The following is a 461,373-nucleotide window of genomic DNA, read 5'->3' as shown; positions in this document are numbered from 1 at the left end:
AAACCGAGGCTGCAGGTCCACGGCCAGCTTCAGCTTGCTCATTCGTTTAACTGTATCGGGGTGTACAATTTGGGCATGAATGAAGCGGTCGGGAAGCTTCGCAGCTCTGCTCAGCGGAAGGATTTCAAGCACATCCGTCATCATCTCTGCCGCGCCGTCACCGATCGCATGAAAAGCAACGGGATAACCCAGCCTGCGCGCCTTGCCAACAATCTCCCTTAGCTCCTCTGGCGTATGCATGGCCAGCCCGCGGGTATGCGGCGCATCATGGTAAGGCTCCTTGAGCAGCGCCGTTCTTCCTCCAACCGCCCCGTCCGCGAACAATTTAACCGCTCCGATGCGATTCCATTCGTTCCCGCTGCCTGCCTTGACGCCGAGCTCCTCCATTTCATCAAGAAAGCCATGGAACATCAGCTGATGGGTACGGAAGCGCAGTCCCTCCTCGCGCAGTTCACGATGGATCCGCTGCATCGCTTCCACGCTGCCCAGCAGGCGGAGGTCTTCCGTATGCGCTGCCGTCAGGCCGAGCCGAAGGGCATCACGGCATGCCAGAAGCATCGCAGCTTTCAGCTTGGACGGGTCAGGCTCCGGCTGGACCATGGTAAAAGGCACCGAAGCATTCTCGTAAATGCAGCCGTTCAACCGGCCATCGGCATCCCGGCCGAAAGCGCCGGACTCCGGATCGGGCGTGTCTGCAGTGATCCCCGCTCTTCGAAACGCTTCCGAATTACCGAGGAAAGCATGGAAACAGGTTCTCGTCAGATATACAGGATGCTCCGTAGTGATGTCGTCAAGCTCCATCATATTCGGGATTACCGGGTCCGGAAAATGGTTCTCGTTCCAATTCAGCCCCATGATCCACTCCCCAGGCGGCGTTACCGCAGCCCGAGCTCGCAGCATAGCCAGCATCTCGTCTTTCGAAGCCGCCTCGGTGAAGTCCAGCATGCCCAGCTTGAGTCCGTGCATGCCGAGATGCATATGGGCATCCACCAGGCCTGGCAGCACGAAAGCCCCCTCCCAATCCACCGTTCGATAATCCCGTCCCGATAACTGCAGGCGCAGCTCAGCCGCACTTCCCATGGCACGAATGATGCCGTCTTCTACATATATCGAATCCGCAGTCGTTGCAGCGTGCGGTGAATAAAGAAGACCGTTTGTAAAAAGGACAGGTTCCATGTGTCTGATTCCTCCGGATTTTTCCCAACATTATACCAAACATGCCTTCAGCTCGTCAGCCGGCGCCGCCCCAAGGCAACCCTCCCCAAAATGAAACAGGCGGTCCCAAACGGGACTGCCTGTCCAAGCTTAATTGATTTTGGTGAAAGCCCACTTCTGCGCATCCGTGCCATTGTCCGTCCATTGCTGAACGGCAGCCCCGTCCGCGGTGGAGGCACTGGCTACATCGACTGCAAGCCCGCTCGCTTTGGACACAAGTTTATAATAACCGCCTCCAACATCAATGATCCTCCATCGCTGTGCATCCGTACCATTATCATTCCATTGCTGCAGCTGAACGCCGGTGGAAGTGGACGAATTCGGCACGTCGAGAACTTTGCCGCTATGCACGGCCGTGAGTTTGTAGTATCCGTCTCCCGTGCTTTCCACCCGGAACCTTTGGTTATTGGCGACGTAGTTGGTCCACTGCTGGATTTTGGCGCCGCTGACCGTGGACACATCCACGACATCCATCACTTTGCCGCTCGCCTTGGAAGCGATCGTATAAATCCCGTCGCTGATGACATTCGATGCACCCGTGTCTTGGTACACGCGTACGTAATCCACCAGCATCTGCGATGGGAACGGCGTGGAATTGTTCGGACTACCCGGCCAATTTCCGCCAACCGCCAAATTCAGCAATAAGAAGAACGGACGCTGGAATTCCTCGGTATTGCCCGTTCCGTTCTCAATATAAAATTCATTGAACTGCTGACCGTCCACAAACCAGCGGATGTATTTAGAATCCCACTCAATGCTGTAAACATGGAACTGCGAAAAATCCAGATTGCCGGATACCCGACCGAATTCGGCGTGACCTCCTGCATCCCAGTGAACGGTACCGTTCACGTATGGATTCAGATTTACCCGTTCCATAATGTCGATCTCTCCGCTCTTCGGCCAGCCGACCGTGCTGATGTTGCTTCCGAGCATCCAAAACGCCGGCCACAAACCTTGGCCCGACGGCAGCTTGATTCGAGCCTCCACTTTCCCGTAAGTAAAGCTCTTCAAATCCTGGGTTTTGATCCGGGCAGAGGTGTAATTCATCCCGCCATAGGATTCCTTCTGCGCCGTAATGACAAGGTTACCGCCGGAGACCTGCAGGTTCTGTGCGCGATCGGTATAATACTGCAGCTCATTGTTTCCCCATCCCCCGCTGCCGGTACCGATTTCCGGCGTCCAATTGGATCTGTTGAGCGAGGTCCCGTTAAACTCGTCACTCCATATCAAATTCCAGTTCGGCGCCGCATTGGTTTTGTTCACAGGCAATAGAACGACCAGAAGACTAAACAGCAGAACTACACATATTAATTTTCTTAGCATCATGTTCCCTCCTATTTTCATCGGATTCAGGTTTCATGGATACCTCGTGTGCCAGCATCGTGCGGACCGTCTACTGAAGCTTCGTATCACCTCTCTTTCTCGTTCTCTTGTCTTGCCTTAAACCAATCTATGATGGAAGATTCACTTGTTGTTCTCCTATAAAACACCGTAAATAATGCGCTTACATTTCCATTATATTCCTGTTGTATGCCACTATCAACCTAAATTTATATTATTTTACATTCGTCTTTTTATTTCTTTCATTAAATTCCTTACGCTTCTCTCCATATCAAAAAGCCGGCTGCTAGAGCCGGCTTCTGACACTTCCCTATTTCCTCGTACAAATTCTAACTTATTCACGACATATCATGAGTTTATTCCCATCGGGATCCTTCACGACGAACCAATGGTTGTGCTCGATTTCCGTCACGAGTTCCACGCCGAGCTTCTTCATATATTCCAAAGAACCTTCCAGGTCCTCTGTCATCAGCATGAAGGCGGGAGTATCGATTGACGGTGCTCCCTCGGGCTGATCTCCTCCCCACTTCGGCATCGTATCCAGAATCACGCCCGTACCTTCCATGGGCAAAGGACATAAATGTCCGTTCATAATCTGGCAATCAGCCTCTGGTATGCCCAGCACGCGGCAGTACCAGCTACGCGACGCTTCGATATTCCGTACCGGAATGAAGATGCTGCCCACCTTGTTCTTAATGGGGCTTGCCTGTGTATGGTTGTCCGTATTCTGCATGGATTCGTTCATGGTTTTTCCTCCCTGGATCATCTTTAGCACGCGTGGTGCCTTAAACGGTCGATACCCTTCCGGCAGCTCTTTTCCGACAGGCCATCTGCTCATGAGCTCCCTCCATTCTTATATCTGCTGCTTGATTTTAACCGGAACATAACACTTCGCTGGGATCATTCCATCATCTGACGCTCCCTCCAGGTCGTAACTGGCATACCACCGGCGTTCTGGATCCGGCGTAAACTCGCTTGAAGCATCGAGCCATCGATAAATTCGATGAAGTACGCCTGTCATCGTGCCATAAGCACCTGATTCCAGGCAGGCATAGGTACCTCCTTCCAACTCAACCTGCACGTCCTTATCTTCAAGGGATGGAAGGAACTCCTCCGGAGGAACTATATAAACCTCGTAGGCGGAGCTTTCCTCCAGCAGACTGTCGTCACAGCGCATGAATACGCGAATACGCGAGTCACCCCTAAACCCGTTACGCGATAACCAAGCAATCGAAGCTTCATCCGCTCGTTCCACGCAGTCCGGCCCCTTTCTGCGAAAGGCTATCGCCTTAAGCGTAGACAACTCCACAATTTCGATCCTTCCCATCAACTTGCTTCGTTCCACGGGAAGGTAAAGCTTCATGCGAACGATTTGATTCTTGTTCAGTACATATTCTTCCATGAAATGATGCTTTCCTTGCTCAAACACACTGCGGGGCAGCCATTCGGAGAACAAACGGTTCCATGTGTTTTGAATGCAGTCTTCCGCCACCGATGGCGTTCGGACCACTGCATACAGCCCGCCATCAAGAACGATGGCTTGCAGTTCCGGATGATTCATCATCCGGGCCCGCTCCTTCACGTCAACAGCGAGCAATTGATATCCGAACGGCTTGCTTTCATCCTCCAGATCCACGTTCCAACCGAAGAGCCTCAGCTCATGGATATCGATATGGTGAGAAGACATAAGCGTCCGGAAATAATCGATCGCCGCGGTTTCTATCCCTTTCTCATGCTCTGCAGCAAACAGACAACCGATCCCTTTCCGGGGAAGCAAACGGGTAATCCTTACTTCAGGAAAGCGTTCAGAGGCATCCCGCTCTCCCATGAATGTTATCCGTTCATTCAGGTTCATCCGTTCAAAACTGTAGACCAGCCGAGCTTTCCGGTATGCTCCTGGAGTTAGACCTGTGCACCTTTTGAAGGTTTTCATAAATGCCGGGTAGGACTCAAATCCACAGCGGTACCCGATATCGATGGTCGGCAGGTCGGTATTGCGCAAACAGCTGGCGGCTTCGCTGATCCTGCGTTTTCGTATGTACTCCTTGACGGGGTGTCCCGTTATACTGTGAAACAATCGATAGAGATTCGGCAATGACATGGCTGCCACGCCGGCAATTTCCTCGAGTGCCAGCGGTTCCGTGAGATGATCTTCGACAAAATCAATGGCGCGTTGAACGATTTCACCGGTCTGCATTTCTTGTCCTTTCTCTCACTTATGATTGTAGCTTCCTATGAAGACATCATACCAAATTTCAGCGAAGGCGAACTGTACTTTTTTATCAAAAATTCGATCTCGTCATGGCAAAATCAAAAAAGCAGTCTCTTCATTGACAGCAAGAGAACTGCTTTCCATTCAAATTGTTAACTTGGTCGGCTTGCTTGGAGATGCCGCTCCCGTAGATCGCCATAAGTGCGACGGGGCCCTTCTTCCAGTGAATGTTTAGCCCCATGAGAAGAAAGTGAAGATTGCCTTTTTTAACTCGAGAAAGAGCCCATCCTTCATCCATCAACCTGTGACTCTCGGCTTCGTCGGATCGCAGTTCGGGCTCTGTACTTCGCCCAGAGCAGCCAGCTTGGACAGATAATAGCATTCTTCCCGATACATATGATCCGGCATCAGCGGATTGATCCGGTCCAGCACTTCCCCGCGCAGCTCAAGCTCCTCGAGTTCCGACAGAAAGTGCATGAACACTCTCATTTCCAGGTTTACATCGGCATGAAATTTGCGCAGGGCGGGAAAATCCTTCAGGCGGGTCCGCAGGTACCCTGTCATTTCAACAGCCTTCAGATAAAACCCTTCAAAATCTTTCTGGAACGCCATGCTTTTGGCAATCAACGGCTTTTCGGCAAAATCCAGATCCGCGGCCAGACTTGCCGCATGACCAAAGGCATCCTGCAGCCAGACCATATCGTAATGCAAAGGATGGAACAGCGGCACTCCCTTCCCCTCTTGCAAGGCCTGCAAAATTCGCAGGTATTCCTCCAATTCATTTACCATGTGGTTGACGAAGGACGGGGTCAGGAGAAAATCTATGGTGCCTGCAAGCTGCCGTTCTAATAAATTCAACTTAAATTCGCGCAATTCTTGCGAAGCATGAAGGGCTTCTTCGTTCAGTTTAGCGATGAATGCGGATGCATCCGGTCGACGAGATTCACTGAGGAGCCTATCAAATCTGGTCATTAAGGATTCTGCGGTAGCGATGTCCGCTTTTTCCTTAGGCGACAGCGCAGTAAAAATAAACCGGCAGTGGTCCCCAAGAATCTGCAGCCAAAACCGGTGCTCATACAATGGATCACTCATTGGCCTTGCCTCCTCCGGCAGCTTTATTCTCAGAAAATATATGCAGCTGCCGTGGGAGTAGAACGATTGACGACTCCAGCCGGAGCAATCGCTTGCCTTCGATTAGAATACCGACAATTTACGGGATCATCTTAACGTTCACGATTAACCATATAGTTCAATAGATGCTTGAGAAACGCCGTATTGCGCGGCATTTCCTGCAGCGCCTCCATCGCCTGGCAATAATGATCCCACATTTCCCGGCTGGCCCCTTCCTGCCCCAGAATGCTCACGAAGGTCGAGGTGTTGTTCTCCGCATCCTGTCCCCCGGGTTTGCCAAGCTGTTCCACGTTTCCCTGCACATCCAGCAAATCATCCTGAATCTGAAAAGCAATGCCTGCGTGGTAAGCAAATTTCTTCAGGATTGCGATTTCCGTTTCCTTCACCTGAGCCAGAATGGCGGGCATAACCAGCGATGCCTCGAACGCGATCCCCGTCTTGTAGTAACAAACCGTATTCAACTGCTCCAACGACAAGGCCTTCCCTTTTGAATTCAAATCCATCGCCTGGCCGGAACACATATCTCCCGCTCGCTGGGACGAATAGCGTATCAGCTTCAACACCGTTTTCGGGTCAAACCCTTCCAGGGAGGACTGCTCTTCGATCGCCTTCTGTATCAGGAACAACCCGGTAATTTCCGCCGTGGCGCTATCGTGAACCTGATGCAAGGTCGGCCGCCCTCTACGAGTAGAGGCGTTATCCTGGGAAGGCAAATCATCGAATATCAAGGAAGCGGTGTGCATGTATTCAAGCGATCTCAGCAGCGGCACGATGGCTGTTGCCTGCAGTCCATATTCCTTCACGGCCATTACCCAAGTCAGTATGGGTCTCAGGCGCTTGCCATCCCCTTCGAGCGAATAATTGGCCGCATCGATCAGCGACTCTTTCATCGGCGGTATGCCGGGAGTCTTGTCGATTTGCAAATGTTGGTTAATCTCATCTCGAACGGATTTAAACGTATCGATAAAATAATCCTTCTCTTTCCGCTCGTTTCTAAGTACGGTAACCATCTGATCACGCAGCAATTTATCAAGGAAATCCACCTGATCGGCTTTGGAAACCATGTGCTGGATAAGACGATTGAATTCCGGGTTCCCGGAAGCGAAAATATCCATAATTTCATTGTATTTCTCGGTGCCGACGCGTTCTTTGCAGCGCTTCAGTCCATTGATGGCCCGGTCGAGCATCACCTCTCGCGTCTTGGCGTCCGAATGGTACACGTTATGAATCAGGTGGGAAATCACCGCCCAGTATAATTCAAAAGGATTGATGAGGTCCTGGCGTTGTCCGCGATATTTTAGATAGTAAGTGTAAGGTGTTACCGCCCCGTCATTCAAGTCTTGAAACATATCGGCAAAATCATCGGCCAACTGGTTGTAAATCCCATAATAGAACGTTCGGTCCTCGAAGCCTCCATCCGCCGCAGCGCTTATAACAGAACGGACAATCAATCGCGAGGAAGAGGATTTCAGGATGATCGGCAGATATAATTCTTCATTGGTATAATCGGGATTCGCAAGGTCCTTGATGCGGTCAATATGCTGGGAATGAAAAAACACGTTGGACTGCTCGAAAAAAGTTTGCTGCGTTTCCGGGCGCTGCCGCCCTTGAATATACTCGAATGCATCCCGGAGCTCCTGATGCACGAAATGAACGAGCTCCATGTTTTTACCGCTCCACTGGCCAAGTTCCGGTACTTTCCCGGTAAGCAGGGCCTGCCGTATCATGTGGGAGTACTGTTCCTTCTCCTGGGCGTTCAAGACCCCTGAATCGAGCAGATCGTCTATGAAAGGATAGGTTAATCCGTAGGAATAACCCAGCCGGATCGCATCGTCAAGACGCGCTGAGCGTTCAGCTGGCGATGTTTCGCCATTCAAATCTTCCATAACATGCATGACAACCCCGACGATAATTTTGATTAATTTGCGCTGGGCTTGCTCTGCATCCATCTTGTCCGGGATATGGGAGGCTACATGCTTCAGTTTGTTGATGACCCAAATCACGGCTGTTTCAATGCCTTCCTTCTGCGCCCAACGGTACAATCCCGCCAGACTCATAAAATCCGGCGTGTCTCCCTCTTTTGCTCCGTTTGAGCGAACCAGAAGTTTTCGGGTATTCGCAACAACGCGTCGTATTCTCTCTTTCGTATCAGGGGAATCCAGCGCCATGCCCAGATCCCTCATATAAATATAGGAAATGCTTCGATCCAAATAATCATCCAATTCGCCTGTATAGTTGAGCCATCCGATGTATCTATGATAATCCCGGTTATCCGGCTTTTTCTTCGCCGGCAATATAGAGGACAGCCATGATTGACGTTGAACATGCTTTCTTTTCCATATTAGAATGTCTTCTGTCAGGATAGGCACATAACTCTTATCCTTTACCTGTACATGGAGCGATGCAAAATACTGAGCAGCCTTCTGCTCAGCCTGCCGATATCCCGTATCGGCGTAATCTGTATATGCCACATTCATATGATGGAATCCCTCAACTTCTTTAAATGTTAAACATGCATCCATGTTTATAACCTTTATACGCAGAAGTTTCAATCGGGTTACATTTCAGTTACAGTTACAGGGAATCATCCATAGACTGAAGCCAACGCCCCATGGCCTCCGACACTTCGTCCAGCTGCTCGGCCTCGGTGATGGCGGGTTCATGGTCTCCTTTTTGCATACCGTAAGCTCCGAATTGCCCGTGATTTCCGCCCTCAATCTCTACATAGGTGGTAGCGTCCGGTAGATTCTTTTGGGCAGCCTCCCATTTCGTTCGATCAAGAACGCCGTCCTGCGTACCGGTGATCTGAAGCGCGGACAGGTTTAATCCGTTCAGATTGCCCCCATCGTCAGCGTATGAGGCCATGAAATAGACCCCTTCAATGACATCCGCATGTTCCTTGGCATATCTCGCGGCAAAAACGCCGCCTAAGGAATGTCCGCCGATGACATATCGGTTGTCTGGATGCTCCGCTATGAAGGAATCCGCCTTGTTCTGTCCGAATATGGCGAGATTCAGCGGCATGGAGGCAACATACACGCGATGCCCTTTCTCTGCCATTCTCTTGGCAAAAGGCGCGTAACTTTCGGGCTCCACCAATCCGCCCGGATAAAAAATAATGTCGGGCTGAATCATCTGCCCGTTTACGGGCTCGAAGCGATAGCCGTCTTGGATGCGTTCAACCGCTACCCTCGTGTCGCTTTGAAATACCGCTTTCGCTTCATCCAGCGGCTCGTAAGTAAGTGAATCCAGTATGGCAAGACCCACGATGATAATGATGGCTAAGATGGACAATATCCAAACGAATGGCCTGATCCATCTTTTGCTCCTCGGTTTATGGGTTTGCTTCATGTCTATCACGGTCCCTTCAATCCAAATATGATGTCATTTCAAATTATACCGCAGGGTTAATTAAATTCCTACGCGCCTGTTCGGAAATCCATTACATCCTTCATAACGAAACCAAGCTGCCGAGTCGGTCGGCAGCTTGGTTTATCTCGCAAATTATGAATCTGTTCGCACAAATCGGAACCAGCCAAAATCAAATTGGCTTCCCGGCAGGAAGATGAACGTCACCTTCTGTTTGCCGGCCACGGGCTCCAGATCGAATACCTGCTCTTCATATTCGTAGGCTTGCCTAAATTCGACCAGCCGGTTGCTTTCGCCATCCGAATGCGCAAACCGAATATGAATCGTATTTTTATCTAAGGCGGATCTGCCGTACACCACCAGTTTCGATGCACCGTCGGCTAAAAAATCCATCTCGTCAAACTCGAGGGAGACGTTATTTCCTATCCCTTGAACAAACCTGTTGTCCAACACCGTAAAGGTATCCCCGTAAATCCGGTCGCAATCGGCGGCAAAGTTGGGCTCAAAGGCTCGATTCCCCGGTTGAAAATAAAACCCTTTGATGTGCACCTTCTGGCGAAGGACAAAGCAAATCGACGTAATGCCGCGCAGCTTCTTGGACAATCGGTAGGTTTCTTCCTGATACACGTTCCATTTGGACTCCTTCTGATAAATGCAATCGGCCAGCAGGGAGCTGCCCTCTTCGCCAGGCATGCCCTCCCAGATTTGCAAAGCGTACGCTTCGCTTGAAAGAGCAAATATCGGAATCGTAATCGTATCGGAGCCATGGGGGCCAAAATCGATGTCCCGGAACCCGACCTGCGTCTCGCCGTCTCTGCTCGTGGCTACGCCTCTTTCGTTTCCGTTCCCGACTTCACCTTGACTGTAATCATATAATCCAGCAGATATGAAAGAGTATGGATCCTTGTATGCTGCACCCAAACCGTCGACCTTAAATTCAAGCTGGGAGATGAGCCGGGTTTTACCTGTCCCGTTCCGGCTCGTACATCTTAATCGAAATTCCCCGTCGCCAAGGGCTGTTACGATGGCAGCATGGCCATTGGCCTCGACGCTCGCAATATTGGATTCGATGCCGGCATCGTTTACGACGGCCCATTCGACTTCCTGATAAGAAGCTGCCAGTGGATGCAATATGGCCCGCACTGTCATTTGTCGATTCGCCGGATCAAAGACCTGACCCTTTTCGCTGATCAGCTCAATCTTGCGAAGCGGAATCTCGTCCCTGTTTCCTGTCAGGCATGGTCCCTCCTCATTCCTCATGCTTGCGGATACTCCTTGCGTCACATCATCCTGTACGGGTATGGAAGTCAAACGAAGGGATTGACGCTCCATGCCTGTGGAGGACACCTCGATCCCGATTCCGCCGGGCTCCAATGTCGCACCGATGATCGCCATCAGCTTGCCGCTGAACAGTCTTCTGCTTAGGCCTTTGTACGGATCGTAATCCGTGCTGTCCCCATTATCGAGACCCAGCAGCCGTCCCGCCCCCGTGACATGGACCTCCACCCGGTTATTGGCATTCTCGACGGAGTACCCATCCTCATCTTCCATGGTGATCTCAACGAAGATGAGATCTGTTCCATCGGCCCTCAGCTCTTCTTTATCCGGACGCAGGACGATCCGCTTGGCATTGCCAAACGATCGTTTTACATCCGTGGCTACGATACGGCCTGTTTCGTCATAAGCTATCGCTTTCAATTCGCCTTTGACGTAAGGAATCTTCCACCACCCAACCAGCTCTCTTCCTCGTGCATGGTCAATGTCATGCGTACCCACGGTTTCCCCATTGAGTCGTAATTCTACTTTTGGCGCATTGGAGCAGATGCGAACATCTATCATCTGACCGTCATTGAAATCCCAATAGGGCAGCAGATGCACCATGGGCTTCGTTTTGTAATCCGTCCAAGCGGCTTGATAGATATAATAGGAGTCCTTTTTAAAGGTTGCCGTATCAATCTGTCCGAAATAGGAGTTTTTAGTATGGTACGGCGTAGGCTCACCAATATAATCGAACCCTGTCCATATGAATTGACCGAGCGAGAAGGGCGTATCCCGTTCAGCCAGGATGCATGCCTCCGCCGATTTCGCTCCCCAGCTAGTCGAGCTGTTACCGAGGGAGGAACACTGCTCGTCATCATCGGCCAGAATGGATTTTTCGAACGGGAAATGGTAGATGCCTCTGCTTTGTACGACGGACGCGGTCTCACTGCCATATATGATCCAATCCGGATGTTCCCGGTGATGGTTCTCGTAATATTTCTCGGCATAGTTATATCCTGCTACCTTCACAATATCGGCACATTGCTGCGCGTTCTCCCAAGGCATATAATTCGATCCAATGGTAACCTTTGCATTTTGCTTAGGATCGTATGTATAAACCTCATCCATCAGCATTCTTGTGATGTCCTGGCCCCTCTCGTCCGCATGAGTATCATATATCTCATTCCCGATGCTCCACATGATAAGGCTCGGATGGTTGCGGTCCCGTTTGACCCAGCTCTTCACGTCACGCTGAACCCATTCCCGAAAAAACCTGGCATAATCATAAGGCGTTTTCGGCCGCTCCCACATATCGAAGGCTTCCGATACAATCAGCAGCCCCATTTCATCCGCCAGCTCCATCAGCTCCTTAGCCGGCATATTATGGGCGGTGCGAATCGCGTTAACCCCCATTTCTTTCAGAATTTTAAACCTTCTCGCCAATGCGGTTTTGTTAAAGGCTGCTCCCAAAGCGCCGAGATCATGATGCTCGCATACGCCGTTCAATTTGAATTTGCTGCCGTTCAGCAGGAACCCTTGATGAGGATCCAGCCGAATGTGTCGGAATCCCACGTTATGAGTGACGGCTTCCAAGATTGCATACTGCGAAACTGCGGAACGCTTGGTTCCGCTCAGCTTCATTTCGGTCACCAATTGATACAAGTTAGGTTCTTCCGGACTCCAGAGCAGCGGATCCTTGACAGCTAATGTTTGCGTATTTAGGATGCTGCCTGCACTGCTGCACGTGTGATTGGCGTCGACCCGGTCAGAAGTCTCGGCGATGATCTGCCCATCCTTCAAAATCACATGCTTGATCAGCACATCATCCACGACCTTCATTTCCGTCTCGACTTCAACCAGCCATCCATCTTCCTGATGCTTAGTCGCTATATAAACGCCGTCCGTGACGATGTGGTTGGATTCCCTTGTCTTTAACCATACATTCCGATAAATGCCTGCCCCGGAGTACCATCGGCTGTTCGGGCTTTGATGCACAACCTTTACGACGATGACATTCTCACCGTCCCGGAGCGCCTCCGTTATCTCGTGTTCAAATGAAGAATAGCCATACTTCCATTCGCCCATAGGACGACCATTGACATAGACGGAAGAATCCATGTACACACCGTCAAAACAGAGGAAGACCTGACCGCCGTCATTATTCCGCAACCATTCCTTCCGGTACCAGCCAATGCTGTTCTCGTATAACTCCTCCGTGTTATGTATGAGCCAATCATGAGGAAGATCAACAGGCTGAAATTGTAGATTCTCCGAATCTTCAACGTCCAAACCGCTTTTTGCAAACGTCCATCCATCATTAAATAAAGCTCTTTTATTCATGGGTGATATCACCTTCTTCGTCTATTTATTAATCAATGAGGACCGCAAATTCAGTCAATCTTACTATATCAGGATGCTTTATCATTTGAGCCTTCTTCAAAAAAGTTCTAAGGTTTTCAAAGGATGATCTTTAATTTATGTATATTCTTGCACTGGACAAAAAAAAAGAGCCCTTCGCATGCAGCATGCATCAGAGCCCTTGCTTCATTATATTGCAGATGTGCCAAAAGAGACCAAGCGTCCCGAATCTCTTAGGATATCTTAATGTTAATGCAAATACCCCGTCTCCACCTCGTCCAAGACTTTTCTCGCTTGTTCAACCCACATATCGTCCACCGAGGCGTCAGGGTCGATCGGCGACTGGAATTGATCGAAGAGAGCTCCCAATAAACGTGGTCTCGCATGCTTATCGGTCCCCTTATTATATATATGCCTGAAGACAAATGGTCGGCCAAGCTTGATCGTTGCATGGCATCCGCCGCATTCGCCATCCAAGCTGCCCTTGGTTACGTGAAAGGGAATGCGAAGCCACACCATCCGCTCCTGATCCAATCTCCTATCCAAATAGCCATGCTTGTAATCCCAATTGCTGGCTAACGTAAAATCGTGTTTGCATAGATAAGTATCGATGTTTACGAAACGATCCTCCATATTCTCCAGTCGCGATTCCAAATTAATCATGTTAACGCCCACCTTCACATTTTAGTTCTAGGATGGACGTGAACTCCCGCCTTTATACGGTTCGCTGCTGCTTGCGGTATCCTGATGACCGATTGTGTTCGGGTGCTGAAATCGCTTATGCTTGCCCACTGTCTTAAATTACTAGTCATGATGACATAGCTCTCCCATTCTGGATCGCAGCTATTAAATATAATGCTGACCTTTCCCAAAACAGTGACACTGGACCAACCAAGCGCCAAAAACGCAACTTTCTTCCTGAGCTGTTAGCCTTATTCTTGTTCATATTCATATAATTTATGTCATTTAGTTATATTATTCCATTTTGTATCTAGTTCCTTTTATACCGATCACCCGTTCGATTGATTGGTGTCTATAATGTCCCGTAAGAACTTGGGCTCATCTTTTTTTGAACTATCAATGCTATAATAACCCCGTTTACTAAACAGAGAATACGTGGAGTTCTCGCAGAGAAACGGAGGGAAAACATGAAAGTGAAAGGTTACCAGAAGCTTGCTAGTCTCTTGGTTGTTATGCTTCTGGTGGGGCTGCATACCCCGGCTTACGGCGAAAATAATTCAAAAAAAGCGACTTGGATATGGCAGACGGACCTGATACGGGATGGCGGCGAAGAGCTGCTTGATTTTTCCCGCGAAGAAGGCATTAATCTGATCTACTTGCAGATCGATCGTCAGCTGTCGTCGGAGATATACGAGGCGTTTATAGAGCGTGCGCATGAGGACCAAATCGCGGTCCATGCCTTGGGCGGAGACCCTAGATGGGCGCTCACCGAACATCTCGATGACATGCTTGGTCTCGCTGATTGGGTAATTGACTATAACGGCAAGGTTGCGGCAGGTGCTCGATTCGACGGGATTCATCTGGATGTAGAACCGTATGTGCTTGCCAAGTGGCAAACTGAACAGGACCAAATCATTACCACCTGGGAACAAAATCTTAAGGCGTTCCTGAGCCTAGCTTCCGGAAAGGGACTCGAGCTCGGGATCGATATTCCTTTCTGGTTTGACCAATACGCCTTGGCGGATGGAACCGGACTTAATGAATGGCTGATCGGTGCGTTTGACCATGTTACCGTCATGGCTTACCGGAATGAAGTGGAATCCGAGCATGGGATCCTGGACTTGACGCGGGCTGAGCTTGAGCTTGCCGACAGGCTTGGGAAACAGATCCTGATCGGAGTTAATACCAAGGAGATGCCAGGCGAGTCTTATACCACCTTTTATGGACACGGGAAGGACAAGTTGAATCAAAAATTGGATCATCTCTCCAGTGCGCTCGGTTCTTACCCATCCTTTGCCGGTGTCGCAATCCACGATATTCGCAACTGGCAAAGCATGTCTGCTGATGAGATCGTCCCCCCTGGAAGCACGGATCCCGTTTCCCCATCACCGGCCCCGGAGCCGAATCCAGATCCAGAACCCGGTGAAGGCGATCGCGTGCCGGATGCGGATCCGGTGACGAGGGATCCTATGGTAAGAGGCACTTATATATGGGAAGCCCATGAAGTCGTTCAAAACAGTCAGGAAATTCTTGATTTTGCCAAAGAGAAGAAATTGAACTGGCTATATGTACGCCTTGATCTGGAACAGCCGTACAGCTCGTACTCGTCGTTTGTTAAACAAGCGGCTGCGGCAGGAATCGAGGTTCATGCCATGGGCGGGCATCCGATATGGGCCCTTGAGGAGAACCGGCCGAGAATGATGCGGCTCGTCAATTATGTGAAGAGCTACAATCGCGCCGTTGAAGGCGATGAGCGTTTCCACGGCATTCACCTGGACATTGAGCCCTACGTGCTGCCGGCATGGAAGGAGGATTCGCAGCAGGTTATTTCAGAATGGACCGCGAATCTGGATGCATTCGTTACGGAATTGAAAAAGGATTCTTCATTGGAAGCCAGCATGGATATGGCCGTGTGGCTGGATAAATATAAAGTCACCGGCGAAGACATGTCGCTCAGCAAGTGGATGATCAATCGTATGGACCATGTTTCCCTCATGGCCTTCCGGGATGTAGCGGAGGGATCCAACGGCATCGTCGGGGTTTCCAAGGAAGAGATTGCATTTGCCGATGAGCTGGGCAAGCCCATCAAGATATCGGTAGAGATCAAAGCCAGTCATGAAGGCGATCATATCACCTTCCACGAAGAAGGTGCCGCCTATATGGAGGAAGAGCTTGCCAAGCTGCCTGCTTTATTAAAGGATTCGCCTTCCTTTACCGGCAGCGTCGTGCATGCTTATGCGTATTGGAAAAGCGCGAAGCCGTAAAATGTAAGAGAAAGAACATAACCCCATTGCTCATAAAGGAGCGATGGGGTTATTTCATTGACGTTTCAGCCGGTGTGACTTACTCTCTTCATTGCATCGTATATTTTGCTTGTACGGATGGTAGTATCGTGGCCATCTGGATCATCAAACCAAGCATGGCATATACCAGATGTATGAAGGAAACGGAATCCAGGATATACACCTGAACCATAATCCAGATGATTAACTCAAAACCCGAATATAAAGAAAAGGTCCAGGACCAATGCTTTTCTTTGAAAATATTGAATCTTTGAGCTGCGTCCCACTCCCACTTTAGAATCAGTCCGGAAGCCGTGATCAGAGGCAGGATGCCAAACACGCAGAATAAAAGAATGCCTGGAATTAAATAATCAGGAAAGAAAGAGTCCTTCAATAATGAGCTGGGCATCCCAATGAGTTCACCACTAGGATCCGTTATAAGCATCGTTCCCCCTGCCAACGCGCCGATCGCCAAGAATGCTTGAAGGCCAATCAAGGCATGGGATCGCTTTCCTTTGATATTGACCATCTCCTAACATGCCTCAATTCTCTTTAAGATTCGAAGGTCGCCTACATCGAATCTATTCCCTCTTCTCTGATTAAGAAATAATATTTGTCACAATGCCACGGCAGCTGGTCCAAGACTCAGAGAATAAAAAAAGCCTGATTACTCAGGCTAAAGTGATATTGCTTATAGAAGCGCACGTCCGTGATTCATTACGCAATGCGCAGTTACGAGGCTCGCTGTTTTTTGTTAAGAAGATGCTCGCCCCTGATCCAGCTATGAAAGAAATACTCAAATGCCCCCGCAAGTACTGCTAGCAGCAGAATCTCCGAGAAATCAATGGTCCAGTTGGCAACGGCGCCGATGATCCACAGCATGACAAATACCAAGCCGGCATCCGCTATCGTGGCGATCATATTGCTGGTGCGAGGCAGAATAAATAAATCCCCTACCAAGTAAGCAATGATGGCGATCCCCACTGATGTTGATACAGCCCCGATGAAAGAAGCATCGGTTAGGGAAACCAACAGTGCCGTAATCATAACCCCATGCACCAATAACTTAACAAGCAGTTTCATAACATATACACTCCTTTTACGGTAGTGTATCCAGCTTCTGCTATGATTACTCCGGGTTATTCCCGCCCGTTAGGGATTTGACGAGCCGCGGGATACTTTGGCCATCGTCCGCATAACGACCAACTCGATCCCTATCTGAAAAGGATAGCCTCTGTCTCTATGCTCTCAGCTTTCATACCTTGGCCAACGTCGCAATACCGGCCAGCAGTGAAACAAGCATGCCCATCAGAAAATTTTCATATAATAACATCAGTCTGATTTGTGTCCGAACTGTTTTTTGTTGAGTCCCTCCGCGGCGGACTGTATCGCCTATCGTATTTCACTGAAACAAATGTGAAGTAATTGACGATACTACTAATCATCGAGGCGAAATATAAAAAGTAATTTGTGAATTTTTGCGGATGCGAAACTCAAGATGGATTTCTAGCCGAACCTTACACGATTTTTATACGAACCTTACATAAAGCTTAACAAAACAGCAGTAACGACTCGGACTCATCAATATGTATCCATGGAGGGGTATAAACGATGACATCTCCCGACCTCGAAGCCATCCGGCAGCGGCTGCCGGACTGGCTGAAAGCAAGTTCGCCATGCTCAGACAGAGGTAAAGTCGCCTCTTACATTCCCGAACTGTCCAAAGCTCCATATGATGCCTTGGGCATTACCCTTCTAAGCGCTCAGGGAGAATCCGTCACAGCCGGGGACTGCGGGCTTCGCTTTACGATGCAAAGCATCTCCAAGGTATTCACGCTGATCCTGGCACTGATGGACAATGGAGAGGAAACCGTTTTTGGCAAGGTTGGCATGGAGCCCACCGGAGACAACTTCAATTCCATGCTGAAGCTGGAGCTGGTTCGGCCCGGCATTCCCTTCAATCCGATGATTAATGCAGGCGCGATTACCGTTTCTTCCTTGATTAACGGAAGCAGCCCGTACGAGAAGTCAAGCAGAATTCTTCAGTTTCTTAAAGAGCTATCCGGGAACGCCGACTTGGATTATGATATGGGCGTTTACCGCTCGGAATCGGATACCGGAAATTTAAATCGTTCCATAGCGTTCTTTTTGAAAGAAAACGGGGTTCTCAGCGGAGATGTTGAAGAGGTGTTGGAGGTATACTTCAGGCACTGCTCCATTGTTGTGGATTGTGCCGATTTAGCCCGGATGGGCTTGGTCCTGGCCTGCAGCGGTTTGGATCCGCTAACCGGCAAAACGCTCATTCCTCGCAGGTATGTTCAAATCGCCAAGACGTTCATGACGACATGCGGGATGTACAACGCGTCGGGCGAATTTGCCATTCAGGTAGGATTGCCGGCCAAAAGCGGCGTTTCAGGAGGCATATTAACATTAGTACCGGGACGTTACGGCATCGGCGTGGTAGGCCCGGCACTGAATGATAAAGGGAACAGTTATGCCGGCGTGCATCTCCTGCAAACCTTGTCCCGGGAGATGGATTGGAGTATGTTCTAAGTAAAAATCCCCCTGAAGCAAGAGCATATGCTTAAGGGGGATTGATTCGCAGCATTTTTCTCAAATATAATAACGACAACATAACATAAGGAAGTGTCCGCCTCTCTTCGGTCAAACCCTCCTGCCATCTTCGTATGAATCCAACTGCTATTTTCTGAAAAACAATCTGCCGATCCGATCCGCGAATTCCTGCATGTTCACGCTGGATGGATCAAGACGGTAATATCCGTTCTTCACGGCTTCCAATACCCAGAGCGGCAGCTTCTTACCCTCAAGCAGCGGATATACATTGTCGTAAGCCCACACGAGATGCTCCCATCGTTTGTCGTTGCCATCCTGAACATACTCGGATACATCGAGCACTTTCCCTCTGCCGTCCTGCAGCAGTACATTCTTCAAATGAATGTCCCGCGGGTTCAAGCCCTTGCTACGCACAAAGGAGCGTGCTGCTTCGACATCCTCTATGACCTGCCTAGGAACGGGCACACCATAGAGCAAGCAATCGTACAAGGTTAATCCGGATTCATGGCTGATCGCCACATAACGCTCGCCTGTCCCATAAAATACAGGAAAATAAGGACTGCCCATCAGCTCTTGATAGACCTTGATCTCCGCTTCCTTCTTGGGCAGCGCCTCCACAGCATACAATTTATATGCATATGCCGGCATAGGTTCATAGACGAATACCGCAGCATCCGTACCGATTCCGACACAGCGCAGGTCATCCGATTCGCCTTCAATCGTTACCGGGTCGTTGGTGCCATTCTTGATCACTTCCATGCAAGCCAGCGCGGTTTCTGCCTGCTTCCATTGTTCGTTATTCATGGGCCACCTCATTTGGTGATTATGGACTTAATTCAGTATGATCGTACCATAATCGAGCCCTAAAAACATCTTTGCCGACTTGCCGTACCATACGCACAAAAAATTACAAAAAAACCGCGAAAGCATTCGCGGTTTCTTGCTTGCTAACCTGAATATCAATACTCAGGCTTCACGAAATATCCAATGCCAGCGGCATAATCCATCATCTTTTCAAAAAACGGCTTGTCCGGCAAAGCGCATTTCACGCCCGTGTTGCGGAGGAACTCCGAAGTTTGAGGACAAGTATACCGGTAAACGGAATTCTTCGCCCCGTCGCCTTCAAACTGTGCCATGGCCAGCTCCAGGCCTTCCTTGTTCTTCGGCTGCTGCGGATCCAATAACCATGCCTCGTATTCCTTCCAGTCCATCAAGGCAATGTCATATCCATAATCTTTAAAATGCTCCACCATGTCCTCGTAAGGAATGGCAACCGGATTGCAAATATGGAATACTCGACCGACGGTCTCTTGCTGAAGCAGCAGCGCAGTAATCGCTTCCCCCGCATAGTTAATCGGCGTAATATCCACTTGCCACTTCACGTTAGGCGCTTTCTTCAACAGCACCATCGCTTTCAGCATGCGATAAAACGCGTTGTTGTCTATGTTCTTCTGAAATATTCCGTTCTCGGAGTGACAGGACAAATTGCCGACCCGGTATACCGCTGCCGGAATGCCTCGTTCCTTACCGGCTTTGATGACCAGCTTCTCGGCTTCCAGCTTGCTGTTCGTATAGACATTCTCAATGGAAGACTCCTCGTATCCCGCTCCGGCAACGATCGCCTCCCATTGGCCGCCCAGCGCCAGGTCCTCCGGAATGCCAAGCGTAGATATAAAATGGAAACGGGTATTAGGTTTCTTTTGGGCCAAAGCTAGTAGTCTGTCCGTGCTCTCAACATTAACTCGGGCAAAATAGTCGGCATCCCCGAAATGCTTCACCTCAGCTCCGCAATGGATGATGGAATCGATGCGCGCTTCAATCAGGGCGAGGTCTTCTGCCCCAAGCCCCAGAGACTCCTGCTCCAAGTCGCCCTGAATCGCGATCACCCGCTTGTCCATTCGAGGCTGTATGTCTTCGCCGAAATATCCCGTCATGACCTGCTCCAGGCGGATATACGGCTCCATCAGCTTTGACGGCCGAACCAGGCAATATACGGTTGCGGTGGATTGATACAGCAGTTCGTGCAGCAAATGAGATCCCAAATACCCCGTTGCGCCGGTTAGCAAAATATGCTGCTGGGTATACACCGTTTGTTCCGAAGCATGATTGACAGGAAAAGAGATCGGATACTCCGCCAAATCCTGAATCGGCAGATCCCGTTCAACCAATGGATCGACGAGGATATCCTGGCTGCTTAATTCCGCAACTCTCTCCGACAGTTTCGCTATGGTTGGAAATACAAAGAAATCATTGATCTTCAACTGCGGATATCGAGGCTTAAGGAGGACCAGAATCTCCAGGATTTTCAGCGAATAGCCGCCAATATCGAAGAAATCGTCGTGGATGCCGATTTTGGTTTGTCCCAGCGCTTTTTCCCAGGCTGCGCCGATATCCCGTTGGGTATCGTTAACCGGGGCTTCGTATCGGGAGTTATCCTCTTCCGCCTCCATCGACAGGTCGTATATAGCCAGCTTCTTGCGGTCTATTTTACCCGTCGGGGACAACGGCATTTCTTCCACGAAACAGATGTATTTAGGAACCATGTAACTCGGCACTTTCCGGCTTAAGAATTGTACCAATTCCTTGGCGGGGACGGCCTGTCCATCATGGGACGTGTAGAATGCCGCCAGCATTTTGCTTCCGTCCTCATCCGTTCTCGGAATGACCGCGATATCCTTCACGCATTCATGCTTTGCCAGATTGTCCTCGATCTCCCCGATCTCAATCCGGAAGCCTCTGATTTTCACCTGTGAATCTTTTCTTCCCCGGTATTCCACCTGCCCGTTCGGCAGCAGCCGCACCAAGTCGCCCGAACGGTAGTACTGTTTGCCTGATTCGGGCATTATCGGATCCGGAATGAAGGCTTCCCTGGTCTTCTCGGGCTGATTCAAATATCCCTTGGCTACGCCTACCGAGCAGATGAGCAATTCTCCCGTTACGCAAGTCGGACATAATTCATCATGTTCGTTTACGATATACAATTCATAGTTGGCAAAAGGCGTGCCGATATACACGGTAGCCAGATCCTCCGAAATCGGATAATCCACGACATGCCCTGTTGCTACGACGGTCGTTTCGGTAGGGCCGTAAAGGTTCACGATTGGAATCGGAAGCTTCTTCCGGAACATGCGAACGGTTTCTCCCGCCAAAGCTTCCCCGCCGACCACGATCGTTTTGATGTTACGGTATTTGTGTGTGTCCTCCATTGGCAAATACGCTGCCAATTGATTGAAGAATACCGTAGGCAATATCGCGACGCGCGTTGCGTTGGTGTCTGCCACCGCTTCCGTAAAGGCGTCTATGGAGAAGCGCTGCTCATCCGATAGGAGATGCAGACGCGAGCCGCAAGCCAGTGAGCCAAATATATCGTAAACGGAAGCATCAAAGCTGAATGTGGAATATTGAAGAATAATATCCTGTTCGCTCATCTGCAAATTCTCCCGATTGGCGAGTGCCAGATTCACGACGCCTTGATGGGCGATCAATGCGCCCTTCGGTTTGCCTGTAGAACCGGACGTATAAATGATGTAAGCCAGATCATCGCCCGTCACGTCCACGCCGCAAGCTTCTGCCGGATAGGAATCGACATGGTCATCGAGACAAAAATATTCCGGTTTGGTTTGGACTTGGGCCAATAGTCCATTCAGTTTCGCCGTGAAATCCGGATGCGTCAGAATGATGTTTGATGTCGTATCCTCGATAATATAGGCATTTCGTTCATCCGGATGGGAAGGATCCAGCGGGATATAGGCTCCCCCGGCTTTGAGGACGCCGAGCATGCTGATAATCGTATCGAGGCTTCTCTTCATAAATATCGAGACGAACTGGCCTTTGCGCAGCCCCTTGGCTATGAGCATATGGGAAATTTGGTTCGACTGCCTGTCAAGCTGTTCGTACGTGATCTGCTCCTGGCCGGAAGATAATGCAATTCGCTTCGGATATTTCTCCACAACCGCAGCGAACATCGCCACAAGCGTCGGATCTTCCGGAAGCTCCATCTTCGTGTCGTTAAGGGTTGCATAGGCATTCCGGTCCTCTTCCGTCAGCATAGGCAGACGGCTAACCGGCATCTCCTGATGCTCAAGAGCGGCTGCCGCAAGCAGCTCGAAGTGCCTGCTGAATTTTTCAATCGTTTCTTCTTTGAACAATGGCTGGGCATAGGAAACATAAAGTGTCCATTGATCCCTTTCCTCCTCCTGAACCACCCAGTTCAGCCCGCTTTCACCGTAGGCATAGCCGTTGCCGTTCCGGCCGTAAATCGTCCGCAGATGGAGCGGCTGACCGATAAAACCTTCGATGTCAGAAAGGGAAAGGATGCTTGCTTCAATCTGCTCCATCTTGGCAGAAATTTGCTCATACAAACGAGCAAATGAATCATTTTCGCTTATGCTCACTCTTAGCGGAAGCAAATTGCCCTTCTCATTGTTCACGCCGATCAGCAAATCCGAATCGTGCGTCATGCGGTACAGAAACACCGCATAGCTTGTCAGCATCCATGACTTGATGTTATACGCTTCGCGGAACCGCTGGATTTTACCGGTTTCGATACGAAGGGGAATCGTCATGCGATCGAAATCTTGATGCTGAAGATGCGCTGGACCATCGGTGTACAGATAGAATCCCGGTAAAGGTAGCTGCAGTTCATTCAACCAATATTCTTTGCCTTGTTCGATCATCAACGTAGTATTCAAAGGTTTCAGCTCCATCTTTTTCTATGCTTTTTCTATGCTTTTTCTATTCCGGCGTCATTACACTCGCAGTCTGTTTACGAGAGCCTCCAGTTCGGCGGACACCTGATTGATCTGCTCGGCAGATTCGAAGATTTGGGCGAAGGAAGCCTGCTGCTCCTGGGCACTGATCCGGATCTCGCCCGACACGGTCGAGTTCTTCTCTGCGAGCTCAGCCAGTTGTTTAATCGCAGCGGTGATCTGTTCGGTCTCGGCCACCATCTGCTGGGTTGCTGCAGACACCTCTTGAATTTGGCTGGTAACCGTATCCGTGGCCACCAGCATGCCTTTGAACAGCTCACCGGTTTCTTTGACAACTTCCATCCCCTTGGCGACGTTGTGTTCGCCTTCGCTGATGGCTTCTACCGCGGATGCCGTCTCATCCTGGATGTAACGAACCAATTCAATGATTTGGTCTGCCGATTTTCTCGATTCCTCCGAGAGCTTCTTCACTTCGCTGGCAACGACGGCAAAACCTCGGCCCTCTTCGCCCGCTCTGGCCGCCTCGATTCCTGCATTGAGCGATAACAAATTCGTCTGAGAAGCGATCTCGGTAATAACCTGTACGATCTGTCCGATCTCATGGGAGCGGTTCTGCAGCTTTTCGATGATATGCACCGAATTTTTGACCGAATGATCAATCGAATTCATCTGCTCGATCACCTGCTCCACATTGTGGTTCCCTCGTTCCGACTGCGCCTTCATCTGGATGGATATTTCGGATAAATCCGATGTATTGCCGGCAATCGTCGATACGCCGGATGAGATCTCCTCAAGCGACACCACGCTTTCCGTAATGGAAGTGCTCTGGACAGCGACCCGATCGGACATTTCCTCCATGTTCTTGGTAATCGCCGAAGAATTGTTATTGTTGATTTCCACGGCCGAGAAGAGGAACTTGGACTGCTCAGCGGATTGCTCCGACACCGATTTGATCGTGGTAACAAGCTCATTGATATGATTCACCGTCGTATTGAACTTGGCATTGACCTGCCCGAGTTCATCATCGCCTGCTTTTAACTGAACCGTGAAATCGCCTTTGCTCAGTTTGTCCAGCGCTCCCATTAAAGCCTGAATCGGGGCGAATGTGCGTCTAATCGTGAAGTACTGCAGGGCCAATACGATTAGCAGGGTGATCAACAGCGCAAAAAGCGTGTTGGTGAGCAGTTCCTGCTTCCCGGAGGCGATCAAACTGGCATCCACGTCGATGCCCATGTAAGCGAAAATTTCTCCGTTCGAATTCTGGAAGGGATGCAGCACGGTGATCCACGTCCCGTAATTGTCTGTATACGCTTTGGTATAAACGATTTTTTTCGTTTTCATCATTTCACGGACCGCGTCGGCATGAATTTTCGGCTGTTCGTATAGGTCGCCCAGATTCAAATTCTCTTCGGCAAACATGTCGAGCACCGCCGTAGGCATAGCGATAATCGAAGTCTTGTTGCCGTCCTCCAGCTCAGGTCCAAAAATATATCCTTGCGCGATGTTAGGATACGTAACGGACAGCTCATCAAACGTGCCGGTTAGCTTCTTCTGGATGTCCGAATTCCGGTCGGTGGAACCTTTAACCGCTTCAGCATCTTGAACGGATACGGACTTGACCAAAGTATCCATGATTTTCCCCGAATCGGATTGCAGCTGCTTGGTCAGCACGTTGTCCTGGATATAAAAGCTTGCACCAATGACGATGGCGCCCGTGATCATGATATAGAGACTTGTCCATATCATGTTTCTTGTAACAATGCTAAGATTTTTGAAACGCATACCTTTAGAGAACGTTTTTGTCTTACTCACTCGGTGTCTCTCCTTTGATAACTCATATGTATTTTCATATATAACAGGGATCCCTTTTAACTCACTTTTCGCATCACCTACTTTCCTGGATACAATGAAAATTTCAGGGATTTTTCGTAATACATGACCGTTTTCAAAATTGTTCAGATGTAAAGAAGCGCATTTCTTCCTCCGTTATGATTCTGGTAAAGGGGTGTTTCTCGAAACCGTCTTGTTATGCGAAACGGGGGAACAACGATGCATTTGCTCTACATGGTTCCATAACCTTACATCTTTTGTACTATTAATAGATCGGCTATTCCATGTCGATTTTTAATACTTTAGTAATATCCGAGTGCAAATAAGTCCCGGTTTTCGACAATTATTCGAACTTTCATCCGAAGGGATCGCGTGGAGAAGCATCACAAAACAAACGCAAAAAAAGCGACATTCCGGTAAGTCAAAAGACTTTGGAATATCGCCTAATGCATTCATTGCATGAAAAAGAGGCCTAGTTAACGAAATTCATGATTTGATTTAATTTTCGCTCTAACTCCCCGAACTGTACGAATCGATCTTCCCTCACAAGCTCTTTGCCCTCTACGAATAGGAGGAGCGCTGGTGCGGTGAATATCAAAAATCTCGAAGCGATTTCCCCTACCGCTTCGGCCTGAATACGGCCCAGCGAGATACGCGGGAACTGCGTTAACAGTTCTCTAAGTTTGGGTAATATCGCATGGCATACGCTGCAATCTTCCCGGGATACATATACAAAACTGAAGGTGTGATCTTCAATAAATCGTTCGATCGCCTCGATCGATGTCAGTTCTTCCAGATCTTTCATGATGAACACCTTGCTTTCCGTCGACATGCAGGCTGTTGTTCAGTCCAGAACGGCTGTGATGTGCTCGGTTGTTACCGCCCAATGGGAAGCCGTCCAGTACTTCGCTTGGTCCTTGACGTAGATGATTTGCGGCGATTCATGCTTCACGTTCAAATCCTCGGCGATTTTATTGGAAACCGGACGGGATTCGATGACTTTGACCAAGGTGTAATCCACATCGCCGTTTGGCGTCTTTTTCAAATAAGATTCAAACTCTGCCAAAGCGTTGGCGCTAACCGGGCATGTCGTGCTGTGCTTCAAAATGACTTGACCGCGTTCAGAGGATTTTTTCAGAATGTGGTCCCATTCTTCCAGTGTCGTGATTTCATTCCATAACATATGATTCTCTCCCTTGGATGTGATATATCGCATTGCATTCATTATACAACCAATAGCTATTATACACATAGATTCCGCTGTTTTTCATATGAAGGTTCCATTGAGCCTGAGTCTATGCTGGTATTATTCCTCATCCGACACCCGAATCGTGTTCCGACCGGAGCGTTTGGCTTCGTATAGCGCGCGATCCGCCTGCTTCAATACCTTCTTTAATTCGGTATCCCACCAAGCTTCTTCTGCTTCCGCATCGACTGTGCCGTTATGGGAGCTTGTCTTCACCGCGGCAACGCCGAAGCTGGCTGTAATCATCAGCGATCCTTGCGGCGTAGTCATCGGCTGCGCGAGCAGCTTGGCACGGATCCGCTCCGCAGCGGCAGTTGCCTCCGAAGTCGATTGACCGGGCATGGCAACGGCGAACTCTTCGCCGCCATAACGGGCGAACAGATCCTCAGCCCGCAGTGTCTTCCGCGTTAATTCGACGATGTGCTGCAGGGCTTGGTCGCCAATATCGTGGCCGTAAACATCGTTGATCCGTTTGAAATGGTCGATATCGAACAGCAGGAAAGCGAGCGGCTCACGATTCCGAACCGCCTGATTCAGAAGGGCGTAACTGAGTTTCATAAAGTGCGAGCGGTTATAGATTCGAGTCAAACCATCGTAGTAGGCCATCTGCCGCAGCTCTTCCTGAAGACGCGCCTTATCGGTTACGTCGATCAGGACGATTAATCGTCCGGCCTCTCGTCCTCTCTGGTTGCGAACGGTAGAAGACCTGATCTGATAATGAAGCGAATGGTTACCTAATTGCCAGCGAATCTCTTCAATGTCCGCTTCCCCCGTATCCGGACCTTCCCGTTCCCCCATACCGAAAATGGGCTCTGCGGTGTGAAGCTGCCACATCTCATGTAACGGTTCTCCAATGGCCGAAGGGCTCAGCTCCGGCATCATGGTTGCCGCAGCCGGATTGAAGTCAACCAAACGGTTGTCCAGATCCAATACGAGGACGCCCTCCCGCATGCTCGAAAAGAGATTATCCCTCGCAATCGGCGCCACATGAAACAAACCCTTGGATGTCAATGCCCAGAGATAAAGGACCGAGGTCAACGTCATGATGACGGGGATCGGGTCCATACCATCGGGCGTGAGTCCGCCAAGATAGAGAAAATCGCCGATAAGGGGCAGGACAAGACCAACCAGCATCGTGCCCAGCTGAAAGCGGTAGGACGGCATCTTGCGCCAGCTGCGAAGCAGCAGTACGACCCCGCCTATCAAGCAGGCGAAAGTGTAGGCGCCTTGAATGATATACCAGGGTCCGGCTACGATATCCACTTTCAAAACGGAAACGTCCGGCCGTAATAGGATATCCCGATAATATAGATGATGTCGTTCGTTGGTCATAACAAGCAGCAGGGTTACGACCGGTATGACAAACATTGAAATCAGCAGTCCGGGTCTCAAATATCGTTCCATGCCCAAGTAAGTCAGAATGATCAATAAATTAAGGGGCGGTAAGAACGGCATCCCCAGATATTCAAACTTGATCCAGAACTGAATCTCTTGAAGCGAACGGCTGGACAATTCGAGTGCAGCACCGAATGTATAAATCGGGGCCAGCATGCTGAAGATGAAGAAGGTTTTTACCGTTGCAAGCTTCGAGCGTCCTGACAGCACGTAAAGACCCATGATAATGTTCAGTACGCCTGCCGTGACGATCAGCGTAATAACAGCGGAGTAAGGTGTTCCCATTATGTAGGCTCCAAATCTGCGTGTGGTGAATCGCCCATGATCACCGATCGAATCTTATTCCGATCGTACCATAGTACACCTATCGGAACAATGTTCCATCTGTTGGAAACGATGCGCTCTCGTAAAAGGTACCGCTGACTTCGGTCTTCTTGCCCGACGCTCCTCCATGCGGGATGAATAGCAAAAAGGAACCGCAGGTTCGCGGTTCCTTTTGCTATTTTGATTTTCGGGCTTTCACGATCAAGAAATGAGGATTCGTCATTAATCGATCATACCATTTTGCCATCCAGGCCTCCGCCTCCGGCTTGTCTTTATGCTCTAAGCTCGGCTGCGGCTCGACAATCTCTTCGATGCTGAAACAGGAGGAAGTCACGTTGATGATTTCTTGCATCGGTCTTCGATAGAAAGCGACCTCGACGGGACCGGACTCCGGTTTGTTCCAAATCTCCGTCAATAACTCTCGTGCAAAGTAGTCTTGCCGGTCAAAATGCTTAAAATCCATAAAGGGATGATGCACGGAGAAAATCAAGCTGCCTCCGGGTTTCAGCACCCGCTGAAATTCGCGAAAGGTTGGCAGCCACTCCTCAATGTAATGAAGCGTCAATGAACTTACGATGTAATCAAAAGCTTCATCTGCAAATGGCAGGGCCTCAGTCAGATCGCATGCAGCGATGGTCGCTTCACTGCCCACTCGCCTTTTGCAGGCTTCAATCATCGACGGGCTCAGATCGATCGCCGTTACCCTAGCCCCCCGTTGAATCAACTGCTCCGTATACCACCCGGCGGCACATCCGGCATCCAATACGGTCATCCGCTCCATGTTCTTCGGCAGCATCCCGAGCATGGCCGGCCTCTCGTAAAAGGCATTGTGCCCGCTCTGCGAATCCACATGCCGTTCGTAGTCCCCAGCCAGCTTGCCGTATGCCTTCAAAACCTTCTCCTTCATGGTTCCATAACCTCCATATGTACCTGCTGAATTCCTGGTCCTCTACCATTGCTGCGCCTTATAATCGCACTAACACGTTTGATTGACGATCAGCTTGAGTACAGGGAACAATACGTACGCTCGAAATGGTTGGCCAGCAGATCTTCCTTTCGAATGAAAAATTGCAGTTCCCCCGCATCCCACCAGCAAAAACCGACATCGTCGTCCGAATCGACAGCCAGCAGCAGCACCGTATCCTGAATTTCCTGCTGCGCGCGTTCCGCGCTGCCGCCGCAATACTTGGTGATCTGTTGCATGGCCGCATCCATAGAGTAATTGTACTCCGAGCCGGTTAACAGCATGAGCGCAGCCTCAAACTCGCAGTCGCCGTGCTGGGTAGAAGGGTAGCCAAAGATGGTCCCGATGTCGCCGGAATCCAGGCCCGTCAATTGAAAGCACAGCTCCTCATATGATTCATAATCATGCTCGTCATCTTCGATGAGCTCATCATCCACATAACCGTAATTAGGCGGCTCCAACGTGGCTCGGGCCTCCACACGGTAGCCGGTGAACACCTCATCTAACGCGGTTTCCTCGGGAGCGCGTCGTCGAACCGCTCCCGAACTCTGACCCTCGGGAAGATAGAGCACTCGGTGCTCAATGTTATAGGCGGGTTCATCCACGCCAACGAAGAAATACAGCATTCCGCTTGTCGGCAGCGAGCTAGTGGCGTCCTGGACTGCCACATCCTTCAACTGCAGCTGTGCCAGAAACGTCATCGGTGTTCCCTCCGAATTGAGGGGCCACTCCACCTCTTCGGGAAGATCCGGGTCACCGCCAAAGCGCGAGTTGTTTGACTCGGCATAGTCCTCCAGCTTCTTTTTGGATAATCGTACGCCTTGCCGCGTATGCTCGATTAAATACTCTTCGGCATGTTCGAATTGATGCTCCTTGATGATATCCTGCATTTTGCTCAAATTTTGTTCGGTTAGCTTCATCGTCCGGTTCCTCATCTTTTCATGAATTTTATTCTGCCATGATTACAAAATTGCCCTAGTCTGAAGTCCCCTGTTATTCTTCCTTAAAGAGATCTTCAATGATCGACTTGTCATAGCCATTGGTGATCCTGTAACTCCAAGTATATTTCTTATGTATGCCTCTATTCGGAGAGATTCGGATGATATCCGGTTCCGTATAATGTATTTGAAAGGGCTTGTATTCGACATTAATCCAGATCCAGTACTCCGTCCCCCTTGGGTAATTGTCGGTCCTCCATAACTTCGCGTCGGAGAAGCTATTCATGATGCGCTCGATGGTTGCCGGATCGGTAATTTTTATTCGATTCTCCCCGTACGAACTGCCCCTTTTCTCAATGGTTATATGATCTATCTTCTGTATGTCATGGATCTGATCGCCCATCAACTCCTTGTAGGTCGTTCTGGATTGAACTAATGAAAAGACCGCTCCCGACAATATGATCAACGCCACGATTGCAAAAAAAATACGCCATGACCTGTCACTCATTGCGATACCGCCTTGATTCCCTTTAGGTTACGGGCGATCTCATTCACTTTTTTCATATCCCCCTCCACTTATGCACGTTAATGGCACGGCACTCTCATAATATAAACCCCATCAGCCTAGGTTTAGTTGCCGGATAATTTAACATCTTTTGGTTTGATCTGTCAATCCTCTCTACAAAAGAATGCCGAATCTCTAAATGGACATGAATGTCCTCCGGAATCCATGAAAAAAGCGGCGGACCGAACAACTATCGTTCAATCTGCCGCGACTACAGCACAAAAAAGCCGCACAAGGTGCGGCTTTCCCGAAATTCATATCCTGTTAAAACCATTAAGCCAGTGCGACGAGTAATCACACGAAACGTCCAAAGTCTTATCGTACTCAATCGAACCGCCGAAGGTTTGAATCTGCGGCTGCTACACGTTCAGCGAATAGGAGGAACGGGCAATCTCCGTGGCTTGAACCATGTTACGCAGGGAGGCAACCGTTTCTTCCATCCCGCGCGTCTTGAGGCCGCAGTCCGGATTGATCCAGAACAGCTTCGGATCCAATACGCGCAGTGCCCGTTCGATCATGCTGGTCATCTCTTCCACGCGAGGCACCCGTGGACTGTGGATATCGTAAACCCCGAGCCCAATCCCAAGCTTATACGTATTCACCTCGAAGCTATGGATCAGCTCGCCATGGCTGCGGGAGGTTTCGATCGAGATGACGTCGGCATCCATCGCCTCGATCGAATCGATCATGTCATGGAACTCGCAATAACACATATGCGTGTGAATTTGCGTGGTCGGCTGGACCGTGCAGGTCGTCATGCGGAAGGCTTTGACAGCCCATGCAAGATACTCCGCTTGGTCTTCTTCCTTCAGCGGCAGCCCTTCGCGAACTGCGGGCTCGTCAACCTGAATCATCCCGATTCCGGCTTGCTCGAGCGCTTCGACTTCCTGTCTGAGGGCATAAGCCAATTGGTACGCAATCTGTTCCCTCGAGATGTCCTCGCGTACGAACGACCAGTTCATGATCGTGATCGGCCCGGTCAGCATGCCTTTCACGGGACGGCTGGTCTTCGACTGTGCATATTTCGTTTCTTCTACCGTCATCGGCTGCTCGAATGCCACGTCGCCGAAAATAACAGGAGGCTTCACGCATCGGGAGCCGTAAGACTGCACCCATCCAAACTGGGTAAAAGCAAATCCTCCAAGCTTCTCTCCGAAAAACTCCACCATATCCGTTCTTTCAAACTCGCCGTGCACAAGCACATCCAGACCGATCTCTTCCTGAAGCTTGATCCAAATATCGATCTGCTCCTGAATGAATTGCTCGTACTGCTCGTTATTCCACTCCCCCTTGCGCCAAGCCTGGCGAGCCTTGCGCACCTCGGCTGACTGCGGGAAGCTGCCGATGGTCGTCGTCGGGAATATGGGCAGCTGCCACTTGTTCTGTTGGGCGTCATGACGTTCCGCGAATGGAAGACTGCGAGCCGGATTCTGAGCGCTAACCTCGGCTACAGCTCGCTGAACGTCGAGCCGATTACGCTCTTCCGACTGGCTAAGCGCCTGAATCGCAAGATCGTTATGTTCCAGTTCCTTCGCGATCCGGGCAGCTCCCGTGGAGATGGCTTTTGTCAGCAGATCCAATTCAATCAGCTTCTCGTCTGCAAAAGCTAGAGCACCCTTTAGATCAGGCTGCAATTTCGTTTCCTTGCTTACCGTCACCGGTACATGTAGCAAACTGCACGAAGACTGCACGATCAAGCGCTCGGCGGCCACGTATTTCGTCAGCTCCTCCAATTGCGACAGCTTTTCGCGAAGCGACGCCTTCCAGATTCCGCGTCCGTCGATGATTCCAGCCCCCAAAACTTTGTTCACCGGAAATCCGGATTGTTGGATGGCTTGCAGATTGCCTTTGTATCCGTGCACCAGGTCAAGACCGATGCCGCTAACCGGCAGCTGGATGATGTCCTGGTAGTTTTCCACCGATTCGAAGTAGGTTTGCAGCATGATGTTGAGGCCGGGTGCCGAAGCCGCAAACGTTTCATAGATGGTGGCTAATCGCTTCAGATCGGCTTCGCTTAATTTCGCAACCAGGATCGGCTCGTCGATCTGTACCCATTGAACGCCTTCGTGTGCAAGCTCCTGAAGGATCTGAACGTACAGCGGCAGCAATTTATCAAGCCAGGCATCCGTTTCCGAGGCTTGGTAGCCTTTGGACAGCTTCAGGAAGGTGAGCGGACCGACAATGACCGGCTTGCCTTCAATGCCGAGCTTTTCTTTGGCCTCCCGATAGGCTGCAAGCGGCCTATTCTCGGTAAGAACCGGAACAGCTCCGTCCAATTCCGGCACGATGTAGTGATAATTGGTGTTAAACCACTTGGTCATTTCACTTGCTGTAGCATCCTTCGTGCCGCGTGCAATCCCATAGTATACAGACAATGGAACAATGCCGCCCTCATATGGGAACCGCTTGGGTACGATGCCGAACATGGTGGCCGTGTCCAGGATATGATCGTAATAACTAAAATCATTGACGGCGATCAGATCGATTCCGCTCTCCTGCTGCTTGCGCAAATGATTCAACCGAATCTCCCGCAGCTGCTTGTGAAACTCCGATTCTTCGAGCTTGCCCGCCCAGAACGCTTCTAAAGCTTTCTTCCATTCCCGATCAGCGCCAATACGCGGATATCCCAGTACACTGCTTTTTGCCATCTATGTAACACTCCTATACAAATTGTTACAAGAAAGATATCACGTATCGCCCGGTATAGTGTAACTCAAATAAGCTATATCTAGTTATAGCCTGCGGCTATAGCGAGGCAGCTGAGATGATGAATGAAGACTCTCCTTCCTTCTTGCCGATCAAGCGCTTGTCATATGAATGATCTGAAAGAACCAACGCAAAAAACCGCGTTATTACGCGGTTTCTCATCACGGTCTTCATGCGATTCTATTATTTGAAATGAGATGACAGTGATGTCTATGCCGAATCTCGGATCCAAGCATCCAGCAAACGGAACGTTTCCTTCGCCGAATCGATGATTTCATCGGAATCATTCAAGCCGCTCGACAGCAGCGCTTCCCGGAATTCGGTCCATCTTGGCTTGGTCTCTTGACCGTATGCGTGGAAATAGCGAATGCCCGACTCGGGACTCACGGGCAAGAACTTCATCAGTTGTTTCGTGATGACTTGGCCACCGAGTGTGGACCCCTCCATCACATAGAGATACCCCCATATTTGCGCAGGCGTGCCCAGCTCGGGCAGCCGACTGCACAGCGGAAGCTGATTTATTTCATCCTGAGTCATATCCAAATGCATCAGATCTTCTTCCAAATGTTCCGACTTCATCCGCATCGACATATCCAATCCCATATCGTTGACGGCATCCTCTGCCATAAACTTCGTTTCGGCCGGTTTAATGAATCCGTAAAACTTCGCTAAATACGATCGATATTGATCGATCGTCAGGGTCTGGTCGAATGCAGCTTTCGCGTAAGGATTCTGTTCGATTTGTTCATGCTGCGGTGCCGTCTCTTCTCTTAACCGTTCTAAAATCCGTGTGCTCAATGGATAACCCCCTATCATGTTTCGAGCTGTGTTGCTGGATCAAAGCACATCTTCAGCAAACCATTAACCGAGGTGTCTGACGGTCGATGAACCCTGCGATAAATATATCATAACGAGATTCATATGAATACATAGCAGGCTCCTCGGTTTCAGTAGCCGGGAACGATAAGAACGAGAGGCGATCATTATAGGTTGTCTATGCTGTTCAGCACCAAAATCAGTCCCGCAATGCACAAAACCCACGAAAGCACCGATCCGGAGCTCTGGGCGATTTTCAGCCGCAGCTTCTCCAGCGGACGCTGCATCATGCGGCCAAATGCAAGGTGTGCACCGAGCAATAGGAGAGGAGGAAGCACCATGATCACATTATATGCAGCCAGGACGGGTACCCATTCAACCGGTGTTAGTTGGGCCGATGTCATGAGACCGATCGCCGCAAAATAGGGCAATGCCGTTGCCACCTCCAGCAGGGACGTGGTGAAGCCCAGCCCTATCATCGCCCCGAGGCTTTTGGATCTTGGACGTCGCGGTTCCGTCGTCTTTTTCGTCGGGACAAAAAAACTGGCTGCAAACAAAACGCCGCCGGTAACAGCCATAACCCAGCTTACCGTTCGATTCTGAAAAATGCCTGTTACGCTCTGAAGAACAGCATCCAAACCGAGCATCAGTGCGGCACCAACCAAGAAATAAAAGCCTGCCACCGTGAACAAATAGACCCATAATCGGGTGATCAACCGATCCCGCTCCGTCAACAGCAAATAGACCGTTACGCCGAGCGTGGCGGGGCTCAAGGTATCCAAGAGCGACAACGCACCTACGGAGAGCAGCAGTTCCGTTGTCATGATGTCTCCCCCTCTTCGTCTAGTTTTTCTTCCAGTCCTGTAGCATAGATGTTAAATGCCAGCTCCATAAACTGAAGAAGCTCTTCCTCAATGGGATACAAGCCCATCTGCTCGGACTGCGCAGGAGATTTGCGGATCTCCCACAATTTATCCACGAAGGGGTCTTCGCCTTCAAAATGCTCCCGGCGTTTTTCGTCCATGCGTCTGATGATCCTCTGTACTTCAGGAGAACCGGGTCCGTTCTCCATGCGCTTTTTAAGCTGTCCCAGCAGAGCGATCCATTCAAGCGAATCCGGATCTGTGCTGTTCATATTCGGGAGGAGGTCCAGCAGCTCTTCTTCGCGCCTCTCAAACATTTGTTGTCGGAACGCATGCTTTAATGAGGGGTCTCTTCCTGAGAGATGGATCAGCTTCTGAATCACATCCCAGCTTGTCTCCCCTTCCACGGCGATGCTATGCAGGACGGCGCGGAGCGCGGATTCCATTTGGTTCAGCTTGTTTTGTTCATTCTTCACGAAGTCCAACTGATTCATCAAACTGGATGACCAGTTCCATTCCGGGTTCGAAATCATATCCGAAATTTCCTGCAAGCTGAAGCCCAGCTTTTTCAGAAACTGAATTTGCTGCAGCTTCTTTAGCTCCTCCTCGCTGTATATCCGGTGTTGACCCGGAGTCTTGGCTGCCGGAATCAGCAGGCCGATCTGATCATAATAGCGAAGCGTTCTTACCGTAATGCCCGTCTGTTTGGACAATTCTTGAATGGGAATCGATTTCATCACCTGCTTTCTTAAGTTCTCCGGTAACTCCACTATACAAGATGACGCAACGTCACTTTCAAGTCGTTTTCAAAAAAAATCATGTCCATGCAGATAAAAAACAAAAAAAGCCCCGGCTTTCGGGCTTTTTCCATACCATGCTGGTTTCATTTCAAGCTGAGGATTTTCGTTCGCGTTATCCCGACCAGATAGAGGACGATGGGAATCACGATCAAGTGGAGGAGGGCATAGCTTGACCACACGTTCTGAATGATATCGGCAACATAAACGGTGTTGATGTATGTATTCCAGGCCACGATGACAAACAGCACGGACAACGGATAGATTAACGAATTCTGGTCCTTCAGACCGAACACGGTTTTCATGCCTTGAAGAATCGAAAGATACAGGAGAGAAATCTTGATAAAAAAAGTCAGGATCCACAGCGTAATCAATATGCCTTCGACACGTTGAAAGAAGTTTCCTAAGTTAATCGTCTTCGCAAGTGCATATGCCGGAAACGTGCTGTTCTCCGTCTGTTCAATCCCCAAAATTAGCACGCTGAGCAGGACGGTAATGCTAAGGACGAGCCCGCCTGAAGCGGCTCCCCGCATCAATGCCCTCTCCCCTTCCTTCTCTCCTTTGACCAAGGGTAGGAATACCATTAACACAATCAGCTCCTGGAACATGGATGAATGGAATCCGGCCTTAGCCACGGGCATCCAGCCTTCCTCCAGCATCGGCTTGATATGGTTCCAATCGATTTGGGGCATAAGCGAGAGGACAAGGACCATAAACAGAAATACGATCCACGGAAACATCAATTCACCGACGCGGGCCAACAGAATGATGCCCATTCTGGCGCACATGACGGCCGCTATTAAGAACAAGATTTGAATAGCCTCGATCGGGGTCTCCGGCATCATTTCACTGCTCAGAAAAAAGCCCAGGTTGCCAAGCAAAGTACCTGTAAGAATCAAAAAATAAAACAAATAGATCAGCGAGAAGAGTTTGCCCAGCAGCTTCCCTAGCACCTTTTCGTGGATCTCGAAGATCGATTGGCCGGGATAGAGACGCGCAATGGCTATATACAGCACGACCATGAGGAGATTAATGAGCAAACTGAAGAGAGAGGCCATCCACGCATCTTCCCGGGCGGTATGCGCTAATCCGGAAGGCGTAACCAGGATCGAGGTACCGATGGTCAAACCGAATGCCAGTATATAAAATTGCCGCGGTGCGATATCCTTGTATTTGATCACGTATTACCAAACCCTTCCTCATTATGAGATCAATCCGCTCAGGGGCTGCACCAAGGCGCCGATCCAGTCCAGCGGCCTTAAATAAGGCACCTCCATCATATCTCCGATCAAAGCCAGCAAGGTTACTCCCCATACCGCATAGAATACGATGATGTCCCGGATGGAGCGCAGCTTCAGAAGATGACGGGTTTCCGTAACGAGAACGACGGCTAGAAAGAATATGAATAACCAATGCCAATTCACGGCTCATCCACCTTTTGGTTTAAGGGTTGTATGATGGATCCGACCCGGCGGATCGCTACATCGGTGTCCACCCGGATACTCATCGTTTTAAAGCTTTCGCCCCAATGATCCCGGTATTTTTTCCAAACGTCCGGATATTTTCGGTGCAGAACCTCGCCGAATCCAAAAACGTCGGCTCCATAACGCTGCTGGACCAGCCCGATGTGCTTCCGAATATTAGCATTATATTTATCCTCGATGTCCTTCTCCAATTCGTCGATGACGGCAGGTTGACTTATATCAATCGCGCATTGAACGGCATTCACGTCGGCCTCGATCTCCAATTCGGCGGAAAAAGCGGGGGTTCCATCCGCATTGAGCTTAACGTCCAGCGTTGTGTCCGCCCGGTTCACGGCGAATCCGACAATACCATCGTCCGGACATGCAATGAATCCCGTCGTGGTGTCGACTCTATTCAGGACATAATTGACGGCCTTGCTGGGAGGTTCCCCCAGCCATCCGACCAACCGATCCCCCTTGAATACGCCTAGCCCCGTATGCTGTAGAAGCGTGGAAGGATTGATTTGCTTCACGTTCTCCATGGACTGGCCTTCAGCTAAACTGCCGCTTAATTGGACTCCGGATAATACCGGGTCTGACCCGCTGCGCTTTAGCTCCGTCACGAACTGCTGCAAAGTGACTTTCCCCGTCGCCGCCCATTTTTTTTCCGAGATAAGAATGGAGGTATAGAGCGAATTCGCCGGAACATATTCGAATGGCGTAACGACCTCCAGAATCTCCGCAGCTTTTCCATTCTTGGCGACGAGCATAAAGAAATCCGTTCGAAGCTGATGATTCCGGGAGATATAATCGAGGACATCGCTGAGCCCTGACCTGGCCAGATCCTCACCGAATACCAACACGCGAACGTGGGACAGATACGGCATCCGGGGGGCCATGCTCAACATGCGCTGCAGGGCGTCGGGTATGGTTTTGCCGACGGACTTATAGGTCACGGCCGGAAGACTGCCCATCGATCCGCCTTTTTTGGAGCCGGCCTCGGCCGAATTAAGCACCTGAGCAGTAATGGCATACCCATTCTCATGGGTGTCGATGCCAAGCGCCATGACGACGGCCAGCTCATTCAGTTCTTTTCTGCTCCAGCATCCAGGGGTGAAGGTCAAGCATAATACGAGCAGGACTGAAAGTAGTATTTTTCTTTCCAACACGATAACCAGTCCCCTCTGCATGAAATAGAGACTTCGAATGCAAGTCCTCGTTATTTGAAGGCTTATGTCTTGGATTTGGTCAAGTATTTTTTCATGCTGTGACGGGATAATCGCAACAAGGCATCTTTCTGGCTCCGCCATCTTATGGGGGCGAAAGAGGTCATATACGGAACCCCCATGGACTGAAGGCTGCATAGGTGAAGACCTATGATGATCATGCCGATAATCATCCCGTACAATCCGAATGACGCAGCGATTCCCATGAGCCCGAATCGCAAGATCCGAACCGAGATTCCGATATTGAAAGCCGGCAGGGCAAAATTCGCAATCGCCGTCATGGACACAACGATCACCATCGCGGCCGATACGAGACCCGCTTCCACGGCGGCTTGCCCGATGACCAGCGTGCCTACGATGGAGACGGATTGGCCGATCGATTTAGGCAGCCGAATGCCCGCCTCGCGCAGAATCTCGAACGTAATCTCCATGATCAGGGCTTCGATGAATGCAGGGAAGGGAACCCCTTCCCGCTGTCCGATTAAGCTGGTCAACAGGTTGGTCGGCAGCATTTCCTGATGGAACGTGGTAATCGCAATATACAGGGAGGGAGTAAGGAGCGCTATTCCGAAGCACAAGTATCGAAGCAGTCGAACCAAGCTGGCAAAATCCCACCGCTGGTAATAATCCTCGCTTGATTGAAACAGCTGGACGAACAGGGCGGGAACCACCAGAACAAAGGGCGTTCCTTCTAAGAAAACAGCAATGCGCCCTTCCAATACAGCAGATGCAATGACGTCGGGCCGTTCTGAATTATATACCGTAGGAAAAGGACTGTAGCGATGATCCTGAATCATCTCCTCGATGTAATTGCTCTCCAGGACGCTGTCCAGCTTGATTCCATCCAGTCTTCTGCGCAGCTCGTTCAGTACATCGACATCGCATAATCCTTCCATGTACATCACGGCCAGCTGCGTATTTGTGTGCTCGCCGACCGTTCTCTCTTCCAAGCGCAGTTTAGGGCTTTGAATTCTCCGCCGGACCAAAGCCGTATTCTCTCGAAGCGACTCGGTAAAGCCTTCCCTCGGACCTCTTACCACGGATTGCGAGCTGGCTTCCTCCACTCCCCGCTGTTTCAGCGTTTCCGTTCCCACATACAGGGAGGTGGCGGTTCCATCCATGAAGATGATCGTATTGCCGGAGAGCAATTTCTTTTCAACCTCTTGAAAGGTCCGGGCTTCTCCCACTTTTCCCATCGTGATCGTCAGTTCCTGCAGCATTTTCATGCGTTCTTCCGGACGCTGGTCGGGGAGATTCATGAACAGCGGCATATCGGCATGAATCGCTTCGATTAGATAACGGGGATCTCCCATCCCCTCAATATAGACCATGACCGAGGGTATGGCGCCTAGTTGAAGCTCGCGGTAAATAATATCTCCGCTTTGACCGAAGCGGTTCTTCATATCGTCAATAAATAGCGTCAGGGATGCCGGCAAATTTTCTTGCGGGGCTTCGCCCGGCGTTAAGTTCTTCATCATCATGGAAACGACTCCTCGTGCCTACACGGCCAGCTTTGCCCTACAAGGAATTCAAGTCACCTTCAGTTATCTTTTCCTCTACTGTTCCCGGAGTTGGATATATTATGCTTTTTAAGCATTTTGACATAAAAGCGGTATACATTTCTGACATTGGCCTCCTCTTCCAGGGCACATCTAACAAAAAAAGCCGGCCAGAGATTCTCTCTGGCCGGCTTTTTTAACACGATGAACTGAAATTATCCTGTCGCTATGAGCTACTTGTCTTCTCCCTCTTGAACGAAATTAAGCACAGCTTCGTCCACTGCCGCGGTCTGTCCAAGGTCCGGTTGATCTGACAGTTCTGCTTCGCAGCATTCGGGACGGCCGTGCAGTTCAAAAAGAACCAACTCGTTTTCCCCTTTGCGCAGTAAAGGTCCGGGAATATATAGTGCCTTCTGCGGTCCCGCCTTCCAGTACCGGCCGAGATTAAAGCCATTGATCCAGGCGACGCCCTTCGTCCAACCATCAAAGCGAAGAAACGTATCTCCGATCTCCTCCACCTCGAAGCATCCACGGTAAAACCCTGGCAGACCCGCGTCGCCCCTCTCCGGCATGGACGGTTCTTCTTGCCGCGCCTGCCCTTCCTGCGTAACCGGCGTATACGTGAGCGATGACAGTTTCTCCGGCTCGAGCGGCAGGGTCCGGATCGTCCAGTCGTACAGGAACTGGTTATCGATTCTCACGCCTTCCGTGATTCCCTTGGGATCGCGAATCAGCGGCCCATAATTGATCCGGCCCATATTCTCGACGAGAATATCCAGCCTCGCTCCGTCTGCGGGTACGGTAATATCCAGCGGTTTTGAATTCCAGCGTTCGACGACCCCAAGCGGGCGACCGTCCAGGAATACCTGGGCGCGATCACGAACCTCCTGAATATGCAGCTGCTGACCGTGCCGCGGTCCCTGGATAAATGTGCTGTACATGATAAAACCATAGGACTGTCCGCATTTTTCCATCGGCTGAATGCACACGCTTTTTATCGGCTCTGACAATTGCTGGAGATTGGTTTCCGTAAACAGGCCGGCCATTTCAGACATGGCAACCTTTCCGTAGGCTGCTTTTGGAACGGGCTCAGGGAAGGCACACCCCGGCGCAAACCCATGCTTGCTGAGCACCCTCCGGACCGCCTCGTATTTCTCCGTTTTATCCCCCCATTCCGTCAAAGGGGCATCATAGTCGTAGCTTGTCGTCGTAGGCTCATAGGCCTGGATGTGATTCGCTCCACTGTAAAAGCCGAAATTGGTTCCCCCGTGGAACATGTACATATTCATCGAGGAGCCCATCTCCAGCATTTCATCCAGTACGCCGGCGACATCCGCGGCATCCCGCACGTGATGGTCCTCCATCCAGTGATCAAACCAGCCGTTCCAAAACTCCATCACCATCAGCGGCTCTTCCGCACGATATTCCCGGTATTTGCGGAAGGATTCTTCAACCCGGGAACCAAAATTCACAGTTGCGTGCACATCGCTAAGCGTCCCACCGAGCAGCATTTCGTCGGTTGGCCCGTCGGAAGTAAAGAGAAGCACGTCGACGCCGCGCCGCACCAGTCCTTCGCGTAAATACTCCAGATAAGCGTGATCGTTGCCGTAACTGCCGTATTCATTTTCAACCTGAACAGCCAGAATCGGCCCCCCGTGCGTGGATAGCAGCGGAACCAATTGGGGGATCAGCTCATCGTAATAATGATCCACTTTGCTCAAATAGAGCGGGTCGCTGCAGCGAAGCCGTATTTCTCCATAACCAAGCAGCCAGCCCGGCAACCCACCAAATTCCCATTCCGCACAGATGAACGGGCTGGGTCTGACGATGACGTGCAGGCCCAGTTTCCCGGCCAATTCGATAAACGATGCGACGTCTGCCATACCGCTAAAGTTAAATTCCCCCTCCTGGGGTTCGTGCACATTCCATGCGATATAAGTTTCAACGGTATTAAAGCCGCAGGCCTTTAATTTTAATAGCCTGTCCTCCCAATATTCAGGGACGACACGAAAATAGTGAATCGCTCCCGATATGATCCGGTACGGCTGTCCGTCCAACAAGTATTGTCCGTTCTCCCATGTCAGCATTCCCATTCAGCTTCCCTCCACCTCATGTAAAAATCCAAGGCTTATTGCCCGCAATGATAAACCGCCATGTTTTTGATTCTCGGGCTTGCCGCCGATTTCAGGACCCGTAAACGCACCTTCACGGCAGATACCGGAGCGAAGGCATCGATTTTCTTGTGTCCGATCGCGCTGCCGCGTGTAAGCTCAAGCCACTCTCCATCGACGAAGGCGTCCAGCACATATTGACTTACCCGTTCCCCGTAAGCAATGTCCTCCATAACAACAACATGATCGATCACGCATGCGCTAGGAAGAGACAATTCAACGACCTTGCCCGATCCCGAGCTTTCAGCCAGGGCATGACTAAATCGAGACTTGATCTCTCTGCCGAATTCCAGAAGACGTCGTACATCGGCTTCCGGAAGCAGGCCATGATGGTCAGGCGCGACGTTGAGCAGCAAGGTCGCCCCATGTCCGACCGATCGATAGTAGATGTCCATTAACTGATCTACGGACAACAGCAAGTGTTCTTCGTCCGGATGCCAGAACCAGCGGTCTTTTCGAATCGGAACATCGCATTCCGCGGGCACCCAGCCCGGCGTCTCGGGCAGCCATTTCAACGATTCCTCACTGAACATGCTGCCCCGCGAAGAATCGGCCGTGTTCCAGCAAGGATACGGCGCCACCCCATCCTCATTGCCGACCCAACGAATCGTAGGAGCCCCCATGTTAAAGATCATGGCACGGGGCTGATATCGTTTGACCAGTTCCATGATTCGAGGCCAGTCATATTCGCGGCCTTCCGACCCCGCGCCGTCAAACCAAATTTCCACTAACGGGCCATAGCCTGATAACAATTCTTCCAATTGCCTGCAGTAAAAGTCATCATACTGTTGCGGGTCGGCATAACTCGGCTCGTGCCTGTCCCAAGGGGATACATAAATACCGAAGCCGATGCCCTCTTCCCGGCATGCATCCGCGCATTCTTTAACGACATCGCCCCGACCTTCCCTCCACGGACTCGAGGCTACGGAGTAGTCCGTCGTCGCTGTCGGCCACAGGCAAAAGCCGTCATGGTGCTTGGCCGTCAATATGAAATAACGGAATCCGGCTTCCTTCGCGGATCGGACCCACTGTTTGGCATCCAGTCGGTCCGGATTAAACAAAGACGGAGCATCCTTGCCTTCCCCCCATTCCTGGTTGCAGAACGTATTGATACCGAAATGACAGAACATCCCGAGCTCCAGGTCCTGCCAGGCTAGCTGCTCTGGAGTCGGCAAAGCAACAAGATTATCCGCATGTTGCTTCAAATCATGATTCATCTCTTTTCACTCCCTCACGTGAGTTATGCTGCAATATGAAACTTGGTTTCAACACAGCAATGACACGGTTCATTATCTTCTTAATACAATCTGATAGGTCTCTTCCTTCTCTGCCGCAAACGTATATTGATAACCCGAGGCGGATCTTAAGCATGTTATTGGTACAGGAACATTAGTGGAATCAAGAATTACAAGCGGGTACCCGCTAAATAAAACACAATCCCGAAAATGCCCAGAATATATCTCAGCCGCTTCAAGCTTGCCTTCCTTCCACCAGATATTCACTGTATAACCGCCTCTAGCACGAAGTCCCTTCACCGAACCACTTGCCCATGAGGACGGCAGAGCGGGAAGCAAACGAATTTCGCCGCCATGGGATTGCAGCAGCATCTCCTGGATCGCGGCTGCTCCGCCGAAATTGGCATCGATTTGAAAAGGGGGGTGGTCACCGAACAAATTCGGATGTACGGCCTTGGCCAGCAGTTCGCGAAGACTGTCATGCGCTTTCTCTCCCTCGCCAAGTCGAGTCCAAAAATTCGCGATCCACGCTTGGCTCCAGCCGGTATGTCCTCCGCCATACTTCAGGCGCCGTTCCAACGTTACCCTGGAAGCCTTTCCCAGCTCGGGCATTCGATGAGGAATAATCTGTTCTCCGGGATGCAGAGCGAATAAATGTGAGATATGACGATGGCCCGGCTCAAACTCTTCATAATCAACAGCCCATTCCATGACCTGTCCGTATCGGCCGATTTGGGGCTGAGGAAGCTTCGCCCGCGTATCCATCCATTGTCTGCTCCATTCCTTATCCAGCCCCAGAATCTCCGCTGCTTCAATACAAGCGGTTAATAATGCATATATCATTTGCGAGTCCATCGAAGGACCGGAGGATAAGGAACCGATCTGTCCTTTCTCGTTAATATAACTGTTCTCCGGTGAGAGCGAAGGCGAAGTCACCAGACTGCCGTTCTCATCAAAAACAAGAAAATCAAGAAAGAACAAGGAGGCCTCCTTCAGTACTGGATAAGCCCGTTCACTCAGGAAAGACTCTGACAGATTATAGCGGTAATGCTCCCATAAATGCAGGGCCAGCCAAGCCCCGCCCATCGGCCAGAAAATAGCGGGTGTCCATGCTCCAAACAAGCCGCTTTCTGCCCACAGATTCGATGAAGCGTGCGCGGTAAAGCCCCTCGCCCCGTACAGAGATGCCGCGGTTTTCCGCCCGTTGATGACCAAACGATCGATAAAATCGAACAATGGCTCGTGGCATTCCGGCAAATTGCCTGTCTCGGCAATCCAATAGTTCATCTGCAAATTAATGTTCAGATGATAATCACTCTCCCAAGGGGGCGTGAAGCTTTCATTCCAGATTCCCTGCAAATTGGCAGGTAAACTTCCCGGTCTCGAGCTTGCCATCATCAAGTAACGTCCATATTGATAGAACAATGCCTCAAGCCCAGGATCATTCCCCCCTTGCCGATATAGCTGTAATCTCTCCGAAGTAGGTCTATCCACAGCTACAGCTTCTGCCTCGGAAGCACTCTCCTCCGATACCGGAGCTATCGATGTATCGGCCGCTTCGATTTCCAGACTTACTCGCTCCAATAAAGCGCAATGATCAGTTATATGCTCTTCCAGCAAAGAGGCATATGGAAGCAAAACAGCGGATTCCGCTTGTCGCAGCGCCTCCCGGTACGGATCGTCACAGCGAAACGATGTCTGAGCGGCGAGCAGCAAGGTAACGGCATCGGCAGACTGGATATCGAGGTAATTGCCAACCGTGTGACACTTGCCGCCGATCGTATGGGCTTGAAGCACTGTCGCGTATGTAACACCATCCGGCCCACATATGCCCTCCATCGCCAATGTACGTTCATTTTCCCGCTTTATGTTTCCATCGAAGGGCCGCCTGCTTAACCGGGCTGATAAATGAATCGCTGCAGGTTCCGATGAGGAAATACGAATGACAAGCACTTGATGAACAGCACTAGCAAAGACTTCCCGTTCATAGAGAATGCCGTTCTCTTCCCAGCTTACGGAAGCAACGCCCGTCCTCAGATTCAGCTCCCGCCTGTAATGATTCACTTCGGACGTGCCGGACTTGAACTGAAGCAGCAGATCTCCGAGCGGCTGGTAAGGTCCAAAGTATGGCGGAGCATTCGTAAAATGGGTAAGCGCCAGCTGTTCCGCCTCTCTCAGTTCCCCACAGCGAAGAAGTGATCGGATATCATCCAGCTTTTCTATCGCTTCTGGATTGTCATGCTGCTTCGGTCCGCCGTACCATACCGAATCTTCATTCAAACCGATCCGCTCGGTGGACACACCGCCAAATACCATCGCTCCGAGTCTCCCGTTGCCGACGGGAAAAGCCTCCGTCCAGACCTGCGCAGGCCGTCGTTCCACAAGCTTTCTCGTTTCGTTGATCATCACTCTGCTCCTATTTTTGAGTATCTCAACAGAATAAGGGCTGCCTCAGATGAATGATTACTGAAGACAGCCCTTCCAATCAATAGCTAAGCATCAACCTTTTTGGATTCCATCCGGACCGATTATTTAACAACGCCTTTTTCGTTAATGATTTTGGTAGCCTCATCAACCATCCATTGTTGAACCTCATCAATCGGCTCGTTGCTGAGCATGAATTTCGCAAATCCGTCATCAATGATTTTGGTCAATTCCGAGGTAGCCGTCATCATGACTTTGGCTGCATCCAGATACTGGATCTCATCGCTGAACAGCGTATATTTCAAGGAGTCCATATCGTACTTGTCCTCTTTACCGGCAACCAGCTTCGTCAGCAATTCTTCATTATTCGCCTTCTTGTAGCCAGAAAACTCAAGCCTGTTGTCCGAATCGGCTGTGGTCATGAATCTCATAAGCTTAAAGGAAGCTTCCTTGTTGGCGGAATTGGCACCCATCGCCAGCATACTGCCGCTGGTGAAATATTTACCTTCATACTCTTTAGGCTCCCAGCCAGCAGGCGGCACAGGCACCGGAGCGAAGGCTGTTTTGAAATCATGCGGATATTGCTCGGTATTGCCCGGGTCCGCGATCGTGAAGTTGCCTGTAAGAATCATAGCGGCTTCTTCATTAAAAAATTCAGTACGGTAGTTCAGCTTCGCGGCAAGCACGTCACTGTAAGGCTTGGCCGACTTATCCGTCTCCTCCATATCTTTGCGAAGCTGGAAGAAGTATTTGTAAGTCGGGTCGGATAGAATGGTCGTTCCGTCCTCATATACGAACGGATCTTTCATCATGGTTTGCGCCGGAGCGTTCATATAAAGCTCCCACGTATGGAAGTAAGACCCGTAACGCTTGTCAACGCCTTCGCCCTTGGTCAGCTTCTTGGAATATTCCCGGTAATCATCCCACGTCCAGCCGAATTTCGGAACCTCAAGTCCCGCTTCATCTAGAGCATCCTTGTTGAGCATCACATAGTTCATGCTCTTGGTGTACTGCATGCCATAATACTTGTCGTCTACCTTGGCATTTACAAAATACTCGTCTTCCGGAACCAGGCTTTCCTGCTCATAGAACTCGTTCAGGGGAGCAAGGGCTCCGCGCGTCGCCCGTTCGAGAACTCCGCCCAAGCTCGGGAACTGAATAACATCGATCGCTTCACCGGATGAGATCAGGAAATCCAACTTTTTCAACATTTCCACGGAACCGCCGGGAACCAGAACCACATGCTCGACCTTGATATTCGGATTCTGATCCATAAATTCCTGGAGCATGGCGTCCGTACCCGCCTGTTGAGCTTCGTTATCCCAGTTGTAATACTTGACGGTAACCTGCTTGTCCGTCTGACCGCTTCCACCGTTGCTGCCGGCGCCCGTTTCCGACCCGGAATTCCCGCAGCCGCTTAATACCAGGGTGCTCGCCAGAATCGTGCTAAGAATGACGGATAATCTGTGTTTGCTTTTTTTCTTCATCTTACTTCCCCCTGCACAGATAAATTAGTTGATGCGCTTTCATGTTCATTATAGGCAGTGGCTTGGCCGACCAAGTGCAAAATTTTGAGGTTCTAGGATTACATTTTTGACTTTCCGGTAACTTCTGATTGTTGACGTTAGACTTCGTATCAGCCTTTAACCCCGCCTAAAGCAATGCCGTTTATGACCTGCTTTTGCAAAGCGATGAACACAATGACCAGCGGAATGATCGCTGATACCGCCGCCATCATCATAATGGCATAGTTGTTGGTGTAGTCATCGCGGAACAGCGTCATGCCCAGCGGAATGGTGTATAAGTCCTTGTCCAGCAGGAAGATCAACGGATTCTGGTAATCGTTCCAGGTCCAAATGAATTTAATGATCGCAACCGTCGCCAGCACAGGCTTGCACAGCGGCACCATAATGGAAGCAAAGGTCCGCAGATGGCCCGCTCCGTCAATTCTGGCCGCTTCCAAATATTCATCGCTGATCCCGATCATAAATTGCCGCAGCAGGAACGTGAAGTAGATCGAGAACATACTCATGAAGATGATGGCCGCATGCGTATTGTAAAGACCAAACCAGCGGATCAGCAGGAATCGCGGAATCAGCGTTGCCTGGTCGGGAATGATCATGAACGAGAGCAAGGCCATAAAGACGAGATTCCGGCCTTTGAATCGGATCTTCGTCAGCGCATAGGCTGCCATGGATGAGATGATCAGCGTGATTAAGGTCGTAATAATCGCTATTTTAAAAGAATTGAAATAGAAATCATAGAAGGGGACTCTTCCCATCCAGACCATCTTGAAATTATAGGCCAAATTCACCTTCTCGGGTATCCACTGAATCGGAAAACGCATAACGTCCTTCTCATATTTGAAAGCCGCGGAAATCATCCAGATGAGCGGAACGAGAAACACGATGGACAAAGCCCCCATGATAACGGTGGTTACCACTTTGGACATGTTTTTTCGAAGCAGCTGCATGTACATTCCTCTCCCTCCTTATTCTTCATTTCTCATTTTCCAGGTGAGCGCGGTAATCAGGCCGATAATCGCGAACAGCAGCCAGGAAATGGCCGAAGCGTATCCCATGTTGTAGTATTTAAAGCCTTCCTCATAGATGCGGAATACAAGCACGGTAGAAGAATTGTTCGGGCCGCCTTCCGTTAGAAAGGCGATGATGTCGAACACTTTAAACGAGCCGATCAACATCGTGATCAACAGGAAGAAGGTCGTTGGACGAAGCATCGGAACCGTGATCGCAAAAAACTTTTTCATCGCACCAGCGCCGTCGATATCCGCGGCTTCGTAAATTTCATTCGAAATGTTCGTAAGCCCGGCCATATAGATAATGATCGTGTAGCCCAGGCCCGCCCAGGAACTGATAATCGAAATCGCCAAGAGCGACGTTTTCGGATCGACCAGCCATTTCGGCGGACTGCTGATCCCGAGCTCCATCAGAAACTGGTTGATTGGACCCAGCGATGGGTGGAATAATGCGCTCCATACCGCAGCAACTGCGATAATCGAAGAGATGTAAGGAATAAAGAACGCCACTTTAAAATAACTCTTGAAAAACACGCTGTTGTGAATCAAGACCGAAAGCACCAGCGCGATCGCAATCGGGATCGGCACCGTAAGCACCATATAGATCAAATTGTTCTTGATCGCTTGAATGATGGTCGGATCATGGAACATCTTGATGTAGTTATCCAGTCCGGTAAATTCGATGCCCTGGACTCCCGACAGCATATCCCAATCGGATAAACTCAAATACAAAGAAAATCCAAGGGCAAATACGTTTAATAGCAGCATCCCGACGATTTCCGGGGCCAAAAACAGCCACCCGATCAAAGCCTCTTTCCGCTTGGGAGTCCAAAACTTCCGCCGGCTCTTGGGCACTGGTTGTTGTACAGCCTCCATGCAGCATCACCTCGACAATTTGTAAGTTGTCATTATAGTAATACATCCGCCATCGGCAAGAAGGAGGGATTATGACCAGCCATGTGCAAGATTTTGACCTATAAATAGCCCCACAAAGTGGAGCCTATGCTTAGATGGTTATTCCAAATACTTTGCGGGGACCCCAGAACAAAGCCCCACAAAGTGGAGCCTATGCTTCGAGGCTTATTCCAAATACTTTACGGGGCTTGCGCTCCTCTGAAAACTCATACATTCTAAAATCAAAAAAGCCGCCTTGTTCGGGCGGCTTGCTGCTGCAGCTGTGAATTGAATCGCAACGGTCCGCTTATTTACGCGCGGTGTACTTCGCTTTGTATTCGCTCGGCGTGGTTCCCACGTATTTTTTAAACACTTTTGAAAAATACGTCCGGTCCGAATAACCTAAACCCATGGCCAACGACTCCAGATTTTGTCCGGACATTCTGAGCATTTTGGTGGCCATCTTCATTTTGTACTGATGCACGTAATCCGTAAAGGTCAGTCCCGTCATCCGTTTGAAATATCGCGAAAAATAGCTCGGATTCAAAAACAGATAGCGTGCCATGTCGATCGACGTGATGTTATCGTCAAGATGCTGATCGATATACTGCTGGATCACCTGCAGCTTCGGCTCATGAGCGTGGTTTCCCGCCCCCGCTTGCCGGGTTCCCGTCATTTGGGTCAGCTTTCTCTCCACCAGTTCCATCATATCATCCAAGGTGCGGGATAAAGCAAGATAGGCGAATAGATCCTCATCGAATTTGAGACTGGACATCATCAATTCGATGCCGCGAAGCATGGAAGACAAATCCCTGGCAAAGTCTCCTGGATCAATAGACAGTTCTTTTGCTGTACCGGCGATCTTCTGAAGCGTGCAACGTATACCTTCTAGGTCCTGCTTGATGAGTTTCCGTTCCAGCTCGGATACGTAGCCGTCAAGAAACCCTTGAGGCGCGGATTGGAACCACCTTGATCGGATTTGAGAAACCTCGGTTATCGTATAATCGGTATTTTCGTAAAATTCGCACCTGCCGTGCAGAATTTCCTGATAGATGGAGCCGATCGAGCTTAGTTCCATTTTATCTGAAACCGCGATCACGTTCGGTTGAATTTTGAGAAAGTGGACGCATTGATATCGCAGCTGCTGCAAATAATTGTGCAGATGCAAACTGGCATTCCGTGCGAGATTCACCCTGAAGTTATGCAGAATCACTATGTTCCCCTGTTCCATGAACGGCGTAATGCCTTCAAACGATTCCGACAATTCCATCGCGATATTATAGACTGCGTATAAAATCAGCGGCAGCTCCGTTTTTCTGAAACGCTGATCAAAGCTGGAGAGCCGAATGGTGACCAGTCCCAGCATAAACCACGGATACGTCCAGGAGATGCCGATCTGCCCCGCATATGCCAAAGTGGACTCGGAAGGCGAGCCATTGATTACCCTTTGCAGCAAATCCTGCCGAAAGAGCTGGCTGTTGTAACTCGCCGCCTCGCGATGAATCAGACCGGTCCGCGTCTTTAATAAATGCATGGATTTGCCAAGGCTCTGTTCCAGCTGCTCGGCCGTCAGCTGATCTTTGATCAAATAGTCGTCTGCTTGCAGTTTTACGGCTTGCTGGGCATAATGAAAATCTTCATGGCAGGTCAGGAAGATAATCCGAACCTCCGGCTTCATGCGAATAAAATGTTCTGCCAGCTCCATGCCGTTTTTTTGCGGCAGCCCGATATCCGTAATGACAATGTCCGGCCTCACTTCCTCAAACATATGCAGCGCTTTGGCGCTGGAATACGTACTGCCGGCAATCTGCAAATTGTTGGCCTCCCAGTCAATCATCTGCTGCAATACCTTGAGCATGGGAACATCATCGTCTATGAGCATGACTCTATACATCATTCTTCCTCTCCCTCCGGCAAAAAACCATGATGATGACTTAAGGGCAAGCAGAGCGTAACTGACATTCCGCCATGCGGAAGGTTGGCGAGCGTCAAACTCGCTTCCGGTCCGAAGGTCAATCGGAGTCTTTGGACCACATTCATCAGACCGACCCTCTCGTAGGCTCCGTCCTGCTCTTCGCTTGGTTTCCTCAGCCTGCGGTTCAGGCATTGGAGCTGTTCTTCATCGGCCCCTGTACCGTTGTTTGTAATCTCAATCCTTATGCCGTCCAGGCTGCTTCGGGAACGGATCTCAATGCGTGGAGTCTGATGGTCGACAAGCCCGTGGACGATGGCATTCTCAACGATAGGCTGCAAAATGAGTTTGGGCAAAATAAGCCCCTCGGTTTCCGGTTCCAGGTCGACCTCTAAATGAAGCGGGATTTCGTTGCGGATTTTCATAATGTCGACATAATGGCCCAGCAGCTTGCATTCCTCGCGTAAAGTGGCCGGCTCATTAACCTTGAGATAAGCCCTGAGCAAACTCATCAGGGAATCTATGATGCCGCTGTGAAGCGTATCTTTCGTCAAGATCAGGCTGCATTTGATCGAATTCAGCGTGTTGATCAAAAAATGGGGGCGGATTTGCATAAACAAGGCTTCGAGCTCCATCACCCGCTTCTGTTCCTGCTCCTGTTCGATATCGTGAATCAGCCGCTGCAATTGATCGAGCATCGTATTCAGCGTCTGCCCCAATTCGGCGATATCATCCTTGCCCTTGACCTCCAGTCTGACATCCAGGTTTCCCATCCCGAACTGGCGGACCACCCGCTGCAGCTTGTGAATCGGACTGTGGAGCCTCTTGGCCATCAGGATGGACATCCCGGAGAACACCAGAAACAGCAGAAGAACACCGGCAAGACCAGTATAAAAAGTCCTGGAAATCTGCCCCGACCACTCTTTCTCCGAGGCCTCGTAAGCCAGCTTCCAGTTCGATTTCAATATGGTTCTGTCCGTTCGGACGCTGCCCTTGGTTTCCGTATGATGCGGAATCAGCCCGGAATGGCCTGCGATGAATTCCCCGTTAGTGTCAAAGAGCGCCACCTTGCCAAAGTCGATCGTACCCAGCAGCTTGTTGAAGTACGTATCGGAAATGGCGCTGAGCAATACGGACACTTGCCTCTTCTCGCGGCTGTCATAGATGACCCTGGCTATATAATAGCTTTTTCCGCTCCCTGCCGAGTCGCCGCCGGCCATCCCAAGCCATTGCAGGGTTTCAGGTTTACTGAGATCGACGCGCTCCATCAGCTTGTCGAGGCTTCCGTTGATTGCGGTCAAATCCTCCGTGCCGGAAGAGATGACGAAGTGCTGACGGTTGACCAGGTACATGCGGACGTTATTATTCAGCGGCTTCGAATTTATCAGGGAGAACACGTCCTGTATTTGTCTGAAATGCACATAATCCTGATAAGTAGCCAGCCGTTTGGTGTCTGCAAATGACTTCAGGATATTGCGAACATTCGTATCGTTCACGATAAAATGGGAGGCAAACGTGACATCGTCAATCGTCTTGCTCAGCTCGTCGGTCATGACGTTCAGGACATTCTCGTTGCTGAGCTGCAGCTTCTCTTCCATCGTATTTCGGATCAGCACAAACGAAATGATAGAAACCGCGATCAGCGGAATGAAGATCAGCAAAAGAAAAGACAGCTGAATGCGTTTGTAGAAGGTGAATTTGAACATTGTTCTCTGCGCCTTTCTTATGCTCTAGTCCTCTTTATTCTATCAGTCCTTTGTGCTGGCGGCATTCATTAAATGATGACAGTTGCTTGCTTTTTTCTACCCTGAAGGGTCATCAGCACAACCTCCCCGAAGATCTGCATGCCCTCCACCACATAAGAGTCATAATGGCCGGACGGCGCACGGTGACTAACCACGAGAATAAACTCTTCTTCCATACCCGGCAGCTGAATCCCGCATGCCTCCGCTTGCCCCTCATGAACCCGTTCGCCCGTATGGCGATAAACAGGCACTTTACGGACTCGCGGCAAGGCCGTTTCGCCTGGGCGATGAGGATACAGCACCTGCATGATGCTGATGCATCCTTTCCCGGTCCTGGAGTAAGCGACATTCGCATTCGGTTCCAGCAGGTTATATTCGCGGGAAATCACGCCTTCGCCGACTTCCCCACGCAGGCCGTCTGCAGTAACGGGGATAATGAATAGATTCGCCTCCCCACGGGTGGTTGTGCGGCAAATCAAAGACTCCCCTTCCATCCGGACTTCTCCTGGCGGGTGCGGAAAATGAAAATGCTGAGTAAAGGTATGCTGCTCAAGGCACGCCAAGCTGTCGATCAGCAGCCAAAAATAAGGCTTGATAAAGATGATCCTTCTGCGCGGGTACAACGGATCACTCCCATAGAGATAGCCGTCATGCGCCCCCTCGACATAATCGAACTCCGGCTTGCTGATCCATCTGCAGCCCAGTGGCCCGGCAATCCGGTCGAAAGACCAGGTATCCTTGACCCCGGTAAACCCGATCCCGTCGACGACCGTAGTATTATGGGCTGAACTCTCCTTTAAAGCTTTTCTCAGCGGTGTATGGTCGCTGTAGTTATACCTTCCGAGATCGGTGAGCAGATCCCGGCCGAACGCATGGAGATCCATGTGCAGCATATCGGCGTGACCATGGCCACCCCCGAGCGGACCGCAGTGAAAATAAAGGTACAGCGCATCTTCGCCCCAGCCCGTTCGCATCGTATAATGGCCGGAATGGGGAAAAGCTCGGCTTAGGGATGGCGGCTCCGCGGGCACCATCGCTTCGTAATCCCGGATGCCCGACACGCCGAACAGCCAGGCATGGTCGTAATCCGGCAGAGCATATCCGCCAAAGCGCAAAACGGGATCCTCAAATAACCACGCGGCGTAGGTCAGAATGGAACGGATATCGCTGTCGTCGCTGTCTCCCAGCATCGGCTGCCTGTGGTTCGGCTTTGCCCAGTACAGGGAGGCTTCGGCCATCTCGCGTACCTTATGCCGGAATAGGCCGTCAAGCTCCAACCCGTTGAGATTGGCGAGGTGAACGCAGTCCAGATAACAAGCCAGCACCTCATGATGGTACGTTGGCGACTGCTCCCAGTGAATGCCGTCTACCATGATCTGAAGCCGGGCCGTCTCCTTCAGTCTCTCTTCCCCTAGTTCCCGCCATCGTGCCGAGCTCTTAAACTCGGGGAAGTACAGTGCGATATGGTATAAACCGCACGTTTCCAGAACACCCCAGTTGCTGATATGCTTCCAGCTGGTGAAGGAAGCAGCCAGATAGTCCCCGTGCTCATGAAGCGAAATCAGGGCTTTACCGAGCAGCAACGGAGTCAGGGATGGACTGCCGATCATGTATCGAAGTGCCTTGATCCAGTTCGCGCTGCGCAGACCGGCTTCGATTGGCCGCCATGTCAGCGTATCCGTCGTCGGCTCTTCGGGGATAGGATTCCGATCGATCCAGTCTTCGAGCTGGCGGCAAAAAGCTTCCGCATACTTCTCGTCGCCTGTCATTGCATACGCTTGTCCCAGCGCCACCCAATAGCGGTGGCGATTCAGCATGTAAGCCCACTCCGCGTCTTGATCGGGAATATGGCACCAATTCACGCTTCCTTCAAATATAACGGGAATTTGGCTCCGTTCCATATCCCACGGAAAACGGAACAGGAACGTCTGCTGTACCACTTCTTCCGCTGTCTTCATCACGGTTTCCAGTTCATCTGCGCAATATTGCTTCACGTAATCGGTGGTATACTGCTTATCCTCGCCACTCATCCACCATCCGGGTGTCCTCCGGCAGGTGAAGTATTGATGCAGTTTACACAGTAAATCGTGCCGATGACCTTGATCGTCTGCATCCTGCATCGAACCCATAGCGGGGTCCTTCAGGTTCAAAATCTTTAAAACAGCATTCGCCGAAGCTTCCATGGCATCAGCGTTCATACCAGTACCCCTTGCTGCCGGTCTCCAGCCGAATTAAAGCTTCCAGGTAAAAATAATCTCCCCAGATCATGAAATCATCCGGGGACAATCCGCCGCGCACATGATAAGAGCCATGCTGCAGCAGGCCTTCCGCTTCTTGGCCGATCGTGGAATAGTGGCGGACCAGCGAGGTCATGGAATCCTTCAATCCTTGTTCAAATTCCGCTCTATCGGGATCCCCCTCCTCCAAATGTCCTACCAGTTCCAGCAAGCCTGCTGCCACGATGGCGGAAGCCGAGCTGTCGCGGTAAGTCTCGGCGGTTACGGGAGCGTTAAAGTCCCAAAGGGCGACATGATCCTCCGGTAAATGCTTTAGGAAATATTTAGCCATTCGTTTGGAAGTATCCAGGTATGCGTGATCTCCGGTGTATCGATAAGCCAGCGCGAAGCCATATACCCCCCATGCTTGTCCCCGCGTCCAGGTCGAACCGTTCGTATAGCCTTGATGCGTGGCACCGCCGATCGGCTCCCCCGTATGGGGATCGAAGAAAAAGGTATGGTATGAGCTGTCGTCTCCCCGTACCAGATAGCGCCTTGTCTTCTCCGCCTGCATGATTGCAATTTCCCGATATTGGGACTTTCCGGTTTGTTGTCCCGCCCAGAACAGCAGCGGCAGATTCATCAAGCAATCGATAATGATGCGGCCGCCTTCCTGTTCGTCTCCTTCCGGACCCCAGGCTTGAATATATCCTCCGCTTGGACGCCAGCGTTTCAGCAGCAGATCCGCAGCCTGAAGCGTCAACTGGCGGGCACTCTCGTCCTTCTCGACGATCCATTCCGCTTTGGAGGACAAGGAATACAGGAACCCGATATCGTGATGATCAAGCACCTTCTTTTCTGCAAAGCGGCGGCGAAAATCTTCCACCGTTCGTTTTGCTCCCAATCTAAAGGCCTCGTCGCCTGTGTATTCATAACACAACCAGAGCAGGCCGCTCCAGAAGCCGTTCGTCCAGTCGTCATTGTCATTCAGCAAATAAGCTCCGTCCCTGCTGACGTGGGGAAATCTTGCCCCGAAGGCATCCATGTTCTTCCGGATTTTCTCTACGGCATCTTGAATCGCATTGCTCCACATAACACCTTGCTCCCTTCAAATCGATCCTGATTACGATTCATGATAAGGAGAGTCGCCCGGTTCTAGTAGAGCCGATTTTTGCCTTGATGTGCATTATTTTGACTTTTGCAGCCGTAAGGCGGTAAAAAAGGAACAAGCCTCTGCTTTAATCCAACCAAAAAAACGATCCGAGGTTTACCTCGGATCGTCCATTTTGCCCTTGAAGCGGTAAAGCGTTACGCTACGAACTTTTTCCACTTTCTGATCTTGGTTCTGAAGCTTTTGAAAGGGGCGACGGAATTGATGTGCAGCCATTTCCACATCGGCCAGTTGGCGCTGGTTACCGTCCATTTTCGAACGCCCGGACGAAACAGCTCTTCCTCGGTCAACCGGTTGATCCATTCGCACCATTCATCCGTCCTCTGCTTCAGCATAAAACGCAATTCTACCAAAGAATAGCCGTCATACGCTTGGTAGAAACGCTGATACAGCGCCCCCAATTGATTCCATTTATAGTCAGGGGCCGGCGTCGTAACTTCGATGCCGGCTCGTTCATCCCGCTCCCAGCTCATGACGAGAGACAGCCAACCAAGCTGATAGGCGATCATTTCTTGCGGCGTTCTGTCGACTTCGCCAATGCGATGATTCTTTTTATCCTCCGGAACAGCATCAAATTCTTGGTCAAACAGCATATACGTTCGTCGAATTTCAGCGATGAAAGCCTCTTTGCTCGGGTATGTTTGCAACGATACTCTCTCCTTCATCATTAACATGTACCGCTTAACAGGCACATTCAAATCATACCATGCCCTGGGGCCGCACACGGTGACGAAGATCATCCCGCTCCCTATGCGGAAAGCCGCAGCCATAACGAAGAATTAATATTCTTTTGACTCTATCTCGTTCCGAAGCCGTTCAATGACTTGATCTATCGCGATTTCGCCAAGCTCTCCCTCGCCCCGTTTACGAACCGATACGTGATCGGAGTCCATTTCCTTCTCGCCAAGGACAAGCGTGTAAGGCGTTTTCAACAGTCCCGCTTCACGGATTTTATAACCCAGCTTTTCATTTCGGACATCGACGTTCACCCGTATGCCGGCATTCTCCAGACGTTTCTTCACCTTCAAGGAATAATCGATATAGTGATCTGACACCGGAATGATCATCACTTGTACAGGAGCAAGCCACATCGGGAAGGCTCCGCCGTAATGTTCCGTAAGGATCCCGATAAAACGTTCGATGGATCCAAACACCGCCCGGTGAATGACAACCGGCCGATGCTTCTGATTATCTTCCCCAATATAGGACAGATCGAACTTTTCAGGGAACTGGAAATCCAGTTGGATGGTGCCGCACTGCCAGCTCCGCTTTAAGGAATCGAGGATATGAAAGTCGATTTTGGGTCCGTAAAACGCTCCATCCCCTTCATTAATCCGGTACGGCAGTCCCAATTGATCCAGTACCTGCTGCAGCGAAGTCTCCGCTTGCTCCCATAGTTCCTCGGAGCCCATGGAATCCTCCGGTCTTGTCGATAACTCGATTGTATATTCAAAGCCAAAGACTTGATACACACGGCTGATAAAATCGATAACCTGTTTGATTTCTTCCTGGATCTGATCGGGCCTTACAAAAATATGCGCATCATCTTGACAAAACGTGCGCACCCGCATCATGCCGTTAAGAGCGCCTGAGAACTCATGGCGGTGAACCTGACCGAATTCGGATATGCGAATGGGCAGCTCTCTGTAGGAGTGCAGCGAGTTTTTGTAGACCAACATATGCCCTGGACAGTTCATCGGCTTCAGCGCATACTCCGTCTCGTCTACTTGCGTAAAATACATATTGTCTTTGTAGTGATCCCAGTGACCGGACATTTCCCACAGGCGCTTGTTCATCATCAGCGGAGTCCGCACTTCATCGTAATCGCGATGGAATTGAAGCCCTCTTGCGAATTGCTCCAGCTCATTGCGAATGATCATCCCGTTCGGCAAAAAGAAGGGCATGCCGGGCGCTTCTTCCGAGAACATAAAGAGGCCAAGCTCTTTTCCCAGCTTCCGATGATCCCGTTTCTTGGCTTCTTCTAGCAGCAATAAATGTTCATCCAGCTGCGACTTCTTGGGAAACGCCGTTCCGTAGATTCGCTGCAGCATTTTATTGTCGGAGTCCCCCCGCCAATAAGCACCCGCCACACTCATTAATTTGAACGCTTTGATTCTGCCCGTGGATGGAAGATGCGGCCCTCTGCATAAGTCAACGAACTCGCCCTGCTCATATACCGAAATAACCTCGTCCTCCGGTAGTTCACGAATAAGCTCCATTTTATACGGATCATCTTGGAATATACGTTCAGCCTCCTTACGCCCCACTTCCTTGCGAAGGATCGGCAGGTCTTCCTGAACGATTTTCTGCATTTCTCGTTCGATGGTAATCAAGTCATCGGCCGTAATGGAATGCCCCAGATCCATATCGTAATAAAAACCATCCTCAATGACCGGTCCCACCCCAAGATGAACAGATTCACTGCCGTATAGCCGTTTCACGGCCTGAGCCATCAGATGGGCCGTACTGTGCCGATATACGTACAATCCGTCCTCGGAATCCAGTGTAATGATGCTTACTTCCGCATCTTCACGAAGCTCTTGATTCAAATCCACAAGTTTGCCATCCGCTTTGGCTGCAACCGCATTTTTCTTCAGTCCTGAATGGATGGATTCCGCGATTTGGAACATCGTCGTTTGTGCGGGATACTCCTTCTTGCTTCCGTCCTGCAGCGTTACTACAATTGACATGGTGATCCCTCCATCAAATTTAGATTGAACGCAAAAAAGCACTCGATCCCTAAGGGACGAGTGCGTTCAGCTCGTGGTTCCACCCTAATTTGATCCGATAATGGCAAACGCTCGTACTGCCGCGCGCTTTGTCGGATCCTCATTCAGACATCCGGTAACGGGGATGATTCGGTGTTTTCTAGTTCCATTTCGATTGTCGAACGACCGATCTGGGTTCAAAAACACAGCTACAAAGGGGTAATTCAAGAAACAAGCGCGGAAGAAGCTTTCACCAATCGCTTCTCTCTCTGGACAGGTCGTTTCACGAATCATGTCTTTGATCGTTGCTGATAGTAAAGTACTATAAGTCAGTTTTTTCTAATTGTCAAACCTAATTTCAAAGATAGTTCGATGTTAATTTGGATAACAAATCCTTCCCTCATGTATCCTATGTCAGCATCTTTTCCATGTTTACGATTCCTCGTCCTTCAGGGTCATTTTGACCAAATATCCAATACCCAAACCGACCAGAACACCCGGAAAAGCATGGTGTAGCGTTAAACCGATCCCGGCCCCGATGATGACGCAAGCGTAAATAATGATATCTCCCTTTTTCAATTCTCTCAACTCCCTTGTCGACATGTATGACATTCTCCGTGATTTTCGTTGACGAATTATATCTTACAAGATGACGCCGCGTCACTTTCAAGCGTCTATTGAGAAATTGTCAAATTCACGAATGAATCCATAACTGAAAACAAAAAAGCCGCTTGTTAACCAGCAGCTCTCATTCATAAAGATCGATTATTGAATATTGTTCATTGCGTCAATGAATACCCTAACCGGATAAATCTCCCTTGTTTCTGCGTGAAGCGAAAACGTTTAATAACTTACCATATTACACTGCTTCCGAAGGAGGGTTGTCCATGGATATGTTTATCGATTTAGGAGTCAAACTGATCATCAGCTTTTTCGGGCTATGGATCATCACTTTTGTTACTGGGCGCAAAACCATCAGTCAGCTTACACCGCTTGACTTCCTATCCTCCTTAATCCTGAGTGAAATCGTTGGGGCAAGCCTCTATGATGATAAAGTAAAATTGTCCCATTTGTTATTCGCTCTAGCGTTATGGACAATCATGTCTTTCCTCTTCGAGAAGGCAACCACCCACTTTGTCAAGTTCGGCTATTTAACGGAAGGGCGGGCGGTTCTTCTGATCGATAACGGAAAGCTCAACCAGAAGCTGCTCGATAAATACGACATGGAATATAAACAGCTGCTGTCCATGCTCAGACGGCAAAATATTTTCTCATTAACCGAAGTCAAATACGCCATTCTGGAAACGGACGGCTCGCTATCCGTCATGCGCAAACCCGAATACGAGCCGCCGACGGCCCAGGATCTTGGCATCGAAGCCAAGCCGGATCCCTTTACGGTAACGGTTGTCGACAAGGGAAGGTTGCTCGAGGAATCCATGCTGGGCAAACACATCGAACACAATGAGATTCAATCGAAAGCGCGGGAACAAGGTTTTGAATCCTTGGAAGATATCGCATACGCGGAGTATGGGGATGACGGAAAGCTCTATGTTTTCTCCAAAAAAGAGGTTCAGGATTGAATTTATACCCTTAGATGATCGCAACGCAAAAAAGCCTGATTCCCAGGCTTTTTTGTGTTTCGTATATTCTAACGACAAAGCGAATTCGACGATATTCTTCCGGAGCACCAAGCGTATCCCTTTCTCAAAAGAAATCCATGAGGTAGGTTTGGCCTGCAGGAATCATCGTTTCCAGCAGTGCTGCAGCCTTAGCATCTCCGGTCAGGCGGTGAATGGAATACAGTGCCTGCGGTCTTTTATATCCGGTAAACAAGGCCGACAGTGTCTGAATGTCGGTAGACAGATCCGCCTGCTCCCCTCGATCGGATGGGAGCTCCGACAGCTCCGCTTTCCCCTCTCCATTCATCGATAGCCTCCACAGGCCTGCATTCCAAGGCGCTGCGGAATCCTCCACCTCGATGGTCAGGACAGCTTCCTGCGTCGCTTCAAAAGCATACTGCTCCACGAAGGATTGTAAATCCACGATACGGGCCATGAAGTAAGGTACCGTTTCCCGGGTAACGCGGGGATCCGGCAGCATATAGGGCAGCTGGTCATCCGTTGGCACCATCGTCATGGTCACCTGCTCGATCCTGGAATCATGGTTTGCAAAAAAAGTCCAGAGTCCGCTTCGGGCTTCTTCATTCAGGAAAACAAATTCGTCGCACACCAGTTCTTTGTCTTTAAGCTCATATAACGCATAACCCGTCGGTTTGCCCTCGGCAGAATAATAAACAACGCTGTGATTGTCTCCCTGCAGGACGAATCTTGTCCACCATGCCTCTTCGCGCACAAGGGTACCGTTATACCGGCTGACATAGGCCTGATACATGCCATCCAGTACAGCAATGTCGTTTACATCTCTTACAACGCGGCCCGGCACCTCCACTTTACGCGGAAATTTGGACACCGGAATGACGTACTTATGATATTCCGCGAACAATTCCCAGCCAAACTTGCGATAAAACGGGATCGAGAACGGATGCAGGAAGGAAAGAGTCTGTCCCTTGCCCTTCATCTCTTGCAATGCATGCTTAAGCAGCGTCGAGACATGTCCCTGTCTGCGGTTCTCCGGCCATGTTGCCACGCCCGCAATGCCGCCCATCGCGAAAGTGTTCCCCTGCAAATAGACCTGCAGCGGAATGATGGTCAGTTTCGCCTGCAGCTCTTCCCCGTCAAAAATCCCCCAGAATCGCTCTGGTTTAAAATGCTTCTGATTGGACTCTCGCTGCTCCGGCGTCAGCGTATATTGAAAGGCATATTCGGATAATTTCGTGCTGATGTCAAATTCATCCGTTCTTAATTGTCTAAGTTCCATTCTTGCTTCACCTCTCCAATCTTCATATGTACGTTAATTGCTGAATGACGCGTGTTATCCCGGCACGAAAAAGTGGGTTCCAAGGCACATGACCAGTATAACATCACAGCTGCCTATGCGGTACAAAACACCGTTCGATTTCAGGTGAATATCCATCCGTGCATGAATACAAAAAAACTTAGAATATTTTACACAAACTTTTAGTAAGCTACTTGACAAAGATAACCCACTAAGATTATGATTAGCTCATGCAAAATAACAAGCACACCATGATCACAATATATTCAGAATAATCGGGAGGTAAGAACAGTGTCCAAATTGAATATCGGTATTATTTTAGGCAGTACCCGTCAAGGTCGTTTAAGTCCGCAAGTAGGTGAATGGGTTAAACGTATCGCTGACGAGCGCGGAGATGCAAACTACGAAATCGTAGATATCGCGGATTACAAGCTTCCGCTTTTGGGTGAAGCCGACGCGACTGAACAAGCAACGGCTTGGAATACCAAACTTGCAAGTTTGGACGGCTTTGTATTCATCGTTCAGGAGTACAACCACAGTATTTCCGGCTCATTGAAGAACGCACTCGATTATGCCCGCGAGGCATGGAACAATAAAGCTGCAGGCATCGTGAGTTACGGTTCTGTTGGCGGCGCACGCGCTGCCGAGCATCTGCGCGGAATCCTGGGCGAGCTGTCCGTAGCGGACGTTCGCGTACATCCTGCCCTCTCGTTATTCACTGATTTTGAGAACGGCTCTGTGTTCAAACCGGCTGATCTGCATCTTGTCAACCTGAATGGCATGCTTGACCAAGTGCTTGCTTGGAGCGGTGCTTTGAAGACGCTGCGCTAATCTCTAATAAATAGGACTGCCGCCGCTTCATCTTCCGATGAGGCTGCGGCAGTCCTTTTTTTCTGGCATCCACGCTTCATACCGAAAACCTGCGCCTATTCGATATCAATAAGAAACGTTTCGTTTAGCCCTTTCTTGCCCTCGGGCGTGATTTTAATGGCCCTGGTTTTTGGCATCCTTTGTACCCATCCTAATTCCAATAGTCTTTCCAACAGCGCATGGCCCAGCGCCCCGGCAAGGTGATGACGTCTTTCACTCCAGTCCAAGCATCGGTGCGTGAAGGAGCGGCGTTTTCTCTTCACGCGTTCCAGATCGATTTGAAACGCCCTGAAGAAGCCTTCTCCTTTTTCGGTAACCGTAAATTGATGATCCACTTCGGATAAAATCCCTGCATTTAGAAGCGAATCCGTCAATTGTATTCCCAAACTCCCCGCAAGATGATCGTAGCAAGTCCTTGCATGGCGTATGGCTTTGTGCTCCAAAGCTTGGTTGAATGATCTGATTTCAACGGGAGGCGTAATCGATAGAAGGGTCTCCATGATCCGGGCAACCTCCTGGTTCTCGATTCCATAATAACGGTGCCTTCCCTGTTTTTCGACGGCCACCAGATTCGCCGCAACCATTTTGGATAAATGAAAGCTGGCCGTTTGCGGTTTGATATTTGCCATGTACGCCAGCTCTCCTGCCGGGTGGTAACGCCCATCCAATAAGACGGTCATGATGGCCGCTCTCGATGCATCGCTTACGAGTGAGGCTACCTGTGCTATGTTCGGACTCGCATTCATCTCCATCCCTCCTGATGTAATCCATATTTCGATGAGCATCGAACCTTTTCTATTCTACAATGATTTGGGATAGAACCGTTAATGGGAGGAATATTTTATGAAAAAAACCGCTCAAATGATCGACACTGAACTAATTAAACCGAAAATCCTGTATTATGGAACCCCTGTTATTTTGCTCAACACCCTGAATGAAGATGACACCGTCAATATCAGTCCCATCTCCTCATCATGGGCGCTGGGAGAACATATCATTCTTGGCATCGGACTCGGGGGGAAGGCGATTGAGAACCTGGAACGGCATCCTGAATGCGTCATCAATATTCCGGACCCTTCCTTATGGGAGAATGTCGAACGATTAGCCCCGTTGACAGGGAAATATCCCGTTCCGGACCACAAGCTGATGAGCGGATTTACATTTGAAAAAGATAAGTATGCGCAAAGCGGATTAACGCCAGCGGATTCTGTCACCGTAAGGCCGTCCCGTATCACGGAGTGTCCGATTCAGATTGAAGCCAAGGTGAACCACATTCGGCTGCCTGACGATTCGCCCTTTTTTGCCATTGTCGAAACACAGGCTGTACAGGTGCATGCCCATCGCAGCATCATAACGAATGAACAACACATTGACCCTGGCAAATGGAGTCCGCTCATCTACAATTTCCGGCACTATTTTGGGCTCGGCCCGTCATTAGGCAAAAGCTTTCGTGCCGAAACTTAATATTCTGGAGCATAAAGAAGAGGCCCGCCATGTATGGCGGGCCATTCCTGTTCATGCTTGTGGTTTACGGCTTGACCGGAATGGTCATTTCCAGATCCTTCAGATAGGTTTTATCTCCTACGCTATCCTGATCTTGTCCTATAACACTCCAATCCTTTGGATTGACGGTCAGCGTAAACGGCTTTATCGTAATGGATTTCGGCGTTCCGTTCAGAGGACTGTACAATTGGTCGATATGATATTCGGTTTGGGGTTCGCTATGGAAATATTCGAATTTTCTTGGACTCAGGACATTTCCTTGATCATCCACTAGCTCGTAATATACCATGCTGGCGCTGTAATCGCCTGTTTGCTCTACAGAAGCCGGCACCTCGCCTTTACTGTCCAGAACCAGGCGGGTCGATACCGGTGAAATATCCAATTGCTTGACGGTATAACTGAATGGCCCATCCGATTTCGTGGCCTGGTCCGGCTTCACGACAATCGATGGATTAGCGACATTTACAGGGATCTTGAATTCGAAGGTTTCGTTCACTTGAGTTACGTTGGCCTGAATGGTCAGCTCGAATTGATCGGGTAATTTCAGACCCTTGGCAAGCTCAACGATATAGGCATTGTCCTGTTGCGGATAATCTCCAAAGGTCCCCTCGCCCATCGCCACTTCTTGTCCGTCTACCAGAATTCGCGGCATTTCGATATAGCCTTTTTCCTGATCTTCCTTAGCTACTTTCCTCGACTTAACATACTCACTATCCTGATTACCGATTAACGTAGCATCTTCGCTAATATACGGAGAAGCTGTACCCGGTAAATCCACTCCCTCGCGCTCCAGGATAAAGGACAACCGGGTTCCATCATATAGGAGGTCAGCTACCTTCAACGTCACGCCATCGTGAGTTAAGCTCAAGTTAGGTTCGGATAGGATTCCTTGCTCTATGGCGGCTTTCACTGCATCTTCGCTGGTTCCTTCGTATAGCACACCGAGCACTGGAATTTGCTTCAGGGTTGCTGCCATTACCGGCGATACAAACCCCGAACCGATCACGGTTCCTCCCAGCACAGCTGCTGCGGACGCAACGAGTATCGCTCTTTTAATAACATTCGGTTTAGGTTTGGTTGATAATCTTGTCATTTCACGCTCTCCAATTCGGTTCATGATTTGATCACTCATACTTCTCATCGGTAAAGACGATTCGCGAATCCTTTGTTCGAGTGCATTCATCTCAGCGTATTCCGTTTGTTCCGGCAATTGTCCCACGTGCCACCTCTCCTTTTTGGCTTATTCGGTCCATTAACTTATGACGCAAGCGTTCATACTTTTTCCTGATCGTCGCCGATTTGAGTCCCATGATGCCGCTGATTTCCTCGAAGGTATACTGTTCTACGGCCTTGAGCAGCAATATATGGCGTTCTTCTGCTGTAAGGTAGGTTAACAGCTCGTACACAACCGGCTCATGTTGAGATATTTGCATAACCGGCTGCTGTTCCTTGCAATGCTCGATCAGGTTAAGAAAACGATTCTGCTTTCTCTTAATATTGATCAGATGATGATAGGCCATTTTATACAACCAGGCAGAGAAGGATACTTGTCTCTTATACAGATGAAGATGCTCATAAGCACGGATAAAGATCTCTTGCACGGCATCTTCTGTCTCCGCATGGTTCTTCAGAATATAGTAGCAGTAGGTGTACATCTGCCGTTCAAACTGGACGATGATCGCTTGATATGCATGTTTGTCTCCTGCTTTGACTTGTTCGATAACCTCTTCAATGGCCTTTCTTTTTCCTTCCGCTTCCCCGGGGATGGTTGGCTGCAAGCGAGCTCACCTCCTTCTTTGTTTACCTATATAACAATCCGAACAAGGGATTTTGTGACACGATTTATTTGATGTGGAGAATGCGCATGAATTAGACCCTGCCGCTAATAGAGTCCGGATGCTCTGAAAAGGGCATAATTCTGTGTCGTTACGGGCGGCTACAGCTTCGGGTAACTTTTAACGTAATCCAAGAATCGTTTCGTTGCCGGAGATACTTCCCGCAAGGAGCTTACCGCAATGCCGAGCGATCTGAAGCTCTTCTCCTTCAATTCGATTTGCCGTATATTCCGCCGCTGCCCCCGCAGCACAAGTTCGGGAAGAATGCTGATGCCCAGGCCCTTCTCCACCATGGCCATAATGGCATAATCGTCTCCAAGCGTATATTTGATATCCGGCTTGGTCAGGGCTTTCTCCAGCACCCGGTTCACATCGTAATCGGAGCCTTTGCTGGGCATAATAAAAGGTTCATTCTCAATTTGGGCTAAGGCAATGGAGTCCTCGGAGCTAAGCGGATGTTCCACTGGCAGCAGTACGAGCATCGGGTCTTGATGCAGAGGAATCGCATCGAATATATCCCACGTCGGAAGTGACAGAAAGCCGCAATCAATCTTGCCCTCCGCGATCCAATCCTCAATTTCCCGATAATCTCCTTCGACCAAACGAATCTCGATATGGGGATAATCCCGCTGGAAATCCTGGATAATCCCAGGCAGCCAGTGAACGCCGACGCTGGTAAAGGTACCGATGTGAATGGTTCCCAGCTCGATTCCATGAATGGAAGCCACCTGCTGCTCCAAATGCTCGTTCCATTTCAATATTTCCCGCATCGTCTTCACGATCTCCTCGCCATTGGTCGTCAGCTTCGCGCCTGAACGGTTTCGAATCAGCAGCGAGAAGCCGAACTCATCTTCCAGGCTGTTGATCATATGGCTGACGCCGGACTGCGTAAATCCCATCACTTCGGCGGCTTTGGTCAAGCTTCCGAGCTCGACGACCTTTACTAGAACTTTGAATTTATTCATACTCATGGGGAATCCTCCGGCATTATTTTATACATGAATTTTACTCATGTTTATTATTAAGAACATTCGTTTTACTTGTCTATTGTACGTGAGTATACTGATTCTGTTCAATCACTTGAAGGAGGAAGAAGAACTTGAAACCGCTGAAGGCCGATCTTATGATTTTGTTTATCACCATGTGCTGGGGCTCGTCCTATCTTTTTATGAAAATGGGACTGGATTCGCTGGGAGCGTTCAATTTGATAGCCCTACGATTTGGATTGGCCTTTATGCTTGCAGGAGCGATTTTTTTCCCGCGCTTGCGCCGGGTTAACCTGAAGACGATCCGTTACGCCATGCTCCTGGGCTTTATTTTGTTTATCATGTTCACGGCCTTGACCTTTGGCTTGAAAACAACGACAGCATCCAATGCCGGGTTTCTGATCAGCTTAACGGTGGTGTTTGTCCCATTGATACATACGTTCCTCTTTATGAAAAAAATAGAGATGAAACTGATCGTCAGTATTTTGCTGGCCTTAACGGGCATCGCGCTGCTGACTATCCAGCTCCCTTTTGCATTTAAGATCGGGGACCTGTTCTGCATAGCGGCGGCATTATGTTATGCGCTTCATATCAATATCGTCAGCACGGCTGCGCAGAAGGTCGACGCGTTAAGCCTCGGCATCCTGCAGCTGGGATTTACCGGATTGTATGCGTTCCTCTCGTCACTTCTCTTGGAAACACCGGCATGGCCAAGCTCTACCGACTCATGGACGGCTGTCCTGGTCCTCAGCATCGTATGCAGCGGATTGGGGTTCATCTTCCAGACGATCGCCCAGAAGTATACAACCGCCACCCGAACGGGTCTCGTATTTTCGCTGGAACCTGTATTCGCTGCGCTGTTCGGATACTGGTTTGCCAACGAGGTCATGGATTCCAACCAGTATGCAGGAGCTGCGCTTGTCCTTCTTAGCGTTGTTCTATCCAGCGTTGATGTGAACTTCAGGAAACGGTCGGCCATGAAAAACAGACCCGTTGCGTTGGAGTCCTATTCTGCAGAATTCAAGTAAAAAAGCTTGACTTATCTCCAAAAAATTTATATCTTTATATCACGGCTTAACTGAGGGCGATATCAGTTATGCAGGAACGTGATTAAAGGGGAGTAGCTGTCACAGCAAAGTCGTCATTACGGGAAATGTCCCCGGCTTTGTTGGCAACGATACGTTGTTTGCGAGACCTTTACCACACACTCTGTGGTGAAGGTCTCTTTTTGATTTCAAAAGGCCTTCATCTGCCGGTGGAGGTCTTTTTTGTGCCTTCAATAATACTACAAGGAGGAAATGGCATGGAGCTTTTATTGGAGTATGGATGGGTGCTGTTAGTGCTCATCGCACTGGAAGGATTGCTGGCGGCGGATAATGCGCTGGTCCTTGCCATCATGGTCAAACATTTACCGGAGAACCAGCGCAAAAAGGCGTTATTCTACGGGCTGCTCGGAGCCTTTGTGTTCCGGATCGGATCGCTGTTCTTAATCTCGTTCCTGGTGGATGTATGGCAGGTACAAGCCATCGGCGCACTCTATCTTCTTTACATTTCGATCAATCACACGTTGAAACACTTTATTAAAGGCAAGAAACCGACGGAAGACGCAAAACCGAAAGCGGACAAGCCCAAGAAGCAATCCGGCTTCTGGATGACCGTCTTCAAAGTCGAAGTGGCGGACATCGCCTTTGCCGTAGACTCGATACTTGCAGCCGTAGCGTTGGCTGTCGCATTGCCGCCAAGCGGATTGGCGAACATCGGCGGCCTGGATGGAGGTCAATTCATCGTCATCTTCCTGGGCGGATTCATTGGTTTGATCATCATGCGCTTCGCGGCATCCTACTTCGTAAAATTGCTGCAGCAGCGTCCCGGACTGGAAGTGGCGGCATTTCTGATTGTTGGTTGGGTAGGCGTCAAGCTTGCAGTGATTACCCTTGCACACCCTGATGTAGCCCTGATCGACCATCACTTCCCTGAGAGCTCGATCTGGAAGGCTTCCTTCTACATCGTTCTCGTGCTGATTGCCGTGATCGGATGGTTTAGCTCTTCGAAAGAGAAAGTGCAGGATGAAGACAATGCCATCAAGGAAGTGGAAGAACAACAGCCGGGCAAAACGCTGCAAGGCTAAATCCCCTCCCGCGTGCAATGTATACCACGCATGAGGCAACTTCATAACATGATTCATCAAACAAGACAAGGCGATTTGCTGACGGTGCTTCAACCGTTCACAAATCGCCTTTCTTCATGCTTATATTGTCAATTGCATACGATATAAATTCGCGTAAGCGCCTTGACGGGCAAGCAATTCTTCATGCGTGCCTTGTTCTTGGATCCCGTCTTCGGACAATACGACGATTCGCTGCGCATTCCGTACCGTTGTCAACCGATGAGCGATGACAAGCGTTGTTCGATTATCGCTTAACCGTTCCAGCGAATCTTGGACCGCTCTCTCGCTTTCATTGTCCAGGGAGCTGGTCGCTTCGTCAAATATGAGAATCGGCGGGTTCTTCAGGAACACACGCGCAATGCTGAGCCGCTGCTTCTGTCCTCCGGAGAGCTTGACGCCGCGCTGGCCGATATCCGTTTCATAACCGTCCGGCAGTGCCATGATGAAATCATGGGCATTCGCTCTTTTGGCTGCTGCGATGATCTCATCCTTGCTGGCCTCCATGTTGCCATACCGGATGTTATCGAAGACGGAGCCTGCAAACAAATATACATCCTGCTGCACGATCCCGATATTTTTTCTTAAAGAGTGCTGCGTAATCTCCCGGATATCGCGCCCATCCAGCAGTATGCGTCCTTCACTTACTTCATAAAAACGCGGAATCAGCGAACACAACGTGGTCTTGCCTACGCCTGAGGGACCAACCAGAGCAACATACTCGCCAGGCTTGATGTTCAGCGATACCTGGTTCAGCACGAATCCATAGCGGTCCTTGTATCTGAAGCTGACATTCTGAAACTCGATGTTCCCCTGAACCTGCGTGATCGTCTCGGCACGATCGGCATCCTCGATATCGGGTTCTACCTCCAGGATCTCCATGAACCTGTCAAATCCCGTAATGCCTTCCTGGTACAGTCTGGCGAAGTTAACCATGCGCTGGATCGGTTCGATCAGAATGCCGATGCATAAGAAAAAGGTCAGCAAATCCGCCAGTTCCAGCGAGGTATCCACGATTGCGGCTCCGCCGAACACAATAACGGTAATCGTAATAAGTTGGGTAAAACCGACCAGCCCTTCGTGAAAGTACGTTTCGCTCTTATACCCTTCCCTTCTGCTGTCAATGAACCGCTTGTTGGCATAGGCGAATTTCCCCTTCTCTATATGCTCGTTCGTAAAAGACTTCACCACGCGGATACCCGAAAGAGAATCCTCTACCTGTGCGTTGATATCCTCGATCCGGTCCTTGCTTACCCGCAACGCCGCGTTCATCTTCTTATTATAGTAAAAAGCAAACGCGGCCATAATCGGGAGAAAGAGAAAAACGATCAGGGTAAGCTTCACGTCGATATACATTAAGATGATGAATGCACCCAGGAACTTCAGAACGGAAATGACGATATCTTCGGGACCATGGTGATACAATTCGGTCAGCGACAGAATGTCATTGGTGGTCCGTGTCATTAGCTGCCCGGTTTTGTGCTCATCGTAGAATCCAAAGGACAGCTTCTGAAAATGGTCAAACAGCTCCCGTCTCATGTCACTTTCCATATAAGCCCCCATCATATGTCCTTTGTATGAAATGAACATATCGCACAGAGTATGGATGATGACCATGGCCAGCATGACGGCACCCACCGCATAGATTTGAATCAGCGGGCTTTGAGAATTCCCTTCCAGCACGTTGATGGTGATGTATCGTATACAGAGCGGAAGCGTCAGCGTAATGGCCGAGACAACAAAAGCACATGCCAAATCTGCAAATAATAACCCCAGGTACGGTTTATAATAGGATAAAAATTTCTTGGTCCGAGAATTCAATTCGCTCTCCTCCAATATGCCGGAGGGTTAATTATTCATATCCCTCCAAACTTGATTCATGATAAACTCCATTGTTGTTCTCATCGTAAACACCCTTCCTTGTACTTGATAATTTCATCATAGCCGATAAATGACCCCAATCCGGAGTGTAAGAATGATTTAGAATTAAAAAATCCCCTAGGAACGAAAAAACAGGCTTGGATGCTAACCAAAGCCTGCCTCTCGTATACTCACGGATTAACGATTCCATCGTTCGTTAAGCAGCTCGCCGTTGATGGAGGCCGCTGCCATGGCTCCCATCGAAGCGGCCGCAATGGCCTGATACATCTCGGTGGCTGCATCACCGGCGCTGTAGATGCCCGGCACGCTCGTTTTACCGAAGGCATCAATGACCACACTTCCACCTTCATTGATATCGCAGCCTACAGCCGCAGGCAATTCAGAACCAGGGACCAGCTTCGGCGCGAAAAAGATGCCTGTGCACGGAATGACCGCTCCATCCTCCAATACGACTTGCCGCACCATCCCCTCGTTCGATTCAATGCGATGAATCGGGGAGTTGAATAGAGGCACGTCATGATCCTTTAATTCCTGCCGTTGTTCATCCGTCAGTTCATCCGGTCCGTTCGTACAGATGGTATACCGGTCGCTCCACCCTGCGATCACTTTGGCAAAATGCAGCGCCCCCGCCCCCTTGGCAATGACGACGAGCGGTTGATCCCGCAATTCCCATCCATCGCAGTATGGGCAGACGAAGGCACTCTTTCCGTATACATCAGCTAATCCGTTAATATCCAGCGGGCTGTCCTTCTTCCCAACGGCGAACAGCAGCTTTTTACTCCGGTATATCGTTCCCTCTCCCGTGGTAATCCGGAAATCACCGTCGACTCCCTCTGCGGCGGCAGCTGTATTCTCTACGAAGCGGACGGAGGGATAGGCGGTAATCTGTTCTCTTGCTATGCGGCGAAACTCCGATGGGCTTGTGCCGTCTCTCGTAAGAAAACCGTGGGTTTCCCGCGTAACCCTGTTTCGCGGCTTTCCTTCGTCAATCAACACCACGTCTTTCCTCGCTCTTCCCAATACCAGCGCAGCATTCAATCCTGCCGGACCTCCGCCGATAATAACGACATCATGCAATTGCTCCGTCATGCATACCATCACCCTTCTGGATCTTTAATGTCCATAATATAAACAAAATAAGACATGACTTCTTGTTTATTTCCTCTTTGCCTAAGGAAGAATGCCAAGGACAAATCATATTATGGACTTATGACATCCATTATAGACAAACAAGATCTGTAATGCAATGCCCTCCTGCTATAAAAATTTTAAAAGTTGGTCGAGTCGTAATGCCGTTACCTCTATTTATACTTTACATACTCTATTGTGATATAGAAATTATCCTCATAGATAAGGAGAGTGATGGAATGGCAGCAAGCTTCAACAATTCATCCAAAACGCAAGGCGTATCCATTATTACCTGTACGAATCGCCCTAATTATATTAAAAACTTGTTCCATAATTTCGCTAGACAATCCCATGCCAAGAAAGAGCTCATTATCGTTGTCAACGATAGTACAATCGCCCTCTCTCCTTACCAGCAAATAGCCAACAAGCATCGAAACATACAAATCTACCGCATGCCGGAGCATGTCACTTTGGGTGCGTGCCTAAATTACGCCGTAAGCAAAACGAAATACGGCATCGTTGCCAAATTCGATGATGACGACTATTACGCCCCCCACTATTTGTCGGACAGCCTGAAGTCGTTAAGAAGATCGAACGCCGATATTATAGGGAAACGTGCACATTATATGTATTTACAAGGCTCCAAAACTCTAATTCTACGGTTTCCCAACGATGAAACTCGAACCGTAACCATGCTGCCGGGGGCTACGCTCATATTTAAGAAGAACGTCTTTAACAAAGTACGCTTTCCGAATCAAAACGTCGGTGAAGACGATCTTTTTTGCACAAGAAGTAAAAGCAAGGGCTTCAAAGTCTATTCCGGCAACAAGTATCATTTTACGGCAGTGCGGCGGAAAAATTCATCCGGTCATACATGGATCATTAGCGATCAGGAACTCATGGCCAAGCACCCTAAAGTTCCGAATGTGCGAGATTTCAAAAAATTCGTACAGCGGACGACCGGAGGCAGTCGAGCATGACGCACCGGTCATCATCCCCATCACAGCCTGCCGTATCGATCATCACCTGCACCAAAAGACCGGAATGCCTGCACAATCTGTTGGAGAATTACGCCAGACAGAATTACAGGAACAAAGAGTTAATCGTCATCTTAAATCATGGCAGTCTCAAGCTACCGGAATATCAAATGGCAGCCAAGTCATATCGCAACGTCAGAATATATAGCAAACCGGAACGATTATCACTCGGCAGCTGCCTTAATTATGGTGTAAAGGTCTCCCAACACGGCCTCATTGCTAAATTTGACGATGATGACTATTACGCACCTGATTATTTGAACGAAAGCGTCCGTCTCATGATCAAGACTAGCGCTGATATTGTAGGAAAGAGAGCGCACTTTATGCAGCTTGCCGGGCAAAAAGCTCTTCTGCACCGTTACCCTAACATGGCCAATCAATGGGTTCCCCTTGTTCAAGGGGCGACCTTGCTGGTTAAACGGCATGTATTCGATCAAGTAGCGTTCCCGAATCAAAATCGCAGCGAGTGCGTCAAATTTTGTGCTGATTGTATAGCTCGTAACTATAGAATATACTCGGGAAGTCCGTATCATTTCTTAGCGAATCGAAGACGCAACTCCACCAATCACACCTGGATCGTCAGTGACAAGAATCTATTAACTCAACATGTTAAAAAGCTGAACGTAGACAATGCAAAGAAATTCGTGAGTAGAGGCTAAGTCCTGCATGAATCTAAATGTTCCGTATATCGCAGTGAATGAACCGGCGACTCGAGCATTTCCACAGAAACAGCGAGCTCGAATATGGCGTGTAGTTTGTTTAACTGAATCAGAAGAACGGTTAAGAGCCACTCCATTGGAGCGGCTCTCATTCATCCCTAGCGAATCGAACGTCTCATTTCAAATAAACGCCATAATCCAAGATGACATTCCCCTGCTCATCCGGCGTCATGAAACGGACTGGATGATAACGTTCAAAGAACCACGGGTTCTCGTCCAAGCTCCAGCCTTGTTCGGCGATTTTCGCCATGCATCGTTTATGAGGCTCCATACCGAATAGCTCCCCGTTATCCTTGCCATATAACCAACATATCCCCGCAGCGCCTTCTTCCAGATCCGCATGGTCAAATCCTTCCGGCACTTCGATATGCTTCGGAAAAAGCATACCGATCCAATATTCAAACTGAATCCCGTTCATTCGCATAAGACCATAAGTAGCACCCTCCGATTCCGGCAAACAACCAAGCTGCCCGATCTTTTCGAACCAGCCATTGGCGAACCATTCTTCCCACTGGTCCGCGAAGCTTCCTGCCGCATTTCGATGCTCGTCCGTATACCGTTTGCCGATCAAGCGCGCTGACGGGATCTGTTCTTTGTACACCCTGGTTACTTCTGCAGCCATTTTCTTAACCTCCTGGGTTCATCTTTTTGAATTATTACCTAATGAATTCTCGTCAACGCAAGGGAATCCTGCAAGGGAGCAGCCCGGTTTCAACTTTTGGCTTGGATTATGATAGTTGAGAACAGCGGTGTGAAATTGTTCAAATCGGAAGAGACCATTTATACGGAACGAACCATCATCCCGGCCTATGGGATCAGCCGGAGCTGTTCAAGCCGGATCGCTTCGAACATTGGAACGGAAGTCCCTTTAACTTCATCCCTCAAGGCGGCGGAGATCATCATACGGGTCACCGCTGTGCCGGGGAATGGATTACGCTTGAGATCATGAAGGAGAGTCTGGACTTTCTGGCTAACCGGATGAGTTATGAAGTGCCCGTACAGGACGTAAGCTTCAGCTTTCATGAGATGCCTTCTCTTCCTCACAGCCGGATCGCTTCGAAAAGTAAAGGCCTTACATTAGGATGCGATGAATCCAAGGCGCTTCCGAAATCGCATGCGGGATCCATAACCCACATGGCTGCCTGGGAGAGAAAATTAAAGCTTGTACATTGCGCCGTCTGCATGTCACAATACACTAGAGACTGTCAGCATGAACCTATTCATCTAGTCGTTCGCTTACACGTTCTCGGCTGCCCCTGCATTATAGCGCGGCGGCCGAACAATCAACCTATTTTGAATGGGAGGACCGCAATCATGAAAACGATGAAACTAGGAAGCAGTTCACTGGAAGTACCTGTTGTAGCCGTTGGTTGCATGCGCATAAATTCGCTGGAAAAAGCCGAAGCCGAACGTTTCGTGCAATCCGCACTGGAGGAAGGAGCCAACTTCTTCGACCATGCCGACATATATGGCGGCGGAGCTTGCGAGGAGATTTTTGCAGATGCGATACATATGAATGCGGAAGTCCGCGAGAAGATCATTCTTCAATCCAAATGCGGTATCCGTCAGGGCATGTTCGATTTCTCCAAAGAGCATATCTTGAATTCCGTCGACGGCATCCTCAAAAGACTTCGTACCGAATATCTCGACGTTCTCCTGCTCCACCGTCCGGATGCTTTGGTTGAGCCTGAAGAGGTGGCTGAAGCATTCGATCAGCTCGAAAGCTCCGGGAAAGTGCGTCATTTCGGCGTATCCAACCAGAATCCGATGCAGATCCAGCTGTTGAAAAAAGCGGTGAAACAGCCGCTCGTAGCCAACCAGCTGCAGCTTAGCATCACGAATACCACTATGATTCAAAGCGGAATCAACGTGAATATGGAGAACGACGCCGCGGTTAACCGCGATGGCAGCGTTCTGGATTTCTGCAGACTGCACGACATTACGATTCAGCCTTGGTCGCCTTTCCAATACGGGTTCTTCGAAGGCGTATTCCTTGGAAGCGACAAGTTCCCTGAGCTTAACCAGAAGATCGATGAAATCGCTGAAAAATATAACGTTACCAATACGACGATTGCCATTGCTTGGCTTCTTCGCCACCCTGCACATATGCAGCCCATCATCGGAACGATGAATATCAACCGTTTGAAGGACTGCATCAAAGCAGGCGATGTCACGCTGACTCGCGAGGAATGGTACGCCATTTACCGCGCGGCCGGCAACATCCTTCCTTAAGCCATAACTGAAAACGGCCTCCTATCGACTTCGATGGGAGGCTGTTTCATTATTATGGCTGGGGAGAGGATGACAACGATAAGGGGGATTTTGCATAATATTCCAAGGATGGACGACCTCCTGAACTTTACAGTTGTGCAATGCTCCGCCCCGTCTGCCTTCCCGTAAACAGGCAGCCGCCCAAAAACGTTCCCTCCAATGCACGGTAACCATGAACGCCCCCACCACCAAAGCCGGCCGCTTCCCCAACCGCGTAGAGCCCGGGAACCGGTTCGCCGGATCCACTCAGCACCCTCCCCGATAGATCCGTTTGAAGCCCGCCCAGTGTTTTCCGGCTAAGAATATGCAGGCGCACCGCAATCAATGGACCATGGGCCGGATCAAGAAATTTATGCGGCTTGGCTACGCGCACCAAGCGATCGCCTATATAATTCCTTGCTCCCCGGAGCGCCGTAATCTGCAGATCCTTGGTAAAAGCCTGGTCCATCTCGCGGTCTCTGGCGGCAAGCTGACGCTTCAAATCGTCCAGCTTGACCAGGTCGCTGCCTGCAAGCTTATTCATGCCGTCCACAAGCTCGGGCAGTGAATCGGCCACAACAAAATCCTCGCCGTGATCCAGAAATGCCTGCACAGGGCCAGGAATGCCCGAGCCTGCTCTTCCCAGCACTTTACGGATGCTCTTGCCGGTCAAATCCGGGTTTTGTTCCGAGCCGGACAGGGCAAATTCCTTCTCAATAACCTTTCTGGTCAGAAGAAACCAGGAATAGTCAAAGCCCGTATCCTGAATGGCTTTCAGGGTTCCCAGCGTATCGAAACCCGGGAAATTCGGAGCAGGAAGCCGTTGCCCTTTGGCATCAAGCCATACTGACGATGGACCCGGCAGTATCCGGATGCCGTGCTTGGACCATACCGGGTCCCAGTTCTTAATCCCTTCCGTGTAGTGCCACATCCGGTCTCGATTGACGACCCGCCCGCCGGCTTGCTCCGTTATTCGCAGCATCCGTCCGTCCACATGCGCGGGAACGCCGGAGAGCATCGCTCGTGGAGGCTTGCCTAACCGGGACGGCCAATGCTGCCTGATCAGCTCGTGGTTGGCGCCGATGCCTCCGCTGGAGACAACCACAGCCTCCGCATAATATTCATAGTCGCCAACGACCTCGCGGGAGCTTTCTTCGCCCCGGCGGGCCGAACTCGGTGCAAGTACCGAACCCCTTACTCCAGTGACGGCATTCTCGCGCGTAATCAGCTCATCGACTTGGTGACGCGGACGATAATCAACTACGCCGGAACGGATGGCGTCTCTGACCCTGGACTCAAATGGTTGTACGACACCTGGCCCTGTTCCCCACACAATGTGAAAACGCGGCACGGAATTGCCGTGGCCCTCGGCGAGATATCCGCCGCGTTCCGCCCAGCCAACGACTGGGAAGAACCGAATTCCTAACGAATGCAGCCATGCCCGCTTCTCACCGGCGGCAAAGTCGACATAGGCCTCAGCCCATTTTCGCCCCCACAGATCCTCGTCCTCCTCCCGATCGAAACCAGCGGCTCCCAGCCAATCCTGCCATGCCAGTTCACGGGAGTCCCGGATCCCCAGTCTTCTCTGCTCAGGCGAATCGACAAGGAATAAACCGCCAAAAGACCACCATGCCTGCCCGCCAATAGAGCTTTCCGGTTCCTGGTCAAGCAGCAGTACCCGCTTGCCGGCCTCGGCCATTTCGGCGGTAGCTACGAGACCTGATAAGCCGGCTCCTACCACGATGACGTCATATTTCATGCGTCTCCCCCGTTCTTTCCCTTTTCTAAAACAAGTAATTTCAACTTCACTCCAGCTTGATCGTTACAGATGGCGTTAACATGATATTCTTTGCATTGTAAGCGTTTTCCTATCGCGACGGCATAAAATCGGCTATTCTCGAATGCCGGGTCCGTATTATTGTATGCCTTCCCATCCCCGCTAACATGTTCCACAGCAAAATAAAGTGAACCCCAAATCAAGAAGGGTTCACTCCATGGTTAAAAGTATCTACGTATCGCACCAGCGAAATTGTAGGCTGTGCATACATTTTCTCATATCTGTACAAGGGTTAACCGGTCTTCTCCTGCGCCTCCGCCGCCAGTTTCAAGAGCTGCTCTCTGACCCGCACCACTTCTCCAATGATCAGCAGGGCCGGATTTTTCACGTTCATCCGATGAGAAATCCTGTAGATGGTTCCGAGCGTACCCGTGAAGATTCTCTCTTCCGCCCTGGTTCCCTGCTCGACGATGGCAGCGGGAGTCCACGGCTGCTTGCCATGAGCGATCATCTCTTTACAGATGCCGTCCATTCTGCTGACACCCATGTACACCACAAGCGTATCCACGCTGTGCGCCAGCAAGTCCCACCTCACGCTCTGCTCATTGCCATGGCAGCTCGTTCCGCTGACAAAAGCAACCGAGGTACTGGCTCCGCGGTGAGTCAGAGGAATTCCTGCGGACGAGGAAGCGCCCACCGCCGAGGTAACGCCTGGTACGAATTCGAAGGGAATGCCGCGTGCAGCCAATTCGCATGCTTCCTCTCCCCCTCGACCGAAGATCAGCGGGTCGCCTCCCTTGAGTCTGACGACATGATGACCATCAAGGGCAAAGGCCACCATGTTCTCGTTGATCCTTTCCTGCGGAAGAGAATGGCGTCCGGGTGCCTTGCCGCAGTATACAAGCAAAGCATCCTTCTTCGCGTAACTCAACAGCTCATCGTTCACCAACCGATCGTACATGATGACGTCCGCTTCCTGGATACGCCGGAGGGCTTTCAGTGTGATCAGCTCCGGGTCTCCCGGACCTGCGCCGACGATATACACCATGCCCGGCCTCATCGTCTGTTCTCGACGGAAACTGCCGTCGCCTCCATTATTCTGCGGCCTGAATAGCCGGTCGTCATCCGCGCAACCCCGCGTCTCTTGCCGAATCCATATCGGGCAAAGTACAGCATCTCCCCGGTAAATAACGATCCGCCGATAAAGTTACCTATAAGCACGGGGATTTGATTCCAGAGCCACGCCTTCTTCTGCAGGACGGCTAACGGTAAGAGTGCAAAGCTTCCGGTGACCAACTCTAAGCCCAGCACTACAATGATGACAAAGCCAACCGGAAATAGGAGCGCGCCCGCCATCGGGATATTCGTTTGAGTCGAAGCTGTAAATGCTAGCGTGGTGGCGCATGCCAGGATAGCGCCGGACAGTATGCCGCGAATAAGCATCTGCGAAGTCTTCAGCCGCGCCTTCGCGGCCTCAGCCTCGATCATGTCATGCATCTCCTGATCCGGTTTCACATAATCCATGTCGGTCTACTCCTTCTAATGAAATCAATCCTTAACATTTAAGACAGCCTCAAACATGACAGCGGAATATGACTGACAATGCGTTATGCTGTACGATCCAGCAAGTAAATCGCGCCGCTTGCCGGATCCACTTCAATCTGATAAGTGTTTACATGACCCGTGTCCGGCTCTTGAACCTGTCCGCTGCACAGATCGATTTTCCAATCATGCAGTGGACAGTGCACTTGCTTCCCGCACACCATACCTTCCGAAAGCTTGCCTCCTTTATGCGGGCACTTGTTTTCGACGGCCAGAATATTCCCGTCCGACAAGCGGAACAGCGCAATTTCCGTTCCCCCGATTTCAATGGTTCTTGATCCCTTAGGATCGATTTCGTTCACATATCCTACATGCAGTTTCGCCATATTGGTTCTCCCCCTATTTCGTCACAGCTTCGGCGTCAGGCAAAGGCACGAAATTTTTACGAAGCCCGCTGTCTGACGTAATCTCCTTCCACGGATCCTTTTGCTTGCTTAAAGCCAGCTTTATTCTGGAAACAAGAGCGGCGCGGTCCTCTTTCTTCTCCAATGCTTTTTTCACATGGTCCAGGCCCACTCGCTCGATCCAAACCGACGTCCGTTCATTCCATTGTGCGTTTTCGCGGTAATATTGGATAAAGGCTCCGGCCCATTCGACCACCTCGTCTTCGGTCTTTACGACGCATAACAATTCCGTGGCCCGGACATGAACGCCTCCATTGCCGCCGACGTGCAATTCCCAGCCGCCATCAATTGCCACAACGCCAAAATCCTTAATGGTGGCTTCCGCGCAGTTCCGAGGACATCCGGAAACCGCCAGTTTCACTTTGGCCGGGGTGCTCAGCCGCTCAAATTCTTTCTCCAAACGCACGCCCATACCTATGGAGTCCTGCGTGCCGAATCTGCAAAACGTGGACCCTACGCAAGTTTTAACCGTACGGAGGGCTTTACCGTAAGCATAACCGGAAGGCATATCCAGCTCCTCCCACATCCTCGGCAGATCCTCCTTCTTGACGCCGAGTAGATCGATCCGCTGTCCGCCCGTAATCTTGACCATCGGCACATCGAATTTTTCTGCAATCTCGGCGATTTTCTTTAGCTCCGAAGGCGACGTCACCCCACCGTATATCCGAGGCACCACGGAATACGTGCCATCCTTCTGAATGTTGGCATGGTACCGCTCGTTCGTGAAACGGGATTCCTTCTCGTCCACGTAGGATTCCGGAAACAGCATGCCGAGATAGTAGTTCAGCGATGGACGGCACTTGGAGCACCCCTCCGGATTGTCCCATCCCAGCACATTCATCACTTCTTTCACGGTACCCAGTCCAAGACGGGTGATCTCGGTGATAATTTCATCTCTCCCCAGCGAAGTACATCCGCATATCCCTTCTTTTACCGGCTCCCCGGCAGCATCCCCGGCGTATAATTGAACGAGTCCCTCGACAAGAGGTTTGCAGCCGCCGCAGGATCCCGAAGCTTTAGTACAAGCTTTAACGGATGCGACGGTATTGCAGTTCTTCGTAAGAATGGCATCTTTGATCGCATCTTTCGATACGCCGTTACAGCCGCAAATGATCTCATCATCCGCCAGCTGAGCCAGCCGCTGCTCCGGTGATACAACGCCTGCATTAGGCGCGAAGCCTAACAGAAGCTCTTTCTCTCTGCCCTTGATGGATTCCCCGCTCTTCATGAGCGAAAACAGCTTCGGTCCATCCCCCGTATCGCCGAACATAACAGCCCCGATGAGCCGGTCTTCGCGGACGACGATTTTTTTGTATACCCCTTCGACCTCATCTTGATATCGCATGGATCTGGTTCCTTCCGGGTCTGCAAAATGACCTGCGGAGAATACATCCACGCCGGATACCTTTAATTTCGTTGACGTGACGGAACCGCCATATCCACTCGTCTCCACACCTGCCAGATGCTTGGCGAGTACCGCTCCTTGTTCGTACAGCGGGGCTACAAGACCATAAGCAATGCCCCGATGCTCGGCGCATTCGCCCACCGCATAGACGCCGGGGACGTTCGTCGCCATATAGTCGTTAACGACGATCCCGCGATTAACCTCGATCCCGGAGGACTGTGCCAAAGAGACGTTTGGCTTGATCCCGACGGCCATCACGATCAGATCGGTCTCGACGCTGCTCCCGTCCGTAAAATGGAGCGCCCTCACCCGCTTCCGACCCGAGATCGATTCCGAATTTTTATTCAGCAAAAAGGTCATTCCTTGTGTTTCGAGTTCACGCTGCAGCATTTTGGCTGCCGTCTCGTCCAATTGCCGTTCCATTAAATAGGGATTCAGGTGAACCACGGATACATCCATGCCCAGATGCAGAAGACCTCGAGCGGCCTCCAGGCCCAAGAGGCCTCCCCCGATGACCACCGCTTTCTTATATTGCTGCGACGTCTTCACCATCGTTTCGCAATCCTGGATGTCCCTAAAGGCGATCACGCCTTCCTTGTCGGCACCCGGCAAAGGCAGCATAAACGGATTGGAGCCGGTCGCAATAATCAAAGCATCATATGGAGCGACAGCTCCTTGCTCGGAGAATACTTTGCGATGCCGCGTGTCGATCCGGTTCACCGTATGTCCTGCATGCAATTGGATCCGGTTCTCCTTGTACCAATCCCAGTCATTAATAATGATTTCCTTCAGATCGGTTCCGCCTGCGAGGACGGATGACAGCATGATCCGATTGTAGTTCGGATGAGGCTCCGCCCCGAATATCGTAATCTCATACGCTTCGGGCGCAAGCTTGATTAAATGCTCGATAGCACGTACTCCTGCCATGCCATTCCCGATCATCACTAACTTCTTTTTTGTCATGGTTCGCTCTCCCTCCGTCTAACACCTTCGATATACTCATCCATCAACAAATCTTAAAAAACCAAAATAGCCTGCATTCGATCCAGTAGAGTTGGCACACTCTTACCGGGAACGAAAACAGGCTTCTTTGCCGCTAATGGGATACAACGTTGTATCCGGGAAGTATAAAGTTCTTGAGGGAAATATACACTACGCATTTGAGTTCTGTCAATATATTTGACACGAAATTAAGAAAATTAATTAATTATCGACATCTACTTGTGATTTATGTTATATAAATTAACATAGTTTCTGTTTTGTGCTAAAGCTTAACCTCTGACAGGATTTCATTTATGAAGGGAGCGTCAATCCATGCGTTCATTGCTGGTTATCCACCATCCGGTCCCTGCTTCAGAGCGAAGTGACACAGCTGCCAAGGCGCTTCTTCCGGAATTTATCCTTCGTTCATACGGCTATAAGATCCACCTTGCTCGCAATGAGAAGCAAGCGTTGGCCGGAATCATGGAGGCTGACGGAACGGTTCTCCATCTTCCGGTTTCCTCGATCAAGCCATGGTGCAGCACCCTTGAACAACAAAAGCGCGTGCCGGTTCTGTGGTGGTGCAGCGATCATGCCGCTTCGCAATCTCTCGAAGCATGTGAAGATGATGTTACAATTGATGGACTTTTATTCCCCTCCATGAAGGAGCACGAGCTGCATTGGACGCTTCATTTTAGTTCAAAGCATTTTTACGAACGTCAACAGTGGCATGACGAAAAAACGCAGCTCCTAGCCCGCATTGAAGAACGAAAATGGATTGATATGGCCAAAGGCATTTTATGCGAAATGAAACAAATTTCGGAATCCGAAGCTTACGATGTCCTGCGCAAACAGGCGATGAATGAAAGAAAAAGAATGGTGGACGTCGCCACCTCGATCGTTAAGCTGTATCAATTGCTGCAAGAGACCGGTTCAGGAGGTGCCAAAAAATCATGATCCACTTATTGAAAGAAGTCGGCCGCGGCAAACGCGGCGCTCGGGACCTGACTTACGAGGAAGCCCTTCAGGCTGCAGCATCGATTCTAGGTGCACAGGCTACTCCTGCGCAGATCGGCGCCTTTTTCATCGCTGAACGCATCAAGATGGAAAGCGTGGAAGAATTGGAAGCATTCGTGAAGGTCAGTCGTGAATATGCGGACCGTTCGTTTTTACATGCGGGTATCGACTGCGCAGGTCCTTATGACGGCAGAAAGTCATCTTTTTTCTCGACGCTAGCCACTGCTTTTGTCCTCGCGGCTGCCGATCTCCCTGTTACGCTGCACGGGACTGCATCCCTCCCGCCAAAGTGGGGGATTACCTTGTCGGATATACTCGCGGCGAAAGGAATAACCGGACCGGCATTGGCCAAAGACTCATGCATCCGGGCGGCCAAACGGACGGGCGTATTATATGTAGATGCGGAAGAATGGTGCCCTCCGCTTAAGCAACTTCGCCCGATTCGCGAGGAACTGGGGATGCGGACCGTGCTCAACACGGCGGAAAAGTTTGTCGATTATTCTCATTCCCCATATTTAACCTTTGGTGTTTACCATAATACGGTCTTTGACCGGTTAAGCCGACTGATCATGAAACTCGATTACCGCAAAGCGATCATTATTCAAGGCAGTGAAGGCTCGGATGAACTATTCATTCACCGGCCCACGCGGACATACCGGATCGAGAACGGTAAAGCCAGTCTCCAGATCATCGATCCCGAAGCGTACGGGCTAGATGTGCCGGTTCCAGAGATCAGCTGGACTCCTTCCGAACAAGCTGACGCTACGGCGGAGGTTCTGCTAGGCAAAGGGGACCTCGCATTTATCTACCAGGTGCTGCTGAATGGTGCGGTACGTCTACAATTGGCGGACAAAGTCAGGTCGGTCGAGGAAGGGATTTATACTTGCAAAGCATTGCTGGACTCAGGGAAACCGTGGGAGTTATATAGCAAATGGTTGTCCCTGCTTATAGAATCCACCCCGAAAGGCGATGCGGTCTCGCCTATGGGGAGGCATGCATAGCAATGAACGGAAGTAACCCACACCGGGCAAACGGTGCGGGTTTTTTTCATACCCTATTAAACTCCAAATCCGAAAGCAGACAAGATGATGACCAAGAGAATAAAGAGAACCAGCACCGCTCCAACCGATCCGTATCCTCCGCCATTGTAACCGGCAACTTCACCCATGGTTCTAACCTCCTTTATTTTCGGAACACAATATCCTATGCTCGTTATATGAAAGAGCTTAGACGTTAGAGCAAAAATAAAAACATGGATTTTTGCATCGACCTGGATTTTATGGCAAAGCCTCTATGTTTGAGCAAGCATATTCTTAGCATAGCGAAGAATATCAGACTTGACGTCTTCGGCCCAAATGCTGTAACGAATCTGTTGCTCCTCATCTACCCAATCCAGGTGATCCCTTCCCTTCAAGTCGGCGGTGTAGACACATTCGACACCGTTAATGACAATGGTCTCCTTGGATTCGTTGGGTTTGTCCTGCGGTACGGGCGTTCCGCCTATTGGCTGTTCGGGAACGATATCACTCGCTACGACTTGAAGCTTTACTTTGCCTTTCTCATAGTTTAGAATCGCAGCGGACGCTTCATTCGCTTTTATGATGTCGGAATACACGAACTTCTCGCCTTTCGCGGCCTTCCCCTTCAATTCCTGGTCCAGCTTCTTGTACAGGCTCGACGTTCTTTCAGGACTCTTTAAGTATACAACCGCGTTCTTGAAAGTGTACCCTTTCGGCAAGGCTGCAGGCTTGGTCAGGGCCGGTGCTTTCATTGCCTTCGATTTCGCCAGATAGTCCGTATACTTGGTGAAAGCAAAGCCTTTGGATGTGAAGAAGATTTGATCTGCCCGGTTATATTCCTGATCGGCAGCATAGTAGGCAATCATCTGACCTGGCTTAAGTCTGTTGACCAAGTCCTTGATTTGATCGTCATATGAAACGATTCTCTTCTCCGGTTTGGCAGACATCGTCTTCGAAATCGATACGCTTTCGGTACTGGCTGCGTATGCGTTGACAGATCCGACCATCATCGTGGCTGCGAGAAATAATGCGACTTTCACCTTGTTTTTTATCATGTTACCATTCGTGCTCCTTTCGGCGGCAAAGCCTTTGAGTTGGTTTTATTAACATCTCGTATAACACCTTGCCGTCATCAAAAGGGACATTTTGTAAAGAAATCGGATACCTTTACGGAATAAGCCCTGCCGCAATCTTCGCAAACTCATCCTTGGACAACGGATCCTTTGGGTCATCCGTAATTATATACAGCACCTCTTCGCTGTCGCTTAGCCAAGTCAAGCTGCGCGAAGGGCTGGATGGACTGGCTGACAGAATCATTTCTTTCCCTTTCACCTTTATTTTTACGGCTTGGTTTGTGGGCACCCCGGCCTTGGAGCCCTTCTCTCGGGCAAAAGCTACCATCTTGATCCGGTTTTCACCTTTACGATATTCCATTCCTGTAGATGCAATCTTGTACCAAGGAACAATCTTATAGAACAGTCCCTGTTCTTCATCCGACTGCTCAGCCTGCTCTTTGAGTTCATTCAGAAGAGTTTCATACTCCGGTGTACCCCATACGGGCTCATTCCTAATTTGAATCTGTCCATAATCAAATCGATACCCTACCGGTACATAATCTGGCTCTAGAAGCACGGGAGCGTTTTTTTCCTCGATTTCTTTTGCGAGTTCCTGATAATTCGAATGCTTAGTCAACATATAAAAATATTTCAGAGGTTGTTCTTTGACGAGTGAAGTCATATGCAGGTCCTTGATATAAAACACCGCCTGTTCTCCCGGCTTTAACCTATTTCTCAGCTCTTCTTCCGTCTCTTTTACACGTTTGGCGTTATATTCCGATTCGGAATATTCCCATGGCTTTATGGTAGACAGAATGACTTCGCCTTCCTTATTCTTGATCTGTATCAAGTATTGACTTGCGTAAACACTAAGCGACGAAAGAATCAAAATCGCAGTAAGCATTGCAATAATTAAGGTTTTCTTCCGATTGCCATTTCTACCGTGTTTCTTCCGGTGAATTCGTCGCACCTTTTGCATGATGGCGGGGGTCACGTCAACTTCTTCATCCACAGAGTGCAATTCCATGCTTCTCAGAATTCGATCTTGCTCCGGCTGTCCCGAATCTCGCATAACCCCGTCACCTCCTTCTCCTGGATCAGCTTGATAACTTTCTGTTTCATCCGAGCATATTTTTTCTTCACAGCGCTTAGATTCTTATCCAGAATCTGCGCAATCTCCGTAAATGGTTTATCTTCAAAAACCCGCAACACGAGCAGATTACGCTCCTCTACCGAGAGCTTGGTCATGGCATATTCCAGCGGTTCGCTAAACCATTTGCGCTCCAGCGTCTCTTCCACGCTATCAGCATAACCTGCCGGTTTGATCAGCCGACTTACTCGCATGCGAACCCGTCGCTTACGAAGAATATTGAGACAATGATGATATGCAATCTTGTATAACCATGATGAGAACGAAACCTTGGCTTCATAGGTATAAAGCTTGGTAAACGCTTTGATGAAGATATCCTGGACGGCATCCTGCGCATCCTGCTTGCAGCCGAGCATTCGGCAGCAATATAGGTAAATCTGTTTTTTGTACGTTTCGACGATAGGCTCAAAACAATCCACCTCACCGGCCTTAACACGTCCCACGTACTCCTCGATCGAATCCAATTCGAAGACGCACCTCCGTGTAAATCTTATTTACGTCTGTATAACCCCTCATCTTCCAAAAAAGGGACACCCGAAACATAAATAAAAAACAACTCATACCTCAAGTATGAATTGTTTTTCCGCCATGTCGATCACTTCTTTTGTTTAGAAGAATATATGTGTGTCAGACTTTACTCCCGCGAGGATACAAACTGAAAGATCAGCATCTCTTTGTCGTTCCTCGTTGCAACAAATTCCTGCATGCGAGAGGGCGAAACATAGTTGTGCATCGTCTTTCTCCAGAATGCCTGCGCCCGCTTATTGCGATCGGTGGCATTCGTCTGGACTTCCCAGCTGCCGGCATGCTTGCCGAACACTTGCGATGCAGCATTCTCAGCAACATGTTTGCCCCGGAAGGGTTTCATAACAAAAAACTCATTCATATAAAATTCACTGCCAAAAGTGTATGGCGGGGTTGCTACGAGGGCGAACCCTGCCGGGATACCTTCCACTCGAATCAGATAGGGAAACAAAACCGAGGGCTTCTCCCACCATATATCAAACACTTGATTCTGGTCATATAAGGTTCTAGTATCGTCATCCTCAAAGACGCCGTATCGATTCGGCTTCCACCCCCATATCTCCGATAAATCATGCAAATATAGCGGATATAGATTGTTAATCATAAATTTGGCGGAAGCATCGGTTAACTCCACGGTAACTTTCATATATTTCCCTCCTAGACATATTCCAAACTCTTGAAATACTGCATTTTGCTATCTATAAAACCATCATCAATGTCGGCAATGCCCTCAAATTCCGAATCACGAAAACATAGACCAAAGAGCCAAAGCTGCCGAACGGCAACAAATACAGGGACCGCAGCAAGATCATTTCCGCTGAGAGACCTGACGCTGCAATACCCTCTCAGAAAGGCGTCCCATAATCTTTCCACTTCCTCCGGGTCATGTCTGCTATGTATTTCTCTGGCCAGCCTAAACTCCGCAATATCGTAAGCTCTCCAGCCGTAACCGCATAAATCAAAATCATAATGGGTCAGCTTTCCGTCCTGTGTCCATGCAGCATTCGTATTGCCGTGCAAATCTCCGTGGCACACGCCCCAATCTAAACCTTGAACTTCGAGCTCCGAGATTCGTTTCTTAAGTTCCGTTGCCATTTCACTAAGGTAGTTAACATCCGTCAACCGATGCTCCATATAGGATCTGATGATGGATAAAGGCCGCTCTATAAGAAACTCCATATCCAGCCGTTCCCTTGCAAACCGACTTTCAAATTGATCCGCCGCCTTATGCATATGGCCGATGGATTCACCGAACCGGTAACTGTCCGCGGCGGCGTGAATCGGCATCTCGTGTCCTTCCGCATATTGAAATAGAACCCCGTACCGGGTTCCCTCCATGACGTTAAATCCGCTAAGGTACGCGCCTTCTTTTCCCGGAATGGGCTCTGACACGCTGATCCCGTTCGCACTGAGAAACCGCAGCAAATCCAATTCAAACTCGATGTCAGGCCGTCTTCTTCGATCAGCCCTATAGATACGGAAGATATACTTATCAACATCTGTTTCTATTGCGTATGTATCGTTCATACCCCGCAAGACATACTGAATTTTCACAACGGAACCGATCTCATAATGGTGTTGGATATGTAACCCTACCGCTTGTTTAGACAGAAGCGAGTAAGTGACAGGAAATAAACTCAATCCAAATCCCTCCTTGTACTCAAGGGTATCATCCTCGACAAACTCTTATATATAAACCGTATGATTATAATTATTTTTTATATAAACCTAGGTAGGTCATAATCACAAAAAGACAATAAACTCTCATGACTTCAGACGCATCAGAACTACGCAAAAAAGAAGCAGCCCGATGACTGCCTCTTTTTGTTCAATAACCTGCATATCCGAACGGATGCAGACTTACTGATTCAAATCGTATAAACCGGGTGCATGCTCGTTGGCCAGCTCCGGCATCTCAGGTAACGGAAAACCCTCCGGCGGTTGAACCACTTGTAATTCCCCGCCGTTTCTGCTAGGTGTTTGACCGCTAAATATTTCGCCGATGCGTGTGTCATCCAGCCTGAAATTGAACTGAGCATTATGGAAGCCCATATCAACGTATTTCTGACATTCCGGGTATTTATGGATGTCATAATTCGGTACAGGAAATATTTTACCCCATTCCACGCCAAGCGTCTCCAAAGCTTTCGCAAAAGCATTTTGATGTGCATTATCCCGCACGATGAGGAAAGCCAACGTTTCGCGGAAGGCCTTGTTCGTGCTCATCTCATAAATCCGTGTTTTTTGAAGCACTCCCGTAGATTCGAGTACGACATTATCGAGCAAATTACCTACCAGATTGCCGTGATCGTACACGTAGTTTCCCGTCCACGGATTTCCGGCGGCGTCCACAGGCAAAGAACTTTGGGCTCCCATAATAAAATGATGCGGATTGGCATGTTGGATCGCTTCATTCAGCGGGGCCGCATCCGTGCCGGAATTACCCGCTCCTTCTGCTCCAGCACCGGTAAGCAGCTGGTTGATTGTATGTTGAACCAATTCGACATGGCTGATTTCTTCCAAAAAAACGCCGCGGATCAAGTCTCGGTACTGCGTTGCCTTTCCTCGAAAATTGCTGCTCTGAAAGAAAAACTGCATCATCGTCCGCATTTCGCCGAACCGGCCGCCTAACGTTTCTTGCAGGACTTTGGCAGCTGCGGGATCTGGTTTATCCGGAACGATAAGGTTAATCAGATCCTCTTTGTAAAAATACATGTGGATATCCTCCGCTTCTTCTATATTGTCACGCATCCAGTTTGCGTTGGCCTCTCTTGTTCCATGCGCCTGCACCCGATACAATGATTTCCTGCAAATGCCCGAGACTCCCGTTTTGTTTTTTAGAAAAGAATGAAAAAATAATCTCCTGTACATAATGACTCTGTTTGGATAAATATTAAAGGAGCGAATAAGATTGGGAATTTTAAGCGGTAATCCTAAAAATGAGCCCATGCATTATGGGGAAATATTTAGCGTATGGTCAGCTTCGATGCTGGCAAAAGGCATGGTATCCTGCTACGAGGCTTATTTGAATCACGCGGGAGATAAAGACCTTAAAAAAATTCTTCATGATCTGCTGGATCAGGCGAAACTCGAGATTAAAGAATGCGATGAGCTGCTTACCGACAACGGAATCCCGCCTGCACCGGGGCTTCCCGAAAGACCCTCTGTCAAACTTGAGGATATTCCGGCTGGCGCAAGATTCACGGATCCGGAAATCGCGGCCAAAATCGCAGCGGATACCTCACTCGGACTGGTATCATGCAGCCAAATCATGGGACAATCGATCCGGGAGGATATCGGTGCATTATTCGCTAAATATCATCTCGCCAAGACGGCGCAGGGTGTGCGAATCCTTCAGATGAATAAGGAAAAAGGCTGGCTTATTCCGCCACCACTTCAAATCAAGAGACCCGAGTAAAAATAGCGTTTAAACACAAAAGCACTCTAAGCTGATAAAGCTCAGAGTGCTTTCACTGTTTTTTTGCAAACTATTGGATCATTGCTAAGCCTGCTGCTTCTTGACAGGCTGATGATCACGCAGGAGCCAGATGTGGAAGAAATATTCAAAGATTCCCGCTAACGCCACGATGAGTAGAATCACCGGGAATTCAAGTGTCCAGTTCGCCAATTCGCCAATAAGCCAGAGCATGACAAGTACCGGCCCTGCATCCGCAACGATAGCGACCACATGTATAATCTATAACCCAATTTTATCCTTTCAAACTTTTCCTTGAAGCGGTTTGGCCGAAGAAGGGCTTTTGGCCTGCTGCCTGCCAATGAGGAACATACCGAGAACGACCAGGATGCCTCCGCCCCACTGCTCCCATCCTGCGGGTTCTTTTAGTACCATGACAGATAACAATAGAGTCGTGAAAGGCATCATGCCGGAAAAAGCGGCAGCTGTTGAAACATGGCAGCGCTTGATGCCGGCATACCACATGATGAACGCCACGGCCGTCACGATCGGACCATACCATATCAGTGCCAGCCACTCTCGTAACCCGATGGCGGCCAAAGAATTGACAGGATCCTCGAAACCTGCGGGAATCAAGCATAATAGGAAGGCGATCGCCGAGACGAGCGTCGTTTGGACAACAGGATGCATGGCATGGTTTGGGGAAGCCGTTTGCTTCACCGAACCGATACGTGATAGCAGGTTAAAGCCGGATTCGCTTAGAGCCGCGCAGAGCACCAGCAAGTTCCCGTATATGTGCTGCACCTTGAAAGAAAGGCCGGGCGTAAGCATTCCTTGTAATACGAGGATGCCTCCTACCGTGCTGAGAATGCCTGCCAGCTTGCTGCCGCTAACCGATTCCTTCAGGAGCATGAATGCCAACATCACGGTAAAAGCGGGCATAGTCCCCGTGAGTATTCCGGCTTCTGCCGTGCTCGTATGAAGAAGGCCATGCAATAGAAGCATCCGGAACAGAAACATACCCAAGAGCGCCTGAAAAAACAGATACCCCCACTCACCCCATGACAGTCTTCCAACCGTTCTCTTCAAATCCTTCATGCAAAGAGGAATCATGCATAACAAAGCCAGCAATAAGCTGGCCGCCGTTATCGTAAACGTACCTAACTTTCCGTTCAACAGCCACGCCGTGATGACAGAGGTTCCTGCCAGCGTGAAAGCCCCCATTAAATAAAGCATCCCTTTCCATCGTTCCAACACGATCACATCCCCTTGAAATCTCCAATCGATAGCCGCTAATCTATGCTACAATCATAGGAAATTAACTGGTATGATGAAAGAGCCAGTTGATCACAAATATAAGCATACCAGTTGGAGGTCGAGCCAACATGTGGGGAATCAAAGTAGATCGGAACAGCGAAGTTTCGCTCAAACGCCAAATTTATTTGGCCATAAGGGATAAGATCGTTCAAGGATACCTGCCGTCAGGAGAAGCCGTCCCCTCTTCCCGTCAACTGGCCAGGGATCTGAACGTATCTCGTGCCACGGTCAACGAAGCTCTGGACATGCTGAACGTCGAGGGCTATGTGGTCAGCAGGCAAGGAGCGCCGACGCGCGTCGCCCAAGGTATCGTGCTGGATCCTCCGATTGACGCCGCACCACGGTCGCAGAAAAAAGGTCCTCCTGACTTTGCAGCGGATTTTCGCACGGGCCAGCCTGAACTGAGGTTATTCCCGCGGTACGCATGGCAGCAGATTTCATCGAAAACCCTTGGCGGCATGAGCTCCGCCCTGCTGGGTTATACGGGTCCCCAGGGCCTGCCGGCGCTGCGCAATGAAATCGCTTTATGGCTATATCGCAGCAAAGGACTCAGCGTGGATGCCCAGGATATATACATAACGGCAGGCGCGACGCATGCGCTCAGCATCCTTGCCGATTTGCTCTATCGGGACCGTCAGGAGATATGGTTTGAAGATCCCTGCAATATCGAGATGCTGCAGACGTTTATCAATAAAGGGTATCGCATACATCCAGTTCCCGTGGACGAATGCGGCATGCAAACAGATCTCCTGGGCGGCAAATCAAGTGGTCCCGTGTATGTCACCCCCTCCCACCAATTTCCGCTTGGCGGTATCCTGCCGGCCGATCGGCGCGCTGCCCTTATTCGTTACGCCAGAAAGAACGACAGCTATATCATTGAGGACGATTATGACAGCGAGTTCAGATATTACGGGGATTCCGTCTCGCCTTTATATGCCATGGATCCCGATAGGGTCGTCTATGTCGGCACATTCAGCAAGGTTCTATTCCCTGCGCTTCGCATCGGTTACGCGGTGGTTCCCCGTCAGCTTCAACAAAGCTGGGGCCGGTTACGTACCCATACCGATGTGCAGAATCCCCCTTGTGAACAGGCTGCTTTGGCCGAATTTTTACATACCCGGAAATTTGACAGGCATATCGGGAAAATGCGTAAGATCTACGGCGAACGCAGACAGGTCCTCTTGTCTTCATTACATGAACACTTCGGAGATGATTGGCGTTCTTGGGGAGATGCAGCCGGTTTGCATCTTGCTGTAGAGTTTCCCGGGGCTGTCTTTGACGAGGCTTTCAGGCAGAGGATCAGGCAAGATCGAATACGCATCACGCCGCTGGATTATCACAGCATTCAAAAAGGTCTCCACGCCAACAAGCTGCTGTTTGGTTACGGCCATCTTGAGCCTGGCGAGATTCGTGACGGAATTATGCTCCTGCATGCTTATTTAAAGAATCACGGCTACTTATAAAAAAGGCTGCCATCAGGCAGCCTTGTTCATGATACAATCCTATTCCGCTAATCCACTTCGTATAGGCTCTTTATTCGAAGTCTCCGCAATAGCCAATGCCTTCGCAGCTGTTTCGGCTTCCTGAAAGGCCTTCTCCAGAATTTGACTTCGATCCAGAATGGCATTCCCTTGCGCCCGGATGATCTGATAATCCATGATCCCCATGAAGTTAAACATGGATTTCAGGTACTTATGAGAGTATTCCACCTCGGTATACCAGTCATTATTCGTGTAAATGGCGTCACTTGCCTGAATAACCAGCAAACTGCGGCCATCGGTTAACAAACCTTCCGAACCGTTCTCCGTGTACCGAAATGTCTCCCGCGCGATGAGGATGTTGTCGATATAATCCTTAAGCTTGGACGGAACGTTGAAATTGTGCAATGGCATGGCTATGACATACTTCCTTGCATCCTTAAACTGCTTCAGGATGACGGACATCCGATCCGTGATCTGCTGCTCCTCTTCGTTAAGCGGCTCCCCTCTTCCCTGTTTGCTCCATGCCTCAAGAACCCTGTAGTCAATCGCAGGTATAGGATCGCGGTATAAATCTACCTGTTCGATTATCCCTGCTGGATTCCATTTCGTGTACGCCTCTACAAAATGCTGAAGCACCTGTAAACTGACAGAGGCGGCTGCTTCCACCTTCGGATGAGCATTAATAATGAGCATTTTTTCCATTCAATTTCTCTCCTTTTTCGTCTATTCCAACATATAGACAAATAAGGCAATGCGATTGTGACATCAGCCGGCCGTACTTTTCATGCATAAAGCAGGGGCTGCAATGGAAATGATATCTAACATTAAGTATGGCGGGGGAGCGGATGCAGATATGAACCTCAATGAAAGCCTGGCTGAATATTTCAAAGCGAATGCCGATTATTTCAATGTTGAAATTCGATTGCTGCAATATCATGTCCAGGTGATTGGGTTGGATTCATTAGTGGATATTCCCCAGAGCATCGCATCGCTTCAAACCCAAACCTCGAATCTAACCGAAACCGACCTGGCGCCCGCTGATCTGCTTAAAATCGTGGGCGAGCTTGTTGAACCGAAATTGGAAGTGGTTGTACCCGACATCATGAAGGGCCACCTGATCATTCTGGAACCCGCGTCCGGAGCCTGCAGCGCCGTTCTTCCGATATCGAAAACTGTCACCCGCTCCGTCACATCTCCCGAAACCGAGAATACACTTTACGGCTCCAGCAGCGCCTTTCTGGAAGATATCAATACGAACATCGGCATTCTTCGAAAACATTGCACCGGATCCTCCTTACAGGTGGAAACGTACACCGTCGGGAAGAGTCATCCCAAATCCTTATTGTTAATTTATCAGAAAGACAAGATCAAACCCCGTTTATTACAATCCATTCAAGCAAAAATCAAAGCGGACTTGGATCAGGATGTTCATCATATCCAGCAGCTCGAAAAGATGCTGGGCGTAAACACGTGGTCCCTCGTAACCAACTTCAACATGACGGAACTTCCGCAGAACGCAGCCCACTCCCTTCAGCAGGGCAAGGCCGTGTTAATGCTTGACCGTTATCCGTTCGCGATCATTATCCCCAGCCTTGTCATGGATATGTTCTGCATGAAGGACGATCATAATTACCCCCTCCCCTTCATGTACCTGATCCGAATCTTGAGAGTCGTCGGCGTCTTGATCGCGACGATTATTCCCGGCCTCTATGTTGCTCTGGTATCCGTCAATCCCGAGGTTCTTCGGCTTCAACTGGCCCTCTCGATAGCTAATAGCCGGCAAGAAGTCCCTTATCCCGCCTTTGTCGAGACGCTGCTGCTCCTTATCGTTCTGGAGCTTATCCTGGAAGCTAGCGTCCGTCTGCCTAAAAGCGTGGGGCCTACCATTACGATGGTAGGCGGTATCATACTTGGCCAAGCTGCCGTATCCGCCAAACTCGTCAGCAACCTGTTGATTATTGTGCTGGCGGGTACAACCATTGCTTCTTCTACGGTGGTGGGATTCCAAAACTCCGTATCCGTGCGAGTGTTCAAGTATATGCTGATCATACTGTCCGCCATCTACGGCATGCTGGGATTACTTGCTGGAATCGTTGTCATCTGTGCGTATATGGGTCATCAGAAAAGTATGGGGATTCCCTACCTGTCTTTACCTACATTGAATCAGAAGGATGAGCGAAATGGATAAGAACGGTTATCAAGCAACCATCCTGTACGTGGTTTGTCATATGGGGCTTATTTTTTTTCTCTATCCCTCCGATATGTTCTCCGGCATGGACATGGGGCACTGGATCGGAATCTCGATCAGCTATGCGCTGCATGCGGCTGCCCTTTATATGTACATTAAAGGTCTGAAATGGGCCGCACAGAGGAACGTCGTGGATATGTTCCGCAGCACCGGCAAATATCTCGCGTGGATTTTATTGCTTCCTGCTTTCTTTTATTTCGGTATCGCTATCATCGTAACACTAAGGGCCTATTCAGAGATGTTAACCTTGGTCTTTTTATCGAGCACGCCGCTGTGGGCGGTCCAGCTGCTATTGATTGCCATTGGTTTACTCATGGCATGGCAAGGAATGCCCAGCATGGCGCGAACCAGCGTCCTGTTGGTTGTTTTGTTCATGTTCCCCATTTTGTTTGTTCTCTGCCTAGGCTTTCAAAATGTGGATTGGTACTACTTGCTGCCGCTCATTGACCGCGAGCAATCCTTTAATTTCATCGCCAAGCCCGATTTTCTGGTAAGTTTATTCGTTTACGCAGGCGGCTCCTTTTTCCTGGGATTGCTGCCGCCTTCCATACATATCAGTCTCAAGAAAATGATGCTGGGCTGCCTTCTGCTGCTGCCCATGTTCTTCTTATCGGTCTATTTGCCGCTTCTGACCTTTGGTCAATCCACCGCCGAGTTATACCAATTTCCTATGCTGATGACCATAGACACCGTGAATATCACCTGGCTGTTGTTTGATCGGATCACGATTTTCTTCTTGTTAAGTCTGATGGCATTTTCGCTGCTGTACTTGGGAGTTACCTTATGGGTTCTTGCGACGCTAGCCCAGAAGGCCGTCCCGAACGTCCCCAGCGTCTATCTGTTGATTGCTTTGACCGCTGGTCTGTTTGCCATATCCTTGGCCATCCCCAACTGGAATTCCCTCAAGAATCTACAGGTGTGGATTATTCCTTTGCGAATGTATATTTTCCTGGTGCTTCCGCTGATCACGTTCCTTATCGGATGGCGGCACAAGCACAAAGCAAACCGTGCAACGGAGGTAACCTGAAATGGACAACCCAGTCAACATCGGTCATCCTTTGAAGTGCTTTCTCATGCTGGCTGCCCTGGTCCCCTTGCTAGCAGGCTGCTGGGATAACAAAGACATTAACCATCGCTCGCTTCCGGTGATCATGGGCATTTCATTAACCGAGGAGAATCAATACAAGGTGTTTCTGGACATTCCGGTCACAAATGAGACCAGTACCGTCAATATCGTTTCGGATACGGGCAACACCATCAATGAAATCATCGATCATATGAGCATGAACATGGAGACTCAAGTGGATCTGCTTCATTTGAAAATCGTCATCGTGGATAAGAACTTTGCAAGCAAGGGCATGGAAGATATTATTTCCGCGTTTAATCGGTCCAGGGACATTTCATCCAAAACGCTTTTAGCAATTTGCGATGAAGAGCTGGATCAATTCTTTTCAAAGATGCAGGAGAAATCGGAGTACAGCGGCAGCATCGTATATGATTTTTTTGAAAAAAACGCCGGATGGAACCCCCAGTTGGCAGACACGCGCATATGGCAAATGTTTCGAAGCATTCATTCCTATACGCACGACGTGATCGTCCCGATCATCCGTTCAGGCAGATCCACCAGTATCGAATGCGTAGGCTCAGCCATCATCAAGAATGGCAGGATGACAGGTCGAATCGGGCCTGACGAAACCCTTGTTGCCAATGCCTTTTACGGAAAAAGCGCATTCGGGAAGGTCGAGGTTATGAATAGCGCCACCGTTCAAATCATTAGCAACAGGCTGACTCATCGCAGCTGGATGAAGGATGGAAGACCTTACCTTCGAAGCCATCTCAGGCTGAAAGTCACCATCCTGGATTCCAGGGGACACCCGACGGAAGAGCAGATCAACGGGAAGCTGGAAGAACTGCTCACCACCAGGCTGAATCAGATGTTTAAGCAAACGCAAAAAGAACAAGCGGATATACTGGCCCTGGGACAACATTTCAGAAACCACCTGACCCGCGAACAACTGCAGGATTGGAGAACGACGTATTATCCCGATCTGGATTTCAAGCTGAGCGTTACGACCGTCATTGAGAATCGCGGCAATCTTAAAAACCTGTAAAAATGGATCAAAAATCAAAACAAAAAGAGCCGCGCCTGCGGCCCTTTTTTTGTTTTGGATGAGCTGGTTGCTGTAAGATTTTTGATGTGATCCTTGCCTCCACGGTTATGATACATGTATCCTTCTTCATCGGTTTATGTTGAATGGACCAGGATCTCGCGTAGAGCGTCCAGCAAACCTTGATTTTCTTCCGCGGTTCCTACCGAAATCCGAATATGACGCGGAAGCCCCCACCCTTTGGCTGACCGTACGATGATCCCCCGTTCCAGCAGCTGATGGTATACGTTGTCTGCATGTTCGCCAAGCTCTGCCAGAATGAAATTGCTCATGCTCTCGGCGTAAGGAATCGTTAATCGGCTCAGTCCCTCATAGATTTGGAGCCTCCCTTGTTCATTCATCCGGCGGGATGCATCAACATGCTCTTCATCCCCGAGCGCAGCCGCTGCCGCTGCCTGTGCCAATGCATTCACGTTAAAAGGCTCCTTAACCTGCAGCAGCGTACGGATGATCCCTTCGGAAGCAGCGCCGTACCCGACCCGAATGCCCGCAAGCCCGTAAATTTTAGAGAAGGTGTTGAGGGTGATGACCGGATATCCCGACTTGATGAAGCCGATGCCGTCCGAATAATCGGAGGCCGTGGCATAATGGCGGTATGCGGTATCAATGACAACCAGCACACGATCAGGAAGGCTGTCGAGCAGCTTTCTCATTTCGGTCTCTGGCATGTAGGTGCCTGTAGGATTATTCGGCGTGCACAGATAAACGATTTTGGTACGTTCCGTAATGGCGGCCAGCATATCTTCAGCAGAGAAAGCATATGGCTCGCGCAGCGGCACCTTAATGACCGTGCCCGACATGAGAAATGCGCCAAATTCGTATTCGCTAAATGTCGGATCGGGCACCACAATCTCGTCGCCAGGCTCCAGATACGCCCGTGAAATCAGCATGATCAGCTCATCTCCGCCGTTCGTCACGATGAATTGATTCGCTGCCAATCCCAGGTGTCGGCCAAGCGCTTGCGCAAGAACGGCCGAGCGTTCATCGGGATAACGGTGCAGGTCAGGCAGCTGATTCTGAATGGCTTGCAATGCTTTTGGCGAAGGACCGAGCGAATTTTCATTGGAAGCCAGCTTAATGACGCGATCCAGTCCGTATTCTTGCTGCACTTCCCAGATGGGTTTACCCGCCGTGTAAGGCTTCAGACGTCCTAGCGCCGGCCGCGGCGTTATTTGAGGCTCCGACCCTTCCCCTGCTCTAGTCAATGTTTTCTCCCCCTAACCATGATTTATGGTGCCATTATTTATGGGCCACTTCTATATCTCGCTGTAATCGATCTCCAGAAACTGCTCGACTTCCTTCTCCCAGCGATTCTCGACAAAATCAACATGCTGAGGATGCACATTGTAGGCTTCATAATCGGCCTCGCTCGCAAACTTCATGGAGAAGCCGAAATCGTATGTATTTTTGGGACTGATTTGCTTGAATACCTTAAACTCCTGAACCGTTGGAATCGTGCTGAGGGCAGCTCGTCCGTCCTCCAGGAAACGATGCTCCTCCTCCGAGCCTTTCTCGTGCTTAAGCGAAAAAATAACGGAATGAATCAAGCGGTTTGATGACATATTAGACCAACTCCTTCTCTTTTTCTAGGCAAGAATTACATCATATTATAACGGCAAAGGCCAAAAAAATCGCTACTAAAAAGGCACCTTGTTCCAAAAAAATTGGAACAGGGTGCCTAGCACAGGCAGATTTATCGGCATAACTATTTTGCCTTTTGATTGTGATTCGCCAGCAAATCAAGCAAATAGGCTTTCAAGTCAACCATACGTAAATGCGGAGGCTTCTCGTTTGTTCCGACAATGATAAGCGGAACAAGCGATTCCGTGTGGCGAATCGATCCGTGGCCCCCGCCCCCTTCATGGGTCGGAGAGCTTCGGTCCGCCAATTCGTATCCCGGTTTAGCCGTGACCACCAAGAATTGCCCTTTATGGGAGTTCAGCGCCCCTGACAATCTCGCCAGCACATCCGGATATTGCCCGTAGTCCAAAGTGCGAGTCTGGGCGTTCAATTGAAGGTCCAGCACTTCGGCGTCCTGCTTCACGGTCCACGCTTGTTTATAACGGTCGATCAGGCTGCCCTTCTCTTTATATTGGAGCTCCTTATACGTGGATCCCTGCATGGCGTGAATCCATTCGTCTTCTTTCCATGCAACAAAATCAATGCGGTCATCCTTGCTTATGATTTCGGCCAAGCTTCGGAGCGTACGATCCGGCTTGAACTTATATACGTAAGCCATCGTTTCATTCACCGCCAGCGCAATCTCGGTTTCATCCTTGAGATCCTCACCCGGCTTTAATATGCGGATGCCTTTCAGCATAGCAGGCAAATCAATCTCCGAACGCTGCTCACGTGGAAGAAGCTGCGTCATGCCGCTATCCCCGGCGATGACGAATATAGCCTCTTCGAACGCTTTTTCCGGCGATCCGAACGACTGCAGTAAGGATTGAAGCTGCTGATCCACCTTTTTGACGCCTTCGAGCTCCGACGGCCCCTTTTTATGAAGCTTCTGGTCCAAGTCAGGCAAATATACATACAAAAAATCCGGCAGCTTATCAGCTTGGATCAGATGGTTTACGGCCCCTATCGCGAACTTATTGTTCATCCCCATCCGTTCGGTGAGATCGTCAGGCAATTTCTCGTTACCGTCGAAGGGATTGGACAGAGCTCCCAAGGTTAAAAAATCCGGGCCTTTAACTTTTATTTTTTTCTGCAGCGACGTCGGCCCCTGTATCCAATCCGGGATCGTCAGCGTATGCTCGGTCGTTCCGCGATATACCAAGCCGTTGATCGACCCCGATTTCAAGCCCCTGCGGGCTAAATCTTCGTGGATCGTACGCGAATCCGCATGTAAATGCTTCCCGTTCAGATGGATTAACGCATCGGTCAGGACCGGATTGATCCCCTGCCTTATGATTTCCATCGGTCCGGTGCCGTAATTGATCAATTTTTTATCGTCGGTCGAATACCATAACAGACCCGGAACGCCATGTACGTTCGGATAGGCTCCCGTTAACATCGTGCTGTCGATCGTAACGGACATCGTAGGAAAAGAGCTGACCAGATCCTTGTAGTATTGCCCATGTTCAATCAAGGTTTGAAAGGTGGGCAGCTGCTTTTGGGATATGCCCTTATCGATGGCCTGAGCCATTAGGGAGTCGATCATCAAAAATATGACTTTCTTATGCGTCGCTCCTTGATCGGATTTTACCCGCAGCAAATCCTGCTCGGCAGGTTGTCGGTGCTGGCATCCCATTACCGTGATCAATACAAGAGACAGCATGCCGAATAAGATTTTTTGTATCCGCATTTCCATTCACCACCTTCGTACATTTTGTCACAGAGATGGGAATGTCATGCAAGGAATATTTTGCATATTCGCAGCATGTTCAAACTTAAAAAAGAGAGGTCGCTTATCGCCCTCTCTCCCATGGTCTGTATCAATCATCCGCTGCCGTCCCCTGCGTTTTCGTCAGTTTGAAGAACGAACCCGCACCCAGCACGGAGGTAACGAACAGGATGGCACCCATCGGCACGGCGGTGGATTCGTGTTAATCCCGACCAGCGGTGACACTCCGAATAATGAAGGAAAGCGATTTGACCCTAGCAAAAAACAGCGACAAGTCCGGAATCCTCCGGCTTGCCGCTGCATTTATTTTAGAACGTCCGGTAGAACAGCCTTGCACTTTCCTTCTCCGGAATCGGCAAGCGCTGCGAGACGGGCAGCATCTGCGGAAAAGCCTTATGCGGCTCGCGCTGATACCAGTATGCGACCGACGAGTAGTCGTTCGATTGGCTATTTCCGTGCCCGTGCTCGATGCTGAAGCGGATCGACTTTCTAAAGATGATGGGATCGACGATATGAAACCGGTATTGTGTCATTTTCCCGGAATAATCGTTAAACGAGATGGTATGGCTCTCTTTCCACGCATCGCCGTTTTCCCGGATCGGGGCGTACAGTGACAAGCCGTGGTAGGGCGCATCATATTTCCCAGCCGGATATCCCCAGGCGGCGCAGAAATAATCTTCCGTCCCCGTCCCGTGCAGGCGGGGTGGCCATGGTTCGCCATCGATGAAAAACATGTCGTCCCCTTCGCCCGGCCAACTAAAACCCGGCATCGGATTCAAGTGGTCAATGCTCAGGTTGCAGCCCACATAATGGCCTTCGCCCACTGCATCGAGCAGGACGTAATTATCGTCGCCGGTCAGATTTTTTAGCTCATACACCTTCTGGTCGGCATAATTGGCCTTATCCTGCTTGTCCTGCTCCACTTTCAGCAAAGAGAGGTCCACAAGCCCCTTGGTCGGATTCTCCCTGCGCCAGGAAGCGTGGAAGTAAAAGCTGTCATCCGGTACCGCTTTTTCCACATAGTCCACGTAATAGTACAAAACGATTTCGTCTTCACACTCATTGACGATTTCGATGCGGGCCCCTTGGCGGAACGGCATTTCGAAAAAACAGTTCATGGCGGCCTTGTCTTCGATCAAGCCCTGGGTCGTAATCATGTTAAGCGGCATGGAAACATAATGGCTGGCAACGCCATGCCCGACGCCGAAAAAGTCGCCGACCGGTGAGTCCACGCTGGGTTCCCGTTCGTCATCCCAAAACATGCGGATCAACACTTTGCGGAACGCGTATTTGTTCCTGGCCGCGATGGTCATCCAGATATGCTGGATCACGCCCGACCCGGCAATTTTCGCAATATCCGCGGTTTGGCCCGCTTCGATCGCGATAAAGTCACGGTTACCTCCGGTTTGATCCCAGCTGGATTGCCGACGGGACGTTCCTTCTTTACGCAAATATAACTGGTTCATGCTAACTCAGCTCCTCCCTCGCATTCGAAATCAAGCTTTAATGCCCGTTAATGTAATGCCTTCGATAAAATAACGCTGCCCGATGAAAAATACGATAATGGCCGGAAGCAGCACCACGGTGGCCGCTGCCATCATCAAATGCCATTCGGCCGAATACATGCCTTTGAACTGCTGCAAACCAAGGGCAAGCGTATATTTGGTTTCGTCGTTCAAATAAACGAGCGGTCCGAGAAAATCGTTCCACGCGGTCAAAAAAGAAAACAAACCGACAACGATAAGCGCGGGTTTGGTCAGCGGAAGGATGATCGACCGGAAGATTCTTAAGTGTCCGGCGCCGTCCACGTAAGCCGCCTCATCCAGATCCCGGGGGATGCTGAGATAAAACTGCCGCAGCAGGAAGATGTTGAACGCGCCTCCCCCAAACCAGGCCGGCGCAATGAGCGGGATAAAGGAATTGGTTAAGCCCACTTTGCTCCAGCCGATAAACGTCGGGATCAGCGTAACCGCGTACGGCAGCATCATGCTGGACAGCAGCAAGCCGAACACCATGTTCCTGCCTCTCCATTTCATTCGGGCGAAGCTGTAGGCACTGATCGAACTGGTCACGATGACGCCCAGCACCGAAAAGACAACGATGATCGCAGTATTCATGAAATATTGGCCGAAAGGGAGAATGGTCAGCGCTTCACTGTAATTGGATAATTGGACGGGCCGAGGAATCCACACGGGCGGCAGCTCGAAAATTTGCCCCATATTCATCAAGGAACTGCGGATGAGCCAAACCAGCGGCAGCAGGCTAAAGATTCCCCCGGCCGCAAGCACCAGGTAAATCAGTCCTTTTTCAAACCAAGCCTTGGCTTTCATCGCGCGCCATCCCCCTCATAGTAAACCCATTTATTCGATGTTCTGAACACCACGTACGTCAATACCATAATGATCGCGAACAGCACCCAGGCAATCGCGCTGGCGCTCCCCATTCGCGAGAACTGAAAGGCTTCCCTGTACAAATAAAATACATAGAACAAGCTGGCGTTATTAGGGCCGCCGTTCGTCATGACATAAGCCTGCGAGAACACCTGAAAACCGTTGATGATGCCCATGATCAGGTTGAAGAAGATTGTCGGCGTCATCATCGGAATCGTAATATGCCGCAGTTTATTGAGCCGCGATCCGCCGTCCATCTCAATCGCTTCGTACAGCGAACGGGGAATATCCTGCAAGCCCGCCAGAAAAATAATCATCGTTCCGCCCGTCGTCCACAGATTCATTAAAGCCAGGGAAGGAACGACCGATTTCTCTCCGAAAATCCACTGGCTTCCAGGAAGGCCCAGGGAGCGGAGCAGCTCGTTGGCAAGGCCGAGATCGGGATTGAGCAGCCACAGCCAAATAAATGAAATGGCGATGATCGGCACGATCGATGGCAGATAAAAAACCGTTCGGAAGATCGACTTCCCTTTGACATTCTGATTCAGGAGAATCGCCAGCAAAAAGGAATAGACGATGCCGGTCGGTACGCTAAGGATGACGAAATAAAAAGTAACGGACAGCGACTTGTAAAAATATTGGTCTTCGCCGCCGAATATTCGCTTATAGTTATCGAGCCCGATAAAGCTCGGCGTATTCGACCCGGTGTAATTGGTGAAGCTCATGTACAGGCTGTACATCATCGGGCCGAGCGTAAAGATCAGCAAGCCCAGAATAGCCGGCAAAGCAAACAGCCAACCGTAAAGCTCTCTTTGTGTGCGGCGTTTTTTTCGCATACGGTTCCCGGTATGGGAAGAGATGGCCTCCATAAGCAAGTTTCCCTTCGTCGAAACGCTGCCGAAGACGGTTCCGCTTCAAGCGGTGTCGCGGCACCGCCTTCGGACAAACGCTCGTTATTTCAAATAGGTACCCTGTATTAGCGGCTTCACTTTCGTTTCTACTTCTTTCATAGCCTGTTCGGCCGTTTTCTCGCCGAGCCACACCTGGTCCAAAGCCGCGGCTACCGCAGCGTCGATTTCAACAAAGTTTTTGACGTTGTTTTCCGGTGACGGCTCTGCATGTTCATAGGTTGAGCGCATCACGGCATCCTGGAAGCCGGCCGGTCTTCCGGGCAACTCCTCATTAGCCCACTCCTCGATCAATTCCGGATCCTCGTACCATTTATTGAGCTGCGGCATCCACAAACCTTGGTGCAAATCGAGCACGTTCTGCGGATCGGTGAGGAATTTGGAGAACTCCCATGTTTCCTTCGGGTGCTTCGAACTTTTGAAAATAATCAATGACCCGCCGAGGAAAAACGTTTTGTAATCCTTGATGACCGGAAGTACGCCGACGCCCCAGTTGATGTTGGTTTTGCTCAAATCGAGGTGATTCCAGCTGCCGTCGATGATCATCGCCACTTTTTTGGACTGCAAGGCGGTAGCCGGAGCGGGAATGCTGCTAGCCTGGACCGGCGACGGCGAGACATGGTGCACATTAATCAGATCGGCTATTCTTTGCAGTGCTTCGGTCGCTTCCGGTTTGGACAGCCCGAATTCCTTGCCGTCGGCCGACAAATAATCCCCGCCGTTTGAGAGGACCATCGGCATATAGGACGACCAGCCGAGGTTGAGTTTAACGCCGTATTGCTTGATGTTCTTCGGATCGAATCCCGGATCGTCCGGATGCTTGCCGTTACGGTCCAGCGTCAGCTTCTTGGCCGCGTCCACGAATTGCTCCCAGGTCCACGCTTCCTCCGCCTTCGTAGGCGGCAGCGCCACTCCCGCTTCTTGGAACATGTCCGCATTGTACATTAAGGAGGGGACAACGGAAGCCTGATACGGACCCGCGCTTTTGTCCTGCTCCCAGTTCCACCAGGCATACTCCAGATAATCCTCTTTCTTGATGCTTGGATCGTCTTTCATCAAATCGAAGAAGTTATAGATCAGTCCTTCTTCGCCCATTTTTAATTTCCAGGCGGCCGAATAACTGATGTCCGGCGCTTCGTTGCCAGCGATCATGGCATTCAGCTTCTGCAGAAAATCCGTGCCCGGAATGTGCACCGGGTCTATGGTGATGTTCGGATTCTTCTCCTCGAAAGCTTTAATCGCCGATTCCACCGCTTTCTTTTCCTCCGGGCTGCCCCAGAACGTGAATTTCAGCGTTACTTTTTCTCCATTGTCGGTTCCAGCGTTTTCGCCGCCGTTTTGACCCGCGTTCGTTTCCGAGCCCCCGCCCCCCGTTCCGCAAGCGGTTACAAATAGCGCCATGATCGTTAGGAAAATAAATGCAACCTTCCATTTCCCCGTTCTTTTTGTCATGTAATGCTCCCCCCCGATTTTAAATGTATGCGCTGCAGCCGCTTGTTTTCATTGTAAAATCGCCGCGCGTGAAAGCCTATGGGACGATTTTTCGTTTCCTGTACGATTTTTCGCTCAATCCGCTTTCCTTACGGCTTTATGGTGGGGGATCACCAGTTTGACTCGCGTACCGAGCTCCGGAACAGATTCAATACCGATACCGTAACGGTCGCCGTAAAGCAGCTTGATCCGCTTGTCGACGTTATGGATACCGATGTGGGAGGCGTTTTCCGCCAGCGCCTCCTTTAGGCGTTCCGGCTCGAACCCACAACCGTTGTCTTCCACACAGAACTCGATATCGTCCCCCAAACTGCGCCCGTAGATCGTAATCAGTCCGCCGCTTTCCATATCCCTGAAGCCGTGGATGATCGCATTCTCCACCAGGGGTTGAAGAAAAAGCTTAGGTACGCGGGCTTTCATCAGTTCCGGCTCGATGTCAAAATCAACCCGGAAACGATGCTCAAACCGGTTGGACATGATGACGATGTAATCCTGCAGCCAACCGATGTCCTCGGAGAGCGGCATCGAATCCTTGCGGTTGTCCGTCGTATAATGCAGCATGCGAGACAAGCTGACCAACATTCGGCTGACCTGCTCCTTCTCGCCGTAAACAGCCATCCAGTTGATGATATTCAGCGTATTGTAAAGAAAATGGGGATTGAGCTGGATGCCCAGCGCCAGAATTTCCGTTTCGCGTTCCCTGAGTTTGGCCACATAATTTTCTTCGATCAGCTGCCTCACCTTCTCGTTCATGCTGTTGAACTTCATCAGCACATGCCCCAGCTCGTCCTTCCCTTCCACCTTGATTTTGGCGTTGAAGTCGCCGCCTCCGACACGTTTGATAGCAAGCAGCAGTTTTCTGACCGGCGAGGTAATCCGCATGGAAATCAGGTAGGCGAAAAATAGCGAAAGCAGCAGCAGCGAAGCGCCCAGGGTAAGGATAAAAAAGGTGATCGTTTGTCCGATATCTTTGGTCAACGCGCCAGGGGGAATCAACACGACCGACGTCCAGCCCGTGATCGCGGATGTCGTGTAACAGGCGATCGTCCGTTTTCCGTCCACCATAACGAAGGATGCTCCGCTACCGCGGTTTTGCACTTCGGCCAGCCAGGGGAAAGACGGTTTCCGGCCGACGAATTCCGCATTCGCATGGGAAATGATCGTGCCGTCTGCGCCGGCCACCAAAAATACCGAACCTTCGATCGGGATGCTGTTCCGGAAAAGATCGGCATAGAGGCCGTCCCGGAAGTTCATGACAAGAACGGGTTTTTCCGAACCTGCTCTAGCCCGCACGATCGCGTCATTGCGGACGCAGGAAGGATTCATTTGCCGAACGGCGGAAAATAAATAACGGTATTCGATATCGGCACCGGCCAAATCCGGCAATTGATGCATCAGGCTATAATCATAAGTCGGCACCCAAGCCAAACGCCCCTTCTGTTCGGAGGCCTGACGGTACAGTTCGGAGTCGTAAAAATGATCCGGCGGATACGTATTGCGCGCTTTGCTTCCGTAAACGAATGCCCGGGTCACGAGCTCCACCGAATACAGATCCCGGGATTGCGAGAAGTAACGGTTTAAAATTTCCGTAACCTGTTTATTTGTCGCCAACAGTTTGCTTTGAGCAGGGGCGGCACCGTCGAAAATTTGAAATAGGTCGCATTCAACCATCAGGGAAAGACTGTTGTCCTGAATGATTTTCAACCGTTCGTCGATGATTTGGTTGTTTTTTTGCACGATTTCCGTCACGTTATCCCGTGCCAGCTTAAGCATCATATTTTTGCTGGCATAGAAGGATCCCGTCCCTAAGGTGACAAGGGGCAGCGTGATCAAGATGATATAAGATAAAATCAGCTTGTTTTTCAGTCTCATGGCGTCACCTACAGCAGGTCTTTCTTGCGAAATTCCTCCGGCGAAAGGCCGGTCTCCCGCTTGAAAATCCGGGTAAAATAACCCGCATCCCTGAATCCCACGCTTAAGGCAATCTCCGAAATTTTCCGGTTCCCGCCCTCCAGCATTTGCATGGCTTTATCCATCCTGAGCTTCAGTAAATATTCGGTAAACGTCATCGAAGTATGCGACCTGAAAAAACTGCTGAAGTAGGCAGGGCTGAAAAAGAACCGTTTCGCGACAAGCTCCAGCGAAAGATCCTCCATGTAATGCTCCGCGAGATACGCTTTGCACATCGCAATGATCCGCTCGTTTTTGTTGTTTCTCCGGTTCTCGATGCTGTCGATGATCCGGTTCAAATAATAGCCTGCTTTCTCCTCGACTTCATCAAGCGTCGCGCAAGCGGGAATCTGAAATTCCATCTCGGAAACGAAATTGTTGGCTTCCTCGCTCCGTATAGACGCTTCGCTTGCTTTGACCAGGTTCACCAGCACATACAAAATGCTGTGCTTCAAGTGGGAAGGAGAAGGATAGTCGCCATCCAACAGCTGCCGGATCAACAAGCTCAAAGACTCTATCGCCTTCTCCCGTTCCCTGTTCGCCACGGCGGCTGCGATTCCGGTTTCGGCGGGAACTAATTCCAATGACGGCTTGTACGGGTTGTAAGCGATTCCATAATTAACGACAACTTTCCCGCTGCCGCAATAAAAGGTATAGTCCAGCGCATGCAAGGCTTGCTTGAAGGAGCGCGGCGCTTCCCGGTAGAGATCGACTACGCCGTCGCCTACGCCTATCGACAAGGTAAGTCCGAATTCCAGGCGAACCCGGTCGATAAATTCGGTTAACCGCTCAGCCTCCCTCTTCATCAGCCACTCCAAGGAATGTGCAGGCGTAATGACGGAGATAAGCATAGGCTCGTCTCCGTCCAGGTAAAAGGATAGGGTCGGACCGATCGATTCGGCGACCTGACCCATCCAGTCCTTGAGGCTTGCTTTGACTTCCGTGAATTCCTCGCCATGATATTTCTCATCGATCTCGGACTTGGAAAGCTTGGCGACGATGACAAAACCGACCTGGCCCTGCGGGACCAACCCTTCGATTTCCCGAAGCTCGTCTTCATTCGCCACCGACCGTACCCAGCGACTGAGCAAGTGCTGCTCGTAGACGGGGATAGTTGAATTCAGTTTTTCCTGAAGATTCGCTCCGTCTTGAAGGCGCATCCGCTCCTTTTCAATCGCGGTGTCTAGTTTGTTCAGCATATCCGACATATCTCTCGATTCTAATGGTTTAAGTAAATAATCGAACGCGCCAAACTTGAGCGCCTTCCTGGCATAATCAAAATGCCCATACACGCTCAGAATTACGATTTTCATCGATTCGCTACGTTCCACTAATTGCTCGATCAACGCAAAACCGTCCATATTTGGCATACGAATATCCGTAAATGTTATATCAATCCGATTGGCTATAGCAATACGCAGAGCTTCTGCCCCATCCTTGGCCATAAATAAACGATAGTCCGGTCGGAGCGTTTTGATCATTTCAGCAATACCACGGCGATGACGCGGCTCATCGTCTACTATAAGCACGTGATACATCATTATTCCCCCTTCCATGGCCAGAGTCCATTAAAGAACCACCAGCTTTATCTCATTGTGAATAAAATAGGGGTCTCCAAAAATTCTATTATTGAAAGCCCCCTGTACATATTATTGATGCAATGTCAGTCGTCAAACTTTAACCCGCCATAATGAATTCCTGCTTTACTGCTACTAGCTTCAATACCTAGTGCAAGAGCACCGCACAATCCGGCATTATCACCCAAGCCTGGTGAAACGATATAATTCTCCAGATCGTCAAGAATAGCTGGGGATGCAACATATCCGTTTAAAAATTTAGCCACTTTCTTACGAATGAGCGGATAAAGCTGTTTCTGATGCATAACCCCCCCGCCGAGAATCACTTTTTTAGGCGACAGCAACAGAATTACCCCCGAAATGGCCTGAGCCAAATAAAATCCTTCCATCTCCCAAGCCAGATGGTCTTCAGGCAGCTCGCTTCCCTTCAATCCCCAGCGTTTCTCAATCGCAGGTCCGCTGGCCATGCCTTCCAGACAATCGCCATGATAAGGACAGAAGCCTTCGAATGGATCCTCTGGATGCCGACGGGTCAATACATGTCCACCCTCCGGATGGACAAGACCATGAATCAGATTGCCTTCCGCAAACACACCTACACCAACACCCGTCCCAATCGTATAGTATACACAGCTATCCAATCCCTTGGCGGCTCCCCACATTGCCTCACCGAACACCGCAGCATTCACGTCGGTATCGAAACCGATCGGAACAGGGAAATTTCGTTTCATAAACCCCACGAAGTCAAACCCGCTCCATCCCGGCTTGGGGGTCGTGGTAACTTGCCCATAAGTGAGACTGGAACGATCCAGGTCAATCGGTCCGAAGGAACCCACTCCAATTGCCTCAATGTCTTTGTCTCTAAAGTACGCTACTACTTGCTCAAGTGTCGGTTCGGGTATATCCGTTGGAAAACTGATCCGGTCCAAAATTTCTCCTTCCTCATTGCCAATCCCGCAAATGAATTTCGTTCCTCCCGCTTCAATTGCACCAATCCTCATGTTTGTTCCTCCTGAATTGTAAATGGTTTCGATATTATTCTACACGTTTGGCAAACGTTTTACTATTCAGTTTTCAATATCTGGTAATATTTTTTATAACCCTATATCACAAAGCTATTGTAACCGTTGACAACTATAATAATTGTGTTAATATGTTTTTGTAAAACGTTTTACTAAATGGAGATGACGAGATGAAAAAAGTATTTTACAAACCGAAAGACGGATGGGTCGGAGATGTGATCCCGTTCTATGACCATGGAGAGTACAAGCTCTACTATCTCCATGATCAAAGAGTTGGTGGAGATTATGGGAATCATACGACATGGAACCTGATCACCACCAAAAACGGCTTGGATTTTGAAGATTATGGCGTAGCTTTGCCAAACGGTAGCGAAACCGAGCCGGACCGTAACGCATATACCGGTTCAGTGATTAAGGATCGAAACGGTAACTATCACCTTTTCTACACCGGTCATAATCCCAACCCTGAATTTTGCGTTGACGGAAAGCCCTTACAGGTCGTGTTGAAGGCTACCGGTACCGATGGAATCCATTGGACGAAAGATGAAGATTTTAAGCTTTATGGAGATGGAGTCATTTATGAGCAATTCGATTGGCGCGATCCATTTGTGTTTTTCAACGAAGAACGGCAAGAGTACTGGATGCTCGTCACCTCAAGGCAAATGAATTCCTCCGAAAGAAGAGGTGGGTGCGTTGCCCTTCTTACTTCCGATGATCTTAAGAGCTGGCGTTATCGGGAACCGTTTTACAGTCCGGACAAATACATCACCATGGAATGCCCGGATTATTTCAAAATGGGAGACTGGCACTACCTGGTCTACTCGACGTTTAGCGAAAAGTTCGTGACACATTACAAAAAAAGCAAAAGTATCGAAGGCGTATACTCTTCACCGATTCTTGACACCTTTGACGGCAGAGGCTTTTACGCGGCGAAGACGGCCTCGGATGGCCAGCAAAGATATGCTTTCGGCTGGGTTCCTTCCAAGCAGGGAGCAAGTGATTTTGGGGATTGGGAATGGGCTGGAACACTTGTCGTGCATGAGATTTATCAAAATAATGACGGCGATCTACTTGTTCGGATGCCTCAATCGGTTTATGAGCATTTTAATACGGAAGCAGACGTCATTCCAGAATCAGAGAAACATTGCCGCCACAACGATGAAAGCGGATTCGAACTGGAGTCTCCCGATGGATTGGCTTACCGTGTATTTAATGAAGTGCCTTCCCAGGTTCTAGTCGAAGCAGCATTTACGGATTGGAAAGATACAAAGGACTTTGGGATCGCGCTGCGAACCGACAAAGTTCTCGATTCCGGATATTTCATTAAATTCGATCCGTTTCACAACCGCATCGCTTTCGATATGTGGCCTAGAACCGAACCTGGATTCTTTCAATGGCAAATTGCCGGCGACAAACCTCAGATGATCGAGCTGGAAAGGCCGTTTTCGTTCTCTGAACATAACAAGATCACGGTTAAAGTGATTTTGGAAGATGATATCTTATGTCTGTATGTCAACGACAAGATCGCGATGACCACGCGTGTCTATAACTTCAAAACTGGCCACCTCGGTTTTTTTGCTAACGAGGGCTCCGTTAAAGTCAATAAGGTCAAGCTCAAGACAGGATCACTATAATAACCTGTTTCAAAACAATTAAAGTCTCCTTAAAGGAGACTTTGATTGGAAAAATAAAAAATGAAGGGGTATTCACATGACGACAAAAAAGAGAAAAATGTCTAAGGTTCTCTCGCTTATCGCAATCTTTTCATTAGTTGCAACCGCTCTCGCAGGTTGCGGCGGCTCGGAAAACAGTAGTGCTGGAACTAAGGGAGATAATACGATTACGTGGTTAACAGCCCGGCCGGAAAACGGAGCAATCATACAAACGGTTCGAGAACTGGCGGACCGCTATTCGGAGGATCATCCCGAATTCAAACTGGATATTCAAGTGACCGCTGATAGACCTTCCTACCTAACCAAATTAAGAACGCTAGTTGCTTCTGGTGAACTGCCTGATTTTATCGATACGGACGCCGATCCGTACGCCCAGGAACTGGCGGATGCCGGAATGCTCGTTGACATGAAGCAATTCCTGGAAGAGCAAGGTTTGTATGATCAGTTCTACGAACCTGCGCTGAAATATCAGGAGCTGCCCGATGGCAGCCTGTACCTTCTCCCTCTGGAGTATCATCTGGAAATGACCTGGTACAATAAGAAGATATTTGAGGAAAATAATCTCACGGTTCCGAAAACGATCGATGACATGCTTACCATCAGCAAGGCGCTAAAGGACAAGGGCATTACTCCGATTGCGGTGGATGGTGTTGACGTCTGGCCTGTACTGCGTTATGCAGCTATGATCCCTTTCCGTACCACAGGAAATGAATTTGCACGGAATCTGAGCCAAGGTAAAGCTAAAATGGCCGACGACGTCGGCATTCAAGCGGCAAATTTTGTATCCGAGATCGGGCAGTATTTCCAGAAAGGATTTGCATCGACAGATTATACGACGGCCAAGAATATGTTCCTTAACGGCGAAGCGGCCATGTATCGTATGGGTACTTGGGAAATCCCATCCTTCGTAGACGAAAATCTGCCGGAACAACTCAAGGGCCAAGTGGATTATTTCTATCTACCGACCATCAACGATGCCAAAACACCGGATAACGAATTTTTCGGAAACAGCGGGATCGGACTGGCCGCAACAACCAACAATTTCGACGAAACAACTAAGGACTTCCTAAGTTACGTATTAAAAAACTATAGCGATGTCTACGTCGCTAAACAGCAGATGTCACCGCTTAAATTCACGATTGAAGATGAGTCCAAGTACTCCGAACTATTCCTTCGAATCAAAAAGGATATGGATCATTACGGTTCGGAGTTTGCCAAACCATGGGATACCTTGCTGGACGCCGATACCAACTCTGTCATGAGTGATTTGATCATCAAGCTGGCAATGGGAACAATGACGCCGGAGGACTTTGCCAAACAGATTGACGACGCCATTGCCCAAAACGCCAGCAACTAATGGTTGCTCTAAATGTATGTCATCCACCCGGGCATCATTGGCTCGGGTGGATACCTCTCAATAAAAACAAATGGGGAGATTCACATGAATGTGCTCAAGGATAAGAAGGCATGGTTAATTTTCATCGCGCCTGCTTTGCTGTTTTATTTAGTAACTGTATTTGTTCCGATCATTCAATCACTGAATTACGGATTTCAGGATTGGAACGGAATCAAGGACGCCAGTTATATCGGACTAGGCAACTATATTAAAATGTTCCAAGACCCCTATTTCTGGAATGCCGTTAAAAATAACTTGGTGTACGTTGTGATCGTCGTACTCATGCAGGTGTTTATCGGGCTGTTTTTTGCTCTATTACTCTCATACGTCAAAAAAGGAGCCAGCCTATTTAGAACCTTGTATTACTTGCCGGCAGTTGTGGTCACGGTTGCCATCGCTCAGATGTTTCGTAACTTTTATTCACTGCAGCCACTAGGCCTTCTCAACATGTTTCTAGAATGGATCGGATTAGGTCATTTGCAAAGCGCGTGGTTATCGGATCCGCACACCGCATTGATCGCTGTCTCCATTCCCGAAGGATGGCGTTTTACCGGGATGTACATGGTCATTTTTTACGCGGCTCTCATCGCGATCCCGAAAGAAATAGAAGAAGCCGCAACGATCGACGGCGTAAACGGATGGCAGTTGATCCGCCATATCAAATTACCGAGCATCAAACATGTGCTCAGTTTGGCACTCATCATGTGCACCACCGGGGCACTAAGAGGATTCGATATCCCTTATATCATCGGTGTACAAGGGTCAACAACTGAATTGGTTACGACTTATATGTACAAAAAAGCGTTCACTAGTATTCAATATGGCTACGGAAGTGCGATCGCCGTATTTATCGTCATCGAAAGCCTACTGGCTGTACTCATTATCCGAGCTATATTCAATTCCAGGAAAGGAGAAGCATAACATGCTATCCAGAAAAAAAGCTTTATCCTTCCTATTGTACTTTATCGTTATCGCAATCCTAATCGTCCAAATCTACCCGGTGGTCTGGCTGATGTTGTCCAGCTTCAAATCGAGCATCGAATTAACGACAAAACCGTTTTCGCTTCCGACGTTATGGTCATTCGACAACTATGCCGCTGTATTTCGAGATAGCAGCCTGCTGCTCTATATCAAAAACACGGCCATTGTTACGTTCAGTTGCCTGCTGCTCATCGTCTTCTTAAGTGCAACGGCTGGCTTTGCTCTCGTCAAAATGCAGTCAAGGCTGAATTCAAAGCTGCTTCTCTTCTTTACGATTGGAATCATGATTCCGATTCAGGTTACCTTAATCCCGCTTTTTATTATGTACAAAGAATCTGGGCTGCTGAACTCATATCTGGCACTGATCCTTCCCCAGGTCGGATTTGCCCTGCCTCTATCGATTTTGATCTTCACCAGCTTTTACCGATATGTACCCAATGAATTGATTGAAGCTGCCGTCATCGACGGATGTAACATTTATCAGGTCTTCTTGAAAGTCATTTCTCCACTGACGATCAACACCACAATCACGGTTGCTTCCATCAATTTCATTTTCATTTGGAACGATTTTATTTTTTCTAACACGTTTACGAACGACAAACAATATAAAACCATTGCCGTCGGCCTTCAAGAGTTCATCGGTGCTTTCGGAGCAACGGATTGGGGACAGACATTTGCGGCCATCTGCATCAGTATCATCCCGATCATCGTCACCTACTTGTTACTGAATAGATATGTAATGGCTGGCGTTTCCGACGGTGCTGTTAAAGGATAACGAATAAGGAGAGATTAACCATGCAATCGATGAATCAACTTTTTGGTAGAATGAAGGGAAAAAGCAGAGCGATTACAGCGGAAAATCCGCATGGCTTAAAAGGCCAAGGAGGAAAAGCAGCCGGCCCGCTTGGCGTTGCTCGCAAAGGTAAGGCTTTTATCTCGTTAGCCCAAGGTGAAACCGCCACACTCGTCGACATTGAAGGCACCGGCATCATCCAACACATCTGGATGACCGTGACGGACCAAACCGAGACCGGTTGGTTTGTATTGCGTGACTTGGTATTGCGGATGTATTGGGACGATGAAAAAACCCCCTCTGTGGAAGTTCCGCTGGGCGATTTCTTTTGCAACGGCTTCGGCGCCAGAGCAATCGTCAATTCTTTGCCGATTGTCGTGAATCCGGTTGGTGGCATGAACAGTTACTTCGCGATGCCTTTCAAAAAAGCCGCCAGAGTAACTATAACGAATGAACATCCCCAAGAGATCGAGGCGTTTTTCTACCAGTTTGATTATGTGCTTGTCGACGAACTCCCGGAGGATACGGAATATTTCCATGCCCAATTTCGCAGAGAAAATCCAACCCAGCTCGGGCAGGATTATACAATTATTGATGGAATTAAAGGAAGAGGGAAGTATATCGGCACTTACATGGCCTGGACTTCCTTATCGCGTTACTGGTATGGTGAAGGGGAAGTGAAATTTTATCTCGACGGCGACCAAGAATGGCCTACCATCTGCGGGACGGGTGCGGAGGATTACTTCGGTGGTGCATGGGGCTTCGTGAAATACGATAACGGTAATCCGGTGCATGAACAAACCTACTCCACTCCCTTTATGGGTTTCCCGCACTTCCAAGTAACAGACAATACGAGATCGCATATTTACGATGGAGCTGCTTGCCCTATGCGCGGCTTCTATCGTTGGCATATTCTTGACCCCATTTTGTTTGAAGAGGATTTACGTGTCACCGTCCAACAGATCGGACATGACGGGAAGGCCTTATTTGAAAGAAGTGACGACGTGAGCTCCGTTTGCTATTGGTATCAGACCGAACCGCATCAAGCGTTTCCTACACTACCAGGTGTTCTGGAAAGACGTCCGCGCTAACCGACGATAAAATCGCAATCATATAAGTAGAGGTATAGAAATGGCTAATAAAAGGGTTACATTAGTTCAAGTCGCAAAAGATGCAGGTGTTTCTCCCGCAACGGTTTCCCATTTCCTGAACGGAAACTTTCAGAAAATGGGCTCGGAGACGAAAGAAAAAATCAGTCTCTCGATAACCAAGCTAGGTTACCAAGTGAACCCTGTTGCCAAAAGTCTCATCACTGGCAGAATGCACACAATTGGACTCGTTTTATCAGACAGTACGGACGACGGTTATTTTGAAGACTTATATTTCCTGCATTTTGCCCAAGTCATCAAACATCAATTAAAAGCGTTGGGATATAAGATTATCTTGCTGGACTTTGAAGAAATCTTCATGAATATCCAGATGGTCGATGGAATCATCGTCAAAGCGACCATGGATACGGAAAAATTCATGCCCCGGTTAATGAACCTTAACGTACCGGTCATTACAATAGGACGCCACAATTTATCTTACGGCGCGCATATGCTCCGCGTCGACGACTACCTAAGCGGTCAGACCGGCGTGAATCACTTATTATCCCGAGGCTATCAGAATTTGGTCATATTGACTTATCCGCACGGTCACGTTCCCGGATTCGACGATCGGCTGAACGGAGCCAGCGAGGCTTTGCGGCAGAACGGCAAACTAACGACGGTTATTACAGGGGATATGACGGAAACTTTCGGATACGATACCGTAGTTAACTTGGTCCAAAACAACCAGCTGCCGCAAGCGTTGTTTTGCTTAAATGACATATCCGCCATCGGAGCCTTAAAAGCGTGCAAAGATTTGAACATTTCCATTCCGGATAAACTCGCCGTGTTGGGCGTCGACGACATGCCAACCGTCTCCGAACTGCTTAGCTTATCGACCATACGGCATCCCATCAACGATTTAGCCGAGACCGCTGCCAAACTGATGATCAAATCGATCGAGTCTGACGGTCAGCGCATCGAACCTGTCGAAGAAGTATTTCCGACAGAACTGATGGTTCGGCGAACCAGCTGATCTCGAACATGCTATGGGAATAGACCAAGCAAAATATCGGGCAAGGGCAAATGGGCCCCTGCCCGATTATTTTCTACTTTTACCTTCTAGAATCCAACCATTCACCGTGCTGGAAAAGGGAACACATAAGTCCACTGCACGCTTTCCACTTCATCCAGACGATTCTTGAAGTTGTATGAAGTCACGCTTTCATGGTATTTTATACACGTCCGCATGCTGCGCGAATGTGCTCCTATTAATTTCACTACTTCAATGTCGGAACGTTCACATCATCCACATTGAGATGCCCGAAGTCTTCCGCTGCACTATCGACAATCTTGATATAGCTTGACGTGCCCACATAAGACGCCGCATTCCACGTAATCGGCCTGACTTACGAGGACCCTACAACTGATAAATTCCTTGCTCAATTCGTTCCATGCAGTACTCGGCAAATTTGTAGTAATCGAAATCATGATGTTTGTTGTCCTCCGTAAGGCAGCTGTAGAATAATCCCCACGCTACCTCGCGAACCATCGATACATATTTCATATCTTGAAAAATGTGGAATGTATCTTCTTCGAAATGCCCGAAATATAGCCTCAACCACTCCCGTTCTTCTGCTTCGCTGAACTGGTTGGTAAACGGAATAAGCGTCAATTCGAAGAACACGTCTCCAATTCCCGAAAGCTCCCAATCGATGATCTGCAACTGGTCGCCCGTATAGATCATGTTGCACAGGAAAGAGTCATTGTGACAGAACCTATTGTTATAAGTTTTATCATTACTCCGTTGATGCGCGATTTTTTCTATGCGGTCCAATAGTCGATTTAAGCCATACGGGCGCTTGACTTGAAACGAATCCGCCCCCCTCAAATAGCCATGAATCAAGTCGTAAGGCGTACATTTTCGACCCTGACTTTCCATGCCATGTATAACTTTGAGGCGATTCATAATCATGGTTTTGATGTTCTCGTCTGCCAGGTCATCTTTCTCTAGCATTCGACCATCGATAAACTCCGTGACCACATAATGTTCAGGATGATCATCGGCAATGACTTGAGGGGAAAATCCTTCCCGATGCGCCTTCTTCATCACTTCGATTTCTGAGCGCCGTGTCAGATTTAAATATTCATTTTGCCTGCTATTGATGCGAAGAACATAGGCTTTATGCTTGGTTTGCACCCTATAAGTTTCGTTGCACAAGCCTCCGCCAAGATTTTCAAAGCCCAGAATTTTGTGCTCTAGCTCTGGAATCCCACGGATAATGTCATCCACTTTCATCTTCACGAGAACTCACCCCGCCCCGAGTCATGTATCTTTGCTTAGTTAGAAGGCAAGCCGAACCTGCAGCTTGCCCTCTTGCTTTCTAAGCTGGAAAGTAACGATTTCCCCAAATACCTTACACGTAACCGCGCTTACAGTATTGTAAACTTTCTTGATTTCTGAGCCCTCAAGCTGGTACAAAGTGTATACGGTTTAGGCTTTTTTCTTAGCCAAGGAATGGAATGTGAGGTGATTGAGATGATCACATTATCTTTACTTAGACTTATGCTTTTTTTTGTTTTCCCTTTATCCTCTACCCTCGATTCGCACATCGCTGAATTGAGCACTGCCCTGACTGACAAACAAACCGAGCTTCCCATGCTGGATATCGTACATTCTGGCACTCATCGCTATGTTCTCATCCACGTAAATCTCACAAATCGAGCCGTCTATAAACACTTTGATTTCGTAAGGACGTTCGGGAATAAGCTCAATCGGACGCTCCAGCTCTACCTCATAAGGGAATGTCTTTCCGCCCTCTTCCGACTGCATAATATATCCCCGGAAAGTAAGGCGGTTTCGTTGCGGTTCAAATGTAATATAATAGGCCGCATCCAGGGTGTCTTCTGTTCGGAGCATGAACCCAAGTCCTTGTGTTTGTCCGGAGAATGAAACACTCGCGGATATTTTGCACTGATCTGGGAGATCCTCCCGGGTCGTGCAGCCAGCAAACCCATACGGCGACTCGCAGGAGAGCGAGCAATCCGAATCGAGCCACGCTCCCTCAACACGGTTAAAGCGCACGGGCATCAGTTCTTTAAATGCAGCATCGACCGTATCTGGCACTTTGACGCCGAGGGTGCCATCCGGACGCTGTATGATTTCATGTACAACCAAATTCCCGCCCCAGTCCCAAGTGTCGTAATCCTTGCCCTGGGACTTCGGAGGATTCCAGCCGAATAAATCGTCATTCTTCGTTGGATTCCACCCGAACAGGTAACGTTTCTGTCCGTCAGCCACGGATTTGGCCGCATAGAAGGCCCTCCCGTCAAAAGTATCCTCCTTTGGGGTAATCCAAGGGCCATTCAGGCTGCGGCTCATCCGGTAAAATGTCGCAAATCTTCCCGTGTAAGAGGAATAAATCAAATACCACCAATCCCCGATTCGGAACAAATCGGGGCATTCGTGAGCCCCCACGTGCAGATTCGGCGCGTACAAAGGTTCACGGTACTCCCAGGCTTTCAGATCCTTGGATGACAGCAGCGCGGTGCACCCTTTTCGATTGGTCGGCCCTTTCGCCATCGCCGAAAGCAGCATCCAATATTGGCCTTCCTCTTCATTCCAGAACACGAAGGGATCGCGCCAATCGGAAAGCTCATAGATGCGATCGTCAGCTGCAAAGGTATCCTCGGGAATGGGCTCCCAGGTCTTCAAGTCTCTGCTGATCGCATGACATACCAGCTGCTTGCCCGGTGGGAATATGCAATAGAACATATGGTAGATGCCGTCCACTTTCAGAATATGACCGGTGCCGCCTTCAATCTTACAGGGTCCTTCTTCCCGATAATTGACGAAGTCCTTCGTTCCGACAAGATACCAGCCGTGATCAAGGCCCTCCCGGTAGTTATCCCGCCAGCCGTGCAGATAGAACAGCTTAAACTCCCCGTCTTCATAATAGGGAATAACGTCCCCTACCCAGGCGTTCTCCGGTCGATAGAAAAATTCCTTCATCTTCATCCCTCCTGATGGTTTAAGTGGCTTAATCGTTCATCCAAGGAAACGGGCATGTACGCATCGCTTGTGCCCTGCTCCTGATACCAGTAAACGGTGGCGGCATTCAAACATTGGTTATTTAGCCCCCAATAATCCCCTTTGTATTTCTCAATAACCCCCTCAAAAGAGCAGCAAGCGATTCAAGATCATATAATCGCTTCACGAGGTCTTGACAGGAATAAAATTGCTGTTCCGTTGAATTCATATCAAATTCTCCTCTCTTCCCAGATGGGCTTCATATCCCATACTTCCATCGATTTGACTGTCAGACTGCCGTCTCCCCAAATTTCAAGCCCCAAAGCATCCGTACGGCTCGGATACACCCGGGTCGTAAGGCTTTTCAATCCGTTGGCATAGGCTTCAACCATGGAGCGGTCCAAATAAATGTGAAGCTTTAGATTCTCCCCTAAGAGCTCCACATTGCCGCCCTGGATTCCTCCGCACTTTTCTCGCGGGTCAAGTGTGGTTTTGGTTCGGTCGACAGAGAACATGGATTGGTTCATATCATAAAACAGAAGTGTCTCTTCTTCTCCATCCGATGTACGGCGGATCTTGATCCCGAATCGTTTGGCGCTGCCCGAATCGATTTCCAACTGGATTTCAAGCATATCGCCTCGAACATCCTGAAGCCGTTCATTCGACTCAGTCAATGATTTGTCCTGGAGCGATATCCGTTTGGCGCCACGCAGCGATTGAAGCTCCTGAATCGGCTCAATACCTAACCGTCCGTCCTCCCTCAAATACACGCTTAGCGGCAAACCGGCGTTATGAGCCCAACCCGATTGATATTCCAGTTCGAGAGTTCGGTCGCCTTGGGCAATCGTAAATATGATTTTTCTGCCGGTCTTCGGATCGACCATTCCGCTCGGGCCAGTAAAATGAAAATCACCAACGTCAATTAATTGCGGTTCCTCTTGATCCGGAATAAATGATAGATTTTGCTTGTCAAGCTGCCCGATCCAATAGAATACCTCGACATCCGCTCCCTGTCCCACAGGGCTGACCAGTAAAAGATGCTTGTTCACGCCCTGCTTATCACTGCCAAGGGGAAGAAGCACGGGAAGCTCCCAGATGGGGCCCAGATAAGGAAACCTCTGAATATCCGCTTTAAACAACGGCCCTTTGTATGTCCAGTTCAGCATATCCTGAGACGCAAAAGCCAGCGCTGCTCCACCTTCGCCTTCGATCCCGGACCCGACCAATGCAAACCATCCGTCATCGTCCCTCCACACGAACGGATCCCGGAAATCACCGAATACGCCCATGCCCTTCTTCTGTACAATCAACGGTACCGGATGCTTGACCCAATGAACCAGATCCGGGTCTCCATCCCGGGTATAGGTACTTCGTGCAAGCGCCACGCTCTGATTCGGCGAAGCACCGTCATTGCCCGCTGTAAAGAACAAGACAGGCAGGCCGTCTGCATCGTAGGTCGCGCTTCCAGACCAGATCCCATCCGGTGCGAGCGAATCCTTTTCAGGGGCTAATGCCACAGGAAGATCACGCCAATGCACCAGGTCCTCGCTTACCCAATGTCCCCAATGAATGTGATAAAAAAATGGCCCAAGAGGGTTATGTTGATAGAATAGGTGGTATTGACCATCAAAATAGATCGGAGCGTGGGGCTCGTTCATCCAATGCGCCGGCGGGCTGGCATGATACTGCGGTCTGTGTCGATCCAAAAGCAAAGGTGTCCGATCCAATTTGATCTCATCATACGCTAATTGCGGATGGACTCCTCCGCAGGCATCATTCAACACTTGCCGATAAGATGAGGCAATCTCCTCCGCGCTCAAAGCGCGATTATAAATTTTGAGTTCATCCATGATACCGCTAAACATGTGAAGGCTAAATTCGCCCGCCCATTGGCTGCTGTGATTATTTTTGCCAATGAGTAGTTCCGTGTCGACCGCTTCGGCCAAACGGGAATTTCTAGGCAGCTCAGCCGAAGCGATTTCGCTGCCGTTTAAGTACAATTTCATTTCCCCTTGATGCCCATCGAACACAGCATTGATATAAGACCAATTGTTTTTTGGCAGTTCAAGACCGTCCGGCGACCAAAGTTCCTTCCAGTCTCCTCCTTCCAGCCCGACTTGGAAGGACCAGCAGCCATGACGAAACATGCCCAGTAGATAACCCTGCTGGCGATCCATGTTGTAGCGGTTCACGATGGCTGACAGCTTACCTTCAAATCCCCATTCATAGGAACGGGGAGCCACCCATACTCCGATACTCAGTGCTGATCGATATTCTGTCTTTCGGTTCACATTTCCCTCTTTAAACCGATGGGAAATGTATGTCGAGTAGCCGTCGAACAGCAGCCCGTTTCCCATGACTCCCGGTTTCCACTGCGGATCGCAGGATTGCGTAAACTCGGCTTGATTAAATACGTACTGAATATCATCCCGTACTTGAGATATGCTCTCCACAGCATTGGCTCCGGTTCCTTCATCGAATGGCCAATACATCATCAGCCCCTGATTGTCGGATGTTTGGCTCACGCTTCATCCCTCCCTGATGTCTGTCCTATGTTGTTATTGGAAGCATGAATAGACTGAAGTGCATGGACATGGAGCGAGTTCAGCACAACCTGCCCTGATTCCGTACTTATGGAAAGCTCATTAATCGGGTAATCCGGGAAAATTTGATCCGTGAGAGCAACCAGCCCTTCATTCGCATACACTTCAACCGCATTGCGATCCAGCCAGATGCGCAGCCTGATTTTCCCGTTATCCGGAACCAATCTGGCGCCATGCTTACACGCAAACGACGCGTGAAAATCCGTCATGCCTGATTTGGAACGGTCGATGAATAGCCATTGGCGTACAGGATCATATCCGATTGAAGTCTCACTTTGCCCGGACGATTGCATTTTGATATAAACCTCGCCGGCTGATCGAATATCGATGTCCGCTTCAATCTCCAGCAAGTCATCCTTCATCTTCAGCACATACGGGAACTCAGGGGCTACCGTGAGCATATTCCAGTCCCACGATTCTTTTCGAAGCTGCTCGATTTCCCCGACAGGCATTTGGGTTAGTACGATGCCCTCATCCCGATGGGTCAATGACAAAACGCGTGGCAGCGTCATTGCGCCTCTCCAGGCGCCGGTAGGCGTCTCGTTGGCATATTTCCAATTGCTCATCCATCCGATGATCACGCGCCGTCCGTCTTGCTCAGGTAGATCCGACCAGGTAACACCTGCATAGTTGTCCCGACCATGATCCAGCCACATGATATGATCAGGCGAATTGTCGTTGATGAAGGTATTTCCGTCAAACTTTCCGATAAAATATTGCGTGCGTGATCCTTCCGGACTGGAAGGGTTATCCCCAATGCTGATGACAAGCACCCATTTAGAACGCCCGCTGTCATCGAACGGCAATTCAAAGAGATCCGGGCATTCCCAAACCCCGTCATGCGAGCCTTCCTCACGGCCGAATTCCCCGGTAAACGACCAATCACGCAAGTTTTCTGATCCATAAAACCGAACATGGTCTCCCGCGACGATCGTCATTATCCACCGCTCACTTTGTGCATGCCAAAACACTTTCGGGTCCCGGAAGTCTACCAGATCAGGCTCGGTTAGAACCGGGTTCCCCTCATATTTGTGCCAGGTTCTGCCTTTATCGCTGCTGTAAGCCAAGCTTTGCCGCTGGCGCGGCTGCCCGGTCTCTGGACTTGTGTCCGCATGGGTAAAAATCGCAACCAATCCATGGGCGCCCGCAAAAAATCCGCTGCTGTTATTAAAGTCAACTACACAGCAGCCGGAAAAAATGGCTCCATGCTCGTCCGGGAACAAAGCGATAGGCTCATGCTGCCAGTGAATCAGATCATGACTTACGGCATGACCCCAGTGCATCGGCCCCCATTTATTGCTAAATGGATGGTGTTGATAAAACAGATGATATTCTCCCTCGTAATAGACTAATCCGTTCGGATCGTTCATCCAATGGGATGGAGGCGAAAAATGAATTCCCGGTCTAAATTTCTCGCCCATCTGTTTATGTGACTCCATGATCTTATTGATTTCATCTATCGTCGGCATTGACTGAAGAGCCCCTTTCCGTGTTGTCACTAATGCACCGCCAGCATTGGCAAAAGTCAGCATGCTAATGATTTGCTGTTTTTCTAATTTATTTAAAGAAATGTTGCATTCCAGTATTTGATATAATAAGCATCCTAGAAAAGCGTCGCCGGCCCCGGTCGTATCGATGGTATTCACTTTGAAACCTGGGACATAACCTTCATGGGCAGCCACCCGGTAATAGCAGCCTTGTTCACCTATCGTAACGACAATAAAGGCGATGCCGAATTGTTGCTGTAACATGAGTGAGCCTTTCTCAACATCGGTTATACCCGTGATAAAGCAAAGCTCTTCTTCTGATATTTTCAAGATATCTGCATGCTTCATGCCCCACAGGATATTTTGCTTCGCTTCCTCCTTGCTCCCCCATAACGAAAATCGGATGTTCGGATCGAATGAAAGCAAAACTCCGGCCTCCTGGGCCTTAACGACTGCCGCTCTTGTTGCTGAACGTGCCGGCTCGTGGGTCATTGACAATGAACCAAAGTGGAGCACCTGGCAGTTCCCAATCCTGTCGAGCGGGACATCCTCCGAGCGCAACAAGGTATCCGCTCCCGGTTGCCGGTAGAAGCTGAACGATCGGTCTCCGCTGTCATCCAAATGGACAAATGCCAGCGTTGTTTTGGCTTCATCCGTAAACGAAAGCGCACTCACGTCGACCTCGCAGCTAAGCAACGTATTGTGCAGAAACGAACCGAAGTGATCCTTACCAACCTTGCTTATTAATGCAGCTTTGGCACCTAAACGGGACAGCGCAGCTGCTACGTTAGCCGGAGCCCCTCCGGGGTTGCATTCTAATTGCTCGTTGCCCCCAACTGAACGGCCTACCGGAGTAAAGTCTATCAATAATTCCCCAATGGCTATTACATCAAGCACAGTTTCTCCCCACCTATCGTTTGATTATCTATCTATTTTAGATTTGCGTTATAACGATCTAGCCCATTTTGATAAATCTCCATCAATTCGTTCAAGCCCATTTTCTCCAGAGTCTTCACATAGCTGTCCCACTGCTCATCGACGCCGCCATCAACAATGAATTTTCCTCGTTGGGTATTGACATATTTAATCAATTCGGGCTCAATTCGATTGATTTTGTCCAGTTCCTCCGGCTCAAAGAAGATACTCGGATAGTTTTCCTTTTCCATATAGGGATCGTAATATTTCTCCAAGTCTTTAACGCGCTGCTGGGCTCTAGGCTCCAAATCAACGACTTTTCCCAAATCTTCGATGGTAATAACACCTGGTCCTCCAGCGCCTGGAGCGACTTTTTGACGGAATTCGCCTGCAGAAGTCCCTTCGGGAAGCGGCAGGTTTACCAATTTCCCATTCTCGTCCTTCTCGAATACGATATCCAGTGGACCCCAGTGGATTTGAGCAGCCATGTAGGGCTCATACTGCTGATCGATCCAACGCATCGTAATTTCCGGATTCTTGTTCTCTTTTGTAATCACGAAAGCGCCGCGTCCTGGACCGCCACCGTTGCCGCGACCGATCAATTGATCCCCGTTCGGTCCTTTGAGCGGAGACAGCAACGCATAATCCTCGCTTCGCTCCGGTCCAACCACCTCATCGACTTCCCACCAGATATAGGAACCGAGTGTTTCGGTTGATGTTTTCCCTTTGGCCAGATACTGAGCGGCGTCCTGGGTGAACGATTCAGGATCAATCAAGCCCTGCTTATACCATTTTTCATGGAAATATTTCAATGCTTCCTTATATTCAGGCTGCGTAGCAGTAAAGATCACTTTTCCGTCGCGGACGATCCGATGTTCCATGTTATCCGGAAGTCCAAAAGCTCCGAATATGCCAGCAATATCCATACACCACTGCATGTGCATAAAGCTTAACGGAATTTCGTCGGCCTTGCCGTTGCCGTTTGGATCCTGCGTTTTAAAGGCAACTAATGCTTCTGTATATTCATCCAATGTTTGCGGCATTTTCAGGCCCAGTTTGTCGAGCCAATTTTTATTGATGACGTGAAAGAAGGGGTTTGTTCCAAGATTGTTCTCTTCCCACGAAGGCAGCCCGTATATATGCCCATCCGGTGCCGTGATCGAGGACTTAATGTCAGGACGGCGATCTAAGAGCGCTTTCAGATTAGGCGCATATTGATCAATTAAATCTTCCAGCGGGAGGATGGTACCATCCTCTCCGTAAGTAACCAGCTCGTAATCGGAGAATCCGGCTCCGTAAAAAGCATCCGGTAAGTTGCCGCTGGCCAGCAGCAAATTTTTCTTCTCTGTAAAGTCGGTATCCGGAATGTTCTCCCACTCAATCTTAACGTTGGTTTCCGCTTCCAATCGTTTGAAAATTTCCATTTGCGAATACTCTGGCGCCAATGCTGCTTTCGGGGATACCATCTTTAACGATACCGGTTCATTCACAATCGGAAGACCCGTTTTGTTAAAATTCGCAGCCTGATCAGGATTATCCGACTGATTCTTGGCGTCTCCTGAACATCCACTCAGCGCAAAAGCTCCGGCTAACATAAGAATCCCCGCTCTTTTGAATACAGATTTCATCGTACATAACCTCCCTTAGATCATTACGCAAGATTGATACATTACTTTGTCTTTATCTATAGTGGTCTGGATGCTGATATATCGATTCTGCTGCGCATCCCCCCTTTCAAGTATCTGTCTTCATCATCCTTTGATCGATCCGATCATAACGCCTTTGACAAAGTACTTCTGCAGGAAAGGATAGAGAATCAGCAGCGGCAGACTGGATACAATGATGACGCCGTATTTGATCAGCTCCGTTACGCGCATCTTCGCCGCGTAGGATTCCACGTCCACCATCATGCCGGAGTTCACCTGATTCTGGACAAGAATGTTGCGAAGCACCAGTTGCAGCGGATATTTACTTTCGTCGTTCAAATAGATCAGAGCATCAAAGAAACCGTTCCAGAAACCGACGACATGATACAGTACCATGACGGCTATTATGGACTTCGATAAAGGCAATACAATGCTCCAGAAAAATCGGGTGTTGGAACAACCGTCGATCGAAGCAGCTTCCCACATTTCATCCGGGATGGAGGACTGAAAAAAGGTCCTTACGATAATGACATTCATGATGCCGCCGGCACCGGGGATCACAAGTGCCCAGATCGTGTTAAGCATGTGAAGATCCTTGATTAGCAAATACGTAGGAATCAACCCGCCGCTAAAAAACATGGTGATCAATAAGAACCACATGATAACAGGTCTTCCAACCAGATCCTTACGGGCTAACGGGTAAGCGGCAAATACGGTAACCGCTACTCCGATCAAAGTTCCAATACCCGCGTATAGCAGGGAGTTGGCATACCCGATCCAAATGGAGGAGTCATTGAATATTCGTTCATAGCCATCGAGCGTAAAGCCCTTCGGAAATAACCAGACTTCCCCCGAATAGATGAGATTGGGATCACTGAATGAAGCAATCAGCACAAAATACAGCGGAAATAATACGATCAGCATGACTACGGTCAAGAAGAAATAGTTGATGGCGTCGAACCATGCGTCTCCTCTGCTTTTACTCTTCAATAACTGGTTCAAAGTGAATCCCCCCTACCAAAGACTGGTTTCCGTTAATTTTTTGGCGACCCGGTTGACGGTGACAATCAGGATGATATTGATGACGGAGTTAAACAGTCCGACTGCCGTAGAAAAGCTGTACTGCGCCTTCTGAATCCCCAATTCATATACATAGGTCGGTATAATATTCGAAGTCGCATAGTTCAGATCGCTTTGCATTAGAAATGCTTTCTCGAAACCGATGCTCATGACGTTCCCGAGTGCGAGAATCAGAAGAATGACAATGGTTGGCAAGATCGAGGGAATGTCCACGTACCATACTCGCTTCCATTTACTTGCTCCATCCATAATCGCGGCTTCATGCAGTTCCGGATTGACCCCGGCAAGCGCAGCCAGGTAAATAATCGTAGCGAAACCGGTCTCTTGCCATATGCCTGACAAAATGTACAATGGACGGAACCATCCTTCGTCAGCCATGAATAGAATGGGTTCCCCGCCGAACCAGGTAATGATGAGGTTCACGAGACCACTGTTTGGAGATAAAAAAACATGCAGCATACCGACGAGCACAACGGTAGATATAAAGTGCGGTGCATAAATGACGGTCTGAATAAATTTCTTGTAACGCTTGCCCAGCATCTGATTCAGCATGATCGCAATAATAATCGGAGCCGGGAAGCTGAACACAAGCGATAGGAAACTGAGCGTTAGCGTATTTTTCATGATGGTCCAGAAATTATAAGAATTAAAAAAATCAATAAAATGCTGGAAACCCACCCATTCGCTGCCCCAAATGCCCTGGCTCGGTGAAAAATCCTTAAATGCAATTTGTACTCCGTACATCGGATAGTACTTGAACAGGAGATAAACCAGAATGATCGGCAGCAGGAACAGATACAGCTCATAGTTGCGTTTGACTCGACTCCAAGTTTTACGATTTTCTTTAATGAGGGGTTGTTGTCCCCCGGAATCTCGTGAAATCACCGTCATACTCCCTTTCTTCACAGCATGGAATTTGTATTTGAAACGTTTCCAATTTAATTGAAACGTTTCCAACTTAGTATAAGAAAAACGTCAACCAGTAATTATACCAGTAAAGCTTCTTCCGTAGCAGTTGATGTTTTTCTAATGAATAACCTAGGGTAAAGCATTTGCTTCCATGTAACAATCAAGTCGTTTCACCTTGTCTAAATATGACAGGAAGACGATAAACTTCCCGGTCCAATGTTTTGCCATCGATCTTTTTGAAGAGCAGCCTGATCGTCGTACGCGCCATCTCCTCTACAGGTTGTCTGATCGTTGACAATATCGGATGGAAATACGGATGATCCTGAATCCCGTCATATCCGATGACCTTTACATCCTCCGGAACGCGAATGCCCAGTCTGCCTGCTCTTTCGATATACTTGGCAGCGAACATATCCGTAATAGCAAAAATGCCGTCCACATCCCGATACTTATCTAGAAACTCGCAAAAATAGGCTTCATCGTCTACAACGGGGTCTGGCTTTTCGTAAATAACATAGTCGACTCCCATTGCTTTGGCTTCATGAATAAAGCCTTCTCTCCGATTCATAGTTTCACTGAAAACGGATGTGACGCTTCCCATAAAAGCCGGCTTTCGGGCACCCGCTTTGACAAGCTCCCTTAACGCCAGACGCCCTCCTTCATAATTATCCGAAGTTACGCATGTGATTTTCTTGTTGAAGTGCCTGTCTATACTGACAATCGGGATGTCATTGCTTACGTCATTTTCGATATCGTTGTACGTAATGCCGACAATACCTGCCACTTTGTTTTGTTGAAGCATATCAAGATAATACAATTCCTTCTCAGGTTTGCCGCCGCTATTACACAGCATGAGCTTAAAACCTTCTTGATCCAACTCATCTTCTATGTAATAAGCTAATTCCGAGAAAAAAGGATGCCAGATACTGGGTAGCAGCAGGGCTACCATCTTGGACTTTCGCATTTTGAAATTTCGGGCAATCTCATTAGGGATATAATTTAACTCTTGTATGGCCATCTCCACTTTTCTGCGTGTAGCGGGCTTAACGGCACCCGAATTGTTAATGACACGGGACACGGTGCCCACAGCCACACCAGCTAAGTTGGCTACATCTTTGATACTTGACATTTAACCCCCCACTTAAATCTCTTTTATGGAAATCATCATAACACCAAATTGGAAACGTTTCAATAACTTTTTTGGAAACGCTTTTTTTACAAAAGAAGAGCCCGGTTCGAATCAAACCGTACTCTTCCCGCTTTTATAGAGGATCCGGTTGACCTTTTCGGAGCTCAGCATCATGATCAAGGCAAACAATAGGATGACGACGGGAAACAAACCGATGGATATCTGGGCTGCAACGATCCCAAAGAGCGGGGGCAGTATCGTTGTGCCTGTATAGGCAACAGCCATTTGATACCCCATGATTCTGGACGATTGAGCTCTGCCGAAGCGCGCCGGCGTTTCATGCAGCATGCAAGGAAATATCGGCGCAAGGCCGAGTCCGATGACAATCAATCCGATGAGGGACAGATAGGGATGCAGCGGCAGTAATAACAGGACGGCCCCGGCAATAGCCGTCACCTGCCCGGCTCGTATGAGGGTGAGATTGTTCATCTTCAGCGTGACGAATCCGGTTATGAAGCGGCCGACCGTAATGCCCCCGTAATACATGGACACCCAGACTGCCGCTGTTTCCAAAGGCAGACCTCGGGTCCCTACCAGAAAGCTTGCTCCCCATAAACCGACGGTCACTTCCACACCGCAATAGAACAAAAATGCCAGCAAGGTAACCTTTACCCCTTTGATCTGCAGCGGATTCCCGCGTTTCTGGACCATGGCTTCCCCTCTGCTCGCGGAGTCGGTTCCCGTGTATACGTCCTGCATGTCTTGAGGCTTATGTCGGCTCGCCACGATCTTCCATAGCGGTAACGTAAGCAGCAGGATGAAGACCAGCACGAATTGCAGGATCGATACGGTATAATATCCGTCTCTCCATGCATTGCCGGTCCCCATCGAATAGGACATGATGATCGGTCCTAACGTTGCGCCGACGCCCCAGAAGCAGTGCAGCCAGCTCATATGATGGGCCTTATAGTGGTTGGCCACGTAATTGTTCAACCCTGCATCCACTGCCCCTGCGCCTAAACCAAGCGGAATCGCCAGCAGAATGAGCCAGAACAGCGATGGAGCAAACGAAAACCCGAGCAGCGCGCTGGCCGTCAGCAAACAGCTGATAAATGTAACAATCCCCGTCCCGAAGCGTTCGATCACGCTTCCGCTGACCAGGCTGGACACGATCGTGCCTCCGGTTACCATCATTGACAGTAAACCCGCAGATTCAAAGGCCGCTCCGATATCCGGCTGCATGGCCGGCCAGGCGACACCAAGCAGCGAATCCGGAAGCCCTAAACTAATGAAGGCAAGATAAATAATAAGAAGAAAAAATGTTACCACCATGAAGGTCCTTTCTATGTTGTAATCAATCGGGCAATATTCATCTATTCTAAACCTTGTTCGGTCTTATGAAAAGGCCAGGCACGGCTTTTGTCCTCGAAAGCGGCGCGCTGAATGAAATGTCAGGAATGGAACGCCTTCCAGAATTCACCTTCGGTATTGATGATATCCCGGATCTGTGCGAACGGAATGGTGAATGTCGGAAAACCCGCCGCGTAAGGAGCGATCTCATAAGGCGCAAACACCAGATGAATCGCATGATCCTTCACATAGAAGGACTGGTCGGGAGCGATTCCCGTATAACTGTCCGGGAACACGTACGAATACTGAGGATCTTCCTTGATCTGCTTGCCGACGATCCGGCTGAGCTCCTGCACATAATCGCTGCCTGGCTTAAACAAATCCTTCAGCGAATACATGCTGCCGTTCCCCAGGTTAATCAAGGCAAAGGTTCGGGTCGGCATGCCATGCGCGGCACCGAAGGGATAATGATAACCGTTCAGCTCGAGTACAAGCAGCTGCTCCTTGTAGAAAATGACGTCAAAATCGCCTGTATAAGCATATTCCAACAGCTGGTCCGCCGGAATAAACTTTACTTGAGACATGTCTTTAAGCTTGTTATTAACCGCTTGCTCGGCAGCCCGATCCCGCATTCCCTCGATCTGAGGATAATAAACTAAGTAATCCGGATTGGGTTTATACTTCTCCTCTACGACCTGATAAGGAGGGTGTAACGGAATTACGGTATTCTGCTTCCATATGACGCGGCCCGACCGATCCAGATACGACAGCCTCTGATCGACCATGGCCTTTATCAAGCCGCCTGGTTCCAGCGTAAATGAACCGCTGCCGTTCACGCGGGGATATCCCGGCGCCGGTTGGCCTGATCGATCGATGAAATACGTCTGCATTGCATCATATACCGAGGCCAAACCATGCTTGAATTCAAGAACGTCACGATATACATAATCGGACAGCTTCCTTCCGTCCCAATCTGCGATGGCATAGATGGATCCAATATACGGCTGTTCCGGATCAATCGCACGACCGAGCGCAAACCGGTCTTCCTTCAAATCCCGGATGTCGTTATACTCCGGCTGGATGACCCATTTCCCTCGTACATTAATGACGCCATACTTTGATCGGTAATCTTCAGACGTATTAACGATAGCTCTGCCTCGATGGAAAGGAAATGCCGAAGTGTAAGCCGGCGGGATGACAACGTTCCCCTGTTCATCGATATATCCGTACTTCCCGGCGCTTTCCTTCTGGAAGGCCAGCATGCCCTCACCTAGCGGTCCAACGTAAGCGAACGGATAGGTGGCGAATTGGCGTCCCTGGGGATCGATGAGGGCATACAGATTTTCTTTTACTTTCACAACGGCTTTGCCGCCTGCAAAATCATTCGCTTCCTCATACTGCGCAGGGATCGCCTCCTGACCCTCGGCATCGAGGTAGCCGTATCGGCTGTTTGCGCCATCTCCGCCGCCGGAATCGGTGACATCGAAAACGGCTCTTCCTTCGCTAAGCCCCGCGATATACGGATAACTCTGCCTTGTCAGCACTTTCCCTTGTTCGTTGATCATCTGAAAGCCTTGACGATCGATCACGGTCGCTCGATGTTCCAAGAATGGACTGATGGATTGATACTTGGGCTTCACGACGAAACGGGCGAACCGGTCGATGAGCCCATAAAGGCCGTCTGCGCCAACAACTGCAAGGCCATTGTCCTGGAAATCCTGAGCATCCTCATACTTGGGTTGAATGACCATGCTGCCGCTACGGTCAATGTATCCCCACTTTGTTCCGCTCGTTGTTTTCACGGATGCCGGATATAAGCGGCCCAGGGTCTGCGATTGCCCCCTGCTTGCCAGCATTTCCTTGATCCGGCTCTCAAGCTCAAACAGAATCTCGCGTGAAGGGTAAGGCTCTGCGAACTCAAGTGCTTTACGGACCGACACAAGCGCGGCCTCCGGCATCCCTGCCCGGTATTGCGCGTCTGCCAAGTAGTACCAATAATAAGCGTAATCCGGATGTTCGTGCGTCAATCTCTCGTAATACTGAACGACGGCAGGAAAATAATAAGGGTAAGCATCCGTTGCAGACACTAACGTTCCTCGGTCCCACCTGACCACTTCGACTCGATACGCTTCCCCCGTATCGTGGATCCATAACGCGATTTCAGCAAGACCATCCGAGCCCGCCGGACCGGGCAGATCCACGATATCGATATAACTGAAATTCACGTCAGCAGGCGCGATATCCTTATATCCCTCCGGAGTCCATGCGTAGATCGACAATTTGGACCAGATAGAGCCGAGCTGCCAACCTACGATCACATGGTTCAGGCTAGGGTTTAACACGGGAGCTGCCGTCAGTAAAGTAACCCCATACCCCTGTCCCATGACATTGGCAACGACTTCGTAACCATCATTTCGATAAAACAGCACAAATAGATACAATGCTTCATCCAATCGATAGACTCCAATGATTTCAGGCACCTTATCTCCCGTGACATCGGCGGTTATGACGGCAGCATGTTTGGCAGTATGACCCATGTGTACAATTTCCGCGCCGTTTGGCAGATAAGCCTTAACCATCTGAACCAGCTGCGGATCATAAACGGACATGAAGTTTTCCTCCCTATTCGCAAGCTTTCTCGCCTAATCGTATGCAGACGATTGTCAAATATGCGCTAACGCGAGAGGGAGACGGCGCTTCACGCGACATGTTTCGTTACGGACCGTTAACTAAAAACGACCCGATCGCGGTTTAGCGATCAGATCGTCATTATCGTTCAGAATGGTTTACTCACCATGAGGTATAAAATAACGAACGGCAGCAGTGTTGCTATCGTCCCGCCTACCGCCCAATACGTTGAAACTCGCTTATAACTTGCTGAAATCCCTCCATCCTTTACGGACTGCAAACTATGCCGAATCATTCCTTTTTGCAGAGGAATCAATATGCCCGCCCACAAAATTCCCGTAACGCCGAACAAAACCAAGGAAGCCGTAAGCCAGCTCATCCCGCTCATTCCATATCCGGCTTGCACGGCCATCACCATGCCTGAAACGATGATCAGCAGCAGGCTGGGAAGCGTGAACACGGCATCGGCTAACATGACATTTTTTACCGTGTGATGGATCTCTGCAGGATCCCCTTTCAGGTCCGCCCGCACCTTCCAGAATGCCGCCGTGACGATATTGCCCAGAAACAATACGCATCCGGAGATGTGAAGAAATAGCCATAACGTCATCAGTCATCCCCCTCCTTCCGATGTCCGGGCCGCAATATATCGATGATGAAATCCGAATATTCCTTCGTGCTGAATACATCGCTTGTTACGCCGATAAGCCCCCGCATCCGCAATCCGAAAGACAACAGCTCGAACAGCTCCGCCGTCCGTTCCGCATCGATGGATTTCGTTATGACGCCGGCTTCCTGGCCCGTAACAATCCATTCCTTGGAAGTGGCCGTCGCTTCCCTGTAGAAGCCAGCCACAATGTCGGCAATTTCCGGCTGATCGCTTTTGCCGATCAGGTACATCAAGATCAGGTTGCTGACATCGTCCCTGCTTTCCAGTCTCGACATGCCGCTTGTTATGGCATTCATCGGCCCGTCAAACTGTTTCATGTCCCCTTGCTTGTTCACCTCGTTCATGAACTGCTCGTTCTGTTCGGCAAGCTTTGCTCTTAACACGAGGACAAACAGCTCATCCTTGCTTGAAACATAATGAAAAATAGCTCCCTTGGACAAGCCGGAACGCTTCATGATGTCATTGAGCGTGGTTTGGCTTGCGCCCTGCTCACGTATCAGTTCTTCCGTGGCTTCAAGCAGTATTCGCTTGGTCTGCTCTCGTCGTTCTTCCTGCTTCATCTGTTATCCTCCTTGATGATGGTTGGTTACCCCTGAGGCGGAAGCCATCCCGCCATGATGACCGCCGCCAGGAATACGATTTGCATCAGCGTTCTCGGTCCGATCGGAGTGGCCGGCTTGCCGTCGAGCGGCAATCGGTGTTTTGCAGCGTACACATTGGCCGGAAACATGGCCAGCAGCATAAGAGCCAGGCCTGAAGAGGCGAAGGCGGCCGTGGCCGGAATAAGGATCAGAATAGCTCCCGCAATCTCCAGCACCCCTGTGACGCTAACGACAAACGCGGCATTAGGGATCCCCGGCGGGACCATCGCGATCAGATCGGCTCGGCGTTTTCCCCAATGGGCAGAAGCCGTAATCAGGAACATGACCGCAACCGCAAACCTGAGCGAAATAACCCAATCATTCGTATACTCCCAACCTGCAAAGCCCAGTACCCGAAACAAAAGAAGCGACACGAACATGGCTATAAACGGTATCATGGCCTTCACCAACCTTCCGTGAATTTGTAACTCCATTATATATACCGACCGGCGGTTTGTAAATATTAAAATACAACATTTTTCCAAACCTCCACGTCGAGCCTCGAATGAAAAAGTAAAAAACCAAGCCGGTTGCGTCCCAACCCGGCTTGGCCCTTTCGTTATACGATCCATTCAAGCGTCCGCTAGCTATGCCTTTTTTCTACATACATTCGAAATAGCAGAATGTACAACACCGTGCTGATCAAGGCCGATAACAGTATGATGCCGAATACGCCCATCGGCGGTACCCAAGCTGACAGAAATACCGTCACCGGCGCCAGCAATCTTCCTACCGTAAATTGCAAACTGTCAGCTCCCATATACTGTCCTCTTGCATGCTCCGGCGCATAATGGCTGATAAAACTTTGCGTTACCGGCGAGCGGACAATTTCCCCGAAAGTAAAAATAATGGTTACGAAGAATAAAAACCAGATGTTGGTGTTCAGCCCGAGCGCAAACGTGCCTACACCGGATAGCAAGGAAGAAAGAACGAATACGTCACGCTCCTTCCAGTTCCGAAACCACTTGGTGACCGGAAGAATAAATAGAACGAACAGGAGCCCGTTAAGGCCCAGTACCCACCCAAGAATCTCCGTGCTCGATAATATTAGCGAATGACCGTTCCAGGAGAACAGCGTCTGGGATGGCACATAATCGATGACATATACCGCCAAATACAGGTCCAGCTGCATGATGGTCACAAGGGCAAATATCCCTGCCAGTATGTATATCAGAAACACTTTATCCCGAAAAATGATGCCGTATCCCTTCCACTGCGCCTTAAACACCTGAAGGATCGAATCAGATCGCTCCGGATCGTTCGCTGAAGCCGGTAAGGTTTCCTGAACAATGAAGTAAATCGCGATGAAATAGACCAGCAATACGAATGAACATGACCACAGGAGCTCTTGCCGATACTGAAAAAAGAAAATGGCGCCAAGCGCCGGGCCAAGCACGGCCCCTAGGTTGTTCGCCGTCGTAAACGTTGCGAATACCTGCCGTCGTTCTTGAACGGGAACCAAATCCGCTACCATCGCCGAACTGGCCGGCCTGTAGATGGCTCCCCCGAATCCGATGCCGATAAATGCGGCATAATCGGTCCAGTGCGAAGGCGACAGCGCGAACAGCGCAAACATGACCGTTTGCAGCGAGGCGCCAAGCAGCATGACGGGGCGTCGTCCCAGCCGATCGGCCAAGGCGCCGCCGAGCAGGCTGCCGACGATGCTGAATATCGGAGGAACCGTCATCAGGATTCCCGCAATATGATTGCCTAGAGCAGCGCCGAAATAAACCGTTATGAAAGGGAAATACATCCAAAACAGCATATTGAACAGCGCTTCACCGAACAATCGAACTTTTAAATTGGTATTCCATAATCGAATTGGCATATAACTCCCTCTTTCCGTCCAAACAACACAAGTTAAACATTTGGCGATGCAGTTTCTCTCCCGGCCGGGTATTACAAACTATAGGGCATTTTCCTGGCAAAATATAGACTTATATTTAACGCTGAGTTATACTAATAATATCAAAGCCGAATATAGTGATTTTCAATTTAGATGACCCATAAAACGAACATTTGTTCCAAATACAAAAGACGCTCCCCTCGGAGCGTCTTTCTTTGTTGCATGGCTGTATTCACTTGGGCCTGCTGTCAGGGCGAGCATGAATATCGAAAGCGCCCGTCAAATTGGCAGCCCGGATGCAAGATGATGTTCCCTGAGGGCTAATCCGCCAGCTTTTTCAGTTCATGTAAATGATCAAAAATCATCTGGCTGACCTCGGAGACCCGTCCCCGATCCTTATACGTGAGCCATGCCAGCTCTTCAATCTCCGAAGCCGGGTTTATCTTCCCTTCATATTCAGCCGTGTAACAGGACATCGTTACCCGAACGCCCTCCGATTTACCGTGGGCGGAAGCGCGGAAGCTCCCTGCATTCGCCGCGGACTCCGGTTTGATGCGAACGGACAGCTCCTCCTCAATTTCCCGAACCAGGGTTTCGATATCGGATTCTCCCGGTTCCCGCTTTCCTCCGGGCAGGTAATACGTGTCCTTGCCTTTGGAACGTGCGCACAGCATGCGTCCATCCACGATGTGGATCCAAGCGATTTTATCAATTTCCGTTATCATATGGATTCCTCCCTCATTCTTCGTTTGCTGATGGCTATGCCGTCTCTTGCTGCTCCTGTTTACCGCCTAACTTAAATACTAGTATGCCCCCGACAATCACAAGAACACCGATCAACTGATTGCTCGTAAACGGGACCTTCTCCAGACCCAACCAGCCCAAGGAGTCCCACAGCAGCGCGAAGCCGAGCTGCGAGGTCATAACGATCGAAATCGCGAATGTAGCACCAAGCAGCCTTGTCGCTTGTACCAAACAGATCACGACCCCGACTCCGATCATTCCGCTGATCCAGTACCAAGGCTCCATGTTTTGAATGTCGAATGTCCCTTTTCCCTCTACGGCAAGACTCATGACGAACGAAGCCACAAAGCCCATGCCTAGCACCAACGTCGTTGTAGACCAGGAGCCTGTTTTTTCATTCACCCTGTTGTTGAAAATGTTCTGCAAGCTAACCAACGAACCCGCGATCAGCGCTAATACCAATCCTGCTACCATGCTCTATCTCCCTTACGGTTTCTTTCACCATCGTCATTCTTCGTAGATATTGCCGCCGGCTACACTCATCAACGCTTCCCGATCTTTAATCAGAATGGAACCTTTGCGACGCACGATCAGTCCTTCATGGCTGAATTTCTGGATCACCCGGTTTAAATGCCGATAACTGGTTCCGAGCAGATTCGCGACATCCGTCAGATGGTATGCGGCCGGGTCGCTCATGACAAACGTGCCCGACGCTTCCTCCGAAACGGACAGTAAATAACTGGCCAGTCGCACCTCAACCGGGTGCAGTAAATTAAAACTCAAGAAATTGGATTTGATATAAAATTTCCGCGTGATGATCCGCAGCAAAAATTGAAGCAGCGGCGGATGCTCCTGCCCGTATTTGCGAAGCCAGCGATAATGCACGCCGATCATGTAGACGGGCGACACGGCCTGCACCGTATTGATCATCGGATTTCCCTGAACGTATTCGATGTCTCCAATCACCTCGAGCGGGTTTTTGAATGAAAGGACCAGCGCCTTGCCTTCCGCGGATGTCGTGAAGATTTTAATTTTCCCTTCAACCAGGACGTACAGCATCTCGGCAGGCTCGCCTTGCGTACAGATGATGTCGCCGTGGTCAAAATGATATAACACCAAATAAGGCCTTAGCCCATCGGGAAATATGGAATTGATTTGGTTGCTTAACAAAAAATCCTGCATGAGCTCGGCATCATGAATTTCCTTCACGTCCCTGTCTCCTTTCCCCATCACCCGTCTAAAGGCCCCTTATTATCCGCATCATAATTTGATAATCACGACTCCGGCAATCATCATCCCAATCCCGATGAATTGAGGCAAACTCATTCTCTTCTTCGCCACGCCGAACCATCCGTTGCTGTCAATCAGGAACGTCAAGAATAACTGGGCGATTAATAACGCAGATATCGTTAATGTAACACCGATGTTCTGAATCGCCGTCACCTCGCTGAATATGATGGGCGCGCCCAACGCTCCGCCGATCAGATACAGCGGCTTCACTTGCCCGAAGCCTTGCCTGCTGCCGTCCCGGACGAACAGCAGAATGACCAATGCCATCAAAAACCCGGTCAGCTGCGTGACCGCGGCGGCTTGCCACGTCCCCATATCCTGGCTGATCCGTGCATTGGCTACACCTTGCAGCGTAATGCAGGCACCGCCAATGAATGCAAATAAAATTCCTCTCACGATACATACTCCTTCATCTATAGATCTGTATACTATTAAAAGTGATCTCACCGGACGCAGGAAAGGACATATGTCCTGAAATGAACGGGATTCCACATCAAGCCTGTCCGAAGACACGAATTTCATTATATACTATCTGTTGGCTTTTCATCGATCATGCACAAAAAGCTGCCTAAATTTCCTTGGCAGACTAAACGATGGATGCGCAGATCGGGCTCTCACGCATTCTTAAGGTATAAAACAGTTAAAACCAACATTGCATCTATGACTCTATCCTTATTTTGATTTAAAATATAACTATAATGAGTCATTTATTGACGTTTCTATGACCGGAAGGAGCTCCTCTACACATGCTAGACAGACAAGAACACAACCCTGATGAACAGGGCCGAATTCAACTGCAATCGGATTGCGAACGCTGCTTTGGATTATGCTGCGTCGCTTTGCCTTTCGCTTCCTCCACCGATTTTGCCATCGACAAAGACGGCGGGACTCCTTGCCGCCATCTGCAATCCGACTTCCGATGCGGCGTGCACAACAGCCTGCGGCAGCGAGGCATGCGGGGATGCACCGTTTATGAATGCTTCGGCGCGGGACAAATGGTTTCACAGGTTACCTATAACGGACGCGACTGGCGGCAGGCCCCTGAGACGGCCAAAGAAATGTTCGACGTATTTCCGATTATGCGACAGCTTCACGAGCTGTTATGGTACCTGAACGAAGCGCTGAGTTTGCAGCCGGCGCATGGCATACATTCTGATCTTAGGTCGTCGCTGGAAGCGACGAGGAGGTTGACCCAGCTTCCAGCCGCATCCCTGTTACGGCTGGATGTGGCAGCTCATCGCGCCGAAGTGAACCAGCTGCTTCTTCGAACCAGTAAGCTTGTGCGGGACGATGCGCGACAGAAGCATAAAGGGCCGCCCGTGCGTCGGAAGATCGGGGGCCGTGGTGCCGATCTCATGGGAGCAAAGCTTAAAGGAGCTGACCTTCGATACGCCAATCTGAGAGGAGCTTACCTCATTGCGGCGGACCTCAGAGGAGCCGATCTGCGGGCCGCGGATTTGATCGGGGCCGATTTCCGGGATGCGGACCTAAGGGGAGCTAATTTAACGAACAGCCTCTTCCTTACTCAATTCCAGGTTAACGCGGCGAAGGGAGACGCAAACACCCGGCTTCCCTCATCCTTATCCCGGCCGGCACATTGGACGGCTTAACGTCCCATGAATAGCAGCATACACAGGATCATTGATCAAGACCTTCGCAAAGGATTCTCCGGCAGCCACTCGCTGCCGGCTTTTTTGTGCTGTCTGAGTGTCCGTACCCGACGATCGCAGCCCCTTGATCGTATCCATTAATTCTTGCCGGTCTTCTTCCATGAATCCTTCAACGAAACGACCCGGTTAAACACCAGCCTATGCTCTGTTGCATGCTTGGAATCCAAGCAGAAATAGCCGTGTCTGATAAATTGGTACGTTCGGTTCATGGCCGCTTCCTTCATGGAGGGCTCCAGTATGGCGTCTTTGATCCGAATCAACGAATCGGGGTTCAGGAGATCCGCCCAGATATTATCCGATTCCAACAACTCGGCCGATTCCTTCAATAATGTATCGTACAAGCGAAGCTCCGCCGGAATCCCATGCTTCGCTGAGACCCAGTGCAGCGTGGATTTCACCTTGCGCCCTTTGAATCCGCTGCCGCTCTTCGTCAGTGGATCATATGTGCAGTGAATTTCCATGATGTCCCCCGTTGCCGGGTCTTTCACGACATGCTCGCATTTGATGAAGTAGGCGCCTTTCAGGCGCACTTCCTTGCCGGGCGATAACCGATGAAATCCGGGTTCCGGCTCCTCCATGAAGTCCTCCCGTTCGATGTATAGCTCCCGTGAAAAAGGAACCTCCCGCATCCCTAGCACTTCGTCATGTTCATGATTCGGTATGCTCAGCATCTCGGTGCGATCTTCCGGAACATTCGTAATGATCACCTTCAGCGGGTTCATGACCGCCATCGCATTGCGGCACCGATCCTTCAAGTCCTGACGGATGAAATGGTCGAGCATCGCCGAATCCACCATGCTGTTGCCGCGAATCACGCCAAGTTCGTCCAGGAAATGCCGGATTCCCTCGGGAGTCACCCCCCGTCGCCGAAGTCCTTTCAACGTAGGCAGTCTGGGGTCATCCCACCCGTCCACAAAACCTCCCTCGACGAGTTCCCTCAGGTATCGCTTGCTTGTTACGTATCCGGAGATGTTCAATCTGCCAAACTCCCGCTGCTTCGGGGGCTCCGTCACTTCCAGCTCGGCCAGCACCCATTCGTACAGCGGTCGATGCTCTTTAAATTCGGCAGAGCACAGCGAATGAGTGATTCCTTCAATCCAATCCTGGATCGGATGGGCAAAATCATACATCGGGTACACGCACCACGTAGTTCCCGTACGATAATGCTCGGCATGAATAATCCGGTATAAGACAGGATCTCTCAGATTCATGTTGGGCGAAGACATATCGATTTTGGCCCGGAGCACTTTCGCGGACGTTCGGAATACCCCTGCCAGCATTTGTTCGAATAACGATAAATTCTCCTCGATGCTGCGCTCTCGAAACGGGCTGTTCATGCCGGCTTCGGTCAGCGTCCCCCGGTATTCCGTCATTTGTTCCGGCGTGAGATCACAGACATATGCCTTCCCCTTGGTGATGAGTTTCCTTGCTGCCTCAGCGATTTGATGCGCATAATCCGATCCGAAATAAACGCCCGGCTTCAGTCCGAGCCACTCGATATCCTCCCGGATCGCATCCACGTATTTCATGTCTTCCTTCAGCGGATTCGTATCGTCGAACCGAAGATTGAATGTCCCGTTAAACCGGCTGGCGATGGCATGGTTAATGTGGATTGCATAGGCGCTGCCGATGTGCAGATAACCGTTGGGCTCTGGCGGGAACCGCGTAGCCACCGGCCTGTGATATACGTTGTTCTCCACATCCTCCTTGATCATCCTGGTCAAAAAATCCGCCTTTTCCGCTTCCTTGTTGTTGTCGTTGCTCATAATCGAATCCTCCTTATGTTTTTTTACTGCCGCAATGCCGTATAAAACAAAAAATCCCGTCTCCAAGACATAAGTCTTGGGGACGAGATTCGTTTCGCGGTGCCACCCCGGTTTGCCGATATCTCTCGATACCAGCCTTATCGGGTACGGCCATCACGCGATCGCTTATACCCTAGCTCTGTAACAGGAGCTCCTGTCGCACCATCCCTTATCGATAAGTTCCGATGCGCCGCTCGGAGGCTTGGTTCAATGAAGGGCTTCCCGCTCCTTTTCAGCATACCGGAGCTCTCTGTGGGGATTCCTGTTCATTTACTCTTCTCTTCATGGCGTTTATAATTTGATCCATAATATCACCAGAAACTCAAAAAGTAAACCGCTGTACGTCACCAATAATGAAACGCTCTTGTAAGACGTTCCGCAAGATTATACCGGCAGCAGCTTCACCGCAGCCTGTTTGCCGCTGACCTGAATGCCCGTTTCCTTCTTGCCCACCCCGGCCAGATCTTGAACGAGTCGTTCAAGCAGCTTACGGGCCGCTTCGCCTTCCTTGCCCTGGATGCGTATGACCGGCTGGACGGCTTTGCCCGCTGCCAGCAGCTTATGCACCTGCGAGAGCTTGGTGTCGTAATCATGCTCTTCGATATGTACGGACAGGCGGAATTCCTTGACTTTGATCGGACCGCCCGAAACCTGCTGCTTCGCTTTAACCGCCTCCTGCTTCGCTTGGCCGCGGCTTACGAGCTTGCATGGCGGCGGGCTGCTGAACAACGAGGTGCACACCAAATCGGCTTTGTGACGCTTAGCCAGGGCAAGCGCCTCTTCCCTGGAGACGACGCCCAACTCCTCGCCGTTCAAGCCGGTAAGCTCGACTTCGCGCGCTTTTATCTTTTCGTTCATCATCAACATGGACTGATCCTCCTATTATGTCTGTTAAACCATGGCTTTAATGATAGAATAACATACTCTTCCTATCACTCCGCAGGCACGGACCGGACAAAATACGTTCGGTATTCCAGTTGTTCCGTGATTTCCAGGCAGTTCAACTGCTTACCGTATACGCATGCTCCATCGATGCCGATTTTGTCCCCATCGCCACAGAACCAAATATGCTCCGAGTCATGCAAGTTGACGGCCGGGGTATGCCCGAATACCACGGTTTTGTTGATGCCGGTGGGATAATTGAAGAATGGTTCCCGTATCCAGATGAAATCATGTGGAGGCTGCTGCTTCCAGTCTTCCACGCCCGGATTGATTCCGGCATGCACGAATATGTGGGTGTCTGTTTCATAATACAGGGGCAGTGTATCGAGAAATGATAGATGATGCTCATATTGCCCTTTTATATAGGCTTTGCCTTCATTGTATCTGGAGCGATCCATATCGCCATCAAAAAAATCGGCGCCGCAATAACTTTCAATCGTATTTCGCGCACCATTGCGAATCCAGCGTGAATTCACTTCGTCCGTATCCAGCAGAATGGCATCCAGCATCATTTGATCATGATTCCCGCGGAGGGTGATGACGCCGGAATCCCGCATCCCCATCACCTGTTCAATCACTTCTTTGCTTTTTGATCCGCGATCCACATAATCCCCAAGCAGGACCAGCTTATCCTGTGCGGGATGATACCGCACTTCGGACAATAACCGATTGAATTCATCATAGCAGCCATGAATGTCGCTTATCGCTAAGGTTCGAATCGCAGTCCCCTCCCTTCCCCTTTTATAGGTCCGCCATAAGTTATGGCAGAACGCACGGTTTTATTATGAACGTCTATATTATACAAAATTATATTTAGCCATCACATCTCCCCAGGGAGCATAACCGGCTTCCGTAAACCCGATTTGGGTATAGAGCCTTTTTGCACGCTCGTTCCCGGGTTTGTAACACAGCATAACATCGTCCGTACGATTCGGCGAATGCCGAATCTCATCAAGAACCAGGCGAATCGCAGGCTTGGCATAATGCATTCCCTGAAATTTGCCGTCGATCATAAATCGGTATATCCAATAGTTGTCATCGTGCAGGTGCAGTCCGTACATAACAAATCCGATCATTTCATCATCATGGAAAATGGCTCTCGTTTCGAAACCCTCCATAAATTGAGCTTCCGCTATGGAATATAGATTAGGGGCAATCCATTTCTCCTGTTCAGGTTTGGGTTTAAGGCGGATGCAATCCTCCCAATTATCTTTATCTATGACATGAAGTGATATCAAATGCAAGACTCCTTCAACATGGTTTATGCCTCTATCCTAATTCAACTCGGGCGATATTTCACGGTAATAAATATGTAAATCCAAACAGGACGCAGCACGTTGTCAGGTACCGTGCAAGATAATGAATGATTATAAGCATTTATTCCATATTCCGTTCACTTCCCAATGGATAAACTAGAAGTAACTTTATTCTACATGGAGGCGATATCTATGCGGCAATGTCACAACGACATCCAACCGAAAGGACTACAAATGATGAAACGAATGAGGGTTACGATATATGAAGAACATATTGAACATTGGAGTTTTGGCCCATGTTGATGCCGGTAAAACTACGCTGACGGAGCAAATTCTATTTAAGGCCGGGATTATTGAACAAGCAGGCTCGGTGGACCATGGCAATACGACCACGGATTCATTGGACATTGAGCGGAGACGGGGCATTACGATCAAATCCGCCGCGGTATCGTTCATGCTGGGCGATCTGAAAGTCAATCTCATCGATACGCCCGGCCATGCCGACTTCATCTCGGAGGTCGAGCATTCGCTTAGCGTACTGGATGGCGTCATTCTGGTCATTTCCGCCGTCGAAGGCGTACAGTCCCAAACCCGGGTGCTCATGCAGACATTGAAGGAACAAAAGATACCCACCCTATTGTTCATGAACAAAATCGATCGAATGGGCGCCGACTACCGGAAGGTTTATGCGATGATACGCCATCTGCTTGACGAACATATTTGCGAGATGAGCTCGGTCATCAAGGAAGGCGGCGCAGCCGTTCAGGCGGACGCGGCCGATCCCCACCACGCAGGCTGGGTAGAAACCCTGGCATTGTCCAATGACGATCTACTGAACGATTATGCCCTGGATATTCCGATATCACAAGAGCGGCTGCAGGAGGAATTGCGGAGGCAAACGCGCCAAGGCAAAGCTTATCCCCTATTTGCAGGTTCAGCAGCCAAAGGCCTCGGCATTGAACCGCTGCTTCAAGCGCTCGGTGATTTTTTCCCGGTTAACCCATCGTCGATGCTTCAGCATGAACCGTTATCCGGCTTGGTATTCAAAGTGATCCGACGACCGAATGGAGAGCGGAATGTATACCTCCGCCTGTACGCAGGCTGCATCCAGTATCGTGATGAAATTCCGGTGATCCATCAGAACGGACAAACCTCGACGCTCAAGGTGAAGCAGCTTCATGCCCTGCACCAGGGCAAATCCATTCCGGTCCATGGAATCGGCGCAGGCGACATCGCCATTCTCATCGACGGCGAACTCAAGGTGGGCGATGTCATCGGCAGCGTTTCCGGGAGGATGAAGACGGTTCATTTTCAAAAGCCGCCGATTCAAGTCCAGGTTTCGGCCGTTCATTCCGCGGAGAAACATCAGCTGCATGCCGCCTTAAGCGATCTCACCGAAGAAGATCCGTTTCTGCAATATAGCCAGGATACGAAAACTAGCGAGAATGTCATCCATGTATTCGGCAAAGTCCAGCAAGAAATTCTGCTGGAAACGATTCTGCAGCAGTACGGCATCGAAGCCGTATTTTCCGCTCCGCGGGTGATTTGCATCGAGAAGCCTTATGGCACCGGAGAAGCTGTTGAATATATCGGCGAGTGTCCTTTTTATGCAACGGTGGGCATCAGGGTCGAACCTGGCGAGTTCGGTACCGGAATTCAGTACAGACTGGAAGTGGAGCTGGGCTCCCTTCCCTTAGCTTTTCAGAAAGCAATTAAAGACACGGTATTCGAGGTGCTTCAGGAAGGTTTGTACGGATGGGCCGTGACCGATACGATCGTAACGCTGACCCATACCGGTTACGCAAGCCCGGTTTCGACGGCAAAGGACTTTCGAAGCTTGACTCCTCTAGTCCTCATGGCTGCGCTCGACCAAGCAGGGACGGAAGTATACGAGCCCATGAACGTGATCCAATTCATTCTGCCGGAAAACAGCTTAAGCAAAGTACTATCCAAATTAGCCGCGCTGGACGGCACTTATCAGGAACCCGCGTTCCATAACGGTACCGTCCACGTTCACGGCACCATTCCGGTGCGGACTACCGACTTGCTGAAAGCCGAGGTTCATTCCCTTACGAGCGGCGAAGGCATGCTCACCGTTAAACCAGGAGGTTATACGAAGGTGCAAGCTCCCTTCCCAGTGAATACACGGCGGCAAGTCAACCCACTGAACCGTGGTGAATACATGCTTTACTTAAACAAGATCATGTAAGAACACTGGCGGACATGCGGCTTCATAGAATTACATTGGTATGTCGCTCTGCGTGTTTCGCGTTAGGCGGGCCATGCATTCAGGATGTAAAAGATAGCGGTGTCGAGAGAGAATCTCGCCCGCTATTTTTCTTCTTCCCGCACAAAAATAGCCTGTGCATGCCCTAAAGCGATGAAAAGCCAGGGAAACGAGCCGAACGCCCTAGCATAAGGATTATGTTCGCCAGGGGGACGCTTAACGTTTTCTCTCGATTCTGCGGCCTGTCGAGCATAACAACCCAAGCACGAACCTTTCATCGTGAATAAGATGGATGCATAACCGATGTTCCATCATGAACCTTCAGGAGGCAAGAGGCCTATGCATGCCATAATCGGGATTCTTTCCATCATGCTCACGATAAGCATCCTCCGCCGCAAATCTCGGAGAAACAATCGATAGCTTACGAAAGGCGGATATTCGATTGTGGCTGCCTATCTACGGTTGATATATACAACAAATTACGGCCGGCGCATCGCCGGCATTTTTTGCGTTTTACCGGAATCTATCTTTCTTAGTCCGGCGCAACATTTTTTGCCCCTTGTCACATATTAAGCGACAGGAAAAAACGTTGCTCTAGACCCACCCATGCGTGGATTGGTATTATAGTCAGGTACTATTTTTAGGGGTGTGCGGAAGGAGTCGGCCAGACGTGGAAGAGCAACGTTACAAGGATTTAAAATTGGGTGAAAAAGGTGCGATCATCAGCATCATTGCTTATATTTGTCTATCTGCAATCAAGCTATTGATAGGGTACTCGGCGAACTCCGAAGCTCTGCGTGCCGACGGTTTAAATAATGCTACCGACATCGTGGCATCCATTGCCGTATTGATCGGACTACGATTATCGCAAAAACCTGCGGACCGGGATCATCCTTACGGACACTGGAAAGCGGAGACGGTGGCCTCCTTGATCGCCTCTTTCATCATGATGGCCGTCGGGATCCAGGTATTGTTCGGGGCCGCATCTTCCATGTTTGAAGGTCCCCACGAATCGCCTGATCTCATATCCGCCTGGACCGGGATCGGCTGTGCAATTGTCATGTACGGCGTTTACCGCTATAACAAGCGTCTTGCCAGCCAAATTAACAGCCAAGCCGTAATGGCGGCCGCGAAGGATAACCTCTCGGACGCTTGGGTCAGCATCGGCACGGTTGTCGGCATCATCGGCGCCCAGTTTCAACTTCCCTGGCTCGACCCGCTGACGGCCATAGTGGTAGGTTTTCTGATATGCAAAACCGCCTGGGATATATTCCGCGATGCCTCTCATCATTTAACCGACGGATTCGATGAGAACATCATCAAAGGCTACAAAGAAACCGTGAAACAAGTGGTTGGCGTCAAAGGGGTCAAAGACATTCGGGCAAGAAATTACGGGAGCAACACGGTGGTCGACATCGTCATTCTGGTCAAATCCAATCTGGACATTCGGGTTGCCCATGATATTTCGGACCAGGTGGAGCATGAATTAAAAGAAACGCACGGCGTTTACGACGTCCATGTTCATATTGAACCGAGTTAATCCTCCAGATTCCAAAGTGTCAAAACAACGACGAAGGTCCGGCCACATTCTTAATGGCCGGACCTTTCATCAATTCTGTGCTTCGATCGATTTTAAAAAGACTGCGCTTCAATTCCTCAGTCGCTTCATCACGGTTCAGGTCAACGCCTATGATGTGGGGCGGGCTTCTGGGATCACCTTCAAGATTTATTTACCTTGTCTTCTCCAAAATAAAACCCTTTAAGTTGTTGATCAAAGAAATCCCGTAAGTTTTTTTGATCGATTGTATAAATCATTTGCCTAGTCCATATATCTGTTCTTGTAATATATATCTTTTCAAGATCATATTGAATTCTTATTTCTCTTCCGGTCTTTAATCTAAAAACAATCCCTGCACTAATGCTGGTGTTTGATGGTATTTGATTCAACGCTATACGATCTGAATCAGGTACAGAATTAATCCAATTTACAATATTATTGATTTCATCCTGATTTAATTCAACGTCTATCCAATCGATATATGCACCAGATCCTTTTCTGGTGTATAGTGCTTTGGACATCTCCGTGCTGGAGATTTGTTTTACCTGAATTTCTTTATTCAAGTTTGACTTACTCATGAAACCATTCATATCACCTAGAACAAAATATACAGCCCCTATAACGAGTATGAGGACAATAAATGTTCTTCTATTCTTTAGATTGGTTATAATCGCACTCTCCCCCATGGCTAATAAAGTTGGTGTATTCACGAACTCCACCACCATAAGGCCCGAAAGGCCGCGCCGCGATGCGGTTAGGTGGTGCGAATTTAGCCGGCAATTACTTCTCCGACTTCCCGCCTGGACCGAGGGGCGTATGCCCCGATGAGTGAACACATTGTTATTAAGATGTCAGCGCCTTCTTCGAATAAGTATTCAACTTACTATGTCTCTTCTAATGTTTCTTATATTGGGTTCAATTTGATCAAATCGATTTAAACAGTGGTTTCGAATCATTTCTAAGTCATTAATACTTTGAGAGTCATCTTTATTCCTAAATAGAATATTCATAACCCAGTTAGATAGATTACGAAGATGTGCACGATAAGAGTAAAAGCGAATCAAGTCCAGATTAATCTGAATTTTTCGATCCAACTGTTTAATATAGGAAGATATAAAGATGTAGAAACTCGAATCAATATAGCCAAATAAATTATACTCGGGTGGTGCTAAGATCACCGATTCCCAATCTAGAAAGAACAACTGATTATTGTGATATATGATATTCCCACCCCACATATCACCGTGACACAAAACAAGTTGGCTAGCATTGATGTGAACTGAATTCCGAATTTCTCTAACTACGTTCATGGAAGAAAGAATTTGTTCTTTCTTTAATAAAACAAGCTCTCGCAGTGATTGTTTTAAGCAATTGTTCAGATTGGATTTCTCAAGGATCAAAATACATCTCAAAAGATCGGATTCGAAAGTGATATCAAATGATTCCTTTGGTAATAAAGTCCGATTCACTTGCGAAGTAATCTGTTCTAATGTAGCCACGGACTTTGCAATTCCTACAAGAATCTCATCTGAGAAAGGATATGCCTCAGCCAAGGTCTCTCCAACTATAAAATTAAATAAAACTATAGTGATGTCTTGTAATTTAGTAAATAAACTCCCAAAGCAATTCTTTATTGGATGAGTAATGTTTATAAACAACCCTTGATGATAAAGGTCCCAAGTCAAAGGCAGGTAATAATTTAGTCGTCGTATTCCCTCTCTTTGTCTATCATTATGATGATCAAATAACTTCAAGTAATATTGTTGTTCGTCAATACAATTTACTTTATAGGAATACGCCGAATCCCCGACCGGAATAAATTCAATATCCTTAATAAGAATTCCGTAGTTTTTTTGTATGAATAAAATAAGCTGTTCATCTTCGATTTTGAACTTACTTATCAAAAGTCTCACCACCTTATGATGAGGAATTGTGGTTTGCGCTGATTTCCGATATCTTCTTTATATTCACGAACCCTCACTGGCTTAAGGGGCGAATACCCGGATCCGATGGACTTAGCCAGTGCAGGGTTGTCAGGTTGACCGCTCCCCTGAAATCCCTCATACCAGACCGAGAAACGAACGGTTCAATGCGTAAATATGGTGTTTTATTTGAAGGACTTGTCCTCCCCGACTTACTTTACAATTCCTTCAAACTTTTCCTTCATTAAAATACTTGATTTCAATCTCGTTTTTTACAATATTTTTTAATCCTTCTTGATAATAAGGCATAAATTCATCTGCTCTATCAATATCTACCCATTCAACATGACTAATTTCGGATGGTCTAGTTATCTCTTGTTGTCCGCCTATTATTTCAGCTCTAAAAGTAATAAACACTACGTGTTCATCATGTTTTGTTAATATTGCTTCATTGATAGCCACTACACCGTGGACTTTAATATCAAATCCCGTTTCTTCTTTTGCTTCGCGGACTGCAGCCGCTTCTAAGGTCTCGTTTTCTTCAACGCCTCCACCTGGTAATGACCAAGTACCGTTTTTGTGATTCTTCACCATGAGGATTTTTGTTCTGTCTTTATCCGTAAGCAATGAATACGCAACATCTATTCGCTTCATATAATCTTCCTTTTTATGTTTTTTTTAAGATTCGTATGTCTTTCAGATAACGGTTAAAGTTTTAATAAGACCATCATTCGTTTCACGTCAGCACGATGCTTTAATGGTTGTAATATGGTGCATCTGACTTCTTTGAGTTACTTTCTCACTGTTTTTCTTTATCTATTTATACTCCAAAAATGTATATTTCCGTAACTGACGTTTATTAAAACGTCAGTTACTTATTTGTTACCGAGTTGTTCCGCCAAACCGACTAGAATTCCTTCGGTTCCACGAATGTAGCAGAGCCGATACGAGTCCTCATACTGAACGATTTCGCCAACGAGTTGAGCACCATGCTTAGTGAGTCTGGATACCATTTCGTCAATGTCTTCCACGGTGAACATCACGCGTAGATAACCGAGGGCGTTTACAGGAGCAGTCCGGTGATCTGATATAGTAGGTGGGGTGAGAAACCGCGAAAGCTCAATTCGGCTGTGGCCATCTGGGGTAACCATCATAGCAATCTCTACGGACTGAGAACCCAGTCCGGTTACGCGACCAGCCCATTCACCTTCGACCGTGGCTCGCCCTTCGAGCTTCAAGCCAATCTCCTCGAAGAAAGAGATAGCGTCATCAAGGGATTCTACAACAATGCCCACATTGTCCATTCTTAGTAATTTGTTGTTTGTCATTGTTTTATCTCCTTATGTGTACAATTTTATTTATTTCGGACGACCAAGGGGTGAAAGCACCGCCGCATGAATATTATGGAGATGTTCATCTCTCCCAAAGCTCACGATCATAAAAATCTAAGCATAGAGACCATCCAACCGGCTTATAGTCTTTAGTGTGTTTTCTTCTTTCATAATAATCTATATGTTCATGAGCATGATAACCTGGATAACGTAGATATAAGTTTCTTCCTTCATCCCTTACTTCTTCACTATCAATAGAAATGTTTACAAAGACCTCTTTACTTCCAATCAAAAAAAGAGTCTCATACTGTTCCTTGATATCTAAATAATCCTTATGATCCCTATACCAGTCTTCTCTGCCTACAACTTCTCGCGAATCAAGTCCGAACGACCCGGATCGTAGATACGATGTTATCTGATGCGTATGCCATCTTCGAATAACTTTCAATTTCAGTCTATATATCGTTCTCTAACTCAATTAGTTCTTTGATACATCTTTTCAATTATGGTATTTTATATTTAATAAAGACCAAGTGCGCTAACACTCGGTCCATCCAATTGGCTTGGATGGGTAATCCCTTCTTATTACGATCGGAAACCCACCTTTGGCGGTCAACCTTAGGGTGGGTTTTTACTTTCTCTTGTGGTTATTATTAATGTAAGTTAAAAGTACAAGAATGAATGATCCAAATAGGTAAGGAGTGCAGCGACTTGCCGCAATGCGGTTAGGTAGTACTACTTATAAATTGTACTTCGTTCTGATTCTTTCATATAACTTAAAATCTGTATTTCTACTTACAATCTCTCCAATTAATTCTTTCCATTTATTTTCAATCCACTTAGGACTTTGTTCTTTCAGAATATCCTCGTCAAATTGACTATCAATATACTCCAAATCATGTTTAAGAACTCTTATATCCTTAATAAGTTGATTTCTCGATTCTTCTTCAAGCGACACCTTATTCGATAAAATGTCGTCTGTGATATCTGCTCTTATATACCAATACATATCTCTAAACACACTATAGATTAAATATGTTGATGATAATTTATCTTCCTTGAAATCGGAATCAAGAAAAGTGAATGATTCTTCACCAACTTTCAAAGATACTGCCAAATTTCCTAATGTGTAAATGACTGTTTCCTTCGAAGAATTGTCCTCTAAGCTTTTTATCACATAATCTAAATTCTGAATTGATTCTTTTATACCAATTTGTATTCCATGATTTAGTTTAATAGTGTAATCAACTTTTTGATTGTCTTTGTACTCTTTGAATTGATAGTTGAAGTACATGCTTATTATCAATCCAACCATCAGTATGATTGCGATATTTTTTTTCATTTAATTACCTCGTATTCGTGCAAATTATGTCTGATAACGTTCGCGTATTCCTAATGTTCAAACGGCTTAAGGCAACTAAGTTGCCGGGTCGATAGACTTAGCCGGTTAATTGTGTCGCATGATTAAGCTTCTCCGATATCCCACTTGGCGATCAATTAGCGTCAGCGACGATGTAGGAATATAATGTTATCCGATGTCTCTGCCTCCTAATTTACTTGCATTAATAATTCCTTACCATACAGTAAGGCCTGTTCTGAAATCATTCTCGTCGGTTATGTATTCTATATTTGTATAGTCCTGATTTCTTGCGTTAGAATACAGCCCTTCTACTAACTCGTCATTCTTGCAATAGATTGTTGTATAAGAACTATCGACAACTAATAGTGCCAATTCGCAGTTGCTTTTGAGAAATTCGTCGTAAGTTTTAATTTCAATTGGTTTACTGCCTTTAGGAAAAGCTTTAAGATCTTGAAATATTAAATAATAATCATTGTTCTTTATAACGTTTCTTAGTGTTTCACCTTCCATACATTCAATTAAACCTGAAAAAAGTGCATCCAGTTTGCCATCTAGTATAATGTATGACTCTTCCCCACCAATCCACCAATCATAATCCTCTACTTTAAACGGTTTTAAGATATCTTCGAGAAATCTTCCGTATTCATTTGGAATTTCAAAACTAATTCCTCTTTTCATCTACTCTTCTCCTTATTCTTTACCTGCAAAGATTTCGGATAACGTTGAACTCCAAAAGAGGTTGTCTGCTGAAATACCTCTCCGATCATCTGCATTTAAATGCTTATATAGCAAAAGTAGTTGATTTTAATTCATTCTTATGAATGTATCTGACAGACACATTGGGCATGATGATTCCCTCGCTCTTAGGTTTTTATCAGGTTTCGGCAGTTTCTAATAACGTTTGTGTGTTCCCGCCGCCGAGGCCCTTAGATTTAAATCTTAGGGCCGCAGGTGTGTCTGCCAGCATCTTCATCTCCGAAACACCTCGGAGCAGACCAAGGGGTGTAAGCCTGCAGCGGGAATGCGATGTTATATGAATTGGATTTTTCTTAGAATTTTCCTACAAACTTCATCACTTCATTGGCCAATCAACAAACCATGCATCTGTTATATAATCATTCCAATTAATTATAGTATATTCTGCTTTAATTATTATTTCAGAGAATTCATTATTATAAGAAGTTGAAACTCCAAATATCCTGTATAAATTTCGTTTTCCTTCTTCAATTATATCTAGTTTAAGTATTTCAAAATCTTTATTATTAGTTAAATCAATATTCGTTTTTGTTTCTTCATTTCTATCAAATATTCCTGATTCATAGCTTTCAACGTTGTAGAATTCCAATGTACATTTATCAGTATTCTTTGCAACATCGTATGGGTTTAATTTATGTTCAGATAGTACATTTACCGATTCTAAATTGAGTATCAGTTTGTGTTCGATGTTAATAACTTCAATAATACAATCATGAAAATCGATTTGATCAAGTCCATTTTTTGAACTGTATACCCACATGGAACTCACCTTCATAATATATTTAAGCTCTTTCATATAACGTTCTTGCATTCATGACGTCGATAACCTTAAGGCCCGTAGGGCTGGGTGGCTATGCCACTTAGTTTCGCAGAAGTGTCCGCCTGATTCCGCTTCCCTGCTCCCACTTCGGGCGGACCATGGGGCTTTAGTCGTGATACGGGATGGGGTGTTATCTGATATCCGTGACTTCTTCGAGTTCACTTGCAAAATCGTCTTTAATTATTGAATACAATTTTACATCCTGAAATGCACCCTTCGCTAAGATATGCCTTCTCAATACCCCTTCAAATCGCATTCCAGTCTTCTCCATTACCCTGGCGGATCCGATATTACCCAGATGGCATCTTGCTTCAATTCGAACTAATCCTAATTCATTGAACCCAAACTCTAAAATCCTTCTAATTACCTCGGACATGTATCCTTGATTCCAATATTCATTTGACAATACATAACCAAGCTCTGCTCTTTTATTTCGATTATCCCAACTCACAAAACTACAACTTCCGATTAGTTTCTTGGCTTGTTTGTGCTCAATCCCCCAAGGTCCTACTTTCTGTGTGTCATAACGGTTTAACACAAATTCAATAAATGCTCTTGTATCATCAAGTGACTGATGAGTGTCCCAAACGGTATATCTCGATACCATAGGAAATCTACAATAACTATACATATCATCCAAATCCGAGTAACTTATCTTTCTTAATCTTGTTCGCTCAGTTTCAAGAACAGGGAACTCTTGAAAATGTTCTTCAATTTGCGTCATTGCAGCCACCCTCTAGATAAAATATTAGTGCCTAGCTTTCAGATAAGGTTTCTGTATTCCCGAACCCGACAACCTTAAGGCTGAAGGACCGGCTGCGGTGCGGTTAGGTTCGCAGGGTTGTCCGCCAACGCTTCCCTGCACCTCTGAATTCGCTCCGCAGTGAAATCCCTTCGCTCTTGGCGGACCAAGGGAGAACGCCCCGCTGCGGGAATATGATGTTATGTGATGTCTGCCTCATCTTCGAAAAACTTTCAAAAATTATAAGTACTTCTTAAAGGCTTTACTCGAATCACCGTCATAACCTAACTTTGTATAGAACTCGTGTGCTTGCTTCCTCGAAGCTCCGCTGGTTAAAAAGACCTTAACACAACCCCTTGAAATACACAGCTCTTCAATATGCTTCATAATGAGCGATCCATAACCTTGACCTTGTCTGTTTCCAGATACAATTACACGTTCTACAACCCCAAAAGGGCGTGACTCTATCAACGCATCTAAACATAGATGCAGATGTGCAGTTGCAACGATCTCTTGGTCTACTTCGCAAATGAACAAGAAACTATTAGGATCTTGTTTAATTTCTTCTATTCTATCTTCCAACACTTTTATTTTTGTGTTGTTTGGAAGCAACTCTTTATATAGTCGTTCAATAGCTTCGGCGTCATTTGTTTCAGCTTCACGAATTATCATTCACATTCTCCTCTGTATTTAGGCTGATTTTACATAACGTTCTGTGTGTTCACGACGCCCATCTCCCTTAGATAGCTCTTATCTTAGGCTGGGTCGTATGTTGTTTGAGTGTTCTTCCATGATTATACATCTGACAACCAAGGGGTGATAGCCCCGCAGCTTGAATACATTGTTATGCGCCGTTACTGTCTTCGAAGCATCACCTAAAAACCTTTGAACAAGATTCCAACTCTATTTTTTACTTTGGTATAAAAACTCAACTTCACCATCTCGTAAATATCGATATTCAAATAATTGCATTGTTCTTTCCCTAATCCTCTCCTTTATAACCCTGCCTAGGCTTACCGACCCTTGTGATCCAAGGTAACCATTATTAATAAATGTCTTCTCTACAAATTTTGTTTCCCTTAAGTGATACTGTAACCATTCTTTCTGCGATTCAATTAGTGCTTCTCTTGGTTCTCTATCCAATTTAGAAAGAAGCTTTTTATATATATGATCTAACTCATCATCCCAAATCTCTGTATATTTGCTTTCAAACGCCCCCCATTCTAATGTTGTAATAATCTCTTTGGAATTTTGAAATTCATTAAATTCCACCTCATAATCATGATCTATAGGATTTCGAAGCATTTCATCATAAAATTCTCCTTTCAAATCAAGGTTCCCAATGCTCATGGTTAACACTTCATTGTTAGAAGGATCTGACCGACCTTCAGTTATTTCTTTCGATTCTGTTCCATTACCTGTACTCGCTACATCAGGTGGCAGTTCAGAATTCACTATTGATGTTGTTTCGCTGTTCAAGGTAGTCGATTGACTAATATTTTGACAAGATGAAAACACTATCGTAATTAAAAATAATAAGAGTATCTTACCTTTCATAAATGATCTCCTTAAATATTATCTTTAATATTTACGGTAATTGCGCATAACGTTTCTGTATTCACGAAACGACCCCGCCCTTAGATAGCTCTTATCTTAGGCTGGGTCGTTTGTTGACTGAGCTTCTTCCATGATTATTCATCTGACAACCCAGGGGCGATAGCCCCACAGCGTGAATATGGTGTTATCTGATGGGTATGCCTTTTATGAACTACTAACATTTCTTTTACTTAATTTCTTAAATGCCGAGTAATCCTGATCGGACTTAATAAAATTTAATATCTTTTCGGCACATTCTGTTGGATTCAACTCTTCAGTATTTACTTCAAGGTCATATTCATTAAAGCAATATACTTTGTCGAACTGGGAATTTGCTAGTCCAATCATTCGATCTCCTCTGAGTTGCTCTCTTCTTGTGAGTTCTTCTTTCGAGCATATTACACCTACGAATAATGTAGGATAATCAATAAGTACATCAAGATAATCATTAAACCACTTGTCATTTTCGATTACGGTATCGACGATTACATTCAGACCATATTCTAAAAACAGTTTAATTGTGGCGTAATACATGGAGATTATAGGATCAAACATTATTTGTCCGATAACTACATCATCCAATTCTTTTACTGGTTTTAAATCTGGAAATTTGTTATTAATAAGATCATTGAAATTATGAAAAAAATCATCTATGGATAAATGATGAAAAAGAATCTCTTTCTGATTGATCAGTTCCATAGAAATACTAGTCTTTCCTGCACTTGAAGTTCCGTTCAAGAACACAATCTGTCCTTGCTTCAAACGAATCACCCTCACTTATAAGCGTATCTTTCAGATAACGTTCTCGTGTTCACGACTTAGTCGTATGCGTCCGACTGAAATCGTTTCCCTGCTAATGTCAATTGCCTCCCCGAATCCTCTTCTTACTCCGGCCGGACCGAGGGGCGAATGCCCCGAAGCGTGAATATTATGTTAGGCGAAGTCATTTTCTTCCATGATTAATCTTGCATACTTATCCCATTCTTTATTATCAGTGTTTATTTCAATTGTTGGTACCATTGATTTGGACGATTGAATTCTGAGTCTATTTTGGGTTTCGATTAATTCTTTGCACGCCACATCAATATCTTCTCTTGATTTGTTAATCCAGTTATTTGGATTTCTGCTCATTATTCTTTCTTCAACAATATCATTAGATATAGTTAACAAGATACATTTAGCTCCTATTTTATTTAAATCGTTCTCAATACTAGTTATTTCTGTATCTTCTGAATCCGAGAATGCGACTCGATGATTTAAATGGAACCTCTCTAATACAAAAAAGAGTCCTCTAGATTTTCTTTTCCAGGGTCCTAAATTAATCGCCCAATCATTTAAATTCTTTAGCATATCAACTCTATCTCTTAATAGTTCAAGATGTTGATATCTTGATAATCGAACAAACTCCCCATGAACATTATTCAGAATCTGAGAATAATGTTCACCAAGTATAACAATGCTCAACTCGGCTGATTCGTCAATCGCTTGATATTGTTTTATCGCTTTAAGAAGCGATGTTTTACCCGCGTTTGAAAACCCTTCAAGGATAATTCCCCTAATGTTCATATAATGGTTTCCTTCTTTATAATGATTTCGCCTAACGTTATTGTATCCACGAACACGAGAGGCTTAAAGGAGCGTCAGCGCGGGTCCGACGGACTTAGCCTCACAGGGTTGGGGGCTGAATAAACCTCTCTGTTACCCTCATCTTGCGAACCGAGGGCCCGATGGCCCGAAGCGTAGATACTATGTTAGGCGATGCTCTCCTAATACATGGTCGTTATAAAGTTTCGATTTAAATTCTCGTTTCATTTTCTTCTCGTTCAATCATTATTATACTAATCTATTTTATAAATTTTTCTGATCTCTAGCCATGTTTCATACCAAAATGAACCGAACTTTAATGGTTTCAATATTTCAATATTCATTTCACTCATCATTAAAAATACTCGGTCATCCTCAACATTCAATTTATGACCAAATTCATACACTATATTAAAACATTCTTTTTTATAGTCTTCTTCACGTTTATCAGACCATTCTGACTTCTGAACAGAGAACCTTTTCATGTTTTTATATTCCTAATGTTTTATTCAATATTTAGAGGTATTATCATAATTGTTGCTATTGTTTTGAGAGTTTCCGACTAACGTTCTTGTATTCACGACGTCCTGGCCCCTTAGAGTCGCTGCTTATAGTTGTGAGGCTTGCCGAACACCTAATGCAGCGACGTCCCGACGGGCTTAGAGGGCTGGATGGGGTCACTCGCTTCTAGAGAGTGGCCCCGAGCGTTAATATGGTGTTAGCCGAGGGAAGTTCTGGAAGCAGCCATTGTATTTAAGGCGTTCTCAAAATAGCTATATACTTCATCTGTAATTCCCAGAAACTCTTCAACAAGTACATCACTATCCAAGTAACAAGCATACAGATAATCAACTAAAGCGGAGTCAATCTCACAATAGTTTAATATGGCATTCTTCATCTTAATAATGTCATCTTGCCATACACCTGTATCTTCTAAAACCAAAGAGTATAATGCACGAATTAATCTCTTCGAATACCCTTTAATATATCTAGTTTTCATCGTGTGATCACTAGCAGTAGAAAGTGAACGACGTACACGATTTACTTCTTCCTTGGTCTCTGTATTTAAGTCTAGAATGAACTCTGCAGAAATAATGATCGGTGGTACTTTTTCACCAACGTCATCACCATGTATGCAAACACAAATTATCTTAACCCAAAAACCCCACTCATTCGGTTTACTTAATACATCGTCAATCGAGCAAATTATCGTATCAATCTTAGTTACTATTGGATATTCTTCTAAAAGCCTGTCTTTAATATTTGACAATCTTTCGTAATCAATATCTTTGGGATTTACACATACAATAGTAAAGTCTGCATCTGACTTAAAAGGTTTAGCAGTTCCTTTTGGAATCGAGCCACACATATAAATGCTATGAATCTTACCTTTAAATTCGGTAAGTATATGATTTATATATTTATCAACAAAATCCTTATATTCACTTTGTATTGCAATTCTATTTATAACTTTTTCTAATATCATATAGACTCCTCCTAAACTAAGAACTTCTTTCGGCTAACGTTATTGTATTCACGAACACTCACTGCCTTAAACGACCGTAGGGAGTGGCCGCGATGCGGTTAGGCGAGTGCAGGGTTGACCGGCTGATTTAGCTTCTCTGCAAATGAAATGCCTCTTTGATTCCACTTCTTCTACCTCGGCCGGACCAAGGAGCGATAGCGACGCAGCGTGAATACCATGTTGATGAATCGACCATCTTCAAATTATCTAAATTCACTTATCTCTTTTATTTGTTGAATAATTTCCAAAGTATCATTGGGGTCCTTGATGTCAAATAGATAATTAGCCTCATCTTTAGTAGGTTGAATTTCTATCGTATTTTCTTGTCTCTCCAATACTTCCAAAAAGCTCAAGGCACTTCTAAATATAGCTTTACTTCTTTGGGTTTGTGTAACACGTTCTTTCAATAAATCAATTGGTAAATTAAAGTGGACTATAATACTTTCAAATCCATTGTCATGAAAGTTCTGGAGTACATTTGTTCTTCCTGATTTATTTAAATTGGAATTGCTTAAGATAATGTGGAAATTGCTTTGCTCCATAGCATAGTTAACAATAGCATTTGTTATAGAGAATTTTAAAGTATTGGGACCTTCTATAGGGCGAAGTTTCATATAATGGCTATTAATAAATTCAGCATGATTATCCTGATCAATGACTATGGCTTGTTGTAGTACAGATTCTAATTCTTTAGCAAAAGTGGTTTTTCCACTATGAGTTTTTCCAACCGTCATGATTACCAGGCGGCTCATAAAATGCTCTCCCATCAATGTTTTCTATTATGATTTTTGCCAATCTTTCAGATAACGTCTTTGTATTCACGAACCCTCTCACTGGCTTAAGGGGCGAATCAACGGGTCCGACGGACTTAGCCAGTGCAGGGTTGTCCGGTTGATCCTACTCCCCCGAAATCCTCGATTTACTTACAATTCCTTTAAACTTTTCCTTCATTAAAATACTTGATTTCAATCTCGTTTCTTGCAATATTTTCTAATCCTTCTTGATAATAAGGCATAAATTCATCTGCTCTATCAATATCTACCCATTCAACATGACTAATTTCGGTTGGTCTAGTTATCTCTTGTTGTCCGCCTATTATTTCAGCTCTAGAGGTAATAAACACTACGTGTTCATCATGTCGTGTTAATATTGCTTCATTGATAGCCACTACACCGTGGACTTTAATATCAAATCCTGTTTCTTCTTTTGCTTCGCGGATTGCAGCCGCATCTAAGGACTCGTTTTCTTCAACGCCTCCACCTGGTAATGACCAAGTACCGTTTTTATGATTTTTCACCATGAGGATTTTTGTTTTGTCTGTATCTGTAATCAAAGAATACGCAACGTCTATTCGTTTCATATGATCTTCCTTTTCTATGTTTTTTAAGTTTCACATGTCTTTCGGGTAACGTTAATGTGTTCACGACGCCCCACCACCTTAAGCCCCGACAGGGGCGGCCGCGATGACGGTTAGGTGGTACGGGTGGGTGTGTCCGGCTGATTCCGCTTCTAACTTTGTGCCGGACCGAGGGCGAATGCCCGATGCGTGAACATGGTTTTATAAGATGACCTCGCCTTCGAAGCCTTACTCACTAGTTCTTTCGTTTTGTAAATTGTAACGGTGTTCCTTCGGTTTGCATCTTGTCGTCATCAATGTGTCTAATTTCTTGTGCAATATATTTCCCCTCGCAAAAAGCATACTCCACTTCCAAATAACCGGCATATTGTTCTGTTCTGCCATCACCAATTCTCACACCGCCAATTAACTTCCCATCGACCACTTTATAGTTTATCCAATCGTCATAATATGCCTTTAAGTCACCATACTTTGATGATTCATATATCAAGCTATCTCCTAAATAAACTTTTCTTCCTGAAAATGTTACATTCTCTTTGATAATATCTTGTATAGGTTCAACGATGGCTTCGACCGAATTGATTGATACTACATGCGCTTCCGAAAGTATAATTCCAGTTCCATGATCTAAAATGTTGATAAAGACGATTTCATTTTGATTATCTTGATTAATATCTTCAGAGTAAATTATCGGATCTCTCAACGAACTTTGGATCCATTGAAACGGGCCTACTTCACCCTTATTATATCTAATAACAAAATCTGAAATCTTATCACCGTGTTCTGATAATCTCCCATAAACATAAACATCATGGTCATCGTTAATGAATTCAATTGTTTTGCTCTCTTTAGTCGCTTGTTCAGATTCAAATGTTTCTCCATTGCCATTATTCATTATTATTTCTGATTTGGATGTTTCTCCATTACATCCAACTAGAATAAGAAAAATTAAAAGTACTAATAGAAATTTATTATTCCCCATTCAAATAATCACTCTCATCGATTTGGTTTTTATGTTTTGCGGTGATTTCTTATAAAGTTTCTGTTTCACGCGTCCGTTCCCCTTAGATAGCTCTTATCTTAGGGGAACGGATGTGTTCGGCTGATCTACTTCCTGAAAGATCATCTGCCGGACCGAGGGCCGAATGAACAGAAGCGAGAATACTTGCTTAGATGATACTAATGCCTTCTTCGAATTCACCCCCAAATAATCTAGTTTTATTATTCTTTAATAATTTGGTTTGTAAATTCTATCAGTATCAGTGTCTATTACTATATCCACTTTATTTTCAATATTTTTATCAATTTCAAGCATGTTGTAATGTTCACAAAGTAATTTAGGTAATTCATCTATCAATTCTATTTTGGTTTTTAAAACTAAATATATCTGTTCAATTTCTTCTAAAGAATAATTCACCTCTGACTGAAGTAAGGCTTGATTAAAGTAACCATCCACTTCTATTATCATTAAACAACACCTTTCATAATTACTAAGTAAATGCATTCAGATAAATTTGAAGGTTAGGTTATGGGTAAGTTTCTTAGTTGGTTTGAGATTTTCAATTCAGCATTAATTTCACATAACGTTCTCTTATTCACGACGTCCCACCGACTTAAGCGACCAATGGGAGCGGCCGCGATGCATTTAGTCGGTGCGGATGTGTCCGCTGAATTCACTTCTCTGCCGTTCACTTCTTGCGGACCGAGGAGCCGATAGGATCAGATGCGTGAATATAATATTAGATGAAGTACCACACCTCTTTGAATAATCTGCTAAAAGGTCTTATAATAGTCTACTCTATTTACTGTTTCCAATGCTTTTATATAGTCTTTTTGTTTAATATGTTCTGTAATTTCTAATGCTTCCTCTTCCCAATCAGGACCATAGAGTAATAAATAATCGACAAACATTGAATATAAAGTTATTTCTGTTGGTTTTATTTCTATAACTCTCTGGTAGGTTTTAAACATAAGTGGTATGGGAAATGACAAGCTATTCCAATCATTAGTGATGATCTTAAACATTTCTTCATTCTCATTGCTCAATACTAGATTGTCTAAATACTCTTTACATAGATTATTGAACTTTTCTTCAGTTACAGCTCGATGTTCTTGAGTCAGTTCTAAATAGTTAATTTCCCTAAATTCAAGTATTCGGTTTGCTAGAATACTGATTTTCACTGGTTTATCCCTTTCATTATTCGTGATATTTCGCCTAACGTTTATGTATTCCCGAACCCGAGAACCTTAAGGCCTGAAGGGCCGGCCGCGACGCGGTTAGGTTCGCAGGGTTGTCCGCCAACGCTTCCCTGTAGCTGAATATACTCCGGAGTGAATTCGCTTCATCCTCGGCGGACAAAGAGACGAATGTCCACGCTGCGGGAATATGGTGTTATGTGAAGTACCTGACTTCATGAATTCTCATTCAAAAATCCACTTTTCTCCATAACCATCATTATATCTGCCAGGGGTTTGATCATGAATATTATTAATTGTCTTAACAGCTCTGTACCATGCCACATGCTCATTACTGTCTTTTGTAAATGTTATCTTAAATAAAATGTTGTAATTGCTAACTTCATAGTTAAATGGTGTTGTAAAGTCCTGTTCTTTTAATTTTTCTATAGTTATTACATGACCGCCGCGAAATTCAATTACTTTGATTATTTCCTTTTTCAAATTATCCTCATGTAAATTAGAAATGATAAAAATAATCGGAATGCAGATAAGCATAGTTATCGCTATTATTCCAACTACGATACTCTTCTTCTTCCTAAGCATGACAGCTAGTATAATGCCTGAGAGTAATACAAATAAAAAAATGAATAGATAAATATTACTCTGGTATCCCATAGTTATTTCCTTCCTCAGGTATTTCCCATAACGGCTCTGTATCTGCGAACCCGAGAGGCTTAAAGGAGCGTAGTGACTGGGTCCGACGGACTTAGCCTCGCAGGGTTGTGAGCTGATTCCACTTCTCTGCTATTACTTCTTGCGAACCAAGGGCGTAGCCCCAGCGTACATACTATGTTATAGGATGTCAGTGACTTCTTTGAATCATCTACATATAGAAGTTTATTACTTAAGATACCAATTAATCATTGTATCTTCATTACATTCAATCGCTTCCCAACCTGCACTAAGAATTGTTTCCTTCGTGTTTATATCATTGGTTAACATGAGTGTAATAAATGAATCATAAACACTTAAAAATGCTGTATCATTAGTTTCGTCCGTTACAATAATTTCTGAAGGTGTCATTTCATAAAAGTTTTGAATTGTAATATCATCTACTAGTATTTCGCCACTTGTATCAAATATTGGCTCTGAGTATTGAATTTTTGTAATTCCCCTTGATTTAAACACTTCAATTATTGTTGGAATTAAGAACTGAGAGATCTTATCTTCGTTAGGCAAATATACGTCTTCTTGCAACCCTAGTTTAAGTTTCTCCATTAAATCAGACCTTGCATAGAATTTATTTAATGCTGATATGTATGTTTTCATCGCTAAAGCTAAACTTCTTAAATCTTCAAGTTCAGTTAGCTTTAATATTTGACTCCACAAAACAGGTTTACCATACTCAATTATTTCCTCATTTGTTGGGTATGTATATTCAAGGCCACTAATTTTTTTATTGTTGTACCAGCCTTGCGGCATTTGAATAAAAGGATTAGTAATGATTAAAGCATATTTATATTGACCTTTGACCTGATTTAATATTGATGTTTCGTCATCAATCCATATGTAATCAAGCATTTAATTACATCCTTTATTTTTATTGATTTGCGCTGATTTCCTATAACGTTCCCGTATTCACGACGTCCCACTGACTTATGCGACCAACGGGAGCGGCCGCGGTGCGGGTGTGTCCGCTGAAATTACTTCCCTACCAATCACTTCTTGAGGACCGAGGAGCCGTTTAGGCTCCGATGCGTGAATATAATGTTAGATGATGTTGACGGCTTCTTGAATATACTCAATATTCATTATTACAAATCAAGCATCCATGACATGATAACAATATATTATGTTTTTCGCATTTTGGGTAACCTCTTGGTATTGTTGGTGTCTCATCTTGCTCATTGTCTTCTATCCAATCTAAATACTGTCGCTCATCTACATCATTTACCTCAAACGCTATAATCATTTTTTTGAAATGATCAAGACAGCTAATAATCATTTCTTTATTAGGTTCATAACTTAACTTACTCCACCCCAGCTCACTTATTGCATTATCTAATGCTTTTAATAGAAACTGCTTCTCCGCTATAAAACTTTCAATTGTCCATGGGAGTTCATCAATATCAAAACCTACTGTACCTATGCCAACAACTTCCTGATCCCGCTGAGCCAACCATATGATAAGTTCTTTCTCACGATTGGTATTTGCTGTCATAGATCCACTTAAAACTAATACTTCTAAGAAAACAGCCGTCAAAGTATTAGACATTGAGAGTGGTTTAATATTGTCTCTATTTTTATTATTCAAATCTATTGTGTTTCCCATAACATTAGTTATCCTTTCATTTCGGCAATTTCATCTAACGTTATGGCATTCACGAACTCTCACCACCTTAAGGGGACCCGGGAGGCTTAAATGGCTCTTATCTTAGCCTCCTGGGTCCCCGGCCGCGATGCGGTTAGGTGGTGCAGGGTTGTCCGCTGAATCAGCTGCTTTAGAAAATGCTTCTCGCGGACCGAGGGGCGTTAGTCCCGATGCGTGAATGCGGAGTTATATAAAGGAACCGACTTCTTCGAATCTGCTTACCTCTTATTCATTGTTTTCTTCGTACTTACTGTATTTATATATCCACCCATCTTCGGTAAACAACTCTCTTGTCGCCTTCCCAAAAATAATCAATGTTTACTTCAAATCTTCCATCTTTATTAATTTCTCGATTAGTATATAGACTAAAATCATACTCATAAAATTGATACAAATTAGATAATGTATTCTTCTCTTTATAAGTAACTGGGTTGAATTTGATTTCCATAAGGTCTCCTAATAATCCTTTTTGTTTTGCTTCTGGCGGTTTCGTCTAACGTTACCGTATTCACGACGCGAGCCGGCCATAGATAGCTCTTATCTTAGGCCGGCTCGTGTGTCGTCCGAGTCATCTTCCATGATTATACATCGGACGACCAAGGGGTGTAAGCCCCGCTGCGTGAATATTATGTTATGGGATGTACCGGCTTTCTGAGTATACTTACAATTTGTTAATATAATTATCTATTGTGTCTCTGGCATTTCGTAAATTCTTATTACTTCATCCAACTCGTTCCTTACTTCTATGTTGCTTTCCCAATATTCTTTATCAACTTTAAGTATTGAATAAAACAAATCCCCAACATATAAGTCCCCTGATCGTAAAGGATTCTCTTCTAATCGCTCCAGTACTAAAGGGAATAGAAAATTTAAACTAGTTTGTTGTATTGTTAATAGTCTTGGATCTTCAAAATTGAACTCATTTTAAGGTTTCTTTCTTTCGAGGGTTTTAGTTATATCTGCTTTCTTCATGAATTCACTCCCTCCTTAAATATCAGTCCCGGTATTTCACATTGAATTTTGTTATGTGAAATACCTATCTTCCTGATCTTCTCTCACATGATCTTATTATCCTTGTAAAATGCATTGAAATCTTTCAACACCAGGGTATTTCTCCCCTAAACTCATGATTTCAAATCCAATATTTCTATAAAAATTGACTGCATCTTCATGTGTTTCTGCTATCATCTTGTTTATTTCATTCTTCTTTATATACTCATTAATCATGTCTCTTCCTATTCCTTGCCTCCTATAATCAGTTCGAATCGCTATATGTTTCAGCTCAACTTCCTTTGTCGAAAGATGTATTAGTCCTATTAGCCCTATAAGCTCATTATTCATGAATCTCCCATAAAGTTTCCTTGAGTCATCCGCTTTGTACTTATTGAGTTCTTGAAATATTCTTTCATTATCTGGCCACATACACTCGGCCAATAAATAGCTTACTTCAGTTTCATGATATTCTTTCAAATCGATCATTTTGACATCTCCAAACATAGAATGTTTATCTGTTATGGGTTTTATTACTCTACAGGTATTTCACATAACGTTCCTGTATTCACGACTCGACGCAGCCTTAGATAGCTCTTATCTTAGACTGGCTCGTTTGTTGACTGAGCTTCTTCAAAGATTATACATCTGCCGACCAAGGGGCGATAGGCCTGCGGTGTGAATACTTTGTTATGTGATGTTTGGGACATCTTAGATTGGGGCTAGAGCAACAGCAAAGATCCGACTATTCAGTTATTTGAAATATACTTACAGTCAAATAAATGCATTATTTGCACATTCAAAAAGTGACTATCAGCAAGGAGATCACTATTATCTTGCACCTTCTATAGTTGATTCACAAGTTAGAGACTACTTGAGTTTATTACATATCAATAAGAACGAAGAAGAACTTATCTTTGAATGGATTCATGCTATGGAAGTACTTGATAAATATTCTAAAGAGGTTCGGGAAACACCGCAACCAGGTTCAGTGACGCTTGATATTGTTAAAAAGATGACAGAGATTAAGTTAAATGCACTTGAAGAACTAATCAAAGGTTATGATCATTTAGTTAAATAAAGCTGTTCAAAAAATTCTTTTTATTTGCTCTGCCTAGGTTTCAGATAACGTTCTTGTATTCACGACGTCCCACCACCTTAAGCCCGAAGGGCGGCCGCGATGCGGTTAGGTGGTGGGATGTGTCCGGCTGATTCTGCTTCTTCGTATACTGAAATGCCTCATCGAAATACATCTGACTGCTACCGGACCGAGGGGCGAATGCCCCAATGCGTGAATATGGTGTTATCGGATGTTCCCTCTTCTCTGAATTGCTTTCAATTTCTCTTTAATATAATTCTGGATACTTTGGGTTCTTAATATTGTCACCAAATTGCTTCTCGCTCATTATGAATCCTTCGTAGTAACCATCAATCATAAAATCAAGACGTTCATAAAAATAAATAAATCTATCATCCGGAAAGTCACTAATTTTAAATACATCACTGGGATCAAAATGACATAAAAAAGATCGCATGACCCTCTTGTATGTCCAATGTATGATCTTTGTTAATTCTCTATCTAATTGTTTATCTTTAGTTTGATCAATTATTTCAATAACTGCATTGTAATAGTTCCAAAATGCTATTTCATTGAATGATGCTTCTTCTAAAAGTGAGTACAGGAAAGAACCTTCTTTGAGTTGATAGTTACTAGTCAATACTTGGTTTTCAACTAACATCTCGACCTACCTCCTTACGCATTCAGGGAATTTCCGATAACGTTCCTGTATTCACGACCCGACGTATGTCGGGTGTCCGGCGAATGCCGTACCAAGGACGAATGTCCGCAGCGTGAATATTATGTTATAAGATGTCCCCTTCCTCAATGAGTGTGCTGCATTAGTTTTTCCCATTTCTTTCAAGCCACTTATTAATTTGCTTTTTAACTTCTTTTGTATCAAATGCTTTTCTTATCGTTTCAATCTGATGTTCTTCTACCTGATCTTCTTTTAAGGCGCTTACAACAATACTTTCCATCGCAATAATTCCTTCTTCGTTATAGACATGAATGACCTCTTCTAAAACTGCTTCTCTCCACTCTTGCTGACTAAAGTAATACCAAATCATATGTTCTTTAACATGCTTACGAATATCGATCTGATCCTTATAATCTTTAATGACTTCTAATGTCTGTAGACTTAGTTTACTATGTAGCCCTAATTGATCGGATAGACTTAACGAACGGATGAGTCGTTCGAGTTCTTTAATTTCTTTATTTAAACCCGCAGTTTCCATCTGATGAATGAACAAAGAATTTTCTATGGATCTCTCCTCCATTTCTTTCAATGATTTCAGGGGATTTCTTATAACGTTCCCGTATTCACGAACCCGAGAGGCTTAAGGTGACAACGTCGCCGGCTGCGCTTGCGAAGTTAGCCTCGCAGGGTTGTCCGCCTGGCTCCACTTCCTTGCCAATATCCTCTGGTGGACCAAGGGATGACGAAAGTCGGCCCACCACGTGAATATAATGTTAGCTGAAGCACCCTGAGTTGCCCCCAAATTAGTACTTCTCATATAAATTGATCTTCCAACCATTCTTCCATTCTATGTATCTAATCTGCTTGTATCCCATATCAATATAATATCGATTTAATCTAGCATTCTCAGCCATACAATCGAGTCTTATGTTTTTACCTGAGTTTCTAATATATACTTCAGCCCAATTAATTAACTGTCTGCCAATTCCACTCCCGATATGAGCTCTACTTACCGCGAATCTATGGATATATCCGGAATTGTTATTGTCAAGTTCTTCCCATAGAATCGGATCTGACCAACAGATATATAAGGTTCCTACTACTTCTCCGTTCATTCGTGCTAAATAAAATTCAAATCCGCTATCGAAGCATTCATGAACTTGATTAATATTAAAATGATCCGGATTCCATTGATTAATCCCTTTAGATTGAATCCATCTAGCAGATCCTTTCCAAAGATCAAGTATACTTTGACTATCAGTTTTAGTTGCCCTATGAACTTTGATCTGTATGTTTATAAATTCTTCCTTCATTAAATTCACCCCATAATCAAAGAGCATCGTATTTCAGCTAACGTTAGGTATCTACGAACCCGAGAGGCTAAAGGCGCATATGCGCCGGGTCCAGTGGACCTAGTCTCGCAGGGTTGTGAGCTGATTCAGCTTCTCCTCCCACCACTTCTTGCGAACCAAGGGCAAAGCCCGCAGCGTAGATACTTTGTTAGGCGATGTACCTGCCTTCTTTGATTACACTTTCCTAATAATGATCCCTTCTTCGAAATCCTCTATATTATTAATGTTTATCCAAGTCTCTTCTGATTCTCTTAATCTATGAAAACGTAAAATTGTGTCATCGTCATGATAAGTTAAGATAAGTATAAATTCATATTCTGGAAAATCAATTTTCAGTTTAATAGACCATATTTCTAATAGCTTCTTTGCAAACATCAACCCTTCTAAAGGATGTTTTTTAAAGGTTTTTGATATATCAATCATATGTACATGACTTTCACTTGTTTCAAATCCAGTTCGATCCCCAAACTGGTGAATAATATGTTCAATATTAATTTTTATATTATCTTCAGTGTACTTTTTATTAAAATGCAACCTTCTACCTCCACAAAGTCTGGCCATACTACATCAATTAGTTCTGATTTGTCATGATATTTAAGACTGTGCTCTTTATTAAGAATTTCATTGATTTTTTTATTGGATATTTCCATCATATCAGTCCTTAAAGATTTGTTATTGCAGATATTTCGCCTAACGTTCCCTGTATTCACGACGTCCGACGAATGTCGGATGTGTCCGGCTGCCTCAGCTCCCTCTCATTATCTTCTGCCGGACCAAGGGCGAAAGCCCGATGCGTGAAAACGGTGTTATGTGACGTACCCACTTCCCTGAGATGCCTTCATTAAATTTCTATTCTTCATAGAGCCAATCAAAATCATCATGTAATATAAACTCTTGATCTTCTAATTGCATTTCATATTTTGAGCAAATTACATCAATTTCTCTGTATTCATTGCCATTATCAATTCCAAGATAGACATGTTTAAGTGACTTATTAGATCGATTTTGAAATCGATTCAATAGATCTGATGAATCCAGAATTGCTGATCTATAGAATTCACTCCACTCTCCCCACTCAAGTCCATATGAAAAATTGGTAAATAATACACTGTGAAAAATAAGGCTTCCTTGCTTCACTTTATATGTAAAGTTCCTGCCTTCATTTCTATCTAATCTACTAACTACTTTTAGCAGCCGAAACGACAAGGTTCTAGTTTTATGATTAATCTCTAGACTTTCAATAACAGAATCATATAATTGAAGATCATCATAATCTTTATATTCTTGGTTCATGATTTTCACCTCACTTCTTTGAGAGATCTGATCTGGGTATGTCATATAACGTTCCCGCATCTGTGACGCGACCCGGCCTGAGATAGTTCTTATCTTAGGCCGGGCCGTGTGTTGTCTGAATATTCGCCTATGAGCTTGCTTCTGACAACCAAGGGGCGAATGCCCCGCAGCATAGATGCATTGTTAAGTGATGTTACTGCCTTCTCTGTATTTACATTCTCATAACTATTTAGATTAAATATTGTTTTTCTATGTATTCTAGTTATTTATAATATTCTATATGGTATTTTATCATGTTCTATATGTTATAATTTTCTAGTACAATATACGGCTAAAAGGGCGGTCGGCTAATCTCCCAGAAGGGAGGTGATGCCCATGGAGGTCAAAGATGCACTTTCCTTAATGTTCATGTTTGGCATGTTCATTTTGGCATTGCTCACCTACATGAAAAAGAAATAGACCGCCCTGGCTAGGATAACGGTCTATTTCCGACCCATCTTACGTGGCCGACTGCTCTTTATGCAGTTATTGTACTTTGGAGTCGTGTTAGCGCACGGCTCCTTACTTATTCTTACCTCAGTATAACTCATTTTATAACGCTTTTATAGGTTTTGTTGATTATTTTTATTTATATATGGTCTGCAATGTTGTCTGCAGTAACTTCACTTAACGTTACTGTATCTACGAACCCGAGAGGCTTAAGGCGCAAACGCGCCGGGTCCGACGGACTTAGCCTCGCAGGGTTGTCTGCCGAAATTGCTACCCCGAATCACATCTCGCAGACCAAGGGCCGAACGGCCCGCAGCGTAGATATTATGTTAGATGATGTTGTCGCCTTCTTCGAATTACTTGGAATAGCTCTTAAAATAGTTTTTTACTTCCTTGGGCTTTCTAAAAATTATGATACTCTTACTTCCCTTGTACTTCTCTAATATATTAATTATTCTCATCCGATGATTCTTCCTAAAATTCCATACGGACTTTATAAATTTATAATCAATACTTTCTAGACAACCCTTCCCCATGTATTCTCCAGTTGTACCATGATTTAAGATTGTCCTTTTCATTACCCTATAAAGACATAGATATCGCGGAAAATCGAAAAAGTAAACAGTGTCCGTATAAGGAATTCTATAATCTAATGTCCTTCCATAGTTTCCATCCATGATATAGGTTTCCTGAACTAATAATTTTTGTAGTATTTCATCAAACTCCTGATTACTACAACTGATCCATCCTGGTTTCCAGTAAAATGAATCTAAATGAATTACAGGTAAGCCTGATTCTTTACTTAGTCTTGATGAAAAAGTTGACTTACCTGAGCCAGGACAACCAATGACTAAGACCCTTTTCATTTATTCCTCCAATGAATTACTTTCAATAAAAATATTGCGATGATTTCATCTAACGTTCCCGCATTCCTGACGTTCAAGCGGCTTAAGGCAACAAAGTTGCCGGGTCGAAAGACTTAGCTGGTTGAATGTGTCGCCTGAATAAGCTTCTCCGATATCCCTCTTGGCGACCAAGGGCGTCAGCGACGAAGTAGGAATGTAATGTTATCCGATGTCTCTTCCTTCCTGATTTAATTGCATTAATACTTTCCTACCATACAGAAAGGCTTGTTCTGAAATCATTCTCGTCAGTTATGTATTTTATATTTGTATAGGCCTGTTTTTTTGCGTTAGAATACAGCCCTTCTACTAACTTGGCATTTTTGCAATAAATTGTTGTATAAGAACTATCGACAACTAATAATGCCAATTCGCAGTTACTTCTGAGAAAATCATCGTAAGTTTTAATTTCAATTGGTTTACTGCCTTTAGGAAAAGCTCTAAGGTCTTGGAATATTAAATAATAATCGTTGTTCTTAATGACGTTTCTTAGTGTTTCACCATCCATACATTCAATTAACCCTGAAAAAAGTGCATCCAGTTTGCCATCTAGTATAATGTATGACTCTTCCCCATCAATCCACCAATTATGATCTTCTACTTTAAAAGGTTTTAATATATCTTCGAGAAATCTTCCGTATTCATTTGGAATTTCAAAACTAATTCCTCTTATCATTTACTCTTCTCCTTATTCTTTTCCTGCAGAGATTTCGGATAACGTTCGCGCATTACCGACGTCCAATCGGCTTAAGGACCGCAGGTCTGGGTGACTCTGCCACTTAGCCGGTTGGATGTGTCACCTGAATTAACTTCTTCGAAACTTCCTCCTGGCGACCAAGGGAGCGTAGCGACCGCTGTGGTAATGCAATGTTAGGTGATGTATTCGTCTTCCTCGAATTATCCATCTGAAAATCCCTGAATCTATAGGTCCTTATCTACGAATTCTCGGTACTTAATGTATCCAATCTTCTCGTAAAAATTTTAGCAATACCATTGTTAGACCAATAATCTAATGACCTACTGGTATTACTTTCTCCAAATGTTTTCTTTGATTCCATCAGCGGCATTGAATTTAAATGATATAAAAAATGAAATCCAATAGTGTATAAGACCAGCTAACGAAGTTAATGAAATTGTTGCTATTCTAATATTGATGTTCCAGATATCTTTGAAAAAAAATACAAAACCAAAAATGTTAAACAATATAATGTGATACCAACTACAAATCTATAAACAGTCTTTTTTATCAGTAGTTTATTAATCAGAAGTGTCAATAAAGAGAAGAATAATATAAAAAATGAAGGAAGAAATATTAGAACACTCACAACATCAGTAAACAACGGGAATTCATTATCAATATAATTAGGCCAAAAATTAATTACACCTATTAACGGAAATATAAGAGATATTACAAGCCATATTCTGTATAAAGCCGTTAAATTACTAATCCCTCCAAAAAATCTTTATGTTCATTGTGGCATGAATATTCTGTACTTCTTGATTGAGTTAATTTTTAAGTTCGTGCACTTTAGTTTGTTTGATTTGCATACCACAGCTCCTTGATCGGCTATGATTGTTTATATTATGAATCATACGAATATTTCACTTAACGTTCTTGTATTCATGACGCGAGCCGGCCTTAGATAGCTTTTATCTTAGGCCGGCTCGTGTGTCGTCCGAGTTGTCTCCCATGATTGTACATCGGACGACCAAGGTGCATTAGCCCCGATGCGTGAATATTTTGTTATAAGATGTTCCCGTCTTCGAAGTTTGAGCCCTATTATTACTTGTCATCATCCCTGTTATTCACGACTCCAAACGGAACATGTACCGAGGGAAATATTCTAGCGACACCCTCAATATGATCTACCTGATCATCAAAGAATATGTGTGGCATAAAAACGCTCAACACTCTTATTTTCTCTACTCCTCCGAGAAAGAATGCTTCATCAACTCTGATATCAAGTTTTCTAAGTGTGTTAATCATTCTTTCATGTGCAGGTGCATTTCTAGCCGTAGCAATTGCTATTCGAATTCTAGGTTTATAGTTAGGATCGTTCTGATTTTTTAAAATCTCTTTTTGTTGTAATTTAGATATCTCTGTAAAAAACTTTAATAAAGGTCCAGCTGGTAAAGGCAGACCCGCTAACTCCTTTTCATGTGAATGAAATTTTGCTAAAGCTCCAACTTGAAAAATAGATTCAGCAGAATCATCTGCAATGATTCCATCAAAATCAAATGCTAATCGTATTTCATTATCTCTTTCATCATCAATATAATCAGATGGATAGATACATCCTGCAGGATACCCATGTGCGACCGCTTCTTTGACGTCGTCTGGGTTTCCAGATAAAAAAAGGGTTGCATTAAATGCTGACATATATTTAAAGGGATTGCTTCCAGCGATAAAAACAGCTCGACTTATTGTTAAACCATAATGTTCAATAGATTTAAAGACTCTCAAGCCAGTATCAGGGTCATTTCGTGAGAGTAAGACAACTTCTACGATTTGATCATCAGGTGTATTTATACTTAACAATCTCTTTATAAGTGGGTACGCAACACCATGACTTAATATTTCATTCTCATGTTCTCTTTGATATTTTCGATAAGCTTCCTCTCCTTCTTCTCTGAATACGCGATCAGACTCTGTTAAATCGAATAATGCACTTGAAGCAACTGCTATAACAAATTTACTCTCAATATCAAACGGCATTTGTCTTCGTCCTTCCTATTACATCCCTATGTAGTGTGTCTTACAGATATTGCGGGAATTTCTTATAACGTTCCTGTATTCACGACGTCCGACGAAGTCGGATGTGTCTGCTGAAAATACTCCTACGAAATCCATCCAGCAGACCAAGGCTCCATTAGGAGCCGCAGCCTGAATATTTTGTTATGTGATGTCAGCATCTTCTTCGAACTACTTGACTCGGTTCTTTGATTTCTTTGCCATATTTTTAAACTCTTCATATTTCTCTCTTGATGCTTTAATTTTACTCTCTACTACATACGGGGCATCAGCTGCTAAGTGAGGTAATTTCTCATTTATGTAACTGTATAACAATCTTTTCTCATTATCGGTTGGATTTATTGGGGCAACAGGTATAGGCAGTGGTTTATCTTCTGCTTCTACTTCTTCGAGTAAACTAGGCATTCCAAAAGCAAAGAAATTATGAAAAGCTCTTTTCCTATCTGCTTCTGTTACTTCATAATTACCATTAGAATCTAATCGGAATCGATCAAATTCGACCGTAAGCAATTGGTGTGGCTTCCTATCTTTATTTTTGTAATACAAAATGACCTCAAGTACATCCTGATTTGCTAATTGAGGTACAGACTTATATTTGTGATTCTTGGGTTGGGAGATCTTTATAATTTTATCTCCATTAGAAATGAATAAATATCTGCATCCAGTCATTCATACCACTCTTTCAATCTTTTATTTATGCTGATTTCACATAACGTCTTTTTCACGAACTTCGCAAAAACATCACCTCTTGAGGTGTTTACGAAGTTCGTGAACACTCCTTCACCAACCATGTTTACGATTTCTCTCCCGGAATCTCCTATTCCACTTGATCTAACGGACTTTTAATCCTTCTTATGTCCTTCACACTCACATGGGTGTACCTTTCGGTCGTGCGTACACTTTGATGACCGAGCAACTCTTGAATGAAGCGAATGTCAATTCCACCTTCCAACAGATGGGTAGCGAATGAATGGCGTAAGGCGTGAATACTAACCTTTTTCTGGATTCCAGAGGCAGTACGTGCTTGTTCGAACACTTTTTGAACCGTTCGTTCCGTTATATGGCGCTCTGAGTGTTGACCTGGGAACATCCATTTCTCGGGCTTTTCTTGTTGTAAATACGGTTGAACAATATCCATAGCTGTATCGGATAATAGCGTAAGACGATCCTTTCGACCTTTTCCTTGAGAAACTCGAAGCGTTTTTCGCTCGAAGTCAATGTCTTGAGTTTTCAACCGGACCACTTCACCTACCCGTAATCCTGAGGAATAGGTAAGGTATAGGATCGCACGATGTTTTACATTATGGAGTGCTTTTAAGATCAACATCATTCGTTCATCGATAACACATTCGGCAACTTCTTTTCTTTCTTAGGGCGAACATAAGAGACTGTTTCCTCATGCAGTAGTACTTTTTGAGCATAGAATTTGATCGCGTTGAGCGCTTGATTAACATAGGAATGGGAACATTTCCTATGAAGTAAGTGCAAGGAATAACTCTGAATCATGTTCTCGTGACCCATCCCATAATTTTGCTGTTGTACAAAAGTGTGAAATCGATGGACTTGACTACAATAAGCTTTTATCGTTTTTTTACTATAACCTCGAAGCTGCAGTGCATGAACGAAAGACCTTTTTATCGATTCATCTCATGAATAGATTGGAGTGTGTTCCTGCATGTAAACTTCATTGTTAAACAAGCTGCACTCTTTCATCAACATGTTATCAACATGAATCATTGTTCCTTCAAAAAGTATATTCAACTGTCGAATGGATTCGAGTGTAAATGGAATTATCCAGACCTTTTTATCACTGACCCATTTCCTTCCTGGAATTTCTCGAATCTTCATCACCATTTGTTCATCATACTTAAAACGAACATACAAGGAATTTCCATCATTCCGAGACAACCATATACTCACATTCCCACCCTCCCATTATAGCAGCAACCTAATTATTGGAAAGCAAAAAGAGCTCACAATCGCCGTAATCGACGTTGTAAGCTCCCGATACTTTCGGTGCTGTATCCTTTATAATCTAACCGCATCCAATTCAGTAATATCACGTTTAGGGATTTAAAATTGTTATAGCGATTAAATTGATTAAACCATAATCAAGGTAGCCATGGCTACCTCATTTCTCACCTTACTTTAAGAACGGAGATGCCATGCAAGCAATAAATCACAGTACTGCACTTCGAGTCGAACATGACAAGTAACGCCGAGTCAGTCTTGATGGTTCACGCCGTCTTCGAAAACTCCACGGGAAATGACAGCCAACGCTTGTCCATTAACAGACCCTATCAATTCAAGAAATTTGAAGGAATATTTGTCCATTCCATCGAAATACAATGAACTAACGGAAATGGATAGAAAGTGATGTGTATGAGATGAATGGAATTCTGGGTGTATCCGGACTATCGTTTTTGCTGGTGACGCTATTTACGCCGCTGCTCATCTGGGGTTTGCGCACCTTAAAGCTAACGCAGCCGATTCGGACCGAGCTGCCTCCCGATCATCAGGCCAAACGCGGGACGCCGTTAATGGCTGGCCTTATTTTGTTGATTGGCATTGGGATGTCGCTGCAGTTTCAGCCTACGCCGCTGACCGTTTTTTTATGCTCCACCTTTCTTCTGTTCAGCTCGATCGGGTTTATGGACGATTTCAAAAAAGCAGCGTGGCAGGACCCGTCCGGAATTTCCGGCCGAACGAAGCTTGTGCTTCAGTTCCTGTTTACCGGGGCATTATTGTATGTCCTGTTCCAGTCCTTCTCGCTGACAAGTGATATCGCGCTTTTCAACGGGTTCCAACTTCACCTGCCGATCAGCGTCTATATCGTTATCATGCTGCTGTTCATTGTAGGCTCGGCGAATGCGATCAACTTTACCGATGGTTTGGACGGACTGTTGATCAATGTGGCCATACCGACCTACTTTTTCTTCTTCCTGATCTCCGACAAACCGGAGGTTCAGATGTTCTCGCTGGTCATGATCGGCTGTCTGCTGGGCTTGCTGCTCTACAACATTCATCCGGCCCGGGCTTTTATGGGCGATACGGGATCCCTCGCTATCGGCGGCTCCCTTTCATTCCTTGCGGTGATCGAGAAAGTCGAAATTCTGATTCCCCTGCTGTTCCTGATCTATTTGGCGGAGCAGCTTTCGGTTATCCTGCAGGTATGGTATTACAAACGGACCAAGCTGCGCCTGTTCCGGATGGCTCCGATCCATTTCCACTTCAGTCTCAAGTACGGCTGGAGCGAGAATAAAATCGTGATGATCTTCGGTTTTGTCTCCTGGTTTATGGCTCTGCTCTGTTGGGTGCTGGCAAAATACGTCATGTGAACCATTCCAATGGACAAGCAAAGCAAAAGCCTCCTGGTAGATGCAATGAACTCTGCCAGGAGGCTTTTTTACATATTGAAACCCAACGCTGATTAGGATTTAGAGATCGTGATCTCTTCAAGCTCTTTCTTCAGGCTGTTAAGCGTGGACGCGCGTTCTTCGTCATTCTGGACATCACATAGCAGCTGCTCCATGAACTCCCAGATATCCTCCAATTTACGTCTGCCTTGATAAAACGTCAACGCCTCGCTGTTCATCTCGTAATCGCTATGCGTTTCTTTATAAATCCTCATAAATGATTCGAAGTAGGGTTCAGCGACAAAAAACATCATATCCGCTTCGACCGGCGCCAGCTTAAGCCCCTCCCAGTCAATCAATATCAATTGCTGACCATCCGACATCAGATTCCAGGCATGCACGTCGGTGTGGCACAGCGCCAGGCGAAGATCGCGTTTCTTCAACGCTTCGGACAGCGCTTCCACTTCAAGCATCAAACGCATTAAGCAGTCGATATGGGGATTCACGACTTCACTGATGTCAACCGGCTTCTTCGTATCCAGCGCCTCCCTTAGCTGACCAAGAAAAGGCACCGAAAAGCTTTCCGTCATGGCACTTGTCACCAGCGGAAAATCTTCCCCGTAACGATGGAGCTCAGCGATGATCTGTGCCAGTTGTCTCACTTGATTCTCCGTCAGCTTGCGGTCTGCGATCGTGTCCCCGTCGATATATTCATACAACAAATAAATGCCTTCGTTATCCTCACATCGATAACGTTGGTCTGTCGTCAGCATCGGCACCGGAATGCTGCCCTTTAAACGACTATGCTCCTCAAGCCACAGCAGGATCGGAACATAATCGTCAATCAGCGCAGTCCATTTGGGTGTGGAGGCCCGGCTTTTCTCATAGACTTTCAGGAAATAGTTCTGTGCGCCGTTACTCACTTTGTAAGCGAGCGCAGCCCAACCGCCCTGCTGGGGTACAATAACGGGATGAGCCAAACCGTAATATTCCTTCAAAATGCCCTGTAGTCGGTCCATTTTTCCTCCTATCTATGCACTTACCATGCCTAATAATCTCTTTGATTTATCATAACGGTAAGAAGATATGACATAAAGTCCATCATTCATTTTAATTTAAAAAAACAAGGATGCTCTTCTAGCATCCTTGTTTTCACTCATCATATCTTATTTTATTCTAATGGCCTGCCTTCTTTATAATAGAGATTCCGATTGAGAATCACGAAGAATATATGTACGTTCCGGTACCCGTGCTCCGACAGGATCTCGTGTATGCTGGCCGCAACCGCATCATGGGTCTCCTGAGCCCGCTGGAACATCAGGATTTCGACGGATAACGGCGTATTTGTAATGATCCGATATGGAAGCTGTTCGATTTTCACGATTTCTTTCGGAATTTGAACAATACCGGCGAATGTTTCAACCACGGTTGGCGTTATTTCTTCGAGGAAAACTTCTGAAAATCCTTTAAAACGTAAATATGGCACACTTATCCCTTCATTTCATCGATTTATTGGTCTTCTGGATGTCTGCAAGTGACTTTTATCTCTCTTCTACTATACAATAATGTTATTGTGAAAGGAATCACTATGATGCAGATATCTAAATTGGCCGGTAAAGTTCAGTTACAGCTGTCCTTTCAGTTGCCCCTTACGATGCGTTTCCGATACACTGGGTAAGTGTTCCGTTTAGTGGAAGTTATTCATTTATGGAGGTGAAGACAAGTATGGGACAAAATCCATGGGATGCCGAATGGGAAGTGACGGAGCCGTTAGTCCGGCTGCTGCTTAACCGTCAATTTCCCCAGCTGTCCTCATTACCCATCCAAGAGATCGGCAGCGGCTGGGACAATACTGTCTATCGCATCGGCGAAGAGTATGTGTTTCGTTTTCCCAGAAGAGCATTTGCCATCCCTTTACTTCAAACCGAAGCCAAAATCCTGCCCAAGCTGGCGAATTACATAACGTTACCCTATGCGAAGCCCCTCTTCTTCGGAAAAGAGAACGTAGACTATCCCGCGCCTTTCCTGGGGTACACCTATCTTTCCGGGTCGTTTCCGATTGGACTGACGGATGAAACACGGATGCAGTCGGCGGCAGCGCTCGCGCGCTTTCTGAAGAACCTGCATGCCTTTCCCGTGGACATAGCGCAGCAAGAAGGTGTAGCGGTGGACCATCGTAATCTGACCGATCTCGCTGGGCGCAAAGATAAAATGCTGGACTTCCTATCCCAGCTAACCCCCCATTTCACGCAAGCAGAAATGAAGGAGATCGCCGACTATTTGCATGGCATTCCCTTGGATCGGGTCAAGCAGCAGCTCATCCTCATCCACGGAGATCTCCATTTCAAAAACATGCTGGTGGACGAAACAGGCAAGCTTTCCGGCATCATCGATTGGGGCGACGTGAGCATCGGACATCCCGCCTGCGACCTGAGCATTGCTTACAGCTTCTTGCCTCCGGCATCAAGGGAGGGATTTTTTGAAGCCTATGGCAGCGTGGACGAAGAAACGAAAGTGCTGGCTCGTTTAATCGCCGTTTATTTCCCCATGCTTATCTTCATGCAGGCTATCGACGATAAGGATGAAGCCGTTGCACAGGAAGCCAAATCGATTATGAAGCGTGCCATCTCGATTTGATGCATCCATGAGATTTTTGTATCAAACGGCATAACAAAAAGAAGCTTGAGGGTTCAAGCTTCTTTTTGTTCAATTAGACCTTTGCCCTTGGTTAGATTTTCAACACTCCCATTAATGGCATGATGGCTTTTATCACGTTCATGCCCAGTTTAATATGAGGCACGATCTGTCCCAGGAAGCCGAGAGGGCCTGCAGGCGCAGCCGCCACTCCCTCCTCGGCTCCTTCGGCTGACGGAGCGCTTGGAGGACCGCCAAAGAGGTCGCTTAAAAATCCGGATATTTGCGCTTTGTCTCCGCTTCGGGCAATCGCAGCCGGCATCTTATTGTTGGCTCGGAGCCCTGATAGCGTTACTTCCCCGCCTTGGATCTGATTCAGTTCGCCGACGTAATAGCTGCCGTCCTTCAGAACGACCACGACCGGCTGACCTACCCAATGCTGCGGTGGCATCGGCTTGGAAGCGGATCTGGACTTCCTTACGCGTTTCGAAGGCATATAAGGATCACCTCGCTTCCCATATCCATGATGATGACATCATATGCACAGAACGCCTTTCTTTCTTGTGCCTTTATAGGATGATGATATAAATGCATAAAAACCTAGATTGCGAGAATATTTCGTTCCACTGTGGCTTTTTGCATACCTCCGGTGTCTAATAAACTGTAAGGTCAAGAGGAGGTTCTTATCCATGTCTAGAGCTCATGACAAACTCCCTGGTTATCCGGATAATCAAGGAACAAAGCGAACATTTGAAGATACGTATGACGAATATCGTCCGAGGATCCGGCAATATCTCGCACTGAAATTGAATCCGACGGCGGCAGATGACTTAACCCAGCAAGTGTTTTTAAAGGCAATGGAGAACCTTGATAAGTTTAACGGAACATCCAGTCTGTTCACTTGGATCTTCAAAATTGCTCAAAACACAGTCAAAAATGAGTATCGAAGTTTAGCGCGAAAAAATGAAAAACCTTACGACTTTACACGTTTTGAATCGCAGTCCATCTCCCTTGATTTTGCAGGTTATGTTGATATTCGAATTGATATCGGAGCGGCGCTTAAGAAGTTAAGTGAACGGGATCAGCAAATCATATCTTTACGATTTTTTGTGGATTGTACGCTGCAGGAAATTTCCCAGATTGTCGGCATGCGCGAGAGTGCGGTGAAAAACCGATTGTATCGGTCCTTAGCGAAGCTGAAGAAAGAATTAAGAGAATGGGGTGACATCACGATTATGTCGATACTCGACTTGATATCCATTGAAAGTAAAAGTGAGGCAAATCATCATCAGAACAAGGTGCATCAGGACCTGTTTCAAGAACTCAAGAATAATGTAGAACAGATGGCAGCGAAATATAATCATCAGCCTTCCCGCAAAATCGTTATTGAAATTTATCCCGACCTGCCCACATTCCATCAAGCCGTAGGCGAAAGCGATGCACCTAATTGGTTCATGGGCACGTTCGATAACAACACTTTAAAAATCGTCTCTCCCTTGAACCCGGGACCCGAGCATACTTATCACTCGATCCTCCGGTCCACCCTGCACTTGTATGCCATGTGGTTGATTAGTGATATTAATCCACTGGCACCTAGATGGATCCGTCAGGGCATCGGGGGGTACGAAGCTCAGCAGATGTCGGAAGACTTCATTCGAAGCACGACGACCGAAGCTATTCTTAGTCGGGCAATTCCAAGCTTCGAGGATCTGAATGATGATTCCTGGGATTTCGGCAAAACAGGATTTCAGTTTTCATATTTGCTCGTTGCGTTCATGATTGAAAAATACGGGTTAGATTCATTGAACCAATTCATTCGCAATCCGGATGATTATTACGGCATCTTCCATCTTTCCAAGGAAGATCTTCATGAACAGTGGGCGAAAAATCTCCAGCACCAGCTTAATTAAATCAATGGAAACCCGGTCAATGACCGGGTTTCCTAGCTTTTTCAATTGATTTCATCATGCCTTACATGCATTTCCTATCTTGAATCATCGGATGGATAGCTGGGATGATGCCCAAGCTCCACTTGCCATGCAATCATGGTGACGCTGTCCTTGATCCCGCGTTCATGCGACATTTGCATGAAATCCTTCACGCCTTTTTCCAGATCAACGCCACGCAGCTGTTTCATATGTTCCAGAAATAACGGTCCCCATTCTAAAGCGCCATCGGTGCTTAATACAATCACGTTTTTCCCAGAGCGCAGCTCTCTTACGCCCGTGGAATAACAAGGGACCTGCTTATCGAAGGTGTTTACCTTCCCTATCCATTCGTAGAAATTCCGTTGATTGAGCAAGGTTTGCCCAAGCGCTGTCAATTCGGGATGAAGAAGATAAAGCAGGCAATCCCCGACGTTAAACCACCACAAGTATTCTTCGCGTCTGCAGCATATGAGACAGGAAGTTTCACCGGCAATTCTCCTGCAATCCTCGCGAAAGCGTTCGGAAGTCAACATGCCCAGCAAATAGTCATGCAGGACTTGAAAGCACTGCTCGATTGGCTCGCGGAGGATACCAGCAATCTCGGAAGCGGCCCCATCGATATAGGATAAGACGAGCTGGGCGCTCTCATCGGTTTCATGGGCATCCAGCAGCAGGACGAATTCCAAATCAGATTCCGCATCGATCCAGATATAAGCGCCATCCTCGTTTTTATCCGCCCCGGCTGCCAAGCTGCCGCCATACCGGCCCAGTACCCCATGGGAAACCGCAATCGTCTGCGGATCGTCGAGGAACATGCTGGAGCTGCCGTGCCACTTCACGATATAGGGCCTCATGGAGAAACCTCATCCTGCGCCATACAACGCCTGATTCGCGAACACACTTCTTCGATCTGAGCGGCATCACCTCGGGGGGCTTCCGGCCAACCGCTAATTCCAAACCCCCAATAGGACGCGGGCGTATTCGGATAACGCGGAATCAGATGGATATGCAGATGAGGGACGTGATCTCCCAGCACGAAGGAGTAGATATGTTCCGCGCCTATGCATGCTTTCAATGCGCGACTCACCCGGGTCAGCATCCGTCCGACGGCGGCCGACTCATCGTCCCGCAGCTCCGCTAATCCCGATACATGCCGCTTGATATCGATCATAATATATCCCAGATAAGCTTCGTTGGAATCGGAAGAAATATGGCCTACGTAGAGCAGTTCATCCTCATAAATCGCTCCCCCCGGAAGCTGGATCTCTCCCCGATGCTTTCGACAGATAAAACAATCGCGCTCTTTCGCGTTAACCATATGAACCCTTCCCTTCGATAAAATATAAAAAGCCCGCCATCCCCTAAGAGACGACAGGCTAACTACCCGCGCGGTACCACTCTACTTGATCCGATCTTCATCAAATCCGCTTGAAGCCCGATCACGAAGGCTAAACGTCAAGGCATACTCCATTTCTGCCTCACCACTCATGGGCGAGCTTCGGAATCCTCATGGACTGCATTTCACCATTGCTGCAGCTCTCTGAACCATGAACGATTTCTACTACTCCCAATCATTGTGTTTGTATATAAAATTGTTCCTATTATAATTTTCCATATTCATCCTGTCAATGAAGAACGGACTTCATTGTTGCATCACCATTACCTCAATGACCGGATCCGGACAGCAGCTGTCTTAAAACCGGGCATCTTGCAGAACGGATCCAGCTCCGGCCGGGTCGCATGATTGACATTCTGCACGCCGCCCCAATGCATCGGGACAAACAGCGTGTCTACTCTTATATGTTCTTTAATCCTGCTGCGTACGGAAAAACGTCCATGCTCCGACACGATTTCTACCCACTCCCCGTCACGGATTCGGTAACGCTGCGCGGTATTCGGGTGGATCTCCACGAAATTTTCAAGCTCGCGCGCAAGCAGGGAAGGACTTCTCCGGGTCTGCACGCCCGTCAAGTAGTGTGACAGAACACGGCCATTGGTCAGAATGAGCGGATACTCCTCGGACACCCCCACCCATGGATTCCCCGGCGTCACGGAAAACACGGCCTTTCCGTCTGGATGGGCGAACGATTGCCGAAACAGAAGCCCCGTCCCCGATTCTTCTTCAGAGGGACACGGCCAATATACTCCCTCTTCCCGGCGCAATCGATCATAGGTGATGCCGAAATAGTCTGCAATGCCGCCTTTGCTTGCAAGCCTCAGCTCATTAAATATCTCTTCAGGCTCATGAAAGTCAAAATATTCACCCTTGCCCAATCTGTCTGCGATCGAACATAGAATCATCCAGTCATGACGCGCCTCCCCCGGCGCCTGTCGCGCCGCCTTCCGGAGAAGAACCCGTCCCTCCAAATTCGTCAGCGTACCTTCATTTTCCATATAGGAGGTTACCGGCAGGACAAGATCGGCGAATCGGGCCGTTTCGGACATAAACATATCCGCAACCACCAGAAAATCGAGATGGTTCAAGCCTTCCTCCACAAGCCCCGCATTCGGATTCGAAACGACGGGGTTGGACCCCATCACGAAGAGCGACTTAATTTCACCCCTATGAATCAGCTCCATCATCTCGTAGGCAGAGACGCCCTTTCCAGGCAAGCTGGAAGGCTTAACGCCCCAAACGGAGGCAACATATGCCCGGTCCTCCTCGTTCTCGATCGATCGATAGCCTGGCAGCTGATCGGCCTTCTGCCCGTGCTCTCTTCCTCCCTGACCATTTCCCTGACCGGTGATCGCCCCGTATCCGCAGCCCTCCCTCCCGATTTTTCCTGTTGCCAAGACCAGATTCAGATAACGACGTACCGCAAGATGGCCATCCGTCTGCTGCTCCACCCCTCGGGCCGTCAGCACCATCCCTGTTTCCGCCATAGCATAGGTTACGGCTGCCTCCCGGATCAGCTCCGCATCTAATCCGCATAATTCGGCGGCCCGCGACAAATCGAAGCTGTCCAAATAGGTTTTCAGCTCCTCGTAACCCGTAGTTCTTGCTTGAATGAAGCCTTCGTCTAGGAGACCTTCATCCACGATCATCTTCAGCATCGCATCCGCCAGTATGGCGTCCGTCCCAGGTCTGATCGCCAAATGCATATCGGCTATTGCGGCCGTTGCCGTTCTGCGCGGATCGATGACGATGATCTTCGCCCCATTCTCCTTGGCCTGGTTGAAGTAAGGGAGCAGCGTAGGCTGGCATTCCGCTATATTGGTGCCGGCCAGCACGATGCAGTCGGCAAGCGGAATATCGGACAGCCTGAACGTCAGTCCCCTGTCGATTCCAAAGGTTTTGCTCCCGGCAGAAGCTGCGGCCGACATGCAGAAACGACCGTTATAATCGATATACCGGGTGCCAAGCGCCACCCTGGCAAATTTCCCGAGCAAATAGGCCGTTTCGTTGGTCAGCGACCCGCCGCCGTATACGGCATGGGCATCGGGACCATATCTCTCGGATATCGCCTGAAATCGTTCGCTAATCACGGCCATCGCTTCATCCCAAGAGCAAGGAACGAGTTCGCCGTTTGAACGGATCAACGGATGTTGCAGCCGCTGCGAATGGACTGCGTGCTGATGCGCATTCATGCCTTTGACGCACACCCTACCTTCGGAAGCGAGGTTCGGTATCCCCTCCACCTTATACTTGGCCCTGAACCGTCCCGGGATGCTCTTCTCTTCCTCTTCAACCGTCATCTTGCACTGTACGCTGCAGAAAGGACATTGTGTCTCTACCACGGCCGCAGCTCCTCCCGCAGCGGACGATTCCGAATAAACCATAACTGACCACCTCTCCCTATATTTCGCTTGTTTAACCCACTTGTGTCTTCCATTCCCGCCGAGACAGCATCTCTGCAAGCTCTCTTTGCAGATCATGGTCCAGAACATGCTCCCGGATCGAGGTCACACCCGTACGTTCCACCCATTTCCACAACGGTTCCTCATACAAGCCGTTCTGCCGATACCACTGCAAACAAGCGGATACGAGCTGCATTACATCTTCCTCTCGTTCAGCAACGCCGATCAATTGGCCTTCACGGACGGGATGGTCCGCATGACCGCCGAGATAAACCTCCCAGCCTGCGGGGGAAGCAGAAATCCCGATCCCCTGAACCAGTATGCTGACGGACGATGCTAAACGATCGGACACCCCTGCATGTACAGGATAAGGCAGCGATACCTCTTGCCAGCGAAGGCGAAGCCACTCTCCAATGCGCTGAATGCCTGCCGCCTCCATCCTCGAGCCTTCCGTGTCTCCCATCCATACCTGAACGCCTTGGTAGAGTCCATGATCCGCATCGGAGACATGATGCCAAGTCTTCCGAACTGGTTCATCACCGTTTCCTATCCCCGTCATTTCAAGGTAATAACGCAGAGCTGGCCGGCAGGCCATGCATCCGCCCGGCTTCTTCCAGCCCTGATGGAGCATGAAATCCGATATCGTATGACAGCCTTGACTCACCGCATGGGCAATCGCTTGCTTCAATGAGGAGTGCCCCAGCTTCGTGCATTCACATACGGGAATCTCGCCTTGCGTTATGGCCGCCCTCTGCGCCCCCCCCTTTTTGCCGCTTCGCGCATGTTTGACAAGAGCATCCACCATAGGCCGGCAGCCGCCGCACGAACCGGATGCCCTGGTCAGCTGCTTAACTTCATCCGTGCTTTGGAGATTGCGATCGGTAACGGCCTGCATGATCTCCGCTTTGCTCACGCCGTTGCAAGCACACACCGTTTCATGATCCGGGAGCGTCTGTGCAGCTGCTTCCGCCGAGCTTACCATGCCTTCTTGCGGGATAAGCTCTGAGACAGCCGCGCCCTTCTTCACCATGGACAGCAGCGTGGATCCCTCAGTCGTGTCTCCGAACAGAATGGCACCCGTAACCCTGCCTTTGTGCATGATCACTTTTTTGTACGTGCGGCTTACGGCATCGTATTGCTGAATGGCGGTTTCCACATCGATCCCCGATATCGCGCCGGCCGAAAATACATCCACACCCGAGACTTTAAGCTGGGAGTATGGAATCGAACCGACATAAGGCTCGGCCTGCCGGCCGCAGATAACCCGGGCAAGCACCTTTCCTTGCTCATACAGGGGAGCGATTAGACCGTAACTAATCCCCCGGTGCTCCGCGCATTCTCCCACCGCATAAATATTCGGCTCACTTGTCCTCATGAAGTCATCCACCAGGATAGCCCGCCCCGTCAGCAGACCGCTTCTCTGGGCCAGCTCCACGTTAGGCCTAATCCCTACGGCAAGCACCACTACATCCGCATCAAGCCGAGTTCCGTCGATAAACCGAAGACCCTGCACCCTTGTTCGGCCAACGATTCGCGTGGTATCCATCGCCAAGTGGAATCGCATCCCTTGGCTTTCTAGCTCTCGCTGCAGCATATGGGCTGCCGTCCGGTCTAGCTGCCGGTTCATGATATAAGGGGCATTATGAACCACATGGGTTTCCATGCCGAGATGGAGAAGGCCCCGGGCAGCCTCCAATCCCAGCAATCCCCCGCCAATGACGGCCGCTTTTGTGTAAACCCTGGACATTTCGGTCATTTTCGTGCAATCGTCCACCGTCCGAAATGAAATGACGCCTTCCTTATCCGTCCCGGGGATCGGAGGAACGAAAGGGGATGAGCCTGTTGCCAGAATTAATGCATCATACCCTTCCCGCTTACCGGAGACCGTCTCGATGCAGCGGGCTTTGACATCGATATGATGAACGGCTTCACCGGTCAATAACCGGATGCCATGCCGCTCATACCAGGACCAGTCGTTCAGGATAATATCCTGCAGGGAATGTTCGCCTTGAAGGACTTTGGACAACAGAATCCGATTATAGTTGGGGCGAGGTTCGGCGCCGAATATCGTAATATCGAAAAGCTCCGGCCCAAGCTGGAGTATTTCCTCTACGCATCGTATCCCTGCCATTCCATTTCCGACAACAATGAGCTTCTTTCTCTTCATGAATTACCTCCACTCCACCCTTGTCACTTTCATGTAAGAAAATACGAAACGCCCTTTCCCTGGGAACAGGAAAGGGCGTCATTGCCTTCAAAACCGGCACATCCTTGTGCCATATTGGTATTCGTAACATACATCTAGCTTAGTTGACGAAATTCAATATGTCAATATATGTGACATATATTCATCGAAATTTTAATGATTAATAATTATTCGATTTTTTGTGTAATGTATATTGACATTTATTTGACCTGTTATCTATAATGTGAATCAGAAAAATCATATATTTTTTACAGACGGTAGACACAATGACGTGTCTGCGTCTTGGCAACGAGGCCGCAAGTCGTTCTGCAATGGGCGAATTGCGGCCTTTTTATGCCTGCATCTGAAGACCCGCACCAGGAATAGAGAACGTACACATTTGGATAAGGAGCGATAACCATGGAGAAGAAAGGATTTTGGCAAAGCGGGCACAAGCCCTCCCTGTTCGGTGCTTTTTTGTATTTCGATATCAGCTTCATGATATGGGGCATGCTCGGACCGCTTGCGGTAGTCATTGCCGGAGATTATCCGATGGATCCGGTGCAGAAGGCAAATCTGGTGGCGCTTCCCGTTCTGGGCGGCTCGATACTTCGACTCGTATTAGGTTTCCTTGCCGATCGCATCGGCCCGAAGCTAACGGCTCAGATCGGGATGGTCGTCACGCTGGTCCCTCTTTTGCTTGGCTGGTTATGGGTAGATTCCCTTGATCAATTGTACGTCGTTGCGATTCTTCTCGGCGTCGCGGGAGCTTCGTTCGCCGCAGCGCTTCCTCTTGCGGGACAGTGGTATCCCAAAGAACATCAGGGTCTGGCGATGGGTATCGCCGGAGCCGGGAACAGCGGTACCGTCCTGGCGACCCTGTTCGCCAACCGGTTGGCGCAGCATTTCGGAAGCTGGGAGATTGTCTTCGGTCTCGCCATCATACCCATTGTGTTGGTCTTCATCTACTTCTCGGTGTTTGCACGCAACAGTCCGAATCGACCTGCTCCCAAACGGCTGTCCGAATATGGCAATGTGCTTAAACAGCGCGATGCTTGGGTATTCTGTGCCCTGTACTGCGTGACGTTTGGCGGCTTTGTCGGGCTCGCCAACTATTTAACGATCTTTTTCAACGCCCAGTATGGCCTTTCCGCGGTTCAGGCTGCGGACATTACAACGATCTGCGTCATTGCAGGGAGCTTCTTCCGTCCTGTAGGCGGCTTTCTGGCCGATCGTATCGGCGGCTCGCGAATGCTGATGTTTCTCTATGCCGGAGCTGCCATTATGCTGATCGGCGTCTCCTTCTTGCCGCCGCTATGGCTTGTCGTCACGTTGCTGTTTATCGGCATGATGTGCCTGGGCGCGGGGAATGGTTCCGTATTTCAGCTTGTCCCTCAACGGTTTGCCGGCGAGATCGGCCTGGTTACCGGGATTGTCGGGGCTGCCGGAGGCTTGGGCGGCTACGCGCTACCGCTAATTTTGGGTCGATTGTACCAAGCGACAGGCTCATACACCGCCGGGTTCATCATTCTGAGCTTCATTGCCGCGGCATCGCTGGCCCTTACGATTGTGATGCAGCTGAAATGGCGGCGCAGCTGGCTCCGCGGCGTGCCATCCGGCGCGCAGACCGGATCGGCTGAGGCGTGAGAGAAAGCGAGATCCATATTAACGCTGCGACCGTTTCACGGCATATTGCCAAAGAAACGGTCGATTAGCGGGCACCCACGCAAAAAAAGCATCTTATCGATGCTTTTTTTGTTTGGGATAACAGCCATGCCATCAGTCGGCTATATTCACGACGTCATGCTGAACCGAAATTCTGACAAAATAACGATTCGGCCATATTTTGGTTGTCACCACGACATCCTGGTCATCCTTTTCAAAAAAATATCCGGAGCCCTCCTGCATAACATAATGCCAATCCTCGCGCTGCATCCTCTCCTTAATCATTTCAGCCGGTTGCCTCATCTTCGTAAGATACAGTCCATGGCCGTTCGAAGGATCATCGATCTTAACGACGGATTTGTCGGTGGTATGAAGCGAATACATCAGTTTGATATGATTCCAACCGATCGAATGGATATATAATGCGATATTTATGACGAACATGACAAAGACCAATCCGATGGAACCGAACAAGATCCTTTTCCAGCGTTTATTCACGATTATAACCACCGCCTTTATAGATATATCTTCAACGTTAAATCGACACTCATCATCAGGTTCAAGATGAGGCCTCTTGCTTCTTCGCCTCCGATAACGGCTTGCCCTTCCCGCCCCTACCCTCATCAATATGGGATTGTTTTTCCGATAAGGTTAGTTTTAAGACGAGGACCATGGAACAGCCTATCACCCCGCCAGCCGTATTCAGGATTAAATCGTCCACATCAAAGCTTCCCATCGAAAAGAGAATCTGCGAGCACTCCAGCCCAAGGCTTAGCCCGAAGGAAGTCACGAAAGCGCCAAGCCATCCCATCCACTTGTTTTTCAGCAATACACTGACGAATATGCCGTTGGGTATGAAAATCGCGATATTTCCGAACAGATTGATCACGTCATGCGGGCTCGAGAGCCGTTTCATATTTTGATGGATGGACTTAAACGGCGTCAAATTGGCAAATTGCAATCGATTCTGCATATGTTCGGGATTATCGATCGAACGCTGCAGCTGCTGCCACAGAAACGAAATGTTCACGTCGCCGAATTTAAACAGAATGATTTTGACCAGCACATATACATACAACGCATACAGCAATAATACCATCCATTTAGGCGTTAGCTTCATTCATTCTCATCCTTGCCGAGCTGCACCGTCACAATCATGCCATCGATGTTGTTGCCGGATATCTCGTACTCGCTGCCGGCCGGAACCTCAATTTCCGTTTCTTTCGCCTGGACGGGTACGTACGCGATTTCGTAGGCCTTCCCGTTTACGGTTGCCTTATAGGTTTTTTTCTCCTTGAGAAAATCCAGATACTCTTCGAGCGTAAAATCCAGCTCATGCATGATCATGCTGTGCGGAAGCCCAACATAACGAAAATGCCACGGCTCATACTGGATCCCTGTGATGTCCGTCTTGTCCTGGGGGTATCTCAAAATAAATCCATGCGCCCAAGCATGCTTCTTCAGCCACTTGCCCTCCGGAGATTGATCGATCGCCTTCTGCGTAGATCCGATATCCATGGATAACCCGAGGTTATGTTCGCTGTAGCCTGGAGGCAATGCATAATCGGCGCCTTTTTCGCGATATAACACCTCTTGTTCGCTTTCATCCCGGTACCCGCTGCTGATCATGAAGTGATTGACCCCGTCCTCTCCTGCTGCTTGGATCATATCGCCAAAACGCTCCGCCACAGTGCGCGATAAACGGATCGTGTTGTCAAGAACGACGTAACCGTTCATTAAGTCTTGATCCTGAAATAAATTCACGATATCCGTCGGTACGGCTGCCGGATCCAGCGGGTGATCCTTGTTGACCAAAACCAGATTCCCCTGGGTTAATTGTTCATCTGTCACTGAGACCGTTTGAGCCGCTTTATTTCCATCGTTATCATATTCTGATTGAGGATTCGCCTGCGCGTCGGAGCCAGCGTTCATATCCTGTTCCTTATGTGTTCCTTCGTTATCGTTCGCGTTTGGCGTCTCCGTTAGTGCGGGCTCGCATCCGACCAACAGGAAGATCACGAGCAATATCAAACCCTTCTTCAATTTCAACAACTCCCTCTATCTTTGTCCCACCATCTTAAAGAATATAGTTTAAGGAAAAGTAGAGAAAAGTTAAAGTTTTTCTTAAGAGATGCGAAGCCCTCCCGGGGCTTTTGCTCTTTACCCTTTGACAAGGCTGAAGCCCATGGCTTACCTTGGTATTTAGACTAATAAGAATAAAGAAGGTGCCATTATTCTTGCTTAAACTATTTCGTTATTTACGTCCTCACTGGACAGCGGCCCTGCTTGCACCGCTGTTGATGCTGCTGGAGGTCGCCATGGATCTGCTTCAGCCCATGCTTATGGCCAGCATTATCGACCGCGGCGTCATGCAGAACGATACGACACACATCCTCAGTACAGGGCTGCTCATGCTGGGAGCTGCAGCCATCGGGCTGCTTGGAGGTCTCGGGTGCACGATTTATTCTTCCATTGCTTCACAGCGTTTTGGCGCCGACCTTCGCCGGGATTTGTTCCGCAAAGTTCAGTCCCTGTCTTTCCGCAATCTGGACGACATCTCAACCGGGTCGCTCATCACCCGGCTTACGAGCGATATCGTTCAGCTTCAGACGATGGTGCAGATGCTGCTGCGCATCTTCGTACGCTCACCGTTTCTTGCCATAGGAAGCATGATCATGGCGGTGATCATCAGCCCCAAGCTGGCCATCATTCTGGCTATTGCCGTTCCGTTGCTGTTCATCGTGATGTTTTTCCTGATCCGGGCTACCCTGCCCTTGTTCGCCACCGTTCAGAAGAAACTCGATAAGTTGAATACGGTACTGAAGGAAAATTTCGCCGGAATCCGGGTCTCCAAGGCATTCGTGCGTGCCGGTTACGAGAAGGACCGATTTCATGATGCGAACCAGGACTTCACGCAAGTTTCGGTAAAAACCCAGCGGATCGTTGCGCTCAACATGCCCATCCTGACCATGATTCTGAATGTCAGCATCGTGGCCGTCCTGTGGTTCGGCGGAAAGGATGCTATCGGCGGATCCTTTGAGGTCGGTAGCCTGGTAGCCTTTATAAACTATGTCACGCAGGTATTGTTCTCGGTTTCGTCCGTGGCCATGATGCTGGTACGGATTTCTACGGCCAAGGTCTCCGCTGACCGTATTCAGGAGGTCATGCGTACAGAATCCGAAATTGTGAACGAGGTTCAACCGGCAACCGATGCGTACAAGCAAGGAGAGATCATGTTTGACCGCGTTACCTTTTCCTATAACTCGGAGATGCAGAAGCCCGTACTGCGCGACATCAGTTTCAAGGTTCGACCAGGACAGCATGTAGCCATTATGGGTGCAACAGGTTCGGGTAAAACCTCTCTGGTATCCCTGCTCCCCCGTCTGTACGATGTGACCTCCGGGCAGATACGAATCGACGGAACCGATGTGCGGAGAATGGAGCTGTCCGCTTTGCGCGAACGAATCGGCATCGTCCTGCAAGAATCCATCCTTTTTACAGGCACTATAAGGGACAACATCCGCTACGGGAAACCGGACGCTTCCGATGAAGAAGTAATGGCCTCGGCTAAAGCTGCCCAAGCGCATGATTTCATTACTTCCATGCCGGATGGCTACGATACCGTGCTTGGACAACGCGGCGTGAACCTGTCCGGCGGACAGAAACAGCGGATATCCATTGCGCGGGCATTATTGCTTCAACCCGCCATTCTGATTCTTGATGACAGCACTAGCGCCATCGATACGGGAACGGAGTCGCGGCTTCGGAAAGAGCTGGCCCGTCTGATGAAAGACCGGACCTGCCTTATGATAGCCCAGCGGATCTCATCCGTGATCGACGCCGACCTGATATTGGTGCTGGATGACGGGGAATTGATCGCGAAGGGCACGCACCACGAGCTGCTTGCTTCCTGTGAAGTATATCAGGACATTTATCGATCGCAATTCGGCAAGGAGGTGTCTTCTCATGGCTAAACCGAATCAGGATTCCAAGCATGCCCATCATACGGACGGTCCGGACCTTAGCATGCGAGGCGGCAATGCCATCCGCGGAATGACGATAGCCAAAGCCAAGCCGAAACATACGATGGATACGATACGCCGGATATGGAGCTATATCCGTCCGTTCAAAGGCGGCATGATGGCTGTTTTCGTATTCACGCTCGTAACGACGCTGCTCTCACTGATTGCCCCTTATCTGCTGGGGAACGCCGTGGATCATTACATCATCCCGGGAGACATCAGAGGACTTATGGGGTTATGTGCGATACTTCTTGCCGTTTATGCTGGCACCGCGCTCACGGCATGGCTTCAGCAGCATGTCATGGTGAAAGTCTCCCAGCTGTCCATTCTGGCCATGCGGCGGGATATCTTTGCAAGGCTTCAAGTCCTGCCGCTCCGCTTCTTCGACAGCAAGACGCACGGCGAATTGATGAGCCGCACGACCAATGATATCGAGAATGTCTCCGGTACGTTGAATCAAAGCGTAACCCAGCTCATCTCCAGCGTTCTGTCCCTGATCGGATCCCTTGCCATCATGCTGTACCTCAACATGTGGCTTACGCTGCTCAGCATGGTGACCATTCCGCTTGTCATGCTGTTCACGAAGACGGTGGCAAGCCGGACAAGAAAGCATTTTTCCAAGCAGCAAAGCTTGCTGGGTGAGCTTAACGGATTCATTGATGAGACCGTTTCGGGCCAAAAGGTCGTGCAGGTATATCGCCGGGAACGGCATGCCGCTGCCCAGTTTGATGACATGAACAAAAAGCTGACGGAAGCCAGCATTCAAGCCCAGATCTATTCGGGCACGGTCGGGCCGGTTATGAACGTACTGAACAATGTCAGTTTTGCCTTGATAGCAGCGGTTGGCGGCTACATGGCTTTCAAGGATTTCACAACCGTCGGGGTCGTCGTTGCGTTTCTGAATTATTCGAAGCAGTTTCAACGGCCTTTGAACGATCTGGCGAACCAGTTCAACCTGGTGCAATCTGCGGTTGCCGGGGCAGAACGAGTCTTTGAGATTATCGATACGGAGTCCGAATACCGCGGCAATGAACAGACGAAAAAAGCGGACGATATGTATGGCGAGGTACGATTTGACCATGTGTCCTTCAGCTATAAGGAAGGCGTCCCGATTCTGAGGGACGTTTCGCTTACCGCCCGGCCGGGTGAGACCGTTGCGCTCGTCGGCCCGACAGGCGCCGGCAAAACCACCATTATCAATCTCCTCACCCGCTTCTATGAGATTGATGATGGCGTAATCACCATAGATGGCAGCGTTATCCGCCAACTGGATAAAGACAGTCTGCGCAGTCAGCTGGGGATCGTGCTTCAGGATGCTTATGTATTCTCGGCATCGATCCGGGAGAACATTCGATATGGCCGGCTGGATGCCACGGACCAAGAGATCGAAGCCGCCGCCAAGCTTGCCAATGCGCATGACTTCATCATGAAGCTGCCCGATGGCTATGATACGCAGCTCCTGTCGGGCGGCGGCAACCTGAGCCAGGGCCAGCGGCAGCTCTTGACGATCGCTCGCGCCGTGCTTGCCGATCCCGTTATTCTGATTCTCGACGAGGCAACCAGCAGCATCGATACCCGAACCGAGATGCATATTCAGACCGCCATGCGCGCCCTGATGCGAGGCCGGACCAGCTTTGTCATCGCCCATCGTCTAAGCACGATCCGCGAGGCCGACCAGATTCTTGTCATGAATCATGGCGGAATCGCGGAGCGCGGCACACATGAAGAGCTGCTGGCCAAGCGCGGCTTCTACTACGAGTTGTACAACAGCCAATTTAAGCTGACCAGCTAACGGGTGTTGAAAGTTTTCTTAAGCTGCTACTGGCAAAATCATTCAAGGACCGATTCTCTAGAATCGGTCCTCTTTTTATCCTTAAGAGAAAACATCATGTCATTCTTGTACGACTCGACCGGCATTGCTCACGATCCGCTTCACGGCCCCAATGATCCATTCCATCTCCACGTATTGGTTGCCCGGCGCGTTGTATTCGACGCCCCAATATCCCCGATAGCCCCCCGCGAGCAGGCTGCGCACCTTCTCCTCCGCATCGGGATGAACCGCGGTCTTCGCATCGAAATGCGTATGCACCGTCCACGGGGCAACCATCTCGTCGCCTTCGGCCTCATCCGCCCTCCATCTTCCTAGGTGAAGCAGGAAACCAAAAGCCGGATGCCGGACTTCCTCCGCAATCCGCTTCATTTCCCGCGGGAGCAGGGAGGCGCCCATATGGTTTTCCGGGCCTACCGTATAACCGTAATCCCCTGCACGCTCCGCCAATTCCCGATAGCGCTTTACGAGGTATTCGAATTGTTCGTCCGGCATCGGCTCCGCTTCTTTATAACCGCCGCCGGTGTCGATCCGCACCGTTTCGGCTCCCAAAATTTCAGCGGCATCCAGATGGGCAAGCGCATTTTCATACAACTTCTCCCGCATATCCGGGTCGGGATCCCATAGATGAGCCCCGTCAACAGCAAAGTTAACCACGCTCATCTCCTTCTCATCCAGCGCTTCCCTGATTTTCCGTATGTAGCTTTCGTCGGCAAGCTTGTATATGGGGCCGCTTCGATCGATGAAAAAACCGTTCCACAAATCAACCGCATCCATTCGGTATCGATACTTCACCGTCTCCAAATAACCGAACACGTCCATTTTGCCGTCGAGAAACGTGTTATAAAAAGAATAGCCGCCAATCGAAATGTTCATCGCATTGCCTCCTCCTATTCCAGGGTTACATACAAACTTACCACATTTTCTATCCCTTAATTAGCATAAATTCCTAGTCCCTTCTAAATTTCTCCTCACTAGGTTTGAATCAATCGAAGCATGAGATAAGCGGCCGTCCCCCACATAATCACCGCCGATATTCGGTTCAGCGCGGACAGCAGCCTGCCTGTCGGATCCATTCTTCCCGCCGCCCTGCCGGCAATTCCGAGTCCCAGAAACCACAGCCAGGAGACGGCGATGCATACAACGGTAAAAATCATTTTGTCCGCCCCTTCATATTGAAGCGAGCTCGTGCCGATGACGCCCATCGTGTCCAGAACCGCATGCGGATTTAGCAGCGACACGGACATGGCAAATACGATTTGCTTCTTGGGAGAGAACGAACGGGCGCTTTCCGGGTCCTGACCTGAAGGCTTACTCCTCCACGTCGCTGCTCCCATATAGACCAGGAAGCAGATGCCCAATGTAAATAACGTCAATCGGATCCATTCATATTCCAAAACGATCACGGATACGCCCAATACCGCCAATGAAATCAGCAGCGTATCGCATAACGATGCGGTAATCATGACGGGCAGCGCCCTAATAAACCGGGGTTGGACGACACCTTGATTAAATACGAACACATTCTGCACGCCCAAGGGAAGAATTAGGCCAAGAGCCAGAATGAATCCATGAAGTATAACGCCTAGCATTTGAAAGCAAACCTCCAGTACATATTTTCACCATTGTAATGGAGGAGCATGGCTGCGTCTCCAACCAATTGGTTGGCAATCGACCCAACCAATGATGTATACTGGGCATGATTCTATAGAAACGTTGTCAGAAAGCAGGTTGTCCATGACAGAAGAATGGAAATTGAATAAAGCTTCCGAAGTGCCCCTGCATCGGCAAATTTATGATCACATGAAGAGCCGAATCATGAACGGGGAATGGCCGGTCGGAACCCGACTTCTCCCTCAGAGGGAGCTTGCCGCCAAATTTCAAGTCAACCGCAGCACCGTCGTTTATGCCTTGGGTGAGCTTGCGGCTGACGGTTTCATAGAATCCCGGGTGGGACAAGGCACGGTTATTGTGAACAATACTTGGAGCGTATTGGCCGCCACGCCCCCGCCTGATTGGAATCAATACGTGAAATCCGGCTCCTATCAGCCGAACATCCATATGATCCAGCAGATCAACCGTGCGGAAACCGATCCCGAAGTGATCCGACTCGGTACTGGCGAGCTTTCGCCTGAGCTCCTCCCGACCGCCCAAATGCGGGAGACGTTTAACGGCAGCATGTCCAGCCGTTTCACTTTGGGATATTCGGAACCGAAAGGCAGCCTATACTTAAGGGAAATCATCAGCGATTATTTGAACAAGAAGGGGATATCCGCCTCTCCTTCTTCCATTCTTATCGTCTCCGGCGGGCTGCAGGGCTTGCAGCTTATTTCCCTGGGGCTGCTGCATCACGGTTCCGCCATCCTGGTGGAGAATCCCACTTACCTGAACTCGATTCATGTATTCCAGTCGGCTGGCATGCATTTGCACGGCATCCCGATGGATGCCAAAGGGATCAGAACGGAATCTATCGGAAGGCTCAAGCGTCAGCACAGAGCCGCCCTGCTCTACACGATCCCTTCCTTTCATAACCCTACAGGCACAATGATGTCTTCCGACAGAAGGACGGAGCTGCTGCAAATCTGTGCCGTAGAAAGATTGCCCGTCATCGAGGATGATGTGTATGGCGATTTATGGTTGGATACTCCCTCTCCGCCCCCTTTGAAAGCTTCGGACAAACAAGGACTCGTGCTCTATATGGGCAGCATGTCCAAAACCCTCGGGCCTGGTCTGCGCATCGGATGGGTCGTCGGACCGGAGCCTGTCATCGATCGGCTGTCCGACATTAAAATGCAGACCGATTACGGGTCCAGCTCGCTGTCCCAGCATGCTGTCGCGGAGTGGCTCTCGAGCGGATCCTATGAGAAGCATCTCGTTCAGATCCGGGCAGAGCTGATGAGGCGCAGAGACTTTACGCTGTCGTTGCTGGAACGATATTTTCAAGATATTGCCCACTGGAATAAAACCCAAGGCGGATTTTATGTTTGGCTCCGCATCGCAAAGCCGATCTCCATTCGTACGTTATTCGAGCAGGCGTTGAAGGAAGGCCTGCTGCTCAATCCCGGAAATATTTATGACCGTAACGACCAGCAGCATCTGCGGTTATCTTTTGCCTACGCCTCCTACGATCAACTGGAGAAGGGACTTATTCGGCTTGCGGAGCTTATTCGCCTCCATGTGTTGTAAACAGCAAAAGCAAAGGGCTATTCCGAGGAATGCCGTACATTCTCTGGATTAGCCCTTTCTTTATTTAGCGCGCCATCATGTTATCGTTTATGCTTGCTTGCAGCCTACACATGACGCCGTTCCATCAGATTGATCCCAATACCCATGCACAATACCCCGATGAGCAGCAATTAACCATGCTGAGAAGTCCGTCGAGCAAACTTTGAAGAACACTCACTTTCATCGAGTTCTCTCAGCTTTCATCGCAAATATCGTACGGGTTCGTTGCATCCGTACTCGCGGGCCACAAGGAGATTACCGAAAATACCGACGTTGCGAGCAGTGTGACAAATAGCATTGCAGGCCTGGCACGGTATAATGGCGCCAAAAAAAGCCCGCGAAAAAAATGGCGCTGCTCCCTAATCGCCAAGGCAATGGATCCGGATCAACATGCTGCAGTACAGGGACGAAGGCGCACAGCCAGCTCAAAACAAGAAATAAAAACCATATCCAGAACGACCTCACTGGCTCCCCTCTCTTTCCTATCAAGCGTTTCACAATTCCCAGCAAAATATCTCGTTCCAATTTTTTGGTTATAACATATCACAAGCCTCTTCGAGCCTTTTGGTTAAATAAGTAAACTGGAAATAAAAATCGGCTTCGGATTTATTGTGAAAAATTATACATGCACGTCTAACCCCTTATCAATACTGGGATTTATTCGGTAGGTTTAGGGGCCGATTGCGGTGAAAAACAGGCCCGGAATTGTGACGAAACTGGTAACTCTCGTGAATATTTGAACAAAGTATGAACTGCCTCAAAACCGCGCCACTACAATGATTTCGCTCACAACCGTACTCTTTTGTAACAAATTGAACACATAAAATTACATACATTGACACGAATGTGGATTTATTTGTTAATTATACAAGTTTATGTGTTTTGCAAAGCCGACCGGAACTTCCTACTATAGATGTGTCAGTAACATTGAATCGAACGAACGTTTCAAGGAAAGGGGTACATCATGAACAAAAGAGGGCCGTTATTTGCAATGTTTTTATGCTTTACCTTGCTCTTATCGGGATGCAGCTCGCTCACGGTATTAGATCCGAAAGGACCGGCTGCCAGAACCCTATCCGATACAATCATATTCTCTATTCTCATGATGGTCGGAATTCTAGCGGTAGTTTACGCGCTCTATATCTACATGCTCACCAAATATCGAGCCAAGAAATCCAACGAAGGTTACGAGCCGCCTCATGAAGAGGGCAACAAATGGCTGGAAATTCTGTGGACTGCCATTCCGATTCTGATCGTTGCCGTGCTCTCGGTCGTAACCGTCAAAACGACGGTGGCCGTCGAGAATGTGCCTGAAGGTTATGAGAACCAAAAGCCTCTGGTTATTTACGCTTCCTCTTCCAACTGGAAATGGCACTTCAGCTATCCGGAAGAAGGAATCGAAACCGTTAATTACGTCAACATTCCGACCAATCGTCCGATCGAGTTCAGACTGTATTCGTTCGGTCCGATCACAAGCTTCTGGATTCCTCAGCTTCACGGACAGAAGTACGCGATGAGCGACATGATCACCAAGCTGAACATGGTTGCCGACGTACCGGGTTCGATGATGGGCCGTAACGCGAACTTCAACGGCGAAGGTTTTGCCCATATGGAGTTCGAAGCTCTTGCCATGACCTCTGCCGAGTACGATGAGTGGGTTAAGGATGTAAAGGACACCGCGCCTGAACTGAAGGAAGATGAGTTCAAGAAGCTTCTGGATACCGCGCATGTCGGTCGGATGACTTTCTCCAACACGCATCTGGAATTCAGCCAGCCGCCATCCGAAGACCATCACCATGGCGGTGACGTCAACGGCAATGAGGAGCATCAGGACCATAAAGACGTCCACCCGGATCCTGCAACAACGGAAGAAACGGAATTTGACAGCGAAACGAACGTGGATCCAAACGAACCGCTGCCGAACTTCCCGGCTGAAGAAAGCCCAAATCATCAACATGATGGACATTAAATCGGTGAGTGAAACGTTGTTCACCCGATCTACTTCATACATCCAGAAAGGAGCTAGGCCTTTATGAAATGGGACGAATTTTTCGTTACCGGTGATCCGTTAATTTACGGCGCCATGGTGAGTATCGTGCTCGTCTCGCTCGCAATCCTCTTCGGTTTGACCTATTACAAGAAGTGGGGATATATGTGGCGGGAATGGCTGACGACCGTGGATCACAAAAGAATTGGCGTCATGTACATCATCTGTGCATTGATCATGCTGTTCCGCGGGGGCGTCGACGCAATCATGATGCGTGCGCAAACCGCCGCACCGGAGATGAAGTTTCTGACCGGGCAGCATTATAATGAAGTATTCACGACTCACGGGGTCATCATGATCCTCTTTATGGCCATGCCGTTTATTTTCGGTCTGATGAACGTCATCGTTCCGCTCCAGATCGGTGCCCGTGACGTTGCATTCCCTAAACTGAACGCAATCAGCTTCTGGCTGTTCTTCGCCGGAGCGATGCTGTTCAACATTTCCTTCGTTATCGGAGGATCGCCTGATGCCGGCTGGTCCGCTTACTTCCCGCTGGCCAGTATCGAATTCAGTCCGACGGTCGGCAACAACTACTACTCTCTGTCGCTTCAGATTTCAGGGATTGGTACTTTGCTGACAGGCCTTAACTTTATCGTAACCATCCTGAAAATGCGCGCGCCGGGTATGACCCTGATGCGCATGCCAATGTTTACGTGGTCGGTATTGATCACTTGCGTCATCATTATCTTTGCTTTCCCTGTGCTTACGATTGCGCTTCTGCTTATGATGTTCGACCGCATCTTCGGCTCGCAATTCTTCACGATGGCCAACGGGGGCATGGATATGCTCTGGGCCAACCTGTTCTGGGTATGGGGTCACCCTGAGGTATATATCGTTATTCTGCCGGCATTCGGTATTTTCAGCGAGATCATCTCAGCGTTCTCCAAAAAGAACCTGTATGGTTACAGCTCCATGGTATTGAGTATGGCGATTATTTCCGGATTGTCCTTCCTGGTATGGGCCCACCATTTCTACACGATGGGTCAAGGGGCCATGGTCAACGGTTTCTTCTCCATCACGACGATGGCGATTGCCGTACCGACCGGGATCAAAATATTCAACTGGCTCTTCACGCTTCGCAAGGGTCGAATCAGCTTTACGACGCCGATGCTCTACTCGCTTGCCTTTATTCCGATCTTCACGATCGGCGGCGTAACCGGCGTCATGCTGGCGATGGCCAGTGCCGACTATCAGTATCACAATACGATGTTCCTGGTTGCCCACTTCCACTATGTGCTCATTCCAGGCGCCGTATTCGCCGTCATTGCCGGTTTCCATTACTGGTTCCCTAAAGTGTTCGGCTTCCGTCTGAACGAAAAGCTTGGCAAAATCGCATTCTGGTTCATTGCCATCTCATTTAACGTAACGTTCTTCCCGATGTTCTTCCTGGGACTTATGGGGATGACCCGCCGTACGTACACGTATTCGGCCGAAACTGGCTTTGGTCCGCTGAATATGCTGTCGATGGTCGGCGCGGTCGGCCTGGCGATCGGATTCATCCTTCTGGTGTACAACATTTACTGGAGTACACGTTACGAGCCGCGCGACAAAACGGGAGATCCATGGGATGCACGATCACTGGAATGGTCGACGCCAAGTCCGGTTCCTGTTTACAATTTTGCGGTAACGCCGAAAGTCAAAGGCCGTGATGCCTTCTGGTTCTCCAAGAAAAACAACGAGCCGCTTTCGGACGAGAAAATCACGAAGATTCACATGCCAAGCAACACCGGAAAACCATTTATACTGGGCATCGCCTTCTTCTTCCTGGGCTTCTTCCTGGTATTCAGCTGGTGGATTCCATCCATCGTTGCCGGTATCGCGGTATTGATTATTATGGCTACCATGTCCTTCGACCGTGATCACGGGTATTACATTCCGGTTGAAGAGATTGTTCAAACCGAACAGAAACTGCGGGGTGATACGGTATGAAAATAGATGCCACTCAGCCGCTGGAATATGGAACAGAGGAAAACCGCAATCGTATATTCGGCTTCTGGCTGTTCCTCGGAGCTGAAATTGCGCTCTTTGCTACCTTGTTTACCGTCTACTTCGTTCTCGTGAACCGCTTTGCCAGCGGTCCGAGCGGAGCGGAAATCTTTGAAATTACGCCGGTCCTGCTCGAGACGTTCCTGCTCTTAACGAGCAGCTTCACCATCGGTTTGGCTGTTCATGCGATGCGTCTGGGCCTGAAAAAGCAGATGATGATCTTCATGGTCATCACCCTGCTGCTGGGTGCGGGATTCCTCGGGATCGAGATCTTTGAATTCTTCACCTATGTTCATGAAGGAGTAACGCTCTCAACCAGCGCCTTCTCCTCCAGCTTGTTCACATTGCTTGGCACGCACGGAGCTCACGTAACCTTCGGTCTCCTGTGGGGAACCGCCATTCTGATTCAACTTAAAAAGCATGGACTGGATCATTCCACAGCCAACAAGTCCTTTATCTTCTCGCTCTACTGGCACTTCCTGGACGTTGTGTGGATCTTCATTTTCAGCTTCGTGTATCTGAAAGGACTGATGTGACATGTTAAAACAGCTGTTTCCAATTAAGCATGTAGCGGGTTATATATCGTCCCTCGTCCTTTCAGCTGTCGCGCTCGTCGTTCTGCTGGATATGCCGGCAGCTTCGAAAGTGGCCGTTCTGCTGGTCACCGCGATTCTGCAGGCGGCCGTTCAGCTTATGCTGTTCATGCACGTCGGGGAAAGCGAAGACAAAAAGTCCGTCTATATCAACATCGCGTTCGCCCTGTTCGTAGGGCTGGTTACCATCTTCGGAACGCTGTTCATCTTCATATGGGGCTGGTACGCTTAAGTCTCGCGAAAATCTGGGGTGAACGTGTACCGTCGATCATCGTTCGCTATCACGAACATATCACCAATATCAAAGAGGGCGTCCCAAAAGATCCTGGATCTCGAGGGATGCCCTCTTTTTTCTATTGATGGTGCTGCATGCGGATCATTCCCCCATCGTACTTCAAACATGCAAAAAGAACCGTTTCTCGGAACTAGGGACGTGCGGCCCGCCAATTACGAGGAACGGTTTCTTTTTGCATTCCATATGCAGCTTCATCTGCCAATGCCATTTGCGGCTCCATTAGTCATGTCCTGCAGGCGCATCCAGAATTTCATCAATCTCACTCTGGAGCTTGGTGGTCAGGGTCTGTTCATCTCCGATGATCCAGGCATGATTATAGGGAGTTTCCACTTTGGAGGCGTCACTCTGTTGCCTGATCGAGTCAACATACTTCGCAATCGAGCGTGGCACTCCGTCGCGCTCCGTAAACAATAGAGGGGCGTGTTTACCCATATGGGACAATGGAGCGGCCGCAATGGACAATGCCGGCGAGTCCGGCCTCGAGAAGGAGAAACTGTATCCCGGCGATTGTACTCCCCAGCCAAAACCCGTCCCGGGATCATGATACTGGGCAAAATGAATGGCATTCTCATACGGATCGTCTCCGGATATGCGCGTTACCTTCCCATATTGCCGCAGCTCGTCTTCAACGGCCTGGGACACCACCTTTTCAGGTCCGATGACGTAGATATTCGCCTTCCCGTTACGCTGCCTTAGGGCCTGCGCCGTCTCTTCGGGCACGTCCTTCTCGCTGACATACAGCATCGTTTCCGGCATATGGGCAATCCAGCTTACCGCGGGCAGCGTATAGTCGGGCCGTTCCATCGATCCGACAATAACCGAGGTCGGTACTGAACCATTTACCCTGGAAGCATAGGCATCAATTGCTGCTGCCGCTTCCGCGGCTTCCCCGGCAGGAATGTGATCGGCCTTGTATTCAAGTCCGTTCAGCTCTTTCATCACCTGATCCGAGATCGGACCGACGGTAATGATCTCAATCCCCTTGTTGTGCTCCGCCCCCCTCGGCTTCAGCCGTCTCAGCTCTTCCAAGGTTTCCTTCGGGATCCCCCCTTCTTCAACGAAGAGTAAAGGCCCCTCGCTAAGCTGGGTCAGATCGACGCTGACAGCCGCGATCGACCAGTGAGCGGAATCCACGAGGATCACGGTCTGCGGGCGGCTGTGCACGTTCGTGGACTGCCACAGCGTCTTGGAAGTCAGTACGGCCGCACTTACTGGATCGGATGTATTCAACCGAATCGTGTTTTTTGTGGCGGACCATGGTACGGGAACATCCTTCAGCAGTTCTTTGCTGTGAACCGCCGAGGGAATGGAGGGCTCGGAATGGCTCTGCGTTTGACTCCAAGCGAGGATACCTGCCGTCAGCAGGGCTAGGGCCCAGCCGGCGATCATTTTTTTCACCGAATATTCCTCCTGTCTTCACAATACAGCGCATCGTGCGAGATCATTCTTCCTGCTGATCCGTCTACAGATCTTCCATTAATTTCTCCTCATCCATATCCGGCGGCAAGCCTGGACGCTCATGGGTACGGTTTCGGATCCATTGTTCCTTCAGCATCTTCACAAATACGTCATCCCGGGACAACCAGACCCCGTACTGGCGCTTCATATGCCGCTCTGCTTCCTCGAACGACCTGAACCGGAATGGGAGAGGTTCTCCGTTCCACTCGATCACCCATTCCCCGGCATAAGCGTAAACAAACAGCAAATCCTCGCCCCAGCTTTCGTACAGCACGCCGGACTCGCTTCCTTTGATATTGAAATGATTGCGCGAAGCATCGAACCGGATCGGTTCCAGCTCAAACGAGTCCGCCGCAAACAATTGATACACATCCTCTGTAATGGTGCACCCCGCAGCCTTGGCATGGCCGCCACCGCCATACCGCATCGCCACTTCGGACACGTCCACAAAATCATGAATGGTTCGAAGGCTCATTTTTCTTCCGCCCATATTCAGTATCGCGATGTAGTCAAGATGGGGATAGCTCGTTCCCAGCTCGCTGGCAAGCTCGGAATGATAGGATTCGGCGTAAACGATGCCGACGCAATGCTCCTCGACGAAGGTTTGAATGAGTTCCCGCTGCTTGCGGCGAATGTAACGCTCGATTTTATTCTCTTCCATGTCCAGGATTTTCTGTTCAAATTCATCAAAGAAGAAGCCCTCGTGCGATTCCCGGAGGCGCTCAGACATCTTGCTCTCGAATTCGTCCAGGGACAACATGTAGAACAAGTCATTCAAGCGCTTAGCCTCGATCTTGCCGCCCTCTTCCCATTCCCATGTATCATAGAGACGCACCAGCTCAACGAATTCGTCCAGCGCTTCGGTTCTGCCGAGATGTCCATGCTCGATTAAATATTCATAGAACAGCGAGGTTGCCGATGCCAAGCGGCCGTCCCGATGCGTTACATCCACTTGTCCCCAGCTGTGTTCATTGAGGTGGAGGGCTGTTTTATGGTGATCGATAAGCTGCACCTGTCCCCCTTCTTCGACAAACACGTTCAATTCCTTCTCGATGTCAGGAGATACCGACAAATCCGTAATGAACAGCATATCGTATGGGTTCTCCTGTACGGAGGTCCGGTTCAAATACCTTTCGACTTGTTGATTCAATCCGTGAATGGAGTTGTAACGGACATCGATTCCTTCACCGAAGGCGCATTTGGCGATGATGCCGCAGCCGACGCCATCCAAATCGTTATGGCTGTACAGATGATACATGGTTGACTTCCTCCCAGCAGAAGGTGGAATGATTAGTTGTTCTTGCCTTTCATCCCTTTACGGTTCCCTAAATTCCGTCGTTTTAACCCCTGTCAGCCCCTTAGAATCGACAAGGTAACTAAAAAAGAAGAAGCGGCTGCAGCAGCCGCTTCTTCTGGAATATAGAGAATGATTATGCCTGTTGAACCGGTCTCGGCCCTTTGGATGCCATGACCTCGTACATGCCGTGGCTGGAGCTGATGACATGCTCAGGCTGCGGCTTTCCGCGGTTGTCGCGGTGTCCTTGGATGTGCGCGGGACTGGTTTCCCAGCGTTTCCACGCTTCTTTCGACTCCCAGCGGATCATCACGATAACTTCTTCCGTTTCGTCGGTACGTTTCGCATTCTTCACAAGAACGTTCAGATCGATAAACCCTTCAATTTCTTCAATGGGTCCTGGCTTGCTGAAACGTTCCACGACCAGGTTGGAGGTGCCTGCTTTAACAATAATCGTTTTAGTCTCGATCAACATATCCATAAACACTCCCTTAGCGAAAATATGCCTAATTAAACGAACTATATACCATTCTAAATGATAACGATTATCATTGTCAAACCGTTAAGGCGTTCAACTTTTGCAAAAAAAAAGACCAGCATGAACCTGCTGATCAGATTGGGATCAATTCATCGATGCGCGCTGCACGGAATTGCACGCCGTGCAATCTTCCTGCAAATAAAAAAGCGAAGTAAAGCCGGCCTTCTTCAGCTTGCGCGCAGCCAGGATTCCATCCGAGCGCTTGGGCGTTACGATAACTACGGAATCATCTGGCTTGAGCTCCTTCTCCCACACATACGGCAACCTTCCAAGCGAGATGTTGATGGTCTCTTTCCTCGGACATTCCATAAATTCGGACACATCGCGTACATCAAGCACTTTCAGATTCGGGCATTCCTTCTGTGCCAGACGAAGATCACTGCACTTCATGAAGCGCAAACCTGTTATAGGTACATACCTCCGGTAGTAGAGACCGGATATAAAGATTATCAGTGCGGCAGATGCAATCAGCACGAAGCATTCCCCCATCAATATCATGTGTTTCAGCATGATCCATGGCGGTAAGATCACGGGCTTAAAAAATCGCCAATCCTACCCCTACGGGTATATAGTATGTGCTCCGCACCTAATTGTCAATACATCACGACAGCGCGTTTTCTTCAATTTCAAACCCAAGGTCTTCAATCAATCCCCAGTCGGCCGTATGAGCCTGGCCTTCTGTCGTTAAATAATCGCCGATGAATATGGAGTTCGCCGCGTACAGGCCAAGGGGTTGAAGGGATCGCAGGTTCACTTCCCGTCCCCCTGCAATCCGTATCTCCTTCGTCGGGTTAACAAACCGCATCATGGCAAGAATCTTCAAACACATCATCGGTGTCAATTCCCTGCGTCCTTCCAGAGGGGTTCCCTCGATCGCATTCAGAAAATTGCATGGAATCGAATCCGCTCCAAGCGATTTCAGAGCAAACGCAATCTCCACCCGTTCTTCTAAACTCTCCCCCATTCCGAAAATCGCTCCGGAGCAAGGGGACATTCCGGAAGAGCTTGCCTGCTTCACCGTGTCCAGCCGGTCATCGTATGTATGCGTAGTCGTAATATTCCCGTAATTATCTTTGGAAGTATTCAGATTATGGTTGTATCGATGGACCCCGGCATCGGCGAGCTTGCGCGCATGTTCCTCATTCAAGAAGCCCAGGCAGCAGCACACCTTCAGATCGGTCGTCCGGGTAATCTCCTTCACCGCTTCGGCTACATGATCAATCTCCCGATTAGAAGGTCGGCGTCCGGATGCCACGATGCAATAAGTTCCCGCTTTACGGCGAATCGACTCGCGCGCGCCTTCCAGAATTTTGTCCTTGGTCAGCCATGCGTATTTTTCGATGGGCGCTTCCGACACGATGGACTGGGAGCAATATCCGCAATCCTCAGGACAGAGGCCGGATTTCGTGTTCACGATCATGTTCAGCTTGACCTTGTTTCCATAATACTCGCGACGAATGTGATAGGCGGCCTGCATAATGTTCAGAAGCTCCCCGTCCTCGCTGTTCAGAACCGCCAAGGCTTCGGCCCGGGTCACTTCATGTCCTTTCACGACCCGATCCGCCAGCGTCAACCAATCGTAATGGGTTTGTGTTGTCATAATCAAAATCTCCCTCTCCATTCTGATTGTCAACCATTTTTAATAATAAATAGGTTAACAATAAGGATAATAATAGCACAGGCCACGAAAGTGAGGCAATCCTCCACTGAAGCCTCCGCAAAAAATAGGGACTGTTTCATCAAAGCCAGTTTCCGGCTTAATGAAACAATCCCTTTCCTATTTTATCGAATTGTTGGCTTTACGGTGCCCGCTTGGGCAGCATTTTCACGTACTCATCGGACATTTTCATCAGCTGCAATATATAGTCGTAATCGCTGCGGTATTTTTCGAAATCCGTTACGGGCTCAAGCGTCTTCAAGGATACTGCGGTACCGTCCTCAAACCCGTCTCCCGGCACGAACAGAATGTCGTTGTTAAAGAATGATCCCGTCGGCAAATAATACCTCATTCCTATAACGTTGCGGTCCACGTTCAGCAGGTCATGCCCAAACGCGTTAAACCCCTCCTCATCGAGCGAGACGCCCAGAAGGTTTGCGACGGTAGGCAGAATATCCACCTGTCCCCCTACCTGCTCAACGACCTTCCCTTCCTTCATGCCGGGAACATGAATGATGAGCGGAATGTTAAATCGACTGACGCGCTCATGGTAAGGAATGCCCAGCGTTGACGAGATCATCTCCGCGTCCGCTTCTGCCGGATTGATGCCGAAGTGATCTCCATATACGACCAGGACGGTTTCATCCCACAGCCCGTTCTCCTTCAGACGGTCTACCAGCGTTCCCAGCGCATAATCGGAATAGTTCACCGACTTCAGATAGTTTCCCAAATGGGTCCCTTCAAGCTCGGCAGGCAAGGTGATCTTCGCGAATTCATCCTTTACATGGTATGGAGAATGATTGGAGACCGTGATGTAATGGGCATAGGTAGGTTTATTCTGCTGTTGGTTCTCCAGCAGCTTGTCTACGCCGACTCGGAACAGCTCTTCATCGGAAGGACCGAATTCATTGAAGTTATCATTCGTAAAATACGGCTTGTCGTAATAATGCTGAAAATCAAGCGCCGGGTACATCTTGCTGCGATCCCAGAACTTCACGTCATTCACGTGGAATGTGCCGGTTGCATAGCCATGCTTGTTCAAGAGCCGCGGAAGGCCCGGCAGCTCTTTATTTCCGAAACCGGTGGACATGGCAACCGTTCCTGTCGGATAGATCGAGGTATTCACCGCAAATTCGGCATCCGATGTATTGCCTTGGCCGATCTGTTGGAAGACGTGGGGGAAATACAGGCCGCCATCCGCAAGCTCGTTCATCACCGGTGTCAGTTCCTGGCCGTTCAGGGATTGACCCACCGGAAAGTTCTGCAAGGACTCCATCTGGACGATGATCAGATTTTTGCCTTTTGCAGCGCCGAAATAGTCCGGCTTATCCTTTGCTTCCTTGACGTAAGGATACGTCGCCAGCAGCTGCTGGGACCGCAGGATGGTGTCCTGCAGACTTCCCTCGGCCAGCGCACGTTTCTCCTGCGAGTTACGTACGACAGCAGACACCTGGTAGTTCATGAACCCCATTTGCTCCGCCCGCACGATTTCATTCTCGATTCCCCATTCTTTACGAATGATCAGTCCGGACAGAACAACCGCTACGATAAGAACAACGGTCATGGAAGTACGCCACATCAGACCAGGCCTGCGTGAGTAGGTTACGGAATATCCGGAACGAGCTCCACCGAAATGCAAGCCCCTTTGGGAGCGTGAACGTATTTTCCGGACCACCCATATGACCAGCAGGAGCAGCAGGTCCAGGAAGAATAGAAAATGCTCCGGCTCTAGCAAAGCCGTAATGCTGGCCCGTACCTGATTTACTTGACCGATACCCGCAAGCGCGGTATACGTCGGTATGGACCCAAAATGAACGTTATAAACAGCCGATGCAAACATGATGAAAGATAAGACGACATTTAGGATCACATAGACCGTCTTTTTCCCTCTGACCGGCAGCAGCAGTTCCAGAAAGCTAATCAGGGCGAGGAGCGACAGTGCATCGGTAAGCACCTTCCCCCATGCAATCCCATTAAACAGAAACACTCTTAGAAGGATCAGCTTGACTAAGAGCGTCAAAAAAACGAGTACACATAATTTCAACCTTTGTTCAAGGTAGCGTTCCATTTCCCATTCCCTCTTTTGTAAAAGTAATGTTAATTTGCAGCTTCCATTATAACAGGAATGTAAACACCGATCTAATCCGCCCATTCCTTCGCTCCCCCGTCAAGTGTCCAATGCATGATCCATCCGTACCACGTAGGATAATGCATCCCAATCAAAGGCTGGAGGGTTTATGCATGAAGATGGTTGTAACCGGCGGAGCGGGCTTCATCGGCTCCCACCTGGTGAACGGACTCGTTAATCAAGGCTATGAAGTCCATGTAATTGATAACCTGACAACCGGAGAACCAGGTCGCCTTCACAGTGAGGCGATTTTACATGTAGCTGACGTAAACAGTCAGCAGACAACGGCATACATCTCGGTGCTGAAGCCCGATGTCGTATTTCATTTAGCAGCACAGGCCGATGTGCAACGATCGATCCAGGAACCTCGGCTTGATGCGGATGCCAATGTCATGGGTACCCTAAACATACTGGACGCTTGCCGTAAGGCTGGCGTTCGTAAGATCGTGTTTGCTTCGACAGCCGGTGTGTATGGAGACCTCGAGAGATCTCAGCTAACGGAAGACGATCCGGTTAACCCGGTCTCCTTCTATGCGCTATCGAAAGTAGCAGGCGAACAATATATCCGTCTTTATCATCGCTTCTTCGGCCTGCAATACACCATTCTTCGTTATGGAAACGTCTACGGGCCGGGTCAGACCGCAAAGGGAGAAGGCGGCGTCGTGGCGGTCTTCGGCGAACGACTGTATCAAGGCGCGCCGCTCCCAATATACGGCGATGGTCTGCAAACCCGGGATTTCATTTATGTCAAAGATGTGGTTGACGCCAACCTTGCCTCCATCCTTCATGGTGATCAGAGTGTGCTTCATGTTAGCACCGGCACCGACCATTCCGTCAATACGATCGTCGATCTCATCAGCCGGCTGCACCCAGACCGCATCGATGTCGATTATCTACCTGCGAAGATCGGCGATATTCGGCACAGCTGCCTGAATAATGAAAGGACCCGGGAGCGGCTGCGGTGGAGTCCGTTGTTCAGCCTGGAAGAAGGCATGGAAGAAACCTACCGTCACTGGCTTGGCACATCCTAGTTTCCCTTTCCCATAGGGACCAGTAGCAAATGAACATAAAACGGCCGTACTCCTCGTCATTCCAAGGAATACGGCCGTTTTTTAAGCGTTCCGGTTAGGCTATGAACAACATCTCATGCATAACGCTTCGTTTGGTCAGATCAGCAAGCGGAGCCCCACCAACGTCAGGATCCCCACAATGACGGTGGCAAACAGGCTTTTCGTAAGAAATGCGGTCAGAAAAGCAGGGACAGCCGCTATCAGTTCCAGTGTATGGCCCCCCGGATCCACGCGTCCATCACTGACGAGCAGCTCCTGCGCTAATAGCGCCGCCATGACCGCGATCGGTACATGATCCAGCCAACGGATCATCAATTCCGGAATGCGGAGCTTGCTCAGAATCATGAGCGGCAGAACCCTTGGAATCAGGGTGACGACAGCACATCCGATAATCAGTATGGCGATATGCCATCTTATTTCCATCGTTCGATCACCATCCCTGCCGTAGCCGCGACCATAATCGCAACGATGACCGCTGCGCTTCCCGGCATGATCGTACTGACCGCGATCACCGAAACGGCGGCAACCATAATCACCATGAAGTCCAGTTTATACTTCTTTCGGCTGATCCATTGCAGGGCCAGCAATCCAATAAACATGCCAGGCAATGCAAAATCAAGGCCAAACTTCTCCGGCTCCGGTATCCATGCTCCGACAAGACCTCCCGCAACGTTCGCTGCACACCAGAACAGATACGCTGTGATATTCAGTCCGACCATCCACCGATAACCCAGTCTCTTCTGCTCGGCCGCCTTGGCTGCAGCCACACCAAACGTTTCGTCGGTTAGCAGGGAACCGATGAAGAAGCTTTTTCCCGAGGACAGCCCTTTAAAATACGGTGCAATCGCTGCGCTTAACAGCAGATGCCTGGCATTTACGAAAAATATCGTGACAATAATGGATAAGACCGGGCTTGCGGCGGCTACCATCCCCGCGGCTATGAATTGTCCGGAGCCCGCATAGAGCAGCAGCGAAAGGAGCGCGATCTCGAGCAGGCTGAAACCTGCGGTACGCTCGACGACGCCTGCCGCAAAACCGATGCTCAGGTAGCCCAACAGAGTTGGAATGCAATCCTTAAATCCTTGAAGATAGGAATTGGCCTGGTTTCCCTCGATATCGGCGGGAAGCCGTTCTGACTTGGTGCTCATCTGTGTTCGATTCCTCTCTCTCCCTCTACAATTCTATTTTTCATTACTATGAATACTTCTTGCTGGCTTGTCAACGCCAGGGATCGTTTTTTTCCATACAAATAAAAAAGCGTTCCGGTCGTGCTGCTCATCTACCGAAACGCTCCTCGTTTTAGTTGGATCGCCGTGACCTAAGGCTTCAGGATGACTTTGATACAGCCATCCTTCCTCTCATTGAAAATATCATAGCCAAGGGCAGCCTTCTCCATCGGAAACCGGTGGGTAATGATATCCGAAGGATCCACCGTCCCCTCTTTCAACATTTGATACAGGCGGGGCATGTAATGAATAACCGGGGCAAGACCCATTTTTAACGTAATATTGCGTTCAAACAGTTCGCCTAGCGGAAATGCATTGTAGATAAGCCCATATACGCCCGTGAGCTGGATGGTCCCGTATTTGCGCACCATTCTCACAGCCATGCGAAAAGCTCCCAAGGAGCCCCCCTGAAGCTTCAGCATGCTACCCAGCATCTCGATGCCGGTCCGTTTGGCATCCAGGCCGACGCAATCGATGACCACGTCGGCGCCGCCCTTGGTTATCTCAAGGATATAGTTCTCGATCTCGGGTATCTTCTCGAAGTTGTAGGTTTCCACATGATTGGTGCGGCTGGCATGCGCCAGCCTGTAGTCCACATGGTCGATGGCGATGACCCGCTTCGCTCCTTTCAGCCATGCAAACTTCTGCGTTAACAATCCTATCGGGCCGCATCCGAGGACAATGACGACATCGCCGGGCTTAACTCCTCCGTTCTCCACGCTCCACATGGCGGTTGGCAGCGCATCGGACAGCATGAGCAGCTTCTCATCCTCCATTTCGGCATCCTCCGGGATGACAAAGGGCATGAAATTACCGTAAGGTACCCGCAGCAGTTCCGCCTGCGCGCCTTGAAAGCCGCCGTACGCGTCGCTGTATCCAAAAAAACCGCCGGTATTCTTTGCTTCGTTCGCATAATCGCATTGGCTTTCCATTTGATTCTGGCAGAAGATGCATTTGCCGCAAGACACGATAAAAGGAATGATCACCCGATCCCCCACTTTGACCTTGCTTACTTCCGGCCCTGCATCCACGACGACCCCCACCGGCTCATGGCCGATAATGTAATCATCGTTAAGATGCTTCAGCTCGCCGTTATATAAATGCAAGTCAGATCCGCAGATGGCCGTGGTGGTGACTCGAATCAAGATATCGTCGCTGTGCCGAAGAACGGCGTCTTTCATTTCCTTCACTTTGATCCGATGTCTGCCTTGATAAGTGACTGCTTTCACGCGCGCCCCCCGTTCTAAGCCTTTATTCCATAATTGTAATATTTTGGCTTTTTAATGTTCAGTGTGCGCTAATTTTGCGGGAACTAGTCTATCCAGGCAAAATAATGCGGGATCAGCCCAGCGCTTCAGGCTGGACGTCCACCTGCTGCTTTTTGGTTCTGCCGACCTTCAAGAACAATACCAGCCCTAACAGCACCAGCGCTCCGCCTGCGGCTTGCAGCGAATTCATCGACTCATTCAGCAGGAGAAAAGCCAGCAGACTCGCTCCAACCGGCTCTCCGAGAACGCTCATCGACACGGTGGAGGCAGTCGCATACTTCATCAGCCAATTGAATAACAGATGACCGAATACCGTGGGCACGACGGCCAACAAGGCGAATATCCCCCACTCGCGAGCAGAATACCCGGTCAGCGGAATCTGCATGCCCACGTTATATACCGCCAATACGGCAGCAGCTACCGCAAAAACCAGCCAGCTGTACAGGAATGACGGCAGCCTTCTGAGCAGCAGTTGTCCGAGCAGCATATGGACGGCCACCGCGGCCGTCCCCAGCAAAGACATGATATCGCCGGTCAGATGTCCCTTGCTACCGCTGAAACCGCTGCTGCCAATGAGTAGGAACACGCCGAGAAAGGCGATGGCCATACCTCCTATGGCCGCCAGCGACGTTTTCTCCTTAAACCAGATGTAGGCGCCGATCATGACGAATACCGGCTGCAGGGCCAGGATGATCGTAGAACTGGCTACGCTCGTCCACTTCAGGGAGCCCATCCATAACAAAAAGTGCAGGGCCAGCATCGCACCGGACAGAATCAGCAGAAGCACTTCGGAGCGCTTCAGCGATCGGATAACGGGCATGTACTTTCCCGCGAACGGCAGCATGATCAGAAACGTGATCACCAATCGGTACATGGCCTGAATGGAAACGGGACTGCCGGACCATTTTACGAAAATCGATGAAAAGGATATGGCTATAATCCCTATAAATAACGGGATAAAAACGGGAATCGGTGCTCGGTTCGAATTCATGATGGTTAAATGATTCACCTTTCGTGTTATATTAGAGATTGATTTCAAAATTAAACTTTCGGTAAAGGATAATCGGCATGAAAAAGAAAGACCTACGCAATCAAATGACACCTCCTAAATTTCTGGCAATCGGTTTCGCATCGATCACACTGATCGGAACTTTTCTGCTTAAGCTCCCTATCGCTACCGCCGACGGGACTTCGACTCCGCTGGTAGATGCTCTCTTTACGGCCGTGTCTGCCATTAGCGTGACGGGATTAACCGTCGTGGATACGGGCACCCACTGGTCGATATTTGGACAAATTGTCATGCTTATGCTGGTTCAGCTTGGCGGCTTGGGGTTTATGACCTCGGCTACCTGGATTGCATTGATGTTCAACCGTAGAATCTCGCTCCGGGAGCGCATGATCCTTCAGGAAGCGATGGGACAATACCAAATACAAGGCATCGTGGATCTCATCCGAAGAGTGCTGGTCTACACGCTGATCATAGAAGGCGCGGGCGCCTTGCTGCTGACGCTCAGGTTCTCTGCCACCATGCCTCTTTCCGATGCGGCATACTTCGGCATATTCCAGAGCATCTCCATCTTCAACAATGCAGGCTTTGATCTCTTTGGCCAAATTCACGGCCCCTTCTCAGGGTTTGCCACCTATGTATCGGATCCTTTTGTCAATATCATTGTGATGTTCCTGATTTTCCTTGGAGGCATCGGCTTCATCGTTATCTTTGATCTCATCGAGTATCCGAAATGCAAAAAGCTTTCGCTTCATTCCAAGGTTGTCTTGACGGTGACGTCCCTGTTAATCGTGATCGGGGCCGTCATGATCTTTATCCTGGAGCACAGCAATCCCAAAACCTTGGGGCCTCTTTCGTATCCGGTAAAGATCATGGCTTCCATATTCCAATCGATCACTCCCCGTTCAGGAGGCGTCAGCACCCTGGACATTGCGAGTCTGGAGCAATCGTCCCAGTTCTTCATGATTCTCCTGATGTTCATCGGGGCAGCCCCCGGATCGACCGGAGGCGGCATCAAGGTGACTACCTTTGCCGTGCTGATCGGTGCCGTCGTCACGATGATTCAGGGAAAACGCGATGTGGTGCTCTATCGCAACCGCATCTCCCAAGCCCTGGTTTACCGCTCCATCACGCTGACGATTCTATCGCTGCTGCTATTGGTAGGCGCCTCGATGTTCCTGTCCGTTACGGAATCAGGCGAATTCTTAAGGATTTTGTTCGAAGCCGTATCCGCCTTCGGCACGGCCGGGTTATCCATGGGTCTTACCACCGAGCTCTCCGGGGTTGGCAAGATTACCATTGCCATGCTCATGTTCCTCGGACGGCTGGGACCGCTAACGCTTGCGTACGCGCTTAGCCGCAAGAATAACAAGGAGCTGTACCGGCATCCCGAGGGACGAATCACAATAGGATAAGCTATCCGGCCCGCTCATTGCCGCATGTAAACAAACCGTACGCCTCGATCTAAGAGAGGTGTACGGTTTGTTTCTTAAATACGTTTCTTTAGTCCGCCTCTGATTCCCCGAATTCGCTGGCATCAATGGCTGCATCCAGCAAATCGTCAAACAGCTCGTCATCGTTTTCGATCCGTTCGTCTATCTGGAGAAACTGCTCCTCGATTCCCGGCTCCCCGGCAAAGTTCAGACTGTAATCCCAATCCCGGCCGTTCTTGCTCAGGAAGGTGATCTCGTAGGATGAGGCATGTCCATCTATAGAAAATACGGTATATCCCACGAATTGATCGGCATCATCCCGCTTCATATCCGCACGCTCGATTCGGACTTGTGACACGTTTTCACGCTCCTTCGTTACGTTGTAAAGCACTCACAAGACTCAGTATATCACTTTTCTTGATCGCTGATTATGGTTTTTCTTATACAGCTCGATCTAGTATAATATGGGGTGTTACATTATTAATTGCATTGGAGGGTTCCAAATGTCCGATTTCAATACATACCTGGACAAATATGCCGAGTTGGCCGTAAAGGTTGGAGTCAACATACAGGAAGGGCAAACGCTGGTGGTCCATGCTCCTGTCGATTCCGCCGAGTTTACCCGCTTGATCGCTAAGAAGGCATACGAAGCGGGGGCCCGCCTCGTTAAGATCCTGTGGACCGACGAAACGATAACAAAGCTTCAATTCGAAAAAGCAGCGGATGACGTGTTTACCGAAGCGCCAAAATGGTATGCCGGAGAAATGACGGAGCTGGTCGAGAACGGGGCAGCCGTTCTGCACGTGCTGGCCGAGAACCCCGATCTGCTCAGCGGCATCGATTCTGAGCGCATCGGAAACTTCTACAAGGCGCGCGGCGAAGCATTGAAGCAATACCGTGCCTATCAGCAGTCCGATAAGTTTAGCTGGTGCCTGGTCGCAGTTCCTTCGGCTGCGTGGGCCGCGAAGGTATTCCCGGATGTTCCGGAATCCGAGCAGGTCGGCAAATTGTGGGATGCGATTTTCCACACCGTACGTGTGGACCAGGAGAACCCGGTAGAGGCCTGGAACCAACATCTCGAAGTGCTTGAAGCCAAATCCTCCGTGCTGAACGCCAAGAAATACAAGAAGCTCCACTATGTTGCGCCGGGAACCGATCTTACCATCGAGCTGCCGGAAGGGCACATTTGGGCACAAGGCGACAGCATCAACGAACGAGGACACTCCTTCGTGGCTAACATGCCGACTGAGGAAGTCTTTACCGCTCCGCTCAAAACAGGCGTCAATGGCACCGTACATAGTACGAAGCCATTAAGTTATGCCGGTAACATCATAAACAACTTCTCCCTTACTTTTGCAGAAGGCAAGGTGGTCAGCTTCACGGCGGAGCAAGGGTATGAGACTTTGGAGCGTCTCCTGAACATGGATGAAGGTGCACGTTACCTTGGTGAAGTGGCGCTTGTGCCGCATCAATCCCCGATCTCGGAGTCGAACATCCTGTATTACAACACGTTGTTTGACGAGAATGCCTCCAACCACCTGGCGCTCGGCAGCGCTTATGCTTTCTGTCTCGAGGGCGGCAAGGACATGAATCAGGAGCAGCTGATTCAGAACGGCCTCAATACGAGCGTAACCCATGTCGACTTCATGATCGGCTCCGGCGACATGGATATTTACGGCGTTACGGCAGATGGCAAGGAAGAACCCGTATTCCTGAAAGGAAACTGGGCATTTTAAGAATAAGATGCAGCATAAAGCAGCTATTTCTCGCGAAGTAGCTGCTTTCTTTTAACTTTTTCGGACTTTAATTGACCCGAGGTTGATTTACAAACTTAAAAATTGTGCGATAATCTAAACAACGCTTGAAGTTGCTATGAGGCAGCATATAAGAAATGGAGGGTCTGTCATGTCCAGCTTTGAACAAAAATTGGAACGCTATGCGGAGCTAGCAGTTAAGGTCGGCGCCAACGTGCAGCCGGGACAAACGCTGGTGGTTAACGCCATGATTGATGCGGCGCCGCTGGTGCGTCTGATCGTGAAGAAAGCCTACGAAACGGGTGCCAAGCAAGTGAAAGTGAATTACAGTGACGAGATCGTGAATCGGATTCGGTACGATCTGGCGCCCGACGAAGTTTTTTTGGAACCGCCGACTTATTACGCAGAGGAAGTAACCGAACTTGCCGAACAAGGAGCCGCTTTCTTGACGATCCTCTCCTCGAACCCCGACCTGTTAAAAGGAGTCGATCCCGAGCGTATATCCAATTATCAACGTACATATGGCGCAGCCATGTCGAAATACCGGCAATACCAGCAGGCCGACAAAATGAGCTGGACCGGCATAGCGTACGCTTCCCCCGATTGGGCTTCCAAGGTGTTTCCTGACGTTCCTGCAGGCCAGCAGGTGGACAAAATGTGGGACGCGATTTTCCACGCGGTTCGCGCGGACCTGGAAGATCCTATTGGGGCGTGGGAAGAGCATATCCATACCCTTCAACGCAAATCGGATGAACTCAATGCCAAGAAATATCACAAGCTCCGGTTCACTTCACCTGGAACGGATCTGACAATCGAGCTGCCGGAGGGTCATATATGGGCCCAGGCGGGCAGCCACAACGAAAAAGGCGAGCGCTTCGTTGCCAACATCCCGACGGAGGAAGTATTCACCGCTCCTCTCAAAACCGGCGTCAACGGCACCGTACGCAGCACGAAGCCTTTGAGTTACGGTGGCAACATCATCGACAATTTCTCGATTACGTTCGAGAACGGGCGCATCGTCGATTTTTCCGCCGAACAAGGCCAGGATACTTTAACCCGACTGATCTCCATGGACGAAGGGTCGCATTATCTGGGCGAGGTGGCTCTTGTCCCCCACCGCTCCCCGATCTCGGAAAGCGGCATCCTGTATTACAACACGCTATTTGATGAAAATGCATCCTGTCACCTGGCCATCGGGAGCGCATATGCCTTCAACCTTGAAGGCGGCAAGACCATGACGTCCGAACAGCTCCAGGCAAGCGGCCTGAACACCAGCATTACCCACGTCGACTTCATGATGGGCTCCAAGGACCTTCAGATTACGGGAATCACGCATGATGGCAAGGAAGAGCCGGTCTTCATCGATGGTAACTGGGCATAATCGCCATATTTGCCGTTACAGCATGACTAGCAACTCAGCATGCGTTTAAGAACGTTCAACAGGGCAGCCTGATAGAGGCTGTCCTGTTTTTATCTGGTCCATCCCCGCCCTTTCTCTTGCCGGGTCAATCCCAGATTCGATTAATACCCATTGATGGCCGAGCATATGATGAAGAGATGGGCGCAGCTCATTGACTTGCCGATAATAGAGGCGAAAAAGCGGGCCCCATACCATGAATTCCATAGGATAAGCCGGGATGCCTACGGTCTCCAGAGTCGGCTGTTACTAGAATTTGTAGGGCTTTTTTACCCGATATGTTGTAAAATGATGAGAGAAATAGGATGGTTACACCAGAGAGGGGATTATCGCGTGTCCAACCGATTACAGCTCCTCCTTGCAGCAGATTTCGCTGATCTGAGCGAACCTATTCAGGAAGAAATCTATTATGAATTTTATGACCTCGTTTATGGGCAAATACTGTATGTCGTACGGGATCATGCTGCTGTTGAGGATATCATTCAGGAGTCCTTTATCAAAGTGATCACAAGCAAGCCGAAGTTCGAAACGGAAAGCAAGATGCGGGGCTGGCTCCGTGTCGTCGCGAAAAACTCAACCATGAATTATTTAAGAAAAAATAAAAAATACCGTAACCAAGTGGATGTCGATAGTGTTTTTATTAATGAAGAGGACGTGGTAGTTTCTTCCACGAACGTCGAACACCAGGTGGAATCGAATTTGCTGGAGGAATCGATCGGGCAGTACCTCGACCAATTGAAGCCTGAATACAAGCTATTGATTGAGTATCGTTGGAAGCACAGCCTGACCTACAGGGAAATCGCGGAGCTGCTGAATACTCGCGAAGAGATCGTGAAGCAGCGTTTGTTCCGGGCCAGGGAATCCGTTAAGAAAATGCTGTATAGAGAGTGGGGTGAATTGGATGAGCAACGAAAAATACGATGATTGGTTTGATGAGGCCTTTGATGAAGCCTTTGATCGTGCAGCTTCACTTTCCTCACTCCCTACGGACAACGAATCCAAGCGACAATCCTGGCAGCAAGTCAAGCTGCAGGTCGAGAAACTTAACAATCGGAAACAGCGAAGCCGCAGATTTCAGTTGGCCGGTATTATTGCAGCTTCCATGGCATTCGGGGCATTCGTGTTCTCCCAGCCTACCGTCACGCAGGCCGTATCGCCGATCTATCAGCAAATCGTGGATTGGGGCAATGGCATAACGGGCCAGATATTCGGCAAGAAAGAGCCCGTCGATCCCAGCAAGGCCCTCACTGCGCCTCCGCCGGATATAAGCCCTGTCCCAGATAACGCCGACCAAGTACCGCCCGCTGAATTGGTGGAAACCGAAGACGTTCCCTTTACGGATTCTAACGAATCCTTAATCGAATCGCAAAAGCGCGTATTATTCAAGATCCCTGAAATCGGCTATATTCCGCCTGGCTTTGAGTTCTATGAGGCGACGGGAATCGCGGAAAGCGAGAGCGCGCCGATCCTGGATCTTCATCTTCACTACAAGAATGCGGATGAAAAGGTATTCTACATCGATTTAATCGACATGACGGCAGAACGGTCCATCGGCCTTGGAGGAAAGGTTACCGAGACGCTGAAGCTGAAATCCGGAGCCGTAGCCTACCTGACTGAAACCAACCTCCGCTTTTTGCATGACAATGACAAAATATTGGTGAATATTAGCGGATTGTTTTCTCGAGAAGAATTCATTAAAATCGCCAACAGCATACACTAAAACCATGCCTGCACACACAAAGAAGGACACTTGCATAAAGTGTCCTTCTTTGTTATAACCTATTGAAATTACTGTTCTACTAATATCGAGTTCGTATAATAAGTGCCTTCCTCATATGTACCGTTCTCATTAATCCAATGAATGGTTTTGCCACGGTAATAGTAGCCTGTCTGAACGTTGAAATTTTTGGTGCCGCTAAGCGAAAGCTTGTTGGCTCCGTTTTCATATGCACTGCCAGCATCCACCCAAGCCGACCCTGTCCAGCGCTGTAGAACATAATTAATGCCGATGCTGTCTACGGCTTGTCCAGCGCCGGTAAATCCGTTGATGCTCACTTGGGTACCGCTTGCCTTGCTAATCGTAGAATAGTAATTGATCAAATATTTATTCGCTAAGAGGCTGATGGAAGAATTCAAATTCATTTCAACCGGAGGCGGAGTCGTCAAAGCACCGGGTGCAATGTCTGCAGCGGAGTCCGCGTAAGCCCCTCCTGCCAAGGATAAACTTAATAAAACACTGACTGCAAGTGCTGAAGCTATACGTTTTGGACTTCGTACTTTCGACATAATATCACCTTTCTTTCAATATGATAGGAACATCCATATTTTAACACGTCGTGTAAGCGCAAAAGTTTCTAATTTTTCACGGTTTGATATAATTTTTGAAACTTTTCTGCAAATAAAAAGAAGCAGCGACATAAAATGTCGCCGCTTCTTCTAATATCCAGTTTACGCGCCCGCTTCTTCCTGTATCAGCTGCTGCTCTTGCCTGATCAGGCGTATCCGGGAGATGCGTTTATTCTCCGTCTCCTCGATCACAAAGCGACAGTCTTCGTATATAACAGACTGGCCTTTGTGCGGAAGCAGCACCTCAAGGCGCGCAGACAGCCATCCACCGATGGTATCGTAATCTTCTGTATCCACATTCAGACCAAATTGGTCATTGATTTCATCGATCAGCATCAATCCATCAATGGAGTATTCATCCTCCCCCACCTTTTCAATGCCTGGACGCTCTTCGTCAAACTCGTCTTGAATTTCACCGACGATTTCTTCCATAATATCCTCCAGGGTCACTAGTCCCGAGGTCCCGCCGTATTCATCGATAAGAATGGCGATTTGCGTCTTGCTCCGCTGCATTCTTCGCAGCAGTTCGCTGATCTTGATTGACTCAGGAACAGCAATGATCGGGCGAATCAGGGAAAGCTGGTCGCCAACGAAGCCACGCATCAGATCTTTAATGTGAATAAAGCCAATGATATGATCCTTGTCTTCGTCGCAGATCGGATAACGGGTTCGCATGCCCTCGCTTGCAATCTTCAGATTTTCTTCCAATGAAAGATTGTTGTATAAGCAGATCATTTCTGTACGGGGGATCATGATCTCCCTTGCCGTCGTATCGGCAAATTCAAAAATGTTGTCTACCAGTGTCATTTCCGTGCTATCCATCAAACCGCTCTCGCTGCTCTCTTTCATCATATCCCGCAGTTCTTCCTCGGTATGAACATTGCGTTCAACCACCGGCTTCATCCGGAATATGCGAAGAACGTTATTGGAAAGCCCATTGGCAAACCAGATAAACGGGAACATGATGGTGTAAAATACCCGCAGCGGGCCTGCGGACAGCAGCGTGATTTGTTCCGCCTTGCGTACGGCCACCGTCTTAGGCGCTAATGCACCGAATACGATATGCATGAGTGCGATCAAGATGAAGGCTAATACCAAGGACACCGCATGAACGGCTGTGTTGCTCCATCCTATTCCGTTGAACCAAGGCGTAATCATGGCGGAAATCGTTCTCTCGCCGATCCAGCCAAGGCCGATGGACACGATGGTAATGCCAAACTGGCAAGCGGATATATATCCGTCCAGGTTCTTCAGTATGTTCTGCGCAAATTGTGCACGTCTATGTCCTTCTTCAACCAAAGCGTCAATACGGCTCCTCTTCACTTTAACAAAAGCCAATTCAGCCGATACAAAAAATCCGTTTAATAGGACGAGAATCAATACCAAGGTTAAACTTATCAAACTCGGTAAGGGGTCACTCAATCGATCTCCTACCCGCCATACAGCATGCTATGACGAATAGGAACACCTCCTTCGGTTATTAAAAATGTGTGGTGCCATCAAGCATAACAGCGTGTTCGGACTACGCATCAACTTCCCAATGGTCTCATCTCCTTGTCTTATTCCGACTTATTCAAGCTATATAAGTAATTATATAGTACTACGATACACAGTCAAACGTTGTCTTATGACATTAATCATCGTTGTTATGAGCTTTAATTTGATTCTCAGCCGTTAACACTCGTTTTCCGATGAATTGAACGATTCTATGAATAAACATTCATAATGTTAAAATAAAACGATGCGGCCGTACTCAGTGGCGTTAAAAAAACGCATGCCGTTGAATATGCTGCCAAAGTCCAAAAGAAATAACCTCCGTTTCACATCGGTGTAAACGAAGGTTATTGGGGCATTCGCAAAAATAGATTTATCTTGCCGTTGGTGGCGGATTGCCGATCACGCCCGGATATTGGTAATTGAGCGGCTCGTCAAACACGACATAGTCCAGGTTCACCATCAGCAGGATGATCCGGCGCCCTGTCGTCCGTTCGCTGATGACGATATGATCGCGACCGGCGGCTTCGATAATGCCCGTGAACACCTTGGCATTCCATTGCGAATTGTTTTCATACGTCATGTAAAACGTTGCCTGCTTCCCAAGGTTCAATCGAAGGATATTCTCCACGTAAGATTGTTCGAATTGCGGCGGTGCCGGAACAACGGTGCCTCCCGGCGTCATTGGGCTTCCGCTGGGCACCTGCGGTGGAACGTTTGCCGTATAACCAGCGGTCCCGCGGTTTGGCACTCCCGGATAACGGACTCCATTCATGAAGTTCACAGGCGGCACACCTTGATTGTACATAAGTAATTTCCTCCTTTAATTTATAACTCCCGCCTAAGCGGTTTTATAACATGAATCAAAAAACGGACGGGCAATCGGCATATGTCGGGGTGAAGAAGCAGTGTGCCTTGAATCGGCCTGTGTTCTGCTGATTGTACCAGGTTGCCGGGCAATCCCCTGCCGGGCGGAAAAACCATAGCGCGTTGCTAGCCGGCCATATGCGTTCCCCATTAATGACCCTTTGGGCTAGCTGACGATCCCGATCCCTGGCCCGTTGATAAAAATAGCCTTTCTGTGTTGCTTCAAAACCACCCGGGCTCTGAAATACCATATCGTTCATGTTGCGGATGTTTCGAAAATCCAGGCAGTTACCCAGTATCCGGTTCACCCCGACATTCCCTACCATGAGCATGCCCTGCTCACCTTCGCCTTCTGCCTCTGCGCGGATCAATCTTGCCAGAAGATCCACATCATTCGAATTCGCTTTGATGACTGCCACAGAGTTCCCCTCGCTTCCTTAAGATCACTTTGTATCGTATGTGCATTCGCCCAGAAATGTGCCTGGATACGAAAAAAAAGTTCCTTACCGCGTCCATCGCGGTAAAGAACTTTGGTCTCCTGCTATCATGCCTTACTTCGCTTTAGGATTGTTGTATACATAACGGAACGTATACTCCCCCGAGCCCGCTTGAATCACAACACCCGCTTCGCCATCAACTGCCGTATGGATCCCCTTCGCTTCGTTTAGAGGGATCGTGCTGCCCTCCTTAACGTTTGAAACGTCAAAAACACCCGGCAGGCAAATTTCAGCAGTCGTATTAGGCGGAATGCACACTTCCAGCTGAAACTCGCCATCATCCTCCATCCGCCAGCATGACCGGACGGTTCCATACATCGTATCGATTTTGCCTTCCGCCCATGTCAGGCCTTCACCCGGTACAGGCGCAAACCGGATATGTTTATAACCCGGCGCATCCTCCACGGTCTGTATGCCGGCAACCGAACGATACAGCCATTCGCCGATGGCTCCGTATGCATAATGATTGAATGAATTCATGTCACGGCTCCAGAAGCTGCCGTCTTCCTTGATGCCGTCCCAATGCTCCCAAATCGTCGTGGCGCCTTTCGTCACCGGATACAGCCATGAAGGATAGTCCTGCTGCAGCAGCAGCTTATACGCCGCATCGTGCATGCCGTGCCGGCTTAACACATGATTAATATAAGGTGTGCCCACAAAACCGGTCGTTAAATGAAACCGGCTCTCCTCCAGCAATGCATAAAGACGATCCGCCGCGCGTTTTTCCGCCGCCTCATCCAGCAGCCCGAACATAAGCGCAAGCACGTGCGCGGTCTGCGTCGACGCCGCAAGCCTTCCGGACGGGGTCACGAATTCGTTACGGAATGCAGCGACAACCTTTTCTTTAAGCTCGTTATACAGGGCAGCATCTTGTTCTCGTCCCAATACGACCGCGGTTTTCCTAAGCAGTTCCACCGAATAACCATAAAACGCCGAAGCGATAAAGTCCCGTTCCGTAGCACCCACATAGTCCCCGGATTTCGCATCCAGTCCCAGCCAATCGCCGAAATGGAAGCCGGTATTCCACAGATATTCATGCTCCCCTTGAGCTTGAATGTAGGAGACCCAGCGCTTCATGCTCTCATATTGACGCTCCAATATCCGTCGATCGCCAAAATTGACGTACACCGTCCACGGGCAAATGACCGCTGCATCTCCCCATGCGGCCGAAGCATAGGCTTCATCGCCGAGCACATGCGGAACAACGAACGGAACCGCTCCGTCATCGCGCTGTTCCGCGGCCAGGTCCGACAGCCATTTCGTGAAGAAAGGCGCCACGTTGGCAAGATAGGCCGCCGTCCCGATGAACATCTGCGCATCGCCGGTCCAGCCAAGCCGCTCGTCACGCTGCGGGCAATCCGTGGGCACATCGAGGAAATTCCCCTTCAGTCCCCATCGAATGTTGCTCTGCAATTGATTCACCATGGGATCCGAACATTGAAAAGTTCCGGTTTCTTCGAAATCCGAATGGAGCACGACCGCTTCAAAATGCCGGAGGTCCAGCTGCTCTTCCGTGAAACCGTCTAAACGCACATATCGGAAGCCTTGGAACGTAAAATGAGGTTCATGGATTTCGTTTCCGCCGCCTTTTAACGTGTATTGAATCGTTTGTTTAGCGGTTCGGAGATTCTCCGTATAAAAGTTACCTTCGGCATCCAGGATTTCCGCATGCTGCAGCGTCACCGTTGTGCCCTCCGCACCGGACACGCTAAAACGGACCCAGCCTACCAAATTCTGCCCGAAGTCGATGACGGTTTCACCTTTGGGCGTGGTCAGACATTCCACGGGCCGCACCGTTTGAACGGCTCTCACGGGCTCGTTGATCTGGGGCTTCAGCTTGTCGTAACCTTGGTCGATCGTTTCCACGCCATGCCAATCAACGGAGTTATAACCTGCCGAACTGAAGCCGTCCAGTTCGAGGCGCGCATCATAGGTTTCGCCATGGTATAGCTCCGACATGGTGATCGGGCCTTTGGCCGACTGCCAGCTTGAATCGGTTGCCATCACTTCTTCGCTGCCGTCAGCATACGTGATATGCAGCTCCAGCAGAAGCGCTAATCGATCTCCATAAATCGCGTGCCGATCCTCCCAGCCCAGCTGTCCCTTGTACCAACCGTTACCGAGCCAAGCGCCGATCGCGTTTTGGCCAGATTTCAACATCTCGGTTACGTCATAGGTCTGCGTCTGAATCGTATGATCGTAACTCGTCCAGCCTGGCGTGAAATAACAGTCTCCCACTCTCTGTCCGTTAAGCTCAAGTTCATAAAGGCCCAGCGCCGTAACATATATTCTTGCTTTCGTAATGGGCGACTTTAAGCTGAAGCTCTTGCGGAGGAGCGGGAGGTGACCGGCTTCAACAGGCAGCAAGGATCGTGGTGCAGATATCCATTGTCCGACCCATGGCTCCCCTTCCAGTTTTCCTGTCTCCCAGTAGGCCGTGTCGGACCATTCCGTCAATTCCCCGGCTTGGTTCCAGGCACGCACGCGATAGAAATAGCGCTTACATGATGTTACGCTCAGCCCCGTTAATTCCACGTGAACCGACTGCGACGAGGCTGTTTTCCCTGATGTCCAGCAGGGCTTGGCAAATTCCTTCTCGTTGGAAACCTCAATCTCATAAGCGGTTTGGCTGACGGCTCTTTCGTCCGAGGCCAACCTCCAACTGATGCGCGGCTTTCGCTCTCCGATACCTATCGGTTGATGAAGATATTCGCATCGTACATCCGTTACGCTGAACATGCTCATTCCTCCGTTCACTTCAAGAAGGCTGCTTCAACAATCCGTTTGAATTAGCCGCTTGGCTTGATATACGCTTTCATTTCTGTCCCTGTTTCAACTATTATTATAAGTGAACCTACAAGCAAGATGATGGGGATAACGGACAATTTAATGTGGTAAAACGGACATCCATCCTCGATCAATGAAAAGGAGCAAACAGGATGAAACGACCGATGGAAACCTATTACGGAGATTATTTTTTCCGGGACGACACCCTGATGTATGTAAATCGTAACGCGGAGAATTTTACGGGGTCTTACCATAACCATGATTTTCTGGAAATTGCGTATATCGCTGAGGGAGAAGGCTTCCATCACATGGAGAACTCGGTGCAGCGGGTTCGCAAAGGACATATGTTTTATATACCGCTCGGAATGCCTCACGTATTTCGGCCTACCTCTTCCAACGGGAAGCCGCTCATCGTGAACAATTGCATATTCTCCGTTAAACTTCTGCCGAAACTGATTGCCTTTGCCTCCGATTCGAGGACAGCCTCCTTATTGAAACAGATGGAAGACGGCACGCTTGGGTACCGCGCCATTACGGATCGGCATGACCGTTTCGAGAAGCTGTTCGTCTCCCTCTATGAACAATATGCCATGCAAATCAGCGGCTCAGCCGTCTATTTGCATACGCTGCTGCTACAGCTGATCATTGAGTTCAGCCGGGCCATCGAGCATTCGCAGCCTATCACCTCGGAGCCTTCGCATCCCTCTTTTCATGATGTCCTTCAATACGTGGAGGGACAATACATGCATGAGCTCACGCTGACGCGTCTTGCGCAGATCAGCGGCTTCAGCGAACGCCATCTTCAGCGATTGTTCCGCAGATATACCGGCCAGAGCTGGCATCATTATCTGCAGACCGTACGCATTCGAATGAGCCGCGAGCTGCTGCGAACCACGACAGACAAAATCAGTATGATCGCCGAAAAGGTCGGTTACAAGGACATGCATTCCTTCAACTCGGTATTCAAGCGAAGCACGGGACTCACGCCGGGGCAATATCGCTCCGAAACGCAGCATCATGGATAAATGACCGGATTCTCCAGCTAATAATAAAAGCATGATGATCCTTATATAACTCGGATATCATGCTTTTGTACATGCACGATTATTCGCTGACCCTTATCTGATATCCTGGATGCTATCACGTTCCTATTCCCCCAGCTCTTTCTCAAGAAGCACTTCATCCTCCCGCTTATAACCTGATTTCTCATATGCCCCGATGGCTTGGTGATTATCATGACCCGTAAGCACCTTAACCGTCCTCACCCCGCGCGCGAACAATTGTTCCTCCAGAAGAACGAGCAGCATTCCTGCCAGACCCGCCTTCTTGCCCGCTCCTGAATGTACATTTCCGTTATCTCGCCGACAAGCTCCCGGTAACAAAAGGACTTAAATGATTGGGCGCAGGCAAATCCAACAGGATCATCACCTAAATAAGCGAAGGCCACGATCTCATCCGCTTGTTCCAAACTATATTTAATTTCCTCCAGCGGCATCCTAACCCCATTAAACTCCTCGTTTAATCGGTCCAGTACGGATGCATCCGTAGGAGATGCTAAGCGAATAAATTTCACTTATTCCATATCATATTTCCCCCCAGTTCAAGATTTGGTCCATGTTCGATCTTCACCCCAAGTATACCACTTTTATCCAGCCATCTATCATTGCTCCCATACCAAAAAAAGGCCCTGCTGATTAAACAGCAAGGACCTTTCACTTCAAACAAATTAAACGGCGGTAACCGAGAACATCAAGCCGCAATAAATCAGCATGGCGGCGCCTAACCCGCTTAACAGCCCGACGGCTGCTGCCCGGTTCCTGCGAAATACGTTCACGACATTCCAGAGGAGACCAAGCCCAAGGCACAGGCAGAGTATCCCGATCCAGCTCCACGTAAAGGCCAAATCACCGATCGTAAACCCGGGATGGAACCAGACAAACGTTGCTGCAGGGCCGTATGACGCCAATGTATCCACGACCTCGTGCGGCGCCGGCTGCTGGTTCATGTAGCCGGTGACGATATAAATCAGCCAGATCAGGATTCCCTCGCTTCGTGCCCATGCCGCAGGTCGATAGCTTCTATCCCTGCGCAGCTTGCGCTTGACGAGATAACCGTTAACGAACGCGAACACCAGCAGCGGCAGAATGAGAATATGCTTGACCAGCAGGGCCTGACCGTAGGACAGCGTCCAGCTGTTTACGGGTTCCGGCGTCACGGCTGTCATCAGGAACAGACCCGATCCGATGACAAGGATGACGCAGGCGATGGCTAATGGATGGAACCATCGGAGAAACGCACTCCAGCGATCATGTTCCGTGCTGAACCATCCTGTAAGCAGCAGCGTTCCCGTCCATATGGCCATCGCCGTGAAATGGCCGAAGAAAGCAAGCTGTCCAACGCCGTCGAACAGGGATGCAGCGTGGTTGAACGAAGACATGGCGACGGCAATGCCCAACAGAACAGCGGGCATAAGCCAGCGTAAGGGAGAGCCGGGTTTCCGGCGGACGATCAGGGTCAGTACCGCCAATAGGATCGAAAGAACCAGTATCCAGGCATAACGCTCGCCCTCTCTGAATTTGAACATGATGCTGTTAAAGGACTGCCAGAATCCGATATCATCCTTGAAAAACATGATGATTTGCAGCAGCGGCACAAAGCCGAATAGGATGATGGCTGCCCCCGCCGCTGGGCCGAGCCAGGCCGGTACCGAAATGTCCGGCTTATAAGCCTTCGGTACCAGGGACAACACCGTGATCCCGGCCAGAATGGCGTATGCTAAATATAAAAACGGCTCGCTTAACCAATAATAAGACATTACTTTCTCTTCCGGGAAGCTTTAATTCCAAAGTATCCTGCGACAACGGCCACGATGACGATAATCACGATCCACACGGTCGACCCGTTTCCTTCGGATGTGTCATTAGCCGGCGTATTCTCCGCCTGCTGATTCGTATCCGTCGACGGATCTGCGTTGTCTGCGGCTGTATCATCCGCCGTTGCTGTTTCATCCGGTGTATTTCCTGTATCCGCAGGCGGTTCTTCGGTGTCGGCAGAAGTCTCCGGAGCTGCTTCCCCTTCCGGTGCATCGACTTCGAAAGCATACGTTCCGTCAACGGGATGTCCATCTCCGCCAACGATCTTCCATTCCACCGTGTAAGAACCGGATGGAAGCGGTCCTGCCAGCGTTCCAGCCATAGTGTTCTGGTTAACCTTGACTTCCGATACTTCAACCGCTTCGCCTTGCGCATTCTTCACCTTGAGGGTGCTTAAATTTTCATCGATATTTTCATTGAATGACAGATTGACTTCCATCACGCTTTCCGTGATCTTGGCGTCCGCGGCGGGCGTACTGGATTCCAGCTTGGAATGCGCCCACGTTGCTGTCGGGAACACCAGTACAAGCAGCAGACCCAAGGTCAGCAGAACCGAAGTTTTCACATGTTTCAACATGCCTATCTCCTCCAAACCATTTATCTTAAATTTGAATCTTCCCCATCATAACAAAGACGTTCTCTCAATGCTAATGAGTATATTGTGAACAATGATCCTATCCTATTTTACACAAAAAAGGGAACGCCGCACATATTGCGGCGTTCCCTTTATAGTTCACGGATCCGGTTCTACTATCCTCTCTCGTACCAATAGCCAGGTATCCCTTTGGTCAGTCGCAGCAAGGCCTCGAGATAATAATAATCCCCCCAGATCATGTAATCGTCCGGTCCCATCCCGCCTCTGACATAATAGGAACCATGCTTGATCAAGCCTTCCTCGGCAGCTTCACCGATAGTGGAATAACGGTTTACAAGGGAGATCATGGACTTCTCGACGGCGTCTGTCAATAGCCCTTTATTGCCATCTTCCTCTTCCAGGTGCTCCAAGATCTCCAGCATCCCGCATGCGGCGATGGCGGAAGCGGAACTGTCGCGAGGCGTACCCGCTTCGATCGGAACGTCAAAATCCCAATAGGCGACATGGTCTTCCGGCAAATGCTCGATAAAATAGCGGGCAGCTCGCACGGCGGTATCCAAATACTTCGGATCACGGGTATAACGGTAGGAAAGCGCAAATCCGTAGACGGCCCATGCTTGCCCGCGCGTCCAGGTGGAGCCGTCGTGATATCCTTGGTGCGTCCCACCGCCGATGGGCTTCCCGTCCGACGGCTGGAAGTAGAAGGTATGGTACGAAGAATCATCCCCTCGCATTAAATAACGGCGGCTCTTCTCCGCGTGCGCGACGGCCACGCGTTTGTAGCGTTCGTCGCCTGTTTGGTCATACGCCCAATACAGCAGCGGTATGTTCATCATGCAGTCGATGATAATGCGGCCGCCGTTCTTCTCGTCGCCCTTCCGGCCCCAGGCCTGAATATACTGGCCTTCTTCCCGCCAGCGCAGCATCAGATGGTCGGCTGCTTTTAGGGCCAGCTGTTTGCCCTCTTCATGTTCATCCACGATCCACGCGGCCAATGCGGAGGGCTGGTACAGAAATCCGATATCATGATGATCCAGATGCCGCTTCTCCTCCAGCCGCGCCTTGTAATCCTCCAATTGGGCGATTGCCGTATCCTTAAACAGCGGGTCCTTCGTATATTCATAACACAGCCAGATCATTCCGGTGTAGAATCCTTCAATCCAGTCATTGCTTTCTCCCCACTCGTATCGCTTCTCCGCCGTGATGTGAGGGAATTTCATCGGAAATAAACCGACGTTCCTCTTGGTCTTTTCAACCGCATCCATAATGGCCTGTTCCCACATGGTTCACATACCTCCTATTCTTTGATGGCGCCGATCATGACGCCCTTCACGAAATATTTCTGCAAGAACGGATACAGAAACAAGATCGGCAGCGTCGCCACCATAATCGTCGCATACTTAATCGTTTCGCCAACCGGCATCCGATCTCCCCCTCCTACCGAGGTCATCATGCTGCTGGTATCGTTCTGGATCAGAATCTCGCGCAGGATCAACTGCAGCGGAAACAAGTCCCGGTCCCTTAAATAGATGAGGGCATCAAACCATTTATTCCAATGCCACACCCCGTAAAAGAGCACCATGACCGCAATGACCGGCAGCGATAACGGGATGATGATCCGGAACAGAATGGTCCAGTCGGTGGCTCCGTCGATCCGCGCGGATTCCTCGAGCGCATCGGGTACCCCTTGAAATGCCGTTCGCATAATAATCAAGTTCCATGTCGTCATGGCGCTTGGAATAATCAATGCCCAGTACGTATCAAGCAGACCCATATTTTTCACGAGCAGGTATTTCGGGATGAGCCCGCCGTCAAAAAACATCGTCATCACGATCAGCATCATGATGGCGCCTTTCCACATCACGTTTTTCCTGGATAAACCATAGGCTCCGAGAGCCGTCATGAGAATGTTCAGCGTCGTGCCGACGACCACGTAAAATATCGTATTCAGGTAACTTCGGATGATATTCGGGTTCTCGAATACCATTCGATAGGAGTCCAGCGAGAAGCCCTTTGGCCACAGCAGGATGCCCCGGTGCTGAACGAATTCGGCGGGCGTGCTGATCGAAGCAAACAATACGTAGAGAAATGGATATAACGTTATGATCGATAACAAACACAATAGAAAGACATTCGCAGAATCAAACAGGACTTCACTGACCGATCTAGTAGTTCGCATGAGATCCCCCTCTCTACCACAGCTTCGTGTCGGTAAACCGCTTGCTGAGATAATTGGCTCCAATGAGCAGCGCAAAGTTAATCAAAGAATTGAACATGCCGACAGCGGCGCTGAAGCTGTAGCTTGCTTCCAGTATCCCCTTGCGGTAGACATAAGTCCCGATCACGTCTGCCGTCTCGTAGATGACCGGGTTGTACATGATCAGGATCTTCTCATCCTGCAGCGCCATAAAAGAACCGATCCGCAAGATAAGCAGAATGATCACGGTCGGCAGGATGCCAGGGAGCGTAATTTGGAGCATCTGCTTCCAGCGGCCGGCACCGTCCACTTTCGCCGCCTCATACAGGGACGGATCAATATTGGAAATCGCCGCCAGATAAATGATGGAGCCCCAGCCAATCCCCTGCCAGATGGCGGACGAGGTATAGATGGTGCGGAACCATTCCGGCAGCCGCATGAACGAAATCGGCTTGCCGCCGAAGTAGGTGATGATATGGTTGATCAGGCCGTCCACCGCCAAAAAATCCACCAGCATCCCGACTACAACGACAACGGAAATGAAATGGGGAATATACGTAATGGATTGTACGGTCCGCTTAAAGATCCGATGTCGCACCTCGTTCAGCATCAAGGCCAGCACGATGGAGGCGGGAAATACGAAGATAAGATCGTACGCGCCGAGGATAATGGTATTGGAAACGACCCGCTCAAAGAAAAATCCGTTAAAAAAATCGCTGAAATGTTGAAAGCCGACCCATGGGCTATTCCAGATGCCGAGCCCTGCGGAGAAGTTCTTGAACGCAATCTGCAGGCCGTATAACGGTCCGTAATGAAACACGGCATAAAACGCCACAACCGGCAGCAGCATCAGGTAGATCGTGGAATTCCGGCGAAAGTCCTTCGCTGTTCTTGCGCTGAAGCTCTCGGATTTGCTCTGTATCGTCATGCGTTTTGTTTCTTCCTTTAGCTGCACCGTATGCCCTCCTCTGTGAAAAATAACCCGCATGAAGAAGGATACGGCTCGCCCGTTTTCTCCCTCTTCATGCGCTTCTACACTTACCGGCTGTTAAAACGGTCCAGCGCAGACTGCTGAATCTGAAGGGCTTCTTCAATGCCCATTCCCTGCACCGTTTGGACAAATTGATCAAAGCCGCTGATCGGCTCCACGCCCATAATGAATTTGTTGACCATCTCTTCGTAATACGTATTAATATCGTTCATGATCGAGGCATAACGCGTGCTCTCTTCTGCCGTCGGCGAAATAATCGGCATTAAACGGTCGTTCTCCGCCTTCATCCATGTCTCAATGGCCGCTTTTTGCTGAGGAAGCGCGGAATACTGCTCGACGTAACGGCGATCCTGAACGAAAGGTCCCGAATAACTGGCCAGGTTGTATTTCGACAACGCCTGGGTGATCGACAGCCCATCTGGATTCTTCATCACTTCGTCGGTATAGGTCGGGTACCCGTCCTTCATCTCGTAGCTGACTCCCTCAACCCCGAAATTAAACAGCATGTGCCCTTCTTCCCCATATTTGTAATCGAGCCATTTCACCGTTTCCGCCGGGAATTTGTTCGCTTTCGTCACAGCCGCCCCAAATCCGTTGAACGGCGAATCCTTCTGTCCAAGAAGCGGCGTGTCCCCCTTCTTTAGCACAACGTTGGGAGCGCCCACCAGACTGACGTCCGGATTGCTTTTTAACATGAGTTCGGAATAGCGGCCGAGGCTGCTGCCCATGTATCCGGAGAAGGCACCCACTTGATTGTTGGTCACTTTGGCATCTTTGAGCGTCCCGTCCGTTGCCGCATAATCCTGATCGATCAGGCCTTCGGCATACCATTTGCTCATCGTCTCCAAATAAGATTTGAATTCCGGTTGGATGGGGCCGTACTGTACCTTCCCGTCCACCTGATAAAATCCTGTCGTAATTCCCCACGCGCCGACAAATGCATGGTTAATGCCCGTCATATCCATATCAAGCAGGAGCGGGATTTCATCCGCCTGGCCGTTCCCGTTGGGATCCTGGGTCTTGATCGCTTTTAATACTTCATACCACTCGTCAATCGTTTCCGGCACTTGCAGGTTGAGCTGATCCAGCCAGTCCTGGCGAATGATAAGGCCGTTAAAGGTCAGCAGATACTCGTCTCCGCGGATGAACGGGAATACGTAAATGTTTCCGCCATCCGTCGTTATCAGCTTTTTGTATTCCGGGTGTTCGTTCAGCAGTTTCGATAGGTTCGGAGCATGCTCTTCAATCAGCTCATTCAGGCGAATGATCGAACCGTCCGATATCGCTTTATCCGGCCCTCCGGATACGTTGGCCCAGCCATACTCCACGACATCCGGCAAGTTGCCCGACGAGACCATAATGTTGAAGGCGTCTGCCTCTTGCCCTGCCGGCGGATGCTGGAACTTAACCTTGGTCCCTGTCAATTTCTCCATTTCCTGATAGGCGGCAATGCCGTTCATATCCTGCATCGTTGCCGATGCGTTGGCATTCAGCGATACCCAATAGGTCAGCTGGCCGGGATACCCCGTTTCTCCGCCTGAGGCAACGCCCGTTCCTTCCTTGCCTTTGTCGCCGGCAGGCTCCTCGGCTCCCGAGCCTTTTCCGCTGCACCCGGCAATCATAGCCACAATCAGCATGAAGATGGCCAGTCTCGTCATACGTTTCCGGTTTGTTTTCAAATCACGACGCCTCCCTTTTTTCCTAATGAATGATCATCCGAAATGTTCAGGCCGAGTTGATGCCGGCCCTGCCTCAAATATTAATGCTGAAGCGCTTTCAACGTATATCGTACAGTTTCTGGATCCATATACAGCGATTAAGAATTGAGATGATCATTTCTTAAGGTTGATGATAGGGAATGCAGGGTTTCCTTGTATTTTCCCGGGGTGATCCCTTCGTATTTCTTGAATACCCGGATAAAACCGACATCGCTGGTATAACCGACGGAACGGGCGATGTGCGAAATCGTATTTTTGGCATCCCGCATCATTTCCTTGGAGCGCTCGATCCGAATTTTGGCCAGGTAATCGGTCAGATTGGTCCCGCTGTTCTTCTTGAAGAAGGCTGACAGATAGGGCGGCGTGATATCGAATTGCTCGGCAATGGAAGCCAGGCTGATCATGGCATCGTCGTGATGCTCCGTGATGTAGCTTTTTATCTTATCCAGGAGCTGCGAGGAGGAATCGCCTCTCTGGTCTCTTACGTACAGGCAGACCTGGCCGAACATCCATTTCACTTCCCGGTACAGCTCCTCTACCGTGCTGCCCTCGGTAATGTCTTCGATCGATTTGCCTGCCTGACCGAATACGTCCTCGTATTTCAAATTTAAGGCATTGAGCAGCTTGAACATCGTGCTGAGCAGGTTCGCGAACATGAGTCGGCCGAGCTCGGGCGAGATGGATTGACCGCTGAAGTTGTTGTGGTACAGACTTTGAATGATATCCTGAGCCTTATCCGTATCCCCGCTTTTCATGGCGTTAATGAGCTGGATTTCCGTCTCAATGGGAAAATCATAATACACCCCCGTTTTCTGCTTCATTTCATCGTAGAATAAAATCGGTTTATAGGCCGTAAAAATGGAATATTCCAGCGCCTTCAAGCTTTGGGTATATCCGCTTGCCAAACATCCAAGATCCGAACGGATATCGCTGATCGCGATCGTGATCTCGGACTTGAAGCGCTGTTCGATCACCAGCTTCACTTGTTCCGCCCAATCGTACAGCTCGCCCGCCTTGTCCTGCAGAGGTTCCGGCATATTCAGAATCATGGCAACCTGGTTCTTCTCCAGATCCACGGAATACGCGGTAAAGGGATGAATTTCTTCGGCCACCTTCCCGGTGACAAAGCGGATCAGGGCCCATTCGCTTTCCCGTTCGTTATGAATGAACCCGCTGGCATCCCTCAACTCGATCAGGGCAACGGCAAAGCCGGGAAACGGAAACGATATCCCCATGAATTCCAGGGCATGCTCCGACATATCGGCCGCATCCACGTTTCCCTTCAATAAACGCTGCAAAAAGTTGGACCGGATCACCGGCGTTTGCCTCGACAATTGCTCCTTCATCTCCGTCTGCTTGCCAAAGGAATCGGCCATCGTGGATTTGATGAAATCATATTCGTTGCGTACCTTCCCCTCCTTGACCGGATGGGATTGGCGAATAAAGCGGATAATGTCGCGCAGGGGATAATACGCCCGGTACGTCATGTACGCGCAAGCGGCAACTCCGGCGGCCAGGCAGATGCCGAGAACGCCTGCGGCCATTCGTTTGACCATATTCACCTTTTCCATAAACACTTTTTCCGGCACGACCGACACGTACTCCCACCCGCTGCGTGCGGATCTGGACGATACCGTCATGACGGCCTGCTTATCCTCAGCTTTACCCACATTGGATACTCCGGTTTCACCGGCACGAAGAATCACTTGACCGCTGGCATCCTTAATGGATATCGTTCCGTTGTTGGTTTTCACGATCTCCTCGAGCAAGCCTGTAATCTGCCTTTCGTCGATCAGCATGACAAGGGCGCCTTTGGGGTTGTTTTTCTCGCCAAATGGAAGCGTTTGCATATAAGTGAGCATTCGTTTCTGGTTCAGGCCTTTGCCGACCTCCGTTACGGGCAGATACCGGTTGAAATGAACGCCGCGCAGTATATCCGCTTGGTATTGTTGAAAGGTTAAGCTTTCATATCCGTAGATATCGGAGAACAAGACGCTGGACGTCGTTTTTAAGGTTGGGCTGAGAACCGTATCGCTCTCATCAAGATACACATAAAAATCGGTGATAAAACTGCTGCTGTTTCGGTACCGCTGCATTTCCTGCATGAAGGTGTAGTAATTGTAATGCTCCGCTCCGGTTTGAGGGGATCCTGCCTTTAACAGCGCATCCAGTCTCGGATGTGAAGTAATGTTCCGGGAAATCAAATGCATTTCATCCAATCGGCTGTCCACGACCTGCTTGGCCTGTTCGATGAGTGCCATGTTGGAGTTGTTGGCATTCTCGATCATAATTCGCTCGATTTGGGTATACAGACCCCAGAACACGATGACCGGGATCAGCAGTACCACAAGATAGGACATGAGCAACGTAACGAACACGGATACGCGATTGGATCGCTCATTTCTTGCAGTGGTTGTCGTCAATTTCCCCATATCCTCATTCCTTCCATTCTTAAGATGTGTTCTTTCCGCACTTACATTAATTACATCATACTGTTTTTATTTAACATGAACAGGTTTTCTTCAAAAATGTTAATGCATCACGAAATTGTATCATACTCGAACGCTGCGGCTTCCTCTACGATGGAAGTGTTCCGGTTTCATGGCCGGAAATCGATATCAGTCGGGAGGGAATGGATGTGAAACGAATGGCTCTGATTGTACTCATGCTGATTACGGGGCTTCATGGCTTTTTGCCGCCCCCATTAGCATGGGCAGAGAGCGAACGAGATCAGGTACAGGAGGGTTTGCTTGTGAACAGCGGTTTTGAGGCAACTGAGGCGGGGGCCAGTTGGTCAGGCGGAATCAAGCCGGCAAATTGGGGACAGTGGCTTCCAACAGGCTCGCCCATATTGAGAGTAGATTCGGGAATATTCAAATCCGGGAAACAATCGGTCAGCATCGAAGGTCCCGCAGGAACGTCCAGCCGGGCAGCCATAACCCAGTCCATCCCGGTAGAGGTCGGGAAAACGTATCGGATCAGCGGCTGGGTCAAAACGGAATCCGTCAGCAATGCCGCGCTCATCCGATATCAAATGAAACGAACCGGCACCAGCAATGTGCTGGTTCATGTCGGAACGCTCAAGGGCACCCAAGACTGGACGTATATGGAGAAGCTGTTCACCGTTCCGCATAATGCAGCCTCACCGCCCCTATTGACCGTTGAGCTGTTTCTGGAAACCGGAACGGGCAAAGCTTGGTTCGACGATGTGTTGGTTGAGGAGCCGCTTCAATCCATCGCGATCGAACCGGATGTGGCCTATCTGAATACGGGAGAGACCATAACACCTTCCGTCCGTTATGAGCCAGGTTCGTCACCTCCCCCTCAGCTGCAGTGGTCTGCGTCCAAGCCGGAAGTCGTGGAAGTGACGGATCAAGGCGACGTAACCGGCCTTTCCACAGGACTTGCAACCGTAACGGCAGCGACTTATGACGGTGCTCATACCGCCTCAATGGCGGTCAGCGTCAATGCGCCGGACACCTTGCTGGTGGACGATTACGAAGGCGAAACGGCTCAAGGCCAAGCTTTGCTCGGGCAATTGTCCGCGCGCGACAGCAGCGGTGCCGATCTTACGTATCTCCTCATCTCCCAGCCTGCGCACGGCATGATTACCGTAAAGGAGAACGGCAGCTTTACCTACTATCCCGACAGCGGCTTTAGCGGTACGGACCGCTTCCAGTTTGCTGCCCTGCAGGCTGATACGGGCGGCGCCAAATTCGGCCAGGGCACGATCCACGTTACTCCTGTGAATGCTGCTCCCCTGTTGGATTTGGAATGGGGTTATACGACGATGAATACTTCCCTTTCCGGCCAGTTCACGAAAGCGGAGGATCCGGATGGAGATCCGATCGCATGGAAACTTGAAGCACCGCCGGCACAGGGCACGGTTCAAGTGGATGCCGAGGGTACTTATCGATATGCTCCCAATGAAAACTATCTGGGGTACGACCGTTTTCGCGTATCGGCTGAAGATGGACGTGGCGGACGTACGGAAAGCGATATGCTGGTCTTTGTCGGGCCGACGGCAGATCGAATTTCGGAATCGCTACACGGTCATGCCTCATCCGCCCGTTCCCATCCGCGCCTTCTCGCATCCACGGACGATTTGAACCGCTCCAAGCAATTGCTGGCAAGCGGAGATCGTTATATGACGGAGTGGATGCAACTCTTGAGAAATCAAGCGGACCCCGTCCTTGGAACTTCGCCGCTAACCTACCAACCTAATGGCGGCAATGCCTACATGCTACGCGACCGCTTGATTCCGACCGCGCTCATGTATCGCTTGACCGGCGAATCCCGTTATGCCGAACGTGCGTGGCAGGAACTGGAGGCGATGACGCACTACCCCGATTGGGGCGGCAGAACCAATAACATCCTTGCCTTGTCCGAATTGTCTTTTGCCGTTGCGCTGGCCTACGATTGGATATACGACGATTTGAATGAAGCTCAGCGAGCCCAATTGAATGCGGCGATTCGAGATCATGCGCTTGCTGTCGCGCTCGATTGGTACCGGGGGGAATTCCGCCATAACGGGGAGCACAATAACATTAACCTGGTCGACAACGGAGGCCTTGGCCTGCTTGCGTTAACCGTTGCGGATGAGCCTGAGACCGAGGATCAGGCGCTGGAAGTCATCCAGAGCACGTTTCAGAAGCTGCAATATGCGCTTCGTCACTATACCGAGGACGGTTCTTGGCCGGAAGGTCCTGCTTATTGGCATTATGGAGGCCAATACTTGGCCATGTATATTCAAGGCTTGAATAAAAGCCTGGGTACCGATTTTGGGCTTTCCTTGCTGCCGGGATACGAGGCATCGGGTGCATATCCGTATCATTTGCTCGGCGAAGGCGGCGTGTTCAATTTTTATGATGGCGGTGTAAGCTACAACATGTATGAATCCTTATGGTTCGCCTCGTTCTTCAACAAACCTGAATACGCCTGGTTTATTGGCGATCTGTATGAGCGCAAGGGCTACTTCCACCCTCTCTATCTGGTGTTTTACGAGCCTGGCATGTTTGAAACGGTTCCGACGGAGCTGGATCGTTTCTTCACCGGCATTGAATCGGCCTCCATGCGGAGCGCATGGGATGATCCCTATGCCTTGTTTGCTTCCATGAAAGGCGTTAACGAAACGATGCGAAGCCATAACGATCTGGATGGCGGTACCTTCGTTTTTGACGCGCTGGGCGTAAGGTGGGCATCCGATCTGGGGAACGAATCCTACAGCTTGCCCGGCTTCTGGGATTACAATTATAATCGCTGGACGTATTACCGCAAAAAAACCGAGGGACATAATACCATCGTCATCAATCCCGTCCAGAATCCGATTGTTCAGCAAGAGCCTTACGGCACAGCCGTTACGATAAAAAAGGAATCGAAGCCAAGAGGAGCCTATACGATTCTGAATATGACCGACCTGTACCGGAAAGACGCAGGCGAGATGTTAAGAGGAATGAAACTCTCTGCCGATAGACGCGAGCTGGTCGTCCAGGATGAGATGAAACTGAAGCTTCCTTCAGAGCTGTATTGGTTCATGCACACCGGAGCGGACGTGGAGATTGTTGCGAATGGACGCGCCGCCATTCTTTCACAACAGGATAAGCGGCTGTATGTTGAGCTGGTCGAAGGACCGGCCGGTGCCCGGTTCTCCGTCATGGATGCAGCGCCGCTGGCCACCTCCCCGAATCCGGATGGCCAATCCAGCAACGAAGGCATGCGCAAGCTGACCATACACCTGGAGCACGTCCAGAATGTCCGGTTGTCCGTTCGCATGGTTCCTTTATACGCAAACGATCCGATACCTCCAGCGGAGACGGGGTTTACTCCCCTGCTGGAATGGACCATACCTGACGGCGATCTGCCCGAACCGGCAGCCCGACCTATGGCTAACCGTTTATTAATGGACGGAATGCCGCTCCATGGGTTTCGTCCAGAAGTCACGTATTATGAAGTCGGACTTCCGTTTGATGCTCCCTCTCCGCCTGTGATGACGGCCGAAGCGGATCATGCCGTGGCCATTGATCAGGCAGATACGATTCCGGGTACGGCAACCATCGTCATTCAGAACGACGCTCAACCGAATCTGAGCAATAGATATACCATCAAATTCACCCGGAATCCGGCCATAGGCGAACCGCCGAACCATCTAAAATATCAGGTACGGCATGTTACCGCGAGCGCCGTTCCCGAATCGGCGAACATTCCGGAACATACCGTCGACGGCAACCTGAGCACTCGCTGGTCCGCGCCGGGTACGGAATACGTACAGCTTGACCTGGGTGAGCCGAAGCCAGTGGGCGCTGTTTCGCTGGCCATATATTTAGGGGATACCCGTAAAAACCGGTTTGATGTTCTTGCCTCCGTCGATGGCGAAGAATGGTCGACCATCTACGAGAATGGGCTGACTTCCGGCACGACTGTGCAGCCTGAAACTTTTCTTGTGGAGCAAACGACAGCCCGATACATTCGGATACTGGGCAAAGGAAATAATGCCAACCCGTGGAATAGCTTCACCGAAGTCGGCGTGTACCCGCTAGCACCGATCGTGATGCGCGTGGAAGCTTCAGATGAGCTCAAACTGGGCGAATCGGGACAAATCGAAGCATGGTACGGCTTTCCGGGCGGGATGCGTGAACAGGCGGAAGAGCTGACGTACACATCCGATGCTCCGGATATCATTCAAGTGAGTTCAACCGGACGGATGAAGGCGATATCTCCGGGAAGCGCTGCGATCTCGGTTAAGGACCAACGTTACGGATTCGTTGAAACGCTCCCTGTCACGGCCGCATTCGATGGAAATCAGCCTTTTCTCCGGCTGCTGGGCAAGGATCTAATGACTTCCAAGACAACGCAGCAGCTTCGGGCTGAACTTCTTCACCCCGATGGCCGCAAGGAATCCCTCGACAAACTCAGCTATCGCAGCAGCAACCCCCATATCATCTCCGTTAACGCACAGGGAGTTGCCCGCGCGAATCAAAGCGGAATTGCCGTTGTCAGCGTAACCGACCGGACGAGCGGCAAGATGGATTCCATGGCTATAACCGTCCGTTAAGTCCAAGCGGCTATATTGAGATATTCGCCACTGTTTTGCGAATACGGGTTATAAACAGGAAAGGATCGTCCCCGAGGAGACGATCCTTTTTTATTTTATCCGCAACAAGTTAAGGTTCATATATCATTTTGCGGGTCATGCCGCCGTCCACCACCAGATGGGACCCTGTTACAAAGTCATTCTCCGGATCGGTAAAATAAAAGCAGGCTTTGGCGATATCGGCCGGAATCCCGACCCGACCCGCAGGGTGCTGCTTATGGTCCTTGGATCGAAGCTCTTCATAATCCCCGGTTTCAATCCAGCCCGGACTTATGCAATTCACCCGAATTCCATCGGGCCCCAGACTAACGGCCATGGCATGGCTCAACGCAACGATGGCTCCCTTGGAAGCCGCATAGGCTTCCGAATTCGGCTCGGACATGATGGAACGCGTGGAGGATATATTGACGACAGCCCCGCCATTCCCACTCTTTTTCATATATGCGGCAGCCTCGCGGGTAGCCAAAAAACAGCTTCTGGCGTTCGTGTTGATTACGTCGTCCCATTCTCCCACCGTAAGCTCATATGGTGATTTCCATCGGGAGACCCCTGCGTTGTTTATTAAGATATCGATGGTGCCCCCATATTGGGCCGCTTGGTTCATCAGGCGTCTAATCTCTTCTTCCTTCCTCACATCGCAGGGGATGAAGACGGCATGAAATCCTTGATCCTTCAAGGTGTTTGCCGCCAGATTGCCCTGATCTTCATGAACATCGCTTACTATCACTCGAGCTCCGCTAGCCGCATAAGCCTCAGCCAATCCGCGGCCTATCCCGTTCGCAGCGCCCGTTATCACCACCGTTTTATCCTGAAATTTCATAGGCAGCTCCTCCTTCTCCTACATTATATACCACAGGAGAAGGCGTCATAAAATGAACCAGCCTCTTATTTAGGTTGTTCATAACCCCGGACCACATGAAGATGCGCTCTGGGGTGCCTGACGAATCCGTAGTACCGGGTTCCCTGAAAACGAAGCAGTCCCTCGTCCCCTTCCGCGCACATGCCGAATTCCTCGCCGTTTACGGCAAATTCCATGCGATCTCCGCTCTCCACTTCGAATGTCAGATAATAGGTGGTACGAGTACGGCTCGACATCGTATCATCCGTCTGCTGTGTATGTTTCACTTCCGTTCGCTTGCTCACAATTTTGGAATCGACCGATAGCAAAGGCTGTCGGTTATTCTGACTCCATTGCAAGATTCCCTTACCGGCCGACAGCAAAATGATCCCGATGACGACGATGAAAAACACGGGCATAACGCTGCCGAAAAAATCGAACATCCAATCTGACCCCGATCCCATACGGCTCCCCCCCTCCACCTTGTCTTGAAATATGTATATGCTTTATGTCGGACAATTTAACTCATGCATCATGGAAAGTTTGATTGAAATTTTAAAGAACTTGTCCCTTTCTGGGAGCATCAAAAAAAGCTGATGCCGGCACTTTGCCAGTCATCAGCTTCTTCACGGAACCTTATAACGCCCTGATCCATTCATTGTCTTCATCTTGTTCATACCCGCTTAATCGTAAGCCAATCTCATCCACTTCATCGTTTCTTCTTGTCCCGTCATTTCATGGTCCTGCGATGCCATGTCCTGCTCGTTCCAGCAAGCCAGACATTGCTCCTCCGTCTGACATAAACATGCATCATCGCAATGGTAGCACAAGCGAAGGAAATTTATCGTCATTTGATCGGTATGCATAAGGATCGTCCCCTTCCAAACATTTTGACGTACCTGATTACATCTTTATAGTAGCATACAGGTTGAATTTTATTTGTGATTAATTTCACAATATAATATGTTTATAAAGGCTTTATCGGAACCGTTGGTTTTAGCCGATAAAGCCTTCGTCATCGAGATAGTTTTCGATTGGCGAATCAGATCCTGCTTGTAGGTTATTAGTCGGTATTACAACCCCTGCCAGGTTACGCCGCCGTCACTGCTTTTCATCAGGCGCGATCGGTTTTTGTCCGTCGTTTCAATCAGCATCCAGCCGACATCCGACGATGTGAATTGCAATTTGACCACATTCGGATATTTTGCAAGATTATCGGACAACAGCTTGCTTCTAGGGAATGGTGTCCAGGTCTTGCCCATATCGCTCGTATGATAGACGATGCCGTTCACCATTCTCCATCCGTCATGCAGACGACGGAAGACAGGCTGGATGGTCCCCTTCCCGCTATTTCCCGTCATGGGGAACGACACCAAATTCCATGACTTCCCCGTATCGGCCGTAAAGTAACCCAAATAGTTCGCCTGATCTTCCTTTACGCAGGTAACCGGTATATAAATCTCGCTTCCGCTTCCACCTTTGCCCAGATACTTGGGAGTCCCGGCAAAAACGGAACCGCACGCATCCAGCAGCTTGCTTTTGAATACTTGGCCGGAAGACTTCCACTTCTGTCCTCCGTCACGTGTTATATACAACTTGGAAGATTGCATTTCACGGATGGTCGCAAACCCGACAAGCGAATCCGTGAACGTTAATCCGATGACGGATCCGGTTCGCGGAATGACGCTTCCCGGAATTCGGGATGTCGGATACTCCGTATTCTGCATAATCTCATCCCATACTCCGCCATTATTGCTAGTGTGAAACAGCGACTTCTCTTCCGATCCCCGGGAGAGATCGCCTTTTGCCATAATCCATCCCTGCTGGGATGAAACGAAGGACATTGCCGTAACGACTCCCGTCTCCGGAAGCGAAGAGAGCTTCCAGCTGCCGCCCCCGTCGGTCGTATTGAGCAGGATCGTTTCGGCCGATCTCTGTTTGTTTCGTATAATCCAACCATGATTTTTATCCGTGAACACGATGTCTTTCCCATACTCCAGCTTATCAACGAATTGGACATTGGATGATGGAGAGATATCGACCCAGGTCTCACCGTAATCTTCGGTCTGATAGAGACGCAGTTCTGTGTTCGTGATCCCCCAAGCAATCCCCGTTGACTCATTGAGCAGATGGAAATCCGTCAACCGTGTATGTATCTGATATTTGCTTTTTTCCTCAGGTGCTTTCATGGCCGTATCCGGCGTTACTAGTGTGATGGTCTGACCTTCTTCTTCATCTTCAATTGATTCAGGAGGGTCTTCTACAGTAGAAGTTTGCTGTTGTTGTTTTATCGGTTCTGAGGTACAGGCTGCTAACATGAATACAATCATCATCAGCATACCGAGCCAGAATATAAAACGTCTAGATATCAAGAATTCTTCCTCCTCTTATTCGATGTCATGCCGGCAAGTCTGCTTTTTCGACATTATAACATATTACATCCTACGGAAATGTAAAGAACCGGCTTGCAAAATTTACAATACTGTAGCTTTTTTGATAGCGTCATTCTCAGATGCATAAGGATGTTTCGATTATGGAAGACTTTTGAGGTGTGCGAATGAGCAAGATCATTACATACAAGGAGGTGAACTTTCATGGCTAAACCTGATAATCGCGAAGACAATGTCGAACATCTGCAGCAGGCCGTCCAAAACACGATCGAGAACTTCCGCGAGGCAGAAGATTATCTTCAGGAGTTCGGGGATGAGATCCCCGCAAGCGAGAAAGAACAGATTCAAGACCGCAATGCTCGTCGCGAAAAGAGTATTTCCGGCTTCCGGGAAGAGATTAAAGACGAGGCTGCCCACCAGCAAGGAGAATAATCTTCAGACCGCAAAAAAACAGGAGGAGCTTATGAAGCTCCTCCTGTTTTTTGCCGCACTAGCGTGGGCTCTTTCTGACAATGACGCCTTTATAATCCTTTAATTCTTGGGACGCATCCGTAATAAAGTGCCTGATCGCCTTCACCCTTGATTCCAATTCCATCGTATCGTTCGAACCTACCTGCACAACCGATGCAGACGCTGTCGATATCACGTCCAGGCATCCCACATGAATCGTTTTATGGTCATGTATAACGTCTAAGTCTACTTCTGACGGAAGCTGCCATGCAGGTATGGATCTCGAAAAAATCGGATAGTCCTCATAATTGCCTTCGTCCTCAAAAAAAACCGGAACTTGACGTTGAATCGCCAATGCCCGGGTATAGGCATCGATATGTCCCGATTCGCCGCAGATGCACGCCGAACTATTAGAGATATTGATGATATATACGTTATCAACGAGTACATGGCGCTTCATGGTGCGGTAGCCGGTGATAACGGAACGAGCGGGGTGATCTGCAGGGATTCGGAAGGAGTGTCGTAGATGGAACTGCTATTAATGACCCGGGTATCTCCGATCAACAGCACGGATGAGCTGGAGATCGCCGTAATACGGATCGAACCAACCCGGAGCTCTTTATTGATGACCGTCATTTTCATTCGTATTCCTCTTTCCATGTTGCAAATTATGAAGATGATGCTCGACTGCCGTATCGATTTCTTTTTTCATTTGATTAGCGATCATTTGCTCAACATCACCTGGATTTATCTCGGTACTGTTCGAGTGGTATTGCTGTAAGTAAACGTTGATACGATCTCCGAGTTGTTTTCGGATATCTTCTATCATCACCGCAGCATATTGATCTCCAAGTTCGTGATTGGACTGGGGATTCATTTGCTCGAGTCGCGCCGGCACGGCATGTTCCAAGTGGCTTGATACCTGCTGATGTATGTTTGAGTAAAGATCCCTTCCGGCAGCTACCGCCTGTAATTGTTCTGCCGGCTGGCCATTGACGGTGATATCCCCCAGAGACTTCCCATCTGAGGGCGTCAGTCCAATGTTTAAGGTTCCTTCCAATTTTTCGATTTTCAATAAATCAAAATTATATTCGACGTGATCCGTCGACTTTTGATTGCCCTGCTGTAATTGATTTATTTCATTACGTATTTCCTTTAGCATTTGTTCCATTCTGTTAAGCTGCTCCGTCTGGGATTGAAGGCAATGGAACAATTGCTGGATATGGTATTGATACATAGCATCTCCCCCCGCTCCCTAATGATTGTATGCGTATGATATGAGCCTCATTCTGGCCGATATAGATCTTCAATCGGCGCAGGTAACGGAACCAGGGGGGCCATATTATTCGGAGGCTCGAACTCCGGAGCAGGGCCCGTAAAACCGCCCGTGTTATATATATTGGATAATGCGCGGATCTCACCTGCGGTTCCAATCTGAAGCACCGAGGAATTGGTCACCGCGTCAACCCGAAGCTGCTGTATATTAATGCATTGATGTATCGTTAGATTCACTGGGGCTCACAACCTTAATTAAGCATTAGGCGAATCAATAAGGTCTGGATCGAATGTATTCGTGCTGTTGGCTTGGTTATTAGTTATATTCGTACCAATACTGTCTCCGGTGGTGAACGAGTTGGCGCCGGAATAAGCTTTTGTCGTGCTGTTTAAATCGATTACTCCTGTATTTCCAACTAGTACCGTAGAACTGGGGCCCACGTTTACGATTTTCATATTGCCGATAATTGAAACCACAATTCCACCTCTTTGTTCAAAATCGTCCGCTTGGATTTATTCTATGTGGTCGGATGCCCAGATGTCACTATAACATTCCTTCGCCCATACACTGGAACAAAGAACGTAGGAGGGATTATCGTGAGCTCAAGATCCAAAAAGCCGGACTGGTTGACACAGGACTCTTTCTTTAACAACAATTCCTTTCCATTTAAGGATCTGAATCATCTCAATGAAGATTATCAGCTGGATCCGACGATCATTGAGGATTATGTAAAGGATACGATACGAAAAGCGACTGCCGGAAATGAAATTCTTCCCGACCCGCATTCGCTTCGCTATGAAACGTTAGATACTCATAACTTTCTGATCGTGAAATGTTATGTGCCTAAACGCATCCATCCCGAAAATTTATGGATTCAGCTGAACCGGACGCAGATCAAAATCAACGGCTTGCCAAAAGAACAACACCAAACCATATCTTTACCCGTCCCCATACTGCCTGCGCAATCCGTTGCGACCTTTAGACAGCCTACGCTTCAAATTAAGATGCCGAAAATGTCTCCCGGCCGCCTGCGCGATATCAATATTCGTTTCTTGTGAATCAGACGGATAACAACAAGGACAGCCAACAGAAGCACCGTTCAAAACAACTTGCATGCAATATCCGTTGTTTGCAGGTTGTTTTGACTCATCTTATCTAATACTTATTGATGACTGAATTGCGATATCGTAATGGGAGTTTTTCCTTGTTTAAACCTTTATCATGGCTGCTTTGTAAGTGGTCGGGCTGTATTTAAGAGGATGTAGCTAGATATCGCATGAGGTGTTTTCTATTGTGAATTTTTCATATATTGAAATAACATAATCAAAAAGAAATAAGCTGATTTCAGTTAAGAAACCAGCTTATTCAAAGATCTATATGAAGGCCGCATGTCCGGGCCTGTTAAGCCTCGGAAACGACCGTATAGCGCTCGTTGAGATGTTTGGGCTGCTCAAGCTCATCGAGCACCGCGATGACGTAATCGGCATAGCTGACGTAGCTTTTACCGCTGGCGTTGCCAATGACTTGATCTTTGCCCTCCTGATAACTCCCTGTTCGCCGACCTTCCGGATTAAAGAACGCTGCCGGACTAAGATACGTCCATTTTACATCCGAAGTTTGTTCCAGGTCCTTCAAATTCTCGCCGGCATGGAATGCCGTCGGATAATATTCCTTCGGAAAATCGGGCGTTTCTAAAAGTCGAAGCGTTTTGGCTTCGTCCACAAACAAGCTGCCGGCTCCTCCGACAACAAACAGTCTGGTATCCGTGCCTTTTAGTGCTTGTATCAGCACCCGGCCTACTTCCACATATTGAGTCTCCTGCCCAGGCGCCGCGCCAAATGCATTCACGACAACGTCGAACCGCTGAAGATCGGCGCTGGTCAGATCCAGCACGTTCTTCTCCAAAATGTTTATGCTGGAATCGGAGATTTTGGATGCATTACGCACGATCGCCGTTACTTCATGACCGCGTGCTTGTGCCTCCTTGAGAATCAGATTTCCCGCTTTCCCTGTCGCACCGATAATACCAATCTGCATTTCGAATCTCTCCTTATCAATTGTATGTACAAATGAGTGGTGAAAAAGACAGAGGCTACATTCCCCTTTTCAGCAATTCGCTGGATTCATGGAGAAGTTTCGCTAACTGTTCGCTATGCTCCTTCCCCAAGAGGGAAACATACTCTCCGTATAACTTTTCAAAATATTGGTTCAGCTCCCGGTATAACGCCATCCCCTCGTCCGTCAAGAAAATATGCGTTTCCTTCCATTCGGATTTGCGCTTTACCAGAAGTTTCTCCTCCAGCTTATCAATGAATCGGGTGCTTGTGGATGGAGCAATCGACAATTTATCGCTAAGCTCTTTGTGCGTAATTCCGGGATATTGATGGATCACCACCAGCACATAGGAGTACGTTGGGGATAAGCCGGCTTTTGCAAATGCATCCTCCGCCATCTTGGTCATGGATCGTGCAAACCGATTTGACGTAAAAAACAGGCACGAGCTTAAAATGGAATCATCGATGTTCATATCCAGCCACCTCTCATTTGTATATACAAATTAACATTTAACTATGTTATTGTCAACAACTTTATTTTAGTTAGTTTCAATGCTTTTTCCTCTTTCGTTTGTCAATAAGTTCGGGTTCAGCCGTAAGCATGCTCCACTGATGGTAGAACGTGTTACTAGTACTTTTATGAATTTTTCATATGTTGAAATATTATTCCCTCCTCAAGGGTAGTAAAAAATCGTTGACCTTGTCATTAGTGTCAAGGTCTACACTGTATTCGAAACTAATCCTTAAGGAGGTATACAATGAAACCATCGAAACAACATCAAGAACAAATGCTCGAAACTGAAACTCGGCAAACGCCGGCAAACGGCAGCCAAACCGCCGTAACGGTGCTGGGGCTTGGACCCATGGGGCAAGCCCTGGCCGGTGCATTGATCAGGAGCGGCCATTCCACAACGGTGTGGAACCGGACATCGGCAAAGGCTGACTCGCTGGTAAAGCAAGGTGCCGTGCTAGCTCCGTCCGTTAAGGATGCGGTGTTTGCCAGTCAGCTTATTATCATCTGCGTGCTCAACTATGATGCGGTGAACGCCGTTCTGTCTTCTGAGACAAGTGCATTGAAAGGAAAAACGCTTATAAACCTGACAGCCGACGTACCTGAACGTGCGCGGGAAATGGCGGAATGGGCTTACCACAACGGAATTGACTACATCGATGGCGCCATAATGACGCCGATACCTACGATTGGGGAGCCTTCGGCCGTCATTTTGTACAGCGGGCCCGAAGACGTTTATCGCAGCCATCATCGTATACTCGCCAGCCTGGGCGGAACCGCTTCGTTCCTGGGCGAGGATCCGGGTCGTGCAGCGGCATATGACGTGGCGCTGCTAGATGTGTTCTGGACAGCCATGAGCGGTTATGTGCACGCGCTGGCCATTGCACGGGCGGAGAACATCGCTGCGAAAGACATCGCCCCTTATGCGCACAATATCATTCGCATTATGCCGGATATCATGACCTATATGGCGCATGATGCGGATCGGGGCGTTTACCCTGGGGACAGTTCCAACCTAATCTCGAATGTAACGAGTATGGAGCATATCATCCACGCTGCCGAACATCATGGAATTGATAGCAGCGTCTTAATCGCAGCAAAAGCAATTGCCGAAAAAGCAATCCATGCCGGCCATGGAGAAAACGGCTTCTCCCGCTTGATCGAGTATAATCTCACCTCGCCATAATTGACCGATCACGCTCGCTGCAGTTTAATACTCGTATGAAACCTAACAACGAATAGGCAAGTCAAACAGGCGACTTCATGTCCCCTCTTGACTTGCCTATTCGTTGAGTTCGCCGTTTCCTTAACCTTTGACGGCTCCCTCGGTCAGACCTTTCTGGATATATTTCGAGATAAACAGATATACAATCAGAACCGGAATAACCGTCAATGATACGGCCGTCGCCATCAGACCAAAGTCCGTTCCGTATTGCGAGCTGATCTCATTGAGCAAGGCAACGATTGGACGAACATTCTCTTTGTTCACAAAGATCAATGCCGAGAACAAATCATTATACGACCACATAAACACGAAGATGCTTGCCGACGCGAATACGGGCTGAGAGATCGGAACGAAGATTTTCACAAACATCTGCCATCGGTTGCAGCCGTCCATGAATGCCGCTTCTTCAAGTTCTTTCGGAATGGTTGCCATGTAACCGGCAATAACCAAGGTCGCAAACGTCAGATTGCCTGCCGTTTGCGGAAAAATCAAACCCCAGTATGTATTGACCAGACTGGTTTTGATAAGCAGCTCATAGACCGGAACCACGGTTGCAAACGCAGGAATCAGCAGCGTCGCATACAAAATGGAATAAATGGTTCGCTTTCCTCGAAAGTTGAACCTGGACAATACGTAAGCAGCTAATCCTCCAAGCAATAATACCAAGAATACGGTGCTGAAGGACATCACCAAACTATTGATATAACTTCTTCCGATATTAATGCGGTCAAATGCGTTCTGATAGTTAACAAATACCGGTTCCCAGGCGATGCCAAAGGAATTATTCATCACATCGCGGGATACTTTGAACGAGTTGTTCACGATCCAGAATAACGGATAGATGGTCGTTAAGGACCACGCTGTCAAAATCACGTACATCAACGTGGTGCCTAGACTAAACCGACGCTTCCTAACGCGCTGAGTTTTGTGTTCAACGACGATGGTTGGCTCCATAACAGTACACCCCTATAATGCTTAGTATGTAATCTCGTCTCTTTTCAACAAACGGTTGGCTATCAACGCAAGCAGCACGCCAAAGACCACCATGTATATCGCAACCGCCGATCCGTAACCAAAGTTCTGGTCCACCATGGCCTTTTTGTACATGTACGTCCCCAGCACCTCGGTTCCGTTCTGGCCGCTCGTGATGACCCAGATGAACTCGAACACCTTCAACGTACCCGTAATGGCAAGGGTAATGACGACCTTGATGTCACTCATGATAAGCGGAATTGTAAGCATCGTTGTTTTTTTGAGGCCCGTGATTCCTTCCAATTTTGCGGCTTCATAATAATCCGAAGGTATTTTGGACATGGCGGTCAAGAACAGAACGAAATAAAAGCCCACATAATGCCATACCGTTGGGATCGATACCGCTTTAAGCGCATTTTTCGCATCCAGCCACAATACCTTCTCGATGTTGAAATTCGCCAGCAAGTTGTTCAGCAAACCGAAGTTGTAGTTGTAGAAGAGCACAAACAACAAAGAAATAGCCGTACCGGATATAACCACCGGGAAGAAGAATACGGTTCGATAGAACCCTTTCAGCTTGGATATGTTATCTACCAGGACGGCCAGCACTAGCGCAATTCCCACCTGGAACACGATAACATAGAGCATAATTTCCAGCGTGTGCAGCGTTGCAGCGCCAAGCAGCTTATCCGTAACGAGTCTCTCATAGTTTGCCCAGCCCACAAACTTTTTGTCGAAAAAGCCGCTTGTGCGATAAAAGCTGAGATACAAACTCTTGAAGAACGGATAATATAGAAAGATTGTCATGATGGCCGCTGCGGGTAATAAAAACAGCACAATGTACTTGCGATCACCCTTCATATTAATCACCCTTGATGTTTATTTTTCTTCATCGTCCATGCCGAAATGACTACGCCGCCCGAATGAAAGCAGAGGGGCGGCGTACGTCACTTTTATTTCTACCGTTTCTGATAACAACTATTTTTTGTTGGCATCCTCGGTTTTCTTCGCTTCTTCGATCGCTTGAGTAGGAGTTTTCTTGCCTTCCACTACAGGCTGAACGCTGGCGCGAAGGTTACCGAACGTTTCTTGCGAAACTTTACTGTCAACCGGTGCGCTGATGGAGGCTGCTTTTGCTGCCATAGCGAAACCGTCGAGTGCTACTTGCGGCAATCCGGTCACTTCAACGTCAGCAGCCGGTGTGCCGCCGTTAGCCGAAGCTATTTTTTGAATGGACGCCGGGGAAGTCAGGTGTTTCAGCAATGCGATGGCTGCTTCTTTTTTGGCTGCATCGTCATAAGTGGCTTTAGAGAGGTAGAAGCCGGAACCGAAGCCGCCTACGATATCATTGCCGCTGCCAACGCCGCCAGGAACCGTCGGGAATGGCACAACCGTGGAATTGTCGCGAGTATCGTCGCTCCAGCCGCCGATGGCCCAGGATCCTTCGATGGTCATGGCTGCCAGGCCTTCGCTGTAATAGTTGCCGGACATACTCAGGTCGATCGTTGCGGCATCTTTAGGGAATGCGCCAAGATCATACAATTCTTTCATAGCGGCATAAGCTTTTTCCCAGTTTGGATCGATGCCATCGAGCAGGCCTTTATTTTGTCCTTCAGGACCAGCCGCAGACAAAATGGTATGCTCGATCAGGTAGTGCGATTGGTCAAACGGTACGGACAAAGGAATAATGCCTTTTGCGGACAATGCCTTAACGGCTGTGGTCAGCTTCGCCCAATCGGTTGGGAGCTCCAGACCGTTTTCTTCGAAGATTTTTTTGTTAACGAACAAGCCTTCGTAGAAACCGGTCAATGGTGCAGCGTAAATGTTGCCGTCTTTCTGCTTCGCAAGCTCAAGCGCATCCGGAATGAATCCGTTCTTCCAGTCAGCGTCAGCGTCGAGAATTTCGTTCAGCGGCACGACTTTGCCGGCATTGACGAACCCTTCTGCGTCAGCCCCGATGAAGTAGAACAACAGGTCTGGCTCGTTGCCGCTGTTCATATCGGTGTTGACTTTCGTTCTGAAACCGTCATCATTTGCTGACATGGTGTCGTTATCAATCTTTACGTTTGGATGCTCTTTCGTGAATTCATCCAACGCGGCCTGGAAGGCTTCGCGAGCTGCGTCAGTTCCTCCAAAGGTCGAGAACACGCGAAGCGAAACCGGAGCGGCTTCATCCTTTTTCTCTTCCGCCGGCGGAGTTGTTTCCGTCTTCGGCGCATCTCCTTCAGCGGCAGGAGTGTTGGTGCCACCGCTGTTTCCGCAGGCTGCGAGGAACATGGAGAGCAGCAGCATGACACTCATGAGTAACATGGAAGTCCTTTTCATTTCTAATCCCCCTAAGTATGTTTTCAGAACCTGATGCAAACACTTGCTGTCTACCAGAATTTTATTCCAAGCCCTATTGCTTTCAAAGGGGGACATTCATCTTTAGCAGGGGGAAATATTTCCATATTGACTTTTTTCCGCTTCATACCTCCCTTTTTAGAGTAGGAATGTGCTAGGTAACGAAGAGGTTATGCTAAAACTAAGAGATGTTAAGTAAGGATGGGTGATGAATTTTTCTATTATGAATTTTTCATGTAATGAAATATTATGAACTTATGACTTCCTTATTGACTTCTTTCATAGCACAGCAAAAAAAGACCAACCCCTTCTTAACGGTTGGCCCTACACGTGAATCCCCTCATTCAACTATTCTTGGGTGAGTGAATCTGATCTCTAACTCTGCTTAATCTCACTCGGCAGAACCCCCCAATACTTCTGAAATACCTTTGAAAAAAAACCGCTATTGATGTACCCTACTTGTCTCGCAGCATGTCCAACCTGTCCCCCCTCCTGGATGAATTGCTTGGCCAGCGTCATCTTGCGTTTAAGCACATATTGGGAGAACGACTCACCAACTTCATGCTTGAATAGTCGGCTTAAATAGGACTTGTTTACATATAACCGATCCGCGAACAAATTCAGGCTTAAGTCCTGACCGATTTCCTCATCGACAAGGACGAGCAGACGCTGAATCAATTTATGTCCGCTTTGCTGAGGGCGCTTTTGCGAATGGGTCGTAATCTTACGTACGATCCGGTGCAGGGTTTGCTGAATTTGTTCCCTTGAATGAAGGTTCAGCACACTGTAAAAATAAACGGCATCCTCCCCCACCATCTGGCGCAGGTTCCACTGTTGTTCGCGAATGACGCGAAGCAAACCATGCATGAGATAAAGCAGCTTCTCCTGTACCTCCTCTACCGCGGAAGCATGCCCGAACACCTTCTCCAACAATCGATCAAGCGCCGCTTCCGCTTTTTGAATATCTCCAAGCTCGATTCCTGTTTCAAGTGCTCTTTCATCAGAAGCAATCGTTAAATTCGCCGAATCATCTTCCCCCAGTTCATCCGCATAAGGTATTGCAAGGTCATGTCCATATACGACTCTTTTCCGAAGTGCATGCTGAGCCTGAGCATATAACATGGGAAGATGCCGCAGTCCGGTCGCGGTACTGCTGATTCCCGCACTTGCTGTCACTTTCAGACACTCTTTTAACATGGACAACACTTTGGTTGTGGTAAAGCTGACACGAAGCTGGAATTCACCTGGGACCTCCTCCGGCCTGCTATGAAAAATAATGACCGTAGAGCCCTTCGCATCCTGAAATAATTCGGAATCCATGCCTGATATCACGTCAAACGCAATGCTTCGCAGTGAAAATTGAAGCAAGGGCGTGTCCTCTGCCCGAAATCTCCCCCCGTCAATCAATGGATCCGGCTCCAAGACAACAACGGATAATCGTCGTTCCGCTTCAAACGGAATCAACAATTCCTTGCTTCGGCTTTCATATTCCCAATCGGCAAAGGCACCGGAAATGCAATTATTATAAAAAGTTTCCTGCAGTCTCGGCAGATGATTCTTCCATTTCGAGACCAACATCTCATAGTTATGCCGCTTCTCCAACTCGCTTTTCAGGATAGCTGACGCTTCCAGAACGGCCTGCAGGATCTCCTCATTGCTTGCAGGCTTAATCAGATATTTGAGTACGCCGGACTCCATGGCAGAACGCGCATATTCAAAATGTTCATAACCGCTGAGGATGATCATTTTCACCATTTCGTTGGACTCATGAATCCGCTTCGCCAATGTGAGTCCATCCATTTCCGGCATCCGAATGTCCAGCACAATGATATCCGGGCGGGTACGTTCCATCATTTGAAGCGCTTCACTCCCATTCTCCGCAAGAGCAACCACGTCGATGCCGTTCTCTTCCCAGGGGATGGTTCCCGCCATTCTTGCCCGGATACCGATCTCATCTTCCACGATCATTAAATTCATGCCCCGTCCCCCTCCATGTACCGGATACTTCCGCATTCAACCCGTGGTATATACAATCGAATACGCGTTCCTTCCAGTTCATCGCTATCAATCACTAGATCTGCCTTCTCCCCGTAGTGCAGTTTCAGCCTTGATTTCACGTTTCTCAAACCGTATAATTCCGCGTCCATCCGGTCCCTTCCCGCTGAGAGATCCAAATTCATCATGGAGATTCCATCCAGCTGCTGTTGAATATACTGCAGACGATCCGGAGCCATTCCAACACCATTATCCTTTACTTCCACAACGAACCATTCCCCGTCGTTCACTGCAGAAATTTCGAGTGCCCGGCCGCCGTGTTTGCGCTCAAGCCCATGCAAAATCGCATTCTCCACTAACGGCTGCAGCAGCAATTTAAGCAGCAGGATATCTTCCGTACCTTCTCCCATCCGATAAGTGACTTCAAAATCAAATCGTCTCTGCTGCACTTTAATATAATAGGTCAGATGGTTAAACGTCTCCGAGACCGTGTAGTGTTCCTTTCCCTTACCCAGGCTGTATCTCAAAAACTTGGACAAATTGATGACCATCTCTCCCACATCGTCGGCGTCGCTTAATACCGCTGCCGAATAGATCGAATCCAGCGTATTGTACAGAAAATGAGGATTGATCTGCGACTGCAGCAATTTAAACTCTGTCTTCGTCAGTAAAATCTGCTTCTCATACACATCTTCGATCAGGTGCCGCTGCGCACTGGCCAGATGATTGAACGTATCCATGACATACCCGAACTCATCCTCCCTTCGATGGATGATCTGGGTATCGAGCTGCCCCCTCCTCATTTCCTTCATCGCGGCTACCATCTTCTTCATCGGTTTGGATATGCCGCTGTAAACGATCCACGATATCCATAACGATATCAACACGCTTACGGCGATGATCAAGTACGTCCACCCTTGCAACGTATGCGATTCCTGCAAAATATCCTTCTCGGGCTGTACCATGACGAGTTTCCAGCCCGAGTCCTGTGAGGTTACCCGAACCATAAGCATTCGCTCAGGGTAGCCCGGGAGATGGCCTGCGATCAGATCCTTGCCTTCGTCCGGCCAGGAGGGAGGAGTCGCGGTGCTGCTTGCCGTCGTAGCTATTAATTTCCCGTCCTGGGTAAACAGAAAAGCCTCTGCCCGGCTGCTTGGAAGCAAACGCCTCAATTGGCTCACAAAATAATCCTTGCTTAGCGGCAGGATAACGATGTTTTTGTTCCGCTCAGGATTGAGCAAACTCATCCGCCTCATAACCACCATGACGTTCTCGTTATAGATCGGGTCTATCATATGGTTCGCATTGTACCGGTTCTCTTCCGGGAAGAATAACGTGATTTTCCCATCGGCTTCGATGGCCTGCTTGACCCATTCCAGCTGCTCCGGATTCTGTTCTTTTTGATATCCGGTGGTTGACAATAATATGCCGGAATCATAATGAAATAGGGACGCCTTCGGAGCCATCCGGTTAACAGAGGAGATAGCGGAGATTTGCTGATCAATCCACTGGAAATCCAAAATCGACTGCGGCGTGAGCACTTTACCGGCGTATTCGAATCTGCGGTTAATATCATAATTGTTCGCAAGGACCGTGGTCAGCTCATACACCCCCTGCATCGTAAGGTCCACATAATGGACGACGGATTGCATGGCGCTTTGCGTACGAACGCCAATCTGATTTTTTAGAATCGTGCGCGAGCGATGATTCGAAAAGGTGGATATCACAACGAGGGGGATAAGGATCAGAATAAAATAACCGGTAAGCCGTAGCTGAATCGATTGTCTGAAACGGTTTTTCCATGTTCTGATCATTCAGCATCATCCTTGTCTACATAAATCAAAGTGAAGGCGCCTCTAGAGGAAGCCCCTTCACTTTGTTATTCAGCTTATTTGTTCATCTTTGCATAATTCTCGTTCACCTCAGCGGTGATGGATTCACCACCCTGGCTCTGCCACTGCAGCACGTATTGATCGAATGCTTCGACCGGCACAGTGCCCATGATGATCTTCGTAAACGTCTCCTGCATCAGCTTGGTCAATTGCACCCCGTTCTTGCCCATGCTTGGCGTCGGGGGTCCGTTGTATTCGTTCTGGATCAGGTTGCTGCTGATCCGCGTCACGTTATCCTTAAGCTTGAATTCAGGACCGAGCGCATCAAGCCGCTGATAGTCAAGCTCCTGATCCCATGGGGCGGCATAGTCCAAAATGTTGTTGCGGTAAACGTGCTTGTTGTGTTCCTCAAAGTCCATGACCAGCTTGCCGTTTTCCCTCTTCGATATGTTGTGCTCAGGCAAGCCGAGTTTGATCGGCTCATGGCCTTCACCATTGGCAAAATTGAACATTTTGATGACTTCATTCGCCTTCTTGCTCTTTGCAGGCACGATGCTGTAGCCCATCACCATACTGGAGGCAAGGACGCCGGACTTCCCGTCCTGGCCCACCGGATAGTCAAGGGGAATCCATTCCGCCTTTGGATCGTTTGTCTTATTCGTCAAGATCGGCCCCCGCGTATCAAACCAGGTTGCCGAGAACAGGCCGGCTTTGCCGCTGGCTACTTTCTCTTCGATGTTGTTGTTCTTGTTCAGCGCCCATTCCGGATCAATCAGCTGTTCTTTATAGAGGTCCGCCAGGAACTGGAGAGCTTCCTTCGTTTCTGGCAGAGTGGTAGCATTCACCAGCTTGCCGTCTCTCATCACCCATTGATTGACCGCAGACGCACCATTGAACGGTACGCCAAAAGAGCCAAAGAAAGGCGCCGATCGGATGAGATTTTCCCCCATCAACAAGCCGACCGTGTCATCCTTGCCGTTACCGTCGGGATCATTTTGAGCAAATTGACGCATCACATTCACATATTCATCCAGCGTCTTCGGCGGCTGCAGCCCCAGATTGTCAAGCCAATCTTTACGCACATACATCAAATCGTTACCGAGAATATAATTGACCGCTGGCACCGCGTAGATATTACCGTCCACCGTAACGGAGTCCCATGCTTCCTGTGGAACCGACTTCTTCAGATCGGGACCTGATGCCTCGATAGCATCATTCAGCGGCTGCAGCGCCTTTTGGTTTACCATGTTAATGAACCAGGAAGCATCCTGCGTAAATACCATGTCTATATCGTCGCCGGATGACATCATCACATTCAGCTTGTCCTGATAGCCGTCGGAGGGCGGGTATACCACATGCACGTCGATATTGACGCTATCATTGACGTATTTTTGATAGGGGTTGTTGTTCTCGTTCATACCGTCCAAAAATTTTCGACCAAAGTTAGGCTGCACAATATTGATGGTCTGCCTTTTGCCGACCTCTCCTGAATCGGGACTGCCGGAAGCCTCCTTCCCGCCTCCGCATCCACTGAGCAAACCGGCCGCTATAGCGGAGATCACCAATCCTGACAACATGTTTCGCAATTTCATACTTTCAGCCCCTTTATATAAAAATATTACGAAATGTAAACGGATACAAGAACAATATGTCCTATTACCCCTTGACCGAGCCGATCATAATTCCCTTCACAAAATATTTCTGAAGGAACGGATATACGAGCAATATTGGCAATGTGCTCGCTATCAATGCTGCGGCTTTCAGCGACTCCACCGCCAGGAGCTGCCGTTCCAGGCTATCCGTCGTATTAATGTTCGATTGCCCCGACATCACAAGCTCCCGCAAATAGATTTGCAGCGGCTTTAAGGAAGAGTCGGTAACGTACATGACCGCATCGAAGAAGGAATTCCATTGTCCGACCGCATTAAACAAGGCGATCGTGGCAATCACCGGCATGGAGAGCGGTACTACGATGCGAAATAAAATCCCGAGATTGGACGAACCGTCGATTCTTGCGGATTCCTCCAGTTCATTCGGGATGGACTGAAAGAAATTTTTCATGATGACCACATGAAATGCGTTAACGGCACCCGGAATGACGTAGGCCCAGAAGGTGTTCATCAGATGCAGCTCCTTGATTACCAGGTATGTCGGGATCATCCCGCCGCTGAACAGCATGGTAAAGACAATAAGGAACATGATAGGACCGCGGCCTTTAATGTAATATCTTGATAGAGGGTACGCAAGCAGCATGGTCATGACTACGCTGATGAGGGTTCCCACAACCGTCCGCTGCACGCTGACGAGAAAAGATTGAACGAACCCCGGATCATTGAACACCTTCACGTAAGCTTCCGTCGTCCATTCTACCGGCAGGAAGGAGACTTCGCCGGATACAATCGCCCGGTAGCTGCTGAACGACTGGGCCAGAATGTGAATGAAGGGCGCCAAAGCCAGAAGCCCAAAACAGGCAAGCGCAAAGTGATTGATGCCGCTGAACCATTTTTCTCCCTTTGACATTTTCATAATCAGTAGATCCCTTCTTGACCCGTTCTTTTAACGGCTTTGTTGACGATAACGACCAGCACCAGACTGATGGCGGATTTAAGCAATCCAACCGCAGTCGAATAACTGAACTCGGACTGACCGATACCAATCCGGTACACATAGGTCTCAATGACATCGGCAACATCATATACAAGCGAGTTATACAGAACGAATATTTGTTCAAACCCCACATCAAGGATGCTGCCAAGCCTAAGCAGGAACAGCACGATGATCGTCCCTTTAATGGATGGAAGGGTTACATGCCATAGCTGCTTCCACTTCCCTGCACCGTCCATGACGGCTGCCTCATACTGCTGCTGGTCAATGCCCGCGAGAGCCGCAAGATAGATGATGGCCCCCCAACCGACCTCCTTCCAAATATCGCTGATGACCAGCACCGATCGAAACCAAGCCGGATCCGCTAAGAAAAACACGGGTTCAAATCCAAGCCATTTCATGATTTCATTGACTGCGCCCGTGGCGGGAGACAGGACGTTTACCAATATACCGCCTAAAATGATCCAAGACAGAAAGTGCGGCAAGTAAGCAAGCGTTTGGATCGTCCGCTTATAAAACATGCTACGGATCTCATTGAGCAGAAGTGCTAAGATGATGGGACCCGGGAAACCCCAGATCAGCTTATATAAACTGATAATGACCGTGTTCCAGAACACCTGATAGAATTGGGTATCATGAAACAGCCGTACAAAGTGGTCGAGTCCTACCCATTCGCTGGCATTAAATCCTGCAAATATGCTGTAATCCTTAAAGGCGATCACAATCCCCCACATCGGAAGGTACTTAAAAACGAGAAAATACACGATACCAGGAACCATGATCAAGTACAAATCCCAATATTGCCTGAGGTTTGCGAAACGTTTTTTGTTTAAGACCGTATCGGTGCTGGTGCCGGACGGTCTGGGCACGGTGACAGCCTTATGTTGTGCCACGGCATTCACCTCTCTTCTGTTGTCTTGTCGCTATGATAAAAAATGGACTCGCTTCCGCCTAAACTTCAGCAAGCTCGCCCAGCCAGGCCCCTTGCTCGATGAGAAGACGCTGCAATTGTTTGATATCGACCTCCCGGGATGTACTGCCCGTCATTGCACAGATGGCCGCGGCTGTTCCCGCTGCCTGCCCCATTGCAAAGCAGTTGGGCATCACCCGAAGCGAGCCCTGTACGACTCGGTCAGCGGAGGCGGCCCGTCCCGCAACCCACACATTTGCCAAACCTTGCGGAAGAAGGGAGCGGTATGGAACCCCATGCGACCGACCGGGGGGAAGATGGTGTATTTCCATGTTTTCTTTGCTGGTAGCCATATGGATATCAATAAAATAAGCATTTCTTGCAATGTCGTCTTCAAAGCTTCGCATGGATATAAAGTCATCCTGAACCAGCATGTAGTCACCGACGATGCGGCGGGTTTCACGTATACCGATTTGTTCGCCTGTGCTGACCAAATGGGCGTCTTCAAATCCGGGTACATACTTCCGCAGAAATTCGACCTGAATGTTGACCAGCTTTCTGCCTTCTACCGCAGCCTTCGTGAGATCTTCCGCCTTCGTTCCGTCTACGCCGAACACATGCCCGAAGTTGACCCCAACCAAGTAATCCGACACCCAGGCAAAGCCGGAGACTTCCTTCCGGCCGGGAGGAAGATCGCCGTTGCTCTGCGCCAGCTGAACCGCTTGCGGGATTTGTCCGGTGTCACCGCTATCCCTCATATATTGCCTGAAGCGCTCCCGGTTCACGTTGGTTAACAGGTAGCACATCGTCCCCGGCTGCAGCTCGCCGGCATCCCCGCCTTTCTGAAACGGAGCGCCGGCCAGCGCCGCAATATCGGCGTCACCTGTGGCATCAATGACGTACTTGGCCTCGACGATCGATCTTCCGGACTTATTCAGAAGCACCAGACCGTTCACGCCATGCCCCCCCGGATTCATGACCAGCTGTCCAACAAATGTATGGAACAGAACCTTGGCTCCGCTCTCAAGCAGCGCTTCATCGTACACCCGCTTCAATACCTCAACGTCAATCGGAACCCAATCCAGCTGTTCTTTATATTCCGTGATATAAGAAGGTTTGCAATTCGCTTTCATTCGCTCCATCAGCTCGAGCCCGATACCGCGAATGACAGGCTTCTCATGGTCGGTAAAAGGACAAAAGGCAGGTACCAGTGCCGTCGTGCCCATACCTCCTAGAAATCCCCTTTGCTCAATCAGCAAAGTATTTGCTCCATTATTGGCGGCAGCGATGGCAGCGGCAATGCCGGTCGGCCCTCCTCCGACGACGACGACATCAACCTGGTTCATGATAGGCAGTTCTTCCGGCGGCAGCGTCCATGTTCTTTTCGTTGTCATGTTTAGACCCTCCAGTGGTAAACTCGAAATGGCCCGATCCATTCGGGTATACCTACATTTTAGATCCCAATGGCGGTCATGATTAGCACACGCTGATGACATTCACTGTTCGGATCATGACCTTTTCATTGGCTTTAAATAAAAAAAGAGCTAATTCACAGGCAGGAACCTGCGAAAACAGCTCTTTAACGAACACTCTCATCCAAATTCGATGATACTTAGTTTCCTTTTATGTGAGAATGCGCCCGGGTTTATCTTTACACGGTTTATCCTTGTCAGGTTTATCCTTGGGTTTGCTCCCGAGGTTTGTTTGACCGTAATTCGGCTTGCCTCGATCAGGCTTCTCGCCGCCTGGGCAGCTGTTACCCGGACGATCGACTCCCGGCGTACCGGAAACCGTGACGCCAAGAGACTTATTCCCCGCCTCATCAACCGTTCGGATTCGATACGCGTATTCCGTCCCATTCACGAGCCCGTTTATTGTAACGGTTTGTACGGCTTTGCCTACATGAACCGCTTCAGCTTCGGCTGCACCTTCTTCCAAAACGACGACTTGGGCGAAATCGTCATCCTCCGGATCCGTCCAGTATAAGGTCAGCTGGCCGTCCCCTTCCACTACCGCCGCGCCATTCACTTCCTTCGGTGCCGTGTCGTCGTTGTAGCCTGTCTCCATGTCCATAACCCTGGCGATTTTATCATTCGGATTCACCGGTATCCCTTGCCATGAAGGCTTCGTAATATTTAAGCGCAAGGCTGTCGTTTGAACTGTTTCGAAGTGCATATCATTATACTCGCCATAAAAGCCGTCCTTGTCATTATCGACAACGGATGCCACCGGCACCCATACGGTTCCGTCCCAGTAATCTACGCTAAAATCACGGATATGCCATTGTTCACCGCTCGCGGCTCCACTCCAAATTTTTAAGTAGTTGAGTTTTTGCGGAACCGTCCATTCCATTTCAATAAAATGGCTCTCTTCCTGCCCTTGAGACAACCAGCGGGTGGATAGATTTCCATCAACGGCATATTCCTTAACGTTAGATCCGTTGGTTGAATCCACAGTCAAAGCTGCGAGCTGGGCTATGTTGCGGACGGTTATCGGTCCGAATATTTCAGACGGCTCCGAGGCACCGCCCGTGTTTTTGGCCGTAATTCGGTAATAGTACGGTATGCCGCTGCTTGCGGACGCATCCTTGAACGGTTGATCCGCTTCCGCGAGATCCGCCCCAACCACCGACCAAGGTCCGTTTGGCGCTTCAGCCCGTTCGATATCATACGATTCAGCCCACTTTACCGGGTACCAGGTCATAGAAGCAACTGAGGTAAAAGGTATCCACATCGGCTGATCCGGTACCGGTGGAACGGAAGAGGCGGTAATGGGGCCAACGACATTCGAAGGCTCCGAGATTCCGGCTCCGTTCATCCCTTTTACCCGATAATAATAATTCATTCCTTCCGCAGCCGTCGTATCTTGGAAAGGACGAAACGGAATATCACTATCCAGTACCTGAGTGCCTATGATGGTCCATGGCCCATCCAGGTGTTCTGCTCTTCCGAATTGATAGGATTCCGCTCCCGCAGATCCTCTCCAGGCGATGCCAAGCACCGATTCGATCGGCAGTAGCTGAGGTGCGTCAGGTACTGGCATCGGCGGGACCGGCAGTCCGCGGATTTCATGGGCTTTTTCGCGAATCATGGACATAATTGCCTTTTCGTCATAGGTTTCACCCGATGGAAAGCCCGGCCAACGGAAATCTCCTTCTTTGTTGTAAAAGCCGCCGTCCTTGTTGTGAGACTTCAACGTCCATAACAAGGCTCCGGATGTACCGTTAGCGATCGCCTCATCAGCCGTTCGGGTGAGATTTGTCCTGTTCGAGTGTCCAAACTCCCCGATAACAAACGCTTTTTTACCCAAACTCAAGTTTCGGTCCGCAGCAGCACGCAGCGCATAATCCGCTCCTCCGCTCTCATAATAATGATTGGATACGATATCCACATTGGGATCCTCAAGGGAAGCCTGACTGATACCGTACCGTCCATCCATTACAATGTGATTAGAGTCCATGCTTTTTATATAAGCACTCATCTCCTGTGTCCAAGCGTCCGTCGGGTATAACTCATTTCCGGTTTCCCAAGCAAGGATGGCTTTGTCGTCTTTATATTTGATGCCGGTATAAGTATTCGTCCTGTTCAGCACATAGCTAACCAGGTGTTTATAATCTTCCTTCAATTCGGGATCGGTGTAGAACTCCCCGGCGGTCTTCCCTCGAAAACCTGCAAACTGTTTAATCCCACCGACATGCTCCCATGTATCGATAAAAGGAATAATGACGCGGATATGATACTCATTTGCCAGTCTCAGCACATGGTCCAGGTCCCGGAAATAATCCTCATTATACTGCCTTAAGCCAGTTACATGACTTGGCTGATCCCCATTGGCGGTTCCCCCTTTGATCGTGAACGTATAAAGCCTGACTACAGTGCCACCCATTTGCTGCAAGGATCTAAATACATCCTCCTGTTCCCATGGATCAGGGCGATGCCATACGGGAGCTGGCATATACGTGAGATTTGAGCCGTTCATGGATATGAATCGGAACTCCTTCTCGCCATCCATCAATCGATCCCCGCTGCGCGTGATAAAGTTCCATTCTCTTGACGGTACGCCATCCGCTGCGGCGGTTATACCTACACGATCCATTCCTCCCAACATAAACAAACATACAAGCATGACAGAAATCCAATGTCTTCGCATTCTTCTCCATTCCTCCTGCCCCTACTTAGATTTGAACAAAAAATGCCCCTCAATGTAAGCGGTATCATTTTTGTTGTTGATCTAAATTATAGGGACACTTGCGCAAAGTTGTTAGGTTACGTTCATGACTTGTACTGTTCCGCTGATGACTTTTTCGGAATCCCTTCCGTTAGAGCTGTATCTTACCTGTCCCATACATATCGACACCCGCTCCTGTCTGCAGAAAAAAGAGCCTGTCGAGAGAACTCGACAGGCTCTTTATTAAAACACTTATACCTTGCCCACCCAATCCGCACCGGCAACCTCTCGCCAGCGGTTGCGGATCGACTCGTAAACCTCCTCCGGCAATTTCCCTTTCTCGAGCAGTGCGGCATTTTGCCCCCAACGGTCGGGATTTGCCGTACCCACGATGGCCGTCGCTATGCCCGGCGTGCTCAGGGTGAACCGTAATGCCGTCTCAACGCCTTGCTGAACGTCAGAGAGGAAATCGTAATTCAGCTCGCCGAGCCGAACCCAGTAAGGATAGGCATAGTCCCGTTCGCTTAATGTTTCATGCTTCCAGGCTACGTTGGCTACGGGACGTTTGGCAATAACCCCTATTCCCTGCTTCATGGCAAGCGGAATCGTGAGGTCGATTGCCTCCTGGTCCGCAATGTTCAGCGAAGTTTCAAAGCTGTCGAATGCGCCGGTTTGAAGGGCGTACAGTGCATCCGTCGAATCGCCGCTGTAGCCGATATACCGCGTTTTCCCCTGCTCTTTTGCTTTTTTCAGCACCTCGATCACGGCGCCCTGCCGCAGAATTTCCTCAGAGCAGCTGTGAAGGTGTATGACATCAACGTGGTCCACCTGCAGCCGTTTCAAGCTCCGGTCAATGCTTTGCTCAAGCATCACCGGATCCCAATCCGGGTAGTCCAGTCCGGAAGCGTGCCCGCATTTCGTAAACAGGTAATAATCATCTCTGCGGCCCGACAACGCTTTGCCGATCAATTCCTCGCTATGGCCGTAACATTCCGCGGTATCAATCATGTTAAGGCCTGCGTCAATCGCGCTGTGCAGCAGCCGGTCCACCGTCTTCTGATCCGACTTTCCGATCTCGGCACCGCCGAATCCCAATACACTGACCTGCATATCCGTCCGCCCAAATGCTCTACGTTCCATCGTCCTTCACTCTCCTCCCTATGATTACCATTCTACATTACCCGTTATGGATAATCTTGAAAGCTTTGTTCCGATACAATTGCCAAAGGATTCAAGCACCTGCATCCATGAAAAGAATCCCCTATCAAAATCCATAAATGCTAAGCCCTCCGTCAACCAGCAGCGTCTGCCCGGTCATGTAATTGGCGGCTTCGGAAGCCAGGAAAACGACGGGCCCCACCACTTCTTCCAGGTTTCCTACGCGTTTTAGAGGCGTCCGGTCCAGGATAGCCTGCATGTAAGTGTCGTCATTCAGCAGCTTCTCGGTCAGCGGCGTCCGGAAATACCAAGGCCCGACGGCGTTGACCTGGATTCCATACTGCGCCCACTCCATCGCCAGCACCTTGGTCATATGGATTAGAGCAGCCTTGGTCGATCCATAGACAACGCCCGTGCGTAGGGCGGTATGGCCGCCTACGGAAGAAATGTTGATGATTCTTCCATTCCCCTGCTCCTTCATATAACGGGCAGCGGTTTGAGATGCGACAAACGCCGATTTCAAATTGGTCTGCACGATTAAGTCCCATTCGTCATCGGTCACTTCCAGCGCCGGTGTACGAATGTTCATGCCGGCATTGTTCACCAATATATCGATTTGCCCCGCCTGGTCCACAAATTCGCGGATCGCCGCCTCCATCTCTTCCCGAATCGTCAGATCGCCCGGCAGCACATAGGCTTGACCTTTCTTCAAGCCGGCAATCAGACCCGCGGTCTCCTCCAGATCGCTTCGGGTTCGGGACATCAAGCCGACATCGCAGCCTGCCTCTGCCAATCCTATGGCGATGGCGCGTCCGATCCCGCGTCCCGCCCCTGTAACAAAAGCTTTTTTTCCTTCCAGCTGAAAGCTCGGTAAATACATCCGAATCACTCCTAAGCATCGTTCTGTAACCAAATTTTGTAATCAAACAATGGACCGTTCCTTCAAATCCCTGGAACAATTCTAGGAATTGAAATATTGCGAAGGATTAAAACGAACCGGGTCCACGTATTCCTCATAACGCCCGCCCGTATAGGACTCGATGACTTTTCGCCAGAAAGCCTGGGCCGGTATATTGCTGCTGACCTGCGTCACCTTCCAGCGTCCCTGGAATTGATTGAACAGCCAGGTCGCCGCCCAAGTCCCCAATCCCGTACGTCTGTATTTTTGCATAACGAAAAATTCCGTCATGTAATAGTCGGCTTCCGCAGCGTTGTCCATACGCTCGATCAAGGCAAAACCGGCCGGCCGTTGATCAAACGTAATCAGAAACGGATATTTCCGTTCCCGCTTTTTCCAGAACTCATCGAGATCGGGATAGGGTAAAAACAATCCTTGATCGTTCACCGAGATATCCAGATATTTAGTAAAATCGTACAAGTACAGTTGCATCAAGTTTACGATAACGGCTTGCTTCCGTTTGGGAACCAGCTCAATTCCCATGCGTTCCGCTCGTTCTGAAATCATGCTGCCGCCTCCCTAGGCATTTCACTATCATATTAAATGCTTCCCATCTTCATCATAGTATCCGTCTATGTTGAAACACAAGCGCCATCGGATCGAGGAGACGATCGTGTGAGGCATTAAGCACGACGGACTTTCCATATGTTACACTAGTATATAATGACAGCGATTAACGCTATAAAGACAATCATTCGAGGTGGAACATGAATATACAAAAAGATATCGACCGCGCACGACTCGATGAGAAAGCGCCGGCCATGCCATGGTTTGTGCAGCAATTTATCGACTACAAACTTCCGGATCTCTCCCCCTCCACGCTGCTCGAATATGTAAGGGACTATGAAACGTTTTTTAATTGGCTCCGGTCGGAAGGGCTGTCACAAGCCGCCTCTAACCGAGACGTGACGCTGCTTGAGCTGGAGACCCTTCGCATGGATAGCATCACAGGTTACCGATTATATTTGACCACGCGCCGGGAAGGCACCAACTCCCGAATTACGGTTTCCCGCAAGCTGTCATCGCTTCGCTCTCTGTTCCATTATTTAAGCCAGATTGCGGAGGATGAAGATTTTTACCCGCTCCTTAAACGCAACATCATGGCCAAAGTGGAGATCAAACGAATTCACAAGCCCAAAGATACGGCTGCCAAGTTGAAAGGAAAAATACTGGAAGAAGAAGAGCTTCAGGATTTCATCACTTACATTCACGAAGGATACGGGCACGATGTGGAGAATAACAAACAGGCTCTATACGCGCATGAACAGAACAAAGTCCGAGATGCCTGCATTGCCAGCCTTATTCTAAACTCCGGTCTACGCGTATCCGAAGTGGTCAACTTGAATCTTGCAGACATCGACCTGAACAATAAAATGCTGCATGTGTATCGTAAGGGCAATAACGATGAAACCTTTAAAACCCCGGTCTACTTCCGGGCGCAGGCCAAAGACGATCTCGAGCATTATCTGCAGCTGCGGCAGACCCGCTACAAGGTGCCGAAAAAAGAAAAAGCTCTCTTCGTCGCGCTGCGAAACGGCCAGAATGAAGGACAGCGCATGACGAAACGGGCGATTCAGGCAATGATCATCAAATACGCCAAGCGTTTTGGCAAGCCGTCCCTGACCGTGCACAAGCTGCGACACTCGTTTGCAACGGATTACTATCTTCAAAATGACATATATAAAACGAAAGAACAATTGGGGCACGCTTCCACCGAAACGACCGAAGTGTATGCCCATTTGACGGACAAGACGATGTCCGAGGCGATTGAGCGGCGTTCCGACGAGTAATTATGGTTTTTTACAGTGATAGTATAAGCGACGCGATCCGCTCCGTCTCATTCCAAGTAAACAAGGGAACCGCCAGCCGATGCTGAATCTCCTGCAGGCCGGGCGGTTCCTTTAGCATGTCGGGATTCACGACGATTCCCCGGATCTCCTCGACCTGATCCAGCAGCCCCCTGTCCTCCATTCCTCGCAGCAGTACCAGTTTTGGGAAAGGCAACATCTTATACCCTTCGACCAGCACCATGTCATAATCAGTGTACATATGTATCAACGTATCGAGGTCCAGCTCCGTTTCCCTCAGCATGGCCGTCCGGCCCGGCGAGGAAATGGCAATCCCCTCGGCTCCGGCCTCGCGGAATTTGTACGTATCCGTCCCTTCGCGGTCCATATCAAAGCCATGCCCATCATGCTTGATGACGGCTATCCTCATGCCCTGTCGTTTCAATTGCGGAATCAGAGCCGCAATGAGCGTGGTTTTGCCGCTGTTCTTATACCCGCAGAACTGGAAGACCTTCATGACCAAACCCCTGGAAGAACGAGCACCTGCACGGCTTGGCCTTTAACCGCTCCTCTCAGCTCTGGCGGTATAACAATCAAACAGTCGCTGTCCTTGATCGTGATCATGACACTTGATTCATCCAGGGCGGCGGGCGTGGCTACAAGTTTGCCGTTTACCGCTTGGAGGCTGCCCCTGACAAAACGGGTAAAATTATTCACCTTTGCATAATCCGAACCCAGCTCGGCTGTCCATTCGGTTAAATAAAGCTGCTCCATGCCCATCATTTTTCGAATCGAAGGTCTGACAAACAACAGAAATCCGACAAAGCATGCCCCCGGATTACCGGAGAGCGCGAATAGCAGCTTCCCCTCCTTCACCGCCGCGGTTGTCACGCTGCCCGGACGCATCGTGACTTTATTAAACAGCATGTCCAATCCGCCGGATGTCACCAGCTCTCCCATAATATCGTAATCGCCTACGGAGACGCCGCCTGTCGTAACCACGATGTCATAATCCCGGAGCGCTTCCTCCACCTTCTGACGGGCAAGCTCGATATGATCGGGAATGGCCTCCATGATCACCGGAACGCCGCCCGCTTCCCGAATTTGCGATGCAAGCATATAGGTGTTGCTGTTACGGATTTTACCGGGCTCAAGCGGCTCGGTTATGTCGAGCAGCTCGGTGCCCGTCGCGAAGATCCCCACGACCGGTTGACGATACACTCCAACCTTATGTATGCCAAACGTAGCCAGAACCGAAATCTCTCCCGGCCCGATGCGAGTCCCTCGGCGGAGAATCATATCGCCTTCCTGGAGTTCGAACCCGAGAGGGGTAATATTCTTTCCCTTCTCGATGGAACGCTTAAAGCCTACATAGGTTACGCCATCCTCCACGCGAAGCTCCGTCGCTTCAAGCATCACGACAGCGTCCGCGCCTTCGGGCACCTGGGCGCCCGTCATGATACGGGAAGCCTTGCCTTGTACGATCGGCACGGAGGAGACATATCCGCACGGGATATGGTCGACGACCTCAAGCCAAACCTTTTCCCCCTGATCGCATGGCGCCAAATCCGCTGACGACACCGCATAACCGTCCATGCCCGAACGGGCAAAAGCCGGGAACGGGTGGGGAGCGACGACATCGGATGCAAGCACCCGGCCATCGCTGTCCTGCAGCGAAATGAGCTCCTCCTGGCCGCAATCCGCATAAGAAGTTGCTAACGCTTGCGCGTCTGATACCTGTAGTGCACGCCGATCGAATTTATGGTTTGGTTTCTTGGGCGATATCGGTTCATGATCTTTCACAACGCATTCCTCGCTTTCTGACTATATCCCAGACTGATAATCTTACTGTACTACATTCTGAGCAATCTTCAAACCGAGCGGCTGATCTCCAAGAAATCGCTTGTACGTATCTGACGGCTGTATATTTTCGTTTCGAAACATTAAAATACGCATGGCCTTAGACCATGCGCATGAAACGTATTGTTTTACCTTCGGCCCCTTCGGGAAATCTTACCGGATCCGATCCGGGTCTTGGGCTTCTTGTACGATTTCTTCGGCGAATCGAACAAACTTCCGCCGCTTTCGCCGCGTTTGATCGAGCCGCGGTCACCGCTCGAATCCGGATTCCGTCTGAACAGGCTTCCGCCCGTGCCGACCGTATCCTGACCGCGCCGTGTAATTTTCCCGCTCCGGTCAACCGTCAACGGCGGAGCGATCTTCTTATCTTGGCTTGTCGGCTTTTTATAGTTCCCTTGAGCCGGTTTATACACATCTTTGCTGGTATAGCCGCGATAGCCCCCGCCGCCCATCGAATCAAACAAATTCCCGATAAGGACGGCGGTCAAGTATCCCTGCAGGAAACTGGAATCGTAATTGCGCTGAACATATTCCTTGGAATCGATTTCGATCAGCGTATCGGCCGGCTTCTGGGGATCCTGCTGCAAATGGTAATACTCATCGCCATAGACCAAGAACATCCGCTCCGTATCCTCAGGAGAAGATTGATCCGGCGTATTCGCCGCCATGAGCTCGCTCGCCACTTCGGGAACGCTTTTATCAGCTGCCCGATACACGTAGGATGTTGCATTTCCGTCCCGATTGACGGACTCCAGCGGATACGTGTCCTTGATATTCGGCGCTCCGCATCCGCTTAATAAAGATACGAACAGACTCAGTACCAGTATGATTTTTACAGATAAAAAAGAGCGTTCCTTCATGCCACCACTCCTAAGTCGCCCGGATAACCCTTACGTCCCCCGGTATCACTTTCTCGCCTTCATAGAGCATAAACCGTCCATTCTGCCATTCGATTCGCAGCAGCTTGTAATCATCCGATTGGTACTGCCATACGTGCTGCTCCCCGCTTTGCATAAACGCGGTACGGCCGGATATCGAAACATGTCCACCGTATTCCTCTTCCAAATGAAACACATGATCGTCCAGATCGATGATGGACGGCACCTCATCCGGCGAATCCAGGCGTCCATCGATGGGCGCATAGAGTGCATATTGAACCGTCTCGCGTTCTTCGATGTGAAGATAAGCAATGGTGCTGCCATCCTGAAGCGTCAGGACGACCGCGTTGCGGCCTCGATTGTGCACGCGGCCCGTGACTTCGTAAGTAACCAGAGACACTTCGCAAATATCGCCCGGAGCCAGCTGCAGCATGCTCTTCTCTACCTTTGGCGGCTCGGGCTTGCTAAATAAATTGCTGATTCTTTTCCACATACTCATCTTTCCTAATCCCCTATCTCCATTATGCGTTCTATAAGCAAGCGGTAATAATTAACGCTCCGACCACATGCAGCGATCCTGCAAACAAACCGTAACCGGTTTTGCCCTCGCGGGTTCCCTTATCCAGGTTCAGCTTGCCAAAATTGCGCAGCATGAGCTCTGTCAACGCTTCGAGAACAAACAATATGATAAACGAAACGACCGATACCACAATCGCCTCCAGCAGGTGATAGGACGTTCCGATCGACACGGATAAAATATACCCTTGGGCGACCAGCTTGAGGATCAGCCTTGTGGTTACCGCCATGTTACCCGCTTTCACTTCTTCAAGATCGTTATATTTCGTGAACAGGGAATCCACGAACATCAATACAAACAACAGCAGCCCGCCGACAGCCGTCCAAAGCAATACACGCAAGATCATATCAAAATCCATCTCTAAGCCTCCACACATTCAACATACATATCAACTTGCCCTGATCAGACTACTTCAATCGAAGATAGACAAACTTAAAGGGGTAGTCCCGTATATATCCGGTATCAAACAAAAGCGAAGGAGAAGCACAGTAGTATTCAGCCCTGCTGCGTCTCCCTCGCCATCGATACTATTTACCTGTCAGACCACCAGACCCGGATTACTTGTTCTCGTATTGCTTCATCAAGGCTGCAAGCTCATCCTCAACGGCTTTGTCCTTGCCGAGGTTCTCGAACTCTTCATCGAGGGATTTCTCGCGCGTCGACATTTCGTTGCTTGCTTCGGCACGCGCTTCCATGGCCAGCATCTTTTCTTCCATCCGCTTCAACCCGGCAGAAGCCGTGTCAGACCCGAAACCGTTCATCGCTTTGTTGATCTCGGTTTGCGCTTTAGCCGCATTATAACGGGCAACCAGCGTCTCGCGCTTGTTCTTCATCGCTGTAAGCTGCTTGCGCATTTCCTCCAGCTTGCCGCGCAGGTTGTCGGCTGCGAGCTTGTTCTGATCGTAGCTTGCTTTGTACTCGTCGCGCTTGGCTTCAGCTGCCTTCTTCTCTTCCAGCGCACGACGGGCAAGTTCAACGTTTTGCGCCTGCGCTGCCGTATGAGCCTGCTGCGTGCGTTTTTCCACGAGAGCAGCTTGCTCTTCATAAAGGGCTTTGAAGCGTTTCTCGATGGCGATTTGGGCAGCTACCGCCTTCTCGGCATCCTCAAGGTCTTCGGTCATATCGCGGATGTACTGGTCCGTCATCTTGATCGGGTCTTCAGCCTTGTCGATAATGGCGTTAATATTGGACATGGTCAAGTCACGCAATCTTTTAAATATGGACATCGTTCTCTTCCTCTCGCTTTCGCTTTAAAATACTGGTATATGTTAAATGTTTACGTTGCATGATCCCAAACGGTTTCAAAATTTTTTTAGTGGTTGTTAAAAGTCATCTTGGGATCACCTTATCGGTGCTGAAATCTGAATTTTGAACACGCACTGATTTTTAATATCCACGTTCATACTGCTTCGGAACTTTCTGTTCTTCATCAAGCGCTTTGGCAGCATGAACCGCCCAGTACGGATCCCGCAGCATGCCCCTTCCGATTGCTACCATATCGGCCTTGCCCGACAAAACCACCTCTTGGGCGACATTGTAATCATCAAGCAGCCCTACCGCAATCACGGGGACCTTCAGCAGTTGTTTGAACTCCGCAGCCAGATCGACCTGATAACCCGGCTTCGCTTCCGGACCGCCATTGGAACCGACGACCCCTTCTCCTCCGGAGGAGATATGAAAAATATCGACCCCGGCATCCCGGTATCGTTTGCAGATTTCCGCACAGTACTCCACATCATAACCGCCGTCCACATATTCTTTTGCAGACACCCTCATGATGATCGGCATGCCTTCGGGCAGCACTTCCTTAACGGCCTGGACAACCCGTTCACCGAACAGGGGGAGGTCTTGGCCATATTCGTCACTGCGTTGATTCGTCAGCGGCGAATGAAACTGATGGATCAGGTAACCATGCGCGCCATGAATCTCAACCGTGTCGAATCCGGCTTCAACAGCCCGGCGAGCTCCTTCCCTGAAGGCCTGTATGAGATCTTCCACTTCGGCAGTGGAGAGTGCCTTCGGCATTTTGTAATGGGAACTGAACGGGATTGCCGACGGGGCTACCGACGGCTCGGCATCCTGCGCCTTTCGGCCGGCATGGCCGAGCTGGATACCAATCTTGGTTCCATAAGAATGCACGGCATCGACAATGCGGCGATAGGCAGGAATTTGATTGTCGTCCCAGATCCCGGTATCCTGATTCGTTATGCGTCCGTCCGGGTGAACGCCTGTCATTTCCACAATAATTAAGCCAGTGCCTCCCACGGCACGGCTGACGTAATGCACAAAATGCCAATCATTCGGAATCCCGTCCCCGGCCTTTACGGAATATTGACACATCGGTGGCATAACAATGCGGTTCTTGAGGGTCAAATTCTTGAAATTGTAGGGTGTAAACAAGTCAGCCAAGCGATTATCTCCTTCCACATCCAAATGATTAAGATGTAATAAAATCTGTTAGGGGTTATTATACACCTTTCCGAGGGAAAACTAAAAACCGTCGAATTCCCATATTGAGGATAATTGTTTGTCCAACTGGGCATACCATACTAAAAAGCTAAAGGGGCCGATCGTGATGTTCAAAAGATGCCGCGCAGGAATCTGCCTGCTGTGGATCCTTTCATTCTTTTTCGTTGTGCCGGGCATCCCGGCAAACGCGTCCGGTTTACATAATCTGTCACAACCACCTCAGGATGCTTCCGTCATGTCGGAGTCCGGCCAAGTCATGGATCATTCGAAGCGAAATCAGAGCAAACCATCAGACGACGCGCCGTCTTTAAGCCAATTGCTGAGGAAATACCCGGACACGTTTCGCGCAAGCGGACCACGGGTCAAACAGGTGGCGCTTACCTTTGATGATGTACCGGATCCCCGATTTACCGGTAAAGTACTCGATGTGCTGAAGGAACAGCAGGTGAAGGCCACCTTTTTTGCAGTAGGAGACCGTGCCAAGAAACACCCTGAGCTCATGAAACGTATCCATGAAGAAGGACATGCCATTGGCAATCACTCTTACAATCACGCCCAACTGAACAAGCTGAGCCTGGAGAAATTCAAAAGCCAAATTGAGCGTACCAACACGATTTTGAAGTCGCTGACCGGAGTCGACCCGCGGCTGATCCGACCGCCTTATGGCGATATTAATGAAGAGCAGCTCCAATGGGCGCGCAAAAACGGGTACAAGGTCGTGAATTGGAATGTCGATTCCCTCGATTGGAAAGGACTGCAGAAGGAAGAGGTCAAGAGTAATATTATGACTGCGGTCGGCCCGGGATCGATCGTTCTCCAGCATGCCGGCGGCGGCGTGGGATCCGATCTTACCGGTACCATCGATGCGCTCCCGGACATCATAACGGAACTGCGAAACAAAGGGTACAGCTTCGTGACGCTTCCGGATATGTTAAACGTGCCGGAATCGCGATAGAGCCTGCATGAACGCCAAAAAGACGGCTGACTGGAAGTTGACCAGTGAAGCCGTCTTTACGATTCATCATGATATATGAATTAATCGATTATGAACAATTTGATATCCTGGATGCCGAATTGATTTACGGATGATTGGGAGCCTGGGATGAAGATATCAATCTTATTCCCTTTTATGGCTCCGCCGATATCACGTGCTTCTGCTACAAATGCCTTTTTAGGCAATCCTGGATGCTCATGTCCTGTTACAAGCACCTTGGTACCGAGCGGAATTACCTTGGGATCAACGGCGATGGTGCCAAGCTTAAGGGAATTCCCGAAATAGTCAACCGCGCCCCAACCGCCATTCTCGCTTGCAGCAGAGGAATACGCTGTAGCTTTAACGGACAAAGTTTTGCTGTAATTAAACGTCTTGCCCCATGCTTCGACTACGTTATTCTGCGGGATAACATTCAAGCTTGGCGTGAAACCGGAGTTTCCTGGAGCGATCGGCGCCGCGGATGCCGCCGAGTTCATCGATACCGTCCCTGGTATGTTGATTTTGAGCCCCTGGTAAATATTCGTTGCCTTTATTGTTGGGTTAGCTTTCATCAGCTTGTCCATATTAACGCCGTACTGTTTGGACAAGAAATAGAACGTATCGCCGTTCTTGGCAACATGCACGGAGCTTGCATGTGCTTGCAGCCCGCCTCCGGCAAAAGTCAGTCCGAGTGCCACGGCTGTAACGGTAAACCATTTTGCTGTTCTTCCAGCGATCTTATTATTTTTGTTAAGTCCACGATTTCTTGTCCAGGATTTCATTTGTCGTAACATCTAGAGATGCCTCCCTTATATGTAGCTTGGTAAATCGGATGTAGTATGTCAACGAACATGAATATATCACAATTTTGTAACCTATACCGCAAGCAATTGTTACCAACACACAAAGAAAAACAGCGCCGCTGCCTGAAACACCAGGCTAGGCGCTGTTTTTAATTTGTTACATTCCGGATGAAAAAGTTACAATACCTTGCTCAAAAACTCTTGCGTACGGGGATGGGTCGGATTGCCGAACAGTTGGTCCGGCGTGCCTTCCTCCACGATTTTGCCGCCGTCCATGAACAGGATCCGATCTCCCACTTCGCGGGCGAAGCCCATCTCATGGGTCACGATGACCATCGTCATTCCGCCTTCGGCAAGCTTCTTCATCACTTCCAAAACCTCGCCCACCATCTCGGGATCGAGTGCGGAGGTCGGCTCGTCAAACAGCATGACATGGGGCTGCATCGCGAGTGCTCGCGCAATGGCAATTCTCTGCTTCTGTCCGCCGGACAGCTGGGAAGGATAAGACTCCTTCTTGTCCTGCAGTCCAACCGATTTCAGCAGCTCGTCTGCTGTAGCCTCGGCTTCCTTCGCCGAGACCCCTTTAACTTGGATAGGGGCGAGCGTAATGTTATCGATGACCTTTTTGTGCGGAAACAGGTTAAACTGCTGAAACACCATGCCCATTTTTTCGCGGGTAGCATTGATATTGTGGTTCTTGGCAGTGATCAGCTCACCCTCGAACGAAATTTCGCCGCTGGTCGGCACTTCAAGCAAATTGAGACAGCGTAAAAAGGTACTTTTACCGGAACCGCTCGGTCCGATGACAACCACCACTTCTCCTTTTGCAATCTCGATATTGATGCCTTTCAATATGTCCAGCTTGCCAAACGATTTATGAAGATCCTTAACGGTTATCACTTGCACTCAACTTCCTTTCCCAGACACCCAGAAGCTTCGAAAGAACGAATGTCAGTATAAAGTAGATCATGGCCGCCACAAGCAGCGGATTCAGCGGGGCAAAGGTTGAACCGCGCAAAATCTGAGCTTGGTACATAATATCGAATACCCCGATGAACGATACGATGGACGATTCCTTAATGATGACAACAAACTCATTGCCGATGGCAGGCAGAACGCCCTTTAACGCTTGCGGCAAAATAATGTGGCGCATGGCTTTGCCCTTGGTCATCCCGAGCGAGCGTGCGGCCTCCAGTTGTCCCCGATCCACGCCTTGAATGCCTGCGCGGAATATTTCGGCCAAATATGCAGCGCTGTTGATGGAGAGCGTCAAAATACCCGACTGGATCGGTGAGAATTTAATATCAAACGCCGCCAAGCTGTAATGGATAATGAACAGCTGGACCAGCATCGGCGTGCCGCGGATGATTTCAATATATGCGGTAGCCAAGAACTTAAGGATTTTTACGCCGGACATCCGCATTAACGCGACAATCAATCCGAGAATGAATCCGAAAAATACGCCGAGGGCCGAAATAAGCAACGTAAATTGAATGCCTTTGGCATAATAGTCGCGATATTTCCAGAAAAATTCAAAGGTATTCAAATTCTCTGCTGTTCGTCCTGCAGCCAGATCGCTGGCATCGTCGACAAATTTCTGGATCTGGTTATTTTCTTTTAAGCGCTCGAGCGTAGCATTAATGCTGCCAAGCAGCTCTTCGTTTCCTTTGCGGACCCCGATGGCATATGCGTCGTTCTCCGCCGTCGGCTTGGCATCCGTAATGGCCATGGTCGCTTCATTCATGTTGGTCTTTGCGATCGGATACTCCGCAAGGACGACGTCCACGCGCTCGGATTCCAGCTGCAGAAGCAAATCCGGGATTTTATCGAGCGATACTACATTGGCATTCGGTATCGTTTTTGCGATGGACTCCTGAATGGAGCTTTTCTGAACTCCGATCCGGGCTCCTTCCAGGCTTTCAAGCGTGTTGAATTTCAAGGCGTCTTCCTTGCGGACTACGACCGATTGTTCCGCAGCGTAATAAGGCTCCGAAAAATCAATGCTTTTTCGGCGGTCTTCCGTTGGATTCATGCCCGATATGACGAAATCCACGCGGCCGCTCGTCAGCTCTGGCAAGAGCGCATCAAAGGACGTATCCTTGATAATGAGCTCTGCGCCAAGATCCTTGGCGATTTCCTTCGCGATATCGATATCAAATCCGACGATGGTATCCACGCCATCTATCGTTTTATGGAACTCATATGGCGCATAGTCGGCACTGGTCCCGAGAATGACCGTTTTCTTCTCGCCCTCCGCATGGACGAGGCTGCCGAAAGACAGCACGACCACCATGAACAGGGTCATCCACGCTGTAAATTTACGTTTCATATGTCTCGTTTCTCCCCTAACTGTTACAAATAGATTAATTCTTTAGAAAAAAAAGCAACTGAGTCATTATAAAACAGGATGCATGAATATGCAATGAAAATTGATGGGTTTTCAATTTGTAACTTACAGGCAAGATCAGCTTGTAGTATGTCATTCCACTATTTTAATACAACGGTCAAATCATCATACCCTTAAAGTGATCATGTCACACATGATTCAGTTTGTGGATTATAACTAATTATTAAAATAATCAAGCGGGTTTGAATCCATTCAATCCCTATAATAATGGAAATTAATGTTTATATTTCATCCTATCCGCAAGCTTCTCATCTCCCTACATTAAAATGTAAACGCAGGACTTTAGAATTATCCAAAATAGGAATTAAAGATATGGAATATAGGAAGGGAACACTTTAAGGACGGATGCATAATCTATCGGCTGCCTTCCCATCTTATAGAAGCGCATGATTTCGGTCCATCTACATTCCAAGCCGCCTGTCTCATTCACCGCATGATTCAGGCAAGCCAGCAGCTGGTTATTAATTAGCTATAGCTTTACTCATATAGGAGGTGTAACCATGCTGTTAGAAGCGCTGTATCATGTTCCTAGAGATAAATGGGCTTATGCTTACGATACACATACCATTCATCTTCGGATTCGAACCAAGAAGAACGACATTGATTCAGTTGTTGCCATGACGGGCGACAAATATGATTGGGACCGTACGTACTTCGAGATCACCATGGAAAAGGCCGCCTCTGACGACATGTTTGATTACTGGGAATGCGGAGTCAGGCCCAAATACAAAAGGTTGTCATACGGATTCCGGATTCATGCTGGAGATGAAACGGTGTATATGGTCGACAGCGGAATCGGATGGGATTACCCCTATCCGCCGGCAGGCTACTTTGAATTTCCGTACATACATGAAGTCGATGTATTCAAAGTACCGGAATGGGCCAAAGAAGCCGTATTCTACCAAATCATGACGGAACGCTTTGCCAACGGGAACCCGGCCATCAGTCCTGATGGAACCGAAGCCTGGGGCGGCAAGCCGGAGGTGGACAATTTCTTCGGCGGTGACCTGCAGGGCGTGCTGGATCATCTGGATGATCTGGTTGACCTGGGCATTAACGCCATATATTTTACCCCCCTCTTCCTCTCCCCCTCCAATCATAAATACGACACGGTAGATTATAAGCAGGTGGATCCGCACTTTGGCGATAACGATCTGTTGAAAAAGGTAGTGGATACCTGCCACGCAAAAGGCATTCGAGTGATTCTGGATGCGGTATTCAATCACTGCAGCGAGGAGTTCCCGCCCTTTCAGGACGTCCTGAAGCATGGCGAAAAGTCCAAATATGCCGGGTGGTTTCATGTGAACCGGTTTCCTTGCGAGATCAAGGACGGCATACCGACATACGACACCTTCGGCTTCTTCGGAAACATGCCGAAATTCAATACTGCCAATCCCGAAGTCAAGGCGTACTTGCTGGGCGTCGCCGAGTATTGGATTAAGGAGATCAAGCTTGACGGCTGGCGTCTGGATGTCGCGAATGAAATTGACCATCATTTCTGGCGGGATTTCAGGCAGGTTGTCAAGAAGGCCAACCCCGAGGCATACATCGTGGGCGAGGTTTGGTCCGACTCGTTGATCTGGCTGCAAGGCGACCAATTTGATTCCGTGATGAATTACCCTTTTGCCGATAAGGTGCTGGAGTTTTTCAACGGCAACATGGACGGACTCACCTTCGCCAACCGCATCGGCTCGATCCTGATGCGTTATCCGCAGCAGACCAACGAAGTGGTCTTCAACCTGCTTTGCAGCCACGATACGCCCAGGCTGCTTACCCGCGTGGGAGAAGATATCCGGCGCATGAAACTCACCGTCGTATTCCTGTTCACCTTCATGGGCACGCCGTGCATCTTTTACGGGGATGAAATCGGCTTGACCGGGGATGGAGACCCGGATTGCCGCAAATGCATGGAATGGGATCCCAAGAAGCGAAACCAGGAGCTGTATGCATTTTATCAAGGCATGATCGCGCTGCGGAAAGAGCATAAGGCCCTCAGGCAAGGTCGCTTCCGCTTCCTGCAGGCGAATCTTCATGATCCTTGCATCGTGTACGAACGTGCCGACGAAACCATGCATTTTATCGTCTGGATCAACAACAGCGACTGGAAGCGTACCCTATCGCATCCCATCGTCACGACCGATTGGATCGATGCCGAAACCCAAGAGCCTGTAAAGCCGGTAAACGGTACGATGCATATCGATTTGGAACCGTACGCCTATCGCATTTTATGCCGGGAATTGAAACATTAGCTTCGATCATATTCAGACAGCACAGGGGTGCCGGATAGCTTGTTATTCCTTCGCTATCCGGGCACCCCTGTGTCATGAAAGCCATAGTTATTATCGGCTGGTGATCTGTTGATAGATTTCCTGATATTCCTTCGCCGAAACGTTCCAACTGTAATCCCCGCCCAGAGCGTTCTTGCTCACTTTACGCCAGTGCTCGGGCATGCGATATATGGAGGTCGCGCGACGGATGGTGTTCATCATGTCATGCGCATTGTAATCCTTGAAGGAGAAGCCGTTCCCTTCGCCCGTATACTCGTTGTATGCCTGAACCGTATCGTTCAGTCCGCCCGTTTCTCGGACAATGGGTACGCTGCCGTACCGCATGGCGATCAGCTGGCTGATGCCGCACGGTTCGAATTTGGAAGGCATCAGGAACAGGTCGCTGCCGGCATAAAAACGCCGCGATAACGGCTCATTGAACCGGATCTGGGCCGACATTTTGGTGGGATAGCGATTTGCCGCTTCCCTGAACCAATGCTCATAGGAAGGATCTCCCGTTCCTAGGACAACGAACTGAATCTCGTCATAGTAGAGCAGCTCATCCAGAATGCGGATAACCAAATCGAGTCCTTTCGAATCGACCAATCGCGTTACCATCGACATCAACGGAATATGCGGCGCCACGGGAAGATTCAGCTCTTCTTGTAAGGCGATTTTGTTCTGCGTTTTTTTGTTCAGTCCGCTCCGGAACTTCATGGCGAGATGCGGATCTGTCGCCGGATTGTAGCTTTTGGTATCAATGCCGTTCACAATCCCGCTCAATCTCGAGCCCTGGGCCGACAGAAGTCCGTCAAGTCCGTATCCGTAATAACCTGTCTGGATTTCCGTGGCATAGGTTGGGCTGACCGTCGTTACGTGATCTGCGTAAACGATGCCCGCTTTCATGAAATTCACGTTTCCATAATACTCCACGCCTTCGGCCGTGAAATGCCGGCTGTGAATGCCGAGCAGATCAACCAACACCTCGTACGGGTATACGCCCTGATACAACAGATTATGGATCGTGAACACGGTTCGAATCCCCGCATAGAAGGGATCATGACGATAGACGTCTTCAAGAAGCAGCGGAATCATGGCGGTATGCCAGTCGTGACAGTGAAGCACATCCGGCTGGAATCCGATTACCGGCAGAACCTCAAGCACGGCACGGTTGAAGAAAGAGAAGCGTTCGCCATCGTCCATGTAACCATAAATGCCGTCTCGGCCAAAATAGTACTCGTTATCCACGAAATAGATCGTTACGCCGTCTTCCACCAGGGACTCGATGCCGCAATATTGCTCGCGCCAGCCTACCCGCACCCGGGTTTCTCCCACATGCTCCATTCGCTCTCTGTATTCTTCCGGAATGCCGCGATATTTCGGCAGCACGACTCGAATATCCTCGCCCATGCCGCGAAGGGATTTAGGCAAAGCAGCGATCACATCCGCCAGTCCGCCTGTCTTGATGTATGGTCCGCATTCCGAAGCTGCAAATAACAATTTCAATCCTGCTTCCCCCTTTTGCTCCGTTTCGTTTTTTGTTCTGTTTTCTCTCTTGCCGCTGCCGCCTTCAGCGACGCGTCCGATCGATCTTGCGATTTCCTCGATCGAGGCGGCTTTTTCTTTAAAACAACCATGCCTAATGGAGGCAGCTTGATCTCCAGGCTGTGGGTTTGGCCATGCCAGGTCTTCTTCTCCGCTTTCATCTCACCGTCGTTCAGCAGTCCGGAGCCGCCGTAATCGGCATGATCGGAATTCAGAATTTCCACATATTGCCCCGCTCTCGGCAAACCGACCCGATATTGGTCATATGCCTTTGGCTGAAAATTAATGACGATGATCAGCGTATCGCCGGGCTTGGTGCCCATTCTCATATACGATACGACACTCTGCTCATGATCATCGGCGCTGAGCCATTCGAAGCCTTCCCATCGGTGATCCTGCTCCCATAGCGCCTTTTCATCCACGTACATGCGGTTTAGAGCTGCCGTATATGCCAACTGCTTGCGGTGGCTTTCATAGTCCAGCAGCAGCCAGTCGAGCTGCTCCTGATCCTTCCATTCGATAAACTGGCCGAACTCTCCCCCCATGAACAGCAGATTCTTCCCGGGCTGGGTGATCTGGTATCCAAGCAAAATCCGCAGTCCCGCAAACTTTTGTTCGTAGCTTCCCGGCATTTTATTAAGCAGCGATTTCTTTCCATGGACGACTTCATCGTGTGAAAGCGGCAATGTAAAATTCTCCGAATAGGCATAACAAATGGGAAATGTCAGTAAATTATGATGGGTAGGCCGCTGATCGAACTCTTGTTCAATATAAGACAGCGTGTCGTTCATCCAGCCCATATTCCATTTGTAATTGAAGCCAAGACCCCCTTCATGCACAGGTGCCGTAACCCCCGCCCATGCGCTCGACTCCTCGGCCATCATCAAGGCATTCGGGTAATATCGAAACACGGCTTTATTCAATTCCTGCAGAAAGGATATCGCCTCAAGGTTTTCCAAGCCTCCGTGCTCGTTAAGGCTGTACTGACCCTCACGCTTCTCAAAATCAAGACGGATCATGCTCGTCACGGCATCAACGCGAAGACCATCAATATGATACATATCCATCCAAAATAAGGCATTGGAGATGAGGAATGAAATTACCTCCGGCTTGGCATAATCGAAAGACAATGTTCCCCAGCCAGGTTTCTCGGCTTTTTGGGGGTCTGCATACTCATAAAGAGGCGCCCCGTCAAACTGCCGAAGCCCGTGGGCATCCTTGGCAAAATGTGCGGGCACCCAGTCGAGCAGCACGCCGATGCCGGCTTGGTGCAGCTGGTCGACGAGAAACATGAAATCATGGGGAGTTCCGTATCTGCTCGTCAGCGCATAAAATCCTGTGCCCTGATAGCCCCACGAAAGATCGTAGGGATGCTCCGCCAAGGGCATAAATTCTACGTGGGTATAACTCATTTCCTGCAAATAAGGAATCAGCTGATCGGCCAATTCCCGATATGTAAAGAACGAACCGTCCTCTTTTTGCCGCCAGGTTCCGAAGTGCATTTCATAAATGTTCACCGGCTTGGCATATGGGGATTTGTTCTTCCTTCTCCATGCGGCATCATTCCAGCGATATCCTGAGAGGTCGGTCACCACCGATGCCGTCGCAGGTCGTACTTCGGCATGAAATGCATAAGGATCGGCCTTTAGGAATGTTTCTCCGAAGGGCCCCGTGATCTGATATTTGTAAAAAGTTCCAGTCTCCATCCCAGGGAAAAACCGACTCCAAATTCCCGAATCGGGCATCCTATATAACGGGTCTTGGGAACCATCCCAGCCGTTCCAGTCTCCGGCAAGTCCTACCTGCCTGGCATTCGGAGCCCACACCGTAAAACGCACGCCCTCTTCTCCTTCTTCTGTGGCAAGGTGTGCACCCATACATTGGTAACTGTGAAACCAGGTTCCTTCATGAAATAAATACACTTGTTCCGGAGTCATGTTTCCTTCCCTAACTGCTTGGTTCAATCGTCGTCACCTGCTTTTTCTTAAAAATCCAATAATATTAATGCTATTACCCCATTCTAACCAGGTTGAAAATAAAAAATGTCCCTGAAAAATAATTTTGTAATTTTCAAATTACTTTTTCAATATAATCGTTTCAAACCCCGGGAATGTCGTTTATGTAATGTACAACGTGAAAATACATTGGGAGGGAAACGTGATGAAGAAAAAAGACTGTATTGCTATGCTTCTGGCGGGTGGAGAAGGTAAACGATTGGCTCCCCTTACGTCCAGGCTGGCAAAACCCGCCGTTCCGTTTGGCGGACATTATCGTATAATCGATTTTCCTCTCAGCAATTGTGTAAACTCCGGAATCGATACGGTTGGAGTGCTTACGCAATATGAGGCAGAATCATTACACGAACATATCGGCGAAGGCGAACCCTGGGGATTAACACATACAGGACGTGAAGGCATTGCCCTTCTTCCATCCAACAGCACACACCAAGACGGGTACTTGGGAACGGCAGATGCCATTTATAAAAACATTCAATACATCGATGATCAAAATCCAGAGCATGTGCTCATCTTGTCCGGGGACCACATTTACCAGATGGATTACCGGGAAATGCTTGAAGCCCATATGAAGCAAGGAGCTCCTGCCACGATTTCCGTGATGGAAGTACCATGGGAAGACGCCAGCCGATTTGGCGTCATGAGCGTTGACGATAATCTCAATATCATTGAATTTGCCGAAAAACCGGCAGAACCGCAAAGCAATCTTGCCTCCATGGGCATTTATTTGTTCCGTTGGGACTATCTGAAGCAGCACCTGATCGAAGATGCGTCTGACCCGAACTCCAGCCATGATTTCGGAAAGGATGTCATCCCTAAGATGCTGTCCGGAGAAGAGTCGCTGCTAGCATTCCGCTTCCAGGGCTACTGGCGCGATGTCGGCACCGTAGAAAGCCTCTGGGAAGCCCATATGGATGTGCTTAGCCAAAATGAGCTCGTCCTTGAGAGAGCCGACTGGCCTATGTATACGCGCGCTTGGAAAACCAAGCTGTCGGCAGCACGGACCCGAAATGTGGAGCATACGGACTGCCTGATTCATGACCAATGCAGCTTCGAAGGAAAAGCCAAAAGCTCCGTCATCTTCTGCGGATCAGAAATCGGCAAATACTCCATCGTGAAAGATAGCGTGGTCATGCCGAATGCCAAAATCGGCAAAGGCGTCCATATCGAGCACGCCATCATCGGGGAAGGTGCAGTGATCAAGGACGGAGCCGTTGTGAAAGGGGCTCCTGGCAATGTCGTGGTCGTAGGACCGTACGAGACGGTGCTTCCGAAACCAACGGTTCGTACCCAGCCGGCCCGGCTCCTTCAGGATGTATACGAAAAAGGACGCTTGCGTGCAAATGTCTCTTCATCCTGAACGAATGTCATGAACAGAATAGAGCTCTGAGAATTTCTTCAGGCGTATTACACAAAAAGCGATCCGTAACGGATCGCTTTTTCTCATGTATCGTGCCCTGCTGACTTTGTCTAAGCGCATGCGACGGAGGTTTTGAAACTTTAAGATCAAGAAACAAAAGTCTTTTCATATAAATTCACGATGCGACCGCCCATATCCTGCTCGGCCACGAATTGAAATCCTTGACGCTGGTAAAATCGATTCAGCGTTGGCAAATGGGATACGCAATCCAATCGGAAGCCCCGTTTCCCTTTGGAAACCAAATACGATTCCGCAAAGGAAATCATTTTGTTCCCAAGCTCCAGCCCCCGATAAGCGAAGCGTACGGTCAGACGATGCAAGTAACCGTAGGACGGATCGTCCCGCTTTCCCCAGTAGTCAGGGTCCCCGTACTGCAGCGTAAACATGCCGGCCGCCTTGTCTTCATGCCACAGGATGAATACTTCACGCTCTTCCAGGTACTGTTCCATTAGCTCCAGGGAAAAAAGCGAGGGGCTCCACTGCTTGCGCCCTTGCTGTTCCATCACCTCGGCCGCCTCCGTTAGAAGCGCCAGCATCTCTCCTGCGTGCACGGCTTCTGCCCGTCGTAGTTCAAACCGCCCCTGCTCCGTTGAAAACATTGCTGCGGATTCCACCCCTGTACTCCCCCTTTATAACATAGCCACACAAAGTGGAGCCTGTACTCCGAGGCATATACCATATACTTTGTGGGGACAAAACTTATCTATGCGAATACAGTATTGCTTACGATTTCCCGTATACTTATAAATTCTGTATTATTGAGAAAAGCTTTGCCGGATTACCGGCAAAGCTTAGGCCATCGGCCCGGCTGCGTCATCCTCACCGTTCTCCAACCCGCCGGCCATCGGTATTTTCCCCTCAGGCAGCGGCAGCTTGACGATCACGGCTGTTCCGTGCCCGAGCTCGCTTTCCATTTCCATCGTGCCCCCGTGAAGCTCAACGAGCTGCTGCGTGATCGCTAATCCCAGTCCCGTTCCCCCGTTAAGTGGATTCACCTGGAAGAACCGATCCTTTACCCGCCGAAGATGCTCGTCCGAGATGCCGATCCCGTGATCTTGTACGGTAACGATAACAAACTTCTCTTCCATCGCGAAGGACAGGTTGATTACCCCGTTCTCATGCGAGAATTTAACCGCGTTGTCCACGATATTCAGGAATACCTGCTTCAAGCGGTTGACATCCCCATAGATAATCGGCTTCTCGTCGGACTCCAGTTTGATCTGAACGCCCTTCTTCTCGGCTTTCGTCCACAGATTGAGCATGATCTCTTGCAGCAGCTCCCGTAAATTCACGATGCCCTTCACCAGCTTCATCTCATTCTGCTGGAGCTTGGAGAAATCCAGAAGCTCTTCGACAAGGCCGATCAACCGGTCGGTTTCCTTGGAGATGATCTGCATTCCGATTTTCGTTTCTTCCGGATCGTAGCCGCCGGAGTCAAGCGTTTCGCTCCAGCCCTTGATGCTTGTGAGCGGCGTTCGCAGCTCATGCGAGATCGAGGAGATAAAGTCATCCTTCACCTGATTGCTTCGCACAATCTCCTGCGCCATGTAGTTCAAGGTCGACGAAAGCTCGCCAAGCTCGTATTTGTAGTCGCCCTTGATCCGCACGTTGAACTTGCCTTTGGCCATCTGAGCGGACACCGTGGTAATGTTGTTGAGCGGCTTTACGATGGAATTGGCCAGCCCAATGCTGAAAGCAAGCACGATCGCCAGAACGGCCGCCCCGATGCTGACGGCAAACAGCGTCATTTTCATCAGCTTGTCGTTTACGTATTCCAGCGAAGTCACGTAACGGAGAATATACGTATTTTCAAAACCGTTCGAAACGGACTGGGACACCGCCATCACGATCTGGCCCGTGCCTTGCTGTTTGCCGATCCAACGGCTCGTATTGCCTGCAAGCGCTTGGGTGACATCGCTGGTCTTGATGGTCTGCTCTATTTCGAAGCCGGTCGAAGTTGAGAGTACTTGACCAGCCGGGTTCAAAATTTGAAGCTCCGTATTATACAGTTCAAAATGGCGAACCATTTCGCTCAGCTGATTGACGTTGTCCGACGAGGTCAGTCGAAAGGGCTGATAGAAATCGTTGGCGGTACGGATATGGTTCACCATATGGTTGTACACCGTATCGTAATAATACGATCGTAAAGCGATAAGAAAAATAACCTCAATCAGCAGCAAGGCGATGAACACTACCAGGAAGTAGTGCAGCACGATTTGCCGCCGAATGCCTTTTTTGATGATCATTGTCCCTGACCCTTCCATTTATAGCCGTGTCCCCATACCGTCTGGAGGTATTCCGGCTCGGAAGGATTGCCTTCGATTTTTTGGCGCAGTCTCCGAATGTTCACGTCCACGATTTTGGGATCTCCCATATATTCTTTGCCCCATACGTGATCAAGCAGCACATCACGGCTAAGCGGCGTGTTTTCTTTTTCCAGGAAGAACTGGACCAGCGAGAACTCCGTAGGCGTCAGCTCCACCGGCTGCCCGTTCTTCTTGAATTGCTTGGAAATCAGATCCAGCGTGAACGGACCCGATTGGAAGGATACCTTGGCGGCACCCGCACGCTGAACGTTCACCCTGCGCAGAAGGGATTGCAGCCGGGCGATCAGTTCCGTCGGGCTGAACGGTTTGCTTACGTGGTCATCCGCTCCGACGGATAGGGCATACACTTTGTCCTGCTCCTGAACTTTTGCCGTCAGGAAAATAATGCCGATCCGCTCGTTCGTTTCCCGGATTCTGCGGCATACTTCAAAGCCGTCGATTCCCGGAACCATGACGTCGAGCAAGGCGATATCGATGTCTGGCGTCGTTTGCAGCAAGCGAAGGGCCTCATTGCCGTTCTCGGTCTCCAGCACCTCAAAGCCGTTCCGTTTCAGATTAATAACGATAAAACTGCGAATGGATTCTTCATCTTCTAATATGAGCACTTTACTCAAGGTCTAGTTCCCCTTTCTTTCGATAGGAGCCACATTGTTGCTGCTTGGCTTTTTATCTTTTTTACTCAATTTCAGATCGCCATGGCTTCGATAAGCGATGACGCGGTTTTTCTCCTTCACCAAGATCTCCCAATCGGATTCGGCTTTCCCCCACTGGGCCGTGGAGAAAAACTTGATTTCCGCGACGGACTCCCCCGTGTCGGTCATGACAAAATTCAGATAAGCATTTTTGTTGGATTCCGGCGTAATGGTAATTTTATTGTACATATCCGGCGGAAAATCCAGATAGAAGCGATTATTCATATCGTAGTATCTTTGGAGCACGAATTGAAGCCCTTCTACTTCGTTGCTCTCCCGCACCTCTCCGTCCCACTGGAAGTACGTGGTGAAGAACGGGATTTCGTCCAGGATCAGCCGATCTTCCCAGCCGCTTGGCCTTGTAAGCACACCAAACTCTAAAATACCGTCATCGTTCACGTCCTCGCTCTCAACCGGCAGTTCCTTGTAAGTAAGCAGTTCATCCTGGAGCACGTCAATAAACTTGTTGTCCTCCATGATAATGAGCTTGGAATAGGAAGAGTTGGACACGACCGAAGCATCCAAGATGATACCTTCTTTGTTTTTGGCCACTTTACCTGCGACAACATTGTAATAACTTTCGATATTTGGTCCCAAATCCAGCTTGTTCAGCTCAACGAAAGCATCCTCGAATTTGTCGTATTGATAGGTGCTGATATACGAGAGCTCTTTCTGCTGGAGGTATACCACCGTAATATCCTTGACCTTGTCGCCGTTCATGTCTCCGATATTGAAGTGCGTATACGGCAAGGCCGGGATTTTTTCGAGCGAATCCCCGGAGAATGAATACACGGCCAGCAGGTTCTGAAGATTCTCTTCTCCGCGGGAGAAACCGGCTACGATGTCAACCTTGCCGTCGTTCGTAAAATCAACGAAATCAAATGACTCCAAAACCGTCCCTTCTCCGTCGAAATCGAGGCTCTTCACCCAGGTATCACCCTGCTGCTGCATGATCATGCCGTGGATTTTCACCTCTTCATCCGGCGTCTGATAGAACACGACGGCTTCCATAACGCCGTCGTTGTCCAGGTCATGAATTCGGATCGAACTGCTGTCGACGTCGCTTCGCGGCCGAATGATAGCGCCGTTGTCCAGTTTGATCTTCTGGAGCGCGGACTGGATGGCGCCGTTCAGCGTCGCTTTGTCCGTCGGCAGATCCGGTCGCTTCATTAAAGACACCGGATCCTGGATAAAGGTACAGCCGCTTATGATAAATAGTAACAAGCCGGCCAAGAGGGCTTGCATCACTCTATATTTCAATAAGTATCAACTCATTTCTATGCTTTCGCCTTGCGTCAAGTGATCGATAATTACAGTCTTGACTTCTCGCCATGGGTTAAACGTCTTCCGGTCACATCCACTACCAGCTGGCCGCCCGACAGCCCCATGATTCGGGTGCAGTATTTCTCCGCAAGCTCCAGCGGGATGACGGTAAATACCGTCAGACGCTCTTCCTCGCACAAGGTTTTTAGCGTCTTCAAAACATGCTCGGCAGAGGCCGGATCGAGTCCCGTGACAGGCTCGTCCGCCAAAATCACCTTAGCGCCGTGAACGAGCGCCCGGGCAATGGCAATCCGCTGCTTCTCGCCGCCGCTCAGCTCGCCGGCCTTGCGTTTTGCCTTGTCCAGCAAACCCAGGTGCTCGATCGTATCCATGGCTCCCATATAATCATCAGACCGGACCATCCCGGTAACCATCCGCCACAGCGGCGTTTGGCTGGATTGCCCGATCAATACATTCTTAAGCGCCGTTCGATTTACGTTTAGGGAAGGATTCTGCTCGAGATAAGCCCATTCCCGTCGAATTCTTCGTTTTCCGGCGGGATTCATCATATCTTCGCCGTCAATCGTCAGCTTGCCGCCGTCCCATTTTTGCTGCATCGACAGACAGCTCATCAGCAAACTTTTTCCGCTTCCGCTCGCACCGATCAGACCGATCATTTCCCCGTGTTCCATCTGAAATGTGATATCCTTTAACACCGGTGTACGTTCAGGACCCATCGTTTTCTTCAGCCGATCCACTTTAATCATGTTATCGTCTCTCCCGTCAAGTGCATATTCCTACTCTCTAGTTTAGAAGAAAGCGAAAGCAATTGCCATGAGAACGCATGTTTCTATTTGTCGGGTGAAACGCTGTTGCCTTTGAACCATAAACCCGTGCACGCAAACACAATATACAAGCCGCCGAGCAAAACGAAGATTCCCCCGTTCCACCCGGTTTCCATGATAGCGCCGCCCGCATTCGGCCCTGCGATACTGCCGGCATTGAAATGGAAGGAAGCCACGACGTTGGCCGCCGGCAGCAGTACCCTGGGAAGGATGTCCGCGGCATAAGCCAGACCGAGGGAGAAGAAAGAACCGACCAAGCCGCCGGCCATCGTCAGTAATAGTAAGGTTGCCCAGAAATTCGTTCCGGCTACCGGAATCAGCAGGAAACTGCAGCCTCCCACGATCCCCGCGATCGTCAGCACCCGCTTGCGTCCGAATTTATCGCTCCAGATGCCGAGGGGAAGCTGCAGCAGGAGTCCGCCGATGCCGACAAAGGGCAGCAATGTCGAAATTTCGCCTAAAGTGAACCCGCTTCTTAACCCATAGACCGGGAAATTGCTGTTAATCCCCGCTTCCATGTATCCGTACAAAAATGCGGGAATCAAAGCAAACCAGGCCAGCCGGTAGCTTTTGAGATAGCGGCCGGCCGGCTGCTGCTCTCCTTGCTCGCTTTTTTCCGGCTTCAAATTCGGAAGTTTGAACAGAACGACCAGCAGAATGAACAAGAACAGCACAGCCAGAATCAGAAACGGTACCGCCTCGCCGTATTTCAGAAGAGGAATGCCGAGCGGCCCTATACTAAATCCCAGACCGTAGGACATGCCGTAAAAGGAAATGCTCCGCCCCCGGTTCTTCACGGTTGACATCATCAGCACCCACAGCTGGGCGGCATAATGCAGCGCGCTGTCGCCGATGCCCACAAGCACCCGCAGCACAAACCAGACGGCTACGCTCGGAATCAACGGGAAAGCGACCAGCGACAGCATCACCAGCACGAGACCCGATACGATCAGTCTTTTGAAACCGACCCAGCCGAGAAGCCGTTCCGCAACAAGCGTCATGGCAAATGAACCTACATATAAAGCAGCCGCGTTCAATCCGTTCATGGAGGATGAGATGCCCATCCGTTCCAAAAAAATAGCCAGCACCGGCAATAGCAGTCCCTGGCTTAAACCAGCCGCAACCACGACGGCAATTAAAATAAAATAATGAGTTCTCCCTTGACGGGGGGTAACAGCTTCTGTCACTGAAATATAGTCCTCCTCTAATATGAAAAAACGATGAATTTAAACAGCCAAATGAACATTATAGTGGACAAGCCCAATCGATACAAGCCATAATAATAACAATGCCATCAATTGGGAGGGTATCCGTTCATGAAATATAAAGTTAGTATCGATGTATCCATGGTTTATGAGCTGCTGGGCAGCTTCATGATATATGCAACAAGGAAATGGACCGATAACCTGGATATTGGAAAACAGCTGATAACGGAGATGGATGAGCGTTTGCCGCAGCATGTACGTGTCCAGTTCAGTGGAGCCCGCTCATGGCCGCTCGCGGATTACGATGTCTTATACGCCCTGATCATGCTTCGAGGAGAGCACCTTGAAATCCCTGATTTTCTGGGCTGGATCGAATCTTCCCCGGTGGAAGAGCTTCATGGCCTGCTTCAGCCTCACTTGCCGTCCCTCACGCGGGATGAAACGTCCAGAATTCGAGAAAACTACACACCGTTGATGAAGCTCTGGTATGAGCACTACTTTTCCGAAGTGGAGCCTGAGCTGTACCATCTTCTGGAGGAAGATGCCGAAGAGAAACGAATGCTGCTTCCGAAAATGGACGACGAAAATCTGATCGAATATGCTTCCAGCGGAGTCATTCTGGATAACGTTCCGCAAGAAAACGTGGTCTTGTTCCCGGGTACGCATTTTCGTCCGATCAATACCTATTGCTTCTATGATAATGTACTCCTGCTGCAGTACCCTATTGATATACCGGAAGAAGACGAGGATGAGCCGCCTGTCGTTCTCCTGCGCATGACCGAGGCTCTCGCGGATCCGGAACGTCTGCGTCTGCTGAGATATATTGCGGATGAGCCGAAGGCCGTGTCCGAAATGGCGTCCGAATTGGGACAGCCCTATGAGCAATTGATGCACCACCTGATGATCTTGAGGGCGGCAGGCCTGCTGCGCTCCCATCTGAAATCCGAAAATAACGAAAGATTCAGCCTGCGGCCGGATGGTGCGGCCGAGCTGCAAATGTTCCTGGAGACTTACATTCGACTTTCCTAGTATGAAGGAGCGTACCATGAGTAAAACATCTCAGCATATTATCTTCGACATGGATGATACATTAATACATTGCAACAAGTATTTCGACCTGATTCTCGGCGATTATTTCGAATGGATGACCGAATGGTTTCAGCCTTATGGAGTAACCACCCAAGAAGTCCGAGCCAAGCAAATGGAAATCGACGTAGCCGGCATCGACAAGCTGGGATTCGCGAGCGCGAACTTCCCCCAGTCCCTAATCGATACATACCATTTTTTCGGCCGAATTCACGGGAGAGATACCTCGCCTAAGGAAGAGGAGCTTCTCTACCAGTTGGGGCTCAGCGTATACGAGCAGGAGATTGAAGCCTACCCCGGCATGGTCGAAACGCTGGAGAAGCTTCGAGAGGATGGCCACTGCCTTCACCTCTATACCGGGGGCGAAACGAGAATACAGAAGCGAAAAATCGAACAGATGAAGCTGGCGGACTATTTTAAAGACCGGATTTATATCCGCCAGCATAAAAACATCACGGCGCTTGAGGAGATTCTCGGCATGGGGTCGTTCGTCCGCTCTAATACGTGGATGATCGGCAACTCGCTCCGCACGGATGTCGTTCCGGCATTGACGGCAGGCATTAACAGCATCTACATCAAGCAGCAGCGCGAGTGGCAGTATAATCTGGTCGAGCTGAAGCAAGAGCCGCATAATGTGCTCTATACCGTTTCGGCGTTGACTGAAGTGCCGGAAGTCATTGAAGAGCATTTAACTTAATCGAACGGACAACGAGCCGATCCTGGAGTAATATCCCGGATCGGCTCGTTATTTTGGCGTAACCCTCGACGTGTTACGATTTTACGGACGCACTGGAGTCCACGGCCTGAACGGCCAACTGCCCGTTACCGCCGGCAGCAAGGACAAGCCTGCCCTTATACGTGCTGCCGTCCTCGTTCTTAAAGGATAACACTTGGGTCTTTCCCTGAAGCAGCAAGGATTTCAGCATCGCATGAGAAATTTGTTTTCCGGCAAATTCCTTCCAGATGACATAACTGCAGCCGGTTTTGAAATTCGCGCAGCCGTAACCTTTGCGTCCTTCAATAATATGCCCGTCACATCCGGGTCTTGGGCAGCGCCCCAAGGGAGATCGTACGGACGGCGCTTCATTTGAAGCGGCAGGCGCTGATTTCGGAGTGGGCTTGCTCGTGCGCTCATCCTTCGCTTTCGAGGCTGGGGCCGCTTTAGACGTGCTTCGCTTCCCTCTTCCTTTGGACTTGTCCTCATCTCCGCCGAAAAGCGACGAAGGCGCCGGACGCTGCGAGGATACCTTGTTGATGATCGAAACGGTGAACTTCTGCACGTTTTGCATGAATACGTCAGCAGAAGCTTCGCCTTTGGAGATCTGGTGGAGGCGCCGCTCCCATTGGCCTGTCATCTCGGGCGAAGCCAGCAATTCGACGCCGGCATGCCGGATCAGCTCCACCGCCGTTCTTCCTTTTTGCGTTACGGTGATTTTTTTGCCCTGCATCGTAATATATCCGACCTTTTTCAAACGCTCGATGGTGGCTGCCCGGGTTGCCGGCGTTCCAAGACCGCTATCCTTCATCGCATCCCGAAGCGCTTCATCCTCAATGGACTTACCGGCGCTTTCCATGGCCTTCAGCAGCGTGCCTTCCGTATAACTTTTTGGCGGCTGGGTAGCCTTTTCCTTCACTTCGGATTTTTTGCATTGCACCGGCTTGTCGGGAGTAAGGTCAAAGGAACGGTCGTTCCATTCCTGGTTCTCCTCTTCCTCGTCCTCTTTCCCCTTCTTGGAAGATTTGGATTTCTTCTTCTCCGTATCCTGAATCAACACCTTCCATCCAAGCGACAAAAGCTCCTTGATTCCCGTCTTGAATGTTTCCCCCTCGACCTCGGTGAGCACTGTATGCTGCTTGTACATGGCCGGAGGATAAAAATGCGACAGAAACCGGGTGATGACCAGATCGTAAATATGCTGCTCTTCCTTGCTGAGCGTGCCCGGCCGCTTTAATGTCGGCAGTATGGCATGGTGATCCTCAACCCGCTGCGGATTGCATACCGCTTTGTTGTTGACGTGCACCCGGCTTGGATCCGCTCCTGCGGCCATTGATGCATACGAGGTCGATTTGAGCATATGAAGGGCCTTGTGCATGCCTTCGATATTCTGTTCATTCACATAGTTAGAGTTGGTACGCGGATAGGAAATCACCTTGTGGCGTTCATATAACGCTTGCGCAAGGTCCAGCGTTTTTTTGGCAGAGTAACCGTACTTGGCATTGGCTTCACGCTGAAGCAGGGTCAAATCATACAATTTGAACGGATATTCCTTCGTTTCCTTCACTTCATATTTGGTGATGGTGCCATTCTTTCCATTGACCTTGGCTGCAATCGTCTCTGCTTTCTCCTGCGAGGTCAGCCGCTCTCCCTGCCAGGTTCCCGTGTACTCCAGCTGATCCTGCTTGAACAAAGCTTTCACGTCGTAGAACGTTTGCGATTCGAAGGCTTCGATCTCCTTCTGCCGGTCATAGATCAGTGCCAGCACCGGCGTCTGCACCCGGCCAACCGACAGCAACGTCTGATGGCGGGTCGTAAAGGCGCGCGATGCATTCATGCCGATCAACCAATCGGCTTCGCTGCGTGCGCGCGCAGCTTGCGTTAAATTCTCGAATTCAACGCCGTCCTTGAGCTCCGCAAAGCCGCGGCCAATGCTTTCCGGCGTTAAATCCGAGATCCATAGTCTTTTTACAGGCTGTTTCAGTTTTAATTGTTGTTGGATTAGTGCGAAAATATATTGTCCTTCTCGTCCCGCATCACAGGCATTCACGATATGGCTGCAGCGCTTGGCTACTTCTCCAATGACCTTCAGCTGATCCTTGGTTTTCGGATTCGGGATGATTTTGAATTGCTCCGGAATGATAGGCAGGTCCCGCAAATTCCAGCGTTTGTACTTCGGATCATATGCATCCGGCTCCGCCAGCCCAACCAGATGTCCGATAGCCCAAGTTATGATGTATTGCTCACCTTCAAGATATGTACGGTTGTTTTTGGCCCGCGGCTCGATGACCGCAGCGATATTCCGTCCCATATCCGGCTTTTCGGCAATGACCAACGTTTTCAAATGACATTCTCCTCCCCGATGAGCAGCCTGGCGCGGAGGCTAACTCCAAAAAGGACTTCGCTCTCGCGAAGTCCCTTTAACTACTATATTCATGATAGCATATTTAGGAGAAGGATTAAACCAGTACGGTCGCGCCCATCAGATATTTGTCTACCTCGCGTGCCACCTCGCGGCCTTCATTGATCGCCCACACGACAAGGCTTTGTCCGCGGCGCATGTCGCCGGCTGCAAATACTTTATCCACATTCGTCGTATATTTGCCATACGGCGCTTTAACATTGGAACGACGGTCCGTTTCAAGTCCAAGCTGTTCTACCAGCGTCTGCTCCGGTCCGTCAAAACCGATCGCGATGAACGCCATTTGTGCCGGAAACGCTTTTTCCGTGCCCGGAATCGGCTGATACACTTTACGCCCGGTTTCATCTACAATGCGCTCGATTTGAACGGTATGAAGCTCTTTCAGGTTCCCTTCATCATCCCCGACGAATTTCGTGGTCATGATGGAGAATTCCCGCGGATCGTTGCCAAACAGCGCTTTGGCTTCCTCGTGGGCGTAATCCAGTGTATACACGTTCGGAAATTGCGGCCAAGGGTTCGCAATCGGATCGCGCTGCAGCGGAGCCTGTTTATGCGTACCGAACTGGGTAACGCTGCTGCAGCCGTGACGCAGCGCTGTGGCCACGCAGTCGGAGCCGGTGTCGCCGCCGCCGATGACGATAACGTCCTTGTCTTTTGCCGACAAATAGTTGCCGTCTTCAAGACCGGAATCCAGCAGGCTCTTGATCGTTCCGTTCAGGTAATCCATCGCGTAATGGATGCCCTTGAGATCACTGCCCTCAATGTTGAATTCGCGCGGCTTTGTTGCACCGCCGCAGAGTACGACGGCATCATAGTCTTCCATCAGCTGCTTGGCGGGAATATCCTTGCCGATCTCGGTGTTCACAACAAATTCGACGCCTTCCGCCGCGAGCAGATCGACACGGCGCTGCACGATGCCCTTGTCCAGCTTCATGGACGGTATCCCGTAGGTCAACAAGCCGCCAATGCGGTCTGCACGCTCGTAGACAGTCACGGAATGGCCCGCTTTGTTCAGCTGTGCTGCTGCCGCCAGTCCTGCCGGACCGGAACCGACAACGGCTACGCGTCTTCCCGTGCGCTTCTCGGGCGGCTCCGGAACGACCCAGCCTTCTTCAAAGCCTTTGTCGATAATCGCCTGCTCGATGGATTTGATCGTAACCGGCTCCCCGATCAAGCCGACGGTACAAGAACCCTCGCAAGGCGCTGGACATACGCGTCCGGTAAACTCAGGGAAATTGTTCGTTTTGTGGAGACGCTCCAGAGCTTCTCTCCACAAGCCCCGATATACAAGATTGTTCCATTCCGGGATCAGGTTGTGGATCGGGCAGCCCGATGTGCCGCCGACCATATCGATTCCTGTATGGCAGTATGGCGTACCGCAGTCCATGCAGCGTGCTCCCTGGGTCTGGAGCTCATCTTCTTCTAAATGTTTATGAAACTCTTCCCAGTCTTTAACTCGTTCAGCCGGGCTCCGGTCTGCCGGAAGCTGGCGCTGATATTCCATAAATCCTGTTGGTGTAGACATACTGCTTTACCCCCATCCGTTCTATCCATGCTGATTACCATGTACAATTTATCATATCATAAATCATCCGACATCTATCGTCAGATGAGCCAAGAAACAGGTTTCAGCCTGATTTATTTTTTCTATTTATGCTAAAAAAATTTTTATCAAAGCATGAATCCCCACTACTCGCGGCTATTTAAGCAGCCATTTGCATAAACATTAGAAATATAGTAGCATTTCGCTTTTCGCCTGTTAAATGGACTATATGCATGATCATTTGTATTATCCTACTATGAAAGCATTGTCAACATGGACGGAAGGCAGTAAGTCTATCCCTCCGAATCGTGCCATCAAGCTGTTTATTTCCGTTCAAACGTAACGAAACGGTAGGCATACGGATTTTTTTCATCCGTGATGCCGGGAACTTCTTCGACGATCTTCCATTCATCCCAGTTCACTTCGGGAAAGTACGTATCCCCTTCAAAACTCTCGTCAATGAACGTGCAGTACAGACGATCCGCTTTCGGCAGCATCAATTCATAAATCTGCGATCCGCCAATCACCATCAGTTCCTCATTCTTCGAATAGGGTAACGCGTTCTCGATGTCATGGATCACGATGCCCTGATCCTCCGTCAACGTAAAGCTCTCATCTCTCGTCAGCACGATGTTCTTTCGGTGAGGCAGCGGCTTGCCGCCAAAGGAATCCCAAGTCTTGCGCCCCATCAGGATCGTTTTATGGAGGGTTTTCTCCTTGAAGAAGGCCATATCCCGCGGCAAGCGCCACGGCATCGTGCCGTTCAGCCCGATCACCTGATCCTTGCCCATTGCCCATATCATCGATATCATTACACCGTCTCTCCTTCCATTCATCTTATGGATGTCACCGCATGGAGCCTCCATAACCCAATTTAAACTTATACGGCAACCGTCGCCTTAATGGTCGGATGGTATTGATAACCCTCAAATTCAAAATCCTCGAACGTATAATCAAAAATGCTGTCCGGCTTGCGCTTGATCACCAGCTTCGGCAGCGCATATGGCTCGCGTTCAAGCTGCGTTCTAACCTGCTCCATATGGTTGGAATAAATATGGACATCGCCGCCCGACCAGATGAATTCACCCGGCTCCAGGTCGCACTGCTGGGCAACCATATGGGTTAGCAGCGCATAACTGGCAATGTTGAACGGCAGCCCGAGGAAGCTGTCCACCGAGCGCATGGTAAGCATACAGGAAAGCTTCCCGCCCGCCACGTAGAATTGGAATACAAAATGGCACGGAGGCAGCTTCATGTTATCAATCTCCGCCACGTTCCAGGCACTGACGATATGGCGTCTGGAATCGGGATTATTCTTAATCGAATCGATGACACCCGCAATCTGATCGATATGGCGTCCATCCGGCGTTTCCCATGCCCGCCACTGCGAGCCGTAGACAGGACCCAAATCCCCGTTTTCATCCGCCCATTCGTCCCATATCCGCACGCCGTTCTCTTTTAGATACCGGATATTCGTTTCGCCGCTCAAGAACCACAGAAGCTCATGTACGACCGATTTCAGGTGAATCCGCTTGGTTGTCATTAGCGGAAACCCTTGGGATAGGTCAAAACGCAGCTGTCTTCCGAATACGGACAACGTTCCCGTACCCGTCCGGTCTCCCTTCTCTACGCCATGATCCAGTATGTCCTGCAGCAGCTCCAAATATTGTTTCATCTCATAGTCACCTCACTAAAATCTCATATCCTCAGTCTACCATGTTCACGGAATGATTGGGATGCTTAAAATAACCCTGCCCGGGGAGTGCGGATATCCACTGGCATATCTACATAAAAAAACAGGAGGCAGAAACCGCCTGCGCGTTCTCTGCCTCCTGGCTGAATATATAATGACTCGAAAATACGTCTACGGATTAACGGGCAATGATGTGGATCGGATGACCCATTACCAATTCCGCCGCTTCCATAACGATCTCTCCCAGCGTCGGATGCGCATGGATGGTCAAAGCTACATCTTCAAGCGTAGCGCCCATTTCAATAGCAAGGCCGAGCTCGGCAATCAGGTTGGAAGCTTCCAGACCCACGATTTGCGCTCCGAGAATAAGCCCTGTTCCCTCTTCGGCCACGATTTTCACGAAGCCTTCCGGATGGTTCAAGGATACGGAACGTCCGTTGCCTGCGTAAGGGAATTTGCCAGCTTTTACTTTATGGCCTTTTTCCTTCGCTTGAGCTTCGGTGTAACCTACGCTGGAGCATTCAGGATCCGTAAACACAACGGCCGGGATACATTTGTAATCCACGACGGACGGCATTCCGGAGATCGCTTCAGCAGCCACTTTACCTTCGTAGGAAGCTTTATGTGCAAGCGCCAGGCCGGACACGATATCCCCGATCGCGAAGATATGAGGAATGCTGGTGCGTCCTTGATGGTCGACTTTCACGAATCCGCGCTCATCCATATCGAGGCCGATCAGGTCCAGACCAAGCTCTCCGTCCGTGTTCGGACGACGGCCAACCGTAACCAGCAGGTAATCAGCTGTTACTTCTTTGGTTTCGCCATTCACGGAGTATTTCACGGTAACTTCTTTATCGTTCTGCTCAGCACTTTCAGCTTTAGCACCTGTGATAATTTCGATACCGGTTTTCTTCATGTTCTTGGTAACGAGGCTTGTCATGTCTTTGTCAAAGCCAGCCAGAACGCTGTCCAGACCTTCGATGATCGTTACTTTGGAACCGAATTTGGAGTACATTTGACCCAGCTCGGCACCGATGTAGCCGCCGCCGATGACAATCATGCTCTTCGGTACTTCAGGCAGGTTCAATGCTTCGGTGGAAGACAAGATGCGTCCGCCAAACGGGAATGGCTTCAGTTCGATTGGACGGGAACCTGTAGCAATGATGCAGTTCTTGAAGCGGTAACGCGGAGATTCATGATCATTGAATACGCGCGCTTCGTTTTCGTTGATGAACATGCACTCGCCGTTGAAAACTTCCACTTTGTTGCCTTTCAGCAAACCGGCTACGCCGCCGGTCATTTTTTTGACAACGCCGTTTTTGAATTCCTGCGTTTTCGCGAAATCAACGGTTACGTTCTCCACGGAAATACCGAATGCATCGGCATGCTTCGCGGATTCGAACTGATGAGCTGCAGCGATCAAAGCCTTGGAAGGAATACAACCACGGTTCAAGCAAACGCCGCCGAGTTCCGATTTATCAACGATCAGAACCTTTTGACCCAGTTGGGCGGCACGAATCGCCGCCACGTAACCACCAGGACCAGCACCAATGACTAGAGTATCAATATCTAAAGAAGCATCTCCAACTACCATTAGTTACACCTCCATAACAAGCAGCTCAGGGTTAGCGAGCAGTTGTTTAATATAGTTCATAAAGTTTTGAGCCGTTGCGCCGTCGATGATACGGTGGTCAAAGCTCAAGGACAATGCCATAACAGGTGCTGCTACAATCTCGCCGTTCTTCACAACCGCTTTTTCGCTGATGCGGCCGGTACCGAGGATAGCAACCTCTGGGAAGTTGATGATTGGTGTAAAGAACATGCCGCCTGCGGAACCGATGTTCGTGATGGAAATCGTGCTGCCCTTCATTTCGTTAGGAGCCAGTTTGCCCTCACGGCCGCGTGCAGCCAGATCACGGATGCTGTCAGCGATCATCCAGATGCTCTTACGATCCGCATCTTTGATAACCGGTACGATCAGACCGTTATCTGTATCCGTGGCGATACCGATGTTGTAGTACTTCTTGTACACGATTTCGTTCGCTTCTTCGTCGATCATCGCGTTCAAAGCAGGGAATTGACGGCTTGCCGCAACGAGTGCTTTAACGATGAATGGCAGATACGTAACTTTCGTGCCCTTCTTCTCAGCGATCGGTTTCATGCGGGTACGGAACGCTACCAGCTCGGTTACGTCCACTTCGTCCATGATCGTAACGTGAGGAGCCGTGTAAGCCGATTTAACCATAGCATTTGAGATCGCTTTGCGGATACCTTTGAATGGCACGCGCTCTTCTTCTGCGCGAGTGTCCACCGCTGCGGATGCTGCTGCAGGAGCCGCTTTCGTCTCGGAAACAGCTTCTTGAGCCGGAGCTGCTGCTGCTTGGCCGCCACCGTTCTTGAAGGCTTCTACATCTTCGCGGGTCACTTTTCCGTTGTTGCCGGAGCCTTGAACTTGTGCGATGTCAACGCCCTGCTCGCGAGCGAATTTGCGCACGCTTGGCGTAGCCAGAACTTCACGGTTAGGTGCTGCAGGCGTCGCTGCTTCGCCGTTTCCGCCTTGTTTAGCGTCAGCCGGAGCATCTTGAGCCGGGGAAGAAGTCGTATCTGCGCTGCCTTTCGCTGCGTCGGCTTCTTGAGCGGACTGCTCTTCGGCAGGAGCCTCTTGCTCAGGAATGTCGCCTTCAGCATCGATGATTGCAACCACTTCACCGACACGGCATACTTGACCGTCCTTGGCAAAAACTTCTTGAACCGTACCGTTCACGGGACAAGGAACTTCTACGACCGCCTTGTCGTTCTGTACTTCCATGATGATGTCGTCGTCTGTTACTTTGTCGCCCGGCTTGATATGCATTTTGATGATTTCACCTTCATGCAAACCTTCGCCCAGCTCTGGAAAACGATATTCGAATTTTGCCAACTGAAAAACCTCCCTAGAAATTGCTGCTATTAGAAATTCAATACTTTATTTACGGCATCAACGATACGCGCCGGAGTAGGCAACCAAGTGTCCTCGATTTGAGCGAATGGATACACGGTGTCTGGCGGCGTAACGCGAAGCACCGGTGCTTCCAGGTGGAGAATCGCTTTCTCGTTGATTTGAGCGATCACTTCTGCGGCTACGCCGGCAGATTTCTGCGCTTCTTGAACCACGATGGCGCGGTTGGTTTTCTTAACCGAAGCCAGCACGGTATCGATGTCGATTGGAGAAATGGTGCGCAGGTCGATGATCTCGGCTTTGATTCCGTTCTTTTCAAGCTCGTCTGCCGCTTTCGTAGCAGTATGAACCATCAGGCCGTAAGCGATGATCGTAACGTCCGCTCCTTCGCGAACCACGTTAGCCTTGCCAAGCTCAACGGTGTAATCACCTTCTGGAACTTCAGCGCGGAACGCATGGTACAGGTTCAAGTGCTCCATGAAGAATACAGGGTCATTGTCGCGAATCGCTGCGATCATGAGTCCTTTTGCATCATAAGGATTGGAAGGTACTACAACTTTAATACCCGGGGTTTGTGTGATCAAACCTTCGAGTGCGTCGGTATGCAGCTCAGCCGCTTTAACCCCGCCGCCGAATGGTGTACGGAACACGATCGGGGAGTTGTAGCGTCCGCCGGAACGGTAACGCATGCGCGCTGCTTGAACGACGATTTGGTCGAGCGCCTCAAAGATAAATCCAACGAATTGAATTTCAGCGATCGGACGGAAGCCTTGGATGCCGAGACCTACCGCCAAACCGCCGATAGCGGACTCTGCCAGCGGCGTATCAAATACGCGCTCTTCCCCGAATTCTTTTTGAAGGCCTTCCGTTACCCGGAAAACACCGCCAACATTACCTACGTCTTCACCGAAGATGACAACGTTAGGGTCACGGCTCAATTCAACGCGCATGGCGTCGCGAATCGCTTCTTTCATGTTCATTTGTGCCATTGCTTCATTTCCTCCTTAAGAAATACAGTTCACTGTTCTTCCAGTGTGATGCCTTATAAGGCTATATATCGATGTTAAACGTTATTTAAAAACAAGACCTGATGCGCCCATGACAAACCGGATGATCATCCAGGATCAACCTTTGACAATCATCGGCCCGTCACTCTTATTGGAAATCGGCTTTCTGTTCTTCCAAATGCTTCGGCGTTTGCTCGAACATGCTGTCGATCAAACCAGGTACCGTCATTTTTTCCGTTTGTTCTGCTTTTTTGATTTGCTCGTTGACTTTCGCTTTCGCTTCTTCTTTCACGCGAGCTGTATCTTCTTCTGTCCAGAGGCCTTTGGCTTCCAGGTACTTCGCAAGACGCGCGATCGGATCCTTCTCGTTCCACTCGCCCTCTTCTTCCTTCGTACGATATTTCGTAGCGTCGTCAGACAAGGAATGCGGACGGAAACGGTATGTCACAGCTTCGATCAGCGTTGCGCCTTCACCGTTGCGGCCGCGCTCTGCAGCATCCTGAACCGCTTTGATCACCGCGAGAACGTCCATGCCGTCAACTTTAACGCCTTTGATGCCGGCTGCAACAGCTTTGTGCGCGATAGACAATGCTGCTGTCTGCTTGGAGAACGGAGTCGTGATTGCATAGCCGTTGTTTTGCACGAAGAAGATGACCGGCAGTTTGTACACGCCTGCATAGTTCAGGCCTTCGTAGAAGTCGCCCTCGGAAGAGCCGCCGTCACCGGTATAGGTAATAACCACTTGTTTTTGCTTCTTCAATTTGTAGCCCATAGCGATACCCATGGCATGCAGGATTTGCGCGCCGATGATGATCTGAGGCATCAATACGTTAACGCCTTCGGGAATTTGTCCGCCATGCTGATGTCCGCGGGAATAAAGGAATGCTTGGTAAAGCGGAAGTCCATGCCATACGATTTGCGGCATATCGCGGTAGCCCGGGCAGATAAAGTCGTCTTTCTCAAGCGCGAACTCACTGCCTACCATCGTAGCTTCTTGACCAGATACAGGAGCGTAGAAACCGAGACGTCCTTGACGGCCGAGGTTTACGGCGCGGTCGTCCCAAGTACGGGTAAATACCATACGGTACATAATTTCTTTCAGTTGATCGTCCGACAATTCAGGCAGAAGATCTTTGTTTACGATTTTGCCATCCGGGGAAAGTACAGATAGAGTACCTACTTCCTCGGTATATACTTCATAAGGAACCTTGGTCATTTTTTTCACCTCAATAAATATTTGAATATCAAGTTCCGCTGTTATAGAATTATTATACACCTGTTTCACTCCATTCGTCAAAGAAATACGGGATAAAATTTCATATTCTTTCACGTTTGTATGTATAACAGTTGACGAATAATACTATAACAGTATGACAAACATCATAGAACAGCAGACAACTTCAACATGTCAGGGTAATTTTAACTTATTGTTTACCGCATTTCAAAAACTAACCCGAAAAAGGTGACGAATGATGACGAATGAACGTTTATTGAAGCGAACCATCGTAAAAGAAGTGATTGACAGCAAGTTTTTGCAGGAGACTCGAACGCTGCGCATCTATCTTCCTCCCGGATACAATGAAATCCTCAGCTATCCCGTCGTTTACTGTCAGGACGGAGAGGAATTTTTCAACTTCGGCCGCATCGCGACCTGGGCCAACCAGCTCATTCTCGAAGAAGGCGTGGAGCCGTTCATCATTGTGGGCGTGGAAGTGAACACCAAGGTACGAACCGAGGAGTATGCCCCGTTCGGCAACCGCTTCGATGCTTACTTGTCCTGCTTCGCCGAAGAGATTATTCCCTTCGTGGAGCAAAAATATCCCGTGCGCAAAGAGCCTGCGGAAAGAGTGCTTGCCGGCGACTCCCTCGGGGGAAGCGTCTCCGTGCATTTGGCTTTGCGTTATCCGCATCTTTTCACAAGAATCATCAGCTTGTCCGGGGCCTACTATGAGAAGACCCAGAACATGATTCAGGAAGAGCGTGATTTGTCCTGGCTCAACATTTACATGATTGTAGGCTTGCAAGAAGACAACTACGCAACCGATACAGGTGTCTATAACTTCGTCGAATTAAATCGCTCAACAAAGGCTTTGCTGGAAGAACGGGGTGCTACCGTATCATATCTTGAAAAAGAAGGTCGTCACCTCTGGGGATTTTGGCAAAAAGAGCTCCCTGCTGCCCTTATGTACTTCCTTGGTTAAATGTTTGAATCGGCAAAATCCATGGGCTATATAAATGACCTGTTACTGCAAAATGGTTTAACTGTCCCACTCGGGACTCCACGCGTTACGATTGAAATCCGTTGGCAAAAAGAATACCTGTGAGGCAAAGCTCGGTCGTAATCGCCCTCAGCTTCTGCCCCACTCCAAAAAAAGATGAACAACCGCGCATTTTTTATGGAATGTGCATTGTTCATCTTTTATGTTCAGCAGCCCGTTCTTCTTGGTATCGCTTTCAATGATGTTCGTCAAAAAAGCGGCTGATTCACCGCTTGTTCGAATCGATTATAGCTTTTCTTCCATGATTTTGTCCAGTAAGATGTCACACCCCGCATCAATCAGCCGGTACACTTCGTCAAAGTTTCCGGTGAAATACGGATCGGGCACCTCGCGCAATTTTTCGTTCGGCAGCAAATCCATGAACTTCAGAATCTCAGCCTGATCGCCTCCCGCTAACTTGCGGATATTCGCTACATTCGAATCATCCATGCCGATAACGTAATCGAAACGTTCAAGGTCCTCGCTGACTACCTTGCGCGCGACCATTCCTTCATAACTGATTCGCCAGCTGTCGAGCAGCTTTCTCGTGCCTTCATGGGGAATGCTGCCGATATGCCAATCCCCGGTGCCGGCCGAATCCACGCTTATTTGATCCTGCAGCCCGCGCTGTACAATTTTATGCCGCAGCACCGCTTCCGCCATGGGCGAGCGGCAGATATTGCCCAAACATACAAACAAAACGGATACCATGGTCCTTCCACCTCCACGCTATGATGAATCGCAATCGAGAAATTTTTTATTTAATCTGTTCCATACCTTATTTTAACCGGATCTGACTTCTTTTCCGCTGGCTGCCGAAGACTGGGCTGCGTGCAGCGACCTTCTGGGCAATCTCCATTTATATAGAACGGACAGCATCCTGAAAACGATGACTATAACAAATAAGGTCAACAACTGCCAGGTCTTGGTGGCGACCCCTAAGCCGATAGCGACACCTGCTGCCATGGCCCAGACCGCGTAAATCTCGTCGCGCAGCACGAGCGGCTTCCGCCCGGCCAGCAAATCACGGACCATTCCTCCGCCGCTGCCAGTCAGCACAGCCGCCACGATGACCGCGCTCAATGGATGATTCATTTGCGTAGCATATAATGCTCCTTGAATCGCGAAGGCGGATAACCCGATCGCATCAAACAAGGCCTCCGTTTTCTTCCAATGCTGAATCAAGCCGAGCGGCAGCACAAACGCCACGAAAACCGAAATCATCGCCAGCATGATTAAATCTCCCTGACCCCACAGGGTGGTAACCGGCACGCCGATCAGGACGTTTCTTATAATACCCCCGCCGAAGGCCGTGACCAATCCAAGCACCACAACCCCCAAAATATCGTATTCCTCTTCCATTGCCACAAAAGCTCCGGACATGGCAAACGCAATGGTGCCAATGATGCTGAATACGTCAAACACATGCATGTCCAAAATTCAGTTCCCCCGCTCCCCCGTCAATTTACATACTACATTGTAGCCGCGCCTATTAAAATTGTGCAAGCATGAAAACTGCACTATACTAGAATTCAATGACAATTCTCTCGAAAAAGGAGGAATATATAATGAAACACACTCGCGTCCTGATCTTCACAGGTGGGGAGTTGTCAACGGGATTCCTGAATGAGGTCCAAGAAGGGGATTTCATTATAGGAGCCGATCGCGGCGCTCTCTTCTTGATTGAACATGGAATCAAACCCGATCTGTCCGTCGGAGATTTCGATTCCATTCCGCCCGAGCAGATGGATCGTGTCCACTCCATGAGCGGAAAGGTCATCGATTGTGACCCGATCGATAAAAATTTGACCGATACCGAGCTTGCCTTCGAGCTGGCTATGGAACGCTCGCCTGAATCCATCATGATTCTGGGGGCTACGGGCACGCGCCTGGATCATACGCTGGCCAATATCCACATGCTCATACGCGGCCTTCAGCATCATATCCCGTGTTCTATATTAGATGAAAACAATTTTATTACCCTGACGGGCTCCAGCTGTCTTGTCGAGAACAAAGGGTTTACATATGTCTCCCTTCTGCCGCTCACCACGGAAGTTACCGGCATTTATCTCGAAGGTTTTCAGTATCCGCTCCAAGATGCCACATTGCGATTGGGGCAGTCGCTCGGGGTCAGCAACAGGCTGGCCGAGGAGAAAGGAACGGTTCGGATCGAAGGCGGTCTGCTGCTCATTATTCAAAGCAAGGATCGCTAATCATTACTATTTTGTCATCTTTGATCGCAAAATATTAAACCTCGTAATTCTTTTGAAAAACCCTTGTGTATCAAGGGTTTTTTCTTGTTTAGAACTCGTGAATCAGCCGCAATTCTTAATTTTTTGTTACTTTTAATGATATTTTAATAATTCGCTTTCATTTCATACGGCCCAAGGGCTTCCGACGATTATCCAGATTATGGCCGGTTTCAAATCTGATATACTCGGTTCATCGCAAAAAACAATAACTGCTTGGAGGTCATACAACATGAATCGACAGAATTGGATTAAGAAGGCCGTAGTCATCAGCTTGAGCGCAACTTTGGGCGTAGGCGCAGTACTAACTGTTGCACCGCCGGCACCTGTAGAAGCAGCATCCGTAAGCACAGGAACTCGAGTCGTTAACTTCGGTAAACAATATATGGGAACACCTTATAAATTCGGAGCATCCACATCCACGACAAGAGTGTTTGATTGCTCTTCCTTCATGAAACATATCTTTAAAAAATACGGCGTGAACCTGCCGCGTACGTCCGCTGCCCAATCCAAGGTCGGCAAGGCCGTTTCGAAATCGAACTTGAGAGCCGGCGATCTGGTATTCTTCTCGAGCGGAAGCCGTGCGAATGGCAGAAACGTAACACACGTTGCCGTTTATATGGGCAACAACAAAATCTTGCACACTTACGGCAAGCCTGGCGTAACGATCTCCAGCCTGTCCGGCAACTGGAGCAAGACTTACCTGAAAGCTCGTCGCGTACTGTAGTCTTATTTTCCACTTATCATATCGAAGACCGTCTTTCCGCTCAGGGAAGGCGGTCTTTTTTGCTTGCATCGATTTCTTCCTGGGACAAAAGCTTATAACCGGCCCCCCGTATCGTACGAAGCAGTTTTTGCTTGCGCCCTCTATCGATCTTCTCTCTCAAATGGAGAATGTAGACATCGACCACGTTGGTACCCGTATGAAAATCATAATCCCATACCTGTTTTAAAATATCCTCACGCGTGCATACCTGCCCCTGCCTTCGAGCCAAAAACAACAGCAAATCGTATTCGCGATGAGTCAGTTCCACGGGCTCCTCTTCCCGAATTACATTGCGGCTCAAAGGATCGATCACCAGATCTCCGATTCGGATGATCTCCTCCTGTTCCGCGCGTCCTGTCTGAAAAAGCCTCAGCAAATTGGCAATTCGCGCCAGCAACTCCCTCTCATCCCTGTCATTTGGGATGTAGTCATGCGCTCCAGCCTCCAAAGCATGAATCGCTTCGTTAGAACCGTCGCTTCCGATGACAATGATCGGGAGCTGTTCCCCTCTGCCCGTCAGTCGCTCCACGAGATTGAATTGGTTCATACCCGGCAGTCTGCTGTCGATGAGCAGCAGGTCTGCGCCTGCGCGCTGCAGAGCGGCAACCACTTCCGAATAATTCGCAGCGTCTGTAACCTTATAACCCGCTTGTTCTAGTATCTCCGTTATCGTCTGGATCCGAGCTTGATTGTCTGCCGCGATCAAAATGACTTTGTCCACGGGTTCTCCCCCGCTTTCATCGCTTAATAATGTAAGTATGTCTGTTTCATCCTGCTTTCACTCCTGCAATGGATGAAGAACAACCAGAACGCATTTTCTTACAAAAATTCAAGCCTGATCCAAAAGATGCTGGGATCGCATACGATTTCCGTAGAATTGCATCTTATTTCGGTCGAGACGTTATTTTTATAATGGATATAAGATCAGGAAAGGGGGATATCTTTACCCGGTATAACTCATCAACCATGATGAAGGAGGAAAAATAATATGCGCAACAAACTCGTGGGATGGCCTCTAGTCGTAGTCATGCTGGTATCCATTGTATTCACGGCTGCCGGGCCTCCCGCTAAGGCTTCTGCAGCAGGCGGAATAAACCTATCCATCGGTAAAAACGTGACGGCTAGCGGCCAATCCCAAACCTACGGGCCGTCCAACGTAAACGATGGCAATCCAAATTCGTACTGGGAAAGCACCAACCATGCGTTCCCGCAATGGATACAAGTTGATCTCGGTACCGCCACCAGCATCAACGAATTCGTCCTAAAACTTCCTGCCAGCTGGGAGCCGCGGACTCAAACGCTGAGCGTACAAGGCAGCTTGAACGGCACGACATTCACAAATATCACGGGTCCGGCCGACTATGCATTCGACCCTGCCGAAGGAAACTCGGTGACCGTGAGTTTTGACGAAACGAGCACGAGATATGTTCGTTTAAGTGTAATCAACAATACGACATGGCCGGCTGCGCAGCTGTCTGAATTTGAAATTTATGGACCATCGGTCTCCCCGCCGACGCCTCCAACGGGAAACAATGTCGCGAGCGGCAAACCGATCACCGCCTCCTCAAGCACTTTCACGTATGTAGCGACCCATGCTAACGACAACAACGTCCAAACTTACTGGGAAGGCGGCAGCAACCCCAGTACGCTGACCCTGGATCTGGAATCAAACCATGATATTGCCTCCATCGTACTGAAACTGAATCCGTCAACGGAATGGAGCGCCCGCACGCAAACCATACAAGTCCTTGGGCATGACCAAACTACAACGACCTTTAGTAATCTGGTGTCGGCTCAGTCCTATACGTTCGCCCCCGCTTCCGGCAATTTCGTAACGATTCCGGTAAATGCAACGGTTAAACGTCTGCAATTGAACATAACATCGAATTCCGGCGCTCCTGCGGGACAGATTGCGGAAATTGAAGTGTATGGCACCGCCGGCGAGAACCCGGACCTTACCATTACGGATATGTCCTGGACGCCGTCTTCTCCGAGCGAAAACGATGATATCACACTGCATGCCACGGTTAAAAACATTGGAAGCGCGGAAGCCGGCGCTACGACGGTCAATTTTTACCTGAATGACGCAAAAGCAGGCTCCTCGCCGGTAGGGCCGCTTGCAGCAGGAGCTTCCGCCACGGTATCCCTGCAAACCGGAGCCCCAGCGGCTGCATCGTATGCCCTCAGCGCCAAGGTCGACGAGGATGACAACATCATCGAGCTGAACGATGGGAACAACAGCTATTCCCATTCGTCCCCTTTGGTTATTGGCAGCGTGGAAAGCTCCGATTTGGTAGGAACGATACAGTGGACGCCAACCACGCCTATGGCCGGCAATGCCGTAGCCTTCACCGTCAAGCTTAAGAACCAAGGCAACAAAGCCACGGCTAGCGGCTCGCATGCGATTACCGTTGCACTGAAGAATCCGGCCGGCTCAACGATCCAGACCTTTAACGGTAGCTACCATGGTGCCCTTGCCGCAGGCGCATCCGCCACCGTCCAAATTCCCGGCACATGGACCGCTGCAAACGGCAGCTATACATTAACAACCTCCGTGGCACCCGATGCTAACGAAGTACCGGTTAAACGGGAGAACAATGTCAGTCATGCCAACCTAACCGTGTACTCATCACGCGGTGCCAGCATGCCGTATACCCGCTATGATACCGATGACGCCATACGCGGCGGCGGCGCATTGCTAAAGTCAGCGCCCACGTTCGATCAAGCGCTCACGGCATCGGAAGCATCCGGACAACGTTATGTTGCTCTCCCTTCAAGCGGATCCAACCTCGAATGGACGGTTCGAGAAGGCGAAGGGGGCGCCGGCATTACCATGCGATATACGATGCCGGACTCATCGGACGGCATGGGATTAGACGGCTCGCTCGACGTCTACGTAAACGGCTCGAAGAAGAAGACGGTTCCATTAACGTCCTACTACAGCTGGCAGTATTTTTCCAGCGATCATCCGGCAGATGCGCCTGGAGGAGGACGTCCTCTATTCCGTTTCGATGAAGTACACTGGAAACTGGATACGCCGCTTCAGCCTGGAGACAAAATCCGTATTCAGAAGTCTAATGCGGATAACCTGGAATACGGCGTCGATTTCATCGAAATCGAGCCGGTACCTGCCGCTATCGCCCGTCCTGCCAACTCGGTCTCCGTCACGGATTTCGGTGCGATCCCCAACGACGGCCAAGATGACCTAACGGCATTTGAGGCTGCCGTGCAGGCAGCGGCCTCATCAGGCAAAACCCTATATATTCCTGAGGGGACGTTCCATTTGGGCAATATGTGGAAGATCGGCTCGGTCGGCAATCTGATCGATGACATGAAGATTATGGGGGCAGGCATCTGGCACACCAACATCCAATTTACCAACCCGAATGCGGCTTCCGGCGGGATCTCGCTTCGAATCGCGGGCCAGCTGGATTTCAGCCATATCTATCTCAACTCGAATCTGCGGTCCCGATATAATCAGAATGCCATTTACAAAGGATTCATGGACAATTTCGGCACCAACTCCAAGATTCACAATGTGTGGGTGGAGCATTTCGAATGCGGATTCTGGGTTGGCGATTATGCCCATACGCCGGCCAAGATCGCGGAAGGGCTGATCATAGAAAACAGCCGGATCCGTAACAACTTAGCGGATGGGGTTAATTTTGCGCAGGGGACCAGCCATTCGACGGTGCGCAACAGCAGCATTCGAAATAACGGCGACGATGGACTCGCTGTCTGGACGAGTAACGTGAACGGTGCACCAGCGGGTGTTAACAACACCTTCTCCTATAACACCATCGAAAATAACTGGCGCGCGGCGGCCATCGCTTTCTTTGGGGGAAGCGGTCACAAGGCCACTCACAATTTGATTGTAGACACCGTTGGCGGTTCCGGCATCCGAATGAACACGGTATTCCCGGGATATCATTTCCAGAACAATACCGGCATTCTGTTCTCCGATACCACCATCATTGGCAGTGGTACCAGTAAAGACTTGTATAACGGGGAGCGCGGGGCCATCGATCTTGAAGCATCGAACGATCCGATCCGCAATGTTACGTTTACCAACATCGATATTCTGAACACCCAGCGCAGTGCGGTACAGTTCGGTTATGGCGGCGGGTTTGAGAACATCGTGTTTAACCATATCCGTATAGACGGTACGGGACTTGACGGAGTAACGTCCTCGAGATTCTCGAGTCCGCATCCGGGTGCGGCGATCTACACGTACACGGGCAACGGGTCCGCAACATTCAACAATCTGACCATGCAAAATATCGCTCACCCTGATCTCTATTTCATCCAGAACGGTTTCCATTTAATTTTTGAATGAAGCGATTGGGGATTAAACGATAAAAGGAGTGGGCCTGTGAGGCTCACTCCTTTGTCGTTTACGATGTTGGATGAAGCACGTTAGCTTTGCTCCTTCTTATTTAACCGCCAACGTATTGATTATATAGCGATCTAGCCTTGGCGATATCCGATGTGCCATGCACCAGGGTTCTGCCGTCTTGAAATATAACCAAACGGTGCGGACTTGCCTGAAAAATGATCATATATGGGGTAACGGTGGCTTTTCCTTGACGCAGGCTGTTCAATCGATCCGCCATCTCCTCCAGTTGAAGCTGCATGGGTCTGCCCGGCCTGATCTGCACGGTGTCCCTGCCGCACAGCACTTCGCTTTTATCGGCATGCTCAGCCGACAGATAAGGGTATGTCGGTTCCTCGCCGCATGTGGAGCAGTCCGATTTTTTCGCACGTTCTACTCCAAATTCCAACTGTTCGTTACGCCATAAATCAAAAGACAGCATCTTTTTCCTCAAGGCTTGGCGGTTTCCGGATAATAGCTTCAGCGCTTCCATTGTTTGATGGGCAGCGACCATCTGTACCGCTTGGGGGAGAATGCCGTTAATGTCGCAAGTGTCGCCGCCTAAAGGAATCATTCCAAGCAAACAGTTCAAACATGGGGTTTCTCCCGGTAAAAACGTAAAACTCATCCCGGAGCTCCCGACACATCCCCCGTAAATCCACGGAATTCCATGCTTGAAACCGATATCGTTCAAGATCAGCCGGGTTCCAAAATTATCGGTAGCGTCCATCATCAAGTCAACGCCTTGGCACAGCACCGACAATTCGTGGGCTCGTACATCCATAACGACACCCTCCACGGTGACGTCCGAGTTGATCTCGGATAACCGCTTGGCTGCAGCTACGGCCTTTGGCAGCCGGTTGATGGCATCCTGCTCGGTAAACAGCTGCTGACGCTGCAAATTGCTCCATTCCACGTAATCCCGGTCCACGATGGTCACTTGTCCGATGCCTGCGCGAACCAAGGTCTCCGACACGGCGCTTCCCAGCGCCCCTGCGCCGAGAACGAGCACGCGGCTGTTCCGGAGGCGAATCTGTCCTTCCTTTCCCAATGGCGTGAACCGCTCTTGCCTGGAATACCGATCCTCTCTTTCCGCTTTAGCAGCCTCCTTGCCCTCCGAGGACTCCAAAGCAGTGTTCATTTGGTACCCCTCGAGGATTGCCTTCCCCCTGTTATCGTGTAATCCAGACATGTAAGTTTCCTCCCGATCCATTTCTCCGAACATGCTAATGAGTTTGACTTTCATAAAATCAGACTAAAAGCTATTCATGATCAAAAATACCCATCCCGTAAAGAGGATGGGCGGTTTAACGAATTTCGCCTTAATACAATCGGGTATTCAGCGCCTTTTCAAGGATACCACGATGACGCAGTATCCAGGCAGCGCTCCGAGCTCTCCAGGCGATCCCCCACAACAGACCTTCCGTTTCCGGCGATACCTGCTGCTCAATGGCTTCTTCAGCCGTTTCCCGCACGACCACCTCTACGATCATATCCAACAAGTCCGTTCGAAGAGAAGGTTCGACGCCATAAGCGTCAACCAATAAACGGAGCTGCCTTGCACGGGCATTAGCATCCGGCAAGCCGACTCTTTCGGCAACATCATCATCGTGCAGCTGCGGAAAGAGCCAGCAAACCCGGGCTAACTCAACAAGCGGATGTACAGGTCCCGCGAATTCCCAGTCAATTAAAGCGTAAGGCATCCCATCGCGGGTAACCATATTCCAAGGCGCAATATCACCATGGCTATATACAACCCCGGCATCGCCTAGTTCACGTAGAAACCACGGTTTCCATACTCCCTGGGGACCCGGCGAGAATGCAGCGGAAGCGTCATGAAGCTGACGTAATAATCGTCCTACAGCGACGATGGCTTCATCGCTCCAAGGTCCGGGATGAACAAATTCGCCCTCTACATAACTTAACGTCTCTTGACCTTCCTCATTCCGACCCGAGTCAATAATATCGGGCAGGGACGTAAACCCTGCTTGCTTCAAATGCCTTAATAAGGAGTGTACGGACGGGGTCCATTCCCCGCATGGTCGATACACAACCTGACCTCGTCGTACAACCGACTTCTCGGCGGAGAGAATAAGGCTCTCTCCCTGTCCTGTTGGATTTTCCGAATTCATGAACTCGTCTCCCCTTCGGAAGGGAATAACACGGTTAATGGGGCTATGGAAGTGTATTCCCTTCATATATTGATGCCCCGATGGTCAAATCCATGTCTTCCATCAACATCTCCTCCGTTCATGTCAAGTTGCTTATAGCATATCATAAAAAAGGATTCATCCATAGCAGGACTGAGAGCCGCAGAGGATCGAGTAACGCCAAAAAGGATGACCAGCAGCGTGCTGCCGGTCATCCTTAAGGAGAAACGATTAAACTCGTTTAGATTCAGGTTCATCATCCAACTTGTGCGCTGGATTGTGATCCGTCAATTGGGTCAAGCGTTCTGGTTGGACCAATCTTCGACGTTCCAGATCTTCGTTACCCAATCTTCATAAAATTCAGGTTCGTGGGAAACCAACAAGATGGTGCCTTTGTATTCCTTCAAGGCACGTTTTAGTTCCTCCTTGGCCACAACGTCAAGATGGTTTGTCGGTTCGTCAAACAGAATCCAGTTGCTCTCGCGCATCAGAAGTTTACACAGACGAACTTTTGCCTGTTCGCCACCGCTAAGCGCCTTCATCGGACGGGTAATATGCTCGTTTTTGAGTCCGCAGTGAGCAAGGGCCGCACGAACCTCGTGCTGGTTCAAATGTGAGAATTCGTTCCACACGTCATCAATCGGCGTGATATTCCCCGGACGTACTTCCTGCTCGAAATAAGCGGGCACGAGAAAGTCCCCTTGATATGTCTTGCCCGAGAAGGCCGGGATTTTCCCTAAGATGGTCTTGAGCAGCGTTGATTTACCCACGCCATTACATCCGACAATGGCAATCTTCTCTCCGCGTTCGATCATGATGCTCATTTTGGGAAGCAATGGCCGATCGTAGCCGATCTCAAAATCAATGCCCTCAAATACCGTTTTACCGCTGGCGCGGGCTTCCTTGAAGTTAAACACGGGTTTAGCCGCTTCCTCAGGACGGTCAATCCGTTCCATGCGATCCAGCTGCTTCTCCCGGCTCTTTGCTCGGCCGGACGTGGAGTAGCGGGCCTTGTTCCGCTGAATGAAGTCTTCCTGTTTCTTAATGAACTCTTGCTGCTTCTCGTAGGCATCGATATGCTGATTCTTGTTGATATCGGCCATTTCCAGAAACTTCTCGTAGTTCGCTGTATAACGCGTTAATTTCGCAAATTCCAAATGATAGATGACGTCGACCACCTGGTTCATAAATTCCGTATCATGGGAAATCAAAATGAACGCATAAGGGTACTGCTTCAAATATTGAGTCAGCCATTCAATGTGCTCAACATCCAGATAGTTGGTAGGCTCGTCCAATAGAAGAACGTTAGGCTTCTCAAGCAGAAGTTTCGCCAGCAGCACCTTGGTGCGCTGCCCACCGCTTAATGTCGCCACATCGCGATCCAGGCCAATCACGGACAACCCTAGACCGTTCGCCATTTCTTCAACCTTTACGTCCAGCATGTAGAAATCCCCGATGTCCAGCTGCTCCTGAATCTCGCCCATCTGTTCGAGCAGAAGTTCCAGCTCTTCAGGAGTCGCATCACTCATCTTATTGGTGATTTCCATCATTTCTTTTTCCAGCTCCAGCAGGGGCAGAAAGGCATCCTTCAGTACATCGCGCACCGTTTTGCCCGGTGTCAGCTTGGTATGCTGATCCAAGTATCCGTAACGGATTTTCGGCGTCCACTCTACCTTGCCGCTGTCTTTAAGCAGCTGACCCGTCAAAATATTCATTAGCGTTGATTTGCCTACGCCGTTTGCTCCGACAAGACCGACATGTTCTCCGGCCAGCAAACGAAAAGATACATTCTTGAATAGAGTACGATCCCCGAAATTATGCGATACGTTCTCTACGGTCAATAAACTCATGGCTATAGTAACTCCTGTCTGTATAAAATGAACTTATTTCATGTTAATTTAGCGAATTGTACACAGTCAAGAGTTTATTGTAACACATCATCGAGTCTGGCCGAAACTACGATTTTCGGGGATCACGGGACACCGGGATTATAACAGCTTTTCTCATGATAACCGGCTGCCGCTGCTTCCTTGGCACTCGGAAACACCTCCTCCACCCGATCGTTGAATGAGCAGGTATCCCGATAATAATAGGGGAGCCCCCTGTCATCCACCGCGCCGAAATAGGTCGGAGCTTTAACGAGTCGGCCGCCTCCAAGCGCGTAGTTATTGTAATATTGTTCGCCCATGGGAATGCCTTGAATGAAAGCCATCATACCGATATCGTCAATCGTATTTACCCACTCTTCCTGGGAAATCAAAGGCAGCGTAAACGTATAAGAGATTCCGTTCCGCAGCGCAACTTGATTGTGGCGCTGTATGTAATAGGCAAGACGCTCTTGAACCGTATTCACGATGGTGATCCGCCGGACTTGTTCAAACACATCCTCATGATCCAACAAAGCCACGCCTGTTCTGCCAATGAGATCCTCCCGAAATCCAGAATGCCAGATAGAGGAATTGGATTCATATACCTGAACGTAAGAATCCAGCGTAAACTGAATGCTGTTGCCGCTGCCGTCATTCCAGGCATAAGGAATTTTGGGAGTCCATCGATGCTCCATAAGCTCCTCGCCGTCATCGTCAACATAGGGCTGTGATACAAACAAATAATACCCGTCATAGTCCAGCACAACGATGGCAGGAATATACCACCATAAGGCAGCTTGTGCAGCCTTGTCATCTCCGATCCCCATGTTGATATACAATGTCCGGGAAAATGACTCCAGCGCTTGTTCTTTATCCGCACGCATATACTTCACGGAATCATAAGCCGACTCCTTGGACTGCGTCTCGTTATCGTTCAGTTTCATCCCGCCGTCTTGAACGGCCGTGCGCAGAGCACCCGTATATTTCATCTCGGCAAACCGGACATCCTCCAGGCTCTCGGCGCGCATGCCTAGGATGAGAAACATGGGGAAGAACACGGCAGTAAACACGATGGCAAGATCAGTAATCTTCATTCAGAACCAATCCTCCGTATGGGAATGCGATAGCTGCTGTTCCTTCTGAATTGGATCCTGTCAACGCATCGAATATCACCAATCCGGGTGTGCGATTCAAGCTGGTGACGCTAACCTGAAAGTGATCGCCGGCAGTTAGACGGTAGCGGCGGCTATCATCGCTTTTATCCAGATTCGAGTCCGGGAACAGATACCCCATCAGATCATCCTGATAATAAGCATCATATACGACGGAATAACGGTTCAAGAATGATCCGGGATCCGAATGATCGGCATATTCCGGGTGGTATTTCTTGTGATGATGCTCCATCTCGACATTGTAAATGTTCCCTGTCGCCGCCAACTCTTGAAGGAAGTCATTGTACATGGTCGGGGTAATATATCCCTTAGTGCGAACACTGTCTACGAATTTGGTAACGGATTGATAAACGATGAGTCGTGACAGATCATCCTGTCTTCTTGCCATCTCGCCAGCGGGAACCAAATATAACAGAAGGAGCGCCAGAAATGCCGCAAACCATTTCGAAACCGAATTTGACATGGTTGTTACCTCGCTTTTACAAACTGGATCCGTTCTATTTCCCCATCCGCTCCCCGAATGTACTCCGCATGATACCGTGCGTTCAAGTCGATGATCGAAACATCCAGCTCCTCCGGATGACTGCCTGAATGGAACACCGTTCCATCCACATCAACGGTAAAGTCGCCTGCCTCTAATTCTCGCAGCGTAAACAAGACTTCGCTTCCTACATAGGTCAGCTTCCCGTTCTCGTTAGTCATCTTTACGGTTGTCACTCCGGCATGCTGCTCTTGAGTCATTCGGTCCGCGGCTGTTATCCCGCTACCAACCATTGCCTGAATATGGAAAGCATACAAGGATGCGCCGAGAAACAACGCCACCCCCGCAGCCAATTCTAGCATGCTTATTGTTGCATCTCGCAAGATTAGTCACCTTTCTATTCATAACTATTGATCGAATTTAATTCCCCGGATCACGTTGGAATTGTCTTTCACGATGGTCGCCCTAAACTTCCCGCTTGGGTTGACGTACTCCGGGCTTTTCTCATCCATGACGAGGTTGATATTCCCTTGCCTGGAATCCGGATTCAGAATCGATCCGTCCGACTCCAGTACGTTGCCGTACCATTGCCCTGCTTTATTTTTACCTGTTGCAATGAAAACGCCGAACTGATCCTTGTCCTTATATTTGCGCAGTGCATTCGTAACTTGAGAACCGCTGATCGTCGTTCCGTCATACACGGTAAAGGCTGCCTGGGACAGCTCCGTCTGTATATCCGAAAAATTGTTCTGGGCGGTTTTGGTTGCCTCCTGGGCCGAAATAAACAAAATGACAACGATCGTAATCAGGGCAATGGTCAAAAATATGCCTGCTGCAACCTTTAATGCGGATGATGCGTTATTCATTGAAATCTCCCTCATTTCCCTTATTGATTTTTATATGAACCTAGTGATTATCGTTTCAGTAGTGCTCAGGCCTTGTATTACTTCAAAGTCGTTGAATTTGCTCATAATACGTTTCCATTTGGGAGAAACTCATGCCGATCAGCGGAATGACAAGATACATAAAGATCAGCGCATACATCGGAGTAAAACCGATCATCCGCGCCCATGCGGCTTTCGTGTCGATCATCGCTTCATATTCCTGCTTGCGCTGCTCGAAGCTGAATATCATCTCCCCGTCGAGATCGTCGAATACGTCCTTGATCGGAACTTTATCCACCGCAAGGATCAGCTTGTCCACCAACCGTTGAAATTCGGGTAACCAGACGTCTTCCTTCAGCTCCAGTAAAGCCAACTGCGCGCCATGTTCATAGTGAAGCAGGCTTTTTTGAATGGGAACCTTGAAAATAACGGCGAACCGGTTAAGCCATTCCAATATAACTTCAACCGTGATTCGCTCCATACCGCGCAGGATCGATATGACCGTCTGAAATTGATATACTTCATGCCGCATTTCCATGTTTCGCACTTTCCGGTGAAAATACAGCAGCCACAGTGGCGCCCCATAACCTGCAATACCTGCCATGAAGGAGAGCAGCAGCTCCCACCACTTCAAATACTCGCTATCATACCGATTCAGCTTGGTCATGATTCGATCGGCTGCAATCTCAATTTGTTCCTTGGCCAAACCAACAGAATCTGTATCTCTTACGGCCTGTTGGATCTGGTCATGCGTTGCTTTCGTTGACATTTGCAGCTGCTCCATGATCACCCGATCCCGCCGTGCAGTCTCCTCTGCCTGCAAGCGCTCAACATCATTCATCTGTCCGAACAGAGAATGATTTAATGGAACGGGGACATATAACAAATGATGCCTAGACTGTACATGCAGTCCAACGGCCAGCGACAGCGCTAAAAAGAAACCGAGGAAAAAAAACGTTACCCTTCTGATATACAGCCACTCGAATTTGATTTTCGCATTGCTCTCCTTCAGCAGCCGAACCCGGCTGTCATATTTCATCGTGCCTGGGATCGGGGTCATGATCCCTACAAGCCAGCGAATAATAGGAATTCGGTACATTCTTTCTTCCCACGTCACTTTCCGTGCTACTGCCCGGTAATCGGTTTCCCGATTTTGCTGGAGCTTCTGGAGCAGGATGTAAGAAATCAGGATAATGACGTAAATGGATATCTTGGTCACAAATCCGAGCTTGCTCATGTAAAACTCATCCATTGACGGAAAACTGCTTCTCGCCCACCGTTCGATCGGTTTCGTAAAAAAAACCGGGGCCAGCGCAATTGCATTCAAACCCTTCATCAAGTAATCAAGCTTGTCTCTTCGCAATATTTCCAATTGGATTTCCTTGGTCAATCCGCTGAGCCCAAGAAGATAAATAGAGCCTTGTTTTCTCGCATGATCGCCAAACTCCATCACCAGATGGGAAATGCCCGCAAACGCCTTTAAATACCGGTTAGGCGCTACCTCATAATATCGCTCCAGCTCATCATTAGGATCTTGGGATACGAGGGCATTATAGATCCGATGGGCATGTATGGAGATTTCATGTCCCGAAGTCTCTGCCCCTTCATACAAAGCCTCCTCGACCATTCCATGCTGCTGATAGTGATGACGGACGAGGGAGAACAATTCAACCGATTGAACAAGCAGCTTGCGCTCCAGCCGGTTAATGAACATCTCAACAAGCATATTGTTAATAACCACGGCGGCAAGGATGACTATCACGATAAATCCCAGGTCCGGATGACTCCATATCAGCAGCAGGGCAGTTAACCCGATAATCCCTGTAATCGCGCAAGCAAGCTTCACCGTCTCATACCGAAGCGAAATTTCATCGTAAGGATGGATGATCGCGATTCTCTGCCTGATCCGTTTGATATACGATTGGACGAGCGGGAGTTTCACTCCATACATATAAGCCAATTGGAACCATTGGCGGTATATACCGCGAAACGGCTTTCCTTCACCCGCATCGAACCTTCCGGCAAAATTCCCACGGTTTCCTCGTCTTCTGGACATCCACGACACCAAACCGAACGTAATCGAGAACAGCGTCAGGGATGTAATGAATATTAGGATTAACACGTCTTTAGAGGCCACGTTGTTCCCCCCAGCCCGAGTCCAGAAATATTCTGAATTCCTCCGCATCCTCCGGATGCATCTGCTCGGTCATTTCGCGAATGCTGATTTCGGATAGTTTGGCGCAAGCAATATATGCACCGTCCCGGTATTCAATCACATTGCGGGACACATAGCAGCGGTCCTCGTTCAGTCTCCGCATATGCTCTGCACTTAAATGAAAATACTCCTCCATGCTGCTCTTCCAATTGTTTTCCGTAGAAGCTTCGAATTGCGGCAGCGCCCCCTTATCCACCGGAATGCACTCTGTAATTCGCTCTATGTAACGGTTTCCGAAAGCGTCTCTTCTCAAATGAATGTCAAAGTTGATCACGCTGACCACCTGCTGCTCGGCAATGTGCTCTTGCCTGAACGCGCCGCTCTTGAGCAGGGAGTTGCGCAGGGATTGAACCAAATCCCTGAATGTCTTGGCATGATGGGTAAATACGGTAAACAGACTTGCTACTTGAGACATCTGTATCATCCATGACGCAACCTCGTCGCTGGCAACCTCACCAAGGATATTGACCGTACCGTCCGTTTTCTTCTGCAGATCCAGCCCTGCCTGTCCGCTGATATGCTCCGTTTCCCTGAAGCTGAGAATGTTCCTGCGGCTGTAGATTTTCCTTAAGTGGAGCTCGAAGGCCATCTCCTGAACCCGGAGGGTATAGGAGGCATAGATATGGCCAACCATTGCCATCAGCAGCGTGGTTTTTCCTGATCCTTGAGCACCGGTAATCGCCGTAATCCGGCTGCCTCTCATCAAATATTTCAATAAACCGATCACCAGCTCGGAGCCGCTCCCCGTAATCAATTGATCAAGCGTAGCCTTGGGCAAATCGAACTTGCGTACAAAAAATGCCCAGGATTCGGCAAACGGTGGCCTTACCACAACAACCCTGGAGCCATCCTTCATCTCATTCACTTTGTAACCGCTGGCTTCCGACAGCTGTCCCGGATGATTATATTTGTATATGTTTTGACATACCCGCTTAAGCTCCAGCATCGAACCAAACGATAAAAAAGCAAGATGAAGCGAAACACCCCGGTAAAAAATCCAAACGCTCTCACAGCCTGATGCAGGCAATTCGGCATTCGAAAGACCTAGCCCCAAAAAATCATCCGGTCCGTAAAAGGTATCCTGTCCGCTGTCGCGGTCGACGGGAACGCCGCTGACTCCCCCACTGATCCCGTCAATCCGCTGATCCCTGATTTCATCCACGACGGAAAATCCTTTGTACTGCTGATAAATGCGCTGAACGACGATATCCAGCTTCTCCTGAAACAGAAGCGGACGCTGCTCTGACTCATAAATATAAGCAATGTCTTCCGCGGTAACCGCATAAACGCTGCCCTCCCCGTAACCGGGAATGACGCGAGGCCGCGCAAGATCGTATGTCTCCAGAAGTACGGATAAAGCATCCTCCCCGTGCCGCTGCTGGTACAGGTACAAGAGAATCTCGAATTGATCCTGGGCCGTTAATTCGGTTAGGCTTTCAAACGGAATGGCTGCATCAATGTTGGACTCGTTCAATCCCAAATCCTTGACAAGCAGCTGCTTTAAAAAATCCTTAACGTACGCCTTGTCCATCGCATCACCGGATACGCAGCCCTTGAGCGCGCTTCGCAACTCGCTCCGCTTGTTCAGCCTGCGGCGATACGCTTCTTCGTGCAGCCCTAAATCAGACAATTGGCTGTGCGTCAGCTGATGCAGGCTTTCCTTAACAAATGCCGTCATGGCTTCGATCGAATAGGGATCCGAGCCCCGCGTTAAAGCAGCCGCCGGTTTACGGGTATCCATATAACGCAGATAGACAAACAGCAAGACTAACAAAACCAGGATGATGATCCACATCGTGTTCAAGGCATTACCCAAAAGCATGCAGGCCCCCCGCTTTCGAACGGCCGGACGGAAGTCCGAGCTGTTCAGCCGACGCATCAGCCAGGTGACGGACGGCATTATACAGTGAATTCAAACCTTTCAGGTCCGCGCCCCCACGGTTGCGCTGCATGTAGGGAATAATCGAACTCATATTCCATGCATCCGTCATGCGGGAGCAATACGGAACGCCAACCGCCATCGTTTTGATTCCAAAGCGGCGCTTCATATTTTGCAGTGTGCAGCTGCTCTCCCGATCATATTTGCCGATCATGTACAAGCAGTCTTTTTCCTTCAGCTCCGGAGGAAGTCTTTCCTTCTCAAGCTCTCTCTTCAGGACATGCAAATTCTGATTCAATCCAACGATGATCAAGTCTGCCGCTTGAAGTATTGCACGATCCGCAGCTCGGGGAACACCATTGCCGGCATCCGCTACGGTAACGTCATAACTTCGTTTGGAGGACGCCAAGACCTTGAACATTAGTTCCGTCCGATTCACGCCTTCCGCAAGTCTAGCAGAACTGAAATCATTGGCCGACGTCGGCTTCGGTCCGCACAAAAGATCTAGCCGATCAGACAGCAGCGGCAGGGCATAATTGCGGACATTATCCGGATTCAGCCTCCCGCTTGCATTGAGCCGTTCGAGGGCATCCAATCCGGTATCCTGAAACGCCGCCATATAATCGAACGCTTCCTCCTTCAGCGCAAAGGCCTGTTCCACTCGTTCTCCTGCTTGTCCACCATGGGCAAGCAGCACTTTGACCTGGTATTCAAACGCCAATACGATCGGTAAACATGCGGCCAACAGCGTGCTGCCGCTCCCGCTTTTTAATGGGCTCCATACAGCAATCAGACTCATGCATGCCTCCTTCCCGCTTGCCTAAACGCCCGGCGGATATGCCGCTGCTCCATCTCCGTCAGGATCCGAATCAGTTCGGTAAGCGACCGCTTATACTGTCGTGACAATGGCTTGATGCCCAGTCTACCTGCATGTTCATTTTTTATTTTCAGCGCAAAAAACAACTCATCCCAAGGCATCTTCACAGGGGGGCCCAGCCATTGAATCCGGCTATCCTCCATAAAGCCTTCAATATAGGACCCGTCCGCCAGGTCTTCGATAACCTGTACGTATACGCGATGGAAAGGCGGCAGCGGGTCATCTGTTCTTGCGGCTCTTAGTTCATCCAGCAAGGCCGCGCTCTTTCGCAATCCCGTTACTTCGAATCCGCTGACCCAAACATGGGCATCCGCCGTATCCCACTGATCCTTGTCCATAAATTGCGGCTTCTCCACGTCCATCACAATATAGTCATATTTCTTCTCATTCATTTCTTCCAGATAATCCATCAGTGACGTATAACTCCCAAATCCTGTTGCCACGTCGAAACCGGCAAACTCCATGACCGGCAGCTGTGGATGCATTACGCTAATGCAATGTCTGTACTTCGCATCTATCGCGCCATCGACGAGCAGCACCCTGCTGTCTCCATTGGCTAGTATTTTGCACATGTATAGGAGCATATCGCTCTTGTCACAGATGCCCGAAAATATCCACCTCTTCACTTTGGTTACACTCCTTCACTTACCAACTGTTCTCCGGGGCTCACGTTGTCATTTCTACGGACTCGAAAATATGAAATCAGCCTCTGGCGGTGTCTTATCACTGCCGTTCTGGGAATCTATCCTCCCGGTTGACCCCAAAATCTGCTCGGCCTCCGAAGCCTTCTCTTCCCGAAGCGTAACCTCCGTATTCACGTCATCGTCCGGGAGAATGCCATCGGAACTCGTTCCGGTAGCGGATTTTGCAGGGGGATTTATATGGGATGCCGGGCTCCAAGAATCCGGACTCCTGGCTCCGCCAGCATAGGCGGAATTAGGAGGCATGTCGGACACTTGCGCCTGCTGACTCGGCTGGAGTTTGCTTAAATCATCTTCCAGCGTGTTTCGGAGCGTAAGCTCCAATTGCTTCTCGGCTTTCTTCACGATATTCGGGTTGCTTGCAATCAGCTTCGTCACCTCCGCGTTCGGCGGATAGTTCGGAATCGCTCTCTCTTGCAGCTCGGGTTCTACATAGGTAAGCGCATAGAGCGTAGCATCATGCAGATAAGCGTCAACCAATGCGCTGGAGAGCAATAAGATTTCCTGCTCGCTTAACGTTGTCCAAAATGCCGGATTTTGGAGCCTGTCAATCTTCTTTTTGGATAAAACGATGTAATCCTGTCCGGTTGGAAACTGGACTCTAACATCAATGACATCCCCCTTGCGCAAGTCGCTTGGCAGATATACGGATTTCATCTCCCGGTGACGGAGATCGGGCCGAGTCGGCTCCTCTTCAAAGAGCATCGCGCCGGTAATCGGCATTCCCTGAAGCAGCTCGATCTTGGCGCCCTTCCCCGCGATCTCTTCCCTGCCCGAAAAGAGATTGCCGGACGTGCCGTCATACGGCAAACGCACTTCCTTGATGTCCTTGGCCTCAATGAAATGACCAGGCGGAATATCTCTTACCGGGACCCATGCCGCCTGCATCGAATTGAGCTGCTGCAGCTGGGTCTCTTCAAGCTCCGCGATTCGCTGCTCGTATTGGGTGCGCTCCACGTGCCGCTGTTCTTTAGAGCCGTGCACATAATACAACATGGCGCCGGCACATACAGCCCCAGTTACGGCTGCGCCGGCAAGTCCGGCAAATATCAGTTTGCGGCTTCGCCTCCTGATAATCGGCATGGCTTCATCTCCTTCAGTTCAAATGCGGTCAATTCTTTAAAAACCTGAATCTTCGCTTCCGTTCAGCCTGCGGCAAGTAGTCCTGAAAGAGCCGGGCGAACGCCTGCCGACTGCTGTCAGGTATTTCGAAAGGGTCCAATTGCAGGGGTAAGGCATAAACCTTATTCGTGCCTAGCGTTTTCCTCATCTCCTGAATCGTTTCTTCTCCGGCAAGGGGCAGGGCATAGATCCGGCCCGGCTGCGGGTGCCTGGACAGCATTCGGGCCAGCGTTGCCACATCATGCCGCCTCCACTCCGCTCCCGACCCGATAACAATCGGCAGATCGGCCCGCAGGAATTCCTCCAGCCTTTCGCTGTCCCTGTACGCCCCCAAATCCAATACAACCGCATCGTAACTGCCCCCGAGCAGCGAAATCACTTCCGTCCTCGCTGTTTGGCGCCAAAAGTGGATCCCGTTAATCTCGAATTTGCGGATAGAGCCGAGCCTTCCGCCCTCCGCTATTTCCTGTATGCGGCTGAACGAGGTGGATTTGGCGCTCATTTCAACGACGGCTACCTTTCCGTACCTTGAAGCAAGGAAATGTCCGAAGGCGATGCAGCTATGCGTGGTTCCTACGCCGGACGATGCACCTAGTACGGCCGCAACAAGCGTCCCGGGCACCGTGCTGGTTTGGACCGCAGATAGATTCGCGGAAATCGAATGCTGCCGCTTCAGCGCGGACCGAACTTCAGCTGTCGATTGATATCGATGCTCCGGAGCATATTGAAGCAGCTTTCGGATAACCGGCACTAACTCTCTTGGCAAATCGCCGCGAATATGGCGCTCCACTCCCGTGATCCATTCGCTGAATTTGCCGCCGGTCGAGAGATAAAGCAGAAGCGCCCCCAATCCGTACAAATCCGATCTGGCATCGCTTTGCCTGCCTCCGTATTGCTCCGGTGCCGCAAATCCGACCGTGCCGAGCTTGACCGTATCCTCGCCGCTATCATACTTGTAGCTTCTCGCGATTCCGAAATCGATGAGTCGGACTTCCAGCTGATCGGTCAGCATGATGTTCGAAGGCTTTAAATCCCTGAATATGACTTGGGGCTCGTGAAGGTGAAGATACTCCAGGACGTCCAGCAGCTGCTCTGTCAGCTCCATGATGAAGTCCGGATTCACGTTTCCACGGTAACCCCGGAAATATTTTTCCAATGTCATGCCTTGAATGTAATCCATAACCAAATAGGTATAGCCGTTGTCCTCATCACGAAAAAAATCGACGATGCGCGGCAGACGCGGATGGCTCAGTTTAATCAGAAGCTGTGCCTCATCCTGAACGGTGCGCTGCATACCCGGTTCAGACAAAGTCTCCTTCACCGCCCATTGCTTCCCAGGCAGCTTCAGATCTTCGGCCAGATATACACAGCTCATGCCCCCTTCGCCGATGACGCGGTCAATGACGTAACGCTCACCCAATACATCCCCATGCACCAATTTGCAAGGCTGATTCATCTCAATGCCCTCTCCTCTGACTTACAAGCACAACAAAAAAAGGAAAGCACTCCGCTCTATCACTGAAACGTGATCATAGCGGGATGCTTTCCCTTTAGTTGCCGTTGGTTAATTTTGGAATCATTATAGAACAAAACACTTGAACTTGTAAAGGCTTTTTTAATACTTAATCATATAAAGCGTAATCTCGTCCCGATTATGGAACAACTGCTTCGCTCCCTGAATCTGCATTCTGGACGCTTCAAATACCGACATGATCTCCTTCACCAATGCCATTGGCTTCTTGGTCAGCAGCTTAACCGTAACGACGGCCGTGCCGCCCGTTTCAAGGCTGTGCAGCAGCCCGGTCACCATTCGGGCCATCAGTTTGGGGCTCCAGCTCATATCGCATACCAGCAGATCGAATTCATGCTCTCTAAACGTTACGTCCGCAGCATTTTTATGGATGACACGCAGGTTTTTATGCCCATCCAGGGAGGGGTGCATTTTCGCCGGATCTACCGCCGTAACCTGCAAGCCGCGTTCCAATAAAAAGGATGTCCAGCCTCCAGGCGCTGCTCCGATATCGACAGCCTTGCGGAACGTATCGAAGGGTATCCCGAACTGCTTCTCGGCTTCAAGCAGCTTAAATTTGGCTCTTGAGATTTGACCCTCTTCCCGCTGAAAACGGACCGCGCCTCCGTTCCAATCCGACAGATTGTCCTCCGGACGCGACACACCGGCATACCAGACATTGTCAGCAGCGAATAGTGAAATGATCCATTCGGGTGCCTGGACCGTGTATTCCAGCTCAAGCGGTGCCAAGCGAAGCTGCAAATCGTCCCGAAGGGCTGCGGGGCTCTCAGTCCATGAGCTGTTCTCCGTCTTGCGGATTTGGATGGATGCGCGGCTTTGGCTAATCTCCTCCCGCTTCAGCACATGATCTGCTGTCAATTGCAGCGCTGCGTCTACGGATTCGGCCGCGATTTCCCATTGTACCGGAAAGAGATGCCGCAGGAAAATAGGCGGCTTTGACGTAATCAGCCGCTTAGCCTCAGCTTCGGAGCTGCCGAGTGTCATCAAAAACACCTCGCCTGGCATCATCATGGTGCTTTTTAGGCTGCCAAACATCCGGCGCAGCTCTTCCTGGGCATACGGAGCGAAACCATGATTTGCTGTGCATACCCATTTACTGTGAAAATCCCGATGGTTCTGATTCTGTTCCTCATGTTCCTGCATTACGTTTAATTCGTCCAAACGGATTAACCTCCAGAAATAACTTTGATCCAGGGACGTCCGCCATCCCATTCCAGCTGAGCGTCGATATCATAAGTTTGTTTGATAAGTTCATGGTTTAATACTTCATCTTTGCGTCCCGCGGCCGTCAACCGCCCGTCTTTAATAAGCGCCACATGAGTAAATAAAGGGACAATCTCCTCGACATGATGCGTGACGTACACGACCGTAATATTACGCTGCCTCAGCCGGTCAATCTCATGCAGCATCTTCTCCCGTTCATACAAATCCAAACCGGCACACGGTTCATCCATAATCAGAATCTTCGGATTGGCCATAAGGGAGCGTGCCAGCATCACTTTTTTCCGTTCCCCTTGGGACAAGGTCCCGAGAGGCAGCACCGCCAAACGGCCGAAATCCATTTCGTTCAGCAGGCTGTAGGCTAAACTTCTGGCCTCTTCCGGAATGTCCTGATAAAAGCGTAAAAAGGCATACGCCCCTGTTGCCACAACCTCCCACACCGGGTCGCTCAGCGTCAATTTCTCCAGCAGCGATTGGCTGATATAACCGATGGATTTACGAACCTCCCGAACGTCACATTGGCCGTATACATGGCCCAGCACTTCTACGTGTCCACTGGAAGGGAACTTATATCCCGTCATCATTTCCAGCAGCGTCGTTTTGCCGGATCCGTTCCTGCCCAGGATCACCCAATTTTCACCCGGCTTCATTTCAATGCTGACATCATCCAAAATGTGGCGGTTCCCCCGAATGAGCGACAGGTGCTGCAAAGAAATCATGGCTTCACGCTCCTTACAAAACTGACGATATCCTGCACGGAGCCCATCCGGTAAAGCACTTCAGCGTTTGCGCCAGGGCTTGATGGGATCGCGAGCAGCGCCGGAACGCTTCGAATTTGATACCGTTCCACGATGCCCGGAAGGAAATTCACGTCCGCTGCCAGCATCTGTACATCGGGCACCACAAACTCCACGACATCCAGCATCTTACGCGCTGCCGCGCAAGTACCGCATAATGGCGTATGCAAAAAAACGATGACAGGATCCGCCTTCGCGTCACGCTTCATCAGACGCTCCTGCCATTCCAGCCTCTCCAACAGTTCGCGCTGCGTAACCTCAATCATCTTGAACCTTGGGCGACTTCCCGCAGCACGGATTCGGGCATCGGTCCATTGTGGACCTTGACGCTTTTTGGCATGTGCTCATACAGCAGCTCATACATTTTTCTTCTGCCCGACGGGCTTGAGGTGTGCAAATATATTTCATTAGCCTGTAGATTCTCGGCAATCATGGCCGCAACGACGTCGCCGCCGTTCATTTGGCCATGCCCGAGTTCGAAATCAAGCGACAGAACGTCCACTTCGCATTCACGGAGCATCAGCAAACATTCTTCCCCGTTTCGAGCCAGCGCGAATCCTTTCGGATTGGGGCGCCAGTCGTCTAAATAAAGATGAATCATCCTACCCTCTCCCTATCAGGACCAGGACAGCACCTTGGCGATGTCTTCCCGATGCGTGCCGTCAGCTCCTTTTTCACTTTCCAGGACAAATGCCTTACCCGCAAGTTCCGGTGCCAGAACCAAGCGCTTCAATGCTTCTGTTCCTATCATGCCTTGCCCGATGCGGGCATGGCGATCTTTTCTTGAGCCGGCTCCATATTTCGAATCGTTTAAATGAACGGCTACCGCCGATTCCCAATAGGCTAGCTCCTTGCCTCTGGCAAGGAGCTCATCCGTATTCGATAAGTCCCAGCCTCCGGCGGCAAACAAGTGGCAGGTATCCAGACAAAAGCCTATTTTTTCCGGATAATCGGCAAGCTGTCTAACCTTCACGCTCTCTTCTAGCGTCATCCCCATGGACCCATGGTCTCCCGCCTGATTCTCGATCAGCAACTTGGCCCTGCCCGTCCAGGAAGACAACACATCATTCATGCAGCGAATAATATTCTGATACCCTTCAAGGACATTCTCGCTCTTGAGATGCCCAAAATGAACCACGATACCCAGCGATCCGCAAGCCTCGGCAATCATGAGATCGTTCTTGAGGGAATCTACGGTCAACTGGTAAAACGCTTCGCCCCGGGTTAAGCCAACCGCCATATTCGTCGGATACGGTGTGTGCGCGATCGAAACAAGCCCTTGTTCCTGACAAAACTTGGCGCATGCGGCGGCATTGCGGACATCCGGCGTCTTCAAGTGAAGACTGCGCGGATTTTTCGGGAAATACTGATACGCCAGTGAACCGATCCCGGCTGCATGCTGTGCTGCCGCAAGAAATCCGCCCCGTGTGCTGACATGGCTTCCAATCCGGACTTTAGACTTCATGCTGGCAATTCGGGCAAAAGAAAACTTTGCGCGAGGCGTGCTCCGCCTTCACGATCGGCGTACCGCAGCGAACGCAGGGCTCTCCTTCACGATCGTACACTTTGCATTCGTCGTTATAAGCACCTGTCAGCACATCCCCTTCCTGAAAGGGCATTTCCATGTATCCTCCGCCGTCCGTCGCCTCGTGCATCACTTTGACGGTGCTGTCGTACAGCTGCTCTAGTGACTCCTCCGGCAAATCCTGAATTTTGGATAGCGGGTGGATTCGGGCATCAAAAGCGATCTCGTCCGCATAACAGTTGCCGATGCCGGCGACGACTTGTTGATTGACCAACGTCGTTTTTAAGGCGCCCCGCCGTTTTCCAATCAGTTCGACGAAACGCGCTTTGGTCATTCGCCGATCCAGAAGCTCAGGACCAAGGTCTTTTAGGGCGTTCTCGGTTTCCCTCGCTGTTAGAAAATGCAGATAACCCAGGCGAAGGCCGATAAAATACAGCACCTGGTCACCGAACGTGATCTCGACCTGGGTCGAACGGGAAGGGCGCTCCTCATCATCCCTGCGTCCCAGATACAAAATGCCCCCCAGCATCAGATGCAGCAGGAGTCTGCCTCCGTTATGCAAATGGAATATGAGATGTTTGCCTCTCCGCTCCACAAAAATGACCTTGCTTCCCTTCAGGGCCGAAGTAAACTCGTCAATCGTCACATTCAAGGATTTTTCACGGTTCACGACCACATCGGTGATCGGCACATTCAGAATGCTCTGAGATAACAATCTTCGGTAATTCTCCATTTCCGGCAGTTCCGGCATGATTCATCTTCCCTTTCGTCAACACACAAGTTTATGTATAATACTTTTGCTTATCATGAACACAGCAGGCTGATCACTTCGCTCAAATCCCGGCAAATATAGTCTGGCGTGACGCCGGCGGCTTCCATATGCGCTTCCATATTGCGATCGGTCGTGATTCCGGTCATGACGAGGACCGTCTTGCAGCCGGCATGCACGCCAGCGGCAATATCCGTACGAATATTATCTCCGATTACATAAGTTTCTTCCGGAGCCAAACCCAAGCGATCCGAGGCATACTTCATCAAGATCGAGGACGGCTTACCGATAACCGTCGGCTTAACTCCCGAAGCGGCCTCGATCGAAGCCCCAAGCGAACCAGCACCAGGCATCAGGCCGGTATCGGATGGCAGCTGCAGATCCGGATTGGTCAAGATCGACACAGCTCCCTCCTGAATCCAGCGAACGGCACGGGTCAACTTATCGTAATCAAACGAGCGGTCGATTCCTTGAATGACGTATTCAGGGGACTGCTCCACGATGGTAAGGCCAGCGGACAACAGCGCTTCGCGAAGTCCCTCTTCGCCGAGCATCGCCACCTTGGCACCGGGCGACTCCTCAGCGATATATTTAGCTGCAGCGAGGGAGGATGTGCATACTTCCTCCGGCAAGGCAGGAATCCCCATCTCCATCAGGTGAGCCGCCACCTGCTCCGGCGTGCGCGAAGAATTGTTCGTTACATACAGGAACGGAATCTGCATTTCTTTCAACCGCTCGATCAGCAGGTCAGCCCCCTCGATTCGATTCCGGCCATGGTACAGCGTTCCGTCCAGGTCAATCAGCAATCCTTTTGGTTTTTCCATGAATAAATGCACCTTCTTTATTTCTTTCCTTCACGGCATAAATGATTCATCTGATGAAAAGGTGACCATTCAAGGCCGTGTTGTAAGGGTTAATCATCCTTAATATATGTATGGCTGCAGGCATTCAGCTGTCCTTTACTATAATGAACTTAGAAATACCGATAGTATTATTGTAAAGAAGCCCATTACCGGTTGCAAGGTTCATGCCGATCGCTTCATTCTGACGGTCGACGCGTCGAAAGAAATCGAAGACTGTCCAAGTCTTAGCGTTTATGAACCGCTTTGTCGCATCCTGCGCTTTCCCGGAAAATAATGCCCCCGACCACCCGATATTTCCACGTAATTCACCGCTGCCTAGGAACGACGCTGGATAGGATACAACCCGAAATCCTCCGCCAATCGCGTATTCGCAAATATCTCCCGCGCTTCGTTTAGCAGCGGCTGTAAATGATCGATATCTTTATACCGGGAGCTGAAGTGGGTCAAGAACAGCGCTTTTACCCCAGCCCGTTTAGCCGCTTCCGCCGCCTGTTTGGCGGTACTGTGATAGTATTCGTGCGCGAGCTCCGACAAATCCTCCATGAACGTGGCCTCATGGACCAGGAGATCCGCGTCCTTGGCCAAAGCCTCCACGCCTGCGCATGGCCGCGTATCCCCGAGAATCGTGACCACCCTCCCTTTTTTCGGTGTCAGGAGCACATCCGAGGCATGAATCCATCGGCCGTCGCCGAGTTCCACGCTTTCCCCTCTTTTCAGCTTGCCATAGAGCGGCCCTGGCTTGAGTCCATAGTCCGCCAACCGTTTCAGGTCCAGACTGCCGGGGAGATCCTTCTCCACGACACGGTAGCCGTAACTCTCGGCCCTGTGATCCAGCTTGGCCGATTCCACGAGGAAATTATCGTCCTCAAACAACACGCCACCGGTGTGCTCGATGACCTCCATCGTATAAGGGACGCGCGATTGGCTGATGCTCAGCGTAGTTTCAATGAAGACTTTGATGCCTGGGGGACCATATATCGTCAGGGGTGATGTTACCCCTTGGGCACCTCGGCTGGATAGCAAACCTGGCAAACCGAATACATGATCACCATGCATATGGGTAATGAATACCTTTTCAAGCTTGGACAGCTTGAGCGGGGACTTTAATATTTGATGCTGCGTGCCTTCTCCACAATCAAACAGCCACAGACTTCTTCGTTCTTCCAGCATTCGCAGTGCAATCGAGGTCACGTTACGCTGCAGCGTCGGAACCCCCGCATTTGTTCCTAGAAAATAGAGTTCCATCCCTCTTCTCCCCTTTCGGTTGTAAACCGGAGAAATCCCCCGAAACATTCGGAGGATTTCAAACCGGCTGTACCGGTATTCAAATGTTAAGCTTTATCCACGTTAAAATAATGAGCCTCCGGATGGCTGAACACCATCGCGGATACCGACGCCTCCGGTTCCATCATGAAACCCTCGGTAAGATGAACGCCGATATCTTCTGGCTGCATCAATTTGAATAAAGGCTCCTGATCCTCCAGATCCGGGCATGCCGGATATCCGAAGGATACGCGAATGCCTTGGTATCTCGCTCCCAGGCGCTGTTTCATCGTCATGTCTGCCGGATCGGGGTATCCCCACGTATCCCGCATCATATGGTGAATTCGCTCTGCCAGCCCTTCAGCCGTTTCCAGGGCAACCGACTGAAGTGCATGGGAACGGAGATAGTCGCCTTTATCCTTCCATTCCCCGGACAATTTCCCGACGCCGTGCCCTGCCGTAACGACCAGGAACCCGACGTAATCCATCACCCCGCTCTCTACGGATTTCAGGAAGTCCGCCAAGCACAGATACGGCTCCACCTGCTGTCTTGGAAACGTAAAGGTATGCAATATTTTCGATGCATCCTTTGGATCGTATATGATAATATCATTTCCTCGCGACTGCGCCGGGAAGAAACGGTACATGGCATGTGCCTGTATGATTCCCGATTGAACTGCCTCTTCCAGAATACCGTCAACGGTTTCCTTAAGCGATACCGCCTTCGGATCATTCGCTTTGAGCAGCTGTTCCACGGATCCTTTAAGGCCTAGATGATGTCCCAACAGCATCTGCATGTTGATATAAGGCAGGATGTGCGAAATCGGATAATTCCGGAGCACATGCCGCTCCATATCCGGCGGTATATACACCGGGGCTTCGGTCGATATTTTGGATCGGAGTCCTTCAGACAGCTTCGGCATTACTTTTACAACCTGTGGTGCCGCTGCATCCGCTTCCTGCTCCGCCTTAATCTCTTCAGCCATTTGGGTCCGCAGCACCGGATCGCTCAGCTGGTTGGCCAATGCAAGCCCGTCCATCGCGTCTTTCGCGTAGAGCACCATTCCGTCATATTCGGGGCGGATGCGCGTCTTCGTGAACTTCCGCGTCAACGCAGCCCCGCCAACCATGATCGGAACGCTAATGCCCGCGTTTTTCAAGTCCTGGGCGGTGGATACCATCTGCTGTGCCGATTTGACCAACAAACCGGATAACCCGATGGCGTCAGGCTGCTCCCGCCGGTAAGCCTCGATAATTTGCTCCGGTGGTACTTTTATACCCAAATTAATGATTTGGTAACCATTGTTGGACAAGATGATCTCCACCAGGTTTTTACCGATATCATGGACGTCGCCCTTCACGGTGGCCAGCATGATTTTCCCTTTGACCGACGACTCGTTTTTCTCCATAAAGGATTCCAAATACGCCACGGAGGCTTTCATCACTTCGGCGCTTTGCAGCACCTCCGCCACAATGAGCTCGTTGTTGTTAAACAAGCGACCAACCTCGGTCATCCCTGCCATTAGCGGGCCATTGATGATCTCCAGCGCGCCGTATTTGGTCAAGGCTTCATCCAAATCGGGAATCAGTCCTTCCTTGGAGCCTTCCACCACATAAGAGGCAAGTCTTTCTTCCAGCGTCAGATTGGATACCTTTACCTTCTTCTCTACCTTTTTATGCCGGAACGCGGCGACGAATGCCGCCAGCGTCTCATCATTGGTTCGATAAATCAGATCCTCCGCCAGACGCCGCTCTTCCTCCGGAATGGAGGCATAACGCTCGAGCTTTTCCGTGTTCACGATTGCGTAGTCCAATCCGGCCTTCGTGCATTCGTACAGATACACGGAGTTCAGCACTTCACGGCCCGCTTCCGGCAATCCGAAGGAAACGTTGCTGATGCCGAGGATCGTATGCACTTTGGGCATGGCTTCTTTTATCATGCGAATGCCCTCAATCGTTTCCTTGGCTGATCCGATGTACTGCTCGTCACCCGTACCTACAGGGAACACAAGCGTGTCGAAAATAATATCTTCAGGCGAAATGCCGTATTTGTTCACCAAGAGATCATAAGACCGCTGCGCCACCTTAAGCTTGTCGTCGCGATGAATCGCTTGACCGCTCTCATCGATGGTCCCTACGACGACCGCAGCGCCGTATTTGTGCACCAACGGAGTCACATGCTCAAATTTCTCCTCGCCGTCTTCAAGGTTAATGGAGTTAATGATCGCTTTCCCTTGCGAATATTGCAAGGCCAAGTCAATGACCGCCGGATCGGTTGTATCGATCATCAGCGGCACCTTCACCTTTTTGACCACCAGCTCCAGGAATTGGATCATATCCTCGGCTTCTTCGCGGTCCGGATCCTGTACGCATACATCAATGACATGGGCGCCATTCTTGACTTGAGCACGAGCGATCTCGGAGGCTTCCTCATATTTTCCTTCCACGATCAAACGCTTAAATTTGCGCGAACCCAGAACATTTGTTCTCTCGCCCACCATATACGGGCGGTTTTCCTGCTCGATATATACCGGCTCGATGCCGGACAATGCCGGCAAGTGCCCACCCTCAAGCGGACGTGGGGTGAAGCCATCCATCGTTTGTTTTAAAGCCCGGATGTGGTCAGGTGTCGTACCGCAGCATCCTCCAGCGATGTTAAGCCAACCTTTTTCAGCAAAAGCCCCCATCTTTTGGGCAAGCGATTCAGGAGATTCATGGTATTGACCATTCTCGTCAGGCAGACCCGCATTCGGATAACAGCTGATCGCGCTTCTCGACATTTCGGACAAGGAACGGATATGGTCGCGCATGAACTCCGGACCCGTTGCACAGTTCAGGCCGATGGATACCGGATTCAAGTGTTCCAAAGAAATGTAAAACGCCTCGATGTTCTGTCCCGCAAGCGTTGTTCCCATCGGTTCGATTGTGCCGGATATCATGATGGGAAGGGTGACGCCTGTCTTATCAAACGCTTGTCGAATCCCAATGCTCCCCGCTTTCACGTTTAGCGTATCCTGCGACGTCTCGAGCAACAGGGCATCCACGCCGCCTTCAATCAAGGCCACGGCTTGCTCCTCGTAACTCTCAATCAATTCGGCGAAGGTCACGCCGCCGGTAACCGACAGCGTCTTGGTTGTCGGACCCATCGCTCCCACGACATATCGCGGGCTGTCCGGCGTGGAATATTTCTCAACTGCAGCGCGGGCCAGATGAGCCGCTTTCAGGTTGATTTCCCGGGCAAGTTCAGGTATATCGTATTCAGCAAGCACAACGGAGGTTGCGCCAAATGTATTGGTTTCAATCAGGTCGGCACCTGCTTCAAGATATTGTTCATGTATTTTTTGAATGACGTCGGGCCGATGAATGACCAGCATTTCATTGCAGCCATCCAGCTCCGGGCCGCCAAAATCTTCAGCCGAGAGGTCCTCTTGCTGGATCATCGTGCCCATGGCACCGTCAAGAATTAATATTCGTTCTTTAAGCACTTCTTGTAAGCTAGGCTTGTTCAACTCATAAACCTCCCCCGAAAACGTTAAATCTTAGTGTATCAGAATACTTTTCAATAGAAAAGTCGAAATATTGCGCAGCTATCGGTACAAATCAACATTTGCAGATGACAAATGCTGTGAGGGGGGCTATAATACATATTAATCCAACGGGAGAAAGAGGGTTAAAGCTATGGCAGAAATCGTGATTCGCAACACGAACGAACGCATTACTGGGGAAGAAAATGTTCGGGAATTCCTGAATAACCAAGAGGTTGTTTATGAGCATTGGAATATGGATAAACTCCCGGCAGATCTTCAAGAAAATTTCAAGCTGAGTGATGAAGATAAGCAGCGCATTTTGGACATTTTTGACGAAGAAATTCGCGACCTGGCTGCAAGACGCGGCTACAAAATCTGGGATGTCATCACGCTTTCCGAGTCCACGCCCAATATAGAGGACCTGCTTAAAAAATTCGAAGAAGTTCACACCCACTCGGAAGACGAAATCCGTGCGATCGTTGGCGGCAAAGGGATCTTCATTATTAAAGGCTCCGACGATGTCGGTTACTTTAACGTAGAGCTTGAGCCGGGCGACGTTATCTCCGTACCGGAAAACACGCCTCATTTCTTCACGCTGATGGAGAACAAGCAGATCATCGCGGTTCGTCTCTTTATTGAAGAGAACGGCTGGGTAGCTACTCCGGTAGAAGATCCCCAATTTCAATAAGCCTTAAGCGGTTGACTGAATAGGAAAATGGAATAAGGCAGCGCATGATCCGCCCAACGGATGGATGCGCTGCCTTATTTATTGGCTGTGTATTGTGTATTACTCGGTTACCGTCAATTCCTTCAGCGGCATGGAGTGCTGCCCTCTAGCCGTGACATGGGAAACGATGCGATAGGTTCCTGCTTCCTCGAAGGTTTTCTCCATTTTGTAGACCCCGCCTTGATCATGCTTAACCGGAACCTTTGCCTGAACGCCTCCGCCTTCCAGCGTCACTTCGAATTCCACGTCGTTTGCATCTTCGACCGGGCTGCCTGCTTGTGTTACCTTCGCTTCGATCAACACTTTCTCGCCTGCCTTAATGCTCTCTGGCGTCAGAGAGAGCTCTACGATAATCGGCTCCGCCATCACATCATCACTGGGCGCCGCCTTGCTGTCATTGCATGCGGCAAGCGCAACCGCCATCAACACCATGGCTGCAATAAAGGCCATCTTTTTCCTGGTCATCCAACCACCTCTTTTACGAATTCATGCTATGTATGATTTATTCACGTAATGGTCCATTCCAAACAGCGTCATTTTCCTAATTCATTATATCGCATTATTCTTTAACTTCTATCTCATGCAGCTTACAATTGTGTGACGTTTGTCACTGCCAACAGCCTCTTTCCTTTCAAACATGGCAACCAACAAAAAAACAGCCCCGAATCGCATCAGATGCTGGCAGGACTGTTCCTATGTACGCTAATATATCTCGCTAATAGATCTTGTAGAATAGTCGTGAACTCTTGATCACGTCATTTATAAGGACGCCACAATAGCATGCAGCTCGGATAAATGTTTGATCTCAAACTTCGGCTGAATGGCCGGATCATGAGGCCGGTCTACCCGATTGATCCAAACCGTATGCAGTCCTGCGGCATTCCCGCCTTTAATATCTGTGGTCAGCTTATCTCCCACCATCACGGCCTGATCCGCTTCGACGCCTAACAGATCAAGTGCATGCTTGAATATGGAAACATCCGGCTTGCCTTTGCCGAAATCACCCGAGATAATAATGTGGTCAAAATAAGGGACCAGTTCCGGAACGCCATCAAGCTTCTCCTGCTGCAAATCCGGACTTCCGTTCGTTAGAAGTAGCAGCTTCACGTTACCCTGTAATTCCTTCAGCACTTCAAAGGTTTCTTCATATACGTAAGGTCTTGTTCTGCGTTCCGCAGCAAATTGCGCTGCCAACGTCTCCGCCAACGCTTCATTATCAACGCCAAGGCGATGAAGTCCGCGACGCCAGGATTCCTTGCGGTATACGGGAGCCAATTCTTGCAGCTTTCGGAATTCGGGCTGGGATCCAGCCGTAAAATTAGCCCACAAGCCTTCAAACGGATTGATCCCGATCATTTTGGTAAAAGCAAAAGTATCATAGGATTCATACAATGCTCTTGCTTCTTCACGCACCGCGGCCAAAAGCGCGCCGGCATCAACGCCGGTCTCCGCCGCTCCGGCTTGGCATGTCACTTCAAACGCTTCTTCTACACTGCGTTCATCCCACAACAACGTATCGTCCAAATCAAACAAAACCGCAGCAATCGGCATTTCTCTCCCACTCCTCATATACATTGTGATCTACTCTATCGGGTTAGTTGTGCTCCACTGGAATTTGATGAGTCTTTGCAAACTCTTCCAATCTTTCGCCCATGGCTTTGGTATCGTAAAGATTCATCATTCGTGAGAACACCCAGTTGCCTGCTTTTCCCTTGCCTTGGATCACGACGGAACCCGAAGCCAATTTGATCTTCTCGATATCCGATACGGCCAGACGGCGTTCCCGGTTGAACTTCATGGTCGACACGGAGGCCCGTTCAATCTTCAAATAAGGCTTGCGGAGAAATATCATGAGCGCCAACAGGATATACAAGCTGACGCCAACCCAATTCAATACATCATTGCTTCCGCCGGCTGCCTGTGAAGTTGCCGTTCCGAGAAGCGCATACAAACCGGCCAATGCAACAAGCACTAACGGAAGTACATACTTACGTCCCTTAAACACGTCATGCTTATCATTAATCGCAGACCCTTGATACGAGGTCAATCCCTGCTTTTTGCGCTGTTTGTTAAGTTGCGACATATTTTTGCTGACTTTTCTTTCCCATGAACGTGACATTTGGTTCCCCCTGAACTCATAATCAAAATGTTTATAAACCATATAAACTTGGGGTAACCGTAATCGATTATCCGAATGGCCGGTACCCCAAGTAGTATTATGCTATCCTTCGATCTGTTCACGGATCCTCTAAATATATATCCTTGAACGGTTATCGACTAGTGCTTTAATCGCGGGCCGCCTTTTTGTTCGTTTTCATCAACCCATTCAATCGATTCCAGCTGTTGTCTAAAGTTACTGCGAATATTGTTAAGGTATATTTCCCGAAGCTCGGCCCGTTCTTTGAGCTCCTCCTCGGTCAGCCCTTCATTCTTCTTCTTTCTTGCTAATACATTGATGCGTTCTACCAAAGTATCGATGTCCATGACTTCTCCTCCAATTTCGATATCATGTATAACTTAAACATGTGAAAAAGAGCTTGTCAAGGCAACTGAGCCCTTGCAAACTCTTCTCAGAACAAATAGGAATATATGATGCGCATAAACGAATACCGTCTATGGGGAGGAAATCTATAGTTATCTATTGTAAACGCGCTATTACGCGTAAATGATTCAATCTGACAAGCAGAATATGATGTGTCATTAAACAGGAAGTAACCAGCCGTATGTGGTGATTATATGGAGTATGAATGCCTATTGGTTGAAGCAACGTCAAATCACCAAACCGGCAATGACAGCACTTCCCCAGCCTGTATGTCCGGACCCTTCAATCCGTTCATTCTTCGTATGCTATCCAGATATACGCGTGTATCCATATCCGCAGGTTTGTGAAGGGAAGCAATTCGCCACAAGCTATCGCCATATTGAACGATCACCTGCTTCTCTCCAGTCGGCTTCTCTGTCCCACCGGCAAAAACGGAATATGCACCTGTCCAAAAGATGGCCACAATTAGCAGGGTGAACAACAGTTTATTCAAAGGGATCGAAGCTATCTTCGATTTCAAGTAAATGCCCCAATTCTTCGATGATTGTTCTGTTACCACCGGAACGTTCTCATAAATGCTGCGGTATGTACTGTATTTCAACATGGAATCATCATCTCCCAAACAAGTGTTCTCTATTGGATTCATCTTAACACGAACACTTGTTTGATTCAATACCCAAAAGAACATTTGTTCTATTTTATTTTAGAACTTATGTTTGTACGAACGGTAGTTCTATGTTATAATTTTCCCAAACGTTACTAAATGGGGTTGATACGGCATGTCGAAAATATCCAGCCGCCAGCTGGCGATCTTAGAGTTTATCCGCAACGAAGTTCGTAGCAAGGGTTACCCGCCTTCTGTCCGGGAAATCGGCGAGGCTGTCGGACTAGCTTCCAGTTCTACGGTCCATGGTCATCTGGACCGTTTGGAGAAGAAAGGCCTGATCCGCCGTGACCCTACGAAACCAAGAGCGATCGAGCTGCTTGGCCAAGAAGAATCCGAGAGCGCGAATCTGTTTACGCACACCATAGCCAGAGTGCCTGTCGTCGGGAAAGTCACAGCAGGCGTGCCGATTACGGCCATGGAGAACATTGAAGACTATTTCCCGCTCCCTCAGCATTACGTGGGCGACGATAAAGTGTTCATGTTGTCCGTAGTCGGCGACAGTATGATTGAAGCCGGTATTCACAGCGGTGACTACGTCATCGTTCGCCAGCAGCAAACCGCGGACAATGGTGACATTGTCGTTGCAATGACAGAAGAAGATGAAGCAACCGTGAAGACCTTCTATAAGGAGAAGGATCATGTACGATTGCAGCCGGAGAATCCTACCTATGAGCCGCTGCGCTTGAACCATGTTACGATTCTCGGGAAAGTGATCGGTCTCTTCAGGGACGTACACTAATTCCATAGAATTATGAATAAGAGGTTACCTTCCTTATTTGGATGGTAACCTCTTCGCTTTTTGTATATAGATAATGGAAGATAATCCTGACTAGTTTGCCAACACCATAACGCCTTGCTTAAGATCCAGTCGATACATCCGCTTAGGTTTATAATCCGGCGAACCTTCGCCTCCCGGTCCCTCCGTAGACTGCAGAACAAGTTTATTCTCCTTCACCTCGGGAGCCGTACCTGGTCTATAATATGAAAAGTAGGATGCCAAGGACTCATCCTGAAATCGGAGCTGAACGGCATTACCCGTTTCATGCTCTACGGCGAACGCATAGATTTGTATGCCATGACAGTCCCTATATTGCGGTGCGAGTATAAATACATCGGCATCTTGAAACGGCAGGCGAATCATATCAACCGGAGCAGATGTCGGTTGAATAAATGTAAGCCCCTCCAGCGTAGTGACTTCATTTGTAACTTGGTTAGTACTATACTGCACGCTGTAGTTTCCGGTAAACGACCGATCCGTTTCGATACCGAAGCAGCTCGGTGCACCCAATGTCGTTATTTTTTCCTGTCCAACTGCAATAACGTTTAACCGTCCTTCATCCGTTACGCCTTGTGCCCGGATTGTCTCCTCCTTAGTAGGGGGCATAGTCCCTGCTCTCTGTTGTTCGTCCCTGCCATAAGGCAATTGAAAGGCAAATAAAATAATCAGAAGCATGAACCCGCCAGCTAATCCAACTTGTAAGTACTTTCGACGTTTAGGTTTGCTGTCGGTGAAAATCACGGACCTATGCACGTTTTTTTTCATTTCGGACGTGAACTTTTCATTTGAAAAAGGAGCTTTTTTAGCACGGTTGTACCAGTCTGGTTTATCCTCACTCATCGTTCTTCTCCTTCATTAGTTTTTGTACTTTTTTCCTGGCCCGATGCAATCTGGATTTTACAGTGCCTGTCGCAATATGAAGCAGCTTCGCAATCTCATGCATCGGCATTTCATAGTATAGGTCCAGGACCAATACTTCCCTAAGCTTGCTCGGCAAAGTCATAATCATTGCCCATATTTCATCCGTATACTGCTCGTCCAAATATTCCGCTTCCGCTGACCGGCTTGACGAACTGGCGGTAAGCTTGTCTTTAAGGATGACTTTCCGAAAGAAAAAAGCCTGTTTGTACCGGAACGCCGTATGTCGCGTGATCGTAAGCAGCCACGTTTTCAGCGTCGCCTGACCGCGAAAGGTATGTATGCCGTAATAGGCCTTAATAAAGGCTTCTTGTGCAATATCGTCTGCCAAGGCATGCTGTTTGGTCAAAAAATACGCATAATTCCACACATCGTTTCCATATTCATTCATGATTTTATCCAGCGTCTGGCTGTCCATGACCGTCATCTGCTTTAAGTATTCGAGCTCCAACCGATTCACCTCATCTAATTAGAGTCATGGAAGCGAGCAAAGGTTCCTTTTTTCGTAAAATAAAAAAGAATCTCCCGTAGGTAAGGGAAGAGTCTATTCTATAAAGTATAAACAACCCGATCTTTCATTTGCGCTAAAATGTAGATATAAAGACACTATTTAACATATTTAACTTACAATCTCTAATATTTAATGGTATTATTTAGGAAGTTGGCCAACCTAAACTGTTTTTTGGGAGGTAGTTAAATGAAGAAATTATCCATAGCAACATTTATCGCAACGGTATTAATTCTTGCTACTGCTCATTCTGCCTTTGCAAATTCCCCAAGCCCGAACCCTGATTCAGATACAGCCACTATTCAGGCACTGACGAATTATGAAAGTGAACCCAACGATAATTATGAATCTGCTGACACTGCAGTGTTGTATGAATGGGACAACGGTACGAACTATGGATATATTAGCAGCATGGGCGATCTTGATTTCTGGCACTTGCCGACTAATAACGCAAGTTCCTATAATATCAGTCTATATTCGCCTGACTCTTACTTTAATTATAACTTTGCAGTCTACGAAAAAGTGCCTGGCCAAAATGGATATACTGAAGTTGCTCGCTCCTATGCAATAAACGGTGTCGCCGGCGTTAGTGTACCGGGATTAAAAAGCGACGGTACCATCCCTAATTACTATGTTATGGTATACGGGAACATGGGCTTCAATATATTAAATCCATACCGACTCACAATTCATGCTGTTTACTAATGATTTTTAAATGCTGAAATCATGTTTGCATTAAAAAATCCCCGCTGCCACTTGGCAGCGGGGATTCCTCTATTAATACATTGTAATGTACTGATCGCGTTCCCATTGGTGAACTTGCGTTCTGTACATATCCCATTCGATCTCTTTCAGCTCGTAGAAGTGAGCCAGCGCATGGTCACCGAGTGCATCGGAAATGACTTCGCTGCGGATCAATTCGTTGAGCGCTTCTTTCAGGTTTGCCGGCAAGCTTGGGATGCCTTCCTCGATGCGCTCTTCTTCCGTCATCACGTAGATGTTGCGGTCGATCGGTGCCGGAAGCGACAGCTCACGCTTAACGCCGTCCAAGCCAGCTTTCAGCATGACAGCCAGAGCCAGATACGGATTCGCAGCCGGATCCGGGTTACGCACTTCGATGCGCGTGCTCAGACCGCGGGATGCTGGAATACGAATCATCGGGCTGCGGTTACTTGCAGACCATGCCACGTAGCAAGGTGCTTCGTAACCAGGCACGAGACGCTTGTACGAGTTCACCGTCGGGTTCGTGATCGCAGCAAACGCGCGTGCATGCTTAAGAATACCCGCCATATAGTTCCGAGCCGTTACGCTCAGGCCAAGCTCGTCGCTCTCATCAACGAACGCGTTCTCGCCGCCTTTGAAGAGCGATTGGTTGCAGTGCATGCCAGAGCCGTTTACGCCGAATAGCGGTTTTGGCATAAACGTTGCAATCAGTCCATGCTGACGAGCGATCGTCTTAACAACCAATTTAAAGGTTTGAATCTGGTCAGCCGCTTTGATCGCATCTGCGTACTTGAAGTCGATTTCGTGCTGGCCAGGCGCAACCTCATGGTGAGAAGCTTCGATTTCGAAGCCCATCTCTTCCAGCGTCAGCACGATGTCACGGCGGCAGTTCTCGCCGAGATCCGTAGGCGCCAGGTCAAAGTATCCGCCCTGGTCATTCAGCTCCATGGTCGGATTGCCTTTTTCGTCGGTTTTGAACAGGAAGAATTCCGGCTCCGGACCGACATTCATGGAAGTGAAGCCCATCTCTTCGGCTTCCTTCAGTGCTCTCTTCAGAATACCGCGCGGATCTCCCGCAAATGGGGTGCCGTCCGGCATGTAAACATCACAGATCAGACGCGCGACGCGATCCTCGGATACCCAAGGGAAGATCATGAAGGTATCCAGATCCGGGTACAGGTACATATCGGATTCCTCGATACGCACATACCCTTCGATGGAAGAACCGTCAAACATCATTTTATTATCAAGCGCTTTAGGCAGCTGGCTTACCGGAATTTCAACGTTTTTGATCGTTCCCAGCAAATCTGTAAATTGCAAGCGGATAAATCGAACATTTTCTTCTTTGGCGATGCGTAGAATGTCCTCTCTCGTATAACTCACTTTATCCTCTCCTTTTTAAATAAAAAAACTAGACTCCATGAAGAATGACAGCATGGCAATCCTTATTTATTAAAAAACCGGGATAATTCCCCTTGAATCAATGAAACCTGACCCGGTCTTTTAGCGGTAATCAATTCCTGCTTCAGCAAACGGCGCAGCTGCGACTCCGACATCTCACGGCGTCTGTTCTCCGTATCCGGCGTAATGACGGTAGCCTCTTCAGACTCTTTCGTGACCGGGTTCATGACTTGCTTAATGCCGGCAATGTTCACGCCTTTTTCAATCAAAGCCTTAATCTCTAGCAGTCGCTCCACATCATTGAAGGAAAACAGGCGTTGGTTGCCCGACGTACGGGCTGGGACAATTAAATTATGCTGCTCATAATAGCGAATTTGTCTGGCAGATAGATCCGTAAGCTTCATAACAATGCCTATCGGAAATAACGCCATATTCCTCCGAATCTCATCACCCATATCTCATCAACCTTCCAAGTGGTTATTCTGATCCTATTGTACATTTCCTGATCAGCCACGTCAACCGCATGTAAGGATAACTTACAATAGTTTACGATCTTTCATGCTTTGGAGTGCCATAAGTACCCCATATTTAACATGAGAATAAGTCAAACCACCCTGCATGTAGCCGATATAGGGTGAACGGATAGGTGCATCCGCGGACAATTCCAGGCTTCCTCCCTGAATGAACGTGCCTGCCGCCATGATCACCGGATGCTCATATCCCGGCATATCCCAAGGTTCGGGAACCACATGGCTGTCCACGGCAGCGGCCCGTTGAATCCCTTGAACAAAAGCGATCAGATGTTCCGCTCCGCTAAAAGATACCGCCTGGATCAAATCGGTACGCTCATCCTGCCAGCCCGGCTTGGTCGTAAATCCCACGGCTTCAAACATCGCAGCAGCATAGACGCTTCCCTTGATGGCTTGCCCGACGGTGGAAGGTGCCAGGAATAAGCCCTGATAGATTCCCCGGGTTGTTCCCAGCATAGCCCCGACTTCACGTCCGATTCCGGGTGCAGTCAGCCGATACGCCGCCTGCTCGACATAGGCTGCTTTGCCGCATATGTAGCCGCCGGTTTCGGCAATGCCGCCGCCAGGATTTTTGATTAGGGAACCCGCCATCAGATCAACGCCGACCTCCGTCGGTTCCAGACGCTCCGTAAACTCACCGTAGCAGTTATCCACAAACACGATTACATCCTCGCGAATGGACCGTATACGGCTTACCATCTCGCCAATTTGGGCAACGGTAAACGAAGACCGCCAATCATATCCCCGGGAACGCTGGATACCGATAACTTTCGTTGAAGGCGCGATAGCACTCTCGACCTGCCCCCAATCAATGTCCCCTTGTTCTGTCAGGGCCACCTCACGATAGCCGATACCGAAATCGCGCAGCGATCCGGTGCCGTCCCCGGGCTCGCCAATGACTTTATGCAGCGTGTCGTAGGGACGCCCTGTAATATAAAGCAGCTCATCTCCCGGTCGTAATACACCAAACAAAGCCGTCGAGATCGTATGGGTACCCGAAGCAAAATGGGGCCGGACCAGGGCCGATTCGGCTCTGAAGACGTCAGCGTAAACTTCATCCAGCACCTCACGGCCACGATCATTATAGGCATAGCCGGTGGAACCCGCAAAATGGAAATCACTCACCTGAAACTTCTGGAAAGCATCAATGACCTTCCACTGATTAAAATCAACAATGGTGTCAATCTCCCGTATACGCCGACTGATTTTGGACTCAATCTCACTGCTCAATTCAAGTATATCTTGCGAAAATCTTGCCATGACGAACTGCTCTCTCCTCTTATACACATGATGTCTCATCTTAACACATATTTTTGTTACATAGAACTCATCAACGTTTCAAAACCGCCCGGAACACGCAATATAAGCCCCTGAACAGGGGCTTATGCGCATTTACTACCTATGCTTAAGATCCATTCTGAACGTAATCATGAAGCAAATAACCCATCTTTTCATAATCCGCTTTATTGATCCGGACCTCATAGAGGATATCATTCTCGTCAAAAGACTGCTCCAACACGTCTCCGACCCGGTATACTACCGAGTTCAAATCGCCGCGGTCGGCCGGAATCCGGAACGTGACGTTGCCTCCGGAGAGCCGGTCCTGAATCGCTTCGCGCACCGATTCCAAATCCTGATCAACGTACGCGCTGATCTTTAATTGCCCCTCACCCGTCGGCAGCATTTCCAGCTGGCCCGGCTCACATGCATCCTTTTTGTTAAACAGGACGATTTGAGGTTTATCTGAGGCTCCCAAATCCTGAAGAATGGACTGTACCACCGCCATCTGTTCATCCCGCATAGGTGAAGAAGCATCCACGACATGAAGGATCAGATCGGCTTCGTTGGCTTCTTCCAGCGTCGCACGGAACGCAGCCACCAGATCATGGGGAAGATTCTGTATGAATCCTACGGTATCCGTAAGCACGACTTCTTTGCCGCTTGGCAGCTCCAGCACGCGCGAAGTGGGATCCAGCGTCGCAAACAATTGATTTTCGATATAAACGTCTGCGGCCGTTAATCGATTCAACAAAGTCGATTTGCCGGCATTGGTGTAACCGACAAGCGCAACCTGCACGGCCCCGCTCTTCTTCCGGCGTTCCCGATGGAGCGTCCGATGCCGGGTGACTTCATCCAGCTGCCGCTTCAGATCGCTGATTCTGTCGCGAATATGCCTGCGGTCGGTTTCGAGCTTGCTCTCCCCCGGTCCGCGCGTTCCGATTCCCGCTCCGAGCCTGGACAGATTTTTGCCATGTCCCGACAACCTCGGGAGCAGGTACGTAAGCTGGGCCAGCTCCACCTGGATAATTCCCTCACGCGTTTTCGCCCGCTGCGCGAAAATGTCCAGAATCAATTGAGTCCGGTCGATAATCTTGACATCAAGCGATTCTTCCAGATTTCGAACCTGCGCCCCCGATAATTCCTGGTCGAATATGGCCGTGGTTGCGCCTAATCCATCAATCGCCATGCGCAGCTCTTCGACTTTCCCTTTGCCGATGAACCACTTGGAATCCGGCACTTCCCGATTTTGCGTAATGACATCCAGCACCTCTACTCCAGCGGTTTCGGCCAGCTGAACCAGCTCCTGCAGCGAGTGTTCCGGATTAATCCCGGTGCGTTTAACCGCGTCCGTTACCAAACTGACCAGAACGGCCTTATCTTCGATCTCTGTCCGGGTATCATGCGTTATATTTGTCATATAGCCAACTCCTTCTAACGATACGTCTACTAATTTAACTAACCGCTGCTGCCTGCAATAAACATTATGATCCAAAGAAAGCAGCGTTACCCCTTCATTATGTTCGAAGACAAGCTTAAAATCATTGTAATTTTCCGTTTAACTTAAAGTCCTCCGGCCGCAGGGTCATAAGCTCCAGCTTGCCCGGGTTGCCCGTTACGTATTGATTCAACAGCCGAACCGATTGATTCCTTATCGATTTTTCGATGACATTCCGTACATAACGCGCGTTGCTGAAGGCGTGCAGCCCATGTTCCTTCTCAAGCTGCAGGTGGTCCTTCAGCTTGTTCAGCGATTGCGGCATCAAGATGTAGTCTCTCTCCTTCGCCATCAGCTCCGAAATCTGGATCAATTGATCCAGATTGTAATCCGGGAAGTCCATCTGGATCGGAAAACGGGAATGCAAACCGGGATTCGTATCCATAAAAAAATCAATCTCATCGCTGTAACCCGCCAGAATAAGAATGAACTGGTTTTTATGATCCTCCATGGCTTTGACAAGCGTATCGATCGCTTCCTTGCCAAAATCCTTCTCGCCTCCGCGCGCGAGGCTGTAGGCCTCGTCGATGAACAAAATGCCACCCAACGCCTTCTTGACCAGTTCCCTGGTCTTTTGTGCCGTGTGGCCGATATATTCACCTACGAGGTCCGCCCGCTCCACTTCGACCAGATGACCCTTATTCAGCACGCCCATCTTCTGAAACAGCTTCGCCACGATGCGGGCGACCGTCGTTTTGCCCGTACCGGGATTTCCTTTGAAAATCATATGGTATACATGACCGCCGCTTAATAAGCCTGCTTCCGAACGCATCTGGGCTACTTGAAGCAGAGCATAGATTTCAAACACCAGGTCTTTGATCTGTTCGAGACCTACCAGCTGATCCAGCTCTTTTTGTATTTCCTGGAATAGACTGTGCTGGGAAACAGGGTTCGGCGAAGGGGCCGGTTCGCGTTCCGGAACCGCACTGCTGATGAGTGGGGGTTCCGCGCTGCGGAGCACGACATTTATCTGCCGGGATGGCCGTCCTTCAGATCGGCCGTTTGCGGCCGTTACACGCCCGTTCATTGCTCCTCACCTCTTTATCCAAAGGGCTGACTATCTATTCCAATGTATTCTATTTACAGCCTGCTTATTAGAAGTTTCGTCCTCATAGGACACCCATGGCGATCAACAGCCGATCGGCCGTCCATTTCGTATAAGCCAGCACTTCCCGGGACTTGTGCTTGGCCATGGGCAGAACGGTAGATTCCGTCAGCGACATCGAGGGTTGATCGTAGTCAAGGGCTGTTGCGACCTCCATGGCCCTCGTCCCATGGTAATCATGGGTTACAATGATAGCGGTGTTCCACCCGTGCTCCTCCATGATCGCTTGGCTGTATAACAAATTCTCGTAAGTGCTCGTAGCTTCGTTCTCAAGGAAGATTCGTTCTTCGGGCACCCCTGCCTCGACCAGGAAGTTTCTCATCCCCTCGGCTTCGGTATAATTGTACTCGGGTTTATCCAGACCGCCTGTAACAATGAAGGTATCAAATCGACCGGCATTATACTCAACCAGCGCATGCTCAAGGCGTTCGCGAAGGCCGGGACTAGGTTGATCCCCCCACATGGATGCGCCCAAAATGATGCCGACGTCCGCTTTCTCCGCCGGTCTGCTGACGGCGCTTTCGATTTTCCAATACGCATAACCTGACCATAAAACTCCGAGAACGACGAGCGAGAGCAGGGTATAGATCCCTCGCCGATACCACGCTCTCTTTCTTGTGCCTGCGGTCGGCAGGCCTTTATGTATTTCCTGACGCATTATTTCTTCCTCCTGAACTCTCCGTTATGAAATAACTGGTCGCGATGCTTCAGTGACATCATAAAGTAAGGAAATTCATGTGCGTCGATGGCCCGAAGCAGGTTTCGTGCAGTCACCTTGGCAAGCCTGTAATCATCCCGGGTAATATCATTCCGGCGCAGGGCATCCTCAAGCTCATCTTCATCCAGCAAGAACACTTCGCCATTCTTGACGACCACAACGTCCAGGTATAGATCGTCAAACCATGGAACGCCCTGATCGGTTACACCCTGTTTCTTGCAAATATCGATATACCATTGAACAATATTCCGCTTGTCGTCAAACATGGCCGTAACGATGTAATGGCTGTCCTTGGGATAATACTGCAGCCATGAATAGCCTTTGTCCGCGATTCGGTAAGTATGACGGCCATACGTCTTCCACAACGGTTCTTTCAGGCCATAGATGGTATATAACGTGAGATACCCTGTAAATTGCTCACATTCCACATACCGGGAAGTGAAGTGCCGGCGCGTGATACGGCGCCAATTCGCCCGATCTCCGAATTTACGTTTCATGGAACTTTTCCTCCCCATTCGTATTCCCAGCTTACCACATTTGGGTAACACACTCAAAACAAAGAAGCCTCCGCAAACATGCGGAGGCTTCTGAATTTATTATGGGCTGTCCTGGGACTGGTCAGGCGCGTTCGCCGGATCCGACGGATCCACGATCGTTCCCGGAACCGTAGGGATATTGCCGCTATCCGTGTCGGTTCCTCCCGTGCCACCGTCACCGGTGCTCGTTCCATCTCCTGAGCCATCCGTTCCGTCGCCGGGATTTTGGCCATCCTGACCATTCCCAGCTCCGTTTCCATTGTCAGGCGGAGTCGTTCCGTTTCCGTTTCCGTTTCCATTCCCATGGCCTTCGCCATTGCCATTGCCCGGTTCGCCCGAACCGTTGCCGTTGCCGTTACCATTCCCGTTGCCGTTCCCATTCTCATTACCCGGCATCTCGTTTCCTTCCCCGTTCTCACCATTATCCACCGGTGGCGGTTCTTGAGTGTCTCCCGGATCGGGTTCCAGATCCTCAGGCGGCAATTCCTCGGAAACAGCCACGATCTGCAAAATGTTCGAAGGTTCCGATTCATCGCCGGTTGATGGATCGAAGGCCGTTACGTAATAATCGTATGTCAATCCTTCCATCGCACTCATATCCTCAATGGAGGTTCCACCCAAAGAATCGAGGATCCGCGTGTACTCGGACTCGGACGTTTCCTTACGGTATATGCGGTACTGAACATTGCCTTGAACCGGATTCCAGCTCAGTGATACGGTCTGGGTCTCCCCGTTATAAGAGCCCGTCAAACCGCTGACTGCGCTTAATGCCGGTTCTTCTACAGGCGGCTGTACCGGCTCGACATTCGGGAAATTCTTCGCTTCATAGCCTTGAACCGCCTTCTCCATCACTTTGCCCCATAAGGAAGCAGAGATCGAGCTGCTTCGCTTCAGCAGATGCTGGCGGTCAGGATTATCGTAACCCATCCATACAGCTGCCGTTAATTCCGGCGTATAGCCGACAAACCATACGTCGCGGTTCGAGCTGACGCCCTTGTAGCCGCTCTGCGTGGTTCCCGTCTTACCGGCTACCGGACGGCTGATCCGGGCATTCTTACCCGTTCCGTCCTCTACGACGCGTCGCATCATGTCCGTCATTTGCGAAGCCGTCGTCTCGCCCATCACGCGCTTCCCTTTGCTGCCTTTGTTCTCATGCACAACCTTGCCTTTGTTGTCTTTAATTTGTTTGATCGCAAAAGCCTCTTTGAATTCTCCGCCATTGGCAAAAGCGCTGAAAGCTTGAGCCATCTCAAAGGTGTTCGTACCGGTATCCATGCCGCCGAGGGCCAAGGATAGGTTCGCATCCCCTTCGGACATCTTGATGCCGAGGCTTTGGGCGAAATCAAATCCGGTTTTCACGCCGATTTCGTTCAACAGCCATACGGCCGGGATGTTCTCGGAACGCTGAATCGCTTCCGGCATGCCGATCGTCTCCGAGTAACCGTGCAGGTTATTCGGACAGTAATTGCTGCCGAAACACTGCTTCTTGTTGCTGAGTCTCGAATCCTTCGTAAATTTGCCGGATTCGAGCGCCGGTGCGTAGGATACAATCGGCTTCAAAGCGGAGCCCGGCTGACGACGGCTGTCGGTAGCCCGGCTGAACCCGCCGCGCGTATACTCCCGACCGCCGACCATGGCGACGATCCCGCCGGTCTCTTGGTTAATGATGACCATGGAGCCTTCAACTTGCACGTCATCCGGACTTTCTTCGAAGTTGGCCGGATTATTGAATTCCTCTTCCATGGCCGTTTGGGCATTCACGTCCATCGTGGTATAAATCTGATAACCGCCAATGTTAACGTCATCCTCGGTAAGGCCCCACTTCTCTTCGGCCTCTTCCATGACATAATCGATAAACGCCGTATACTTCTGTTGTCTTTCAGGCGGCGTATAGGCATAGTCCACCTTCTTGGCTTCCGCTGCCTCTTCGGCCGTGATATATCCCTGTTGTTCCATCAGGGTCAGGACGACCGCGCGCCGCTCTTTGGAAAGGTCGGGATTCTTGAGCGGATTATAGCGGGACGGCCCTTTCGGCATTGCCGCAAGCGTCGCCATTTCCCATAAATCCAGCTCTTTCAGATCCGACTTGCCGAAATAACGCTCGGATGCGGCTTTGATGCCGTAATAAGGTCCACCGAAGTTAATCCGGTTCAAATACATCTCGATAATTTCTTGTTTGCTGTGCTGACGCTCAAGCGCCAGCGCGATCGACATTTCAGTCGCCTTACGGAAGAAAGTTTTGTCCCGGGTCAGGAATATATTCTTCGCCAGCTGCTGCGTGATCGTGCTTCCGCCTTCCACCATGGACCGGGCCATGATATCCTTGACGGCTGCACGGCCGATCGACCACATGTCCACGCCGTTATGCTCCATGAACCGTTTATCTTCAGTTGCAATGAATGCTTGTATCAATTTCTCCGGAATATCCTCGTACTTCACGGGATCGCTCTTCTGCAGGGACAACTCGCCCATCAGCGTTCCGTTGCGGTCATAAACTTTGGAAGTACCGTAAGCGGTCAATTTATCCTGATTCTGTTCCAGCAGCTTTTCTCCGCTGATCAGGATGAACAAATAACCTGCAAGCGCGCAGAAGATCGCAATGACGGCCGTGAAAAACAGCGCCCATGCAATTCGCTTTCCCTTGCCCTTTTTCTTCTTCGCATTCGGTTTCGTGGTTTTGGATGTCTTCGAGTTGTCTTTGTTTTTATTCAACCGAGACATCTGATTATCTTTTCCAGCCATTTGTCCCCCTCCTTGCTCCCTTGCGGGATCAAACCTTCTGACTCTCGAGTCGTGCCTCGGAAAGAAAAGAACAACCTTCTCAGGTTGCTCTCTGCACTCCTTATAAGCTAAACGAATTATAAACCAAAAAGTTTCAAATTAATCAAAGGCGGTATGATTTTGCTCTCTATGAATCCATTCTAAAATCTATTGTTCGCTGTTGTTATCCTGCATCAGGGACACATTACGCTGCGGCATGAACGTGGAGATAGCATGCTTGTACACCATTTGCTGACGGCCGTCGCTGTCAATCACGATGGTAAAATTGTCAAAAGCTTTGATCGTTCCACGGATCTGAAAGCCGTTTGTAAGGTATACCGTGGCCGGAATGTTCTCTTTGCGCAGTTGGTTCAAGAACGTGTCTTGGATGTTAATGGACTTGTTCATTAGCCGTACCCCCAATGGTTCAATTAGATTGTTTTGAAAATATATTCAAGATTTCAGTGAAACTTTCCTGCTATTATAGCACGGATTTTTTGATAGTTAGCAGAAAAATTTCCCGAGTCGGTGACGTCTACCCACTCGATGTCCTTCATGTGGCGAAACCAAGATAGCTGCCGCTTAGCGAAACGGCGCGTATCGCGCTTAAGCAGCACGACGGCCTCCTCGTAGCTGAACTCCCCTTTAAGGTACGACACGATTTCCTTGTAACCCAGCCCTTGCATGGATACAAGCCCCGGAGCGAATCCTTTGTCCATGAGCGCCGCCACCTCATCGACAAGTCCTTGGCTCAGCATAAGGTCAATTCGCTCTTCAATACGGTTATATAGCATTTGCCTGTCCATTGTCAAACCGACCAAGCATAAGTCATAGGGAGACTGCTTGGTTTGAGGCGCCAGCTGGGCCGAAAGTGGGACGCCGGTCACATGAAATACTTCCAAAGCACGAACGACCCGGCGTAGGTCGTTAGGGTGAAGCCGCTCGGCAGTTTCAGGATCTACTTCTGCCAATTTCTGATGGAGAGCCTCTGCTCCATATTCATTGGCGTAGCGGAACTGCTCCTCCCGAAAAACTTCATCCGCTCCGGTCTCGCTGAACTGATAACCGTAGCATACCGACTCTACGTAAAGCCCGGTTCCGCCAACGATGAACGGAAGCTTCCCCCGTTCCGTGATCTCGGCGATCAGCCGCTGGCATTGCTCTTGAAATTCGGCTACCGAGTACGGGTGATCAGGTTCGTGAATGTCAATGAGATGGTGGGGGACGCCTTCCATTTCCTCCTCGGAAATTTTGGCCGTGCCAATATCCATGCCCCTGTAAACCTGCATCGAATCGCCGGATATAATCTCACATCCGAATTCCTTCGCAATTTCAATGCTCATTTTGGTTTTGCCTACCGCTGTCGGTCCGATGAGAACCAGCAGCTTCGGTTTGGTTTCATCTGTCAATGGAAATCACTCCGTACGTTATTTTGGATTTTCCCCGTTCAGGCAGTGCAAAGCCGAGCCGCTCGAATTCTCCGCTGGACCGCGCTTCCTTCATGACGACGGTTTTGCGCGCGACCCTGATCGCTTCCCTCACGCTTTCCGCATCCAAAGGCTCGCCGTTAGCATAATGCCTTAACGGGTTGATGGAAGCCGAGTCGGTGATCGGTTCGCGGAACATCGGGTCAAAATAGACAATGTCGACGCTTTGGTCCGGCAGCGATTTCAAATAATCCAGATGATGGCTATGCCTGACCTCGATTCGCCGCATCGCCTGATCGCTGGCTTCCAGATGGCTTTCATAGGTCCGTAGCCCCTCTTTCAGCAGCGCAAACAAAGGCAGCGAGCTTTCCAGGGCGGTGATCCGGCTGTTCGCCCCTCCCTTACCCGAGAATACCAGGGAGTCGGCTCCAAGGCCCGCCGTGCAATCCAGCACGGAGTCCCCTTCCTCCATCCCCGATGCCTCCAGCATGGGATCGGGTTTTCCGTTCAGCACCCGCTTCAATCGGACAAAGCCCATGCTCGGGTGAAATTCCATGACAGAGCCGCCAGGTCCGCTCAAACGCACATGTCCGTTCAGTACCACCAGTACGTCGTCGTCCCCGAACCTGCGGGCTAATTTTCGCAATGAATGGCCGCCGCGCTGGACGTAACGGCAGCCGGTTTCCTGGGCTAAACGTTTGGCGCGCTCGACGATGTCCGGCGCTTCCGCTTCTCCAGTTGTAATGATCATGAAGGTCCTCCTTGCTGTTACATGACGCGTTTAAACATTTTCTCCAAATCGTATGCCGAGAACGAAACAACGATCGGTCGTCCGTGCGGACAGGTGTAAGGCTGCCGGCAGGCGCCCAAACGCTGGATCAACGTCATCGCCTCCTGCTCCGTAAGCTTCTGGTTGGCTTTGATGGAAGCCTTGCACGAACACATGATCGATGAGGTTTCTCTCAGCTTGGCTATATCGATATTACGCTCATTCAGCACCCATTCGGCCATCTCTTCGATGATGGCCTTCTCTTCGCCCTTAGGGAACCAGAAGGGGTGCGAACGGACCAGGAAGGTATGGCCGCCAAAAAACTCCATGTAAACGCCGACCTTCTCGAACCAATGCAGCCGATCCTTTACCTTCTCCGATTCCGAGGGCGTGAATTCCAGCGTAATCGGCAGGAGCAGCTCCTGAGATGCGTCCGCCGGGTTGCCGAACTGCTCGTAGTAATACTCGTAGTTAATCCGCTCATGCGCGGCATGCTGATCGATCAGATACAGACCGGTATCATTCTGTGCAATGAGATAGGTGCCGTGATGCTGGCCGATAAGCGTTAGCTCCGGAAAAGGCGGAATTTCGGGAGCCGGCCCTGAAACGGCCTGCAGCCACTCCTTCGTCACGGCAGGGATTCCCGCACCTCCCCTGGCCTCATTGCGGTAATCGCTCCGATACGAAGACGAAGCGGCCGTCTCACGCATCTGCGAAGCTGCGGCTGTTTCTGCTGTTCCGTCCCCGTAAGAACGCTTGATACAGTTTGGGGACGTTGCAAGGGTCTGCTTATCAGGCCACGCTGCAGGCGGCGTTGGAAGCGGCGTGTTTCCTCCCGCGGATCGCTCGTCGCTGCCTGGGATCTCAAGATCCCGATCCTGCCCGCCGCGGGCCGCTCCGACATCCCCTTGTGCCTGTGGAAATGACAGCTGTTCCTGGATATACGCATTGTTGCTTTTGCCGATATTCTGTTTGGCCGGACGCGGAATGAGGATTTCCTGCTGCAGCACCTTGCGAACCTCTTCCTCCACGAAAGCGAACAGCTCCTGCTCTTTGCTGAACCGCACCTCCAACTTGGAAGGATGCACATTCACATCGATCAACGAAGGATGCATGGACAGCTGAATGACGACGAGCGGAAACCGGTTGATCGGCAGCAGCGTATGATAACCTCTCAATATCGCCTGCATTAACCCGTAGTTCCGGATATACCGCCCGTTTATGATGAGCGACATGCCGTTCCGGTTGGCCCGGGTATAGTCCGGACGGCTGATATACCCGCTTAACGTATAGTCCATATTCTCGGCTGCGAACGGCAGCATGGCTTTGGCCGATTGGGTGCCGTATACGGCCGCTATGACCTGAAGGGCATCGCCGTTGCCCAGCGTCTGCAGCAGCGAGTTCCCGTTATGCCGGAGCGTAAAAGCGATATCCGGCCGGGAAAGCGCCAAACGGTACATATAATCGGATATATGCCCTAATTCGGTCTGGATCGTTTTCATATATTTCAGCCTTGCCGGCGTATTGTAAAACAATTCCTTCACGAGGAAATCCGTTCCTCTGGGTGCGGCCGTCTCTTCGTTCACGCGCAGATGGCCGCCTTCGATTTCGATCTTCCGTCCGCGGCCATCCTGGGCATTGGACGTAACCAGGCGCACCTTCGATACGGCTGCTATGGACGGCAGGGCTTCCCCCCGGAAACCAAGGCTGGTGATCTGAAACAGATCGCGGCCTTCGGCAATTTTGCTTGTCGCATGGCGATAAAAAGCCGTCTCGCAATCCTCCGGATCAATGCCCGCGCCGTTATCCGTCACGCGAATGCTGTCCAGTCCGCCCTCTTCGACCGAGACGTCGATCTTGGTGCTCCCGGCATCAATGGCGTTCTCGACCAGCTCCTTGACAACGGAGGCAGGCCGTTCCACCACCTCGCCGGCAGCAATCTGGTTTGCAATATGCTCGTCCAAAATCCGAATAATCCCCATTGTTCCTACCTCCGTTCCTTTTCATTCCCATGCAGACATCACATATCCTTCGCTTGAAGCTTCAGGTCATTCAGGAACTGCATCGCCTGAAGCGGCGTCATGTTCATGACGTCGGCACCTTTGACGGCATCTATGATGCTCTTAACAGCAGGATCGTGAAGAGCTTCTTGCGGAGAAGAGTGCTGATCCTTGCCCATCTTGGCGTTCCGGGATTCAGGCACTTCCTCCTCGCCGAAAATGGAGAGCTGCACCACGCCGCCTTTCGGGTCTGCTCCGTTCAGGCTGCCGGCATAGGGCATCGTCTCTTCACGGAATTCGTGCAAAGCTTCCGGTCCGCTGCGTCTCACATCCGAAGAGGATTCGGACGCTGGCTCCTTCCGATGGACCGCGATCCCTTGCTCCGATGCCACTGCGGCCAGGGAAGCCATCTCCAGGCCCTGCAGCAGCCCATAAGCGCGATCAATGATACTGCCGGGCAAACCTGCCAGTCTGGCACAATAAATGCCGTAGCTGCTGTCCGCCGCGCCAGGGATCAGCTTGCGGAGAAAATGCACCTTGTCGCCGCTTTCCTGAACCGCCATGGAATAATTCTTAAGCCCGCCAAGGCTCTCCTGAAGGTGAGCCAGCTCATGGAAATGGGTCGATACCAATGCCTTGCAGCCGATATGATCATGCACGTATTCAATCACGGCTTGCGCAATGGCCATGCCTTCACTCGTGGACGTACCGCGCCCAAGCTCATCAATGATGATCAGGCTGCGTGGCGTCGCTTTTTCCGTCATCACCTGGATATCCGCCATTTCCACCATGAAGGTGCTCTGACCGCCGATCAGGTCGTCGGCGGCGCCGATGCGAGTAAAGATCCGGTCGACCAGCGGGATAACCGCCCGCTCCGCCGGGACAAAGCAGCCCATCTGCGCCAAAATGGATATCAGAGCCACCTGGCGCATGTACGTGCTTTTGCCGGCCATATTCGGACCCGTTATGAGCAGGATCGAAGATCCGTCCTTGCGTAAATCCGTTCCGTTCGCGATAAACGACGAATCCTTCATGACGGCTTCCACCACCGGATGACGGCCGCCTTCAACGATATAATCATAGCCCTCGCTCAGCTCCGGCTTGACGAACCGGTACTCCGCGCTGACGGCAGCCAGCGACTGATAGACGTCAATCTCGGCGATGCGTTCGGCGAGTTTCTGCAGCCGGCTCACCTGGGTATTCAGCTTATCCCTCAGCTCGGTAAAGAGCGCATACTCCAGATCCACCATTTTCTCCTGGGCTTCCAGGATCAGTCCTTCCTTCTCCTTCAGTTCGGGCGTGACGTAACGCTCCGCGTTGGCCAGCGTCTGCTTGCGCTCATAGCGGCCTTCCGGCAGGGATGACAGATTGGATTTGGTGACTTCGATATAATAGCCGAACACCTTGTTATAACCGATCTTCAAAGACTTGATCCCGGTAGCGGCACGTTCCTTGGCCTCCAGCTCGGCGATCCAGCGTTTGCCGCTGGTGCTCGCTTCCCGAAACTCATCCAGCCGTTCGTGGTACCCCGGCTTGATGATTCCTCCGTCGCGCACTGACACCGGCGGCTCATCCACAATCGCATTCTCGATCAGTTCGCACAGATCGTCGCAAACATCGGTATCCGCTGCCACGCGCCGCAGCGTCTCGGAAGGCGACTGGGCACACAGCTCCTTCAGGGAAGGAATTTGCCTCAATGACAGCTTGAGCGCATTCAAATCGCGTCCGTTCGCGCTGCCGAACGCGATCCGGCCGACCAGCCGCTCCAAATCGTAAATCTCTTTCAGCGCCATCCGCAAATCTTCGCGCAGTATGTACTGGTTATACAAATGCTCGACGGCCTCCAGCCGCTCCTCGATCCGGCTTCGGGACAGCAGCGGTTTATCGATTCTCCGCCGCAGGAGCCTGGCTCCCATGGAGGTTTCCGTACGATCCAGAAGCCATAGGAGCGAGCCTTTCTTCGAGCGTTCACGAACCGTCTCGACCAGCTCCAGATTCCGCCTGGTGAACGGATCCAGAACCATGTATTGTCCCGGCTCGTAGGAAGCGATTTGAGTCAGCTGCCCCAGCGACCGTTTCTGCGTCTCGCTTAAATACGAGATGAGCAGGGATACGCAGGCTCTTCTCTCCTCTTCGAGGCGGGCCCATGCCGCTTCTCCGAATTGGGTCCGAACCAATGCGTCTTCTCTTCGATCCCAGGCCGTATATACGATATTTCGGCTGCCCGGCAGCGCCTGCGATGAGATAATCGACAGCAGCGATGCATCCCCGATAATTTCGGAAGGCTCATAAATGCCAATCTCGTCCCTCAGCCATTCCTCCGATGAAGGCACCGACGTCACGTAGAGCTCGCCGGTGGACAAATCGCATGCGGATAAGGACATCAAGCCGCCCGCTTCCGTTACGCACACCATGTAATTGTTCGATTTGTCGTGAACGACCTTGCCGTCCATGATGGTCCCCGGCGTGACGACCCTGACGATTTCCCGCCGCACCATGCCTTTGGTGACAGAAGCATCTTCCATCTGCTCGCAGATGGCGACTTTGTACCCTTTCTCAATCAACCGCTGGATGTAACCCTCCGCGGAATGATAAGGAACCCCGCACATCGGTATTTTCTCTGCACCGCCGCCTTCGCGGCCGGTCAGCGTAATCTCCAATTCCTTCGACGCGAGGATCGCGTCATCGAAAAACATTTCGTAAAAATCGCCTAAGCGGAAAAAAAGAAACGCATCGCGCGCTTGTTCTTTGACCTTCAAATATTGTTCAATCATCGGCGTATATTTAGCCATGACGTACCTCCATTACCTTTCTAGCTTGACCTCCATTATAACAGAAATTGACCGTAAGGCATCACGGCTTGGTTGGAATATTCCACAGCGGCCGGATATCCCTGCTCTCATCCCAGGTTCGCCCCGTCTCCATGTGCGCTACAGCCCGTTCGATTTCACGGGCATAATCCGGGTACTCCGGCAGTGCCGACAGATCCCTGTGCCAGCCTGCAATACACTCTTTGAGCACGGATTTATCGCCTTCGTAATAGGCACGGTGATACCGTTCGGTGTTTAATGGCCTCCCCGGCAGGCGATCGCTGTAGCGGGCAGCCAGGTAAGCCACGCCCAGCGACACCTTCGCCACGAGCGGCGAGACGAGAAAGCTGGGCAGCGTACGGTATTCAAACCCGCCGTAAGGCTGCCTGCGGAAATCCCCAAGAAAACCGTAACGGGGCCTCCGCAGACGCCCGTTGGGGTCTTCGAGAAGCGTCAGCGGCAGAGCCACATAATTATCCAGGGTCTGAAGAAGAGACAGGGACAGCGGCACGCCGCTGAAGTGAATATGGCCTCCCAGCGGAAAATCGCCATAAGGCAGGGCGCCTGCCTTCCATGCCAGTGAACGGTCCTGAATCAGGAGGTGAGCTTCGCGCAGAGCTTTTTGCATTTCAAGCAGCAATTCCTTCGGATTCGCCTTGGGCGACGGCCTGAGCTCGGCAATAGGATAAATCACCTCGCCCCGTAAACGAACGGCGTCGCTTCCGACCGACCCGCCGCGTTCCATAAATTCGGATGCAAACACGATGTCTCCGTTATCCTTCATCAGCACAAACTCCGGATCCATGCCCATGAGTAACGATGAAACAAGAGAAGAATCGCCTTCTTCGTTGTTAGCAGGGTACCCTTCCGTCCGCCGTGACCCCTGACCCTTGGCACTCATTACGGCTTTGCTGCGGTCAGCTGGCATGCGGACATCCTCCACTACGTATCTTCGACCGGGGCGGGCCGTAATGATGACCTCCCCTTCATCGACGCCCAGCGTGTACAGCGACCGCAGGGCCGCTTTCTCCAATCTTCGATGCAGGCCATCTTCATATCTTCCGCTCTCGGGATCGGGCATGAACACCGCTTCGCTGCCGCCCATTTGATGTTGGCGGATCTTGGCTGCAGCCAGCCGGTCGACATGCACCGCGTACCTGGCGGCATAACGTTTCTCCTCGACTGAACCCGAATTCAAGCGACACGGAATCCCGGATCGGATCAACCGTGCTTGCGCCAAGAGCAAAGCAGATCCATGAAGCGACACATATTTTTTTTCGACCGCCGGTTGTACGATCATTCTAACCATCCCCATTCCCCCTGCAAATAAAAATAAAAAAGAGGGCATCCGCCCTCCGCAAAGCTGCCCTCGCTGCATATGCTAAGATTATAATCATTCCTGCAGGAGGGTTAACTTACAGTTCATCCTCCAGACCTTCGTAATCTTCGTAATCATCGACGTCGTCTCCCAGGACGTAGTCGAATTCTTTGTCTTCGTAGTCGCCGTGAGGGTAGCTGCATACTTTGACAACGACCTTCGTTTCGGCTACCAGTTCCACCGCATACTCTCTCTCTACCCGCAGAATGACGCTCGTGCCATTCGAGGATACGCTGGCCTCGACGCAGCTCGGCTCCTGCGTCGCTTCAGCCGAAACCTCCACCGTGGATGCACGATGCTTCGGATCCAGATAGGAAAGAGGCACGCGTTCTACATACGATACCGTTTCTTTCGCCACATCGGTCTGCGAATTTTTGTCATAGGAATACCAGATGTTTACATCGTAAGTACCAATAACTTCAATTCCGTCTCCGGCGGCAACCGCCTCGTACTGATGGTTTATAATCCAAGCCCCCAAAATACTGGTCGGATTATTAGGCGGAGTCACGGTATGTGTTACGGTAGAGAACTTACGACCCTTGCCGCAGATCGCCTTCGTGATGATTTCTCTACATTGGTGTTTATGACTCAATGACATCTTCGAACCTCCTCCATACAATCATTCCATACATGTGTATGCAAGACATGGGCGAATGTTGAATGAAGTGGTCCAAATAAATTCATATGATGCTAAAAATATCAGATTTATTTTTGAAAATCGCTAAGCTATACGGCCGAATCCGCGCGCTTCTGCGGTTTTTTCGCCGTGGGCGCTTTATACTTTTTCGAGATATTCAAATAGTATTCCAGCTCGTGGCAGAGCTGCAATATCGCAGAGCGGACCTCGAATTCCTCGCGGGTCGTCGGGAGCTCCATCTCCTTGAACCTGTCCTCCAGCTCAATCAGCAGACCTTCGGACTTCCCCGTATAGCCTTCGGCAACCACATCCTGGCTTAACTGATCGAAAATTTCAGCCGTCAGCACGCCGTGCGGAAGCCGCTCGTACACCTGGGAGATCTGATGCATCATGCTCTGGATATTCTCCATCTGTTCCTTACGCATATAAAAATAGATGTTCCAGGAGCCGTCCGGATGAATCATCTGGTTCTCCGAAGCCCGCTTTGCTTCCTCTATCCCTTTTTCGATCTGCCGATTGGCCTCGATCAGCTCTTTTCCGTCCCATATATGTTCGGGGTTTCGAAGCGTCAGCGAGAAATGATGGAAAATGACGGAGAAAAGCCCGTCCACCTTGCGGCGGATCTCCATCATCGCCCCCTCGCTGTTCGGCATATAAACCAGGTTCACGAGCATAGCCGACCCGAGGCCGATAATCAAGAGTTCGATTTGCGTGAGCAATATGCCGAGTCCGATCTCTTCCCCCTGAAACACCCGAAACACCACAACCGAGCTGGTCACGATGCCTTCCTTGAAATTAGCCCTCGATATCGCGGGAAATGCAAGCAATATGTACAAGGCCAGCACCCAGTAATGAAAACCGAGAAAATAAAATAAAATGCACGCCAGTATAAGTCCCAGCAATGACGCAAAAAATCGGGACGATATGGAGCGCACGCTCCGTTTGCGCGTAACGTCAACGCCGAGTATAGCAAGAAGACCGGCGGACGTAGCCCCCGGTATGTTCAAAGCATCTGTAATTAAAATGGCAAGCAGGCTGGCCGCTGCTGTTTTGATGACACGAAATCCCATGTGATGAAGAGCCTCCAGGCGAGTTGTTGATGGCTATATCTGCTTCTTTATCATGTTAGCCGCATATACGCATATATAAGGTATCTTCATCCTAGCTTATTTTTATGCCGTTAACAACCATGCCTGACGCCGCAGGTGATGCCTGCTTAGCGATGGGTCAACAATTTCCTTTCTATATATACCACGATTTGATACATGGCCGTTGCAACAACGGCAATGATGAGCAGACTCGATAACACGAGCGTGAAGTTGAATACCTGAAAACCGTACATAATCAAGTAACCGAGACCCGATTTGGCAACCAAAAATTCGCCGACGATGACGCCGACCCATGCCATGCCCACGTTAACCTTGAGGGTCGATACGATCGCGGGATAGGAAGCCGGCAAGATGACCCGTTGAAATACCTGGCGCTTGGTTCCGCCGAACGTGCGGACGACCTTGATCAGATTGGAATCCACCTCGTTAAAGCTATTGTATACGACGAGCGTGGTCACAATGACCGTAATGGATAGCGTAGTGACGACAATCGCGGTAAAGCCGGCGCCGAACATCACGATGAATATGGGACCCAGCGCCACTTTCGGCATGCTGTTGAACACGACCATATAAGGATCCAGCACTTTATTGAGAAACGGGGACCACCAGATCAATACGGCCATCAGCGTGCCAACGAGCGTGCCGAGCAGGAATCCGACAACCGTCTCCCCTACCGTGACCCCCAGGTGTCCCCATAACTCGCCGCTGATCATGTTATCCCATATGTTCGCGAAGATTTTGGTGGGGTAGCTGAACAGCAGCACGTCGATCCATTTGAATCTGCCCGCCGCTTCCCACCAGATAAAGAACAGCAGCAGCAGGCTGAGCTGGACGGTCAGTACCCGGTTTTGCATGCTTTTCTTTCGCTTCATGTGGTTTGCATAGATATTCTGGAGCCAGCCCTTCGAAGAAGAAGCTGACGGCTCATCCCTTGATGTCATAGGCTTCACTCCTTCCCGATCGTTTGCATTTCGCCCCAGATTTCATGAAACAATTCATTGAACCCCGGCTCCTTGCGAGCAAAAAACGGCTGCGCCCGGCGGATGTTGTCGGGAATATCAAACAAACGATGAACCCGCCCGGGATTACGGTTCAAGAGAATGACCCGGTCGCTCATCGCAATCGCTTCGGATAAATCATGAGTGACCAGGATGGCCGTCTTTCCCCGCTCCTTCAAGGTTTCCACGATCAAATCCTCAAGCTGCAGCTTCGTCTGGTAGTCCAGCGCGGAGAAAGGTTCATCCAGCAGCAGCAGTCCCGGATCCGTAGCTAAGGTCCTGACGAGCGCTACCCGCTGCCTCATCCCGCCCGACAGCTGCGCCGGATACAGATTACCGCTCTCCCCGAGCCCCATCTCCCTGAGCAGATTCCCTACGACGCTTCGGCTTTGCGGATTCAGCCTCTCCGTCAATTCCAATCCGATCAAGGCGTTATCCATGATGGTGCGCCAAGGAAATAAATAGTCCTGCTGCAGCATGTACCCGACTTCCGGCGACGGTCCGTTTACCGGTTTGCCGTTTACGTAAGCAGCCCCTTTGGAGGGGGCAAGCAGGCCGGCAATGACGGACAAGATGGTCGTTTTCCCGCATCCGCTAGGCCCTACCAGACTGATGAACTCCCCCGGCTCCACCTTCAAATGAATTCCTTCCACAGCCAGAGAGGCTTCCCGATCGGTGACATATACATGAGCGATATCATTCAATTCAACTACCGGTACCATGGTGCTCTCTCCTTTCGTTCTATGGATCAGGAGTACGTGATTATTTAGCTTGCTTGGCTTTTTCGGCAAAGCTGTTGTTGACGATGGCATCCGGCGCTACCCGTTCCTTCAGTTCCCCGGCCTGCTCCATCACGTCCAGCAGATTGTTCCACTCCGCCTCATCCACGATCGGATCGCTGGCATAACTGCCCTGCTCTTTGTAGCGCTTGACCGATGACACCACGATGTCGCGGTCGCTGTCTTTAAAATAAGGCAGGATCGCATCCGCGATATCTTCGGGGCTGCTCGCATCCACCCATTGCTGTGCCTTGTACAGGGCGTTCGTAAACTTCTGCACCGTGGCATCGTTTTTGTCGATATAGCTTTGCTTTGTCATAAACACGGTGTACGGCAGATGCCCGCTTTCTACGCCAAAGGAAGCCACCACCTTGCCACGGCCTTCTTTTTCAAATATGGAGGCCTGCGGCTCAAAGAGCTGGACAAACTCACCCGTACCGGAAGCATATGCCGATGCGATGTTCGCAAAATCGATGTTCTGAATCAGCTCCAGGTCCGCATGCGGATCGATTCCTTTGTTACGGAGCGTAAACTCGCCTGCCATCTGCGGCATTCCGCCCTTACGCTGACCGAGGAATACTTTGCCCTTCAGGCTGTTCCAGTCAAAATCACCCGATCCATCCCTGGCCATCAGAAACGTGCCGTCCGTCTGCGTCACCTGCCCGAAATTGATGACCGGGTCTTCAGACCCCTGTTGGTACACGTAAATCGAAGTTTCCGAGCCGACAAGCGCCACGTCGATGGCTCCGGACAGCAGAGCCGTCATCGTTTTGTCTCCGCCCGGGGTCGTCTGCAGCTCGACATCCAGCCCCTCTTCCTTGAAAAATCCCTTCTCCAATGCGACATACTGCGGCGCATAGAAGATCGAACGCGTCACTTCGCCGATCTTGACCTTCGTGGCCGATCCGCCGCCCCCGCACCCGGCAAGCGCAACTCCGCAGACCAGAAATAAGGATAAAGCCAGCCCCCACCATTTTTGACGCTTCATTCGATAACCCTCCATTCCCATAGACCCAATGTTTCTTTTCAGCATATGCAAGCGTCAGCCCAAAGGTTAAACGCCTGGTTAGAGCAGGCCGGCAAATTTGGATTGGCTCCACTTACGCAGGGAACGAATAAAAAGGACCCGGTTTCAAAACTCTTCCGAATAAAAAAAGCGCAGCCTCTCGGGCTGCGCTTCTCGTGATTATGACAGTTTGTAGATCTCTTTATATTTCTCTTCGAGATAATCGGCCAGATAATCCGGATTCAGTTCTTCACCGGTGACGCGTTCGATGATCTCGGACGGCTTCTCGCTCTTTCCGTATTTGTATACCTTGTCCGTCAGCCACTCCTTGATCGGAGCCAGGTTCCCGGCTTCGATGAGCTGGTCCAGATTCGGCAGCTCTTTGCGCATGGTGTGCAGCATCTGGGCCGCATACATGTTGCCAAGGGAGTACGAGGCGAAATACCCGAAATCCCCGCCGGACCAGTGAACGTCCTGAAGCACGCCCATCCCATCGTTTGGCGGCATAATGCCGAGGTATTCTTTATACTTCGCGTTCCAGGTCTCCGGAAGATCCTTCACCGCCAAACCTTCGTTAAAGAGTTTCTTCTCGATCTCATAACGAATGATGATATGCAGGTTATACGTAAGCTCATCCGCTTCGATGCGAATCAGGGAGTTCTCCACCTTGTTCGCGGCCAGGTAGAAGTCCTCTACGTCCACGTCCTTCAACTGTTCCGGGAAGTGCTGCTGCAAATCCGCGAAATAACGGCGCCAAAACGGACGGCTGCGGCCGATCATATTTTCCCACAGACGGGATTGGGATTCATGGATGCCCATGGAGGTACCGCCGGAGAGCGGTGTCCCCGCGAGCTCCTTGTCGATATTCTGCTCGTAAAGGGCATGGCCTCCCTCGTGCAGGGAGCTGAATACCGCGCTCAGCACATCGTCCGGCAGATACATGGTCGTAATGCGCACGTCTCCCGGGTTCAAGCCCGTGGCAAATGGATGCACGCTCTCGTCCAAGCGTCCCGCTTCAAAGTCGTAGCCCATCTGCTCCAGCAGGAACAAGCTGAATTTCTCCTGCTGTGCTTTCGGAAACAGCTGCTTCAAGAAGTCTGCTTTCGGCTTGAAAGGCGATTCCTGGATCGCATGCACCAGCGGTACCAAACGCGCTTTCAAGCGGTCAAAGATGGCATCCACCTTTTCCACCGTTAAATCCGGCTCATACATATCAAGGAGCGTATCGTATCTGGTGTTTTTCACGCCCCAATAATCAATAAACTCTTGCTTGAACGCAACGATCTTCGTTAAGTAAGGTTCGAAGCCTTCAAAATCGCTGTTCTTTTTCGCTTCCTCCCACTTCGTCTCCGATTGGGCGGCGAGAATGGAATATTCCTGGAAGCGCTCAGGCGGGATGGACTTGCTCTGGTCGTATACCTTGCGCACCTCTTCAATCATGCGGCGTTTGCGATCATCCAACTGCTCAGCCTGTTCCGGTTTGGCAAAGAAAGACAACAGCTCTCCCATCTCTTCCGATATTTGCAGTTTAAATGCCTCTGTGGAGAGAACCCCGATCGTTTCCGAGCGGATCTCGGTTCCTTTGCGCGGAGCGCCTGTCCGTAAATCCCAATGAAGTAGGCCAATAGCTTCGTAGTAACTCATGATTTTGCGAACCAATCGTTCAAATTGTTCCCATTGCTGGAAATGTTGTACTGCCATACCGGCACACCTTCTTTTTTATGATAGGATTCTTGTTTACTCTATTGATGATACTTTTTACAAGGTATATAATCAACTTCCAGAAAGAATAAATAACAATCTACATATAAAGGAGTGTCAGGATGCCGTGAATATTCAACTCACCCCGCAGGCCGAGCTGAAGCTGAAGGACAAACTCGGGGACAAGCCGGGCGCAATCAGGCTGATCTATGACACGGAGGGATGCGGATGTGCCGTCAACGGCGTCCCAGGCCTGCGTATTGTAGATGAGCCGACGCCGGATGATCTTGCTGTCGAAACGGACAGCCCGGTAACGTTTATCGTGAACCGCAAGCAAGCTGTTTTTTTTGAAGAGAAGATGAAACTCGATGCCGATCCGGCCGCCTACGCCTTCCGTCTGGACAGCAGCGGACAGCATTATGGCACCAATATCCAGGTAGTGGATACCAGAGCGTAAGCAGCAGCATTCTAAACGAATAATAGATACACAAAAGGAGAGAAAAAATCGATGGAAAAACACCTTAACAGCATACTGGAACACAATCGCAGCTTTGTAGAGAATAAAGAATACGAATCCTATCTGACAGGGCGTTTTCCTGAGAAGAAACTCGTGATTATCACCTGTATGGATACGCGCTTGGTCGAACTTCTGCCAAAAGCGATGAATTTCAAGAATGGCGATGTCAAAATCATCAAAAACGCCGGCGCAATCATTTCCCAGCCTTTCGGGAGCGTGATGCGGAGCGTCATGGTTGCGCTGTACGAGCTTCACGCGGAAGAAGTCATCGTTGTGGGCCACTATGAATGCGGCATGGCATCCCTGAACGCAGAGGATATGATCCAGCACATGAGAGACCGCGGCATTTCCGATGAAGTGCTGTCCACGCTGGAGAACTCCGGCATCCGGTTATCCAAATGGCTTCGCGGTTTCGATAACATTACGGACGGCGTGAAAAATACGGTCAGCCTGATTAAAAACCACCCGCTCCTTCCTCCAAACGTGCCCGTCCATGGCATGGTCATCGACCCCAACACCGGTGCGCTTGATCTCGTCGTGGAAGGATATGAGAACGAATAAAGCAACCAAAGTCAAATGGAAGCACAAACGCGTACGCGTTTGTGCTTTTTTAGTCACAATTTTGCCAAAAGCAGAGAGAAAGCCCCCTCCCCCGGTTGTCAAACCATACAGTTTCAGTGTACACTTTTTATCAACCGGACCGATAGGCGGATTATCATTCCTGCCTTGGCGTCCACGATATGCGTTTCAAAGGGAGTTATGTCCATGAATACGTTGTCATACGGCTTGTTAGGATTACTAGCAAGAAGAGAATCATCAGGATACGATTTGATGCTTCGCATACAGCCTTTTTGGCAAGCCAAACACAGTCAAATCTATCCGCTGCTGTCCAGCATGGAGGAGAAACAGCTGTTGTCCTCGCACTGGGTTCAGCAAAGCGATAAACCGGACAAAAAAATTTATGCGATTACAGAAAAAGGCATGCAGAAGCTGCGTGAATGGATGTACCAACCGATTGCGCCTGCAGTCACCAAGGATGAGCTTTCTCTTCGAACCTTTTGCCTGTGGTTGACGGAGATCGGCATCGCCGTCGATATTTTCGAGGACCGCAGAATCGGGTATCTGGAGAAAAAGCGTTACTATGAGCAGATTTTAGCGGGGATTCCGGAGGACACCCGCGAGATCGGAAGCAAGGCATTCAGCAATTATGTGCTCGCTACCAAAGGACTGATGATGGCTGAAACCGAGCTGAAATGGTGCGATTGGGTACTGGAATTACTGAGACAGCAGCAGCGCGCTACAGCCTCAAACCATGGCCGCACAAATTTTGAAACCTTATCGTGACTCGTCCGTATTACTCTTTATACTCTAAATTAACTGGGAGGTTCGACAGAACACGATGAAAAAAGTATTGACGATTCTAGTAGCGATTACACTGTTCTTTGTAGCGCTGACGCCTGATTCCGCAGATGCCAGAAGAGGTGGCGGAGGTTTCAAATCCGGAACCAAGTCATACAACAGCACTCCGAAAAAGAATGATACCAATAATGTGCAACAAACAAACAACCGTTCCAATACAGGGGCAGCGGCTAACACGAAAAAACCAGGATTTTTTAGCGGCGGCAGCTTGATGAAAGGACTTATGATCGGCGGTCTGGCTGGCTTGCTCTTCGGCAGCATGTTCGCCGGCATGGGCTTCATGGGCGAAATCATGGGATTGCTCATTAACCTGATCGCAATTTGGGCTTTGATTATGATCGTTATGGCTGTTGTACGTGCCGTGAAGAATCGTCGTAAACAAAACGAGCCTCGCGACAACAACAATCACAATAACCGGTACTAATCCATGGTTTTAAGCATGGACGAAATCGTCAATGCGGTCTGCCTTCACCAAGCGGAACGCAGAGGCGTCAAACCAACGGACGTATCGCTTGAGCTTAGCTGGGACGAAGATACGGGATATACGGCCGAAGTATGGGTCAACGGAAGAACGCAGTATTTGATCGAGGCCAACCTCATCGAGGCCATTCTCCGCTACCTTCATTCCGAGTACAATATCCGCGCATACAGCGAGCAGGTAAGACTTGAGCTGGAAGATGAAATTATCGCCATTGTTCAGCAATAAGACTATGAATTAAAAAAAGCAGCCCTTCGCCATTGTGCGAGGGGCTCCTTTTTGAATTACCAACATGAAGATCAGTTCGTACACCTCAGAAAATATCCGTCCAAGAAAAGCACTTCAACCATTTCGGGCCCCTCTCCTATTCATCATGCGAGTTATACGCACGCCATAATGATTAGCTTCGCTCAGTGCATTTACCTGCGTTTCTGCCCGGATTAGACGACTCAAGCTCTTTCCGCTTGCCTGCCTTATGCCATTCCTCATACTGTCCTCCGATCTGAAGAAAGGATTCATTGATCATGTCCTTCATTTCTTGGATCTCATCCTTGGTATACTTCAAATGGGTGGTTACGTTATCCACCTTGTATTTTTGCAGAAGCTTGAGATGGGCTATGGTATGAATGGTATCCTCCAGGATCCAGAAGACCACTTCATCGGGATCCTTGGTCCGCTTGCTGAGCATTTTCACGCCTCTTTCATACATAGCGAGCTCGCAATCCTGCTCTCCGACCCGCACAACCGGACTCAAATCACCGATATACCACTCTTCAAAAGGTAGCGTGGCCACGCTCTCGTATTCAGGATCATATATGGAGGTCTTATGAAGCAGATGAAGGATTTGATCGATTATTTCTAGTTTTGTAAGCATAGTGGACATCTATCCCCCTCAGGAGCCAGGTAAACAACGCGGGATGGTTAATGGTTTTATCAACGCAAGGGATCTCGGTTCTTCCAGAATATCCAGCGTTCTGTTTCGCAAATTTGGGCTGTGCCTATACTGTATTCATCCCGGATGCCGCTTGCCAGGTTAATCAGGTGCAGCATTCCGCCATATGTGCCGACAAGCAGATGATTCTCAATCGCGTCGCGATCACCCCGTAAATTGTGCTTCCTACAATTTAACGCCATATTTCTTTACCTTCATGATGGATATAACGGAGGTATATCAAATACTTTGGTGGTGGTCTGTCTTTATCTCCAGTTTCTATATCGCTCACAGTACTATTGGCTTATAATTCAATGCCTTTTCAACGATTTCCTCAGGTGTAAGATCTTCTTCCGGCCAAAAAATCAGATTGCTGATGTCAGGGTGAGGCACATTCCTTTGCAGCAGATTTATCCATTCCCCTGCCTCTTCCTCGCTGCCTTCCCCATTATACAGTCTTGTCACCAGATCAACGATTTGCGCTTTCGTTAATAATTCGTTCATGTACAGTCCTTTCTAGTAATCGATCCAGCGCCGAATAAATTCCTTCTCAGAGTTATTCAACCGCTTAAGCGAATTTTCATTCCCCTACCATTACACCATTCAAGACATCCCCCGTTTAGAGCACTCCCGTAACAGCTGATTATGGTTAAAACCGTATCAACTGCCTTCTTGTTTTTGCCCGGCTAAACCGTAAAAGAAAAGCTCCATCAAGGTCTCCATGCTCCCGTTGACATATTCCCGGTTCCCCGAATCCCAGCGCCGCCCTAGCTCATTCATGAACATCGAGAAGTACTGCATCGTAACCTCTTCGGTTTGGTCCTTATGAATATAACCTTCTTGTTTCCCCAGCGCGACAAACTTCATGAAAAAATCTTTCACCTTCTCCTCACTGTACCGTTGGATGGTCTGACTAATGCCACGTTCCTCGGAGGTTTGGAAATTCCGGAACTCTTCCGATAAAAAGGTCAGATTCTTAGCCTCCAACAGCATGATTTCTCGGGTCTTCTCGGCAAAAGAGCGCGCGGAATCCAGAATGCGCTCATACACCTCCAACTGCTTGTCCGTCCAATACATGATCATTTCCAGATAGAGCTGATCTTTGGTTCCAAAATAGTTATATATCGTCGCAGGTGACACGCCTGCCTGTTGTGCGATTTCGTTAACGCTAACCTTTTGGTAACCGTGCCTTGAAAACAGCTGGAAAGCAGCATCGAAGACCTGTTCCATTTTTTTATGCTTTCTGCGCTCATACCCGTTCATGCGTTCTCCACCTCAAGTGAAGTATATATCAAGTTTTAGAGTAGTTCAATGTTTTCACTATAAATCAATTGACAACCACCTATTCGAAGTTATAATCTTTTTGTAGTAAAACGATTTATTCACTACATAATTTTAAACTAAATTACGACGAAATGAGGGCGGTATGTGATGAATGTAATAAGGATTCCTTCGATTCTGCATGAGGTATTCGGTGAGCAGCAATCCGTTGGCACGATTCTCGTCATCTTGGCGTTCGGCGGATGTCTGACCACAGCGGCAAGCCTTGTTTTTCCGGATATCCTGCATTCTTTGCCTTTATGGCGCGGTATCCTTGCTTTATTGTTTATTTTCGATATTTTCTGCGGCTGTATCGCCAACTTCACTCGCTCGACCAGTAATTTCTATGCAGCCCGTAAAAAACAGCGGATCGTGTTCATTGCCATTCACGTCCATATTCTCCTGGTAGCCGTATTGCTGGATACCGACATGGCGTATGCGGTGGGAATATGGGCATATACCATCACTGGAGCCGTGATCGTGAATGCGCTGATCGGGAAATCATCACAGCATTTTATAGGAGGCTTGCTCCTGTCGATCGGCATAGGGGGTACGTTTTTGCTGTCCAGCATCCAGCCCTACATGTTAATGGCCGGCACCCTGTTTATGCTGAAAGTATTGTACAGCTTTGCTATCGATCATTATGGGGGAGCTGTAGAGAAAGCATGAATACTTCATGCAGAGTATCCAAGCTGGCCAAATCGGATAAACTCTTATTTTCATCCATTATGAGCCGGGCATTTGCCCGGGATCCTTTGTTTCTGCATGCATTTGGCGATCCGGGGCTTGATCGTAAATCAAGAAGCAGGGCGGCCGCATTTATCTCCTTCATGTTTGACAAAAGCTTTCTGCTGAATGAAGAAGTATGGGGCTTTTTTGAAAACGAAATCTTGCTTGGTACCTACATTGTAGAGAAATCCGGCTTAAGCAAGCTTAAGCGTTTTAAGGGCGCTTTGGGGCTGATTGGGAGACTCTTACCGTTGTTATTCCAACTCCCAGTCAAAACATTAGGGTTCCTGAACTCCTATATGAGAATTACGAGATCGGCTGCACCTTCTGCTCCGCACCATTATCTCGTTCGGAGTGAATCCGGAGGTCCAAGGCAGGGGAATTGGAACAGCAATGCTGCTGCACCTGCTCCAAGTGGTTCATGCGGATAACAAATCACATGGAATCGCGCTCGATACTGAGAATAAGGAGAATGTAAATCTGTATCTAAGGCGGGGATTTGCTTTAAGGCATGAAGAATATATCAACGCCCTAGCCGTGTATTGCATGTTCTATCAGAAAAAGCTCTCTGATATGGTTCTTTGAAGATACGATTCGTCCCATCTATATTAGGTGTCATTGACCTGTGCTCCGAGATTGTCGATAATAGTAGAATAAGTTCACTATCTTCGATTGGAGCTATGTAATGAAATATCATAATCTGGAAGAATGCATCGTTGATTTGGAGAGACATGGGCATTTGGTTCGTATACAGGAAGAGGTCGATCCTCATTTGGAAATGGCGGCCATACATATGAAGGTTTATGAGGCAGGCGGCCCGGCGCTCCTGTTTGAGAATGTAAAAGGTTCAAGGTTCCGCGCGGTATCCAACCTGTTCGGCACGATCGAGCGAAGCAAATTCATTTTTCGTGAAACCTTCGAATCTACGCAAGACGTAATCGCGCTGCGCAACGATCCGATGAAGGCGCTCAAAAATCCTTTTAAATATATCGGGACGGGACTGGCAGCCAAATCTGCACTGCCGATCAAAAAAACAGGTGCCCTGCCACCCGGATTTCAGGAAATCCAAATTTCCGATCTGCCGCTCATTAAGCACTGGAAGGACGACGGCGGCGCTTTCGTCACGCTGCCCCAAGTGTATTCCGAAGACCCGGAGAAGCCGGGCGTCATGAATTCCAATCTAGGCATGTACCGGGTTCAGCTCACAGGCAATGATTATGAACTGAACAAGGAAGTCGGCATCCATTACCAAATCCACCGGGGCATCGGCATCCATCAAGCGAAGGCGAATAAGCTGGGTCAGCCGCTGAAAGTGAGCTGTTTTATCGGGGGGCCCCCTGCCCATACGATTTCAGCGGTTATGCCGCTGCCGGAAGGCATGAGCGAGCTTACCTTTGCCGGACTGCTGTCGGGACGACATTTCCGGTACAGCTATGAGGATGGTTACTGCATCAGCCACGATGCGGATTTTGTTATTACGGGGGAGATCCATCCCGGCGAAACCAAGCCCGAGGGACCTTTTGGCGATCATCTGGGTTATTACAGCCTGGTCCATCCGTTTCCCGTCATGCGAGTGCATAAAGTCTATGCCAAGCAGCAGGCCATCTATCCGTTTACGGTCGTCGGGAGACCGCCGCAGGAAGATACGTCCTTCGGGGAGCTGATTCATGAGCTGACCGGCGGGGCGATCCGGCAAGAAATTCCGGGGGTCAAGGAAGTCCATGCGGTTGATGCTGCCGGGGTACACCCCTTGCTCTTTGCCATCGGCAGCGAGCGGTATACCCCATATCAACAAGTAAAGCAGCCGGCTGAGCTTCTCACCATCTCCAACCGGATACTGGGCACGGGCCAATTAAGCTTGGCCAAGTATTTATTCATTGCAGCTGAAGAGAAGCAGCCTTTAAGCACGCATCGCATCGAGGACTTCTTGACCTATATATTGGAACGCATCGATCTGCAACGGGACATCCATTTTCAGACCAATACCACGATCGATACGCTCGATTATTCCGGAACCGGACTCAACACCGGCAGCAAGGTCGTATTTGCGGCGGTCGGGGATAAAAAAAGGGATTTGTGCCAAGCGGTGCCTGAGGCGTTAACGGATCTTCCCGGGTATGCGCCCGCAAAATGGATCATGCCCGGCATCGTCGCCATCCAGGGAGCCCCTTTTACGAGTTATTCCGATGTGGCGCAGGAAATGTCGAGCCTTAGCGATGCCATCCGGGAACGAGGTTCGCTTCCTTCCTGCCCGATGATCATTCTGTGCGATGACAGTGAATTCATGAGCGCAACGCTCAACAATTTTCTCTGGGCAACCTTTACGCGCAGCAATCCTTCCCACGACATACACGGCGTCAACAGCCGCTATGAGCACAAGCATTGGGGCTGCGACACGGTCATTATCGATGCCCGTACGAAACCGCACCAAGCCCCTCCGTTGATACCGGACGCGGAGGTTGAACGCAGCATCCAGCGTTTGTTTGCGAACGGCGGCAGCTTAAGCCGCATTTCGCTGCGTTAAAAGCTTAGAACCGCGGGTGAGCCTGTAACAGGAAGTGAAGGGATAAAATTGTAAAGGGCTGGTCCAACGTCCATTTGACTTTGCGACCAGCCCTTTATTTTTTTATGGAAACAACGCGAATTCCGTGCAATCCTCTTCTCTTTATCAATACATCTTATATAATGAAATCTAATCCATATTAGCCAATACTGTTTATCCAGGGAGGGAGATCATGTTTCCAGAATTAGAGACTCAACGATTAAGGCTGCGTGAAATCCGTCTTCAGGATGCCGAGGCGATCTACAGCTGCTTCTCGCATGAGCAGGTGACCCGCTATTACGGTCAAGACACGTTGACCAGCCCCGAGCAAGCTCGCCGATTCATTGAGCTGTTCGCGAACAACTACGCAGAACAGCGCGGGATTCGATGGGGCATCGAAAGGAAAGAAGCCCACGGCCTGATCGGGACGATCGGATATAACGCATGGTCCCCACGGCATAGAAGAGCAGAAATCGGATATGAGCTTCATCCCGACTTCTGGAGGCAAGGGTATGCCAGCGAAGCGGCCTCCGCCATCCTGGCATATGGATTTCAGGAGCTTGGCCTAACCCGCATCGGTGCCGTCGTTTTTATTGAGAACCAGGCTTCCCACGCACTGCTGGCCAAGCTCGGTTTCGAAGCGGAAGGAACCCTGCGCCAGTATATCTATCAGAACGGCACGGCGCACGATACGCGGGTGTATTCATTGTTACAAGGCTAGCGGAGCTAAGCTTGCGCACTTCCAAACCTTATTCACCAGAGGATTCCTTCGCATCCAGAAAAGGCTTGTTCACAAAATAATACATAAAGCCCATCAACAGAACGCCACCGATCAAATTGCCGAACGTTACCGGAATCAGATTATGCAATACGCCATCAAACGAAATGGTGCCCGGATGATTCAGCACGAGCGCAATGGCAAAGGTGCACATGTTCGCAACGCTGTGCTCGTATCCGGAGATGAAAAAGCAGAAAACAAACAGCATCATGGCAAACATTTTGGCTCCGTCGCCCTTCAGGGACATGGGGATGAAAAAGGCAAGGCATACGAGCCAGTTGCACAGTATCGCTCTAAAAAACAGCTGCACCGTCGGGGTGGTCATTTTGTGTTCCACCACATTGAGCAGAAATCCGTTCACGGAGGAATCGGTGAATAATCCCGTTAAGAAAATCAACAGCGCAAACGTGCAGGCCCCCAGGATGTTTCCTGCATAACTGAAGATCCACAGCTTGACTACTTCCAACCACTTTAATTTCTTGCGGAGAGCGGCATACGTGTAATAAAACGTATTCCCTGTAAACAAATCCCCTCCCCCGTACGCGATCAGGATAATCGCCGCGCCAAACGTAAGGGCAGCCATCGGATAAGTCAGCGGGGAATGCTCCAGATAAAAAAAGTTGCCCGTCTTAAAAGCGACAATGACGCCAAAGCCGATAAACATGCTGGCGAGCATGGAGCGGGCGATGTAGCGCAGCTGGCTTTGTTTAAAAATTTTGTGTTTTTTGAGAGCAAGCTGCTCCACCTTGAGTAAGGATTCGGTTTCCATAATTCCTCCTGAAAAAGTCGGTTCTATATAGATTACACGATTTTTCCAAAAATTCATATCACCTCTGTACTATTACCCCATTTTCCGAATAACGCTCAGGTCATGGACGGATTCATCAATGTTCGGCCGACTGGCGTACCCGATTCATCGTTCAAACCATTAGTCAAGCAAGGCTTCTTATTTCAGGTATCAAATCTGCAATGTCATCTTCATAGAATCGTAACCCATTGCCCTTAAGCATCAACTATCATGGGAAGATAAGTCAGGATCACTTGTTTGATACGCAGCGCATGTGGTAAGTAGTTGTTACAAAGGAGAGGATGCAACATGAACTTGAAGCAACCAGCTAAAAAAGCAATCGTCACTTTGACTATGGCGGGCGTCGTCGGCCTTAGTGCATTCGGAGCAAATCATGCTGTTTTGCCACTGCAGCAGGCTGAAGCCGCCACGGCGGCAAACGCCGAGGATTATGCTGCCGAGCACGCGCTCAAGACGCTCAACAGCTTTTATAAACCTGCATTGAAGGGACAATTCCCCGGTGCGGTTAGCGGCTTAACGATCGGTAAAAGCACGAAGCAGGACGTGTACAAGGCCATTGGCGAGCCTTCCGTGCCAGGCAAGGATGCCGATGCCTTCGACGTATACGGGGCCAACATGGGGAATCCGGGCTACGCCTTCTCCTACAAGCTGAATAAGATTCGCGAAATGCGTTATTTTGGCACCAATGTGGAACGACAGACGAACATCGGCGGCATCACCATGAAAATGCTGAAGAAGAATTGGTTTGCTCCGGATGCCACGACCACATTCAAGAACGGAAAAACGAAGCAAACCAAGCTGACTTACCATCGTGGAGCATATAAGTTGGAGTTTATCTTCAACAGCAGCACGGACCTGGATCATATTAATCTGCTGAAAAAGTAACGGTTGAATCAATTCATTTTAATTTTCTTGAATAACGGTTCGTCACATTAAGAAAAACCCCGGTCTCTTGAAGAGATCGGGGTTTTTGGTTTACATCAAATACTGTGTTAACACGTCTTCCATCCATGCCTGACTTTGCTCCAGCCGCTTCAATCCGGCTGCCAGCATATCGATCTGCTCCTGCAGCACATGGGACTCATCGGTCCCTTCCCGGTAGCGGCTCAAAAAATGCAAGAAAACGTCAACCAAACGCAAGCGCAGCAGTACCGGTATGGCAGCAATCTCCTCTTCGGTCAGCCGTACGCGGCTGGCAAAGCCTTCGCAGAACTGCCGGATAGCGTCCTTCTCTTCCGCCATTCCCAAAAATCCCGAAATAACGACCGCAGGTTCCATCGCCCTGACATCCTTTGTGCAAAACTCGAAGTCGAGCAAAGCGATGACCTTGCCCGATTGTTCCGAATCTACGAGCAGGTTCGAAAAGTTCAGGTCCCCGTGGACCAGCTGCTGCGGCAGATTTTTCAGGGATTCCAGCCTGCCGGATATCTCGGTGTACGCTTCTTGAAGGATTTGCAGCGCGTTTCCTTGTTCCTGGAACTCGACGGGCGGTCGCTTGCAGAAATCCTGAATGAACGTCCTGCTGCATGAAGGATACGATTGAAGCAGCTCGTAATAGGGCGGATACACCGGCTCCATTCCAATCGAACAAGCCGCAAGTGCACCTACCAGTTCTCCCGTTTTTTCCCCGAAGGAATAAGTCGCTTGAATGCTCTCTTCATCCGGTCGCGCTCCTTCAATGTATTCGAATAGGCAAGCGTATCGAGCACTTCCGTCCTGAACCCGAACCATCTTATCGCCAGACGTTGATGGAACAGGCGTTGGGACCTTAAAGCTAAGGGGTGCCCGCTGGAGCGAGTCCAAAACCGCAAACTCGAATTCGATCCTTGCCTTGTCACGATGGGTATTGTAAATGCGCATGACCGAACGCCGATGCGGGTTATGAATAAAAAGGGTCGTATTGTTCCAGCCCGTAGGGCCTTTCACCGTATCTCCGTACCACTCGGGCCAATACGATTGCAGAAGCTGCTGAATCATGATCCACCATCCCTCACCACCCGGAAACCGCAGTTGCCCGTCGAGCTGTCGGGTGTATTCCCGCTCCGCGCCGCGACTCGATACCGGTTGCAGTAGGATCTGTGGCACAGGTACGAACCCCCGCGCATCGACCTTCTGCCGGTAGGCTCCCCATAGAACGGATTGATGGCCGTGGTCTGTTGATGATACGACGGGCTGAACCAATCGCCGCACCATTCCCATACGTTGCCGGACATGTTGTACAGTCCGTATCCGTTCGGTTTGTAAGCAATCACCGGCGCGGTTCCGATGTACCCGTCGCTGGCGTTATTTTTGACCGGAAATTTGCCCTGCCATATGTTGCATTGATGCTCTCCGTCCTGTTTCAGCAGATCTCCCCATGGATAGGTCTTGCCCTCCAATCCGCCGCGCGCCGCATATTCCCATTCCGCTTCCGTCGGAAGCCGCACGCCCGCCCATTGACAGTAAGCCTCGGCATCGTTCCAGGATATATGTACCACCGGATGGTCCATCCGGTCTTCGATGCTGGAATCCGCCCCCTCGGGTGCTGCCCAGTAAGCCCCTTCGACCACCAGCCACCAAGGCACCTCTTGCGGCACCTGGGCTACTGCTGCCTTCGTTTCCTCCGAAGCCAGCAGTTCAAATACAAACGACCAGCCGAACCGTTCCGCTTCCGTCACATAACCGGTGGCTTCCACAAAACGTTGATATTCCCCATTCGTTACGGCATGGGGCGAGATCTCAAATCCGGAGACGGTTACGCTGCGAGCCGGCCCTTCGCCGTCACGAGGGAAACCTTCATTCGAATTCGTGCCCATCGTAAACGTCCCTCCAGGCAGCTTGATCATATCGGTATGAAGATCAGGATGAGACTGTTCATCATACTTTTCGTCTCCCATAGTGCCAATAAGAGCCTTCTGGCCGGATCCCGTCGACTGCACGTGCGCTCTGGATCCTGCGCAGCAGGAATGTGGTTCTCCCATGTTATCTGTTCCTCCTATCCTTGATACGGAGAACAGGATAACCGCTTTCAAAGCGGTTATCCTGCTTCACCTTGCTATTGCGATTACACGAACTCCCGAGGATGGCGGCGCATCAGCTCCGGCACCGCTTCTCCCCGGCCCGTGTTCTTCAAACGCTCGATATACCGGGGCAAATGACCTTTGGCGTGGTAAGGTCCCCCCTCTTTCATGACCGTCCACAATGGATCCACGTCAAACGGCATTGTCGACATCATTTGATCATGCCACTCATTCAGCAGGTAGACGGCCTCCCGGCAAAGATCCGGTCTTTGAGACGCCTGGTTGTGCTGTTCATAAACGTCCTCGGTGATATGGAACAGCATTTCTTTGTCGAACAGATGAAAACCGTCATGATAGGTGCGAATGTACAGCCAATCTCCAAACCGCACGCTTCGCTGGCAGACGTGTGCACATTGGGATACCACCAGATACTCCCTGCCGCTCTCGCGTCCGCTTCGCAGGGTCTCGGCATAACTGATTCCATCCCAGCTTCTTGCCGGTGCCACGTTCATATATTCCGCCATCGTAGGCAGTAGATCCAGATGATAGTGCAGATTGCGATCCGATATCCCTTGCATGATGCCGGGTCCTCGGATAATCATCGGAATGCGGCAGGTTCCCTGATCCGCTGTGGCATGTTCGCCATAAATCCCAAGCTCCCCCATGTTCTCGCCATGATCCGCCGTTATGATTACGATCAAGTCATCCATAACACCCTTGGATTCCAACAGCTCGAAGATGGCCCCGATATGCTCGTCCATATGCCGGATGCCGCAATCATAGCCGTCCACCATCGTCCGCAAATCCTCCATCGTCCGAATCTCTCCGGGATGACGCGGGTAATCGGGGGATACATCACTATTATACATGTTAATTTCGTTTACACCATGCGGGCCGACCTTCTTCTGATGCTCCTGAAGCACGTCTTCGGATAACCACTCCGGAAGAGGATCATGCTCGAACGGATTGCCCAGCGACTGAGGTGCACGATACGGCGTATGCGGATCCCAGAAGTTCACATAGAGCATCCAGTTATCTTCATCGGCGTTGCGATCCAGCCAGTCCAGCACGACCGGAGACACTTCCTCAGCCGACTCCAAGCCGCCTTTGCCTGTATTATACATTTCATTGAAGCCCGCATAGAAGGTCCAGGCGGAATGCCGCTCTCCGAACGGACTGATCAACGCGGTTTTCATGCCGGCACGGCGAAAAATGGCGGGAAAACTCTCCGAAGCCAGCTTGTCGCGGAAATCCCGCGTAATGCCTTCATGCCGGACGTCCGCTGCCGAGCCTCCATGGCCCACGACCCCGTTATGAATGCCGAACTTGCCGGTCATCAGCGCGGTTCTTGATGGAAAACATGGAGCGTCGGAGGTATAGTAATTGTCGAAGCGTACGCCTTCCGCCGCTATCCGGTCAATGTTGGGCGACGTATTCCGATGGTATCCGTAGCACCCTAAATGATCCGGTCTGGTCGAGTCCAAATCCAGCAATAATACTCTCATACACGCATCGCTTCCTTCCTCATCCCTTTTCTCATATCCTTCCTGTCAGCGTTTACAGAATGACTGCTTTTGACAGAAATTATAGGCCAATGCTTCGTGTTGAGTCGATGTACATTTCGTTAATTTGTTGTACGATTCTACTCCAAGTTTAGTCAGGAGACTTGAAAACACCAATGAACACCTACTCAAGTAAAGCAAAAATATGCTAGGCTATAGGTATAAAATCACTGCGAGGTGCTTGTCTGTGATCCAATTAATGAGCGTGAATTTTGATGATCATATCCCGAACTGGCGGACTCAGCTTGAGACGATCCGTTACAACGTGCTTGTTGTGGTAAGAGAAGGCAAAGTGAGGTATGAAATCAATGGGGAGGAGATCATTGCGGAAGAAGAAGACGTGCTCTTCATCCCGCAATCGACGAAACGGAGCGGCGGCAACTGGAATGATATCCCCCATCGGAAATACACCATTCTCTTTACGATGGATCCTCAGATACCCACAGGCATCCCGTTTCTGGATGGGGGGCAATTCCTCAAATTCAACCTTGTGCATATTCAGTATGCCTACTGCCGCTGCGAGCGATTATTCGAGGAGATGCGCGGCGGCAAAAGCTACCGCTCCATGATCTGTCAAGGCATCATGCAGGAGCTGCTCGGCATGTTGGCCCGGGAACTAGAGAAGACCGAGCTGCCGCCAAGCAAAAGAAACTATGCGGACACCATCAAATCGTATCTGTTGGACCATTATCGCGAACCGATCGAAATCGATAAACTCGCAAAGTTAATCCATCGTTCCCCCAATTATGCCACCGCCCTCTTCAAGGAGGTGTACGGTCATTCCCCGATTCGGTACATGCACCAGCTGCGCGTGCTGGAAGCGTGCGGCTTGCTGCTTCATTCCGATATGACAATCGCTCATATCGCCCACTATCTGGGTTATTATGATACGTCCTATTTTTATCGCATGTTTAAAAAATACACCGGTCTTTCACCCTCCGACTATGTGCAACAGGGCGACCGGTCCGATGTATCCAAGCTGTTCACCTAATGCTTAATCGCAAATATTTATTTGATTGACGGCTTTTGCCCCGCAAACTGAATGACATGGGACAAGCCCTGATGCCCCTGTCCTTCCTGCCTAACGACCTCACCCATGAAAAAATGGACAATTCGCCAATCCGCAAAAGCTTCGAGGAAATCCCCGGGCGCGTATAAAAACTGAGGATCTTGCGGTCCCCCGCTTCGATAAGGAATCTGGTACGGGGAATACACTTCGGTGAGAAAATATCCTCCCGGCTTCACCGCGGTTTTCACGCCTTCCAACGTCCTTGTTCTCAATTCTTTGGGAAAATGTCCGAACACGCAAATGATCTCATCCCATTGCTCCTTCGTCCACTGCGCTTCCCCAAGGTCCACAAGCTCGGTGTGAATCTCAACGCCACTGGCTTCGGCCAGCTTATTGGCTTTGTTCAGGCCGGACTCCGCATAATCCCACACGGTAACGTTCATGCCTTCGCGAGCCAGAAACACCGCATTTCGTCCTTCGCCCTCCGCGATCGCAAGCGCATTACCCGTTAATGCCAACCTCTTATGCATGTCGGCTATAAATACATTGGGCTCGGTTCCAAAGACATAGTCTTCGCCCTGAAACCGTTCATTCCATGGATTCATCATTGGATCCCTCCTATTGATCATCAGTTACTTGGATAACATTGGGCATATCACCATATTACCATGCCTGTTTCATCCTCTGCAGCATATCCTCTTACTTAAACGATAGAACCATCATAGAATGTCCAGCCAAATTTTGATGGCTGTAGCCAGGATCAAAACGGCCAGAATGATCTGCAGGAACTTCGTGTTCATTTTCTTGCCTGCGGCAGCTCCAAGTGGAGAAGCGATCAAGCTGGCAACAACCATAATAAGGGCCGGGATATAATCCACTTGCCCCGTCGTCAGTTTGCCAACCGTCGAACCGATGGATGAGATGAAGGTGATCGCAAGCGAGGTGGCAATGGTCATCCGCGTCGGTATTTTCAATACAACCAGCATGATCGGAACGAGCAGGAACGCACCGGCCGCCCCGACGATACCGGCTCCGATTCCGACCACAAGAGCCAGTGCAGCGGCCAGCCATTTGTTGAACTTGACCTGATCCAGGGGGATATCGTCCACCCCTTTGTTCGGGATGAACATCATCACGGCCGCAATCAGCGCCAATATGCCGTAGATGAGATTGATGCCGCCTTCGCTCATCATCTTGGAGCCGAAACCGCCGATGAAGCTGCCCAGCAATATGGCCGAACCCATATAGATAATGAGCGTTTTGTTCAGATATCCGCCCTTGCGGTATGCCCACACGCCCCCGATCGTGGCAAAAAATACCTGTACGGCGCTTATGCCCGATACTTCATGCGCGGTGAAAGCCGCAAGGCCGAATAACGGCGGGATATACAGCAGCATCGGGTATTTGATAATCGATCCGCCGATGCCAACCATCCCTGATATATAAGAGCCAATGAATCCGATTAAAAATATCGTAATGATGAAGGATATACTTAGTTCCATCGTGCTGCCCCCTTATTTCTCTTTAGAAAAGGGAACCTTCAGGTTCCCTCGGATCTCTTTATATCTTGTTTCATACGTTTATATCCATGGCCGATCTTGTTATCGACCCTTGCTATGACTCATAATTATGAATAATCCTGCCTCTTAACATCCGATTGTCATGGTCCAAATTAACGAACGGCGCAGCGGTTCGGCCCAATCTCCATCTCACGCTGCCGCTCGGTGTCAGGGTTCATTTTCCCCATGTTGGTTTGACGGATTTCCTGATAGCTGTTAGGCTGCGGCGGCAGATTCTGCGTTACCAATGTTCGGAATTCCGTCTCGTCGGCGATGTTGAGGCCATGGTTTTCCCGATACAGCTCTCCCAATTTCTTCGCGACCGTCCCGTCCTCGTTCAATTCGTCCATGATCATGAAATGGGCCGGCAGCACGGTCAGATCATCCGATAGATGGGGGTAGCGGGCATAGAGCGTCTCCCGCAAATCGCCGACCCAATCGTCTGCCAGTCCCGCCAGATCCGGACGGCCGATGGAATCGATAAACAGAATATCGCCTGTCAGCAGGTAACGGTCATCTATGACAAACGAAGTGGACCCGATGGTATGACCTGGAGAATGGAGCGCATCGATGCGGATGGTGCTCCCGCCAATCACCACTTGATCGCCGTTCTTCAACGGCTCGTATTTAAACACGACCTCGCTGGCATCCTCTGGCGGAAGCCAGTATACGGCTCCTGTCTGCTCTGCAATCATTCGACCGCCGGAAATATGGTCTGCATGGAGATGGGTATCGAACACATGCTTGATTTGGGCATCCACGCTTTCGGCAAATTCAAGATATACCTCCGTCATGCGGGTAGCGTCAAACAATGCCGCTTCGCCGTTCGATACCGCCATATAAGACAAACAGCCTTTGCCGATACGAACAAACTGATATAGCGTGCCGCCATCCGCCAAGCTGCCGATCTTCAGCGGGACAAGATGTTCGCTCCAGGCTTTCATCCCCCCTTTTAAGTACGCGACATTCCGTCCGTGCTCGGCCAGCATCTCGGCCACCATCACCGACGACCCTTCCTTGGCGCATACAACCAGCACTTCTTGATCCATCGGGATTTGATCCAATATTTCTTCCACGCCGTCAATCAAATCAAAATAAGGGATATTCAAAGGCCGAACTCCTTCGCCCTCAATCTTCCAATCTTCAAAATCCGAAGGGTTCCGCACGTCCAATAGAAACAGGCTCTCTTTGCGAATCACCTTCATGGCCACTTCTTGCGTATTCATTTCTCTTACTGTCATGGTGCTCTTCCTCCTCTTAAATTCAGTCATTGGATCTGATAAATTGCACATTCCTTCCGGCTGCCCATTGTAAATACGAAGTGCTAAGCATGCTTATTGGACAGCCATCTTAAGCATCTGCGCCCTCATTCAAGCCCAACGTTTCTCCTCTCCAGCCGCTCATGCCCGGCACCACGTTTATAATGCTTGCATAGCCTTTAGCTGAGAGCTTTTGCGCAGCGAGGTCGCTCCTTGTCCCGGTCCGGCAGATGACATAGATCTCATCCTCTTTGTTCAGCTCGACCATGCGTTCATCCAGTTCGCCAAGCGGAATCGATACGGCATTGCGAATATGCCTGAAAGCAAACTCCGCCGCTTCCCTCACATCCAGGACGATGATTGGCGCTCCGGACGCAAGTTTCTCCTCCAGCTGATCATTAGACGCTACATGTGGATAGCTTCGTTCTGCGGTTTCTTCCCCTGACGATTTGCGAAGGTAGTGCTTCAGCACATCCCCCTCTTCAATCGTACCGAGATATTGATGGCCCGTGCTTTCCGCCCATGCCTGCATGTCGGCCTTGGAACCTTTGTCGGTTGCCTCTACCTCCAGCACATAACCGGCTTCAAGATCCTTCATCGCTTTTTTCGTGCGGACGATGGGCATCGGGCATGCCAGCCCCTTAGCGTCCAGCTTCATATTCGATTCAATTGCTGCCATATCACATACAACCTCCATTACTTTTTTTGTTAAATCCCTTATACCCTTAGGGGTATATTTCTTTTCAAAAAAAAGGGTGACTAACACACCCATTCTTTTCACATCGACACGATTACTCTGTTTCGCCTTCCCATGCGAGCATGCCGCCCGTCATATTGACGACGTGATAGCCTTGGCCTTCCAAATATTCAGCTGCACGGCCGCTGCGGCCGCCGGAACGGCATACCATGACATATTCTTTCGACCGATCAAGATCCTGCTTGCGGAATTCAATCAGACCGAGGGGAATCTTGACGGCACCCGGAATTTTCCCTTCCGCGACTTCTTCCGCTTCTCGCACATCAATGATATTCACGGCTGTCCCGTCACTCAACATCCGCTCTAGTTCTTTTGGAGAAATTCTCTCATGTTGATCAGTACTCCCTTTACTTTTAAGTTTACGACCAGGCATTCATGCCGCCTTTCACATTCGTTACCTTCACAAAGCCTGATTTCTTTAATGTTTTGCTCGCTTTGTTGCTTCGCATACCGCTTTGGCAGATCAATACCACTTCCCTTTCTTTGGAGAGCGACTCGCTGCTCAACAAGAGCTGATCCAGCGGAATATTGCGGAAACCCCGAATGTGATTTCCCTTAAATTCTCCCGGCGTCCGGACATCGATGAACTGCTTGTTCGTATTGGCATCCTTCAGCTCATGGTTTAGCTGAGCCGCGGTAATTTGCCTGACTCCTTTGGCCGGGAGAATTCTCCAAACGACAAACAGAATGATAAGTGCAATGAACAATACATTGAGAATATCCATTTTTATTCCCTCTCTTTATAACAGCAGCCTTCGCTGCTGTTTTCCTTAAATGAACAAGTTAACGTTGCCATCCTGAGCGTCGCCCAAATACGCAGCAACGCCCGCATACTCGATGCCGTCCAGCAGTTCTTCTTGCTGCAGCCCAAGCAGATCCATCGTCATCGTGCATGCAACCAGCTTCACGTCCTGCTCCTGTGCCATCTCGATCAATTGCGGAAGCGGAACGGCGTTGTGTTTCTTGATTACGTCCTTGATCATTTTGGGACCCATCCCGGCAAAATTCATTTTGGAAAGTCCCATGTGGTTGGATCCGCGCGGCATCATTTTTCCGAACATCTTCTCGATGAAGCTTTTTTTCTTGGGCAGCAGGACATCCTCATCCTTCCGCAATGCGTTCAGCCCCCAGAAGGTGTGGAATATCGTCACCTCATGGTCGTATGCGGCCGCACCGTTGGCGATAATATAGGCTGCCATCGCTTTGTCATAATCGCCGCTGAATAATACGATCGTTGTCTTTTTTGTTTCCGTCACGTCATGATCTCCCCCTGTAATAAGTTTATTAATAGATCCAAAAGCAAAGCCTCTTATACCCCTATGGGTATTAAAACACTCAAAAAAAATTATCCCTTCCTAATCCAAAACTTCAGCACGCCGCCATCCTCTTGATGTTCCAGCATCTCGTTGCCCGTCGATTTGGCCCAAGCCGTCAAATCGCTCTTCGCGCCTTGATCCGTTGCATGAATCTCAAGCACTTGACCTTGTTCCATTTCTTTCATCTGTTTCTTTGTTTTCACGATCGGCATGGGACAGGTCAAGCCTTTAACGTCCAATAGTTTATCCGCGTTCATCATGATTCCTCCTTAAAATGAAAGAGTATATGGTTCAATTAAATACCCATGGGGGTATATTAAACAATGTCGAAGGTCCTGTCAATCATTTTGGTGGATCCTGATATTGAAATGAAGGACACTTCCCCATTATCTGCTCTTAACAAGCAGATTTACCGCTTCAACCACAAGCTTCTCCGTATCCTGCCCGGTCTCTGCGGCCTGCTGTACGCATTCCACAAGATTTGAGCTGACGATAACGCCGATTGTCCGATCGATCGCCGTCCGTGTCGCAGACAGCTGGGTGATCACTTCCTTGCAATCCTGGTTCTCATCCATCATTTTGAGGATGCCGCGCAGCTGACCTTCAATGCGTTTCACCCGATTCTTCATCTGATCATTGTAATCCATCTGGATCCCCCTCCTGTCTGTGTACTATTATTAGGATGCATGATTTAAAGCATATAGGTTGCATGCCCTTAATATATACCCCCGCGGGTATTTTGTCAAGTTTCGGCTGCCGCAGCTTCATCGAGATGAGTCTAACTTGCCGCTTAACAGACATGTCTGATATTTGTCACACCTTTTTATGCTGCTCTATGCTATGATACCCCATAGGGTATATATTAATCCATACGTAATTTACACCAAATCAGGGAGGAATATTCGATGGGCAAAAAAATCGTCATTGTCGGCGGTGTAGCAGGCGGTGCCTCGGCAGCTGCCAGATTGCGGAGATTGGATGAGAGCTCTGCCATTGTTTTAGTGGAACGCGGGGAATATATTTCGTTTGCCAACTGCGGTCTGCCCTACTATATAGGAGAAACTATAACCGACCGCAATAAGCTTATGGTGCAGACCGTACCCGGCCTTAGCCGCCGCTACGAGCTGGATATTCGCAATCTTAGCGAAGTTACGTCCATTCTGCGTGATAAAAAAATGGTTGCGATTAAAAACCTTGCTACGGGCGAAACCTACACCGAGAGCTATGATTATCTGATCCTGTCACCCGGCGCGAAGCCCGTGGTGCCGGATATTCCCGGCTTGTCCGAAGCTCGTAACGTATTCACTTTACGGAATATCCCGGACACGGACCGAATCAAGCAGTACGTGGATGAAGTCCAGCCGAAGGAAGCCGTTATTGTCGGGGGCGGGTTTATCGGGCTGGAAATGGCCGAAAATTTGGCGGATCGCGGCGTTCAGGTGACAGTCATCGAAATGGCCAACCAGGTGATGGCTCCGCTGGATTACGAAATGGCCGCGATCATTCAGTCGCACCTTAAAGACAAAGGAGTCCGTCTGATTCTTGAGGATGGCGTAGAAGCATTTCATGACGGCGGCCAACAAATCGAGCTTTCCAGCGGCAAACGAATATCAACGGAGATGACATTGCTTTCGATAGGCGTTCGGCCAGAGAGCATGCTGGCGTCGGCTGCCGGACTTCCCGTCAATGATCGCGGCGGAATTCAAGTTAACGAATATATGCAGACCGCCGACCCGAGCATTTATGCCATCGGCGATGCGATTGAGGTAAAGGATTATGTCCTTCAGACCCAGGCCTTTATCCCGCTCGCCGGTCCTGCCAATCGGCAGGGACGCTTGGTTGCGGATCATATTTATGGTAAAAACAATCGTTACAAAGGCACGCTCGGTTCGTCGATTGCCAAGGTTTTTGATCTAACGGTTGCTGCGACAGGTGTTAACGAAAAGCGCCTGAAGCAGATGAACCTACCTTATCACGCCATTCATATTCACCCCTCGTCGCATGCCGGGTACTACCCCGGGGCGTATCCCATTTCCTTGAAGCTGTTATTCCATCCGGAAACAGGTCAAATCTATGGGGCGCAAGCGATTGGAGCAGATGGCGTGGACAAGCGAATCGATGTCATTGCTACAGCAATCAAGGGAAATCTCAATGTATGGGACTTGACGGAGCTGGAGCTTTCCTACGCGCCCCCTTATTCCTCCGCCAAAGACCCGGTTAACTATGCCGGATATGTTGCCGCCAACATCTTGGATGGCTTGGTTGAAACGGTCCAATGGCATGAAATCGACGAACTGGTTGAAAAAGGTGCAACCCTGATCGACGTCCGCGAGCCTAAGGAGAGGTTAACAGGATATATCCAAGGTTCCATCAACATTCCGCTTAACGATCTGCGCAGCCGACTGAAGGAACTGCCGGAGAATGAAACGCTGTACGTGACTTGCCAGGTTGGGCTGCGCGGATACTTGGCAGCGCGTATTTTGGCCGAGCACGGCTTCCGGGTTAAGAATCTCGACGGCGGCTGGAAAACGTACTCGTCCGTGAATAAGCCGTCCTAATCGATCCCAACTGAAAATGCCTTGAATCGATGGACACAACGATTGCCATTCAGAACAGCATGCAAAAAAGCCCCGCCAAAACGGGGCTTTTCTTCTTAAAATTAAATAATGGCTAAATCAGTTTATGCGCATACCATTTCTTTCCTCGGAAGCGCCATAGGAAGACGGCTCCCCTTACGCCCCATTCGCAGTTCATGGCCAGCCATACGCCGAGAATGCCCCAGCCCAGAACGATTCCCATAATATAACCGAGAATCACCCGGAACAGCCACATGGTCAGCATCGAAGTGATCGACGTAAAACGCGAGTCGCCTGCCGCACGCAGCGCCGAAGGCAGAATAAAGCTTATCGACCATAGCGGAACCTGTACAAGCGTATTAATCAACAGCACCACAAACAGATCGTTCACGATTTCCGGAGGCGGGTTGAACAACCCGACCAGCGGGCGGTAGAGCGGCATCAAAATCAAACCCATCAAGGCCAGCGAGATAGCGCCAAGCCACAAAAAAGATTTGATGAACTTCCGGGCATCCGCTATATTACCGCGGCCGATGCATTGACCAACGACGGTCACAATCGTTAAGGACAACGCGCTGGCTGGAATTTGGAAGACGGCCGCAAGCGATGACCCGATCGCGTTTGTTGCAATGGCGTACGTGCCCAGGCTGACGATAAACACTTGGGTTAACAGCTTTCCTCCGTTAAAGAACATCTGCTCGGCTGCGAACGGAAGCCCGATAAACATAATTTTGCGCAGCATCGATATCGGAAAATGAAACAGGTCCCGCAGGCGGATATGCAGCGTTGCGTCTACTTTAAACAGATAATAAAGCGCGCAGGCCGCCCCGGCAAAACGGGCGATGTTGATGGCCAGCGTCATGCCCATAACGCCCATATTCAGCAGCGTGATGAACACGATGTTCAGCAGAACGTAGAGCAGATTCATGATCAGCGACAACGCCAGTGATGCGCGGGTCTTGCCGATACCCCTCAGCGCGCCGCAGACCGCCTGCACAATCGCAATCCCGAGAAAGGAAGTGCTGCTTCCGATCAGATAAATCCGCGCACTCTCCAGCACTTCGGGCGACGCTGAGCCGAACAACAGATTCAGCACCGGCTGGTGAAGCCCGATGATCAGCAGCGCGATCACTAAAGCAATCATCGCTACCGAAGTTACCGTGGCGGCGGATGCCCGGGATACCATCATCGCGTTGCCGCTTCCTTTGTACTGCGCCACAACGACGGTGCCCCCGGTTGCCACTGCCACAAACACATTAATCAAGAAGATGTTCAGGGAGTCCACCATGTTCACGGCGCTGACCGCCGAAACGCCCGACGAGCTGATCATGGCCGTGTTGACCAGGTTCAACCCGATGATGAATGCCTGGTCGATCAATATCGGAAAAAATAAAGCAAAAATCTGCCGGTAGTCCATCGACTCGCCGGATAAATGATGTTGAAGTAAACCGTTCATTCGGGTTCGTAATCGAACCAACATCTGTCATCACATTCTTTTCGTTGTAATATAAAAAGAAAAAACTCTTCATGCGAAGAGCTTCAGGCTTACGTACGGTATTTAGAAATGGCTGCCGTAACCGTCGCTTGGGAGAGCTCACTCCCTCGCCAAGGGGACAATACGGATGGATTCATTGATCCCGGATAAACCCCGTCTTTGATTGGAGGATATCACCAGACCCGGGTTCTGTCAACGAATGCAAGGCACAGGAAATGACCGTAAACCGCTGATATATGGAGCTTCATGCGAGCCCGCAGGTGATAAACCTTTATATGATGGTTTGAAACCGGGGACTCTTTGTTGCAAATGACATCTTTCGCGAAAAATATGAATATATGAAAAAAACGAGGCGCATCCATCTTTCGCTTCGTTTATTGGTGCGGTGTTCCGCTCCCTCAGCTAACATCAATGCTGATTTGGCGGTCCCCAAGCCTTCCCTTGGTCACTACTCCATACCAACTCTATCAAGCTGCATATGATATCAAATCCATAGATTGGAGGAGGTCTGGTAGCATGACAACCCAAATGGAGTTCGACGCCGTTTTCAGCCTGGGGCACAACTGTCAGGTTGCCGCTCAGCTCAGAAGAAACAACCTGCGTCGCACGGCAGGTCCATGGGACTGGTTCAACTTCGCTTCAACCCGCGAATTTTGCAAAGTCATCCATCATCGATTCAGCGAATTCATGCTCCGGGAAAACCTGGACATCTACGGCAAATCCGTCAACTGTTATTATGTACGGGACAAACAATCCTCTTGTTTATCCTTCCACGACTTCCGGAACGACCCGAAAGAGCAGCCGCTATATGACTACCCTGCTTTCCGCGAACGGCTGGATCGAAGAATCGAGCGTTTTAACCGCTGCTTGAATTCGGATCGGAAGACGCTTCTCGTGCGCATCATCCCGCATATAAAGGATGCCGAAACGATAGACCGGGTTATTTGCGAAACATATGCCAACCCGAACGTAACTCTGTTATTTGTCCTGCTTGGCAACCGTGAACAAGTCGTAAATCTTCCCTCGTTCTCGGATCGGGTGCTTATCAAGCAAATCCCGAAGGGGGCGACCTGGGAGGGAAATTCGGATGCGTGGAAGACCCTTCTTGGTGGGTTTTCGCTCACTACAGGGGAATAAACGTTTGACAAAACCAGTATTTTCCCGTATATTTACAAAAAAAGCAATCAATAACCCTTACGAAGGAAGCACCCGTAAGTCTGGCGTTTATTACGCCTTTCTAACGGGTGCTTTTTGTCGTTGGCGGAGGTTCCCCAGCTTGATCTTCTGGGCTGGAATGAAATAAGAGAAGGAGCGATTATGATGTTGAAAAGATTATGGTTTTCTATCCTTGCAATGGTACTGCTGCTCACCCTTACCCCCATTCCTTTCGCGAATGCTGCAGCCATTGAGTTCACCGATTCGGTTCAAGCTCAATTGAATGCCACGGCAGACCGGGCCGGCGGAACCGTTCGTTCGAAACTGAAGAAGCAGTACGATGATTTTAAATCGGAACGGAAACAGGTCATGGATTGGGACGATCGGATTTCTTCGCTTCGTTATGCCAATGAAGCCAAAGCTTCGGAAACTCGCAAACGAATCAGCGAAATCGACAAGGACAAAATCCGCAGGCTGGAGGATCAGCTCCAAGCAGCTAAATCCAAATACCAGCCGCTGTTTGATACCTATTCCGCGCTCAATAAACAAATCGCCGCAGCCAAAAAACTGAAGGACAAATCGCTATCCAAAATGTTGCAGTCGCAGGCCGGCGGCATGAAGATCCTGGTTGCCTTGGGACGTGAGGATATACGTAACAAGCAGGCGGCGCTTACGGCGGCCAAGAAAGAGAGAACTTCCAAAGCGGCTAAAGTCCGTTCCATCCTGTCCGAAATCGATCCGTACAAAAGCAAGATCAAAGGCGATAAAAGCGCTATGACTACGCCAAATAAACTAATGACAACCGAGTGGAAAAATTTCAAAGCCGCCGTAAAGGCCAATGAATCCGCCAGAACCAGCGATGCCCTGTCCAGGCTGCTGACGCTCTCAGGGCAGATCCTGGCCAAAAAGAAAAGCATCCATACTTACGAACAAAAAATCGAGTCCGTCATCTCGCGCGCTAATGCACAATTAAGGTAACGTTTTACCGAGTCCATCCTAGCATATAGAGACATTTCGGCAATGCGATGATATAAGAACCCCCTTCCACCATAGGTAGAAGGGGGCGATGTTTAACATAATGATTCGCATTTTATAACTCATCGAGCAACCGTTTGGAGAGGGTATTGGCATCCGGCCAATCTGGATTGATCGAGCAGCGGATAATCATATAACATCCCTTCATAGATAACCTCAAACGCCGGATGCTGAAAGAAATCATTCGGCGTTACTGCCGAGGAAGGCCGATCCCATAAATGGATTCTGCTTTGCTTCATCGCTTCGGCAACGAATTGCGAACAGAAATAGGATCGTTCCCTCGTAATATCGAGTCTCATCAGCACGCCGAACATGCCGATGAGATTATAGCCATAGGCTTCCTCTTCATCCTGGTAATGCCGGATCACGCGTCTTGCCGCCTCATATTGCTGAGGGGTGACTTCGAGACGAAGCAGAGCGCAACGCGTTCCGGGGAAGTGGCGAAAAGTTCCTTCATACACATCCTCCTCCACGAATCCTCCGACCCAAGGATTGTTGGCGCACTTTCGTCCGAAGCTGAACACTTCATTCAAGTTCTCGTCGAGCGCCAGCGAGGCATGATTATAAGGCGCAGCAGTGATTCGTTTGATCAATTTCGTAAACATCGTTCCCGTATCAGTCAGTAGAACATATATATTTTTGTTATCGGACATTTGGCTTTCCCCCACATACATTGATGAACTATTCATAGAATCCGGATTTCGTCAAATCCTTCGTTAACTTCATTGTAGTTGAGGCAAGCCGTTTCCATAACCGACTATAGGTGTGATTAGGACCTGGACCTAAGTCGAGTTCTTACCTGACCTGACGACGTAATCCATATAACTATACCCCATACAAGCGACGATAGGAAGACGGCGTCATGCCTTCGTGCTCCATAAATCGCTTGTTAAAGTAACTGACGCTCGGGTAACCCGCTTCCACTGCAATTTGTCCGATCGTTTTATCTTTATGATCGAGCAGCCATTGCTTAGCCATCTGAAGACGGCAGCGCGTCACAAAATCCATCGGCGTCATCTCCATGACGTTGCGGAATAATTTACAAAAATAGTACGTGGATACGCCTAACCTAGCCGCCCACTCTTCCAAAATAAACGGCTGCGCAGCTTCCTGCTGCATGATGGGCAGCAGCTCGTGAATTCGGTTCGCCGAATTGTTGGATTTATTATCCGATAAGGAGGACGCCTGTTCGACGAATACGGCTAACAAGGAATACGTCAAGGTGGACAATTGCGCAGGCTTCAGCATGCGATGGGTTTCCGCCTCATTCAAGAGCGCTTCATGCGCTTCTTCAAAGACCGCCGGCTGCCGAATGCTCCAAAGCTGGCTTTTATGAAATCCGCGCTCGATGAAATAATTCTGCAGGCCGCTGCCATAAAAATGGAACCAGCGGACATCCCAAGGATCGTCCTCGCTGCTGTAATAATGCTGAGCTTGCATGGGAAAATACAGCACGGCTTCCCCTGGGCCGAGCGTATGAACGACATTGTCGATTTCAACATGCCCTTTTCCGGTAGCAACATAGTGAATATTGAAATTGTTTAAAGAACCGGCTGCCCGTGTCACCGTGTGATCCGGCTCATCCCGGTAGATCCCTACCGATTCCGGCAGACAGAAGAACGGCATTTGCGGAAGGGTCAGCAGATGGCTTTGTCGTTTCATCTCCATCCTCCTATAATGACAATATTGTTTTATTACACTACAAAATAATATTATATCAATTTTATTTCTTGTCTTTTATAATCGCAATATAATCTTAATAAGTTGTATAGGAGCTGATGAACATGACTCAAAAACTTCGTTGGGGGATACTTGGATGCGCCAGCATTGCCAAACGTTCGGTCATACCCGGTCTGCAGCAATCCCGTCTCAATGAAGTCGTTGCCATTGCCAGCCGCGACCAGGCAAAAGCAGAGCAAACCGCCGAGGAACTGAAGATTCCGACTGCATACGGCAGTTATGAGTCCTTGCTTGAGGATTCTTCCATAGATGCTGTCTATATCCCGCTACCTAACCATCTACATAAAGAATGGAGCATCCGTGCAGCGGAAGCCGGCAAACATATACTGTGCGAAAAACCGCTGGCGCTGACGGAAGCAGAGGCGGCCGAAATGGCTGACGCGGCCGCGACAGCGGGCGTGATTCTCGCCGAAGCCTTTATGTACCGCTATCATCCGCGATACGACTTGCTGAAGGAAATGATCGACTCCGGTGCCATTGGGGAAATTCGGGGCATTCGCAGCGCGTTTACTTTTAACAGCTCGGCCAATCATGGAAATGTCCGGTTTCGCAAAGATTGGGGCGGCGGTTCGATTTATGATGTCGGCTGTTATCCGATCAATGCCGCGCGCATCCTGCTGGATAAAGAACCGGAAGCGGTTACCGTTCAAGCCTTCTTCTCGCCTGAGCATGATCATGTCGACATGATGGCCTCCGGCTTGATCGAATTTGAAGGCAACGTTGCCCTGACCTTTGATTGCGGCATGTGGGCAGCTTATCGGAATCCCCTTGAAATTGTTGGCACGGATGGCCTGATTGAAGTCCCATACGCCTACAGCCTGCCTGAGAACGGAGCAAACTTCTTCTTAACGACCGGCGATGGACGCAAAGAAATCGAGGTTCCTCATGCAAACGCATACAGCGAACAAGGTGACCGGATAGCGGAAGCCGTTTTGTACGACAAGCCTCTCCGCTACTCGACGGAGGATGCGGTTCGCAACATGAAAGTCATCGATGCCTGCCTGCAATCTGCCCACGAACGTACGAGAATCGAGCTGTAAATTCACTCAAGGAGGAGATGAACATGAAATATATATCAATCAAGGGATTAAACAAACCCGTCTCTGCGCTCATGAAAGGAACGGACTATTTCTATCATGATTCGTACGAGAAAGCTGCCGCCAATATGGATGCTTACCTTGCGATCGGCGGCAATTCCGTTGATACCGCACATATATACTGCGGCGGTCAGAGCGAAGAAGTCATCGGCAGATACATGCAGGAAAGGGGGAACCGGGATCAGCTCGTCATTCTGACAAAGGGTGCCCACCATGACCAAAACGGCCCTCGCGTCAGCAAAAAAGACATCAAAAACGACATCACGACGAGCTTCGAAAGACTCCAGACGGATTTCATCGATCTGTACGCATTGCACCGTGACGATCCTGAGGTTCCGGCGGGGGAAGTCATCGAGGCTCTGAACGAATATATTGCTGACGGCAGTGTAGGCGCCATCGGGGTATCCAATTGGACCTGGGAACGCATTCGGGATGCCAATGCCTATGCCGACGCAAACGGCTTGGTCGGCTTTTCCTTCAGCAGCCCGAACCTCAGCCTGGCTAAGCCGAACGAACCCTTCTGGAAAGGCTGCGTCTCAGCCGATGCGGAAACGATGGCCTGGCATGAAGCTGAGCAGTTTCCGCTGCTCTCCTGGTCTTCCCAAGCGCGAGGATTCTTCACCGGGCGATTCACTCCGGAGATTCGGGACAACGCGGATCTTGTGCGAGTATTTTACAGCGATGCGAACTGGGAGCGGTTAGAGCGTGCCAAACAGCTGGCCGCTTCGAAAAATGTGACAGCCATACAGATCGCGCTCGCTTACGTACTGAACCAGCCCTTCCCTACCTGCGCGCTGATCGGCGCGCAATCGGCCGAGGAATTGAAATCCTGCGACGAGGGTTCGAACATCCGGCTGACGAAGGAAGAATTAGACTGGTTAGACCTGACGATTGATCAACGATCTTGATTCCTAACGAGAAATACGCCTTGAGCCAGGCTCAAGGCGTATTCTATTTTCAAATTGACGTGAGTCATCAAGTAACTCAACTCAGGCATGGAGGCCCAATCTGAAATCAGGTAGATGAATCCGTGGTTCCCGGGCCCCCCTACTCCTGCAAACTCCGCAGATATTGTTCATATTCTGCCGTAAATTCGAGCGCCTCGCTAAAGTCATCCGACTTCAGTGAAAGGACCGCAACGACGTCTTCCTTGCCTGTCTCATGCAAGGCTAGAATACGCGGCTGCCTTGGGACCCGAAACTGGGTATGGTCGTGATATACGATCGTGACGATGGTACCTAGCGGCTCTTCCTCCGGCGACAAAACGGTGCTCCACATCCAGCGCTGCTGGTCGGTTCCTTCCTCGCTTCCCCATTCCCTTGAAATGTCGAAGTCGCCCGGGAATTTCGGTGCGGGACGTATTCCCATTTCCTTGAGCTGCCTGTGTACCGGCAAGAATAACAGGTTTAAATACGTCCCGTACGCCATATCCCCACCCTCGTTGTATGCCCTTCGCAGTTTTTCCCGGTTATCGGTAAGCACCTTTTCCCAGTTCTGTTCAATATGTTCGGAAATATAGCTTCCGATGGCTTCGATCGGGTTGTCCTGCTGTGCTTCCAAAAATGCTTTTAGCGGTTTCAATGGATTCATATTAACCCCTTTCCATTTCATGGATTTTTGGATGTACCTCTCCAGCTTACAACATTCATGCAAATTGTAAGATTTGCTGGATATCCGGCCCATATTAGGGGTGAACCTTATCATATGCTTTAAACCCTTTAAACCCTGAATCCCTGCAGCATGCCGGCAATCACATGCATGGTTTCCTCGATGCCCTTATCCGTTTCCGGCATTTGTGCAACCCACAGCGAGCATTCGTTTAAGGCTCCGGACAGGGCATGCGTCAAGGCATCAACCGGAGCGGCCTTCATCATTCCCTGATGCTGCATCAATGCCAACTGTTCCCTCAGGTGGCTCATCGAATTCTGCTCGTCCATCTCGCGCCATGACTCCCAGCCTGCGACACTCGGGCCGTCAACAAGCATAATGCGCTTATTCTGCGGTTCGACCACGGTCGCAATAAAGGCCCGACATCCAAACAGCAGCTGATCCCAAGGATCCACGTAACGGTCGGCTTCCGCCTCCACGCGCTGCCCAATTTCCGTCTGCACTAATTCGAGCACGGCAAGAAACAGCCCTTGTTTATTCTTAAAATGATGATACAGCGCGCCGCGGGTAACATGAGCTTCGTCGGCAATCTCTTCTAAAGCCGCATGGGCATAGCCTTTTACCGCAAACTGTGCCCTGGCCACCTTTAGCAGCAGCTGTATGGTTTCGTTCGCTTCGCTTTTGGTTCTTCTCATGATTGCGTTATTCTCTCCTATGCATCATTCGGATGCTGTTCTCAAGAACGACGGAAGCCCCAGCACTTCCTGGTCTTACACCCTTCGCCATGGAGCTTAGCGAATGCTGACGGATCCATGGACCGTATAATCAGATGATTCCGGATGTAAAAGTCAGCGGCTTGCGGCTTTTAATAAATGCCCCCGAGGAAGCTCCGGTACATGCTTACCTCGATCTGACAGAAAATCCGCAAGCTCTCTTCCCGAAGTAATCCTTCTGCGCGAAAGGATGTACTCATTCGCCGGTGCCGTCATCCTTCGTGGACCACACCTCTTCATTATACTGCTCCATAAAGGCTTGGGAAGGTGGAATGATCTTAATCATATCGATCAGCACCCCATTCGGGTCACTGATAATAAAATGCCGCTGGCCGAATTCCTCATCACGAATGTCCAGATGAAGCGGCAGCTTTTCATGGATGACCAGCCTTTCGTACTCGGCATCCACATCCTCCACCTCAAAATTGAGTATCAGCCCCTGTACACGCTGCTGATAAGCAGAGGGAACCGTCGGGTGATCTTTGGACAGGATCGCAAGCTCGTAAGCGATGGGTCCCTCGATTTCCTTCTTCAAGCTTACATACCAATCCGTTTCAAAAACAACCTCAAAACCAAACAACCGTGTGTAAAAGTCTGCGCTTTCGGCAATCTGTTCTGTCATGATGACGGGATAAAATCCTTGAAGTTTCATATGGAAAACATCTCCTTGTAAATGGAATGATCCCAATTTAACATACATACAGCATGTATGTAAATATTATTTTTTAAAATTTTTCATAAAAAAAAGAACCTGCGGACCGCAGGTTCTTCGTTGGCTACCACAACAAGCTGACTGCCAATAGATTGAACAATGCTAAAGGCAATACGACATTAGGATTGGGGCCGTATGGCACAAATGGAGGGTATCCCGGGTAGAAACCTCTGTTGCCTTGTTCTACAAGAATGTACACATTCTTTGCATCGACATTTATGACGATACCTTCAACGGCTTCATCATCCATCGTATGCACCCTTACCTTGCGATTCACCACGTTTTTCATGGCCGAATGGGCGCTTTCTCTATGTTTCTTCATGGAATGTACCAACTGGTGATCGCATTGAAACAGCATTTGCGGTTGAGTTGAATATTGGTTCATGTTGCTCCTCCTTCACTCTCTTCTACCCGCATTGTATGCAATTGCCCTCTCAAGGGTGTTCGCCTATCCGCAATCCGTTTAATGCACCGCCGATACGGGTATAGTACAACCAGATGAAGGAGGTTAGACATCATGGACAAACGAAATATACAAACGGGGCCAAGCAGCTTTTATATTGAGGACAACGGCAAAAAAGTAGCCGAAATTTCCTACTCCCCACAAGGAAACGGAGTGATCAGCATCGATCATACCTATATTTCTCCAGGGCTTCGAGGTCAAGGCATTGCCGATGAGCTCGTACGAAAAGTGATCGGATACGCCAGGGAAGAAAACTTGAAAATCATCCCCGCTTGCTCCTATGCCGGGCATTATTTTGATAAAAACCTCGACGATCGCGCACTTCTGCACAAGTAAATATGCTGTTAAACAACCTTGGCAAACATGCAATCAAAAATGAAGCATTTGTTAGCTTGAACTTGGCCAGCCATAAGAATGCTCCCCTTATCGGTTGGCTTTCGCGCGCCCGGATTTCCAGTCAATATTTAACTTTGGTATTTTCTATTGCGATAGAGCGATCCTATCCTCTATGATCAAATGGTATAGCTTAGCTTAGGGAGGCAATTATTAACATGATGCAAACAGCGGAGAATTGGGTCTGGGAACAGATGTTTGACAAATTGCCTTTTGGGGCGATCCTGATTTCTGCGGTTGACGAGCCTGTTGCGATGGTGAACGACAGATTCTGCGAAATAACGGAATCCAAGCGTTCTGACCTGCTTCAGCTCAAACCTTCCGAAATCCAAGTTCTATCCAACCTATCTTTTCAACAAATATTGCAATCATTGATATATGACCCAACGTCCACTCTCTCAAGAGAATCATATTTTATTCGCCAGGACGGGCGCCAAGTGCATGTCGCCGTGAGTATCTCCCTGCTGGAGCCCCCCTCACGAGACAGGACACCGTGGATCATGTGCTGCCTGGAACCCGGGACCGTGCAGGAGGGGACGACTTTGCCGCCGATCATCAAGAATGACGAGCTGCTGGCACTGATTTCAAAAAGCGGACAAGACCTCATATCCATCAGCAGCGCCGACGGCATTATCGAATACATCTCACCTTCTGCCACTGACATACTGGGGTACACCCAAGAGGAAATGATGGGCCAACACCGCGGTAAATACTACCATCAAGTCGACTCCGAGCAAATGAAGGAACCAGGCAAACTATTTTCGGAGAATGATAGTTTCGTTCGACGCATTCGCCATAAGGAAGGACATTATTTATGGTTTGAAACGTCGTTTCAGCTCATTCGGGGTGCTCAAGGTGAAATTGACAAGGTACTGGCCATAGGACGAAACATAACCAAACGTAAAACGGATGAGGATACGCTGGCCCATGCGCAGCGGATTGCCAAGATCGGTTCCTGGCGCTGGGACTTGATCACGCATACGCTTACCTACAGCGATGAAATGAGGCGAATTTACGGGTATCAGATCAATGCCATCGAGCCGAATCATGACACGCTGATGTCCCTGGTCATTCCGGAGGATCGCGAACGGCTGGAACAGGTTGTGCGCACGGCCGTACAGGGTAGAGCAGACGAAATCATATACCGGATCCAGCTTAAAGACGGACAAATCCGAACCATCAGAGCCCAGTGGGAGGTCACCGTTACGAACGAAGGAAGACCTATGGAGATGGTCGGCATGGCACAGGATATTACCGAACAGGTGATGATCGAACAGCAGTCGCTGGAGAATGAGAATAAGTACAAGCTCATCACCGAAAATTCGCTCGATTTCATATCGCGAAGCACCATTGACTGCTTTACGTTTCTTTACTGCTCCCCTTCCTGCTACGCCCTGCTCGGGTATCGCCCCGAAGAGATGGTCGGCACCAGTACTTTTGACTACGTATACGCTGAGGATATTGCGCCGCTACAGGACTATTTAGAGAATTGCCTGGAAGGCAAAATGCTCACACCGATCACCTTCCGCTATATACATAAGGATGGCAGGCACATCTGGTTTGAGGTCAATTGCAAATATATCAGCACGCAGGGTGGTCAGAAGAATGAAATTATTTCGATTGCCCGCGACATTTCCGAACGAAAATTAATGGAATTTAAGCTGAAGGAAAGCGAGCAGCGCTACCGTTCCCTGTTCGAGTACAATCCATCGGCCGTATACTCCATGAATTTGGACGGTGATTATATAACGGCCAACCAGAATCTCCAGGAATTGACGGGATATACGCTAGACGAGCTTATCGGGATGTATTTCGGGCCGATTGTAGCAGAAAAAGACATGGCTCGCACGCTGTTTCATTTTAATCAAGCGAAGGAAGGCATACCCCAAAGCTATGATCTGACCATCATTCATAAGGATGGACGTCCCATCGAAATCAATACCATCAACATTCCGATTTTCGTGGATGACGAAGTCGTCGGCGTTTATGGCATTACCCGGGACATCACCGAACGCATTCGGACGATGGAAGAGATCAAGAAGCTCAGCCGGGAGCTCACCCTGTTGCTGAATACGGTATCGGAGGGCATCATCGGTCTGGACATTCACGGTCAAGTCGCTTTCATCAATCCGGCCGGGGCAGCCATGCTTGATTACGAACCTGCAACGACCATTGGAAGACCGTGCGACCAGATCATCAAGGAAATTCGCCATGACGGTACTTTCTATCGCGGGGAAGATTCTCCTCTCGTTCAGGCAGTCAAACAAGGCATACCGCTGTCCAGAGCCGAAATCGTACTCTGGCGAGGAGACGGTACCAGCTTTTTAGCCGATTATCAGGTTAATCCGATTTGGGATCAAGGAGAGCGCAAAGGCGCCGTCATGGTATTCCGCGATATTACGGACGAGAAAGAGATCATCCGCGCCAAGGAGAACGCCGAACGGGCGGATCAAGCAAAGACGGAGTTTCTCACCATGATGAGCCACGAGCTCCGGACGCCGATGAACGGCATTATCGGGATGATCGAGCTGTTAAGCACGACAGAGCTAGACGAAGACCAACAGAATTACATCCATATTCTCATGGAGAGCAGCGGCTCGCTGCTGCACATCCTGAACGAGATCCTCGATTTCAGTAAAATCGAGACCGGCAATATGACCCTTAATCATGAACCGATTGATTTGCGCTCCTTGCTCGAAGTCGTCGTTGATTTATTCTCGGCGAAAGCCAAGGAAAAAGGGTTGTCCTTATCGTTCAACATCAACAGCGCCAATGTCCCCGACGTGATTATCGGCGATGCCCTGCGGCTGCGGCAGGTGCTTGTGAATCTCATCAGCAATGCCATCAAGTTCACGCATGAAGGCAGCATAACGTTGAACGTGGAAGGACTTCGCAGGACGGGCACCCAAGAGTTCACGCTTGCTTTTCAAGTAAAGGATACGGGAATCGGCATAGCGCCTGAGCTCCAGCATCAGCTGTTCACTTCCTTCTCGCAGCTGCATCCATCCTTGAACCGAAAATACGGCGGTACCGGATTAGGGCTTGCGATCAGTAAAAAGCTGGTTGAGCTGATGGGCGGCGTGATTGGCGTCGAGAGCCGTGAAAATGTCGGTTCTTCCTTTTATTTTACGATTCCGACCCATACGCTGCAGGATGTTCACACAAACCCGTAACATTCGGTCACTTTTCGTTCTCAATCTATCTGCGTCAAAAAAAAGGTGATCCACGGCTTCTTATGCTGTGGACCACCTTTTTTCTCGTTTTCGCACCGAGTGATCGGTTTCGTTCTATTGGTACAGGGATTCCAGTTCGTCTACCAGTTTGCCTACATAAGCCACCGCTTTGGAGATCGGCTCCGACGTGGACATATCGACGCCCGCCATGGCCATCAATTCCAGCGGGCTCTTACTGCCGCCGGCCTTGAGCACTTGAAGCCATCGCTCCACGGCCGGTTGGCCCTCCTCGCGGATCAGCTGCGCCGCAGCTGTTGAAGCGGTCAAGCCTGCCGCATAGGTGTAAGGGTATAGTCCCATATAGTAATGGGGTTGCCGCATCCAAGTAAGCTTCGCGCCTTCGTCCAGTTCCACGGCGTCTCCCCAGAAATCGGAAAGCACTGCGCCCTTAAGCTCGGACAGCTTGTCTGCCGTAATCGGTTCATCGGCCATCGCATGGCGGTATACCCTTCTCTGCATTTCGGCTTCCAGAAGGTGCGTCACGTAATTGTGGTAATAGGTGCTCAGCAGTTGGAGAATGATCCAGCGCCGCATCCGCTTATCCTCGGATTGACTCAGCAAGTGATCCGCCAAGAGAAGCTCGTTCATCGTTGACGGCGCTTCGATAAAATACATGGACGGACGGGCATTGGTGATGCGTTGATAGCGAGCAGCGAGCATCAAATGGCCCGCATGCCCTACCTCGTGTGCTAACGTGAAGGCATTGCGCATATTGTCCGCCCATGCCATCAGGATATAGGAATGCACTCCGTAAACCGATGAACAGAACGCTCCGGTAGATTTCCCGATATTATCGGCATAGTCCACCCAGCGCTTGGAGAACGCGGATTCAACGATCTCGCCGTATTCGGGACCAAGAATCGACAAGGCGCTGGAAATGGTGGCACAAGCTTCTTCATAGGTTACGATTGGATTGAAATCCGGATCCATCGGCGCTTTCAAATCGCAGAACAGCATCTGATCCAAACCAAGCTCGCGTTTCTTCAGCTTCATCAGCCTGCGCATATGCGGAGCAAGCTCCTTCAGAATCGTATCGTGGATATGAGTGTACATATCCATTGTCACTTGCTGAGGCTTGAGCAGCATGTCCGTAACGGAGTCAAACCCGCGAAGCCGGGACAGCACCACCTGCTTCTTCACTTCCGTGGCATACGCCTCGGCAAAAGTGTGACGCGCCCCCTGCAGCGACTTCGTAAAAGACGCATAGGCTTCGCGCCGAAGCTCCGTATCCTCGGACATTTCGTAGGAATTCTCATACAGACGGAACGAGACCGGCTTGGTTTCATCATTCACTTGAATGTCATCAAAGGTCATATCCGACAGCTTGCTGCGCAAATAGATGCGGTAAGGGGAACCGAGCACCTCGCCCAGCGATGCAAGCACGCTCTCCGTCTCAGGACTCAAGCGGTGAGGCTTGGACTCCAGCAGCAGCGTCAAGCTTGGGGCATAAGGCGCCAGCCCTTCTTCCTTCGTTATGTAATGCTCGATGGTTCCGTCCTGGAGATCCAGCAGCTCCGATTCAATAAATGTTAAGGAGGACTGGATGCGGGACAACACATCGCCCGTTTTGGCCGAATTCGCCAGGTTGGACGGGTTGGTTCCGTCTTCCGACTGACGCAGTCTGGCATATGCCCCGACTCGGCCGATGCTCTCCATCAACGCTTCCTGTTCATTCAAGCATTCGAGAAGTACAGATGCACCATCGCCTAGCCTGCCCTTAAACCGCGTCAATTGAGCAGCTTGCGATTCAAGCGCTTTGAGACCCGCTTCAAATTCTTCTTGCGAGACAAACAAATCATCCAGATTCCAGGTAGCCTCGATTGGAACCTCACTTCGTGTCAGCAATTTCCCCATGGATACAGCTCCTCTCCTGTCTTAAGCGATCACTGGCTGCTGCACGGCTTAAGGATTAGCAGCAGCTTCACCCTTCCATCTTATCACAGTTTTATACGGGAAACGCCTCCTCATTTAAGCCTTGACTTCCGACCTTGTTTATGGATATAGTTAATCCATACTCTTATCTAAAGGAGAGATTTTGATGTCGGTGGTCGTTCTTAACTAACCCAATTTCATATGGATCGAAATGTAAAATTCCGGGCATCTCCTGATTAGGGATATGTTTATTTTTTGATGGATTCTCATTTCGTCCGTTGAATTAGTTAAGAACTGCGGATATCAATTGAAGCCCCTTTAGGGTTTATTTCGATATGATATGGTCATCCGTGCTGAGTTCAGCACGGATTTTTTGGGTCTCCCCTCTCTACTCAGCGGGGTTATTTGGAGCTGTCCCACGCCATATCCATCGGAATAACGGTCTTTGGGCGGAAAGCGAACCTGAGTAGTTCGCTTTCCGCCTTTTTTGCGTTGTATTACCTTCAACCATTTTAGTCTAAAGGAGAATGTAACCCATGAAGCCATTGGCATTAAACAAATTGGAGTATGAGAAAATACGCACCGAACTCGAACGCTTTGCCGTATCCTATCTGGGCATTTCGCACATTCAGAAGATGACCCCCCTCACCCAGATGAAGGCCATCCGTAATAAGCTCAATGAAACGGAGGAAGCCAAAACCCTGCTGCAAAGCGGGGCTAGCGTGCCTATTCCCTCACTGGAGGGCGTTGAGTTGATCCTGGATTTGCTCGGCACCGGATATGTCCTGTCCGAGCGCGATTTCGGCCATTTGGTCCAGTATCTCAGAAGCTGCCGTCAGCTCATTCAATATATGGCCGCCAAGAGCAGCATTGCTCCGACGATCAGTTCCTACGCCTCTTCCATGCATGAGCTGCGCCCGCTCCTGTCCGAAATCGAACGCAGCATTCATGCCGGCCGCGTTGTGGATGGCGCCAGCAAAGACCTGGCGAAAATCCGCAAAAAAATCATCGTAACCGAGGAACGGATCAAGCGTAAGCTCGACAGCCTGATGAGCCGTTACAAAGGGATCATGCAAGAGCACGTCGTCAGCAAACGCGGAGGACGTTACGTGCTGCCCATTAAGAAGGAGCACCGAAAAGCCGTGAGCGGCTCGATTATGGATGAATCGGCCAGCGGGCAGACGGTATTTATCGAACCTGCCGATATGCAGGGGCTTCAGATGGAACTGAACCACCTGCAAGCCGATGAGGTCCGGGAAGAAACCAAAGTGCTGAGCGATTTGACGGCACTCGTCGAGCAGTATCAATACGAACTGAGAACCAACGCCGATACCGTCGGAATCTACGACTACATCATAGCCAGGGGCAAATACGCGATTTCCATTGGAGGGCGCAATGTGGATCTGAACCAGGAGGGATTCATCCATCTCAAATCCGCGGTTCACCCTTTAATCGGCTCCTCCATGGTACCGCTGGACTTCACCATCGGGAAACGATATAAAACCTTAATCATAACGGGTCCAAATACCGGCGGCAAAACTTCAGCGCTGAAGACGGTTGGGCTGATCACCATTATGGTTCAGTCCGGTTTGCTGGTTCCCGTAGCGGAAGGCAGCCATTGTGCCGTCTTTGACGAGGTGTCCGTCGATATCGGGGACGGGCAGAGTTTGGAGCATGCCCTGAGCACATTCTCGGCCCATATCCGCAACATCCGCGACATTTTGCAGACGGCCGGCAGGTCCACGCTGGTGTTGCTCGATGAAATGGCTTCCGGAACGGACCCGGGTGAAGGCGTCGGGTTGTCCATCGCCATTTTGGAAGAGCTGTTTCAACGTCAAGCAACGGTCGTGGTCACTACCCATTTCACCGAAATCAAAAATTTTGCCGATCGCACGGCAGGCTTTGAGAATGCCCGCATGGAATTTGATGCCGACACCCTCGAGCCGCTCTACCGCCTGCGGATTGGTGAAGCCGGTCACAGTTATGCTTTTGTCATCGCTGCTAAGCTGGGGATTCCGGAAGCGATCATTGCCAGATCACGGGAAATCACGGAGGCGGGGACGACAAGAGGTATTGCTGCCTACAGTCACAAGGATAGCTCGGACACCGAAGAACGGGCCGGAGAACCAACCCCGGGTGAATACGATTCCTTCCCTATCGAGGGTCCGGATCAACCCTTAGACGACAAGAATAAAGAAGACGAAGCCCCCGCCTCTTCCCTTTATCAGCTTGGAGATCGGGTCTATGTGCCATATTTGAAACGAAGCGGCACCGTTTATGAAACCATGGACGCTAGAGGTCATATCGGTGTCATGATTCAACAGGAGCGATTGAAAATCAACCATAAACGGTTGAAGCCCTATATTGCGGCTAAGGATCTCTACCCGGAGGATTATGATCTGGATATCGTCTTTGAAAGCAAAGAGAACCGGAAGAAGCGCAATTTGATGAAGCGCAAGCATGTTGAAGGATTGCAAATTGAAACGAAGCCGGAGTAACGATTCCTGAATAGATAATTTGGAACGATTGTACGGATAACGAAATGAAGAAACATGAACCATATGTTGAAGGAGAGATAACGATGAACATACGTACCGAAACCGAGAATGATTACGAACAGGTCAACGAGCTGCTCATCCAGGCTTTTTCCGGTCAGGAAGAAGCGATCCTGGTACAACGATTGCGGGAAGACGGAGCTTTTGAAAGGGAATTGTCCATGGTTGCCGAAGAGGACGGGATCATCAAGGGTCATATTATGTTTAGCCGGGGCAGCCTTCTTGACGGCGATCATACCCATCGGGTAGCTGCGCTAGGGCCGCTGGCTGTGCTTCCGAAGTATCAACGGCAGGGGATCGGCGGGCAACTGATTGAAGAGGGGAAACGGCGGTGTCTCTCGCATGGCTATCCGCTTGTGTTTCTGTTCGGCCATCCCTTGTATTATCCGCGTTACGGTTTTGTCCAGGCCCGAAACCATGGAATCGATGTATCCCAATTCGCCGTTTCCGATGAGGTGTTCATGGTCGCCGAGCTTCAGCAAGGCGCACTTCATAACCTTCATGGCGAATTCCGTTTTCATTCCGCATTCGAAAATTTGGGGTAAACCGAAATTCATAGACCCGTATCATCCGAGTGGTTGGGTTAAGGCGGGGAATCCTTGGTGGCATTCAGCTTTCAATATGTTGTACAATAAAGTCTAAATGACTATTTGAAGGATGGTTTTCAACATGTATGTAGCTCAAGGTTGGCAAGATTACGAGGTCATCGACACCGGTGGGGGTGAGAAGCTGGAGCGCTGGGGCGATGTCATTCTAAGGCGTCCGGATCCGCAGATCATCTGGCCGATTGAACGTGAAGACGGACAATGGCGCAATGTACACGGACATTATCACCGCAGCTCGTCCGGCGGCGGGCAATGGGACATGAAAAAGCAGCTGCCGGATCGATGGACCATCTCGTACGACCAATTGAAATTTCATATCCGACCGACCAATTTTAAACATACCGGCTTGTTCCCGGAGCAGGCTGCGAACTGGCGCTGGATGATGGACAAAATCGCTTCCGCCGGTCGTCCGATCAGCGTGCTGAACCTGTTCGCCTATACGGGCGGAGCTACCGTCGCTGCGGCATCTGCCGGTGCTCAGGTCGTCCACGTGGATGCTGCGAAGGGGATGGTTCAATGGGCCAAGGAAAACGCGGCATTGTCCGGCCTGGCTGACCGCCCTATCCGTTATATTACGGATGACGTGTTTAAATTCGTGCAGCGGGAACAGCGTCGGGGAAACAAATACGATGCGATCATTATGGATCCTCCCTCTTATGGGCGCGGACCAAGCGGAGAAACGTGGAAGCTGGAACAGAGCCTGTATCCATTCCTCGAAAGCTGCATGAGCATCGTATCGGATAACCCGCTGTTCATGCTGATTAACTCCTACACGACCGGCATCTCCCCGACCGTTCTGAACAACATGCTCACCATGACCATGAAGCCGAAGTACGGCGGATTGATCAGCGCAGGCGAAATCGGATTGCCGATTACCCGCTCCGGCATGAACCTGCCATGCGGCATCCTGGGCAGATGGGAGTCCTGATTCGATGAGCAGACGGGGACCAGCAACGTATCCGGCCGTGCCGATTCTTTTCGAGGATAATCATGTGTTGGGCGTAACCAAGCCGGTCAACATCCCCTCGCAGGAGGATGCTACCGGTGATCCCGACATGCTGACCATACTGAAACAGGACATCAAGGAGCGTTATAACAAGCCGGGGAACGTTTTTTTGGGATTGGTGCACCGCCTTGACCGTCCCGTGGGCGGAGCGATGGTATTCGCTAAGACGTCCAAAGCCGCCTCCCGATTATCGGAGGCCGTCCGGAGCCGCAGCTTCCGTAAGCAGTATGTAGCGGTCGTTCACGGTGTTCCAGCGAAAACTTCAGGCCGGCTCGTGAACATGCTGTACAAGGATGCGAAAACCAATACCGTCCACGTTACCTCCAAAGGGACGGACGGAGCCAAGGAAGCCATTCTGGATTATACGGTGCTACAAGCAGCGGAAGGCGTAAGTCTTGTCCTGATCGAGCTGCACACGGGCAGACCGCACCAAATACGCGTACAGCTCAGCCATGCGGGTCATCCGCTGTTCGGCGATCAGAAGTATGGAAGCAAGGTGAACAAGGCCGGCCAACAGATTGCCTTATGGTCCGTGTTGGTCGGGTTCCCTCACCCTGTTACCAAAGAGGACATCTCCATTCGTTCCATGCCGCCTTCCGTTTATCCCTGGAGTATCTTCAATATGGACCAGCTGGGATCGACATGACGAACCTATCAATGAATTTTTAAAAAACGAAATCCATCATTGGATTTCGTTTTTTTGTATGTCTACGCCTAATGCTATGACTATGTAACTAATTACAAATATTGTATTATTTTTTCCCTCTATCATAATATATTATCCCTTTACTTTTAACAAAGAATGGCAAAGAATAGTAACCAGAATAGATTAACATTTTTTAGTTGATTTGTACAATCATGGTATGAACCTCATCTTGGGGTTTATATAGATCACGGTTGCCGAGGAGGAGGATGATCAAGGATAATTCATGAATGGAGTCGATAGCCGGTTCGTTCCTGTTTTGTGCAGAGCAAGTAAACCCGCAGCATAAGGAGGTTTGATCAGCAACAGGAGTCCGCTGAATTTCAAATTCAATATTCAAGGAGGTATTTGTTATGGATCAGGTTCAGTGTCAAACAAATCACCGCTTGCATTTGAAACCGCTGTGGATTTTTTTAGGAAGCACACTGTTGTTTTTCACCATTATGATCATTACGGCAAGCAGCGTTTCCGCTCATGGTTATATCGAATCACCGGCCAGTCGTGGTTATAAGTGCAAGCTTGGCGAGAACGTCAACTGCGGCAGAATCATCTATGAACCGCATTCCCTGGAAGGGAAAGGGAACTTTCCGATCGGCGGACCGGCGGACGGCCAAATCACCGGTGCCGGAATCTTTACCGAACTGTATGAACAGACGCCAACCCGCTGGAGCAAGGTAAACATGAACGGCGGGCCGAACACGTTTAAGTGGGTGCTGACCGCAGCCCATGCTACATCCGATTGGAAATATTATATTACGAAAAAAGGCTGGGATTCCAGCAAACCCCTCGCACGCGCAGATCTCGAATTGTTCTGCTCCTTCAATGACGGCGGCAAACAACCGCCGAACACCGTAACCCATACTTGTAACGTACCTACCGACCGCACCGGCTACTATCTCATCCTCGCCGTATGGGAAATCGCCGATACGGGAAATGCCTTCTATAACGTGATCGACGTGAACTTGAATAACGGCAGCGGCAATCAGGACACGCAGGCACCGACCGTGCCGGCGAATCTGAGAACCACAGGGGTTACAAGCAGCAGCATTTCGCTCGCCTGGAACGCCTCTACGGATAACGTAGGAGTCACAGGCTATGAAATCTATCGAGGCTCCAATCTAGTGGCAACGGTATCCGGATCCACCCTGAGCCACACCGTTACCGGCCTGCAAGCAGGCACCTCCTATACCTTTACGGTAAAAGCCCGTGACGGAGCAGGCAACGTATCACAGGCGAGCAGCCCGCTAACCGCCAGCACATCAAATCCCGTTCCGGACACCCAAGCTCCGACGGCTCCTGCCAATTTACGATCTGCGGGATCGACGTCCACAAGCGTATCATTAGCCTGGAACGCTTCCACGGATAACGTCGGAGTAAGCGGCTATGAGGTATATCGGGGCACCACGCTGGTTACGACGGTGTCCGGCAGCACGCTATCCTATACAGTTGGCGGATTATCGCCAAACACGACCTATAGCTTTACCGTAAAAGCACGCGATGCGGCAGGCAACGTATCCCCAGCCAGCAATGAGCTGCAAGTCACCACGGCGGACGGCTCTGTACCGGAAACTCCGGCCTGGGCTCCGAATACTTCATACCAGCAGGGAGCTTTGGTCACGTATGGAGGCAAAACCTATGAGTGCCGCCAAGCCCATACGTCCCTGCCTGGATGGGAACCCGCTAACGTGCCGGCTTTATGGCTGCTTAAGTCTTAACTTCATCAAATTATGCCAAGGTTCGTTAGTGACCACGTGACTAGAAAGCAATATTAGCAAAACAATGAAACCGCCCCCAAAGTCGGAGCTGCCGCAGGCAGCCAGACACGGGGGCTTCTGTGCATTCCATGTAGGGTGCTGGGTCAATAATGCCTACGCCTCGACCAGAACCTCCTGAGGAGCCGTGCTGATCTTTCCCAATAGATAGACAAGCAGCTGTTGATTATGCGAGGATATGCGGTTCAGAATCCGGGAAAGGTACTCCTCCCTAACCTGTAATCCTCGCGTATATTCCTCGCGTCCTTTATAGGATATCGTCACCCAGACGATCCGTCTGTCATTCGCGTCCCGTTCCCGTTGGATCAATTCGTTCTTCTCCATCCGGTCCAATAGCATCGTTACGGCAGCCGGACTTGTAGCCAGGTAAGGAATGAAATCGGAAGGTTTCATCCGCTTCTGCTCAGCGAGCACTTCCAGCACCATGAGTTGCGACTCCGTCAATGTCGGGGCCAATCCGGCTTCCATATGGAGTTTATAATCCTTGGCCAGCTTGGACCACACCTTGGCGAATTCGGCAGTATGCATGTTTATCCCGTCCCTTCCGTTATGTCTGTCATGATCAAACATCGAAATACTATCTGAGTTTGCGGAACTGTACTCTGATGAATGAACTTCCGTTTGAGCCAGCGTCATGATTTTCATAATAGTTTATAGGATTAACTTTTCGCTGGATGCCAGCCAATATCCTTCTTTTTTCGTTAAAAAATATAATTTCCAATCAAGCGACAAAACCCGTCATGCCTTGTGTGACGGCGTTTCTCAACATTCACCTTACTTCGACAGCGCCAGACATATGTCAAATAGTATAAATTTAAACATGCGTCATCCAACGCTAAATACAACAAAAGCACCCCGACAACCGTTCATCGAAGGTGCTTTCGTCCATTCATCTCTATTCAATCCATATCCGAATTAAAGGAAAGGCTCGCTCTTGCCTAACCTTCTTTGCCTAACTCTGCATGCGGGAGACTGACCAAATCGACAATCTGCCCGTTCTTGCCGACATCGGCCAGTAGTTTACCAATCGATTTACGCTCCATAATCGGAACTTTCTCCGTGTGAATCGGGAAAGCTTGCCCGTCTTCGCTATAAGCGTTAATCTGCAGCGGCTCGCGACAATAGAACGCGCCGACAATGGCGCTGCCGTTAGGCTTCACCCGCTTGCCTTCCTTGAACTCAAACGTGGCCATGCCTTTTCCGCCGCGGCTTTGGGCCGGATAATCCAACAGCAAGCTTCGTTTGCCGTATCCAAGATCCGTGATGGTCAAAATTTCGCCTTCATCGTTCTCCACCCATAATGCCGCAACGACCTCGTCCCCGTCTCGAAGCTGGATTCCCCGAACCCCGCCGGAAACGCGTCCCATGGCATTGACTTCCTGTTCATTGAAGCGGATGCTCATCCCTTCTTTCGAGATCAGCACGATATCCTTATTGCTGTCACTCATAACGACCTGGATGATGCTGTCTTCCGCAGCTACCTTCGCAGCCGCAACCGCGCCAGACCGTTTGGTTACGTACTCCTTGAGATCTGTCCGCTTCACTTGCCCTTTGCGGCTCACGAAGACAAGCGATTTGCCCGCTTCGTCAAAGTTCGAAACCGGGATGACCGATACGATATGGTCCTCTTTCGGTACCTGGATCACGTTAACAATGGCCGTACCGGCATCTTTCCACTTGTACTCCGGAACCTGATGCACCGGCAATAAGAAATATTGCCCGCGGCTCGTGAAGATCAGCAGATTCTCCAGGGTATTGACTTCAAACAACCGCGTGATGTAATCCCCCTCCTTGACGCCTGAGCTTTCCAGCTCACCGCCGCTGCGGGTGAAGGATAACATGCTGGTACGCTTAATATAGCCTTCATTCGACAAGGTTACGAGCACATCCTCGGCGTTAACAAGCACTTCAAGATTCACCTTGATCTCTTCCACTTCTTCCTGGATAACCGAACGCCGGTCGATGCCGTACTTCTCCCGAATTTCGATCAGCTCTTTGCGAATGACGCCAATCAGCTTCTTATCGCTGTCGAGAATCGCACGCAAGCCCTCGATTTTCTTCGTCAGCTCGTCCAGCTCTTTTTGCAGGGAATGAATTTCAAGGTTGGTAAGACGGTATAATTGCAGCGTCAGAATCGAGTCGGCTTGTCTCTCCGTGAAACCGAACATCCATTGCAGATTGTTCTGGGCATCCTGGCGATTCTTGGAAGCCTTAATAGCCGCAATCACTTCGTCCAGTATGTTGAGCGCCTTGACGAGGCCTTCCAATACATGAGCCCGATCCTCGGCTTTCTCCAGCTCGAACTGCGTCCGGTGGGTGACGACTTCACGCTGATGGTCGATATAGGCCGACAGCATCGCTTTAAGCCCCAGCTGCTGAGGGGTTTTATTCACGATGGCAACCATATTGAAATTGTACGTAATCTGCAGGTCGGTTTTCTTGAACAAATAAGCCAGAATCCCGTTCGCGTCGGCATCCTTCTTCAGCTCCACGACGATGCGAAGCCCTTCCCGTCCGCTCTCGTCCCGAACCTCGGCGATGCCTTCGACTTTTTTCTCAAGACGAATGTTTTCCATTGCCGTAACCAGTCTCGACTTAACAACCTGATAAGGAATTTCCGTGATGACGATCTGCTGTTTACCACCACGAAGCGATTCAATGACCGTCTTGGATCGCAGATAGACCCGGCCTTTGCCTGTCCGATAGGCATCCAAAATGCCTTCGCCGCCCATGATGATACCGCCGGTCGGGAAGTCCGGGCCTTTTATGAACGTCATGATCTCGTCCAGCTCGATCTCCGGCTTCTGCATGACGGCGATGCACGCATCGATTACTTCCCGCAGATTGTGAGGCGGGATTTCGGTGGCGAAGCCCGCGGAAATCCCGCTAGCTCCGTTCACAAGCAGATTCGGGTACCGCGAAGGCAGCACAACCGGCTCCTTCGCCGTGTTATCAAAATTGTCCTTGAACAGCACGGTTCGCTTCTCGATATCGCGCAGCAGCTCCATGGCAATCGGCGACAGCCTGGCCTCGGTATAACGCATCGCTGCTGCCGGATCATCGTCCTGGGAACCCCAGTTTCCGTGACCGTCCACAAGCACATGTCCCATTTTCCATGGCTGGGCCATCCGAACCATGCCTTCATAAATCGATGAGTCCCCGTGCGGATGGTAGTTGCCCATGACATCCCCGACGGTTTTCGCCGATTTGCGGTATGGTTTATCCGGTGTGTTACCCGAATCGTACATGGCGTACAGAATCCGACGCTGAACGGGCTTCAGGCCGTCACGAACGTCCGGGATCGCCCGGTCCTGAATTATATACTTGGAATACCGGCCAAATCGGTCACCTACAACCTCTTCCAGAAATGCCGGCAAAAATTGCTCCGATAAACTCATTCATTCACCTTCTATTCCTCAAACTCCGCGAAGTTGACATTTTCAACGATCCACCGCTTGCGGGGATCTACCTTATCTCCCATCAGCGTAGACACGCGCCGCTCCGCTTTGGCGGCATCTTCGATTTGAACCTGCAGCAAGGTCCGTGTTTCCGGGTTCATCGTCGTTTCCCATAACTGCTCCGGGTTCATCTCGCCCAGTCCCTTGTAGCGCTGCAGCTCAAAATTTTTGAATTCCTTCAAATAATTAGCCAGCTGTTCATCCGTCCAGGCATACCGCACGGTTTCCAGCTTGCCGGATTTGCTGGCGATTTTATACAACGGAGGCTGCGCAAGATAGACGCGGCCTTCATCAATCAACGGCTTCATGTATCTGTAGAAGAACGTGAGCAGCAGCACCTGAATGTGGGCTCCATCCGTATCCGCATCGGTCATGATGATGATTTTCGAATAATTGCTGTCCCCGGCTGTAAATTCCGTACCGATCCCCGCGCCGATCGCGGATACGATCGCACGGTATTCATCATTCTTCAGGATGTCGGCCAGCTTGGATTTTTCCGGGTTCATCGGCTTCCCTTTCAGGGGCAGAATCGCCTGGATCTTAGAATCCCGACCCTGCTTCGCCGAGCCGCCCGCGGAGTCTCCTTCGACAATGAACAATTCGGTTCGCGAAAAATCCTTGGACTGAGCCGGTGTCAGCTTGCCCCCGAGATTGGAACTCTCGCTGCGCTTCTTGCCGCTGCGCATCTCATCCCTTGCCTTCCGGGCCGCTTCGCGCGCTTTGGAGGCTTGAATGGCCTTCTTCAGCAGCGTTTGGGCGACCTGCGGATTTTCCTCTAGGAAAATTTGCATCTTCTCGGTAACGATGCTGTCCACCGCGCTCCGCGCAGAGGCGCTTCCCAGCTGGTCCTTCGTCTGACCCACGAATTCGACCTCAGCCATCTTGACGCTGATTACGGTCATCATGCCTTCCCGAAGGTCATTCCCCTCCAGATTCTTGTCCTTTTCCTTGAGAAGATTGTTCTTCCGTGCATAATCGTTCATGACGCGCGTATACGCCGTCTTGAAGCCCGTCTCATGCGTACCGCCCCCGCGCGTCGGGATGGAGTTAACAAACGAGGCCAGCGTTTCGGTATATCCTGCATTATATTGAAGGGCGATTTCGACTTCGATGTCATCCTTCTCGGCATAAAAATGGATCACATCGTGCAGCACGTCCTTGCCTTCATTCAAAAATTGGACGAACTGGCTTGCGCCGCCTTCATAAAAAAATTCTTCCCCATTCCCGCTCCGCTCGTCTTTCAAGACTATTCGGAGTCCTGAATTCAGGAAGGCAATCTCCTGTAAGCGCTCTGCAAGCGTGTCGTAGTTCAAATGCGTTCCCGAGGTAAACACGCGCGCGTCCGGTTTAAACGTGATTTTCGTCCCTGTTTTGTTCGTATTGCCCAGAACCTCAAGACCGGTTACCGGTTCTCCGACATGCTCTTTTCCTTTTTTGTCCTGCCAATACTCGAAGCGTTGGCGGTGAATTTTACCTTCGCGGTAAATCTCCACTTCCAGCCACTCGGACAACGCATTGGTTACGGATGCGCCAACGCCGTGAAGGCCGCCGGACTTCTTGTATCCGGAACCGCCGAATTTGCCGCCGGCATGCAAAATGGTGAATACCACCTGCGGCGTGGGAATGCCGGTCTTGTGCATCCCGGTCGGAATACCGCGTCCGTTATCGTATACCGTCGCGGATCCGTCTTTATGCAAAGTAATTTCAATTCTCGAGCAGTACTTGGCCAAATGCTCGTCTACGGCGTTGTCCACAATTTCCCATACCAGATGATGCAGACCCGACGAGCTTGTGCTCCCTATGTACATGCCTGGCCGTTTGCGTACCGCAACAAGGCCTTCGAGCACTTGAATGTCGTCAGCATCGTATCCTGAACGGTTAGTACCGCCGTTCTTTGATGACTCTGCAAACATATCGATCTGTTCGACCATTCATGCTCCTCCTTCAATTTCACGTATCTCGTGTTTTCTATTTCTACATTTCAATATTTTAGAAGAACGCGGTTCTCTAAAAAATGCAAACAAATGTTTCATGCTTTGTCCATTTTAATTCAAGATATCCCTTCTCGTAAAGACACTGAATGCAACAATAACCGCACAAATCGCCCAAATGGCTAATACGGCAAGGGAAAAATTCAAGGTCATGCCCTCGATCGGCGGCAAATTGCCCGCCAAATAACTGGTCAAATTCAGGTTTACCATGAACAAATATTTGGCGCTGCTCCATGCCGACGCCATATTCGTCAGAATATTTCCGGCGATCAATGCCGCCATCATAATGACGATGCTGGCCGCCGTGCTTCGAACCAGGACGGATACCATAAAAGCCAGCATGCCGACGCATACGCCGACAAACCAGACCAAACCGCCCTGCATCAACAAATACTTCCATTGGGGCACCGCATGAACGCCGGACATATCCACGTCTGACCCGACAATTTGGAAACCCGTGAATACCGGGATGTCAAACCCCTTGTAGCCGAAAGCGAGACCCGAGATCAGGTAAGCGATGACAAAGGTGGAAACGACAATGAGCGACGTGAACATGATCAAGGCTACCAGTTTGCTCAGCAGCACTTTCCAGCGCTTTACCGGCCTTGTCAGGAGCATCTTAATGGTGCCGGTCGTCCGCTCTCCGGAAACGATATCCGAAGCAATGGCCATGATGAGCAGCGGGATAAACAAGGATATCGCATTGTTCAGAAATTCCCGCGTGAACGTTACCCCGTTTGGTTGATTAGGATTCACATCATGCTGCAAATAATACTGCATCTGCTGAATAAAGATTTGCCGATATCGTTTCCATTCATCCGGCACCCGGTCACTGCTAAGCGAATTCTCATTATCCGTGATCCGCTGCTGAAGCTCAAGCCGCCAGTCGCTGTTGAACTTCTCCCGGCTCCGTTCTGCGGACTTCATCTGGGCGTATGTAAACATGGGCACTAGGACGAGGAGAACCAGAAGAACCACATAAAACCGCTTACGCTTGATAATTTTGATGCATTCGTTCTTGATCAGGGGCAACAGATTACTCAATGCTCTCACCCTCCGTCATCTGCAGGAACAGCTGCTCCAGCGTAGGATTGATCCGATGAACCTCCCGGACCTGCACGCCGGCGCCAACCAGCCTTTCCACAGCCCTTGATGCATGTGCAGCATGCATTCGGGTCACAACGGCATCCGGTGACATGCCTGCCAGTACATTATCGTCAAGCACATCCTCCGGGCGGTCCACGATCTCGCAATAATCCAGCTTCTGCAGAATTCGTTTACCCTGCACGGCGGGATTCAGATCCCAGATGACATGATCGCTGCTGCCGGCAATCAATTCATCGACCTCGCCTACCGCAAGCACCCTTCCGCTGCTGATGATGGCTACCCGATCGCATAACAGCTGGATTTCGCTCAGCAGATGGCTGGAAACAAATACAGCCAAGCCCTCCTCGGCCAACTGATGGATGAACTGCCGCATTTCTTTGATTCCCTTCGGGTCAAGACCGTTCGTCGGCTCGTCCAGAATAAGCAGCTTCGGCCTGCCGAGCAAGGCCTGGGCGATCCCCAAACGCTGCCGCATGCCAAGTGAATAAGTGCTGACCTTGTCATGGATTCTTCGATCAAGCCTGACCGTATCCACAACTTCCTGTATCCGCTGATCGTTAATACCGGGCTGCATTCTCGCAAAATGCTCGAGATTTTCCCAGCCGGTCAAATACGAATACATCTCCGGATTCTCCACGATGGATCCAATATAGCGCAGCGCCTGCTCCTGCTGGCGGTTCACATCGTAACCGCAGACCTCGATCCTGCCGGATGACGGCTTGATCAAATCCACAAGCATTCGGATCGTGGTTGTTTTTCCTGCCCCGTTCGGCCCCAGGAACCCGAATATTTCGCCCGCGCGCACATCGAACGACACATCATGTATAATCCATTTTCGACCGATTTTCTTTTTTACATGCTGGACGGATAGTACGATTTCCTGCGCTTGTTCATTCATCGATTTCCATCTCCCACCTGACATCCTCTTCATGTTACAGCATACCTTCTACAATTCGATCCGCGATGGCCTGATATCCTGCCCCGTTCGGATGGAAATGGTCCGTGGACAGATACTCGCCGAGCTTATGCTGAAACAAATCGAATGTAGGGACAAGCGTCATATTGGGATCCCGGTTTACGAGCTCCATGACCGCATGATTCCATGCTGAGACCACGACATTGCCGGGTATCAGCAATTCTTCCAAATCGGAAAAGGGATGATACAAGCCGATATAAACAATTCGGGCATTCGGATTAATATCCCGAATCTTCTCAAGAATTGTCTGCAAGCGTTCGGAGGCCTGCGGCAATGCGCCCATCAGCATGGCTGGATCGAGCTCCAGCTCGCCGGCATCCGCCGCCCCCTCCATCAGCCCGCTTCCTTGAAAGATATCATTGCCCCCGATAGACAGCATAATGACGTTGGCTTCCTTCAAGGCATACTGTATTCCCTTGTCGTCCAGCTTAGGGAGAAGTCCCTCGGTGGTCATTCCGTTTATCGCCAGATTGGCCAGCAGGCTGGCCGTTCGTCCATCGCCGTTCAATTGTTCGACGCTTCGGCGGACAAAACCGCCCCCGGTACTGTCCCCCGTTCCCTTGGCAAGCGAGTCTCCGATCGCCGTCACTTTCAGATCATTTGGCAGCACCGCTTCCGACGGAGCCCGTTCCGGCTTCGGCGGCGCAGTCTCTTGGCCTGGCGCGGCGGATTCGCCGCCGGTGAGCAAGGGCTGACCTTGAGGATCATTAATATCCTTAAACGCATACACGAAACCGAATATAAGCACAATCGTTACGATAATCGACACGGAGGCCGTGATACGCCATATCCATGCAGATGACTTCATGACATTCCCCCTACAAAAATCCTCATGTACATTACCTTAAGACTTCTATAAAAAATTTGCAAATCAAAACACGCAAAGAAGGCTGCCCCGGACGCAGTTTTCTGCGCGCCCGGGGCAGCCTTATCATGTAAAACAAGATCCGTGCTTATTGGCTGATGAATTCCTGAACCCAGTATCCGTTGTAATATCCCACACCGATCATGGTGAAATTAGGAGACAGGATATTTTCGCGGTGACCTTGGCTGTTCATCCAAGAGTTCATGACTTCCTGCGGCGTGCGCTGCCCTTTAGCGATATTCTCGCCGGCATAGCCGTAAGAAATGCCGTAAGCCTTCATCATGTCGAATGGAGAGCCGTGCGTTGGCGAAGTGTGGCTGAAATAATTGTTATTGCTCATGTCCTTCGCTTTGTCCAGTGCTACCGTTGTCAGCTTGGCATGTACCGTGAGCGGCTTCAGGCCAGCTTTCGAACGCTCTTGGTTCACCAAGTTGACAACTTCGGAAGCAAAATTCGATTGCTCCGTTGTGCCCGCAGATTCGGAAGGCTGGGACGGAGTCGTAGATGGCTTGCTCACAGGTTTGCTTGCTTCTGGTTTGCTTGCTTCCGGTTTGCTTGCTTCCGGTTTGCTGGTCTCAGGCTTGCTTGTTTGAGGCGTCTCTGCAGGCTTGTCCGCCTGAGGCTTTTCCGTTTGCGGTTGTTGGACGACCACCCATTTAAACTGCGACTCCAAGCCTTGGCTCTCCAGGAATTTCTGGATCTTCTGTTGCCAGTTTACATAATTATTGCTATCAGCAGGTGCAGCCGAAGCCGTTGTCGGCAGCATGATGCCAACAGCCAATACAGCCGCGATGCTGCCGCCTGCGATTTTCTTTATCCAATGGTTGTTCATGAATACTCATCTCCTATGCTCATAGTTGTAGAGTTTGCTTGACCGCCGTTCTAAGATGTTGAACTTGATGGGTGTGGGGCGGTCAGGCATTGGTTACATTTTTGTAATCAGGTACGAACACATTGTAACACATTTGATACCTTCGGCAATCCTACAATTGTTGGAAAGGAGTCCTTGAATTCCTACTTTATGCTCAGGGCCCCAGAAACCAATACCCGTCCTGGTCGAATGAATTCCTTGTATTTTTGATAATCGGGTAAAATCTTCTAAACTTCCATAGAATCTAGGTCATAACAAGAAAAAACCCACCCCGAAAACGGGGTGGGTTAATGAAAAGGCCCAGGCTACAGCTTTTTGCTGAACTGGTAACCAGCCTTTTCAAATCCAATATGTTCATAAAATGCATGTGCGGGAGCAAGTTCTTCCCGGTTGCCGCTTGTGAGAAACAAGAGGTGGCTACCATGCTGTCTTCCCCATGTCTCTGCACCGCGAATCAGTCGTTTGCCAATTCCTTGGCCGCGGTAGCTTGAGGTTACAATAACCGAAGTAATTTGAGTGACCGGTTCGGTCATAGTGAAGGATTTGACTTGACGAAGCATGATCATGCCGACGACGTCTCCATCAACCTCGGCAACCAGGTTGCCGTATAACGGGTTGTCGTTCATGGACTCCATCCGTTCACGCATGACGTTGAGCGTGGTCGGATAATTCAGTTCTCGCATCAAGGACGTGACAGCTTCCAAATCATTCTTCTCAAAGTTTCGAATCAGCAGTGCAGGCGCAGAAATTACGCTTTCGATGCTCATTATACCCTCATGCTTCCCTTCTTCTATGAATTCTGAGTAAACTCTACTTCTATTTTGTAAGTTTATGAAGAAGATTGCAAGTATCAAGCGACATTTTTTTTACATTTGTGTCCGTTTTGTTAAACCTTTGTTAAGCCGTTTTTACAAAAATCGGTATTGTGCTTCAATCAGCCCATGATATGTCCCCTGCTTCTGCATAAGCTGGTCGTGATTTCCTTCTTCGATGATCTTCCCGTGATCCAGCACGACGATATGATCGGCATGGCGGATCGTTGATAATCGGTGCGCCACGATGAAGGAGGTACGTCCCTGAAGCAGCACTTTAAGGGCACTCTGGATTTTTAATTCCGTCTCGGTATCGATACTTGCCGTTGCTTCATCCAGAATCAAAATCCGCGGGTCGGCAAGGAGCGCCCTCGCAAAGGATAGCAGCTGCCGCTGCCCCATGGACAGCATGTTACCGCGTTCCTCGACCTCGGTATCGTAGCCGCCCGGCATCTGGACTATAAACTCATGGGCGCCCACAGCCTTGGCCACGTCTTCAATCTCCTCATTGGTCGCATCCAGACGGCCAAAGCGGATATTATCCCGAATCGTACCCGAGAATATAAAGGTATCCTGCAGCACGATGCCGATCTGATTCCGGAGGCTTTCTACCGTCACCGTTTGAATATCGTACCCGTCGATGGTTAGCTTACCGTCCGTAATATCATAAAAGCGGCTGAGCAAATTAATGATGGTACTTTTGCCTGATCCGGTATGACCGACCAACGCAATCGACTGGCCTGCCTTCACGTCCAGATTGATGCCTTTTAGAGCCTGGCGTCCTTTTTCGTATTCAAACACCACATTCTCCAGCTTGATGTCCCCTTTAATGGTCGGCAATTTCTTCGCGCCAGGCTGATCATCGATGCTCGGCTTCTCGTCTATGAATTCAAAGATACGTTCGGACGATGCCATCGCGACAAGCAGCTGGTTATACATTTGGCCGAGCCGATTGATCGGCTCCCAGAAGTTCCCGACATATTGGGTAAAGGCAATCAACAGACCGATCGTGAGCTCGCCTTGCTGAATCAATACGGCACCAAGCCAGAACAAGATCAGGGAACCGAACCCCCCGGTAATCTCGATAAGAGGCCCAAACCCTTGGTTCATGGCCGACGCCCTATCCCAGGACTTTTTGCTGTCCAGGTTCATGTTATCAAAAAATTTCATATTTTCTTCTTCTTGCGTATAAGCTTGGGTAACGCGGATTCCCTGAATGGATTCGTTCAAGTGGGAGTTTATCCGCGAGTTCCGGATCCGTACTTCCTGCCATGCACGCCGGATGCGCACACGGAGTTTTGTAGAGATAAAGAACATGATCGGTACCGTCACGATCACGGCCAGGCCAAGCTTCCAGTTAATCAACAGCAGGATGACAACGATGCCGACCAGCTGTACGCAGTCGATGATCAGATTGACAACCCCGTTCGTAAACAAATCCTGCAGGGAGTTGACATCATTCGTAACGCGAACCAGCACGGATCCCGCCGGACGCTTGTCAAAGAAATTAAAGGATAGGCGCTGTATATGCTGGAACAAATCTGCTCGAAGGTCATAGATAACCCGCTGACCAATGATATTCGTAAACTTGATCCGGAATATCCCGGCAACCCATTGAATGATATACATCGCCAGAACGGCGATCGTAATCTGATACAGCAGGGTCAGGCTCGGATTTCCTTCCTTCGGGTCAATGGCCTGGTCAATAGCCAAACTCGTCAGGAATGGAATGGCAAGCTTCGTAATCGTGCCGATAATCATCATGAGCCCGATCAACGGGAGAATCTGTTTGGCATATGGTTTCATATACGAGATCAGACGCGTCAGCTGCGTCCAGTTAAACGGCTTCTCGATCGCATCGTCGTCCTTGTATACAAAACGTTCATTGGTTTCTTCCGAAGGCTTCCGCGGCCTCGGAATCTTTTGCTTCTGATGCGGTTCAGTATTTACATTGGCGTTCATGCTTGCACCTGCCCTGGCGTACCTCCTGCTTGAGCTTGCTTCGCAATCAGGTCCGCATATTGTATTTTGTACACATCCTGGTAAGGTCCCGGCACCGCAATCAAATCGTTATGCTTGCCGCGCTGCACGACTCTACCTTCATCCAGAACGAGAATTTCATCCGCATGACGCAAGGAAGAAATACGGTGAGCGATAATAAAGGTCGTTCTGCCGTTCATGACTTCCTGGAAACCGGATTGGATTTCATGCTCTGTTTCCATGTCCACTGCGCTGGTGGCATCATCCAGGATCAGGATTTTCGGGTCCTTCAGAAGGGCACGGGCAATCGCGATCCGCTGCTTCTGTCCGCCGGAAAGACCCATCCCCCGTTCACCGACAATGGTATCGTAGCCATCCTTCATTTCCATAATGAAGTCATGTGCCTTGGCCAGCTTGGCTACCCGAATGATTTCATCCATGCTGACGTCCTTCATCCCGTAAGAAATATTGTTGCGGATGCTGGACGAGAACAGGAAAGTCTCTTGGAAGACCGTTGCAATCTGGCTGCGCAGACTCCGGACCTTAATATCGTTGATGTTCACGCCGTCTAATTTGATGCTGCCCTGATTCACGTTATAAGCATGCATCAAGAGCTGGATAATGGTTGACTTTCCTGAACCTGTTCCCCCCAGCAAACCGATCACGGAGCCGGGACGAGCATCCAGATTGATATCTTTGACAGCAGCCATCTTGTTGCCGTAAGCAAAGGTGACATTGTCGAACACGACATGACCCTTCACCTGGCTTGGCACCAAATCTACCGCACGCTCACGGTCTTCGACATCAATGGGCTGATTCAACAGCTCCAGCACCCGTTCACCCGAAGCCTTCGACTGCGTATAGTTGTTAATGTGGAACCCGATCCCCCAAAGAGGTCCGATTATGTACCAAATTAAGGTGAAGAATGCTGCCAGCTCCCCTACCGTCATGGAACCTTGGATAACCATGGCGCCCCCGACGGCAAGCAAAATGACGACGCTGACATTCGCAAAGAGCTCCATCATCGGGAAATAACGGGCCCACAGGGAAGAGGCGAATATCTGATTGGTTTTGTAACGCTCATTCCGTTCGGAGAATTTCTCCACTTCGTGAGGCTCGCGAGCAAAGGATTTAACGGTACGAACACCCGTAATATTCTCCTGCACCGCGGTAGTCAGCGAGCTGAGCGCCAGGCGCATCTCCTGGAACGCCGGATGGATCTTGGACTCGAATTTCAGAGCTGCGAACACCAGAAATGGCATCGCTACCAAAGTAACCAGCGTCAATTTCCAGCTGATGGTGAACATCATGATGGAACCGAAAGTCACCATCAGTACGAGGTTGAGGAGTTGGGCAAAACCGAAGCCGATAAACATCCGGATTGCTTCCAAATCCCCCGTCAGCCGCGACATCAAATCCCCTGTCCGAGCCGTGTCGTAATAGCGGAACGATAGAAATTGCAACTTTTCATAGCAGGCGTTTCGCAACGAGTAAGCCAGGTAATTCCCCAGCCTCCCTCCAAAGAATCCATGCAAAAACTGCATGAAAGCTTTAAGGATGACCACGCCCAGCACGGTGAGTGCCAGCTGCGGTACGATGCCGTAATTCTCCAGCTTGATTGCATCGTCAATCAGCACTTTTAACAGCTGCGGATAGACAAGACCTAAAGCGGTTGCAATCGCCAGACACAGAATGGAAAGAAAAAGATAACTTCGTTTCTCCCAAAAGAAGCCCTGCAGTTGCCTGAGAACATTCATGTTTATCCTCCTTTGGATTTTTTACGTTCAGGTTATGTAGCATTTATGAAGTTTATCATCGACCCGAACCCGCGGCAAAGAGAGAAAACCGTCATAAATGAGCCAAAAGGACCTAAAGGGGGCAAATAGTATAACTTATCATTGTTTCATGATGAAATCATCGGGAATTCTCATCATTACTAGGGGATATAATCACATTGTCAGTCCCTTCAACCGTTAGGCTTTATCCGCTATTTTCGACTTTTTTGAACATGCTTGAAAAAGGGTAATATCCTAAGCTGGTTTCATCCTATTCGCGTTCGCTGCAGCGGATAAAAATATGCCATATCGTCCTATGCCGCTTTCATCAGGAGAGCGGTCCATCGATAATAATAGGACGAAAGACGCCCCGCCACGGATGGCATATGGGACGTCTTTCGATGGTTCAACATGTGATTGGCGTTCATTCATCCGGTAAAAGGGAACGGGCCTTACCGGAAGTTCGCACCATGCTTCTATTCTATTGCAACTCTTGCTTCATGCTAGACGGGAATGTTCCGTCTTTACTGCGCTGACTTCATCATGGCTTCCAAATCATCCGCCAGTTGACGCCACATCAACGGAGACTGGCCGTCCTGCAGCGAACCCAGTATGGCAGCCATGGATTCCTTCAGTTGTTCCTCCAATGCGGATACATGATGCTGCAGTGAACGTTCGCTCATTCGAACATAGTGGTCCGTCAGCTGCTCTTCCCGCAGGCCGACCACACCCGCCACGGCTTCCTTCACTTTCGGCTCAGCCGCTTCGCGCAGCTTGGAACTTCCGCCGCCCTCAAAGAAATGTTTGGGATTCTTAAAGGTCGACCAGAAGGTTAGCCAATCCCCTTGGATTTGCAGCTCCGTTTCGTCCAGCTCCGGCGGTGCCCAGTCCGGATCCCGGCGTATGGCCAGTGACAGACCCTCGGCCATGCCGTTGATATCGGCTGCGGCCTTAAATGCCGCGGCTTCGGTTAATTTGCGGCCGGCCGTCTCCAAACGAAGCGTGGTGGCCCATAGTTCCTGATCCAGCTCTACGGACATCGTTCGCATCAAATCACGTCCGCAAGCCGCAAATGCCGATTTCAAATGCCCTGCATCCTCCCGAAGCACGGAAGGATTAAACGACTCCTGGAAGAAACGGTTCATGGCATAATCCAGCCGCTGCCGCACGTGAAACAGCAGCTCGCTGCTTTCTTGACCGATGTCGCGGGCCATTTCCTGCTCCGCCAAAGCGTTAAGGCGGGCCATGGCTTGGTTTTGCACCTCTTCCAGCTCCCCGATTTTCCGCTTGCGCGTGGTCTCATCCTGAGCGGCCATTTCAGCCCACCCCCGGATACGGTCCCTCACAGAAGCGATCTCATCATAACCGGCACGCTGGGACAGCCTTGGCAGCTCTTCCACCGCAAATCGGCCCAGCGCTTCTTCGAAAACAGGGAATCCCGATGCCTGCAATTTCTCCTCGTCCCCTTGCCGCTTATTGTCCAGCGCAGCCAGACTGGAGACGGGGAAGATATGCGGGCTGCCTACGCCGCTGGCTGTAAGATTGGTGCGCACATGCTTCACCACTTCATTCAGCTCGTCTTCGGACTGAGCTAGATCAGCCGCATTGACGATAAAGAACATTTTATCCAAGGCAAAGCTGTCTTTGACCCGGCCCAGCTGGGACAGGAATTGCCGGTCCGCTTTGGAGAACGCATGGTTGTAATACGTTACGTAAACAATCGCATCCGCATTTTTAATATAATTGAAGGTGACGCCGGTGTGCCGGGCATGCAGGGAATCCGCTCCCGGCGTATCCACCAGCACGATCCCTTGCTCCGTCATCGGACAGCTGTAATACAGATCGATCCCGTCGACAAAGCAGGATTTGGTTTCGTCCGCCACGTATCCCCGATATTCGGCCAATTCTACCGTTTCCGTGGTGCCGAGCCTGGACTCCATCTCATCCCAACCGGAGGCGGCGGCCTTTAGGAACCCGTAATGCGGCAGGCCTGCCGGGTGAATTCCGGCCGGATTCAAACCTTCAGCCACGCTCCGCCAATTGGCCGGACTCGGTTCTTGGAGACCCAGCACGCCGAAGGAATACTTCAAATCGTCCCACCACATATCGCGGCTCTTCATACGCACATCTGCGGTACCATGTGATCTTCCTTCGGCCGGTGCCAATATGCGGTTCACCGCCGCCGTTGTCGGATGCGGCGATACCGGCAGGACCGACTCGCCAAGCAGTGCATTGGCGAAGGAGGACTTTCCGGCGCTGAACGCTCCGAACAGCGCCAGGGTGAACGAGCCGCCCGCAAGCGCATCCGCGCGGGCGGTCAGATCCCGCGCGGCCGACGCCAGCGCGGGGTGCGGCGCCAGCAGCGCCGCCGCTGCGCGCAGCTCGGCTGCCGCGGCCTCAAGCCGCTGGCGCCGCTGCGGTGCCGCCTGCGCAGCGGCGGCCCGGGGCGCCGTGCGCCCTTGCCCCGGCTGCGCCGCCGGGGCGCCGCCCTGGGCAGCCGCATGCGCAGGCTGCCCCTCCGGCTCCCTCACCTCCGGCAGGAGGCCGGGGGTGAGGGAGGTGCGCGGCGGGAGCAGCTCGGCCAGCTCGGCCGCGCGGGCGGCTTCCGCCTGCTGCAGGGCTGCGTAGCTGGCGGAAGCCGCGGATTGCGCCAGGAGCTCGGCGCCCTGGCGCTCCAGCTCCTGCAGACGGACGGCCGCAGCGTCCGTCAATGCCGCCTTCAGCCGGTCGGCAAGCACCAACACGGCCATGCGGTAGCTGCCCTTGATTTCCTCGGCCAGCTCCCGGTTATAGTTCAATACATATTCGCCCGACACCGTGGCTTCGGGATTCACGGTTCGCGTAATCATATCCTCCCGCACGCCCGGAAGTTCGGCGTCCATCAAACGTTCCCATTCGGCATTCCATTCCGCATGCTGCTCGACGCTATTGCGGAACAGCGAACGCAGATGCCAGTCGACCTGCGAAGAGGTCTGCTCCTCCAAACGATGATGGAAGGCCTCCAGACGGCGACGGCGCTCTTCCTCCGTCTTGCCGCCCGAGAAGAGGAACCCGACCTTAAAGCCGGATTTCCGGCTCTCCAGGAAAGATAGGCTTAAATCCCGAACATCCGCCGGCGTTAGATTGGCATTGGCCAGCAGCTTATCGGCTTCCTTCCGGAGTTCTGCGCGAACCGATTCCGGCAGCCCCGCTACGGTTCTTTTTTGTTCTTCCAGCTCCTGCAAGCGCGCTTGCAGCGCCGCTGCGGCCTCCTCGCCTCCCATTTCCTCCAGAAGCCGTTCCTTCTCCTCCTGATGACTGCGGGTATAGGCTTCCACATGCTGATCCGCAGCATGACGAATGGAGCAGGAAACGCTATGGCGCAGCAGCGGCTCCTTCCGGGATATCAGTTCGCCGATCAATGACTTCAGCGTCTCCCATTGATTATAGGGATGGTCCTGCACTTTTAGCGAGGTGCATAACAACCCTTTGTACGTGATCTTCCACTGGGCGAATGCCTTCTTGACGTCGTTCAGGTAAGAAGACAGCGTCAGCTCGTCATCACGATGCTTGTCGATCTGATTCACGATCAAATATAGCGGCTTCCCCCAATCCGACAGGCTCTTGGCAAACATCAGATTACTCTCCGATTGCACATGATTGTAATCCATGACGTAAAACACGATATCCGCCATATGCAGAGCGGAATGGGTCGCTAGCCGATGCCCGTCGTCGGTCGAGTCGACGCCGGGGGTATCCATTAATACTCCGTCCGCGCCAAGCAGCGGCACGTCATCCCACACTTCAATCGCGGAATACTCCCGGCCCTCCTTGCAGTATTCCGCAAGTTCGTCGATCGTTACCTTGATAGGCTCCCCATGGTCCGCGACAGTCCGGTGAATCAATGCCCGGGGCTCGCCGCTTCGAATCGTGACCACATTGGCACTCGTCGGTACCGGACCCGAGGGCAGCACCTTTTTGCCGCAAAGCGCATTGATCATGCTTGACTTCCCAGCTGAAAAATGACCGCAGAAGGCAAGCGTGAGCTCGCCGCCAGTACCCTTGCGTATCAAATCCTCGGTCAATGCGGAGGAAGACTCGTCGTTCCAGTCCAAAAAGCGGTCCCGGACTCTATTTAATTCCGTCATGCTGTATCCGATTTCATCAGTCATCAACTTCAATGTCATTTCTCGCTCCTGTCCATTGATCTCTCCATCTCTGACACCATCTGTTCACATCATTTTATTTTATCACCGCTTGCGCCGTAAAGGAATCATTTCATGACCGCCGTTTGTCCCGTTCTATGCAAAATGGCAGGCCAAGGAAGAATCGCTTCCTTGCCTGCCATGGGTTCAACATCTCATTTTTTAAAACATCAAATTTGAAGAACTTAAGATACGACGGTGTTCTCTTCTGCCGGAATCAAAATTTCGAACACGTTTCCGTGCTGCAAAATGGTTAAACCGCGAGACTTATCGCGCATCACGACCACTTCCGGCTTCTGAGACATACGCTCCAAATAATGCTCGGGAGCATCCCCGGAGTGGCTGAACGTCACGCCTTCCACTTCCTGCTCTTCATTCTCGCTCAGTTGGTTCTGGCTCTCCACCACATGTTCAAAAATATCCGAGAACAATTCAAAATTGTCGGTGTAAACAGAGATGCATTTCATGTGTAATCCCATCCTCTTTTAAATTTAGCTCCTGCTGATCCGGGGTGCATTCCTTTTTCACCTTGCGAATATCCGGCATTTCTATTCGGTCACAGTTGTTTCCAGATTTCCATTCGCCCATGCGGCCGAAATAGAAATCCGGAGACAAAGGCAAGCGCGCTGGCTTGCTTGCAATGATGCCCATTCGCCGGCTGTCAAAGTTCGGTGTTCTCCCGAATCAGATGAACTGTTTCTTTTTTTGTCTGTTTCTTGCTGGTGTTACGGTTGTTCCTTATTCTTCCTGACTGCTAAGGTTTTCATACGTTTCTTTCCTTCGCGGCAAACATCCAGCAGCGGGCATACCGGGCATTGCGGATTTTGAGCTTTACAGTGGTACCTTCCGAAAAAAATGATCCGATGATGCGTCATCGTCCATTCTTCACGCGGCACCCGCTTCATCAGCTTTTTCTCCACTTCCAGCACGGAATCTTTCCAAGCAGCCAGTCCAAGCCGTTTGGATACCCGCTCCACATGCGTATCCACCGCAATGGCAGGCACGCCAAAGGCGTTGGAAACGACGACATTGGCCGTCTTGCGTCCAACCCCGGGCAATTTGACCAGCTCGTCATGAGCCTCCGGTACTTCCCCGCCATACTGTTCGATCAGAATCCTGCACAAGTTCTGAATATGTTTGGCCTTGTTCCGGTATAACCCGATCCGTCTGATATCCTGCTCAAGTTCCTCGATCGGTACCGATACGTAATCCAAAGGCGTTTTGTATTTCTGAAACAGATCCTTTGTTACTTTATTTACCGTTTCATCCGTGCACTGGGCGGACAGCAGCACGGCGATGGTCAGCTCAAACGCATTGCTGTGATTCAGTTCGCAATGTGCATCCGGAAACATGCTCTCCATCGTGTCCAAAATATGCCGCACCGTTGCCGCATTCATATGATTTCCCTCCCGCAAAAAAAAATCTTGATGCGGAAATCCCCGCATCAAGACGGTGTTTCTCGAGCAATCCCAGGTCGATAATTTACTGTTTTACGATCTCAACAACGACACCGTTGTTTAAGTACAGTACAATATTATCATTTTCCTTAAGGGATTGCACGGACAAAGTCGTGTCACCTTGATGAACAAATACTTTATCGGATAACGTAAATCGGTAATTATCGTTAATCGATTTGCGTTTCACTTGAATTTCGGTGTTGTTCGCCTGCCAGAACGCACGCTCGATCTTCTCCAGGACTTGGATGATCGTTACGCCTTGAATGTCTTTTCGAATCTCTACGCGATCTCCCTGCGTCAACGTGCTTAAGTTCGAAGCCGTCGAACCATTCTTGACGACCTTGACGCCGCCGCTTACGCCTAGGGTCTGGCTGTTGCCCGAATGATCCTTCACGGTCAATACATTGCCCGAAGCATCCAAGCTGGTGACTTCGCCAAGCGTCAATTTGACTTCGGCAACCGAAACAGCCGTTAAGCCTTGAAGCGTAATATTAACGAGAGTTCCGGGACGCAGGTCTGCAAGCAGGATCGCTTGTCCGCTATCGCCGGTCAATGTTGCTTTGTCCGTGTAAATGTCGCTTGTAGCGCCATTCGCTTTCACTCGAATGCGGTTTTTCGCCGGTTCGGTGAATACGACCTCGAACTGCGCGGATGTCTTAAGTTTCAGGCTCTGCAAGTAATCCTGGTTGGTCGACAGCTGCGCCGAAACCTCGTCGCCGACACGCACGTCCGCCAGGGAAGCGTTCGATTTGCCGAAGATTTCTACAAGCAGCGTGCTGTTGTATGGAATTTCCTCCACTTTTCCGTTGGCGGCCACAATCGATATCACTTTCTTGGCTGTGTTAATGCTGCTGATTTTACCTTCAACTTTATAAACCACTTCCAGTGAAAGCGCACGGGTGCCAATGAGCGATACGCTGACCTTGCGTCCTGCTCCGAGCAGCGGCTCCACTTTATCCAGCGTTGTTCCGTTGCTCGATTCCAGCTTCGTCTTATCGTCCAGGATGATGACGCGAGGCTGATTGTTAGCATCCTTGACGGTCAGCCAGTGCGTCTTCGCATCGTAATTGACGATGGTGACGGCATCCAGCTGTTCCATTTGACGGCCCGTTACTTCGATCTTCGTGATTTTTTCCTCGCCATTGATGGTCAGCGTCACTTGATCGCCGGATACGGCGTCAGCGAGCAAATCGGACAAAACGGGCTTCGCCACGCCACTCATAATAATTTCCGGCTTCTCTGCCAGAAACTTCGTTTCGAGCTGCGTGCTTCCGCTGCGCTTATACGTGATGGTTTTTCCATTCTCTTCAACAGAATACAGCATCGCCTGTATCGTACGGTCGACGCTTTGCGTGACCTCCACCGATTGAAGAATGCTGTTTTTTACCGTGAAATTCACGGCATAACCATTCTTCAGCTCCGCCGGTGACAGAATTTGATTCTGATAGCGAATGACGGTAGCATCGTCCCACGTGTACGTGTCCTCATAACCGGTGCTGTCCTTAAGGGTTACTCTTTTGTTCGCCGTGTCCACGTTTTGGACGACGCCCGCTCCCGTCTTGTTCACCAAGCCGCTCTTCACGCGGATCGACACGATTTTTTTCTGCGGGCTGTAGGTTTCGCGCTCAATGGTAAGCAAGCTGCCTGCAGCAAGCGTCTTCGGATCGATTTGGATACCGTTCTGGTCCAGGAAAACCGTGCTTGGCTCGTAACTCAGCTCTTCAAATGTACTGCCTGTATCAAGCCAAATCACGTTGTTCGGAGACAAACGGGCATAGGTGCGGTCAAACCGCTCCACCTGCTGGGCTGGATCCGTAATTTCCACGTAAGCAGCGGTTCCGTTATTCGCGACGACCACCGCTTGCGTGTATGGATTGATGTCCGAAAACTGCAATCTTTTCTCCGAATCGGACGCAAAATAAGCCGTGGAAGAATCCAGCTTGAATGAGTTCAGCTTGCCGTCGGCATACAGCTCCAGCTTGCCGTTCTCAATCGAAGCGATGGAGCCTTTGTACTGATTCTCGTAATTCGTGGTAATGTACGCTTGAGCCCGGCTGAAGAACGTTGCAAGCTGGGCACGGGTAACCGCCCCTTGCGGATCGAATTTGTTTCCGTTCACGCCTTTGGCAAGGCCCAGCTCAACCGCCACATTAACGTATCCCAAACGATCCGGGGATATCTTGGCGTTGTCCGCAAAGCCTGTCGCTTTATTTTTGGCGGCATTGGCCTCCGCGGTACGTCCAATGGAACGGACAAGCACTTCGGTTATCCATTCCCGGGATGCTTTCTGCGCGCCCCAGATGACTTTCTCGTCCGTGTATCCGGATTCTTTTTGCTTGTCGAGCAGGTTTTGCTGAAAAGCCAGTTCAACATACTTCGTAAAATAATCGTTCACTTTAACATTTGTCGGTAATGTCGCAGCGCCGCTGCTTAATTGATCCTGCATGCTTAAGAACCGGATCGCCATCGTCACAGCTTCCTGCTGCGTTACAGGATCGTTCGGACGAAACTTTCCGTTATTCCCGGTCACGATCCCCTGTGCTGCTAATTGATAAATGTACTTTTCTCCCCAATAACCGGCATTCACGTCGCTGAATACGTTAACGGCCGTTTGGGGTGCATTTGCCGTTGTCGCATTTGCTGCTTCTTCATCTGCCGAGACGATCGAAGCTCCGCCTCCGAATGCTATAAGTCCGGCCATGACGGCGGAGACCACTTTTTTGGAATGAACATGTTTGCTGTGTCTAAGTACCATTTTCTTTCCCCTCTCAATTACTACTGCTTCATCATATACTAATATTCGACAGCAGATCGTGATCTCCTTCAACCATCATTACCGAGTCATTGGATTTTCTAAATCGACATGCCCCATCAACGATTCGGTCTGCTGACCATCGACCAGAATTTGAAGTGATTTTACTTCGTCAAACTGGAAGAACGTTTTCTTGATGGCATCGACGGCAAACGACTCGCCGCCTGCACCCAAGTTGGCTTCGTCAGGGACCGTCACGTCGAGCGTCAGAGCGCCGTTCTCGAATTTCAACGAATTCAGCTCGATTTTCTCCCATAGGGGAACCATGTCGGCCTTATCGCTCTTTTGTAATGCTTGATATGCGGCTTCGTATTTTTCCTGATCTTCCTTATACGAGATCTCTGCCGAGCCTTCAACCAGCTCCATCAAATCCGGGTCCGTATAGTAAGCTTTAATGCTCTCCGTTTTGGCTTCCGGCGCTGTCGCTTCATTGCCGCCGTTCCCTGTTGACGTGCCCCCCGAACCGTTCGATGTTCCCCCATTGCTCTGTCCTGTCTGATCATCAGGTGCAGGTGTCACTTGCTCCGGCGTATCGTCCGGTGCTGCTCCGGGTTTCTGTCCGCAACCGGCACCAATCAGCATAACGGCTGCCAAAAGTCCGACTGCCCAAATTTTTTTATTCAAAATAGCCACCTCCTGCAATCACGATCACTGTCGTATCGTTAATCAACCTTCAAATAATTTTTGATGCCTCTGACAATTGCCTCGGCTACCCGATCCTGTGTTGCCGGATCAAACAGCTTGCTCTCATCGGTCTTGTTGCTCAGGAACCCGACTTCCAGCAGGGCGCCAGGCATCTTGGTCTCGCGAATAACATGGAAGTTGCCGTATCTCACTCCGCGGTCTTTTAAACCCATGGCCTTCACGATTTCTTTATGAAGGGCATTCGCCAGCGCTTTGTCAGATTCATTGTAATAATACGTTTCGGTTCCGCTTGCAGTGGATGGGCCGCTATTAGCATGTATCGATATGAAAACATCAGCCTTCAGATCATTCGCAATCTTCGCGCGATCCTTCAGCTCGAGGAAAGTATCGTTACTGCGAGTCAAAACGACTTCGATATTTTTTTCTTTGGCCAACAACTTCTCAACTTTCAGCGCCATCGCGAGGTTGAAATCCTTCTCCCTCTTCTTCGTTACCCCGATCGCTCCCGGATCATGATCTCCATGACCCGCATCAATGACCACGAGTTTCTTTCCGCCCGTACCGGGTTCCGGCGAAGGGTTAGAGGTCGTGTTCAGATCCACAATGAACAGGCCCGATCCGTTCTCAAGGCCTGATACGGTGTAGTTCTTGGCATAGTTCAGATCAATGACGATCCGCACGGTCATCGGGTTGCTGTTATACAGGGAGTAACGGACGGCTTTGACGTCCGGGTAACCCGACACCGTCATCTGGCCGCTCTTCGCCACGTCATCGAAATCGGCGTTGCTGCTGAAAGTCTCGGAGAAATTCGTGTTCGCCATATCAATGACGATACGGTCCGGACTGCTGAGCTTCGATACCTTTGGCTTCGCATTGCCCGTAACGGCGACCATCAGCCTGTTTTCGCTGAAGCTGAGGCCGTCCACGGTCGACGTAGCGACGCCGGGTTCTTCGCCAGGGTTACTGCCATCGTAAGACGAGGTAAGATAGACTGCCTTCTGCGTGTTATCCCATCTTACTTGAAGGCCCATTTGCTCACTTACAAAGCGAATCGGAACGAGGGTCGTTCCGCCTCGAAGAACAGGCGCCTTCGTCATTAGAACACGCTGGCCGTTTATGTCGGCATACTGACTTCCAATCACCATCGTCACTTTCTGCCAGGCGTCTTCAACCGTTACCGTCTTCGCTGCCTTGTTCCAATTCACGTTAAAACCGAGATTTTCGGAAATGACACGGATCGGGACCATGACGGTACCGTTGTTGTTCTCCACCTTCACGCCAGATGACAGATTGATTTGTTGACCATCCAGGTAAATCCTTGCGCTGTACGAACTCGCATCCGCCATTTTAGGAAACGCAATCATGATGACAACGAGAAACATTAAAAAACCGAACTTCTTCATCCTTCACCCCTACCATCCTATTATTTTGCCATAGATTGGCGTTTCTGCACTCGGCCTGTCCGACATCACCTGACAACCTATAGACGCTTAGACTCACTGAAAGTTGCGAAATTGTTCCCTATTTACCAAAAAAACACCTATTTCGACAAGCGAAATAGGTGTTTAGTCCTTCATATGAAATTCAGAATTAGTTCCTTTGTTCTATTTTCGAGTCATAGGATGCTCCAGCTCAACATGCCCCATTAAACTCTCAATCTGATTACCGTCTACAAGCAATTCCAAGGACTTCACTTCATCGAACTGGAAGAACGTTTTTTGCAAGGCATCAATCGCAAACATTTCCCCTCCAGCTCCAAGATTCGCCTCTGCCGGCTTGGTGATATCCAGCGTCAATGCTCCGTTGTCGAACTTAAGTGATTTCAGCGTGATTTTATCCGACCATAATGGATTCAGTTCGGCATCTCCGCTCTTTTGAAGACCTTCAAAAGCTTTCTTATATTTATCCTCTTCGCCCGAGTACGTGATCTCTTTGCTGGCTTCTTTCAAATCCATGATCTCCGGGTCCGTATAATAGAGTTTAATATTCGCTTTCTTCGCTTGATCCTCCGCAGCGTTCACGTCCTTCGTATCGACTGGCGTACCTGTACTTCCAGCGGATGTTTTCTCCGGCGGCGTGCTTGTTCCTTCGCTCGCGTTCACGGTAGTTGCTTCGGCTTCGCCCTGCTTCTGATCATCCGCCGCCTTGTCATTGCCCGGTTCGTCCTGCGGCGTCTGTACTTGTCCAGCTTCAGTATCCGGACCCGTCTCGGCGGGGGCCGCAGTCGGCTTTTGTCCGCAGCCGGCACTAAATGCAAGCAGAAGCGCCAGCAATCCGGTCATCCAATATTTTTTGTTCATGGCTTGTGTCCCCCTCTAAGTTACATCAAATCTTGTACACATTATTGTACTTTAAGATATTCTTTAATACCCTCTACAATACCTTGTGCAACACGATTTTGGAAATCGTCTTTAAACAACTGGGCTTCGTCACCCTTGTTGCTCAAAAAGCCAATCTCGAGCAGGACAGCCGGCATCGTCGTTTCCCTCGTAACATGAAGGCTACCGTATTTAACTCCACGATCTTTGAGACCTGTCGCTTTTGCAAGATGTTTATGGATCACATCCGCCAATGACTTGCTGGAATCTCTCGTATAATACGTTTCCGTACCGCTGGGACTGCTGGACGCGTTGCTGTTTCCATGAATGGACACGAAAATATCTGCTTTTAAATTATTTGCGATTTTCACGCGATCGCTGAGCTCAAGATGTGAATCGTCGCTGCGAGTCATCACTACATTGATATTCTTTTCTTTTTTGAGCAGTGCTTCAACCTTAAGGGAAATATCCAAATTAAATGATTTCTCCGTTTTTCCCGTAAGGCTGATCGACCCCGGCTTGATACCGCCGTGACCGGGATCAATGACAACCGTTTTCTTGCCATTCCCGGTAACCGGCGGCACCGGCGGTACGAGAATTTCGCCCTCTGCGTTCAGATCAACGATGATGATGCCCGATTCCTGGGTCACCGCATAATTCTTAGGTCCAGTCAAATCCAATACGATACGCACGGTTGGCGGGTTGTCGCTGAACACGGCATATCTAATATTCGTAACGTCGGAATAATTCGCAGCTTCCATACTGCCGCCGTTCTGCGCGTTCACGGCATGTCCGCTTAGGAATGAAGCAGAGTAGACGGTGTCCGGAAGATCGATAACAATCCGGGCAGGCCCCGTCATGCTGAACACTTTCGGCGTCACGGCGCCTTCTGTTGCTATCATGAGACGGTTGTCGCTAAAGCTAAGCCCTGTAAGCGTACTCTTGTTTCCGGTTTCCACAGGCGGAGGCGTTTGATTGCCCGGATTGCTTCCTTCACCTGGATCAATCTCGGCCCCGGTGGTAGGCAGTGCGGCGCTTGAAAGGTACACAGCCTTCGATTGGTTGTCCCATTTCACGTCAAGCCCCATCTGCTCGCTCACAAACCGGAGCGGCACAAGCGTGGTAGGCCCGTTCAAGACAGGCGCCAAATTCAAATCTACCTGGGCCCCGTTCAGCTCTGCCTGCTGGCTGCCGACCACCATGCGGACCGTCTTCTCGCTATTTTCAACCGTTACGGTTTGGCTGGCCTTCTCCCAGCCTACCTTGAAACCGAGATTCTCGGATACCACGCGTATCGGAATCATCACATTGCCCTTCATGTTGGCTACCTGGACGCCCGAAGACAAATTCAATGGTTCCCCGTCAAGAAATATGGTCGCACTTGAAGAACTGGCCTCGCCGCTCTTCGGAAACGCCAGCAAGAAGACTATCAACACCATTACAAACCCTAACTTCTTCATGAATCCACCTCGATCATCCCATGATTGAATTTGAAAAGCAAATCTAGCAAAAAAAAACTTAAACTATGTAAATCAGTATTCCCGTATGCATGCTTCCGGACAAATACTGACATCAAACGTTGATCCATCGTGGCTGCCGCTGCATATTAATTCCATAATACCAAAAAAAACTTCCATTTCCTACACAGGAAATGGAAGTTTAATAATCTTGTAACCTTTTGAAGCCTGATTGCGAAATTAGGCGAACAAGCGCTCCCCATGTTTTTTCTCGTAAGCATCGATTGCACTTTCATGCTGCAGCGTCAAACCGATATCGTCCAATCCTTGAAGCAGGAATTGACGACGGTGCTCGTCGAGGTCAAAGTCGATGTGCAATCCCTGATCATCGGTAATCGTTTTGTTCTCCAGATCCACGTTCAGTTTATAGCCTTCGTTCGATTCCGTCCGCTGGAACAGCTCTTCGACCTGCTCCTCCGACAATTTGATCGGCAGAATTCCGTTCTTGAAGCAGTTGTTGTAGAAAATATCAGCAAACGATGGAGCGATGACCACGCGGAACCCGTAGTCGAGAATCGCCCAAGGCGCATGCTCGCGGGAAGATCCGCAGCCAAAGTTGGCACGCGAGATCAGGATGGTCGAACCCTGGTAGCGGGGCTGGTTCAGCGAGAAGCTGTCGATATTGCCTCCCTCTTCATCAAACCGCCACTCGTAAAACAGAAACTGTCCAAATCCCGTGCGTTCAATCCGTTTCAAAAACTGTTTAGGAATAATTGCGTCCGTATCTACATTCACCCGGTCGACAGGTGCGACAATACCGTTTAATTTCGTAAATGCTTGCATAAACTTCTCCTCCGTCCTTCTTAGCTCACAACTTCTTCGGCTGCAAAGTTCCAATCACGTACATCCACGAAGCGTCCTTTAACCGCAGCTGCCGCTGCCATTGCCGGCGATACGAGATGCGTTCTGCCCCCGCGGCCCTGGCGACCTTCGAAGTTCCGGTTGGATGTGGAAGCGCAGCGCTGTCCAGGCTTCAGTACATCCGGATTCATCGCAAGGCACATACTGCAGCCTGCTTCGCGCCATTCGAAACCTGCCTCGACGAAAATTTTGTCGAGCCCTTCTTTTTCGGCCTGAATCTTCACTCGGCCCGATCCCGGAACGACGATGGCGGTCACATTGCTGGACACTTTATGTCCCTTCGCTACAGCTGCTGCTGCCCGCAAATCCTCGATGCGTCCATTCGTGCAAGAACCGATGAAGACATAATCGATCGGAATCTCGGACATCGGGGTCCCTGGCACAAGCGCCATGTATTCCAGCGCCTTCTCCGCTGCCTTGCGCTCGTTCTCGGTCTTGAAGTCTGCAGGGTTAGGAACCGTCGAGGAAATGTCGGTACCCATTCCCGGGCTCGTTCCCCAGGTTACTTGAGGGATCAGCGTTTCCACGTCGAATTCAACCACCACGTCGAACTCGGCGCCTTCGTCTGTCACAAGCTCTTTCCAAGCTGCTACAGCAGCATCAAAAGCTTCGCCCTGCGGAACATATTGACGTCCGCGCAAATATTCAAACGTCGTTTCATCCGGAGCGATCATGCCCGCTCTGGCTCCGCCTTCAATGGACATGTTGCACACCGTCATACGCTCTTCCATCGACAACTCGCGGATGGCTTCGCCCGTATATTCGATAACATAGCCTGTTGCAAAATCGGTTCCGTACTTCGCAATGACGCCAAGGATCATGTCCTTCGCCGTTACGCCCGGATTGCGGCGGCCAACAAAACGAACTTCCATGGTTTTCGCTTTAGCCTGCTGCAAACATTGGGTTGCCAGGACGTGCTCAACCTCGCTCGTACCGATACCGAACGCCAGCGCACCGAATGCGCCGTGAGTGGATGTGTGGCTGTCGCCGCACACAATCGTTTTGCCGGGATGCGTCAAGCCAAGCTCAGGGCCCATAACGTGCACTACGCCTTGGTCAATCGTGTCCAGATCGTACAGGGTAACGCCAAAATCCTGACAGTTCTTGGTCAGGGTGTCGATTTGCTGCTTCGAAATCGGATCCGTGATGTTAAAACGGTCTTTCGTCGGTACGTTGTGATCCATCGTGGCGAAGGTAAGTTCCGGGCGGCGCACTTTGCGGCCGCTGAGACGCAGACCTTCGAAGGCTTGAGGGGAAGTCACCTCGTGGACCAAATGCAGGTCGATATACAAAATACCCGGCTTGCCTTCTTCCTGATGAATCACGTGGTTATCCCAAATTTTTTCGAACATTGTCTTCTTACTCATCATAATCACCCCATTGTTCTTTACGTCCATGAGAAGATAATTGCTTGAGTCCCTTATCCCTATTGGGAAGGCCTACAACGCATCATCTTTACGTTGATAGTAATATATCATTTCCTTCTTCATTGTTCCAAGATATAATATCTATAGATGTAATAGGATTCAGCTATAACGGAGTGATGCTTACATGGAACTGAGACAACTGCAATATACGCTGCAAATCGCGGCGGACAAAAACTTTTCGCGCGCCGCGGAGAAGCTTCATATCGCCCAGCCTTCCCTGAGCCAGCAGCTTTCCAAGCTGGAGAAAGAGCTCGGGGTGCTGCTGTTCCAGCGAAATACGAGCAACGTCGAGCTTACCCATGCCGGTGCCAGCTTTGTCGAGCATGCGCAGAAGATCATGGACGCCGTCGAGCAGCTGAAACAGGAGATGTCGGACATCTCCCAGCTACGCAAGGGGAAAGTCGTCGTTGGCAGCATGCCGATAACCGGCTCTCATCTGCTGCCCCGAGTTTTGCCTGCTTTCAAAAAAGGATATCCGGATATCGAAATCACCCTTTTGGAGGACTCCTCCATGAATCTGGAGAAGCTGACGGCGAGCGGCAAGGCGGATCTCAGCCTGCTTGCGCTGCCCCTGGCGGAGCCGTCCTTGTCCTGGATTCCGATCGGCGAGGAGATGATCGATTTGGCGGTTCCTCCCCAGCACCCGCTTGCGCTGCGGGCGGCCTCCGATCCCGTACGCCCCATTACGATCGACGAAATCCGGAACGAAGCGTTTGTCGTGCTCAAGAAGGGTCAGGGCTTCCGGAAGCTTACCTTCGATATATGCCGGGAGGCCGGCTTCGAGCCGAACGTTGTATTCGAGAGCAGCAACATCGAGACCCTCCAGTCTCTGGTCGCTACCGGGATGGGGATTACGCTGGTTCCCCGGTTCATTGCCCGTGCGAAACGCAGCGAGTTTATTCCGGTATATCTGCCGCTCGCGGATCCGGTGCCGAGCCGCACGCTGGTCGTCGCTTACCGAAACGGCCGGTATTTGTCCAAAGCGGCGGATGCGTTCATCGACACGTTCAAGCAGGTCATGGACAAGCTTGTGGTAGAAGGCGTTCAAGATAAATAATCGCAAATGAATGCAGTTTAAAACGAATAATAAGCAAAGAGGCACAGCCATCGTCGAACGACAAACGGCTGTGCCTCTTTTTCTTTTTCACCTGAAAGCCAAAAGATTACCCATGATCATCATAAACCGAACCCTATTTGCGCAAATTATGCTGGTCGATCATTCGGTTCTGTTCGTCCGCGGTACGGGACTGATCCTGAATCGATTCGTTTTTCCCGTTCCCGCCTCCGGCTACGCTCTCAACAAAATTGCGGAACTGCTCTTTCTGTTCTTGTTCCTGTTCATTGTTTCGGCTGTCGAATTGGTTGTTCTCTGCCATGATTCAAAGCCTCCTCTCAGACGGATTACCCATAGTATACCCGCCGCTGCCCAGATGAAACTTCATATTTGGAGGTTTGGATCTTACATGTTCTATTGGACATACAAATGAGGCCGACGGTCCTCAAAAACCGGTATGCGTCCTCTCACTTCATCCGTGAGCTTGCAATCCAGCGTGCCTGTCACAATCGTTTCCCGCTCATCCCCTTCGGCGATGATCTCGCCCCATGGGTCAATGATCATGGAATGACCGAAAAAGTCCGTTTCGCCGCTGGTTCCTACGCGATTGCAGGCAACGACATACATTTGGTTCTCGATCGCCCTGGCGATGAGCAGCGTTCTCCAATGATGCAGCCTCGGATGGGGCCATTCCGCAGGCACGAACAGCACTTGAGCGCCGCCGAGCGCGAGGGTGCGGGACAATTCCGGAAACCGGATATCGTAACAGATCGACGCGCCCGCCTTCATTTCTTCCAGATCAAAGGTTACGGTCTGCTGTCCGGCTTGCAGGAACTTCTCTTCGTCCATCAGGCGGAACAAATGGATTTTGGAATATTTGGCGATCTGCTCCCCGTTCCGGTTAAAGACGTACATGCTGTTATAAATCCGGTCTTCAATCCGTTCGGCTACGGAACCGCCCACGACTTGGATGCGGTGTTTTCGAGCAAACTCGCTCAGCATCGAAGAGGTTTCTTGCCCCATAGGGTCGGCGAGCTCTTGGATCCGGTCCAGCGCATATCCGGTATTCCACATCTCCGGCAGCACGATCACGTCCGGCTTATGGTTCGCAGCTGCCGCCTTCTCCATCATGCCGAGCATGTTATCCATGTTGGCCTGGACGTTGCCTATTTCAATGTCAGCTTGAATAAGTGCGATATGAAGCTGAGCCTTTGCTTCTCCAGTCATCTTGCAGCCTCCCGTTGTTTGAGTTGAATCCAAGGGCGGCCTCCATGCGATCATGAAACGCATAGGCCGGTTCTTCTTCCAGGGTTCAACCTTCTCTTATATGTCATCATCATAGCCTCTCCAGCGCCGCTGCTGCAACACCCTAGCCCCATTTCCCTCTATACACCCCTGATAAATCGTGTTAAATTAATCCTAATTGTTTTCCATTATAGACGTATTTAGAGTGTAATCAGATAACGGAGTGATGAACCTGCAATGAACAAAAAGCCAGACGTTTTCCACATAGAGCCGGCCGAGATCATGGCCCAGCTGCCTACGCAATTTTTCGCGACCCTGGTCTCCAAGGTAAACCGCCAAGTGTCTCAAGGGCATGATGTAATCAATCTCGGCCAGGGAAATCCCGATCAGCCCACGCCGCCTCATATCGTATCGAGCCTGAAGGAGGCGGCCGACAATCCGCTGTTTCACAAATATTCGCCTTTTACCGGCTTTTCCTTTCTGAAGGAAGCCATCGCGCATCGATACAAGGAGGACTATAACGTCGATCTGGATCCGGAAACGGAAGTCGCCATTCTGTTCGGGGGAAAAACCGGGCTGGTGCAGCTGCCGCAAATCCTCCTGAATCCCGGGGATGTCTGTCTTGTCCCGGACCCGGGTTACCCGGATTACTGGTCAGGCGTTGCTCTCGCCCGCGCGCAAATGAAGTTCATGCCGTTAACCGCAGATAACCGCTTCCTTCCCGACTATGGCGCTATATCGCCTGCAGACCGGGAAAAAGCGAAGCTGGTGTTCCTGAATTACCCGAACAACCCGACATCCGCCGTCGCTCCTTTATCCTTCTACGAGGATACAGTGGCATTCGCCGCCGAACACGGGATTGTGGTAGCCAGTGACTTTGCATATGGGGCGATCGGTTTTGACGGAGACCGTCCGGTCAGCTTCCTGCAAGCGGAAGGCGCCAAGGAGGTGGGCGTGGAATTCTACACCCTCTCCAAAACCTACAATATGGCAGGATGGCGCGTCGGCTTCGCCCTGGGGAACCGAAACATCATCTCGCTGATCAATATGCTGCAGGACCATATCTATGTCAGCCTGTTCGGCGGCATCCAAGCGGCTGCTGCTGCGGCTCTCACCTCGTCGCAGGACTGCGTCGACCAACTGGTGTCGCGCTACCAGTCGAGAAGGGATGCCTTCTTCGGCGCCCTGTCCGAAATCGGGTGGCAGGCCCCGAAACCGGCCGGCTCCTTCTTTAGCTGGCTGCCCGTGCCGAAGGGATACACCTCGGTATCCTTTGCCGACTTGCTGCTGGAGGAGGCCAAGGTGGCCGTCGCGCCTGGCGTAGGCTTTGGGGATCACGGCGAGGGGTATGTCCGCGTCGGCCTGTTAAGCAGCGAGGAACGAATGCGGGAAGCCGCCTACCGGATTGGCAAGCTGAACCTGTTCGGCTAACCTAATTCCTTTTGAAAAATCAAAAACGATGTGCTATTCTTGCAATAACAATCGAATGCAGTTCCCAAACGCAAAGACGGGACCAGTACGAAAGCATGCGGCACGATGATCAGAGAGCAAATTCCATGGGCTGAAAGAATTTGCCGTGACCCCTTTCCGAATCCTACCCCCGAGCGGCCTGGCTTGCCAGGACAGCGCCTTCTGTTACAGGGCCAAAGCCGGATGAGCTGCGCTCATCAATAAAGGTGGTACCGCGGAAGTCCAACTTTCGTCCTTTCTCATACAGGACGAAAGTTTTTTTGTTTTCAGGGAAATGGATTCGTAACAGCCATTCCTACCATCATAAATACAAGGAAGTGATCACGATGCTCTCGCGCATCGTCGTAAAGATTGGAAGCAGCTCCCTAACGACAGACGAAGGCGGACTTAATCTGGATTCGGTCGCGTTTTTTGCCGGGGAACTTGCCGGGCTCCGCGAGGCCGGCCATGAAGTTCTCCTCGTGACCTCCGGAGCCGTCGCAGCAGGTTTTAGGGAGATCGGGTACGAGACGAGGCCCAAGCTGCTCCATGAGAAGCAAGCATCCGCAGCATTGGGCCAAGCGCTGCTCATGCGGGCTTACCAGAATGCGCTGGCCTCCCATCAACTGAAAGCGGCCCAGATTCTGTTGACGAGAATGGACTTTGCGAACCGCAAACGCATGAACAACGCCAGCATGACGATTACGGAGCTTTTGAAGCAAGGCGTCATCCCCATCATTAACGAGAACGACACGGTTTCGATTGACGAGCTGAAATTCGGCGATAACGATACGTTATCCGCACTAGTCGCCAACCTGGTCCGCGCTCAGCAATTAATCATCCTGACCGATACGGACGGCTTATACACGGCCGATCCGCGCAAGTCGCCGGATGCCATAAAATACGAGGAAATTCATGACATTACCGATGAAATTTACAGCATGGCGGGAGGGGCCGGCTCCAGCGTCGGAACCGGCGGCATGCGCTCGAAAATCGATGCCGCCAAAATCGCCACCCGCGGCGGCGTTCCCGTATTCATCGGCAAAGCCAACGAGCCCGGCGATCTGGTGAAAGCATTGGAGCACAGCGGCAAAGGTACGTATTTTGCCACTCACCTGTCGGCCCTGCCTGTGAAAAAGCAATGGCTCGGCTTTATGTCCTCGCCGCTGGGTCGGATCGTAGTCGATCCCGGTGCCGAGAAGGCGCTGATCCACGGAGGTCACAGCCTCCTTCCCGTTGGCGTTAAACGGATCGAAGGCAGTTTCCATGCAGGCGATGTGGTGGAAGTCGTCAATATGGACAACGTAAGGCTCGGCAGAGGCATCGTCAATTACGACGAGGACCAGCTGCAGGCCGTGCTCGGATTGCCGAGCAGCCAAGTCATCGGTATTATCGGCGAGATCCATCGGCTCGAGGTTATTCACCGCGATGAATGGATTACGTTAAAATAGTCCGTATCGCATCCCGAAGTTAAATCTTTTTATCACCTATACGAAGGAGGAATCATCATGAGTGAGGTACGCAATAAAGCTCAGCTCGCCAAGCAGGCTGCATTTCGTCTTGGCAGACTGAGCACGGAGGAGAAAAATCAGGCGCTGCTGATCATGGCCGACGCCCTGATCCAGCGGACGGCAAATATCATGGAAGCCAACGCAGAGGATCTTCGGCGCGGGAAGGAGCTTGGCACCTCTGCTTCCCTGCTGGATCGGCTGGCACTGAACGAAGCCAGAATCGAGGGCATTGCCGAAGGGTTGCGCCAAATCGTGGAGCTACCGGACCCGATCGGCGACACCTTGGAAACGATCGATCGTCCGAACGGACTGAACATCGTGAAGAAACGCGTTCCCCTGGGCGTGATCGGCATCATTTATGAAGCACGTCCCAATGTGACGGTCGATGCCGCCGGGCTGTGCTTGAAGACGGGCAATGCGGTCGTCCTGCGGGGCGGATCATCCGCCCTCTCCTCCAACCGCAAAATCATCGAAGTTCTTCACGAAGCTATGGAACGCACTGCGCTGCCTAAAGAAGCGCTTCAGCTTATCGAGGACCCGAACCGCTCCTCCGTGGATGAAATGCTGAAACTGAACGGACTGCTGGATGTCATCATCCCGCGCGGCGGCAGCTCCCTGATCCAGAACGTCGTGATGAATGCCACCGTGCCGGTCATCGAAACCGGGGCGGGCATATGCCATACGTACCTGGACGCATCGGCACGGCCGGACATGGCCGCCGCTATCAGCATCAATGCCAAGGTGCAGCGCCCTTCGGTCTGCAATTCCATGGAAACCCTGCTCGTCCATGCGGAGTATGCCAAATCGCACCTGACTTCGCTGGCCGAAGCTTTCCGTGAGCGTAATGTCGAGCTGCGCGGATGCCAGCGAACCCTGGAATATATCCCTTGGGCTGCCGTCGCAACGTCCGAGGATTACTCGACAGAGTATAACGACTATATTTTGAACATTAAAATCGTGGACCGCCTGGATGAGGCCATCGAGCACATTTCAGTATATGGCACGAAGCATTCCGAATGCATCGTAACGGAGAACGAGGATCATGCGGAGCGTTTCCTGCAGGAAGTAGACGCAGCGGCTGTCTATCATAACGCTTCGACCCGCTTCACCGACGGCTTTGAATTCGGCTTCGGCGCCGAAATCGGGATCAGCACCCAGAAGCTGCATGCCCGGGGACCTATGGGGTTACCCGCGCTTACTTCCTCCAAATATGTTATTATCGGTAGTGGTCAAATACGCGAATAAATCATTCATCCCAAGCCATGAAGGAGGAACAAAACGATGTGCCAATCCCCGCAGAACCGACCTTTAATTGATAAAGCAATCACCTTCTACGGCGCAGGCTCGATGGCCGAAGCGATCGTACGAGGATTAGTGAGCCGTTCTGTCGTGCTTCCCGAGAATATTACGATGCTGAACCGTAGCAACGCCCAGCGCCTTCTGGAACTGAGCGAACGGTACGGCGTCCAGATCAACAACGACGAGGCCGCCAAAATCGAAATTTTGAAAACCTCGCCGGTGATCGTGCTGGCCATGAAACCGAAGGATGCCGCCAAAGCGCTGAAAGAACTGGGACCCAAGCTCTCCAGCGACCAATTGATCATCTCCGTGATCGCCGGACTTTCGATTTATACGACGCAGACGCTGCTAGGAAACCAGCAGCCCATTGCAAGAACGATGCCGAATACATCCGCTTCGATCGGGCTTGGTTCCACGGGCATTGCGTTCTCGAAGGAAATCAGCGAAGAACAGCGTCAGCTCGTGCTGACTTTGTTCGAGGCAGTCGGCCACGTAACGGTCATCGAAGAAGAGAAGATGGACATCCTGACCGGGATATCCGGCAGCGGCCCGGCTTACTTCTATTACATGATGGAGGCCATGACCGCAGCGGGAATCCGCGGCGGCCTGACGCCGGAGCAAAGCCGCGAGCTGACGCTTCAAACGATTCTGGGTGCCGCCCGCATGGTCCAGCAGACCGGGGAACAGCCATCGTCGCTGCGCGCGAAGATTACATCGCCGAACGGATCGACGCAAGCTGCCCTGGAAACGCTCGACAAAGGCGATTTCTTCGAAACGGTCATTGCCGCCGTAAACCGCTGCGCTGAGCGCTCCAAAGAAATGGGCGCGATGCTGAAGGAGCAGATCTCATGAGCCGCTGTATTGCAACGTACCGAATTTATGACGACCAGGCGGATTTCCGTAAGAAAGCGACCTCCATCGCCGTTGGCATGACGGTTGGCAGCTGGACCGAGCTGCCGCAGGCCAAACGCGAAGCCATGCAGAAACATCTTGGCGAGGTCGTTGACATTCAGGTTCACGAGGGCTGGGAGCCGGGCAGCCGTTATGCGGATGTCAGCATCGCTTATCCGGACATCAATTTTAGCCGGGATATTCCTGCCCTGCTGGTGACCGTGTTCGGCAAAATTTCCATGGACGGGCGCATCAAACTGACGTCCCTGGATCTGTCTCCTGACTTCCTGAGTGCATTTCCCGGACCGAAGCATGGCATCGACGGAATCAGAGGCCTTCTCGGCGTCCATGACCGCCCGCTGCTCATGAGCATCTTCAAATCGGTGATTGGACTGAATGCGGACGAGCTCAGAGCCCAATTTATCCGCCAGGCGCTCGGCGGCGTGGATCTGATCAAGGATGACGAAATCCTGTTCGAGAACGACCTCACCCCGATTGAAAAACGGGTCAGCATGTGCATTCAGGCCGCTTCGGACGTCGAACAGCAGACGGGCAAAAAACTGCTGTACGCGGCCAATTTGACCGGCCGTACATCGCAGCTGCGCGAGCAAGCATTGCGCGCGATCGATGCAGGCGCCAATGCCCTGCTCTTCAATGTGCTGTCCTACGGGTATGACGTCCTGCACGAGCTGAGCAGCGATCCGGAGATTACGGTACCCATCGCGGCTCACCCAGCGCTTGCCGGCGCCATCTATCCTTCTCCGCACTATGGGATTGCGGCACCTGTGCTGCTCGGCCAGCTGATGCGGATCGCCGGAGCCGATCTGGTGCTCTTCCCTTCTCCTTACGGCTCCGTCACGATGCCGAGGGAAGAGAATCTCGCCATTCGCGACGAGCTGCATAGCGCTAAGCTTGGCGTGAAGCGAAGCATGCCGGTACCGTCCGCGGGAATTCATCCGGGACTCGTTCCGCGCATCATCCGGGATTTCGGCACCGATGTGGTCGTTAACGCAGGCGGCGGGATCCACGGTCATCCGATGGGAACCGAAGCGGGCGGCAAAGCCTTTGTACAGGCGATTGAGGCAACGATGAAATCCGTGCCGCTTGCCCACTATGCCGAAGAGCACGAAGAACTGAAAGCCGCACTGGACATCTGGGGAGGAGAAGCATGACATCAGGAGCAAAACAGCCGATTATTTTTTGCGATTTCGACGGAACTATCACGAACAACGATAACATCGTTGCCATCATGAAACACTTCAAACCGGAAGGCTTCGAGCCGATCATGCAGGATACGGTTGACCGCACCATTTCAATTCGGGAAGGCGTTGGCCGCATGTTCGCCCTCTTCCCTTCCTCTATGAAAGAAGAAATTACCGAGTATGTGCTGAGCCATGCCGGGATCCGGGAAGGCTTCGCAGCGTTCCTTGACTATTTGAAATCCGAGCAGATCGAGTTCTATGTCACAAGCGGCGGCATCGATTTCTTTGTCGATCCTCTGCTGAAGCCCTTTGGCATACCGGCGGACCATATCTTCTGCAACGGTGCCGATTTCGAAGGGGATCGCATTGAGATTACCTGGCCGCATCCTTGCAAGGAATCCTGCCATAACGACTGCGGCATGTGCAAGGTTACGGTGATGGACCGTTTTCCAGCCGACCGATATTACCGGATTCTCATCGGTGACAGCCTTACCGATTTTGAAGGCGCCAAGCAGGCCGACTTGGTCTATTCCCGCTCCACGCTTACCGAGCAGTGCAAGAAGCTTGGCGTGTTTCATGTACCATTCGAGACATTTACCGATATCCAGAACGACATGAAAGACAAGTTTACGCAGGAGGTGCTGTAAGTGGCATTTTCAGATATCCAGCTCGAACAGAAGCAGGCTGCGCTGCAGGAACTTAGAGGAATCAAGGAACTGTTTGCATCCAGAAACTGGTTCCCGGGCACCAGCGGCAATCTTTCCGTCCGTGTTGGCGAATTCCATCCGGAGCAGTTTTATTTTGCCGTCACGGCCAGCGGAAAAGACAAATCCGTACATACGCCGGAGGATTATCTCTTTGTGGACCAGAACGGTGTCCCTTGCGAAGCAACCGGCTTAAAGCCCAGCGCGGAAACTTTAATCCACTGTGAAATCTACCGGAAAACCGGCTGCGGCGCCATTTTCCATGTGCACACCATCGACAACAACCTGATCAGCGATTGGTATGGTGAACAAGGTTACGTGCCTGCCCAAGGAATCGAGCTGATCAAAGCCTTTAACATTTGGGAAGAGGACGCGGCGATCCGCATTCCGATCCTGCCGAACTATGCGGACATTCCGCGGATTGCAGAGCTCGTTCCCGACGCGCTCGATCCGGCGGTACCCGGCATTTTGCTGCGTAACCACGGCATCTATGCCTGGGGCAAAAATGCGTTCGAAGCCAAAAAACATCTGGAGGCTTTTGAGTTTATATTCGAATACTCCTACCGCCGTTTGCTTATGAATGCAGCCGGTTCCAAGTAATTTTAGCCTTGCGGGGATTGAGCTTAATCAGCCGGATATCCCGCGTGACAGGTCCTGGCACCCTGAAATCCGACCGCTTCGGTTCGGGGTGCATCCGGCTTATCCTTCCAGAGGAGTGTGTAGGGTGCTTGAAAGCTTAGCCATCGGCGTCGTGTTTATTTTGTACGGGTTGGTCCTCTTTTTGATTCCGCCTAAAAGCTCCACAAGTTTTTATGCTTACAAAACGACGTCTTCACTCAAAAATGAACGGAATTTTAAAGTTGCCAATGCCTACGTCAGCTTGCTGCTGATGATTTTCGGAGTCATCCTGCTGCTGATCGCCAGGCTTACCGGCCACTTCATGACGACCGTGATTTCGACCGTCATCGTTTTTATCCTGATTTATATTCTCGTTGAACGAAAGCTAAAAAACCTGTAAAACGATCACAATCGTTTTACAGGTTTTTTCTTTGGAACGCTAAACGCTAGGTGAATCATAGCCGATTCTGATCCTGCTCCGATAAAGAGATCGAAGGCGACGGTACCGGATCCGGCGAAGAGTAGGCATTGACGACAAACAAGCAAGTCCCAACAAACAGAGCAATATACAACAAATAATACAGATTCTTGGCCACAATATCTCCCCCCATGTCTCGTTCATCATTACTGGTTGATTTGCGCACGCTTGATCATCGGTTGGAAATCTTCCAGGTGATGATCGGATTATTTAATCGTTGTCGGAATCATAAAATGGACGAATTCCACTCCGTGAATCCTTCTTCGAGCCTGTCATCAGCTTGATTCCTCCTCCGATGAGAAGCACCGCTACGATCACGGTTTTCATGTAGGTTCGAATCCGGTAATCCAGGTGCAAATCCGGAAACAGCGTTTCAATATAAGGCATCACAACGCTCGTAAATACGAAATAGATGCCAAGAATGAGCAGGCCAAGCCCGAGCCAGCGCTGCTGATTCCCAAGGCCCGAGATGATCGGCCGATCCCGGAGCGGCTCCCGGCCGTAGCGGCTGACTTGCTGCAAACCATCGAAAAAGGCATAAAACCAGATCAACGGGATCAAAAACAGAAATACCGAGAGTTTAAGCACATCCAGTACATAGATGCTGCCAAGAAATAGAACCATGAGTTGCAGTCCGCGTTTTTGCAAACCCAAATACATTTGACCCGCTCCGGGAAACGCCGATAGCAAGGTGGCAAACACTTTGCTGCGGCGTCCGCTCTCCCGGCCGCTCTCCAGCTCATCAAACAGCGTGCGGTCTATGAGCAGGTCCCCGGCTTGCTTGCGGTGAACCAGCTGTACCACGTCAAACATGCAATAAAGCCATATGATCGGCAGCATGCCCAAAAACAGCAGGAACACCGATTCATGAGTCAACCCCGTCAGGAACACCAGAATCGTTCCAAGTCCGAAAAAGGCGATCAAGAATGACAGCCCACGCTGCATCAAGCCCAGTTGAAAATGGCCAAGGCCGGGAATGAAGGACAGCAGGATGGTATAAAAGCGCTCGGACTCATCGCTCTTGTCTTGGCGAATCTCCATCGGCCGCCCGAATTCATCATGAATAATCGTGACGGGGGTATAACGGATCAACGCAATGAGCAGATCGAGCATGCTGATCCCCCAGATCATTAAAGCACCGAGAAGTCCCAGCGCAAATAATGCGTCGGAAGCCGACATGATTCCAAGCAAAATCCCGCCAAACAGGCTTCCGAAGAACAGCAGCGGATATAACAGCGCCCGTCCCTTCCTCCCCCAGTAATAATGGCCGAGACCCGGAAGGATATTGAGTATAAAGGCAAAACCTTTACTTCGTTGCGGTTGCACTAAGCATCTTCCTTTCATTTTTCTTATCTGGATAATAGCCGGTCCAGCCAGCCCGTTGTTTTTTCCACCCATTGCTCACTATAGGAAGGCGTATCGGATAAAGGGACCTGACCGCTAATCTCACTGGGAAGCAGCCGGTCGAATGCCCCGGTGAAGAGGAACAGCATCGTAATGGACGCCGCTATGGCATAATGGACGATGGCGCGTTCGTACCAGCGCTTGGGCCGCTCCTGAATCCGCAGCGGTGCTTTCGGGGTGTAAGGCTTAATCTGTTCATGTTCCACCACCTGCTCGGCAAATGCTTCAGGATCTGCCATACCGGGAAGTTCGGCATCAAGCTCCGACAGAACCTGCATATAGATCTCCAGCACGCCGTCATCCGATAGCATGAGCTCTTCATAAGAAGTTCGTTCTTCGGGCGAGCCTTCCCCTCTAACATAACGTTCGGTCAGCAGCTTGAGCTCGTGATCCTTGGCGTTCATTTCCACTCCTCCTCCTTCCACGATTTCCGAATCCATTGTCTGGCCCGGTATAATTTCGACTCAACCGTCTTGACCGTGACATTCAGCTCGGCTGCGATTTGTTCGTAGTTTTTCTCTTCCAAATAAAAAGCCGTAATAATGACGCGGTGATTGTCCGGCAATGCTTCAATTTTCTCTCGAAGTTCCTCTCTTCTCTCCTTATGTATGAGCAGAGAAACCACATCCTCGTCCCGGGAAGGGAGTTTATCCAGCACTTCTGCATGTTCGCCGGGCAGCTGCTCCGGCGGTTTACGGGAAAGCTTCCTCTTCATGTCAATCGCTTTGTTCAAGGCGATGCGGGTAATCCAGGTCTTAAAACCTTCAGATCTGTACTGGGGGAGAGCTTTGTATACTTGTATGAACACTTCCTGCGACGCATCCTCCGCTTCCTTGGCATCCCGCAGGACCGAATATGCCGTATGGAACACGTGCTGGCTGTATTGGTTCACCAGTTCCCGAAAGGCTTCTTGCTCACCTTGCAGGATGCGCGCGATTAACGTTTCTGCATCAATAACTCTCCCCTCCTTCCCAAATACATAGACGTCAGCTTTATGAGCTGCCCCTGCACTTTTTCAAAAAAATTTTGGATCAATCTAAAAACAAGGACAAACACACTTGCCCCCTAGTTTGCCCGTACCGGCCAAAACAAAAAAGAACGTCTATCGACGCCCTTAGGAAGGTTGCAGAATCATACCGCTAAGGACGAATAGAACGTTCATCACAAAATGCATGACCATGACGGGAGCCAATCCTTTCGAACGAATGGCTACGCCCCCCATCATGATACCAAAGATGGAAAACAACAGGCAAACGGGCCATGAAAAACCTAGGTGGTAATGGTATAAACCAAAGGTAGCTCCGGCGATGACAAGCCCTTTCAGCTCCCCAAACCCACTTACAAAATGACTAAGTATGTATCCCCGCCACAACAGCTCCTCAAGGACGGCATTGATCAGCGCAAATGATAGTGCATAACCGATAAGATCGAGAAATTGCGGCTGTCCCCAGTCAATATAAAATAAAAATATGGCACAGACGTTAACCAGGAAAATAAGCATGAAACGCCAGATCGGATCCTTGAGCGGGCCCTTGAATATCCATGGAAAATGAATCGTTTTTCCCCATGAACCTGTGGCAAGGTATAACGGTTTTTCCTTCGTTAAAATTGCCGCCAGTGCAAAGGGTAATACAAATAATATCAGACTTAACCTCGATAGGATGATCGCCCAGGCATCGTGCCCCGCTAATCCATTTTTAATGATTTCACCAGAAGAATGATAGAGCATATAACCTATCGCCATGATAAGCGCCACGATGGCCGTGTCATTTATCTGAATCGATATCTTGCGTACGCTTCTAAGCTTGAACATAGTATATATTATCAGGATCAGTCCGATTCCCCACGCCACGGATAGAAGGAATGATGACCATTGAACCCATACGATGGTGGCGATCATGATGATCAAGCAGGTATTAAATTCACCTGGGTGGTTCGTTACTTGCAAGCTTTTCTCTCCCATTCTGTAACGCGTATGATGATAACATGATACCCTTCTATCATGACTGGATCAACTAGAGATTGGTGCATCGTCTATTTCTATGGGCTCTACCACATTCAGCAGAAACGGGCGTCCGCGCAAATATTCATGGATATAGGCTAGCGCATAGATTTGCTCACTCTTCAGACTTTCTGTCTCTCTTGGATTGGAGGCATGGTGACTATAATTCTCCATCATGATCATGATGAAAAAGCATTCCAGAGACTGAATATAATTCGAGCCCAACTTCCGCACGCTTTCATATCCTTGAAGCACTTTTAAACGTTGGTTCGGAACGAGTGACAACATTACCGCTGCCAAATCGTAAAGAAAATAACCATAGCCACATCTACCGAAATCAATCGGATGAGGAAATCCCCCTTCAAATACCAGATTCCCCAAATGCAAATCGGCATGAATGAGACCGTAGTTGAAATCGTCAGCGTTCATATGATCAAGCTGGGATATAACCTTTTCAGCTGCGAGTTGGTATAGTA

The 461,373-nt window shown here is 49.6% G+C and carries 418 protein-coding genes, 2 pseudogenes and 2 other annotated features (2 of these 422 running past the window's edge); of the genes and pseudogenes, 96 read left to right on the top strand and 324 right to left on the bottom strand.

Going from position 1 to position 461,373, the window contains the following annotated elements:
* The 9 genes from GYMC10_RS13375 to GYMC10_RS13330 all read right to left on the bottom strand — a co-directional run.
* A protein-coding gene (locus GYMC10_RS13375; RefSeq protein WP_015734942.1) for an amidohydrolase crosses the window boundary here: on the bottom strand, positions 1 to 1,176 show its 5' portion. It extends 423 nt beyond the left edge of the window; 1,176 of the gene's 1,599 nt are visible here — the first part of the coding sequence; it begins with the start codon at positions 1,174 to 1,176; its stop codon lies beyond the left edge, outside the window.
* Positions 1,177 to 1,305: 129 nt separating this feature from the next.
* Positions 1,306 to 2,541 (bottom strand): RICIN domain-containing protein, encoded by a 1,236-nt coding sequence (locus tag GYMC10_RS13370; RefSeq protein ID WP_261979709.1) that lies wholly within the window; start codon positions 2,539 to 2,541, stop codon positions 1,306 to 1,308.
* Between the two features lie 349 nt (positions 2,542 to 2,890).
* Positions 2,891 to 3,394 carry a VOC family protein gene (locus tag GYMC10_RS13365; protein WP_249732698.1) on the bottom strand — a complete coding sequence of 168 codons (504 nt, stop codon included), beginning with the start codon at positions 3,392 to 3,394 and terminating at the stop codon, positions 2,891 to 2,893.
* Positions 3,395 to 3,409: 15 nt separating this feature from the next.
* Positions 3,410 to 4,753: a GyrI-like domain-containing protein gene (locus tag GYMC10_RS13360; RefSeq protein WP_015734939.1), complete on the bottom strand. Its 1,344-nt coding sequence runs from the start codon at positions 4,751 to 4,753 to the stop codon at positions 3,410 to 3,412.
* 312 nt (positions 4,754 to 5,065) lie between these two features.
* A complete protein-coding gene (locus GYMC10_RS13350) occupies positions 5,066 to 5,860 on the bottom strand; it encodes a DUF2935 domain-containing protein (RefSeq protein ID WP_015734937.1) in 795 nt (264 codons plus the stop codon).
* A 131-nt stretch (positions 5,861 to 5,991) separates the two neighbouring features.
* Positions 5,992 to 8,376, bottom strand: a complete 2,385-nt coding sequence (locus GYMC10_RS13345) for a polyprenyl synthetase family protein (RefSeq protein WP_015734936.1) — start codon at positions 8,374 to 8,376, stop codon at positions 5,992 to 5,994.
* Between the two features lie 97 nt (positions 8,377 to 8,473).
* Positions 8,474 to 9,250 carry an alpha/beta hydrolase gene (locus GYMC10_RS13340; protein ID WP_015734935.1) on the bottom strand — a complete coding sequence of 259 codons (777 nt, stop codon included), beginning with the start codon at positions 9,248 to 9,250 and terminating at the stop codon, positions 8,474 to 8,476.
* A gap of 153 nt (positions 9,251 to 9,403) precedes the next feature.
* Positions 9,404 to 12,868 carry a glycoside hydrolase family 2 TIM barrel-domain containing protein gene (locus GYMC10_RS13335; protein WP_015734934.1) on the bottom strand — a complete coding sequence of 1,155 codons (3,465 nt, stop codon included), beginning with the start codon at positions 12,866 to 12,868 and terminating at the stop codon, positions 9,404 to 9,406.
* A 267-nt stretch (positions 12,869 to 13,135) separates the two neighbouring features.
* Positions 13,136 to 13,549, bottom strand: coding sequence for a YugN-like family protein (locus GYMC10_RS13330; protein ID WP_009592953.1), 414 nt, complete (start codon positions 13,547 to 13,549; stop codon positions 13,136 to 13,138).
* Positions 13,550 to 14,034: 485 nt separating this feature from the next.
* Here GYMC10_RS13330 and GYMC10_RS13325 point away from each other — a divergent pair, with 485 nt between their 5' ends.
* Entirely contained in the window at positions 14,035 to 15,831 is a 1,797-nt protein-coding gene (locus GYMC10_RS13325) for a hypothetical protein (protein ID WP_015734933.1), read from the top strand.
* An 88-nt stretch (positions 15,832 to 15,919) separates the two neighbouring features.
* On the opposite strand, the gene GYMC10_RS13320 is transcribed toward GYMC10_RS13325, so the two are convergent.
* Both GYMC10_RS13320 and GYMC10_RS13315 read right to left on the bottom strand, forming a co-directional pair.
* Complete coding sequence (locus tag GYMC10_RS13320; RefSeq protein ID WP_015734932.1) at positions 15,920 to 16,378, bottom strand: hypothetical protein; 459 nt, start codon at positions 16,376 to 16,378, stop codon at positions 15,920 to 15,922.
* A gap of 203 nt (positions 16,379 to 16,581) precedes the next feature.
* On the bottom strand, positions 16,582 to 16,932 hold the full coding sequence (locus tag GYMC10_RS13315; protein WP_015734931.1) for a DUF2512 family protein: 351 nt from the start codon (positions 16,930 to 16,932) through the stop codon (positions 16,582 to 16,584).
* 528 nt (positions 16,933 to 17,460) lie between these two features.
* On the opposite strand from GYMC10_RS13315, the gene glsA reads away from it, so the two are divergent.
* Positions 17,461 to 18,402 (top strand): glutaminase A, encoded by a 942-nt coding sequence (glsA, locus tag GYMC10_RS13310; protein WP_015734930.1) that lies wholly within the window; start codon positions 17,461 to 17,463, stop codon positions 18,400 to 18,402.
* A 147-nt stretch (positions 18,403 to 18,549) separates the two neighbouring features.
* Here glsA and GYMC10_RS13305 read toward each other — a convergent pair whose 3' ends face one another.
* The 30 genes from GYMC10_RS13305 to GYMC10_RS32525 all read right to left on the bottom strand — a co-directional run bounded on the left by GYMC10_RS13305 (position 18,550) and on the right by GYMC10_RS32525 (position 59,355).
* A complete protein-coding gene (locus tag GYMC10_RS13305) occupies positions 18,550 to 19,227 on the bottom strand; it encodes a serine/threonine protein kinase (RefSeq protein ID WP_015734929.1) in 678 nt (225 codons plus the stop codon).
* 155 nt (positions 19,228 to 19,382) lie between these two features.
* A complete protein-coding gene (locus GYMC10_RS13300) occupies positions 19,383 to 23,114 on the bottom strand; it encodes a non-ribosomal peptide synthetase (RefSeq protein ID WP_015734928.1) in 3,732 nt (1,243 codons plus the stop codon).
* 57 nt (positions 23,115 to 23,171) lie between these two features.
* Positions 23,172 to 24,944: a methyl-accepting chemotaxis protein gene (locus GYMC10_RS13295; protein ID WP_015734927.1), complete on the bottom strand. Its 1,773-nt coding sequence runs from the start codon at positions 24,942 to 24,944 to the stop codon at positions 23,172 to 23,174.
* Positions 24,945 to 25,434: 490 nt separating this feature from the next.
* Positions 25,435 to 25,767, bottom strand: coding sequence for a thioredoxin family protein (locus GYMC10_RS13290; RefSeq protein ID WP_036663416.1), 333 nt, complete (start codon positions 25,765 to 25,767; stop codon positions 25,435 to 25,437).
* A gap of 39 nt (positions 25,768 to 25,806) precedes the next feature.
* Positions 25,807 to 26,145 (bottom strand): bacillithiol system redox-active protein YtxJ, encoded by a 339-nt coding sequence (gene ytxJ, locus GYMC10_RS13285; protein ID WP_009591778.1) that lies wholly within the window; start codon positions 26,143 to 26,145, stop codon positions 25,807 to 25,809.
* A gap of 123 nt (positions 26,146 to 26,268) precedes the next feature.
* The gene (locus GYMC10_RS13280) at positions 26,269 to 27,888 is read right to left on the bottom strand and encodes a histidine kinase N-terminal 7TM domain-containing protein (RefSeq protein WP_015734925.1); all 1,620 of its coding nucleotides are present in this window, start codon (positions 27,886 to 27,888) and stop codon (positions 26,269 to 26,271) included.
* Positions 27,889 to 28,102: 214 nt separating this feature from the next.
* Positions 28,103 to 28,834: a class I SAM-dependent methyltransferase gene (locus GYMC10_RS13275; protein ID WP_015734924.1), complete on the bottom strand. Its 732-nt coding sequence runs from the start codon at positions 28,832 to 28,834 to the stop codon at positions 28,103 to 28,105.
* 89 nt (positions 28,835 to 28,923) lie between these two features.
* On the bottom strand, positions 28,924 to 29,811 hold the full coding sequence (locus GYMC10_RS13270; protein ID WP_015734923.1) for a YwqG family protein: 888 nt from the start codon (positions 29,809 to 29,811) through the stop codon (positions 28,924 to 28,926).
* Positions 29,812 to 29,884: 73 nt separating this feature from the next.
* A complete protein-coding gene (locus GYMC10_RS13265) occupies positions 29,885 to 30,337 on the bottom strand; it encodes a hypothetical protein (protein WP_015734922.1) in 453 nt (150 codons plus the stop codon).
* A 416-nt stretch (positions 30,338 to 30,753) separates the two neighbouring features.
* A complete protein-coding gene (gene metE, locus GYMC10_RS13260) occupies positions 30,754 to 33,042 on the bottom strand; it encodes a 5-methyltetrahydropteroyltriglutamate--homocysteine S-methyltransferase (protein ID WP_015734921.1) in 2,289 nt (762 codons plus the stop codon).
* A 268-nt stretch (positions 33,043 to 33,310) separates the two neighbouring features.
* Positions 33,311 to 33,898, bottom strand: coding sequence for a biliverdin-producing heme oxygenase (locus tag GYMC10_RS13255; RefSeq protein ID WP_015734920.1), 588 nt, complete (start codon positions 33,896 to 33,898; stop codon positions 33,311 to 33,313).
* Positions 33,899 to 34,083: 185 nt separating this feature from the next.
* Entirely contained in the window at positions 34,084 to 34,740 is a 657-nt protein-coding gene (locus GYMC10_RS13250; protein ID WP_015734919.1) for a GAP family protein, read from the bottom strand.
* Positions 34,737 to 35,516 carry a MerR family transcriptional regulator gene (locus tag GYMC10_RS13245; protein WP_041621985.1) on the bottom strand — a complete coding sequence of 260 codons (780 nt, stop codon included), beginning with the start codon at positions 35,514 to 35,516 and terminating at the stop codon, positions 34,737 to 34,739. Before GYMC10_RS13245 ends, GYMC10_RS13250 begins: the two co-directional genes overlap by 4 nt.
* Positions 35,517 to 35,662: 146 nt before the next feature.
* Positions 35,663 to 36,757: an endospore germination permease gene (locus GYMC10_RS13240; protein ID WP_015734917.1), complete on the bottom strand. Its 1,095-nt coding sequence runs from the start codon at positions 36,755 to 36,757 to the stop codon at positions 35,663 to 35,665.
* Between the two features lie 21 nt (positions 36,758 to 36,778).
* Positions 36,779 to 37,000 (bottom strand): hypothetical protein, encoded by a 222-nt coding sequence (locus GYMC10_RS13235; protein ID WP_015734916.1) that lies wholly within the window; start codon positions 36,998 to 37,000, stop codon positions 36,779 to 36,781.
* Positions 36,997 to 38,208 (bottom strand): Ger(x)C family spore germination protein, encoded by a 1,212-nt coding sequence (locus GYMC10_RS13230; protein WP_144374229.1) that lies wholly within the window; start codon positions 38,206 to 38,208, stop codon positions 36,997 to 36,999. Before GYMC10_RS13230 ends, GYMC10_RS13235 begins: the two co-directional genes overlap by 4 nt.
* 62 nt (positions 38,209 to 38,270) lie before the next feature.
* Positions 38,271 to 39,746: a spore germination protein gene (locus GYMC10_RS13225; protein WP_015734914.1), complete on the bottom strand. Its 1,476-nt coding sequence runs from the start codon at positions 39,744 to 39,746 to the stop codon at positions 38,271 to 38,273.
* A 251-nt stretch (positions 39,747 to 39,997) separates the two neighbouring features.
* A complete protein-coding gene (locus GYMC10_RS13220) occupies positions 39,998 to 41,857 on the bottom strand; it encodes a glycoside hydrolase family 35 protein (RefSeq protein WP_015734913.1) in 1,860 nt (619 codons plus the stop codon).
* A 35-nt stretch (positions 41,858 to 41,892) separates the two neighbouring features.
* Positions 41,893 to 43,152, bottom strand: a complete 1,260-nt coding sequence (locus tag GYMC10_RS13215; RefSeq protein ID WP_015734912.1) for an alpha-L-fucosidase — start codon at positions 43,150 to 43,152, stop codon at positions 41,893 to 41,895.
* Positions 43,153 to 43,224: 72 nt separating this feature from the next.
* Entirely contained in the window at positions 43,225 to 45,576 is a 2,352-nt protein-coding gene (locus GYMC10_RS13210; protein ID WP_015734911.1) for a glycosyl hydrolase family 95 catalytic domain-containing protein, read from the bottom strand.
* Positions 45,577 to 45,698: 122 nt separating this feature from the next.
* Entirely contained in the window at positions 45,699 to 47,081 is a 1,383-nt protein-coding gene (locus GYMC10_RS13205) for an ABC transporter substrate-binding protein (RefSeq protein ID WP_015734910.1), read from the bottom strand.
* Positions 47,082 to 47,230: 149 nt separating this feature from the next.
* The gene (locus GYMC10_RS13200; protein ID WP_041622151.1) at positions 47,231 to 48,067 is read right to left on the bottom strand and encodes a carbohydrate ABC transporter permease; all 837 of its coding nucleotides are present in this window, start codon (positions 48,065 to 48,067) and stop codon (positions 47,231 to 47,233) included.
* Between the two features lie 18 nt (positions 48,068 to 48,085).
* Positions 48,086 to 49,006: a carbohydrate ABC transporter permease gene (locus GYMC10_RS13195; RefSeq protein WP_015734908.1), complete on the bottom strand. Its 921-nt coding sequence runs from the start codon at positions 49,004 to 49,006 to the stop codon at positions 48,086 to 48,088.
* 325 nt (positions 49,007 to 49,331) lie between these two features.
* Positions 49,332 to 50,921 carry a response regulator gene (locus tag GYMC10_RS13190; protein ID WP_015734907.1) on the bottom strand — a complete coding sequence of 530 codons (1,590 nt, stop codon included), beginning with the start codon at positions 50,919 to 50,921 and terminating at the stop codon, positions 49,332 to 49,334.
* The gene (locus GYMC10_RS13185) at positions 50,918 to 52,642 is read right to left on the bottom strand and encodes a sensor histidine kinase (RefSeq protein WP_015734906.1); all 1,725 of its coding nucleotides are present in this window, start codon (positions 52,640 to 52,642) and stop codon (positions 50,918 to 50,920) included. The genes GYMC10_RS13190 and GYMC10_RS13185 overlap by 4 nt, the downstream gene beginning before the upstream one ends.
* Before the next feature lie 68 nt (positions 52,643 to 52,710).
* On the bottom strand, positions 52,711 to 54,879 hold the full coding sequence (locus GYMC10_RS13180; RefSeq protein ID WP_015734905.1) for an alginate lyase family protein: 2,169 nt from the start codon (positions 54,877 to 54,879) through the stop codon (positions 52,711 to 52,713).
* Complete coding sequence (locus tag GYMC10_RS13175) at positions 54,869 to 55,990, bottom strand: glycoside hydrolase family 88 protein (RefSeq protein ID WP_009593556.1); 1,122 nt, start codon at positions 55,988 to 55,990, stop codon at positions 54,869 to 54,871. The genes GYMC10_RS13180 and GYMC10_RS13175 overlap by 11 nt, the downstream gene beginning before the upstream one ends.
* 215 nt (positions 55,991 to 56,205) lie before the next feature.
* On the bottom strand, positions 56,206 to 56,715 hold the full coding sequence (locus GYMC10_RS13170; RefSeq protein WP_015734904.1) for a ClbS/DfsB family four-helix bundle protein: 510 nt from the start codon (positions 56,713 to 56,715) through the stop codon (positions 56,206 to 56,208).
* 132 nt (positions 56,716 to 56,847) lie between these two features.
* Positions 56,848 to 58,758, bottom strand: coding sequence for a threonine--tRNA ligase (thrS, locus tag GYMC10_RS13165; RefSeq protein ID WP_015734903.1), 1,911 nt, complete (start codon positions 58,756 to 58,758; stop codon positions 56,848 to 56,850).
* A 450-nt stretch (positions 58,759 to 59,208) separates the two neighbouring features.
* Entirely contained in the window at positions 59,209 to 59,355 is a 147-nt protein-coding gene (locus GYMC10_RS32525) for a hypothetical protein (protein ID WP_015734902.1), read from the bottom strand.
* A 308-nt stretch (positions 59,356 to 59,663) separates the two neighbouring features.
* Between GYMC10_RS32525 and GYMC10_RS13155 the strand changes: the two genes are divergently transcribed.
* Complete coding sequence (locus GYMC10_RS13155) at positions 59,664 to 60,356, top strand: DUF421 domain-containing protein (RefSeq protein WP_015734901.1); 693 nt, start codon at positions 59,664 to 59,666, stop codon at positions 60,354 to 60,356.
* 124 nt (positions 60,357 to 60,480) lie between these two features.
* Here the strand turns inward: GYMC10_RS13155 and eis are convergent, their stop codons facing one another.
* A complete protein-coding gene (eis, locus tag GYMC10_RS13150; RefSeq protein ID WP_015734900.1) occupies positions 60,481 to 61,653 on the bottom strand; it encodes an enhanced intracellular survival protein Eis in 1,173 nt (390 codons plus the stop codon).
* 309 nt (positions 61,654 to 61,962) lie between these two features.
* On the opposite strand from eis, the gene GYMC10_RS13145 reads away from it, so the two are divergent.
* Positions 61,963 to 62,502 (top strand): NADPH-dependent FMN reductase, encoded by a 540-nt coding sequence (locus GYMC10_RS13145; RefSeq protein WP_009593544.1) that lies wholly within the window; start codon positions 61,963 to 61,965, stop codon positions 62,500 to 62,502.
* Positions 62,503 to 62,597: 95 nt separating this feature from the next.
* Here the strand turns inward: GYMC10_RS13145 and GYMC10_RS13140 are convergent, their stop codons facing one another.
* Positions 62,598 to 63,287, bottom strand: coding sequence for an ArsR/SmtB family transcription factor (locus GYMC10_RS13140; protein WP_015734899.1), 690 nt, complete (start codon positions 63,285 to 63,287; stop codon positions 62,598 to 62,600).
* A gap of 97 nt (positions 63,288 to 63,384) precedes the next feature.
* Between GYMC10_RS13140 and GYMC10_RS13135 the strand changes: the two genes are divergently transcribed.
* Entirely contained in the window at positions 63,385 to 64,005 is a 621-nt protein-coding gene (locus GYMC10_RS13135) for a flavin reductase family protein (RefSeq protein ID WP_015734898.1), read from the top strand.
* Between the two features lie 64 nt (positions 64,006 to 64,069).
* Here GYMC10_RS13135 and GYMC10_RS13130 read toward each other — a convergent pair whose 3' ends face one another.
* From GYMC10_RS13130 to GYMC10_RS13120, 3 genes are all read right to left on the bottom strand, one after another.
* Positions 64,070 to 65,263, bottom strand: a complete 1,194-nt coding sequence (locus GYMC10_RS13130) for a DUF4179 domain-containing protein (RefSeq protein WP_036663451.1) — start codon at positions 65,261 to 65,263, stop codon at positions 64,070 to 64,072.
* Positions 65,229 to 65,822, bottom strand: coding sequence for an RNA polymerase sigma factor (locus GYMC10_RS13125; RefSeq protein ID WP_015734896.1), 594 nt, complete (start codon positions 65,820 to 65,822; stop codon positions 65,229 to 65,231). The genes GYMC10_RS13130 and GYMC10_RS13125 overlap by 35 nt, the downstream gene beginning before the upstream one ends.
* A 158-nt stretch (positions 65,823 to 65,980) precedes the next feature.
* Positions 65,981 to 66,850, bottom strand: a complete 870-nt coding sequence (locus tag GYMC10_RS13120; protein ID WP_015734895.1) for a LysR family transcriptional regulator — start codon at positions 66,848 to 66,850, stop codon at positions 65,981 to 65,983.
* A 128-nt stretch (positions 66,851 to 66,978) separates the two neighbouring features.
* On the opposite strand from GYMC10_RS13120, the gene GYMC10_RS13115 reads away from it, so the two are divergent.
* Positions 66,979 to 67,893: a DMT family transporter gene (locus tag GYMC10_RS13115; protein ID WP_015734894.1), complete on the top strand. Its 915-nt coding sequence runs from the start codon at positions 66,979 to 66,981 to the stop codon at positions 67,891 to 67,893.
* Positions 67,894 to 68,168: 275 nt separating this feature from the next.
* Positions 68,169 to 68,993 (top strand): TerC family protein, encoded by an 825-nt coding sequence (locus GYMC10_RS13110; RefSeq protein WP_015734893.1) that lies wholly within the window; start codon positions 68,169 to 68,171, stop codon positions 68,991 to 68,993.
* 120 nt (positions 68,994 to 69,113) lie between these two features.
* Here GYMC10_RS13110 and GYMC10_RS13105 read toward each other — a convergent pair whose 3' ends face one another.
* Positions 69,114 to 70,850 carry an ABC transporter ATP-binding protein gene (locus GYMC10_RS13105; protein WP_015734892.1) on the bottom strand — a complete coding sequence of 579 codons (1,737 nt, stop codon included), beginning with the start codon at positions 70,848 to 70,850 and terminating at the stop codon, positions 69,114 to 69,116.
* Positions 70,851 to 71,087: 237 nt separating this feature from the next.
* Positions 71,088 to 71,999, bottom strand: coding sequence for an NAD(P)/FAD-dependent oxidoreductase (locus GYMC10_RS13100; RefSeq protein ID WP_015734891.1), 912 nt, complete (start codon positions 71,997 to 71,999; stop codon positions 71,088 to 71,090).
* A 278-nt stretch (positions 72,000 to 72,277) separates the two neighbouring features.
* Here GYMC10_RS13100 and GYMC10_RS13095 point away from each other — a divergent pair, with 278 nt between their 5' ends.
* Together GYMC10_RS13095 and GYMC10_RS13090 are read left to right on the top strand one after the other, a co-directional pair.
* The gene (locus GYMC10_RS13095) at positions 72,278 to 73,018 is read left to right on the top strand and encodes a glycosyltransferase (protein ID WP_015734890.1); all 741 of its coding nucleotides are present in this window, start codon (positions 72,278 to 72,280) and stop codon (positions 73,016 to 73,018) included.
* Positions 73,015 to 73,734, top strand: coding sequence for a glycosyltransferase (locus GYMC10_RS13090; protein WP_015734889.1), 720 nt, complete (start codon positions 73,015 to 73,017; stop codon positions 73,732 to 73,734). The genes GYMC10_RS13095 and GYMC10_RS13090 overlap by 4 nt, the downstream gene beginning before the upstream one ends.
* A gap of 175 nt (positions 73,735 to 73,909) precedes the next feature.
* Here GYMC10_RS13090 and GYMC10_RS13085 read toward each other — a convergent pair whose 3' ends face one another.
* Together GYMC10_RS13085 and GYMC10_RS13080 are read right to left on the bottom strand one after the other, a co-directional pair.
* Positions 73,910 to 74,416 carry a hypothetical protein gene (locus GYMC10_RS13085; protein WP_015734888.1) on the bottom strand — a complete coding sequence of 169 codons (507 nt, stop codon included), beginning with the start codon at positions 74,414 to 74,416 and terminating at the stop codon, positions 73,910 to 73,912.
* A 185-nt stretch (positions 74,417 to 74,601) separates the two neighbouring features.
* Positions 74,602 to 74,817 carry a hypothetical protein gene (locus GYMC10_RS13080; protein ID WP_041621984.1) on the bottom strand — a complete coding sequence of 72 codons (216 nt, stop codon included), beginning with the start codon at positions 74,815 to 74,817 and terminating at the stop codon, positions 74,602 to 74,604.
* 291 nt (positions 74,818 to 75,108) lie between these two features.
* Here GYMC10_RS13080 and GYMC10_RS13075 point away from each other — a divergent pair, with 291 nt between their 5' ends.
* On the top strand, positions 75,109 to 76,026 hold the full coding sequence (locus GYMC10_RS13075) for an aldo/keto reductase family oxidoreductase (RefSeq protein WP_015734887.1): 918 nt from the start codon (positions 75,109 to 75,111) through the stop codon (positions 76,024 to 76,026).
* A gap of 127 nt (positions 76,027 to 76,153) precedes the next feature.
* Here the strand turns inward: GYMC10_RS13075 and GYMC10_RS13070 are convergent, their stop codons facing one another.
* The 5 genes from GYMC10_RS13070 to nirB (GYMC10_RS13045) all read right to left on the bottom strand — a co-directional run bounded on the left by GYMC10_RS13070 (position 76,154) and on the right by nirB (GYMC10_RS13045) (position 82,195).
* Positions 76,154 to 77,803 (bottom strand): FAD-binding dehydrogenase, encoded by a 1,650-nt coding sequence (locus tag GYMC10_RS13070; protein WP_015734886.1) that lies wholly within the window; start codon positions 77,801 to 77,803, stop codon positions 76,154 to 76,156.
* A 310-nt stretch (positions 77,804 to 78,113) separates the two neighbouring features.
* The gene (gene cobA, locus GYMC10_RS13060; RefSeq protein ID WP_015734885.1) at positions 78,114 to 78,869 is read right to left on the bottom strand and encodes a uroporphyrinogen-III C-methyltransferase; all 756 of its coding nucleotides are present in this window, start codon (positions 78,867 to 78,869) and stop codon (positions 78,114 to 78,116) included.
* 8 nt (positions 78,870 to 78,877) lie between these two features.
* Positions 78,878 to 79,345 carry a formate/nitrite transporter family protein gene (locus GYMC10_RS13055; RefSeq protein WP_015734884.1) on the bottom strand — a complete coding sequence of 156 codons (468 nt, stop codon included), beginning with the start codon at positions 79,343 to 79,345 and terminating at the stop codon, positions 78,878 to 78,880.
* Positions 79,346 to 79,428: 83 nt separating this feature from the next.
* The gene (gene nirD, locus GYMC10_RS13050; protein ID WP_015734883.1) at positions 79,429 to 79,749 is read right to left on the bottom strand and encodes a nitrite reductase small subunit NirD; all 321 of its coding nucleotides are present in this window, start codon (positions 79,747 to 79,749) and stop codon (positions 79,429 to 79,431) included.
* Between the two features lie 13 nt (positions 79,750 to 79,762).
* Positions 79,763 to 82,195: a nitrite reductase large subunit NirB gene (nirB, locus tag GYMC10_RS13045; protein ID WP_015734882.1), complete on the bottom strand. Its 2,433-nt coding sequence runs from the start codon at positions 82,193 to 82,195 to the stop codon at positions 79,763 to 79,765.
* Between the two features lie 351 nt (positions 82,196 to 82,546).
* Here nirB (GYMC10_RS13045) and GYMC10_RS13040 point away from each other — a divergent pair, with 351 nt between their 5' ends.
* Both GYMC10_RS13040 and GYMC10_RS13035 read left to right on the top strand, forming a co-directional pair.
* On the top strand, positions 82,547 to 83,170 hold the full coding sequence (locus tag GYMC10_RS13040; RefSeq protein ID WP_015734881.1) for an ANTAR domain-containing response regulator: 624 nt from the start codon (positions 82,547 to 82,549) through the stop codon (positions 83,168 to 83,170).
* Entirely contained in the window at positions 83,167 to 84,231 is a 1,065-nt protein-coding gene (locus GYMC10_RS13035) for an anthranilate phosphoribosyltransferase (protein ID WP_015734880.1), read from the top strand. The genes GYMC10_RS13040 and GYMC10_RS13035 overlap by 4 nt, the downstream gene beginning before the upstream one ends.
* Before the next feature lie 56 nt (positions 84,232 to 84,287).
* Here GYMC10_RS13035 and GYMC10_RS32750 read toward each other — a convergent pair whose 3' ends face one another.
* From GYMC10_RS32750 to GYMC10_RS13005, 7 genes are all read right to left on the bottom strand, one after another.
* The gene (locus GYMC10_RS32750; RefSeq protein WP_200868618.1) at positions 84,288 to 84,398 is read right to left on the bottom strand and encodes a sporulation protein YjcZ; all 111 of its coding nucleotides are present in this window, start codon (positions 84,396 to 84,398) and stop codon (positions 84,288 to 84,290) included.
* Positions 84,399 to 84,521: 123 nt separating this feature from the next.
* Entirely contained in the window at positions 84,522 to 85,304 is a 783-nt protein-coding gene (locus GYMC10_RS13030; RefSeq protein WP_015734878.1) for a hypothetical protein, read from the bottom strand.
* A 112-nt stretch (positions 85,305 to 85,416) separates the two neighbouring features.
* Positions 85,417 to 86,376, bottom strand: a complete 960-nt coding sequence (locus tag GYMC10_RS13025; RefSeq protein ID WP_261979708.1) for a hypothetical protein — start codon at positions 86,374 to 86,376, stop codon at positions 85,417 to 85,419.
* Positions 86,337 to 86,918 (bottom strand): RNA polymerase sigma factor, encoded by a 582-nt coding sequence (locus GYMC10_RS13020; RefSeq protein ID WP_015734876.1) that lies wholly within the window; start codon positions 86,916 to 86,918, stop codon positions 86,337 to 86,339. The genes GYMC10_RS13025 and GYMC10_RS13020 overlap by 40 nt, the downstream gene beginning before the upstream one ends.
* Before the next feature lie 170 nt (positions 86,919 to 87,088).
* Complete coding sequence (locus GYMC10_RS13015) at positions 87,089 to 87,625, bottom strand: GNAT family N-acetyltransferase (RefSeq protein ID WP_015734875.1); 537 nt, start codon at positions 87,623 to 87,625, stop codon at positions 87,089 to 87,091.
* A gap of 11 nt (positions 87,626 to 87,636) precedes the next feature.
* Positions 87,637 to 88,620, bottom strand: coding sequence for a phosphotransferase (locus tag GYMC10_RS13010; RefSeq protein ID WP_015734874.1), 984 nt, complete (start codon positions 88,618 to 88,620; stop codon positions 87,637 to 87,639).
* A 219-nt stretch (positions 88,621 to 88,839) separates the two neighbouring features.
* Positions 88,840 to 89,694: a manganese catalase family protein gene (locus tag GYMC10_RS13005; RefSeq protein ID WP_041621982.1), complete on the bottom strand. Its 855-nt coding sequence runs from the start codon at positions 89,692 to 89,694 to the stop codon at positions 88,840 to 88,842.
* Positions 89,695 to 89,890: 196 nt separating this feature from the next.
* Here GYMC10_RS13005 and GYMC10_RS13000 point away from each other — a divergent pair, with 196 nt between their 5' ends.
* A complete protein-coding gene (locus tag GYMC10_RS13000) occupies positions 89,891 to 90,397 on the top strand; it encodes a DUF3231 family protein (RefSeq protein ID WP_015734872.1) in 507 nt (168 codons plus the stop codon).
* Between the two features lie 84 nt (positions 90,398 to 90,481).
* Here the strand turns inward: GYMC10_RS13000 and GYMC10_RS12995 are convergent, their stop codons facing one another.
* Together GYMC10_RS12995 and GYMC10_RS12990 are read right to left on the bottom strand one after the other, a co-directional pair.
* Positions 90,482 to 90,628 carry a hypothetical protein gene (locus GYMC10_RS12995; RefSeq protein ID WP_144374228.1) on the bottom strand — a complete coding sequence of 49 codons (147 nt, stop codon included), beginning with the start codon at positions 90,626 to 90,628 and terminating at the stop codon, positions 90,482 to 90,484.
* Positions 90,629 to 90,697: 69 nt separating this feature from the next.
* Positions 90,698 to 91,651 (bottom strand): DMT family transporter, encoded by a 954-nt coding sequence (locus GYMC10_RS12990; RefSeq protein WP_261979707.1) that lies wholly within the window; start codon positions 91,649 to 91,651, stop codon positions 90,698 to 90,700.
* 128 nt (positions 91,652 to 91,779) lie between these two features.
* Between GYMC10_RS12990 and GYMC10_RS12985 the strand changes: the two genes are divergently transcribed.
* Positions 91,780 to 93,174: a PLP-dependent aminotransferase family protein gene (locus GYMC10_RS12985; RefSeq protein ID WP_015734870.1), complete on the top strand. Its 1,395-nt coding sequence runs from the start codon at positions 91,780 to 91,782 to the stop codon at positions 93,172 to 93,174.
* Positions 93,175 to 93,213: 39 nt separating this feature from the next.
* On the opposite strand, the gene GYMC10_RS12980 is transcribed toward GYMC10_RS12985, so the two are convergent.
* Complete coding sequence (locus GYMC10_RS12980) at positions 93,214 to 93,894, bottom strand: FMN-dependent NADH-azoreductase (RefSeq protein WP_015734869.1); 681 nt, start codon at positions 93,892 to 93,894, stop codon at positions 93,214 to 93,216.
* Between the two features lie 109 nt (positions 93,895 to 94,003).
* On the opposite strand from GYMC10_RS12980, the gene GYMC10_RS12975 reads away from it, so the two are divergent.
* Genes GYMC10_RS12975 through GYMC10_RS12965 form a run of 3 tightly spaced genes read left to right on the top strand, consistent with a single transcriptional unit; the run spans position 94,004 to position 97,551 of the window.
* The gene (locus GYMC10_RS12975; RefSeq protein ID WP_260871286.1) at positions 94,004 to 95,380 is read left to right on the top strand and encodes a spore germination protein; all 1,377 of its coding nucleotides are present in this window, start codon (positions 94,004 to 94,006) and stop codon (positions 95,378 to 95,380) included.
* Positions 95,373 to 96,467, top strand: a complete 1,095-nt coding sequence (locus GYMC10_RS12970; RefSeq protein WP_015734867.1) for a GerAB/ArcD/ProY family transporter — start codon at positions 95,373 to 95,375, stop codon at positions 96,465 to 96,467. Before GYMC10_RS12975 ends, GYMC10_RS12970 begins: the two co-directional genes overlap by 8 nt.
* Position 96,468: 1 nt before the next feature.
* The gene (locus GYMC10_RS12965; protein WP_015734866.1) at positions 96,469 to 97,551 is read left to right on the top strand and encodes a Ger(x)C family spore germination protein; all 1,083 of its coding nucleotides are present in this window, start codon (positions 96,469 to 96,471) and stop codon (positions 97,549 to 97,551) included.
* A gap of 134 nt (positions 97,552 to 97,685) precedes the next feature.
* On the opposite strand, the gene hisC is transcribed toward GYMC10_RS12965, so the two are convergent.
* The 11 genes and pseudogenes from hisC to GYMC10_RS12915 all read right to left on the bottom strand — a co-directional run bounded on the left by hisC (position 97,686) and on the right by GYMC10_RS12915 (position 110,274).
* Positions 97,686 to 98,813, bottom strand: a complete 1,128-nt coding sequence (gene hisC, locus GYMC10_RS12960; protein WP_015734865.1) for a histidinol-phosphate transaminase — start codon at positions 98,811 to 98,813, stop codon at positions 97,686 to 97,688.
* A 51-nt stretch (positions 98,814 to 98,864) separates the two neighbouring features.
* Complete coding sequence (locus GYMC10_RS12955; RefSeq protein ID WP_009593575.1) at positions 98,865 to 99,170, bottom strand: Dabb family protein; 306 nt, start codon at positions 99,168 to 99,170, stop codon at positions 98,865 to 98,867.
* 143 nt (positions 99,171 to 99,313) lie between these two features.
* Positions 99,314 to 100,918: an alkaline phosphatase family protein gene (locus tag GYMC10_RS12950; RefSeq protein ID WP_015734864.1), complete on the bottom strand. Its 1,605-nt coding sequence runs from the start codon at positions 100,916 to 100,918 to the stop codon at positions 99,314 to 99,316.
* 130 nt (positions 100,919 to 101,048) lie between these two features.
* Positions 101,049 to 101,197 (bottom strand): annotated as a pseudogene (locus tag GYMC10_RS32920) (MFS transporter); the annotation flags it as partial.
* A gap of 68 nt (positions 101,198 to 101,265) precedes the next feature.
* Entirely contained in the window at positions 101,266 to 102,423 is a 1,158-nt protein-coding gene (locus GYMC10_RS12945; RefSeq protein WP_015734863.1) for a glycoside hydrolase family 172 protein, read from the bottom strand.
* A 30-nt stretch (positions 102,424 to 102,453) separates the two neighbouring features.
* A complete protein-coding gene (locus GYMC10_RS12940) occupies positions 102,454 to 103,287 on the bottom strand; it encodes a carbohydrate ABC transporter permease (protein WP_015734862.1) in 834 nt (277 codons plus the stop codon).
* The gene (locus tag GYMC10_RS12935) at positions 103,284 to 104,216 is read right to left on the bottom strand and encodes a carbohydrate ABC transporter permease (protein ID WP_015734861.1); all 933 of its coding nucleotides are present in this window, start codon (positions 104,214 to 104,216) and stop codon (positions 103,284 to 103,286) included. Before GYMC10_RS12935 ends, GYMC10_RS12940 begins: the two co-directional genes overlap by 4 nt.
* An 84-nt stretch (positions 104,217 to 104,300) precedes the next feature.
* Positions 104,301 to 105,707 (bottom strand): ABC transporter substrate-binding protein, encoded by a 1,407-nt coding sequence (locus tag GYMC10_RS12930; RefSeq protein WP_015734860.1) that lies wholly within the window; start codon positions 105,705 to 105,707, stop codon positions 104,301 to 104,303.
* 114 nt (positions 105,708 to 105,821) lie between these two features.
* Positions 105,822 to 107,618: a sensor histidine kinase gene (locus tag GYMC10_RS12925; RefSeq protein ID WP_015734859.1), complete on the bottom strand. Its 1,797-nt coding sequence runs from the start codon at positions 107,616 to 107,618 to the stop codon at positions 105,822 to 105,824.
* An 8-nt stretch (positions 107,619 to 107,626) separates the two neighbouring features.
* A complete protein-coding gene (locus GYMC10_RS12920) occupies positions 107,627 to 109,237 on the bottom strand; it encodes a response regulator (protein WP_144374227.1) in 1,611 nt (536 codons plus the stop codon).
* Between the two features lie 122 nt (positions 109,238 to 109,359).
* A complete protein-coding gene (locus GYMC10_RS12915; RefSeq protein ID WP_015734857.1) occupies positions 109,360 to 110,274 on the bottom strand; it encodes an ROK family protein in 915 nt (304 codons plus the stop codon).
* 191 nt (positions 110,275 to 110,465) lie between these two features.
* Between GYMC10_RS12915 and GYMC10_RS12910 the strand changes: the two genes are divergently transcribed.
* The 6 genes from GYMC10_RS12910 to GYMC10_RS12885 all read left to right on the top strand — a co-directional run bounded on the left by GYMC10_RS12910 (position 110,466) and on the right by GYMC10_RS12885 (position 117,262).
* A complete protein-coding gene (locus tag GYMC10_RS12910) occupies positions 110,466 to 111,929 on the top strand; it encodes a glycoside hydrolase family 32 protein (protein ID WP_015734856.1) in 1,464 nt (487 codons plus the stop codon).
* Between the two features lie 76 nt (positions 111,930 to 112,005).
* Positions 112,006 to 113,325, top strand: coding sequence for an ABC transporter substrate-binding protein (locus GYMC10_RS12905; RefSeq protein ID WP_015734855.1), 1,320 nt, complete (start codon positions 112,006 to 112,008; stop codon positions 113,323 to 113,325).
* Between the two features lie 84 nt (positions 113,326 to 113,409).
* Complete coding sequence (locus GYMC10_RS12900; RefSeq protein ID WP_015734854.1) at positions 113,410 to 114,285, top strand: carbohydrate ABC transporter permease; 876 nt, start codon at positions 113,410 to 113,412, stop codon at positions 114,283 to 114,285.
* Position 114,286: 1 nt separating this feature from the next.
* Positions 114,287 to 115,120: a carbohydrate ABC transporter permease gene (locus GYMC10_RS12895; RefSeq protein ID WP_015734853.1), complete on the top strand. Its 834-nt coding sequence runs from the start codon at positions 114,287 to 114,289 to the stop codon at positions 115,118 to 115,120.
* 20 nt (positions 115,121 to 115,140) lie between these two features.
* Positions 115,141 to 116,229 (top strand): glycoside hydrolase family 172 protein, encoded by a 1,089-nt coding sequence (locus tag GYMC10_RS12890; protein WP_015734852.1) that lies wholly within the window; start codon positions 115,141 to 115,143, stop codon positions 116,227 to 116,229.
* Positions 116,230 to 116,269: 40 nt separating this feature from the next.
* Positions 116,270 to 117,262 (top strand): LacI family DNA-binding transcriptional regulator, encoded by a 993-nt coding sequence (locus GYMC10_RS12885; protein ID WP_015734851.1) that lies wholly within the window; start codon positions 116,270 to 116,272, stop codon positions 117,260 to 117,262.
* Positions 117,263 to 117,646: 384 nt separating this feature from the next.
* On the opposite strand, the gene GYMC10_RS12880 is transcribed toward GYMC10_RS12885, so the two are convergent.
* The 18 genes from GYMC10_RS12880 to GYMC10_RS12795 all read right to left on the bottom strand — a co-directional run bounded on the left by GYMC10_RS12880 (position 117,647) and on the right by GYMC10_RS12795 (position 139,590).
* The gene (locus GYMC10_RS12880; RefSeq protein WP_015734850.1) at positions 117,647 to 118,525 is read right to left on the bottom strand and encodes a phosphotransferase; all 879 of its coding nucleotides are present in this window, start codon (positions 118,523 to 118,525) and stop codon (positions 117,647 to 117,649) included.
* A 288-nt stretch (positions 118,526 to 118,813) separates the two neighbouring features.
* The gene (locus GYMC10_RS12875; protein ID WP_015734849.1) at positions 118,814 to 120,238 is read right to left on the bottom strand and encodes a glycoside hydrolase family 32 protein; all 1,425 of its coding nucleotides are present in this window, start codon (positions 120,236 to 120,238) and stop codon (positions 118,814 to 118,816) included.
* 248 nt (positions 120,239 to 120,486) lie between these two features.
* Positions 120,487 to 122,781: a GH32 C-terminal domain-containing protein gene (locus tag GYMC10_RS12870; protein ID WP_015734848.1), complete on the bottom strand. Its 2,295-nt coding sequence runs from the start codon at positions 122,779 to 122,781 to the stop codon at positions 120,487 to 120,489.
* On the bottom strand, positions 122,778 to 125,243 hold the full coding sequence (locus GYMC10_RS31840; RefSeq protein ID WP_015734847.1) for a PfkB family carbohydrate kinase: 2,466 nt from the start codon (positions 125,241 to 125,243) through the stop codon (positions 122,778 to 122,780). The genes GYMC10_RS12870 and GYMC10_RS31840 overlap by 4 nt, the downstream gene beginning before the upstream one ends.
* Positions 125,244 to 125,275: 32 nt before the next feature.
* Positions 125,276 to 126,889: an ABC transporter substrate-binding protein gene (locus GYMC10_RS12860; RefSeq protein WP_015734846.1), complete on the bottom strand. Its 1,614-nt coding sequence runs from the start codon at positions 126,887 to 126,889 to the stop codon at positions 125,276 to 125,278.
* A gap of 123 nt (positions 126,890 to 127,012) precedes the next feature.
* Positions 127,013 to 127,909 (bottom strand): carbohydrate ABC transporter permease, encoded by an 897-nt coding sequence (locus GYMC10_RS12855; RefSeq protein ID WP_015734845.1) that lies wholly within the window; start codon positions 127,907 to 127,909, stop codon positions 127,013 to 127,015.
* A gap of 12 nt (positions 127,910 to 127,921) precedes the next feature.
* Positions 127,922 to 128,878, bottom strand: a complete 957-nt coding sequence (locus tag GYMC10_RS12850; RefSeq protein ID WP_036663522.1) for an ABC transporter permease — start codon at positions 128,876 to 128,878, stop codon at positions 127,922 to 127,924.
* A 178-nt stretch (positions 128,879 to 129,056) separates the two neighbouring features.
* Complete coding sequence (locus tag GYMC10_RS12845) at positions 129,057 to 130,025, bottom strand: LacI family DNA-binding transcriptional regulator (protein ID WP_015734843.1); 969 nt, start codon at positions 130,023 to 130,025, stop codon at positions 129,057 to 129,059.
* 111 nt (positions 130,026 to 130,136) lie between these two features.
* Positions 130,137 to 131,357 (bottom strand): MFS transporter, encoded by a 1,221-nt coding sequence (locus GYMC10_RS12840; protein WP_015734842.1) that lies wholly within the window; start codon positions 131,355 to 131,357, stop codon positions 130,137 to 130,139.
* Between the two features lie 119 nt (positions 131,358 to 131,476).
* Positions 131,477 to 133,984 (bottom strand): WG repeat-containing protein, encoded by a 2,508-nt coding sequence (locus GYMC10_RS12835; RefSeq protein ID WP_015734841.1) that lies wholly within the window; start codon positions 133,982 to 133,984, stop codon positions 131,477 to 131,479.
* A 167-nt stretch (positions 133,985 to 134,151) separates the two neighbouring features.
* Complete coding sequence (locus GYMC10_RS12830) at positions 134,152 to 134,613, bottom strand: DUF2269 family protein (RefSeq protein ID WP_015734840.1); 462 nt, start codon at positions 134,611 to 134,613, stop codon at positions 134,152 to 134,154.
* Positions 134,613 to 135,233, bottom strand: a complete 621-nt coding sequence (locus tag GYMC10_RS12825) for a TetR/AcrR family transcriptional regulator (RefSeq protein WP_015734839.1) — start codon at positions 135,231 to 135,233, stop codon at positions 134,613 to 134,615. Before GYMC10_RS12825 ends, GYMC10_RS12830 begins: the two co-directional genes overlap by 1 nt.
* A 26-nt stretch (positions 135,234 to 135,259) precedes the next feature.
* Complete coding sequence (locus tag GYMC10_RS12820) at positions 135,260 to 135,712, bottom strand: hypothetical protein (protein WP_036663524.1); 453 nt, start codon at positions 135,710 to 135,712, stop codon at positions 135,260 to 135,262.
* Between the two features lie 185 nt (positions 135,713 to 135,897).
* Complete coding sequence (locus GYMC10_RS12815) at positions 135,898 to 137,142, bottom strand: MDR family MFS transporter (RefSeq protein WP_015734837.1); 1,245 nt, start codon at positions 137,140 to 137,142, stop codon at positions 135,898 to 135,900.
* Positions 137,143 to 137,480: 338 nt separating this feature from the next.
* A complete protein-coding gene (locus GYMC10_RS12810; RefSeq protein ID WP_015734836.1) occupies positions 137,481 to 137,885 on the bottom strand; it encodes an NUDIX hydrolase in 405 nt (134 codons plus the stop codon).
* A 34-nt stretch (positions 137,886 to 137,919) separates the two neighbouring features.
* Complete coding sequence (locus GYMC10_RS12805; protein ID WP_015734835.1) at positions 137,920 to 138,378, bottom strand: DMT family transporter; 459 nt, start codon at positions 138,376 to 138,378, stop codon at positions 137,920 to 137,922.
* A gap of 33 nt (positions 138,379 to 138,411) precedes the next feature.
* Positions 138,412 to 139,113, bottom strand: a complete 702-nt coding sequence (locus tag GYMC10_RS12800) for a Crp/Fnr family transcriptional regulator (protein WP_015734834.1) — start codon at positions 139,111 to 139,113, stop codon at positions 138,412 to 138,414.
* Between the two features lie 51 nt (positions 139,114 to 139,164).
* A complete protein-coding gene (locus GYMC10_RS12795) occupies positions 139,165 to 139,590 on the bottom strand; it encodes a DMT family transporter (protein WP_015734833.1) in 426 nt (141 codons plus the stop codon).
* A gap of 350 nt (positions 139,591 to 139,940) precedes the next feature.
* Between GYMC10_RS12795 and GYMC10_RS12790 the strand changes: the two genes are divergently transcribed.
* Positions 139,941 to 140,804, top strand: a complete 864-nt coding sequence (locus GYMC10_RS12790; RefSeq protein ID WP_015734832.1) for a pentapeptide repeat-containing protein — start codon at positions 139,941 to 139,943, stop codon at positions 140,802 to 140,804.
* A gap of 137 nt (positions 140,805 to 140,941) precedes the next feature.
* Here GYMC10_RS12790 and GYMC10_RS12785 read toward each other — a convergent pair whose 3' ends face one another.
* The 4 genes from GYMC10_RS12785 to GYMC10_RS12770 form a co-directional block, all read right to left on the bottom strand.
* Positions 140,942 to 142,630: a glutamine--tRNA ligase/YqeY domain fusion protein gene (locus GYMC10_RS12785; protein ID WP_015734831.1), complete on the bottom strand. Its 1,689-nt coding sequence runs from the start codon at positions 142,628 to 142,630 to the stop codon at positions 140,942 to 140,944.
* A 75-nt stretch (positions 142,631 to 142,705) separates the two neighbouring features.
* Positions 142,706 to 142,964, bottom strand: a binding site (T-box leader).
* An 89-nt stretch (positions 142,965 to 143,053) separates the two neighbouring features.
* Positions 143,054 to 143,536, bottom strand: a complete 483-nt coding sequence (infC, locus tag GYMC10_RS12780; protein ID WP_015734830.1) for a translation initiation factor IF-3 — start codon at positions 143,534 to 143,536, stop codon at positions 143,054 to 143,056.
* Between the two features lie 65 nt (positions 143,537 to 143,601).
* Positions 143,602 to 144,315: a metallophosphoesterase family protein gene (locus GYMC10_RS12775; protein ID WP_144374226.1), complete on the bottom strand. Its 714-nt coding sequence runs from the start codon at positions 144,313 to 144,315 to the stop codon at positions 143,602 to 143,604.
* Positions 144,316 to 144,408: 93 nt separating this feature from the next.
* Entirely contained in the window at positions 144,409 to 144,849 is a 441-nt protein-coding gene (locus GYMC10_RS12770; RefSeq protein ID WP_015734828.1) for a GNAT family N-acetyltransferase, read from the bottom strand.
* 280 nt (positions 144,850 to 145,129) lie between these two features.
* Between GYMC10_RS12770 and GYMC10_RS12765 the strand changes: the two genes are divergently transcribed.
* Together GYMC10_RS12765 and GYMC10_RS12760 are read left to right on the top strand one after the other, a co-directional pair.
* On the top strand, positions 145,130 to 147,076 hold the full coding sequence (locus tag GYMC10_RS12765; RefSeq protein ID WP_015734827.1) for an elongation factor G: 1,947 nt from the start codon (positions 145,130 to 145,132) through the stop codon (positions 147,074 to 147,076).
* 688 nt (positions 147,077 to 147,764) lie between these two features.
* Complete coding sequence (locus GYMC10_RS12760; protein WP_015734826.1) at positions 147,765 to 148,634, top strand: cation diffusion facilitator family transporter; 870 nt, start codon at positions 147,765 to 147,767, stop codon at positions 148,632 to 148,634.
* A gap of 179 nt (positions 148,635 to 148,813) precedes the next feature.
* On the opposite strand, the gene GYMC10_RS12755 is transcribed toward GYMC10_RS12760, so the two are convergent.
* From GYMC10_RS12755 to GYMC10_RS12640, 25 genes and pseudogenes are all read right to left on the bottom strand, one after another.
* Positions 148,814 to 149,362 carry a hypothetical protein gene (locus GYMC10_RS12755; RefSeq protein WP_261979706.1) on the bottom strand — a complete coding sequence of 183 codons (549 nt, stop codon included), beginning with the start codon at positions 149,360 to 149,362 and terminating at the stop codon, positions 148,814 to 148,816.
* A gap of 165 nt (positions 149,363 to 149,527) precedes the next feature.
* Complete coding sequence (locus tag GYMC10_RS12750) at positions 149,528 to 150,565, bottom strand: phosphotransferase (protein ID WP_261979705.1); 1,038 nt, start codon at positions 150,563 to 150,565, stop codon at positions 149,528 to 149,530.
* 237 nt (positions 150,566 to 150,802) lie between these two features.
* Positions 150,803 to 151,228, bottom strand: coding sequence for an NUDIX hydrolase (locus tag GYMC10_RS12745; protein ID WP_015734824.1), 426 nt, complete (start codon positions 151,226 to 151,228; stop codon positions 150,803 to 150,805).
* A 221-nt stretch (positions 151,229 to 151,449) separates the two neighbouring features.
* Positions 151,450 to 151,902 carry a VOC family protein gene (locus GYMC10_RS12740; protein WP_015734823.1) on the bottom strand — a complete coding sequence of 151 codons (453 nt, stop codon included), beginning with the start codon at positions 151,900 to 151,902 and terminating at the stop codon, positions 151,450 to 151,452.
* 742 nt (positions 151,903 to 152,644) lie between these two features.
* Positions 152,645 to 153,247: a hypothetical protein gene (locus GYMC10_RS12735; RefSeq protein WP_015734822.1), complete on the bottom strand. Its 603-nt coding sequence runs from the start codon at positions 153,245 to 153,247 to the stop codon at positions 152,645 to 152,647.
* A 231-nt stretch (positions 153,248 to 153,478) separates the two neighbouring features.
* Positions 153,479 to 153,943: a DUF2691 family protein gene (locus tag GYMC10_RS12730; RefSeq protein WP_015734821.1), complete on the bottom strand. Its 465-nt coding sequence runs from the start codon at positions 153,941 to 153,943 to the stop codon at positions 153,479 to 153,481.
* 394 nt (positions 153,944 to 154,337) lie between these two features.
* Positions 154,338 to 154,817: a hypothetical protein gene (locus GYMC10_RS12725; RefSeq protein WP_144374224.1), complete on the bottom strand. Its 480-nt coding sequence runs from the start codon at positions 154,815 to 154,817 to the stop codon at positions 154,338 to 154,340.
* Positions 154,818 to 154,971: 154 nt separating this feature from the next.
* Positions 154,972 to 155,565, bottom strand: a complete 594-nt coding sequence (locus GYMC10_RS12720; RefSeq protein ID WP_015734820.1) for a GNAT family N-acetyltransferase — start codon at positions 155,563 to 155,565, stop codon at positions 154,972 to 154,974.
* A 258-nt stretch (positions 155,566 to 155,823) separates the two neighbouring features.
* Positions 155,824 to 156,255 carry a GNAT family N-acetyltransferase gene (locus tag GYMC10_RS12715; protein WP_015734819.1) on the bottom strand — a complete coding sequence of 144 codons (432 nt, stop codon included), beginning with the start codon at positions 156,253 to 156,255 and terminating at the stop codon, positions 155,824 to 155,826.
* 231 nt (positions 156,256 to 156,486) lie between these two features.
* Positions 156,487 to 157,140 carry a lysozyme inhibitor LprI family protein gene (locus tag GYMC10_RS12710; RefSeq protein ID WP_015734818.1) on the bottom strand — a complete coding sequence of 218 codons (654 nt, stop codon included), beginning with the start codon at positions 157,138 to 157,140 and terminating at the stop codon, positions 156,487 to 156,489.
* A gap of 204 nt (positions 157,141 to 157,344) precedes the next feature.
* Positions 157,345 to 157,941, bottom strand: coding sequence for a chloramphenicol phosphotransferase CPT family protein (locus GYMC10_RS12705; protein ID WP_015734817.1), 597 nt, complete (start codon positions 157,939 to 157,941; stop codon positions 157,345 to 157,347).
* Positions 157,942 to 158,112: 171 nt separating this feature from the next.
* The gene (locus GYMC10_RS12700) at positions 158,113 to 158,745 is read right to left on the bottom strand and encodes a hypothetical protein (protein ID WP_015734816.1); all 633 of its coding nucleotides are present in this window, start codon (positions 158,743 to 158,745) and stop codon (positions 158,113 to 158,115) included.
* A 272-nt stretch (positions 158,746 to 159,017) separates the two neighbouring features.
* On the bottom strand, positions 159,018 to 159,248 hold the full coding sequence (locus GYMC10_RS12695; RefSeq protein WP_015734815.1) for a hypothetical protein: 231 nt from the start codon (positions 159,246 to 159,248) through the stop codon (positions 159,018 to 159,020).
* A 233-nt stretch (positions 159,249 to 159,481) separates the two neighbouring features.
* The gene (locus GYMC10_RS12690) at positions 159,482 to 160,249 is read right to left on the bottom strand and encodes a nucleotidyltransferase domain-containing protein (protein ID WP_015734814.1); all 768 of its coding nucleotides are present in this window, start codon (positions 160,247 to 160,249) and stop codon (positions 159,482 to 159,484) included.
* 242 nt (positions 160,250 to 160,491) lie between these two features.
* Positions 160,492 to 161,040 carry an ATP-binding protein gene (locus GYMC10_RS12685; protein ID WP_015734813.1) on the bottom strand — a complete coding sequence of 183 codons (549 nt, stop codon included), beginning with the start codon at positions 161,038 to 161,040 and terminating at the stop codon, positions 160,492 to 160,494.
* A 182-nt stretch (positions 161,041 to 161,222) separates the two neighbouring features.
* Positions 161,223 to 161,648 (bottom strand): NUDIX hydrolase, encoded by a 426-nt coding sequence (locus tag GYMC10_RS12680; protein WP_015734812.1) that lies wholly within the window; start codon positions 161,646 to 161,648, stop codon positions 161,223 to 161,225.
* A 232-nt stretch (positions 161,649 to 161,880) separates the two neighbouring features.
* Complete coding sequence (locus GYMC10_RS12675) at positions 161,881 to 162,627, bottom strand: hypothetical protein (RefSeq protein WP_015734811.1); 747 nt, start codon at positions 162,625 to 162,627, stop codon at positions 161,881 to 161,883.
* Positions 162,628 to 162,873: 246 nt separating this feature from the next.
* On the bottom strand, positions 162,874 to 163,113 hold the full coding sequence (locus GYMC10_RS12670) for a hypothetical protein (protein ID WP_015734810.1): 240 nt from the start codon (positions 163,111 to 163,113) through the stop codon (positions 162,874 to 162,876).
* Between the two features lie 305 nt (positions 163,114 to 163,418).
* Complete coding sequence (locus GYMC10_RS12665) at positions 163,419 to 163,826, bottom strand: hypothetical protein (RefSeq protein WP_015734809.1); 408 nt, start codon at positions 163,824 to 163,826, stop codon at positions 163,419 to 163,421.
* Between the two features lie 240 nt (positions 163,827 to 164,066).
* Positions 164,067 to 164,498 carry a hypothetical protein gene (locus GYMC10_RS12660; RefSeq protein ID WP_015734808.1) on the bottom strand — a complete coding sequence of 144 codons (432 nt, stop codon included), beginning with the start codon at positions 164,496 to 164,498 and terminating at the stop codon, positions 164,067 to 164,069.
* 225 nt (positions 164,499 to 164,723) lie between these two features.
* Complete coding sequence (locus GYMC10_RS12655; RefSeq protein WP_015734807.1) at positions 164,724 to 165,404, bottom strand: DUF2711 domain-containing protein; 681 nt, start codon at positions 165,402 to 165,404, stop codon at positions 164,724 to 164,726.
* A gap of 220 nt (positions 165,405 to 165,624) precedes the next feature.
* Positions 165,625 to 166,155, bottom strand: coding sequence for a hypothetical protein (locus GYMC10_RS12650; protein ID WP_015734806.1), 531 nt, complete (start codon positions 166,153 to 166,155; stop codon positions 165,625 to 165,627).
* 295 nt (positions 166,156 to 166,450) lie between these two features.
* Positions 166,451 to 166,642: a hypothetical protein gene (locus tag GYMC10_RS12645; RefSeq protein WP_015734805.1), complete on the bottom strand. Its 192-nt coding sequence runs from the start codon at positions 166,640 to 166,642 to the stop codon at positions 166,451 to 166,453.
* A 236-nt stretch (positions 166,643 to 166,878) separates the two neighbouring features.
* Positions 166,879 to 167,103, bottom strand: a pseudogene (locus GYMC10_RS33275) (contact-dependent growth inhibition system immunity protein); the annotation flags it as partial.
* 159 nt (positions 167,104 to 167,262) lie between these two features.
* The gene (locus GYMC10_RS12640; RefSeq protein WP_015734804.1) at positions 167,263 to 167,673 is read right to left on the bottom strand and encodes a GNAT family N-acetyltransferase; all 411 of its coding nucleotides are present in this window, start codon (positions 167,671 to 167,673) and stop codon (positions 167,263 to 167,265) included.
* Positions 167,674 to 168,058: 385 nt separating this feature from the next.
* Here GYMC10_RS12640 and GYMC10_RS32515 point away from each other — a divergent pair, with 385 nt between their 5' ends.
* Positions 168,059 to 168,265 (top strand): hypothetical protein, encoded by a 207-nt coding sequence (locus GYMC10_RS32515; RefSeq protein WP_041621979.1) that lies wholly within the window; start codon positions 168,059 to 168,061, stop codon positions 168,263 to 168,265.
* A 265-nt stretch (positions 168,266 to 168,530) separates the two neighbouring features.
* On the opposite strand, the gene GYMC10_RS12630 is transcribed toward GYMC10_RS32515, so the two are convergent.
* From GYMC10_RS12630 to GYMC10_RS12610, 5 genes are all read right to left on the bottom strand, one after another.
* Positions 168,531 to 168,923, bottom strand: coding sequence for an Imm41 family immunity protein (locus GYMC10_RS12630; protein WP_015734803.1), 393 nt, complete (start codon positions 168,921 to 168,923; stop codon positions 168,531 to 168,533).
* Between the two features lie 160 nt (positions 168,924 to 169,083).
* Positions 169,084 to 169,530 carry a hypothetical protein gene (locus tag GYMC10_RS12625; protein WP_187293015.1) on the bottom strand — a complete coding sequence of 149 codons (447 nt, stop codon included), beginning with the start codon at positions 169,528 to 169,530 and terminating at the stop codon, positions 169,084 to 169,086.
* A 214-nt stretch (positions 169,531 to 169,744) separates the two neighbouring features.
* Positions 169,745 to 170,254, bottom strand: a complete 510-nt coding sequence (locus GYMC10_RS12620; protein ID WP_015734801.1) for a GNAT family N-acetyltransferase — start codon at positions 170,252 to 170,254, stop codon at positions 169,745 to 169,747.
* Between the two features lie 213 nt (positions 170,255 to 170,467).
* Positions 170,468 to 170,827, bottom strand: coding sequence for a hypothetical protein (locus GYMC10_RS12615; protein WP_015734800.1), 360 nt, complete (start codon positions 170,825 to 170,827; stop codon positions 170,468 to 170,470).
* Between the two features lie 315 nt (positions 170,828 to 171,142).
* Positions 171,143 to 171,586: a hypothetical protein gene (locus GYMC10_RS12610; RefSeq protein WP_015734798.1), complete on the bottom strand. Its 444-nt coding sequence runs from the start codon at positions 171,584 to 171,586 to the stop codon at positions 171,143 to 171,145.
* 375 nt (positions 171,587 to 171,961) lie between these two features.
* On the opposite strand from GYMC10_RS12610, the gene GYMC10_RS32745 reads away from it, so the two are divergent.
* Positions 171,962 to 172,045 carry a putative holin-like toxin gene (locus tag GYMC10_RS32745; protein ID WP_220687457.1) on the top strand — a complete coding sequence of 28 codons (84 nt, stop codon included), beginning with the start codon at positions 171,962 to 171,964 and terminating at the stop codon, positions 172,043 to 172,045.
* A gap of 1,143 nt (positions 172,046 to 173,188) precedes the next feature.
* On the opposite strand, the gene GYMC10_RS12600 is transcribed toward GYMC10_RS32745, so the two are convergent.
* The 6 genes from GYMC10_RS12600 to GYMC10_RS12580 form a co-directional block, all read right to left on the bottom strand.
* Positions 173,189 to 173,653, bottom strand: coding sequence for a DUF2691 family protein (locus GYMC10_RS12600; RefSeq protein ID WP_015734796.1), 465 nt, complete (start codon positions 173,651 to 173,653; stop codon positions 173,189 to 173,191).
* Positions 173,654 to 174,760: 1,107 nt separating this feature from the next.
* Positions 174,761 to 175,693 carry a 5'-nucleotidase gene (locus GYMC10_RS12595; protein ID WP_015734795.1) on the bottom strand — a complete coding sequence of 311 codons (933 nt, stop codon included), beginning with the start codon at positions 175,691 to 175,693 and terminating at the stop codon, positions 174,761 to 174,763.
* A gap of 207 nt (positions 175,694 to 175,900) precedes the next feature.
* Positions 175,901 to 176,398 (bottom strand): hypothetical protein, encoded by a 498-nt coding sequence (locus GYMC10_RS12590; RefSeq protein WP_015734794.1) that lies wholly within the window; start codon positions 176,396 to 176,398, stop codon positions 175,901 to 175,903.
* Between the two features lie 148 nt (positions 176,399 to 176,546).
* Positions 176,547 to 177,056: a tyrosine-type recombinase/integrase gene (locus GYMC10_RS32740; RefSeq protein ID WP_222838318.1), complete on the bottom strand. Its 510-nt coding sequence runs from the start codon at positions 177,054 to 177,056 to the stop codon at positions 176,547 to 176,549.
* Complete coding sequence (locus tag GYMC10_RS32735) at positions 177,056 to 177,313, bottom strand: phage integrase N-terminal SAM-like domain-containing protein (protein ID WP_261979744.1); 258 nt, start codon at positions 177,311 to 177,313, stop codon at positions 177,056 to 177,058. The genes GYMC10_RS32740 and GYMC10_RS32735 overlap by 1 nt, the downstream gene beginning before the upstream one ends.
* Before the next feature lie 63 nt (positions 177,314 to 177,376).
* A complete protein-coding gene (locus GYMC10_RS12580; RefSeq protein ID WP_041621977.1) occupies positions 177,377 to 177,649 on the bottom strand; it encodes a hypothetical protein in 273 nt (90 codons plus the stop codon).
* A gap of 467 nt (positions 177,650 to 178,116) precedes the next feature.
* On the opposite strand from GYMC10_RS12580, the gene mraY reads away from it, so the two are divergent.
* The gene (mraY, locus tag GYMC10_RS12575; protein WP_187293014.1) at positions 178,117 to 179,067 is read left to right on the top strand and encodes a phospho-N-acetylmuramoyl-pentapeptide-transferase; all 951 of its coding nucleotides are present in this window, start codon (positions 178,117 to 178,119) and stop codon (positions 179,065 to 179,067) included.
* A gap of 92 nt (positions 179,068 to 179,159) precedes the next feature.
* Here mraY and GYMC10_RS12570 read toward each other — a convergent pair whose 3' ends face one another.
* Together GYMC10_RS12570 and GYMC10_RS12565 are read right to left on the bottom strand one after the other, a co-directional pair.
* Positions 179,160 to 180,104, bottom strand: coding sequence for an aminoglycoside phosphotransferase family protein (locus GYMC10_RS12570; protein ID WP_015734792.1), 945 nt, complete (start codon positions 180,102 to 180,104; stop codon positions 179,160 to 179,162).
* A gap of 152 nt (positions 180,105 to 180,256) precedes the next feature.
* Complete coding sequence (locus GYMC10_RS12565) at positions 180,257 to 180,571, bottom strand: DUF1904 family protein (RefSeq protein ID WP_009589457.1); 315 nt, start codon at positions 180,569 to 180,571, stop codon at positions 180,257 to 180,259.
* A gap of 239 nt (positions 180,572 to 180,810) precedes the next feature.
* Here GYMC10_RS12565 and GYMC10_RS12560 point away from each other — a divergent pair, with 239 nt between their 5' ends.
* Complete coding sequence (locus GYMC10_RS12560; protein WP_015734791.1) at positions 180,811 to 181,722, top strand: aminoglycoside phosphotransferase family protein; 912 nt, start codon at positions 180,811 to 180,813, stop codon at positions 181,720 to 181,722.
* A 91-nt stretch (positions 181,723 to 181,813) separates the two neighbouring features.
* On the opposite strand, the gene GYMC10_RS12555 is transcribed toward GYMC10_RS12560, so the two are convergent.
* Positions 181,814 to 182,215 carry a hypothetical protein gene (locus GYMC10_RS12555; protein ID WP_015734790.1) on the bottom strand — a complete coding sequence of 134 codons (402 nt, stop codon included), beginning with the start codon at positions 182,213 to 182,215 and terminating at the stop codon, positions 181,814 to 181,816.
* 193 nt (positions 182,216 to 182,408) lie between these two features.
* Here GYMC10_RS12555 and GYMC10_RS12550 point away from each other — a divergent pair, with 193 nt between their 5' ends.
* Positions 182,409 to 183,629: an RNA polymerase sigma factor gene (locus GYMC10_RS12550; RefSeq protein ID WP_015734789.1), complete on the top strand. Its 1,221-nt coding sequence runs from the start codon at positions 182,409 to 182,411 to the stop codon at positions 183,627 to 183,629.
* 74 nt (positions 183,630 to 183,703) lie between these two features.
* On the opposite strand, the gene GYMC10_RS12545 is transcribed toward GYMC10_RS12550, so the two are convergent.
* The 4 genes from GYMC10_RS12545 to nirB (GYMC10_RS12530) form a co-directional block, all read right to left on the bottom strand.
* Positions 183,704 to 184,501, bottom strand: coding sequence for a protein phosphatase 2C domain-containing protein (locus tag GYMC10_RS12545; RefSeq protein WP_015734788.1), 798 nt, complete (start codon positions 184,499 to 184,501; stop codon positions 183,704 to 183,706).
* Positions 184,498 to 184,965 carry an HIT family protein gene (locus GYMC10_RS12540; RefSeq protein WP_015734787.1) on the bottom strand — a complete coding sequence of 156 codons (468 nt, stop codon included), beginning with the start codon at positions 184,963 to 184,965 and terminating at the stop codon, positions 184,498 to 184,500. The genes GYMC10_RS12545 and GYMC10_RS12540 overlap by 4 nt, the downstream gene beginning before the upstream one ends.
* Before the next feature lie 43 nt (positions 184,966 to 185,008).
* Positions 185,009 to 185,231, bottom strand: a binding site (T-box leader).
* Between the two features lie 75 nt (positions 185,232 to 185,306).
* Positions 185,307 to 187,427, bottom strand: a complete 2,121-nt coding sequence (nasC, locus tag GYMC10_RS12535; RefSeq protein WP_015734786.1) for an assimilatory nitrate reductase catalytic subunit NasC — start codon at positions 187,425 to 187,427, stop codon at positions 185,307 to 185,309.
* A 31-nt stretch (positions 187,428 to 187,458) separates the two neighbouring features.
* The gene (gene nirB / locus GYMC10_RS12530) at positions 187,459 to 189,612 is read right to left on the bottom strand and encodes a nitrite reductase large subunit NirB (protein WP_015734785.1); all 2,154 of its coding nucleotides are present in this window, start codon (positions 189,610 to 189,612) and stop codon (positions 187,459 to 187,461) included.
* A gap of 438 nt (positions 189,613 to 190,050) precedes the next feature.
* On the opposite strand from nirB (GYMC10_RS12530), the gene GYMC10_RS12525 reads away from it, so the two are divergent.
* Positions 190,051 to 191,277: a nitrate/nitrite transporter gene (locus tag GYMC10_RS12525; protein WP_015734784.1), complete on the top strand. Its 1,227-nt coding sequence runs from the start codon at positions 190,051 to 190,053 to the stop codon at positions 191,275 to 191,277.
* Positions 191,278 to 191,409: 132 nt separating this feature from the next.
* Here the strand turns inward: GYMC10_RS12525 and GYMC10_RS12520 are convergent, their stop codons facing one another.
* The 3 genes from GYMC10_RS12520 to GYMC10_RS12510 all read right to left on the bottom strand — a co-directional run bounded on the left by GYMC10_RS12520 (position 191,410) and on the right by GYMC10_RS12510 (position 193,338).
* The gene (locus GYMC10_RS12520; protein ID WP_015734783.1) at positions 191,410 to 191,793 is read right to left on the bottom strand and encodes a hypothetical protein; all 384 of its coding nucleotides are present in this window, start codon (positions 191,791 to 191,793) and stop codon (positions 191,410 to 191,412) included.
* Positions 191,794 to 191,854: 61 nt separating this feature from the next.
* Complete coding sequence (locus GYMC10_RS12515) at positions 191,855 to 192,415, bottom strand: VanZ family protein (RefSeq protein ID WP_015734782.1); 561 nt, start codon at positions 192,413 to 192,415, stop codon at positions 191,855 to 191,857.
* Positions 192,412 to 193,338: a D-Ala-D-Ala carboxypeptidase VanY gene (locus GYMC10_RS12510; RefSeq protein WP_041621976.1), complete on the bottom strand. Its 927-nt coding sequence runs from the start codon at positions 193,336 to 193,338 to the stop codon at positions 192,412 to 192,414. The genes GYMC10_RS12515 and GYMC10_RS12510 overlap by 4 nt, the downstream gene beginning before the upstream one ends.
* 194 nt (positions 193,339 to 193,532) lie before the next feature.
* On the opposite strand from GYMC10_RS12510, the gene GYMC10_RS12505 reads away from it, so the two are divergent.
* Positions 193,533 to 195,269 carry an ABC transporter ATP-binding protein gene (locus tag GYMC10_RS12505; RefSeq protein ID WP_015734780.1) on the top strand — a complete coding sequence of 579 codons (1,737 nt, stop codon included), beginning with the start codon at positions 193,533 to 193,535 and terminating at the stop codon, positions 195,267 to 195,269.
* The gene (locus GYMC10_RS12500) at positions 195,262 to 197,109 is read left to right on the top strand and encodes an ABC transporter ATP-binding protein (protein WP_015734779.1); all 1,848 of its coding nucleotides are present in this window, start codon (positions 195,262 to 195,264) and stop codon (positions 197,107 to 197,109) included. The genes GYMC10_RS12505 and GYMC10_RS12500 overlap by 8 nt, the downstream gene beginning before the upstream one ends.
* A gap of 99 nt (positions 197,110 to 197,208) precedes the next feature.
* Here the strand turns inward: GYMC10_RS12500 and GYMC10_RS12495 are convergent, their stop codons facing one another.
* Positions 197,209 to 198,021, bottom strand: a complete 813-nt coding sequence (locus GYMC10_RS12495) for a sugar phosphate isomerase/epimerase family protein (RefSeq protein ID WP_015734778.1) — start codon at positions 198,019 to 198,021, stop codon at positions 197,209 to 197,211.
* A 98-nt stretch (positions 198,022 to 198,119) separates the two neighbouring features.
* Positions 198,120 to 198,737 (bottom strand): LysE/ArgO family amino acid transporter, encoded by a 618-nt coding sequence (locus tag GYMC10_RS12490; protein WP_015734777.1) that lies wholly within the window; start codon positions 198,735 to 198,737, stop codon positions 198,120 to 198,122.
* A gap of 145 nt (positions 198,738 to 198,882) precedes the next feature.
* Here GYMC10_RS12490 and GYMC10_RS12485 point away from each other — a divergent pair, with 145 nt between their 5' ends.
* The 5 genes from GYMC10_RS12485 (at position 198,883) to qoxD (ending at position 205,228) form a co-directional block, all read left to right on the top strand.
* Positions 198,883 to 200,331 carry a PLP-dependent aminotransferase family protein gene (locus GYMC10_RS12485; RefSeq protein WP_015734776.1) on the top strand — a complete coding sequence of 483 codons (1,449 nt, stop codon included), beginning with the start codon at positions 198,883 to 198,885 and terminating at the stop codon, positions 200,329 to 200,331.
* A 1,003-nt stretch (positions 200,332 to 201,334) separates the two neighbouring features.
* Positions 201,335 to 202,339 carry a cytochrome aa3 quinol oxidase subunit II gene (qoxA, locus tag GYMC10_RS12480; RefSeq protein ID WP_015734775.1) on the top strand — a complete coding sequence of 335 codons (1,005 nt, stop codon included), beginning with the start codon at positions 201,335 to 201,337 and terminating at the stop codon, positions 202,337 to 202,339.
* Between the two features lie 63 nt (positions 202,340 to 202,402).
* Positions 202,403 to 204,346 carry a cytochrome aa3 quinol oxidase subunit I gene (qoxB, locus tag GYMC10_RS12475; RefSeq protein ID WP_009589459.1) on the top strand — a complete coding sequence of 648 codons (1,944 nt, stop codon included), beginning with the start codon at positions 202,403 to 202,405 and terminating at the stop codon, positions 204,344 to 204,346.
* The gene (gene qoxC / locus GYMC10_RS12470; RefSeq protein WP_009589471.1) at positions 204,343 to 204,939 is read left to right on the top strand and encodes a cytochrome aa3 quinol oxidase subunit III; all 597 of its coding nucleotides are present in this window, start codon (positions 204,343 to 204,345) and stop codon (positions 204,937 to 204,939) included. Before qoxB ends, qoxC begins: the two co-directional genes overlap by 4 nt.
* Before the next feature lies 1 nt (position 204,940).
* On the top strand, positions 204,941 to 205,228 hold the full coding sequence (gene qoxD, locus GYMC10_RS12465; RefSeq protein WP_009589381.1) for a cytochrome aa3 quinol oxidase subunit IV: 288 nt from the start codon (positions 204,941 to 204,943) through the stop codon (positions 205,226 to 205,228).
* A 282-nt stretch (positions 205,229 to 205,510) separates the two neighbouring features.
* Here qoxD and GYMC10_RS12460 read toward each other — a convergent pair whose 3' ends face one another.
* The 6 genes from GYMC10_RS12460 to GYMC10_RS12435 form a co-directional block, all read right to left on the bottom strand.
* Positions 205,511 to 206,680: a cell wall-binding repeat-containing protein gene (locus tag GYMC10_RS12460; protein ID WP_261979743.1), complete on the bottom strand. Its 1,170-nt coding sequence runs from the start codon at positions 206,678 to 206,680 to the stop codon at positions 205,511 to 205,513.
* 73 nt (positions 206,681 to 206,753) lie between these two features.
* A complete protein-coding gene (locus GYMC10_RS12455) occupies positions 206,754 to 208,007 on the bottom strand; it encodes a DHH family phosphoesterase (RefSeq protein WP_015734773.1) in 1,254 nt (417 codons plus the stop codon).
* Between the two features lie 172 nt (positions 208,008 to 208,179).
* The gene (locus GYMC10_RS12450) at positions 208,180 to 208,518 is read right to left on the bottom strand and encodes an antibiotic biosynthesis monooxygenase (RefSeq protein WP_036665294.1); all 339 of its coding nucleotides are present in this window, start codon (positions 208,516 to 208,518) and stop codon (positions 208,180 to 208,182) included.
* Positions 208,519 to 208,665: 147 nt separating this feature from the next.
* The gene (locus GYMC10_RS12445) at positions 208,666 to 209,055 is read right to left on the bottom strand and encodes a rhodanese-like domain-containing protein (protein ID WP_015734771.1); all 390 of its coding nucleotides are present in this window, start codon (positions 209,053 to 209,055) and stop codon (positions 208,666 to 208,668) included.
* 127 nt (positions 209,056 to 209,182) lie between these two features.
* Positions 209,183 to 210,184, bottom strand: coding sequence for a biotin synthase BioB (gene bioB / locus GYMC10_RS12440; RefSeq protein WP_187293027.1), 1,002 nt, complete (start codon positions 210,182 to 210,184; stop codon positions 209,183 to 209,185).
* Positions 210,185 to 210,380: 196 nt separating this feature from the next.
* Positions 210,381 to 212,306 carry an LTA synthase family protein gene (locus GYMC10_RS12435; RefSeq protein ID WP_015734769.1) on the bottom strand — a complete coding sequence of 642 codons (1,926 nt, stop codon included), beginning with the start codon at positions 212,304 to 212,306 and terminating at the stop codon, positions 210,381 to 210,383.
* Between the two features lie 173 nt (positions 212,307 to 212,479).
* Between GYMC10_RS12435 and GYMC10_RS12430 the strand changes: the two genes are divergently transcribed.
* Positions 212,480 to 213,397 carry an NAD-dependent epimerase/dehydratase family protein gene (locus GYMC10_RS12430; protein WP_015734768.1) on the top strand — a complete coding sequence of 306 codons (918 nt, stop codon included), beginning with the start codon at positions 212,480 to 212,482 and terminating at the stop codon, positions 213,395 to 213,397.
* Positions 213,398 to 213,532: 135 nt separating this feature from the next.
* Here the strand turns inward: GYMC10_RS12430 and GYMC10_RS12425 are convergent, their stop codons facing one another.
* The 4 genes from GYMC10_RS12425 to GYMC10_RS12410 all read right to left on the bottom strand — a co-directional run bounded on the left by GYMC10_RS12425 (position 213,533) and on the right by GYMC10_RS12410 (position 216,921).
* Complete coding sequence (locus tag GYMC10_RS12425) at positions 213,533 to 213,859, bottom strand: AzlD domain-containing protein (RefSeq protein WP_009589408.1); 327 nt, start codon at positions 213,857 to 213,859, stop codon at positions 213,533 to 213,535.
* On the bottom strand, positions 213,850 to 214,584 hold the full coding sequence (locus GYMC10_RS12420; RefSeq protein ID WP_015734767.1) for an AzlC family ABC transporter permease: 735 nt from the start codon (positions 214,582 to 214,584) through the stop codon (positions 213,850 to 213,852). The genes GYMC10_RS12425 and GYMC10_RS12420 overlap by 10 nt, the downstream gene beginning before the upstream one ends.
* A 170-nt stretch (positions 214,585 to 214,754) precedes the next feature.
* Positions 214,755 to 215,891, bottom strand: coding sequence for a zinc-dependent alcohol dehydrogenase (locus GYMC10_RS12415; RefSeq protein ID WP_015734765.1), 1,137 nt, complete (start codon positions 215,889 to 215,891; stop codon positions 214,755 to 214,757).
* 112 nt (positions 215,892 to 216,003) lie between these two features.
* Positions 216,004 to 216,921 carry a DMT family transporter gene (locus GYMC10_RS12410; RefSeq protein WP_015734764.1) on the bottom strand — a complete coding sequence of 306 codons (918 nt, stop codon included), beginning with the start codon at positions 216,919 to 216,921 and terminating at the stop codon, positions 216,004 to 216,006.
* Between the two features lie 77 nt (positions 216,922 to 216,998).
* Here GYMC10_RS12410 and GYMC10_RS12405 point away from each other — a divergent pair, with 77 nt between their 5' ends.
* A complete protein-coding gene (locus tag GYMC10_RS12405; protein ID WP_015734763.1) occupies positions 216,999 to 218,351 on the top strand; it encodes a TrkH family potassium uptake protein in 1,353 nt (450 codons plus the stop codon).
* A gap of 88 nt (positions 218,352 to 218,439) precedes the next feature.
* Here GYMC10_RS12405 and GYMC10_RS12400 read toward each other — a convergent pair whose 3' ends face one another.
* Positions 218,440 to 218,727, bottom strand: coding sequence for a hypothetical protein (locus GYMC10_RS12400; protein ID WP_009589418.1), 288 nt, complete (start codon positions 218,725 to 218,727; stop codon positions 218,440 to 218,442).
* A 145-nt stretch (positions 218,728 to 218,872) separates the two neighbouring features.
* Here GYMC10_RS12400 and GYMC10_RS12395 point away from each other — a divergent pair, with 145 nt between their 5' ends.
* The 4 genes from GYMC10_RS12395 to GYMC10_RS12380 all read left to right on the top strand — a co-directional run bounded on the left by GYMC10_RS12395 (position 218,873) and on the right by GYMC10_RS12380 (position 223,260).
* Entirely contained in the window at positions 218,873 to 220,105 is a 1,233-nt protein-coding gene (locus GYMC10_RS12395) for an aminopeptidase (RefSeq protein ID WP_015734762.1), read from the top strand.
* A 169-nt stretch (positions 220,106 to 220,274) separates the two neighbouring features.
* Positions 220,275 to 221,504: an aminopeptidase gene (locus GYMC10_RS12390; protein WP_015734761.1), complete on the top strand. Its 1,230-nt coding sequence runs from the start codon at positions 220,275 to 220,277 to the stop codon at positions 221,502 to 221,504.
* Between the two features lie 369 nt (positions 221,505 to 221,873).
* Entirely contained in the window at positions 221,874 to 222,464 is a 591-nt protein-coding gene (locus GYMC10_RS12385) for an RNA polymerase sigma factor (RefSeq protein ID WP_036665307.1), read from the top strand.
* A complete protein-coding gene (locus GYMC10_RS12380) occupies positions 222,442 to 223,260 on the top strand; it encodes a DUF4367 domain-containing protein (RefSeq protein ID WP_041621975.1) in 819 nt (272 codons plus the stop codon). The genes GYMC10_RS12385 and GYMC10_RS12380 overlap by 23 nt, the downstream gene beginning before the upstream one ends.
* Positions 223,261 to 223,328: 68 nt before the next feature.
* On the opposite strand, the gene GYMC10_RS12375 is transcribed toward GYMC10_RS12380, so the two are convergent.
* The 5 genes from GYMC10_RS12375 to GYMC10_RS12355 all read right to left on the bottom strand — a co-directional run bounded on the left by GYMC10_RS12375 (position 223,329) and on the right by GYMC10_RS12355 (position 229,483).
* Positions 223,329 to 223,826, bottom strand: coding sequence for a hypothetical protein (locus GYMC10_RS12375; protein ID WP_015734758.1), 498 nt, complete (start codon positions 223,824 to 223,826; stop codon positions 223,329 to 223,331).
* A gap of 162 nt (positions 223,827 to 223,988) precedes the next feature.
* A complete protein-coding gene (locus tag GYMC10_RS12370) occupies positions 223,989 to 225,308 on the bottom strand; it encodes a hemolysin family protein (RefSeq protein ID WP_015734757.1) in 1,320 nt (439 codons plus the stop codon).
* Between the two features lie 445 nt (positions 225,309 to 225,753).
* Positions 225,754 to 226,155 (bottom strand): spore coat protein GerQ, encoded by a 402-nt coding sequence (gene gerQ, locus GYMC10_RS12365; protein ID WP_374705876.1) that lies wholly within the window; start codon positions 226,153 to 226,155, stop codon positions 225,754 to 225,756.
* A gap of 88 nt (positions 226,156 to 226,243) precedes the next feature.
* Entirely contained in the window at positions 226,244 to 226,666 is a 423-nt protein-coding gene (locus tag GYMC10_RS12360; protein WP_009589484.1) for a cell wall hydrolase, read from the bottom strand.
* 132 nt (positions 226,667 to 226,798) lie between these two features.
* A complete protein-coding gene (locus tag GYMC10_RS12355; RefSeq protein ID WP_015734756.1) occupies positions 226,799 to 229,483 on the bottom strand; it encodes a glycoside hydrolase family 78 protein in 2,685 nt (894 codons plus the stop codon).
* Positions 229,484 to 229,683: 200 nt separating this feature from the next.
* On the opposite strand from GYMC10_RS12355, the gene GYMC10_RS12350 reads away from it, so the two are divergent.
* A complete protein-coding gene (locus GYMC10_RS12350; protein ID WP_015734755.1) occupies positions 229,684 to 230,556 on the top strand; it encodes an AraC family transcriptional regulator in 873 nt (290 codons plus the stop codon).
* A 123-nt stretch (positions 230,557 to 230,679) separates the two neighbouring features.
* Here GYMC10_RS12350 and GYMC10_RS33205 read toward each other — a convergent pair whose 3' ends face one another.
* From GYMC10_RS33205 to GYMC10_RS12310, 8 genes are all read right to left on the bottom strand, one after another.
* Positions 230,680 to 230,838 (bottom strand): hypothetical protein, encoded by a 159-nt coding sequence (locus GYMC10_RS33205; protein WP_315971969.1) that lies wholly within the window; start codon positions 230,836 to 230,838, stop codon positions 230,680 to 230,682.
* 419 nt (positions 230,839 to 231,257) lie between these two features.
* Positions 231,258 to 232,346, bottom strand: coding sequence for a copper resistance D family protein (locus GYMC10_RS12340; protein WP_015734754.1), 1,089 nt, complete (start codon positions 232,344 to 232,346; stop codon positions 231,258 to 231,260).
* Positions 232,346 to 232,981: a copper resistance protein CopC gene (locus GYMC10_RS12335; protein WP_015734753.1), complete on the bottom strand. Its 636-nt coding sequence runs from the start codon at positions 232,979 to 232,981 to the stop codon at positions 232,346 to 232,348. The genes GYMC10_RS12340 and GYMC10_RS12335 overlap by 1 nt, the downstream gene beginning before the upstream one ends.
* A gap of 173 nt (positions 232,982 to 233,154) precedes the next feature.
* On the bottom strand, positions 233,155 to 234,282 hold the full coding sequence (locus tag GYMC10_RS12330) for a glycoside hydrolase family 88 protein (RefSeq protein WP_015734752.1): 1,128 nt from the start codon (positions 234,280 to 234,282) through the stop codon (positions 233,155 to 233,157).
* Positions 234,283 to 234,296: 14 nt separating this feature from the next.
* Positions 234,297 to 235,178: a carbohydrate ABC transporter permease gene (locus GYMC10_RS12325; RefSeq protein WP_015734751.1), complete on the bottom strand. Its 882-nt coding sequence runs from the start codon at positions 235,176 to 235,178 to the stop codon at positions 234,297 to 234,299.
* 13 nt (positions 235,179 to 235,191) lie between these two features.
* Positions 235,192 to 236,151, bottom strand: coding sequence for an ABC transporter permease (locus GYMC10_RS12320; protein WP_015734750.1), 960 nt, complete (start codon positions 236,149 to 236,151; stop codon positions 235,192 to 235,194).
* Positions 236,152 to 236,234: 83 nt separating this feature from the next.
* Positions 236,235 to 237,866: an extracellular solute-binding protein gene (locus GYMC10_RS12315; protein ID WP_015734749.1), complete on the bottom strand. Its 1,632-nt coding sequence runs from the start codon at positions 237,864 to 237,866 to the stop codon at positions 236,235 to 236,237.
* Between the two features lie 137 nt (positions 237,867 to 238,003).
* A complete protein-coding gene (locus tag GYMC10_RS12310; protein ID WP_015734748.1) occupies positions 238,004 to 240,337 on the bottom strand; it encodes an AraC family transcriptional regulator in 2,334 nt (777 codons plus the stop codon).
* Between the two features lie 215 nt (positions 240,338 to 240,552).
* On the opposite strand from GYMC10_RS12310, the gene GYMC10_RS12305 reads away from it, so the two are divergent.
* Positions 240,553 to 244,956, top strand: coding sequence for an Ig-like domain-containing protein (locus GYMC10_RS12305; RefSeq protein ID WP_261979742.1), 4,404 nt, complete (start codon positions 240,553 to 240,555; stop codon positions 244,954 to 244,956).
* 109 nt (positions 244,957 to 245,065) lie between these two features.
* On the opposite strand, the gene GYMC10_RS12300 is transcribed toward GYMC10_RS12305, so the two are convergent.
* From GYMC10_RS12300 to GYMC10_RS12285, 4 genes are all read right to left on the bottom strand, one after another.
* Positions 245,066 to 245,815, bottom strand: coding sequence for an SDR family NAD(P)-dependent oxidoreductase (locus tag GYMC10_RS12300; RefSeq protein ID WP_015734746.1), 750 nt, complete (start codon positions 245,813 to 245,815; stop codon positions 245,066 to 245,068).
* A 65-nt stretch (positions 245,816 to 245,880) separates the two neighbouring features.
* Complete coding sequence (locus GYMC10_RS12295) at positions 245,881 to 246,297, bottom strand: DUF2500 domain-containing protein (protein ID WP_015734745.1); 417 nt, start codon at positions 246,295 to 246,297, stop codon at positions 245,881 to 245,883.
* Positions 246,298 to 246,516: 219 nt separating this feature from the next.
* Entirely contained in the window at positions 246,517 to 246,699 is a 183-nt protein-coding gene (locus GYMC10_RS12290) for a hypothetical protein (protein ID WP_015734744.1), read from the bottom strand.
* Between the two features lie 207 nt (positions 246,700 to 246,906).
* Positions 246,907 to 248,205 (bottom strand): YCF48-related protein, encoded by a 1,299-nt coding sequence (locus GYMC10_RS12285; protein ID WP_015734743.1) that lies wholly within the window; start codon positions 248,203 to 248,205, stop codon positions 246,907 to 246,909.
* A 222-nt stretch (positions 248,206 to 248,427) separates the two neighbouring features.
* Between GYMC10_RS12285 and tlp the strand changes: the two genes are divergently transcribed.
* On the top strand, positions 248,428 to 248,655 hold the full coding sequence (gene tlp, locus GYMC10_RS12280) for a small acid-soluble spore protein Tlp (protein ID WP_009589405.1): 228 nt from the start codon (positions 248,428 to 248,430) through the stop codon (positions 248,653 to 248,655).
* A 58-nt stretch (positions 248,656 to 248,713) separates the two neighbouring features.
* On the opposite strand, the gene GYMC10_RS12275 is transcribed toward tlp, so the two are convergent.
* From GYMC10_RS12275 to GYMC10_RS12255, 5 genes are read right to left on the bottom strand one after another with little or no spacing between them, the layout of a single operon-like run.
* Complete coding sequence (locus GYMC10_RS12275) at positions 248,714 to 249,133, bottom strand: spore germination protein GerPE (RefSeq protein WP_015734742.1); 420 nt, start codon at positions 249,131 to 249,133, stop codon at positions 248,714 to 248,716.
* A complete protein-coding gene (locus GYMC10_RS12270; protein WP_015734741.1) occupies positions 249,130 to 249,315 on the bottom strand; it encodes a hypothetical protein in 186 nt (61 codons plus the stop codon). The genes GYMC10_RS12275 and GYMC10_RS12270 overlap by 4 nt, the downstream gene beginning before the upstream one ends.
* A complete protein-coding gene (locus GYMC10_RS12265) occupies positions 249,293 to 249,910 on the bottom strand; it encodes a spore germination protein GerPC (protein WP_015734740.1) in 618 nt (205 codons plus the stop codon). Before GYMC10_RS12265 ends, GYMC10_RS12270 begins: the two co-directional genes overlap by 23 nt.
* A gap of 47 nt (positions 249,911 to 249,957) precedes the next feature.
* The gene (locus tag GYMC10_RS12260; protein ID WP_015734739.1) at positions 249,958 to 250,185 is read right to left on the bottom strand and encodes a spore germination protein GerPB; all 228 of its coding nucleotides are present in this window, start codon (positions 250,183 to 250,185) and stop codon (positions 249,958 to 249,960) included.
* An 18-nt stretch (positions 250,186 to 250,203) separates the two neighbouring features.
* Complete coding sequence (locus tag GYMC10_RS12255; protein WP_009589476.1) at positions 250,204 to 250,425, bottom strand: spore germination protein; 222 nt, start codon at positions 250,423 to 250,425, stop codon at positions 250,204 to 250,206.
* A 120-nt stretch (positions 250,426 to 250,545) separates the two neighbouring features.
* Between GYMC10_RS12255 and GYMC10_RS12250 the strand changes: the two genes are divergently transcribed.
* Positions 250,546 to 251,007: an Hsp20/alpha crystallin family protein gene (locus GYMC10_RS12250; RefSeq protein ID WP_015734738.1), complete on the top strand. Its 462-nt coding sequence runs from the start codon at positions 250,546 to 250,548 to the stop codon at positions 251,005 to 251,007.
* Between the two features lie 343 nt (positions 251,008 to 251,350).
* Here GYMC10_RS12250 and GYMC10_RS12245 read toward each other — a convergent pair whose 3' ends face one another.
* Complete coding sequence (locus GYMC10_RS12245) at positions 251,351 to 251,986, bottom strand: NAD(P)-dependent oxidoreductase (RefSeq protein WP_015734737.1); 636 nt, start codon at positions 251,984 to 251,986, stop codon at positions 251,351 to 251,353.
* Positions 251,987 to 252,041: 55 nt separating this feature from the next.
* Positions 252,042 to 252,476, bottom strand: a complete 435-nt coding sequence (locus tag GYMC10_RS12240) for a MarR family winged helix-turn-helix transcriptional regulator (RefSeq protein ID WP_015734736.1) — start codon at positions 252,474 to 252,476, stop codon at positions 252,042 to 252,044.
* A gap of 285 nt (positions 252,477 to 252,761) precedes the next feature.
* On the opposite strand from GYMC10_RS12240, the gene GYMC10_RS12235 reads away from it, so the two are divergent.
* Positions 252,762 to 253,700 (top strand): NAD(P)-dependent oxidoreductase, encoded by a 939-nt coding sequence (locus GYMC10_RS12235; RefSeq protein WP_015734735.1) that lies wholly within the window; start codon positions 252,762 to 252,764, stop codon positions 253,698 to 253,700.
* A gap of 120 nt (positions 253,701 to 253,820) precedes the next feature.
* Here the strand turns inward: GYMC10_RS12235 and GYMC10_RS12230 are convergent, their stop codons facing one another.
* From GYMC10_RS12230 to GYMC10_RS12170, 13 genes are all read right to left on the bottom strand, one after another.
* Positions 253,821 to 254,693, bottom strand: coding sequence for a carbohydrate ABC transporter permease (locus GYMC10_RS12230; RefSeq protein WP_009589480.1), 873 nt, complete (start codon positions 254,691 to 254,693; stop codon positions 253,821 to 253,823).
* 21 nt (positions 254,694 to 254,714) lie between these two features.
* Positions 254,715 to 255,572 (bottom strand): carbohydrate ABC transporter permease, encoded by an 858-nt coding sequence (locus tag GYMC10_RS12225; protein ID WP_009589479.1) that lies wholly within the window; start codon positions 255,570 to 255,572, stop codon positions 254,715 to 254,717.
* 117 nt (positions 255,573 to 255,689) lie between these two features.
* Positions 255,690 to 257,036 carry an ABC transporter substrate-binding protein gene (locus GYMC10_RS12220; protein WP_015734734.1) on the bottom strand — a complete coding sequence of 449 codons (1,347 nt, stop codon included), beginning with the start codon at positions 257,034 to 257,036 and terminating at the stop codon, positions 255,690 to 255,692.
* A 393-nt stretch (positions 257,037 to 257,429) separates the two neighbouring features.
* A complete protein-coding gene (locus tag GYMC10_RS12215) occupies positions 257,430 to 259,031 on the bottom strand; it encodes a response regulator (protein ID WP_015734733.1) in 1,602 nt (533 codons plus the stop codon).
* The gene (locus GYMC10_RS12210; protein WP_015734732.1) at positions 259,028 to 260,863 is read right to left on the bottom strand and encodes a sensor histidine kinase; all 1,836 of its coding nucleotides are present in this window, start codon (positions 260,861 to 260,863) and stop codon (positions 259,028 to 259,030) included. The genes GYMC10_RS12215 and GYMC10_RS12210 overlap by 4 nt, the downstream gene beginning before the upstream one ends.
* Positions 260,864 to 260,937: 74 nt before the next feature.
* On the bottom strand, positions 260,938 to 262,473 hold the full coding sequence (locus tag GYMC10_RS12205; RefSeq protein WP_015734731.1) for an extracellular solute-binding protein: 1,536 nt from the start codon (positions 262,471 to 262,473) through the stop codon (positions 260,938 to 260,940).
* A 64-nt stretch (positions 262,474 to 262,537) separates the two neighbouring features.
* Entirely contained in the window at positions 262,538 to 263,407 is an 870-nt protein-coding gene (locus GYMC10_RS12200) for a carbohydrate ABC transporter permease (RefSeq protein WP_015734730.1), read from the bottom strand.
* 2 nt (positions 263,408 to 263,409) lie between these two features.
* Positions 263,410 to 264,378: an ABC transporter permease gene (locus GYMC10_RS12195; protein WP_015734729.1), complete on the bottom strand. Its 969-nt coding sequence runs from the start codon at positions 264,376 to 264,378 to the stop codon at positions 263,410 to 263,412.
* A gap of 58 nt (positions 264,379 to 264,436) precedes the next feature.
* On the bottom strand, positions 264,437 to 265,789 hold the full coding sequence (locus tag GYMC10_RS12190) for an FAD-dependent oxidoreductase (RefSeq protein ID WP_015734728.1): 1,353 nt from the start codon (positions 265,787 to 265,789) through the stop codon (positions 264,437 to 264,439).
* A gap of 229 nt (positions 265,790 to 266,018) precedes the next feature.
* Positions 266,019 to 268,544 carry a cellulase family glycosylhydrolase gene (locus GYMC10_RS31555; RefSeq protein WP_015734727.1) on the bottom strand — a complete coding sequence of 842 codons (2,526 nt, stop codon included), beginning with the start codon at positions 268,542 to 268,544 and terminating at the stop codon, positions 266,019 to 266,021.
* A gap of 270 nt (positions 268,545 to 268,814) precedes the next feature.
* Positions 268,815 to 269,702, bottom strand: coding sequence for an aldo/keto reductase (locus GYMC10_RS12180; protein ID WP_015734726.1), 888 nt, complete (start codon positions 269,700 to 269,702; stop codon positions 268,815 to 268,817).
* Positions 269,703 to 269,826: 124 nt separating this feature from the next.
* On the bottom strand, positions 269,827 to 270,600 hold the full coding sequence (locus tag GYMC10_RS12175; RefSeq protein WP_015734725.1) for an SDR family NAD(P)-dependent oxidoreductase: 774 nt from the start codon (positions 270,598 to 270,600) through the stop codon (positions 269,827 to 269,829).
* An 81-nt stretch (positions 270,601 to 270,681) separates the two neighbouring features.
* Positions 270,682 to 271,185, bottom strand: coding sequence for a GNAT family N-acetyltransferase (locus tag GYMC10_RS12170; RefSeq protein WP_015734724.1), 504 nt, complete (start codon positions 271,183 to 271,185; stop codon positions 270,682 to 270,684).
* A gap of 200 nt (positions 271,186 to 271,385) precedes the next feature.
* Here GYMC10_RS12170 and xerS point away from each other — a divergent pair, with 200 nt between their 5' ends.
* A complete protein-coding gene (xerS, locus tag GYMC10_RS12165; protein ID WP_015734723.1) occupies positions 271,386 to 272,468 on the top strand; it encodes a tyrosine recombinase XerS in 1,083 nt (360 codons plus the stop codon).
* 10 nt (positions 272,469 to 272,478) lie between these two features.
* Here the strand turns inward: xerS and mobB are convergent, their stop codons facing one another.
* The 7 genes from mobB to GYMC10_RS12130 all read right to left on the bottom strand — a co-directional run bounded on the left by mobB (position 272,479) and on the right by GYMC10_RS12130 (position 278,189).
* Positions 272,479 to 272,982, bottom strand: a complete 504-nt coding sequence (gene mobB / locus GYMC10_RS12160) for a molybdopterin-guanine dinucleotide biosynthesis protein B (protein WP_015734722.1) — start codon at positions 272,980 to 272,982, stop codon at positions 272,479 to 272,481.
* Positions 272,979 to 274,268, bottom strand: a complete 1,290-nt coding sequence (gene glp, locus GYMC10_RS12155) for a gephyrin-like molybdotransferase Glp (RefSeq protein ID WP_015734721.1) — start codon at positions 274,266 to 274,268, stop codon at positions 272,979 to 272,981. Before glp ends, mobB begins: the two co-directional genes overlap by 4 nt.
* Positions 274,269 to 274,453: 185 nt before the next feature.
* Positions 274,454 to 275,185 carry a DUF4247 domain-containing protein gene (locus GYMC10_RS12150; protein WP_015734720.1) on the bottom strand — a complete coding sequence of 244 codons (732 nt, stop codon included), beginning with the start codon at positions 275,183 to 275,185 and terminating at the stop codon, positions 274,454 to 274,456.
* A 10-nt stretch (positions 275,186 to 275,195) separates the two neighbouring features.
* Entirely contained in the window at positions 275,196 to 275,702 is a 507-nt protein-coding gene (locus tag GYMC10_RS12145) for a DUF4178 domain-containing protein (protein WP_009589430.1), read from the bottom strand.
* 31 nt (positions 275,703 to 275,733) lie between these two features.
* Entirely contained in the window at positions 275,734 to 276,138 is a 405-nt protein-coding gene (locus tag GYMC10_RS12140) for a DUF350 domain-containing protein (RefSeq protein WP_009589371.1), read from the bottom strand.
* Between the two features lie 199 nt (positions 276,139 to 276,337).
* Positions 276,338 to 277,006, bottom strand: coding sequence for a PspA/IM30 family protein (locus GYMC10_RS12135; RefSeq protein ID WP_009589445.1), 669 nt, complete (start codon positions 277,004 to 277,006; stop codon positions 276,338 to 276,340).
* 160 nt (positions 277,007 to 277,166) lie between these two features.
* A complete protein-coding gene (locus GYMC10_RS12130; RefSeq protein ID WP_015734718.1) occupies positions 277,167 to 278,189 on the bottom strand; it encodes an NADH:flavin oxidoreductase/NADH oxidase in 1,023 nt (340 codons plus the stop codon).
* A gap of 166 nt (positions 278,190 to 278,355) precedes the next feature.
* Between GYMC10_RS12130 and GYMC10_RS12125 the strand changes: the two genes are divergently transcribed.
* A complete protein-coding gene (locus tag GYMC10_RS12125; RefSeq protein ID WP_041621974.1) occupies positions 278,356 to 279,204 on the top strand; it encodes a polysaccharide deacetylase family protein in 849 nt (282 codons plus the stop codon).
* An 80-nt stretch (positions 279,205 to 279,284) separates the two neighbouring features.
* Here GYMC10_RS12125 and GYMC10_RS12120 read toward each other — a convergent pair whose 3' ends face one another.
* From GYMC10_RS12120 to GYMC10_RS12110, 3 genes are all read right to left on the bottom strand, one after another.
* Positions 279,285 to 280,016, bottom strand: a complete 732-nt coding sequence (locus GYMC10_RS12120) for a 3D domain-containing protein (RefSeq protein ID WP_015734716.1) — start codon at positions 280,014 to 280,016, stop codon at positions 279,285 to 279,287.
* A gap of 186 nt (positions 280,017 to 280,202) precedes the next feature.
* Positions 280,203 to 280,925 (bottom strand): amino acid ABC transporter ATP-binding protein, encoded by a 723-nt coding sequence (locus GYMC10_RS12115; protein ID WP_036665362.1) that lies wholly within the window; start codon positions 280,923 to 280,925, stop codon positions 280,203 to 280,205.
* Positions 280,912 to 282,354, bottom strand: a complete 1,443-nt coding sequence (locus GYMC10_RS12110; protein WP_015734714.1) for an ABC transporter substrate-binding protein/permease — start codon at positions 282,352 to 282,354, stop codon at positions 280,912 to 280,914. Before GYMC10_RS12110 ends, GYMC10_RS12115 begins: the two co-directional genes overlap by 14 nt.
* 578 nt (positions 282,355 to 282,932) lie before the next feature.
* Here GYMC10_RS12110 and GYMC10_RS12105 point away from each other — a divergent pair.
* Positions 282,933 to 284,681 (top strand): alpha-glycosidase, encoded by a 1,749-nt coding sequence (locus tag GYMC10_RS12105; RefSeq protein ID WP_015734713.1) that lies wholly within the window; start codon positions 282,933 to 282,935, stop codon positions 284,679 to 284,681.
* A 90-nt stretch (positions 284,682 to 284,771) separates the two neighbouring features.
* Here GYMC10_RS12105 and glgA read toward each other — a convergent pair whose 3' ends face one another.
* Entirely contained in the window at positions 284,772 to 286,205 is a 1,434-nt protein-coding gene (gene glgA, locus GYMC10_RS12100) for a glycogen synthase GlgA (RefSeq protein ID WP_015734712.1), read from the bottom strand.
* The gene (gene glgB / locus GYMC10_RS12095; RefSeq protein ID WP_041621973.1) at positions 286,202 to 288,181 is read right to left on the bottom strand and encodes a 1,4-alpha-glucan branching protein GlgB; all 1,980 of its coding nucleotides are present in this window, start codon (positions 288,179 to 288,181) and stop codon (positions 286,202 to 286,204) included. Before glgB ends, glgA begins: the two co-directional genes overlap by 4 nt.
* Positions 288,182 to 288,404: 223 nt before the next feature.
* Here glgB and GYMC10_RS12090 point away from each other — a divergent pair, with 223 nt between their 5' ends.
* Entirely contained in the window at positions 288,405 to 289,619 is a 1,215-nt protein-coding gene (locus tag GYMC10_RS12090) for a glucose-1-phosphate adenylyltransferase (protein WP_015734710.1), read from the top strand.
* 146 nt (positions 289,620 to 289,765) lie between these two features.
* Here GYMC10_RS12090 and GYMC10_RS12085 read toward each other — a convergent pair whose 3' ends face one another.
* The 6 genes from GYMC10_RS12085 to GYMC10_RS12060 form a co-directional block, all read right to left on the bottom strand.
* Entirely contained in the window at positions 289,766 to 290,293 is a 528-nt protein-coding gene (locus GYMC10_RS12085; protein WP_015734709.1) for a GNAT family N-acetyltransferase, read from the bottom strand.
* Between the two features lie 177 nt (positions 290,294 to 290,470).
* Positions 290,471 to 291,925 carry a sensor histidine kinase gene (locus tag GYMC10_RS12080; protein ID WP_015734708.1) on the bottom strand — a complete coding sequence of 485 codons (1,455 nt, stop codon included), beginning with the start codon at positions 291,923 to 291,925 and terminating at the stop codon, positions 290,471 to 290,473.
* Positions 291,922 to 292,620, bottom strand: a complete 699-nt coding sequence (locus tag GYMC10_RS12075; RefSeq protein ID WP_009589197.1) for a response regulator transcription factor — start codon at positions 292,618 to 292,620, stop codon at positions 291,922 to 291,924. The genes GYMC10_RS12080 and GYMC10_RS12075 overlap by 4 nt, the downstream gene beginning before the upstream one ends.
* A gap of 3 nt (positions 292,621 to 292,623) precedes the next feature.
* Positions 292,624 to 293,868: a hypothetical protein gene (locus GYMC10_RS12070; protein ID WP_139083827.1), complete on the bottom strand. Its 1,245-nt coding sequence runs from the start codon at positions 293,866 to 293,868 to the stop codon at positions 292,624 to 292,626.
* A gap of 140 nt (positions 293,869 to 294,008) precedes the next feature.
* Positions 294,009 to 294,728 carry a phosphonate ABC transporter ATP-binding protein gene (locus GYMC10_RS12065; protein ID WP_009589188.1) on the bottom strand — a complete coding sequence of 240 codons (720 nt, stop codon included), beginning with the start codon at positions 294,726 to 294,728 and terminating at the stop codon, positions 294,009 to 294,011.
* Positions 294,729 to 294,811: 83 nt separating this feature from the next.
* Positions 294,812 to 295,993, bottom strand: a complete 1,182-nt coding sequence (locus GYMC10_RS12060; RefSeq protein WP_015734706.1) for an MFS transporter — start codon at positions 295,991 to 295,993, stop codon at positions 294,812 to 294,814.
* A 129-nt stretch (positions 295,994 to 296,122) separates the two neighbouring features.
* On the opposite strand from GYMC10_RS12060, the gene GYMC10_RS12055 reads away from it, so the two are divergent.
* Together GYMC10_RS12055 and GYMC10_RS12050 are read left to right on the top strand one after the other, a co-directional pair.
* Entirely contained in the window at positions 296,123 to 297,040 is a 918-nt protein-coding gene (locus tag GYMC10_RS12055; RefSeq protein WP_015734705.1) for an ArsR/SmtB family transcription factor, read from the top strand.
* Between the two features lie 16 nt (positions 297,041 to 297,056).
* Positions 297,057 to 297,794, top strand: a complete 738-nt coding sequence (locus GYMC10_RS12050) for an HAD family hydrolase (RefSeq protein WP_015734704.1) — start codon at positions 297,057 to 297,059, stop codon at positions 297,792 to 297,794.
* A 73-nt stretch (positions 297,795 to 297,867) separates the two neighbouring features.
* On the opposite strand, the gene GYMC10_RS12045 is transcribed toward GYMC10_RS12050, so the two are convergent.
* From GYMC10_RS12045 to pdhA, 8 genes are all read right to left on the bottom strand, one after another.
* On the bottom strand, positions 297,868 to 300,156 hold the full coding sequence (locus GYMC10_RS12045; RefSeq protein WP_015734703.1) for a type IA DNA topoisomerase: 2,289 nt from the start codon (positions 300,154 to 300,156) through the stop codon (positions 297,868 to 297,870).
* A gap of 115 nt (positions 300,157 to 300,271) precedes the next feature.
* On the bottom strand, positions 300,272 to 301,759 hold the full coding sequence (locus tag GYMC10_RS12040) for a glutamate synthase subunit beta (protein ID WP_015734702.1): 1,488 nt from the start codon (positions 301,757 to 301,759) through the stop codon (positions 300,272 to 300,274).
* Positions 301,760 to 302,100: 341 nt separating this feature from the next.
* A complete protein-coding gene (locus GYMC10_RS12035) occupies positions 302,101 to 302,589 on the bottom strand; it encodes a dihydrofolate reductase (protein WP_009589199.1) in 489 nt (162 codons plus the stop codon).
* Between the two features lie 68 nt (positions 302,590 to 302,657).
* Positions 302,658 to 303,452, bottom strand: a complete 795-nt coding sequence (thyA, locus tag GYMC10_RS12030; protein ID WP_015734701.1) for a thymidylate synthase — start codon at positions 303,450 to 303,452, stop codon at positions 302,658 to 302,660.
* Positions 303,453 to 303,648: 196 nt separating this feature from the next.
* Complete coding sequence (gene lpdA, locus GYMC10_RS12025) at positions 303,649 to 305,064, bottom strand: dihydrolipoyl dehydrogenase (protein WP_009589200.1); 1,416 nt, start codon at positions 305,062 to 305,064, stop codon at positions 303,649 to 303,651.
* A 3-nt stretch (positions 305,065 to 305,067) separates the two neighbouring features.
* A complete protein-coding gene (locus tag GYMC10_RS12020; RefSeq protein WP_015734700.1) occupies positions 305,068 to 306,390 on the bottom strand; it encodes a dihydrolipoamide acetyltransferase family protein in 1,323 nt (440 codons plus the stop codon).
* Between the two features lie 29 nt (positions 306,391 to 306,419).
* Positions 306,420 to 307,397 (bottom strand): alpha-ketoacid dehydrogenase subunit beta, encoded by a 978-nt coding sequence (locus tag GYMC10_RS12015; RefSeq protein WP_015734699.1) that lies wholly within the window; start codon positions 307,395 to 307,397, stop codon positions 306,420 to 306,422.
* A gap of 166 nt (positions 307,398 to 307,563) precedes the next feature.
* Positions 307,564 to 308,631 (bottom strand): pyruvate dehydrogenase (acetyl-transferring) E1 component subunit alpha, encoded by a 1,068-nt coding sequence (pdhA, locus tag GYMC10_RS12010; RefSeq protein WP_036665657.1) that lies wholly within the window; start codon positions 308,629 to 308,631, stop codon positions 307,564 to 307,566.
* A gap of 256 nt (positions 308,632 to 308,887) precedes the next feature.
* On the opposite strand from pdhA, the gene GYMC10_RS12005 reads away from it, so the two are divergent.
* Entirely contained in the window at positions 308,888 to 309,616 is a 729-nt protein-coding gene (locus GYMC10_RS12005) for an alpha/beta hydrolase (protein WP_036665370.1), read from the top strand.
* Between the two features lie 303 nt (positions 309,617 to 309,919).
* On the opposite strand, the gene GYMC10_RS12000 is transcribed toward GYMC10_RS12005, so the two are convergent.
* A complete protein-coding gene (locus GYMC10_RS12000) occupies positions 309,920 to 310,384 on the bottom strand; it encodes a low molecular weight protein-tyrosine-phosphatase (RefSeq protein ID WP_015734697.1) in 465 nt (154 codons plus the stop codon).
* 72 nt (positions 310,385 to 310,456) lie between these two features.
* Positions 310,457 to 311,104, bottom strand: coding sequence for a trimeric intracellular cation channel family protein (locus GYMC10_RS11995; protein WP_009595985.1), 648 nt, complete (start codon positions 311,102 to 311,104; stop codon positions 310,457 to 310,459).
* Positions 311,105 to 311,241: 137 nt separating this feature from the next.
* Here GYMC10_RS11995 and GYMC10_RS11990 point away from each other — a divergent pair, with 137 nt between their 5' ends.
* Together GYMC10_RS11990 and GYMC10_RS11985 are read left to right on the top strand one after the other, a co-directional pair.
* Positions 311,242 to 311,886: a thiamine diphosphokinase gene (locus GYMC10_RS11990; RefSeq protein ID WP_009595987.1), complete on the top strand. Its 645-nt coding sequence runs from the start codon at positions 311,242 to 311,244 to the stop codon at positions 311,884 to 311,886.
* A gap of 268 nt (positions 311,887 to 312,154) precedes the next feature.
* Complete coding sequence (locus tag GYMC10_RS11985) at positions 312,155 to 312,649, top strand: C40 family peptidase (protein WP_009596005.1); 495 nt, start codon at positions 312,155 to 312,157, stop codon at positions 312,647 to 312,649.
* A gap of 40 nt (positions 312,650 to 312,689) precedes the next feature.
* Here the strand turns inward: GYMC10_RS11985 and GYMC10_RS11980 are convergent, their stop codons facing one another.
* Positions 312,690 to 313,409 carry a response regulator transcription factor gene (locus GYMC10_RS11980; RefSeq protein ID WP_009595993.1) on the bottom strand — a complete coding sequence of 240 codons (720 nt, stop codon included), beginning with the start codon at positions 313,407 to 313,409 and terminating at the stop codon, positions 312,690 to 312,692.
* A 267-nt stretch (positions 313,410 to 313,676) separates the two neighbouring features.
* On the opposite strand from GYMC10_RS11980, the gene GYMC10_RS11975 reads away from it, so the two are divergent.
* A complete protein-coding gene (locus GYMC10_RS11975; RefSeq protein ID WP_015734695.1) occupies positions 313,677 to 317,024 on the top strand; it encodes a CARDB domain-containing protein in 3,348 nt (1,115 codons plus the stop codon).
* A gap of 100 nt (positions 317,025 to 317,124) precedes the next feature.
* On the opposite strand, the gene GYMC10_RS11970 is transcribed toward GYMC10_RS11975, so the two are convergent.
* The 22 genes from GYMC10_RS11970 to metH form a co-directional block, all read right to left on the bottom strand.
* Complete coding sequence (locus GYMC10_RS11970; protein WP_015734694.1) at positions 317,125 to 318,201, bottom strand: ThiF family adenylyltransferase; 1,077 nt, start codon at positions 318,199 to 318,201, stop codon at positions 317,125 to 317,127.
* 181 nt (positions 318,202 to 318,382) lie between these two features.
* A complete protein-coding gene (locus GYMC10_RS11965) occupies positions 318,383 to 319,192 on the bottom strand; it encodes an aminoglycoside phosphotransferase family protein (RefSeq protein ID WP_015734693.1) in 810 nt (269 codons plus the stop codon).
* Between the two features lie 314 nt (positions 319,193 to 319,506).
* Complete coding sequence (locus GYMC10_RS11960) at positions 319,507 to 321,060, bottom strand: ABC-F family ATP-binding cassette domain-containing protein (RefSeq protein WP_015734692.1); 1,554 nt, start codon at positions 321,058 to 321,060, stop codon at positions 319,507 to 319,509.
* A 122-nt stretch (positions 321,061 to 321,182) separates the two neighbouring features.
* Complete coding sequence (locus GYMC10_RS11955) at positions 321,183 to 322,172, bottom strand: hypothetical protein (protein ID WP_015734691.1); 990 nt, start codon at positions 322,170 to 322,172, stop codon at positions 321,183 to 321,185.
* The gene (locus GYMC10_RS11950) at positions 322,159 to 322,713 is read right to left on the bottom strand and encodes a hypothetical protein (protein WP_015734690.1); all 555 of its coding nucleotides are present in this window, start codon (positions 322,711 to 322,713) and stop codon (positions 322,159 to 322,161) included. The genes GYMC10_RS11955 and GYMC10_RS11950 overlap by 14 nt, the downstream gene beginning before the upstream one ends.
* A 5-nt stretch (positions 322,714 to 322,718) precedes the next feature.
* Complete coding sequence (locus GYMC10_RS11945) at positions 322,719 to 323,114, bottom strand: hypothetical protein (protein WP_235201886.1); 396 nt, start codon at positions 323,112 to 323,114, stop codon at positions 322,719 to 322,721.
* A 24-nt stretch (positions 323,115 to 323,138) separates the two neighbouring features.
* On the bottom strand, positions 323,139 to 323,597 hold the full coding sequence (locus GYMC10_RS11940) for a hypothetical protein (protein WP_009596009.1): 459 nt from the start codon (positions 323,595 to 323,597) through the stop codon (positions 323,139 to 323,141).
* 82 nt (positions 323,598 to 323,679) lie between these two features.
* Entirely contained in the window at positions 323,680 to 325,752 is a 2,073-nt protein-coding gene (locus GYMC10_RS11935) for a hypothetical protein (protein ID WP_015734688.1), read from the bottom strand.
* Positions 325,742 to 327,652, bottom strand: a complete 1,911-nt coding sequence (locus tag GYMC10_RS11930; protein ID WP_015734687.1) for an ATPase, T2SS/T4P/T4SS family — start codon at positions 327,650 to 327,652, stop codon at positions 325,742 to 325,744. The genes GYMC10_RS11935 and GYMC10_RS11930 overlap by 11 nt, the downstream gene beginning before the upstream one ends.
* The gene (locus tag GYMC10_RS11925) at positions 327,639 to 328,508 is read right to left on the bottom strand and encodes a hypothetical protein (protein WP_015734686.1); all 870 of its coding nucleotides are present in this window, start codon (positions 328,506 to 328,508) and stop codon (positions 327,639 to 327,641) included. The genes GYMC10_RS11930 and GYMC10_RS11925 overlap by 14 nt, the downstream gene beginning before the upstream one ends.
* Positions 328,505 to 329,212 (bottom strand): hypothetical protein, encoded by a 708-nt coding sequence (locus GYMC10_RS11920; RefSeq protein WP_015734685.1) that lies wholly within the window; start codon positions 329,210 to 329,212, stop codon positions 328,505 to 328,507. The genes GYMC10_RS11925 and GYMC10_RS11920 overlap by 4 nt, the downstream gene beginning before the upstream one ends.
* A gap of 54 nt (positions 329,213 to 329,266) precedes the next feature.
* On the bottom strand, positions 329,267 to 330,370 hold the full coding sequence (locus GYMC10_RS11915) for an SAF domain-containing protein (protein WP_015734684.1): 1,104 nt from the start codon (positions 330,368 to 330,370) through the stop codon (positions 329,267 to 329,269).
* A 28-nt stretch (positions 330,371 to 330,398) separates the two neighbouring features.
* Complete coding sequence (locus GYMC10_RS11910; protein ID WP_015734683.1) at positions 330,399 to 331,865, bottom strand: serine/threonine protein kinase; 1,467 nt, start codon at positions 331,863 to 331,865, stop codon at positions 330,399 to 330,401.
* Between the two features lie 159 nt (positions 331,866 to 332,024).
* The gene (locus GYMC10_RS11905; RefSeq protein ID WP_015734682.1) at positions 332,025 to 333,101 is read right to left on the bottom strand and encodes an SAM-dependent methyltransferase; all 1,077 of its coding nucleotides are present in this window, start codon (positions 333,099 to 333,101) and stop codon (positions 332,025 to 332,027) included.
* A gap of 5 nt (positions 333,102 to 333,106) precedes the next feature.
* Positions 333,107 to 333,880, bottom strand: coding sequence for an ABC transporter ATP-binding protein (locus GYMC10_RS11900; RefSeq protein WP_015734681.1), 774 nt, complete (start codon positions 333,878 to 333,880; stop codon positions 333,107 to 333,109).
* Positions 333,877 to 334,224: a thioredoxin family protein gene (locus tag GYMC10_RS11895; protein WP_015734680.1), complete on the bottom strand. Its 348-nt coding sequence runs from the start codon at positions 334,222 to 334,224 to the stop codon at positions 333,877 to 333,879. Before GYMC10_RS11895 ends, GYMC10_RS11900 begins: the two co-directional genes overlap by 4 nt.
* Entirely contained in the window at positions 334,221 to 334,559 is a 339-nt protein-coding gene (locus GYMC10_RS11890) for a cyclic-phosphate processing receiver domain-containing protein (RefSeq protein ID WP_015734679.1), read from the bottom strand. The genes GYMC10_RS11895 and GYMC10_RS11890 overlap by 4 nt, the downstream gene beginning before the upstream one ends.
* Before the next feature lie 15 nt (positions 334,560 to 334,574).
* Positions 334,575 to 335,423: a deoxyribonuclease IV gene (locus GYMC10_RS11885; RefSeq protein ID WP_015734678.1), complete on the bottom strand. Its 849-nt coding sequence runs from the start codon at positions 335,421 to 335,423 to the stop codon at positions 334,575 to 334,577.
* Complete coding sequence (locus GYMC10_RS11880) at positions 335,413 to 336,234, bottom strand: Fpg/Nei family DNA glycosylase (protein ID WP_015734677.1); 822 nt, start codon at positions 336,232 to 336,234, stop codon at positions 335,413 to 335,415. Before GYMC10_RS11880 ends, GYMC10_RS11885 begins: the two co-directional genes overlap by 11 nt.
* A 53-nt stretch (positions 336,235 to 336,287) precedes the next feature.
* Complete coding sequence (locus tag GYMC10_RS11875) at positions 336,288 to 337,076, bottom strand: TIGR01457 family HAD-type hydrolase (RefSeq protein ID WP_015734676.1); 789 nt, start codon at positions 337,074 to 337,076, stop codon at positions 336,288 to 336,290.
* Positions 337,077 to 337,430: 354 nt separating this feature from the next.
* The gene (gene rnz / locus GYMC10_RS11870; RefSeq protein WP_015734675.1) at positions 337,431 to 338,360 is read right to left on the bottom strand and encodes a ribonuclease Z; all 930 of its coding nucleotides are present in this window, start codon (positions 338,358 to 338,360) and stop codon (positions 337,431 to 337,433) included.
* Between the two features lie 86 nt (positions 338,361 to 338,446).
* Positions 338,447 to 341,887 carry a methionine synthase gene (gene metH / locus GYMC10_RS11865; protein WP_015734674.1) on the bottom strand — a complete coding sequence of 1,147 codons (3,441 nt, stop codon included), beginning with the start codon at positions 341,885 to 341,887 and terminating at the stop codon, positions 338,447 to 338,449.
* Positions 341,888 to 342,056: 169 nt separating this feature from the next.
* On the opposite strand from metH, the gene GYMC10_RS11860 reads away from it, so the two are divergent.
* A complete protein-coding gene (locus GYMC10_RS11860) occupies positions 342,057 to 342,593 on the top strand; it encodes a cupin domain-containing protein (RefSeq protein WP_015734673.1) in 537 nt (178 codons plus the stop codon).
* 99 nt (positions 342,594 to 342,692) lie between these two features.
* Here the strand turns inward: GYMC10_RS11860 and GYMC10_RS11855 are convergent, their stop codons facing one another.
* The 5 genes from GYMC10_RS11855 to GYMC10_RS11835 all read right to left on the bottom strand — a co-directional run bounded on the left by GYMC10_RS11855 (position 342,693) and on the right by GYMC10_RS11835 (position 345,778).
* Positions 342,693 to 343,097 (bottom strand): FixH family protein, encoded by a 405-nt coding sequence (locus tag GYMC10_RS11855; protein ID WP_015734672.1) that lies wholly within the window; start codon positions 343,095 to 343,097, stop codon positions 342,693 to 342,695.
* Positions 343,098 to 343,391: 294 nt separating this feature from the next.
* Positions 343,392 to 344,183, bottom strand: a complete 792-nt coding sequence (locus GYMC10_RS11850) for an HAD family hydrolase (protein ID WP_015734671.1) — start codon at positions 344,181 to 344,183, stop codon at positions 343,392 to 343,394.
* Between the two features lie 43 nt (positions 344,184 to 344,226).
* Positions 344,227 to 344,751 (bottom strand): hypothetical protein, encoded by a 525-nt coding sequence (locus GYMC10_RS11845; protein ID WP_009596012.1) that lies wholly within the window; start codon positions 344,749 to 344,751, stop codon positions 344,227 to 344,229.
* A 158-nt stretch (positions 344,752 to 344,909) separates the two neighbouring features.
* On the bottom strand, positions 344,910 to 345,116 hold the full coding sequence (locus GYMC10_RS11840; RefSeq protein WP_015734670.1) for a DUF896 domain-containing protein: 207 nt from the start codon (positions 345,114 to 345,116) through the stop codon (positions 344,910 to 344,912).
* 290 nt (positions 345,117 to 345,406) lie between these two features.
* Positions 345,407 to 345,778 (bottom strand): LysM peptidoglycan-binding domain-containing protein, encoded by a 372-nt coding sequence (locus GYMC10_RS11835; protein ID WP_015734669.1) that lies wholly within the window; start codon positions 345,776 to 345,778, stop codon positions 345,407 to 345,409.
* 175 nt (positions 345,779 to 345,953) lie between these two features.
* Here GYMC10_RS11835 and lexA point away from each other — a divergent pair, with 175 nt between their 5' ends.
* A complete protein-coding gene (lexA, locus tag GYMC10_RS11830) occupies positions 345,954 to 346,580 on the top strand; it encodes a transcriptional repressor LexA (protein WP_009596010.1) in 627 nt (208 codons plus the stop codon).
* Positions 346,581 to 346,670: 90 nt separating this feature from the next.
* Here lexA and GYMC10_RS11825 read toward each other — a convergent pair whose 3' ends face one another.
* The gene (locus GYMC10_RS11825) at positions 346,671 to 347,459 is read right to left on the bottom strand and encodes a hypothetical protein (RefSeq protein ID WP_015734668.1); all 789 of its coding nucleotides are present in this window, start codon (positions 347,457 to 347,459) and stop codon (positions 346,671 to 346,673) included.
* A complete protein-coding gene (locus tag GYMC10_RS11820) occupies positions 347,452 to 347,988 on the bottom strand; it encodes an RNA polymerase sigma factor (protein ID WP_015734667.1) in 537 nt (178 codons plus the stop codon). The genes GYMC10_RS11825 and GYMC10_RS11820 overlap by 8 nt, the downstream gene beginning before the upstream one ends.
* 246 nt (positions 347,989 to 348,234) lie before the next feature.
* On the opposite strand from GYMC10_RS11820, the gene GYMC10_RS11815 reads away from it, so the two are divergent.
* Positions 348,235 to 348,750: a hypothetical protein gene (locus tag GYMC10_RS11815; RefSeq protein ID WP_015734666.1), complete on the top strand. Its 516-nt coding sequence runs from the start codon at positions 348,235 to 348,237 to the stop codon at positions 348,748 to 348,750.
* 72 nt (positions 348,751 to 348,822) lie between these two features.
* Here the strand turns inward: GYMC10_RS11815 and glnA are convergent, their stop codons facing one another.
* The 20 genes from glnA to GYMC10_RS11715 form a co-directional block, all read right to left on the bottom strand.
* Positions 348,823 to 350,151 (bottom strand): type I glutamate--ammonia ligase, encoded by a 1,329-nt coding sequence (gene glnA / locus GYMC10_RS11810; RefSeq protein ID WP_015734665.1) that lies wholly within the window; start codon positions 350,149 to 350,151, stop codon positions 348,823 to 348,825.
* A gap of 62 nt (positions 350,152 to 350,213) precedes the next feature.
* A complete protein-coding gene (locus GYMC10_RS11805) occupies positions 350,214 to 350,624 on the bottom strand; it encodes a MerR family transcriptional regulator (RefSeq protein WP_006209652.1) in 411 nt (136 codons plus the stop codon).
* Between the two features lie 81 nt (positions 350,625 to 350,705).
* Positions 350,706 to 351,959: an aminotransferase class I/II-fold pyridoxal phosphate-dependent enzyme gene (locus GYMC10_RS11800; protein WP_041621972.1), complete on the bottom strand. Its 1,254-nt coding sequence runs from the start codon at positions 351,957 to 351,959 to the stop codon at positions 350,706 to 350,708.
* A gap of 145 nt (positions 351,960 to 352,104) precedes the next feature.
* Positions 352,105 to 353,397 carry a GTPase HflX gene (gene hflX / locus GYMC10_RS11795; protein ID WP_015734663.1) on the bottom strand — a complete coding sequence of 431 codons (1,293 nt, stop codon included), beginning with the start codon at positions 353,395 to 353,397 and terminating at the stop codon, positions 352,105 to 352,107.
* Positions 353,398 to 353,518: 121 nt separating this feature from the next.
* Positions 353,519 to 354,502: an AAA family ATPase gene (locus GYMC10_RS11790; protein ID WP_015734662.1), complete on the bottom strand. Its 984-nt coding sequence runs from the start codon at positions 354,500 to 354,502 to the stop codon at positions 353,519 to 353,521.
* A gap of 82 nt (positions 354,503 to 354,584) precedes the next feature.
* Entirely contained in the window at positions 354,585 to 355,238 is a 654-nt protein-coding gene (locus GYMC10_RS11785) for a YdcF family protein (protein ID WP_015734661.1), read from the bottom strand.
* Positions 355,238 to 355,795 carry a DUF402 domain-containing protein gene (locus GYMC10_RS11780; protein ID WP_015734660.1) on the bottom strand — a complete coding sequence of 186 codons (558 nt, stop codon included), beginning with the start codon at positions 355,793 to 355,795 and terminating at the stop codon, positions 355,238 to 355,240. Before GYMC10_RS11780 ends, GYMC10_RS11785 begins: the two co-directional genes overlap by 1 nt.
* Positions 355,796 to 355,894: 99 nt before the next feature.
* Positions 355,895 to 358,576 (bottom strand): PBP1A family penicillin-binding protein, encoded by a 2,682-nt coding sequence (locus GYMC10_RS11775; RefSeq protein ID WP_015734659.1) that lies wholly within the window; start codon positions 358,574 to 358,576, stop codon positions 355,895 to 355,897.
* A 186-nt stretch (positions 358,577 to 358,762) separates the two neighbouring features.
* The gene (gene hfq, locus GYMC10_RS11770) at positions 358,763 to 359,002 is read right to left on the bottom strand and encodes an RNA chaperone Hfq (protein ID WP_009590863.1); all 240 of its coding nucleotides are present in this window, start codon (positions 359,000 to 359,002) and stop codon (positions 358,763 to 358,765) included.
* A gap of 53 nt (positions 359,003 to 359,055) precedes the next feature.
* Entirely contained in the window at positions 359,056 to 360,003 is a 948-nt protein-coding gene (miaA, locus tag GYMC10_RS11765) for a tRNA (adenosine(37)-N6)-dimethylallyltransferase MiaA (RefSeq protein WP_015734658.1), read from the bottom strand.
* Positions 359,993 to 360,772 (bottom strand): class I SAM-dependent methyltransferase, encoded by a 780-nt coding sequence (locus GYMC10_RS11760; RefSeq protein WP_015734657.1) that lies wholly within the window; start codon positions 360,770 to 360,772, stop codon positions 359,993 to 359,995. The genes miaA and GYMC10_RS11760 overlap by 11 nt, the downstream gene beginning before the upstream one ends.
* A gap of 17 nt (positions 360,773 to 360,789) precedes the next feature.
* On the bottom strand, positions 360,790 to 362,772 hold the full coding sequence (gene mutL, locus GYMC10_RS11755) for a DNA mismatch repair endonuclease MutL (RefSeq protein WP_015734656.1): 1,983 nt from the start codon (positions 362,770 to 362,772) through the stop codon (positions 360,790 to 360,792).
* Between the two features lie 38 nt (positions 362,773 to 362,810).
* On the bottom strand, positions 362,811 to 365,582 hold the full coding sequence (gene mutS, locus GYMC10_RS11750) for a DNA mismatch repair protein MutS (RefSeq protein WP_015734655.1): 2,772 nt from the start codon (positions 365,580 to 365,582) through the stop codon (positions 362,811 to 362,813).
* Positions 365,583 to 365,643: 61 nt separating this feature from the next.
* Positions 365,644 to 366,909 carry a putative amidoligase domain-containing protein gene (locus tag GYMC10_RS11745; protein WP_015734654.1) on the bottom strand — a complete coding sequence of 422 codons (1,266 nt, stop codon included), beginning with the start codon at positions 366,907 to 366,909 and terminating at the stop codon, positions 365,644 to 365,646.
* A 106-nt stretch (positions 366,910 to 367,015) separates the two neighbouring features.
* Positions 367,016 to 367,576 (bottom strand): outer spore coat protein CotE, encoded by a 561-nt coding sequence (locus tag GYMC10_RS11740; protein ID WP_015734653.1) that lies wholly within the window; start codon positions 367,574 to 367,576, stop codon positions 367,016 to 367,018.
* Between the two features lie 128 nt (positions 367,577 to 367,704).
* Entirely contained in the window at positions 367,705 to 368,685 is a 981-nt protein-coding gene (locus tag GYMC10_RS11735; RefSeq protein WP_015734652.1) for an aromatic acid exporter family protein, read from the bottom strand.
* Positions 368,686 to 368,831: 146 nt separating this feature from the next.
* Entirely contained in the window at positions 368,832 to 369,665 is an 834-nt protein-coding gene (locus GYMC10_RS11730; RefSeq protein WP_015734651.1) for an ABC transporter permease, read from the bottom strand.
* Between the two features lie 5 nt (positions 369,666 to 369,670).
* Positions 369,671 to 370,444: an ABC transporter ATP-binding protein gene (locus GYMC10_RS11725; RefSeq protein ID WP_015734650.1), complete on the bottom strand. Its 774-nt coding sequence runs from the start codon at positions 370,442 to 370,444 to the stop codon at positions 369,671 to 369,673.
* Positions 370,445 to 370,484: 40 nt separating this feature from the next.
* Positions 370,485 to 371,489, bottom strand: a complete 1,005-nt coding sequence (locus tag GYMC10_RS11720) for an ABC transporter substrate-binding protein (RefSeq protein WP_015734649.1) — start codon at positions 371,487 to 371,489, stop codon at positions 370,485 to 370,487.
* Positions 371,490 to 371,687: 198 nt separating this feature from the next.
* On the bottom strand, positions 371,688 to 373,208 hold the full coding sequence (locus GYMC10_RS11715) for a carboxypeptidase M32 (protein ID WP_015734648.1): 1,521 nt from the start codon (positions 373,206 to 373,208) through the stop codon (positions 371,688 to 371,690).
* Positions 373,209 to 373,335: 127 nt separating this feature from the next.
* On the opposite strand from GYMC10_RS11715, the gene GYMC10_RS11710 reads away from it, so the two are divergent.
* The 5 genes from GYMC10_RS11710 to GYMC10_RS11690 all read left to right on the top strand — a co-directional run bounded on the left by GYMC10_RS11710 (position 373,336) and on the right by GYMC10_RS11690 (position 375,850).
* Positions 373,336 to 373,665, top strand: a complete 330-nt coding sequence (locus tag GYMC10_RS11710) for an iron-sulfur cluster biosynthesis family protein (RefSeq protein WP_015734647.1) — start codon at positions 373,336 to 373,338, stop codon at positions 373,663 to 373,665.
* Positions 373,666 to 373,716: 51 nt separating this feature from the next.
* Positions 373,717 to 374,286 (top strand): beta-class carbonic anhydrase, encoded by a 570-nt coding sequence (locus tag GYMC10_RS11705; RefSeq protein ID WP_009591389.1) that lies wholly within the window; start codon positions 373,717 to 373,719, stop codon positions 374,284 to 374,286.
* Positions 374,287 to 374,490: 204 nt separating this feature from the next.
* Positions 374,491 to 375,069: a PadR family transcriptional regulator gene (locus tag GYMC10_RS11700; RefSeq protein ID WP_015734646.1), complete on the top strand. Its 579-nt coding sequence runs from the start codon at positions 374,491 to 374,493 to the stop codon at positions 375,067 to 375,069.
* A gap of 55 nt (positions 375,070 to 375,124) precedes the next feature.
* Positions 375,125 to 375,568 carry a membrane protein gene (locus GYMC10_RS11695; protein ID WP_015734645.1) on the top strand — a complete coding sequence of 148 codons (444 nt, stop codon included), beginning with the start codon at positions 375,125 to 375,127 and terminating at the stop codon, positions 375,566 to 375,568.
* Between the two features lie 3 nt (positions 375,569 to 375,571).
* On the top strand, positions 375,572 to 375,850 hold the full coding sequence (locus GYMC10_RS11690) for a YxcD family protein (RefSeq protein WP_009591356.1): 279 nt from the start codon (positions 375,572 to 375,574) through the stop codon (positions 375,848 to 375,850).
* Positions 375,851 to 376,022: 172 nt separating this feature from the next.
* On the opposite strand, the gene GYMC10_RS11685 is transcribed toward GYMC10_RS11690, so the two are convergent.
* The 3 genes from GYMC10_RS11685 to GYMC10_RS11670 form a co-directional block, all read right to left on the bottom strand.
* Positions 376,023 to 376,496 carry an immunity 63 family protein gene (locus GYMC10_RS11685; protein WP_261979686.1) on the bottom strand — a complete coding sequence of 158 codons (474 nt, stop codon included), beginning with the start codon at positions 376,494 to 376,496 and terminating at the stop codon, positions 376,023 to 376,025.
* Between the two features lie 345 nt (positions 376,497 to 376,841).
* On the bottom strand, positions 376,842 to 377,057 hold the full coding sequence (locus tag GYMC10_RS11675; protein ID WP_009591395.1) for a bacteriocin immunity protein: 216 nt from the start codon (positions 377,055 to 377,057) through the stop codon (positions 376,842 to 376,844).
* Between the two features lie 156 nt (positions 377,058 to 377,213).
* Entirely contained in the window at positions 377,214 to 377,816 is a 603-nt protein-coding gene (locus GYMC10_RS11670; RefSeq protein WP_015734643.1) for a TetR/AcrR family transcriptional regulator, read from the bottom strand.
* Positions 377,817 to 377,984: 168 nt separating this feature from the next.
* On the opposite strand from GYMC10_RS11670, the gene GYMC10_RS11665 reads away from it, so the two are divergent.
* The 5 genes from GYMC10_RS11665 to GYMC10_RS11650 all read left to right on the top strand — a co-directional run bounded on the left by GYMC10_RS11665 (position 377,985) and on the right by GYMC10_RS11650 (position 381,865).
* Complete coding sequence (locus GYMC10_RS11665; protein WP_015734642.1) at positions 377,985 to 378,542, top strand: hypothetical protein; 558 nt, start codon at positions 377,985 to 377,987, stop codon at positions 378,540 to 378,542.
* The gene (locus tag GYMC10_RS11660) at positions 378,539 to 379,033 is read left to right on the top strand and encodes a hypothetical protein (protein WP_261979761.1); all 495 of its coding nucleotides are present in this window, start codon (positions 378,539 to 378,541) and stop codon (positions 379,031 to 379,033) included. Before GYMC10_RS11665 ends, GYMC10_RS11660 begins: the two co-directional genes overlap by 4 nt.
* Complete coding sequence (locus tag GYMC10_RS32915; RefSeq protein WP_261979685.1) at positions 378,996 to 379,187, top strand: hypothetical protein; 192 nt, start codon at positions 378,996 to 378,998, stop codon at positions 379,185 to 379,187. Before GYMC10_RS11660 ends, GYMC10_RS32915 begins: the two co-directional genes overlap by 38 nt.
* A gap of 100 nt (positions 379,188 to 379,287) precedes the next feature.
* Positions 379,288 to 381,126, top strand: a complete 1,839-nt coding sequence (locus GYMC10_RS11655; RefSeq protein ID WP_015734641.1) for a UbiD family decarboxylase — start codon at positions 379,288 to 379,290, stop codon at positions 381,124 to 381,126.
* A gap of 211 nt (positions 381,127 to 381,337) precedes the next feature.
* A complete protein-coding gene (locus tag GYMC10_RS11650; protein ID WP_015734640.1) occupies positions 381,338 to 381,865 on the top strand; it encodes a GNAT family N-acetyltransferase in 528 nt (175 codons plus the stop codon).
* A gap of 28 nt (positions 381,866 to 381,893) precedes the next feature.
* Here GYMC10_RS11650 and GYMC10_RS11645 read toward each other — a convergent pair whose 3' ends face one another.
* The gene (locus tag GYMC10_RS11645) at positions 381,894 to 382,691 is read right to left on the bottom strand and encodes a formate/nitrite transporter family protein (RefSeq protein ID WP_009591400.1); all 798 of its coding nucleotides are present in this window, start codon (positions 382,689 to 382,691) and stop codon (positions 381,894 to 381,896) included.
* Positions 382,692 to 383,018: 327 nt separating this feature from the next.
* Between GYMC10_RS11645 and GYMC10_RS11640 the strand changes: the two genes are divergently transcribed.
* Positions 383,019 to 383,615: a YjgB family protein gene (locus GYMC10_RS11640; RefSeq protein WP_015734639.1), complete on the top strand. Its 597-nt coding sequence runs from the start codon at positions 383,019 to 383,021 to the stop codon at positions 383,613 to 383,615.
* 90 nt (positions 383,616 to 383,705) lie between these two features.
* On the opposite strand, the gene GYMC10_RS11635 is transcribed toward GYMC10_RS11640, so the two are convergent.
* The 3 genes from GYMC10_RS11635 to GYMC10_RS11625 form a co-directional block, all read right to left on the bottom strand.
* Positions 383,706 to 384,707 carry a phosphotransferase enzyme family protein gene (locus GYMC10_RS11635; protein ID WP_015734638.1) on the bottom strand — a complete coding sequence of 334 codons (1,002 nt, stop codon included), beginning with the start codon at positions 384,705 to 384,707 and terminating at the stop codon, positions 383,706 to 383,708.
* Positions 384,704 to 385,690, bottom strand: a complete 987-nt coding sequence (locus GYMC10_RS11630; RefSeq protein ID WP_015734637.1) for a formylglycine-generating enzyme family protein — start codon at positions 385,688 to 385,690, stop codon at positions 384,704 to 384,706. Before GYMC10_RS11630 ends, GYMC10_RS11635 begins: the two co-directional genes overlap by 4 nt.
* Positions 385,691 to 385,773: 83 nt before the next feature.
* Positions 385,774 to 387,234, bottom strand: coding sequence for a sulfatase (locus GYMC10_RS11625; RefSeq protein ID WP_015734636.1), 1,461 nt, complete (start codon positions 387,232 to 387,234; stop codon positions 385,774 to 385,776).
* Positions 387,235 to 387,478: 244 nt separating this feature from the next.
* Here GYMC10_RS11625 and GYMC10_RS11620 point away from each other — a divergent pair, with 244 nt between their 5' ends.
* On the top strand, positions 387,479 to 388,282 hold the full coding sequence (locus tag GYMC10_RS11620) for a helix-turn-helix transcriptional regulator (RefSeq protein ID WP_015734635.1): 804 nt from the start codon (positions 387,479 to 387,481) through the stop codon (positions 388,280 to 388,282).
* 17 nt (positions 388,283 to 388,299) lie between these two features.
* Here the strand turns inward: GYMC10_RS11620 and GYMC10_RS11615 are convergent, their stop codons facing one another.
* From GYMC10_RS11615 to GYMC10_RS11575, 9 genes are all read right to left on the bottom strand, one after another.
* Positions 388,300 to 388,905, bottom strand: a complete 606-nt coding sequence (locus GYMC10_RS11615; protein ID WP_041622138.1) for a class I SAM-dependent methyltransferase — start codon at positions 388,903 to 388,905, stop codon at positions 388,300 to 388,302.
* Positions 388,906 to 389,019: 114 nt separating this feature from the next.
* Positions 389,020 to 389,802, bottom strand: a complete 783-nt coding sequence (locus tag GYMC10_RS11610) for a sulfite exporter TauE/SafE family protein (RefSeq protein ID WP_015734633.1) — start codon at positions 389,800 to 389,802, stop codon at positions 389,020 to 389,022.
* A gap of 170 nt (positions 389,803 to 389,972) precedes the next feature.
* On the bottom strand, positions 389,973 to 391,100 hold the full coding sequence (locus GYMC10_RS11605) for an MBL fold metallo-hydrolase (RefSeq protein WP_015734632.1): 1,128 nt from the start codon (positions 391,098 to 391,100) through the stop codon (positions 389,973 to 389,975).
* 109 nt (positions 391,101 to 391,209) lie between these two features.
* Entirely contained in the window at positions 391,210 to 391,797 is a 588-nt protein-coding gene (locus tag GYMC10_RS11600; protein ID WP_015734631.1) for a sulfurtransferase TusA family protein, read from the bottom strand.
* A 112-nt stretch (positions 391,798 to 391,909) separates the two neighbouring features.
* A complete protein-coding gene (locus GYMC10_RS11595) occupies positions 391,910 to 392,248 on the bottom strand; it encodes a rhodanese-like domain-containing protein (RefSeq protein WP_015734630.1) in 339 nt (112 codons plus the stop codon).
* Positions 392,235 to 392,600, bottom strand: coding sequence for a rhodanese-like domain-containing protein (locus GYMC10_RS11590; RefSeq protein ID WP_015734629.1), 366 nt, complete (start codon positions 392,598 to 392,600; stop codon positions 392,235 to 392,237). The genes GYMC10_RS11595 and GYMC10_RS11590 overlap by 14 nt, the downstream gene beginning before the upstream one ends.
* 45 nt (positions 392,601 to 392,645) lie before the next feature.
* Positions 392,646 to 393,131: a DsrE/DsrF/DrsH-like family protein gene (locus GYMC10_RS11585; protein ID WP_015734628.1), complete on the bottom strand. Its 486-nt coding sequence runs from the start codon at positions 393,129 to 393,131 to the stop codon at positions 392,646 to 392,648.
* Positions 393,132 to 393,220: 89 nt separating this feature from the next.
* A complete protein-coding gene (locus tag GYMC10_RS11580; protein WP_015734627.1) occupies positions 393,221 to 393,448 on the bottom strand; it encodes a sulfurtransferase TusA family protein in 228 nt (75 codons plus the stop codon).
* A gap of 129 nt (positions 393,449 to 393,577) precedes the next feature.
* On the bottom strand, positions 393,578 to 393,838 hold the full coding sequence (locus GYMC10_RS11575) for a metal-sensitive transcriptional regulator (RefSeq protein WP_015734626.1): 261 nt from the start codon (positions 393,836 to 393,838) through the stop codon (positions 393,578 to 393,580).
* 258 nt (positions 393,839 to 394,096) lie between these two features.
* Here GYMC10_RS11575 and GYMC10_RS11570 point away from each other — a divergent pair, with 258 nt between their 5' ends.
* Positions 394,097 to 395,749 carry a CoA-disulfide reductase gene (locus GYMC10_RS11570; RefSeq protein ID WP_015734625.1) on the top strand — a complete coding sequence of 551 codons (1,653 nt, stop codon included), beginning with the start codon at positions 394,097 to 394,099 and terminating at the stop codon, positions 395,747 to 395,749.
* 112 nt (positions 395,750 to 395,861) lie between these two features.
* On the opposite strand, the gene GYMC10_RS11565 is transcribed toward GYMC10_RS11570, so the two are convergent.
* Positions 395,862 to 397,247 (bottom strand): MATE family efflux transporter, encoded by a 1,386-nt coding sequence (locus tag GYMC10_RS11565; RefSeq protein WP_041621969.1) that lies wholly within the window; start codon positions 397,245 to 397,247, stop codon positions 395,862 to 395,864.
* 531 nt (positions 397,248 to 397,778) lie between these two features.
* Here GYMC10_RS11565 and GYMC10_RS11560 point away from each other — a divergent pair.
* Together GYMC10_RS11560 and GYMC10_RS11555 are read left to right on the top strand one after the other, a co-directional pair.
* A complete protein-coding gene (locus GYMC10_RS11560) occupies positions 397,779 to 398,399 on the top strand; it encodes a DUF1796 family putative cysteine peptidase (RefSeq protein ID WP_015734623.1) in 621 nt (206 codons plus the stop codon).
* A 180-nt stretch (positions 398,400 to 398,579) separates the two neighbouring features.
* Positions 398,580 to 399,395 carry a hypothetical protein gene (locus tag GYMC10_RS11555; RefSeq protein ID WP_015734622.1) on the top strand — a complete coding sequence of 272 codons (816 nt, stop codon included), beginning with the start codon at positions 398,580 to 398,582 and terminating at the stop codon, positions 399,393 to 399,395.
* A gap of 119 nt (positions 399,396 to 399,514) precedes the next feature.
* Here GYMC10_RS11555 and GYMC10_RS11550 read toward each other — a convergent pair whose 3' ends face one another.
* Positions 399,515 to 400,105 carry a hypothetical protein gene (locus GYMC10_RS11550; protein WP_015734621.1) on the bottom strand — a complete coding sequence of 197 codons (591 nt, stop codon included), beginning with the start codon at positions 400,103 to 400,105 and terminating at the stop codon, positions 399,515 to 399,517.
* A gap of 172 nt (positions 400,106 to 400,277) precedes the next feature.
* The gene (locus GYMC10_RS11545) at positions 400,278 to 401,114 is read right to left on the bottom strand and encodes a helix-turn-helix transcriptional regulator (RefSeq protein ID WP_015734620.1); all 837 of its coding nucleotides are present in this window, start codon (positions 401,112 to 401,114) and stop codon (positions 400,278 to 400,280) included.
* Positions 401,115 to 401,236: 122 nt separating this feature from the next.
* Between GYMC10_RS11545 and GYMC10_RS11540 the strand changes: the two genes are divergently transcribed.
* Positions 401,237 to 402,232, top strand: a complete 996-nt coding sequence (locus tag GYMC10_RS11540) for a Gfo/Idh/MocA family protein (RefSeq protein WP_015734619.1) — start codon at positions 401,237 to 401,239, stop codon at positions 402,230 to 402,232.
* A 23-nt stretch (positions 402,233 to 402,255) separates the two neighbouring features.
* Entirely contained in the window at positions 402,256 to 403,197 is a 942-nt protein-coding gene (locus GYMC10_RS11535; RefSeq protein WP_015734618.1) for an aldo/keto reductase, read from the top strand.
* Between the two features lie 139 nt (positions 403,198 to 403,336).
* Here GYMC10_RS11535 and GYMC10_RS11530 read toward each other — a convergent pair whose 3' ends face one another.
* The 4 genes from GYMC10_RS11530 to GYMC10_RS11515 all read right to left on the bottom strand — a co-directional run bounded on the left by GYMC10_RS11530 (position 403,337) and on the right by GYMC10_RS11515 (position 405,767).
* Positions 403,337 to 403,879, bottom strand: a complete 543-nt coding sequence (locus tag GYMC10_RS11530) for a DUF6022 family protein (protein WP_041622136.1) — start codon at positions 403,877 to 403,879, stop codon at positions 403,337 to 403,339.
* A gap of 128 nt (positions 403,880 to 404,007) precedes the next feature.
* Positions 404,008 to 404,592 carry a TetR/AcrR family transcriptional regulator gene (locus GYMC10_RS11525; RefSeq protein ID WP_015734616.1) on the bottom strand — a complete coding sequence of 195 codons (585 nt, stop codon included), beginning with the start codon at positions 404,590 to 404,592 and terminating at the stop codon, positions 404,008 to 404,010.
* A 274-nt stretch (positions 404,593 to 404,866) separates the two neighbouring features.
* Positions 404,867 to 405,322, bottom strand: a complete 456-nt coding sequence (locus tag GYMC10_RS11520) for a VOC family protein (RefSeq protein ID WP_015734615.1) — start codon at positions 405,320 to 405,322, stop codon at positions 404,867 to 404,869.
* A 124-nt stretch (positions 405,323 to 405,446) separates the two neighbouring features.
* Entirely contained in the window at positions 405,447 to 405,767 is a 321-nt protein-coding gene (locus tag GYMC10_RS11515) for a hypothetical protein (protein ID WP_015734614.1), read from the bottom strand.
* A gap of 132 nt (positions 405,768 to 405,899) precedes the next feature.
* Here GYMC10_RS11515 and GYMC10_RS11510 point away from each other — a divergent pair, with 132 nt between their 5' ends.
* The gene (locus GYMC10_RS11510; protein ID WP_015734613.1) at positions 405,900 to 406,181 is read left to right on the top strand and encodes a GNAT family N-acetyltransferase; all 282 of its coding nucleotides are present in this window, start codon (positions 405,900 to 405,902) and stop codon (positions 406,179 to 406,181) included.
* A 215-nt stretch (positions 406,182 to 406,396) separates the two neighbouring features.
* Positions 406,397 to 409,411, top strand: coding sequence for a PAS domain S-box protein (locus tag GYMC10_RS11505; protein ID WP_015734612.1), 3,015 nt, complete (start codon positions 406,397 to 406,399; stop codon positions 409,409 to 409,411).
* A 114-nt stretch (positions 409,412 to 409,525) separates the two neighbouring features.
* Here the strand turns inward: GYMC10_RS11505 and pepF are convergent, their stop codons facing one another.
* Positions 409,526 to 411,325 (bottom strand): oligoendopeptidase F, encoded by a 1,800-nt coding sequence (gene pepF, locus GYMC10_RS11500; RefSeq protein WP_015734611.1) that lies wholly within the window; start codon positions 411,323 to 411,325, stop codon positions 409,526 to 409,528.
* A gap of 554 nt (positions 411,326 to 411,879) precedes the next feature.
* Here pepF and GYMC10_RS11495 point away from each other — a divergent pair.
* From GYMC10_RS11495 to GYMC10_RS11475, 5 genes are all read left to right on the top strand, one after another.
* Positions 411,880 to 413,841 (top strand): endonuclease MutS2, encoded by a 1,962-nt coding sequence (locus GYMC10_RS11495; RefSeq protein WP_015734610.1) that lies wholly within the window; start codon positions 411,880 to 411,882, stop codon positions 413,839 to 413,841.
* Between the two features lie 83 nt (positions 413,842 to 413,924).
* Entirely contained in the window at positions 413,925 to 414,443 is a 519-nt protein-coding gene (locus tag GYMC10_RS11490) for a GNAT family N-acetyltransferase (protein WP_015734609.1), read from the top strand.
* A 124-nt stretch (positions 414,444 to 414,567) separates the two neighbouring features.
* Positions 414,568 to 415,431: a class I SAM-dependent methyltransferase gene (locus tag GYMC10_RS11485; protein ID WP_015734608.1), complete on the top strand. Its 864-nt coding sequence runs from the start codon at positions 414,568 to 414,570 to the stop codon at positions 415,429 to 415,431.
* A gap of 4 nt (positions 415,432 to 415,435) precedes the next feature.
* A complete protein-coding gene (locus GYMC10_RS11480) occupies positions 415,436 to 416,155 on the top strand; it encodes an RluA family pseudouridine synthase (RefSeq protein ID WP_015734607.1) in 720 nt (239 codons plus the stop codon).
* A 410-nt stretch (positions 416,156 to 416,565) separates the two neighbouring features.
* Positions 416,566 to 417,927: a lytic polysaccharide monooxygenase gene (locus GYMC10_RS11475; RefSeq protein ID WP_015734606.1), complete on the top strand. Its 1,362-nt coding sequence runs from the start codon at positions 416,566 to 416,568 to the stop codon at positions 417,925 to 417,927.
* 153 nt (positions 417,928 to 418,080) lie between these two features.
* Here GYMC10_RS11475 and GYMC10_RS11470 read toward each other — a convergent pair whose 3' ends face one another.
* The 20 genes from GYMC10_RS11470 to leuC all read right to left on the bottom strand — a co-directional run bounded on the left by GYMC10_RS11470 (position 418,081) and on the right by leuC (position 446,980).
* On the bottom strand, positions 418,081 to 418,512 hold the full coding sequence (locus GYMC10_RS11470) for a MarR family transcriptional regulator (protein WP_015734605.1): 432 nt from the start codon (positions 418,510 to 418,512) through the stop codon (positions 418,081 to 418,083).
* A gap of 410 nt (positions 418,513 to 418,922) precedes the next feature.
* Entirely contained in the window at positions 418,923 to 421,382 is a 2,460-nt protein-coding gene (gene gyrA / locus GYMC10_RS11465; RefSeq protein ID WP_015734604.1) for a DNA gyrase subunit A, read from the bottom strand.
* Between the two features lie 11 nt (positions 421,383 to 421,393).
* On the bottom strand, positions 421,394 to 423,373 hold the full coding sequence (parE, locus tag GYMC10_RS11460) for a DNA topoisomerase IV subunit B (protein WP_009591364.1): 1,980 nt from the start codon (positions 423,371 to 423,373) through the stop codon (positions 421,394 to 421,396).
* A 114-nt stretch (positions 423,374 to 423,487) separates the two neighbouring features.
* Positions 423,488 to 424,477 carry an ABC transporter permease gene (locus GYMC10_RS11455; RefSeq protein ID WP_015734603.1) on the bottom strand — a complete coding sequence of 330 codons (990 nt, stop codon included), beginning with the start codon at positions 424,475 to 424,477 and terminating at the stop codon, positions 423,488 to 423,490.
* Positions 424,470 to 425,438, bottom strand: coding sequence for an ABC transporter ATP-binding protein (locus tag GYMC10_RS11450; RefSeq protein ID WP_015734602.1), 969 nt, complete (start codon positions 425,436 to 425,438; stop codon positions 424,470 to 424,472). The genes GYMC10_RS11455 and GYMC10_RS11450 overlap by 8 nt, the downstream gene beginning before the upstream one ends.
* Positions 425,439 to 425,472: 34 nt before the next feature.
* Entirely contained in the window at positions 425,473 to 426,324 is an 852-nt protein-coding gene (locus GYMC10_RS11445) for a GDSL-type esterase/lipase family protein (RefSeq protein WP_015734601.1), read from the bottom strand.
* A gap of 145 nt (positions 426,325 to 426,469) precedes the next feature.
* Positions 426,470 to 427,213: a CAP domain-containing protein gene (locus GYMC10_RS11440; RefSeq protein WP_015734600.1), complete on the bottom strand. Its 744-nt coding sequence runs from the start codon at positions 427,211 to 427,213 to the stop codon at positions 426,470 to 426,472.
* A gap of 344 nt (positions 427,214 to 427,557) precedes the next feature.
* Positions 427,558 to 428,019, bottom strand: coding sequence for a GNAT family N-acetyltransferase (locus tag GYMC10_RS11435; RefSeq protein ID WP_009591358.1), 462 nt, complete (start codon positions 428,017 to 428,019; stop codon positions 427,558 to 427,560).
* 141 nt (positions 428,020 to 428,160) lie between these two features.
* A complete protein-coding gene (locus GYMC10_RS11430) occupies positions 428,161 to 430,026 on the bottom strand; it encodes an ABC transporter ATP-binding protein (RefSeq protein WP_015734599.1) in 1,866 nt (621 codons plus the stop codon).
* Positions 430,023 to 431,801 carry an ABC transporter ATP-binding protein gene (locus GYMC10_RS11425; protein WP_015734598.1) on the bottom strand — a complete coding sequence of 593 codons (1,779 nt, stop codon included), beginning with the start codon at positions 431,799 to 431,801 and terminating at the stop codon, positions 430,023 to 430,025. Before GYMC10_RS11425 ends, GYMC10_RS11430 begins: the two co-directional genes overlap by 4 nt.
* Before the next feature lie 542 nt (positions 431,802 to 432,343).
* The gene (locus tag GYMC10_RS11420; RefSeq protein ID WP_015734597.1) at positions 432,344 to 435,985 is read right to left on the bottom strand and encodes a dynamin family protein; all 3,642 of its coding nucleotides are present in this window, start codon (positions 435,983 to 435,985) and stop codon (positions 432,344 to 432,346) included.
* A 203-nt stretch (positions 435,986 to 436,188) separates the two neighbouring features.
* A complete protein-coding gene (locus GYMC10_RS11415) occupies positions 436,189 to 436,470 on the bottom strand; it encodes a hypothetical protein (RefSeq protein ID WP_015734596.1) in 282 nt (93 codons plus the stop codon).
* Positions 436,471 to 436,728: 258 nt separating this feature from the next.
* Positions 436,729 to 437,400 carry an endonuclease III gene (gene nth, locus GYMC10_RS11410; protein WP_009595169.1) on the bottom strand — a complete coding sequence of 224 codons (672 nt, stop codon included), beginning with the start codon at positions 437,398 to 437,400 and terminating at the stop codon, positions 436,729 to 436,731.
* A gap of 85 nt (positions 437,401 to 437,485) precedes the next feature.
* Positions 437,486 to 440,215 (bottom strand): S-layer homology domain-containing protein, encoded by a 2,730-nt coding sequence (locus tag GYMC10_RS11405; RefSeq protein WP_015734595.1) that lies wholly within the window; start codon positions 440,213 to 440,215, stop codon positions 437,486 to 437,488.
* A gap of 78 nt (positions 440,216 to 440,293) precedes the next feature.
* Positions 440,294 to 440,896, bottom strand: coding sequence for a GerMN domain-containing protein (locus GYMC10_RS11400; protein ID WP_015734594.1), 603 nt, complete (start codon positions 440,894 to 440,896; stop codon positions 440,294 to 440,296).
* A gap of 38 nt (positions 440,897 to 440,934) precedes the next feature.
* Positions 440,935 to 442,320 carry an N-acetylmuramoyl-L-alanine amidase family protein gene (locus tag GYMC10_RS11395; RefSeq protein ID WP_015734593.1) on the bottom strand — a complete coding sequence of 462 codons (1,386 nt, stop codon included), beginning with the start codon at positions 442,318 to 442,320 and terminating at the stop codon, positions 440,935 to 440,937.
* A gap of 201 nt (positions 442,321 to 442,521) precedes the next feature.
* Positions 442,522 to 443,217, bottom strand: coding sequence for a GerMN domain-containing protein (locus GYMC10_RS11390; protein WP_015734592.1), 696 nt, complete (start codon positions 443,215 to 443,217; stop codon positions 442,522 to 442,524).
* A 41-nt stretch (positions 443,218 to 443,258) separates the two neighbouring features.
* The gene (locus GYMC10_RS11385; RefSeq protein WP_015734591.1) at positions 443,259 to 444,695 is read right to left on the bottom strand and encodes an N-acetylmuramoyl-L-alanine amidase family protein; all 1,437 of its coding nucleotides are present in this window, start codon (positions 444,693 to 444,695) and stop codon (positions 443,259 to 443,261) included.
* Between the two features lie 237 nt (positions 444,696 to 444,932).
* Positions 444,933 to 445,535 (bottom strand): 3-isopropylmalate dehydratase small subunit, encoded by a 603-nt coding sequence (gene leuD / locus GYMC10_RS11380; protein ID WP_015734590.1) that lies wholly within the window; start codon positions 445,533 to 445,535, stop codon positions 444,933 to 444,935.
* Between the two features lie 20 nt (positions 445,536 to 445,555).
* The gene (leuC, locus tag GYMC10_RS11375; RefSeq protein WP_036665580.1) at positions 445,556 to 446,980 is read right to left on the bottom strand and encodes a 3-isopropylmalate dehydratase large subunit; all 1,425 of its coding nucleotides are present in this window, start codon (positions 446,978 to 446,980) and stop codon (positions 445,556 to 445,558) included.
* Between the two features lie 184 nt (positions 446,981 to 447,164).
* Here leuC and GYMC10_RS11370 point away from each other — a divergent pair, with 184 nt between their 5' ends.
* Positions 447,165 to 448,097: a LysR family transcriptional regulator gene (locus GYMC10_RS11370; RefSeq protein ID WP_015734588.1), complete on the top strand. Its 933-nt coding sequence runs from the start codon at positions 447,165 to 447,167 to the stop codon at positions 448,095 to 448,097.
* 133 nt (positions 448,098 to 448,230) lie between these two features.
* Here GYMC10_RS11370 and GYMC10_RS11365 read toward each other — a convergent pair whose 3' ends face one another.
* Together GYMC10_RS11365 and GYMC10_RS11360 are read right to left on the bottom strand one after the other, a co-directional pair.
* Positions 448,231 to 448,416 (bottom strand): hypothetical protein, encoded by a 186-nt coding sequence (locus GYMC10_RS11365; RefSeq protein ID WP_009595149.1) that lies wholly within the window; start codon positions 448,414 to 448,416, stop codon positions 448,231 to 448,233.
* A gap of 92 nt (positions 448,417 to 448,508) precedes the next feature.
* Complete coding sequence (locus GYMC10_RS11360) at positions 448,509 to 449,321, bottom strand: carbon-nitrogen family hydrolase (RefSeq protein ID WP_015734587.1); 813 nt, start codon at positions 449,319 to 449,321, stop codon at positions 448,509 to 448,511.
* Positions 449,322 to 449,576: 255 nt separating this feature from the next.
* On the opposite strand from GYMC10_RS11360, the gene GYMC10_RS11355 reads away from it, so the two are divergent.
* From GYMC10_RS11355 to GYMC10_RS11320, 8 genes are all read left to right on the top strand, one after another.
* Positions 449,577 to 450,770 carry a pyridoxal phosphate-dependent aminotransferase gene (locus GYMC10_RS11355; RefSeq protein WP_015734586.1) on the top strand — a complete coding sequence of 398 codons (1,194 nt, stop codon included), beginning with the start codon at positions 449,577 to 449,579 and terminating at the stop codon, positions 450,768 to 450,770.
* 365 nt (positions 450,771 to 451,135) lie between these two features.
* Positions 451,136 to 452,239 (top strand): glutamate 5-kinase, encoded by a 1,104-nt coding sequence (gene proB, locus GYMC10_RS11350; RefSeq protein ID WP_036665582.1) that lies wholly within the window; start codon positions 451,136 to 451,138, stop codon positions 452,237 to 452,239.
* Between the two features lie 57 nt (positions 452,240 to 452,296).
* A complete protein-coding gene (locus tag GYMC10_RS11345; RefSeq protein WP_015734584.1) occupies positions 452,297 to 453,544 on the top strand; it encodes a glutamate-5-semialdehyde dehydrogenase in 1,248 nt (415 codons plus the stop codon).
* A gap of 36 nt (positions 453,545 to 453,580) precedes the next feature.
* Entirely contained in the window at positions 453,581 to 454,450 is an 870-nt protein-coding gene (proC, locus tag GYMC10_RS11340) for a pyrroline-5-carboxylate reductase (RefSeq protein WP_015734583.1), read from the top strand.
* On the top strand, positions 454,447 to 455,661 hold the full coding sequence (locus tag GYMC10_RS11335) for a 2,3-diketo-5-methylthiopentyl-1-phosphate enolase (protein ID WP_015734582.1): 1,215 nt from the start codon (positions 454,447 to 454,449) through the stop codon (positions 455,659 to 455,661). The genes proC and GYMC10_RS11335 overlap by 4 nt, the downstream gene beginning before the upstream one ends.
* Positions 455,658 to 456,338 carry a 2-hydroxy-3-keto-5-methylthiopentenyl-1-phosphate phosphatase gene (locus tag GYMC10_RS11330; protein ID WP_015734581.1) on the top strand — a complete coding sequence of 227 codons (681 nt, stop codon included), beginning with the start codon at positions 455,658 to 455,660 and terminating at the stop codon, positions 456,336 to 456,338. The genes GYMC10_RS11335 and GYMC10_RS11330 overlap by 4 nt, the downstream gene beginning before the upstream one ends.
* Positions 456,339 to 456,995, top strand: a complete 657-nt coding sequence (locus GYMC10_RS11325) for a methylthioribulose 1-phosphate dehydratase (protein WP_015734580.1) — start codon at positions 456,339 to 456,341, stop codon at positions 456,993 to 456,995.
* A 124-nt stretch (positions 456,996 to 457,119) separates the two neighbouring features.
* Positions 457,120 to 457,413, top strand: a complete 294-nt coding sequence (locus GYMC10_RS11320; protein WP_015734579.1) for an SdpI family protein — start codon at positions 457,120 to 457,122, stop codon at positions 457,411 to 457,413.
* A gap of 55 nt (positions 457,414 to 457,468) precedes the next feature.
* On the opposite strand, the gene GYMC10_RS32215 is transcribed toward GYMC10_RS11320, so the two are convergent.
* From GYMC10_RS32215 to GYMC10_RS11295, 6 genes are all read right to left on the bottom strand, one after another.
* A complete protein-coding gene (locus tag GYMC10_RS32215; protein WP_009595238.1) occupies positions 457,469 to 457,609 on the bottom strand; it encodes a hypothetical protein in 141 nt (46 codons plus the stop codon).
* 92 nt (positions 457,610 to 457,701) lie between these two features.
* Positions 457,702 to 458,817, bottom strand: coding sequence for a hypothetical protein (locus GYMC10_RS11315; RefSeq protein WP_015734578.1), 1,116 nt, complete (start codon positions 458,815 to 458,817; stop codon positions 457,702 to 457,704).
* A gap of 23 nt (positions 458,818 to 458,840) precedes the next feature.
* Positions 458,841 to 459,299 carry a hypothetical protein gene (locus tag GYMC10_RS11310; protein WP_015734577.1) on the bottom strand — a complete coding sequence of 153 codons (459 nt, stop codon included), beginning with the start codon at positions 459,297 to 459,299 and terminating at the stop codon, positions 458,841 to 458,843.
* Positions 459,296 to 459,787, bottom strand: a complete 492-nt coding sequence (locus GYMC10_RS11305; protein WP_015734576.1) for an RNA polymerase sigma factor — start codon at positions 459,785 to 459,787, stop codon at positions 459,296 to 459,298. Before GYMC10_RS11305 ends, GYMC10_RS11310 begins: the two co-directional genes overlap by 4 nt.
* 222 nt (positions 459,788 to 460,009) lie before the next feature.
* The gene (locus GYMC10_RS11300) at positions 460,010 to 460,843 is read right to left on the bottom strand and encodes a CPBP family intramembrane glutamic endopeptidase (protein ID WP_015734574.1); all 834 of its coding nucleotides are present in this window, start codon (positions 460,841 to 460,843) and stop codon (positions 460,010 to 460,012) included.
* 63 nt (positions 460,844 to 460,906) lie between these two features.
* Positions 460,907 to 461,373, bottom strand: partial view of a phosphotransferase enzyme family protein gene (locus tag GYMC10_RS11295; RefSeq protein WP_015734573.1) — the 3' portion only. The gene runs 568 nt beyond the window's last position; the window shows 467 of its 1,035 coding nt (coding positions 569-1,035); the start codon falls outside the window, past its right edge; it ends in the stop codon at positions 460,907 to 460,909.

The organism is Paenibacillus sp. Y412MC10, from assembly GCF_000024685.1.
In the GTDB taxonomy this organism is placed as follows: Bacteria; Bacillota; Bacilli; order Paenibacillales; family Paenibacillaceae; genus Paenibacillus_AQ; species Paenibacillus_AQ lautus_A.
The sequence above is the reverse complement of the archived record's forward strand: the minus strand, read 5'-3'. Positions and strand labels throughout refer to the sequence as shown.

Excerpts from the sequence above, each read along its gene's own strand:
- GYMC10_RS11475 (WP_015734606.1), top strand. The coding sequence starts at position 416,566 with ATGGATCAGGTTCAGTGTCAAACAAATCACCGCTTGCATTTGAAACCG.
- GYMC10_RS12805 (WP_015734835.1), bottom strand. The coding sequence starts at position 138,378 with ATGGTAGCAGGATTGGTATTAGCGCTGATCGCGGGTTCGTTGGTTAGC.
- glgB (WP_041621973.1), bottom strand. The coding sequence starts at position 288,181 with ATGACTCCGGAACAAGTGTATTTATTTCATGAAGGAACCTGGTTTCAC.
- GYMC10_RS12540 (WP_015734787.1), bottom strand. The coding sequence starts at position 184,965 with ATGGTTAACGCGAAAGAGCGCGATTGTTTTATCTGTCGAAAGCATCGG.
- GYMC10_RS11715 (WP_015734648.1), bottom strand. The coding sequence starts at position 373,208 with ATGGCAGTACAACATTTCCAGCAATGGGAACAATTTGAACGATTGGTT.
- GYMC10_RS13350 (WP_015734937.1), bottom strand. The coding sequence starts at position 5,860 with ATGAGTGATCCATTGTATGAGCACCGGTTTTGGCTGCAGATTCTTGGG.
- GYMC10_RS12660 (WP_015734808.1), bottom strand. The coding sequence starts at position 164,498 with ATGGGATACCAGAGTAATATTTATCTATTCATTTTTTTATTTGTATTA.
- GYMC10_RS12900 (WP_015734854.1), top strand. The coding sequence starts at position 113,410 with ATGAATGTGCTCAAGGATAAGAAGGCATGGTTAATTTTCATCGCGCCT.
- ytxJ (WP_009591778.1), bottom strand. The coding sequence starts at position 26,145 with ATGTTATGGAATGAAATCACGACACTGGAAGAATGGGACCACATTCTG.
- GYMC10_RS12355 (WP_015734756.1), bottom strand. The coding sequence starts at position 229,483 with ATGTTCAGCGTAACGGATGTACGATGCGAATATCTTCATCAACCGATA.
- GYMC10_RS12405 (WP_015734763.1), top strand. The coding sequence starts at position 216,999 with ATGAAAAAGAAAGACCTACGCAATCAAATGACACCTCCTAAATTTCTG.
- GYMC10_RS12190 (WP_015734728.1), bottom strand. The coding sequence starts at position 265,789 with ATGACAACGAAAAGAACATGGACGCTGCCGCCGGAAGAACTGCCTATC.
- GYMC10_RS13225 (WP_015734914.1), bottom strand. The coding sequence starts at position 39,746 with ATGATGATGAAGAACTTAACGCCGGGCGAAGCCCCGCAAGAAAATTTG.
- GYMC10_RS11560 (WP_015734623.1), top strand. The coding sequence starts at position 397,779 with ATGACAACCCAAATGGAGTTCGACGCCGTTTTCAGCCTGGGGCACAAC.
- mraY (WP_187293014.1), top strand. The coding sequence starts at position 178,117 with ATGAATGGAATTCTGGGTGTATCCGGACTATCGTTTTTGCTGGTGACG.
- GYMC10_RS11685 (WP_261979686.1), bottom strand. The coding sequence starts at position 376,496 with ATGCTTACAAAACTAGAAATAATCGATCAAATCCTTCATCTGCTTCAT.
- GYMC10_RS12380 (WP_041621975.1), top strand. The coding sequence starts at position 222,442 with ATGAGCAACGAAAAATACGATGATTGGTTTGATGAGGCCTTTGATGAA.
- GYMC10_RS11740 (WP_015734653.1), bottom strand. The coding sequence starts at position 367,576 with ATGTCATTGAGTCATAAACACCAATGTAGAGAAATCATCACGAAGGCG.
- GYMC10_RS12390 (WP_015734761.1), top strand. The coding sequence starts at position 220,275 with ATGTCCAGCTTTGAACAAAAATTGGAACGCTATGCGGAGCTAGCAGTT.
- GYMC10_RS13215 (WP_015734912.1), bottom strand. The coding sequence starts at position 43,152 with ATGAATCATGATTTGAAGCAACATGCGGATAATCTTGTTGCTTTGCCG.
- GYMC10_RS11535 (WP_015734618.1), top strand. The coding sequence starts at position 402,256 with ATGAAATATATATCAATCAAGGGATTAAACAAACCCGTCTCTGCGCTC.
- GYMC10_RS12895 (WP_015734853.1), top strand. The coding sequence starts at position 114,287 with ATGCTATCCAGAAAAAAAGCTTTATCCTTCCTATTGTACTTTATCGTT.
- GYMC10_RS11565 (WP_041621969.1), bottom strand. The coding sequence starts at position 397,247 with ATGTTGGTTCGATTACGAACCCGAATGAACGGTTTACTTCAACATCAT.
- GYMC10_RS12145 (WP_009589430.1), bottom strand. The coding sequence starts at position 275,702 with ATGAGTATGTGGAAAAGAATCAGCAATTTATTTAGCAAGCCCGAGCCG.
- GYMC10_RS11875 (WP_015734676.1), bottom strand. The coding sequence starts at position 337,076 with ATGGAAAAACCAAAAGGATTGCTGATTGACCTGGACGGAACGCTGTAC.
- nirB (WP_015734785.1), bottom strand. The coding sequence starts at position 189,612 with ATGAAGAGAAAGAAGCTCATTGTTGTCGGAAATGGAATGGCAGGGATA.
- GYMC10_RS11700 (WP_015734646.1), top strand. The coding sequence starts at position 374,491 with ATGAATACGTTGTCATACGGCTTGTTAGGATTACTAGCAAGAAGAGAA.
- GYMC10_RS11445 (WP_015734601.1), bottom strand. The coding sequence starts at position 426,324 with ATGAAGTCATCTGCATGGATATGGCGTATCACGGCCTCCGTGTCGATT.
- GYMC10_RS11625 (WP_015734636.1), bottom strand. The coding sequence starts at position 387,234 with ATGAGAGTATTATTGCTGGATTTGGACTCGACCAGACCGGATCATTTA.
- GYMC10_RS11855 (WP_015734672.1), bottom strand. The coding sequence starts at position 343,097 with ATGACCAGGAAAAAGATGGCCTTTATTGCAGCCATGGTGTTGATGGCG.
- GYMC10_RS12595 (WP_015734795.1), bottom strand. The coding sequence starts at position 175,693 with ATGCCGTTTGATATTGAGAGTAAATTTGTTATAGCAGTTGCTTCAAGT.
- GYMC10_RS12135 (WP_009589445.1), bottom strand. The coding sequence starts at position 277,006 with ATGTCCATATTTAAAAGATTGCGTGACTTGACCATGTCCAATATTAAC.
- metE (WP_015734921.1), bottom strand. The coding sequence starts at position 33,042 with ATGGCAAAAAGCAGTGTACTGGGATATCCGCGTATTGGCGCTGATCGG.
- GYMC10_RS13365 (WP_249732698.1), bottom strand. The coding sequence starts at position 3,394 with ATGAGCAGATGGCCTGTCGGAAAAGAGCTGCCGGAAGGGTATCGACCG.
- nasC (WP_015734786.1), bottom strand. The coding sequence starts at position 187,427 with ATGGTTTATTCGGAATCGTCCGCTGCGGGAGGAGCTGCGGCCGTGGTA.
- GYMC10_RS11645 (WP_009591400.1), bottom strand. The coding sequence starts at position 382,691 with ATGGAAACCGAATCCTTACTCAAGGTGGAGCAGCTTGCTCTCAAAAAA.
- GYMC10_RS11310 (WP_015734577.1), bottom strand. The coding sequence starts at position 459,299 with ATGAACGCCAAGGATCACGAGCTCAAGCTGCTGACCGAACGTTATGTT.
- mutL (WP_015734656.1), bottom strand. The coding sequence starts at position 362,772 with ATGGGGATTATTCGGATTTTGGACGAGCATATTGCAAACCAGATTGCT.
- GYMC10_RS11385 (WP_015734591.1), bottom strand. The coding sequence starts at position 444,695 with ATGAAGAAGTTAGGGTTTGTAATGGTGTTGATAGTCTTCTTGCTGGCG.
- GYMC10_RS11495 (WP_015734610.1), top strand. The coding sequence starts at position 411,880 with ATGAAGCCATTGGCATTAAACAAATTGGAGTATGAGAAAATACGCACC.
- GYMC10_RS12890 (WP_015734852.1), top strand. The coding sequence starts at position 115,141 with ATGCAATCGATGAATCAACTTTTTGGTAGAATGAAGGGAAAAAGCAGA.
- GYMC10_RS13085 (WP_015734888.1), bottom strand. The coding sequence starts at position 74,416 with ATGGCTGCAGAAGTAACCAGGGTGTACAAAGAACAGATCCCGTCAGCG.
- GYMC10_RS12995 (WP_144374228.1), bottom strand. The coding sequence starts at position 90,628 with ATGCTCTGGCTTATTGGCGAATTGGCGAACTGGACACTTGAATTCCCG.
- GYMC10_RS11720 (WP_015734649.1), bottom strand. The coding sequence starts at position 371,489 with ATGAAGCGTCAAAAATGGTGGGGGCTGGCTTTATCCTTATTTCTGGTC.
- GYMC10_RS12630 (WP_015734803.1), bottom strand. The coding sequence starts at position 168,923 with ATGTTAGTTGAAAACCAAGTATTGACTAGTAACTATCAACTCAAAGAA.
- GYMC10_RS12350 (WP_015734755.1), top strand. The coding sequence starts at position 229,684 with ATGAAACGACCGATGGAAACCTATTACGGAGATTATTTTTTCCGGGAC.
- nth (WP_009595169.1), bottom strand. The coding sequence starts at position 437,400 with ATGAATGCGGCAACGGTGCGGCATATTTTGGACACGATGGAGAGCATG.
- GYMC10_RS13090 (WP_015734889.1), top strand. The coding sequence starts at position 73,015 with ATGACGCACCGGTCATCATCCCCATCACAGCCTGCCGTATCGATCATC.
- GYMC10_RS11670 (WP_015734643.1), bottom strand. The coding sequence starts at position 377,816 with ATGAACGGGTATGAGCGCAGAAAGCATAAAAAAATGGAACAGGTCTTC.
- GYMC10_RS13205 (WP_015734910.1), bottom strand. The coding sequence starts at position 47,081 with ATGAAGAAAAAAAGCAAACACAGATTATCCGTCATTCTTAGCACGATT.
- GYMC10_RS12810 (WP_015734836.1), bottom strand. The coding sequence starts at position 137,885 with ATGATAACGGAAATTGATAAAATCGCTTGGATCCACATCGTGGATGGA.
- GYMC10_RS12560 (WP_015734791.1), top strand. The coding sequence starts at position 180,811 with ATGGGACAAAATCCATGGGATGCCGAATGGGAAGTGACGGAGCCGTTA.
- GYMC10_RS12690 (WP_015734814.1), bottom strand. The coding sequence starts at position 160,249 with ATGATATTAGAAAAAGTTATAAATAGAATTGCAATACAAAGTGAATAT.
- GYMC10_RS11395 (WP_015734593.1), bottom strand. The coding sequence starts at position 442,320 with ATGAAGAAGTTCGGTTTTTTAATGTTTCTCGTTGTCATCATGATTGCG.
- GYMC10_RS11390 (WP_015734592.1), bottom strand. The coding sequence starts at position 443,217 with ATGAACAAAAAATATTGGATGACCGGATTGCTGGCGCTTCTGCTTGCA.
- GYMC10_RS11420 (WP_015734597.1), bottom strand. The coding sequence starts at position 435,985 with ATGACATTGAAGTTGATGACTGATGAAATCGGATACAGCATGACGGAA.
- GYMC10_RS12485 (WP_015734776.1), top strand. The coding sequence starts at position 198,883 with ATGACAGAAGAATGGAAATTGAATAAAGCTTCCGAAGTGCCCCTGCAT.
- GYMC10_RS12050 (WP_015734704.1), top strand. The coding sequence starts at position 297,057 with ATGAGTAAAACATCTCAGCATATTATCTTCGACATGGATGATACATTA.
- GYMC10_RS11520 (WP_015734615.1), bottom strand. The coding sequence starts at position 405,322 with ATGAAACTTCAAGGATTTTATCCCGTCATCATGACAGAACAGATTGCC.
- GYMC10_RS12015 (WP_015734699.1), bottom strand. The coding sequence starts at position 307,397 with ATGGCACAAATGAACATGAAAGAAGCGATTCGCGACGCCATGCGCGTT.
- gyrA (WP_015734604.1), bottom strand. The coding sequence starts at position 421,382 with ATGAGTTTATCGGAGCAATTTTTGCCGGCATTTCTGGAAGAGGTTGTA.
- GYMC10_RS12175 (WP_015734725.1), bottom strand. The coding sequence starts at position 270,600 with ATGTATTTACCGAGCTTTCAGCTGGAAGGAAAAAAAGCTTTTGTTACA.
- GYMC10_RS12425 (WP_009589408.1), bottom strand. The coding sequence starts at position 213,859 with ATGGAAATAAGATGGCATATCGCCATACTGATTATCGGATGTGCTGTC.
- GYMC10_RS12150 (WP_015734720.1), bottom strand. The coding sequence starts at position 275,185 with ATGAAGGAACGCTCTTTTTTATCTGTAAAAATCATACTGGTACTGAGT.
- tlp (WP_009589405.1), top strand. The coding sequence starts at position 248,428 with ATGGCTAAACCTGATAATCGCGAAGACAATGTCGAACATCTGCAGCAG.
- GYMC10_RS11545 (WP_015734620.1), bottom strand. The coding sequence starts at position 401,114 with ATGAAACGACAAAGCCATCTGCTGACCCTTCCGCAAATGCCGTTCTTC.
- GYMC10_RS12065 (WP_009589188.1), bottom strand. The coding sequence starts at position 294,728 with ATGATTAAAGTGGATCGGCTGAAGAAAACGATGGGTCCTGAACGTACA.
- GYMC10_RS12815 (WP_015734837.1), bottom strand. The coding sequence starts at position 137,142 with ATGCCAATTCGATTATGGAATACCAATTTAAAAGTTCGATTGTTCGGT.
- GYMC10_RS12715 (WP_015734819.1), bottom strand. The coding sequence starts at position 156,255 with ATGATAATTCGTGAAGCTGAAACAAATGACGCCGAAGCTATTGAACGA.
- GYMC10_RS11365 (WP_009595149.1), bottom strand. The coding sequence starts at position 448,416 with ATGGCAGAGAACAACCAATTCGACAGCCGAAACAATGAACAGGAACAA.
- GYMC10_RS11760 (WP_015734657.1), bottom strand. The coding sequence starts at position 360,772 with ATGATCATTACAACTGGAGAAGCGGAAGCGCCGGACATCGTCGAGCGC.
- GYMC10_RS12420 (WP_015734767.1), bottom strand. The coding sequence starts at position 214,584 with ATGAGCACCAAGTCAGAACGGCTTCCCGCCGATATCGAGGGAAACCAG.
- proB (WP_036665582.1), top strand. The coding sequence starts at position 451,136 with ATGCTCTCGCGCATCGTCGTAAAGATTGGAAGCAGCTCCCTAACGACA.
- GYMC10_RS13270 (WP_015734923.1), bottom strand. The coding sequence starts at position 29,811 with ATGAAGCTAACCGAACAAAATTTGAGCAAAATGCAGGATATCATCAAG.
- GYMC10_RS12555 (WP_015734790.1), bottom strand. The coding sequence starts at position 182,215 with ATGCCTTCGAAACGCGTAAGGAAGTCCAGATCCGCTTCCAAGCCGATG.
- GYMC10_RS12970 (WP_015734867.1), top strand. The coding sequence starts at position 95,373 with ATGGATAAGAACGGTTATCAAGCAACCATCCTGTACGTGGTTTGTCAT.
- GYMC10_RS12275 (WP_015734742.1), bottom strand. The coding sequence starts at position 249,133 with ATGAAGCGCCATGTACTCGTTGATAACGTATATATCATCAATATCTCT.
- GYMC10_RS11605 (WP_015734632.1), bottom strand. The coding sequence starts at position 391,100 with ATGACAGTAAGAGAAATGAATACGCAAGAAGTGGCCATGAAGGTGATT.
- mobB (WP_015734722.1), bottom strand. The coding sequence starts at position 272,982 with ATGAAGGTCTTCCAGTTCTGCGGGTATAAGAACAGCGGCAAAACCACG.
- GYMC10_RS12230 (WP_009589480.1), bottom strand. The coding sequence starts at position 254,693 with ATGGAGCCAACCATCGTCGTTGAACACAAAACTCAGCGCGTTAGGAAG.
- GYMC10_RS11805 (WP_006209652.1), bottom strand. The coding sequence starts at position 350,624 with ATGGGTGATGAGATTCGGAGGAATATGGCGTTATTTCCGATAGGCATT.
- gerQ (WP_374705876.1), bottom strand. The coding sequence starts at position 226,155 with ATGAATGGAGTCCGTTATCCGGGAGTGCCAAACCGCGGGACCGCTGGT.
- GYMC10_RS11675 (WP_009591395.1), bottom strand. The coding sequence starts at position 377,057 with ATGAACGAATTATTAACGAAAGCGCAAATCGTTGATCTGGTGACAAGA.
- GYMC10_RS11635 (WP_015734638.1), bottom strand. The coding sequence starts at position 384,707 with ATGATTCAGCAGCTTCTGCAATCGTATTGGCCCGAGTGGTACGGAGAT.
- GYMC10_RS11440 (WP_015734600.1), bottom strand. The coding sequence starts at position 427,213 with ATGAACAACCATTGGATAAAGAAAATCGCAGGCGGCAGCATCGCGGCT.
- GYMC10_RS11650 (WP_015734640.1), top strand. The coding sequence starts at position 381,338 with ATGTTTCCAGAATTAGAGACTCAACGATTAAGGCTGCGTGAAATCCGT.
- GYMC10_RS11705 (WP_009591389.1), top strand. The coding sequence starts at position 373,717 with ATGGAAAAACACCTTAACAGCATACTGGAACACAATCGCAGCTTTGTA.
- GYMC10_RS11790 (WP_015734662.1), bottom strand. The coding sequence starts at position 354,502 with ATGAACGGGCGTGTAACGGCCGCAAACGGCCGATCTGAAGGACGGCCA.
- GYMC10_RS11555 (WP_015734622.1), top strand. The coding sequence starts at position 398,580 with ATGATGTTGAAAAGATTATGGTTTTCTATCCTTGCAATGGTACTGCTG.
- GYMC10_RS12695 (WP_015734815.1), bottom strand. The coding sequence starts at position 159,248 with ATGAAAAGGTTCTCTGTTCAGAAGTCAGAATGGTCTGATAAACGTGAA.
- GYMC10_RS12200 (WP_015734730.1), bottom strand. The coding sequence starts at position 263,407 with ATGAAAATGTCAAAGGGAGAAAAATGGTTCAGCGGCATCAATCACTTT.
- GYMC10_RS12035 (WP_009589199.1), bottom strand. The coding sequence starts at position 302,589 with ATGATATCGATGATATGGGCAATGGGCAAGGATCAGGTGATCGGGCTG.
- thrS (WP_015734903.1), bottom strand. The coding sequence starts at position 58,758 with ATGTCAATTGTAGTAACGCTGCAGGACGGAAGCAAGAAGGAGTATCCC.
- GYMC10_RS12840 (WP_015734842.1), bottom strand. The coding sequence starts at position 131,357 with ATGGTGGTAACATTTTTTCTTCTTATTATTTATCTTGCCTTCATTAGT.
- GYMC10_RS13185 (WP_015734906.1), bottom strand. The coding sequence starts at position 52,642 with ATGTTCAAATTCACCTTCTACAAACGCATTCAGCTGTCTTTTCTTTTG.
- GYMC10_RS13190 (WP_015734907.1), bottom strand. The coding sequence starts at position 50,921 with ATGATGTATAGAGTCATGCTCATAGACGATGATGTTCCCATGCTCAAG.
- GYMC10_RS11360 (WP_015734587.1), bottom strand. The coding sequence starts at position 449,321 with ATGACTGGAGAAGCAAAGGCTCAGCTTCATATCGCACTTATTCAAGCT.
- GYMC10_RS12225 (WP_009589479.1), bottom strand. The coding sequence starts at position 255,572 with ATGAAGGGTGATCGCAAGTACATTGTGCTGTTTTTATTACCCGCAGCG.
- GYMC10_RS12730 (WP_015734821.1), bottom strand. The coding sequence starts at position 153,943 with ATGAAAAGAGGAATTAGTTTTGAAATTCCAAATGAATACGGAAGATTT.
- lexA (WP_009596010.1), top strand. The coding sequence starts at position 345,954 with ATGTCGAAAATATCCAGCCGCCAGCTGGCGATCTTAGAGTTTATCCGC.
- GYMC10_RS12940 (WP_015734862.1), bottom strand. The coding sequence starts at position 103,287 with ATGAAAGCCAAGGCTTGGTTTGAAAAAGGACTGATTTACCTGGTGCTT.
- qoxA (WP_015734775.1), top strand. The coding sequence starts at position 201,335 with ATGAACAAAAGAGGGCCGTTATTTGCAATGTTTTTATGCTTTACCTTG.
- eis (WP_015734900.1), bottom strand. The coding sequence starts at position 61,653 with ATGGAACTTAGACAATTAAGAACGGATGAATTTGACATCAGCACGAAA.
- GYMC10_RS13275 (WP_015734924.1), bottom strand. The coding sequence starts at position 28,834 with ATGAAGGAGAAGGTTTTGAAGGCATACGGCAAGCTGGCTGGGGACTAC.
- GYMC10_RS11970 (WP_015734694.1), bottom strand. The coding sequence starts at position 318,201 with ATGAACACTGCTTTGGAGTCCTCGGAGGGCAAGGAGGCTGCTAAAGCG.
- GYMC10_RS12590 (WP_015734794.1), bottom strand. The coding sequence starts at position 176,398 with ATGACTGGATGCAGATATTTATTCATTTCTAATGGAGATAAAATTATA.
- GYMC10_RS13120 (WP_015734895.1), bottom strand. The coding sequence starts at position 66,850 with ATGAGTATGAATAAATTCAAAGTTCTAGTAAAGGTCGTCGAGCTCGGA.
- GYMC10_RS11730 (WP_015734651.1), bottom strand. The coding sequence starts at position 369,665 with ATGACATCAAGGGATGAGCCGTCAGCTTCTTCTTCGAAGGGCTGGCTC.
- GYMC10_RS11345 (WP_015734584.1), top strand. The coding sequence starts at position 452,297 with ATGAGTGAGGTACGCAATAAAGCTCAGCTCGCCAAGCAGGCTGCATTT.
- GYMC10_RS11690 (WP_009591356.1), top strand. The coding sequence starts at position 375,572 with ATGGTTTTAAGCATGGACGAAATCGTCAATGCGGTCTGCCTTCACCAA.
- GYMC10_RS12110 (WP_015734714.1), bottom strand. The coding sequence starts at position 282,354 with ATGAAACGTAAATTTACAGCGTGGATGACCCTGTTCATGGTGGTCGTG.
- GYMC10_RS12745 (WP_015734824.1), bottom strand. The coding sequence starts at position 151,228 with ATGAAGCGAATAGATGTTGCGTATTCATTGCTTACGGATAAAGACAGA.
- GYMC10_RS12215 (WP_015734733.1), bottom strand. The coding sequence starts at position 259,031 with ATGAATTTAATGATCGTGGAAGATGAGATCGGTATCCGGGCAAGAATG.
- GYMC10_RS12040 (WP_015734702.1), bottom strand. The coding sequence starts at position 301,759 with ATGTCTACACCAACAGGATTTATGGAATATCAGCGCCAGCTTCCGGCA.
- GYMC10_RS12545 (WP_015734788.1), bottom strand. The coding sequence starts at position 184,501 with ATGAGGCCCTATATCGTGAAGTGGCACGGCAGCTCCAGCATGTTCCTC.
- GYMC10_RS12500 (WP_015734779.1), top strand. The coding sequence starts at position 195,262 with ATGGCTAAACCGAATCAGGATTCCAAGCATGCCCATCATACGGACGGT.
- GYMC10_RS12985 (WP_015734870.1), top strand. The coding sequence starts at position 91,780 with ATGTGGGGAATCAAAGTAGATCGGAACAGCGAAGTTTCGCTCAAACGC.
- GYMC10_RS11530 (WP_041622136.1), bottom strand. The coding sequence starts at position 403,879 with ATGAATCCATTGAAACCGCTAAAAGCATTTTTGGAAGCACAGCAGGAC.
- GYMC10_RS12210 (WP_015734732.1), bottom strand. The coding sequence starts at position 260,863 with ATGATCAGAACATGGAAAAACCGTTTCAGACAATCGATTCAGCTACGG.
- GYMC10_RS13055 (WP_015734884.1), bottom strand. The coding sequence starts at position 79,345 with ATGGATTATGTGAAACCGGATCAGGAGATGCATGACATGATCGAGGCT.
- GYMC10_RS12955 (WP_009593575.1), bottom strand. The coding sequence starts at position 99,170 with ATGTCATCAAACCGCTTGATTCATTCCGTTATTTTTTCGCTTAAGCAC.
- leuD (WP_015734590.1), bottom strand. The coding sequence starts at position 445,535 with ATGCAAGCATTTACGAAATTAAACGGTATTGTCGCACCTGTCGACCGG.
- GYMC10_RS12655 (WP_015734807.1), bottom strand. The coding sequence starts at position 165,404 with ATGCTTGATTACATATGGATTGATGACGAAACATCAATATTAAATCAG.
- GYMC10_RS12950 (WP_015734864.1), bottom strand. The coding sequence starts at position 100,918 with ATGCGGATACAAAAAATCTTATTCGGCATGCTGTCTCTTGTATTGATC.
- GYMC10_RS12125 (WP_041621974.1), top strand. The coding sequence starts at position 278,356 with ATGTTCAAAAGATGCCGCGCAGGAATCTGCCTGCTGTGGATCCTTTCA.
- thyA (WP_015734701.1), bottom strand. The coding sequence starts at position 303,452 with ATGAAACAATATTTGGAGCTGCTGCAGGACATACTGGATCATGGCGTA.
- GYMC10_RS13335 (WP_015734934.1), bottom strand. The coding sequence starts at position 12,868 with ATGAATAAAAGAGCTTTATTTAATGATGGATGGACGTTTGCAAAAAGC.
- GYMC10_RS11355 (WP_015734586.1), top strand. The coding sequence starts at position 449,577 with ATGAACAAAAAGCCAGACGTTTTCCACATAGAGCCGGCCGAGATCATG.
- GYMC10_RS11900 (WP_015734681.1), bottom strand. The coding sequence starts at position 333,880 with ATGATTTCTTTGCAGCACCTGTCGCTCATTCGGGGGAACCGCCACATT.
- GYMC10_RS12920 (WP_144374227.1), bottom strand. The coding sequence starts at position 109,237 with ATGATGTATCACGTGCTTATAGTAGACGATGAGCCGCGTCATCGCCGT.
- GYMC10_RS11785 (WP_015734661.1), bottom strand. The coding sequence starts at position 355,238 with ATGCGTCAGGAAATACATAAAGGCCTGCCGACCGCAGGCACAAGAAAG.
- GYMC10_RS12430 (WP_015734768.1), top strand. The coding sequence starts at position 212,480 with ATGAAGATGGTTGTAACCGGCGGAGCGGGCTTCATCGGCTCCCACCTG.
- GYMC10_RS11960 (WP_015734692.1), bottom strand. The coding sequence starts at position 321,060 with ATGAGTTTATTGACCGTAGAGAACGTATCGCATAATTTCGGGGATCGT.
- GYMC10_RS12515 (WP_015734782.1), bottom strand. The coding sequence starts at position 192,415 with ATGAAGCTAACGCCTAAATGGATGGTATTATTGCTGTATGCGTTGTAT.
- GYMC10_RS11880 (WP_015734677.1), bottom strand. The coding sequence starts at position 336,234 with ATGCCGGAACTGCCGGAAATGGAGAATTACCGAAGATTGTTATCTCAG.
- GYMC10_RS11505 (WP_015734612.1), top strand. The coding sequence starts at position 406,397 with ATGATGCAAACAGCGGAGAATTGGGTCTGGGAACAGATGTTTGACAAA.
- GYMC10_RS12170 (WP_015734724.1), bottom strand. The coding sequence starts at position 271,185 with ATGATTTCAGAACGAGCGGAACGCATGGGAATTGAGCTGGTTCCCAAA.
- GYMC10_RS12080 (WP_015734708.1), bottom strand. The coding sequence starts at position 291,925 with ATGATCATCAAAAAAGGCATTCGGCGGCAAATCGTGCTGCACTACTTC.
- GYMC10_RS12835 (WP_015734841.1), bottom strand. The coding sequence starts at position 133,984 with ATGTCCGTTTATGATCCGCAGCTGGTTCAGATGGTTAAGGCTTATCTG.
- GYMC10_RS13110 (WP_015734893.1), top strand. The coding sequence starts at position 68,169 with ATGGAGCTTTTATTGGAGTATGGATGGGTGCTGTTAGTGCTCATCGCA.
- GYMC10_RS11835 (WP_015734669.1), bottom strand. The coding sequence starts at position 345,778 with ATGTTGAAATACAGTACATACCGCAGCATTTATGAGAACGTTCCGGTG.
- GYMC10_RS12525 (WP_015734784.1), top strand. The coding sequence starts at position 190,051 with ATGGAGAAGAAAGGATTTTGGCAAAGCGGGCACAAGCCCTCCCTGTTC.
- GYMC10_RS11660 (WP_261979761.1), top strand. The coding sequence starts at position 378,539 with ATGAATACTTCATGCAGAGTATCCAAGCTGGCCAAATCGGATAAACTC.
- GYMC10_RS13015 (WP_015734875.1), bottom strand. The coding sequence starts at position 87,625 with ATGAAAGTTACCGTGGAGTTAACCGATGCTTCCGCCAAATTTATGATT.
- GYMC10_RS12720 (WP_015734820.1), bottom strand. The coding sequence starts at position 155,565 with ATGACGCAAATTGAAGAACATTTTCAAGAGTTCCCTGTTCTTGAAACT.
- GYMC10_RS12395 (WP_015734762.1), top strand. The coding sequence starts at position 218,873 with ATGTCCGATTTCAATACATACCTGGACAAATATGCCGAGTTGGCCGTA.
- GYMC10_RS12240 (WP_015734736.1), bottom strand. The coding sequence starts at position 252,476 with ATGAACATCGATGATTCCATTTTAAGCTCGTGCCTGTTTTTTACGTCA.
- GYMC10_RS11780 (WP_015734660.1), bottom strand. The coding sequence starts at position 355,795 with ATGAAACGTAAATTCGGAGATCGGGCGAATTGGCGCCGTATCACGCGC.
- GYMC10_RS12875 (WP_015734849.1), bottom strand. The coding sequence starts at position 120,238 with ATGAAGGAATTTTTCTATCGACCGGAGAACGCCTGGGTAGGGGACGTT.
- GYMC10_RS11695 (WP_015734645.1), top strand. The coding sequence starts at position 375,125 with ATGAAAAAAGTATTGACGATTCTAGTAGCGATTACACTGTTCTTTGTA.
- nirB (WP_015734882.1), bottom strand. The coding sequence starts at position 82,195 with ATGACAAAAAAGAAGTTAGTGATGATCGGGAATGGCATGGCAGGAGTA.
- GYMC10_RS11525 (WP_015734616.1), bottom strand. The coding sequence starts at position 404,592 with ATGAGAAGAACCAAAAGCGAAGCGAACGAAACCATACAGCTGCTGCTA.
- GYMC10_RS11845 (WP_009596012.1), bottom strand. The coding sequence starts at position 344,751 with ATGTCACGTTCATGGGAAAGAAAAGTCAGCAAAAATATGTCGCAACTT.
- cobA (WP_015734885.1), bottom strand. The coding sequence starts at position 78,869 with ATGGTGTATATCGTCGGCGCAGGTCCGGGAGACCCGGAGCTGATCACA.
- GYMC10_RS12310 (WP_015734748.1), bottom strand. The coding sequence starts at position 240,337 with ATGGGGAAATTGACGACAACCACTGCAAGAAATGAGCGATCCAATCGC.
- GYMC10_RS12270 (WP_015734741.1), bottom strand. The coding sequence starts at position 249,315 with ATGAAAATGACGGTCATCAATAAAGAGCTCCGGGTTGGTTCGATCCGT.
- GYMC10_RS12820 (WP_036663524.1), bottom strand. The coding sequence starts at position 135,712 with ATGATACCGTTTATAGCCATGTTCGTGTCGCTTCTTTTGTTTCGGGTA.
- glsA (WP_015734930.1), top strand. The coding sequence starts at position 17,461 with ATGACATCTCCCGACCTCGAAGCCATCCGGCAGCGGCTGCCGGACTGG.
- GYMC10_RS11885 (WP_015734678.1), bottom strand. The coding sequence starts at position 335,423 with ATGAAGTCTAAAGTCCGGATTGGAAGCCATGTCAGCACACGGGGCGGA.
- GYMC10_RS12245 (WP_015734737.1), bottom strand. The coding sequence starts at position 251,986 with ATGCAGATTGGTATTATCGGTGCGACAGGGAAAGCGGGAAATCTGATT.
- GYMC10_RS12640 (WP_015734804.1), bottom strand. The coding sequence starts at position 167,673 with ATGATCGATTTGAAAGAATATCATGAAACTGAAGTAAGCTATTTATTG.
- hflX (WP_015734663.1), bottom strand. The coding sequence starts at position 353,397 with ATGACAAATATAACGCATGATACCCGGACAGAGATCGAAGATAAGGCC.
- GYMC10_RS11425 (WP_015734598.1), bottom strand. The coding sequence starts at position 431,801 with ATGAATGTTCTCAGGCAACTGCAGGGCTTCTTTTGGGAGAAACGAAGT.
- GYMC10_RS12925 (WP_015734859.1), bottom strand. The coding sequence starts at position 107,618 with ATGAGACTGAAAAACAAGCTGATTTTATCTTATATCATCTTGATCACG.
- GYMC10_RS11370 (WP_015734588.1), top strand. The coding sequence starts at position 447,165 with ATGGAACTGAGACAACTGCAATATACGCTGCAAATCGCGGCGGACAAA.
- GYMC10_RS11510 (WP_015734613.1), top strand. The coding sequence starts at position 405,900 with ATGGACAAACGAAATATACAAACGGGGCCAAGCAGCTTTTATATTGAG.
- GYMC10_RS13025 (WP_261979708.1), bottom strand. The coding sequence starts at position 86,376 with ATGCGAGATTCGGGACAGCCGGAGCAAGATCGAATTCTGAGAAGCATG.
- GYMC10_RS12710 (WP_015734818.1), bottom strand. The coding sequence starts at position 157,140 with ATGAAAGGTAAGATACTCTTATTATTTTTAATTACGATAGTGTTTTCA.
- GYMC10_RS12790 (WP_015734832.1), top strand. The coding sequence starts at position 139,941 with ATGCTAGACAGACAAGAACACAACCCTGATGAACAGGGCCGAATTCAA.
- GYMC10_RS12070 (WP_139083827.1), bottom strand. The coding sequence starts at position 293,868 with ATGAAGCGACCGGATCTGCCGACGGACAAAGCGACGCTGAACGGCGCC.
- GYMC10_RS12290 (WP_015734744.1), bottom strand. The coding sequence starts at position 246,699 with ATGCATACCGATCAAATGACGATAAATTTCCTTCGCTTGTGCTACCAT.
- GYMC10_RS12460 (WP_261979743.1), bottom strand. The coding sequence starts at position 206,680 with ATGATCGCCGGCTGGGCCCTAGCCCTGCTGACGGCAGGTATCCTCGCT.
- GYMC10_RS12180 (WP_015734726.1), bottom strand. The coding sequence starts at position 269,702 with ATGGAACGTAGAGCATTTGGGCGGACGGATATGCAGGTCAGTGTATTG.
- GYMC10_RS12735 (WP_015734822.1), bottom strand. The coding sequence starts at position 153,247 with ATGAAAAAAAATATCGCAATCATACTGATGGTTGGATTGATAATAAGC.
- GYMC10_RS13180 (WP_015734905.1), bottom strand. The coding sequence starts at position 54,879 with ATGAACGCTGATGCCATGGAAGCTTCGGCGAATGCTGTTTTAAAGATT.
- GYMC10_RS12265 (WP_015734740.1), bottom strand. The coding sequence starts at position 249,910 with ATGTATCAATACCATATCCAGCAATTGTTCCATTGCCTTCAATCCCAG.
- pdhA (WP_036665657.1), bottom strand. The coding sequence starts at position 308,631 with ATGACCAAGGTTCCTTATGAAGTATATACCGAGGAAGTAGGTACTCTA.
- hfq (WP_009590863.1), bottom strand. The coding sequence starts at position 359,002 with ATGAACAAGTCCATTAACATCCAAGACACGTTCTTGAACCAACTGCGC.
- GYMC10_RS12975 (WP_260871286.1), top strand. The coding sequence starts at position 94,004 with ATGATATCTAACATTAAGTATGGCGGGGGAGCGGATGCAGATATGAAC.
- GYMC10_RS12930 (WP_015734860.1), bottom strand. The coding sequence starts at position 105,707 with ATGACAAAAAGAACGGGGAAATGGAAGGTTGCATTTATTTTCCTAACG.
- GYMC10_RS11490 (WP_015734609.1), top strand. The coding sequence starts at position 413,925 with ATGAACATACGTACCGAAACCGAGAATGATTACGAACAGGTCAACGAG.
- GYMC10_RS11950 (WP_015734690.1), bottom strand. The coding sequence starts at position 322,713 with ATGTCAAATTCGGTTTCGAAATGGTTTGCGGCATTTCTGGCGCTCCTT.
- GYMC10_RS13370 (WP_261979709.1), bottom strand. The coding sequence starts at position 2,541 with ATGATGCTAAGAAAATTAATATGTGTAGTTCTGCTGTTTAGTCTTCTG.
- GYMC10_RS11815 (WP_015734666.1), top strand. The coding sequence starts at position 348,235 with ATGAAGAAATTATCCATAGCAACATTTATCGCAACGGTATTAATTCTT.
- GYMC10_RS11485 (WP_015734608.1), top strand. The coding sequence starts at position 414,568 with ATGTATGTAGCTCAAGGTTGGCAAGATTACGAGGTCATCGACACCGGT.
- GYMC10_RS12610 (WP_015734798.1), bottom strand. The coding sequence starts at position 171,586 with ATGAACCAAGAATATAAAGATTATGATGATCTTCAATTATATGATTCT.
- GYMC10_RS11330 (WP_015734581.1), top strand. The coding sequence starts at position 455,658 with ATGACATCAGGAGCAAAACAGCCGATTATTTTTTGCGATTTCGACGGA.
- GYMC10_RS12830 (WP_015734840.1), bottom strand. The coding sequence starts at position 134,613 with ATGACGTTATGGCTATTTCTTCACATCTCCGGATGCGTATTGTTTCTG.
- GYMC10_RS11405 (WP_015734595.1), bottom strand. The coding sequence starts at position 440,215 with ATGGTACTTAGACACAGCAAACATGTTCATTCCAAAAAAGTGGTCTCC.
- GYMC10_RS12845 (WP_015734843.1), bottom strand. The coding sequence starts at position 130,025 with ATGTCAAGTATCAAAGATGTAGCCAACTTAGCTGGTGTGGCTGTGGGC.
- GYMC10_RS11630 (WP_015734637.1), bottom strand. The coding sequence starts at position 385,690 with ATGGGAGAACCACATTCCTGCTGCGCAGGATCCAGAGCGCACGTGCAG.
- GYMC10_RS11610 (WP_015734633.1), bottom strand. The coding sequence starts at position 389,802 with ATGGAACTAAGTATATCCTTCATCATTACGATATTTTTAATCGGATTC.
- GYMC10_RS13075 (WP_015734887.1), top strand. The coding sequence starts at position 75,109 with ATGAAAACGATGAAACTAGGAAGCAGTTCACTGGAAGTACCTGTTGTA.
- GYMC10_RS11925 (WP_015734686.1), bottom strand. The coding sequence starts at position 328,508 with ATGAGTCTGATTGCTGTATGGAGCCCATTAAAAAGCGGGAGCGGCAGC.
- leuC (WP_036665580.1), bottom strand. The coding sequence starts at position 446,980 with ATGAGTAAGAAGACAATGTTCGAAAAAATTTGGGATAACCACGTGATT.
- lpdA (WP_009589200.1), bottom strand. The coding sequence starts at position 305,064 with ATGGTAGTTGGAGATGCTTCTTTAGATATTGATACTCTAGTCATTGGT.
- GYMC10_RS12700 (WP_015734816.1), bottom strand. The coding sequence starts at position 158,745 with ATGAACATTAGGGGAATTATCCTTGAAGGGTTTTCAAACGCGGGTAAA.
- GYMC10_RS12670 (WP_015734810.1), bottom strand. The coding sequence starts at position 163,113 with ATGATAATAGAAGTGGATGGTTACTTTAATCAAGCCTTACTTCAGTCA.
- GYMC10_RS13070 (WP_015734886.1), bottom strand. The coding sequence starts at position 77,803 with ATGAAATATGACGTCATCGTGGTAGGAGCCGGCTTATCAGGTCTCGTA.
- GYMC10_RS13100 (WP_015734891.1), bottom strand. The coding sequence starts at position 71,999 with ATGACGGAGCAATTGCATGATGTCGTTATTATCGGCGGAGGTCCGGCA.
- GYMC10_RS13330 (WP_009592953.1), bottom strand. The coding sequence starts at position 13,549 with ATGATTAATTTGGAATCGCGACTGGAGAATATGGAGGATCGTTTCGTA.
- GYMC10_RS13195 (WP_015734908.1), bottom strand. The coding sequence starts at position 49,006 with ATGGAGGCTGTACAACAACCAGTGCCCAAGAGCCGGCGGAAGTTTTGG.
- GYMC10_RS11470 (WP_015734605.1), bottom strand. The coding sequence starts at position 418,512 with ATGCATACTGCCGAATTCGCCAAGGTGTGGTCCAAGCTGGCCAAGGAT.
- GYMC10_RS12785 (WP_015734831.1), bottom strand. The coding sequence starts at position 142,630 with ATGAGCAACGACAACAACAAGGAAGCGGAAAAGGCGGATTTTTTGACC.
- proC (WP_015734583.1), top strand. The coding sequence starts at position 453,581 with ATGTGCCAATCCCCGCAGAACCGACCTTTAATTGATAAAGCAATCACC.
- GYMC10_RS13290 (WP_036663416.1), bottom strand. The coding sequence starts at position 25,767 with ATGAAAGATCTGGAAGAACTGACATCGATCGAGGCGATCGAACGATTT.
- GYMC10_RS13030 (WP_015734878.1), bottom strand. The coding sequence starts at position 85,304 with ATGATAAAAAACAAGGTGAAAGTCGCATTATTTCTCGCAGCCACGATG.
- GYMC10_RS12305 (WP_261979742.1), top strand. The coding sequence starts at position 240,553 with ATGGCTCTGATTGTACTCATGCTGATTACGGGGCTTCATGGCTTTTTG.
- GYMC10_RS12410 (WP_015734764.1), bottom strand. The coding sequence starts at position 216,921 with ATGAATTCGAACCGAGCACCGATTCCCGTTTTTATCCCGTTATTTATA.
- qoxB (WP_009589459.1), top strand. The coding sequence starts at position 202,403 with ATGAAATGGGACGAATTTTTCGTTACCGGTGATCCGTTAATTTACGGC.
- GYMC10_RS13345 (WP_015734936.1), bottom strand. The coding sequence starts at position 8,376 with ATGAATGTGGCATATACAGATTACGCCGATACGGGATATCGGCAGGCT.
- GYMC10_RS32740 (WP_222838318.1), bottom strand. The coding sequence starts at position 177,056 with ATGTTGATCTTAAAAGCACTCCATAATGTAAAACATCGTGCGATCCTA.
- qoxC (WP_009589471.1), top strand. The coding sequence starts at position 204,343 with ATGAAAATAGATGCCACTCAGCCGCTGGAATATGGAACAGAGGAAAAC.
- GYMC10_RS11665 (WP_015734642.1), top strand. The coding sequence starts at position 377,985 with ATGAATGTAATAAGGATTCCTTCGATTCTGCATGAGGTATTCGGTGAG.
- GYMC10_RS11840 (WP_015734670.1), bottom strand. The coding sequence starts at position 345,116 with ATGGACATCGATACTTTGGTAGAACGCATCAATGTATTAGCAAGAAAG.
- GYMC10_RS11615 (WP_041622138.1), bottom strand. The coding sequence starts at position 388,905 with ATGAATCCATGGAATGAACGGTTTCAGGGCGAAGACTATGTCTTTGGA.
- GYMC10_RS11725 (WP_015734650.1), bottom strand. The coding sequence starts at position 370,444 with ATGGTACCGGTAGTTGAATTGAATGATATCGCTCATGTATATGTCACC.
- GYMC10_RS12450 (WP_036665294.1), bottom strand. The coding sequence starts at position 208,518 with ATGTTGATCGAGACTAAAACGATTATTGTTAAAGCAGGCACCTCCAAC.
- GYMC10_RS11895 (WP_015734680.1), bottom strand. The coding sequence starts at position 334,224 with ATGATTGAGGTTACGCAGCGCGAACTGTTGGAGAGGCTGGAATGGCAG.
- GYMC10_RS11955 (WP_015734691.1), bottom strand. The coding sequence starts at position 322,172 with ATGAAGATTACTGATCTTGCCATCGTGTTTACTGCCGTGTTCTTCCCC.
- GYMC10_RS12330 (WP_015734752.1), bottom strand. The coding sequence starts at position 234,282 with ATGTGGGAACAGGCCATTATGGATGCGGTTGAAAAGACCAAGAGGAAC.
- GYMC10_RS12435 (WP_015734769.1), bottom strand. The coding sequence starts at position 212,306 with ATGGAACGCTACCTTGAACAAAGGTTGAAATTATGTGTACTCGTTTTT.
- GYMC10_RS11515 (WP_015734614.1), bottom strand. The coding sequence starts at position 405,767 with ATGAACCAATATTCAACTCAACCGCAAATGCTGTTTCAATGCGATCAC.
- GYMC10_RS12300 (WP_015734746.1), bottom strand. The coding sequence starts at position 245,815 with ATGAAATTTCAGGATAAAACGGTGGTGATAACGGGCGCTGCGAACGGG.
- GYMC10_RS13315 (WP_015734931.1), bottom strand. The coding sequence starts at position 16,932 with ATGAAACTGCTTGTTAAGTTATTGGTGCATGGGGTTATGATTACGGCA.
- GYMC10_RS12675 (WP_015734811.1), bottom strand. The coding sequence starts at position 162,627 with ATGGGGAATAATAAATTTCTATTAGTACTTTTAATTTTTCTTATTCTA.
- GYMC10_RS13305 (WP_015734929.1), bottom strand. The coding sequence starts at position 19,227 with ATGAATAACGAACAATGGAAGCAGGCAGAAACCGCGCTGGCTTGCATG.
- GYMC10_RS11930 (WP_015734687.1), bottom strand. The coding sequence starts at position 327,652 with ATGCTTTTGGGTAATGCCTTGAACACGATGTGGATCATCATCCTGGTT.
- GYMC10_RS11940 (WP_009596009.1), bottom strand. The coding sequence starts at position 323,597 with ATGAATAACGCATCATCCGCATTAAAGGTTGCAGCAGGCATATTTTTG.
- GYMC10_RS13360 (WP_015734939.1), bottom strand. The coding sequence starts at position 4,753 with ATGCAGACCGGTGAAATCGTTCAACGCGCCATTGATTTTGTCGAAGAT.
- GYMC10_RS32750 (WP_200868618.1), bottom strand. The coding sequence starts at position 84,398 with ATGGGTGAAGTTGCCGGTTACAATGGCGGAGGATACGGATCGGTTGGA.
- mutS (WP_015734655.1), bottom strand. The coding sequence starts at position 365,582 with ATGGCTAAATATACGCCGATGATTGAACAATATTTGAAGGTCAAAGAA.
- GYMC10_RS11550 (WP_015734621.1), bottom strand. The coding sequence starts at position 400,105 with ATGTCCGATAACAAAAATATATATGTTCTACTGACTGATACGGGAACG.
- GYMC10_RS13245 (WP_041621985.1), bottom strand. The coding sequence starts at position 35,516 with ATGAAATCGATTCCCATTCAAGAATTGTCCAAACAGACGGGCATTACG.
- GYMC10_RS13340 (WP_015734935.1), bottom strand. The coding sequence starts at position 9,250 with ATGAAGCAAACCCATAAACCGAGGAGCAAAAGATGGATCAGGCCATTC.
- GYMC10_RS12740 (WP_015734823.1), bottom strand. The coding sequence starts at position 151,902 with ATGACAAACAACAAATTACTAAGAATGGACAATGTGGGCATTGTTGTA.
- GYMC10_RS13080 (WP_041621984.1), bottom strand. The coding sequence starts at position 74,817 with ATGAAAGCTGAAGCTTACGTCCTGTACGGGCACTTCATAACTCATCCG.
- GYMC10_RS11995 (WP_009595985.1), bottom strand. The coding sequence starts at position 311,104 with ATGCATGTGTTTGACGTATTCAGCATCATTGGCACCATTGCGTTTGCC.
- qoxD (WP_009589381.1), top strand. The coding sequence starts at position 204,941 with ATGTTAAAACAGCTGTTTCCAATTAAGCATGTAGCGGGTTATATATCG.
- GYMC10_RS12860 (WP_015734846.1), bottom strand. The coding sequence starts at position 126,889 with ATGAAATCTGTATTCAAAAGAGCGGGGATTCTTATGTTAGCCGGAGCT.
- GYMC10_RS11430 (WP_015734599.1), bottom strand. The coding sequence starts at position 430,026 with ATGAACGCCAATGTAAATACTGAACCGCATCAGAAGCAAAAGATTCCG.
- GYMC10_RS12680 (WP_015734812.1), bottom strand. The coding sequence starts at position 161,648 with ATGAAACGAATAGACGTTGCGTATTCTTTGATTACAGATACAGACAAA.
- GYMC10_RS13250 (WP_015734919.1), bottom strand. The coding sequence starts at position 34,740 with ATGACAACGGAACTGCTGCTCTCCGTAGGTGCGTTGTCGCTCTTGGAT.
- GYMC10_RS11480 (WP_015734607.1), top strand. The coding sequence starts at position 415,436 with ATGAGCAGACGGGGACCAGCAACGTATCCGGCCGTGCCGATTCTTTTC.
- GYMC10_RS13325 (WP_015734933.1), top strand. The coding sequence starts at position 14,035 with ATGAAAGTGAAAGGTTACCAGAAGCTTGCTAGTCTCTTGGTTGTTATG.
- GYMC10_RS12295 (WP_015734745.1), bottom strand. The coding sequence starts at position 246,297 with ATGGGATCGGGGTCAGATTGGATGTTCGATTTTTTCGGCAGCGTTATG.
- GYMC10_RS13040 (WP_015734881.1), top strand. The coding sequence starts at position 82,547 with ATGCGTTCATTGCTGGTTATCCACCATCCGGTCCCTGCTTCAGAGCGA.
- GYMC10_RS13135 (WP_015734898.1), top strand. The coding sequence starts at position 63,385 with ATGAAAAAAACCGCTCAAATGATCGACACTGAACTAATTAAACCGAAA.
- GYMC10_RS12915 (WP_015734857.1), bottom strand. The coding sequence starts at position 110,274 with ATGAGGATTGGTGCAATTGAAGCGGGAGGAACGAAATTCATTTGCGGG.
- GYMC10_RS11570 (WP_015734625.1), top strand. The coding sequence starts at position 394,097 with ATGGGCAAAAAAATCGTCATTGTCGGCGGTGTAGCAGGCGGTGCCTCG.
- GYMC10_RS12600 (WP_015734796.1), bottom strand. The coding sequence starts at position 173,653 with ATGATAAGAGGAATTAGTTTTGAAATTCCAAATGAATACGGAAGATTT.
- xerS (WP_015734723.1), top strand. The coding sequence starts at position 271,386 with ATGAATATACAAAAAGATATCGACCGCGCACGACTCGATGAGAAAGCG.
- GYMC10_RS12850 (WP_036663522.1), bottom strand. The coding sequence starts at position 128,878 with ATGACGGTGATTTCACGAGATTCCGGGGGACAACAACCCCTCATTAAA.
- infC (WP_015734830.1), bottom strand. The coding sequence starts at position 143,536 with ATGTTGATGATGAACGAAAAGATAAAAGCGCGCGAAGTCGAGCTTACC.
- GYMC10_RS11435 (WP_009591358.1), bottom strand. The coding sequence starts at position 428,019 with ATGAGCATCGAAAGCGTAATTTCTGCGCCTGCACTGCTGATTCGAAAC.
- GYMC10_RS13140 (WP_015734899.1), bottom strand. The coding sequence starts at position 63,287 with ATGAATGCGAGTCCGAACATAGCACAGGTAGCCTCACTCGTAAGCGAT.
- GYMC10_RS12000 (WP_015734697.1), bottom strand. The coding sequence starts at position 310,384 with ATGGTATCCGTTTTGTTTGTATGTTTGGGCAATATCTGCCGCTCGCCC.
- GYMC10_RS11335 (WP_015734582.1), top strand. The coding sequence starts at position 454,447 with ATGAGCCGCTGTATTGCAACGTACCGAATTTATGACGACCAGGCGGAT.
- GYMC10_RS13265 (WP_015734922.1), bottom strand. The coding sequence starts at position 30,337 with ATGAGTGACAGGTCATGGCGTATTTTTTTTGCAATCGTGGCGTTGATC.
- GYMC10_RS12905 (WP_015734855.1), top strand. The coding sequence starts at position 112,006 with ATGACGACAAAAAAGAGAAAAATGTCTAAGGTTCTCTCGCTTATCGCA.
- GYMC10_RS13210 (WP_015734911.1), bottom strand. The coding sequence starts at position 45,576 with ATGATCAACGAAACGAGAAAGCTTGTGGAACGACGGCCTGCGCAGGTC.
- GYMC10_RS11575 (WP_015734626.1), bottom strand. The coding sequence starts at position 393,838 with ATGGATTACAATGATCAGATGAAGAATCGGGTGAAACGCATTGAAGGT.
- GYMC10_RS12455 (WP_015734773.1), bottom strand. The coding sequence starts at position 208,007 with ATGTATCATCTGTACAGCCATAACGATTTGGATGGCGTCGGCTGCGGC.
- GYMC10_RS11890 (WP_015734679.1), bottom strand. The coding sequence starts at position 334,559 with ATGATTCATCTTTATTTAGACGACTGGCGCCCCAATCCGAAAGGATTC.
- GYMC10_RS33205 (WP_315971969.1), bottom strand. The coding sequence starts at position 230,838 with ATGCTGCTCGTTCTTCTGGAGGAACAATTGTTCGCGCGCGGGGTGAGG.
- GYMC10_RS11600 (WP_015734631.1), bottom strand. The coding sequence starts at position 391,797 with ATGGCAGCAATTGAATCGAATATGAAGCTGGACGCTAAGGGGCTGGCA.
- pepF (WP_015734611.1), bottom strand. The coding sequence starts at position 411,325 with ATGGGGAAATTGCTGACACGAAGTGAGGTTCCAATCGAGGCTACCTGG.
- GYMC10_RS11640 (WP_015734639.1), top strand. The coding sequence starts at position 383,019 with ATGAACTTGAAGCAACCAGCTAAAAAAGCAATCGTCACTTTGACTATG.
- GYMC10_RS11800 (WP_041621972.1), bottom strand. The coding sequence starts at position 351,959 with ATGGCAAGATTTTCGCAAGATATACTTGAATTGAGCAGTGAGATTGAG.
- GYMC10_RS12570 (WP_015734792.1), bottom strand. The coding sequence starts at position 180,104 with ATGGACCGACTACAGGGCATTTTGAAGGAATATTACGGTTTGGCTCAT.
- nirD (WP_015734883.1), bottom strand. The coding sequence starts at position 79,749 with ATGGCGAAACTGCATGTAGGATATGTGAACGAAATCGATCCTAAGGGA.
- GYMC10_RS11590 (WP_015734629.1), bottom strand. The coding sequence starts at position 392,600 with ATGGATATTCTCAATGTATTGTTCATTGCACTTATCATTCTGTTTGTC.
- GYMC10_RS11850 (WP_015734671.1), bottom strand. The coding sequence starts at position 344,183 with ATGCCGATTGCTGCGGTTTTGTTTGATTTGGACGATACGTTGTTGTGG.
- GYMC10_RS11450 (WP_015734602.1), bottom strand. The coding sequence starts at position 425,438 with ATGAATGAACAAGCGCAGGAAATCGTACTATCCGTCCAGCATGTAAAA.
- GYMC10_RS12910 (WP_015734856.1), top strand. The coding sequence starts at position 110,466 with ATGAAAAAAGTATTTTACAAACCGAAAGACGGATGGGTCGGAGATGTG.
- GYMC10_RS11655 (WP_015734641.1), top strand. The coding sequence starts at position 379,288 with ATGAAATATCATAATCTGGAAGAATGCATCGTTGATTTGGAGAGACAT.
- GYMC10_RS11540 (WP_015734619.1), top strand. The coding sequence starts at position 401,237 with ATGACTCAAAAACTTCGTTGGGGGATACTTGGATGCGCCAGCATTGCC.
- parE (WP_009591364.1), bottom strand. The coding sequence starts at position 423,373 with ATGGTCGAACAGATCGATATGTTTGCAGAGTCATCAAAGAACGGCGGT.
- GYMC10_RS12335 (WP_015734753.1), bottom strand. The coding sequence starts at position 232,981 with ATGTTGAAACATGTGAAAACTTCGGTTCTGCTGACCTTGGGTCTGCTG.
- GYMC10_RS13320 (WP_015734932.1), bottom strand. The coding sequence starts at position 16,378 with ATGGTCAATATCAAAGGAAAGCGATCCCATGCCTTGATTGGCCTTCAA.
- GYMC10_RS11975 (WP_015734695.1), top strand. The coding sequence starts at position 313,677 with ATGCGCAACAAACTCGTGGGATGGCCTCTAGTCGTAGTCATGCTGGTA.
- GYMC10_RS12325 (WP_015734751.1), bottom strand. The coding sequence starts at position 235,178 with ATGCGAACTACTAGATCGGTCAGTGAAGTCCTGTTTGATTCTGCGAAT.
- GYMC10_RS13155 (WP_015734901.1), top strand. The coding sequence starts at position 59,664 with ATGGATATGTTTATCGATTTAGGAGTCAAACTGATCATCAGCTTTTTC.
- GYMC10_RS12965 (WP_015734866.1), top strand. The coding sequence starts at position 96,469 with ATGGACAACCCAGTCAACATCGGTCATCCTTTGAAGTGCTTTCTCATG.
- GYMC10_RS12490 (WP_015734777.1), bottom strand. The coding sequence starts at position 198,737 with ATGCTAGGCGTTATACTTCATGGATTCATTCTGGCTCTTGGCCTAATT.
- GYMC10_RS12945 (WP_015734863.1), bottom strand. The coding sequence starts at position 102,423 with ATGAACCAGTTATATTTGCGTAAAGAAGGAACGTCCCGTCGGCAATCC.
- GYMC10_RS12650 (WP_015734806.1), bottom strand. The coding sequence starts at position 166,155 with ATGGGAAACACAATAGATTTGAATAATAAAAATAGAGACAATATTAAA.
- GYMC10_RS11580 (WP_015734627.1), bottom strand. The coding sequence starts at position 393,448 with ATGAACGCGGATAAACTATTGGACGTTAAAGGCTTGACCTGTCCCATG.
- GYMC10_RS12495 (WP_015734778.1), bottom strand. The coding sequence starts at position 198,021 with ATGAACATTTCGATTGGCGGCTATTCTTTTTATAACACGTTTCTCGAC.
- GYMC10_RS12935 (WP_015734861.1), bottom strand. The coding sequence starts at position 104,216 with ATGGAGGCCATCTCTTCCCATACCGGGAACCGTATGCGAAAAAAACGC.
- GYMC10_RS11860 (WP_015734673.1), top strand. The coding sequence starts at position 342,057 with ATGGCAGAAATCGTGATTCGCAACACGAACGAACGCATTACTGGGGAA.
- GYMC10_RS12685 (WP_015734813.1), bottom strand. The coding sequence starts at position 161,040 with ATGAGCCGCCTGGTAATCATGACGGTTGGAAAAACTCATAGTGGAAAA.
- GYMC10_RS12375 (WP_015734758.1), bottom strand. The coding sequence starts at position 223,826 with ATGTCGAAAGTACGAAGTCCAAAACGTATAGCTTCAGCACTTGCAGTC.
- GYMC10_RS32915 (WP_261979685.1), top strand. The coding sequence starts at position 378,996 with ATGCTGCTGCACCTGCTCCAAGTGGTTCATGCGGATAACAAATCACAT.
- GYMC10_RS12005 (WP_036665370.1), top strand. The coding sequence starts at position 308,888 with ATGACGAATGAACGTTTATTGAAGCGAACCATCGTAAAAGAAGTGATT.
- GYMC10_RS12140 (WP_009589371.1), bottom strand. The coding sequence starts at position 276,138 with ATGGATTTTGATATGATCTTGCGTGTATTGCTTTGGACGGCTGTCGGC.
- GYMC10_RS12880 (WP_015734850.1), bottom strand. The coding sequence starts at position 118,525 with ATGAAAGTGGATGACATTATCCGTGGGATTCCAGAGCTAGAGCACAAA.
- GYMC10_RS12340 (WP_015734754.1), bottom strand. The coding sequence starts at position 232,346 with ATGTCTTATTATTGGTTAAGCGAGCCGTTTTTATATTTAGCATACGCC.
- GYMC10_RS11775 (WP_015734659.1), bottom strand. The coding sequence starts at position 358,576 with ATGGCTGGAAAAGATAATCAGATGTCTCGGTTGAATAAAAACAAAGAC.
- GYMC10_RS11735 (WP_015734652.1), bottom strand. The coding sequence starts at position 368,685 with ATGGGATTTCGTGTCATCAAAACAGCAGCGGCCAGCCTGCTTGCCATT.
- GYMC10_RS12105 (WP_015734713.1), top strand. The coding sequence starts at position 282,933 with ATGCTGTTAGAAGCGCTGTATCATGTTCCTAGAGATAAATGGGCTTAT.
- GYMC10_RS12980 (WP_015734869.1), bottom strand. The coding sequence starts at position 93,894 with ATGGAAAAAATGCTCATTATTAATGCTCATCCGAAGGTGGAAGCAGCC.
- GYMC10_RS11595 (WP_015734630.1), bottom strand. The coding sequence starts at position 392,248 with ATGCCTGGTCGTAAACTTAAAAGTAAAGGGAGTACTGATCAACATGAG.
- GYMC10_RS31555 (WP_015734727.1), bottom strand. The coding sequence starts at position 268,544 with ATGCGAAGACATTGGATTTCTGTCATGCTTGTATGTTTGTTTATGTTG.
- GYMC10_RS11745 (WP_015734654.1), bottom strand. The coding sequence starts at position 366,909 with ATGGTTAGAATGATCGTACAACCGGCGGTCGAAAAAAAATATGTGTCG.
- GYMC10_RS11825 (WP_015734668.1), bottom strand. The coding sequence starts at position 347,459 with ATGAGTGAGGATAAACCAGACTGGTACAACCGTGCTAAAAAAGCTCCT.
- GYMC10_RS13200 (WP_041622151.1), bottom strand. The coding sequence starts at position 48,067 with ATGCAGCTGCTTCGAAAAAACATGTCCAAAGTGGTAACCACCGTTATC.
- GYMC10_RS11965 (WP_015734693.1), bottom strand. The coding sequence starts at position 319,192 with ATGAATTCGGAAAATCCAACAGGACAGGGAGAGAGCCTTATTCTCTCC.
- GYMC10_RS12120 (WP_015734716.1), bottom strand. The coding sequence starts at position 280,016 with ATGTTACGACAAATGAAATCCTGGACAAGAAATCGTGGACTTAACAAA.
- GYMC10_RS12825 (WP_015734839.1), bottom strand. The coding sequence starts at position 135,233 with ATGAAGCAGGAAGAACGACGAGAGCAGACCAAGCGAATACTGCTTGAA.
- GYMC10_RS12885 (WP_015734851.1), top strand. The coding sequence starts at position 116,270 with ATGGCTAATAAAAGGGTTACATTAGTTCAAGTCGCAAAAGATGCAGGT.
- GYMC10_RS13095 (WP_015734890.1), top strand. The coding sequence starts at position 72,278 with ATGGCAGCAAGCTTCAACAATTCATCCAAAACGCAAGGCGTATCCATT.
- GYMC10_RS32745 (WP_220687457.1), top strand. The coding sequence starts at position 171,962 with ATGGAGGTCAAAGATGCACTTTCCTTAATGTTCATGTTTGGCATGTTC.
- GYMC10_RS13035 (WP_015734880.1), top strand. The coding sequence starts at position 83,167 with ATGATCCACTTATTGAAAGAAGTCGGCCGCGGCAAACGCGGCGCTCGG.
- GYMC10_RS12765 (WP_015734827.1), top strand. The coding sequence starts at position 145,130 with ATGAAGAACATATTGAACATTGGAGTTTTGGCCCATGTTGATGCCGGT.
- GYMC10_RS13220 (WP_015734913.1), bottom strand. The coding sequence starts at position 41,857 with ATGGGAATGCTGACATGGGAGAACGGACAATACTTGTTGGACGGACAG.
- GYMC10_RS12620 (WP_015734801.1), bottom strand. The coding sequence starts at position 170,254 with ATGAAGGAAGAATTTATAAACATACAGATCAAAGTTCATAGGGCAACT.
- GYMC10_RS11915 (WP_015734684.1), bottom strand. The coding sequence starts at position 330,370 with ATGCCGATTATCAGGAGGCGAAGCCGCAAACTGATATTTGCCGGACTT.
- GYMC10_RS12550 (WP_015734789.1), top strand. The coding sequence starts at position 182,409 with ATGTCTAGAGCTCATGACAAACTCCCTGGTTATCCGGATAATCAAGGA.
- GYMC10_RS13175 (WP_009593556.1), bottom strand. The coding sequence starts at position 55,990 with ATGTGGAGCAATGCGATTCAAGATGCCGTAGAGAAAATCCGGAAGAAC.
- GYMC10_RS11910 (WP_015734683.1), bottom strand. The coding sequence starts at position 331,865 with ATGAATCAGCCTTGCAAATTGGTGCATGGGGATGTATTGGGTGAGCGT.
- rnz (WP_015734675.1), bottom strand. The coding sequence starts at position 338,360 with ATGGAACTCTATTTTCTAGGAACAAATGCGGGGGTTCCGACGCTGCAG.
- GYMC10_RS12205 (WP_015734731.1), bottom strand. The coding sequence starts at position 262,473 with ATGAAATTGCGAAACATGTTGTCAGGATTGGTGATCTCCGCTATAGCG.
- GYMC10_RS12220 (WP_015734734.1), bottom strand. The coding sequence starts at position 257,036 with ATGAAAAGGACTTCCATGTTACTCATGAGTGTCATGCTGCTGCTCTCC.
- GYMC10_RS11985 (WP_009596005.1), top strand. The coding sequence starts at position 312,155 with ATGAATCGACAGAATTGGATTAAGAAGGCCGTAGTCATCAGCTTGAGC.
- GYMC10_RS13005 (WP_041621982.1), bottom strand. The coding sequence starts at position 89,694 with ATGTATTTTTACAAAGAGGATCTGATTAACCTTATCGTTCCGGATAAA.
- GYMC10_RS12055 (WP_015734705.1), top strand. The coding sequence starts at position 296,123 with ATGAAATATAAAGTTAGTATCGATGTATCCATGGTTTATGAGCTGCTG.
- GYMC10_RS12645 (WP_015734805.1), bottom strand. The coding sequence starts at position 166,642 with ATGGAAATCAAATTCAACCCAGTTACTTATAAAGAGAAGAATACATTA.
- GYMC10_RS11990 (WP_009595987.1), top strand. The coding sequence starts at position 311,242 with ATGAAACACACTCGCGTCCTGATCTTCACAGGTGGGGAGTTGTCAACG.
- GYMC10_RS12725 (WP_144374224.1), bottom strand. The coding sequence starts at position 154,817 with ATGAAAGAGCTTAAATATATTATGAAGGTGAGTTCCATGTGGGTATAC.
- GYMC10_RS11415 (WP_015734596.1), bottom strand. The coding sequence starts at position 436,470 with ATGAAATGCATCTCTGTTTACACCGACAATTTTGAATTGTTCTCGGAT.
- GYMC10_RS13280 (WP_015734925.1), bottom strand. The coding sequence starts at position 27,888 with ATGGGAACACCTTACTCCGCTGTTATTACGCTGATCGTCACGGCAGGC.
- GYMC10_RS12090 (WP_015734710.1), top strand. The coding sequence starts at position 288,405 with ATGAAGAAAAAAGACTGTATTGCTATGCTTCTGGCGGGTGGAGAAGGT.
- GYMC10_RS12235 (WP_015734735.1), top strand. The coding sequence starts at position 252,762 with ATGAAACCATCGAAACAACATCAAGAACAAATGCTCGAAACTGAAACT.